The sequence below is a fragment of the Pseudomonas sp. RL_5y_Pfl2_69 genome (assembly GCF_963970465.1).
Classification (GTDB): Bacteria; Pseudomonadota; Gammaproteobacteria; order Pseudomonadales; family Pseudomonadaceae; genus Aquipseudomonas.
The window spans coordinates 113,788-575,160 of sequence record NZ_CAXAOU010000001.1; the positions used below are offsets into that span (position 1 = coordinate 113,788).

423 protein-coding genes, 6 tRNA genes, 3 pseudogenes and 1 riboswitch (2 of these 433 cut by a window edge) are annotated in these 461,373 nt (G+C 58.2%); of the genes and pseudogenes, 190 read left to right on the forward strand and 242 right to left on the reverse strand.

Annotated features, from left to right (window positions below; genetic code table 11):
• Window positions 1-119: the final stretch of a pyruvate kinase gene (gene pyk / locus AACY07_RS00565; protein ID WP_339473044.1), read on the forward strand. The gene continues 1,333 nt to the left of window position 1, outside the view; 119 of the gene's 1,452 nt are visible here — the last part of the coding sequence; its start codon lies off the left edge, out of view; its stop codon occupies window positions 117-119.
• 68 nt (window positions 120-187) lie between these two features.
• On the opposite strand, the gene AACY07_RS00570 is transcribed toward pyk, so the two are convergent.
• Entirely contained in the window at window positions 188-1,126 is a 939-nt protein-coding gene (locus AACY07_RS00570; protein ID WP_339473047.1) for an iron-sulfur-binding ferredoxin reductase, read from the reverse strand.
• Window positions 1,127-1,459: 333 nt separating this feature from the next.
• Here AACY07_RS00570 and AACY07_RS00575 point away from each other — a divergent pair, with 333 nt between their 5' ends.
• Window positions 1,460-2,983 (forward strand): fumarate hydratase, encoded by a 1,524-nt coding sequence (locus AACY07_RS00575; protein ID WP_133077373.1) that lies wholly within the window; start codon window positions 1,460-1,462, stop codon window positions 2,981-2,983.
• Between the two features lie 75 nt (window positions 2,984-3,058).
• On the opposite strand, the gene yiaY is transcribed toward AACY07_RS00575, so the two are convergent.
• Window positions 3,059-4,207 (reverse strand): L-threonine dehydrogenase, encoded by a 1,149-nt coding sequence (gene yiaY, locus AACY07_RS00580; RefSeq protein ID WP_133077372.1) that lies wholly within the window; start codon window positions 4,205-4,207, stop codon window positions 3,059-3,061.
• 138 nt (window positions 4,208-4,345) lie between these two features.
• Between yiaY and AACY07_RS00585 the strand changes: the two genes are divergently transcribed.
• Window positions 4,346-5,371, forward strand: a complete 1,026-nt coding sequence (locus tag AACY07_RS00585; protein ID WP_339473051.1) for a DUF4917 family protein — start codon at window positions 4,346-4,348, stop codon at window positions 5,369-5,371.
• Between the two features lie 15 nt (window positions 5,372-5,386).
• Here the strand turns inward: AACY07_RS00585 and AACY07_RS00590 are convergent, their stop codons facing one another.
• On the reverse strand, window positions 5,387-5,719 hold the full coding sequence (locus AACY07_RS00590) for a YegP family protein (RefSeq protein WP_339473054.1): 333 nt from the start codon (window positions 5,717-5,719) through the stop codon (window positions 5,387-5,389).
• Window positions 5,720-5,891: 172 nt separating this feature from the next.
• Between AACY07_RS00590 and AACY07_RS00595 the strand changes: the two genes are divergently transcribed.
• The 3 genes from AACY07_RS00595 to AACY07_RS00605 all read left to right on the forward strand — a co-directional run bounded on the left by AACY07_RS00595 (window position 5,892) and on the right by AACY07_RS00605 (window position 10,036).
• On the forward strand, window positions 5,892-6,431 hold the full coding sequence (locus AACY07_RS00595) for an RNA polymerase sigma factor (RefSeq protein WP_133077369.1): 540 nt from the start codon (window positions 5,892-5,894) through the stop codon (window positions 6,429-6,431).
• On the forward strand, window positions 6,428-7,369 hold the full coding sequence (locus AACY07_RS00600) for a FecR family protein (RefSeq protein WP_339473058.1): 942 nt from the start codon (window positions 6,428-6,430) through the stop codon (window positions 7,367-7,369). Before AACY07_RS00595 ends, AACY07_RS00600 begins: the two co-directional genes overlap by 4 nt.
• A gap of 120 nt (window positions 7,370-7,489) precedes the next feature.
• Window positions 7,490-10,036, forward strand: a complete 2,547-nt coding sequence (locus AACY07_RS00605) for a TonB-dependent receptor (protein WP_339473060.1) — start codon at window positions 7,490-7,492, stop codon at window positions 10,034-10,036.
• A 123-nt stretch (window positions 10,037-10,159) separates the two neighbouring features.
• On the opposite strand, the gene AACY07_RS00610 is transcribed toward AACY07_RS00605, so the two are convergent.
• The 6 genes from AACY07_RS00610 to AACY07_RS00635 all read right to left on the reverse strand — a co-directional run bounded on the left by AACY07_RS00610 (window position 10,160) and on the right by AACY07_RS00635 (window position 14,649).
• Window positions 10,160-10,483, reverse strand: coding sequence for a ribbon-helix-helix domain-containing protein (locus AACY07_RS00610; protein ID WP_339473062.1), 324 nt, complete (start codon window positions 10,481-10,483; stop codon window positions 10,160-10,162).
• 15 nt (window positions 10,484-10,498) lie between these two features.
• A complete protein-coding gene (locus tag AACY07_RS00615) occupies window positions 10,499-11,080 on the reverse strand; it encodes a DJ-1/PfpI family protein (protein WP_339473064.1) in 582 nt (193 codons plus the stop codon).
• Window positions 11,081-11,196: 116 nt separating this feature from the next.
• The gene (locus AACY07_RS00620) at window positions 11,197-12,414 is read right to left on the reverse strand and encodes a class I SAM-dependent methyltransferase (protein WP_133077364.1); all 1,218 of its coding nucleotides are present in this window, start codon (window positions 12,412-12,414) and stop codon (window positions 11,197-11,199) included.
• A gap of 106 nt (window positions 12,415-12,520) precedes the next feature.
• Window positions 12,521-13,135: a TPM domain-containing protein gene (locus AACY07_RS00625; protein WP_339473065.1), complete on the reverse strand. Its 615-nt coding sequence runs from the start codon at window positions 13,133-13,135 to the stop codon at window positions 12,521-12,523.
• A 27-nt stretch (window positions 13,136-13,162) separates the two neighbouring features.
• Window positions 13,163-13,903 carry a TPM domain-containing protein gene (locus AACY07_RS00630; protein WP_339473066.1) on the reverse strand — a complete coding sequence of 247 codons (741 nt, stop codon included), beginning with the start codon at window positions 13,901-13,903 and terminating at the stop codon, window positions 13,163-13,165.
• Window positions 13,904-14,040: 137 nt separating this feature from the next.
• Entirely contained in the window at window positions 14,041-14,649 is a 609-nt protein-coding gene (locus tag AACY07_RS00635; RefSeq protein ID WP_339473067.1) for a LemA family protein, read from the reverse strand.
• Between the two features lie 242 nt (window positions 14,650-14,891).
• Between AACY07_RS00635 and bglX the strand changes: the two genes are divergently transcribed.
• From bglX to codA, 4 genes are all read left to right on the forward strand, one after another.
• Complete coding sequence (gene bglX / locus AACY07_RS00640) at window positions 14,892-17,183, forward strand: beta-glucosidase BglX (RefSeq protein WP_339473068.1); 2,292 nt, start codon at window positions 14,892-14,894, stop codon at window positions 17,181-17,183.
• Between the two features lie 694 nt (window positions 17,184-17,877).
• Complete coding sequence (locus AACY07_RS00645) at window positions 17,878-20,751, forward strand: ribonucleoside-diphosphate reductase subunit alpha (protein WP_133077359.1); 2,874 nt, start codon at window positions 17,878-17,880, stop codon at window positions 20,749-20,751.
• Between the two features lie 243 nt (window positions 20,752-20,994).
• A complete protein-coding gene (locus AACY07_RS00650) occupies window positions 20,995-22,233 on the forward strand; it encodes a hypothetical protein (protein ID WP_339473069.1) in 1,239 nt (412 codons plus the stop codon).
• A 220-nt stretch (window positions 22,234-22,453) separates the two neighbouring features.
• The gene (gene codA / locus AACY07_RS00655; RefSeq protein ID WP_339473070.1) at window positions 22,454-23,689 is read left to right on the forward strand and encodes a cytosine deaminase; all 1,236 of its coding nucleotides are present in this window, start codon (window positions 22,454-22,456) and stop codon (window positions 23,687-23,689) included.
• A gap of 518 nt (window positions 23,690-24,207) precedes the next feature.
• On the opposite strand, the gene flgE is transcribed toward codA, so the two are convergent.
• From flgE to AACY07_RS00685, 6 genes are all read right to left on the reverse strand, one after another.
• A complete protein-coding gene (flgE, locus tag AACY07_RS00660; protein WP_339473071.1) occupies window positions 24,208-25,527 on the reverse strand; it encodes a flagellar hook protein FlgE in 1,320 nt (439 codons plus the stop codon).
• Window positions 25,528-25,556: 29 nt separating this feature from the next.
• Entirely contained in the window at window positions 25,557-26,282 is a 726-nt protein-coding gene (locus tag AACY07_RS00665) for a flagellar hook assembly protein FlgD (RefSeq protein WP_219262054.1), read from the reverse strand.
• Window positions 26,283-26,297: 15 nt separating this feature from the next.
• Window positions 26,298-26,741, reverse strand: a complete 444-nt coding sequence (gene flgC / locus AACY07_RS00670) for a flagellar basal body rod protein FlgC (RefSeq protein WP_133077355.1) — start codon at window positions 26,739-26,741, stop codon at window positions 26,298-26,300.
• A gap of 3 nt (window positions 26,742-26,744) precedes the next feature.
• Complete coding sequence (gene flgB / locus AACY07_RS00675; protein ID WP_133077354.1) at window positions 26,745-27,152, reverse strand: flagellar basal body rod protein FlgB; 408 nt, start codon at window positions 27,150-27,152, stop codon at window positions 26,745-26,747.
• Window positions 27,153-27,466: 314 nt separating this feature from the next.
• On the reverse strand, window positions 27,467-28,294 hold the full coding sequence (cheR, locus tag AACY07_RS00680; RefSeq protein WP_219262053.1) for a protein-glutamate O-methyltransferase CheR: 828 nt from the start codon (window positions 28,292-28,294) through the stop codon (window positions 27,467-27,469).
• 12 nt (window positions 28,295-28,306) lie between these two features.
• The gene (locus AACY07_RS00685; RefSeq protein ID WP_339473072.1) at window positions 28,307-29,269 is read right to left on the reverse strand and encodes a chemotaxis protein CheV; all 963 of its coding nucleotides are present in this window, start codon (window positions 29,267-29,269) and stop codon (window positions 28,307-28,309) included.
• A gap of 78 nt (window positions 29,270-29,347) precedes the next feature.
• On the opposite strand from AACY07_RS00685, the gene flgA reads away from it, so the two are divergent.
• The 4 genes from flgA to AACY07_RS00705 all read left to right on the forward strand — a co-directional run bounded on the left by flgA (window position 29,348) and on the right by AACY07_RS00705 (window position 31,952).
• A complete protein-coding gene (flgA, locus tag AACY07_RS00690; RefSeq protein WP_339473073.1) occupies window positions 29,348-30,118 on the forward strand; it encodes a flagellar basal body P-ring formation chaperone FlgA in 771 nt (256 codons plus the stop codon).
• Window positions 30,119-30,269: 151 nt separating this feature from the next.
• Window positions 30,270-30,596: a flagellar biosynthesis anti-sigma factor FlgM gene (gene flgM, locus AACY07_RS00695; protein WP_326397514.1), complete on the forward strand. Its 327-nt coding sequence runs from the start codon at window positions 30,270-30,272 to the stop codon at window positions 30,594-30,596.
• Window positions 30,597-30,647: 51 nt separating this feature from the next.
• On the forward strand, window positions 30,648-31,115 hold the full coding sequence (locus AACY07_RS00700) for a flagella synthesis protein FlgN (protein ID WP_339473074.1): 468 nt from the start codon (window positions 30,648-30,650) through the stop codon (window positions 31,113-31,115).
• Window positions 31,116-31,211: 96 nt separating this feature from the next.
• Window positions 31,212-31,952 (forward strand): flagellar brake protein, encoded by a 741-nt coding sequence (locus AACY07_RS00705; protein ID WP_339473076.1) that lies wholly within the window; start codon window positions 31,212-31,214, stop codon window positions 31,950-31,952.
• Between the two features lie 70 nt (window positions 31,953-32,022).
• On the opposite strand, the gene AACY07_RS00710 is transcribed toward AACY07_RS00705, so the two are convergent.
• Window positions 32,023-33,339: an MFS transporter gene (locus AACY07_RS00710; RefSeq protein ID WP_339473078.1), complete on the reverse strand. Its 1,317-nt coding sequence runs from the start codon at window positions 33,337-33,339 to the stop codon at window positions 32,023-32,025.
• 65 nt (window positions 33,340-33,404) lie between these two features.
• Window positions 33,405-34,646 carry a glutamine synthetase family protein gene (locus AACY07_RS00715; protein ID WP_339473427.1) on the reverse strand — a complete coding sequence of 414 codons (1,242 nt, stop codon included), beginning with the start codon at window positions 34,644-34,646 and terminating at the stop codon, window positions 33,405-33,407.
• Between the two features lie 374 nt (window positions 34,647-35,020).
• Between AACY07_RS00715 and AACY07_RS00720 the strand changes: the two genes are divergently transcribed.
• Window positions 35,021-36,334 carry a histidine-type phosphatase gene (locus AACY07_RS00720; protein WP_339473079.1) on the forward strand — a complete coding sequence of 438 codons (1,314 nt, stop codon included), beginning with the start codon at window positions 35,021-35,023 and terminating at the stop codon, window positions 36,332-36,334.
• Here AACY07_RS00720 and AACY07_RS00725 read toward each other — a convergent pair.
• Together AACY07_RS00725 and AACY07_RS00730 are read right to left on the reverse strand one after the other, a co-directional pair.
• A complete protein-coding gene (locus AACY07_RS00725) occupies window positions 36,289-37,554 on the reverse strand; it encodes an EAL domain-containing response regulator (protein WP_339473080.1) in 1,266 nt (421 codons plus the stop codon). The genes AACY07_RS00720 and AACY07_RS00725 overlap by 46 nt on opposite strands.
• 121 nt (window positions 37,555-37,675) lie before the next feature.
• Window positions 37,676-38,437: a FadR/GntR family transcriptional regulator gene (locus tag AACY07_RS00730; RefSeq protein ID WP_326427268.1), complete on the reverse strand. Its 762-nt coding sequence runs from the start codon at window positions 38,435-38,437 to the stop codon at window positions 37,676-37,678.
• 241 nt (window positions 38,438-38,678) lie between these two features.
• Between AACY07_RS00730 and AACY07_RS00735 the strand changes: the two genes are divergently transcribed.
• The 9 genes from AACY07_RS00735 (at window position 38,679) to AACY07_RS00775 (ending at window position 46,701) form a co-directional block, all read left to right on the forward strand.
• The gene (locus AACY07_RS00735) at window positions 38,679-39,419 is read left to right on the forward strand and encodes an SDR family oxidoreductase (protein WP_339473081.1); all 741 of its coding nucleotides are present in this window, start codon (window positions 38,679-38,681) and stop codon (window positions 39,417-39,419) included.
• Window positions 39,420-39,577: 158 nt separating this feature from the next.
• Window positions 39,578-40,426, forward strand: coding sequence for a fumarylacetoacetate hydrolase family protein (locus tag AACY07_RS00740; RefSeq protein ID WP_339473082.1), 849 nt, complete (start codon window positions 39,578-39,580; stop codon window positions 40,424-40,426).
• A gap of 14 nt (window positions 40,427-40,440) precedes the next feature.
• Complete coding sequence (locus AACY07_RS00745; RefSeq protein ID WP_133077341.1) at window positions 40,441-41,718, forward strand: L-fuconate dehydratase; 1,278 nt, start codon at window positions 40,441-40,443, stop codon at window positions 41,716-41,718.
• A 24-nt stretch (window positions 41,719-41,742) separates the two neighbouring features.
• Complete coding sequence (locus AACY07_RS00750; protein WP_339473084.1) at window positions 41,743-42,588, forward strand: amidohydrolase family protein; 846 nt, start codon at window positions 41,743-41,745, stop codon at window positions 42,586-42,588.
• On the forward strand, window positions 42,585-43,361 hold the full coding sequence (locus AACY07_RS00755; protein ID WP_219262047.1) for an SDR family oxidoreductase: 777 nt from the start codon (window positions 42,585-42,587) through the stop codon (window positions 43,359-43,361). Before AACY07_RS00750 ends, AACY07_RS00755 begins: the two co-directional genes overlap by 4 nt.
• Entirely contained in the window at window positions 43,358-43,699 is a 342-nt protein-coding gene (locus AACY07_RS00760) for an L-rhamnose mutarotase (protein WP_339473086.1), read from the forward strand. The genes AACY07_RS00755 and AACY07_RS00760 overlap by 4 nt, the downstream gene beginning before the upstream one ends.
• 56 nt (window positions 43,700-43,755) lie before the next feature.
• Window positions 43,756-44,991 carry an L-fucose:H+ symporter permease gene (gene fucP, locus AACY07_RS00765; RefSeq protein ID WP_339473088.1) on the forward strand — a complete coding sequence of 412 codons (1,236 nt, stop codon included), beginning with the start codon at window positions 43,756-43,758 and terminating at the stop codon, window positions 44,989-44,991.
• 40 nt (window positions 44,992-45,031) lie between these two features.
• Window positions 45,032-46,354, forward strand: coding sequence for an MFS transporter (locus tag AACY07_RS00770; protein ID WP_133077336.1), 1,323 nt, complete (start codon window positions 45,032-45,034; stop codon window positions 46,352-46,354).
• A gap of 95 nt (window positions 46,355-46,449) precedes the next feature.
• A complete protein-coding gene (locus AACY07_RS00775) occupies window positions 46,450-46,701 on the forward strand; it encodes a hypothetical protein (RefSeq protein WP_133077335.1) in 252 nt (83 codons plus the stop codon).
• Window positions 46,702-46,820: 119 nt separating this feature from the next.
• Here the strand turns inward: AACY07_RS00775 and AACY07_RS00780 are convergent, their stop codons facing one another.
• The 3 genes from AACY07_RS00780 to AACY07_RS00790 all read right to left on the reverse strand — a co-directional run bounded on the left by AACY07_RS00780 (window position 46,821) and on the right by AACY07_RS00790 (window position 49,813).
• On the reverse strand, window positions 46,821-47,279 hold the full coding sequence (locus tag AACY07_RS00780; RefSeq protein ID WP_339473090.1) for an REP-associated tyrosine transposase: 459 nt from the start codon (window positions 47,277-47,279) through the stop codon (window positions 46,821-46,823).
• 192 nt (window positions 47,280-47,471) lie between these two features.
• Complete coding sequence (locus AACY07_RS00785; protein ID WP_133077334.1) at window positions 47,472-48,740, reverse strand: MFS transporter; 1,269 nt, start codon at window positions 48,738-48,740, stop codon at window positions 47,472-47,474.
• 116 nt (window positions 48,741-48,856) lie between these two features.
• A complete protein-coding gene (locus AACY07_RS00790; RefSeq protein WP_339473092.1) occupies window positions 48,857-49,813 on the reverse strand; it encodes a LysR family transcriptional regulator in 957 nt (318 codons plus the stop codon).
• Window positions 49,814-49,919: 106 nt separating this feature from the next.
• Here AACY07_RS00790 and AACY07_RS00795 point away from each other — a divergent pair, with 106 nt between their 5' ends.
• The 7 genes from AACY07_RS00795 to AACY07_RS00825 all read left to right on the forward strand — a co-directional run bounded on the left by AACY07_RS00795 (window position 49,920) and on the right by AACY07_RS00825 (window position 58,188).
• Window positions 49,920-50,660: an SDR family oxidoreductase gene (locus AACY07_RS00795; RefSeq protein WP_133077332.1), complete on the forward strand. Its 741-nt coding sequence runs from the start codon at window positions 49,920-49,922 to the stop codon at window positions 50,658-50,660.
• 141 nt (window positions 50,661-50,801) lie between these two features.
• The gene (locus AACY07_RS00800; protein WP_019823375.1) at window positions 50,802-51,650 is read left to right on the forward strand and encodes an ureidoglycolate lyase; all 849 of its coding nucleotides are present in this window, start codon (window positions 50,802-50,804) and stop codon (window positions 51,648-51,650) included.
• Between the two features lie 38 nt (window positions 51,651-51,688).
• Window positions 51,689-52,663 carry a D-erythronate dehydrogenase gene (gene denD / locus AACY07_RS00805; protein WP_339473093.1) on the forward strand — a complete coding sequence of 325 codons (975 nt, stop codon included), beginning with the start codon at window positions 51,689-51,691 and terminating at the stop codon, window positions 52,661-52,663.
• A 151-nt stretch (window positions 52,664-52,814) separates the two neighbouring features.
• Window positions 52,815-54,185, forward strand: coding sequence for an MFS transporter (locus tag AACY07_RS00810; RefSeq protein ID WP_339473095.1), 1,371 nt, complete (start codon window positions 52,815-52,817; stop codon window positions 54,183-54,185).
• Window positions 54,182-55,066 (forward strand): NAD(P)-dependent oxidoreductase, encoded by an 885-nt coding sequence (locus AACY07_RS00815; RefSeq protein ID WP_339473096.1) that lies wholly within the window; start codon window positions 54,182-54,184, stop codon window positions 55,064-55,066. Before AACY07_RS00810 ends, AACY07_RS00815 begins: the two co-directional genes overlap by 4 nt.
• Before the next feature lie 16 nt (window positions 55,067-55,082).
• Window positions 55,083-56,867: an IlvD/Edd family dehydratase gene (locus AACY07_RS00820; RefSeq protein WP_326397507.1), complete on the forward strand. Its 1,785-nt coding sequence runs from the start codon at window positions 55,083-55,085 to the stop codon at window positions 56,865-56,867.
• A gap of 133 nt (window positions 56,868-57,000) precedes the next feature.
• Window positions 57,001-58,188 (forward strand): fumarylacetoacetate hydrolase family protein, encoded by a 1,188-nt coding sequence (locus AACY07_RS00825; protein ID WP_339473098.1) that lies wholly within the window; start codon window positions 57,001-57,003, stop codon window positions 58,186-58,188.
• Window positions 58,189-58,288: 100 nt separating this feature from the next.
• Here the strand turns inward: AACY07_RS00825 and AACY07_RS00830 are convergent, their stop codons facing one another.
• The 4 genes from AACY07_RS00830 to AACY07_RS00845 all read right to left on the reverse strand — a co-directional run bounded on the left by AACY07_RS00830 (window position 58,289) and on the right by AACY07_RS00845 (window position 62,604).
• Window positions 58,289-59,413, reverse strand: coding sequence for an agmatine deiminase family protein (locus AACY07_RS00830; RefSeq protein WP_339473100.1), 1,125 nt, complete (start codon window positions 59,411-59,413; stop codon window positions 58,289-58,291).
• Between the two features lie 120 nt (window positions 59,414-59,533).
• On the reverse strand, window positions 59,534-60,637 hold the full coding sequence (locus tag AACY07_RS00835) for an extracellular solute-binding protein (RefSeq protein ID WP_339473101.1): 1,104 nt from the start codon (window positions 60,635-60,637) through the stop codon (window positions 59,534-59,536).
• A gap of 1 nt (window position 60,638) precedes the next feature.
• Window positions 60,639-61,547 carry an N-carbamoylputrescine amidase gene (gene aguB, locus AACY07_RS00840; protein ID WP_339473102.1) on the reverse strand — a complete coding sequence of 303 codons (909 nt, stop codon included), beginning with the start codon at window positions 61,545-61,547 and terminating at the stop codon, window positions 60,639-60,641.
• A gap of 4 nt (window positions 61,548-61,551) precedes the next feature.
• A complete protein-coding gene (locus tag AACY07_RS00845; protein WP_339473103.1) occupies window positions 61,552-62,604 on the reverse strand; it encodes an agmatine deiminase family protein in 1,053 nt (350 codons plus the stop codon).
• 134 nt (window positions 62,605-62,738) lie between these two features.
• Between AACY07_RS00845 and AACY07_RS00850 the strand changes: the two genes are divergently transcribed.
• Window positions 62,739-63,623 (forward strand): LysR substrate-binding domain-containing protein, encoded by an 885-nt coding sequence (locus AACY07_RS00850; protein WP_339473104.1) that lies wholly within the window; start codon window positions 62,739-62,741, stop codon window positions 63,621-63,623.
• Window positions 63,624-63,785: 162 nt separating this feature from the next.
• Here AACY07_RS00850 and AACY07_RS00855 read toward each other — a convergent pair.
• Window positions 63,786-63,862, reverse strand: a tRNA-Arg gene (locus tag AACY07_RS00855).
• A 617-nt stretch (window positions 63,863-64,479) separates the two neighbouring features.
• On the opposite strand from AACY07_RS00855, the gene AACY07_RS00860 reads away from it, so the two are divergent.
• The 5 genes from AACY07_RS00860 (at window position 64,480) to AACY07_RS00880 (ending at window position 68,075) form a co-directional block, all read left to right on the forward strand.
• Window positions 64,480-66,021 carry an NCS1 family nucleobase:cation symporter-1 gene (locus tag AACY07_RS00860; RefSeq protein WP_133077325.1) on the forward strand — a complete coding sequence of 514 codons (1,542 nt, stop codon included), beginning with the start codon at window positions 64,480-64,482 and terminating at the stop codon, window positions 66,019-66,021.
• Window positions 66,022-66,076: 55 nt separating this feature from the next.
• On the forward strand, window positions 66,077-66,805 hold the full coding sequence (locus tag AACY07_RS00865; protein ID WP_339473105.1) for an aspartate/glutamate racemase family protein: 729 nt from the start codon (window positions 66,077-66,079) through the stop codon (window positions 66,803-66,805).
• Window positions 66,806-67,038: 233 nt separating this feature from the next.
• Window positions 67,039-67,269 carry a hypothetical protein gene (locus AACY07_RS00870; RefSeq protein ID WP_339473106.1) on the forward strand — a complete coding sequence of 77 codons (231 nt, stop codon included), beginning with the start codon at window positions 67,039-67,041 and terminating at the stop codon, window positions 67,267-67,269.
• 29 nt (window positions 67,270-67,298) lie between these two features.
• A complete protein-coding gene (locus AACY07_RS00875) occupies window positions 67,299-67,475 on the forward strand; it encodes a PA3371 family protein (RefSeq protein ID WP_219262041.1) in 177 nt (58 codons plus the stop codon).
• Between the two features lie 273 nt (window positions 67,476-67,748).
• Entirely contained in the window at window positions 67,749-68,075 is a 327-nt protein-coding gene (locus AACY07_RS00880; protein ID WP_133077322.1) for an Arc family DNA-binding protein, read from the forward strand.
• Between the two features lie 112 nt (window positions 68,076-68,187).
• Here AACY07_RS00880 and mgtE read toward each other — a convergent pair whose 3' ends face one another.
• From mgtE to ltaE, 9 genes are all read right to left on the reverse strand, one after another.
• Window positions 68,188-69,630: a magnesium transporter gene (mgtE, locus tag AACY07_RS00885; RefSeq protein WP_133077321.1), complete on the reverse strand. Its 1,443-nt coding sequence runs from the start codon at window positions 69,628-69,630 to the stop codon at window positions 68,188-68,190.
• A gap of 298 nt (window positions 69,631-69,928) precedes the next feature.
• Window positions 69,929-70,005 (reverse strand) — tRNA-Arg (locus tag AACY07_RS00890).
• Between the two features lie 70 nt (window positions 70,006-70,075).
• Window positions 70,076-70,152, reverse strand: a tRNA-Arg gene (locus AACY07_RS00895).
• A gap of 70 nt (window positions 70,153-70,222) precedes the next feature.
• Window positions 70,223-70,299 (reverse strand) — tRNA-Arg (locus AACY07_RS00900).
• A 106-nt stretch (window positions 70,300-70,405) separates the two neighbouring features.
• Window positions 70,406-70,496 (reverse strand) — tRNA-Ser (locus tag AACY07_RS00905).
• A gap of 61 nt (window positions 70,497-70,557) precedes the next feature.
• A complete protein-coding gene (gene csrA, locus AACY07_RS00910) occupies window positions 70,558-70,746 on the reverse strand; it encodes a carbon storage regulator CsrA (RefSeq protein WP_003175645.1) in 189 nt (62 codons plus the stop codon).
• A 187-nt stretch (window positions 70,747-70,933) separates the two neighbouring features.
• A complete protein-coding gene (locus tag AACY07_RS00915) occupies window positions 70,934-72,169 on the reverse strand; it encodes an aspartate kinase (RefSeq protein WP_019823401.1) in 1,236 nt (411 codons plus the stop codon).
• 83 nt (window positions 72,170-72,252) lie between these two features.
• A complete protein-coding gene (alaS, locus tag AACY07_RS00920; RefSeq protein WP_339473109.1) occupies window positions 72,253-74,871 on the reverse strand; it encodes an alanine--tRNA ligase in 2,619 nt (872 codons plus the stop codon).
• A gap of 146 nt (window positions 74,872-75,017) precedes the next feature.
• Window positions 75,018-76,022 carry a low-specificity L-threonine aldolase gene (gene ltaE, locus AACY07_RS00925; RefSeq protein WP_133077319.1) on the reverse strand — a complete coding sequence of 335 codons (1,005 nt, stop codon included), beginning with the start codon at window positions 76,020-76,022 and terminating at the stop codon, window positions 75,018-75,020.
• A 215-nt stretch (window positions 76,023-76,237) separates the two neighbouring features.
• A riboswitch (FMN riboswitch) is annotated at window positions 76,238-76,407 on the forward strand.
• A gap of 131 nt (window positions 76,408-76,538) precedes the next feature.
• Here ltaE and AACY07_RS00930 point away from each other — a divergent pair.
• Window positions 76,539-77,051 (forward strand): 6,7-dimethyl-8-ribityllumazine synthase, encoded by a 513-nt coding sequence (locus tag AACY07_RS00930; RefSeq protein WP_339473111.1) that lies wholly within the window; start codon window positions 76,539-76,541, stop codon window positions 77,049-77,051.
• A 126-nt stretch (window positions 77,052-77,177) separates the two neighbouring features.
• Here the strand turns inward: AACY07_RS00930 and astE are convergent, their stop codons facing one another.
• The 7 genes from astE to AACY07_RS00965 form a co-directional block, all read right to left on the reverse strand.
• Entirely contained in the window at window positions 77,178-78,188 is a 1,011-nt protein-coding gene (gene astE, locus AACY07_RS00935) for a succinylglutamate desuccinylase (RefSeq protein ID WP_339473113.1), read from the reverse strand.
• A 13-nt stretch (window positions 78,189-78,201) separates the two neighbouring features.
• Window positions 78,202-78,492 carry a hypothetical protein gene (locus tag AACY07_RS00940; protein WP_019823410.1) on the reverse strand — a complete coding sequence of 97 codons (291 nt, stop codon included), beginning with the start codon at window positions 78,490-78,492 and terminating at the stop codon, window positions 78,202-78,204.
• A gap of 67 nt (window positions 78,493-78,559) precedes the next feature.
• Entirely contained in the window at window positions 78,560-79,906 is a 1,347-nt protein-coding gene (astB, locus tag AACY07_RS00945; RefSeq protein ID WP_339473115.1) for an N-succinylarginine dihydrolase, read from the reverse strand.
• Between the two features lie 154 nt (window positions 79,907-80,060).
• On the reverse strand, window positions 80,061-81,530 hold the full coding sequence (gene astD / locus AACY07_RS00950; protein WP_339473429.1) for a succinylglutamate-semialdehyde dehydrogenase: 1,470 nt from the start codon (window positions 81,528-81,530) through the stop codon (window positions 80,061-80,063).
• Complete coding sequence (astA, locus tag AACY07_RS00955; RefSeq protein WP_339473116.1) at window positions 81,527-82,564, reverse strand: arginine N-succinyltransferase; 1,038 nt, start codon at window positions 82,562-82,564, stop codon at window positions 81,527-81,529. The genes astD and astA overlap by 4 nt, the downstream gene beginning before the upstream one ends.
• 55 nt (window positions 82,565-82,619) lie before the next feature.
• A complete protein-coding gene (gene aruF, locus AACY07_RS00960; RefSeq protein WP_133077313.1) occupies window positions 82,620-83,639 on the reverse strand; it encodes an arginine/ornithine succinyltransferase subunit alpha in 1,020 nt (339 codons plus the stop codon).
• Between the two features lie 168 nt (window positions 83,640-83,807).
• Window positions 83,808-85,028, reverse strand: coding sequence for an aspartate aminotransferase family protein (locus tag AACY07_RS00965; protein ID WP_339473119.1), 1,221 nt, complete (start codon window positions 85,026-85,028; stop codon window positions 83,808-83,810).
• Window positions 85,029-85,499: 471 nt separating this feature from the next.
• Between AACY07_RS00965 and AACY07_RS00970 the strand changes: the two genes are divergently transcribed.
• Window positions 85,500-90,599, forward strand: coding sequence for an NEL-type E3 ubiquitin ligase domain-containing protein (locus tag AACY07_RS00970; protein ID WP_339473121.1), 5,100 nt, complete (start codon window positions 85,500-85,502; stop codon window positions 90,597-90,599).
• A 2-nt stretch (window positions 90,600-90,601) separates the two neighbouring features.
• On the opposite strand, the gene argR is transcribed toward AACY07_RS00970, so the two are convergent.
• The 7 genes from argR to acs all read right to left on the reverse strand — a co-directional run bounded on the left by argR (window position 90,602) and on the right by acs (window position 98,442).
• Window positions 90,602-91,582, reverse strand: a complete 981-nt coding sequence (argR, locus tag AACY07_RS00975) for a transcriptional regulator ArgR (RefSeq protein ID WP_133077309.1) — start codon at window positions 91,580-91,582, stop codon at window positions 90,602-90,604.
• Window positions 91,583-91,697: 115 nt separating this feature from the next.
• The gene (locus AACY07_RS00980) at window positions 91,698-92,462 is read right to left on the reverse strand and encodes an ABC transporter ATP-binding protein (protein WP_019823425.1); all 765 of its coding nucleotides are present in this window, start codon (window positions 92,460-92,462) and stop codon (window positions 91,698-91,700) included.
• A gap of 23 nt (window positions 92,463-92,485) precedes the next feature.
• Entirely contained in the window at window positions 92,486-93,598 is a 1,113-nt protein-coding gene (locus AACY07_RS00985) for a succinylglutamate desuccinylase/aspartoacylase family protein (RefSeq protein WP_339473123.1), read from the reverse strand.
• A gap of 3 nt (window positions 93,599-93,601) precedes the next feature.
• Entirely contained in the window at window positions 93,602-94,300 is a 699-nt protein-coding gene (locus AACY07_RS00990; RefSeq protein ID WP_016782124.1) for an ABC transporter permease, read from the reverse strand.
• The gene (locus tag AACY07_RS00995; protein ID WP_133077307.1) at window positions 94,297-94,986 is read right to left on the reverse strand and encodes an ABC transporter permease; all 690 of its coding nucleotides are present in this window, start codon (window positions 94,984-94,986) and stop codon (window positions 94,297-94,299) included. The genes AACY07_RS00990 and AACY07_RS00995 overlap by 4 nt, the downstream gene beginning before the upstream one ends.
• A gap of 91 nt (window positions 94,987-95,077) precedes the next feature.
• Window positions 95,078-95,851 carry an ABC transporter substrate-binding protein gene (locus tag AACY07_RS01000; RefSeq protein WP_133077306.1) on the reverse strand — a complete coding sequence of 258 codons (774 nt, stop codon included), beginning with the start codon at window positions 95,849-95,851 and terminating at the stop codon, window positions 95,078-95,080.
• Between the two features lie 635 nt (window positions 95,852-96,486).
• Window positions 96,487-98,442 carry an acetate--CoA ligase gene (gene acs, locus AACY07_RS01005; RefSeq protein WP_133077304.1) on the reverse strand — a complete coding sequence of 652 codons (1,956 nt, stop codon included), beginning with the start codon at window positions 98,440-98,442 and terminating at the stop codon, window positions 96,487-96,489.
• Between the two features lie 415 nt (window positions 98,443-98,857).
• Here acs and AACY07_RS01010 point away from each other — a divergent pair, with 415 nt between their 5' ends.
• The 4 genes from AACY07_RS01010 (at window position 98,858) to AACY07_RS01025 (ending at window position 101,869) form a co-directional block, all read left to right on the forward strand.
• Entirely contained in the window at window positions 98,858-99,121 is a 264-nt protein-coding gene (locus AACY07_RS01010) for a DUF2790 domain-containing protein (RefSeq protein WP_133077303.1), read from the forward strand.
• Between the two features lie 143 nt (window positions 99,122-99,264).
• Window positions 99,265-99,522, forward strand: coding sequence for a heme utilization protein (locus tag AACY07_RS01015; RefSeq protein WP_339473124.1), 258 nt, complete (start codon window positions 99,265-99,267; stop codon window positions 99,520-99,522).
• Window positions 99,523-100,025: 503 nt separating this feature from the next.
• Window positions 100,026-101,276, forward strand: coding sequence for a ribonucleotide-diphosphate reductase subunit beta (locus AACY07_RS01020; protein ID WP_339473125.1), 1,251 nt, complete (start codon window positions 100,026-100,028; stop codon window positions 101,274-101,276).
• Window positions 101,277-101,551: 275 nt separating this feature from the next.
• Entirely contained in the window at window positions 101,552-101,869 is a 318-nt protein-coding gene (locus tag AACY07_RS01025; protein WP_339473126.1) for a helix-turn-helix transcriptional regulator, read from the forward strand.
• 12 nt (window positions 101,870-101,881) lie between these two features.
• On the opposite strand, the gene AACY07_RS01030 is transcribed toward AACY07_RS01025, so the two are convergent.
• Window positions 101,882-102,907: an MBL fold metallo-hydrolase gene (locus AACY07_RS01030; protein ID WP_339473127.1), complete on the reverse strand. Its 1,026-nt coding sequence runs from the start codon at window positions 102,905-102,907 to the stop codon at window positions 101,882-101,884.
• Window positions 102,908-103,181: 274 nt separating this feature from the next.
• Here AACY07_RS01030 and AACY07_RS01035 point away from each other — a divergent pair, with 274 nt between their 5' ends.
• Together AACY07_RS01035 and AACY07_RS01040 are read left to right on the forward strand one after the other, a co-directional pair.
• A complete protein-coding gene (locus AACY07_RS01035) occupies window positions 103,182-104,267 on the forward strand; it encodes a diguanylate cyclase (protein WP_339473128.1) in 1,086 nt (361 codons plus the stop codon).
• Window positions 104,268-104,301: 34 nt separating this feature from the next.
• The gene (locus tag AACY07_RS01040; RefSeq protein ID WP_339473129.1) at window positions 104,302-104,832 is read left to right on the forward strand and encodes a DUF1003 domain-containing protein; all 531 of its coding nucleotides are present in this window, start codon (window positions 104,302-104,304) and stop codon (window positions 104,830-104,832) included.
• Here the strand turns inward: AACY07_RS01040 and AACY07_RS01045 are convergent.
• Window positions 104,829-105,158 (reverse strand): DUF2025 family protein, encoded by a 330-nt coding sequence (locus AACY07_RS01045; protein ID WP_339473131.1) that lies wholly within the window; start codon window positions 105,156-105,158, stop codon window positions 104,829-104,831. The genes AACY07_RS01040 and AACY07_RS01045 overlap by 4 nt on opposite strands.
• Window positions 105,159-105,390: 232 nt before the next feature.
• Between AACY07_RS01045 and AACY07_RS01050 the strand changes: the two genes are divergently transcribed.
• From AACY07_RS01050 to AACY07_RS01065, 4 genes are all read left to right on the forward strand, one after another.
• Window positions 105,391-106,515: a glycerophosphodiester phosphodiesterase gene (locus tag AACY07_RS01050; protein WP_339473132.1), complete on the forward strand. Its 1,125-nt coding sequence runs from the start codon at window positions 105,391-105,393 to the stop codon at window positions 106,513-106,515.
• A gap of 96 nt (window positions 106,516-106,611) precedes the next feature.
• Entirely contained in the window at window positions 106,612-106,917 is a 306-nt protein-coding gene (locus AACY07_RS01055; RefSeq protein ID WP_133077296.1) for a PepSY domain-containing protein, read from the forward strand.
• Window positions 106,918-107,066: 149 nt separating this feature from the next.
• Window positions 107,067-108,245, forward strand: coding sequence for a GAF domain-containing sensor histidine kinase (locus tag AACY07_RS01060; protein ID WP_339473134.1), 1,179 nt, complete (start codon window positions 107,067-107,069; stop codon window positions 108,243-108,245).
• A 119-nt stretch (window positions 108,246-108,364) separates the two neighbouring features.
• The gene (locus AACY07_RS01065; protein ID WP_339473135.1) at window positions 108,365-108,871 is read left to right on the forward strand and encodes a GNAT family N-acetyltransferase; all 507 of its coding nucleotides are present in this window, start codon (window positions 108,365-108,367) and stop codon (window positions 108,869-108,871) included.
• Here AACY07_RS01065 and AACY07_RS01070 read toward each other — a convergent pair.
• Window positions 108,868-109,359: a GyrI-like domain-containing protein gene (locus tag AACY07_RS01070; protein ID WP_339473136.1), complete on the reverse strand. Its 492-nt coding sequence runs from the start codon at window positions 109,357-109,359 to the stop codon at window positions 108,868-108,870. The genes AACY07_RS01065 and AACY07_RS01070 overlap by 4 nt on opposite strands.
• Window positions 109,360-109,558: 199 nt before the next feature.
• Between AACY07_RS01070 and alaC the strand changes: the two genes are divergently transcribed.
• On the forward strand, window positions 109,559-110,767 hold the full coding sequence (gene alaC, locus AACY07_RS01075) for an alanine transaminase (RefSeq protein ID WP_339473137.1): 1,209 nt from the start codon (window positions 109,559-109,561) through the stop codon (window positions 110,765-110,767).
• A gap of 112 nt (window positions 110,768-110,879) precedes the next feature.
• On the opposite strand, the gene AACY07_RS01080 is transcribed toward alaC, so the two are convergent.
• Both AACY07_RS01080 and AACY07_RS01085 read right to left on the reverse strand, forming a co-directional pair.
• Complete coding sequence (locus AACY07_RS01080) at window positions 110,880-112,232, reverse strand: GntP family permease (protein WP_019829158.1); 1,353 nt, start codon at window positions 112,230-112,232, stop codon at window positions 110,880-110,882.
• Window positions 112,233-112,317: 85 nt separating this feature from the next.
• Entirely contained in the window at window positions 112,318-112,851 is a 534-nt protein-coding gene (locus AACY07_RS01085; protein ID WP_339473138.1) for a gluconokinase, read from the reverse strand.
• A 229-nt stretch (window positions 112,852-113,080) separates the two neighbouring features.
• Between AACY07_RS01085 and AACY07_RS01090 the strand changes: the two genes are divergently transcribed.
• Window positions 113,081-114,112, forward strand: a complete 1,032-nt coding sequence (locus AACY07_RS01090; RefSeq protein ID WP_133077290.1) for a LacI family DNA-binding transcriptional regulator — start codon at window positions 113,081-113,083, stop codon at window positions 114,110-114,112.
• Between the two features lie 189 nt (window positions 114,113-114,301).
• Here AACY07_RS01090 and AACY07_RS24270 read toward each other — a convergent pair whose 3' ends face one another.
• Entirely contained in the window at window positions 114,302-114,874 is a 573-nt protein-coding gene (locus AACY07_RS24270; RefSeq protein ID WP_371928113.1) for a methyl-accepting chemotaxis protein, read from the reverse strand.
• Window positions 114,851-115,621, reverse strand: a pseudogene (locus AACY07_RS24275) (PAS domain-containing protein); the annotation flags it as partial. The pseudogene AACY07_RS24275 and the gene AACY07_RS24270, both read right to left, overlap by 24 nt.
• 591 nt (window positions 115,622-116,212) lie before the next feature.
• On the opposite strand from AACY07_RS24275, the gene AACY07_RS01100 reads away from it, so the two are divergent.
• Entirely contained in the window at window positions 116,213-116,662 is a 450-nt protein-coding gene (locus AACY07_RS01100) for a GNAT family N-acetyltransferase (RefSeq protein WP_326397487.1), read from the forward strand.
• Here the strand turns inward: AACY07_RS01100 and def are convergent.
• Together def and AACY07_RS01110 are read right to left on the reverse strand one after the other, a co-directional pair.
• Window positions 116,616-117,155, reverse strand: coding sequence for a peptide deformylase (gene def, locus AACY07_RS01105; protein ID WP_133077287.1), 540 nt, complete (start codon window positions 117,153-117,155; stop codon window positions 116,616-116,618). The genes AACY07_RS01100 and def overlap by 47 nt on opposite strands.
• A gap of 2 nt (window positions 117,156-117,157) precedes the next feature.
• Window positions 117,158-118,111, reverse strand: coding sequence for a YihY/virulence factor BrkB family protein (locus AACY07_RS01110; RefSeq protein WP_133077286.1), 954 nt, complete (start codon window positions 118,109-118,111; stop codon window positions 117,158-117,160).
• A 279-nt stretch (window positions 118,112-118,390) separates the two neighbouring features.
• Between AACY07_RS01110 and AACY07_RS01115 the strand changes: the two genes are divergently transcribed.
• Window positions 118,391-118,768: a hypothetical protein gene (locus AACY07_RS01115; protein ID WP_326397486.1), complete on the forward strand. Its 378-nt coding sequence runs from the start codon at window positions 118,391-118,393 to the stop codon at window positions 118,766-118,768.
• 145 nt (window positions 118,769-118,913) lie between these two features.
• Here the strand turns inward: AACY07_RS01115 and fadD1 are convergent, their stop codons facing one another.
• Both fadD1 and fadD2 read right to left on the reverse strand, forming a co-directional pair.
• On the reverse strand, window positions 118,914-120,605 hold the full coding sequence (fadD1, locus tag AACY07_RS01120) for a long-chain-fatty-acid--CoA ligase FadD1 (protein ID WP_133077284.1): 1,692 nt from the start codon (window positions 120,603-120,605) through the stop codon (window positions 118,914-118,916).
• 359 nt (window positions 120,606-120,964) lie between these two features.
• Entirely contained in the window at window positions 120,965-122,653 is a 1,689-nt protein-coding gene (gene fadD2, locus AACY07_RS01125) for a long-chain-fatty-acid--CoA ligase FadD2 (protein WP_339473144.1), read from the reverse strand.
• A gap of 209 nt (window positions 122,654-122,862) precedes the next feature.
• Here fadD2 and AACY07_RS01130 point away from each other — a divergent pair, with 209 nt between their 5' ends.
• Together AACY07_RS01130 and AACY07_RS01135 are read left to right on the forward strand one after the other, a co-directional pair.
• On the forward strand, window positions 122,863-123,807 hold the full coding sequence (locus AACY07_RS01130) for an alpha/beta hydrolase (protein ID WP_339473145.1): 945 nt from the start codon (window positions 122,863-122,865) through the stop codon (window positions 123,805-123,807).
• Window positions 123,808-123,883: 76 nt separating this feature from the next.
• Window positions 123,884-124,354, forward strand: coding sequence for a MaoC family dehydratase (locus AACY07_RS01135; protein ID WP_019829146.1), 471 nt, complete (start codon window positions 123,884-123,886; stop codon window positions 124,352-124,354).
• Window positions 124,355-124,487: 133 nt separating this feature from the next.
• Here AACY07_RS01135 and AACY07_RS01140 read toward each other — a convergent pair whose 3' ends face one another.
• Window positions 124,488-124,955 carry a PA2169 family four-helix-bundle protein gene (locus AACY07_RS01140; RefSeq protein WP_133077281.1) on the reverse strand — a complete coding sequence of 156 codons (468 nt, stop codon included), beginning with the start codon at window positions 124,953-124,955 and terminating at the stop codon, window positions 124,488-124,490.
• A gap of 207 nt (window positions 124,956-125,162) precedes the next feature.
• Here AACY07_RS01140 and AACY07_RS01145 point away from each other — a divergent pair, with 207 nt between their 5' ends.
• Together AACY07_RS01145 and AACY07_RS01150 are read left to right on the forward strand one after the other, a co-directional pair.
• Window positions 125,163-125,399, forward strand: a complete 237-nt coding sequence (locus AACY07_RS01145; RefSeq protein ID WP_019829144.1) for a DUF3820 family protein — start codon at window positions 125,163-125,165, stop codon at window positions 125,397-125,399.
• An 11-nt stretch (window positions 125,400-125,410) separates the two neighbouring features.
• On the forward strand, window positions 125,411-126,601 hold the full coding sequence (locus AACY07_RS01150) for an aminotransferase class V-fold PLP-dependent enzyme (protein ID WP_339473146.1): 1,191 nt from the start codon (window positions 125,411-125,413) through the stop codon (window positions 126,599-126,601).
• A gap of 184 nt (window positions 126,602-126,785) precedes the next feature.
• Here AACY07_RS01150 and AACY07_RS01155 read toward each other — a convergent pair whose 3' ends face one another.
• From AACY07_RS01155 to zwf, 3 genes are read right to left on the reverse strand one after another with little or no spacing between them, the layout of a single operon-like run.
• On the reverse strand, window positions 126,786-127,451 hold the full coding sequence (locus AACY07_RS01155; RefSeq protein ID WP_133077279.1) for a bifunctional 4-hydroxy-2-oxoglutarate aldolase/2-dehydro-3-deoxy-phosphogluconate aldolase: 666 nt from the start codon (window positions 127,449-127,451) through the stop codon (window positions 126,786-126,788).
• Window positions 127,452-127,468: 17 nt separating this feature from the next.
• Window positions 127,469-128,182 carry a 6-phosphogluconolactonase gene (pgl, locus tag AACY07_RS01160; RefSeq protein ID WP_133077278.1) on the reverse strand — a complete coding sequence of 238 codons (714 nt, stop codon included), beginning with the start codon at window positions 128,180-128,182 and terminating at the stop codon, window positions 127,469-127,471.
• Window positions 128,169-129,638 carry a glucose-6-phosphate dehydrogenase gene (zwf, locus tag AACY07_RS01165; RefSeq protein ID WP_219262906.1) on the reverse strand — a complete coding sequence of 490 codons (1,470 nt, stop codon included), beginning with the start codon at window positions 129,636-129,638 and terminating at the stop codon, window positions 128,169-128,171. Before zwf ends, pgl begins: the two co-directional genes overlap by 14 nt.
• Window positions 129,639-129,843: 205 nt before the next feature.
• Here zwf and AACY07_RS01170 point away from each other — a divergent pair, with 205 nt between their 5' ends.
• From AACY07_RS01170 to AACY07_RS01180, 3 genes are all read left to right on the forward strand, one after another.
• Window positions 129,844-130,704, forward strand: a complete 861-nt coding sequence (locus AACY07_RS01170) for a MurR/RpiR family transcriptional regulator (RefSeq protein WP_173667433.1) — start codon at window positions 129,844-129,846, stop codon at window positions 130,702-130,704.
• A 457-nt stretch (window positions 130,705-131,161) separates the two neighbouring features.
• Entirely contained in the window at window positions 131,162-136,444 is a 5,283-nt protein-coding gene (locus tag AACY07_RS01175) for a SpvB/TcaC N-terminal domain-containing protein (protein ID WP_445261342.1), read from the forward strand.
• A 47-nt stretch (window positions 136,445-136,491) separates the two neighbouring features.
• Window positions 136,492-139,254, forward strand: coding sequence for an RHS repeat domain-containing protein (locus AACY07_RS01180; protein ID WP_339473150.1), 2,763 nt, complete (start codon window positions 136,492-136,494; stop codon window positions 139,252-139,254).
• Between the two features lie 96 nt (window positions 139,255-139,350).
• Here the strand turns inward: AACY07_RS01180 and AACY07_RS01185 are convergent, their stop codons facing one another.
• The 7 genes from AACY07_RS01185 to AACY07_RS01215 form a co-directional block, all read right to left on the reverse strand.
• A complete protein-coding gene (locus AACY07_RS01185) occupies window positions 139,351-142,191 on the reverse strand; it encodes an RHS repeat-associated core domain-containing protein (protein ID WP_339473151.1) in 2,841 nt (946 codons plus the stop codon).
• Between the two features lie 153 nt (window positions 142,192-142,344).
• Window positions 142,345-143,208, reverse strand: coding sequence for a D-hexose-6-phosphate mutarotase (locus AACY07_RS01190; protein WP_339473152.1), 864 nt, complete (start codon window positions 143,206-143,208; stop codon window positions 142,345-142,347).
• Window positions 143,209-143,305: 97 nt separating this feature from the next.
• The gene (locus tag AACY07_RS01195) at window positions 143,306-144,643 is read right to left on the reverse strand and encodes a carbohydrate porin (protein ID WP_339473153.1); all 1,338 of its coding nucleotides are present in this window, start codon (window positions 144,641-144,643) and stop codon (window positions 143,306-143,308) included.
• 83 nt (window positions 144,644-144,726) lie between these two features.
• Complete coding sequence (locus AACY07_RS01200) at window positions 144,727-145,887, reverse strand: ABC transporter ATP-binding protein (RefSeq protein ID WP_133077273.1); 1,161 nt, start codon at window positions 145,885-145,887, stop codon at window positions 144,727-144,729.
• Between the two features lie 3 nt (window positions 145,888-145,890).
• Window positions 145,891-146,736, reverse strand: a complete 846-nt coding sequence (locus AACY07_RS01205; protein ID WP_326398999.1) for a carbohydrate ABC transporter permease — start codon at window positions 146,734-146,736, stop codon at window positions 145,891-145,893.
• 1 nt (window position 146,737) lies between these two features.
• A complete protein-coding gene (locus tag AACY07_RS01210) occupies window positions 146,738-147,646 on the reverse strand; it encodes a carbohydrate ABC transporter permease (RefSeq protein ID WP_019822330.1) in 909 nt (302 codons plus the stop codon).
• 103 nt (window positions 147,647-147,749) lie between these two features.
• Window positions 147,750-149,039 (reverse strand): ABC transporter substrate-binding protein, encoded by a 1,290-nt coding sequence (locus tag AACY07_RS01215; protein ID WP_133077272.1) that lies wholly within the window; start codon window positions 149,037-149,039, stop codon window positions 147,750-147,752.
• A 353-nt stretch (window positions 149,040-149,392) separates the two neighbouring features.
• On the opposite strand from AACY07_RS01215, the gene AACY07_RS01220 reads away from it, so the two are divergent.
• Complete coding sequence (locus AACY07_RS01220) at window positions 149,393-150,040, forward strand: AP2 domain-containing protein (RefSeq protein WP_339473156.1); 648 nt, start codon at window positions 149,393-149,395, stop codon at window positions 150,038-150,040.
• Here AACY07_RS01220 and AACY07_RS01225 read toward each other — a convergent pair.
• The 4 genes from AACY07_RS01225 to edd all read right to left on the reverse strand — a co-directional run bounded on the left by AACY07_RS01225 (window position 150,009) and on the right by edd (window position 155,086).
• A complete protein-coding gene (locus AACY07_RS01225) occupies window positions 150,009-151,469 on the reverse strand; it encodes an ATP-binding protein (RefSeq protein WP_339473158.1) in 1,461 nt (486 codons plus the stop codon). The genes AACY07_RS01220 and AACY07_RS01225 overlap by 32 nt on opposite strands.
• Complete coding sequence (locus AACY07_RS01230) at window positions 151,459-152,190, reverse strand: response regulator (protein ID WP_133077269.1); 732 nt, start codon at window positions 152,188-152,190, stop codon at window positions 151,459-151,461. The genes AACY07_RS01225 and AACY07_RS01230 overlap by 11 nt, the downstream gene beginning before the upstream one ends.
• Window positions 152,191-152,306: 116 nt before the next feature.
• Window positions 152,307-153,263 (reverse strand): glucokinase, encoded by a 957-nt coding sequence (locus tag AACY07_RS01235; RefSeq protein WP_133077268.1) that lies wholly within the window; start codon window positions 153,261-153,263, stop codon window positions 152,307-152,309.
• Window positions 153,260-155,086, reverse strand: coding sequence for a phosphogluconate dehydratase (gene edd / locus AACY07_RS01240; RefSeq protein WP_133077267.1), 1,827 nt, complete (start codon window positions 155,084-155,086; stop codon window positions 153,260-153,262). The genes AACY07_RS01235 and edd overlap by 4 nt, the downstream gene beginning before the upstream one ends.
• A 209-nt stretch (window positions 155,087-155,295) precedes the next feature.
• Between edd and gap the strand changes: the two genes are divergently transcribed.
• The 7 genes from gap (at window position 155,296) to AACY07_RS01275 (ending at window position 162,409) form a co-directional block, all read left to right on the forward strand.
• A complete protein-coding gene (gene gap, locus AACY07_RS01245; RefSeq protein ID WP_019822319.1) occupies window positions 155,296-156,297 on the forward strand; it encodes a type I glyceraldehyde-3-phosphate dehydrogenase in 1,002 nt (333 codons plus the stop codon).
• A 4-nt stretch (window positions 156,298-156,301) separates the two neighbouring features.
• Window positions 156,302-156,766 (forward strand): methylglyoxal synthase, encoded by a 465-nt coding sequence (locus AACY07_RS01250; RefSeq protein ID WP_219262910.1) that lies wholly within the window; start codon window positions 156,302-156,304, stop codon window positions 156,764-156,766.
• A gap of 208 nt (window positions 156,767-156,974) precedes the next feature.
• On the forward strand, window positions 156,975-157,493 hold the full coding sequence (locus AACY07_RS01255) for an RNA polymerase sigma factor (protein ID WP_339473161.1): 519 nt from the start codon (window positions 156,975-156,977) through the stop codon (window positions 157,491-157,493).
• Window positions 157,494-157,592: 99 nt separating this feature from the next.
• Window positions 157,593-158,498, forward strand: coding sequence for a FecR family protein (locus tag AACY07_RS01260; RefSeq protein WP_339473431.1), 906 nt, complete (start codon window positions 157,593-157,595; stop codon window positions 158,496-158,498).
• 118 nt (window positions 158,499-158,616) lie between these two features.
• Window positions 158,617-161,214, forward strand: coding sequence for a TonB-dependent hemoglobin/transferrin/lactoferrin family receptor (locus AACY07_RS01265; protein ID WP_133077262.1), 2,598 nt, complete (start codon window positions 158,617-158,619; stop codon window positions 161,212-161,214).
• A 111-nt stretch (window positions 161,215-161,325) separates the two neighbouring features.
• Complete coding sequence (locus tag AACY07_RS01270; protein WP_133077261.1) at window positions 161,326-161,934, forward strand: biliverdin-producing heme oxygenase; 609 nt, start codon at window positions 161,326-161,328, stop codon at window positions 161,932-161,934.
• A 55-nt stretch (window positions 161,935-161,989) separates the two neighbouring features.
• Window positions 161,990-162,409 (forward strand): YbaN family protein, encoded by a 420-nt coding sequence (locus AACY07_RS01275; RefSeq protein WP_339473163.1) that lies wholly within the window; start codon window positions 161,990-161,992, stop codon window positions 162,407-162,409.
• A 95-nt stretch (window positions 162,410-162,504) separates the two neighbouring features.
• On the opposite strand, the gene arcD (AACY07_RS01280) is transcribed toward AACY07_RS01275, so the two are convergent.
• The gene (gene arcD / locus AACY07_RS01280; protein WP_339473164.1) at window positions 162,505-163,932 is read right to left on the reverse strand and encodes an arginine-ornithine antiporter; all 1,428 of its coding nucleotides are present in this window, start codon (window positions 163,930-163,932) and stop codon (window positions 162,505-162,507) included.
• A gap of 453 nt (window positions 163,933-164,385) precedes the next feature.
• Here arcD (AACY07_RS01280) and arcD (AACY07_RS01285) point away from each other — a divergent pair, with 453 nt between their 5' ends.
• From arcD (AACY07_RS01285) to AACY07_RS01340, 12 genes are all read left to right on the forward strand, one after another.
• Window positions 164,386-165,813, forward strand: a complete 1,428-nt coding sequence (gene arcD / locus AACY07_RS01285) for an arginine-ornithine antiporter (RefSeq protein WP_133077258.1) — start codon at window positions 164,386-164,388, stop codon at window positions 165,811-165,813.
• Between the two features lie 33 nt (window positions 165,814-165,846).
• A complete protein-coding gene (gene arcA / locus AACY07_RS01290; RefSeq protein WP_326397473.1) occupies window positions 165,847-167,103 on the forward strand; it encodes an arginine deiminase in 1,257 nt (418 codons plus the stop codon).
• Between the two features lie 77 nt (window positions 167,104-167,180).
• Window positions 167,181-168,191 carry an ornithine carbamoyltransferase gene (locus AACY07_RS01295; protein ID WP_133077256.1) on the forward strand — a complete coding sequence of 337 codons (1,011 nt, stop codon included), beginning with the start codon at window positions 167,181-167,183 and terminating at the stop codon, window positions 168,189-168,191.
• A 111-nt stretch (window positions 168,192-168,302) separates the two neighbouring features.
• Complete coding sequence (arcC, locus tag AACY07_RS01300) at window positions 168,303-169,232, forward strand: carbamate kinase (protein ID WP_261739380.1); 930 nt, start codon at window positions 168,303-168,305, stop codon at window positions 169,230-169,232.
• Between the two features lie 55 nt (window positions 169,233-169,287).
• Entirely contained in the window at window positions 169,288-169,647 is a 360-nt protein-coding gene (locus tag AACY07_RS01305) for a DUF5064 family protein (protein WP_339473165.1), read from the forward strand.
• A gap of 151 nt (window positions 169,648-169,798) precedes the next feature.
• Complete coding sequence (locus tag AACY07_RS01310; RefSeq protein WP_339473167.1) at window positions 169,799-171,307, forward strand: sigma-54-dependent transcriptional regulator; 1,509 nt, start codon at window positions 169,799-169,801, stop codon at window positions 171,305-171,307.
• 389 nt (window positions 171,308-171,696) lie between these two features.
• Window positions 171,697-172,080 (forward strand): glycine cleavage system protein GcvH, encoded by a 384-nt coding sequence (gcvH, locus tag AACY07_RS01315; protein WP_133077668.1) that lies wholly within the window; start codon window positions 171,697-171,699, stop codon window positions 172,078-172,080.
• Between the two features lie 10 nt (window positions 172,081-172,090).
• The gene (gcvP, locus tag AACY07_RS01320; protein ID WP_339473169.1) at window positions 172,091-174,949 is read left to right on the forward strand and encodes an aminomethyl-transferring glycine dehydrogenase; all 2,859 of its coding nucleotides are present in this window, start codon (window positions 172,091-172,093) and stop codon (window positions 174,947-174,949) included.
• A gap of 153 nt (window positions 174,950-175,102) precedes the next feature.
• On the forward strand, window positions 175,103-176,479 hold the full coding sequence (locus tag AACY07_RS01325; RefSeq protein ID WP_339473170.1) for an L-serine ammonia-lyase: 1,377 nt from the start codon (window positions 175,103-175,105) through the stop codon (window positions 176,477-176,479).
• Between the two features lie 17 nt (window positions 176,480-176,496).
• Window positions 176,497-177,621, forward strand: a complete 1,125-nt coding sequence (gene gcvT / locus AACY07_RS01330) for a glycine cleavage system aminomethyltransferase GcvT (protein ID WP_339473171.1) — start codon at window positions 176,497-176,499, stop codon at window positions 177,619-177,621.
• A gap of 377 nt (window positions 177,622-177,998) precedes the next feature.
• Window positions 177,999-178,211 carry a cold-shock protein gene (locus AACY07_RS01335; RefSeq protein ID WP_019822293.1) on the forward strand — a complete coding sequence of 71 codons (213 nt, stop codon included), beginning with the start codon at window positions 177,999-178,001 and terminating at the stop codon, window positions 178,209-178,211.
• A 92-nt stretch (window positions 178,212-178,303) separates the two neighbouring features.
• Entirely contained in the window at window positions 178,304-178,792 is a 489-nt protein-coding gene (locus AACY07_RS01340; RefSeq protein ID WP_133077672.1) for an RDD family protein, read from the forward strand.
• A gap of 148 nt (window positions 178,793-178,940) precedes the next feature.
• On the opposite strand, the gene AACY07_RS01345 is transcribed toward AACY07_RS01340, so the two are convergent.
• The 4 genes from AACY07_RS01345 to rpoE form a co-directional block, all read right to left on the reverse strand.
• Complete coding sequence (locus tag AACY07_RS01345) at window positions 178,941-180,362, reverse strand: DegQ family serine endoprotease (RefSeq protein WP_219262916.1); 1,422 nt, start codon at window positions 180,360-180,362, stop codon at window positions 178,941-178,943.
• Between the two features lie 179 nt (window positions 180,363-180,541).
• Entirely contained in the window at window positions 180,542-181,504 is a 963-nt protein-coding gene (locus tag AACY07_RS01350; RefSeq protein ID WP_339473173.1) for a MucB/RseB C-terminal domain-containing protein, read from the reverse strand.
• An 8-nt stretch (window positions 181,505-181,512) separates the two neighbouring features.
• Window positions 181,513-182,103 (reverse strand): sigma-E factor negative regulatory protein, encoded by a 591-nt coding sequence (locus tag AACY07_RS01355; protein WP_133077675.1) that lies wholly within the window; start codon window positions 182,101-182,103, stop codon window positions 181,513-181,515.
• A gap of 31 nt (window positions 182,104-182,134) precedes the next feature.
• Window positions 182,135-182,716, reverse strand: a complete 582-nt coding sequence (rpoE, locus tag AACY07_RS01360) for an RNA polymerase sigma factor RpoE (RefSeq protein ID WP_048359852.1) — start codon at window positions 182,714-182,716, stop codon at window positions 182,135-182,137.
• A 508-nt stretch (window positions 182,717-183,224) separates the two neighbouring features.
• On the opposite strand from rpoE, the gene nadB reads away from it, so the two are divergent.
• The 6 genes from nadB (at window position 183,225) to AACY07_RS01390 (ending at window position 189,972) form a co-directional block, all read left to right on the forward strand.
• Entirely contained in the window at window positions 183,225-184,832 is a 1,608-nt protein-coding gene (gene nadB, locus AACY07_RS01365; protein WP_339473174.1) for an L-aspartate oxidase, read from the forward strand.
• A 303-nt stretch (window positions 184,833-185,135) separates the two neighbouring features.
• Window positions 185,136-185,357, forward strand: a complete 222-nt coding sequence (locus AACY07_RS01370; RefSeq protein WP_338648684.1) for a hypothetical protein — start codon at window positions 185,136-185,138, stop codon at window positions 185,355-185,357.
• Complete coding sequence (locus AACY07_RS01375) at window positions 185,354-186,211, forward strand: DUF4123 domain-containing protein (protein ID WP_339473175.1); 858 nt, start codon at window positions 185,354-185,356, stop codon at window positions 186,209-186,211. Before AACY07_RS01370 ends, AACY07_RS01375 begins: the two co-directional genes overlap by 4 nt.
• The gene (locus AACY07_RS01380; RefSeq protein ID WP_339473177.1) at window positions 186,208-186,981 is read left to right on the forward strand and encodes a hypothetical protein; all 774 of its coding nucleotides are present in this window, start codon (window positions 186,208-186,210) and stop codon (window positions 186,979-186,981) included. Before AACY07_RS01375 ends, AACY07_RS01380 begins: the two co-directional genes overlap by 4 nt.
• Window positions 186,982-186,993: 12 nt before the next feature.
• Window positions 186,994-187,770: a hypothetical protein gene (locus AACY07_RS01385; RefSeq protein WP_339473178.1), complete on the forward strand. Its 777-nt coding sequence runs from the start codon at window positions 186,994-186,996 to the stop codon at window positions 187,768-187,770.
• Between the two features lie 12 nt (window positions 187,771-187,782).
• Window positions 187,783-189,972: a lipase family protein gene (locus AACY07_RS01390; RefSeq protein WP_339473179.1), complete on the forward strand. Its 2,190-nt coding sequence runs from the start codon at window positions 187,783-187,785 to the stop codon at window positions 189,970-189,972.
• A gap of 10 nt (window positions 189,973-189,982) precedes the next feature.
• Here the strand turns inward: AACY07_RS01390 and AACY07_RS01395 are convergent, their stop codons facing one another.
• Both AACY07_RS01395 and AACY07_RS01400 read right to left on the reverse strand, forming a co-directional pair.
• Window positions 189,983-190,435, reverse strand: a complete 453-nt coding sequence (locus tag AACY07_RS01395; protein WP_339473181.1) for a protein YgfX — start codon at window positions 190,433-190,435, stop codon at window positions 189,983-189,985.
• A complete protein-coding gene (locus AACY07_RS01400; protein ID WP_003440597.1) occupies window positions 190,419-190,673 on the reverse strand; it encodes an FAD assembly factor SdhE in 255 nt (84 codons plus the stop codon). Before AACY07_RS01400 ends, AACY07_RS01395 begins: the two co-directional genes overlap by 17 nt.
• 138 nt (window positions 190,674-190,811) lie before the next feature.
• Between AACY07_RS01400 and ygfZ the strand changes: the two genes are divergently transcribed.
• Together ygfZ and AACY07_RS01410 are read left to right on the forward strand one after the other, a co-directional pair.
• Window positions 190,812-191,756 (forward strand): CAF17-like 4Fe-4S cluster assembly/insertion protein YgfZ, encoded by a 945-nt coding sequence (ygfZ, locus tag AACY07_RS01405; RefSeq protein ID WP_339473183.1) that lies wholly within the window; start codon window positions 190,812-190,814, stop codon window positions 191,754-191,756.
• Between the two features lie 30 nt (window positions 191,757-191,786).
• Complete coding sequence (locus AACY07_RS01410; protein ID WP_133077683.1) at window positions 191,787-192,590, forward strand: HDOD domain-containing protein; 804 nt, start codon at window positions 191,787-191,789, stop codon at window positions 192,588-192,590.
• Between the two features lie 139 nt (window positions 192,591-192,729).
• Here the strand turns inward: AACY07_RS01410 and AACY07_RS01415 are convergent, their stop codons facing one another.
• A complete protein-coding gene (locus tag AACY07_RS01415) occupies window positions 192,730-194,133 on the reverse strand; it encodes a sensor histidine kinase N-terminal domain-containing protein (RefSeq protein WP_339473185.1) in 1,404 nt (467 codons plus the stop codon).
• Window positions 194,126-194,797, reverse strand: a complete 672-nt coding sequence (locus AACY07_RS01420) for a response regulator (RefSeq protein ID WP_133077685.1) — start codon at window positions 194,795-194,797, stop codon at window positions 194,126-194,128. Before AACY07_RS01420 ends, AACY07_RS01415 begins: the two co-directional genes overlap by 8 nt.
• 423 nt (window positions 194,798-195,220) lie before the next feature.
• Between AACY07_RS01420 and AACY07_RS01425 the strand changes: the two genes are divergently transcribed.
• The 4 genes from AACY07_RS01425 to AACY07_RS01440 are packed head-to-tail and all read left to right on the forward strand — an operon-like array spanning window position 195,221 to window position 199,270.
• On the forward strand, window positions 195,221-196,198 hold the full coding sequence (locus AACY07_RS01425) for a Bug family tripartite tricarboxylate transporter substrate binding protein (protein WP_339473186.1): 978 nt from the start codon (window positions 195,221-195,223) through the stop codon (window positions 196,196-196,198).
• Between the two features lie 58 nt (window positions 196,199-196,256).
• The gene (locus AACY07_RS01430; RefSeq protein ID WP_219262924.1) at window positions 196,257-196,715 is read left to right on the forward strand and encodes a tripartite tricarboxylate transporter TctB family protein; all 459 of its coding nucleotides are present in this window, start codon (window positions 196,257-196,259) and stop codon (window positions 196,713-196,715) included.
• A gap of 1 nt (window position 196,716) precedes the next feature.
• On the forward strand, window positions 196,717-198,231 hold the full coding sequence (locus AACY07_RS01435; RefSeq protein ID WP_133077688.1) for a tripartite tricarboxylate transporter permease: 1,515 nt from the start codon (window positions 196,717-196,719) through the stop codon (window positions 198,229-198,231).
• The gene (locus tag AACY07_RS01440) at window positions 198,224-199,270 is read left to right on the forward strand and encodes an AbrB family transcriptional regulator (RefSeq protein WP_339473187.1); all 1,047 of its coding nucleotides are present in this window, start codon (window positions 198,224-198,226) and stop codon (window positions 199,268-199,270) included. The genes AACY07_RS01435 and AACY07_RS01440 overlap by 8 nt, the downstream gene beginning before the upstream one ends.
• Before the next feature lie 44 nt (window positions 199,271-199,314).
• Here AACY07_RS01440 and ung read toward each other — a convergent pair whose 3' ends face one another.
• The 3 genes from ung to AACY07_RS01455 form a co-directional block, all read right to left on the reverse strand.
• The gene (gene ung / locus AACY07_RS01445; RefSeq protein WP_133077690.1) at window positions 199,315-200,007 is read right to left on the reverse strand and encodes a uracil-DNA glycosylase; all 693 of its coding nucleotides are present in this window, start codon (window positions 200,005-200,007) and stop codon (window positions 199,315-199,317) included.
• Window positions 200,008-200,069: 62 nt separating this feature from the next.
• On the reverse strand, window positions 200,070-200,378 hold the full coding sequence (locus tag AACY07_RS01450; protein WP_219262926.1) for a hypothetical protein: 309 nt from the start codon (window positions 200,376-200,378) through the stop codon (window positions 200,070-200,072).
• A 200-nt stretch (window positions 200,379-200,578) separates the two neighbouring features.
• Window positions 200,579-201,097, reverse strand: coding sequence for a DUF3757 domain-containing protein (locus AACY07_RS01455; protein WP_339473188.1), 519 nt, complete (start codon window positions 201,095-201,097; stop codon window positions 200,579-200,581).
• A gap of 192 nt (window positions 201,098-201,289) precedes the next feature.
• Between AACY07_RS01455 and AACY07_RS01460 the strand changes: the two genes are divergently transcribed.
• From AACY07_RS01460 to AACY07_RS01475, 4 genes are all read left to right on the forward strand, one after another.
• On the forward strand, window positions 201,290-201,499 hold the full coding sequence (locus AACY07_RS01460; protein WP_339473189.1) for a cysteine-rich CWC family protein: 210 nt from the start codon (window positions 201,290-201,292) through the stop codon (window positions 201,497-201,499).
• Between the two features lie 45 nt (window positions 201,500-201,544).
• Complete coding sequence (locus AACY07_RS01465; RefSeq protein ID WP_339473190.1) at window positions 201,545-202,255, forward strand: pseudouridine synthase; 711 nt, start codon at window positions 201,545-201,547, stop codon at window positions 202,253-202,255.
• A gap of 84 nt (window positions 202,256-202,339) precedes the next feature.
• On the forward strand, window positions 202,340-203,197 hold the full coding sequence (locus AACY07_RS01470; RefSeq protein ID WP_339473192.1) for an alpha/beta fold hydrolase: 858 nt from the start codon (window positions 202,340-202,342) through the stop codon (window positions 203,195-203,197).
• Between the two features lie 106 nt (window positions 203,198-203,303).
• Window positions 203,304-203,377: transfer RNA gene (locus AACY07_RS01475), tRNA-Gly, on the forward strand.
• 85 nt (window positions 203,378-203,462) lie between these two features.
• On the opposite strand, the gene AACY07_RS01480 is transcribed toward AACY07_RS01475, so the two are convergent.
• The 4 genes from AACY07_RS01480 to AACY07_RS01495 all read right to left on the reverse strand — a co-directional run bounded on the left by AACY07_RS01480 (window position 203,463) and on the right by AACY07_RS01495 (window position 207,295).
• On the reverse strand, window positions 203,463-204,740 hold the full coding sequence (locus tag AACY07_RS01480) for a diguanylate cyclase domain-containing protein (protein ID WP_133077696.1): 1,278 nt from the start codon (window positions 204,738-204,740) through the stop codon (window positions 203,463-203,465).
• An 80-nt stretch (window positions 204,741-204,820) separates the two neighbouring features.
• Complete coding sequence (locus AACY07_RS01485) at window positions 204,821-205,456, reverse strand: LysE family translocator (RefSeq protein ID WP_133077697.1); 636 nt, start codon at window positions 205,454-205,456, stop codon at window positions 204,821-204,823.
• An 89-nt stretch (window positions 205,457-205,545) separates the two neighbouring features.
• The gene (locus AACY07_RS01490; RefSeq protein WP_339473194.1) at window positions 205,546-206,703 is read right to left on the reverse strand and encodes a phospholipase D-like domain-containing protein; all 1,158 of its coding nucleotides are present in this window, start codon (window positions 206,701-206,703) and stop codon (window positions 205,546-205,548) included.
• Between the two features lies 1 nt (window position 206,704).
• Entirely contained in the window at window positions 206,705-207,295 is a 591-nt protein-coding gene (locus AACY07_RS01495) for a YceI family protein (protein ID WP_339473196.1), read from the reverse strand.
• A 238-nt stretch (window positions 207,296-207,533) separates the two neighbouring features.
• Here AACY07_RS01495 and olsB point away from each other — a divergent pair, with 238 nt between their 5' ends.
• Entirely contained in the window at window positions 207,534-208,289 is a 756-nt protein-coding gene (gene olsB, locus AACY07_RS01500) for an L-ornithine N(alpha)-acyltransferase (protein WP_339473197.1), read from the forward strand.
• Window positions 208,289-209,068 carry a lysophospholipid acyltransferase family protein gene (locus AACY07_RS01505; RefSeq protein ID WP_339473198.1) on the forward strand — a complete coding sequence of 260 codons (780 nt, stop codon included), beginning with the start codon at window positions 208,289-208,291 and terminating at the stop codon, window positions 209,066-209,068. Before olsB ends, AACY07_RS01505 begins: the two co-directional genes overlap by 1 nt.
• 1,470 nt (window positions 209,069-210,538) lie before the next feature.
• Here the strand turns inward: AACY07_RS01505 and AACY07_RS01510 are convergent.
• On the reverse strand, window positions 210,539-210,775 hold the full coding sequence (locus AACY07_RS01510) for a short-chain dehydrogenase (protein WP_339473433.1): 237 nt from the start codon (window positions 210,773-210,775) through the stop codon (window positions 210,539-210,541).
• A gap of 461 nt (window positions 210,776-211,236) precedes the next feature.
• Window positions 211,237-211,830, reverse strand: coding sequence for an acyl carrier protein phosphodiesterase (locus AACY07_RS01515; RefSeq protein WP_339473200.1), 594 nt, complete (start codon window positions 211,828-211,830; stop codon window positions 211,237-211,239).
• A gap of 155 nt (window positions 211,831-211,985) precedes the next feature.
• Here AACY07_RS01515 and AACY07_RS01520 point away from each other — a divergent pair, with 155 nt between their 5' ends.
• From AACY07_RS01520 to AACY07_RS01530, 3 genes are read left to right on the forward strand one after another with little or no spacing between them, the layout of a single operon-like run.
• Window positions 211,986-212,288, forward strand: a complete 303-nt coding sequence (locus tag AACY07_RS01520; RefSeq protein WP_019822239.1) for an ArsR/SmtB family transcription factor — start codon at window positions 211,986-211,988, stop codon at window positions 212,286-212,288.
• A gap of 11 nt (window positions 212,289-212,299) precedes the next feature.
• Window positions 212,300-213,466 carry an MFS transporter gene (locus AACY07_RS01525; protein WP_339473202.1) on the forward strand — a complete coding sequence of 389 codons (1,167 nt, stop codon included), beginning with the start codon at window positions 212,300-212,302 and terminating at the stop codon, window positions 213,464-213,466.
• A 20-nt stretch (window positions 213,467-213,486) separates the two neighbouring features.
• Entirely contained in the window at window positions 213,487-214,536 is a 1,050-nt protein-coding gene (locus tag AACY07_RS01530; RefSeq protein ID WP_339473204.1) for an alkene reductase, read from the forward strand.
• 627 nt (window positions 214,537-215,163) lie between these two features.
• Here AACY07_RS01530 and rpoS read toward each other — a convergent pair.
• From rpoS to AACY07_RS01570, 8 genes are all read right to left on the reverse strand, one after another.
• Window positions 215,164-216,168, reverse strand: a complete 1,005-nt coding sequence (rpoS, locus tag AACY07_RS01535; protein ID WP_046810484.1) for an RNA polymerase sigma factor RpoS — start codon at window positions 216,166-216,168, stop codon at window positions 215,164-215,166.
• A gap of 106 nt (window positions 216,169-216,274) precedes the next feature.
• A complete protein-coding gene (locus tag AACY07_RS01540) occupies window positions 216,275-217,102 on the reverse strand; it encodes a peptidoglycan DD-metalloendopeptidase family protein (RefSeq protein ID WP_339473205.1) in 828 nt (275 codons plus the stop codon).
• A gap of 209 nt (window positions 217,103-217,311) precedes the next feature.
• Window positions 217,312-217,947 carry a protein-L-isoaspartate(D-aspartate) O-methyltransferase gene (locus AACY07_RS01545; RefSeq protein ID WP_219261723.1) on the reverse strand — a complete coding sequence of 212 codons (636 nt, stop codon included), beginning with the start codon at window positions 217,945-217,947 and terminating at the stop codon, window positions 217,312-217,314.
• Between the two features lie 41 nt (window positions 217,948-217,988).
• Window positions 217,989-218,738: a 5'/3'-nucleotidase SurE gene (gene surE / locus AACY07_RS01550; RefSeq protein ID WP_133077710.1), complete on the reverse strand. Its 750-nt coding sequence runs from the start codon at window positions 218,736-218,738 to the stop codon at window positions 217,989-217,991.
• The gene (gene truD, locus AACY07_RS01555; protein ID WP_339473208.1) at window positions 218,726-219,784 is read right to left on the reverse strand and encodes a tRNA pseudouridine(13) synthase TruD; all 1,059 of its coding nucleotides are present in this window, start codon (window positions 219,782-219,784) and stop codon (window positions 218,726-218,728) included. The genes surE and truD overlap by 13 nt, the downstream gene beginning before the upstream one ends.
• The gene (gene ispF, locus AACY07_RS01560) at window positions 219,781-220,254 is read right to left on the reverse strand and encodes a 2-C-methyl-D-erythritol 2,4-cyclodiphosphate synthase (protein WP_095001325.1); all 474 of its coding nucleotides are present in this window, start codon (window positions 220,252-220,254) and stop codon (window positions 219,781-219,783) included. The genes truD and ispF overlap by 4 nt, the downstream gene beginning before the upstream one ends.
• A gap of 62 nt (window positions 220,255-220,316) precedes the next feature.
• On the reverse strand, window positions 220,317-221,159 hold the full coding sequence (fghA, locus tag AACY07_RS01565; RefSeq protein WP_133077712.1) for an S-formylglutathione hydrolase: 843 nt from the start codon (window positions 221,157-221,159) through the stop codon (window positions 220,317-220,319).
• A 155-nt stretch (window positions 221,160-221,314) separates the two neighbouring features.
• Window positions 221,315-222,427 (reverse strand): S-(hydroxymethyl)glutathione dehydrogenase/class III alcohol dehydrogenase, encoded by a 1,113-nt coding sequence (locus tag AACY07_RS01570; RefSeq protein WP_133077713.1) that lies wholly within the window; start codon window positions 222,425-222,427, stop codon window positions 221,315-221,317.
• Between the two features lie 108 nt (window positions 222,428-222,535).
• Between AACY07_RS01570 and AACY07_RS01575 the strand changes: the two genes are divergently transcribed.
• Window positions 222,536-223,432 (forward strand): LysR substrate-binding domain-containing protein, encoded by an 897-nt coding sequence (locus tag AACY07_RS01575; protein WP_133077714.1) that lies wholly within the window; start codon window positions 222,536-222,538, stop codon window positions 223,430-223,432.
• A 123-nt stretch (window positions 223,433-223,555) separates the two neighbouring features.
• Here the strand turns inward: AACY07_RS01575 and ispD are convergent, their stop codons facing one another.
• The 23 genes and pseudogenes from ispD to rpsB all read right to left on the reverse strand — a co-directional run bounded on the left by ispD (window position 223,556) and on the right by rpsB (window position 249,654).
• Window positions 223,556-224,260, reverse strand: a complete 705-nt coding sequence (gene ispD / locus AACY07_RS01580) for a 2-C-methyl-D-erythritol 4-phosphate cytidylyltransferase (protein ID WP_339473211.1) — start codon at window positions 224,258-224,260, stop codon at window positions 223,556-223,558.
• Window positions 224,257-224,535, reverse strand: a complete 279-nt coding sequence (ftsB, locus tag AACY07_RS01585; protein ID WP_019822218.1) for a cell division protein FtsB — start codon at window positions 224,533-224,535, stop codon at window positions 224,257-224,259. The genes ispD and ftsB overlap by 4 nt, the downstream gene beginning before the upstream one ends.
• Before the next feature lie 168 nt (window positions 224,536-224,703).
• The gene (gene eno, locus AACY07_RS01590) at window positions 224,704-225,993 is read right to left on the reverse strand and encodes a phosphopyruvate hydratase (protein ID WP_133077716.1); all 1,290 of its coding nucleotides are present in this window, start codon (window positions 225,991-225,993) and stop codon (window positions 224,704-224,706) included.
• Between the two features lie 153 nt (window positions 225,994-226,146).
• On the reverse strand, window positions 226,147-226,992 hold the full coding sequence (kdsA, locus tag AACY07_RS01595; protein WP_019822215.1) for a 3-deoxy-8-phosphooctulonate synthase: 846 nt from the start codon (window positions 226,990-226,992) through the stop codon (window positions 226,147-226,149).
• Between the two features lie 5 nt (window positions 226,993-226,997).
• Window positions 226,998-228,629: a CTP synthase gene (locus AACY07_RS01600; RefSeq protein ID WP_019822213.1), complete on the reverse strand. Its 1,632-nt coding sequence runs from the start codon at window positions 228,627-228,629 to the stop codon at window positions 226,998-227,000.
• Window positions 228,630-228,901: 272 nt separating this feature from the next.
• A complete protein-coding gene (gene tilS, locus AACY07_RS01605; RefSeq protein ID WP_339473212.1) occupies window positions 228,902-230,218 on the reverse strand; it encodes a tRNA lysidine(34) synthetase TilS in 1,317 nt (438 codons plus the stop codon).
• A 108-nt stretch (window positions 230,219-230,326) separates the two neighbouring features.
• Complete coding sequence (locus tag AACY07_RS01610) at window positions 230,327-231,274, reverse strand: acetyl-CoA carboxylase carboxyltransferase subunit alpha (RefSeq protein WP_046810490.1); 948 nt, start codon at window positions 231,272-231,274, stop codon at window positions 230,327-230,329.
• A gap of 184 nt (window positions 231,275-231,458) precedes the next feature.
• A complete protein-coding gene (gene dnaE / locus AACY07_RS01615) occupies window positions 231,459-234,980 on the reverse strand; it encodes a DNA polymerase III subunit alpha (RefSeq protein ID WP_133077718.1) in 3,522 nt (1,173 codons plus the stop codon).
• Window positions 234,981-235,058: 78 nt separating this feature from the next.
• Window positions 235,059-235,676: a ribonuclease HII gene (gene rnhB, locus AACY07_RS01620; RefSeq protein WP_133077719.1), complete on the reverse strand. Its 618-nt coding sequence runs from the start codon at window positions 235,674-235,676 to the stop codon at window positions 235,059-235,061.
• 11 nt (window positions 235,677-235,687) lie between these two features.
• Entirely contained in the window at window positions 235,688-236,818 is a 1,131-nt protein-coding gene (gene lpxB / locus AACY07_RS01625) for a lipid-A-disaccharide synthase (protein WP_339473214.1), read from the reverse strand.
• Between the two features lie 2 nt (window positions 236,819-236,820).
• A complete protein-coding gene (lpxA, locus tag AACY07_RS01630; protein WP_339473215.1) occupies window positions 236,821-237,597 on the reverse strand; it encodes an acyl-ACP--UDP-N-acetylglucosamine O-acyltransferase in 777 nt (258 codons plus the stop codon).
• Complete coding sequence (gene fabZ, locus AACY07_RS01635) at window positions 237,594-238,034, reverse strand: 3-hydroxyacyl-ACP dehydratase FabZ (protein ID WP_016781990.1); 441 nt, start codon at window positions 238,032-238,034, stop codon at window positions 237,594-237,596. The genes lpxA and fabZ overlap by 4 nt, the downstream gene beginning before the upstream one ends.
• A 109-nt stretch (window positions 238,035-238,143) precedes the next feature.
• Window positions 238,144-239,198: pseudogene (gene lpxD / locus AACY07_RS01640) on the reverse strand (UDP-3-O-(3-hydroxymyristoyl)glucosamine N-acyltransferase).
• 2 nt (window positions 239,199-239,200) lie between these two features.
• Window positions 239,201-239,704, reverse strand: a complete 504-nt coding sequence (locus tag AACY07_RS01645) for an OmpH family outer membrane protein (protein ID WP_003440444.1) — start codon at window positions 239,702-239,704, stop codon at window positions 239,201-239,203.
• A 44-nt stretch (window positions 239,705-239,748) separates the two neighbouring features.
• A complete protein-coding gene (gene bamA / locus AACY07_RS01650; protein WP_133077723.1) occupies window positions 239,749-242,097 on the reverse strand; it encodes an outer membrane protein assembly factor BamA in 2,349 nt (782 codons plus the stop codon).
• Between the two features lie 75 nt (window positions 242,098-242,172).
• On the reverse strand, window positions 242,173-243,525 hold the full coding sequence (rseP, locus tag AACY07_RS01655; RefSeq protein ID WP_339473216.1) for a sigma E protease regulator RseP: 1,353 nt from the start codon (window positions 243,523-243,525) through the stop codon (window positions 242,173-242,175).
• Between the two features lie 43 nt (window positions 243,526-243,568).
• Window positions 243,569-244,756, reverse strand: coding sequence for a 1-deoxy-D-xylulose-5-phosphate reductoisomerase (ispC, locus tag AACY07_RS01660; protein WP_133077725.1), 1,188 nt, complete (start codon window positions 244,754-244,756; stop codon window positions 243,569-243,571).
• Window positions 244,753-245,559, reverse strand: a complete 807-nt coding sequence (locus AACY07_RS01665; protein WP_219261625.1) for a phosphatidate cytidylyltransferase — start codon at window positions 245,557-245,559, stop codon at window positions 244,753-244,755. Before AACY07_RS01665 ends, ispC begins: the two co-directional genes overlap by 4 nt.
• Window positions 245,559-246,314, reverse strand: a complete 756-nt coding sequence (gene uppS, locus AACY07_RS01670; RefSeq protein ID WP_133077727.1) for a polyprenyl diphosphate synthase — start codon at window positions 246,312-246,314, stop codon at window positions 245,559-245,561. The genes AACY07_RS01665 and uppS overlap by 1 nt, the downstream gene beginning before the upstream one ends.
• A gap of 15 nt (window positions 246,315-246,329) precedes the next feature.
• The gene (gene frr / locus AACY07_RS01675; RefSeq protein WP_019822187.1) at window positions 246,330-246,887 is read right to left on the reverse strand and encodes a ribosome recycling factor; all 558 of its coding nucleotides are present in this window, start codon (window positions 246,885-246,887) and stop codon (window positions 246,330-246,332) included.
• Entirely contained in the window at window positions 246,884-247,627 is a 744-nt protein-coding gene (gene pyrH / locus AACY07_RS01680) for a UMP kinase (RefSeq protein WP_003440426.1), read from the reverse strand. Before pyrH ends, frr begins: the two co-directional genes overlap by 4 nt.
• Window positions 247,628-247,834: 207 nt before the next feature.
• Window positions 247,835-248,704, reverse strand: coding sequence for a translation elongation factor Ts (gene tsf, locus AACY07_RS01685; protein ID WP_133077728.1), 870 nt, complete (start codon window positions 248,702-248,704; stop codon window positions 247,835-247,837).
• A 206-nt stretch (window positions 248,705-248,910) separates the two neighbouring features.
• Window positions 248,911-249,654 (reverse strand): 30S ribosomal protein S2, encoded by a 744-nt coding sequence (rpsB, locus tag AACY07_RS01690; RefSeq protein WP_016781981.1) that lies wholly within the window; start codon window positions 249,652-249,654, stop codon window positions 248,911-248,913.
• A gap of 502 nt (window positions 249,655-250,156) precedes the next feature.
• Here rpsB and map point away from each other — a divergent pair.
• The 3 genes from map to dapC are packed head-to-tail and all read left to right on the forward strand — an operon-like array spanning window position 250,157 to window position 254,995.
• On the forward strand, window positions 250,157-251,011 hold the full coding sequence (gene map / locus AACY07_RS01695; protein WP_326397448.1) for a type I methionyl aminopeptidase: 855 nt from the start codon (window positions 250,157-250,159) through the stop codon (window positions 251,009-251,011).
• Between the two features lie 55 nt (window positions 251,012-251,066).
• Window positions 251,067-253,769, forward strand: coding sequence for a [protein-PII] uridylyltransferase (locus AACY07_RS01700; protein ID WP_219261627.1), 2,703 nt, complete (start codon window positions 251,067-251,069; stop codon window positions 253,767-253,769).
• A 26-nt stretch (window positions 253,770-253,795) separates the two neighbouring features.
• Complete coding sequence (gene dapC, locus AACY07_RS01705) at window positions 253,796-254,995, forward strand: succinyldiaminopimelate transaminase (protein ID WP_326397445.1); 1,200 nt, start codon at window positions 253,796-253,798, stop codon at window positions 254,993-254,995.
• A 154-nt stretch (window positions 254,996-255,149) separates the two neighbouring features.
• Here dapC and AACY07_RS01710 read toward each other — a convergent pair whose 3' ends face one another.
• The gene (locus AACY07_RS01710) at window positions 255,150-256,796 is read right to left on the reverse strand and encodes a Na+/H+ antiporter (RefSeq protein WP_339473221.1); all 1,647 of its coding nucleotides are present in this window, start codon (window positions 256,794-256,796) and stop codon (window positions 255,150-255,152) included.
• 282 nt (window positions 256,797-257,078) lie between these two features.
• Between AACY07_RS01710 and AACY07_RS01715 the strand changes: the two genes are divergently transcribed.
• The 4 genes from AACY07_RS01715 to AACY07_RS01730 are packed head-to-tail and all read left to right on the forward strand — an operon-like array spanning window position 257,079 to window position 260,122.
• Window positions 257,079-257,387, forward strand: coding sequence for an arsenate reductase (locus AACY07_RS01715; protein WP_228795906.1), 309 nt, complete (start codon window positions 257,079-257,081; stop codon window positions 257,385-257,387).
• Window positions 257,388-257,422: 35 nt separating this feature from the next.
• Window positions 257,423-258,457 carry a 2,3,4,5-tetrahydropyridine-2,6-dicarboxylate N-succinyltransferase gene (gene dapD / locus AACY07_RS01720; protein WP_133077733.1) on the forward strand — a complete coding sequence of 345 codons (1,035 nt, stop codon included), beginning with the start codon at window positions 257,423-257,425 and terminating at the stop codon, window positions 258,455-258,457.
• A gap of 58 nt (window positions 258,458-258,515) precedes the next feature.
• Window positions 258,516-259,721: an aminotransferase class V-fold PLP-dependent enzyme gene (locus tag AACY07_RS01725; protein WP_339473223.1), complete on the forward strand. Its 1,206-nt coding sequence runs from the start codon at window positions 258,516-258,518 to the stop codon at window positions 259,719-259,721.
• On the forward strand, window positions 259,718-260,122 hold the full coding sequence (locus AACY07_RS01730; protein WP_339473225.1) for a SufE family protein: 405 nt from the start codon (window positions 259,718-259,720) through the stop codon (window positions 260,120-260,122). The genes AACY07_RS01725 and AACY07_RS01730 overlap by 4 nt, the downstream gene beginning before the upstream one ends.
• Before the next feature lie 175 nt (window positions 260,123-260,297).
• Here the strand turns inward: AACY07_RS01730 and tcdA are convergent, their stop codons facing one another.
• Window positions 260,298-261,107, reverse strand: coding sequence for a tRNA cyclic N6-threonylcarbamoyladenosine(37) synthase TcdA (tcdA, locus tag AACY07_RS01735; RefSeq protein WP_133077736.1), 810 nt, complete (start codon window positions 261,105-261,107; stop codon window positions 260,298-260,300).
• A 276-nt stretch (window positions 261,108-261,383) separates the two neighbouring features.
• Between tcdA and AACY07_RS01740 the strand changes: the two genes are divergently transcribed.
• From AACY07_RS01740 to AACY07_RS01755, 4 genes are all read left to right on the forward strand, one after another.
• The gene (locus tag AACY07_RS01740; RefSeq protein WP_133077737.1) at window positions 261,384-263,975 is read left to right on the forward strand and encodes a glycosyltransferase; all 2,592 of its coding nucleotides are present in this window, start codon (window positions 261,384-261,386) and stop codon (window positions 263,973-263,975) included.
• A 104-nt stretch (window positions 263,976-264,079) separates the two neighbouring features.
• Complete coding sequence (dapE, locus tag AACY07_RS01745) at window positions 264,080-265,231, forward strand: succinyl-diaminopimelate desuccinylase (protein WP_219261630.1); 1,152 nt, start codon at window positions 264,080-264,082, stop codon at window positions 265,229-265,231.
• Window positions 265,231-266,040, forward strand: coding sequence for a putative RNA methyltransferase (locus tag AACY07_RS01750; protein ID WP_133077739.1), 810 nt, complete (start codon window positions 265,231-265,233; stop codon window positions 266,038-266,040). Before dapE ends, AACY07_RS01750 begins: the two co-directional genes overlap by 1 nt.
• Before the next feature lie 80 nt (window positions 266,041-266,120).
• Window positions 266,121-266,498 carry a hypothetical protein gene (locus tag AACY07_RS01755; RefSeq protein WP_339473231.1) on the forward strand — a complete coding sequence of 126 codons (378 nt, stop codon included), beginning with the start codon at window positions 266,121-266,123 and terminating at the stop codon, window positions 266,496-266,498.
• Window positions 266,499-266,609: 111 nt separating this feature from the next.
• On the opposite strand, the gene AACY07_RS01760 is transcribed toward AACY07_RS01755, so the two are convergent.
• Window positions 266,610-266,819, reverse strand: a complete 210-nt coding sequence (locus tag AACY07_RS01760; RefSeq protein ID WP_219261633.1) for a cold-shock protein — start codon at window positions 266,817-266,819, stop codon at window positions 266,610-266,612.
• A 240-nt stretch (window positions 266,820-267,059) separates the two neighbouring features.
• Here AACY07_RS01760 and plsB point away from each other — a divergent pair, with 240 nt between their 5' ends.
• Genes plsB through AACY07_RS01775 form a run of 3 tightly spaced genes read left to right on the forward strand, consistent with a single transcriptional unit; the run spans window position 267,060 to window position 270,684 of the window.
• A complete protein-coding gene (plsB, locus tag AACY07_RS01765) occupies window positions 267,060-269,570 on the forward strand; it encodes a glycerol-3-phosphate 1-O-acyltransferase PlsB (protein WP_326397441.1) in 2,511 nt (836 codons plus the stop codon).
• Between the two features lie 11 nt (window positions 269,571-269,581).
• Window positions 269,582-269,980 (forward strand): YbaY family lipoprotein, encoded by a 399-nt coding sequence (locus AACY07_RS01770; RefSeq protein ID WP_339473233.1) that lies wholly within the window; start codon window positions 269,582-269,584, stop codon window positions 269,978-269,980.
• A 14-nt stretch (window positions 269,981-269,994) separates the two neighbouring features.
• A complete protein-coding gene (locus AACY07_RS01775; protein ID WP_339473234.1) occupies window positions 269,995-270,684 on the forward strand; it encodes a DUF4197 domain-containing protein in 690 nt (229 codons plus the stop codon).
• Between the two features lie 110 nt (window positions 270,685-270,794).
• Here AACY07_RS01775 and AACY07_RS01780 read toward each other — a convergent pair whose 3' ends face one another.
• Window positions 270,795-273,869, reverse strand: a complete 3,075-nt coding sequence (locus tag AACY07_RS01780; RefSeq protein ID WP_339473235.1) for an efflux RND transporter permease subunit — start codon at window positions 273,867-273,869, stop codon at window positions 270,795-270,797.
• 5 nt (window positions 273,870-273,874) lie between these two features.
• The gene (locus tag AACY07_RS01785; RefSeq protein ID WP_339473236.1) at window positions 273,875-274,975 is read right to left on the reverse strand and encodes an efflux RND transporter periplasmic adaptor subunit; all 1,101 of its coding nucleotides are present in this window, start codon (window positions 274,973-274,975) and stop codon (window positions 273,875-273,877) included.
• Window positions 274,976-275,064: 89 nt separating this feature from the next.
• On the opposite strand from AACY07_RS01785, the gene AACY07_RS01790 reads away from it, so the two are divergent.
• A complete protein-coding gene (locus AACY07_RS01790; protein WP_133077747.1) occupies window positions 275,065-275,703 on the forward strand; it encodes a TetR/AcrR family transcriptional regulator in 639 nt (212 codons plus the stop codon).
• A 108-nt stretch (window positions 275,704-275,811) separates the two neighbouring features.
• Here AACY07_RS01790 and AACY07_RS01795 read toward each other — a convergent pair whose 3' ends face one another.
• Window positions 275,812-276,594, reverse strand: coding sequence for a class I SAM-dependent methyltransferase (locus tag AACY07_RS01795; RefSeq protein ID WP_219261638.1), 783 nt, complete (start codon window positions 276,592-276,594; stop codon window positions 275,812-275,814).
• 93 nt (window positions 276,595-276,687) lie between these two features.
• On the opposite strand from AACY07_RS01795, the gene AACY07_RS01800 reads away from it, so the two are divergent.
• Window positions 276,688-277,308, forward strand: coding sequence for an energy transducer TonB (locus AACY07_RS01800; RefSeq protein ID WP_339473237.1), 621 nt, complete (start codon window positions 276,688-276,690; stop codon window positions 277,306-277,308).
• On the opposite strand, the gene AACY07_RS01805 is transcribed toward AACY07_RS01800, so the two are convergent.
• From AACY07_RS01805 to ppc, 5 genes are all read right to left on the reverse strand, one after another.
• Window positions 277,305-278,174, reverse strand: a complete 870-nt coding sequence (locus tag AACY07_RS01805; protein WP_339473239.1) for a DUF72 domain-containing protein — start codon at window positions 278,172-278,174, stop codon at window positions 277,305-277,307. The two genes, AACY07_RS01800 and AACY07_RS01805, sit on opposite strands and share 4 nt — an antisense overlap.
• A gap of 3 nt (window positions 278,175-278,177) precedes the next feature.
• Window positions 278,178-278,474 (reverse strand): hypothetical protein, encoded by a 297-nt coding sequence (locus AACY07_RS01810; protein WP_019822138.1) that lies wholly within the window; start codon window positions 278,472-278,474, stop codon window positions 278,178-278,180.
• A 131-nt stretch (window positions 278,475-278,605) separates the two neighbouring features.
• Entirely contained in the window at window positions 278,606-279,283 is a 678-nt protein-coding gene (gene tsaB, locus AACY07_RS01815) for a tRNA (adenosine(37)-N6)-threonylcarbamoyltransferase complex dimerization subunit type 1 TsaB (RefSeq protein WP_339473241.1), read from the reverse strand.
• 95 nt (window positions 279,284-279,378) lie between these two features.
• A complete protein-coding gene (gene adk / locus AACY07_RS01820) occupies window positions 279,379-280,026 on the reverse strand; it encodes an adenylate kinase (protein ID WP_095001284.1) in 648 nt (215 codons plus the stop codon).
• A 286-nt stretch (window positions 280,027-280,312) separates the two neighbouring features.
• A complete protein-coding gene (gene ppc, locus AACY07_RS01825; protein WP_339473243.1) occupies window positions 280,313-282,943 on the reverse strand; it encodes a phosphoenolpyruvate carboxylase in 2,631 nt (876 codons plus the stop codon).
• 270 nt (window positions 282,944-283,213) lie between these two features.
• Here ppc and AACY07_RS01830 point away from each other — a divergent pair, with 270 nt between their 5' ends.
• Window positions 283,214-283,627 (forward strand): DUF4398 domain-containing protein, encoded by a 414-nt coding sequence (locus AACY07_RS01830; protein WP_019822131.1) that lies wholly within the window; start codon window positions 283,214-283,216, stop codon window positions 283,625-283,627.
• 66 nt (window positions 283,628-283,693) lie between these two features.
• Window positions 283,694-284,473 (forward strand): OmpA family protein, encoded by a 780-nt coding sequence (locus AACY07_RS01835; RefSeq protein WP_133077753.1) that lies wholly within the window; start codon window positions 283,694-283,696, stop codon window positions 284,471-284,473.
• 78 nt (window positions 284,474-284,551) lie between these two features.
• On the opposite strand, the gene AACY07_RS01840 is transcribed toward AACY07_RS01835, so the two are convergent.
• The 7 genes from AACY07_RS01840 to prfB all read right to left on the reverse strand — a co-directional run bounded on the left by AACY07_RS01840 (window position 284,552) and on the right by prfB (window position 291,385).
• Window positions 284,552-284,878, reverse strand: coding sequence for a hypothetical protein (locus AACY07_RS01840; RefSeq protein ID WP_339473245.1), 327 nt, complete (start codon window positions 284,876-284,878; stop codon window positions 284,552-284,554).
• Window positions 284,875-285,786, reverse strand: a complete 912-nt coding sequence (locus AACY07_RS01845; protein WP_339473247.1) for an alpha/beta hydrolase — start codon at window positions 285,784-285,786, stop codon at window positions 284,875-284,877. Before AACY07_RS01845 ends, AACY07_RS01840 begins: the two co-directional genes overlap by 4 nt.
• Window positions 285,787-285,909: 123 nt before the next feature.
• A complete protein-coding gene (locus tag AACY07_RS01850; protein ID WP_133077755.1) occupies window positions 285,910-287,187 on the reverse strand; it encodes a flavohemoglobin expression-modulating QEGLA motif protein in 1,278 nt (425 codons plus the stop codon).
• A gap of 25 nt (window positions 287,188-287,212) precedes the next feature.
• Window positions 287,213-287,761 carry a hypothetical protein gene (locus AACY07_RS01855; protein ID WP_219261647.1) on the reverse strand — a complete coding sequence of 183 codons (549 nt, stop codon included), beginning with the start codon at window positions 287,759-287,761 and terminating at the stop codon, window positions 287,213-287,215.
• Window positions 287,762-287,773: 12 nt separating this feature from the next.
• The gene (locus tag AACY07_RS01860; RefSeq protein ID WP_339473250.1) at window positions 287,774-288,478 is read right to left on the reverse strand and encodes a TetR/AcrR family transcriptional regulator; all 705 of its coding nucleotides are present in this window, start codon (window positions 288,476-288,478) and stop codon (window positions 287,774-287,776) included.
• Window positions 288,479-288,673: 195 nt separating this feature from the next.
• Entirely contained in the window at window positions 288,674-290,176 is a 1,503-nt protein-coding gene (gene lysS, locus AACY07_RS01865; protein WP_133077758.1) for a lysine--tRNA ligase, read from the reverse strand.
• Between the two features lie 113 nt (window positions 290,177-290,289).
• A protein-coding gene (gene prfB / locus AACY07_RS01870; protein WP_133077759.1) for a peptide chain release factor 2 occupies window positions 290,290-291,385 on the reverse strand; the annotation gives its coding sequence in 2 pieces (ribosomal slippage) (window positions 290,290-291,312 and window positions 291,314-291,385; 1,095 coding nt in all).
• A 377-nt stretch (window positions 291,386-291,762) separates the two neighbouring features.
• Here prfB and AACY07_RS01875 point away from each other — a divergent pair.
• A complete protein-coding gene (locus tag AACY07_RS01875; RefSeq protein ID WP_339473251.1) occupies window positions 291,763-292,098 on the forward strand; it encodes a DUF3077 domain-containing protein in 336 nt (111 codons plus the stop codon).
• A 1,197-nt stretch (window positions 292,099-293,295) separates the two neighbouring features.
• Here the strand turns inward: AACY07_RS01875 and AACY07_RS01880 are convergent.
• The 12 genes from AACY07_RS01880 to AACY07_RS01935 all read right to left on the reverse strand — a co-directional run bounded on the left by AACY07_RS01880 (window position 293,296) and on the right by AACY07_RS01935 (window position 308,328).
• On the reverse strand, window positions 293,296-294,297 hold the full coding sequence (locus AACY07_RS01880) for a PleD family two-component system response regulator (RefSeq protein WP_339473252.1): 1,002 nt from the start codon (window positions 294,295-294,297) through the stop codon (window positions 293,296-293,298).
• Window positions 294,298-294,349: 52 nt separating this feature from the next.
• Window positions 294,350-295,360: a chemotaxis-specific protein-glutamate methyltransferase CheB gene (locus tag AACY07_RS01885; RefSeq protein ID WP_133077762.1), complete on the reverse strand. Its 1,011-nt coding sequence runs from the start codon at window positions 295,358-295,360 to the stop codon at window positions 294,350-294,352.
• Window positions 295,357-297,669, reverse strand: a complete 2,313-nt coding sequence (locus AACY07_RS01890; RefSeq protein WP_133077763.1) for a hybrid sensor histidine kinase/response regulator — start codon at window positions 297,667-297,669, stop codon at window positions 295,357-295,359. The genes AACY07_RS01885 and AACY07_RS01890 overlap by 4 nt, the downstream gene beginning before the upstream one ends.
• Window positions 297,666-298,352, reverse strand: coding sequence for a chemotaxis protein CheW (locus tag AACY07_RS01895; protein ID WP_339473255.1), 687 nt, complete (start codon window positions 298,350-298,352; stop codon window positions 297,666-297,668). Before AACY07_RS01895 ends, AACY07_RS01890 begins: the two co-directional genes overlap by 4 nt.
• Window positions 298,349-299,623 carry a CheR family methyltransferase gene (locus AACY07_RS01900; RefSeq protein ID WP_339473257.1) on the reverse strand — a complete coding sequence of 425 codons (1,275 nt, stop codon included), beginning with the start codon at window positions 299,621-299,623 and terminating at the stop codon, window positions 298,349-298,351. The genes AACY07_RS01895 and AACY07_RS01900 overlap by 4 nt, the downstream gene beginning before the upstream one ends.
• Window positions 299,620-300,135: a chemotaxis protein CheW gene (locus AACY07_RS01905; RefSeq protein WP_339473259.1), complete on the reverse strand. Its 516-nt coding sequence runs from the start codon at window positions 300,133-300,135 to the stop codon at window positions 299,620-299,622. Before AACY07_RS01905 ends, AACY07_RS01900 begins: the two co-directional genes overlap by 4 nt.
• A complete protein-coding gene (locus tag AACY07_RS01910; protein ID WP_339473261.1) occupies window positions 300,135-301,757 on the reverse strand; it encodes a methyl-accepting chemotaxis protein in 1,623 nt (540 codons plus the stop codon). Before AACY07_RS01910 ends, AACY07_RS01905 begins: the two co-directional genes overlap by 1 nt.
• Before the next feature lie 278 nt (window positions 301,758-302,035).
• Window positions 302,036-303,706, reverse strand: a complete 1,671-nt coding sequence (locus AACY07_RS01915; RefSeq protein ID WP_339473262.1) for an acid phosphatase — start codon at window positions 303,704-303,706, stop codon at window positions 302,036-302,038.
• Between the two features lie 189 nt (window positions 303,707-303,895).
• Entirely contained in the window at window positions 303,896-304,615 is a 720-nt protein-coding gene (locus AACY07_RS01920; RefSeq protein WP_339473264.1) for a tellurite resistance TerB family protein, read from the reverse strand.
• An 80-nt stretch (window positions 304,616-304,695) separates the two neighbouring features.
• On the reverse strand, window positions 304,696-305,802 hold the full coding sequence (locus tag AACY07_RS01925; protein WP_133077770.1) for an NADH:flavin oxidoreductase/NADH oxidase: 1,107 nt from the start codon (window positions 305,800-305,802) through the stop codon (window positions 304,696-304,698).
• A 231-nt stretch (window positions 305,803-306,033) separates the two neighbouring features.
• On the reverse strand, window positions 306,034-307,743 hold the full coding sequence (recJ, locus tag AACY07_RS01930; protein WP_133077771.1) for a single-stranded-DNA-specific exonuclease RecJ: 1,710 nt from the start codon (window positions 307,741-307,743) through the stop codon (window positions 306,034-306,036).
• 42 nt (window positions 307,744-307,785) lie between these two features.
• On the reverse strand, window positions 307,786-308,328 hold the full coding sequence (locus AACY07_RS01935; protein ID WP_019822101.1) for a YaeQ family protein: 543 nt from the start codon (window positions 308,326-308,328) through the stop codon (window positions 307,786-307,788).
• Between the two features lie 135 nt (window positions 308,329-308,463).
• Between AACY07_RS01935 and AACY07_RS01940 the strand changes: the two genes are divergently transcribed.
• Both AACY07_RS01940 and AACY07_RS01945 read left to right on the forward strand, forming a co-directional pair.
• On the forward strand, window positions 308,464-309,663 hold the full coding sequence (locus tag AACY07_RS01940) for a CaiB/BaiF CoA transferase family protein (protein WP_133077772.1): 1,200 nt from the start codon (window positions 308,464-308,466) through the stop codon (window positions 309,661-309,663).
• Window positions 309,664-309,705: 42 nt separating this feature from the next.
• Window positions 309,706-310,518 (forward strand): TIGR02285 family protein, encoded by an 813-nt coding sequence (locus AACY07_RS01945; protein WP_339473266.1) that lies wholly within the window; start codon window positions 309,706-309,708, stop codon window positions 310,516-310,518.
• Window positions 310,519-310,683: 165 nt separating this feature from the next.
• On the opposite strand, the gene AACY07_RS01950 is transcribed toward AACY07_RS01945, so the two are convergent.
• The 6 genes from AACY07_RS01950 to xerD form a co-directional block, all read right to left on the reverse strand.
• Window positions 310,684-311,100 (reverse strand): response regulator, encoded by a 417-nt coding sequence (locus AACY07_RS01950; protein ID WP_339473268.1) that lies wholly within the window; start codon window positions 311,098-311,100, stop codon window positions 310,684-310,686.
• A 137-nt stretch (window positions 311,101-311,237) separates the two neighbouring features.
• Entirely contained in the window at window positions 311,238-313,331 is a 2,094-nt protein-coding gene (locus tag AACY07_RS01955; RefSeq protein WP_339473269.1) for a transporter substrate-binding domain-containing protein, read from the reverse strand.
• A 119-nt stretch (window positions 313,332-313,450) separates the two neighbouring features.
• Window positions 313,451-314,860, reverse strand: coding sequence for a threonine synthase (gene thrC, locus AACY07_RS01960; protein WP_339473270.1), 1,410 nt, complete (start codon window positions 314,858-314,860; stop codon window positions 313,451-313,453).
• Window positions 314,861-314,921: 61 nt separating this feature from the next.
• The gene (locus AACY07_RS01965; RefSeq protein ID WP_133077777.1) at window positions 314,922-316,226 is read right to left on the reverse strand and encodes a homoserine dehydrogenase; all 1,305 of its coding nucleotides are present in this window, start codon (window positions 316,224-316,226) and stop codon (window positions 314,922-314,924) included.
• Window positions 316,227-316,362: 136 nt separating this feature from the next.
• Complete coding sequence (locus AACY07_RS01970; RefSeq protein ID WP_133077778.1) at window positions 316,363-317,094, reverse strand: thioredoxin fold domain-containing protein; 732 nt, start codon at window positions 317,092-317,094, stop codon at window positions 316,363-316,365.
• Between the two features lie 123 nt (window positions 317,095-317,217).
• Complete coding sequence (gene xerD, locus AACY07_RS01975; protein WP_339473273.1) at window positions 317,218-318,114, reverse strand: site-specific tyrosine recombinase XerD; 897 nt, start codon at window positions 318,112-318,114, stop codon at window positions 317,218-317,220.
• Between the two features lie 120 nt (window positions 318,115-318,234).
• On the opposite strand from xerD, the gene AACY07_RS01980 reads away from it, so the two are divergent.
• Complete coding sequence (locus AACY07_RS01980) at window positions 318,235-320,034, forward strand: cation:proton antiporter (RefSeq protein ID WP_326427326.1); 1,800 nt, start codon at window positions 318,235-318,237, stop codon at window positions 320,032-320,034.
• Between the two features lie 137 nt (window positions 320,035-320,171).
• On the opposite strand, the gene AACY07_RS01985 is transcribed toward AACY07_RS01980, so the two are convergent.
• The 6 genes from AACY07_RS01985 to ffh form a co-directional block, all read right to left on the reverse strand.
• Window positions 320,172-320,585, reverse strand: coding sequence for an acyl-CoA thioesterase (locus AACY07_RS01985; RefSeq protein ID WP_019822086.1), 414 nt, complete (start codon window positions 320,583-320,585; stop codon window positions 320,172-320,174).
• Between the two features lie 95 nt (window positions 320,586-320,680).
• Window positions 320,681-321,031: a 50S ribosomal protein L19 gene (rplS, locus tag AACY07_RS01990; protein WP_003440273.1), complete on the reverse strand. Its 351-nt coding sequence runs from the start codon at window positions 321,029-321,031 to the stop codon at window positions 320,681-320,683.
• Window positions 321,032-321,076: 45 nt separating this feature from the next.
• Entirely contained in the window at window positions 321,077-321,829 is a 753-nt protein-coding gene (trmD, locus tag AACY07_RS01995; protein WP_003440270.1) for a tRNA (guanosine(37)-N1)-methyltransferase TrmD, read from the reverse strand.
• A 2-nt stretch (window positions 321,830-321,831) separates the two neighbouring features.
• Window positions 321,832-322,371, reverse strand: coding sequence for a ribosome maturation factor RimM (gene rimM, locus AACY07_RS02000; RefSeq protein WP_133076263.1), 540 nt, complete (start codon window positions 322,369-322,371; stop codon window positions 321,832-321,834).
• 5 nt (window positions 322,372-322,376) lie between these two features.
• Window positions 322,377-322,628: a 30S ribosomal protein S16 gene (gene rpsP, locus AACY07_RS02005; protein ID WP_095001251.1), complete on the reverse strand. Its 252-nt coding sequence runs from the start codon at window positions 322,626-322,628 to the stop codon at window positions 322,377-322,379.
• A gap of 249 nt (window positions 322,629-322,877) precedes the next feature.
• Complete coding sequence (gene ffh, locus AACY07_RS02010) at window positions 322,878-324,254, reverse strand: signal recognition particle protein (protein ID WP_016781914.1); 1,377 nt, start codon at window positions 324,252-324,254, stop codon at window positions 322,878-322,880.
• A gap of 208 nt (window positions 324,255-324,462) precedes the next feature.
• Between ffh and AACY07_RS02015 the strand changes: the two genes are divergently transcribed.
• The 3 genes and pseudogenes from AACY07_RS02015 (at window position 324,463) to AACY07_RS02025 (ending at window position 327,741) form a co-directional block, all read left to right on the forward strand.
• A complete protein-coding gene (locus tag AACY07_RS02015) occupies window positions 324,463-325,275 on the forward strand; it encodes a cytochrome C assembly family protein (protein WP_133076264.1) in 813 nt (270 codons plus the stop codon).
• 186 nt (window positions 325,276-325,461) lie between these two features.
• A pseudogene (locus AACY07_RS02020) lies at window positions 325,462-326,166 on the forward strand (transporter associated domain-containing protein); the annotation flags it as partial.
• A gap of 258 nt (window positions 326,167-326,424) precedes the next feature.
• Entirely contained in the window at window positions 326,425-327,741 is a 1,317-nt protein-coding gene (locus AACY07_RS02025; RefSeq protein ID WP_133076265.1) for an MFS transporter, read from the forward strand.
• 107 nt (window positions 327,742-327,848) lie between these two features.
• Here AACY07_RS02025 and purT read toward each other — a convergent pair whose 3' ends face one another.
• From purT to AACY07_RS02050, 5 genes are all read right to left on the reverse strand, one after another.
• A complete protein-coding gene (purT, locus tag AACY07_RS02030; protein ID WP_133076266.1) occupies window positions 327,849-329,030 on the reverse strand; it encodes a formate-dependent phosphoribosylglycinamide formyltransferase in 1,182 nt (393 codons plus the stop codon).
• A gap of 83 nt (window positions 329,031-329,113) precedes the next feature.
• Window positions 329,114-329,575 carry a VUT family protein gene (locus AACY07_RS02035; RefSeq protein ID WP_019822065.1) on the reverse strand — a complete coding sequence of 154 codons (462 nt, stop codon included), beginning with the start codon at window positions 329,573-329,575 and terminating at the stop codon, window positions 329,114-329,116.
• A 93-nt stretch (window positions 329,576-329,668) separates the two neighbouring features.
• Window positions 329,669-329,878, reverse strand: a complete 210-nt coding sequence (locus tag AACY07_RS02040) for a DUF1289 domain-containing protein (protein ID WP_133076268.1) — start codon at window positions 329,876-329,878, stop codon at window positions 329,669-329,671.
• Entirely contained in the window at window positions 329,871-330,398 is a 528-nt protein-coding gene (locus AACY07_RS02045) for a gamma carbonic anhydrase family protein (RefSeq protein ID WP_133076269.1), read from the reverse strand. The genes AACY07_RS02040 and AACY07_RS02045 overlap by 8 nt, the downstream gene beginning before the upstream one ends.
• A gap of 40 nt (window positions 330,399-330,438) precedes the next feature.
• Complete coding sequence (locus AACY07_RS02050; RefSeq protein WP_339473276.1) at window positions 330,439-331,041, reverse strand: CoA pyrophosphatase; 603 nt, start codon at window positions 331,039-331,041, stop codon at window positions 330,439-330,441.
• A gap of 145 nt (window positions 331,042-331,186) precedes the next feature.
• Between AACY07_RS02050 and AACY07_RS02055 the strand changes: the two genes are divergently transcribed.
• The 4 genes from AACY07_RS02055 to AACY07_RS02070 all read left to right on the forward strand — a co-directional run bounded on the left by AACY07_RS02055 (window position 331,187) and on the right by AACY07_RS02070 (window position 335,168).
• The gene (locus tag AACY07_RS02055) at window positions 331,187-331,744 is read left to right on the forward strand and encodes an NUDIX hydrolase (RefSeq protein ID WP_339473277.1); all 558 of its coding nucleotides are present in this window, start codon (window positions 331,187-331,189) and stop codon (window positions 331,742-331,744) included.
• A 35-nt stretch (window positions 331,745-331,779) separates the two neighbouring features.
• Window positions 331,780-332,346 carry a L,D-transpeptidase family protein gene (locus tag AACY07_RS02060; RefSeq protein WP_133076272.1) on the forward strand — a complete coding sequence of 189 codons (567 nt, stop codon included), beginning with the start codon at window positions 331,780-331,782 and terminating at the stop codon, window positions 332,344-332,346.
• 272 nt (window positions 332,347-332,618) lie between these two features.
• Window positions 332,619-333,350 (forward strand): GntR family transcriptional regulator, encoded by a 732-nt coding sequence (locus tag AACY07_RS02065; RefSeq protein WP_339473279.1) that lies wholly within the window; start codon window positions 332,619-332,621, stop codon window positions 333,348-333,350.
• A 33-nt stretch (window positions 333,351-333,383) separates the two neighbouring features.
• On the forward strand, window positions 333,384-335,168 hold the full coding sequence (locus tag AACY07_RS02070; RefSeq protein ID WP_339473280.1) for a PTS transporter subunit EIIC: 1,785 nt from the start codon (window positions 333,384-333,386) through the stop codon (window positions 335,166-335,168).
• A 38-nt stretch (window positions 335,169-335,206) separates the two neighbouring features.
• Here the strand turns inward: AACY07_RS02070 and AACY07_RS02075 are convergent, their stop codons facing one another.
• On the reverse strand, window positions 335,207-335,518 hold the full coding sequence (locus AACY07_RS02075; protein ID WP_339473281.1) for a YqfO family protein: 312 nt from the start codon (window positions 335,516-335,518) through the stop codon (window positions 335,207-335,209).
• A 21-nt stretch (window positions 335,519-335,539) separates the two neighbouring features.
• The gene (purL, locus tag AACY07_RS02080) at window positions 335,540-339,436 is read right to left on the reverse strand and encodes a phosphoribosylformylglycinamidine synthase (protein ID WP_133076274.1); all 3,897 of its coding nucleotides are present in this window, start codon (window positions 339,434-339,436) and stop codon (window positions 335,540-335,542) included.
• Between the two features lie 285 nt (window positions 339,437-339,721).
• Between purL and mltF the strand changes: the two genes are divergently transcribed.
• Window positions 339,722-341,179 (forward strand): membrane-bound lytic murein transglycosylase MltF, encoded by a 1,458-nt coding sequence (mltF, locus tag AACY07_RS02085; protein WP_133076275.1) that lies wholly within the window; start codon window positions 339,722-339,724, stop codon window positions 341,177-341,179.
• 136 nt (window positions 341,180-341,315) lie between these two features.
• Here the strand turns inward: mltF and pdxJ are convergent, their stop codons facing one another.
• The 8 genes from pdxJ to lptF all read right to left on the reverse strand — a co-directional run bounded on the left by pdxJ (window position 341,316) and on the right by lptF (window position 349,691).
• On the reverse strand, window positions 341,316-342,059 hold the full coding sequence (pdxJ, locus tag AACY07_RS02090; RefSeq protein WP_339473283.1) for a pyridoxine 5'-phosphate synthase: 744 nt from the start codon (window positions 342,057-342,059) through the stop codon (window positions 341,316-341,318).
• 50 nt (window positions 342,060-342,109) lie between these two features.
• The gene (gene recO, locus AACY07_RS02095; RefSeq protein ID WP_339473285.1) at window positions 342,110-342,799 is read right to left on the reverse strand and encodes a DNA repair protein RecO; all 690 of its coding nucleotides are present in this window, start codon (window positions 342,797-342,799) and stop codon (window positions 342,110-342,112) included.
• Window positions 342,800-342,894: 95 nt separating this feature from the next.
• Window positions 342,895-343,797 (reverse strand): GTPase Era, encoded by a 903-nt coding sequence (era, locus tag AACY07_RS02100; RefSeq protein ID WP_019822047.1) that lies wholly within the window; start codon window positions 343,795-343,797, stop codon window positions 342,895-342,897.
• Window positions 343,790-344,479 (reverse strand): ribonuclease III, encoded by a 690-nt coding sequence (gene rnc / locus AACY07_RS02105; RefSeq protein WP_003440162.1) that lies wholly within the window; start codon window positions 344,477-344,479, stop codon window positions 343,790-343,792. The genes era and rnc overlap by 8 nt, the downstream gene beginning before the upstream one ends.
• A gap of 218 nt (window positions 344,480-344,697) precedes the next feature.
• The gene (gene lepB / locus AACY07_RS02110) at window positions 344,698-345,552 is read right to left on the reverse strand and encodes a signal peptidase I (RefSeq protein ID WP_019822043.1); all 855 of its coding nucleotides are present in this window, start codon (window positions 345,550-345,552) and stop codon (window positions 344,698-344,700) included.
• Window positions 345,553-345,557: 5 nt separating this feature from the next.
• Window positions 345,558-347,357: a translation elongation factor 4 gene (lepA, locus tag AACY07_RS02115; protein WP_133076278.1), complete on the reverse strand. Its 1,800-nt coding sequence runs from the start codon at window positions 347,355-347,357 to the stop codon at window positions 345,558-345,560.
• A 161-nt stretch (window positions 347,358-347,518) separates the two neighbouring features.
• A complete protein-coding gene (gene lptG / locus AACY07_RS02120) occupies window positions 347,519-348,580 on the reverse strand; it encodes an LPS export ABC transporter permease LptG (RefSeq protein WP_133076279.1) in 1,062 nt (353 codons plus the stop codon).
• Window positions 348,573-349,691: an LPS export ABC transporter permease LptF gene (gene lptF, locus AACY07_RS02125; protein ID WP_133076463.1), complete on the reverse strand. Its 1,119-nt coding sequence runs from the start codon at window positions 349,689-349,691 to the stop codon at window positions 348,573-348,575. Before lptF ends, lptG begins: the two co-directional genes overlap by 8 nt.
• Before the next feature lie 309 nt (window positions 349,692-350,000).
• On the opposite strand from lptF, the gene AACY07_RS02130 reads away from it, so the two are divergent.
• The 5 genes from AACY07_RS02130 (at window position 350,001) to rlmF (ending at window position 356,600) form a co-directional block, all read left to right on the forward strand.
• Entirely contained in the window at window positions 350,001-351,491 is a 1,491-nt protein-coding gene (locus AACY07_RS02130) for a leucyl aminopeptidase (RefSeq protein ID WP_339473287.1), read from the forward strand.
• Window positions 351,492-351,574: 83 nt separating this feature from the next.
• Complete coding sequence (locus AACY07_RS02135; protein WP_339473434.1) at window positions 351,575-352,003, forward strand: DNA polymerase III subunit chi; 429 nt, start codon at window positions 351,575-351,577, stop codon at window positions 352,001-352,003.
• 7 nt (window positions 352,004-352,010) lie between these two features.
• Window positions 352,011-352,394, forward strand: a complete 384-nt coding sequence (locus tag AACY07_RS02140; protein WP_339473288.1) for a DNA polymerase III subunit chi — start codon at window positions 352,011-352,013, stop codon at window positions 352,392-352,394.
• A 244-nt stretch (window positions 352,395-352,638) separates the two neighbouring features.
• The gene (locus AACY07_RS02145) at window positions 352,639-355,485 is read left to right on the forward strand and encodes a valine--tRNA ligase (protein ID WP_339473289.1); all 2,847 of its coding nucleotides are present in this window, start codon (window positions 352,639-352,641) and stop codon (window positions 355,483-355,485) included.
• Window positions 355,486-355,583: 98 nt separating this feature from the next.
• The gene (gene rlmF / locus AACY07_RS02150) at window positions 355,584-356,600 is read left to right on the forward strand and encodes a 23S rRNA (adenine(1618)-N(6))-methyltransferase RlmF (protein WP_133076283.1); all 1,017 of its coding nucleotides are present in this window, start codon (window positions 355,584-355,586) and stop codon (window positions 356,598-356,600) included.
• 174 nt (window positions 356,601-356,774) lie between these two features.
• Here the strand turns inward: rlmF and AACY07_RS02155 are convergent, their stop codons facing one another.
• Window positions 356,775-357,056 (reverse strand): HU family DNA-binding protein, encoded by a 282-nt coding sequence (locus AACY07_RS02155; RefSeq protein ID WP_003440137.1) that lies wholly within the window; start codon window positions 357,054-357,056, stop codon window positions 356,775-356,777.
• 386 nt (window positions 357,057-357,442) lie between these two features.
• Between AACY07_RS02155 and yejK the strand changes: the two genes are divergently transcribed.
• Together yejK and AACY07_RS02165 are read left to right on the forward strand one after the other, a co-directional pair.
• The gene (gene yejK, locus AACY07_RS02160; protein WP_133076284.1) at window positions 357,443-358,447 is read left to right on the forward strand and encodes a nucleoid-associated protein YejK; all 1,005 of its coding nucleotides are present in this window, start codon (window positions 357,443-357,445) and stop codon (window positions 358,445-358,447) included.
• On the forward strand, window positions 358,447-358,797 hold the full coding sequence (locus tag AACY07_RS02165; protein ID WP_133076285.1) for a glutaredoxin family protein: 351 nt from the start codon (window positions 358,447-358,449) through the stop codon (window positions 358,795-358,797). The genes yejK and AACY07_RS02165 overlap by 1 nt, the downstream gene beginning before the upstream one ends.
• On the opposite strand, the gene AACY07_RS02170 is transcribed toward AACY07_RS02165, so the two are convergent.
• From AACY07_RS02170 to AACY07_RS02185, 4 genes are all read right to left on the reverse strand, one after another.
• On the reverse strand, window positions 358,763-359,065 hold the full coding sequence (locus AACY07_RS02170) for a GIY-YIG nuclease family protein (RefSeq protein ID WP_133076286.1): 303 nt from the start codon (window positions 359,063-359,065) through the stop codon (window positions 358,763-358,765). The two genes, AACY07_RS02165 and AACY07_RS02170, sit on opposite strands and share 35 nt — an antisense overlap.
• Window positions 359,062-359,532: a nuclear transport factor 2 family protein gene (locus AACY07_RS02175; protein WP_133076287.1), complete on the reverse strand. Its 471-nt coding sequence runs from the start codon at window positions 359,530-359,532 to the stop codon at window positions 359,062-359,064. Before AACY07_RS02175 ends, AACY07_RS02170 begins: the two co-directional genes overlap by 4 nt.
• 66 nt (window positions 359,533-359,598) lie before the next feature.
• Window positions 359,599-360,918, reverse strand: a complete 1,320-nt coding sequence (locus AACY07_RS02180; RefSeq protein ID WP_339473290.1) for a CynX/NimT family MFS transporter — start codon at window positions 360,916-360,918, stop codon at window positions 359,599-359,601.
• Window positions 360,908-361,567: a FadR/GntR family transcriptional regulator gene (locus AACY07_RS02185; RefSeq protein WP_133076289.1), complete on the reverse strand. Its 660-nt coding sequence runs from the start codon at window positions 361,565-361,567 to the stop codon at window positions 360,908-360,910. Before AACY07_RS02185 ends, AACY07_RS02180 begins: the two co-directional genes overlap by 11 nt.
• 164 nt (window positions 361,568-361,731) lie before the next feature.
• On the opposite strand from AACY07_RS02185, the gene AACY07_RS02190 reads away from it, so the two are divergent.
• A complete protein-coding gene (locus AACY07_RS02190; RefSeq protein ID WP_326397405.1) occupies window positions 361,732-362,043 on the forward strand; it encodes a type II toxin-antitoxin system MqsR family toxin in 312 nt (103 codons plus the stop codon).
• The gene (locus AACY07_RS02195; protein ID WP_339473291.1) at window positions 362,040-362,510 is read left to right on the forward strand and encodes a type II toxin-antitoxin system MqsA family antitoxin; all 471 of its coding nucleotides are present in this window, start codon (window positions 362,040-362,042) and stop codon (window positions 362,508-362,510) included. The genes AACY07_RS02190 and AACY07_RS02195 overlap by 4 nt, the downstream gene beginning before the upstream one ends.
• A gap of 40 nt (window positions 362,511-362,550) precedes the next feature.
• On the opposite strand, the gene AACY07_RS02200 is transcribed toward AACY07_RS02195, so the two are convergent.
• The 4 genes from AACY07_RS02200 to AACY07_RS02215 all read right to left on the reverse strand — a co-directional run bounded on the left by AACY07_RS02200 (window position 362,551) and on the right by AACY07_RS02215 (window position 366,714).
• Window positions 362,551-363,315 (reverse strand): amino acid ABC transporter ATP-binding protein, encoded by a 765-nt coding sequence (locus AACY07_RS02200; protein ID WP_133076292.1) that lies wholly within the window; start codon window positions 363,313-363,315, stop codon window positions 362,551-362,553.
• Between the two features lie 12 nt (window positions 363,316-363,327).
• Entirely contained in the window at window positions 363,328-364,425 is a 1,098-nt protein-coding gene (locus AACY07_RS02205; RefSeq protein ID WP_339473292.1) for an amino acid ABC transporter permease, read from the reverse strand.
• A 10-nt stretch (window positions 364,426-364,435) separates the two neighbouring features.
• On the reverse strand, window positions 364,436-365,617 hold the full coding sequence (locus AACY07_RS02210) for an amino acid ABC transporter permease (RefSeq protein ID WP_339473293.1): 1,182 nt from the start codon (window positions 365,615-365,617) through the stop codon (window positions 364,436-364,438).
• 65 nt (window positions 365,618-365,682) lie between these two features.
• On the reverse strand, window positions 365,683-366,714 hold the full coding sequence (locus tag AACY07_RS02215) for an amino acid ABC transporter substrate-binding protein (protein WP_338648712.1): 1,032 nt from the start codon (window positions 366,712-366,714) through the stop codon (window positions 365,683-365,685).
• Window positions 366,715-367,134: 420 nt separating this feature from the next.
• Here AACY07_RS02215 and AACY07_RS02220 point away from each other — a divergent pair, with 420 nt between their 5' ends.
• Together AACY07_RS02220 and rhlB are read left to right on the forward strand one after the other, a co-directional pair.
• Window positions 367,135-367,791, forward strand: a complete 657-nt coding sequence (locus AACY07_RS02220; RefSeq protein ID WP_338648713.1) for an alpha/beta hydrolase — start codon at window positions 367,135-367,137, stop codon at window positions 367,789-367,791.
• 84 nt (window positions 367,792-367,875) lie between these two features.
• On the forward strand, window positions 367,876-369,378 hold the full coding sequence (gene rhlB, locus AACY07_RS02225; protein ID WP_339473296.1) for an ATP-dependent RNA helicase RhlB: 1,503 nt from the start codon (window positions 367,876-367,878) through the stop codon (window positions 369,376-369,378).
• Window positions 369,379-369,547: 169 nt separating this feature from the next.
• Here rhlB and moaE read toward each other — a convergent pair whose 3' ends face one another.
• Genes moaE through moaC form a run of 3 tightly spaced genes read right to left on the reverse strand, consistent with a single transcriptional unit; the run spans window position 369,548 to window position 370,715 of the window.
• Window positions 369,548-369,997 carry a molybdopterin synthase catalytic subunit MoaE gene (gene moaE / locus AACY07_RS02230; RefSeq protein ID WP_326427331.1) on the reverse strand — a complete coding sequence of 150 codons (450 nt, stop codon included), beginning with the start codon at window positions 369,995-369,997 and terminating at the stop codon, window positions 369,548-369,550.
• 2 nt (window positions 369,998-369,999) lie between these two features.
• Entirely contained in the window at window positions 370,000-370,245 is a 246-nt protein-coding gene (locus tag AACY07_RS02235) for a MoaD/ThiS family protein (RefSeq protein WP_339473299.1), read from the reverse strand.
• Window positions 370,242-370,715 (reverse strand): cyclic pyranopterin monophosphate synthase MoaC, encoded by a 474-nt coding sequence (gene moaC, locus AACY07_RS02240; protein ID WP_133076300.1) that lies wholly within the window; start codon window positions 370,713-370,715, stop codon window positions 370,242-370,244. The genes AACY07_RS02235 and moaC overlap by 4 nt, the downstream gene beginning before the upstream one ends.
• 145 nt (window positions 370,716-370,860) lie before the next feature.
• Here moaC and AACY07_RS02245 point away from each other — a divergent pair, with 145 nt between their 5' ends.
• Window positions 370,861-371,307: a DMT family transporter gene (locus AACY07_RS02245; protein WP_133076301.1), complete on the forward strand. Its 447-nt coding sequence runs from the start codon at window positions 370,861-370,863 to the stop codon at window positions 371,305-371,307.
• Here AACY07_RS02245 and AACY07_RS02250 read toward each other — a convergent pair.
• From AACY07_RS02250 to AACY07_RS02260, 3 genes are all read right to left on the reverse strand, one after another.
• Entirely contained in the window at window positions 371,296-372,207 is a 912-nt protein-coding gene (locus AACY07_RS02250) for a LysR family transcriptional regulator (RefSeq protein ID WP_338648720.1), read from the reverse strand. The two genes, AACY07_RS02245 and AACY07_RS02250, sit on opposite strands and share 12 nt — an antisense overlap.
• A gap of 230 nt (window positions 372,208-372,437) precedes the next feature.
• Window positions 372,438-373,832 carry a PhoH family protein gene (locus AACY07_RS02255; RefSeq protein WP_133076304.1) on the reverse strand — a complete coding sequence of 465 codons (1,395 nt, stop codon included), beginning with the start codon at window positions 373,830-373,832 and terminating at the stop codon, window positions 372,438-372,440.
• A 259-nt stretch (window positions 373,833-374,091) separates the two neighbouring features.
• Complete coding sequence (locus tag AACY07_RS02260) at window positions 374,092-375,210, reverse strand: polysaccharide deacetylase family protein (protein WP_339473301.1); 1,119 nt, start codon at window positions 375,208-375,210, stop codon at window positions 374,092-374,094.
• Window positions 375,211-375,344: 134 nt separating this feature from the next.
• Here AACY07_RS02260 and yaaA point away from each other — a divergent pair, with 134 nt between their 5' ends.
• The gene (gene yaaA, locus AACY07_RS02265) at window positions 375,345-376,124 is read left to right on the forward strand and encodes a peroxide stress protein YaaA (RefSeq protein ID WP_338648722.1); all 780 of its coding nucleotides are present in this window, start codon (window positions 375,345-375,347) and stop codon (window positions 376,122-376,124) included.
• A gap of 48 nt (window positions 376,125-376,172) precedes the next feature.
• On the opposite strand, the gene AACY07_RS02270 is transcribed toward yaaA, so the two are convergent.
• Window positions 376,173-379,055, reverse strand: coding sequence for an RHS repeat domain-containing protein (locus tag AACY07_RS02270; RefSeq protein WP_339473302.1), 2,883 nt, complete (start codon window positions 379,053-379,055; stop codon window positions 376,173-376,175).
• A gap of 185 nt (window positions 379,056-379,240) precedes the next feature.
• Here AACY07_RS02270 and AACY07_RS02275 point away from each other — a divergent pair, with 185 nt between their 5' ends.
• Both AACY07_RS02275 and AACY07_RS02280 read left to right on the forward strand, forming a co-directional pair.
• A complete protein-coding gene (locus AACY07_RS02275) occupies window positions 379,241-379,705 on the forward strand; it encodes a multidrug transporter (RefSeq protein ID WP_133076308.1) in 465 nt (154 codons plus the stop codon).
• A 10-nt stretch (window positions 379,706-379,715) separates the two neighbouring features.
• Window positions 379,716-380,540, forward strand: coding sequence for an SDR family oxidoreductase (locus AACY07_RS02280; RefSeq protein WP_339473304.1), 825 nt, complete (start codon window positions 379,716-379,718; stop codon window positions 380,538-380,540).
• Window positions 380,541-380,657: 117 nt separating this feature from the next.
• On the opposite strand, the gene AACY07_RS02285 is transcribed toward AACY07_RS02280, so the two are convergent.
• Window positions 380,658-381,542 (reverse strand): LysR family transcriptional regulator, encoded by an 885-nt coding sequence (locus AACY07_RS02285; RefSeq protein ID WP_326397392.1) that lies wholly within the window; start codon window positions 381,540-381,542, stop codon window positions 380,658-380,660.
• 109 nt (window positions 381,543-381,651) lie between these two features.
• On the opposite strand from AACY07_RS02285, the gene AACY07_RS02290 reads away from it, so the two are divergent.
• Both AACY07_RS02290 and AACY07_RS02295 read left to right on the forward strand, forming a co-directional pair.
• A complete protein-coding gene (locus AACY07_RS02290) occupies window positions 381,652-382,875 on the forward strand; it encodes an MFS transporter (RefSeq protein ID WP_339473305.1) in 1,224 nt (407 codons plus the stop codon).
• A 13-nt stretch (window positions 382,876-382,888) separates the two neighbouring features.
• Window positions 382,889-383,284, forward strand: coding sequence for a DUF4440 domain-containing protein (locus AACY07_RS02295; protein ID WP_339473306.1), 396 nt, complete (start codon window positions 382,889-382,891; stop codon window positions 383,282-383,284).
• A 103-nt stretch (window positions 383,285-383,387) separates the two neighbouring features.
• Here AACY07_RS02295 and AACY07_RS02300 read toward each other — a convergent pair whose 3' ends face one another.
• From AACY07_RS02300 to AACY07_RS02315, 4 genes are read right to left on the reverse strand one after another with little or no spacing between them, the layout of a single operon-like run.
• Window positions 383,388-384,251: an efflux RND transporter periplasmic adaptor subunit gene (locus tag AACY07_RS02300; RefSeq protein WP_133076313.1), complete on the reverse strand. Its 864-nt coding sequence runs from the start codon at window positions 384,249-384,251 to the stop codon at window positions 383,388-383,390.
• A 10-nt stretch (window positions 384,252-384,261) separates the two neighbouring features.
• Window positions 384,262-384,462 (reverse strand): DUF1656 domain-containing protein, encoded by a 201-nt coding sequence (locus AACY07_RS02305; protein ID WP_016781859.1) that lies wholly within the window; start codon window positions 384,460-384,462, stop codon window positions 384,262-384,264.
• The gene (locus AACY07_RS02310; RefSeq protein ID WP_339473308.1) at window positions 384,452-386,638 is read right to left on the reverse strand and encodes an FUSC family protein; all 2,187 of its coding nucleotides are present in this window, start codon (window positions 386,636-386,638) and stop codon (window positions 384,452-384,454) included. Before AACY07_RS02310 ends, AACY07_RS02305 begins: the two co-directional genes overlap by 11 nt.
• 30 nt (window positions 386,639-386,668) lie before the next feature.
• Window positions 386,669-388,180: an efflux transporter outer membrane subunit gene (locus tag AACY07_RS02315; RefSeq protein ID WP_339473310.1), complete on the reverse strand. Its 1,512-nt coding sequence runs from the start codon at window positions 388,178-388,180 to the stop codon at window positions 386,669-386,671.
• Between the two features lie 220 nt (window positions 388,181-388,400).
• Between AACY07_RS02315 and AACY07_RS02320 the strand changes: the two genes are divergently transcribed.
• Both AACY07_RS02320 and AACY07_RS02325 read left to right on the forward strand, forming a co-directional pair.
• The gene (locus AACY07_RS02320; protein WP_133076316.1) at window positions 388,401-389,333 is read left to right on the forward strand and encodes a LysR family transcriptional regulator; all 933 of its coding nucleotides are present in this window, start codon (window positions 388,401-388,403) and stop codon (window positions 389,331-389,333) included.
• A gap of 164 nt (window positions 389,334-389,497) precedes the next feature.
• Window positions 389,498-390,487 carry a 2-hydroxyacid dehydrogenase gene (locus AACY07_RS02325; protein ID WP_339473312.1) on the forward strand — a complete coding sequence of 330 codons (990 nt, stop codon included), beginning with the start codon at window positions 389,498-389,500 and terminating at the stop codon, window positions 390,485-390,487.
• 109 nt (window positions 390,488-390,596) lie between these two features.
• Here the strand turns inward: AACY07_RS02325 and AACY07_RS02330 are convergent, their stop codons facing one another.
• Window positions 390,597-391,493 (reverse strand): DMT family transporter, encoded by an 897-nt coding sequence (locus AACY07_RS02330; RefSeq protein ID WP_219261667.1) that lies wholly within the window; start codon window positions 391,491-391,493, stop codon window positions 390,597-390,599.
• 134 nt (window positions 391,494-391,627) lie between these two features.
• On the opposite strand from AACY07_RS02330, the gene AACY07_RS02335 reads away from it, so the two are divergent.
• Window positions 391,628-392,500, forward strand: coding sequence for a helix-turn-helix domain-containing protein (locus AACY07_RS02335; protein ID WP_339473313.1), 873 nt, complete (start codon window positions 391,628-391,630; stop codon window positions 392,498-392,500).
• 54 nt (window positions 392,501-392,554) lie between these two features.
• On the opposite strand, the gene AACY07_RS02340 is transcribed toward AACY07_RS02335, so the two are convergent.
• The 3 genes from AACY07_RS02340 to AACY07_RS02350 all read right to left on the reverse strand — a co-directional run bounded on the left by AACY07_RS02340 (window position 392,555) and on the right by AACY07_RS02350 (window position 396,718).
• A complete protein-coding gene (locus AACY07_RS02340) occupies window positions 392,555-394,972 on the reverse strand; it encodes a TonB-dependent siderophore receptor (RefSeq protein WP_339473436.1) in 2,418 nt (805 codons plus the stop codon).
• A gap of 202 nt (window positions 394,973-395,174) precedes the next feature.
• Entirely contained in the window at window positions 395,175-396,161 is a 987-nt protein-coding gene (locus AACY07_RS02345) for a FecR domain-containing protein (protein ID WP_133076320.1), read from the reverse strand.
• Complete coding sequence (locus AACY07_RS02350; RefSeq protein ID WP_133076321.1) at window positions 396,158-396,718, reverse strand: RNA polymerase sigma factor; 561 nt, start codon at window positions 396,716-396,718, stop codon at window positions 396,158-396,160. The genes AACY07_RS02345 and AACY07_RS02350 overlap by 4 nt, the downstream gene beginning before the upstream one ends.
• A 176-nt stretch (window positions 396,719-396,894) precedes the next feature.
• Between AACY07_RS02350 and AACY07_RS02355 the strand changes: the two genes are divergently transcribed.
• The 4 genes from AACY07_RS02355 (at window position 396,895) to AACY07_RS02370 (ending at window position 401,515) form a co-directional block, all read left to right on the forward strand.
• Window positions 396,895-397,383, forward strand: a complete 489-nt coding sequence (locus AACY07_RS02355) for a sigma-70 family RNA polymerase sigma factor (protein WP_133076322.1) — start codon at window positions 396,895-396,897, stop codon at window positions 397,381-397,383.
• On the forward strand, window positions 397,380-398,345 hold the full coding sequence (locus tag AACY07_RS02360) for a FecR family protein (protein ID WP_339473315.1): 966 nt from the start codon (window positions 397,380-397,382) through the stop codon (window positions 398,343-398,345). The genes AACY07_RS02355 and AACY07_RS02360 overlap by 4 nt, the downstream gene beginning before the upstream one ends.
• A 202-nt stretch (window positions 398,346-398,547) precedes the next feature.
• Window positions 398,548-400,884 (forward strand): TonB-dependent Fe(3+) dicitrate receptor FecA, encoded by a 2,337-nt coding sequence (gene fecA / locus AACY07_RS02365; RefSeq protein WP_339473316.1) that lies wholly within the window; start codon window positions 398,548-398,550, stop codon window positions 400,882-400,884.
• A gap of 202 nt (window positions 400,885-401,086) precedes the next feature.
• The gene (locus AACY07_RS02370; protein WP_133076325.1) at window positions 401,087-401,515 is read left to right on the forward strand and encodes an HPF/RaiA family ribosome-associated protein; all 429 of its coding nucleotides are present in this window, start codon (window positions 401,087-401,089) and stop codon (window positions 401,513-401,515) included.
• Window positions 401,516-401,585: 70 nt separating this feature from the next.
• Here the strand turns inward: AACY07_RS02370 and AACY07_RS02375 are convergent, their stop codons facing one another.
• Window positions 401,586-402,086: a phosphate-starvation-inducible protein PsiE gene (locus AACY07_RS02375; RefSeq protein ID WP_133076326.1), complete on the reverse strand. Its 501-nt coding sequence runs from the start codon at window positions 402,084-402,086 to the stop codon at window positions 401,586-401,588.
• Between the two features lie 256 nt (window positions 402,087-402,342).
• Here AACY07_RS02375 and AACY07_RS02380 point away from each other — a divergent pair, with 256 nt between their 5' ends.
• The 3 genes from AACY07_RS02380 to AACY07_RS02390 all read left to right on the forward strand — a co-directional run bounded on the left by AACY07_RS02380 (window position 402,343) and on the right by AACY07_RS02390 (window position 403,686).
• A complete protein-coding gene (locus tag AACY07_RS02380) occupies window positions 402,343-402,600 on the forward strand; it encodes a YebG family protein (protein ID WP_019410845.1) in 258 nt (85 codons plus the stop codon).
• Between the two features lie 78 nt (window positions 402,601-402,678).
• A complete protein-coding gene (locus AACY07_RS02385) occupies window positions 402,679-403,254 on the forward strand; it encodes an NAD(P)H-dependent oxidoreductase (RefSeq protein ID WP_339473317.1) in 576 nt (191 codons plus the stop codon).
• Between the two features lie 39 nt (window positions 403,255-403,293).
• Window positions 403,294-403,686, forward strand: a complete 393-nt coding sequence (locus tag AACY07_RS02390) for a MerR family transcriptional regulator (protein ID WP_133076328.1) — start codon at window positions 403,294-403,296, stop codon at window positions 403,684-403,686.
• On the opposite strand, the gene AACY07_RS02395 is transcribed toward AACY07_RS02390, so the two are convergent.
• From AACY07_RS02395 to hmgA, 4 genes are all read right to left on the reverse strand, one after another.
• Window positions 403,662-404,687, reverse strand: a complete 1,026-nt coding sequence (locus AACY07_RS02395) for a Leu/Phe/Val dehydrogenase (protein WP_338649465.1) — start codon at window positions 404,685-404,687, stop codon at window positions 403,662-403,664. The two genes, AACY07_RS02390 and AACY07_RS02395, sit on opposite strands and share 25 nt — an antisense overlap.
• Window positions 404,688-404,906: 219 nt before the next feature.
• Entirely contained in the window at window positions 404,907-405,545 is a 639-nt protein-coding gene (gene maiA, locus AACY07_RS02400; RefSeq protein ID WP_339473318.1) for a maleylacetoacetate isomerase, read from the reverse strand.
• Between the two features lie 12 nt (window positions 405,546-405,557).
• Entirely contained in the window at window positions 405,558-406,862 is a 1,305-nt protein-coding gene (fahA, locus tag AACY07_RS02405; RefSeq protein ID WP_339473319.1) for a fumarylacetoacetase, read from the reverse strand.
• A 3-nt stretch (window positions 406,863-406,865) separates the two neighbouring features.
• Entirely contained in the window at window positions 406,866-408,170 is a 1,305-nt protein-coding gene (gene hmgA / locus AACY07_RS02410; RefSeq protein WP_339473320.1) for a homogentisate 1,2-dioxygenase, read from the reverse strand.
• Between the two features lie 164 nt (window positions 408,171-408,334).
• Between hmgA and AACY07_RS02415 the strand changes: the two genes are divergently transcribed.
• Complete coding sequence (locus tag AACY07_RS02415) at window positions 408,335-409,129, forward strand: IclR family transcriptional regulator (RefSeq protein WP_339473321.1); 795 nt, start codon at window positions 408,335-408,337, stop codon at window positions 409,127-409,129.
• Window positions 409,130-409,141: 12 nt separating this feature from the next.
• Here the strand turns inward: AACY07_RS02415 and AACY07_RS02420 are convergent, their stop codons facing one another.
• From AACY07_RS02420 to AACY07_RS02430, 3 genes are all read right to left on the reverse strand, one after another.
• Window positions 409,142-409,516, reverse strand: coding sequence for a hypothetical protein (locus tag AACY07_RS02420; RefSeq protein ID WP_339473322.1), 375 nt, complete (start codon window positions 409,514-409,516; stop codon window positions 409,142-409,144).
• Window positions 409,517-409,926: 410 nt separating this feature from the next.
• Window positions 409,927-410,613 carry an LrgB family protein gene (locus AACY07_RS02425; RefSeq protein ID WP_133076334.1) on the reverse strand — a complete coding sequence of 229 codons (687 nt, stop codon included), beginning with the start codon at window positions 410,611-410,613 and terminating at the stop codon, window positions 409,927-409,929.
• Window positions 410,603-410,989, reverse strand: a complete 387-nt coding sequence (locus AACY07_RS02430) for a CidA/LrgA family protein (protein ID WP_326427341.1) — start codon at window positions 410,987-410,989, stop codon at window positions 410,603-410,605. The genes AACY07_RS02425 and AACY07_RS02430 overlap by 11 nt, the downstream gene beginning before the upstream one ends.
• A gap of 99 nt (window positions 410,990-411,088) precedes the next feature.
• On the opposite strand from AACY07_RS02430, the gene AACY07_RS02435 reads away from it, so the two are divergent.
• A complete protein-coding gene (locus AACY07_RS02435) occupies window positions 411,089-411,985 on the forward strand; it encodes a LysR family transcriptional regulator (protein ID WP_339473324.1) in 897 nt (298 codons plus the stop codon).
• On the opposite strand, the gene AACY07_RS02440 is transcribed toward AACY07_RS02435, so the two are convergent.
• Window positions 411,966-412,421 carry a flavodoxin gene (locus tag AACY07_RS02440; RefSeq protein ID WP_339473325.1) on the reverse strand — a complete coding sequence of 152 codons (456 nt, stop codon included), beginning with the start codon at window positions 412,419-412,421 and terminating at the stop codon, window positions 411,966-411,968. The genes AACY07_RS02435 and AACY07_RS02440 overlap by 20 nt on opposite strands.
• 110 nt (window positions 412,422-412,531) lie before the next feature.
• Between AACY07_RS02440 and AACY07_RS02445 the strand changes: the two genes are divergently transcribed.
• Window positions 412,532-412,999 (forward strand): PAS domain-containing protein, encoded by a 468-nt coding sequence (locus AACY07_RS02445; RefSeq protein WP_338648740.1) that lies wholly within the window; start codon window positions 412,532-412,534, stop codon window positions 412,997-412,999.
• A 58-nt stretch (window positions 413,000-413,057) separates the two neighbouring features.
• Complete coding sequence (locus tag AACY07_RS02450; protein WP_338648741.1) at window positions 413,058-413,663, forward strand: hypothetical protein; 606 nt, start codon at window positions 413,058-413,060, stop codon at window positions 413,661-413,663.
• Window positions 413,664-413,669: 6 nt separating this feature from the next.
• On the opposite strand, the gene AACY07_RS02455 is transcribed toward AACY07_RS02450, so the two are convergent.
• A complete protein-coding gene (locus AACY07_RS02455) occupies window positions 413,670-414,602 on the reverse strand; it encodes a MerR family transcriptional regulator (RefSeq protein WP_339473327.1) in 933 nt (310 codons plus the stop codon).
• 262 nt (window positions 414,603-414,864) lie between these two features.
• Here AACY07_RS02455 and AACY07_RS02460 point away from each other — a divergent pair, with 262 nt between their 5' ends.
• The 6 genes from AACY07_RS02460 (at window position 414,865) to AACY07_RS02485 (ending at window position 417,850) form a co-directional block, all read left to right on the forward strand.
• Window positions 414,865-415,434, forward strand: a complete 570-nt coding sequence (locus AACY07_RS02460; RefSeq protein ID WP_338648743.1) for an antibiotic biosynthesis monooxygenase — start codon at window positions 414,865-414,867, stop codon at window positions 415,432-415,434.
• A gap of 88 nt (window positions 415,435-415,522) precedes the next feature.
• The gene (gene folM / locus AACY07_RS02465; RefSeq protein ID WP_133076342.1) at window positions 415,523-416,233 is read left to right on the forward strand and encodes a dihydromonapterin reductase; all 711 of its coding nucleotides are present in this window, start codon (window positions 415,523-415,525) and stop codon (window positions 416,231-416,233) included.
• 24 nt (window positions 416,234-416,257) lie between these two features.
• Window positions 416,258-416,818 (forward strand): GTP cyclohydrolase I FolE, encoded by a 561-nt coding sequence (gene folE, locus AACY07_RS02470; protein WP_339473329.1) that lies wholly within the window; start codon window positions 416,258-416,260, stop codon window positions 416,816-416,818.
• Window positions 416,818-417,204 carry a dihydroneopterin triphosphate 2'-epimerase gene (folX, locus tag AACY07_RS02475; RefSeq protein WP_133076344.1) on the forward strand — a complete coding sequence of 129 codons (387 nt, stop codon included), beginning with the start codon at window positions 416,818-416,820 and terminating at the stop codon, window positions 417,202-417,204. Before folE ends, folX begins: the two co-directional genes overlap by 1 nt.
• A 14-nt stretch (window positions 417,205-417,218) precedes the next feature.
• Window positions 417,219-417,512: a DUF1244 domain-containing protein gene (locus AACY07_RS02480; protein WP_338648746.1), complete on the forward strand. Its 294-nt coding sequence runs from the start codon at window positions 417,219-417,221 to the stop codon at window positions 417,510-417,512.
• Window positions 417,509-417,850 (forward strand): HopJ type III effector protein, encoded by a 342-nt coding sequence (locus AACY07_RS02485; protein ID WP_133076346.1) that lies wholly within the window; start codon window positions 417,509-417,511, stop codon window positions 417,848-417,850. Before AACY07_RS02480 ends, AACY07_RS02485 begins: the two co-directional genes overlap by 4 nt.
• 160 nt (window positions 417,851-418,010) lie before the next feature.
• Here the strand turns inward: AACY07_RS02485 and trxB are convergent, their stop codons facing one another.
• Window positions 418,011-418,973, reverse strand: a complete 963-nt coding sequence (gene trxB / locus AACY07_RS02490; RefSeq protein WP_133076347.1) for a thioredoxin-disulfide reductase — start codon at window positions 418,971-418,973, stop codon at window positions 418,011-418,013.
• 310 nt (window positions 418,974-419,283) lie between these two features.
• Here trxB and cysZ point away from each other — a divergent pair, with 310 nt between their 5' ends.
• On the forward strand, window positions 419,284-420,033 hold the full coding sequence (gene cysZ, locus AACY07_RS02495; RefSeq protein WP_339473332.1) for a sulfate transporter CysZ: 750 nt from the start codon (window positions 419,284-419,286) through the stop codon (window positions 420,031-420,033).
• Window positions 420,034-420,097: 64 nt separating this feature from the next.
• The gene (locus AACY07_RS02500) at window positions 420,098-421,288 is read left to right on the forward strand and encodes a glycosyltransferase family 4 protein (protein WP_338648748.1); all 1,191 of its coding nucleotides are present in this window, start codon (window positions 420,098-420,100) and stop codon (window positions 421,286-421,288) included.
• Here AACY07_RS02500 and AACY07_RS02505 read toward each other — a convergent pair.
• The gene (locus AACY07_RS02505) at window positions 421,285-421,767 is read right to left on the reverse strand and encodes a glutathione peroxidase (RefSeq protein WP_133076350.1); all 483 of its coding nucleotides are present in this window, start codon (window positions 421,765-421,767) and stop codon (window positions 421,285-421,287) included. The two genes, AACY07_RS02500 and AACY07_RS02505, sit on opposite strands and share 4 nt — an antisense overlap.
• Before the next feature lie 133 nt (window positions 421,768-421,900).
• Complete coding sequence (locus tag AACY07_RS02510; protein ID WP_019824979.1) at window positions 421,901-422,386, reverse strand: FKBP-type peptidyl-prolyl cis-trans isomerase; 486 nt, start codon at window positions 422,384-422,386, stop codon at window positions 421,901-421,903.
• On the opposite strand from AACY07_RS02510, the gene AACY07_RS02515 reads away from it, so the two are divergent.
• From AACY07_RS02515 to AACY07_RS02525, 3 genes are read left to right on the forward strand one after another with little or no spacing between them, the layout of a single operon-like run.
• Complete coding sequence (locus AACY07_RS02515; RefSeq protein WP_133076351.1) at window positions 422,355-422,693, forward strand: DUF3565 domain-containing protein; 339 nt, start codon at window positions 422,355-422,357, stop codon at window positions 422,691-422,693. The two genes, AACY07_RS02510 and AACY07_RS02515, sit on opposite strands and share 32 nt — an antisense overlap.
• Before the next feature lie 59 nt (window positions 422,694-422,752).
• The gene (gene pta / locus AACY07_RS02520) at window positions 422,753-424,852 is read left to right on the forward strand and encodes a phosphate acetyltransferase (RefSeq protein WP_326427344.1); all 2,100 of its coding nucleotides are present in this window, start codon (window positions 422,753-422,755) and stop codon (window positions 424,850-424,852) included.
• On the forward strand, window positions 424,853-425,758 hold the full coding sequence (locus AACY07_RS02525) for an acyltransferase (RefSeq protein ID WP_339473336.1): 906 nt from the start codon (window positions 424,853-424,855) through the stop codon (window positions 425,756-425,758).
• A gap of 174 nt (window positions 425,759-425,932) precedes the next feature.
• On the opposite strand, the gene cysN is transcribed toward AACY07_RS02525, so the two are convergent.
• From cysN to AACY07_RS02540, 3 genes are all read right to left on the reverse strand, one after another.
• Window positions 425,933-427,831: a sulfate adenylyltransferase subunit CysN gene (cysN, locus tag AACY07_RS02530; protein WP_133076354.1), complete on the reverse strand. Its 1,899-nt coding sequence runs from the start codon at window positions 427,829-427,831 to the stop codon at window positions 425,933-425,935.
• A gap of 9 nt (window positions 427,832-427,840) precedes the next feature.
• Complete coding sequence (gene cysD, locus AACY07_RS02535; RefSeq protein ID WP_095028988.1) at window positions 427,841-428,758, reverse strand: sulfate adenylyltransferase subunit CysD; 918 nt, start codon at window positions 428,756-428,758, stop codon at window positions 427,841-427,843.
• Between the two features lie 247 nt (window positions 428,759-429,005).
• Window positions 429,006-429,764, reverse strand: coding sequence for a Nif3-like dinuclear metal center hexameric protein (locus tag AACY07_RS02540; protein WP_338648752.1), 759 nt, complete (start codon window positions 429,762-429,764; stop codon window positions 429,006-429,008).
• A gap of 100 nt (window positions 429,765-429,864) precedes the next feature.
• Here AACY07_RS02540 and algW point away from each other — a divergent pair, with 100 nt between their 5' ends.
• Window positions 429,865-431,022, forward strand: coding sequence for a Do family serine endopeptidase AlgW (gene algW / locus AACY07_RS02545; protein ID WP_133076356.1), 1,158 nt, complete (start codon window positions 429,865-429,867; stop codon window positions 431,020-431,022).
• Between the two features lie 126 nt (window positions 431,023-431,148).
• Here the strand turns inward: algW and hisC are convergent, their stop codons facing one another.
• The 10 genes from hisC to AACY07_RS02595 all read right to left on the reverse strand — a co-directional run bounded on the left by hisC (window position 431,149) and on the right by AACY07_RS02595 (window position 439,196).
• Window positions 431,149-432,204, reverse strand: coding sequence for a histidinol-phosphate transaminase (gene hisC / locus AACY07_RS02550; protein WP_133076357.1), 1,056 nt, complete (start codon window positions 432,202-432,204; stop codon window positions 431,149-431,151).
• Window positions 432,205-432,206: 2 nt separating this feature from the next.
• Window positions 432,207-433,532 (reverse strand): histidinol dehydrogenase, encoded by a 1,326-nt coding sequence (gene hisD / locus AACY07_RS02555; protein ID WP_133076358.1) that lies wholly within the window; start codon window positions 433,530-433,532, stop codon window positions 432,207-432,209.
• A gap of 147 nt (window positions 433,533-433,679) precedes the next feature.
• Window positions 433,680-434,315, reverse strand: a complete 636-nt coding sequence (hisG, locus tag AACY07_RS02560) for an ATP phosphoribosyltransferase (RefSeq protein WP_133076359.1) — start codon at window positions 434,313-434,315, stop codon at window positions 433,680-433,682.
• A 182-nt stretch (window positions 434,316-434,497) separates the two neighbouring features.
• Complete coding sequence (gene murA / locus AACY07_RS02565) at window positions 434,498-435,763, reverse strand: UDP-N-acetylglucosamine 1-carboxyvinyltransferase (RefSeq protein ID WP_133076360.1); 1,266 nt, start codon at window positions 435,761-435,763, stop codon at window positions 434,498-434,500.
• A gap of 31 nt (window positions 435,764-435,794) precedes the next feature.
• A complete protein-coding gene (locus AACY07_RS02570; RefSeq protein ID WP_003439919.1) occupies window positions 435,795-436,034 on the reverse strand; it encodes a BolA family protein in 240 nt (79 codons plus the stop codon).
• 115 nt (window positions 436,035-436,149) lie between these two features.
• Entirely contained in the window at window positions 436,150-436,455 is a 306-nt protein-coding gene (locus AACY07_RS02575) for an STAS domain-containing protein (RefSeq protein WP_019825006.1), read from the reverse strand.
• Complete coding sequence (locus AACY07_RS02580) at window positions 436,452-437,111, reverse strand: MlaC/ttg2D family ABC transporter substrate-binding protein (RefSeq protein WP_133076361.1); 660 nt, start codon at window positions 437,109-437,111, stop codon at window positions 436,452-436,454. Before AACY07_RS02580 ends, AACY07_RS02575 begins: the two co-directional genes overlap by 4 nt.
• Window positions 437,112-437,122: 11 nt before the next feature.
• Window positions 437,123-437,590, reverse strand: a complete 468-nt coding sequence (mlaD, locus tag AACY07_RS02585) for an outer membrane lipid asymmetry maintenance protein MlaD (protein ID WP_019825010.1) — start codon at window positions 437,588-437,590, stop codon at window positions 437,123-437,125.
• Window positions 437,590-438,387, reverse strand: a complete 798-nt coding sequence (gene mlaE / locus AACY07_RS02590) for a lipid asymmetry maintenance ABC transporter permease subunit MlaE (protein WP_133076362.1) — start codon at window positions 438,385-438,387, stop codon at window positions 437,590-437,592. Before mlaE ends, mlaD begins: the two co-directional genes overlap by 1 nt.
• Entirely contained in the window at window positions 438,387-439,196 is an 810-nt protein-coding gene (locus AACY07_RS02595; RefSeq protein ID WP_046809022.1) for an ATP-binding cassette domain-containing protein, read from the reverse strand. Before AACY07_RS02595 ends, mlaE begins: the two co-directional genes overlap by 1 nt.
• Before the next feature lie 292 nt (window positions 439,197-439,488).
• Here AACY07_RS02595 and AACY07_RS02600 point away from each other — a divergent pair, with 292 nt between their 5' ends.
• The 10 genes from AACY07_RS02600 (at window position 439,489) to AACY07_RS02645 (ending at window position 446,559) form a co-directional block, all read left to right on the forward strand.
• The gene (locus AACY07_RS02600; protein WP_019825016.1) at window positions 439,489-440,463 is read left to right on the forward strand and encodes a KpsF/GutQ family sugar-phosphate isomerase; all 975 of its coding nucleotides are present in this window, start codon (window positions 439,489-439,491) and stop codon (window positions 440,461-440,463) included.
• Complete coding sequence (locus tag AACY07_RS02605; RefSeq protein WP_133076363.1) at window positions 440,463-440,987, forward strand: KdsC family phosphatase; 525 nt, start codon at window positions 440,463-440,465, stop codon at window positions 440,985-440,987. The genes AACY07_RS02600 and AACY07_RS02605 overlap by 1 nt, the downstream gene beginning before the upstream one ends.
• A gap of 8 nt (window positions 440,988-440,995) precedes the next feature.
• Window positions 440,996-441,568 carry an LPS export ABC transporter periplasmic protein LptC gene (gene lptC, locus AACY07_RS02610; protein WP_338648757.1) on the forward strand — a complete coding sequence of 191 codons (573 nt, stop codon included), beginning with the start codon at window positions 440,996-440,998 and terminating at the stop codon, window positions 441,566-441,568.
• Window positions 441,555-442,100, forward strand: a complete 546-nt coding sequence (lptA, locus tag AACY07_RS02615; RefSeq protein ID WP_133076365.1) for a lipopolysaccharide transport periplasmic protein LptA — start codon at window positions 441,555-441,557, stop codon at window positions 442,098-442,100. Before lptC ends, lptA begins: the two co-directional genes overlap by 14 nt.
• Complete coding sequence (gene lptB / locus AACY07_RS02620) at window positions 442,100-442,825, forward strand: LPS export ABC transporter ATP-binding protein (protein ID WP_133076366.1); 726 nt, start codon at window positions 442,100-442,102, stop codon at window positions 442,823-442,825. Before lptA ends, lptB begins: the two co-directional genes overlap by 1 nt.
• Window positions 442,826-443,056: 231 nt before the next feature.
• Window positions 443,057-444,550, forward strand: a complete 1,494-nt coding sequence (locus AACY07_RS02625) for an RNA polymerase factor sigma-54 (protein WP_133076367.1) — start codon at window positions 443,057-443,059, stop codon at window positions 444,548-444,550.
• A gap of 75 nt (window positions 444,551-444,625) precedes the next feature.
• On the forward strand, window positions 444,626-444,934 hold the full coding sequence (gene hpf / locus AACY07_RS02630) for a ribosome hibernation-promoting factor, HPF/YfiA family (RefSeq protein WP_016781796.1): 309 nt from the start codon (window positions 444,626-444,628) through the stop codon (window positions 444,932-444,934).
• A gap of 12 nt (window positions 444,935-444,946) precedes the next feature.
• Window positions 444,947-445,411, forward strand: a complete 465-nt coding sequence (ptsN, locus tag AACY07_RS02635; RefSeq protein WP_095001138.1) for a PTS IIA-like nitrogen regulatory protein PtsN — start codon at window positions 444,947-444,949, stop codon at window positions 445,409-445,411.
• Between the two features lie 2 nt (window positions 445,412-445,413).
• Window positions 445,414-446,271, forward strand: coding sequence for an RNase adapter RapZ (gene rapZ, locus AACY07_RS02640; RefSeq protein ID WP_133076369.1), 858 nt, complete (start codon window positions 445,414-445,416; stop codon window positions 446,269-446,271).
• A 15-nt stretch (window positions 446,272-446,286) separates the two neighbouring features.
• Window positions 446,287-446,559 (forward strand): HPr family phosphocarrier protein, encoded by a 273-nt coding sequence (locus AACY07_RS02645; protein WP_019825032.1) that lies wholly within the window; start codon window positions 446,287-446,289, stop codon window positions 446,557-446,559.
• 17 nt (window positions 446,560-446,576) lie between these two features.
• Here AACY07_RS02645 and AACY07_RS02650 read toward each other — a convergent pair whose 3' ends face one another.
• Genes AACY07_RS02650 through AACY07_RS02670 form a run of 5 tightly spaced genes read right to left on the reverse strand, consistent with a single transcriptional unit; the run spans window position 446,577 to window position 450,352 of the window.
• Entirely contained in the window at window positions 446,577-447,470 is an 894-nt protein-coding gene (locus AACY07_RS02650; RefSeq protein WP_339473343.1) for a ZIP family metal transporter, read from the reverse strand.
• 27 nt (window positions 447,471-447,497) lie between these two features.
• Complete coding sequence (locus tag AACY07_RS02655; RefSeq protein WP_326397368.1) at window positions 447,498-448,109, reverse strand: superoxide dismutase; 612 nt, start codon at window positions 448,107-448,109, stop codon at window positions 447,498-447,500.
• 1 nt (window position 448,110) lies between these two features.
• Window positions 448,111-448,560 (reverse strand): hypothetical protein, encoded by a 450-nt coding sequence (locus AACY07_RS02660; protein ID WP_133076372.1) that lies wholly within the window; start codon window positions 448,558-448,560, stop codon window positions 448,111-448,113.
• A 27-nt stretch (window positions 448,561-448,587) separates the two neighbouring features.
• Window positions 448,588-449,964 (reverse strand): class II fumarate hydratase, encoded by a 1,377-nt coding sequence (locus tag AACY07_RS02665; RefSeq protein WP_339473345.1) that lies wholly within the window; start codon window positions 449,962-449,964, stop codon window positions 448,588-448,590.
• Complete coding sequence (locus AACY07_RS02670; protein WP_326397366.1) at window positions 449,957-450,352, reverse strand: FagA protein; 396 nt, start codon at window positions 450,350-450,352, stop codon at window positions 449,957-449,959. Before AACY07_RS02670 ends, AACY07_RS02665 begins: the two co-directional genes overlap by 8 nt.
• Window positions 450,353-450,586: 234 nt before the next feature.
• On the opposite strand from AACY07_RS02670, the gene AACY07_RS02675 reads away from it, so the two are divergent.
• From AACY07_RS02675 to AACY07_RS02690, 4 genes are all read left to right on the forward strand, one after another.
• Window positions 450,587-451,135, forward strand: coding sequence for a fimbrial protein (locus tag AACY07_RS02675; protein WP_339473346.1), 549 nt, complete (start codon window positions 450,587-450,589; stop codon window positions 451,133-451,135).
• 63 nt (window positions 451,136-451,198) lie between these two features.
• Window positions 451,199-451,945: a fimbrial biogenesis chaperone gene (locus AACY07_RS02680; protein WP_339473348.1), complete on the forward strand. Its 747-nt coding sequence runs from the start codon at window positions 451,199-451,201 to the stop codon at window positions 451,943-451,945.
• Window positions 451,946-452,170: 225 nt separating this feature from the next.
• Complete coding sequence (locus tag AACY07_RS02685; protein ID WP_339473350.1) at window positions 452,171-454,636, forward strand: fimbria/pilus outer membrane usher protein; 2,466 nt, start codon at window positions 452,171-452,173, stop codon at window positions 454,634-454,636.
• A 53-nt stretch (window positions 454,637-454,689) separates the two neighbouring features.
• Window positions 454,690-455,724: a fimbrial protein gene (locus tag AACY07_RS02690; protein WP_339473352.1), complete on the forward strand. Its 1,035-nt coding sequence runs from the start codon at window positions 454,690-454,692 to the stop codon at window positions 455,722-455,724.
• Window positions 455,725-456,046: 322 nt separating this feature from the next.
• Here AACY07_RS02690 and pmbA read toward each other — a convergent pair whose 3' ends face one another.
• Window positions 456,047-457,393, reverse strand: coding sequence for a metalloprotease PmbA (pmbA, locus tag AACY07_RS02695; protein WP_339473353.1), 1,347 nt, complete (start codon window positions 457,391-457,393; stop codon window positions 456,047-456,049).
• Between the two features lie 107 nt (window positions 457,394-457,500).
• On the opposite strand from pmbA, the gene yjgA reads away from it, so the two are divergent.
• A complete protein-coding gene (gene yjgA, locus AACY07_RS02700) occupies window positions 457,501-458,022 on the forward strand; it encodes a ribosome biogenesis factor YjgA (protein WP_095029013.1) in 522 nt (173 codons plus the stop codon).
• Between the two features lie 47 nt (window positions 458,023-458,069).
• Here yjgA and tldD read toward each other — a convergent pair whose 3' ends face one another.
• From tldD to AACY07_RS02715, 3 genes are all read right to left on the reverse strand, one after another.
• A complete protein-coding gene (gene tldD / locus AACY07_RS02705; RefSeq protein ID WP_133076380.1) occupies window positions 458,070-459,512 on the reverse strand; it encodes a metalloprotease TldD in 1,443 nt (480 codons plus the stop codon).
• Window positions 459,513-459,640: 128 nt separating this feature from the next.
• Complete coding sequence (locus AACY07_RS02710; RefSeq protein WP_339473355.1) at window positions 459,641-460,468, reverse strand: carbon-nitrogen hydrolase family protein; 828 nt, start codon at window positions 460,466-460,468, stop codon at window positions 459,641-459,643.
• Window positions 460,469-460,477: 9 nt separating this feature from the next.
• Window positions 460,478-461,373: the 3' end of a YhdP family protein gene (locus AACY07_RS02715; RefSeq protein ID WP_339473356.1), read on the reverse strand. 2,917 nt of this gene lie beyond the right edge of the window; only the last 896 of its 3,813 coding nucleotides appear in the window; its start codon lies off the right edge, out of view — the gene reads right to left on this strand; it ends in the stop codon at window positions 460,478-460,480.

A 461,373-nucleotide genomic window follows, 5' to 3' on the forward strand; every position in this document is an offset into this window, starting at 1 on the left:
TCAAGCTGGGCGCTGTTAAAAATGGCGACTGGGTCATCCTGACCAAGGGCGACAGCTACCACACCATCGGTGGCACCAACGGCATGAAGATTCTGCATGTCGGCGACAAAATGGTTTAAGCCCTACAAGGCTCGAGCCCAAAGCCCCGCCTGAGTGATCAGGCGGGGCTTTTTTACGGCTGCCAGACTTAGCTGCGCGTCAAGAAAACGTCCGCCAGCAGTTGATTGCGAGGCAGTCCGGCCAGAAACAGACGCTTGGCAAACCCATCGACACTGTCGGGATGCCCACAGACCAGCGCATGGGTCTGGCGCGAAACAATGCGCATCTCAAGCAAGTATTCCGGCAACTGATGACGCTCCAGGTGCTCGACCACAAGGTTGGGGCAAGTGCCCGCCAAGGCGGACAATGAGTCCTTGAGGTAATACTCGCTTTCATCACGCGCCACATGCACCAGCAAAATCGGCCCTTGATGGTCCTGACGCAACGCCTCGCGCAATACGCCATACAGCGGCCCCAAACCGGTGCCCGACGCCAGTAGCCAGAGCGGCTGCTCCTGCCAGTCCGGGTCGTAACGCAGCGCGCCACCGCGCAACTCACCCAGCCGCACACCCTCCCCGACCTTGAATTGACGGGCAGCGCTGGCGAACTCACCGGGGTGAGCGCAATCGAGGTGAAACTCCAGAAAGCGGTCTTCTTCGGGCAGACTGGCCAGCGAGTAAGGACGAGCGATACCACTGGCGGTCCACAGCACCACATGCTGGCCTGCGCGATAACGCAAGGGGCGCTGCGGCAAAAGACGCAGACGCAACACCGTCGGGCTCAGCCAGTCGAGCGCCGCCACCTCGGCAGGCAAGCCGTCGCGCACGGGATCAAACGCTTCAACCTCCAGATCTTCGACCACCTGGCACTGACACGCCAGGCGCCAGCCCTGCTCACGTTGCGCCCGGACCAAAGCGTCGGGCTTGAGATCCACGGGTTCCCCCTTCACGCAGCGCACCAGACACGCATGGCAACTGCCCGCCCGGCAGCTGTAGGGTACAGCCACACCGGCCTGATTCAAGGCGTCGAGCAGATTGGTGCCATCGGTAACCGACCAATGCCGGTCGGCAACGTGTAATTCGGGCACTCAGGCCTCCGCAGGATAATTCTGTGGGAGCGGGCTTGCTCGCGATTGCATTAGCGCGGTGTACCAGGTTCACCGTGCAGCCTGCATCGCGAGCAAGCCCGCTCCCACATGGGGTATGGATTGATTGATAGATCTTTATCGCAGCCTTCGCCAGCGGCTACAAGTTTTGCCCGTGCGGGTGTATCAAGGAGTGTACCGGGTTATACTGCCGCGCCGTTTTTGTACCGGTCATGCGTGCCCGGTATGCCTAGCAAAGATGTTTTCGACAGACCGATACACCAAGGTCGCAAACACCTTAATTGAATGTTCCCGTCTTATAGAGGAGCGCGACCCATGACCGTGATCAAGCAAGACGACCTGATTCAGAGCGTTGCTGACGCCCTGCAATTCATTTCCTACTACCACCCCGTGGACTTCATCCAGGCGATGCACGAGGCCTACCTGCGCGAAGAATCGCCAGCGGCCCGTGACTCGATGGCGCAAATCCTGATCAACTCGCGCATGTGTGCCACTGGCCACCGCCCGATTTGCCAGGACACCGGCATCGTCACCGTTTTCGTGCGCGTAGGCATGGATGTACGCTGGACCGGCGCCACCATGGGCCTGGACGACATGATCAACGAAGGCGTGCGTCGCGCTTATAACTTGCCGGAAAACGTCCTGCGCGCTTCGATCCTGGCCGACCCGGCTGGCGCCCGTCGCAACACCAAGGACAACACCCCTGCGGTCATCCACTACTCCATCGTTCCGGGTAACACCGTGGAAGTGGACGTAGCGGCCAAGGGCGGCGGTTCCGAGAACAAGTCGAAAATGGCCATGCTCAACCCGTCCGACTCGATCGTTGACTGGGTGCTCAAGACTGTTCCGACCATGGGCGCGGGCTGGTGCCCACCGGGCATGCTCGGCATCGGCATCGGCGGCACCGCTGAAAAAGCGGCCGTGATGGCCAAGGAAGTGTTGATGGAGTCCATCGACATTCACGACCTGATCAAGCGTGGCCCGTCCAGCCGTATCGAAGAGATGCGCATCGAGCTGTTCGAGAAGGTCAACCAACTGGGTATCGGCGCCCAGGGCCTGGGCGGCCTGACCACCGTTCTTGACGTAAAAATCATGGACTACCCGACCCACGCAGCATCCCTGCCGGTGTGCATGATCCCGAACTGCGCGGCCACCCGTCACGCCCACTTCGTACTGGACGGCTCCGGCCCTGCAGCACTCGAAGCGCCACCGCTGGACGCCTACCCGGAAATCGTTTGGGAAGCAGGCCCGTCGGCCCGCCGTGTCAACCTCGACACCCTGACCCCGGAAGACGTGCAGAGCTGGAAGCCGGGCGAAACCGTCCTGCTGAACGGCAAAATGCTGACCGGTCGTGACGCTGCGCACAAGCGCATGGTTGAAATGCTGAACAAGGGTGAAACCTTGCCGGTAGACCTCAAGGGTCGCTTCATCTACTACGTGGGCCCGGTTGATCCGGTGCGCGACGAAGTGGTTGGCCCTGCCGGTCCGACCACCGCCACGCGGATGGACAAGTTCACCCGTCAGATCCTCGATCAAACCGGCCTGCTGGGCATGATCGGCAAATCCGAGCGCGGCCCTACCGCCATCGAAGCCATCAAGGAACACAAAGCCGTGTACCTGATGGCCGTCGGCGGTGCTGCGTACCTGGTAGCCCAGGCGATCAAGAAATCGCGCGTGGTGGCATTTGCCGAACTGGGTATGGAAGCGATCTACGAGTTCGACGTCAAAGACATGCCCGTCACCGTGGCAGTCGACAGCAACGGCGAGTCGGTCCACATCACCGGCCCGGCGATCTGGCAGAAAAAAATCAGCGACAGCCTGGCCGTAGAAGTGCAATAAGCGCTTTTAAAGCCAGACATAAAAACGGCCGGGTTAATAACCCGGCCGTTTTTTTATGCCCTCCAACCAGCCCGCTTAAAACGCGTTACGGAAGATTTCCTCAATCTGCCCCTGATCTGCCTTGCGCGGATTGGTCAAACCACACGCATCTTTCAAGGCATTGGTGGCCAGGATCGGGATGTCATCCAGCTTGGCCCCCAGATCACGCAGCCCCGCCGGAATCTCGACGTCCCTGGCCAGCGTACGAATCGCCGCAATGGCCGCCTGGGCGCCCTCTTCCGGGCTCAGGCCGCGCACATCGGCACCCAGCGCATGGGCCACGTCGGTCAAACGAGCCGCGCACACACTGGCGTTAAAGGTTTGCACATGGGGCAGCAATACTGCGTTGCACACACCGTGGGGCAAGTCATAGAACCCGCCCAACTGGTGGGCCATCGCATGCACAAAGCCCAGGGATGCGTTGTTAAAGGCCATACCGGCCATGAACTGCGCGTAAGCCATGTTTTCGCGCGCCGTCAGGTCCTTGCCGTCATTCACCGCCTGGCGCAGGTTCTGACTGATCAGCTCCATTGCCTTGATCGCGCAGGCATCGGTAATCGGGTTGGCGGCGGTCGACACATAAGCCTCAATGGCATGGGTCAGCGCATCCATGCCCGTGGCTGCCGTCAGGCCTTTAGGCATCGCGACCATCAACTCAGGGTCGTTGACCGACAGCAACGGCGTGACGTTGCGGTCGACAATGGCCATTTTTACGTGGCGTTCTTCGTCTGTGATGATGCAAAAACGCGTCATTTCACTGGCCGTACCAGCCGTGGTGTTGATCGAAACCAGCGGCATTTGCGGCTTGGCCGAGCGATCGACACCTTCGTAATCACGGATATGCCCGCCATTGGTCGCGCACAGCGCAATGCCCTTGGCGCAGTCATGGGGCGAACCGCCGCCCAGCGACACGATAAAGTCGCAGTGCTGCGCCTTGAGCACCAGCAGTCCCGCCTCTACGTTGGCAATGCTCGGGTTGGGTTTGGCACCGTCAAAAATCACCGAATCAATGTCTTGCAGCGCGAGCTTTTCAGCGATCAAGGTCGCAACCCCCGCCTTGGCCAGCCCCGCGTCGGTCACAATCAATGCCTTGCGAAAGCCATAGTTGCGGATCGCAGTCATGGCCTCGTCCAGACACCCATTACCCATGATGTTGACGGCGGGAATAAAGAAAGTACTGGTCATGTCGAGTCCTCTTGACGGGTCATTGGCTAAATCGGTTCTTTACAGCTTCACCCAATCACAATGCTGCAATGTTGATCTGGCTCAACACTTGAGCGTGATAAAGTCCGCTACCGCCCACGCCTTGAGACGATATTTGCGATGACACCCTTCCAGGAATTTGATGCCGAACTAGAAGACTGGAACCCGTTACGCACCAGCACGCCGTGCAGCGGTCTGCTGATCGGTAACGGCGCGAGCATGGCCGTGTGGCATGACTTCTATTACGACTCACTGTTTGATAAAGCCAAGAGCGTAGCCGAAAAACCGCTGAGCCAGACCGAACTCAGCGTGTTCGAAGCCCTTGGCACCCGCAATTTCGAACATGTACTGAGCGCCCTCAAGACCGCGAGCAAGGTCAACAAGGCACTGGCCATCAACTCGGCCTCACCGCGCAAACGCTATTACGCCATCAAGGAAGCCCTGATCAACTGCACTCAGGACATCCACATCCCCTGGCGCCTGATGCAGCCCGACACCCTGGCTTGCTGGCACGAGGAACTGGCGCGCTATGCCACCGTGTATTGTTCCAACTACGACCTGCTGGCGCCCTGGGCTGTCATGCAGGCACCCAAGCAGTTCAATGACCTGTTCAATGCATCCGGTTCAACCTTTGAATTGAGTGCCGGCGCCGCCAAGGGCAAAACCACCCGCATGCTCTACCTGCACGGAGCGTTGCATCTGGTCAGGAATCAGGAAGGCAAGGCCCGGAAAATCACGGCCAGCGAGCCCACCTTGTTGAGCAACTTCGCCATTAACCACTCGATCAGCGCACTGGACGATGTACCGTTATTTGTCAGCGAAACCAGCAGTGACGACAAGCGCAAATCCATACGCCAGTCCGATTACCTGTCTTTTTGCCATGAACAGCTAATGACTCATAAAGACGCGCTGTGCATTTTTGGCCATAGCTTGAGCGAGCAGGACCAACACCTGATCGACGCCTTGCGCCTGGCGCCGCTCAAAACCCTGTGCATCGCCATTTACCCGCGCAGCGAAGCGTTTATCCGTTTTCAGAAAAACCATTACACCGCGCTGTTTGCCGACAAGAAACTGGCACTTCGCTTCTTCAATTCAAAAACTCACCCGCTGGGCCTCAGCCGACACTCCGTGCCGGTAGAGGCTTGAGCCACACCGCGTCCCTCAGAGCTTCTCTTTGATCACCGTCGTCGGGCCGTTGTGTTTGACACTGGCAATGCCTTTGTCCCGCGCGGCCTCTGAGCTGTACAACTCACTGGTACCAATGACCTGGTGATTGGCCGCCTTCAGATTGAAGTAGGGCTTGCCATCCTTGGCCTCTTTTTTCTCGTAGCGCTCATCCAGCGGGCTGTTGGCCTGAACCGAGGCAATCCCGGCCTTGGCCGCCGCGAGCGTGGTGTACTGCTCACTGACCAATATCGTTTCGGCATTCGCCGCTTTCAATACAAAACGAAACTGCCCGCTGCTGGTCTTGCTCAATTCGTACCAACCCGACATAGCCTTTCTCCTGAAAATAAGGGTGCCTGCGCTAATTCAGTAAAGACCCCACAGGCTATTTATCCATTTATCGACAGGAATGAACGGGACACGCATTTTCAACGAGACAGATAGCAATGGTTATCGATACCATTCGCAACTTATTTGCATCGCTGTGTTCACAAGGATCTTCATGTCAGGCCTTAAACCCGACCCGCCCGCGGCCGATCACTTTCGCGAGTTCTATACGCAAATTCTGCACTTTCTGCGCAAGCGCACCGACAACACCAGCGATGCAGCCGACATGACCCAGGATGTTTTCACCCAATGGCTGGGTTATCAGGACCGGGCCAAGGTCGAGCAGCCACGGGCTTTTTTATTCCAGATGGCGCGCAATCTGTTGCGCGACCACTGGCGGCGCCAGCAAGTACGACAAGCCGTGCACGGCGAGCACGCCGAGAGTGAAGCCGAACCCTTAAGTGATGAGAGGGATGACCCGATGGCCGCGGCCCAGCGTCAGCAGCGCCTTGAACAGCTCAAAAGCGTGCTTGCAGAACTCTCGCCCAGGCGCCGCGAAGCCCTTATGCTGCACCGTTTTGAAGGCTTGAGTCAGGCACAGATTGCCGCACGCATGGGGATTTCCGTGAGCATGGTAGAAAAGCACATTGCCCTGGCCTTGCTGCACTGCAAGCAACATCTACAACGGGACAGCGGCAAGGAGCAGCCAAAATGAGTCCTTTTCAAGAAGCCGGGCACGAGAGCATCGATGAACAGGCGGCCCATTGGTTTTCGCGCAATCGTAACGAGCGCGACCCATCCAGCCGAGAGCAATTCAACAGGTGGCATGCCAACCCGGCCCATGCACAGGCCTATGCCGAATTCCAATCCCTGTGGGCTGATCTGGGCGAACTCGAACGGGTAAACCGTCCCGTCACACTTCCCGTGCGCCCCCGACGCTTCAACGCAGCGCTGGCCACCGCGGCCGCCGTCCTGTGCGCCGTCTTTGCGCTGAACCTGGGCGCCCCAGTGGCCCTGCACCAGCAGCTCGTGAGCACCTCGGCCCAAGGCGGGCGCACGGTATCACTGCCTGACGGCAGCACCTTGAATGTCAATGCCAACACCCGGGTGCGCCTCGAATTCAGCGCCCAGCAGCGCGATATATATCTGGATCAAGGCCAGTTCTATATCGACGTAGCGGCCAATAAAGAGCAACCACTGGTGGTGCATGCTGGCGATGCGCGCATCCGGGTAGTCGGCACCGGATTCGATGTCCGGCGCAGCCCACGTCAATTGGTGGTCAGTGTCGCCCATGGCCAGGTTGCGTTTACCCCCGATGCCACCTCTTCAACCCTGCTTGGCGCTCAGCAACGCGCCACCTACGACTACGCCAGGCACTCACTGCAAGAGCAAAACCTGGGCCCTGATGAAGTGGCGGACTGGCGCAGCGGGCACCTGTCCTTTCGCAATCGCGAACTGGCCAGCCTGGTGGACGAGCTGGACCTGTACCGCCCCGGCGTCATCCAGCTTGCCGATGGCCCCCTCGCTCGCTACAAGGTCTCGGGCAATCTGGACACCCGCGATCCACTGGCACTGGTCAAGGCCCTTCCCGCGTTGATCCCGGTAAAAAACGTGCTGCTGGACAACGGAACCATCCGCATCGAACCTCGCTAAAAAAACATATGCGAATATTTTGCATTCGCATATGTGGTTTTTTCAGGCTGTCGCGTCTTCCTCCGGTCTGCGTTGCTAACGCATGTCTTTTTGGCCTTTGTTGCCACACCGGGGGATTTCATGTTTCGCACACCACATCACTTCTCGCACGTTTACGCGCGCCCGACACTGGCGGCGGCTTGCCTGGCGATCAGCCTGCAAGCCCATGCCCAGTCGTTCCAGTTGCAGCTGCCGACACAATCGCTGGCCAGCTCACTGAGTGAGGTGGCACAGCAAGCGAAAATCCAGCTGCTGTTTGACGAAGCCCTGCTACGCAACATAAAAGCCCCCGCGCTCAAAGGCGACTTCACACCACAACAGGCCATCCAGCTACTGCTCAAGGGCACCGACTTCAGCTTGATCCAGGTCGACCGCACCTACGTTGTCCGGCCTCGGGAAGACGGCACCACCACCAGCAACAGCCTTGAACTCGGCGCAGTCAGCGTCGTGGGTAATGGCAACGAGGTCGACTCCAGCAGCGTCGGCAAATCGACCATGACCCAAACCCAGATCAATCAGTATCAGGCCAACAACATCCCCAGCCTGCTGGCCACACTGCCGGGCATCAACCTCGGCGGATCGCTCAAGCCTGGCGGTCAGACCATCAATATCTGGGGCATGGGCGAAGCCGAAGACGTTCAAATGACGGTGGATGGCGCGACCAAAAGCGGCTTTGAGCGCTACAAACAGGGCACGATTTTTATCGAGCCCGAGCTGATCAAGCGCCTTGAAGTAGAAAAAGGCCCCCATGACATACACACCGGCAATGGTGGTTTTGCCGGCGTCGTACACATGGAAACCAAAGATGCCCCGGACTTGCTCGAAGACGGCAAAGACGTTGGCGCCATGCTCAAGTACGGCTACAGCAGCAATGACCATCAACAGGTTTACAGCGGTGCCGCGTACGGCCGCACCGAAGATGGCCGCGCCGATGCACTGGTGTACTACACCAAACGCGACGGCGACAACATGAAGCTGGCCGACACGATGCCCGATCCAAAAAACCTGTACCCGGTCAACCCCAAGCGCCTGCCCAACACCGCCCAGGATCTGGACGCACAACTGCTCAAACTCAACCTGAGACTCAATGACGAACACCGCGTCGGCATGTCTTACTCACGGGCGAACAATTACCTGTGGGTGCCCTTCTCGGCTGTCAGCTATCCGGAGCCACCCAGCAAGGCCAACATTGCCAAATATGGCTATGACATTGCCTCCCGACGATACCTGTCCAACCGCTCAACCATCGACACCACCTGGTCGACCAAATACAAATACGAGCCTCTGGACAACCCCCTGGTAGACCTTGAGGTCAAGTACTCGCACTCCAACACCGAACAAACCGACAAGCGCAGCGAACAGGCCCACACCCAGCCCACCACCGGTGGGCGCAAGATGGAAACCGGCTACACCGATGACATGCTGCAGATCGAAAACATCAGCCTGTTTGCCACCGGCCCGCTGGACCATGCCGTGACCACCGGCGTGCAATTTCGCAGACATCAGCGTGATGTGGACATGTGGATGCCAGGCGGTAATTACGAAACAGAGAAGTACAACTACGGCCACTACCAGCCCAACTTCATGCCACGGGGCAAGGTCAATACCAACAGCGTCTACATTCAGGACGCCATCACTTGGGGCGACTTCACCTTGACCCCGTCCATGCGTTACGACCATGTGCGCAATCGAGGTCAGGAAAACGACGCGCCCTTTTACAACCATCCGGAACTGGGTCACGACTACAGCGACAAAACCTACACTGGCTGGTCGCCTCGCCTGTCGGCCTTCTGGACAATTACCCCGAAAACAGCCTTGTTCGTTAACTACAGCAAGACCTGGCGCGCCCCGGTGATCGACGAGCAATACGAAGTCCAGGGCACTGGCAGCCGCACCTCCAGCAGCCGGAGCCTGGATCCCGAGCGCATCACCGGCTGGCGCGGGGGCAACATCACCACGTTTGATCAGATTTTCGGCGACAGCGACCACGCCCTGGTGCGCACCACCCTGTTCCACAACACCGTCGACGACGAGATTTTCAAAGCCACAGGTGTGGGCTGTGCCGCACAAACAGTCGATGTCAGCATGAGCACAGCCTGCGGCCCCAATATGCCCAACTACCGCAATATTGGCAGTGTGACGATCAAAGGGTTTGAGGTTGAGAGCTTTTACGAGTCCACCTACGTGTTCGGCTCACTGTCGTACGCATGGATGACGGGTAAACACGAAGGCGCCTACACCAACCCGTGGGGCCCCAACGTCTGGGCCCGAGACGTGCCTGCACCAAAATGGATTGCCGTACTGGGCACCAAAATACCGAGCCTGGATGCTCGCGTTGGCTGGAAGGGAGAATGGGTGCGTAAAACAGACCGCAGACCGAGCGACGATTACTACAGCAGCCCGATCAGCGTCCTGGGTGACCGTTACTGGGATCACTACAACAACGACGGCTACAACGTGCAGGGCCTGTTTGCCAACTGGAAGCCGCAACAGCCGTACCTCAAGGGCACCGAGGTGAACTTCACCCTGGACAATATGTTCAATAACAGCTTTCGCCCAATGCTCAGCGGCGATAACGCCTACAGCCAGGGCCGCAATGCCAAGGTCAGCGTAACGCGGTTCTTCTGAGTTGGCTGATCCGGCACACCCTCTGAGGAAGCGGGCTTGCTCGCGATTCGGCCTGTTCGGTGTATCTGGCCCACCGCGCCGACGCCATCGCGGGCAAGCCCGGCTCCCACAGGTGTGTGCCGCTCACACCTGTGGGAGAGCGCGGCTACTGTGACGTGCTACCACACTCAACTCCGGCGCCTGCACCCGGCGCTGGCTCAAGTAGCGGGTGCAGCTCACGCGCAGGAACGAGGCAAAGTTGACCACTTCGCCGCGATAATCCATGACCTCTTCATACAGCTTGGCCACCAATTGGTTGGTGGTCATGCCGTCTGCTTCGGCGATTTCACTGAGAATGTCCCAGAACTGGTTTTCCAGGCGCAACGTCGTGACCACGCCGCAAATACGCAATGAGCGCGAACGTGACTCGTAAAGAATCGGATCGGCTTTTACATACAGTTCACACATGGTCACGCCTCCTTCCTACAAAGTGATCTTGGTGCCCAGCAAGCCCAGAAACGCCGCAAGCCATGCAGGATGTGCCGGCCAGGCAGGAGCGGTAGCCAGGTTGCCCTGTACATGAGCCTTGGTCACGTCGATGTCGATATACGTACCGCCCGCCAGACGCACTTCCGGTGCACACGCTGGATATGCACTGCATTCACGTCCTTCAAGCGTGCCCGCCGCCGCCAGCAGTTGCGCGCCATGGCACACCGCCGCAATCGGCTTGCCCGCCTTGTCGAAATCACGCACCAGCTCAAGAACCTTTTCGTTCAAGCGCAGGTATTCCGGCGCACGACCACCCGGCACGAGCAGAGCGTCATAATCGCTGGCTTTAACCTTGTCGAAATCGAAATTCAGGGCAAACAGATGGCCGGGTTTTTCGCTGTAGGTCTGGTCGCCCTCGAAGTCGTGGATGGCAGTACGCACAGTTTGGCCAGAGGTCTTGCCCGGGCACACGGCGTGCACATGATGACCGACCATCAACAGCGCCTGAAACGGCACCATCACTTCGTAGTCTTCGACGTAATCGCCGACCAGCATCAGAATTTTTTTCGCTGCCATGGTGCGTGCTCCTGTGGGGTAAGACCTTGGGCCAGTAAGAGTAGCCAAAGTAACCCCTCAGCGCCCAAGCGGGTAATAGCCAAGTACTACGTACCCGCCAGACGCAACTTACAGGCTTATTTCAGCAAGCCATCGGCCTGCAGCAGCGTTTCAAGACAGTGTTCCTGGATGTTGTAGAACGCCTTGAGCTCCTGGATTTTCACCAACAGCTGAGCCGGATCAAGCGGCTCGGCGCGCTTGACCGCGAGGATCATCTTGTTTTTGTTGGTGTGCTCCAGGGAGATGAACTCAAACACCTTGGTTTCATAACCGCAAGCCTCCAGGAACAGCGCGCGCAAGCTGTCAGTGACCATTTCGGCCTGCTGGCCCAGGTGCAGGCCGTATTGCAGCATCGGCTTGAGCAATGCCGGGCTCTGGATTTGCAGGCGGATCTGCTTATGGCAGCACGGCGAACACATGATGATCGCAGCCCCGGAGCGAATCCCCATATGGATGGCGTAGTCGGTGGCAATGTCGCAGGCATGCAGCGCGATCATTACGTCGATCGGGGTCGGCGCAAAACTGCGCACATCACCGTGCTGGAACGTCAGGCCCGGATGTTCGAGGCGCTGAGCGGCGTTGTTGCACAGCGTGACCATGTCTTCGCGCAACTCAACCCCGGTCACCAGGCCTTCGGCTTGCAGGCTGTGGCGCAGGTAATCGTGGATGGCAAACGTCAGGTAACCCTTGCCCGAACCAAAATCCACCACCTTGACCGGCTGATCCAGCTTGAGGGGCGAGTTACTCAGGGCGTGGGAAAACACCTCGATAAACTTGTTGATCTGCTTCCACTTGCGCGACATCGCCGGGATCAGCTCTTGCTGCTTGTTGGTCACGCCCAGATCCGCCAGAAACGGCCGGGTCAGATCCACAAAGCGGTTCTTTTCACGGTTGTGCTCGGCCGACGGCACTTCCCGCTCTTGCTGGCTTTTGCCTTTGAACAGCGAGCTTTTGCCTTTTTTGCTGTATTCCAGCTGCACTTCGTCGGTCAGGGTCAACAAATGTGCGTTCTTGAACGCTTCCGGCAGCAGCTCGGCAATGTTGGCCACGCCCTCTTGCAGCGGGAAGTTCTTGGTGATGTCACGGGTTTTGTAGCGATACACAAACGACAGGCAGGCCTGATCCTTGACCGTGACCTGCTTGATGATGATCCGCTGCAGCTCGGCTTCAGCACCCACGTACTTGGCCAGGACCAGCTTGATAAAGGAGTTCTGGGCCAGGCCGGTTTCCAGCAGGCTCAAAAATTGCGCACGATGATCCGGCACAGACGCGGCGGTGGTAGCAGTCACTGACATTGAAAAAGGTGCCTCGGGGGTGCAGGAGGGGAAATCAAAAAACGAATGGCGGCCATTTTAGGCGTGTTGGCCGCCGGGGGCACGGAGTTATTTCAGACAGCGGCAATTACAACATCACCAACCGATTCGGTAATTGATTACGTGCCTGCGTCTTGGGCACATGCTGTTTGAGCACTTCGGCACAGGCATCGATGCAGGTAATAAAGCCCTCTGCCGTATGCCCCAGCGCCACGCGCCGCACGAAGTCGTTAACGATGGTGCCCCAGTCGCTGTTGTCCAGATGACGCGAGATGCCTTCGTCTACCAGGATTTCGACATAACGCTCAGCCTCACTGACAAAAATCAGCACGCCGGTGCGCCCCGCCGTGTGATGCAGTTTCTGTTCGAGAAACTGGCGTCGGGCCAGGTTACTCGCGCGCCAGTGCCGCACACGGGGCGGAATGAGCCGGGTGGTGATGGCCGGGAGGCGAAAGATCAGGCTAAGGAAGACAAAGCTGGCCCACTGCAGCATCAGCAGCGTGTACGTCGTCAGCCCGCTGTTTAAAAAGTGCACCACAGCGGGCACCACCAGGGCGATGAGGCTGGCCCACAGCAAGGGGATGTAGCTGTAGTCGTCGGCACGGGGAGCCAGCACGGTGACGATTTCGGCGTCGGTGTGCATTTCGGCACGGGTGACGGCTTCTTCGACCTGCCGCTGTTGCTCTGGAGTTAATAAAGCCATAAGTCTCGATACTCGTTGAAAAATGAATTACCAGCCGCCTGAGGCCCCGCCGCCGCCAAAGCTGCCACCGCCGCCGCGAAAACCTCCGCCACCGCCACCTCCGAACCCGCCACCTCCAAAGCCGCCCGAGCGCGAACCACCGCCACCGCCCGAGTGACAGATGCCCAGGAACTGGCAGGCAGCGACAATCAGCACAAACAGTATAAATAGCAGCACAACCACGCCCGGGTGCTCAGCCATAAAATCATTGCCGCCGCCCTGCCCGGTGGCGTAGGCCGGTTCGGCCAAGGGAGCACCGCCCAATACCTGCAGGATGGCGCCGACACCGTCGCTGATCCCCTGGCTGTAGTTCCCTGCCTTGAAGGCCGGAGTGATGACCTGATTGATGATCACCGAGGACTGGGCGTCAGTGAGCCGATCTTCCAGGCCATAGCCGACCTCGATGCGCAACTTGCGGTCGTCACGGGCCACGATCAGCAAGGCGCCGTTGTTTTTGTCCTTTTGGCCGATGCCCCAGGCGCGACCCAACTGGTAGCCGAAGTCTTCAATCGGGGTGCCTTGCAGGTTGGGGACCGTGACCACAACCACTTGCTCGCCGGTGGCTTTTTCGTGGGCTTGCAGGGTTTGCGTCAATTGCTGGCGAGTGGCGGGATCAAGCATTTGCCCGTCATCCACCACCCGCCCGCTGAGCGCGGGAAAGATCAGCGCCTGGGCCGTGGCGATAAAGAGCCACAGCAACAGGCCAAGCCCCGGTCTTGATAAGCGCATCGCTACCTCGATATTAAAGCCCGGACTCTTGTAGCCGCTGCCGCAGGCTGCGAAGGGGTTCGCAGGGTCTTTGAGGAAACGGTTTGCTCCGCAAACCTTCGCAGCCTGCGGCAGCGACTACAACATCACACAAGCAATTAGAACTTCACTTCAGGCGCTTTGTCGGCGTCCGGGGTGGTGGCTTCAAAGGTCGAGCGTACTGGCAGGTCGCTGTACATCACCGCATGCCACAAACGCCCCGGAAAGGTGCGAATTTCAGTGTTGTAGCGCTCTACCGCAAGGATAAAGTCGCGACGGGCCACGCTGATGCGGTTTTCCGTGCCTTCAAGTTGTGACTGCAGCGAGAGGAAGTTCTGGTTCGACTTGAGGTCCGGGTAACGCTCGGACACCACCATCAATCGACTCAAGGCTCCCGTCAGCTGGTTCTGCGCTTCCTGGAACTGCTTGAGTTTTTCGGGATTGTTCAGGGTGCTGGCGTCGACCTGGATCGAGGTCGCCTTGGCCCGCGCCTCAATCACCGCCGTCAAGGTGGCTTGCTCCTGCTTGGCCGCGCCCTTGACCGTTTCGACCAGGTTGGGGATCAGGTCCGAGCGACGCTGATACTGGTTCTGCACTTGCGACCAGGCCGCCTTGACCTGCTCGTCCAGGGTCGGAATGGTGTTGATCCCGCACCCCGCCAGCAGACTGCTGAAGGCCAGCAGGGCGATCACTTTCCAGCCCACAACTCTAACGCTTTGTATTCCCATGCTTGTGACGCTCCGAAATAACGACATTTGGTTATTGACCACACACCACGCCTAAAAACTCCCGGCAATACTGGATTGCACGCGGCGAATCAGCTAAAAGACTGCCTACCATTCAGGAATACTCCGTTCTAAAGGTAGGTCAATTCTTTAATTCGAGTACTCCTGATACCTCCCCAGAACAATATCGCTGCACAAGCGTGGGCTTCCCTCGCTTCAAGTGAGCGGCTGCGCAGAAGAATCCAATGAGAAAAATGTGTTTGCTGGGCATTGTCATCAGCCTGGCCAGTCACACCGTGTGGGCTCAAACCCCTGCGGCCCCGCTCCCGTCTAAAGACGTTTTCGTCGCTGACCTGCTGAAGAAAATGACCGTCGATGAAAAGATCGGCCAATTACGCCTGATCAGCATCGGCCCGGAAATGCCCCGCGAGATGATCCGCAAGGAAATCGCCGCAGGCCGTATCGGTGGCACCTTCAACTCCATCAGCCGTGACGAAAACCGCCCGATGCAAGACGCTGCCATGCGCAGCCGTCTGAAGATCCCGATGTTTTTTGCGTACGACGTGATCCATGGCCATCGCACTATTTTCCCGATCAGCCTGGCCCTGGCCTCCAGCTGGGACATGGATGCCATCGGCCTGAGCGGTCGCGTGGCCGCCAAGGAAGCCAGCGCCGACAGTATCGACCTGACCTTCGCACCCATGGTGGATATCGCCCGCGACCCGCGCTGGGGCCGTACCTCCGAGGGCTTTGGTGAAGACACTTACCTGGTCTCGCGCATCGCCAGGGTCATGGTGCAGGCCTATCAGGGCGCGTCACCGGCCCTGCCCGGCAACATCATGGCCAGCGTCAAACACTTCGCCCTGTATGGCGCAGTGGAAGGCGGCCGGGACTACAACACGGTGGACATGAGCCCGACACGCATGTTCCAGGACTATCTGCCGCCCTACCATGCAGCGATTGAAGCCGGCGCCGGCAGCGTGATGGTGGCCCTGAACTCGATCAATGGCATACCGGCCACCTCGAACATGTGGCTGATGCAGGATTTGCTGCGCAAGGACTGGGGCTTTAAAGGCGTTGCTGTCAGCGACCACGGCGCAATCATCGAGTTGATCAAGCATGGTGTGGCCAAGGACAGCCGGGAGGCCGCCAAGCTGGCGATCAAGGCCGGCATCGACATGAGCATGAACGACAAGGCCTACGGTGAGGAGTTGCCCGGCCTGCTCAAGTCCGGCGAAGTGCCGCAAAGCGATCTGGATAACGCGGTGCGTGAGGTGCTTGGCGCCAAATACGACATGGGCCTGTTTGGCGACCCGTACCTGCGGATCGGCAAGGCTGAAGACGATCCGGTCGATACCAAGGCCGACAGTCGCCTGCATCGCAGCGAAGCCCGTGAAGTGGCGCGCAAGAGCCTGGTGCTGCTGAAAAACCAGTCTGAAACCCTGCCGCTGAAAAAAGAGGCGCGCACCGCGCTGGTTGGCCCGCTGGCCAAGGCCCCGATTGACATCATGGGCAGTTGGGCGGCGGCCGGTCAGCCGGCACAATCTGTCACCGTATACGACGGCATGCGCAACGCACTGGGCGAACAGGGCAACTTGATCTATGCCCGTGGCGCCAACATCACTGACGACCAGAAAATCGTCGACTACCTCAACTTCCTCAATTTCGATGCACCCGAAGTGGTCAATGATCCGCGCCCGGCGCAGGTGATGATTGACGAAGCGGTCAAGGCAGCACAGCAGGCAGATGTGGTGGTTGCCGTGGTGGGCGAGTCGCGGGGCATGTCCCACGAATCATCAAGCCGCACCAACCTCGACATTCCTGCCAGCCAGCGCGCCCTGATTACAGCGCTCAAGGCTACGGGCAAGCCGTTGGTGCTGGTGTTGATGAACGGCCGGCCGCTGTCGATTGATGTACAACAGCAACAGGCCGACGCAGTACTGGAAACCTGGTTCAGCGGCACCGAAGGCGGTAATGCAATCGCTGACGTGCTGTTCGGCGACTACAACCCGTCCGGCAAATTGCCGATTACCTTCCCGCGCTCGGTTGGTCAGATTCCGACTTACTACAGCCACCTGAGCATTGGCCGACCGTTCACGCCGGGCAAGCCGGGCAACTACACCTCGCAGTATTTCGATGAGCCCAACAGCCCGCTGTACCCGTTTGGCTATGGCCTGAGCTACACCGACTTCAGCCTGTCGGATGTCAGCCTGTCGGCCAAGACCTTGAAGCCGGGTGCCTCCCTGACGGCCAGCGTGACCGTCAAAAACACCGGCAAGCGTGCTGGCGAAACAGTGGTTCAGCTGTATATCCAGGACGTCACCGCGTCCATGAGCCGTCCGCTCAAGGAACTGAAAAACTTCCAGAAGATCATGCTCCAGCCTGGCGAGGAAAAGGTGGTGCAGTTCAACATCGACGAGAACGACTTGAAGTTCTATAACGCACAATTGAAGTACGCCGCAGAACCGGGTGAATTCAACGTGCAGATCGGCCTCGATTCGCAAAACGTCCAGCAAAACAGCTTCCAATTGCTGTAATTTCGCTCAATGACCGGGAAGGTCTGCCCTGACCTTCCCGGTGCTTCTTCGTAGCAATATCCCCTTGACCTTTCCTATCTTTGCACCCGCCTGAAAATGCGTTCGGACAGCGCTGTTTTTTATGGTAGGGTTCGCGCCCTCAAAATTCAGCGCAGACGTTTTTCTCCTGCAAAAACTGGTGACAAACGGCGAAGTGCCGGTGCCATGCGGCCTACATGGATGTTCAGCGTTTCACTCACAATTTACACACAGGGTTATCCACAGGCAGTACGTTGCACAACCCCTGCAAAACGCATATCTTGTATCAGTTCCGCCAAAAAACCCCATATATAGGGTTTCAGGCTAAAAACCCAACACAACTCAGACGAGAATTTCAAGCCCTTTTCTCGCGCCGGTCGGGTTAAATCAAACGCAATTTTCAAGTCCAGGCCGCTCACGCGGATGGCAACCGTTTTCCAACCCAAAGGTCGGAAAGCGGCCCGGGTGTTGCAGTAAAAATACTGTCATCCAACAGGAATACGGTTTCACGCGCTCTGCGTGAATCAAGACTTCGGCACGGAAGCGGCTTAACCCCCCTTCTGTACGTCCCGAAGTTGTTATGCCCGGCTCATTGCCGGTTGTAGTGCTTCAGGACGGAACGGTGGGCACCCAAAAGGCGCCCAAACAAACATAGAGAATGTGGAGACACCCCCCCATGCAAACCGATACAACTCGCGAGAACTCGCAGGGTTCCGATTCAAATCTGGATCTGTCTGCGACCGCGCCAGGCCAGTTGCGCGTGATCAAACGTAACGGGGCTGTGGTTCCTTACACCGATGACAAGATCACCGTTGCCATCACCAAGGCGTTTCTCGCAGTTGAGGGCGGCAACGCTGCTGCCTCGTCCCGCATTCACGACACTGTTGCGCGCCTGACCGAACAAGTCACCGCGACCTTCAAGCGTCGCATGCCATCGGGTGGCACCATCCACATCGAAGAAATCCAGGACCAGGTTGAACTGGCCCTGATGCGCGCCGGCGAGCAAAAAGTGGCTCGCGACTATGTGATCTACCGTGACGCCCGTTCCAAGGAACGCGCCATCCGCGCTCCGGCCCAAGACGCCGTGAATGCTCACCCGTCGATCCGCATCACCCTCGCTGACGGTACTTTTGCACCCCTGGACATGGGCCGCCTGAACACCATCGTCACCGAGGCCTGCGAAGGTCTGGAAGAAGTTGACGGCGACCTGATCCAGCGCGAAACCCTGAAAAACCTCTACGACGGCGTAGCGCTGAGCGACGTCAACACCGCCCTGGTGATGACCGCCCGCACCCTGGTAGAGCGTGAGCCCAACTACTCGTTCGTGACCGCTCGCCTGCTGATGGACACCCTGCGTGCCGAAGGCCTGAGCTTCCTGAAAGTAGCTGACAGCGCCACCCACCACGAGATGGCTGACCTGTACGCCAAGGCCCTGCCTGCCTACATCGCCAAGGGTATCGAGTTCGACCTGCTGAACCCTGTGCTGGCCACCTTCGACCTGGAAAAACTGGGCAAGGCGATCAACCACGAGCGCGATCAGCAGTTCACCTACCTGGGCCTGCAAACCCTGTACGACCGTTACTTCATCCACCACGATGGCGTGCGTTTCGAACTGCCGCAGATCTTCTTCATGCGCGTGGCCATGGGCCTGGCAATCGAAGAGAAGCAAAAAGAAGACCGCGCCATCGAGTTCTACAACTTGCTGTCGTCCTTCGACTACATGTCGTCGACTCCGACCCTGTTCAACGCCGGTACCCAGCGTCCGCAGCTGTCCAGCTGCTACCTGACCACCGTGCCGGATGACCTGTCGGGCATTTACCACGCGATTCACGACAACGCCATGTTGTCCAAATTCGCCGGTGGCCTGGGCAACGACTGGACGCCAGTACGTGCACTGGGTTCGTGGATCAAGGGCACCAACGGCAAATCCCAGGGCGTGGTTCCGTTCCTCAAGGTCGTGAACGACACCGCTGTGGCCGTTAACCAGGGTGGCAAGCGCAAAGGCGCTGTGTGTGCCTACCTGGAAACCTGGCACATGGACATCGAAGAGTTCATCGAGCTGCGCAAGAACACCGGTGATGATCGTCGTCGTACCCACGACATGAACACCGCCAACTGGATCCCTGACCTGTTCATGAAGCGCGTCTTCGATGACGGCCCGTGGACCCTGTTCTCGCCATCCGAAGTACCGGACCTGCACGACCTGACCGGCAAGGCCTTCGAAGAGCGTTACGAGTACTACGAAGCGCTGTCCCAGTACCCGGGCAAGATCAAGCTGTTCAAGACCATCCAGGCCAAAGACCTGTGGCGCAAAATGCTGTCCATGCTGTTTGAAACCGGCCACCCGTGGCTGACGTTCAAAGACCCGTGCAACCTGCGCAGCCCGCAGCAGCACGTGGGCGTGGTCCACAGCTCGAACCTGTGCACCGAGATCACCTTGAACACCAACAAGGACGAAATCGCTGTTTGCAACCTGGGCTCGATCAACCTGCCGAACCACATCGTCAACGGCAAGCTGGACACCGACAAGCTCAAGCGCACCATCGACGTAGCCGTTCGCATGCTCGATAACGTGATCGACATCAACTACTACTCGGTGCCGCAAGCACGCAACTCGAACCTCAAGCACCGTCCAGTGGGCCTGGGGATCATGGGCTTCCAGGACGCTCTGTACCTGCAGCACATTCCGTACGCTTCGCAAGCAGCCGTGGAATTTGCAGACAAGTCGATGGAAGCGGTCAGCTACTACGCAATCCAGGCTTCTTGCGACCTGGCAGACGAGCGCGGCGCTTACGAGACGTTCCAGGGTTCGCTGTGGTCCAAAGGCATCCTGCCCCTGGATTCGCAACAGATCCTGATCGAGCAGCGTGGCCAGAAGTACATTGACGTTGACCTGAACGAATCCCTGGACTGGGCACCGGTTCGTGCCCGTGTACAAAAAGGCATTCGTAACTCCAACATCATGGCCATCGCACCGACCGCCACCATCGCCAACATCACTGGCGTATCGCAGTCGATCGAACCGACCTACCAGAACCTCTACGTGAAATCGAACCTCTCGGGCGAATTCACCGTGATCAACCCGTACCTGGTTCGCGACCTCAAGGCGCGCGATCTGTGGGACTCGGTCATGATCAACGACCTGAAGTACTACGACGGTTCCGTGCAGCAGATCGAACGCATCCCGCAAGAGCTCAAAGAACTGTATGCCACCGCGTTTGAAGTCGACACCAAGTGGATCGTTGACGCCGCCAGCCGCCGTCAGAAGTGGATCGACCAGGCTCAGTCGCTGAACCTGTACATCGCTGGCGCTTCGGGCAAGAAGCTGGACGTGACCTACCGCATGGCCTGGTACCGTGGTCTGAAAACCACTTACTACCTCCGTGCCCTGGCCGCGACCAGCACCGAGAAGTCCACCGTCAACACGGGCAAGCTCAACGCCGTGTCGAACGGCAACAACAGCGAAGACGTCGCTGCAGCCCCTGCCGGTCCAGCACCGGTACCAAAGGCTTGCGCGATTGACGAGCCGGATTGCGAAGCTTGCCAATAAGCTGAGCAGGCAGGCGGGTCAAACCGCCTGACCAAAAACCCCCGTTAAACCCTGGTAACAGTTGGGTTTAACGGGGGTTTTGTTTTGTGGAACCTGCTTATGTTCCCGAGCCACATAGCGCAGGACATGTAATGGACTTCGCTGTCAGCAGCATTCTCCATCCCTCAGGAGGGGGGGGCTGCCTGACATGCTCACATGTTGTTTCCCGAGAAGGATGAACACCATTCGATCAAAAGAAAGCACATGAAAGAACTAAACTCGATTTCACCAGCCCGTTTCGCCCCGACAGAAAGCATTTCGCGGGGAGCCTCTCAAATCAGCGCCACGACCATCCCCGCCGCCCCTCCTTCAAGTACCGCTAAAGAAATCTACGAACGCGTACACCAGGAAATATCCCATCGCTATCAATCTTTCGATCAAAGCAAAGAATTGGGGTTTGGCGATAAGCCCGGGGTGACCGGCAATATCAATTTTATTAGCAAAAAAGATCTGATCGGCATACTGCAACACTTAAAAGAAGACAAGTGCGCACAACAAGAGAGCCAGAAAAACTCTGCGCAGTCTCGAATCCTCGACAAGATCTACCTGATGTCCGGCAACAAGGAAGCAGGTGGCAGCAACTGGAACTTGAGACTGCATAACTACAGTGTGCGAGGCAATGGACTGGGCGGAGAAGAAAGCCCGCATTACCACCGCTGGACACTGGGCAGCGCCATACTCGCCGGCGGGTATAACAACATCAACTATGAGGAGCACAGCACCTCCCAGCCCCATGATTCAAAAAACAGGTACAACAAGTACCTGCTTGGTGCCACGGGCGCCCAGGAAGGTCAGGCCGCCAGAGGCGCGCAGTTCATCTCGCAGGCCGTCATGACCCCCACCCGAGCAGAAATTTACGCAAAAGGAGACTTAAGGCATTTCCCGGTGCAACGTCCCCACAGTGTCGATACTGCCCCTGCTTTTATGGGGACCACTCTGACCCTGGCGCACACGGGGGCATCGATAACAGACACCTCTTTTGCCTATGAAAAAGACGAGCTCGCAGAATTGCCATCGGTGCGCTATGAAACGCCCGAAGCGTTCGTAAAGGCCATTGACCTTCGCATTGTGCAACTTCAGGTACTGGACCTTCAGGACAACCTGAGTGACTTTCTAAACGCCAAGCAACACAGAAACGAGCCGTTGACGTACAGCGAAACCCAGCACCTTCGTGACGCCAAAGAGTTCAACTACCTGGAGACCTCTTTGCTTCCCGCCCTGGCCATTTACAACATGGAAAAAATCAACGGGATCGAACATCGAGAATTCTCACCCGACACCGCGAAGTTTATCGACAGCCAGCTTTCTCAGATCAATCATCGGGTGCTCAACACCATGATCGAGGGTAACCAGACCGACCTCATGGACAAGCGCCTTTCAGTGGTACTGGAACCTGGCGTTTTCGCTCAAGCCATGGAAGAAAGACTGGGCAAACCCCTCTAAAAAACCATGTTCCCTGCGTTTAACAAGGTGGCCAAGGCTGGCGGAGATATCTGTTAATCCTGCTACTGTCAGTACAACAAACCCCGCGCGCAGAACTGATGGGCCTATACAAGCCACTGGACCAAGCGCGCCAGACGTTCGATGATCTCTTTTTCAGAGTGAGTCCTTCGCTGGCCCGCGCTGTGCAGGGCATGCCCGAAGCCCGACAGCAGGAACTAACATGAACATCATCAATGCCACGTTGCGTAAAACACCCGGCCTGTTCACGGTCAGTTGCGAAGGCGAGCGCATCGGCGCCATCACGTTGCAGCAAGGCACTGTGTCCGTGCAAAACGGTGATATCGATGCCCGCGGCCAACTGTTAATCGCCCCTCTGGTTGAACCCCACATCCATCTGGATGCAGCCCTGACCGCGGGCCAGCCCGAGTGGAATGTGAGCGGCACCCTGTTCGAAGGCATCGAGCGCTGGGCACAGCGCAAGGAAACCATCACCCACGAAGATACCAAGCAGCGTGCCCACACCACTCTGCGCATGCTGGCCGAGCATGGCATTCAGCACGTGCGCACCCATGTCGATGTGACCGATCCAACCCTGGCCGCACTGCGGGCGATGATTGAAGTGCGCGAAGAAGCCCGTCATCTGGTTGACCTGCAAATCGTTGCGTTTCCGCAGGAAGGTATCGAGTCGTACGCCGCAGGGCGCGAGCTGATGACCCAGGCCGTGGAGTTGGGCGCTGATGTGGTCGGCGGTATTCCGCACTTTGAAAACACCCGTGAGCAAGGGGTCAGTTCAATCAAATTCTTGATGGACCTGGCCGAGCGCACCGGCTGCCTGGTGGATGTGCACTGCGACGAAACCGACGACCCCCATTCGCGCTTTCTTGAAGTGCTGGCCGAAGAGGCCCGCGTACGCGGCATGGGCAGCCGGGTAACCGCCAGCCACACCACGGCCATGGGCTCTTATGACAACGCCTACTGCTCGAAACTGTTCCGCCTGCTCAAGGCTTCGGGCATCAACTTCGTCTCGTGCCCCACCGAAAGCATCCACTTGCAGGGCCGCTTCGACAGCTTCCCTAAACGTCGTGGCGTGACACGGGTTGGCGAACTGGATCGGGCCGGGATGAACGTGTGCTTCGGCCAGGACTCGATCAAGGACCCTTGGTATCCATTGGGCAACGGCAACATCCTGCGGGTGCTGGATGCCGGTTTGCATATCTGCCACATGATGGGTTTTGAAGACCTGGCGCGCTGCCTGGATCTGGTCACTGACAACAGCGCACGCACCCTTGACCTGGGCGAGCGGTACGGCATTGCCGTGGGCCGTCCGGCAAATCTGCTGGTGTTGGATGCCGAGAGCGACTACGAAGCGGTGCGCCGCCAGGCCAAGGCGCGGGTCTCGATTCGTGGAGGCAAGGTACTGATGACCCGAGTGCCGGAGCGGGTTGAGTTCACCTGAACCTGCGCGCTTTGGGTAGGAGCTGGCTTGCCTGCGAGGCTGACAACGCGGTCACCTGCCAGTCCGCGCTGCTGCTATCGCGAGCAAGCCCGCTCCCACAGGGCTTGCGGGCAGGCATCAGGGGGGGGAACACCATAAAGCTTGTGGGAGCTGGCTTGCCTGCGAGGCTGACAACGCGGTCACCTGTCAGTCCGCGCTGCTGCTATCGCGAGCAAGCCCGCTCCCACAGGGCTTGCGGGCAGGCATCAGGGGTGTGAACGCCATAAAACTTGTGGGAGCTGGCTTGCCTGCGAGGCTGACAACGCGGTCACTTGCCAGACCGCGCTGCTGCTATCGCGAGCAAGCCCGCTCCCACAGGGCTTGCGGGCAGGCATCAGGGGGGGGGAACACCATAAAGCTTGTGGGAGCTGGCTTGCCTGCGAGGCTGACAACGCGGTCACCTGCCAGTCCGCGCTGCTGCTATCGCGAGCAAGCCCGCTCCCACAGGGCTTGCGGGCAGGCCCTCCCGCGACCCGCCATTACGTCATCTGAATAATGGTCTGCATGATGGTGCTTTGGGTCGAGATGGTTTTGGCGTTGGCCTGGTAGTTGCTCTGCGCCTTGATCAGGTCCACCAGTTCGCTGGTCAGGTTGACGTTGGAGTCTTCCAGGGAGTTGGACTGGATAGCGCCCAGACTGCCAATTTTCGGCGCGTCGTAACCGGCCACACCCGAGGAGTAGGTTTCTTTCCAGGCGGTGCCACCCACCGGCTGCAAGCCTTGCTCGTTGGTAAAGCTGGCCAGGGAAATCTGGCCGATGGCGCGGCTCTGGTTGTTGCTGAAGTTGGCGAACATCACGCCCGAACCATCGATGGTCAGGTTGTTGATCTGGCCGGTGGCGTAGCCGTCCTGGGTAGGTGGGTTGCGCGAGGTATCGGTGTTGTACTGGGTGGTTTTGGCCATGTTGATCACGATACCACCCGCTTTGGCCGCCGCTCCGTTTTCTTTCCACTCGCCATTGATCATGGCGCCCGGTTTCCAGCCACTGACAACCAGGGTGTTTTCAGCCTGCTCGTCAACCGGATCAGGCTGCGTGACATTGGTCAGCGCGCCGGCCGAATCAAACGCCATGGTTGAAGGCACTGGCGGCGTGGCACCCTCACCTGACGGCAAGGTGCCATCCGGGTTGCGGCCATCGATCAGGGTATAGACGCTCCAGCTGTTGCCACCGGTCTTGACCATGTACTGGTCCATCGGGTGCGCGTTGCCCTGGGTGTCATAGACCGTGGTGCTGAATTTTTTGGTGTAGCTGGTGGAGACGGTCGGATCGAACGGGACCTTGGTCTGATCGATCGCATCGGCGCTGGAGTTCAGGTTGATCTCGGACGTGACCGAGCCTGTAGGCTTGGGCGCCAGGTTCGAGGTGTCGATACGCAGGTCGGTCAGCACGCCATTGACGATATTGCCGTTGGCATCCACGCCATAACCCTGCAAGCGCGCAGTGCCATCAGAGCTGGTCACATAACCGTCTTTATCGGACTTGAACGTACCGGCACGGGTGTAGCTCAAGGAACCGTTGTCGCTCAGCACGAAGAAGCCGCTGCCCTGAATCCCCATGTCCAGCAGGTTGCCGGTGTTGTTGACTGCACCTTGACCAAAGTTTTGCGAAACCGCTGCCAGGTTCACGCCACTGCCGATGGTCTTGCTGCCGATCCCCAGCTTGTTGGCCGAGTAGATGTCGGCAAACTCTGCCCGCGAAGATTTGAAGCCGGTGGTCGCAGCGTTGGCGATGTTGTTGCCGGTCACGTCGAGCTGCTTGTTCGCCGCATAGAGGCCGCTAAGGCCGATATTGAATGACATGTTTCTCTCCTTGAGGCGTATGAGTCGGCTTAGAGGCCAATGGTCTGGACTTTGGATATGCCAATGCTGCCCAGGCCTGCGAGGTTGAGCATGATTTCGCCACCGGTCTTGCTCAGGGTCACGCTGTTAACCGTGGCTGGCAGGTAGGTGGTGAGCGCCGTCGTACCGGTGTCGGTTTTGCTTGATGCGGTGAAGGTGTACGAGCCCTTGTCCAGCAGCACGCCCTCGTCGTCCTTGCCGTCCCAGGTAAAGCCCGCGTTACCGGCCTTTTGGGTGCCCATGTCGATCGTGCGGACCACTTCACCGTCCGCATTGGTAATGCTGATCACGGGATTGGAGTTGGCGTCCTGGACCACCACGGTGCCGTTGAATGGCTTTTCGCTGGCGGGGTCCACATAGGCCTCACCGGTTTGCACAATCACCGAGCGTCCCACCAGCGACGAGGCCTGCAAGGCTTGCGAAGACTGGAAATTGCCCGAGAGCGAAGTGACCGTATCGTTGAGCGTGGTGATGCCTTCCAGGCTGCTGAACTGGGCCAGTTGCGCGACGAACGCAGTGTTGTCCTGCGGGTCCAGCGGGTTCTGGTTTTTCAGTTGGGTAACCAGCAGTTGCAGGAACGCATCCTTGCCCAGCGCCGTGTTCCCGGACGCAGCCTTCGAGGCCGCCGCCAGACTGGTATCGGTGGTCTTGGCCTGGGCGGAGTTGGCAAGCACCTGGTTAAGGGTCATGCCGCTGGTGGAATCGGTCACACTCATTTGCGTCGCCCCTTATCACTGACCGAGGGTCAGGACCTTCTGCATCATGGTTTTGGCGGTATTCATCAGCTCGGCGTTGGTCTGGAACGAACGGCTGGCAGAAATCATGTCAGCCATTTCTTCAACCACATTGACGTTGGGGTAGTACACATAGCCCTTGGCGTCTGCAGAAGGATGGTTAGGTTCGTAACGGGCCTGAAGCTCGCTTTGGTCCTCGACCACGCCCAGCACCTGCACGCCTTGGCCTGCGCCGTCCTGATTCTGGAACAGCGAGTCGCCGGTGGTGCTTTGCGCGCCCTGAAACATGGTGGCAAATACCGGGTGACGGGCACGGTAGGTCTGGTCGATGCTCGAAGACACGGTGTCGGCGTTGGCGATGTTGCTGGCCACGGTGTTCAGGCGCGTGGTCTGGGCGCTCATGCCACTACCGGCAATATTGAAAACACTGGATAGAGACATGGATTACTCCCCACGCAGGGCCGACATCAGCCCTTTGAATTTGCTGTTGAGCAGGGTGAAGCTGGCCTGGAAGTTGACCGCATTCTCTGCGTAGTTCGATTGCTCCAACTGAGCATCCACGGTGTTCTGGTCGATCGAGGGCTGCATCGGGGTGCGGTACAGCAGCGACTCGTCGCCACTGCTCAGGCCCTGGGCTTCGATATGGCGAGTGTTGGTCTTGTTCAACGCAAAGGCGCCGTTCTGGTTTTTGTCGCTCTGTGCCGCGAGCACAGAGGCGAAGTCCAGATCCCGAGCCTTGTAGTTCGGGGTGTCGGCGTTGGCGATGTTGTTGGCCAGTACCTCGGCACGCTGAGCGCGAAAGCCCAGGGCTTGCTCATGGATACCGAGCGCTTTATCGAAGCTGATGCTCATGTCGGAAAACCTTTGTGGGCTGACCTGAGAATGTGATTCAGGTTTTACATGACAGGGATAGAGCAAACCCCGTGCCAGTTTTTACAGCCCCGTATTTCAAGGGTTTGCCGGGTTGCGGACAGCGGCAATGCCAGAAAAGCGGCAACGGTTGACCGCTGACTGCCGCTTTTCTGCCGCTTGGAGCAGGTTTTTTGTAGTCGCTGCCGAAGGCTGCGATAAGGGCCGCAGGCCCTTGAAAAGGTTTTGCATCGATCTCGGGAAACGGGTTGCTGCGCAACCCTTCGCAGCCTGCGGCAGCGACTACGGATAGAGGTCTATTTGGCCTGGTAGATGATTCCCGGGCTGCATTGGACCATCTGGTAGTGATCCGGCAAGCCGTTCAGGGCTTCAGAGGCGCCCAAAAACAAATAGCCACCCGGTTTCAAGGTGCTGTGGATACGCAGCAGAATGTCTTTTTTCACTTCTGCCGAGAAGTAGATCAACACGTTGCGGCAAAACACGATGTCGAACTTGCCAAACCCTGCGTAGCTGTCCAGCAGGTTGAAGGAGCGGAACTCGACCCGATTCTTGATCGGCGTCTTGAGCACCCAGCGCCCCGGCCCCTTGGGATCGAAATAGCGCTGCAAGCGTTCTGGCGACAGGCCCCGGCCAATCGCCAGGTTGTCGTACTCGCCGGTTTTACAGGTATTGAGCATCTGGGCCGACAGGTCGGTGGCAAAAATCTGCACCCCCGCTTTCAGCTGCCCAAGGTTACTGCGCTCAAACTCGTCAATGGCCATCGACAACGAGTACGGCTCCTGCCCCGAAGAACAGGCCGCCGACCAGATTCGCAAACGCTGGCCAGGACTGGCCTTGATTTGCTCGGGCAGCACCTTGTTCTTCAATACTTCGAAGGGGTAGGTGTCGCGAAACCACAAGGTTTCGTTGGTGGTCATCGCATCGACCACCAGTTCGCGCAGCCCGCTACGCGGCTGGCTCTGGATACGCTGAATCAGCTCGCCCAGGGACTTGATACCTTGCTGCTCCATCAGCTTGTTAAGCCGGCTGGAGACGAGGTACTGCTTGTTTTCACCCAGCAAAATGCCACAGGCTTTTTCCAGGAAGACCCGGAACTGTTCAAAATCCAAATTAGCCGTCGACAAATGTCCTGCCTCTTAAATCGATTTGACCGCCAGGGGTGAGCCCTGGCTATGGTCTGCTGCTTTTATCCGGTCAACTACCCGGGATGCCAGGTCATCAGGTCGGAACTTGGCCAAAAAGTCATCGGCACCGACTTTTTTCACCATCGCCTGATTGAATACCCCGGATAACGAAGTATGCAGAATGATGTGCAGCTTTTGCATCCGCGGATCGTTACGGATTTCAGCGGTCAGGGTGTAGCCGTCCATTTCCGGCATCTCGATATCCGAGATCATCATCAGAAACTCTTCAGACGGGTCCTTGCCCTCCTCCACCAGCTTGCGCAGGTAGTCCAGCGCCTGACGGCCGTCATTCAACGACACCACTTCAACGCCTACCGTTTGCAGGCAACGGGCAACCTGCTTGCGTGCCACCGACGAATCGTCGACGGTCAGCACCCGCAATGACAGTGCCTTGCTCCGGGTTTCGACATCCACTACACCGTGGGTGATGGTTTCAGGTGATGGCGAGACTTCTGCCAGTACCTTCTCGACATCGATGATTTCGACCAGTTGATCGTCCAGCCGGGTGACGGCCGTCAAGTAATGGTCGTTACCCGTGCCCTTGGGCGGCGGATGAATCTCTTCCCAGTTCATGTTCACGATGCGTTCAACCGAGCGAACCAGAAAACCCTGAGTCTTGGTGTTGTACTCGGTGATGATCACAAACGGGCTGCTTTGATCTTTCAGGGGCCCCGCCCCGGTGGCCATGGCCAGATCGAGAATCGGGATGGTCGCGCCTCGAATGCTCGCCACACCACATACCACGGGATGAGACTTGGGAATCAAGGTCAGTTTCGGACATTGCAGCACCTCCCTGACCTTGAACACATTGATCCCGTAAAGCTGTGGTCCATCCAGACGAAACAACAACAGCTCCAGGCGATTTTGCCCGACCAGCTGAGTGCGCTGGTTAACCGCATCCATCATCCCGGCCATTCTCAGCTCCTCTTAAAAACTTCAAGTTTCATCACGCACTTCCCGGTAAACGGCACGGGGCTTGCTTTTTTATCGGCCATGAACGCAAAAACGACAATTTCCTGCCACCGGCCCTTCCTCCAGACCCTGCGCCGCAGCTGTCTGAGCGTCCTGGCGGCTGGCACCCTGCTTGGCCTGGGCACTCATACCCAGGCTGATGCGTTTACATCGCCTGATCAGCTTATCGGCGTGACCCAGGGCTTTCTTGAATTCACCGTTGAAGACTACCTGGCAACCAGCCAGACCGAGGGGCGATACCAGATCCAGGTCAACAACCTTGACCCCCGTCTGCGACTGGCCCATTGCGACAAGGAATTGACAGCAACCCTCGAAAGTCCGGCACAACCCATGGGCCGGGTGATCGTGCGCGTGCGCTGCGAAGGGGGCTCGCCCTGGACTATCTTCGTTCCCGCCCAGGTCAAACTGTTCCGTGACGTGGTCATCGTCAATCACCCGCTCAAGCGGGGCATGGTGATCGACTATGCCGATGTCACCTTGCGCGAGCGGGATATCAGCCTGATCAATCAGGGCTACCTGACGGCGACTGAACTGGCAGTGGGCCAAAAGCTGCTGCGGCCCGTGATCACCGATCAGGTACTGACCCTCACGCACCTGGAACAGGTTGCCACCGTGCGCAAGGGCGACCATGTGGTCATCAGCGCCCGTAGCGGTACGTTAAGTGTCAAAATGCCCGGCGAAGCCCTGTCAGACGGAGGCCTCAGCGAGCAGATACGAGTCAAGAACCTGAACTCCAAGCGTGTGATCCGGGCCCGAGTGACAGCACCCGGTCAAGTTGAGGTGGCATTGTAGGAAAGTTGGCATCAGTCTCCGGACTTTCCTACACTGTGGTTTGACGCAGATCAGTACAGTTCTGTGTGAAGCTATGATTAATCGAGCCTAAAGTTTTTCCGGGTATGGCCGAAAACATGGCAAGCGTCCAAATACCCAGAGGTTTATCGTTATGGTCATCGACTTCAGTCGTCTTGGCAGCGCGCCGCCCTTAACCGGCAGTACGCGCAGCAATGCAAATCAGGAAGCAGGCAGCGCCACGCAAGCGGCCCCGGCTAAAGGCCCTGAGCAAACCAGCGCCAGCGCCCCCAGCGGGGAATCTGTACACCTCAGCCAAGAGGCTCAGCAGTTGCAGAAGATCAGCGACTCGTTGCGTGACCAACCTGTAGTCGACAAAAATCGGGTGGCCGAGCTTAAACAGGCCATCGCAGAGGGCAGCTACAAAGTCGACAGCAACCGGGTCGCCAGCAAACTGCTCAACATGGAAGCCCAGCGCTAGGCCCACATGGCCTGTGCCAGGCTTTTGGACGCTTAATTCCCAGAGCCCGATATGCACGACGAAAATTTACTGCAACTGATCAATGATGACCTGGCCCCCGCCGAACAACTGCTCGGTCTGCTGCAGGACGAGTCCATTGCCCTGAAAGGCCGCGACATGCAGGTGCTGGAAAACATTCTGGCGCGCAAACAGTCGTTGATCATTTTGCTGGAGCAACATGGCCGCAAGCGCAGCGAGATTCTCGCGAGCCTTGGTCTGGCCACCAACCGCAGCGGCCTCGAAAGCCTTGCCAGCCACTCAAGCGTGGGCGCGCAACTGCTCAGCCAAAGCGATGTGCTGAACCAGTTACTGGCCCAATGCCAGGCTGCGAACCTGCTCAATGGACAGTCGATCCAGACCCAGCAGGCAATCACCGCCAACCAGCTGCGCATTCTTCATGGCGGCGAAGCCCCCTCGTTGTATGACGCCCGCGGCACCACTTCGATGCTCAACAAGCATCGCGCCTACAGCCAGGCTTGAGCCTGCGCATCCGCAGCCTGTAGCGAGACACGCACCATAATGGCAGAATGCCTCTTTTTTGCGTGTCGCTGTATTTTGTCTGGAGATTGATCAACCGTGTTCGACGCCCAAGATGCTCCGCAACCGCCAAAGGTGCTGACTACCCCTTTGGAAATTGCCTCCAACCTGCGGATGCTGCAAGAGAGCCATGACCCGCTGATCATCACTTTCCAGGATCGCACCCAGCGCTTCCAAAGCTATGTGGTGGATATAGACCGTGAGCGCAATACCATGGCGCTGGACGAAATGATCCCCCGTGACGGCGAGCGCTTTCTTGAAGCTGGCATACCGTTTCGGGTTGAGGGTTTCCACGATGGCGTGCGCATTGCCTGGGAGTGCACCACACCGCTGACCCTTGATGACAGCAAGGATCACCGCTGCTATCGCGGTGCGCTACCCCGCGAAGTGGTTTACCACCAGCGGCGCAACGCCTTTCGTGCGGCCCTGCGGCTGGCCAATCTGGTCAACGTGGAGGTCGCGGGTGAAAAGCTCAAAACCCCGATCAAAGGCAAGTTGCTGGACGTTTCTGCAACGGGCTGCAAATTGCGTTTTGAGGGTGATATCAGCCAGGGCATGCAACTGGGTCAGGTGTATGAGCGCTTCAGCGCCGACCTGCCGTTTGGCCTGATGTCCACCCCGGTCGAGTTGCGTTACCTGCACTTTGAAGAGCGGCTGAACATTACCTTTGCCGGCATGCGCTTTCACAACATCAGCGGCGCCGTACAGCGTCAGGTCGAACGTTTTGTGTATCAACTGCAACGCGAAGCGCGCCAGTTTGATAAAGACGACGATTACTGAACGTGAGTAAACCCTGCACATCCTGTGGGAGCTGCCTTCGCGAGCAAGCCCGCTCCCACAGGGAAAGTGTCTAGGGCTTGGGTTCTGGCTCCGGCTCCGGTTCCGGTTCCGGTTCCGGTTCCACGTTATCCACCATCTGCTCCTGCACCACCTGCTCATCCACCCGCGGGTCAAGCGCCGCTACCAGCGGTGAACTGGACATGCTGTCAGGCATTGCCACGTGATGCAGCGGCGCATCATCGACCTGGTGCAGGTTGGTCACTGCATTCGGGCGAATTCGCCACACCAGGATCAAACCCGCCACGCTGAAAAAGGCGTAGAGCATATGGCTGCCAAGCACCTTCATCAGCACCCCCGCCACCAGCGGTCCCACACTCGCCCCAATGCCGTAGGTCACCAGTAACATGGCGGTCAGCGACACGCGACGCTCCGGCTCAATGTGGTCATTGGCAAATGCCACGGCCAGCGGATAGATGCAAAACTGCATCAACGCCGCCATGCCACCGGCCACAAACAGCACCTCCAGCGGTACCGATGGCAGGATCGCCAGCGGCAATGCGGCCAACGCCAGCAAGAAGGCGAAGATGCGAATCAGCAACGGCCGGTCATAGCGGTCGGACAACCAGCCCAATGGCCACTGCACCAGCAACCCGGCAAAAATACAGCTACCCATGTACAGACCGACCAGCTCGGTCGACAGCCCCTGCTGCGAGGCATAAAGCGGCGCCAGACCATAGAACGAACCCACCAGCAGGCCCGCGCCCATCACCGCAATCAACGACTGGGGTACACGCTTGATAAAAAACGTGGGGTCCATCGGTGCGGGGTGCAGGGGCGCCGGGTGAATGCGCCGGGTCATGGCCACGGGCACCAGGCACAGGGCAAAGCACAACGCCACAACCATCAGCAATTCGAGCCCCAGGGCCGGATGGATCACCAGGATCAATTGGCCGAGCACCAGGCCCAGATAGGAAGCGATCATGTACAGGCTGAACACCACGCCTCGCTGCTTGGCATCGGCCTGCTCATTGAGCCAGCTTTCGATGACCATGTACTGGCACATCATGCCCAGACCGACGATCACCCGCAGCAGCAACCATACCGGCAACCAGTCCGTCAGCCCGTGACACAGCACCGCCGCACCGACAATACCGGCGCAGGTGGCGTAGGCACGGATATGCCCGACCCGGGCAATCAGCCGGTGGCCGATCTTGCCGCCCAGGACCAGGCCAAAATAGTTGGCCGCCATCAACGCGCCGACCCACAGGCCGTCAACGTTGTCGGCGGCCAGGCGCAGCGCCAGATAGGTACTCAAGAGGCCAGAGCCGATCAACATCATCAGCGAGGCAAAGTACAACGCTCGAAAAGACTTCCAGATTTGGTGCATTGGCTTTCCGTGCGGCTCCTTGTATCTGCAGCCGGGGCAAGGCCCGGTGCCACAGATTTAAACAGTTAAGCCTGAGCCGCCAGAACGCGACGCTCCCAGGGAGTTATTTCGTCATGGAAGCTGGTAAGTTCCAGCGTCTTGGACGCAACGTAACCTTCGATGAACTCCACCCCGAACAGTTCAATCGCCAACTGACTGCGCTTGAGGCGATCAAGGGCTGCATGCAAGGTACAGGGCAATGACAGTGCCGGGGGCACTTCGAATTCGCCCTGAATCGCAGCGCTCGGTTCCAGCTCATGCTCAATGCCATATAACCCTGCCGCAAGGCTGGCGGCAATGGCCAGATACGGATTGGCGTCAGCGCCCGGCAAACGGTTTTCAACCCGCCGCGCCACGGGTGAGCTGGCCGGGATCCGAAGGCCTGCAGCACGGTTATCGTGGGACCAGCACGCATTGTTCGGCGATGCATAGGGGTGGAACAAACGCTGATAGGAATTGACGTTGGGCGCAAACAGCGCCGTGAAGTCAGCCATGCCTGCCTGCTGCCCACCGATAAAGTGGCGAAAGGCGGCCGTCGGTTGCCCCGCCTCGTCGCTGAACACATTACGACCGCTGCCCAGCTCCACCACGCTCTGGTGAATGTGCATCGAGCTGCCGGCGGTGTGGGCCAGTGGCTTGGCCATGCACACAACGGTCAGTCCATGCTTGAGGGCGACTTCCTTGAGTAAATGCTTAAACAAAAACGTCTGGTCGGCGAGCAGCAGCGGATCACCGTGCAGCAGGTTTATTTCAAACTGACTGACGCCCATCTCGTGCATAAAGGTGTCGCGCGGCAAGCCCAACGCCGCCATGCATGCGTAGACCTCGCTGAAAAAAGGCCGCAAACCGTTATTGGAGCTGATGCTGAACGCAGAAAAGCCTTCTTCAGGACGACCATCGAGCCCCACAGGCGGACGGAATGGCTGAGTCGGATCGGTGTTGGGCGCAAACACAAAGAACTCAAGCTCAGTCGCCACCACCGGCGCCAGACCGCGGGCCGCATAACGGGCGATAACCGCCTTCAACTGACCTCGCGTCGACAACGCCGAGCTTTCACCGCTGAACTCATCGGCGTCACAAATGACCAGGGCCCGGGGGTGCTGACTCCAGGGCAAGCGATGGAGTTGGGCAAGGTCTGGCACCAGGGCCAGGTCGCCATCGTCGCTGCCATAGAAACGCGACTCGGGGTAGCCGCCCATGATGCATTGCAACAGCACCCCACGGGCCATCTGCAAGCGCCGACCTTCGAGAAATCCCGCAGCGGTCATCACCTTGCCACGGGGTACGCCATTGAGATCGGGCGTGACGCACTCAATCTCATCAATACCCGCCAATCGCTGTGCGAGTGAGCCCTGGCCATCGCTCGTCATGACACGTTCCTTGTTGTGCTGGCCACTAAGGGCAATGTGTACAAAATACGCACCTGTTCCAGGTTTGTGTAGTCGCTGATGATGGACCGTATCGGCATTGTGGGAGCGGGCTTGCTCGCGATTCAGGCGGCGCGGTCCACCAGGAAAACCGCATCGATACTATCGCGAGCAAGCCCGCTCCCACAGAGCCGATACGCCAGGTTGTGCGGTGTTTACCCGATAACTGTCTAAGCTCTTTGCCCACCGTGTCAGGAAGACCAAAAGGAAAAACGATGAAGCCGCTGCCCCCTCTCTATACCAGCCTGCTGCTGGCCAGCCTGCTGCTGGCCAGCCTGCTCAGCCCTGCAGCCTTCGCCCAAACCCCCACAAACGATGGCTATGTGCTGGATAAAGTCGTGCAAGTCAGCCGTCATGGCGTGCGACCTCCCACCCAATCCAATGAAAAACTGCTGACCTCCGTCACTCAGCGCCAATGGCCAACCTGGCTTGTGCCCTTGGGCAACTTGACCGGCCACGGCTACACCGGTGCTGTCGAAATGGGCCGCTACCGCGGGGAGGTACTGCGCACCGCCGGACTGATCTCCAAGGGTTGCCCGGATGCCAGCCAGTTGCTGGTACACGCCAGCCCCCTGCAGCGCACCAAGGCCACCGCACAGGCCCTGCTCGATGGCATGTTCCCCGGTTGCGGGCTGCAACCGACCTATGTCAGCGGCAATCAGGACGCCTTGTTCCAGGCCAATGAAATGCCCTTTGCCGCCCTTGACCCGGTGAAAGCCAAAGCCGAAATCCTCAAAGCCCTGGGTGGCAGCGTCGAAGCGGCACAGGCGCGCTACCAACCCTTTGAAGAAAAACTCAGGGAAGTCGCCTGCCTGCCCGGGGCTGACTGCCCCTATGGCAAACAAGCCTGGACCCTTGAACAAAACGCCAAGGGCCGCTTCTCGATCAAGGGCCTGAGCGCGGGCGCCAACATGGGCGAAGTGTTCCGCCTGGAATACAGCCAGGGCTTGCCACTGGATAAAGTCGCGTTCGGCAACGGTCGTACCGCAGCCCAAGTGTCGAGCCTGATGGTGCTGACCAAAGCCAAGTACGACTACCTCAATGACATCCCCTATATCGCCAGTCGCGGTGCGTCAGAGCTGATGAACCAGATTTCGCTGGAACTCAAGCAAGGCACCCCGCTGGCCCAAAAGGGCGGGCAAAGCATCCCGCCTGATGTGCCGCTGATGCTGCTCGTGGCCCACGACACCAATATCGCCTACCTGCGCACCATGCTCGGCTTCGGCTGGAAGCTGGGGGACTACATCGAGAACAATATCCCGCCCGTCGGTACGCTGCAGTTTGAACGCTACAAGGAAGTCAAAACCGGCGAGTACTTTCTGCGCATTGCCTTTGAGGCGCAGTCAATGGATCAGATCCGCAACCTGACGCAGCTGACCGGCGCCCAAAAACCGCTCAAGCGTGATTTCAACAGCGCCGGGAACTGCCGTAAAACCAGCGTCGGCCTGCTTTGCCCGCTCAAGGATGCGATGGCCACCGTGGATCAGAACATCGACCCGACGGCACTGACGCCGTACTCATTCGAGTGATCCGGCGCCGTTGAAGCCTCAGCGCCAGGACTGGCTTCACGTTGTTGCAACCAGTGCAGCAAGTCCTGTCCGCTCATGGGTCGTGCAAACCAGTAGCCCTGCCCTTCAACGCACCCCATTGTCAGCAAGCGCTGAAACTGGGCCTCGGTTTCGATCCCTTCAATGACCACCGACATGCCCAGGGTTTTGCCCAGCGCCAGGGTGTTGGCGATCACCGCTTCGCAGCGCGGCTCATGCTCCAGGTGGCGAACAAACCCGGCGTCGAGCTTGATTTCATTAAATGGCAACTGACACAGCCGTTGCAGCGAGGAAAACCCGGTTCCAAAGTCGTCGATCGATAACCGGCAGCCCATCATTCGCAGGCGTACCAGGTTCTCCAGACTGGCGGCCGGCGCTTGCAGCAGTCCGTTCTCGGTCAGTTCGAAGGTCAGCCTGGAGCCTGGCGTCGCATGCCGGGTCAGGATGCCCTTGAGGGTGTAAGTCAGCTGGTTATTGGCCAATTGCGCGGTTTGCAGGTTGAACGCCATGTTCAAGGGAAAGCCCTGAATCCTGGCTTGCTCTTGCAGTCTCAACGCCTGATCCAGTTGGGCAAACAACATGTCGTCCATCAACCCGCAGCGCTCCAGCACCGGGATAAACACGGCCGGGGGCAGCACCCCTTTACTCGGGTGCTGCCAGCGACACAGCACCTCAACACCACACACCTCGCCGGTCTGCAGGTTGAACTTGGGTTGGTACCAGGCCTGCAGTTGCTGCAGGGCCAGGGCCTGGCGCACCTCGTCTTCACAGGCCAGTTGCACCTTACTGCCGGGCGTTTTCTCGGTGGTGCAGGCGCCCTGATACTTTGCCAGCAGAGGCCCAAGCACTTCGGCGTGCAGCGGCTTGCCGACATCACCCAGCAACTCCAACCCCAAAAGGGTAACGATCTGACGCGCCGTGCGGCGCAAGTCAGCCGACAGGGCACTGCCGATGATGATGGCTTTGACTTGCCCCGACTTGCCCACCCGGCGCAAAAAGGCCAGACCGTCCATGCCTTCCATCTGCAAATCGCAGACGGCGATATCCACCGCACCTACCTGCTCAAGAACCGCCAGCGCCTCACTGCCATCACTGGCCTCAAACACTTCATGACAGCCCAGCGAGCGAAACAGGCTCACCGCTACGGCGCGCTGAAAGTCGTCATCTTCCAAAATCAGGATACGCAGTGAATGATCAGACATCAGGTTGACCCATCGAAAAACGGTGTAGGTCAATTGTCCCGGAGACATCAGGATAGTTACCTAGGAAATTTCCCCTTAAACGTAGGAATTATCCCAAGTCGACCCGGCTGTCGATTGAAGGTCAGCGAGCACTGCGGGTGAAGATGCGGATCACCTCATCCAGATGCTCGGCCATGGCCTGACGTGCAGCGTCCGGGTCGTGCTGCTCCAGCGCTTGCAGCACGCGCCGGTGTTCATTTTCCGAACGATGAATCATGTCGTCCGGGGTGTAATGGCTTTGCAAACGCTGGAACATGCTGCCGTAACGGTGCCCCAGCAAATGCTGGATCATCAGCGCATAGGCCGGGTTGTCCGAGGCCTGGGCGATGCGGATATGGAACAGGCGGTCGCCCGGGTGGGTATGGGAGTCTTCGCGATTGTCCTGCACGTTGCGCTCGAACGCCTCGCGGATGCCCGCCAATTCTTCGTCACTGGCATTCACCGCCGCCAGTGCAGCCGCCTCGGGCTCGATCAGGCGTCGGGCCTGAAGCAAGGCGAACGGCGGGATCTCAGCGCTGAAATCAACTTCGATGCCCAGTTCGGGGTCCAGTTCTTTCCACTGATTGCGGGTGGCCTGGGCCATCACCGGCTCATCGGACACCGCTTGCACCGGAGGCTCACAGACCAGCACTCCGTTACCCACGCGCACATCCACCAGGCCGATGACTTCCAGCGCAATCATCGCCTCGCGCACCGAGGCGCGACTCACGCCCAGCAACTTGGCCAACTCCCGCTCGGCCGGCAAGCGGCTGCCCGGCGGAAATTCACCGCTGTCGATCAAGGCCCGTAGCTGATCAGCGATTTGCCGATAAAGCCTTTGATTATCAATAACTTGAAATGGCATCAGGAAATAAGCTCTGGTAAGGACAGCCTTCGACAAGCTCGTTTGGCAAAAAAAGGCGCTTGTTGAAGCTTGAGGTGCATGCTACAAAAGGACCAATGGCCTGACCATTGGACGGATAACGTAAAGCGATCATAGCAAACCTTATCCACACACTTGCGTCGTTTTGCCATTTGTTACGCCCGCAATGGCCTGACCATTAGGCCTATAACGACAAAAACAACAACATCGCAATGGAGCACCCATGGATCTTTCCGGCAAACGCGTGCTGATCACTGCGGCCGCTCAGGGTATTGGCCAGGCCAGTGTCCAGGCGTATCTCGCCGCTGGCGCCGAAGTCTTCGCCGCCGACATCAATGCCGCCGCCCTCGACGCCCTTGAAGGCGCGCACACTCATCTTCTGGACGTCACCGACGCCGCTGCCATCGAGCGCCTGGCCAAAACACTTGGCCCGCTGGATGTGCTGTTCAACTGCGCGGGCGTGGTTCACAGCGGCACTATTCTGGAATGCAGCGAAAAGGACTGGAGCTTCGCCCTGGACCTTAACGTGACCGCCATGTACCGCATGATCCGCGCTTTCTTGCCGGGCATGCTGGGCAACGGCGGCGGTTCGATCATCAACATGGCCTCGGTGGCCTCCAGCGTCAAAGGCGTGCCCAACCGCTTTGCCTACTGCGCCAGCAAAGGCGCGGTCATTGGCCTGACCCGTTCAGTGGCGGCTGATTTTGTGAGCCAGAACATCCGTTGCAACGCCATCTGCCCCGGCACCGTCGACTCCCCTTCCCTGCGCCAGCGCATCAGCGAACAGGCTCTGCGCGAAGGCCGCAGTGTCGACGAGGTGTACGCCGCCTTTGCTGCGCGCCAGCCCATGGGCCGCATCGGCACCGCCGAAGAAATCGCCCAGTTGGCGCTGTACCTGGGATCGAGTGCCAGCGGCTTCACCACCGGCACGGCACAAATCATTGATGGCGGCTGGAGCAACTGACGCCATCGCTTTTGACGTTGCTCTCGTGGGAGCGGGCTTGCTCGCGATTGGATCGCTGCGGTGTATCAGGATAATCGCGCTGATGCCATCGCGAGCAAGCCCGCTCCCACAACAAGCCAGCTCCCACAGGGCCCTGCCCCTTCCAAAAAGGATTGTTTATGAAACTGCTGCGCTACGGTGACAAAGGTCAGGAACGCCCTGCCCTGCTCGACAACAACGGTCAACTGCGCGACTTGTCCGCAGTGGTCGCAGACATCGCCGGCCAAACCCTGAGCCCCGAAAGCATTGCCCGCCTGCACGATATCGACCCCTCCACCCTGCCACTGGTTGAGGGCTCCCCCCGTATCGGCGCCTGCGTTGGTCAGGTCGGCAAATTTATCTGCATCGGCCTCAACTACGCCGACCATGCTGCCGAAACCGGCGCCGCCATCCCCGCCGAGCCTGTGGTGTTCAGCAAATGGACCAGCGCCATTGTCGGCCCCAACGACGACGTCGAAATCCCGCGCAACTCGCGCAAAACCGACTGGGAAGTCGAACTGGGCGTGGTCATCGGCAAAGGCGGTCGCTACATCAGCGAAAGCGATGCCCTTGAGCATGTGGCTGGATATTGCGTGATCAACGACGTATCCGAGCGTGAGTTCCAGCTGGAGCTGGGCGGCACCTGGGACAAAGGCAAGGGCTGCGACACCTTCGGCCCGCTTGGGCCGTGGCTGGTGACCCGAGATGAAATCGCCGACCCGCACCAGCTCGACCTGTGGCTGGAAGTGGACGGCAAGCGCTACCAGAACGGCAACACGCGGACGATGATTTTCCAGATCCCGAAAATCATCAGCTACCTCAGCCAGTTCATGAGCCTGCAACCGGGCGACGTGATTTCCACCGGCACCCCGCCGGGTGTCGGCCTGGGCATCAAGCCCGAACCCGTGTACCTGCGCGCAGGCCAGACCATGCGCCTGGGTATCAGCGGGCTGGGCGAACAACAGCAACGCACCGTGAATGCCGACTGACAGGGAGCTGCACCATGACCACGATTACTGCCGTACGGGTTGAAGACATCCGCTTCCCCACCTCGCAATCGCTGGACGGTTCTGACGCGATGAACCCGGACCCGGATTACTCGGCGGCCTATGTCATCCTCGAAACCGACACACCGGGCCTTGAAGGCCATGGCCTGACCTTCACCATCGGCCGTGGCAATGAAATCTGCTGCGCCTCGATCAAGGCCCTGTCCAGCCTGCTGGTGGGGTTGAAGCTGGAATGGATCGCCGAAGACATGGGCCGCTTCTGGCGCCACGTCACCAGCGATAGCCAACTGCGCTGGATCGGCCCGGACAAGGGCGCCATTCACCTGGCCACTGGCGCGGTGGTCAATGCCGCCTGGGACCTGTGGGCCAAGGCAGAAGGCAAACCCGTGTGGCGCCTGGTGGCCGACATGAGCCCCGAAGAACTGGTGCGCTGCATTGATTTTCGCTACATCACCGACTGCATAACCCCGGCACAAGCCCTCACGTTGTTGCGCGAACGCGCCCAGGGCAAGGCCGAGCGCCTGGCTTCGCTCGAAGCTGACGGCTACCCCTGCTACACCACCTCGGCAGGGTGGCTCGGTTATGCCGATGACAAACTGCGCAGGCTGTGCCAGGAGGCGGTGGATGCGGGCTTCAGCCACGTCAAACTGAAGGTCGGCCATGACCTGCAGGACGACATCCGCCGCGTGCGTATCGCCCGCGAGGTGTTGGGGCCGGATCGCCAGTTGATGATCGACGCCAATCAGGTATGGGAAGTGGACGAGGCCATTGACTGGGTGCGCGAGCTGTCATTTGCCAACCCGTGGTTTATTGAAGAACCCACCAGCCCGGACGACGTGGAAGGTCATCGCAAGATCCGCCTGGGCGTTACCCCGGTCAAGGTCGCAACCGGTGAGATGTGCCAGAACCGTATCGTGTTCAAGCAGCTGATCATGCGCGAAGCCATTGATGTGGTGCAGATCGATGCCTGCCGTCTCGGCGGGGTCAATGAAGTGCTGGCCGTGATGCTGATGGCCGCCAAATACAACCTGCCCGTGTGCCCCCATGCGGGTGGCGTAGGTTTGTGCGAGTACGTGCAGCACCTGTCGATGATCGACTACCTGTGCATCGCCGGGACTCACGAAGGCCGGGTGGTGGAGTTTGTCGATCACCTGCACGAGCACTTTGAAGACCCGTGCGTGATTCGCAACGCGGCCTATATGCCACCCCAGGCGCCAGGCTTCTCGATCCAGATGAAAGCAGCGTCCCGCGAGCAGTATCGGTACCGGGGCTGAACCCACGGGCGGAGCACACTAATAATGTCGTCCTCACACTCACTACGGCTCGATGCCCACCAGCACTTCTGGCGCTATGACCCGGCCAGCTATCCCTGGATAGGTCACGGCATGGACGCTTTGCGCCGCAACTTTGAGCCTGAAGACCTGCGCCCGCTGCTGGATGCGGCCGGGCTGGACGGCTGCATTGCCGTGCAGGCCCGGGCCTGTACCGGCGAAACCGATCAATTGTTGCTGTTGGCTGAACGCTACCCGTGGATTCGCGCCGTGGTGGGTTGGGTCGACCTGTGCGCGGGGGATCTTGAACAGTCCCTGGAGCGCTGGGCGCAGGCACCGGCATTGCGTGGTTTTCGGCATCAACTGCAAGACGAAGACTCACCGGCCGGGTTCATGCAGAACCCGGCGTTCAACCGGGGGCTGAGCACCTTGCAGCGCCAGGGGCTGGTCTATGAAGTGCTGATCAAGGCCCAGGATCTGGGGGCTGCAACGGCACTGTGCCGACAGCACGATCAGCACCATCTGGTGCTCGACCACCTGGGCAAACCCGATGTGCAGGCCAACCATTTAAAGGCCTGGGCCAAACAGCTCGCGCCGCTGGCTGCCCTGCCCCACGTCAGTTGCAAGCTGTCGGGGCTGATCACCGAAGCCCATTGGCAAGACTGGCACAGCGGGCAACTGACGCCTTATTTGCACACCGCACTGGAACTGTTCGGCCCCGACCGCTTGATGTTCGGCTCCGACTGGCCGGTGTGCCTGCTGGCCAGCGAATACGCACACACCTGCGACGTGCTCGCCAGCGTGTCGCAAGACGCGGCCATTTGGGGTGGCACGACGTGCCGCGTCTACAACATAGAGGGATCGACTCCATGAATCTGTATCTGCAAGACAAGGTTTTTATCGTCACTGGCGGCGGTTCGGGGATTGGCGCGGCCATCTCCCTGGGGCTGGCCGACGAAGGCGCGATACCGGTGATTTTCGGTCACAGCCCACTGTCCGATGAACTGGCACGGCAACTGGATCTACGCGGCACGCCGAGCCTGTTCATCCAGGTCGAACTGCGTGACGAAGACGCCTGCCGCGCAGCGGTCGCGACGGTGCTGCAACGCTTTGGACGCATCGACGGGCTGGTCAACAACGCCGGGGTCAACGACAGCGTAGGCCTTGAGGCCGGGCGCTCGGCCTTTGTCGATTCCCTGGAAAAGAACCTCATCCATTACTACGTGATGACCCACTTGTGCGTGGATGCGCTCAAGGCCACTCGCGGGGCCATCGTCAACATCAGCTCCAAGACGGCCCTCACCGGGCAAGGCGGCACCAGCGGTTATACCGCGGCCAAGGGCGCGCAACTGTCGTTGACCCGCGAATGGGCCACGTCATTGCTGGCCGACGGAATTCGGGTCAATGCGGTGATCCCGGCAGAAGTCATGACCCCACTGTATGAGCGCTGGATCGACACGTTCGCCGACCCGAAGGCCAAGCTTTCGAGCATCGTCGAAAAAATCCCCTTCGGCCAACGCATGACCACGGCCTCGGAGATCGCCGACAGCGTGCTGTTTCTGCTGTCCTCGCGTGCCTCCCACACCACCGGGCAATGGCTGGTGGTGGACGGTGGCTACACCCACCTGGACCGGGCACTGACATGACTCGCCAGTGCCTGGCGCTGGACCTCAAGGACGACCCGGCATTGATCGCCGAGTACGAGCGCCTGCACCGGCACATCTGGCCGCAGATCAGCGCCCACCTGCGCCAGCACGGCGTGCTGGACATGCAGATCTGGCGCCTGGGCACCCGGTTGTTCATGGTCATGGACACCGCCCCCGGCTTCAGCACCGACGCTTTTGAACGGGCCAGCGCCAGCGACCCCAGGGTGCAGGAATGGGAGGCACTGATGTGGCGCTTCCAACAGCCCACACCCTGGACCTTGCCCCATGAAAAATGGGCGCCAATGAGCCGGATATTCAGTTTGAAGCACTCAACCTGACCCGCTTCCACACAGAACCATGCAAGTCGCACACAACAATAAAAAGGAGATGCGTCATGTCACTCAAGCACTCGAACGTCGCAGAGCCGTCCTATACCCGGGCGGCTACGTCCTATCGCTGGGCACTGATTCTGGTGACCTGCCTGTTCTTCCTGTGGGGGCTGTCCTATGGCCTGCTCGATGTACTGAACAAACACTTTCAGGAAACCCTGCACGTCAGCAAGGCCCAGTCGGGCCTGCTGCAAAGCGCGTACTTCGGGGCGTACTTTCTGATCGCCCTGCCTGCCGGCTTCATCATGGACCGATACGGCTACAAGGCCGGTATTTTGCTGGGCCTGTGCCTCTACGCCACCGGCGCCCTGCTGTTCATGCCCGCCGCTGCCGCACAGAGCTTTCAGTTCTTTCTGTTCGCCCTGTTTGTAATCGCCTGCGGCCTGGGTTGCCTGGAAACCGCCGCCAACCCGTATGCCACGGTATTGGGTGAGCCCGCCGGTGCCGAGCGACGCTTGAACCTGGCACAGTCATTCAACGGCCTGGGGCAGTTCTTCGGACCGTTGATTGGCGGCGCACTGTTCTTCAGTGGCGCCAACAGCACCGACACCACCCAATCGCTGCAAATGACCTACCTGGTAATTGCCGCACTGGTGTTGCTGGTGGCGGTGCTGATCGCCCGCACCCCGTTGCCCGACCTGCGCGAGCAGGAAGTGCAAGCCGGGCAGCACGACCACAAAACCCTGTGGCAGCACCGCGAGTTCGTCACGGGGGTGATCACCCAGTTTTTCTATGTGGGCGCCCAGGTCGGCGTGGGTGCGTTTTTCATCAACTACGTCACCGAACACTGGGCACACATGAGCAGCCAGCAAGCCGCGTATTTGCTCTCGGTGGCGATGCTCAGCTTCATGTTTGGCCGGTTCTTCAGCACCTGGCTGATGGGCCGCGTCAACGCCCAGCGTCTGCTGCTGATCTACGCATTGATCAACGTCGGACTGTGCGCGGTGGTGGTGACGGGGATTGAAGGCCTGTCGGTGGTGGCGCTGGTGGCGACGTTCTTCTTCATGTCGATCATGTTCCCGACGCTGTTTGCCATGGGCGTGAAAAACCTCGGGCCGCATACCAAGCGCGGCAGCTCATTCATGATCATGGCCATTGTCGGCGGCGCGCTGCTGCCCTACGTGATGGGCCTGGTGGCCGACCACACCTCCACGGCCGTGGCCTACCTGCTGCCGATGGGTTGCTTTGTGATCGTTGCGGCTTATGCCCGTGGCGCTCTCAGAGGCAAGCCAGCCCTTTAAATGCCGTTGTACTCCACAAAAAAAATAATCGGAGCACCTCATGTCCAACCCCGTCCTGCAACAGGCGCTGAGTAAAATTCGCTGGCGCATCCTGCCCTTTGTCGCGTTGATGTTCGCGATGGCCATCATCGACCGTTCCAACATCGGCTTTGCCAAACACGCCTTTCAGGCGGACACCGGCCTGAGCAACGCAGCGTTTGCGTTGGGCGCGGGGATTTTCTTTATTGGCTACGCGGTGTTCGAAGTCCCCAGCAACCTGATGCTGCACAAGATCGGCGCCCGCATCTGGCTGAGCAGGATCATGGTCACCTGGGGGCTGGTGTCGGCGGCGATGATGTTTGCCCACGACGAAACCAGCTTTTACATCCTGCGTTTTTTGCTGGGCGTGGCCGAAGCGGGTCTGTCGCCGGGGGTGGTGCTGTACCTGACCTACTGGTTCCCGCAGAACCAGCGCGGCTCGGCCTACGGCATCTACTATTTCGGCGTACCGGTGTCGCTGATGGTGGGCGGGCCCGTGTCGGGCTGGTTGCTGGAAACCGCGCAATTCGGCCTCACCGGCTGGCAATGGATGTTTGTGACCGAAGGCCTCGCGGCTTCGATCATCGGCGTGTTTGCGTTCTTCTACCTGACCGACAAACCCCGCGACGCCAAGTGGCTGAGCCCTGAAGAAAAGGCAGCCATCGAACACGAACTGGAAAAAGAACACCTGCTCAAGGCCAACAAGGGCCCTTCGTCGTGGCGCGCGGCACTGATCAACCCGGTGGTGCTGTACTTCACCCTGATCTATTTCACGATTCAGGTCAGCGTCTATGGGGTGCTGTTCTACCTGCCGACGCGGATCGCCGAGTTGCTGGGCACCGGCATTGGCTTGAAAGTCGGCGCACTGACTTCAATTCCGTGGATTGCCACCGTGTGCATGCTGTACATCGTGACCCGCCATGCCGACCGCACAGGTCAGCAAACCCGCTTCGCCGCGCTGATGCTGGCATTGGCGGCAGTGGGCATGGTGGGATCGACATTGAGTGGCAGCCTGCCACTGGTGATTTTGGCGTTCTGCGTGGCAGCCGCCGGTTTTATTACCGTGCAACCATTGTTCTGGACACTGCCTACCCGCTTTTTGGGTGGCGCGGCGGCGGCCAGCGGGATTGCGGTGATTGGTGCGCTGGGCAACCTGGGTGGTTTCCTGGCACCCACGGTCAAAACCTGGGCCGAGGGCTACTTCAACAACCCCCATGCAGGCATGTACTTTTTGGCCGGGACGGCGTTGCTGGGCGCGCTGATGTTGATCCGCTGCGCAAGAACCGGACAAGAACCCGGCATCCAGGTTGATTCACCGTCCGTGACAGCACCTGCGACACGCTGACCGCAGCGGCGGGTATTAACACGGGTCACATGTGAGCTACATTGGGAAACAGTTGGAATCAAAACAACAGCCCGAAATCTCACAAAGGGTGACCCGTGAATACCAATCAAAAACTGAGAACTTTCGACCTGATTCGCGAAGCGGTACTGCCCGAGTACCGCGACCGGGTGAACGAGTACCTGAGCCTTTATGAAGAGGCGCTCCAAAGCGAAAGCACCCGCACTGCCGATAGACACGCCAGCGCCCATCAACTGCGGGGCTACCTGCGCGGCCTGAACACCACCCGGGTGCTGGGCATGGCTGACTGGGAAGAGCTGGACCGACGCATTACCGAGTCGTGGTTGTAACGGTAAACACCTATCCCCCCTGTGGGAGCGGGCTTGCTCGCGATGATATCGACGCGGTGGTTCAGATACACCGTGTCGCCCGAATCGCGAGCAAGCCCGCTCCCACAGATTTTGCAGGATCAAACCCACACCGCATCCCACAATGGGTAGTCCCCGACCCGCTTGACCAGCCCGGCGCGCAGAGGGTTGGCAATGACATAACGGGCCACATGCCTGATGTCTTCATCACGCCGCAAGGCATGGTCGTGGTAGCCCTGCTGCCATCGGCTGCCTGATTGTCCGGTGAGCTGGTTTATTGCACGGGTACTCAGTGATTTGGTGCGACACATCAACTCATCCAGCGAGCCTTTTTCAAGGCTGATCAGCCAATGAAAGTGATCCGGCATCACCACCCATGCCAGCGAATTGGCCAGCCCTTGTTCTTGTGCCCGCTTGAACTGTTCGACAACACACCGGCCTGACCGCCAGTCCAGGAAAATGGGTTGGCGATCCAGCGTATTGGCGGTCAGAAGATAAAAACGATGTTGCTCGCTGTAGCGACCACGGCGCAGGCGATGGGAAGCAGGAGGCAAAGACATGACAGGACCCGATGAACTGATAAACCTCAAAGGCTAGTCAGTGTCAGATCAGCAACAACGGGCATCATTTGACTGCATATGTCATGGCTTTTTGCGGGAGCTGGCTTGCCTGCGATGCAGACGGCGCGGTCTGGCTGGAAAACCGCGCAGATGCCATCGCGAGCAGGCCCGCTCCCACAACCCCTCTCTCAGTCAGGCGGGGACAAACGCAGCCTGCGGTGCCTGCGGGGCTTTCGGCTCCTTGAGCAGCGCAAAGTAGGCGAAAGCCGAACACGCAGCCACCACCGCACTGATCACGAATGCCGAAGAAAACGAGCCGCTCTGCTGAACGCTGAACCCCGTCAGGATCGGGGCTATGGAGCCCGCCAGATAACCGCCAAAGTTCTGGATCGAACCAAACGAAGCGACCCGCTCCGACGGCACGATGGTGTTGACGATCATCCACGCCGTGGCGCTGGAGATGTTGATGAAGAACATGGTCAGGCACAACAGGATCACGCACGCCACAACGTTGGTGGTAAACGCCACGATCAGGGTAAACAGCGCCCCGCCCAGCAGGCCCAGAATCACCATCAGTTTTCGGCTGGCCAGTACCCGCATGCCCCTCGCCACCAGGCGGTCGCAGCATTTGCCGGCGACGATGGTGCCCAAGGCGCCGAACAGATAAGCCAGCGATACCACCCAGGCCGTGCGGTACAGGTCCAGGCCATGCTCGCGCTCAAAGTAGCCGGGCAGCCAGGTGAGGTTGAGCCAGATCATGTAGATCACGCCCATGAACCCGAGGAATGCACCCCATGTATTGCGGTCCTTGAACAGCGAGGTCCAGCGCACTTTCGGCGCCTTGGCCTGCTGCACCGGTACCGGTTCTGCGCGGCCTGTCTCGGCCATGTATTGCGCTTTGCTTTTGTAGAACTTGAACCAGCACACCGCCAGTAACAGGCCCATCACACCGGTCAGGATGAACATCCCGCGCCAGCCCAGATGCACCATGAATACGGTCAACAAAGGCGGCGCCAGGCACGGCCCGATGCAGGTCGAGGACCACACCCAGCCGGTTGCCGTGCCCCGCTCCTGGGTGTCGAACCATTCCGACAAGGCCTTGGCCGCCGAAGGAAAGACCGGTGCCTCGCCAATCCCCAGCAATACCCTCAGCCCGACCAGATGACCGTAGCTGCTGAACAGCCCGAAAGCCGCCTGCGCTACCGACCACACCACCAGCGAGCCACCCAGTGCCAATTTGCTGCCCAGCTTGTCGATCAAGGCACCGAGGGGGAGCTGGGAGAAGGCGTAGGCAATGGAAAAGGCAGAGAGCATCACGCCCATTTGCATCGGGCTGATGGCCAGGTCTTTCTGGATGGTGGTGTTGGCGATGGACAGCGCACTGCGGTCCAGGTAGTTGACCACGCCAATCAGGAACAGGAAGAAAATTGTCAGCGTCTTGTAGCTTTTTATTGTTCTCATTCGCGCCTCTCATGAGCGGTTTCGCCCCTACCCGGCAGGTGGGGCGACGCTCACTTTAGAGGGCGATCTGGCCTGTGCCCAATCACATGATTGGATCAGTTAATAACTGAGGGTTATCAAGGTGTCTGGCGAGCGCCGCGCAGGGCATCGGGACCACTTAACAGGGCATCGATAAAGGCTTTGGCAGACCACTGAGGCACTTCATTGCGCCGGGTAATCACGCCGTAATCCGCCAGTACCAGGGGAAACGGCAACGCCAGACGGGTCAAGCGCCCGGCCTGGATTTCCGGCTCGACCATCGACTCCGCCAGCATGGCCACCGCAGGCGTTGTTTGCAGCAGTTGCATGGTGGTTTGCAGGGACACGGTTTCCACGGTGTTTTCCGGGGTTTGCATACCCGCCTCGACAAAGGCTTTTTCCACCCGCGCCCGCATCGGCGTGCCCGTGGGGTAAATCACCCAGGGCCAACTGCCGAGTTCGGCCAGGGGGACTTCGCTGGCACCGGCCAACGGATGCTGACTGCCGGTGACCAGACACAACGGCTCCGGTGCCAGCGCCTGGAACTCGAACAGTTCACGGTGGCGGTCGAGGGTAAATCGGGCCACCACCAGGTCCAGTTCCTTGTGTTCAAGCAGGGTCAGCATGTTGGCACTGGTGCCTTCAAGCACTTGCACGGTGAGCAACGGCCACTGCTGCTTGACCCTCACAATCGCCGCCGGCACTGCCAGAGCCGTTGCCGCATAGATAGTGCCGACCTTCAGCAGGCCATGCCCGCCCTGGCGCAGATGATTGATCTGGCTGACGAACTGGCCGGTATCGTTCAACGCGATCTGGGCGAACCGGGCCACGTGGGTACCCAGATCGGTAAGCGTCATGCTGCGCGGCAAACGGGCAAAGACGTCGAAACCCAATTGGTGCTCGATCTCACGCAGCATCTTGCTGACTGCAGGCTGGCTGATGCTCATTTCCTGCGCGGTGGCATGCATGTTTTGCGTGCGCGCCAGCGTGTCGATAAGCACCAAATGGCGAAACCGCAGCCAGTTGCACAGTTGGTTAAACCCGACATCCGCCATCCGATAACCTCCGGTTATTAAGTCCTGAGAATATCTCATTGGCGATTATCGCAAAGCAACTTTAGTGTGAAGGGGTTGCGCCAAATAATAACAACGGACTCTTGTCATGAACCTAGCCAACAAACGCGTTCTGATCACCGCTGCAGCGCAGGGCATAGGCCGCGCATCGGTACTGGCCTTTCGGGATGCCGGCGCTCAGGTCATCGCCACCGACCTGCATATTGAAGCCTTGCACGACATTCCCGGCATTCAAACCCTGTCTCTGGACGTGACCCGTGCCTCGGACATTGACGCGATCTGCCAACAGGTGGGCAACGTGGACGTGCTGTTCAACTGCGCCGGTTACGTGCACAGCGGTGCCGTCCTTGAGTGCGACGAACAGGCCTGGCAGTTCTCTTTCGACCTCAACGTAACGGCCATGTACCGGATGATCCGTGCCTTCTTGCCAGGCATGTTGAGCAACGGTGGTGGCTCGATCATCAACATGGCTTCGGTGGCCTCCAGCGTCAAAGGCGTGCCCAACCGTTTTGCCTACACCGCCAGCAAGGCCGCCGTGATCGGCCTGACCAAATCGGTGGCCGCCGACTACGTAGGCCAGGGCATTCGCTGCAACGCCATTTGTCCCGGCACGGTGGACTCCCCGTCGCTGCGCCAGCGCATCGCCCAGCAGGCACTTGAGCAAGGGCGCTCCGAAGCCGAGGTGTACCAGGCTTTCGTCGACCGCCAGCCCATGGGCCGCATTGGCAACGCTGAAGAAATCGCCCGGTTGGCGCTGTACCTGGCCAGCGATGCCAGCAGCTACACCACCGGCACGACCCAGGTAATTGATGGCGGGATGAGCAACTGAAACCAGACTTTCCCTGTGGGAGCGGGCTTGCTCGCGATCAAGGCGCCGCGGTGTATCTGAAACATCGCAGCGATCCCATCGCGAGCAAGCCCGCTCCCACCCAAGACCAATGAATTCTACTTTTTTGATAAAGGAGCTTTTATGAAACTGCTGCGCTACGGCGATAAAGGTCAGGAAAAACCCGGTCTGCTGGATGCTCAAGGCAATATCCGTGATGTGTCGGCACACATCGCCGATGTCGCAGGCTCCGCGCTCAACCCCGAAAGCCTGGCCGCACTCAGCAAAATCGACCCCGCCACCCTGCCGCTGGTCAGTGGTTCGCCCCGTATCGGCGCCTGTGTCGGCCAGGTCGGCAAGTTCATCTGCATCGGTCTCAACTATGCGGACCACGCCGCAGAATCCGGTCTGGCCGTGCCGTCGGAACCGGTGGTGTTCAGTAAATGGACCAGCGCCATCTGCGGCCCGAACGATAACGTCGAAATTCCCCGCGACTCGACCAAGACCGACTGGGAAGTCGAATTGGGCGTGGTGATCGGCAAGGGCGGCCGCAATATCGACGAACACAACGCACTGGAACACGTGGCCGGTTACTGCGTGATCAACGATGTGTCCGAACGCGAATGGCAGCTGGAGCGTGGCGGCACCTGGGACAAGGGCAAGGGGTTCGACACCTTCGGCCCCCTCGGCCCGTGGCTGGTGACCCGTGATGAAATCACCGATCCACACCAGCTCGACCTGTGGCTAGAGGTCGACGGACAGCGCTACCAGAACGGCAATACCCGCACGATGGTGTTCCAGATCCCGGCATTGATTGCCTACCTGAGCCGCTGCATGTCGCTGCAACCGGGCGATGTGATTTCCACCGGTACGCCACCGGGTGTGGGCCTGGGCGTCAAGCCGTCGCCGGTCTATCTGCGCCCGGGTCAGGAAATGCGCCTGGGCATCAGCGGCCTGGGCGAACAGCGCCAGCGCACCGTGCAGGCCGACTGATTCACCGCTCAAACAACTATAAGAAACAGGGGCTGTACATGAGAATTCTAATCACCGGCGGTACCGGCTTTATCGGCAAGCAACTGGCTCAGCGCCTGCTTGACCTGAACACCCTGACCCTCGAAGGCCAGGCACCTCGTGCCATTGAACGCATCGTGCTGTTTGACGCCTTTGCGGGCGAAGACCTGCCCAGTGATCCGAGCATCGAACTGGTGACCGGTGATGTGGCTGACCCTGAAGTCATCGCCCGGGTGACTGACGGCGTGGATCTGGTATGGCACCTGGCAGCGGTGGTCAGCTCGGCTGCCGAGGCGGATTTCGACCTCGGCATGCAGGTCAACCTGCACGGCCTGATGCTGCTGCTCGAAACCCTGCGCAAACAGGGCAACGCACCGCGCTTTGTGTATGCCAGCGGCTTCGCCGTATTTGGCGGCACGCTGCCGCCTGTGGTCGATGACAACACCGTACTCACCCCTCAATCCTCCTACGGCATGCAAAAAGCCGTGGGCGAACTGCTGGTGGCCGACTATGCGCGCAAGGGCTTTGTCGATGGCCGCGTGCTGCGCCTGCCAACGGTGGCCGTGCGCCCCGGCAAGCCGAACAAAGCGGCATCGACCTTCTTCAGCTCGATCATTCGCGAACCGCTGACAGGCCTGCCTGCCGTCTGCCCGGTGCGCCCGGACACCCAGGTGTACCTGACCTCGCCGCGTCGCATTATCGAATCGATGTTGCTGGGCATGACCCTGTCGCCGCAAACCCTGGGCAACGAACGCATCATCCCGCTGCCGGGTGTGACCACCACCGTGGCGGACATGGTCTCGGCGCTGCAACGGGTCGCCGGTGAGGACGTCACCCAACTGATTCGCTGGGAGCCGGACGCCACCATCCAGCGCATCGTCGAAAGCTGGCCGAGCAAGGTCCAGGCCCCTCGCGCCCGGGCACTGGGCTTTACCGCCGACCCGGACTTCGACGCCATCGTGCGCGCCCATATCGAGGATACGGCCCCCAAATAACCCCACACCTCTGTGGGTGCGGGCTTGCTCGCGACGGGATCGATGCGGTTGTTCAGTGACACCGCGTCGCCTTTATCGCGAGCAAGCCCGCTCCCACAAAAAGCAAAAAAGCTCGCGTTACACACAACAATAAAAACTGAGGCCGTGCGATATGACCACAACGCCACTTCCCGATGTCTCCGACATCGAACAACAGACGATCAAGCGCGTTACCCAACGCATGATCCCCTTTCTTATCCTGCTGTTTGTGGTCGCCTTCCTGGACCGCAACAACGTCGGGTTCGCCGCACTGCGGATGAACGAAGACATCGGCATCAGCCAGACCATTTATGGCCTGGGCGCGGGTATTTTCTTCCTCGGCTACTTCATGTTCGAAGTGCCGAGCAACATTCTGCTGCACCGCTACGGCGCCCGTGTCTGGATTGCACGGATCATGGTGACCTGGGGCATCATCGCAGGGGCCATGGGCTTTTTGCAGACGCCCGTGCACTTCGTCTCCCTGCGCGTACTGCTGGGTATCGCTGAAGCCGGGTTCTTTCCGGGGGTCATTTACCTGCTGTCGCTGTGGTTCCCGAGCCGTTACCGCGCCCGCATGATCGCTACCTTTTACCTGGGCGTCCCCATTGCACAAATCATCGGCGCGCCCCTCTCGGTAGGCCTGATGGAACTGGGCGATGCCTGGGGCTTCGTCGGCTGGCGCCTGATGTACATCGTTGAGGCCGTACCGGCCGTGATCCTCGGTGTGGTGTGCTACTTCTACCTCACCGACCACCCGGCCGATGCTCACTGGCTGACCGATAAACAGCGCAACTGGCTGATCAACACCCTGGCCCAGGAAGAGCGCAACAAACCGCTGGTGGTGGGCATTCAACCGACCAAAGGCCAGATGATCCGCAAGGCACTGTGCAACCGTCAGGTATGGCTGCTGGCGCTGGTGTATTTCGGCATCACGTCGGGTTCCAACGCGATGAACTTCTTCATGCCCACCGTACTGGCCTCGTTCCGTGGCTCGTTCGGGCTGGAGATCGGCCTGATGCAGAACGGCCTGATCACCGCCATCCCGTACGCCGTCGCCGCTGTGGCGATGATCTGGTGGAGCCGTCGCTCTGATCGCCTGCAAGAACGTCACTGGCATGCCGGCGGCGCCGCCATGCTCGCGGCCGTGTCCATTGCCGTGGCGCTGTGGCTCAACCAGCCGTGGATCATCGTCGTCGGTTTCATCCTTCTGGCGATGGGTGTTTACAGCGCGATCAACGTGTTCTGGGCCGTCCCGGGGCAAGTACTGACGGGCGTCGGGGCCGCCGTGGGGATTGGCCTGATCAACTCCATCGGTAACCTCAGCGGCTTTATCGGCCCTTACCTGACCGGCTATCTGTTCACCGTCACCGGCAGCTACACCCCAGGCTTCATGGTGATTGCTGCACTGGTCGGCCTGGGTGGCCTGGGCATGGTGCTGATGCCACGCAACAAGGTGTCGCAGATTGGCGAGCAAATGGTCCCGGCGGCTGGAGGCAAAGCATGAGCCTGCCAACCGTAGCCTTCATCGGTACCGGGATCATGGGCCAGCCCATGGCCCGCAACCTGCTGCACGCAGGCTTCCCGGTGCGGGCATGGAACCGTTCTCCCGCCAGGGCGCAGGCACTCGCGGCACAAGGTGCCGAGGCTTTCCAGGCCCCGGCGCATGCCACAAACGGCGCCCAGGTGCTGATCTGCATGCTCAGCGATGGCCCGACCTGCGACGAAGTGCTGTTTGGCGAGAACGGCGCTGCCCTGGCCCTGGCGCCGGGTGCGCTGGTGATTGTGATGAGTTCGATCCCGGTCGACACCGCCGCCGCACAGGCAAGGCTATGTTCTGAACGGGGCCTGCGCTACCTCGACGCCCCGGTGTCGGGGGGCGAGCGTGGGGCGCGGGAAGCCAGCCTGGCGATCATGGTCGGGGGTGAAACCGTGGCCTTCGAGCAAGGCCGCGAGGTGCTGGCCGCCATGGGCCGCCCGGTACACGTCGGCCCGGCGGGCACTGGCGAACTGTCCAAACTGGTCAACCAGTTGATTGTCGCCAGCACCATCGCCACCGTCGCCGAAGGCCTGCTGCTGGCCGAGCGCGGCGGCGCCGACCCGTCAAAAGTCCACGAAGCGTTGATGGGGGGCTTCATCGATTCGCCGATCTGGCGTCAACACGGCCAACGCATGCTTAACAACGACTTCACCCCCGGCGGCCCGGCCAAGTGGCAACTCAAGGACACCCGGACCGCCCTCGCCCAAGCGCAAAAGCTGGGCCTGAACCTGCCCGTAGGCACCCTGGTGGACAGTCTGTTTGCAGCGATGGTCGAGGCCGGTGACGGCGAACTCGACCACGCCGGACTGATCCGCCAAGTGCGCCGCAACAACCCTTTGCCCGAATAATCTGCTGGAGCCTGCCATGACCGATTCAACCCCACGCCGCCTGCGCAGCCAGCTGTGGTTCGACGATCCAAGCCACGCCGACCTTACCGCGCTGTACGTTGAACGCTACATGAACCAGGGCCTGACCCGGGCCGAACTGCAATCGGGACGGCCCATCATCGGTATCGCCCAGACCGGCAGCGACCTCACGCCCTGCAACCGCCACCACATCGAACTGGCCAAGCGGGTCAAGGACGGTATTCGCGACGCGGGGGGCATTCCGATGGAATTCCCGGTGCACCCGATCGCCGAACAGTCACGTCGCCCAACCGCGGCGCTGGATCGCAACCTCGCCTATCTGGGCCTGGTGGAAGTGCTTCACGGCTACCCGCTGGACGGCGTCGTGCTGACCACCGGCTGCGACAAGACCACCCCGGCCTGCCTGATGGCGGCGGCCACCACTGACTTGCCCTCTATCGTGTTGTCCGGCGGGCCAATGCTCGACGGCTGGCACAAAGGCCAGCGCATCGGCTCCGGCACCGTCCTGTGGCATGCACGCAACCTGCTCAGCGCAGGGGAGATCGACTACGAAGGGTTCATGACCCTGACCACGGCTTCATCGCCGTCCGTGGGCCACTGCAACACGATGGGCACCGCGCTTTCCATGAACGCACTGGCCGAAGCACTGGGCATGTCGCTGCCTGGTTGCGCGAGCATTCCGGCACCGTACCGCGAGCGCGGTCAAATGGCCTATGCCACCGGCATGCGCATCGTCGACCTGGTGCGCGAAGACGTGCGCCCATCGCACATCATGACCCACGCCGCCTTTGAAAACGCCATCGCCGTGGCCTCGGCACTGGGCGCGTCCACCAACTGCCCGCCACACTTGATTGCCATTGCCCGCCACAGTGGCATCGATCTGTCGCTGGAAGACTGGCAGCGTGTGGGCGAAGACGTCCCGTTGCTCGTCAACTGCATGCCTGCCGGTGAATACCTTGGCGAAAGCTTCCACCGCGCGGGCGGCGTACCGGCAGTGATGCATGAACTGGACAAGGTTGGGCGCCTGCACCGCGACTGCCTCACCGTCAGTGGCCGCAGCATGGGGGACGTGGTTGCCGACTGCGTCACTGGCGATCGCGACGTGATCCGCTCATACGAAGATCCGCTGATGCACCGCGCCGGTTTTATCGTGCTCAGCGGTAACTTCTTCGACAGCGCCATCATGAAAATGTCGGTGGTGGGTGAAGCCTTCCGCAAGACCTATCTCAGCGACCCGTTGCAACCCAACAGCTTCGAAGCGCGAGCCATTGTGTTCGAGGGGCCCGAAGACTATCAGGCGCGCATCAACGACCCGACGCTGGACATCGATGAACGCTGCATTCTGGTGATTCGCGGCTGCGGCACTGTCGGTTTTCCCGGCAGTGGCGAGGTGGTCAACATGGCACCGCCTTCCAACCTGATCAAGGCCGGGATCGACTCGCTGCCGTGCATGGGCGATGGCCGTCAAAGCGGCACCTCGGCCAGCCCGTCGATTCTCAACATGTCTCCGGAGTCTGCCGTGGGCGGCGGCCTGTCGTTGCTGCGCACGGGGGATCGCCTGCGCGTCGACCTGAATGCGCGCAGTGTCAATTTGCTGGTGGACGAAAGCGTGCTCAACGAGCGTCGTCAGGAACCCCTGCCACCGCTGGCCCCGTCGCAAACGCCGTGGCAGGAACTGTATCGCCAACTGGTCGGCCAGTTGTCCACGGGCGGCTGCCTGGAACCGGCAACACTGTACTGGCGCGTGATCCCGGAAAACGGCCCGCCCCGCCACTCTCACTAAACACTATGGACACATGACCTGTGGGAGCGGGCTTGCTCGCGATGCAGACGGCGCGCTCTCTCAGGTACACCGCAGTGACGTGATCGCGAGCAAGCCCGCTCCCGCACTGCCCATTTTTTCAAGGATCAGGCCTATGCAAACGCTGCAATTGACCGTAGAAAACTCCCTGCCGAATGACTGGCAGCGCGCGACGCTGGTGGGTCGTGTATGGCTACCCGGCGAGCGTGGTGGTCCTGCCGTGGTGGTGATTCGAGACGGCGAGGTGATCGACTGCACCGCGCACTTCGCCACCCTGAGCGCGCTACTGGAAAGCGACAAACCGCTGCAAAGCGTACGCGAAATCAGCGGTACGGCCTTGGGTACGATTCAGGCCTTGCTGGCCAACAGTGGCGAGCAGCGTGACATGGCCAAGCCCTATCTGCTGGCCCCTGCAGACCTGCAAGTGATCAAGGCCGCAGGCGTGACATTTGCCGCCAGCATGATCGAGCGGGTCATCGAAGAAAAAGCAGGCGGCGATGCCCTGCGTGCCCAAGAGATCCGCGCCCTGGTGCAGGAAGTCATCGGTGACAACCTGCGCGACCTGCTCCCCGGCTCGCCTGAGGCCATGCGCCTCAAGCAGGTGCTGATCGAACAGAACATGTGGTCCCAGTATCTGGAAGTCGGTATCGGCCCGGACGCCGAGATCTTCACCAAGGCCCCGATACTGGCGGCGGTGGGCAGCGGTAATGCCATCGGCATTCACCCGGGTTCAAGCTGGAACAACCCGGAACCGGAAGTCGTGCTCGCGGTGGACAGCCAGGGCCGGATTCACGGCGCAACCCTGGGCAACGACGTCAACCTGCGCGACTTCGAAGGCCGCAGCGCGCTGCTGCTGAGCAAGGCCAAGGACAACAACGCATCCTGCGCACTGGGACCGTTTATTCGCCTGTTCGACGAGCACTTCAGTCTCGATGACGTGCGCCAATGCGAAGTGACCTTGCGCGTCGAAGGCACGGACGGCTACGTACTGGACGGCAAGAGTTCCATGAACCAGATCAGCCGCGACCCGGCCAATCTGGCGGAGCAAACCCTCAATGCCAACCACCAGTACCCGGACGGCTTTGTGCTGTTTCTCGGCACCCTGTTCGCGCCCACAGAAGACCGCGACCATCCGGGTCAGGGGTTCACCCACAAGGCAGACGACGTAGTGAGCATTTCGTCACCCGCCCTGGGCGCCCTGCACAATCGCGTGACGGGTAGCGACCAGGCTCCACAATGGGCATTCGGGGTAGGGGCATTAATGAAGAACCTGGCACAGCGGGGGGTACTCGGCCAGGCTTGAATGACGCACAAACAGCAAACAGAAAGGCCCCGCCTGGCCAACAGCGCGGGGCCTCTTTTATTGAATCCTGAGGCTGAGCAAGCATCAGCAGCGCTTGCGACTAAACCGAAGGTTGGTGGCTGGTCACACAGTGGATGCCGCCACCACCGGCGCTGATTGCGTCGATATTGAGCTGCACCACCTCTCGGTCCGGGTAGAGTTCAGACAGCAGGTCAAAGGCCTTCGTATCGGCCGTCTCGTCACCGAACTCGGGAGCAATGACCGCACCATTGATCACGAAGTAGTTGATGTAACCCGCAGCGAAGTCGGGATTGTTTTTGCTGAATTTGTTCTGTCGCGGGTACATCGGTGGAGAGAGGGTATGCACTTGCAGCGCGCGACCATCGGCGTCGGTGGCGTTTTTCAGAATCTCCAGATGGGCAAGCGTCACCTTGTGGTCGTATGACTGCGGGTCGGTGTCGAGGTTGGCGATGACGACCCCAGGCTTGACGAAGCGGGCGTAGAAGTCGACATGGGCATCGGTGATGTCTTTGCCTTTGATTCCAGGCAGCCAGATGATTTTGCGCAAGCCCAGGCGCGCTTTCAGTTCTTCCTCTATTTCAGCCTTGCTCCAGTCCGGGTTGCGGTTGGCGTTGATCCAGCTGCTTTCGGTCATGATAGCGGTGCCTTGGCCATCCACTTCGATCCCCCCACCCTCGCCCACCAGCTCGCTGCGGATGTAGCTGGCCGCTGTTTTGCGGGCAACCAGAGCCGCCAGCTGCGCATCATCGCCATGCTGCTGCTTGTTGCCCCAGCCGTTGAAGTTGAAGTCCACGGCGCCGAGCCTGCCTTTACCATCGATGACAAAGTTGGCGCCGATATCGCGCATCCATATGTCGTCCAGCTGCGTGGTGACAAAGGTGATGTTGTCTGTGCCGCACTTTTCTGCGGCCAGATCCTGCTCGTCCTCGCGACAGAACACCGTGACCGGCTCAAATTCGGCGAGGGTACGGGCAATCAGGCCCAGGGCATCTTGCACGTTGGGCGTGAAGTCTTCCCAGATCGCTTGCTGTGCACCAAAGGCGATGAAGGCCCGCTGATGTTTGTCGCCCTCATCCGGCATATGCCAGTTGCCCTTGAGGGCGGCCTGCACCGGGGAGGCATTCAGGCCCAGCCCCATCGCTGTGGCTGCGCCCAGGCTGGCGACAACGGATACCTGCTTGATGAACTCACGACGTGTCGACATGTATTTATCTCTCAATTCTTGTCGCTGCATTATCTGGGAGAGCCTTAACGTTGGCTCCACGCTTTGCCAACAGGGGGCGCACTCTTTTTCGGGGCCGGACACCTGGAGATTAGCGGGTCGTCATTTGGCGATGGCGGTCTTGAACTTGGTCCAGGCTCGCATCCGCGCCCGCATATCGGCCTGAGGGATGTCCATGCCCGGGATCAATCGTTCGTAGGTGGCAGCATCGGGGTAAATATCCGGGTTGTTACGCATCACTGGGTCGACGCTCGGGCGTGCCTTGGCATTGGAGGTGGGGTAGCCCGTGAAGTTACTGATGGCTGCCATGTTCTCCGGGCGCATGACGAAGTTGATGAACGCATAGGCGTACTCTGGATGTTTGGCGTCCACAGGGATCGCCATGGTGTCCATCCACACCGTGGTCCCTTCACGCGCAATGTGGTACTGGAACGTCGTGTTCTTGCCGGCGGCAACTGCTGCCCGTTGCGCCTGCGTCATATCCCCGCTGTAGCCGAGGGACAGGCACACATTTTCGTTGACCAGATCGCTCACCGGCTGCGACTGGAACTTGCGGATGTACGGCCGAAGCGTGAGCAACAGTTCACTGGCCGCTGCCAGGTCCTGCGGCTTGGCGCTGCGGGGCTCGCGGCCGAGGTAGTTGAGCGCTACCGCCAGCACTTCGTCGGGCGAGTCGATCAGGGAAATACCGCAATCGGCAAATTTGGCGGCCAGTTCCGGCTTGAACAGCATGTCCAGGCTATTGACCGGTGCATCCGGCATGCGCTGTTTGATCTGCTCGGCGTTGTAGGTCAGGCCTATGGTGCCCCACGTGTAGGGCACAGTGGCCTTGTTCGAGTAGAGATAATGCGCGCGCAGCTTCTGCAGGCCCGGCTCGATGTCATCCAGGGCCGTGAGCTTTGACGTGTCCAGTGGCTGCAGGCTGCCGGCACGCATCAGGCGTTCGCCAACCGTGTCGCCCGGGAAGATCAGGTCATAACCACTGCCGCCAGCCATCATCTTGGCTTCCAGTGTCTCGCTGCCATCCATGACGTCGTAGATCACCTTGATCCCGGTTTCGGCGGTGAATCTGGCGAGGGTGTCCTCGGCGAAGTAGTCGGCCCAGTTGTACAACTTCAGGGTCTTGTCATCCGCCTGCGCCGACGACAGGGCAACGCTCAGGGCCAACCCCAGTGAACAGAGCAATCGTTTGTCGGTAACGTTCATGTCAAACCCCCTGAGTATTCCAGCGAGCATTGATCTGACGCCCATCCTGGCTTAACAGGGCCCCGTACATTTCTGGACGGCGGTCGCGGTAGATCCCCCAGGTCAGGCGCTCTTCACGCATGGCGGACAAGTCCAGGCTGTGGACCAGCACGCCAGCGCTGTCGCGGTCAGCTTCGGCCAACAGCTTGCCCTTGTGATTGCAGATAAAGGAGGAGCCATAGAAATTCATCTGCAGGGCGGGATCGGTCGTTGCCACTTCCCGGCCAATGCGATTGGCGGCCACCACGGGCAGGATGTTCGCGGCGGCATGGCCGCGCATGGTCATCTGCCAGTGGTCACGTGAATCCAGTGTGGCGCAGCCAGGTTCAGAGCCAATGGCGGTGGGAAACAGCAAGACTTCGGCGCCCATCAACGCCAGGCAGCGGGCGGTCTCGGGGAACCACTGATCCCAGCAGATACCCAACCCTATGCGTCCAAAAGCGGTGTCCCAGACACGAAAGCCTGTATCGCCCGGGCTGAAGTATTCCTTCTCCTGATAACCGATGGCATTGGGGATGTGGGTCTTGCGATACACACCCAGCAGGCGCCCATCGGCATCGGCCACGCTGAGCGAGTTGAAGCAGGCATTGCCGGCCTTCTCGAACCAGCTCAACGGCAGCACCACACCCAACTCCCTGGCCAGCGCGGCAAAGCGCTTGAGCACGAGGCTGTGTTGATACTCCTCGGCCAGTGCCAAGTGCTGGTGGCTTTGCTCGATGCAGAAATAGGGCGTGGCAAACAGCTCCTGCAGCAGAATGACCTGGGCACCCCGAGCGGCGGCCTCACGCACCAGCAACTCGGCCTGGTCCAGGTTGTGCTTGAGGTCCCAGGTGCAGGGCATCTGTGTTGTGGCAACAGTCATCATCGTCATGGCATCAACCCCTCAGTGGCCAGGCTGGCTGTTGTTGGGTGATGCAATGCACCCCGCCACCGCCGTGGGCCAGGTGATTGATCCGCACGGGGACCACTTCTCGCCCCGGGAAGGCTTTGGCCAACACACCGGCAGCAACCCTGTCGGCATCAATGCCGTAGGCCGGCATGATGATGGCGTCGTTGGCGATATAGAAGTTGGTGTAGGAGGCACAGAACACTTCAGCCTCGACGTCCACGGCATCGGTGGCTTCGAACAACTCGATCAGCTCAAACTTGCGGCCATGGGCGTCGGTGGCGAGTTCCAGCGCACGACGGTTTTCACGCACCACGCGGGCATACACCGAATCTGTGTCGTGGGTGGCATCCACCAGCAGGACGGCGGGGCGGGCGAAAGCACAGACGCCATCGACATGGCCATCGGTCATGTCGCCGGTCACATGGTCCGGGTCTCCCGGCAGCCAGACCGTCTTCTTCACACCCAGAAAGCGAGTGAAGATCTCCTCCATCTCGGCCTTGCTCATGCCGGGGTTACGGTTAGGGTTGAGCAATACCGACTCCGTGGTGATCAGGGTGCCTTCGCCGTCCACATGAATGGCGCCGCCTTCGTTACCCAACGGGACTCCAAAACACGCCACTCCCAGGTGGTTGAGTACGCGACGGGCCAAGCCTTCGTCCAGATCGTGGGCAGACTTCCCGCCCCACGCGTTGAAGCGCCAGCTCACACCGGCCAGCCCCTGTTGCGGGTGGCAGATGAAGCTCGGGCCGGAGTCACGGCACCAGCTGTCATTCACCGCCAGTTCGATCAGTTGAATGTTTGGCCCGCACAGCGCCTTTGCGCTCGCTACCGCTGAAGGGTCAACGATCATTTTCACGGGTTCAAAGCGGGCAATGGTGTTGGCCACGCGAGCGAAATCCTCTTGCACCAGAGGCAAGGTCACGCCCCAACCGGACTCCCACAGGGCTTTGTTGTGCGGCCAAACCATCCAGGTCGCTGCGTGCCTGGCCCACTCTGCCGGCATCCACCAGCCACTGTTTTGAATTTCATTCTGCTGCATGACAAGTACCTTTGAGTTAAGTCATTGTGTTCAATGAAAACTGCCTGTGTGGTCTTGTCATGCATGCTACGTTCGCAAAAACGGCTAAACAAACGATGTATTTTGCGTACAAATGATTAGAGGAACTTATCAGAATGCTCAAACACTGGCCGCCTCTTGGCACCCTTCGCGGCTTTGAAGCCGCAGCCCGACTGGGCAGTTTCCACAAGGCAGCCGCAGAGCTGCACCTCACACAGTCGGCGATCAGCCAGCAGATTCGCAGCCTTGAGACGTACCTTGAGCAGCCATTATTCTTTCGCAATGGACGCAGCGTCAGCCTGACCGATGCTGGCCATGACTTGCTCAGCACCACCCAGGCACTGCTGCAGCAACTTGCCGTCGGAATTCGCCGTCTGGGCCAGTACCACAAGCCCAACCAACTCGTACTCAACACCACCCCAATGTTCGCCCGCCACTGGCTGCTGCCACGCCTGGCAGATTTTCGTCGCCAGCATCCGGACGTTGATCTCTGGATATTCAGTACCGATGAAGTGCCGGACATGGTCAGCCAGACCATCGACCTCGCCGTGCGGGATGACATCAGCCCCCAGGCTGAGTGCAGCTTTAAAGTGCTGTACGCAGACCGCCTGTACCCGGCTTGCCACCCGAGCCTGCTGGCCGTTGCGAGCGAACAGCGCACGACCCTTCATGGCGAGCGGGAAATGGACTGGAGTCACTGGGAAGTGGAGGCCGGAATCGACGTAGGCCAGAAAGAACAAGGGCTGAACTTCTCCGACCCTGGCCTGTTGCTGGATGCCGCCTGCACAGGACTGGGTATTGCCTTGGTCAGCCAATTACTGAGCCGACAGGCACTGGCCAACGGCCTGTTGCAACCCTTGGTCGAAAACACCATCCGCGGCCCCAACTGGGCCTTGCTCACCCATCGTGACAGCGAGAACAACCCGCTGGCCCGCAGTTTCAGTGAGTGGCTATCCAGCAACTTGGGAACAGACAGCCGAGTGGGCCTGGAAGCTGGCTGAGGGCGCAGATCTGGATGAGGAAAAAAAGGGGGGGGGGAGACGATCTGGGCGAGAAGGATGCAACACACATCCAGACTGCTTTCGTCTTCAACTGCACAACACGCTGGTGCTGGCATGAGATCAACGACCACAGGATCAATGGTCGTGAAGCCTTGAAAAATATGGTGTCCCAGGCGGGGTTCGAACCTGCAACCTTCCCCTTAGGAGGGGGATGCTCTATCCAATTGAGCTACTGAGACAAATGACGGCGAGCATGGTAACGGTCATGCCTTTGTTTGTCATGTCGTGCGTGGCCTTTTTAACGGTCAGACACACGCCCCCTTGACCGTTAATGCCGTGTAACCGTCAGACCTGACGCCCAGGATTTACGACCGATCACAACCTCGCGCAGCTCAACGGCAACCACAGGCGCATAGAGCGCCTGACAATCGTATACAAAACGTCACATAACGGTGCACCCAAGCGCGCCACAAACCTTTTATGCATCAAAAAGTAACAACCCTCTCTCTGGTCACAATTGACCACGATCCATCTCCCTTTCCATTCGCTGGTTTTTCAGCTGGCCCGCAAAAAATAAAAAATCCATTAATTTCATACAGATAAAAAACAGCATAGGGATCCGTGAACACGACTACTGATCTGTGTGTTTCTGCTGGCATGAATATCGCTTACACCCACACGACACTTGTATACAAAACGAACAAAAACTAAGTACACATTGTTTCGTGGCCTGCCACATAAAAGCAGGCATACCGCGAATTCTCACAACCAGTGATTTCCGCTGCCGTGACGAAGATTTGTCGAGCCAACGCTCATGAACAGTCATCACGCCAGCGGACATCAGGAGCTTGCCAGAATGCGTTCAAGACTCTCCGATACCCTCGCTCTGGATTTACCTTCACCGGTTTCAACTCCCCTCCCCGACTCCCTGGACGCTACTGCATCCACCCTGGCGCTCAGTCCGCGCTTGCACAACAGTGACCTGGCCCCCACTAAAACCGAAGGCCGCCGCTGGGGCCGCTACAGCATCTTTGCCTTGTGGACCAACGATGTGCACAACATCGCCAACTACTCGTTCGCCATCGGGCTTTACGCCCTGGGCCTCAACGGCTGGCAGATCCTGCTTTCACTCGGGATCGGCGCTCTGCTGGTGTTCAACTTCATGAACCTGTCGGGCTATATGGGCCAGCGCACCGGCGTGCCCTTCCCGGTCATCAGCCGGATAAGTTTCGGCATTCATGGCGCGCAGATTCCTGCGCTGATACGCGCGGTCATTGCTATCGCCTGGTTCGGTATTCAGACGTATCTGGCCTCGGTGGTGTTACGGGTGCTGCTGGTGGCCGTGCATCCCGGTTTCGACGCTTACGACCATGACTCGATCCTTGGCCTGTCGAGCTTGGGCTGGGTGTGTTTTGTCGCGATCTGGCTGGTGCAGCTGACGATCCTGGCCTACGGCATGGAAATGGTTCGCCGCTACGAGGCGTTTGCCGGGCCGGTCATTTTACTGACGGTACTGTGCCTGGCAGGCTGGATGTACTTTCAGGCCAACGGCACCATTGCCTGGTCAGACCGCGTGCCCTTGAGCACCGCCGAGGTGTGGCGCAACGTGTTTGCCGGAGCCGCACTGTGGCTGGCGATCTACGGCACTCTGATCCTGAATTTCAGTGATTTCTCACGCTCATCGCCGTGCTGCAAAACCATCAAGGTTGGTAATTTCTGGGGCCTGCCGGTGAACATTCTGGTGTTTGCCGGTATCACCGTGCTGCTGTGCGGCGCCCAGTTTCAAATCAACGGCACCATTATCGAAAGCCCGACGCAGATTATCGCGTCGATCCCGAACACCTTCTTTCTGGTGCTGGGCTGCCTGGCATTCCTGATTGTGACGGTGGCGGTGAACATCATGGCCAACTTCGTCGCACCGGCTTTTGTGCTGAGCAACCTGGCACCCAGGCATCTGACGTTCAAGCGCGCCGGACTGATCAGCGCAACCCTGGCAGTGCTGATCCTGCCGTGGAATCTCTATAACAGCCCGCTGGTTATCGTGTACTTCCTGTCCGGCCTGGGCGCCCTGCTTGGCCCGCTGTACGGGGTGATCATGGTCGACTACTGGCTTGTACGAAAAGGCCGTATCGACGTGCCGGCGTTGTACAGCGAAGACCCGAGCGGCGCTTATTACTACAGCCGCGGCGTTAATTTACGCGCCGTCGCGGCGTTTATTCCTGCTGCTCTGATCGCCATCGTGCTGGCATTGGTGCCAGGTTTTCATACGGTTTCGCCGTTCTCCTGGATGATCGGGGCCGGCATCGCGGCAATGCTTTACCTGATCATCGCCAGGCGCCAACCCCACTACGCCCACGTCAGCGGCGAGTCGATCGCGGTCGACAACGCTGGCCATTGATACGTTTGCGGTCTGGCCAATTCAGACCGCCCACTCTTGATTTGAAGGAGCCCCCATGCGAATTCTCGTGGTCAATGTCAACACGACCGACAGCATCACCCAGGCCATTGCGCGTCAGGCGCAGTCCGTCGCCGCGCCGGGCACCGAAATCATCGGGCTGACGCCCGGTTTCGGCGCCGAGTCGGTTGAGGGAAATTTTGAAAGTTATCTGGCCGCAATCGCGGTGATGGACTGCGTCATGTCCTACGACCAGCCCTTCGATGCCGTGATACAGGCCGGGTATGGCGAGCATGGCCGTGAAGGGTTACAGGAGCTGCTCAACGTGCCCGTGGTGGACATCACTGACGCAGCGGCCAGCACCGCCATGTTTTTGGGCCGCGCCTATTCGGTCGTCACCACGCTGGATCGCACCGTGCCGCTGATTGAAGATCGCCTGAAACTGTCCGGGCTCTGGTACCGCTGTGCATCGGTGCGCGCCAGCGGCCTTGCCGTTCTGGAACTCGAATCTTCGCCGCAACGCGCGGTTGAAGCCATTGTTCACCAGGCAGAACTGGCCGTCAGCGAGGACAAGGCAGAGGTCATTTGCCTGGGCTGCGGTGGTATGGCGGGGCTTGATGAGCAGATTCGCCAGCGCACCGGCGTGCCCGTGGTCGATGGCGTTACCGCTGCGGTGACCATTGCCGAGTCGCTGGTTCGCCTGGGGCTGTCGACGTCAAAAGTACGCACTTACGCGACCCCGCGGCCCAAGGTTATCCGTGGATGGGCCGAACGTTTCGGGCGATAACCGATTGCCTGCAGGCGATATCGACTGAATCCTTGCCAAGCCCGCTCCCGCGGGCTCTGGCCTGTATCGTGCAATTTGCACTACATCAAAAAGCCATCATTGCAAATTGCACTGAAACCCTCTTGAATACATACCCCAAGCAGCTGTTTTATAAGGGTTTTTAGCTCTTTAACAGTTGGCACGAAGACTGCTCTATTAACAGTATCCCGTCCATGCTCTCAGAGATGACCGCCATGAACAGCACCCTGTTACTGTTAAATGCCCTGGCACTGGCTGTTTTAGTGATTTTTCACTTTCAACCTGAACCCGCCACCGCTGAGCAATACGTCCACACCTACAACAAACCCCTCGCGCCGCTGCCGCAAGTGGCGGTCATGAATAGCGTGAGCAGCGCGACACCTCATCTGACTACAGACCACCCTGCAGCCAACCTGGCTCCCGAGGGTGAGCGCTGGGTCTTTTGAAGCGCATATTGAGAGGTTGGCAGTAAATCATGTCCAAAATTGCTTTGAGTTTGTTGATGCTGGCGCTATCAAGCCTTGCGCTTGATGTCTTCGCCCGTAACGAATTCGGAAACCTGCCCTTGATCGCTGCGGGCGTATTTTTCAGTTGCTGGCTGGTGGCGCTGATCATCGGGCGCAGGTTCAAATTTGACCCGCAATTACGTTGAGAGCGCCCTTCTGCTGGAGAACAGGCCTTTCAGGATGAACGGTGGATTTGTGCACTACCCACGTTGATGCATTTTTTTAATAATCACTACTGGCATAACGCCTTTATCCGGTTCAATATTTGTCACAGAATTGACGCCAGGGAAGTGGCAGATTTGAGGCATGATGCGCGCCTCCTAGCAATTCAGGTTGAACTTTGGCTATAAGGACGGTCTTAATCACATCCTGCGGCCAATTCCCGAGAACCGCTCCCCTGAACTAACCGGTTAACTAAAATGCGCCCATTGAAACAGGCAATTTACTCCAGCCGTACGGCTGACAAGTTCGTCGTACGCCTGCCAGACGGAATGCGCGAGCGCATCGCCGAAGTGGCTCGCAATCATCACCGCAGCATGAACTCAGAAATCATTGCTCGCCTTGAGCAAAGCCTTATTCAGGAAGGCGTACTGGGTGACGAACTCAGCATGCGCCTGGACAGCCCTGAGCTCTCCCTGCACGAGCGCGAACTGCTGCAACGCTTCCGCCAACTGTCCCATCGCCAGCAAAACGCCCTGGTTTCACTGATTGCTCACGACGCTGAGGCAGCTTCGGAGGAAGCCTGATTTAATTCAGGTAACAAAAAGCCAGCATTGCGCTGGCTTTTTTTATGGGCGCCATTTGCGCCAGAAACAAAAACGGCCTGATCTGACAGCTGTCAGATCAGGCCGCTGGCCGTCAGAGCAGGAAGATGGTTGCCAGCCCCAGGAAGATGAAGAACCCGCCGCTGTCTGTCATGGCTGTGATCATCACACTTGCACCCATCGCCGGGTCACGCCCAAGCCGGGCAAGTGTCATGGGAATCAAGACTCCCATCAGCGCTGCCAGCAGCAGGTTAAGCGTCATGGCCGCGGTCATCACCACACCCAGTGACCAGCTGCCGTACAACAGATACGCGACAACACCGATCACCCCACCCCACACCAGGCCATTGATCAAGCCCACGGCCAGCTCCTTGCGCATCAGACGCGAGGTGCTACCGGTATTGACCTGATCGAGCGCCATCGCCCGTACGATCATGGTAATGGTCTGGTTGCCGGAGTTACCGCCAATACCGGCCACGATGGGCATCAGTGCTGCCAGTGCCACCAGCTTCTCAATCGAACCTTCGAACAGACCGATCACCCGCGAAGCAATAAACGCGGTGACCAGGTTGACTGCCAGCCAGGCCCAGCGGTTACGCAGGGACTTCCAGACCGAAGCGAAGATGTCTTCTTCTTCACGCAGACCGGCCATGTTGAGCACTTCGTTTTCGCTCTCTTCACGGATCAGGTCGACCATTTCATCGATGGTCAATCGGCCGATCAGCTTGCCGTTCTTGTCGACCACCGGGGCCGAGATCAAGTCGTAACGCTCAAACGCCTGTGCAGCATCGTAGGCGTCCTCGTCCGGATGAAAACTTACCGGATCGCTGGCCATGACCTCGGACACTTGTTTCTCGGGGTCGTTGACCAACAAACGCTTGATCGGCAACACGCCTTTGAGCGCACCGTCGTAATCAACCACGAACAGTTTGTCGGTATGGCCCGGCAGTTCTTTGAGGCGACGCAGGTAACGCAATACCACTTCAAGGCTGACGTCCTCACGGATCGTCACCATCTCGAAGTCCATCAGTGCGCCAACCTGATCCTCGTTATAGGACAGCGCGGAGCGAACACGCTCACGCTGCTGACCATCAAGGGTCTCCATCAGCTCATGGACGACGTCTCGCGGCAGCTCGGGGGCCAGGTCAGCAAGTTCGTCGGCGTCCATCTCCTTGGCGGCTGCCAGGAGCTCGTGATCGTCCATGTCGGCGATCAGGGTTTCACGTACCGAGTCAGAGACTTCAAGCAGGATGTCGCCATCGCGATCAGCCTTGACCAGTTGCCAGACCGTCAGGCGGTCGTCCAGTGGCAATGCTTCAAGGATGTAGGCAACGTCTGCGGAGTGCAGGTCTTCCAGTTTGCGCTGGAGCTCAACAAGGTTCTGCCGATGAACCAGGTTTTCAACCCGGTCATGGTGATGGCCTTCCTGACGATGAGTCAGGTCTTCGACCACACGCTGGCGATTAAGCAGCTCAATGACTTGAGCGAGGCGGCTTTGCAGGCTTTCTTGTGTTTTCTTTACTTCAACTTCGGTCATAGGCGAACTCCACTCCCAGCAGCAGGGCACGCCGGAAGGATCAATCAGTCAATTCATGATTGGAAAAACGGGATGCTGAGTTACTACTGGGTAAGTCCATGGAGGTATTCCACAAGCCCCGGCGGGGCTGACGGGCGCAATCATACACGGCTTAAAAATTAATGACGCAAAAATCTTGGCAATAACAAAAGCTTGCGCAGCACTGCCAGAATAAACAGAAGAGAAGTCGTCAGGATGACAGCAATAGCCAAATCGCAGATAGCAAAAAGCCCGCATACAATGCGGGCTTTTTGGTGTTTGGTGCACTCGACAGGATTCGAACCTGTGACCGCTCGGTTCGTAGCCGAGTACTCTATCCAGCTGAGCTACGAGTGCAAGTTGTGCTTGATAAACCAGACCACCCTGGTTGAAGCCAAGTTAATCGCCGAAGCAATTGACTCTTAAATGGTGCACTCGACAGGATTCGAACCTGTGACCGCTCGGTTCGTAGCCGAGTACTCTATCCAGCTGAGCTACGAGTGCAAGTTGTGCTTGATAGACCAGACCACCCTGGTTGAAGCCAAGTTAACCGCCGCAGCGATTGACTCTTAAATGGTGCACTCGACAGGATTCGAACCTGTGACCGCTCGGTTCGTAGCCGAGTACTCTATCCAGCTGAGCTACGAGTGCATTTGAAGCGGCGCATTATAGACCGTTGAATCTCTCTGGCAAGATTTTTTTCATTAAATTCAATAACTTACCGAAACTACCCAGACCCAACGTGCTACATGAATAATGGCGGAGAAGGGGGGATTCGAACCCCCGACACCCTTTTGAGATGTACTCCCTTAGCAGGGGAGCGCCTTCGGCCACTCGGCCACCTCTCCGCAACACGGGGCGTATAATAACCAGCCTTTTCCCCGCTTGCAACTAAAAACTTAAATAAAATTAGAGACTTGGTTCTTCATCCTTTTCTTTCTTGATCCGCAGGTAGATCTCCTCACGGTGCACCGCCACTTCCTTGGGGGCGTTCACACCGATACGCACCTGGTTTCCTTTGACGCCGAGTACGGTCACAGTAATTTCGCCATCGCCTATGATCAGGCTTTCCGCACAACGGCGAGTCAGAATCAGCATACTTTTCTCCTCACACTTTTCATTTCAGTGGCCACAGTCTGCAAAAAAAAAGGGCTTCGGGCTATTCGCTAAACAGCTATAGCCCGCCGCTCCTTAGTATTGACCAACATGACGAAACAGGAGGTCTTCGTTCATGCCCGCCAAAAAAACAAAGGGCGCGGATTAACCGCGCCCTCCAGACAACGCCTTACTCGCCCTGTCGGGCTGGCGCGTCCAAATCAAAAGCGGTGTGCAAGGAACGCACTGCCAGCTCCAGGTACTTCTCTTCAATCACCACCGACACTTTGATCTCGGAGGTCGAGATCATCAGGATGTTGATGTTCTCTTTGGCCAGGGACTCAAACATGCGGCTGGCAACGCCCGCGTGAGAGCGCATGCCCACACCGACAATCGAAACCTTGGCAATGTTGGTGTCGCCGACCACTTCACGGGCACCGATCTCACGCGCGGTGTTTTCCAGCACGCTTTGCGCAGCACTGTAGTCATTGCGGTGCACGGTGAAGGTGAAGTCGGTGGTGTTATCGTGCGCAACGTTCTGCACGATCATGTCGACTTCGATATTGGTCGCACTGATCGGGCCCAAAATCTTAAACGCCACGCCCGGGGTGTCCGGCACGCCACGGATGGTCAGCTTGGCTTCATCGCGATTGAACGCAATACCAGAAATGATCGGCTGTTCCATGGATTCCTCTTCATCAATAGTAATGAGGGTGCCTGGACCCTCCTTGAAGCTGTGCAAAACGCGCAGCGGTACGTTGTACTTGCCTGCGAACTCGACCGCCCGGATCTGCAACACCTTGGAGCCCAGGCTGGCCATTTCCAGCATTTCTTCGAAGGTGATCTTTTCCAGACGCTGAGCTTTTGCCACAACCCGCGGGTCAGTGGTGTAGACACCGTCGACATCCGTGTAGATCTGGCACTCATCAGCCTTGAGGGCCGCCGCCAGCGCCACACCGGTGGTGTCAGAGCCGCCACGACCCAGGGTGGTGATGTTGCCGTGCTCATCAACGCCCTGGAAACCTGCAACCACAACCACACGCCCGGCCTTCAGGTCGGCGCGAATCTTCTGATCGTCAATTTTCAGGATGCGGGCTTTGGTGTGCGAACTGTCCGTCAGGATGCGCACCTGGCTGCCGGTGTAGGACACCGCTGGCACGCCGCGTTTGTTCAGCGCCATTGCCAGCAGACCAATCGTCACCTGCTCGCCCGTGGACACAATCACATCCAGCTCACGGGGTAACGGCTGATCGCTGATCTGCTTGGCCAGTTCGATCAGGCGGTTGGTTTCGCCGCTCATTGCAGATAGCACGATCACCAGATCATTGCCGGCTTCGCGGAACTTCTTAACTTTATCGGCGACCTGCTCGATTCTCTCGACAGTGCCGACCGAGGTGCCTCCGAATTTCTGTACGATCAAAGCCATTTCAAAGCAGCCTCAGCCCATAAAGGGCGCCCATTTATCATTCAAACGACGCGCCATCACTAGACGATGGCGCGTACTGGACCTCAGATACCCTGTTCGACAAATGGCACAGTCAGGGCCAATGCGGCGTCAAGGGCTGCAGCATCAACACCGCCGCCTTGCGCCATGTCAGGACGACCACCGCCCTTCCCGCCCACTGCCGCAGCAGCCTGCTTCATCAAATCACCGGCTTTGAGTTGGCCAGTCAGGTCCTTGGTTACGCCTGCAACCAGTACAACCTTGTCTTCATGGACACTGCCGAGCAGGATCACCGCACGGCCGAGCTTGTTCTTCAGCTGATCTACCAGCGCCAGTAGCGCCTTGCCATCTTGACCGTCCAGGCGGGCGGTCAGGACTTTCACGCCTTTTACGTCCACTGCCGACGATGACAGATCGTCACCGGCCGCGCTTGCTGCCTTGGCCTGCAATTGCTCAAGTTGTTTTTCCAACTGGCGATTGCGCTCAAGTACCGCCGACAGCTTGTCGACCAGGTTCTCACGAGAACCCTTGACCAGGCTCGCGGCTTCCTTGAGCTGCTCTTCGGCGGCGTTCAGGTAAGCCAGTGCGGCTGCACCCGTAACCGCCTCGATACGACGGATACCGGAAGCTACGCCGCCTTCGCTGATGATTTTCATCAGGCCGATGTCACCGGTGCGCTTGGCGTGAATACCGCCACACAGCTCAACCGAGAAATCACCGCCCATGCTCAGCACGCGCACGTTGTCGCCGTACTTCTCGCCAAACAGCGCCATGGCGCCTTTTTGCTTGGCGGTTTCGATGTCGGTTTCTTCAGTCTCGACCTGAGTGTTCTTGCGAATCTGGGCGTTGACAATATCTTCCAGCGCCTTGATCTGCTCGGGCTTGATCGACTCGAAGTGGCTGAAGTCGAAACGCATGCGCTGGCTGTCGACCAACGAGCCTTTCTGCTGAACGTGCTCGCCCAGCACCTGACGCAAGGCCGCGTGCAGCAAGTGAGTCGCCGAGTGGTTTAGTGCCGTGGCGTGACGCACATCGGCGTCAACCTGGGCTTCAACGGTTTCGCCAACATTCAGGCCGCCCGCGGCAACCACGCCGTGATGCAGGAATGCGCCGCCGGTTTTGGTGGTGTCGCGCACGTCAAAGCGCGCCGCGCCAGCTTGCAGGAAGCCGCAATCGCCAACCTGGCCGCCCGATTCGGCGTAGAACGGGGTCTGATCCAGAATGACCACGCCCTCGTCGCCTTCGCTCAGGCTGGCAACCGATTGACCGTCTTTATAGAGAGCAACGATGGTGGCCGAAGCCTGGGTCGCGCTGTAACCGACAAACTCGGTCGGCACGTCAACTTTAACCAGCGTGTTGTAGTCCAGGCCGAAAGAACTGGCCGAACGTGCGCGAACACGCTGGGCTTCCATCTCGCGCTCGAAGCCTTCTTCGTCCACGGTCAGGTTGCGTTCACGGGCGATATCGGCCGTGAGGTCCATCGGGAAGCCATAGGTATCGTAGAGTTTGAACACCACGTCGCCAGGCACTACGGTGCCCTTGAGCTCTGCCAGATCCAGCTCAAGGATTTTCAGGCCCTGCTCCAGCGTCTTGGAGAACTGCTCTTCTTCGGCTTTAAGTACGCGCTCGATGTTGGCCTGCTCACGCACCAGCTCCGGGAAGCTTTCGCCCATCTCGGCAACCAGTGCCGCGACGATCTTGTAGAAGAAGTTGCCGGTAGCGCCCAGCTTGTTGCCGTGACGGCAGGCGCGACGAATGATGCGGCGCAGTACATAGCCGCGACCTTCGTTCGATGGCAGCACGCCGTCAGCAATCAGGAAGCTGCACGAACGGATGTGGTCAGCCACCACCTTGAGCGATGCCTGGCCTTCGTTGGCGCAACCGATCGCGTCGGCTGCAGCCGTCAACAGGCTCTGGAACAGGTCGATGTCATAGTTGGAGTTGACGTGCTGCATCACCGCACTGATCCGCTCCAGGCCCATGCCGGTGTCTACCGACGGCGCTGGCAACGGATGCAACACGCCATCGGCGGTGCGGTTGAACTGCATGAACACGTTGTTCCAGATTTCAATGTAGCGGTCACCGTCTTCGTCTGGCGAACCTGGCGGGCCACCCCAGATGTCTGGACCGTGATCGTAGAAAATCTCGGTGCACGGGCCGCACGGGCCGGTATCGCCCATGGTCCAGAAGTTATCCGACGCGTACGGAGCACCCTTGTTGTCGCCAATACGGATCATGCGTTCGGCAGGTACGCCGACGTCTTTGGTCCAGATGTCATACGCTTCGTCATCGCTGGCGTAGACCGTTACCCAGAGCTTGTCTTTAGGCAGGTTGAGTACGCCGGTCAGGAAGGTCCAGGCGAAGTTGATCGCGTCTTTCTTGAAATAATCGCCAAAGCTGAAGTTGCCGAGCATTTCAAAAAAAGTGTGGTGACGGGCGGTGTAACCGACGTTTTCCAGGTCGCTGTTCTTGCCACCGGCTCGCACGCACTTCTGGCTGCTGGTCGCTCGGGTGTAGGCACGTTTTTCTTGACCCAGGAAACAGTCCTTGAACTGGTTCATCCCCGCGTTGGTGAACAGCAGGGTCGGGTCGTTATTAGGGACCAAGGAGCTGGAAGGGACACGGGTGTGACCTTGCTCCTCGAAGAAGCGAAGGAAGGCTTCACGGATTTCTGCGCTTTTCATAGGTTCTTCCACGGAGGCTGCGGCCAGAGGCAAGTAAATCACGTCAATCGACAGTGCGACTCGCAAAGGGCCGCATTATATCGGCCCTTCGCCCCGGGTACAGCGTGTTTATACGATAGCGACAAGCAATTGGACGGATCGCAAGCTTATTGGCTGGAAAACTCGGCAAAAACGGCTATTACCTGTTCAATCTGGCTGCGATTGACATCCATGTGCGTCACCATTCGCAAGCGCGACGCGGCACTGAGCACAATCCCCTGCTCGGCCGCAAAGGCCTTGAGGGCTTCGGCCCGCTCACCGATCTGAACGTACACCATGTTGGTCTGCACCGGTTCGACGTCATAACCGGCCGCACGCAAACCTTCAGCCAGTAATTGGGCGTTGGCATGGTCATCGGCCAGACGCTCGACCTGATGATCCAGCGCATACAGACCGGCTGCGGCCAGTTGACCGGCCTGGCGCATGCCGCCACCGACCATTTTGCGCAAGCGCCGCGCCCTGGCGATCAAGTCCGCGGTGCCGCACAACACGGAACCCACCGGAGCACCCAGGCCCTTGGACAGGCACACCGAGACCGAATCGAAATGCCGGGTGATCTCACCCGCGTCAACACCCAGCTTGACCGCTGCGTTGTACAGCCGCGCGCCATCAAGGTGCAGCGCCAGGCCATGTTCACGGGTCAGGCGACTGGCAGCTGCCAGATACTCAAGTGACAGCACCTTGCCCTGCATGGTGTTTTCCAGTGCGAGCAAACGCGTGCGGGCAAAGTGAAAGTCGTCAGGCTTGATTGCAGCTGCAACCTGCCCCAAGTCCAGCGAGCCATCAGCCTGAACCTCCAGCGGCTGTGGCTGGATGGACCCCAGAACTGCCGCTCCGCCGCCTTCATATTTATAGGTGTGCGCCTGCTGGCCCACAATGTACTCATCCCCGCGCCCGCAATGCGCCATCAGTGCCAGCAAGTTGCTCATGGTGCCAGTGGGCACGAACAACGCTCTGGCAAAGCCCAGACGCAGCGCCAGCTCGGACTCCAGCTTGTTCACCGAAGGATCTTCGCCATACACATCGTCGCCCATCGGCGCACTCGCCATGGCCTCGCGCATGCCAGTGCTGGGTTGGGTAACGGTGTCACTACGAAGATCGATAACAGTCATTGGAGCGGCCTCGGCAATAAGTGATCAGCCCTGGATGCTAATCGGGGAGTTCCCATTCAAACAAGTGTACTGCGCACCGGATTCGCCACTTTCAAGTGCTTGCCGGAGAATAAATGAACAACACAGCAAATAAATTGATAGCTATTAGCCAAAAGCAGCCATGCATCTGTGAAAAAATTATGATACAAAATGTCCGCCGCCAGAAAGGCTGGCGGCAACGTTCTCAGGGCGGGGTGCGACTCCCCACCGGCGGTAATTGCGCGCAATGCGCATAGCCCGCGAGCGCTTGGCTGATCCACCCGTTTGGGGTGTGGGCAGTCAAGGTCAGCAGACCCGGTGTGATCCCGGGGCCGACGGTCATAGTCCGGATGAAGAGAGAACGGGATTGGCGCCAAAGGGCCGTCAACCAGGTGGGCAAGTGGCGATGCCGAAAGGCCGTGCGCTGCCCTCCTGAACGCACCCTTTAATCCCATTCGATTCATATGCCCTGTTTTTCACACAAACAGGAATCTGAACATGCAACCCACTGCAATCGACAGCAAAAGCAAAAGCCACCACAACGAACGCGTGGCATTTATCCAGGCCTGCTGGCACAAAGATATTGTCGACCAGAGCCGTAAAGGCTTCCTGGCCGAAATGCTGGTACAGGGCTATCAGGAAAGCGACATCGACTTTTTTGAAGTCGGCGGCGCCTTCGAAATCCCGCTACACGCCAAGCTGCTGGCCAAGACTGGCCGTTATGCAGGCATCGTCGGCGCAGCGCTGGTAGTGGATGGCGGCATCTATCGTCACGACTTCGTGGCCCAGACCGTGGTCAGCGCCTTGATGCAAGTGCAGCTGGAAACCGAAGTCCCGGTTTTCTCGGTCAGCCTGACACCTCACCATTTCCATGCAGGTGAAGAGCACCAGAAGTTCTTCTTCGACCATTTCGAACATAAAGGTCAAGAAGCCGCGAAAACCTGCGCCGACACCCTGCAAAAAATCCGCACCATCAAGCGCATGGACTCCCAGCAAAAACGCGCGGTGTAAAGCCAGCTCTTGCAGGAGCGGGCTTGCTCGCGACTGGAGCGGCGCGGTTTGACTCTAGACCGCGTCGCCTGCATCGCGAGCAAGCCCGCTCCCACAGTTGCCCTTAACTGACAGGCATTGCCCTGGCTACGCTAACGCCAGAGCGCGAGCCGGCTCGATGATCATCCCGGCCCGCAGGCCGTTTTTCACCTTCGGGTTGGGAAAGATAATCCGCGCACCCTCTTCTTCGATAACCCATCGGGTCTTGCCCGCGTCTTGCGCCAGCAAGTAGCCCTTGGGCAACTCACAGAAATTTTCGACGTCCGCCGGCAAGTGCAGGATAAAGGCATCGCTGTGCTTGATCACCTCGCGGGCCACGCTGAACAGCTGCAAGCCTTCGAGCGAGTCATCAGCCAGTGGCGGCTCGGTGCCTTCGATCATCTGCTGCAAGCGCAGCTCAAGACGCTCGACATTGACCCCGCCGTTCTGCCCAAAAGGCCGGGCCTTGCCCAGCTCAAGGGTAAACGCCTCGGCGCCCAACTGATCGTAGGTGTAAGCACTGAACACAATCGATGGCTTGTTCTGCAACAAGACCGCTTCCATCCCGGCTGCGCGCAAGCGGGCCAGCTCATCGCGAGAGTGGACACGCCCTTCTTTATAGGGATACAGCGCGAACTGCTCGATCTTCGACCCACGAATGGCCGTGTGCAAATCGTAATGAAGGCGGGAGCGCTCAGGGAGGCTGAAAAACGTTTCGGCCAGGTGTTCAAGTTCGCACGCGCGCAGAGCCTCGGGGCCACTGCTGCTTTCGTGGCGGCCGTTGAACAGCCGGTTAAGGTCTTCTTCGACAAAGCGCGCACCGGTGCGCATGGCACCCGGGTTGCCGAACAAGAAAAGAATTCGTGCGCGGGGCTTGATAACGCCCCGGGCAATGGCCTGCAACAGGCGATCGAGCAATTCGATCGGCGCTGTTTCATTGCCGTGGATGCCGGCTGACAACAGCAGATCCATACCGTTGTCACTCGCCTGGGGCGGGCGTACTTCAAGCGCGCCTTCGGTCAGCCAGCGCATCCGCACGCCGTCGACAGTCAGTTGAGTTTTCTCGGCCGGTTCACGTCCGGCCAAGGTCAGTTCAAGCAGTTTGCCGAGAGCGAGCATGGTGCATCCTTAATCAGTGGTTGCAGTCTGGACCGTGTACGTGGCCATCTTCACCGTCTTCTTCAATGTCTGCCGGCTCCATTTCCAGTTGCAGGCTGACAAGGTTAGTCGCCAATGGACGCAGCAGCAGGTTGGCGTATTCGGCATCGCCTTCTTCAACATCAACACCGATCAGCAGTTGGCCACGGCCGTCATGCTGGATCCACAATTCCTTGCCCTGCCACATCACGGCAACGCGGGTGCAAGAGGTTTCCAGTTGAGTGCCATCGGTGTCTTCAAGGATCAGCTTCAGGGTATCGGTCATTATTTCGCTCTCATTTGGAGGTGAAGGTGCGTGCCACAGGTTAATAATCCCTCAGGCACGCAGCCGTTCAATTGATCTGGAAGGGGTAAACCGCGCCCAGTTTAAGGATTTGCGTCAGTTCATCCAATGCCGCGCGGCATTCAAGCAGCAATTGTGGATCAGCCAGGTCACTTTCGCGCAGAGCATCGCGATAATGTTTGTTCACCCAGGCCGTCAGGGTGTCGTACAGCGCCGGAGTCATGATCACGCCGGGGTTGACCGCCGCCAGTTCAGCTTCATTGAGCGCTACACGCAACCGCAGGCACGCCGGGCCACCACCGTTCTGCATGCTTTGCTTGAGATCAAACACCTTGACCTCACGAATCGGTCCGCCAGCAGCGGTCAGCCCTTGCAGGTATTGCCAGACTCGCGGGTTGGAGCGGCACTCTTCAGGCACGATCAACAACATCGAACCATCTGCACGGCTCAGCAACTGACTGTTGAACAGGTACGAACGCACTGCGTCTTCTACCGCCACCTGATCGCGCGGCACGCTGATCGACTGGAAATTGCCGCCACGTGCTGCCAGCTTGCCATGCAGCTCGGCCAGCATTTGCTCAGTGTTGAGGAACGCATCCTGGTGATGGAACAGCAGCTCGCCATTACCCACTGCGATCACGTCGTTGTGAAACACGCCCTGGTCGATGACCGACGGGTTTTGCTGAGCGAATACCACGCCCTCTTCGCTCAGGCCGTGCAGACGCGCCACAGCCTGTGAAGCTTCGAGAGTCTGGCGTGCCGGGTATTTTTGCGGTGCCGGGTAGCGGCTGTCGAACGCACTGCGTCCGTATACAAAAAACTCGACACCCGCTTCGCCATATTCACGGCAAAAACGCGTGTGGTTGGCGGCGCCTTCGTCGCCAAACTGAGCCACTGCAGGCAACGCAGCATGGTGCGCAAAGTGTTGCGAGTCGGCGAACATCGCGCCCAACACGCGACTGGTGGTCGGATGCTCGATGCTGCGGTGGTATTTGCAGTTGAGGTTGGCTGCGGTGAAGTGCACGCGGCCATCTGCGGTGTCGGCACTTGGGCTGACCGTCGCGGCGTTGGCCACCCACATGCTCGATGCCGAGCAACTGGCTACCAGCAATGGCATGGCTTCTTTGGCGGCGCGTTCGATGACCTGGGCGTCAGTGCCGCAAAACCCCAGACTGCGCAGACCCGCAACATCCGGGCGCTCTTGCGGCGCCAGCACGCCCTGGACAAAACCCATGTCCATCAGCGCTTTCATTTTTTCCAGGCCCTGCAGCGCGGCTTCCTTGGGATTGGAAGCCTGCTGGCTATTGCTCTGGGAGGCGACGTTGCCAAACGACAAACCGCCGTAGTTATGGGTCGGCCCCACTAAACCGTCAAAATTGACTTCAAAGGACTTCATCAGCGAGGCTCCGGAAAACGGTGTATGGCTAAAGGTCTTACTGTTCCCCCTCTGTGGGAGCGGGCTTGCTCGCGATGCTGGCGACGCGGCGCTGTTGTCAGGCCGCGCTGATGCTATCGCGAGCAAGCCCGCTCCCACAGAGATGGGGTAAGCGTTACGACAAGCGCACGCCCGGGGTCAACGCGGCGGGCAAGGTCACCGTCGGCGCTTCCAGGGATGCCACTGGGTACGCGCAATAATCCGCCGCGTAATAGGCACTGGCGCGATGGTTACCCGACGCTCCGACACCGCCAAACGGGGCGCTGCTCGCCGCGCCCGTCAACTGCTTGTTCCAGTTCACGATCCCTGCACGGCTTTCAAGCCAGAACTGCTGGTAACGTGCTTCGGAATCCGACAACAAGCCTGCCGCCAGACCAAACGCGGTGTTGTTGGCCTCGGCAATGGCCGCGTCAAAGTCGGCGTAGCGAATCACTTGCAGCAATGGCCCGAACAGCTCTTCATCCGAGCGGTCGCTGACCTCTGTCACATCGATAATGCCCGGCGTCAGCAAGGCCGCATTGCTGTCAGGCTGATGCATTTCCAGCAAGGCCACGGCGCCCGAACCCAACAACACCTCCTGCGCATCCATCAAGGCACGCGCTGCGCCCAGGGAAATCACCGAACCCATAAAGGGCGCTGGCTGCTGGTCAAAAGCACCCACTTCGATACGCTGGCTGACGTCAACCAGACGCGTCAGCAGGCTGTCGCCCCAGGCGCCTTGCGGCACCAGCAAACGGCGGGCGCAGGTACAGCGTTGCCCGGCGGAGATAAACGCCGACTGAATGATGGTGTACACCGCAGCATCCAGATCCTCGACCTGATCGACCACCAACGGGTTATTGCCGCCCATTTCCAGGGCCAGGATCTTGTCAGGGCGACCGGCAAACTGCTGATGCAGCGCATTGCCAGTACGGCTCGAACCGGTGAAGAACAACCCGTCGATACCCGTGTGCGCCGCCAGCGCGATACCGGTTTCACGGGCACCTTGCAGCAGGTTCAGCACCCCGGCTGGCAACCCGGCTTCGATCCAGCACTTGACCGTCAGCTCGGCGACTTTCGGGGTCAGCTCACTCGGTTTGAAAACCACGCTGTTACCGACCAGCAACGCCGGAACAATGTGCCCGTTGGGCAGATGCCCCGGGAAGTTGTACGGGCCAAACACGGCGACCACGCCATGTGGCTTGTGACGCAGAACGGCGGTGGCATCACCCAGAGGGCCGCTCTTTTCACCGGTACGCTCGCGGTAGCTCTGTACCGAGATCGCCACCTTGTTGATCATGCTGGTGACTTCGGTGGCCGACTCCCACAGGGGCTTGCCGGTTTCTTCACCGATGCAACGGGACAGTTCGTCCGCGTGGCTTTTAAGACTTGCGGCAAACGCTTCGAGCACGCTCAGGCGCTCTTCAAACGTGCGCCTGGCCCAGGCCGGAAATGCCTGGCGTGCGGCCTTGACGGCGGCATCTGCCTGCTCGGCATTCGCGCCATTGCCTGTCCACAGCACGTGCTGCGTCACCGGGTTCAGCGATTCAAAGGCTTCGCCCTGCCCGTCCTGCCAGGTGCCTGCGATGTACAACGTGCTCATTATTTCGACTCCCGTGGGGCAACTGGCTGGGCAGACAACGCAACAGCGCGCACTTGATCGCCCGCCGTCAGTTGCAAGCGTTTGGCAGTCAACGGATCGACCACCAGAGTGCCCGCAGCCAGGCGCGCAGGCGCGGCCGTGATGCGGCAATCTTCGCGTTTGCGGTTGTGCATCAGGTAAGGCGTGGCATCGTCACCCGGTGTGCCGATCGCCAGCACCAGCGCTTCGCTGTCGCGTACAGCGCGGATTTTGCTGGTTTCACACTCAACCGCCGGGCCTGCGTCGAAAATATCGACGTAGCCCTGATAGCTGAACCCTTCGCTTTTAAGCATGTTCAAGGCAGGTTCGGTGTGGGTATGGACCTTGCCGATCACCCCACGGGCATCTTCAGACAAGAAGCAGGTGTACACCGGGAATTTGGGCATCAACTCGGCAATAAAAGCCTTGTTGCCTACACCAGTCAGGTAGTCCGCCTGGCTGAATTCCATTTTGAAGAAGTGCCGGCCCAGGCTTTCCCAGAACGGCGAGCGCCCGGCTTCATCGGACATGCCGCGCATTTCAGCAATGATCTTGTTGCCGAACAGTTCCGGGAACTCGGCGATAAACAGCATCCGTGCCTTGGCCAGCATGCGGCCATTGAGACCGGTGCGGTAATCGGCGCTCAGGAACAACGAACACAGCTCCGAGTTGCCAGTCAGGTCGTTGGCCAGAAACAGGGTTGGAATTTCGCGATAAATATTCAACTCCTGGGAGGCGCTGACGGTCAGGCCCACCCGGAAGTTGTACCAGGGCTCACGCAGGCCAACGGCACCGGCAATGGCGGAAATACCCACCACCTTGCCTTCGTCGTTTTCAAGCACAAACAGGTAATCCGCATCGCCGCGCTCGGCTTCGCCACGGAAGGTTTTTTCAGCCCAGGTCACACGATGCAGCAAGCGCTCTTCGTTGGCCGGCAAGGTGGTCAGGCCGGTTCCGGTGCTGCGTGCCAGCTCAATCAGGGCCGGTAAATCGCTGTTGCGTACAGGACGAACGATCATGCTATCTCCTCAAACAGGGCTCGCTGACGAACCCCGCGAAACTCGCTCAAACGCGTTAAACCGCCACGACTCGTACGCTGGCACCTTCGCCAACGCCCAGTGCTTCGGCCGCTTCCAGATCCAGCGTGACCGGCTTGCCCGGTGCCCAATCCAGCTCCAGCAACACCGCGCGGTAATCCTGCAACTGGGCATTGGCCACCAGGTACTGGCGACCGCCACCTTTGCTCAGCGTGCCGATCTTGACCGGCACCACACGGCTTTGGGCGATTGAGCGAATACCCGAAACCCGCGCATGCAGGGTTGGGCCGCCGTCGAAAATATCGATGTAATGATCGGTCTCGAAGCCTTCGCGCATCAGGATGTCGAAGGTAATCTGCGCCCGCGGATGAACCTGCCCCATGGCTTCCTGGGCAGTGTCTGGCAGCAGCGGCACGTAAATCGGGTAATGGGGCATCAGTTCGGCGAGGAAGGTGCGGCTTTTGAGCCCGCACAGGCGCTCGGCGGCGGCATAGTTCAAGTCGAAGAAGTTGCGGCCAATGGCGTCCCAGAACGGCGAGTCGCCATTTTCGTCGCTATAACCAACAATTTCGGTCACGACAGAATCGGCAAAGCGTTCCGGGTGGTTGGCCACAAACAGCAGGCGTCCACGGGAGTTGAGTTCCGACCAGGCCGAACCCACCAGCTGCGGGACCACATAAAAACTGGTCAGCAGGCTGTTACCGGTCAGGTCATGGCACTGCGAGAGCACGTGGATCTTGTTGTGAATCTTCAGCTCGCGGGAGGCATGCACGAAGGTCTCGTTACGGAAGCTGTAAAACGGCTCCGAGTAACCGGCCGAGGCCACGATCGCCGAACACCCCACCAGCGTGGAGGTGGCGGTGTCTTCAAGGACGAAGAAGTAGCTCTCTTCACCGTTGAAACTGACTTCGGCGGCAAACGAGGTTTCGGACGCAGCGATCTTGTCGCGCAGGCGTTCGATATCGTCCGGCAATGAAGTGACACCAATCGGGCTGTCCGCAGCCAGACGCTGTACCTCGCCCAGATCAGCCATTTGCGCAGGGCGCATCACCAGCATGGTGTCACTCCTTAAATCCTTGAACTACATAGAGGGGGTGTGGAGCGGGCTTGCTCGCGATGGCATCAGCGCGGTTGTGCAGACAGACCGCGGTGCTGCGATCGCGAGCAAGCCCGCTCCCACATTAATTCGGTTCGACGCCCGGCAAGCCGGGCGTCGAGGTCACACTCAGGCTTGCGTCAGATTCTTTACGGCGCGTTCGAAGCGGTTCAGGCCCTCTTCGATATCGGCTTCTTCTACCACCAGGCTTGGCGCAAAGCGCACCACGTCGGGGCCAGCCTGCAAAATCATCAGGTTTTCTTTTTCGCAGGCGTTAAAAATATCTTTGGCCCGGCCTTTCCAGGCATCGTTCAACACGCAGCCGATCAACAGGCCCATGCCACGCACTTCAGTGAACAGGCCGTATTGCTGGCCGATCTGCTCAAGGCGGGTTTTGAACTGATCGTGTTTGGTTTTGACGCCAGCCAGCACTTCAGGGGTGTTGATCACATCAATCACCGCATTGCCCACCGCGCATGCCAGCGGGTTGCCGCCGTAGGTGGTGCCGTGAGTACCGACAACCAGATGCTTGGCCAGTGCTTCGGTGGTCAGCATGGCTGCGATCGGGAAACCGCCGCCCAGGCTCTTGGCGCTGGTCAGGATGTCCGGGGTCACGCCGTAATGCATGTAGGCAAACAGCTGGCCGGTACGGCCCATGCCGGTTTGCACTTCGTCGAACACCAGCAGCGCGTTGTGCTCGTCGCACAGCTCGCGGGCGCCTTGCAGGTATGCCTGCTCGGCTGGCAGCACGCCGCCTTCACCTTGAATCGGCTCCAGTACCACCGCGCAGGTCTTGTCCGAAATGGCCGCTTTGAGTGCGTCAAGATCGTTGAACGGAACGTGGGTAATGCCGGTGATTTTCGGACCAAAGCCGTCGGAGTACTTCGACTGCCCGCCGACGTTCACGGTAAACAGCGTACGACCGTGGAAGCTGTTGAGTGCGGCGATGATTTCGTACTTCTCGCTGCCGAACCGATCAAAGGCCACACGACGGGCCAGCTTGAAGGCGGCTTCGTTGGCTTCGGCACCGGAGTTACAGAAGAACACACGCTCGGCAAAGGTCGAGTCCACCAGCTTTTTGGCCAGGCGCAGCGCCGGCTCGTTGGTGAAAACGTTGGATACGTGCCACAGGGTATTGGCCTGCTCGGTCAGCGCGCCGACCAGTGCCGGATGCGCATGCCCCAACACGTTAACGGCAATGCCGCCAGCGAAGTCGATCAATTCACGACCGGCCTGGTCCCACACTCGGGAACCGGCGCCGCGCACAGGAATAAAGGCTGCAGGCGCGTAGTTGGGAACCATGACCTGATCGAAATCGGCGCGTTGCACCTGGGCTTGCTCAACGGACATCGGAGTCTCCTGAAGAGGAACGCCTGCCTAAACTGGCGAGCGATGGGAGGATTGTAGGGACACACGGGGGGCACGCCTTGTCGCCAAGCGACAACTTCTTATAGCGCCCAACCATGATTTTCCAAGGCATTACGACAATGCGACATATTCCGTCACAAAGGCGCAGTTTAAACGCTGAGCCACTTTTACGGCAGCACTCTGGCGTTTTGTTTGCGCGAAAAGCGTGAGCGTTTCCAGAGCGGCTCAGGCGGACCGCTTTCGGGTGCCAAATGTGTATCGGCTGAACGCTGTTTTTTGATCGGAACCCCAGTGGGTTGAGCAGGTATTTGCGCTTTTTTTCAGTCCCGGGCTGGCCGATCTTGATGGCCACTCTTCGAGGTAATTGCACGGTGTCGACTTGGGCCAGGGCCTGGGCAACGACGCCAGGCTGATGCGCACCCTCTTGTTCCACTCTCTGAAAATGGACTCATCATGAGCAGCATTCCCGAAAACCCGCCCCCCCCCGAACAGCTGTTTCACTACAGCCCTCACTTCACCCATGTGAGCAAGGCCCTTCCGAGCTGGGCGGGGCACTTGAAAACCCCCGACTTGCAGCGTCTGAAAACAATCAAACCAACCCTGCACCGCTCCCTTGCAACCCTCACCGCCACTCAAAACCGCACCTTCAAAAACACACTGACCGAGCGCTGGGCCGCACACGGCGCTGTGAACCAGCAACTTGAGCACATCCTCGATGTGCGCGCCTTTGCCGAACCGTTGCTCAAGCGACTGATCAAGCAACGCCACGGCCTGGACCTGGACGTCAACCAGATCTACATCAACCTTTACATCCCTACCTACCTGCCAGTGATCGGCCTCCGGGACAGCGGCTCTACAACGTGGCGCGCGTCGTTACTGGACGCCGCCCTGCACAACTTCGAGCTGCATGAAACCCTGCCCTATGCCTACGAGCCTGACTCCGGCTATATCACTCGCCCCGACGAGCTAGGTCATTACAAACTCAAGGACGATATCACCGAAAAAATGCCGGTACTGGCCTTCACCGCTTTGTGCCGCGCACTCAACCTTGGCGCCCGCTATGACGCTCATCTGCGAACCCATCTGGGGCTCAATGACCGTGCCAGGCAACTACGACTAAAAAACACCCTGGGCGAATGCCATCAGGCCGATCTCAAGGCTGACCTGCTCCATGGGGTTCTCACCCGGCAAATGCACGCGCCCCTGTACGAGTCTTTGAATGGCTTTATCAGCGGCACGAGCGACAAGTGGCTGACCTACAGCCTCTCGGTGTGCGCATTGGCGGCAGAGGGACCGGTCATCTTCATTCCCGAGCATCAGCGCTCCATTGTGGTGTACCTCCCCCACGATCCGCTGCACCCGATAAAAGAATACTCATCCATCGGTAGCTTTGTTGAGCACCTGACCGCACGCCTGAGCGCTGACGACTACCAGCATTTCTTCCGTCGTTTCATCCCTCACGAGCATCTGGCGACGTACTTTTCAGCATTGAAAAGAACCTACTTCCACATCATCACCGACGCCCCCAATGCCCCCGAGCTGGAAGACCGCGACTTCGGGGTCAGACAATCCCTGATCCCGATCGACAACCCACTGCTCGATTGTTCGATTGAACCGATCACTGAGGACCTGTGGGAAACCCTCTACAGCAGAAAACTGGCCAGGATATTCAGTGACGCGAAGAGCATTGCCGTCTCTACCGACGCAGAAGACCGCAAGACCCGCCAGGATCGACTGGAGCGCTGGAAGCGCATCGGCCTGGCCCTGTTCAATGCGGCAGCCTTTGTCATCGCTCCGTTTGTGCCGGTGGTCGGCGAGCTGATGCTGCTACAAATGGCCTATCAACTGCTGGATGACGTCTATGAGGGCGTGCACGACTGGGTGGAAGGCCAGACAACCGAGGCCTTCGAGCATTTGATTGCAGTGCTGGAAAGCACAGTACAGGCAGGGCTGTTTGCCGCAGGAGGACACATCGTCAGTGACCTGCTGCCAACATCGTCAGCCTTCGTAGAGGGCATGACACCCGTGACGGGCAGCGACGGCAACACCCGGCTATGGAATCCTGACATCAGCGTCTACAACCACAAGTTGAATGTGCCCGACAGCGTAGCCACTGACGAACTGGGCCTGCGACACCACAACGATCAAATGCTGCTGACACTTAACAGCACCGCCCTGGCTGAGCACACCCTGGTACTTGAGAAAGCCGAAGGCGCGCAGCAGTTCACCCTGCACCATCCCACTCGCCCGCACGCGTACCGGCCCAAAATCCTGCATAACGGCGAAGGGGCCTGGTTGATGGAGGGCGAGCGCCCGCAGACCTGGGAGGATGCCACCCTGATGCGGCGACTGGGGCATGCAACGGACGGACTCAGCGACACGGAACTGCAAAACCTGCGACGTGTCAGTGCGACCTCCAATGGGGTCTTGCGCCGGGTACACATGAACAGCGAGAAGATCCCGCCCTTGCTCAAGGACAGCCTGACGCGCTTGAAGCTGCACAAACAAAACATCAAGGATATTGAGCATGTGCGCCAGGGCCTGACCACGTCAGAGAAGAGCAACTGGCTTGAAAGTCTGCCAACCGAGTTGCAAGGCTGGCCTGCGGAAAAGGTACTGGCCATCTACTCGGATCAAACACTGTCCGGCCAGCCCCATGTGTACGGCAACCGTGACGCCCTGCCTGAAGACACGTTGAAAATATCCCAGGGCGAGGTCAAGCAGGGACAGCTTTGGTCACTGATTGTCGACAGCCTCGACTCAAGCCAGCTCAACGCTTTGCTGGGCCCCGAGACCGTCAAGGCGGATCCCGTGAAAGCACTCCACGCCAAAGTGGCCGATTACGCCTATCAGCGCCGGGAAGATATTTTCAACCACACCTACGCCAGAGAGCGACTCACGCATCGCCCCCAGGCCCGATTGATTGAAACCGCCTTTGCGCAGCTTCCCGCCCCCGCGACCCAGGCCATGATCGATACCGCCAGCACCCTTGAAAAGAAAGACTTGCTGATTGATCAAAATCTGCCGCTACGGATCAGGAACTTGGCCACGGAGTTGCAAATCCAGACAAGGATCGCCCACGCACAGGAAGGGCTATTTGAAGAAGACCTGGTCAGCCCCGACGCCGAGAAAGCCGCCATTAACACGCTGAGAATGCACACCGACGCCATCAGCGACCTTAAGCTCGATGTTCGGGAATCCGTAGTGGACGGGGCTTCGCGCCATGCCCATCACCCGGAGGGGGCCAGTCAGTCACGAGTCATCGTGCGGCTGGGGCCGGGCAAGTACGAAGTTTATGATGAGCATGGGGCATTGCTACACCCGGCCTCGGGCTTCTACAGCGCCCTTCAGAAATCACTGCCCGATACCAGCCTCGAACACGTGAGGTCCCACCTCAAGCCTGGGCAAAACTTCAAGCAATGGCTCATCGAAAAATACCAGCTCAACAATCAGGTGCGAACCGCCCTGGAGCTTGGTAATGCCAATCGCTCCGTAGCCCTGGAGACTGAAACGCTACTGCGCGGCATCGGCAGCAGCCATATAGATCCCAACTCCCCGTCCAGCCCCCTGCAAAACCAGGTCAGAGCGCTTTACCCGATGCGCGACGAGGCCGAAATCGGGCTGATAACCGCACGCATCAACACCGAACAGGCGTTGACCCAGCTCAATGCTCTTATGGATGAAAAAAACCTGTTGTTTCGCGAACTGGATGAGTGGGTACAGTCGCCCCGCGCCAGCTCAGCATCAGACACCGACGGCCTCGAAATTCACGAAACCCGCAAATATGTCAGTGCCAGGATCAAGGACTCATGGCACACGGCAGATAAACCGCACATCAATAAGGCCGGCAGAATCGAGATACGTGCAGTGCTCGACTTTAGCAACGCCGGGCTGGGCGCTATCGAACTCGAAAGCCTGAACTTGAGCAGCCCCTTGCATCATGTCGCCGGGCTGTTTCTCGATGATTGCCAGTTGTCGTCCAGCAGTGAAGAGTTCCTGAACCACTTTCCCAACTTGCGGGTACTTTCTCTGGCGTCCAATCAGCTGGAACGCTTTCCGCCAGCCCTGACCAGGCTGCGCCGACTCAGGCAATTGACACTCCCCAACAACAAGCTGGTGATGACCCCCGAGGCACAGGATCGCCTCAATGGCCTGACGCGGCTTTTGCATCTGGACCTGAGCAACAATCCCCTTGGACAACCTCCGGCCATTGGCCAAATGCCTGAGCTCCTGACATTGACCCTGAACAGAACCGGTATCACCCAGTGGCCAGGAGGCCTTCTTTCAGTGGCCAGACCCCGAACCTTCAATTTGAGTCTGCTGGGTAACGAGATAGCAGCAGTGCCTGATTACTTGCCCGAATCCGCAGAGTCCTGGGTGGTCGCCAATACCCGTCTGGAGCGACAAAAGCTCGATCTGGACAACCAGGACCGGATTATCCGGTACCGTCAGGCGCAAGGGCTTGATCCCCATCGCACTTACCCGCCACGAGGCCTGGAAGGCAGCAAGTTTTGGCTCGACGGCACCCCCGATGAACAGGCCTTGATGCAAAGCAGCTGGGATAACGTCGAAAAAGAGCACGGATCCCAGGGCTTTTTTGAAGTCATTTCCAGAATGGAAATCCCGCCGGAGGTGTTCGAGACCGAAAGTGACAGGATCAACTATGAAGAAGCCTGGGAGGATCTGACCAGCAAAGTGTGGCGACTGATCGATGCCGCCCATAACGATACCCGGATGCGCGAAAAACTCTTCACCCTTGCCAGCGCCCCCACGCATTGCGCGGATGCCGGGGCACAGATTTTCAATGCGATGGGCCTTGAGGTCATGGCCTACGAATACTACGAAGCAGCAAGCACTGCCAAGGTACTGAAAAACAACCTCATCACCCTGGCACGAGGCAAGGCCAGGTTGGCGAAAATCCATGATATCGCCCGCGCTGACGTCGCGCTGCGGGTAAAGCCTGTCAGCGAAGGTGGCCTGGGTTTGAGGTTCAGCTCTGAAGTCATCGATGGTGTACCCGGCACCGTGGATGAGGTCGAAGTGCACACCGGCTATCAGGCTCGCCTGAGCTCCAGCCTCGAACTGCCCTGGGTACCCAATTACATGGTGTACCGCCTAACCGCAGGGGTGGGGGACGCGGAATTTACGCGGGCCTACAACGTGATCAAGGAGGGCGAAAAAGGTGATGCCCTGGTTAACCAGATCCTGGCAGAAGCGCCGTTCTGGGAAACCTACTTGAACAAAACCTATCCCGGCAAAATTGAAGACAATGCACGGATATTCGACGAACGCGTGGACTGGCTGAATCAGTTGCTGGAGTTGCAAAACGCCTGGGTCAAGTCACAGGCCCAACTGCAAAATCGCGATCCGGTGTTGAGAGCTTCGTTGGTAGAAATAGCCGCAAAACTGAAGGTCACTGAAGCTGAAGTGCTGACTCAAGCGCCCCTCAGCGACAGCCTGTACAACCGGATTTACCTGGAGCTTGCCGACGAGCGCATGGAAGTCAGCCGCAAAATGACCCGTGACGCCCTTGTCCAGGCCAGGTTGCTCTAACTTCAGCCACGCTCGGCAGGAGCCGAAGACAACTCGAACGGGCTGCTGCTTCGGCGTTGATTGCGGTCTTCACGGGGTGTGGCGCCAAAGAAGTTGCGATACGCACTGGAGAAATGCGGCCCCGATGAAAAGCCGCAGGACAAGCCGATCTGGATAATCGACTTGCTGGTTTGCATCAGCATCTGCCGAGCCTTGTTCAGGCGCAGTTCCAGGTAATACTGGCTAGGCACGCGGTTGAGGTATTGCTTGAAAATCCGCTCCAACTGCCGACGGGATACGCACACATGCTGGGCGATTTCGTCGGTGGTCAGGGGTTCTTCGATGTTGGCCTCCATCAGCAACACGGCCTGGGTCAGCTTGGGATGGCTGGAGCCAAGACGGTTTTGCAGCGGAATGCGCTGGCGCTCGCCACCTTCGCGGATGCGCTCCACCACCAGCTCTTCGGACACCGCACCGGCCAGTTCAGCCCCGTGATCGCGAGCCAGAACAGCCAGCAACAAATCGAGCACCGACAACCCGCCACAGGCGCTCAGACGATCACGGTCCCAGTCAAACAAGTGACTGGTGGCAATCACCTTGGGGAAACGCTCGGCAAAATCGTCCTGCCAGCGCCAATGCACGGCAGCACGATAACCATCGAGCAAACCTAGTTGCGCCAGCGGATACACTCCGGCCGACAGCCCGCCAATCACACACCCTGCCCGCACCAGTTGCTTGAGCGCACTGCTCAAGGCCGGAGCCAGGGTGGTCGGGGGTTCGTCAGCCAACAGGAACAGCTTTTGGCAGCCTTCAAGCTTGCCGTTCCAGGGCTCGCCGGGCAATTTCCAGGCGCCCTCGGGCGCAGGCTCCGCCTGCAGGAACAACAACTCGTAGACGACTTCAGGATGCACGCGCTGAGCAACACGCAACGCTTCCTCGGCCAGCGCCAGGGTCAAGGCTTTGGTGCTGGGCCAAATGAGGAAACCAATTCGATGGGCGGTCATAGCGTGCTATCCGGAACGAAAACGGGAATAAAACCTGTGCACCCGGCCTAAGCCAACTGCGCTGGATGCGGAGCATGACCTATTTTGGTGCACAGAGGCAGTCTTAAAATTGCAGTTACTTCAAGCTGCCCGACAGAAACTGCTGCAACCGCTCGCACTGTGGATTAACCAGCACTTCACGGGGGTTGCCGCTTTCTTCAACAATACCTTTGTGCAGGAATACCAACTGGTTCGACACTTCACGGGCAAAGCCCATTTCGTGGGTCACTACCACCATGGTCCGGCCTTCCAGAGCCAGGTCCTGCATCACCTTCAGCACATCACCCACAAGCTCCGGGTCGAGGGCTGAGGTCGGCTCATCGAACAGCATGACCTCAGGCTCCATCGCCAGTGCACGGGCAATCGCCACACGCTGCTGCTCACCGCCGGACATATGGCCCGGGTAGGCATCCTTGCGATGGGACACACCTACCTTGTTGAGGTAGTGCTCGGCTTTTTCACGGGCTTCGGATTTGGTCATCCCCAGCACATGCACCGGCGCTTCCATGATGTTTTCCAGTGCGGTCATGTGCGACCACAGGTTGAAATGCTGAAACACCATCGACAAACGCGAGCGCATGCGCTGCAGCTGCTTGGGATCAGCGGCCTTGAGAGCGCCGTCCTTGTTGGCAATCAGCTTGAGCTCTTCGCCATTGAGCAGGATCTTGCCGGCATGGGGCTGCTCGAGCAGGTTGATGCAACGCAAAAAGGTACTTTTGCCGGAGCCACTGGAGCCGATGATGCTGATCACATCGCCTGCCTTGGCGGCCAGTGAAACGCCTTTGAGCACTTCATGACTGCCATAGCGTTTATGCAGGTCTTGGACTTCAAGTTTGTACATGCTGTCGGTTCTCACAAAAACAGTCAGTCGTTGAGCAAGCGCCCGTGGCGCAAAGGCTCGCGCCCCGCCACTTTAGCCAGCCAGAAACCGGGTTGGGCATAACGCAGTCGCTCAACGGCAAATAACACGCCGGATGTGCCTGCGCATACCGTACTGACCCGGTCAGATAAAGGATCAATCACTTCGAACAGCGGCTCGCCAGTCTCTACCCAGGCGCCCACCGGTCGTAAAAAACTCACCACACCGGGGTGCGGTGCAAATAACAGCTCAGTGCCTTCAAACGGCATCCCTTCGCACGTTTCATACTGCGCAGCAGGCCATTGGCCCGTGATCAGCCCCTGCTCGGCCAGAAACGCCAGAATGCCCTCGGCATAAGCTTCGGCCTCTGGGCGTCCGGTGTCTGCCTGCCCTCCCAGCTCCAGCGTGGTCGACATGCAAGCCAAAGGGATCTGCGCGTCGCTGAACTGGCGCTGCAACCGCAACCAGGGCACCGAGCAGGCTTCATCGAAGGAACTGCCGCCCGAATCTTCGGCCAACAGACCCACACGCACATCCAGCTGCGCAGCCAGAGAACGCCACTGCGGCCAATGCTGAGGCAAGGCGTACATGTGCAGTGCGGCGTCGGTCTCGCAATGCAAGTCGAGCACAATGTCAGCACTGCAGGCATGGCTGAGCAACACACGCTGCATACCTTGCAACTGACTGGCCGCAGGGGGCAGTTCAGACAATACATCCATCATCGTCTGACGGATCAGTCGGGTGTTGGCGTGGGGATCATCCCCCAGGCACCCGGCCAGTCTCTGCGCTACCGGTTCGCTCAACTCAACGAAATCACGGTTGAAATTCTTGCCGCTGCCAAACTCAAAGCGGCCCTGATGGCTGCCCTGCAGCAATTGGCCAAGCCCCAGGGGATTGGCCACGGGCACCAGCTCGATCACACCGTTCAAGGCGCCTTGTGCTTCAAGCTCGGCCAGACGTTTCTTCAGCTCCCAGGCACACCGCATGCCCGGCAGTTCGTCGGCATGCAAGCTGGCCTGGATATAGGCCTTGCGCTCACCTGCACCGAAACGAAACACCGTCAAGTGGCGCTCAGAACCCAGGGTACTCCACGGCAACACGTGATCAATACGTTCCATGGGTCAGGCCTTGCGCGGGGCCATGTAGCCCAGCCAGCGGCGCTCGGCCAGTTTGAACAGGCGCACCAGAATGAAGGTCAGGCACAGGTAGAAAGCACCTGCCGTGATGTAGGCCTCAAACGGCAAGTAGTACTGCGCATTGACGGTACGTGCAGCGCCCGTAATGTCGATGAGGGTCACGATGGAGGCCAGACTGGTGGTCTGCAACATCATGATCACTTCGTTGCTGTATTGCGGCAGCGCCCGGCGCATGGCCGACGGCAGCAAAATACGGCGGTACATTTTGGACCGCGACATCCCCATGGCCTTGGCCGCCTCAATCTCGCCATTAGGCGTGGCCCTGAGGCTACCGGCTATGATTTCTGCAGTGTAGGCGCTGGTGTTGATCGCAAACGCCAGGCATGCGCAGAAGGTTGCGCTGGACAGCAGTGGCCACATGAAGCTGTCACGAATGACTTCGAACTGGGCCAGGCCGTAGTAGATCAAAAAAAGCTGTACCAGCATCGGCGTGCCGCGAATCACGTAGGTAAACAGCCAGGCCGGGAAGTTGACCCACGCCTGCTTGGAGACCCGCATCAGCCCCAGTGGCACTGCTGCGAGCAGGCCGAAAAAGAGTGAAATGCCCAGCAATTTCACGGTTTCCAGCAGCCCGCTCAAGTACAGCGGCATGCTGGCCCAGATGACGTTGTAGTCAAAGATCATAGCTCAGCCGCCCTTACGCCTACCGAGTAGCGCTTCTCAAGTTGTCGCAACGCCAGCAGCGAAACACTGGTCAACACCAGATACATTGCCGCTACGGCCAGGAAGAAGGTGAACGGCTCGCGGGTGGCATCAGCCGCCTGCTTGGCCTTGAACATCATGTCTTGCAAGCCGACCACCGAAATCAGGGCCGTGGCTTTGGTCAATACCAGCCAGTTATTGGTAAAACCCGGAATCGCCAGGCGAATCATCTGCGGCACCAATACCCGGAAAAACACCTGAAACGAACTCATGCCATACGCCATGCCGGCCTCAGCCTGCCCCTTGGGGATGGCCATGAACGCACCACGAAAGGTTTCGGACAGGTAGGCACCGAAAATGAAGCCCAGGGTGCCGATACCGGCCGCCAGCGGATTCAAGTCGATATAGTCGTCGTAGCCCAGCATCGGCGCCACGCGATTGAGCAAATCCTGGCCACCGTAAAAGATCAGCAAAATCAGCACCAGATCGGGAATCCCGCGGATTACCGTCGAATACAGATCGCCCATCCAGGCCAGCCAGCGTACCGGCGACAAGCGTAACGAAACACCGATCAGACCTAGAACAATGGCCAGGGCCATGGACGACAAGGCGAGCTGAAGCGTCAGCCAAGCGCCATCGAGGATGACAGCCCCGTAGCCTTTCAACATGATTCAGGTCCTCAGAAATGGGGATGAAAAAATGGCGCAAACTTCAGAGAATCTGTTGCTTGCGCCATTTCGGACTTACCGCTGCGATGTATTACTGACCGTAAATATCGAAGTTGAAGTATTTGTCCTGGATTTGCTTGTACTTGCCGTTTTCACGGATAGCGGTAATTGCAGTGTTGATCTTGTCTTTGAGGGCATCGCCCTTGCGCACTGCGATACCTACGCCGTCACCAAAATATTTGACGTCGGTGAATGCCGGACCCGCAAATGCATAGCCTTTACCCGCCGGGGTTTTCAGGAAACCGTCTTCGAGCAGGGTGGCGTCTGCAACGGTGCCATCAAGGCGGCCCGCTTCTACGTCCAGATAGATTTCGTTCTGCGAACCGTAAGGAACAACGGTTGCACCTTTAGGCGCCAGAACTTCCTTGGCAAAACGGTCGTGGATCGAGCCGCGCTGTACGCCGATTTTCTTGCCCTTGAGCTCTTCAAGGTTATCGCCGACCACAGTGCCTTCCTTCATCACCAGACGTGCCGGAGTGAGGTAGTACTTGTTGGTGAAATCAACCGACTTCTTGCGGTCTTCGGTAATCGACATCGAGGACAGGATGGCGTCGATCTTGCGCACTTTCAGCGCAGGAATCAGACCGTCGAATTCTTGTTCGACCCACACACACTTGACCTGCATCTGCTCGCACAGAGCATTACCGATGTCGTAGTCAAAACCCACGATACTGCCATCCGGGGCCTTGGAGGCGAACGGAGGGTACGCCGCTTCAATACCAATCTTCAGAGGTTTATCAGCAGCAAAAGCCTGCAGGGACAGCACGGACAGTGCCAGGGCGCCAAGAAGCACGAGTTTCTTCATCTTAGGACTCCATCGGTAAAGGGCAATAAATGCAGAGTGAGCCTAGGCCCAATATGCGGAGGTTAAACCGGGAATGCGGCGCCACGTCCTACTGGCGTTGCACTGGGATCAGCACAACAACGACGAGCGAGTGATCGGCATTCTAACGACAGGCTTCAAGCCGTAATTTCTTCAATGCGACAACTAATTACAGATGCACCGAAAAAGGCGACCCTAGGCATTGACAGCTCTCCAAAATAATGCAAGAGCAAAAGATGTAGAACCTATATGAGTTGCAAATAGCGGGCCTATTATTCGCAAACCCTTCTATTCCGGCAAGTGTAGCGTTTCATCTTATTTTATGACGGGCTGAAAAGGGCTCTAAATCAGTGCTTTGGGTATCGCAAAGCCCCACCTTGGAGCAGCCGGTTACACATTCGGTAACACCGAGGGCCTACACCTACAGGAGCAACCGTCTTACTGGTCCTAAATACCCCTGTGGGAGCGGGCTTGCTCGCGATACAGGCGATGCGGTGTGCCAGACAAACCTGACTGCTGCCATCGCGAGCAAGCCCGCTCCCACTGCAGATTCCAGGCCACCATAAAAAAGCCCCGCCAGGCAACGCCGGACGGGGCTCGATGACACTCAGCACGTGTTATGCGACTTTCATGCCTTTGTGGGTTTCAATCAAGTGCTGCACCACACCCGGGTCAGCCAGGGTAGAGATATCACCCAGACCATCGTATTCACCGGTGGCAATCTTGCGCAAAATGCGGCGCATGATTTTGCCCGAGCGGGTTTTCGGCAGCCCCGGTGCCCACTGGATGACATCCGGCGAGGCGATCGGGCCGATTTCCTTGCGCACCCAGTTTTTCAACTCAAGGCGCAGCGCTTCACTCGGCTCTTCGCCACCATTGAGCGTGACGTAGACATAGATCCCCTGCCCCTTGATGTCATGCGGCACGCCGACAACTGCGGCCTCGGCAACTTTAGGGTGCGCCACCATCGCGCTTTCGATTTCGGCGGTACCCATCCGGTGGCCGGACACGTTGAGCACGTCATCCACGCGACCCGTGATCCAGTAGTAGCCATCCTCATCGCGACGCGCGCCGTCACCGGTGAAGTACATGCCACGGAAGGTCTTGAAGTAGGTGTCGACGAAACGGTCGTGATCGCCATACAGGGTCCGCGCCTGCCCCGGCCACGAATCCAGAATCACCAGGTTGCCTTCGGCAGCCCCTTCTATAAGGTTACCCAGGTTATCCACCAGCCCCGGTACCACGCCGAAGAACGGACGCGCCGCAGAGCCCGGCTTGAGTGCGTGCGCCCCCGGCAGCGGGCTCATCATGCAAGCACCGGTCTCGGTCTGCCACCAGGTATCCACGATCGGGCAACGCTCCTTGCCCACGGTTGTGTAGTACCAGTTCCAGGCCTCAGGGTTGATCGGTTCGCCCACCGAACCCAGCAAGCGCAAGCTGGAGCCATCGGCATCCTTAACCGCAGCCTGACCTTCAGCCATCATGGCGCGAATGGCGGTTGGCGCGGTGTAGAGAATGTTGACCTTGTGCTTGTCGACAATTTTCGACACGCGGGTGATGTCCGGATAGTTCGGCACACCTTCAAACAACAGGGTGGTCGCGCCATTGGCCAACGGCCCGTAAACGATATAGGTGTGACCGGTCACCCAGCCCACATCGGCCGTGCACCAGTAAATCTCGCCAGGACGGTAATCGAACACGCGCTCGTGGGTCAGTGCCGCATAGAGCAGATAGCCGCCCGTGGTGTGCTGAACGCCCTTGGGCTTGCCGGTTGAGCCAGAGGTATACAGGATGAACAGGGCTTCTTCGGCCCCCATTTCTTTCGGAGCGCAGTGCTTCGAAGCAACGGCCATCAAGTCGTGGTACCAGATGTCACGGTGCTTGTACCAGGCGATGTCGCCACCGGTACGCTTGAACACAATGATCTTCTGCACACTGGAAGTGTCCGGGTTGGTCAATGCCACATCGACATTGGCCTTGAGCGCTGTGCGCTTGCCACCACGCAGACCTTCGTCAGCGGTAATGACGACCTTGGATTTGCAATCGATGATCCGTCCGGCCAGTGCCTCAGGAGAGAAACCGCCAAACACCACGGAGTGAATCGCGCCGATCCGGGTACAGGCCAGCATGGCGACTACGGCTTCAGGCACCATCGGCATATAGATAGTAACGACATCACCACGGTGCACATCCTGACCGCGCAGGGCGTTGGCCAGCTTGCACACTTCTTCGTGCAGTTCGCGGTAGGTGATGTTGCGCTGCTCGGAAGGGTCATCCCCTTCCCAGATGATAGCGACCTGATCGCCGCGCTCGGCAAGGTGGCGATCCAGGCAGTTGTAGGAAACGTTGAGCGTGCCATCTGCAAACCATTTGATGTCGACATGATGGTCGTCGAAGGACGTCTGCTTGACGGTAGTAAAAGGCTTGATCCAGTCGAGACGCTTTGCTTGTTCGCGCCAGAAGCCATCCGGGTTGACGACGGACTGCTGGTACATCGCCTTGTAGGTCGCCTCGTCAGTCAGCGTGTTGGCAGCGACTTCAGGGCGTACGGGATACAGGGAAGCGGCACTCATGTTTCATACCTCAATGCTTGTAGTTGTTGTTTTATGACCCTGTTTTAGCCGGGCCAAGCCGTGAGATCCATTCGACGTTGGTAGTAAGAAACACGCAAAAAAACTATGGTTTTTCTGCGCAAGGCTCAAGCACAGTGCTTACAGCCCGTTACGGCTGAGTGCCCGGCTTACAAACGTCCAAAACCAACCCTGTTTTCGACGATTGTTGCAGAAACTGTCAACAGTCTTTATCAAAACCCCCTCTATATGCCCGTGCGGCGCAGGCCTAAAATTCATCTCGCCAACCAAGGCACCGCGATTAACTCAAGTTACAGCCCCCACGAAGGCAAGTTTAGTCGCTCTTCATCACTCAGTTTCACACACAGCCTCACAAGGGCTGTGTGACCCCACTCGACCTAAAACAGGTAATTTTGAAATGAAAGCGTTGTTAGTTCTGGCTCTGAGCAGTGTGTGTTTAACCGCCATGGCGGATGAAACAAGCACACAGGCTACGCACCAGCAACCTGCCGTTGAACAGTATTCCTACTCTTCCGAACTGGACATTGCCAAAGTGATTTCCATGAGCGAAATCCCCAGCGTCTGCGAAGTCGTACCGGCGCAAATGGTCTACGAAGACTCCCAGGGCATGCAGCACACCCTCGAATACCGCGTGATGGGTAACGGTTGTTCCAACGGCTGATTCATCGCACCCGGTTTATTAAAGCGTTAATCAACTTACTTATATAAGCGATCCCTCGCGGCACTTAATTGCAACTTTCAACGCAACTTATATCGCCCTTGAACAGTTGTGCGCCTGCGCCTGTATCGCACGGGAATTATTAAATGAAACGCGCCTTGATAGTGGCTTTTAGTTTGTCAGTTCTGGCCAGCGCAGCGTTTGCCGCTGACGGTTATGACCGCACTCACGCAGCCAGCTTTACAGAAGACGGCTACAACAGCACACGCTCAGCCAGCTTTGCAGAAGACGGTTACGACAGCACACGCTCGGCCAGCTTTGCCGAAGATGGCTATGACAACACCCGCTCGGCAGGCTTTGCCGAAGATGGTTATGACCGTACCAACGGCCATCGCCTCAGCTGACACCGCATCGACTTAACGCCCGGTTTCGGCCGGGCTTGATCCTGCCTCGCACCAAAGCCCGACTCATTCCCCCTCTAGCCACAGGTCATTCGACCTCTTGGCCCCATGACAAAAAAACTTCTGCTGCTGTAAACCTCTCCCAGCCCCAGCCCTCCTTCAGCTCAAAATAAATTTAGGGCGTTTCGTCGCATCCCATGGAAAAAAACTGGCTGAAATACCTTGTGCAAAAGCCGTATACTCTCGCCACCAATAAGGCTTGATATATCCCCTTGACGGGCTATAAAACCACGCTGCTACGGCCTAAAGGCCCAGGGTGAGTGCAGGTACAACCTCCTCCCCTGAGCGACAGCGGTACAAGCCGGCGTACATATTCATGTTTTTGCGTGAGCACAACGCTACTGCAAGCAACATTTCTTAGATCCAAGTGGCCTGTGGCCGTGTAAAAACCAACGCATAAGTGTTTTCACACAGCTATCAGGCCCTCACGCAGGAGACGACACGTCATGCTGAGCTGGGACGAATTCGACAAAGAAGACGAAGGCGAAGTCGCTGTTAAAGGCGCCAACGCAGGCCACGCAACCGAAGCCAACATGGACCGCCTCGACGCCGCCGGCGGCGTAGCAGCCCAAGAAGCCCGTGCAGTGACCGCCAGCGACTCGGCCGCGATCGTTCGCGCCAAGGCTGCCCTGGACAACCTCGACATCGCTGAAGGTCTGGCCGAACTCGAAGGCGCTTCCGCCCGTGTTGCGGTTGACGAAAAGATGATGATCAACTGCCGCGCCGACCTCAACCAGCTCGTGCCGTTCAAGTACGACTGGGCCTGGCAGAAGTACCTGGACGGTTGCGCAAACCACTGGATGCCGCAAGAAGTCAACATGACCGCCGACATCGCCCTCTGGAAAAACCCGGAAGGCCTGACCGACGACGAGCGCCGCATCGTGATGCGCAACCTGGGCTTCTTCTCCACCGCCGACTCCCTGGTTGCCAACAACCTGGTGCTGGCCGTGTACCGCCTGATCACCAACCCGGAATGCCGCCAGTACATCCTGCGCCAGGCATTCGAAGAGGCGATCCACACCCACGCCTACCAGTACTGCATCGAATCGCTGGCCATGGATGAAGGCGAGATCTTCAACATGTACCACGAGATCCCGTCGGTCGCCAAAAAAGCCACCTGGGGCCTCAAATACACCCGTTCGATCTCCGATCCGAAGTTCGAAACCGGCACCGTTGAGACCGATAAAGAGCTGCTGCGCAACCTGATCGCCTACTACTGCGTTCTGGAAGGCATCTTCTTCTATTGCGGCTTTACCCAGATCCTGTCGATGGGTCGTCGCAACAAAATGACCGGTGTCGCCGAGCAGTTCCAATACATCCTGCGCGACGAATCCATGCACCTGAACTTCGGCATCGACGTGATCAACCAGATCAAAATCGAAAACCCGCACTTGTGGGACGCTGAAATGAAGGAAGAAGCTTCGCAGATGATCCTGCAAGGCACCCAACTGGAAATCGAATACGCTCGCGACACCATGCCGCGCGGCGTACTGGGCATGAACGCCGCGATGATGGAGGACTACCTCAAATTCATCGCCAACCGCCGCCTGTCGCAAATCGGCCTGAAAGAAGAATACCCGGGCACGACCAACCCGTTCCCATGGATGAGCGAAATCATGGACTTGAAGAAAGAGAAAAACTTCTTCGAAACGCGGGTAATTGAATACCAAACCGGCGGTGCATTGAGCTGGGATTGATACGGGGCTTGGGTTAAGTCATACGTAGCAAGCAAGAAGGGCCAACAATTGTTGGCCCTTTTTTTGTGCAAAAATTAACTGCGTGTGGCCAACAGATACGACACCCGTGAATCGACTGGGGGCAGTCCAACCGAGTGGTCGCTATCTTGAGAAGAGATAAATGAGGCGACTTTTCCGGTCGGGACTTATCAGAAAACGAGTTTGATCCACGCCAAAAATAACTGTATAAAAACACAGTATATTTTCAAGCACTGACTCAGCCCTGGAGAACACCCATGCCTCATTCAGCCACGCGCAGTACGTTTGAACGCATTGTCATTAATCAATTTACCCCGCTGCACTGCGCGCAAGCCCGCGAAATGCTTGGCTGGAATCGCGAGTATCTGAGCCAGCAGTCCGGGGTCTCAGTCCCGGCGATTGAACGCTTCGAAGCCCAAGCCCCTGTGCGCGACGTTACCCGGCTGGCCCTCGCCTACAGCCTGGAGGCGCAAGGGCTGGTGTTCTTTCCAGGGTTTGCGCCCGGTCGCGGGGGCAATGTTCGTGGCACTACACCCGACCCGATGGGCCGCGAAGACTTTGCCATGATCGAGTAAAACCCGGCCCTACTACCCCGGGGTGTGTACTTCAAGCCACCAGGCACGCCCTTTGTGGGGCTGCATCAGGTTGAACTCTTCCCCCATTTGTGGCGTTGTGATGAGTACATTGCGTTGCTCCGCCAACGCCACAATGCGGTCAAACGGCTCGGACCAGGCATGGAAAGCCAGATCAAAGGTGCCGTTGTGGATCGGCATTAACCAACGCCCATTGAGGTCGATGTGGGCTTGCAGGCTGTGCTCGGGCTGCATGTGTACATGTGGCCAATCGACGTTGTAGGCCCCCGTTTCCATTAGAGTCAGGTCGAATGGCCCAAACTGCTCACCAATCAGCTTGAAGCCGTCGAAGTACCCCGTATCGCCACTGAAGAAAATCCGCACCCCATCAATGATCATCACCCAGGATACCCAAAGCGTCTGGTTGTGATCAAACAGGCCACGGCCTGAAAAGTGCTGGGATGGAGTGGCGATAAAACGAATGCCTGCAACATGGGTTTCTTGCCACCAATCCAGTTGCTGAACTTTGCTGGCCTGTACGCCCCACTTGATCAACAGGTCGCCGACACCCAGCGGCGCCAAAAAATGCTGCGTTTTAGCCGCCAGCTGCAACACGGTTTTTTGGTCCAGGTGGTCGTAGTGATTGTGGGAAAGAATCACGGCCTCCAACGGTGGAAGCTCTTGAAGGCTGATGGGGGGAGCATGGAAACGCTTGGGGCCAATCCACTGCAGCGGTGAGGCACGCTGCGCGTAGACAGGATCGGTCAGCCAGTACTTGCCATTGAGCTTGAGCAGCAAGGTCGAGTGCCCCAATCGATAGACACTGAAGTCAGGTGCCGCAGCCAACTGTTCACAGGTTAACGCCTTGACCGGAATCACGCCTGCAGGACGTGTACTCGCAGGCTTTTGAAAAAGCATTCTCCAAAAAATACCCAAGGTCTTGCCAAGACTGGAGGACGGCCGGGCGCCATCATTTCGAAATGCACCTTGATAACGCTCAGCGGGTTTAGGCCGCTCAGCACTGCGTGAGTCGAGTGCCATGGCATGAAGCCTCCAGTGAAAAAATGAGTATTATCTTGCTTTCCGGCCTGTTAGAGGTTGATCGTCATTCTATAAGAACTAACAGTGACCACAGACATTGTCACCAACGCCGACTCGCCTTCGACTTAATAGAGCTAGTCTGCATCCATAACCGTTCCAAAAATGTGCGGAATATGTGCGATGTATTCTCGACAACCGATATCAGCAAGCAATCGACGGTCCGGGTACCCAGCGGTATCCGGGTTCATAGTCCAAACATCTCGCGCAGATAACCATGGACAATAAAAGAGGCAAAGGTTTGTCGTTTGCCAAGCGTATTTATACGCCACGTGCCATAGGTTCAGGGTTTGGCGGTCTGAGTTTGGTCGCCGCCCTGTACCCGCTCGACAAGCCCATCTGGCTATGGGGGCTGCTGCTGTTCAATGCACTCGTATGGCCACACCTGGCATTCCAATTGTCTTCACGTGCGACCTATCCGTACCGGACTGAGCGGCGCAACATCTTGATTGACTCGCTGTGTGGGGGGTTCTGGGCAGCAACCATCCAGTTCAACGCGCTGCCGACAGTCATTATTGTGTCCATGATGATGATGCATAACGTCGCGGCAGGAGGGCCAAGATTTCTCTTGTACGGTGTGTTGGCGCAGCTGGCAGGGGTCCTGATTTCGATTCTGTTTCTGGGAGCTGCCTTCACGCCTGAAACCAACAGCCTGCAAGTCTATGCCTGCATACCGGTGCTGATTCTTTACCCGTTTTCTGTAGGCATGGTCAGCTATCGCCTGGCGATAACCTTGGCCGAGCATAAACGCGCACTGAGCACCCTGAGCCGCACCGACAGCCTGACCGGGCTGCTCAATCACGGTTCATGGAAAGACCTGCTGCACCTGAGCTTCCTGCAAAGCCGGGAGAGTCATTCACCCGCCACCCTGGCCCTGATTGATATCGACCATTTCAAGCAGATCAATGATACCTACGGGCATATCGTCGGTGATTGTGTACTGCGCCAGCTCAGCAAGGAGCTCAAGGACAACTTGCGCGCTCAAGACCTGGCTGGTCGGTATGGCGGTGATGAATTCTGCATCATCCTGCCCAACCGCTCTCTGCATCAGGCCCAGGAAATCATGGAGCGACTGCGTCAGGTTTTTTGCAACTTTCAACACGCCGACGACCCCGAACTGCGGATAAGCGTAAGCCTGAGCATTGGACTGGCTTCCTGCCGCCCCGAGTTTCAAAACGCCTCCACCTGGCTGAACGAAGCCGATAAAGCGCTGTATATCGCAAAAAATACAGGCCGTAACAAAATCTGTGTCGGCGCCGCAGACACGTGTCCAGAGTCAGTATTCAGCAGCCGCCCGGAGTAGATCCATCACGTACCCGAGATGAGAAGAAAGCACCATGGCCCCTGAAAAAAAGCACAAAGCCCCATCACAAAAAGTCGACCACTTGCGCTTTCATCGGGCCTATGAACATTTGGCACCGACCTTCGGCAGTGATCGTTTCGCCTTGCAGGCAGAAGCCTTTGCCCGTTTTTTTGGCACGCCGGCTTTTCTCGGCGCACAAAGCCTGATCGTGGTGATTTGGGTGTGCCTGAACATGTTTGGCGTGACGCACTTTGATATTTATCCGTTCATCCTGCTTAACCTCGCCTTCAGCCTGCAATCGGCCTATGCCGCCCCGCTGATCCTGCTCGCACAAACGCGCCAGGCAGCCCGTGACAAAGCACAGGCCGATGCTGACGCCCAGCACCGTGAGGCGCTGGCCGTGGCCAACACTGAACGGCAAGCCGCCGTGGCTCAAACCACAGAGCAAATCATGACGCTGCTGGAGCAAAACACCCGACTTACCGAAATGACCAAGCAACTGACCGAGCGGATTGAATGCCTGACCTCGGAAATGCACCAGCATTTTGTCCGCAAAGCGCCCTAGGACCTTGTGACGCATCGGCGTACAGCCGAAATCTCAGGCACGTCCAGACGCTGCATGTACACACGCAATGGCTCGGTGATGTTCAAACGATCATCAATATTTTGATCCAGTAATAACTGAATCAGCTCGCGCTTGAGGGTCATGGTGTCTGCGCCATCGGCGTGCCAGACAAACTCGCTGGCGGGCGTAATGTTGTCGTCAGCGACATCCATCCCGAAGGAATCCTCACTGAAACGGACAATGTGCTGGCCTGTCTTGCGATTTAAACCGACAAAGCCGTTTAGCTGGTCGGCGGCCTGGCAGATTAGTTGCGAAGTGATACGCATGGTAAACCTCACTGACGAGCCCAGAGGCTCTGGAACGATGGTTTACACGCAAGATTTAACGCCTGCCCCTCTGCCGGGGGCACTAATGTGGCCAAGAATACTGCACATTTGTAAGAAAAAAAGCTTAAAACCGAACAAGACACTCGTTTGTGTCGGATTCTTGATAGTACCCATGACTGCCGTGTTGTTAAAAAGGCGGCCTCTATTTTTCTGATTGAAAGGAACTCAACCCATGCCTGACCCTTTTGGCAAAATCGCCCTGCTACTGAGCCTGCTTCTGGGCATGGGCGGCGCACAAGCCGCCAGCACACCCAGCGCGACCGAGGCGGCACTGGCCAACGCTCATGGCATCCCGCGTCCGGCAGTGATTGCACATCGCGGTGCCTCCTTCGACGCCCCGGAATCAACAGCAGCAGCCTATACCCTCGCCCGGGACCTGGGCGCCGACTATCTGGAAATGGACCTTCAACGCAGCAAGGACGGGGTTCTGTTTGCGTTACATGACAACAGCCTGTTACGCACCACCGACGTGGCCAAAAAATTCCCGGAACGCAAGGACAGCCCCGCCAGCGCCTTCACGCTGGCCGAGCTTAAAACCCTGGATGCCGGTAGCTGGTTCAATCAGGCTTATCCCGATCGTGCGCGCCCATCCTATGTTGGGCTGCCCATTCTGACGCTGGACGAAATAATCGATATTGCCCAAGGCAACCCGCAACACAAGCCGGGCCTGTACATCGAAACCAAAGAGCCCAAGCAGTTCCCGGGGCTTGAGCACGACCTGAAAAACAAACTGAGCGAACGTGGCTGGCTTGAACCGGCAACAACAACGGCAGAGCCTCTGGTCGGTCAGGGTAAAGGCCGGATAATGTTGCAAACCTTTGACAAAAACAGCCTCGAACTGCTGCAAAAAGAAATGCCCAACACACCAAAAATCCTGCTGCTATGGGTCGGTGAAGGCGGTATGACACCGAACACCACTCAGCGCTTCGCCGACTCGGGCGAGAAGGATAAAGCTGCGTATTACGCCAAGCTGCAGCCCAAGGACAAGGCCGAGTTCATCCAGTGGCTCGACTTTGCCAAGGCCAACGGAGCCATCGGTACAGGCCCTTCGGCAGCGTTGACCCACGGCGGTGACCAGAGCTACTTCGACCTGATCAAGCCGTGGATGAACAAGGCTACCCACGACAAGGGCTTGCTGGTACACGTGTACACCCTCGACGAACCCGTGGACTTCAAGAAGGCAATGGACGCAAGCGTCGACGGTATTTTCACTAACCGCGCCAGCGAACTGCTCACGTACTACCAGCGATCGGCTCCACACAGCGTCAACCAAGTACTGGAAAAGAATGGCTACTGAAACCGCCAACCTGTAACGGGGTGAAAATTAAGGATGAGTTAAGTTGCGCCGGGTAATCTGACCCCACTTAAACACCTCAACCCCAAGGGATTAAACATGAAAGCACTGAATATAGTATTCGCCACTCTTGCCCTGGCACTGACTGCCGGTGTTGCCCAGGCAGATGTACGCCCAGACCATATTCCAGGGCTGATCAAGTCGGGTGAAATCACCTCATTTGAAAAGTTGAATCAAGCGGCGCTGGATAAACACCCAGGCGCAACCATTCTCGATACCGAGCTTGATCACTCCTACGGCAAACTGGTTTATGAAGTTGAGTTGCGCGATACCAAAGGCGTTAAGTGGGACGTTGATCTCGACGCCAAAACAGCTGAAGTCCTGCAGGATAAACAAGACACTTGAGTTGATTTAAATAAAAAGGCCGCCCCTTGTTTATGAAGGAGGCGGCCTTTTTATTGGGTCCAACTCAGGCCTTTATACAAATCTTCCAGGAATTTGTGCCACGCTCAGTGTTATGGCTAGAATCCATTTTTTGAGCAAGAGCATCCACCATGGCGCAAGGCGCGATTGACGATATCGCAACGATTAACCGGATCAGTGCTGTTCCAGCGATCCTCAAGGTCATTACTGAAATGACCGGAATGCGCTTTGCCGCCGTTGCCCGTGTCACCCAAACAACCTGGACCGCCTGCGCGGTACTCGACAATCTGAACTTTGGTTTGCAGCCGGGTGGAGAGCTGGACCTGGTCAGTACCCTGTGCTTTGAAAGCATGAACTCGCACCTGCCGATCGTCATCGACAACGCCAGCGAAGATCCGCTGTACCAGAACCATCACACGCCAAAAATGTATCGTTTCAAGAGCTACATCACGATTCCGGTGTGGCGTACCAACGGCAGTTTTTTCGGCACCCTGTGTGCACTTGACCCCGAGCCTGCACGCCTCAGGGACAGCACCATCCAGTCTACAATGGAGTCTTTTTCACGCCTGCTATCGCTGCAAATCGAAGCGGAAGAAAACCTGCAGCGCACAGAAACAGCGCTGCAGCAGGAGCGAGAAAATGCTGAGTTGCGCGAACAATTTATCGCCGTTATCGGCCATGACTTGCGCAACCCGTTATTCGCCATTACGGCCGCCGCCGAGCGCTTGCTGCGCAAGCACTCCAACCCGCAGACCGACGTTCTGGTGCAGCACATCCTGACCTCTGGCCATCGGGCCTCGCAGTTGGTAGATGACGTTCTGGACTTTGCCCGGGGACGACTCGGTAACGGAATCCCCGTGACCTTGAGCGAATGCCGGGATCTGAATCAGGTATTCAGCCACGTGATCTCAGAGATACAAAATGTTCATCCCGAGCGGTTGATCCTCTCGCAGATAGGTCAACTCAAAGGTCTTCAATGTGACAGTGGCCGCTTGGCACAATTGCTCTCCAACCTGCTGATCAACGCCATCACCCATGGCTCTTCCACCGGCACGGTGCGCGTCGCCATCCTCACCCAGGATGACGTGTTCAGTATCAGGGTGGCCAACCAGGGCAAGACCATTCCGGCTGATGTGCTACCACACCTGTTCAAACCCTATTCACGTCCTGCCAACCACATCCCGCAAGCCGGTCTTGGACTTGGGTTGTACATTGCCAGCCAGATCGCCCTGTCCCATGGAGGCCAACTCGAAGTCGCCTCCGATGAAGTACACGGCACGGTTTTCACCTTCAGCTTGCCGATGAACTGAAAACCGATAGACGAATAAATCTGTATTTGGCCCCCTGATGGGTAGAAACTGACGTGCTGCTCAGCAGTAACTGATCCAACGCGTCAGTTGCCCCTATCGCGCCTCGACAGAATCCAGACATGAACACCCGCCTCTGCGCTTATGAAGACCTTACCCCCCTGCAACGCGAGCAACTGCGCAAGATTGAGGTAGCTCCTGAGCAAATCGCTTTTTGCGGCGACATTGCCTCGGCCTTGCACTCGTTGCCTGCCCAGCCGCACGCGGGGATCAAGGGATTGGCGCTGCTCAGTGAGGAGTTTCCGGTTGCCTTTATGCTGCTCAAGCGTGAGCCGCTTTTGGCCCATTGGGCTGAGCCTGGCAGCGCAACCTTGCATGCGTTTCAAGTCGACAGCGGCGTTCAGGGCCTGGGGTTGGGCAAAGCCTGCCTGCGCGAACTCCCCCGGGCCATTCGACAGTTCTGGCCCGAAATTCGGCTATTGATGCTGTCGGTAAGCCCGTTCAACGCCAGCGCCCTGGCTTTTTATCTGAGCCAGGGCTGGATCGAACAAGGCGAAGCCTACCGTGGCGAGCGACGCCTGGTACTGCCCCTGATGTCACCGTCGCAGCCCCAACTGCGCGCAAGCTAAACCGGCTTTTTAACCGGCAACCAGATTTCTAGCAGCCCTGCGCCGGTGTCCGGATTGAAGTCCGCGCTGTAACGTTCAAATTCGGGCGCATCTGCAGCTTCGTAGCCCGAATGAGGCAACCAGTCTTTCCAGATTGCCTGAAACGTCTGCGCAAGGGTGTCCAGTGGGCCGCGATGTTCAAAGACCGCATACGACTGCTCTTGCAGTTCGATCCAGCGATACCGTTCAGGCAGGTCGTCCAACTTGCTGATGGCCACGCCGGCAATGTATTCGAAGCCTCCTTTGCCATCAGGGTTACAACAAACGCCGTAGGTTTCATCGCCAATTTGACTTGGCACTTTTCCGATTTCCGGGATGAATTTTTCCCACAATTGTGGAATTCGATCAGCGGTCTCCTCAGTGAAACGGCCACCCAAACCCGCGATCAGTTGAAACTGACCTTTAGCAAATCGCGGAGCTGACAGTTCGAACTTTTCTATTTGATCCATGGGGCATGCTCGATGGAGTAAGTAGGAAACTTAGCAGCTGAGTATAGGAACAAATATACAGCTGGGTCGGATCAGCGGAAAAATAGACCCCGACAGCATCTAGACAAAAGGCCATCACCGCCCTTATTGTTTTGCCCGGACCACCGCAGTGGTCAACGTCGCTCGGACGGTTCCGGGCGCTTACGTATCAGAGGCTCACATGGCAGACCAAGGTTCGCCGCGCCGTTTTGCGCGCATCGATCGACTCCCCCCTTACGTTTTCAACATCACGGCTGAGCTGAAGATGGCCGCCCGACGTCGTGGCGAAGACATCATCGACTTCAGCATGGGCAACCCTGACGGCCCGACGCCTCCTCATATCGTCGAAAAACTCTGCACCGTCGCACAGCGTGAAGACACTCACGGCTACTCGACTTCGCGGGGCATTCCCCGTCTGCGCCGGGCTATTTCTCGTTGGTATGCCGACCGTTACAACGTTGAGATCGATCCGGAGCACGAAGCCATCGTCACCATCGGTTCCAAGGAGGGCCTGGCACACTTGATGCTCGCCACCCTGGATCAGGGCGATACCGTGCTGGTGCCTAATCCCAGCTACCCGATCCACATTTACGGTGCCGTGATTGCCGGCGCCCAGGTGCGTTCGGTGCCACTGATCCCCGGTGTGGACTTTTTTGCCGAGCTGGAAAAAGCCATTCGCGGCTCGATCCCCAAGCCAAAAATGATGATTCTGGGCTTCCCGTCCAATCCGACGGCGCAATGCGTGGAGCTGGACTTTTTCGAGCGCGTGGTGGCCCTGGCCAAGCAATACGATGTGTTGGTGGTTCACGATCTGGCTTACGCCGATATCGTCTACGACGGCTGGAAAGCACCTTCGATCATGCAAGTACCTGGCGCCAAGGACGTAGCCGTGGAGTTCTTCACGCTGTCCAAAAGCTACAACATGGCAGGCTGGCGTATCGGTTTCATGGTGGGCAATCCGGAGTTGGTCAACGCTCTGGCGCGGATCAAGAGCTACCACGACTATGGCACCTTCACTCCGCTGCAAGTGGCCGCGATCGCTGCGCTCGAAGGCGACCAGCAGTGCGTCAAGGATATTGCCGAGCAGTACCGCCAGCGCCGCAACGTCATCGTCAAAGGGCTGCACGAACTGGGCTGGATGGTCGAAAACCCGAAAGCTTCGATGTATATCTGGGCCAAGATCCCGCAGGCTTATGCACACATGGGCTCACTGGAATTCGCCAAGAAGTTGCTGGCGGATGCCAAAGTCTGTGTGTCCCCAGGCGTAGGATTTGGTGAATACGGCGACGATCATGTGCGTTTTGCCCTGATTGAAAACCAGGACCGCATTCGCCAGGCGCTACGTGGTATTCGCGCCATGTTCCGGGCTGACGGCTTTAACCCGGGCTAAGCCATAAACCAGTGTGGGAGAGGACTGGCTCGCGATTGGATCGCCGCGGTGCAATAGATACACCGCGTTGCGCTTATCGCGAGCCAGCCCGCTCCCACAGGTTTGGTGGCGCTTAAACCACCAACGACAGCAGCAGAATAAAAATCAAACCTACAATCGACAGGATGGTTTCCATCGCGGTCCAGGTCTTGAACGTTTCAGCCACCGTCATGTTGAAGTACTGCTTCACCAACCAGAAACCGGCATCGTTGACGTGAGACAGAATCAACGAACCCGCCCCTGTTGCCAGCACCAGCAGTTCGCGGTTAACGCCCGGAATCATATCCACTACCGGCAATACAATCCCCGCCCCGGTAATCGTTGCCACGGTCGCAGAACCTGTTGCAATACGAATAACCGCCGCCACCAGCCAGGCCAGCAGGATTGGCGAGATTTGCGCGTTCACCGCCATATGGCCGATCACGTCACCCACACCGCTGGCTACCAGCATTTGCTTGAACCCGCCGCCCGCGCCGATGATCAGAATGATCGCTGCGGTAGGGGCCAGGCTCGCGTCCAGCAGTTTGAGGATGCGCTTGGAGTCGATCCCCTGGCGCGCGCCAAAGGTGTACAGCGCCAGCAGCAATGCCAGCAACAGGGCACTGATCGGGTGACCGATCATGTCCATCCAGACACGGAAGAAGTTGCCATCAGGCAGCGCAACGTCGGCAAACGTCTTGAGCAGCATCAGGAATACTGGCAGCAGCACCGTGATCAAGGTGATGGAGAAGCTCGGCAGCGTGCTGGATTCCGGCTCGCTCGCCAATTGGTCCATCAACTCCTGGGAAGCGTGACCCGGGATGTACTTGGAGATGAACGTGCCATAAATCGGACCGGCAATGATCGCGGTAGGCAGTGCAACGATCAGGCCGTACAAAATGGTCTTGCCGATGTCAGCACCGAATACACCAATGGCCAGCAGCGGCCCCGGGTGCGGCGGCACCAGACCGTGTACGGCTGACAAACCTGCAAGCAACGGAATACCGATTTTGATGATCGACACGCCGGTACGACGGGCAACGATAAACACCAACGGAATCAGCAGCACAAAGCCGATTTCGAAGAACAACGGAATACCCACCAGGAAGGCGGCAAACATCATTGCCCATTGCACCTTTTCCTTGCCGAAGGCACGGATCAGGGTCCGGGCGATCTGGTCAGCCCCCCCGGAGTCGGCCATCATTTTGCCAAGCATGGTGCCCAGCGCCAGGATGATCCCGACAAAGCCCAATACACCACCAAAACCGTCCTGGAACGACTTGATGATCAGGTTGGCAGGCATGCCGGCGGTCAAGCCAAGAAACGCCGAGGCAATGATCAAGGCAATAAACGGGTGCAGCTTGAATCGGGTGATCAATACGATCAAGCCGATGATGGTGACCACTGCATCGAGCAGCAGAAACGTATTGTGGGACATGCCTAGCATGGGGCGTCTCCTGCCTTTTTGTTCTTATCAAGTACGTAGGTGCCGCTACAGCCGAGGCAGGTAGCGCTATCTTTTTGAAACAACATCATGAGGTTGCCATTACCGTCTGCTCGCACCACCAATCCCGGGCAGCGCTCGCTAATTGCTTAATGTTCATCTCGGCTGCATTCAAGGTCAGCACCAATGACTCATTGGTCGGAGACTCAAGTGCAGCGAACTGACTTTCAATCAGGGTCTTGGGCATGAAGTGCCCCGGACGATCGGCCACTCGCGCAGCGGCAACCTCGGGGGTCAGCTCCAGAAACACAAAGCCCAGACCGTCAACCGCATCACGCAAACGCTCGCGATAACGCAGTTTTAGCGCCGAGCAGGTCAAGACCGGACGCTGGCCACTGGCAACCGCACGACGCAATTCATCGCACAGGCTGTCTAACCAGCCGGCACGATCTTCATCGGTCAGGGGAATACCGGCACTCATTTTGTCGATGTTGGCCGCAGGGTGAAACGCATCGCCTTCAATCGGGGTCGCGCCATTGAGCTGGCACAGTGCCTGGCTAACGCTGGACTTGCCGCAGCCGGCAACGCCCATGATGACCAGAGCAGTGATAGGTTGACTCATGAAACACCTCAGTCCGTAGACAGCGCTGTCTTTGTCCATGCGTTCAATACTAGAAAGCAAAGCACAAAGCCTAGGCTACCGACGTCTATTTCTCATTTTTATGGGGAGACGCGGTGACGCTCTCGACATACAAAGCTGGGGTAACTGATTTACACACAATCAGGCAATTGCGGGCACGTCAGGACAGCGCTACCTTAGTGACTTGTTTTTTGTTTGGCAAGCCGCCCCGATGACCACCTCTAAAAACGATAAAAACACCCGAACCACGGGTCGCCCCACCCTTAACGAAGTTGCCCGCCTGGCCGGGGTCAGCCCCATCACGGCCTCCCGTGCCTTGCGCGGTATCAGCAGCGTCGCCACGGACCTTGCCGAAAAGGTGCGAATTGCCGCCGATGAGCTGAACTACGTGGTCAACCCCGCCGCCCGGGCACTGGCTTCAGCACAGAGCCACTCGGTCGTGGTGCTGGTTCCGTCCTTGTCCAACCTGCTGTTTATCGACACCCTCGAAGCCATACATGACGTATTGCGTCCTCGCGGTTTTGAGGTGCTGATCGGCAACTTTCACTACTCCCGTGATGAAGAAGAGAACCTGCTGCGCAACTATATGGCCTATCAGCCGCGCGGCCTCCTGCTGACCGGATTTGACCGTTCCGAAAGCTCACGACGGATGATTGAAAGCAGCAATGTACCCTGCGTGTACATGATGGAGCTGGATGCCGCCGAGGGCCTGAACTGCGTAGGATTCTCCCAATTGAAGGCCGGTGAAACCGCTGCCCGGCACCTGATCTCCCGTGGCCGCAAGCGCCTGGCCTATATAGGCGCCCAACTTGATCAGCGCACGCTGTTGCGTGGCGAAGGTTTTCGCCGCGCCTTGCAGCAGGCGGGTTTGTACAACCCGGAGCTTGAACTGCTGACGCCGCGCCCGTCCTCTGTTGGCCTTGGTGGCGAACTGTTCCTGCAGTTGCTGGCAAGCCATCCGCAGGTAGATGCGATCTTTTTTGGCAACGATGACCTTGCCCAGGGCGCACTGCTGGAAGCCGCACGCACCGGCATTAAAATCCCGGAGCAAATCGCCATATTAGGTTTTAACGACCTGCCGTCCTCGGAATTCATGGTGCCGCGCTTAAGCAGTATTCGTACCCCCCGAGAAGCCATCGGCCGTCGTGCGGCCGAGCAGATGCTCACACTGATGGCCGGCAACAAAGTGGCCAATCCAGTGCAAGACATGGGTTTTGAACTGATGGTGCGTGAGAGCAGCTAAGGCCCGTAGCAGCTGCCGAAGGAACGAGGCTGCGTCCGGCTGCGCAGCAGTCGTAAACCCGGTGTACGCGATGTCACTGAAATACCCGGACTGAATGGTTTACGAGCGCTACGCACTCGGACGTAGCCTCGCACGACTCGTCAACTGCTACCGGGTTTTGCTCACCCAGTCGAGAATGTGTTGCGGCCTTTAATGCAGTTGCAACGTTGAGTTGAACTGGCTGATGGCATCGACCACATGCCTGGAGCCTTGCTGGATCTCCAGAATCGCCTCCCCGGCTTCATTCGCCAGTTCGACCCCCAGGCCGGTTCGACTCAAACTTGACTGCATACTGGTCACTGCACTCAGCGAGAGGTCATGGTTTCTGCGGACCACTTCGACAATCTCCAGGGTGGCCGCACTGGTACGCGCCGCCAGACTTCTCACCTCATCCGCCACCACGGCAAATCCGCGCCCATGCTCCCCTGCCCTCGCCGCTTCAATTGCGGCATTGAGCGCCAGCAAATTGGTTTGATCGGCAATCCCGCGAATGGTCTGCACAATCTTCCCGATGCTGTCCGACTGCTTGCTCACCGCATCAATGCTTTGCGCCGCCTCGTTGAGGTCTTTGGAGATGGCTTCAATGATTTGCACAGTCTGCTGAACCACCTGTGAGCCTTTCTGCGCACAGGCGTCGTTTTGCACCGACGTGCTGTGAGCCGATTCGGCTGCAGTTTGCAGATTGGTGACTTGAGCTGTGATATCACTGGCAAACTTCACCACCTTGTACAAACGGCCCTTGGCATCAAAAATCGGGTTGTAGGAGGCTTCGAGATAAACCGTGTGCCCATGTTTGTCGACCCGTTCAAAACGCCTGGAGTGATACTCGCCACGATTGAGCGAAGCCCAAAACGCTTTGTAACCCGATGATTCGGCCTCATGGGGCCGACAGAACATGCCGTGGTGCTGGCCGACGATTTCACTCAGCGAGTAATGCATGGTATTGAGAAAGTTCTGATTGGCATTGATCACCCGGCCATCAGGAGAAAACTCGATCATTGCCATCGAGCGGCTCAAGGCGTTCACAATGCTCTGGTTTTCGTGCTCTTTGTTGATTCGGGCGGTGATATCCGAAGCCACCTTGATCACGCGGGTGACGTGCTGGTCTGCGCCGACAATAGGCATGTAACTGGCTTCAAGCCACACCTCGCGCCCGGCCTTGTCGAGCCGTGAAAAGGTACCGTTCAACGGTTCTCCACGGGCCAGATCATTCCAGAAATGACTGTAGTCGCTGGACCTCTGGTAACTATCCTCGCAAAAAATCCGGTGATGCTTACCCCGGATGTCGTCAGCGCAATAGCCCATTACCCTGCAAAAGTTCTCGTTGGCATCAAGAATGGTGCCATCCGGAGTGAATTCAATAATGGCCATGGACCGACTGATGGCCTGCACCTTGGCTAACGTGTCATTCAATGAGCCGTTTAGACGTTTGTTCTCAAGCAGGTCGGCTTTGTTATGCAAATTAAACATGGCTCAATCCCTGGAGGTGCTGTCTATTGATAATTCAAAAGTTTCAAGACTGCGCTTTAAACTTTTAACGTTAGAGCTGTACGCACTTCGAGGGTTTAAGCGTTTATCGCCTACGCCCCGTAACGGTGGAGCATAGCTAGGCAAATGATACGTGCAAGCACATAGCCATCAAGCTGCGACGGAGCGCTCACGCTTTAAAAAATAGCCAAATGGAGGATGTGCAGTTTAAAACTGGCAGGAGCCCAAGAACTGAGCCCCCGGCAAATCACTTAATGCCCAAACAATCCAGTATCGGATTTCTTGGATTTTTTATCAGCGCGTTTTTCATCGGCTGTTTTGGCCGGCTTTTTCTTCGCCGCCTTCTTTGAATCCATGCCTTTAGCCATGTCGTGCGCTCCAGTGTTCAAGGATGTGAACTCAGGTATAACACTGATCCGTTGCGAACTTTTAATTAAAACCCGTTATTCAAAAAAGAATGAATACTCTTGCGTTTTAATTTCGAATAACCCTTTCCAGTAAAAACCGACAACGGCACAAAACCACTCCGTTGTTTGTTTATACTGCGAGCCCTTCCCTAAAGCCTGTGGACTTATGACTGCGATTGTTTACGCCCCGCTTGACGCACCTTTATGGCCGTTAATGAACAAGTTTTACCGTGCCCATCAATCGTCGATGAAAGCGGTCAAGGACGCACAATTATGGGTCGCTCGCCAAGAGGACATTGTCGCCGGATTGTGTCTGCGGCCAATGGCTCACGGCCACTGGCTGACCGGGTTGTTTGTCGCGCCAGCACTGCGCGGCCAAGGCGTTGCAGGGGAGTTGGTGAGGCATGCGGTGAAAGCCTGCGAAGGACCGGTCTGGTTGTTCTGCGATCCCGAGCTGCAAGGGTTCTATGAAAAGCTGGGGTTCAGCCTGGACGTGGAATTGCCCCACGCCCTGCACGAGCGGCTGGTTCGCTATCAACGCAACAAGGCGATGATAGCGCTGGGATCAACTACTCCTGGGTACCCGGCTCCAGATCAGGAAACAGCACCTCGATAAAACCGAACTTGCTGAAATCCTTGATCCGTGACGGATAAAGGCGACCTATCAGGTGATCACACTCATGCTGTACCACCCGCGCATGAAAACCTTCGGCCACCCGCACGATCGGCTCACCCTTGGGCGTGAAGCCTTCGTAACGGATCTTGTGAAAACGCTCGACGACCCCACGCAGACCGGGCACTGACAGGCACCCCTCCCAGTCTTCTTCAAGGGCCGGGCTCAGAGGCGTGATCAACGGATTGATCAGGATGGTCTGAGGCACGGCTTCAGCATCCGGGTAACGCTCGCTGTGCTCGAATCCAAAGATGACCAATTGCAGGTCAACCCCGATTTGCGGAGCCGCCAGGCCCACGCCTCCTGCGTGCTCCATGGTCTGCAGCATGTCGTCGATCAATTGCCAGAGTTCTGGCGTGTCGAACATTTCATCCGGCACTGGCTCTGCGACACGCAATAGACGCTCATCGCCCATTTTCAAGATTTCACGAATCATGGTCAGTATTCATCAGAAGTGGGTTTAAGGGAGTGGTCGCGCCCAAGGCCGGAGACATGCTTCTTTGGATCAGGGTCGTCAGACTCATCGAACGTCTTCTCACCCGGATTCTTGCCTTCAGCCGACATGTGTTCAATCACAGCATTCATTTCAGCGCCCAACAACAGCACTGCGGACGAAATGTAGAAGTACAGCAACAACACGATGATTGCGCCGATACTGCCATACATGGCGTTGTAGTCCGCGAAGGTTTTGACATAAAAGGCAAAACCCAATGACGCGATGATCCATACCACCACTGCCAGCACCGAGCCCGGCGTAATGAAGCGAAACTTCTGCTCCACGTCGGGCATCACGTAATACATCAACGCCACGGCCACCATCAGCAGCAGGATGATCACCGGCCAGCGCAGGATGGTCCACAACGTCACCACAAAGTCTTCAAGGCCTACCTGCCCCGCGAGCCAGCTCATCACCTGTGGCCCGAGCACCATCAGTGCCGCAGCAACCAGCAGCATGCCGGCAATGCCGATGGTGTAAAAAATCGACAGCGGAAAACGCTTCCAGATGGGACGCCCTTCTACCACGTCATAAGCGGCATTCATTGCACTCATCATCAGCCGCACGCCTGCGGAAGCTGTCCACAGCGCAATCACGATACCCACCGACAGCAATCCGCCCTTGGATTGCTGTAATTGATCGATCACCGGATTGACCTGTTCCAGCGCTTGCGGTGGCAGCACCAGTTCGGACTGCAGGCGCAGCCAGGTAAAGAAATCGGGAAGATGCAAAAAGCCGATCAATGCAATCAGAAACAGAATGAATGGAAATAACGAAAACAGCATTTGATAGGCCAACGCCGAGGCATAGGTCGACATCTCATCGTCGATAAATTCCTTGACCGTTCTGATCAAGACTTTGCCCAAAGGCAGGCCGTTCAAGCCTGGAAAAAACATAGCGTCTCCTTTCGCCGCTGAGTTATTGAGATCACACGCCTCCAAGCGAAGGGTTGTACCTAAAAGTAGTCCAATTGGCGACTTTGAAAGCACTTGATCGCCAAACCTGTGAAAAGCCCACTCCAAGGTTGACCCCCCGGCCCGGCAGCGAGTTTCATTTAATTCTGCCGATCATTTCGTCGATCAGAGCAGGTTGGGCTTTATGTTTGCTCGCTAACCCCCGAGAATACGCGACGTATTCAGGCTATGGCGCTGAAGATCCGCAATTGTAGGAAGTTTATGAAACTCGATAAAAAGCTGGCTATTGCCCGCAGAAACCAGGAACTCGGCGGCGCGGTACTCGGCGTCAACAACTGCCATTTCGCCGCACTGAACACCAACAAGAACATCTGGTGGTTCGATATTCCGCTGGCCCGCCTGGCCGTCGGTCAATACGAATGGGTGCACCTGTTGCTGCACACCCCAAGCACCGACGAACTGCTCCACCTGAAGGTGACCACTGCATTCCTGCGTGAAAAACGCGAAGGCATGGTCGTTCGCGCAACGCACAAACGTACGCCGACCATGAGCCTTGAGCTGAGCGCGGACAAAGACTCCTACTTGCAGGACGTGCGTCCGACAGGTACCGGCGTCAACTTCGCACAGTTTGTGTTGTAGTCGCTGCCGAAGGCTGCGAAGGGTTGCGTAGCAGCCCGTTTTTTGAACGCCACACACCTGCATCGCAGCCTTCGGCAGCGACTACAAGCGTTGCGTTCAAAACAAAAAAGCCCCGCAATGCGGGGCTTTTTCGTATCCAGGCCCGTTACTTCTTGAGGCCCAGTTTCTTCAGTTCTTCGTCTCGCAGTTCACGGCGCAGAATCTTGCCTACGTTGGTAGTCGGCAAACTGTCGCGGAACTCGACGAATTTCGGTGCCTTATAGGCAGTCAGATTGGCACGCATGTGCGCCATGACCTGATCCTTGGTCAGCGTCATGCCCGGCTTGACCACGATAAACACCTTGATCAATTCACCGGTCTTTTCATCCGGAATGCCGATTGCCGCTGACTGCAATACGCCAGGCAAGGAAGCCATCACATCTTCCAGTTCGTTCGGGTAAACATTGAAACCCGACACCAGGATCATGTCTTTCTTGCGGTCGACGATACGCATGTAGCCATCAGGCTGAATGACCGCAATATCACCGGACTTCAACCAGCCGTCGCTGTCCATGATCTCGGCAGTCGCGTCGGGACGCTGCCAGTAACCCTTCATGACCTGCGGGCCCTTGATGCACAGCTCGCCAATTTCGCCCAACGGCAGTTCTTCGCCGGCATCATTGATCACTTTGCACAGGGTCGAAGGCATCGGAATGCCGATAGTGCCTACCTGAATGTTCTGGATCGGGTTCACCGAAGCCACAGGGCTGGTTTCGGTCATGCCATAACCTTCGCAGATCGGACTGCCCGTCACGGTTTTCCAGCGTTCAGCTACCGACAGTTGCAAGGCCATGCCGCCCGACAACGTCATCTTGAGGGCCGAAAAGTCCAGCTTGCGGAACGCCTCGTTATTGCACAGCGCAACAAACAGGGTGTTAAGACCGACAAAACCGCTGAACTTCCACTTGGACAGTTCCTTGACCATCGCAGGCAAATCACGGGGGTTGCTGATCAGCACGTTGTGGTTGCCGAGCAACATCATTGCCATGCAGTGAAAGGTAAATGCGTAGATGTGATAAAGCGGCAATGGCGTAATCAGGATTTCACTGCCCTCATTGAGGTTGGAACCCATCAACGCCTTGCACTGCAGCATGTTGGCGATCAGGTTGCGATGGCTCAGCATCGCGCCCTTGGCCACACCCGTGGTACCACCGGTGTATTGCAGCACGGCAACTTCACTGCTTACCGGGTTCGCTTCCTTGACCGGCTGGCCACGGCCTTTGCTCAACACGTCGTTGAACTTGATGGCCTGAGGCAAGTAATAGGCCGGGACCATCTTTTTCACGTACTTGATGACAGCGTTGATCAGCACACGCTTGAAGGGCGCCAGCATGTCAGCCACTTCGGTGACAATCACATACTTGACCGAGGTCTGCGGTACGACCTTCTCGGCCAGGTGCGCCATGTTCGCCAGGCATACCAGCGCTTTGGCGCCGGAGTCCTTGAATTGGTGCTCCATTTCCCGCGCGGTGTACAGCGGGTTGGTGTTGACCACGATCAAGCCGGCGCGGATGGCTCCGAACACAGCGATCGGGTATTGCAACAGGTTGGGCAACTGCACGGCGATGCGATCGCCGGGTTGCAGGTCGGTGTGCTGCTGCAACCAGGCAGCAAATGCGCCGGACTGCTCGTAAAGCTCACCGTAGGTGATGGTTTTGCCGAGGTTACTGAACGCCGGTTTATCAGCGAAACGCTGGCAAGACTCTCGCAGTACCGTCTGAATATTTGGATATTCATCGGGATTGATTTCAGCAGCAATCCCAGCTGGGTACTTATCCTTCCAAAAGCCTTCAATCATGGAAGCCCACTCCTCAGCGTCGCGAATTCTTCACCGCATCGGGTGCGGTTCTTATTTGTTTGATTTTTATAATGGACAGATCTGGCTTTTACTTACCTAGAAGTCACAAAGCGCGCCGAGAGTAGCAGCTTTGCCAAAGGCCGCCTAGAGCCAAAAATAGGGTTTAGAGTCACCAACCTGACTGTAGGACAATCCAAAGTCATCATTAGTGCAAAAACTCTATTAACGACAAAACCCCTCTATATCGGGCCTCACAGATCATTCATTTGGGGCTATCGATAACGGTTGGTCATTTTCATGGCTGAAAAAAACGCCCACTGCCTCAAGGCAAGCGGGCATCTGTCGCCAGGCTGAACGAATCAGGCGATATCTCGTAACTCGCGACGCAGGATTTTACCCACCGGGGTCATGGGCAAGGAATCGCGCAACACGATTTGCTTGGGCACCTTGTAACCGGTGAAGTTGTCCTTGCAGTAAGCCTTGAGTTCTTCAACGGTCACTCCGCCTGCACGAGGCACGACAAACAATTTGACCGCCTCCCCGGTGCGATCGTCCGGTACGCCAATGACCGCGCAATTGGCCACTTTTGGATGGGCCATCACGATGTCTTCAATTTCGTTGGGGTACACATTGAAACCGGAGACGATGATCAGGTCTTTTTTGCGATCGACAATACGGACAAAACCATCCGGATCAATCACTGCGATATCACCGGTCCTGAACCAGCCCTCGGCATCCAGTACTTCGGCCGTGGCCTCGGGGTTTTGCCAGTAGCCTTTCATCACTTGAGGGCCTTTGACGCACAGCTCGCCTCTCTCGCCCAGGCCCAGGTCGACACCTTCGTCGCTGATCACCTTCATGGCCGTACCGGGAACCGGCATGCCCACCGTCCCCAGCCTTGCCAGTGAACCGCAAGGGTTGGCACTGGCCACCGGGGAGGTTTCAGTGAGGCCGTAACCTTCAACAATCCGGCACCCCGTGAGTTTTTCCCAACGCTCTGCCGTGGCCTTGACCAGCGCCGTGCCGCCCGAGTTGGTGATTTTGAGCCCGGAGAAATCCACGGTCTTGAAGTCAGGGTGATCCATGAGCGCAACAAACAAGGTGTTAAGGCCAAGGAAACCGGTGAATTTCCAGTTTTTGAGCTCCTTGATAAACCCTTTGATGTCGCGCGGATTGGTGATCAGGACGTTATGGTTGCCCGTGACCATCATCCCCATGCAATTGGCGGTGAAAGCATAGATATGGTAGAGCGGCAATGGGCCGATCATGATCTCGCGGCCGTCCTTGAGCGTCGGCTGACCATCCGCGCCATGCTGGGACAGGCAGGCACGCAGTTGCAGCATGTTGGCGATCAGATTGCCATGGGTCAGCATCGCGCCCTTGGGCAAGCCGGTGGTGCCGCCGGTGTATTGCAGCACCGCGGTGTCATCCAGGGATGTCGTCAGCGGGCGGATAACCTGACCCGCGCCACGGCGCAAAACATTTTTGAAGGGGATCGCCTGGGGTAACTGATAGGCCGGCACCAGCTTTTTAACCTTGTCGACCACCAGATTTGTGACCCAGCCTTTTACGGCCGGCATCATGTCGCCCATTCTGGCTTCGATCAGGTAGTCGATTTCGATGTCTTGCAGCACTTCCTGCACGCGCTTGCCAAACATGTTCAAGTACACCAGCGCACGAATTCCGGCGCTCTTGAACTGATGGTGCATTTCGCGCGAGGTGTAGAGCGGGTTGGTGTTGACCACCACCAGCCCCGCACGCATCGCACCAAATACGGCAATCGGGTACTGCAGGGTATTGGGCATTTGCACGGCGATACGATCGCCGGGCTTGAGATCGGTGTGTTCCTGCAGGTAACCGGCAAAGGCAGCACTGTAGCGCTCCAGTTCGGCATAGCTGATGGTCACGCCCAGATTGCTGAAGGCCGGGCGGTCCGCGAATTTCTTGCAGGAGCGCTCAAACACGTCAACGACCGATTTGTAGGTCGTCATGTCGATATCCAGCGGTACCCCGGCGGGACGTTTGTCATTCCAGAAATCAGGTTGCATTATTTTTATCCTCGTACCTGAGCGTGTCTTGCCGCAACTTTCACTTCGTGAAAAGCGGAACTTGCGGACGTTAACAGTTATCAAGTTGTAGGCAAATACAGCGATCTTCGCCATTAACATCTTGAATCTTATTACAACACGACTCCTTGATAAGTGGCCGCCCTGCAAATGCGCTATACACTGCTACGACAACAAATGAAGGAACTGCCATGACCCCTGAGACTTTTTGGCTGGATGCGAATGACCGAAGTAGTCTTTTCGTTAACCAGTGGCTGCCTGCTGGCACGCCCAAGGCCATAGTCCTGCTGGCTCATGGCATGGCCGAACACAGTGGTCGTTATGCCCTTCTGGGCAAAACCCTGAATGATGCCGGTTTTGGACTGTATGCCCATGACCAGCGCGGACACGGCAAAACGGCCGAACAGGGGACTCTGGGGTATTTTGCCGACAACGATGGCTGGTGCGCAGTCGTCAGCGATGTGGCCAGCCTTGCTCAACACATCGGCCAGACTCACCCCGGGGTGCCGATTTTCCTGCTGGGCCACAGCATGGGCAGCTACATCGCCCAGGCGTACTTGATGCATCACAGTGCCAGCCTGCAAGGCGCCATTCTCAGCGCCTCAAATTTCCAGCCGGTGGCGCTCTATCGTGCAGCCAGCCTGATCGCCCGCTTCGAGCGTTTGCGCCAGGGACCAAAAGGTCGAAGTGCGTTGATCGAGTGGCTGTCCTTCGGCTCATTCAATAAAGCCTTCAAGCCCAATCGCACACCTTATGACTGGCTTAGCCGTGATCCGGCGCAGGTCGATGCCTATGCCAGCGACCCTCTGTGCGGGTTTCGGTGCACCAACCAGCTATGGATCGATTTGCTTGGCGGGTTGCAGCAAATCAGCAAAGCGTCCAATCTCGCTCAGATCGATCCAGGCCTGCCTTTACTGATAATGGGCGGTGAATGTGATCCGGTGAGTGAAGGCAAGCGTCTCACTGATCTGGCCAAGGCTTTGCGAGATGCCGGCAATCGTCAGTTGCAGCTGAATCTGTATCCGCAAGCGCGGCACGAACTCTTCAACGAAACCAATCGCGACGCAGTGATGGCGGATGTGATCGACTGGCTCAATCAGGCATTGAGCCATACCCGCCCGCCGCGCAGCGAATGAGCAACCACAATTTCGCTATAAAGTACTTTAAAATCAATATCTTAAAACCGAACACTCGTCACAGGACATGCGCTAGATGACCCAGGTTACCAACACCCCGTACGAAGCCCTCGAAGTCGGCCAGACTGCCAGCTACAGCAAGACCGTCGGAGAGCGCGACATTCAGCTTTTTGCGGCCATGTCCGGCGACCACAACCCTGTGCACCTCGATCCTGAGTTCGCGGCTGCGACCATGTTCAAAGAGCGCATTGCCCATGGCATGTTCAGTGGCGCACTGATCAGTGCTGCCGTGGCCTGCGAACTTCCGGGCCCTGGCACTATCTATGTCGGCCAGCAAATGAGCTTTCAGAAACCGGTAAAAATCGGTGACACCCTCACCGTGCGTCTGGAAATTCTGGAAAAGCTGCCAAAATTTCGCGTGCGCATTGCGACCCGTGTCTTCAATCAGCGCGATGAAATTGTCGTTGATGGCGAGGCTGAAATCATTGCGCCACGCAAACAACAAACCGTGACCTTGCCGGTGCTGCCGGCAATCAGCATTGGCTAAAACCCAATGCATGCGCAAGCGGGCTTGCTTGCGACGACAACAACCCGGTACATGTCTCATACCGGGTTGTTGCTGTCGCGAGCAAGCCCGCTCCCGCTGTAGATCTAAACTGGATCTACCCGCCCCGGGCTAATCAAGCCCGGGCACGTGCCTCATTACGCAAGGCCTTGACCTGATCGTGATTGCGTTGCACGCCATGCAACTGACGCTCTACCAGATCACGAATACCTACCAGGTTGTGCTTGCTGATTTTTTCCAGCGCTTCCTTGTAGGCTTTCAAGGCATGATCTTCGCCGCGCTCGGCTTCGTTGAGCACCGCTTCTTCATCTTTGCCTGTAAACACGGATTTCACGTCTACCCAACGGCGGTGCAAATCACCGGCCACGCTGGTGCTGGTTTCAGGATCACCGCCCAGGGCGCGTACCTGAGCCTGCAACTCGGCAGCAGCGGCTGCACATTCGGCTGAGCGCTTGGCAAACAGCGCCTTGAGCTCTGGGTGCTTGATGTCTTCGGCGCAGGTTTTAAACCCTTCCTGACCGTCTTTGCTGGTTTCGATCAAATCGTTCAGGACGCTAATGGCTTCTTTATTGAGGTCAGTCATTGTTCAATTCCTTACAAGGTTGAGGATCGTGCAATAGAGATTGCAGGGCTCGTGCCAGTTTTTGAATTAAATAAAATGCTTGAATATCAATAACTTACAAAAACACAAAAAAACTGTATCCGGTTTATATGCATGATCTGTCAATTGGCCTTCATGCAAATTGCCTGTATTTTCATTCCATAGCGTTACGCACCTGAAGGCCTTTGCATGAACCCCGAAAAACTCGAACTCCTGATCACTCGCGAGATGCCCTTCGGCAAATACAAGGGCCGAATCATCGCCGACCTGCCCGGCCAGTACCTGAACTGGTTTGCCCGCCAGGGCTTCCCCCACGGTGAACTGGGCGGCTTGCTGGCCCTGATGCAAGAGATCGATCACAACGGCCTGTCGGACCTGCTCGACCCATTACGCGCCAAACACTCGAAACCCAAGCCCCGCCACTAATAGAGTTGCCCATGCCAAGGATTGAAGATAACGCCCGCGACGAAAACTTCTGGCACGCCATCGCCGAGCGCTACGACGTAGCTCCCGGCCCGATCAATCTGGAGAACGGCTACTTCGGGCGCATGACTCGCGACGTGGCGCAGGACTATCAGCGCACTGTCGACTTTATTAACCGCAACAACTCGCTACCGGTGCGCCAGCACTTCGATGAGACTCAGAGCGTTGAGATCCGCGACCAGCTCGCTGACCTGCTGGGCGTTGACCCGTCCGGCGTCGCGTTGACTTCGCGCGCGTCCGATGCCCTGCAATCGCTGATTCGCAACTACAACCGCCTGCAGCCCGGCGATCAGTTACTGATCTGCGACCTGGAGTACCACAGCGTCGAATATGCGATGCGCTGGGTCGCACAGCAGCGCGGGCTTGAGGTCATTGAAATATCCCACAAGCACCCCGCCACCCATGAAAGTCTGGTGGCCAGTTATCGCGAAGCCTTTGAGCGTCACCCACGGATCAAACTGATGGCGCTCACCCACGTAACCCACCGCACCGGGCTTGTATTACCCGTGCAGGACATTGTCGCGGCGGCCACATCTCATGGTGTGGACGTGATCCTTGACGGCGCCCACGCCCTGGGCCAGATCGAGTTCGACCTGCAGGCTCTGGGCGTCGCCTTTGCGGGGTACAACCTGCACAAATGGATCGGCGGACCGCTGACCCTGGGCTTCATGTACATCGACCCCCAGCGCCTGGCCGATATTGACCCCGACATGGGCAACCAGCATTACCCCGAGCCGGATATTCGCAACCGCTCACCCTATGGCACGCCAAACATACCGGCCTGGCTGACCCTGCCCAAAGTGTTGCAGGAGCACCAGGACATGGGAGGCACGCAGGCCAAAGGGGCACGACTGAACTACCTGCGCGACCTGTGGGTCAGTGAAGCGCGAAAAATGCCGGGGATTGAAGTGCTGATCGAGGATGATCCGCGACTGCGCTGCGCGATTACCTCGCTGCGCTTTACCCATGTGCAGGATCAGCAGCCGATGGTTGAGCGCCTGCTCAAGGACTACAACCTGTTCACCGTCGCGCGCAATGGCTCGGCGTGTGGCAGCTGCATCCGGATAACCGTTGGGTTCACTACCACCCTGGATGACATCAATCAGCTGGTCAACGCGTTGCGCGAGCTGTCTCAGGGCAATTAGTCGATCCTGTGGAAGCGGGCTTGCTCGCGATGCTGACGAAGCGGCTTTTCAAATAGAGCGCAGCGATATCATCGCGAGCAAGTCCTCTCCCACACCACCGACCATGTGTTTTTCAGGCAAAAAAAAGGTGCGCCGACCAAGCGCACCAAAAACCGTAGAACACACAACTATTCGTACTAAAACATCAATCCAGCAGAGCAAGCGCCTCAGCGGTGCATTCCTGGATACGGGCCCAATCGCCGTTTTTGATCCACTCGCTGTCCAGCATCCAGCTACCACCCACGCACATCACGTTTTTCAACGCCATGTAGCTGCGGATATTGGCCGGGCCGACACCGCCAGTCGGGCAGAATTTCACTTCACCGAACGGGCCGCCCAATGCCTTGATCGCGGCCACACCGCCACTGACTTCAGCCGGGAACAGTTTGAAACGACGGTAGCCCAACCCGTAGCCTTCCATGATCCCGGAGGCATTGCTGATACCCGGCAGCAGCGGGATGTCGCTGGCAACGCTGGCCTGGAGCAGGTCACGGGTGATGCCCGGGGTGACAATAAATTGCGAACCGGCTTCTTCAGCCGCCGCCAGCATGTGCCGATCCAGCACAGTACCCGCTCCCGTCACCAGTTCAGGGCGCTGATCTCGCAAAATGCGGATGGCCTTGAGGCCGAACGCCGAGCGCAGAGTCACCTCAAGGGCCGTCAGGCCACCTGCCGCCAGCGCATCTGCCAATGGCAGAATGTCTTGTTCGCGAGCAATGGTAATCACCGGCAGAATGCGTGCACGGTCACAGAGGCTGTCGATCAGGGCGACTTTATCCGCCATCGATACGTTCGCAATTGTTGTTGTCATGGCAGCTGATCCTTGGCTCATGGGCACCAGTAAATCTCTAACGTAGGTTGCAGAAAGGCACGAATCGGCAAGGCGGCAACATCGTTGCTCCCCAGCGCTTCGTTGAGGGTGTTCAATTTGGACTGTCCCTGAATCGACAGCACCTTGTGCCTGGCGCTCGCCAGCAGGCTGCGGCTCATGCTCAGGCGCTGATGCGGCACCGTAGGCGCCAGCATCGCCCAGCAACGACGAGGGTTGTCCAGTTGCAGGGCTTCAGTCAGGTTCGGGCTGTTGGGGAACAACGACGCGGTATGCCCGTCATCGCCCATGCCCAGAATCAGGACATCAATCGGCGGCAACTCGGCCAGGCCCTGATCCGCTTCCAGTGCAGCCTTTTCCACTGTCGCAGCGGCGTTGTACAAGCCGACAAAACGGGCCTTGGCAGCAGGGCCTCGCAGCAGATGCTTCTTGAGCAGGCCAGCGTTGCTGTCGGCATGTTCAACCGGCACCCAGCGTTCATCGGCAAGGCTGACGACCACTTTCGACCAGTCGATCGGTTGTTTGATCAAGCTCTCGAAAAACGCCACCGGGCTGCGACCACCAGACACTACCAGCGTCGCAACGCCCTGACTGGCAATGGCCTGGTTCAATTGCCCGGCAACGCTTATTGCCAGCCCCTCGGCCATGGACGCCGGGTTCTTGAAGGTGTGCGCATGGACACCCTCAGGCAGTTTCAAATCAGATATCGCCATACCAAGACCTCCCGTCCCGCGTAATCAATGCAATGGAACTCATCGGTCCCCAGGAACCCGCCGCGTACGGCTTGGGCGCATCACCGGACTTTTTCCAGCCCGCGATCAACTGGTCGCACCATTTCCATGCCGCTTCAATTTCATCTTTGCGTACAAACAGGTTCTGGTTGCCACGCATGACTTCGAGTAACAGACGCTCGTAGGCATCCGGAATCCGCGCACTGCGATAAGTGTCGGAAAAATTCAATTGCAACGGACCGCTGCGCAGTTGCATGCCTTTGTCCAGGCCCTGTTCCTTGGTCATCACACGCAAGGAAATACCTTCGTCCGGCTGCAGGCGAATGATCAGCTTGTTGCCGATTTGCAAACGCTGCTCCGGGGCGAAGATGTAGTGCGACGGTTCCTTGAAGTGGATCACGATCTGCGACAGCTTTTGTGGCATGCGCTTGCCGGTACGCAGGTAGAACGGCACACCCGCCCAACGCCAGTTACGGATATCGGCACGCAGTGCAACGAAGGTTTCGGTGTCGCTCTGGGTGTTGGAGTTTTCTTCCTCCAGATAACCCGGCACTGACTGGCCTTCGCTGTAACCGGCGATGTACTGGCCGCGCACCACTTGGGTGGTCAGGCCTTCGGCGCTGATCGGGGCCAGGGCCTTGAGCACTTTTACCTTTTCGTCGCGAATGCTGTCAGCCGACAGGTCCGCTGGCGGGTCCATCGCAATCAGGCACAGCAACTGCAGCAGGTGGTTTTGAATCATGTCGCGCAGCTGGCCGGCCTTGTCGAAATAACCCCAACGACCTTCGATGCCCACTTTCTCGGCCACGGTGATTTCAACGTGGGAGATGTAGCGCTGGTTCCACTGGGTTTCGAACAGGCTGTTGGCAAAGCGCAAAGCAATCAGGTTCTGGACCGTTTCTTTGCCCAGGTAGTGGTCGATGCGGTAGGTGCGGTTCTCGGGGAAGAACTGCGCCACGGAGTCGTTTACCTTGCGCGACGACTCGAGGTCCGAGCCGATGGGCTTTTCCAGCACCACGCGGGTATTTTCAGCCAGGCCGACTTTCGACAGGTTCTCGCAAATGGCGCCGTAAACCGCAGCCGGTGTGGCGAAGTAGGCAATCAGGCGTTGTTCTGTTCCGGCAAGTTCTGCCAGAGGCACATAATCTTCAGTCTTGAAAAAATCCACATGCAGGTAGCTCAACCGAGCCAGGAAGCGGGTCAGCGCCTCAACTTCGATTTCCTTCTCGCCCAGATACTGGCGCAACTGGCTGTCGATGTGCGCCAGATGCGCAGTGGCTTCGCCCGGCTCACGGGCCAGGGCGAGAATGCGCGTATCGGCATGGAGCAGACCGGCGCGGTCCAGTTGGTATAAAGCAGGAAACAGCTTGCGCAAGGCCAAATCGCCAAGGGCGCCGAACAAGGCAAAGGTGCACGGTTCAACCGTAATCGAAGGCATGATGTTTGTTCTTTTATCAAGTTAAGCTACAAATACCTTTTTTCAAGGCATCACTCAAGGAAAAATGTAGTAATAAACACAACATTTTCTCAAAATACAGATTCCTGCTAGTGGTCATCACAGGCCACCAGTAGGATAGGCCACCTTCCAGAACCGCTTTAGAGCGGTTCTTGCATCGCTGACCCAAGGATCATAAATGGACCGCGTGCGAAATTTACTCGAACAGATCAAGGGCCGCCTCGAAGACCTGAACAAGGCCGAGCGCAAAGTGGCTGAAATCATTTTGCAGAACCCGCAGCAGGCAACCCGATTCAGCATCGCAGCACTGGCTCAGGCGGCTTCGGTCAGCGAGCCGACGGTTAACCGTTTCTGCCGTTCATTTGGCGTCAGCGGCTACCCTGAACTGAAGCTGCAACTGGCACAAAGCCTGGCCAGTGGCGCAGCGTATGTCAGCCGCGCGGTCGAAGCCGACGACAATCCCGAAGCCTACACCCAAAAGATTTTCGGCAGCGCCATTGCCTCACTGGACAGCGCTTGCCAGGCATTGGACCCGAACCTTATCAGCCGCGCCGTCGACTTGCTGATCCAGGCCCGGCAAATCCACTTTTTTGGCCTGGGTGCGTCTGCGCCGGTGGCGCTGGATGCACAACACAAGTTCTTTCGTTTCAACCTGGCGGTCACCGCCCATGCCGACGTATTGATGCAACGCATGATCGCGTCCGTGGCCCATACCGGTGAGCTGTTCGTGATTATTTCCTACACCGGACGCACCCGCGAGCTGGTGGAAGTGGCGCGCATTGCGCGGGCCAACGGCGCTTCAGTGCTGGGTCTGACGGCAGAAAACTCGCCACTGGCCAAGGCCAGTACCCTGAGCCTGAACATTCCGCTGCCCGAAGACACCGACATCTATATGCCGATGACCTCGCGCATCATCCAGCTCACCGTACTCGATGTACTTGCCACCGGCATGACCCTGCGCCGGGGCGTGGACTTCCAGCCGCACCTGCGCAAAATCAAGGAAAGCCTCAATGCCAGCCGCTACCCGGTAGGCGACGAGTTCAACTGATAGCCTCGCACCACCACCCTTACCCGTAGCAGCTGCCGAAGGAACGAGGCTGCGTCCGGCTGCGCAGCAGTCGTAAAGTCATGTAACCCGGTCATTCAGATAGATGGCGATAAACGGGTTTGCGAGCGCTGCGCACTCGGACGCAGCCTCGTTCCTTCGGCAGCTGCTACGGACATGATGTAATGCCCGACAAGCGGCAGCGCCCTGCTCTTCCCCCCTTCTTCTTTCCCGCTCCTGTTTTCTAAGGCAATCACGCCTTTAACGCCTTAAAGGCTGTAGTCCTAAAGGCGTTTAACTGTCAGATATGACAGGTTACAGCTGTCGAAAACAGTCATAACGTGAACACCTCGGGGTCATTTTTTGAAACGGGGTTCAGACGTTGCTGCGCCTGCTCCTCCTGCCCCTACACCTTCAGATCGATCTATCTGAAAAGTCCCCGTGGCAGGAGCTCATGATCATGGCCCAAGAACCGCTCAGTATTGCTGCACCCTCACTGCCTAAAGGCGGCGGCGCCATTCAAAGCATTGGCAAGGGCTGGGGAGCCGTAGGCTTTACCGGTGCCGCTTCATTGGCAATCCCGCTGCCCATTACTTCAGGTCGCGGTTATGCCCCCGCACTGAACCTGAGCTACAGCAGTGGCGGTGGGCGCACCGAGTTTGGTCAGGGCTGGTCCATCAACCGCCCCTCGATCAGCCGGCAAACCAGTCTGCAAACACCTCAGTTCGAGCCCGATTCCAATGGCCATTTGGCCGAGCCGGTTTACCTCTCCTCCAGTGGCGATGTGTTATTGGCGCAACGGGATGCCAGCGGCCAGATCATCACCCGAGACACTTCACTGTTTCGCGACCGGCAGCTGCCTGAAAACTATCAAGTGACCGCTTACCGTCCACGGGTAGAAGGCGACTTCAGCACGTTCGAACACTATGTCGGCACAACCGACTCGTTCTGGTTGATCCAGCTCGCGGACGGCAGCGTCCATGTGTACGGCCACAGTCACAACGCCCGCCTGCAACACCTGCGGGGCGCCTCGACCTGGGTGGCCGAGTGGCTGATTGAAGAGTCGGTCGCCGCCAATGGCGAGCACGTGCTGTACGAATACATCTCTGAGAACGATGTATCGCTCAACCCACTGACCGATCCAGTAGCCGATACCTGGCTAGGCCGCGACAGCAGCACCCATCGTTACCTGCAACGGGTGCGATACGGCAACCTGACAGGGGATCGGGTGCCCTTCTTGCTGCAAAAGCCGGTGGTGCCCACCTGGCTGTTTGATCTGGTCTTCGACTATGGCGAAAGTGATGCCCGACTGACGGTCAAGCCCCTGTATCCCCAAACCCCGGGTACGCAGTGGCCGCTGCGGGCCGATCCGGTCAGCAATTACCGCTACGGGTTCGAGGAGCGCACGCTGCGACTGTGCCACCAGGTGCTGATGTTCCATTGGTGCGCCGATGGCCCGGACAATAGCGGCCCCATCCTGCTCCAGGGCCAGCCCACGCTGGTACAGCGCCTGCAACTGGAATACCGCCAGGAACCGGCCGTGTCCTTGCTGACCGCGGCCCACGTCATTGGCTATGTCGGGCAAGAAGCGCAATTCAACCCGCCGCAAGAGTTCGACTACACCCCCTTCACGTTCACCCCGGAGTCCGCAACGTTCTCACCGTTTTTTACCGAGCAGACGCCCCCCCAGAGCCCTGGCATCGATGCCGATAACTACCAGTTGGTGGATCTGTTTGGCGACGGATTGGCCGGGATCCTCTATCGCCTGCAAAACGCCTGGTACTACCGTCGCCCCATCCGTCATCCGATGCCCGGCCCGAATAAAAACGCGGTGAGTTACGCGGCCCAGGAGCTGCTCAAACAGATTCCGGTCGCCAACAACAACTCGCCAACGCTGCAGGTGCTCACGGACATCAATGGTGACGGCAAGCTCGACTGGCTGGTGGCCCAACCGTCCTTGGCGGGGTTTTTCACCCTGGATACCGACCAGCAATGGCGCCACTTCACGCCCTACGCGGCCTTCCCCACCGAGTTTTTCCACCCACAGGCACAGCTGGCCAGCCTGATGGGTAACGGCCTGTCGGACCTGGCAATGATCGGAACCCGCAGCGTGCGCTTGTATGTGAATTTGAAAGACAAGGGCTTCGACAACCCCGTCGACGTCAGCCGCTCAAGCACTGAGACGCCTTTGCCCGCGGTCAGTGACCAACGCTGCGAACTGATGGCGTTCAGTGACATGCTGGGCTCCGGGCAGCAGCATTTGATCCATATCACCGCCCAGTCCGTGCGCTGCTTCCCGAACCTGGGGCGCGGCCGGTTTGGCGAACCGGTCAACTTTGGCAAGCTGGACTTTACGGGCGAGTTCAACCCTGCCCATATCCGCCTCGCCGACCTGGATGGTTCCGGCGCGGTCGATATCCTGTACCTGCAAAGTGATTCGGTGCAGGTTTTCATGAACCTCAGCGGGCACGGGTTCGCCGCCCCTGTCACGATCCCTTTGCCTGAAGGGCTGAAGTACGAGTCCTTGACCCGAGTCAGCGTGGCCGACCTGCAAGGGCTGGGCTGCTCCAGCCTGGTAGTGACCAGCAGTACCCACAACACCCAGCTGCGACCCGAGCATTGGCGCTGTGACTTTGTCGCTGGCAACAAACCGTATTTGCTGTGTGCCTCGGACAACAACATGGGCGCCGGGGGCGAGGTGGTGTATCGCTCATCGGCGCAGGAATGGCTGGACGAGAAAGCCCTGCTGCCAGATCCGTCCCAGGCCGTATCCGAATTGCCCTTCGCGATGCATCTGGTCAGCGAGCAGCGCCAGTTCGACCAGATTACCGGCAATCATTTGTCCCAGTTCTTTAGCTATCGGCACGGCTATTACGATAGCGTGGAACGGGAATTTCGCGGGTTTGGACTGCTGCTGCAAACCGACACCGAGGCTGACACCAGCGATACCGAGGGCTACAGCTCACCTGTACAAAGCAAGACCTGGTTCCACACCGGCAAAACCCTGCATATGGACGTGCCTGATGCCTGGGCCGGTGATATCCAACTGGCGCCGCTGGGCAACACCCTGTGTACCCAACACATTGATGGCACCGAGCAAACGCACACTGACTGGGATGCCCCGACACTGCGCGACGCGGCCCGCACCTTGAGCGGCTCGGTGTTGCGCGCCGAAACCCTGGGCGTCGATGGCAACGCCGTGCCTTACAGCGTCACGCAAAGCCGGTTTGGCGTTCGCCTGCTGCAAGCGCGCTCCGACGTTGCGCCTTACAGCGTCATGCTGGGGTTTGTCATCGAGCAACGCAGCCTGCAATACGAGCGCCTGGCCGATGACCCGCTTTGCCAGCACCAAATCACCCTGGCCATTGATGACTATGGCAGTGTCAGCCACGGCGTCAGCGTTGCTTACGCCCGCCGTGCCAGCGCACAACCGCCCTATCCCGACGATGAAGAGCACGCCCATTTGCGGCGCTGGTGGATGGATGCCAGGGATGACGCCCAACTGTGCTTCTACCTGAGCGAGATGCGTGAACGGGTCTTGCATATCCACCAGACCGATTACCTGCGATTGGGCCTGCCCTACCGCAGCCAGGCGAGCGCCTATGTTGTGCCCGCTGACGATCCGTCGGTCGACGTCATCGGTTACGAAGCCTTTCTTGGCCCGCAATCGCCATTGGGCAAAGACCCGGTCAACGGCCAGCGCATGCTGGCGGGCCAGAGCCGCGTGCAATACCAGGGCTGCACGGACGGCACGGTGAACTTCGATGCGCTGCCTGAATACAGCGAACAGGGCCAGCTGGATGCCGCTGCCCTGCAAGCCTACGTCGTGAAAGATGATCAGGGCGCAGACAAAAACCTGCTGGGCAGCACCCCTGGCGAGGTGAAAGCCCGACTCGAATCAGCGGGCTATGTCGATGTCGGACTGTGGCGGCCAACCAGCAATACCGTTGACACGTCCACCAGCCTTTGGGCAGCGCGCACGGGATACACAACCTTTGCCGGGGTCGAGCATTTCAACACGGTGCTTGAGCAAAAAGCGGTCGCATGGGTCAAGCCATCGAAGGTCAGCTATGACAGCCTCTGGCTATTGCCTGTCACATTCACGGCACCTGACGACGGCGTGACCGATGCAGTCCATGACTACAGCACGTTGCAGGTCAAATGGATTCGCGACCCCAACCAGAATGTCAGCCAGGCCCGCTACGACGGGATGGGCCGTGTGGTGCTGACTACCTTCTGGGGCACCGAATGGGACGAAGGCACCCAAGCCGTTAAAAATGTCGGCTTTGGCAACATGACCAGTCATTCCTGGGTGCCGGCAAGTGCCGCCCAAGCCATTGCCGACAGCTCGGTCATGGGCGATCTGGCAACCGCACTCTTCTACGAAAGCAGCAGCTGGATGGGCCAAGCCCCGCCGGCCCTGCTACCCAATGGCGTGGAACTGGGGGTGCTGATGCCCACCGGACATTTGCGCGCCAGCGCGCGCAAACGTCTGGCCAAGGGTGAGTACCCTGTAAGCCAGATTCCGGCCCTGACCTGTTCAACCTTGCTGGCCCTGCCTCGCGAACCGGCACACAGCGCCGTTCTGCAAGCTGACCGCTATCCGGGGGATCCCGATAAACAGGTGAGGATGTCGCTGAGCGCCTCGGATGGTTTTGGCCGTGCCTTGCAAAGCAAACAGAAAGTCGAACCGGGCCTGGCCTACGCCGTCGACGACAAGGGCAACCTGATAACCCTGGGCGGTGAACCGGTTCAAGTGCAGGCCACCGAGCGCTGGTGCGTCAGTGAGCGCGTGGAATACAACAACAAAGGGTTGGCCGTTCGCATCTACCGGCCTTATTTCGCGAACCAATACCGTTACATCAACGATGAGTCGTTCCGCCAGTTCGGCTACAGCGACCAGCAGTTCTATGACCCCCTGGGGCGCCCCACCAAAACCATTACCGCCAGTGGCTATTGGCGCCGCCAGACGTATATGAACTGGTACACCATCGCCGAGGATGAGAACGACCTGTATCAAGAGGCACTGGAACACCCGAGAGTCGCCAGCGTATTGCAGGCGCGCGGCAACCGGCTTGATCCGATGCAAGCCCTTGAAGGCGCAACGGTGCGGGTTGAATACCCGGGCATGCTGGCCACAGACAGCATTACGGTGAGCTGGAGTGGTGTCGCCGGTGCAGGCTCACCTTCGCTGGCAGCAAAACAAGGCAGTGCGACAGGTCGAGTGCTGTTTGATATTCCAAAAACAGCAGTGGCTGCAAACATCGGCAAAACGGTGGAAGTGACCTATACCGTGACACGCACAAGCGAGGTGCTCAATTCGGGGGGCCTTGATCTGAACATTGCGACGTTCCCCGAGACGCAACTGGCCAGCCTGATGTCGGTGGAAAAAGAGAGCAACGGCACACTGGATGTAACCAGTGCACCCAATGGCGTGAATATTGATATCCGGGCCTGGCCATTTATGGCGCTCGGCCAGAAGGTCTGGCTGCGCCTGGAAGGTCAAAAGGCGGATGGATCGGCACACAACATCACCTACTGGGTACAGGCACCGGTCAATCAAACCGAGATGAACCAACAGTTTTTGCGCAAAGTCCCCCCCGCCAGCTACCTGATGCAACTGGCTGACGGCAGCACGTTCACGGTGATTTTCAAAGTCGCATTCTCGGGTAGCGTTGAAACACAGGCGTTAGCGTTCCCCTTGAAAAAACTGGTCATTCTTAACAGTACCAATGCCTCGTAATGGACGACGAGTCTCGATAGCCAACGCAACAGTCAGGCATGGCAACGATGACTTATCTATTGCACCAAAAAACGCCATTACTGATCTCGATAGATCCGCGGGCAGCCCTGCTGCGCAGCGTGGCTTACCATCGCCGGGACATCAGTCAGACACCAGCGGCCCACACCACGCGGCAACGGTATAACGCGCTGGGTCATCTCACCGAACAATGGGATGCGCGACTGTCGGAGGCCAATCAGCGAACCCGCTTCAGCCTGACTGGGCAGGAGCTGCGCAGTGATTCGGTGGATACAGGCTGGCGTGTCAGTTTCTACAACGCGGCCGCACAGGCCGTGAACAGTTGGGACGGGCGTGAAAGCTTCATGCGCCTGGACTACGATGAGCAACTGCGTCCTGTTGCACTGTTTGAAAAAGGGGCTGACGACAATGTAGAGCAGTGCGTCGAACGTTTTATCTATGCCGAAAATAACGCTGAAGATGCTCAGCGCAACCGGTGTGGCCGCATGCTGCGTCACGACGATCCAGCCGGCAGTTTGTGGCATGAAGCGTTCGCCGTAACCGGCCAGCCACTGATTGAGACCCGGCGATTTTGCGTCTCACTGAGCGCTCCCCACTGGCCGGATGCCCCGCTCCAGACCGCCAGTTACAGCACCCGCTGGCAGTACGACGCACTGGGCGCGGTGAAGGTGCAAACCGATGCTGCAGGCCACATCGAGACGTTTAACCTCGACATTGCCAGTCACCCTCGTGCCTCGCAACTGGATGGCATGCCCCTGCTCAAAAGCTGCGAATACAACGCTTTCGATCAGGTGGAAACCGAACAAGCAGGCAACAATGTGCAGACCATCGCCCGCTATTCAGCGCTCGATGGCCGATTGATAAGCCTCAAGGCCAGCACTTCGACAGGTCATTTGCTGCAAGACCTGCACTACCAGTACGACCCGGTGGGCAATATCGAGCGCATCGAAGACCTGGCCCAGCCCGTACAGTGGTTTGCCCAACAACAGGTTGAGGCAATCAGCACCTACCGTTACGACACCCTCTACCAACTGATCGAAGCCACGGGCCGGGAAAACGCCAGCCAACGTATCGGACCTGAACTGCCGGGACTGGAGATTTTCGGCGCCAGGGACGACAGCCACTGGCGCAATTACACCCAGACTTACACCTATGACAGCGGAGCCAACCTGACTTCACTCAAACATGATGCTGGCGCCGGGAACACTTATCTGCGCCAGATGGTGGTAGCAGAGCACAGCAACCGCAGCCTGCTCAAGGGCGAAGTACCCCCGGAGTTTGCCAGTGGTTTCGATGCCAACGGCAATCAACAGGCACTGGCACCGGGGCAGCTCATGCACTGGAATACTCGCAATCAACTGCATCAGGTCACGCAAGTGGTACGCGAGGAACCTGATGGCCGGGACGACGATGTCGAGACCTATATCTATGACGGCACGGGCCAGCGCGTGCGCAAGGTACGCCGGGCCAAGACCGGTGGCGGTGAACAGGTCATTGAGGTGCTGTATTTGCCAGGTCTGGAAATTCGCACACCCACCACGGGCGAACAGTTACGTGTCGTGACGACCCAGGCCGGTCGCAACCCTGTCCGGGTGCTGCATTGGCAGGCTGAGCCCGATCAGTGGCGCTACAGCCTGGGGGATCACCTGGGCAGCAGCACCCTGGAACTGGATCACGCGGGAGAACTGATCAGCCAGGAAAGTTACTACCCCTACGGCGGCACATCCTGGTGGGCCGCTCGTAGCGCCGTGCAGGCCAGGTACAAAACCCTGCGTTATTCCGGCAAAGAGCGCGATGCCACAGGGCTGTATTACTACGGCGCACGGTATTACGCACCGTGGTTGCAACGCTGGATCAGCCCGGATCCAGCGGGAACAGTGGATGGATTGAATCTCTATCGGATGCTACGCAATAACCCGCTGCGCTTCGTGGATGAAGACGGTAATCAGCCTAAAGAGGTCGCCGATGCTTACAGCCACATGGTCAATCAAGGAGAGGCCTGGGAGGATTTAAGGAGCCGGGGAGAACCCTTCTCTGCGGTCAAAACGTTATCCGGCGAAAACCTTATGAACCTCAGGCAAAACCTTGAATTGTCACCCGCAGAAAGCCAATTCGTGCAGGGATTCCAGGATGAACTGTTTGACATCGTGCACTTTTCAAACAAGGACTTCCGTGACAGCGAAGGCTCGCTCACGCTGCTCTCGAGCAAACAATTGACAAAAAATAAAATCAGCTTCAACAGAAACAATACCGATCTTCTCGATCTGGACAGTTTCGCAACCAATGACTTTGTGTTCTTTTCACTTGAGGCCGGAGTCACGGGTCGTAAAGAAAAAAGCCGATTTGGTGAGCACCGGTTCAGAGCGCCAATGGGATCGTTGAAGGAACGCCACCCGTACACGCATGTGGAGTTGATGGATCTTGCACAAGTGGATCAACGGCCTGGAACGGATAAACCCGGCTGGGTAGCACGTGAAGATAAAGACACTTTTTTCAGATCCGCCGAATCAAACACCATCCTGTCATCCGTTTTTGTAGGAAAGGACATGATTGAAGGGCTGGCATTAAGAATCGTGGGCGAGTTACAACAGTTCGGCAGCGATACAAAAGACAACGCCTTTACGCTTCAAGCCTCCGGGCAAGTCAGCGAGGTCATGAACAGCCTGTTTCGACCACAAATAGTGGTTCCTCACAGCCTTACACTTTCAAAAACACATTTGTCTTATAAAGGACCCGCGCCAAAAGCAGCCAGTACAAGTTCAGTGCCTGTCGTGACTCACTACTATGTCTGAAGCTACCCGCATGAGCCAAGGCTGATCCTGGTCGAGCAAGGTAACGGTGAACCATGAGGTTCACCGCTGTTGCTATACCTGTTCACAGTGCCGCGGTCAGCCAAAGTACTTGCGTAATTCAACCGTCGTCTTGACCTGATCTCGACCCCGTTGATACTGAAGCTCAACCTCCGTAGCGGATTGTTTTACATACTTGACGCGTCCGACCTGACCTCGGGTTATGCCCAGTGCTTTCAAGGCATTATCAAATTGAGCACCCGAGTCTGAATGGCGATAAACCTTCATCGTCTTCATGTCATTGTCACCTTGGGCATCAAAGCCCACTGCATAAGCATCCTCATCCGTCAGTTTCTCCAGAAAGCCGACAGCGGGATTGAAGTTGTCTATAAACCCGCTGTAGCAGATATACAAAGATACCGTTTTGACCGATGACTTGCTCTCCAGCTTGCCAATGGCATCCTTATCCAAAAGCTCACTGGTACTTCCCAGAACGACTAAACTTTGGTGACCTCGTTTCGGGCTGATGGAGCCATGATAATCAAGAATAACCTTGTCAATGTCTGCCAGTTGTCCCGTACCAATTGCATTCCAGGTGTCCGTCAACTCCTTCACCGAGTTCACATAAGCCCCGGTGACCTGATGACCTTTATGCGTCAGGTAACTCATCTTTTTACTGGCAAACTCAGCCGTTGCTTTCTCGCTCATGTCAATTGAGAACGGATTGGCTTTGGCGCTGATATACAGGATATTTTTTTTCGGCTTATCTTTGGTGAGTTCAAGTTTCTCGGCCAGGGAATCTATCAACGCAAAAGGCACTTTAAAGACTTCAGGTGTGAACACGTTGCTCAACACTTTAGGTGCGGCGCCAGCCCCCTTGTTTTCATCTTCCAATCCCAACCCCAATACATCTTTAAAGGTCACGGGGTTGTTCCGGACCATCAGGTACAGGTTCAGGCCATCCACTGTACCGGCCGGGTCAGCACTCAACCATCGGCCAACCCAGCTTTGATAGTAGCGATGACCGTAGTAATACAACCCCGTTGCGTCATGTTCCCTCCCTGAAAAACGGATGGTTTTACAATCAGCCTCCGTTTGACTGCGAGCAGCCCAGACCGCCGTTCCTGCGAACGGATAAAATTCTTCCAGGGTGATAATTTCGCCGTTTGCATCCAGCTCCAGCCCGCAACTGCCGATCAGGTCGTTATAGCTGTAGCGCATCTGATCATTACTGGCTGCAAGCCCGGCTTCCCAGTGCAGTACTCGAACCTGTGCCCTGCCCACCTCGCCTAACGTGATCGTGTGCAGCTCCTCTTGCAAGGTATCGCCTGCATAGGTGGTACGCCGGTCCAGCCCTGGCAGATAGGTTACCCGCTGTGTTTGGGTAGTGTTGCCACTGAGTTGGGTGCTAATTTTTTCGATACGCATGCCGTCACTGGCATAACGATACTGTTCACTGTCCGATACAGCGCCCTCACGCACCACCGGATTGACCCGCTGCAACTCCCCTCGGGCACTCCAGTTCAGATGCTGCCCAGGGGACAGCTGCAACTGATGCCCGCCACTGTCGAACAATGCGTCTACTGCATCGGGGGCTGATGTCAGCGAAGCCAGCACTGCGCGGTTACTGCGCGAAGAGACCGTTATTTCGCTGGTGTAGTTATTGCCCGTAGCCGGGGCGCTGTGGCGGATGCGCTGGAGGTTATCGCCGCGGTCATAGGTGTAGGTGCGTGTGTAGTTGGTGTAAGCACTGTCATCGACGGGAAGCGGGATAAGCGGGGAAGGAAGCGTGCTGCTTTGCTGGTTGATACTGGCCATCTGACGTCCACTGGCCTGTACCAGTTGGTACAGGCTGTCGTAGAGGTAGGTGTTTTGCGGTACGACTTTTTGATTGCGCCAGAACTGAGTGGCTTGGGCATCATTGTGTACCAGCACCACATTGCCCACCGGGTCGTAGTCATAACGCAGATCTTGCAGAAGGCGGGCACCGCTTGAGTGCCCGGCAGGACGTTCGGTCTTGATACCAACCAACCGCTCGCTCGCGGCGTCATAGCTGTAGGTGGTCACTGCGCCATTGCCGTGTTCTTCGCGCAGTTTTTTGCCTTGGGCCGAGTACGTCAGCGACACCACGACCACCTGCTCTGCCTGCCCCTTGAGCGTCAGCCAACTGCCCTTGGGTTGCCCGGCAATGTTGTATGCCAAACGCTGAACGTTACCGCAGGCGTCAATCTGAGCAAGGGTTGCACCCGTTGCGTCAGGGATATTGCGAGTGGTGAACAGGGTGTTGGTCCGCAGGTTTTTCCAGGCAGATTCGTCTGTGCCCAGCCAGTTGGCGTCCTGCGGTTCCTGAAATAACTGACGGCTGACCGATGTCGATATCCCTGTCAGGGCAATGCTGTTGGTTTGATCAAGCCCGGCAGTATCGTAATGACGCACACATTGCCCAACCAGGTTGTGATCCCGATAGGCCTGGGTGTGATCGGCCCAGAAAAAACGCTCCGTCACTCGAGCCGCCTGGCCCTTGGCCTGTTCAGTAATTTCAATCAGACGGCCTGACAGCTCATGGCTCTCATACCCAAAAGTACGCAGCAGGCCCGTCGCCGAGACATCAAATACCGGACGACCTCCAGCATCACCAAATGCATGGGTGGTGCCAGCATCCACACTGTCAGTGCGCAGTACTTCACCAGTCAGTGAAAAGCTGTAGGAAAAATTGGGGTTAACCGTTGGATCGACCTGCCGCAAGGCGAACAACCGCGGGTCAGTGCTCTGCACCAGCGCTCCCGGAGCGCTATAAGCATGACGGGTGATACGTTCATCGGTCTGGGTTGGCGTATCGGGGTGGCAATGGTAGCGGACGTTGCGGATCACCAACCCACGACTGTCATGGACCACGAGTTGGGGTGTGTTTCGGTTAAAGGCGCCAGTGGTGCTGAACATGGTCTGTCTCCTATGTTTGACATAGAAAGTTAATAGCCAGCGATGTAAATCTTTAAGCATATAACCCTTTCAGCTTAGCCCCCTGCCGGTGCGCGCGCGCCGACAGGGAGTACCACTGGGCTTAAAGTTAAATCTGGCTAACCACACGCCACCTCAAACTCCCACTAACCTCGCCCGCGCCTGCAAACTCAAATGCGCCTGCTCCCCCGGCGCCAGGGTTTGGTTGTGGATGCCACCGCTGGTGGACTCCACGCACACAAAACCCATCACCTCATTCCAGCTCACGCCCAGCAAGGGTCGTTTGCCCGGATGCCAGACCACCGTATTGGCCTGATGCCCGGTATCGATGCTCAGCGCCCTTTGCCAGGCGTGATCATTGAGCTGCATTTCTCCGTCATGCTGGAACACGCGCTGACAACCGCCCGCCACCCGCAATTCACCCTGCTGCTGACAAACCTCACGATTCAACTGATCGTAGCCGTGCACCCCGTCCAGACCAGACAGCGCTACCTTGGCAACATCTCCGATGCGCCAGTAAGCACGTAAGGCCTGGCTGACCTGGCAAGGCTCATCGTCCTGATGCTCGGTGCTCAAGCGCAGTTCCATTTCTTCGCCCAGTCGCGCATGTAAATCGACCTGCCAATCGCACAACTGCAAGCGCCAGTGCAGGGTCACCCCTTCTTCGTCGCTGCTGCTATCGAGCAGTTTCCAGTCGATCAACCGCGCCCAGCCATGGGATGGCCATGCGTTTTCACTGGGGTGGCGGCCATACCAGGGCCAGAAAATCGGTACTCCACCGCGAATCGCACCCACCTGCGGCCACTTGGCAGCGCACCACAACCAGGGCTTTTGCCCGGTTGGCTTAAAATGCAGCAGCTGCGCGCCCTGACGGCTGAACACCGCCTGGCAATGGGGGTGATCGATCACCAGCACGTCGCGCTGCTGAAAACGCTCCCATTGGAAGACCGGCTGCTCGCGCCTGGATTTGAAAAAACGGTGAAGCGGATGCTCATGCATGTGCCGCAGTCCTGAAAATCATGCGCCGAGGTGTGCAGCCCCGAAAAAAAGCGGATAGCCAAGGCTATCCGCTGGAAAAACAAGGAGCTTAGCGCATTTAGAACGTCGACTGAATCTTCAGACCGGCCACCAGTGCGTTGTCAACCTTGTCCACACCACCCGGGTGAGTGATGTACTGCAGGTTTGGACGCACGGTCAGCCAGTTGGTCACGTGAAAACCGTAGTTGAGTTCGTAGTTGTACTCGGTGGAGCGCAGTGGCGAGTACAGCGGATCGTTGTAATCGGTGGCACCAATGGAGGCGTTGATCTGCTCGGCGCTTTTCTTCACGTCATCATTGACGTGGATGCGGGCGGCGCCAATGCCGATGTCATCCTTGGGACGGGCATCGAAAGGCCCCTTGTACACAAACATCAGCGACTGGTAGTTGTCGACGATGTTGGTGGCCTTGTCGTGAAAAGTGGCGTTGGCCGCGATATTCAGACCGCGTGACGAGTCACCGTTGTGGCTGGTGAGTTGCTGCTGCACCACAAACCAGTAACCGTGCTTGCTGTCGCGTACACGATAGTCCTGACCGGTGCTGGTGATGTCGACGCGCACGTCATCGGCAGGCGCCGTGCTCTTGTAGTAACCAACACGGTATTCGCCCGGCAGGTCGTTGACCTTCGGCGACCAGACCAGCTCGACCGGCAACACCGTGCCCTTGGTGCCGCTGCCGCTGAGTTTGAAGCCGTTGCCGTGTTCCAGTTGCGACGGGTTCTGGTTGTACGCGCCGATCTGGGCATACAGCTCAGGGGTGATGTTGTATTTCACCCGCAGTGCCGCCTGGCTGACCGGCCAGTTGTACCAGACGTTGGTGGCCCAGTTACCCACCTGGGAGCCACAGAACGCCAGGTTCTGGAATTCGCACGGGAAGGTGTTGAAGTCTTCGCCTTCACCGAAGTAACCGGCCTTGACGTCCAGTTTGCCGTCGAGGAACTGGTGCTGAATCCACAATTGGGTCAAACGCACCATATGGCCACGGCCATAGACTTCTTGCGAGGAGCTCAGGGTACCGGCACGGGGGTCGCCGATACGGTCATTGGAGATGTTCTGGCCATTACGGTTGGTGAGCTGGATCTTGGCCTGGGTATTGTCCCAGCCCCACAGCTTCTGCAGGTCCAGCGCGACGCCCAGACCGAACTGGTCACTGTAGCGCGCCGTCTTGTCATCGTTGTAACCGCCATGCAGGTTGGCGCCGACTTCACCGACGTAATCGGCCTTGATGTCGATGCCCTGCTCGATCAGTTTGGTTCGCTCACCGCCCCAGTCGCCGGTCATCCATTTCGAATCGGCGCTGAACGCTTCGTCAGCGTAGACACTGCTTGCACCCAGGCTTAGCGCGACAATCGCCGATAGCTGGCAGGCCAGACGGGTACGGGTCATTCTGTTAGTCATCCCTTTAATCCTCGTTGTTTTCTTATTGGCTTTCTATAACGCGGCACCACTCAAGGAGGCCCGGTAACAGGCTCCCTGTTGACTTAACGACCCTTGAATTGCGCCACGTTATCAGCCCGGCCAAGCGTCTGAGGCGAACCCATCGCCCCCAGACGCTCGCCCGTATTCGCATCAAACAGTAGCACTTTGGCTGGATCGAACTGCAAATTGAGGCTTTGACCCACCTGAGGCGCATCATCAGGGGCCATTCGGCAGCAGACCTTGCTCCCGTTCAGGTTTACAAAAACCAGGGTGTCCGGGCCGGTAGGCTCGATGACCTGGGCTTCGGCGCGAATGACGGGCAAGCCATTGGGCTCTGCGGGCGCCAGTACAATCTGCTCGGCGCGTATGCCCACAATCACATCACGGTCCTCAAGCCCCGCGTCCTGCATGCTCAACGGCAGTTCGCAGCGTGCCTGGCCGCTGTCGAGCAAGGCCAGCAAGCGGCCCTCGCGACGTTGCAGGCGCAGGGGAATGAAGTTCATCGGTGGCGAGCCAATAAAGCTCGCCACAAACAGGTTGGCCGGGTCGTTATAGATCTGCTTGGGCGTACCGAACTGCTGAATGATCCCGTCCTTCATCACGGCCACTTTGTCGCCCAGGGTCATGGCTTCAATCTGGTCATGGGTGACGTAGACGGTGGTGGTTTTCAGGCGCTGGTGCATCAGTTTCATTTCGGTGCGCATCTCGACCCGCAGCTTGGCATCGAGGTTGGACAGCGGTTCGTCAAACAGGTAGATCTTGGGCCGCCGCGCCAGCGCCCGGCCCATGGCCACGCGCTGTTGCTGACCACCCGACAGTTGGCCGGGCTTGCGGGTCAGCAGGTGTTCGATTTGCAGCAGCTTGGAAACCCGCGCCACCTCTTCATCGATCGCCGCCGCGCTCATCTTGCGGATCTTGAGACCGAAGGCAATGTTGTCCCGCACATTCATGGTCGGGTACAGCGCGTAGGACTGGAACACCATGGCGATATCACGGTCTTTGGGGCTCATGCCACTGATGTCGGCATCGTCCACCAGGATCGCCCCGCCGCTGATGGTTTCAAGACCGGCGATGCAGTTCATCAGGGTCGACTTACCGCAGCCCGAAGGCCCCACCAGAATCAGGAACTCGCCGTCATCGATTTTCAGTTCGATGTTTTTCAGCGTGTCGGGCAAACCCTTGCCGTAGGATTTATTCACGTTGCGTAATTCGAGAGTCGCCATGCCTTACCCCTTGACCGCGCCGGACGTCAGCCCGCGCAGAAAATACTTGCCCGCAAAGATGTAAACCAGCAGCGTCGGCAGCCCCGCGATCATGGCCGCAGCCATATCAACGTTGTATTCCTTGGCGCCGGTGCTGGTATTGACCAGGTTGTTCAACGCCACCGTAATCGGCTGCGCATCACCACTGGCAAACACCACACCAAACAGAAAGTCGTTCCAGATTTGAGTGAACTGCCAGATCAGGCAGACCATCACGATCGGCACCGACATCGGCAGCAGGATTCGCCCGAAAATCGTGAAGAAACCCGCGCCATCCAGCCGTGCTGCCTTGACCAGTGCGTCCGGGATGCTCACGTAGTAGTTGCGGAAAAACAGCGTGGTGAAGGCCAGGCCATACACCACGTGCACCAGCACCAGGCCGGTGGTGGTATTGGCCAGCCCGAGCTTGCCGATGGTGAACGAGGCCGGGAGCAACACGGTTTGAAACGGCAGGAAGCAGCCAAATAGCAGCAAGCCAAAAAACAGCTGTGAGCCGCGAAAACGCCACATCGACAACACATAGCCGTTCATGGCCCCGATAAAGGTCGAGATCAATACCGCAGGCACGGTGATCTTGACCGAGTTCCAGAAATACCCGCCCACCGTGTCCCAGGCCTTGATCCAGCCAATGCCGTCAATCACTTGCGGCCAGCTCAACAGGTTGCCGGTGCGGATGTCTTCCGGGCTTTTGAAGCTGGTGAGCAGCATCACCACCAAGGGGATCAAATAGACTGCCGCAGCAAGAATCAGGGTGGCGTAAATGGCCAGGCGGCTGAAGGTGAATCGGGACGCGCCGATGCCGCTTGTCATGTTAGTCATGGCGTTTGTTCCTCAGCTCGGAATACAGATACGGCACGAGGATGGCCAGAATCGCTCCCAGCATCATGATCGCGCTGGCAGAACCAATGCCCATTTGCCCACGGCTGAAGGTGAAGGAGTACATGAACATGGCTGGCAAGTCGGAGGAATATCCCGGACCACCGGCGGTCATTGCCGACACCAGATCGAAGCTCTTGATGGCAATGTGCGCAAGGATCATGAAGGCGCTGAAAAACACCGGGCGCAGGCTCGGCAACACAATGCGCAGGTAGATGGTCGGCAAGCTCGCACCGTCGACCTGGGCCGCACGAATGATCGACTGATCGACCCCGCGCAATCCGGCCAGGAACATCGCCATCACAAATCCCGAAGCCTGCCACACCGCAGCGATCACCAGGCAGTACACCACCCGGTCCTGATCCAGCAGCCAGTCAAAACGAAAACCCTCCCAGCCCCAGTCACGGAGCATTTTGTCCAGGCCCAGGCCCGGGTTGAGCAGCCACTTCCAGGCCGTACCGGTGACAATCATCGACAGTGCCATCGGGTACAGGTAGATCGTGCGGATGAAGCCTTCCTTGCGAATCCGCTGGTCGAGCAGGATGGCCAGAAACACGCCGATCACCAGGCTGATGACGATGAACATCCCGCCAAAAACCGCCAGGTTTTTGCTGGCGACCCACCAGCGGTCGTTGTCCATCAGTCGTGCGTATTGCTGCAAGCCAACCCATTTGTAGCTGGGCATAAAGCTGGAATTGGTGAACGAGAGCAGGAACGTCCAAAAAATGTAGCCATAAAAGCCAACCAATACGATCAGCATGCTCGGTGCCAGGACCAGCTTGGGCAACCAGCGTTGCAGCGCATCAAACGGCGAGGCCTTGCTGAACACAGCCACGGAACTCATCGAAATACTCCCGAGAGGGTATGCCGGCATCTGCACACGCAGATGCCGCACAACCAGGGATAAGGGGGAGCCACGCGCAGGCGTGGCAGGTCAGATCAACGAATTACTGTGCGGACTTGATGGCCGAGTAGAGCTTTTTCCCGGCAGTGGCCGGATCAGCACTCTTGTCGCTCATAAAGTTGCTGACGGTGTCGAAAATCGCGCCTTGCACCGCCAGTGAAGTGGCCATGTTGTGCGCCATGCTCGGCAGCTGGCTGTTGGCCTTGCCCGCTTGGGCGAAGTCTTTGGCTGAGGCCTGACCACAGCTGTCGAACTTGCTCATGTCCAGGTCACTGCGTACCGGGATCGAGCCTTTGTTCTGGTTGAACACGTACTGGAATTCAGGCTCAAGCGCGACTTTGGCCACGTCGTTTTGCGCGGCGATATTGCCTGGCGTGTTGTTCTTGGCCGACAGTTTGAACATCGCCAGCGAGTCGATGTTGTAGGTAAAGCTGCCCTGGGTGCCCGGGAATGGCACGCACTCAAAATCAGTGCCGGCCTTTTTACCCGCAGCAGCCCACTCGCTTTTCGCCCAGTCACCCATGATCTGCATACCGGCCTTGCCGTTGATCACCTTGGCGGCTTCCAGGTTCCAGTCCTGACCGGTGCCATCCGGGTCCATGTAGCCCTGCAGTTTTTTCAGGTGGGTGAAAACTTCAGCCATCTGGGGGCCGGTCAGGGTTTTCTCGTCTAGATCGACGAAAGCTTTCTTGTAGCCATCTGGCCCCATGACGCTGAGCACCAGGTCTTCAAAGACCGTGCTGTCCTGCCACGGCTGACCACCGTGGGCCAGAGGGATAAAGCCCGCGGCCTTGAGTTTGTCGCCTGCCGCGTAGAGTTCATCAAGGGTGGTTGGCGCTTTGTCGATGCCTGCCTTCTTGAAGACTTCGGGGTTGATCCACAACCAGTTCACCCGGTGAATGTTCACCGGTACAGCCACGTAATGGCCGTCGTATTTCATGGTGTCGGAGACAGTTTTCGACAGCAGGGTGTCCCAGTGATTGGCCTTGGAAACCTCATCGAGGTTGGTCAACAAACCGAGCGCGCCCCACTCTTGCAAGTCAGGGCCTTTGATTTGTGCTGCTGAAGGCGGGTTGCCGGAGACGGCCCGGGTTTTCAGTACGGTCATGGCGGCGGCACCGCCACCGCCTGCCACGGCACTGTCCTGCCAGGTGTAACCGTCTTTTTCGATCAGCTTTTTAAGCACATCAACCGCTTTGGCCTCACCACCGGAGGTCCACCAATGCACCACTTCAACCGTGCCTTTGGAGTCGGCAGGGGCAGCGGCATAAGCACCCAGGGGGAATAATGTAGCCAGAGAAATGACAACGGCGAGGCGATTGAATGAATTCATGTCTGGACCTTTCTTGTTGTTATAGCTGTGCAAGTCTTTTTGCTTGCGCTGCCAAAGAGTGTATCCATCACCGTCTGCCCGCACGTAACGAAGAGACGCTCAAATGTCACAACCTGGTGACACAGAAGCAGGGTGAGGGCGTTTGGTTCCGAGGATATTTCAACGATGTCTGACTCTGCTTCCCTGTAAGCCATAAAGCTGCCCCAAAGCCACGTAAGGCATTTTCTGCGTTGACTGTAGGACGCATCCCGAAGTCGTTTTCCCACGTTGAACCTGTAAAAAACTTCAGCGAGTCTGCAACACATCGCCACGTTTCAAGAACGGATGCAGGCACCCATCAGGAGATGAGACTCATGCAGAAATATCGAGCAACGGCCCAGAACCACTGTTTCATTTGCCCGATGGAGTATCCGGACGGTTGCCGCTACGCCTGGAAACTGAACATCCGGCGCTCAGGCAAAGTGCATGTCCACCATTTCGACTTCGCCGAGTATGGCGGTGAGGCCGCGGCCCTGGATGCAGCTGAACATTTGCGCAACCAGTTGGTGCTGGAAATGCCCCAGCCCCTCACCTATGAAAATCGTCAACGCCTGACACGCCACAACACCAGCGGCCATCCCGGGGTCTACCGGGTGCACGCCAACCAGATCCATTACTGGCGCGCCACGACCCGCATTCACGGTTACAACCTGAGCAAGAGTTTTCGTGTGGATCGCTACGGCGATGACGAGGCCAAGCGGTTGGCGCTGCAAGAGCGCGAGAGGCAACTGACCCTGTGCAACGAACCCTATGACGTGGCCATGGAAAAACTGCAGCTGCACTTCAGTCAGACCAGCAGGCGGGTGCGCGAAAACCGTATCAACGCCGCGATGAGCAGTCACCGCCAGCCAAAGCCCATGATGGAAGTGGCCTCAGACCGCCCACTGGAACCCTTGCTACCCATCAGTGCCGAACAGGCGAGCCAGTCGATCAATCGCCATTTCGCGGCAAGTGCAAAGTGACCCGCAGGCCGCCCACGCGCAGGTTTTGCAGACTGACTTCACCACCGTGGCTATGGGCAATACTGCGGGCAATCCCGAGCCCCAGCCCGTAACCCTGCTGCTGCCCGGCCAGGCGGAAGTGAGGCTCGAAAACTTGCTCCAGGCGTTGCTCGGGCACCCCCGGTCCTTCGTCATCAACGGTCAGCACAAAGGCCTGCTCATTGTCATCGATACGCAAGTGCGCGTTGTTGCCGTACTTGAGGGCATTGTCGATCAGGTTGCCCATGCAGCGGCGCAGGGCCAGCGGCTTGCCGGGGTAAGGTTTGAGGGCTCGCCCCTGAAGGGTTACGCGACCGTTCCCCTGGGGGAGCAAATACGGTTCGATCAAGCAGTCGAGCAGGTGATTCAAGTCCACTGCCTCGATGTTTTCGTGAATGTCCGTATCTTTCACGCACTGCAGCGCACCCTTGACCAGCATCTCCAGCTCATCCAGATCGCGTCCGAACTTGTGCTGCAACTGCTCGTCTTCGAGCAGTTCGACCCGCAGGCGCAGGCGGGTGATCGGGGTGCGCAGGTCATGGGAAATGGCGCTGAACAACTGACTGCGCTCGGTCAGATAACGGCTGATGCGAGCCCGCATGGTGTTGAAGGCTCGCCCCACTTCGACCACCTCACTGCCGCCTCCGATCTCGACCGGCTTGACCTCATCCTCACCCAGCGACATGTCGCGGGCCGCCCGGGCCAGACGCTTGAGCGGGCGGCTTTGCCAATGCACCAGCAAGCCGATGAACAACAATAAAAAGACGCTGCTGAGCACGATGAACCACACCTGCAATGCCGGCAGTCCTTCTTCTTCGAGGCTGGTGTACGGCTGCGGCAACAGGGACGCGATATACAGCCACTCGCCCGGCACCATCTGGATTTGCGTCACCAGCACCGGTGGATTGACCGGCTCAAGCGTCAAGGCGAAATGCGCCCAGGAACGGGGCAACTCATCGAGCTTGAGGCCCGCATTGAAAATGCGCAGGTCCTGGGGGCTGACAAACGTCACCGACATGTCGACATCGGGTCCCACCGCCTCGCGCAACACCTTGTCCACGGCGTCCAGCACCGCCTGTTTGCGCTGGGTCGGCGGCAATACGGGCATGTCCAGGGGCCTGTCATTGAGGCTCACCACAAACCGTGTTCCGCCCATGCTGCGCAATTGATCCAGCACCAGCGGACGATAGGCCAGCGGCAAGGAGCGCAGGTAAGCCACGGTCGCATTCATCGAGTGCGCCATGCTGCGCGCACTGTTGACCAGCCCTTCGAGTTGCGTGGTGCGCAACTGCGACAGCCAGATCGCGCTCGACAAGGTTTGCGCCAGCAAAATGGCAAGCAACGTCAGCAGCAACATACGCCCCAGCAATGAGCGGGGCATGTGCCATTTGCGCAGGAAATTAAAGGTCATTGCCTGACAAGACCTGAGCCGCCAACTGATAGCCGCTGCCGCGTACGGTACGGATCAACCGGGGGGGCTTGTCGGTGTCGCGCAGACGCTGGCGCAAGCGGCTGACGGCCATGTCGACAATTCGGTCCAGAGGCATCAAATCCCGACCGCGGGTCGCATTGCCGATGGTGTCGCGGTCAAGAATCTGTTGCGGGTTATCCAGAAACAGCTTGAGCAACGAGAAATCAGCCCCGGACAGAATCACCTCTTCGCCATCGGTATGGAACAGTCGATGGGTCACGGTGTTCAGTCGCCACTCTTCGAACGCCAGGACTTCGTTACCCGAACTGGTATTGGCAAATTGCGCCCTGCGAAGCAATGCCTTGATTCGTGCCAGCAGTTCACGGGGGCTGAAGGGTTTGCCCAGGTAGTCGTCGGCGCCCAGCTCAAGGCCAATGATGCGATCGGCCTCGTCAGAACTGGCGGTGAGCATGATGATCGGGATCTGGGCAAAGCGCGGATGCTGACGCACCCATCGGCACAGGCTGAAGCCATCTTCGTCGGGCAACATGACATCGAGGATCAGCAGATCACTGGCGGCCCCATCAAGTGCTTCACGAAAGCCTGCACCATCGCCCACGGTACGCACCTGAAAACCGGCGCGGGTGAGATAGATATCAAGGAGTTCTCGAATTTCCTGGTCATCATCGACCAGCAAAATGGATTTGCCGGGTGCACTCACAGTGATGTTCCTTATTGTTTTTATCACGTCTGTGGGAGCGGACTTGTTCGCGATGCAAGCGACTCGATGTCTGCGCTATCGCGAGCAACCCCGCTCCCACAGTGTGTGCATGGCTTTTAGCCAAATGCCTGTTGCAACGCCACTCCCGCGCCGATCAATCCCGGATACGGTGCTGTCACCAGCCACACCGGGATGCCCTTGAGGTAGTCACTCATGCAGCCTTTGTCGGCGAAGCTGCGGGCAAAGCCGCTGGCCAGGAAAATATCGGCAAAGCGCGGGATGACCCCGCCCACGATATAGACCCCGCCCCGCCCACCGATGGTCAATACATTGTTGCCCGCCACACGCCCCAGCCAGCAACTGAAGTGTTCCAGCACCTGCAGGGCGACCGGGTCACCGGCCAGGGCCGCTGCCGTGATTGCACGGTCGCTGTCCAGCACCGGCGTATGGCCATCCACCGCGCAAATCGCCCGATAGACCCGCGGCAAACCGCTGCCGCTCAAAATGCTTTCAGCACTCACATGGCCAATTTCGTTGTAAATGTGCTGCCACAACTGCACTTCACGGGGGTTGCTCATGGGCAGGTCAACGTGACCACCCTCCCCCGGCAAGGCCATCCACTGTGCCTCACCCAGGTTCAGCAAGGTGCCCACGCCCAGCCCGGTTCCCGGCCCGATAACCACGGCGGGTCGTGTCGGGTCCGGGATGCCAGGGCACACCTGGCGTACGTCTTCAGGTTGCAGGCGGGTCATGCCCAGGGCCATCGCGCTGAAGTCGTTGATCAACAGAAGATTGTCGACCTGCAGGTCCTTACAGAACCCCGACCGGCTCAAGCGCCAGTGGTTGTTGGTAAAGCGAAACTCATCGCCACTCACGGGACCTGCCACTGACAGGCACACCGAACCCACAGCACCCAGGGCCAGATCCAGGTCGCTCAGGTAAAGCTTGATGGCTTCTTGCGGGCAGGCGAAATCAGCTGTTGCCAGCACACGAACCGAGCGCAGCTGGTCGTTATCCCACAACGCAAACCGGGCGTTGGTTCCACCAATGTCACCGACCAGTGCAAGCTTCATTTCAGATTTTCCAGAGACGAGGTAAAGGTACTCGCGCCCTGCTCGGCCGAACTGAAGGCCTGTCGCATGAACGCAAACAACTCACGCCCGGACCCAACGGCATTATCCAGAGTGCCGATTGCCGGGGTGCGCGCCGCGAATTCTGCCTCATCCACCAACAGTTGCAATGTTCCTTTTACGCCGTCCACGCGAATCATGTCGCCGTCCTGAACACGGGCCAGAGCGCCGCCGATCGAAGCTTCCGGGCTGACATGAATCGCTGCCGGAATCTTGCCCGAGGCGCCTGACATGCGTCCGTCAGTGATCAGTGCCACTTTAAAGCCCCGATCCTGCAACACACCCAGGAACGGCGTCATCTTGTGCAGCTCGGGCATGCCGTTGGAACGCGGGCCCTGAAAGCGCATCACGGCCACAAAGTCGTGTTCCAGCTCACCGGCCTTGAACGCATCGGCCAGTTGTTGCTGATCCTGGAATACCCGTGCCGGGGCTTCGACGATTTGATGCTCAAGCGCTACCGCCGAGACTTTCATCACGCCGCGCCCCAGGTTGCCTTCCATCACCCGCAACCCGCCCTCGGCCGAAAACGCACGTGCAACCGGACGCAAAATCGACTCGTCGAGGCTCTCGATCGGGCCTTCGCGCCAGACCAGCTCGCCATCCACCAGGAACGGTTCGCGGGTGTAACGGCTCAGACCGAAGCCCGCCACCGTGTTGACATTCTCATGGAGCAGGCCGGCTTCCAGCAGTTCGCGAATCAGGAACGCCATGCCGCCAGCGGCCTGGAAGTGGTTGATATCGGCCTTGCCGTTTGGATACACGTGGGACAGGGTCGGCACCACTTCGGACAGGTCCGCCATGTCTTGCCAGGTCAACTGAATGCCCGCGGCCATCGCAATCGCCGGCATGTGCAGGGTGTGGTTGGTAGAGCCGCCAGTGGCATGCAGCGCAACAATGGAGTTCACCAGGGAGCGCTCGTCGACGATTTCGCCCAACGGGGTGAAGTCGCCATTTTGCTTGGTCAGGCGAGTGACCTGATGAGCGGCTTCGCGGGTCAGCGCATCACGCAATGGCGTGTAGGGATTGACGAAAGAAGCACCCGGCAAATGCAGCCCCATGACTTCCATCAGCAACTGGTTGGTGTTGGCGGTTCCGTAAAACGTACAGGTGCCAGGGCTGTGATAGGACTTCATCTCCGACTCCAGCAGCTCTTCGCGGCTGGCCTTGCCTTCAGCGTAACGCTGACGCACGTCGGCCTTTTCCTTGTTGGAAATACCCGACGGCATCGGCCCGCCCGGCACAAAGATGGTGGGCAGATGACCGAAGCGCAGCGCGCCCATCAGCAGGCCCGGCACGATCTTGTCACATATGCCCAGCATCATTGCCGCATCGAACATGTTGTGGGACAGCGACACGGCCGTCGACAGCGCAATCACTTCACGGCTCAGCAGGCTGAGCTCCATGCCCGGCTCGCCCTGGGTCACGCCATCGCACATGGCCGGCGTGCCGCCCGCGAACTGGCCCACCGAGCCGATTTCACGCAGTGCTTTTTTGATTTGCTCAGGAAAGTGTTCGTAGGGCTGATGCGCCGACAGCATGTCGTTATATGACGAAACAATTGCGACGTTGGCGGCGTTCATCATCCGCAGGCTGTTTTTATCTTCAGCGCCACACCCGGCCACGCCGTGGGCGAAGTTGGCACATTGCAGCTTGCCGCGTTGCGGGCCGTCACTGGCGGCACCGCGAATAAGCGTCAGGTACGCCTCACGGGTGGCACGACTGCGGGCAATAAGACGCTCGGTGACTTCAAGAACGCGGGGATGCATGTGTTGAACTCCAGGCTAACGGATGTGGCGACCTGTACGTGTCCTATGCTGACCGAAGGGCTTTGAGGAGCGACTTCGACCATTCGGACCCGTTGATTCAGGTCACTCGTTGTAGATAAAACAAAATATTGCCACTTAAATGGCTTGTTTTCTATTTTTATGCGAATAATCTTGTAATTCCAACAACAAATCGATGGCAGGCGCTTTCCATGACTCTACGAATCGCAATCAATGGTTTTGGCCGGATCGGCCGTAACGTCCTGCGCGCACTGTATACCCAAGGCTACCGTCAGGACCTGCAGATCGTCGCAATCAACGATCTGGGTGACAGTTCGATCAACGCTCATCTGCTCAAGTACGACACGGTTCACGGCACGTTCGACGCAACTGTCGAGCATGATCAGGAGAGCCTGACGGTCAATGGCGACCGCATCAGCGTGACCGCCATTCGCAACCCGGCCGAACTGCCTTGGGCGGCGCTGAAAGTGGATGTGGTGTTTGAATGCACAGGTTTGTTCACAGATCGCAGCAAAGCTGAAGCGCATATTAGCGCTGGTGCCCGTAAGGTGATTATCTCTGCACCCGGTAAAAATGCCGATGCGACTGTGGTCTACGGCGTTAACCACGACATTCTGCGCCAATCCCACCAAATTATTTCCAATGCTTCCTGCACCACCAACTGCCTGGCACCTGTGGCGCAAATCCTGCACCGCGAGTTCGGCATTGAAAACGGCCTGATGACCACCATCCACGCCTACACCAATGACCAGAACCTGACCGACGTTTATCATTCGGACCCGTACCGTGCGCGCTCGGCCACCCAGAACATGATCCCGAGCAAAACCGGTGCCGCCGAAGCCGTGGGCCTGGTATTGCCTGAGCTGGCCGGCAAGCTGACCGGCATGGCCGTTCGGGTTCCGGTGATCAACGTGTCGCTGGTTGACCTGACCATCGAGCTCAAGCGCGAAACCACCGCGGCTGAGGTCAACGCGCTGTTCAAGGAAGCCAGCCAGCACTCCAAAGTTCTGGGCTACAACACCCTGCCGCTGGTATCGAGCGACTTCAACCACAACCCGCTTTCGTCGATCTTCGACGCCAATCACACCAAAGTCAGCGGCAAACTGTTGAAAGTACTGGCCTGGTATGACAACGAGTGGGGCTTCTCCAACCGCATGCTCGATAACTGCCTGGCGCTGTGCAACGCGGAGTAACGCGATGATCGGTATCAGCTTCACCACGGCCACCCTGGCGGCGCGCAAGCGCATCGCCCTGGTGGCCCATGATCACTGCAAGGGGTTCTTGCTGGACTGGGCCGAGCGCCACAAATCGGAACTCAGCCAGCACGACCTGTGCGCCACCGGCACCACGGGCCTGCTCTTGAGCCAACGCCTTGGGCTGCCGATCGAAAGCATGATCAGCGGCCCGTTGGGCGGCGATCAGCAGGTGGGCGCCAGGATCGCGGAGCAGCGGGTCGACATGCTGGTGTTTTTCTGGGACCCGTTTGAACCCCAGCCCCATGATCCGGACATCAAGGCCTTGTTGCGGGTGGCTGCGGTCTGGAACATTCCGGTGGCCTGCAATGAGTGCAGCGCAGACTACCTGCTCAGCAGCCCCCTGATGAGCCAGCCCCACGAATACCGCATCCCGGATTACAGCGCGTACCTCAAAGGCCGCGTCTGATTTGTTTTTTGTGGGAGCGGGCTTGCTCGCGATGGCCTCTGACCGGCCAGCCTGACCAGCCGGGTAGCCTGTATCGCGAGCAAGCCCGCTCCCACAGAATCAAGCCCGCCTCAAGGCAAGGGCGATTTCATGGCTTTTCAAAACAGCGCTTGACCAACGGCATAGATGATAAGCATTATCATTCGCTCAAAATCGGTCGGGTAGCACTGTGAGTCAGTCCCACTTCAATCAAGTCTTCCTGACCCAGCGGGTCACCTTGCTGCGCACGCTGGAGCGGATGGTCAATAACCACAGCACCGCCGAAGACTTGCTGCAAGAAACCTACTTGCGCGTGACGCGGGCCTTGAGCGAGCGCTCCGTCGAACACCTTGAACCCTTTGTTTTCCAGACCGCACGCAACCTCGCGCTCGATCATCTGCGCGCCCGGCGCATTCAGTCACGCACCGTCGTCGAAGATGTGCCGCTGGAAATCATCGAAGGCGTCGCCTCCCCTCTCAGCACCCCGGAAGAAGCCCATCAAGCCGCGCAATTACTGGAGCGTTTGAGTGTGAGCCTGAGCCAGCTAAGCGCCCGCCAACAGCGAATTTTCATCCTGAGCCGCCTTCATGGCTGCAGTTATCAAGAGATTGCCGAAGAGCTTGATGTGTCCTTGAGCACGGTTCAAAAGGAGCTCAAATTAATCATGGCAATCTGCATCGGGGTAGCCGACAGGCTGAATCGGCCTTAACCTTGACGGGCTATGCCTGTAAGAACGCTCTGTAACTGCCAAGGAACACCCGTGCCGGACACTCATAATTCTGCGCAAGACGTGCTGCAAGACAGCGCCATGGATCAGGCACTGGACTGGCTGATCACCCTTGAGTGTGCGAGCGACGAACAAAAAGCCGCCTTCGAAAACTGGCTCGATGCCGACCCTGCCCACGCCCTCGCCTTTGCCAAAGCCAATGCGATCTGGAATGGAGAGCCGGTTCTGGCTGCCGCACAAACCCTGCAAACCCGCCGCACGCCACGCCTGTTGCAACGCATCGGGCGGCACTGGAAGCACCTGGCAACAGCGGCGGTCGTGATTCTTTGTGTCGGCAGTTACGGCAATGTGCCCTTGCGACTGCAAGCCGATCATCTGACCGTGGTCGGCGAGCGCCAGCGCCTGCAACTGGAAGACGGTTCAAAAGTACTGCTTAACACCAACTCCGCGTTCTCCAGCAAAGTGGTCAATGCCCAGGCCAGCGCTCGCCTGTACCAGGGCGAAGCGTACTTCGAAATCCCGGCCGACCTGGAACTGCCCATGGTTCTTGATGCTGGCCCCGTGCGTGTCAGTGTGCGCGATACCGACTTTGCCGTGAGCTACCTCAATGGCGAAGCCCAAGTGCGGGTGCAACGCGGCGATGTTGACTTGCGGGTGAGCAGTGTCGGCACGCAAATGCGCTTGTCTGCCGGTAACAGCGTGCGCATCGGCCCCAACGGATTCAGCAAGACCGCCAGGCTCAACCCCCAGACCGACCTGGCCTGGGTTCAAGGGCGTCTGGTGTTTGAAAACTGCCCGATGGGCAAAGTACTGGATGAAGTGCGCCGCTATTACCCCGGATGGATCGTCAGCAACAACGACAAACTGGCCAGCATTGCAGTGACCGGAAACTACCGGCTCGACCAGCCGCTGGACATCCTGCGCTCACTCGCCCACATCACCTCGAGCAACATCTCGGAATTCCCCGCGCTGGTCATTCTTAATTAGTTGTAAGTTTTTTTACGCGATAGCCACAGGTCGTTCGTCTCGTTGTAGTCAATGCAACTGATTCGCATTTTGAATCAGCTTCGCAACTATAAGATTCGTTCACCACGGAGCGCTATCAATGCCCACTCGTTTCAACAGCCGGTCCTCATCCAACGTCCGCACGGGCGGTTTGCAGCAGTGCACGTTGTCGTTGTTGACCGCTGCCATGCTCCTGGCCGGTGTACAGGCGGCTCCCGTCATGGCCGCGACCGATGGGCAGTCGGCCACCCGCTCCGTGGGCAATTACAAATTCGCGATTTCCCAGCAGCCGCTGGCGTCTGCCCTGAACGATTTCAGCGCCGTCACCGGCTGGCAGGTCGGGTTGCCGGCAGAGCTGGCGCAGAATGTGTCCTCGCCCGGCGTACGCGGCTCCCTGCCCCCGGAAAAAGCCCTTGAACGTCTGCTCATCGGTACCAACCTGGGCTACCGCAAACTGGGCAACAACAACATTGTGCTGGAAAAGCGCAGCAGCTCCACCGGCACCCTGGCCTTGCAACAAGTGACCATCAGCGCCACTCGCCAGGAACAGGACGTGAACTCGGTGCCCAGCACCGTCACCGTCCATGACCGCCAGGAGCTGGACCGCGATAACGTCAATACCATCAAGGATCTGGTGCGCTATGAGCCGGGTGTCACGGTAGGTGGCGCCGGTCAGCGCGGCGGTATCAGCAATTACAATATCCGCGGTATCGATGGCGACCGGATTCTGACCCAGATTGATGGCGTTGAAATCCCCAGCTCGTTCTTCAACGGCCCTTACGCCAAGACCCAGCGCAACTACGTCGACCCGGAAATCATCAAGCGTGTTGAAATCCTCCGTGGTCCGGCGTCAGTGCTGTATGGCAGCAACGCCATCGGCGGCGCCGTCAGCTACTTCACCCTGGACCCGGATGACATCATCAAGCCGGGCCAGGATGTCGGTGCCCGCCTGAAAACAGGCTACAGCTCGGCCGATCGCAGCTGGCTGAAATCCGGCACGGTGGCCGGTCGTTCGGGTGAATTCGATGGTTTGCTGCACCTGAGCCAGCGCGACGGACATGAAACCAAATCTTATGGCGATCACGGCGGCACCGGCCTCTCCCGGACCGCGGCCAACCCCGAAGACGTGAAAACCACCAACGTGCTGGCCAAGGCCGGCTGGAACTACAACGATGACGATCGCCTGGCCTTCACCTACGAGAAGTACAAGGACCGTACCGATATCGATGTGAAAAGTGCCGTCGGTGGCCCGTTCAACAACGGCCAGCCGCTGGGCATGTATCGCTCCCGAACCGGCCAGGACACCATCACTCGCGAACGTTTCGGTGTGGAAAACAGCATGGTTCTCGACACCATGCTGACCGATCACTTCAAGTGGAGCCTGAACTACCAGATCGCCAAGACCGACCAGAACACCCTGGAAAACTACTTCCCCTTCACCCGCAATGTGATGCGCTCGCGCAACACTAAATATGAAGAAAAAATGTGGGTACTGGACGTCCAGGCGGACAAGGCTTTCCATATTGCCGACACCGATCACCTGCTGACCTATGGCGCCACCGTCAAGCATCAGAATGTCACCGGTTCGCGCAGCGGCTCGGGCACCTGCCTGGCAGTGGGCAGAGGCTGCACGGCTGTTGGCGCCAACAGCCCGAGCGATTATCTGGTCAAGTCCAGCGACTTCCCCGACCCGACCATCAACACCTACAGCCTGTTCGCCCAGGATCAGATCAGCTGGAACGACTGGACCTTCATGCCCGGTCTTCGCTACGACTACACCAAGCTGACGCCACACGTCACACAGGAATTCCTCAATACCGTCAACAGTGACCAGCGAGGCACGGTGAATGACGATGAAAAAGTCTGGCATCGGCTGTCGCCCAAATTTGGCGTGACCTACGCGTTCAACGATAACTACACGTGGTACGGCCAATACAGCGAAGGCTTCCGCACCCCAAGCGCCAAGGCCTTGTATGGCCGCTATGACAACCTTCAGGCGGGCTACACAGTCGAGCCAAACCCGAATCTGGAACCGGAAAAAAGCAAAAGCTACGAGACGGGCCTGCGCGGCAACTTTGAGGCGGGGTCATTCGACGTCGCAGTTTTCTATAACAAATACCGCGACTTCATCAATGAAGACGCCATCACCCCCGGCTACAACGAACTTGCGTTCCAGAGCAATAACATCAAGCACGCCACCATCAAGGGGGCTGAAGTCAAAGGCCGCTTGAACCTGGACGCCTTCGGCGCACCGCAGGGCCTCTACACCAAGGGTTCGGTGGCGTATGCCCACGGCCGCAACAACGACACTGGTCAGCCGATCAACAGCGTCAACCCGCTGACCGCCGTCATGGGCCTGGGCTACGAGCAACAGAACTACGGTGGTCTGGTGAGCTGGACACTGGTCAAGAGCAAAAACCAGGTCGACGACAACACCTTCTTTTCCCCGGATGGCACCAGCAAACAGTTCAAGTCGCCGGGCTATGGCGTGCTCGACCTGACCGGTTTCTACAAGGTCACCCAGGACGTCACCGTCAATGCTGGCCTGTACAACCTGACCGACAAGAAATACTGGAACTGGGATGACGTGCGCGGTTACGACAGCGTGGGCGAAGCCGGTGTGCTGAACCCGGCCAATATGGAGCGCTTGACCGCTCCGGGCCGCAACTTCGCAATCAATCTGGTCTGGGATATCTGACCGCGCGCCTCACTGCGCAGACTTTTGTTCTGCGCAGTGAGGATTTTTTACTGTGATCCGTCTTCCTGATCGTCTAGTTACAAAGCGCATCTCATTCTCAAGGATATTGGCATGACCACTCCAGATTCCGCACCGCGTCCTTCCGAGCGCTCCAAGCGCCTGACCCTCGCCACCCGTGAGACTCACGACACCCTGGGCGAGAAAGTCATGGGCCGCGACCCCTTTGGCAGCCTCGAAAACTACACCCACTTCGCGACCGCCCAGTACCTGTTCCTGACTGAGCTGGCCGCGCTGCACACCGATCCACGCCTGACCCAGCACATCCCCAACTTGCCTGAGCGCTGCCGCGCAGAGCAAATCAAGGCTGACCTGATCGACCTGGGCGTCGAGCTGCCGACCCCGGTTGCCGGCGCGGTCAATGCACCGAGCAAGGCGCAGGCACTGGGTTGGGTATTTGTGTCCGAAGGCTCCAAGCTGGGCGCGGGCGTATTGATCAAGCAAGCCCGCCTGCTGGGTCTTAGCGAAACCCACGGTGCCCGTCACATGGGCGAACCTGCCGAAGGCCGTGGTCGTAACTGGAAGAGCTTTATCGAAATGCTCGACAGCGTCGAACTCACCCCAGAGGAAGATGCCGAGCTGGAACAAGCCGCCAACGATGCCTTCAGCCGCTTCACCTTCCTGCTGGAACAGACCTACGTGAAACAGCCAGAACTGGCTTAAGCTTGTTGCCCGGCCAGCACTCGCTGACCGGGCGTCCTTTACGCGTCTTGAGCTTATGACCCGCCAAACCCAATCCTCGTCGAAAATCGCGCGCATCCTGTTCGGCTTGCTGGCCTACGTGAGCCTGGGCATTGGCTTGATCGCGATTGTGATTCCGGGCCTGCCGACCACCGAATTCATTTTGCTCGCCGCCTGGGCCGCGACCAAAAGCTCTCCGCGCCTGAGTGCCTGGCTGGAAAACCACCGATTGTTCGGCCCTATCCTGACCAACTGGCGCAACGGCAAGATCATCAAGCGCAACGCCAAAATCAGCGCCACTGTCAGCATGTTGTTGTGTGCCGGCTTGATGCTGTACGTGCTCGATCACGGATGGCCTGTTTTCCTCGCCATTGCCGGCATGAGCCTGGGCAACCTGTGGATCTGGTCGCGGCCGGAGAATATGCCCGCAACCATTGCGACGACTAAACAGCTGTAGTCGCTGCCGCAGGCTGCGAGGGGATCGCAGGGTTTTCGAGAAAACGGTTTGCTACGCAACCCTTCGCAGCCTGCGGCAGCGACTACACAGCCTGCCTACAACGCCAACGCCCCGCTATACAGCGCATACGCAGCCCCCAGTGCCGCGACCAGCACCGCGGCAAAGATTGGTTTTTCCCAGGTCTTGAACAGCACCTCGCCCTGTTCGCGTTTGGCCTTGGCAAAAAAGATGATCCCCGGCGCATACAGCAATGCCGAGAGCAGCAGGTATTTGGGCCCCGCCGCATACAACAGCCACATCGCGTAGATCAGCGCGACAGCCCCCACCAGCAAATCCTTGATGCGCCGCCGTCTCGCCCTCTCGTAAGTCTCACCCCTCACGCACAGCAGCACCCCATAGGCTGCCGACCACAGATAAGGCACCAGAATCATCGACGACGCGAGGTAGATCAGGCTGGTGTAGGTCCCCGCTGACACCAGGGTAATCACCAGGAAAATCTGGATCATGGAGTTGGTCAGCCACAGAGCATTGACCGGCACATGGTTGGCGTTTTCCTTTTTCAGGAACGCCGGCATGGTGTTGTCCCTGGCCGTGGCATACAGAATTTCAGCGCACAGCAATGCCCACGACAACAACGCGCCCAGCAGCGAAATCGCCAGGCCGATACTGATCAGGATCGCACCCCACTCCCCCACCACATGCTTGAGCACACCGGCCATCGACGGGTTTTGCAGGTGTGCCAGCTCCGGCTGACTCATGATCCCCAGCGACAGCACGTTCACCAGCACCAACAGCGCCAGCACCCCGAGAAAGCCGATGACCGTGGCCTTGCCGACATCCGAGCGTTTTTCCGCACGGCCCGAGTACACACTGGCGCCCTCAATGCCGATAAAGACAAACACCGTGACCAGCATCATGTTGCGTACCTGGTCCATCACGCTGCCCAGGCTTGGGGTTTCAGTGCCCCAAAAGTCCCGGGTGAAAATATCCGCTTTGAAGGCCACGGCGGTCAGCACGATAAACATCACGATCGGCACGATCTTGGCCACGGTGGTCAACTGGTTGATGAACGCCGCCTCCTTGATCCCGCGCAGCACCAGAAAATGCACTCCCCACAGCAGCAGGGACGCACAGCCGATGGCGACAGGCGTGTTGCCCTGGCCAAACACCGGGAAAAAATAGCCCAGGGTGCTGAACAGCAACACGAAATAGCCGACGTTACCCATCCAGGCACTGATCCAGTAACCCCAGGCGGACGAAAAGCCCATGTAGTCGCCGAAACCGGCCTTGGCGTAGGCATACACCCCCGAATCCAGTTCCGGCTTGCGGTTGGCAAGGGTCTGAAACACGAAGGCCAGCGCCAGCATGCCCACGGCAGTGATCGCCCAACCGATCAACACGGCACCACCCGCGGCACGCTCGGCGATATTTTGTGGCAACGAAAAAATCCCGCCGCCAATCATCGAGCCCACCACCAATGCAATCAAGGCGTTTAGCCGAAGCTTCTGCGTCTGTTGCGACATCGACACCTCTGAATGTGCTGGTTAGTTAATTCATCATTATCGGGTTTAAAACGTTCACCGACTAATTATATGTACCCGTCGAACGTTTAGTAGAGTTACGCAATAAGCCCACCCTTATTAATAACGTTATTTTCTATTGAAACCTAAAAATCAGTACACATATAGATGACGATTTAATTTCATCGACAGGTGCATGAAACATGAAGATGACATTTGCAAATCTCAGAATACTGTCTAGCTTCAATCTCCACGACAACGCGATTCAGCAACGAATTAACACCTGCAAACATCTCTGGCGTAAGGCTTTGAGCAAGCGTCATAAAAATACGATATCGCGACCTTCCCCGCTCTACTGACAATGGAATGTAGTAATGCCCTGATCTATGTCAAATGGCTTGATTATCAATGGACTTAACTTCGAAGCCTCACTTCTCCTAGATTGGAGTCACTACAATGTCTGATACTCCTGGAAAACTGCGACTGGGTGCGCTGGTTGCTCTGGTAGTCGGTTCCATGATTGGCGGCGGTATTTTTTCATTGCCGCAAAACATGGCCGCCAGTGCTGATGTAGGTGCAATCCTGATCGGCTGGGCAATCACCGCAGTCGGTATGCTGACCCTCGCTTTTGTGTTCCAAACCCTCGCCAATCGCAAACCTGACCTGGACGGTGGTGTTTACGCCTACGCCAAGGCCGGCTTCGGCGATTACATGGGTTTCTCATCCGCATGGGGTTACTGGATCAGCGCCTGGCTGGGTAACGTCGGCTATTTCGTGTTGCTGTTCAGCACCCTGGGCTACTTCTTCCCGATCTTCGGCGAAGGCAACACCCCCGCCGCCATCATCGGCGCCTCGATCCTGCTGTGGGCCGTGCATTTCCTGGTACTGCGCGGGATCAAGGAAGCAGCGTTCATCAACCTGGTGACGACCGTTGCCAAGGTCGTACCGCTGGTCCTCTTTATTCTGATCGCCATCTTCGCGTTCAAACTGGACATCTTTACCAGTGACATCTGGGGCGTAAAAAACCCGGACCTGGGCAGCGTGATGGATCAGGTGCGCAACATGATGCTGGTCACCGTGTGGGTGTTCATCGGTATCGAGGGGGCAAGCATCTTCTCGTCCCGTGCCGAAAAACGCTCCGACGTGGGTCGGGCCACCGTGATCGGTTTTATCACCGTGCTGCTGCTGCTCGTACTGGTGAACGTACTGTCGCTGGGCATCATGACTCAGCCTGAACTGGCAAAACTGCAGAACCCGTCGATGGCGGCCGTGCTTGAGCATGTAGTCGGTCACTGGGGGGCGGTGCTGATCAGCGTCGGCCTGATCATCTCTCTGCTGGGTGCCCTGCTGTCCTGGGTGCTGCTGTGTGCCGAGATCATGTTCTCGGCCGCCAAAGACCACACCATGCCGGCCTTCCTGAAAAAGGAAAACGCCAACCATGTACCGGTAAACGCCCTGTGGCTGACCAACGCCATGGTGCAACTGTTCCTGATCATCACCCTGTTCTCGGCCAGTACTTATCTGTCACTGATCTACCTCGCGACCTCGATGATCCTGGTGCCTTACCTCTGGTCGGCGGCCTACGGCTTCCTGCTGGCAGTACGCGCCGAGACTTACGAGAACGCCCTGGCCGAACGCAAGAAAGACCTGATCATCGGTGGTATCGCGCTGATCTACGCCATCTGGCTGATCTATGCCGGCGGCCTCAAGTACCTGCTGCTCTCGGCCCTGCTGTACGCACCTGGCGCCATTCTGTTCGCCAAGGCCAAGCGTGAAAGCGGCCAACCTGTTTTCACCCACATCGAGAAAGTGATTTTTGCCGCAGTAGTGATCGGCGCCCTGGTGGCTGCCTATGGTCTCTACGACGGATTTCTGACCCTGTAACAACCTGTTTGTGTACTTTGGAGGATGACTGTAATGACCACGGAAAAAGTGAAGTTCGGCGTGCATTCCGAAGCCGGTAAGCTGCATAAGGTTATGGTGTGTTCCCCAGGCCTGGCTCACCAGCGCCTGACCCCAAGCAACTGCGATGAGCTGCTGTTCGATGACGTGCTGTGGGTCAATCAGGCCAAGCGTGACCACTTCGACTTCGTGACCAAAATGCGCGACCGCGGCATTGATGTGCTGGAAATGCACAACCTGCTGACCGATATCGTTGCCATTCCAGAAGCCCTGGACTGGATCCTGGACCACAAAGTGACACCGAATCAGGTGGGTGTGGGCCTGGTCAACGAAGTCAAATCATGGATCAAGAGCCTTGAGCCTCGCCAGGCAGCCGAATACCTGATTGGCGGTGTGTCGGCAGACGACCTGCCCGACAGTTTTGGTGGCAAGACCATCCAGATGTTCCGTGACTTTCTCGGTCACACCAGCTTTATCCTGCCACCGCTGCCCAACACCCAGTTCACCCGTGACACCACCTGCTGGATCTACGGTGGCGTGACGCTGAACCCGATGTACTGGCCGGCGCGTCGTCAGGAAACCCTGCTGACCACCGCGATCTACAAGTTCCACCCCGAGTTCACCAACGCCGACTTCCAGGTCTGGTACGGCGACCCGACTGTCGACCACGGCAATGCCAGCCTTGAAGGTGGCGACGTAATGCCCATCGGCAACGGCGTGGTACTGATCGGCATGGGCGAGCGCACCTCGCGTCAGGCCATCGGCCAACTGGCGCAGAACCTGTTCAAGCATGGCGCCGTAGAACGCGTAATCGTTGCCGGCATGCCCAAGTCCCGCGCAGCGATGCACCTGGACACCGTGTTCAGCTTCTGCGACCGCGACCTGGTCACCATCTTCCCTGAAGTCGTGAACCAGATCGTTGCGTTCTCGGTGTACCCGGACGACAAGAAACACGGCGGCGTGGACGTGCGCCGTGAAGAAGGTCACTTCCTAGACGTCGTGGCCAAGGCCCTGGGCGTGAAAAAACTTCGGGTCGTCGAAACCGGCGGCAACTCCTTCGCGGCAGAACGCGAGCAGTGGGATGACGGCAACAACGTGGTCGCCCTGGAGCCTGGCGTGGTAATCGGCTACGACCGCAACACCTACACCAACACCCTGCTGCGCAAGGCGGGCGTTGAAGTCATCACCATCAGCGCCTCCGAACTGGGACGCGGCCGTGGCGGCGGTCACTGCATGACCTGCCCGATCGTACGTGACCCAATCGACTATTAAGTAACCCATTTGATTGCTTGCACGGCCCCCAAAAGGGGCCGGTGCAAGCCGGTTAACCCGAAACCAAGGAGATCACCATGGCTTTTAATATGAAAAACCGCAGCCTTCTGAGCCTGGTGCACCACACACCACGTGAGTTGCACTTCCTGCTCGATCTGTCCCGCGATCTCAAGCGCGCCAAGTACACCGGTACTGAAGAGCCGCACTTGAAAGGCAAAAACATTGCGCTGATCTTCGAAAAAACCTCGACCCGCACCCGCTGCGCGTTCGAAGTGGCGGCCCACGACCAGGGCGCACACGTGACGTACATCGACCCGGTTTCTTCGCAGATCGGTCACAAAGAAAGCATGAAAGACACCGCCCGCGTTCTGGGCCGCATGTTTGACGCCATCGAGTACCGTGGTTTTGAACAGGCCATCGTGGAAGAACTGGCCAAGTACGCTGGCGTACCGGTGTTCAACGGCCTGACCGCTGAATTCCACCCGACGCAAATGATCGCCGACGTGCTGACCATGCGTGAACACAGCGACAAGCCGCTGCACAACATCAGCTACGCGTACCTGGGCGATGCCCGCAACAACATGGGTAACTCGCTGCTGCTAATCGGCGCAAAACTGGGCATGGACGTACGTATCGCCGCACCGAAAAGCCTGTGGCCAGAAGAAGCGTTCGTTAAGCAGTGCCAGGAATTCGCCAAGGAAAGCGGTGCCAAAATCACCCTCACCGAAGACCCTAAAGCGGCAGTCAAGGGCGTGGACTTTATCCACACCGACGTCTGGGTATCGATGGGCGAGCCGGTCGAAGCGTGGAATGATCGCATCAAGCTGCTGCTGCCTTATCAGGTCAACAGCGACATGATCAAAGCGGCAGAAAACCCACGCGTGAAGTTCATGCACTGCCTGCCTGCGTTCCACAACTGTGAAACCAAAGTCGGCAAGGACGTGGCCGAGCACCATCCAAACCTGAAAAACGGCATTGAAGTGACCGAGGAAGTGTTTGAGTCCCCAGTCAATATCGCCTTCGAGCAAGCTGAAAACCGCATGCACACCATCAAGGCGATTCTGGTCGCGGCACTGGCTGATATCTAAGCCTGTCCACGGTAGTCATGTGAACGCATGACTACCGTGGGAGCGGGCTTGCGCACGATGCAAGCCCGCTCCCACACACGCGGCTCCCACACATTTAAAAGGATATTTTTTATGCGTATCGTCGTTGCACTGGGCGGTAACGCCCTCTTGCGTCGCGGCCAGCCCATGACCGCAGAGAACCAGCGCGAAAACATCCAGACCGCCACCGCCCAAATCGCTCGCATAGCCCACGGCAATGAACTGGTAGTGGCCCACGGCAATGGCCCTCAGGTCGGCCTGCTATCACTGCAAGCCGCCGCCTACACCGCCGTTGCTCCTTACCCGCTGGACGTGCTGGGCGCTGAAACCGAAGGCATGATCGGCTACATGATCGAGCAAGAGCTGGGCAACCTGCTGCCACCCGAAGCGCCTTTCGCCACGCTGTTGACCCAGGTTGAAGTCGATCCAAAAGACCCGGCGTTCCAGAACCCGACCAAGCCGATCGGTCCGGTGTACACCGAAAGCGAAGCCAAGAGCCTGGCCGCAGAAAAAGGCTGGAGCATTGCTCCGGACGGCGACAAATTCCGGCGCGTGGTCGCCAGCCCCAAACCCAAGCGCATCTTCGAAATTCGCCCGATCAAATGGCTGCTGGAAAAAGGCACCATCGTGATCTGTGCGGGCGGTGGCGGTATCCCGACCATGTACGGCGAAGACGGCAAGCTCAGGGGGATTGAAGCGGTGATCGACAAGGACCTGGCGTCCTCGCTGCTGGCACAACAGCTGGGCAGCGACCTGCTGGTGATCGCCACAGACGTGAATGCGGCCTTTATTGACTGGGGCAAGCCAACCCAGAAAGGCATTGCCCAGGCCCATCCGGACGAACTGGAAAAACTCGGTTTTGCCTCGGGTTCAATGGGCCCGAAAGTCGAAGCTGCTTGCGAGTTTGCCCGTAAAACCGGCAAGACCGCAGTGATCGGCGCACTGGCGGATATCGAAGCAATCGTTCAAGGTAAGGCCGGTACTCGGGTCAGCACCGAAAAACCGGGTATCACTTACTTTTGAGCCCCAGGGCAGGCCCAGGGGCCTGCCCTTTCCCATAGCATCAAGGAGTAACCCTATGGCCTCGTTCGAACCCGGTCACCTGCATATTCATCGCGAACCGCTGCAACCGGGCGACTTTGGGTATGACATCAAGATTGATTACCAGGTCGTTCAGGACCCCAAGGAAGGCAAGTCGATGCAGTTCGACATGCATGGCCAGATCAACCAGAAGGACTTCAAAGAGTCGTTCACGCTGCCCAAGGACATGGCCTACAACTTTGCCCATGACGCTTTCCGGATTGCCGTCAAGCACGGCATTCCCAAAACCGCTGACATCCGCGCGATGCACGGTTACTACGACAAGATGTTTTCCGACGTCCTGGCCCAGCTCAACCACAAGCCGGGTGATCCGATCAAACCAGAACATCTGGAGTAATTCAGCCACTTGATGGTGGCTGCGCTTTTGTGGGAGCGGGCTTGCTCGCGCTGGTGCCATCGCGGGCAAGCCCGCTCCCACGGAATTTCACCTATCTCCCCCACCAAGGCATACTGGCCATCCCTGCTGGCCAGAAGTGTTTGCCGTTCCCATGCGTATCCATGTCAGTTTCATCGACCGTGTCGGCATCACCCAGGAAGTCCTGGCGTTGCTAGGCGGGCGTAACCTCAATCTGGATGCGGTGGAGATGGTCCCGCCCAACGTGTATATCGACGCCCCGACCCTGAGCCCGCAAGTCCTCGACGAACTGCGAGAAGCGCTGTTCGGGGTCAAGGGTGTGCAGACCGTGACCGTGGTCGACATCCTTCCCGGCCAGCGCCGCCACCTGCAACTCGATGCCCTGCTCGCCGCCATGACCGATCCGGTATTGGCGCTGGACAGCGAGGGCCATGTGCTGCTGGCCAACCCGGCACTGGTGGCCTTGTATGGTCGAGAGCCAACCGGCGAAAGTATCGGCGAGCTGTTCACCGACCCCGGACTGCTGGCTGTGTTGCTGGAAAACGGCTTTCGCCTGCCATTGCGCGAAGTCACGCTCAATGGCCATCCGTTGATGCTCGATGCCACCCCGATAACCGATGCGGGCGCCCTGCTGACCCTGTACCAACCAAGTCGTATCGGCGAACGTCTGGCTGCGCTGCACCACGATCACGCTGAAGGCTTTGATGCCTTGCTGGGCGACTCACCCGCCATTCGCACGCTCAAAGCCCGGGCACAGCGTGTGGCGGCCCTGGACGCGCCCTTGTTGATCCAGGGTGAAACCGGCACCGGCAAGGAACTGGTCGCCCGTGCCTGCCATGCCATCAGCGACCGCTTTGGCGCGCCGTTTCTGGCCCTCAACTGCGCCGCACTTCCGGAAAACCTGGCCGAAAGCGAACTGTTCGGCTATGCCCCCGGGGCCTTCACCGGCGCACAGCGCGGCGGCAAACCGGGGCTGATGGAACTGGCCAACAACGGCACGGTTTTTCTCGACGAAATCGCTGAGATGTCGCCCTACCTACAAGCCAAGCTGCTGCGTTTTCTCAATGACGGCAGCTTCCGGCGGGTGGGAGGCGAGCGCGAGGTCAAGGTCAATGTGCGCATCCTTAGCGCCACTCACCGCAACCTCGAAAAAATGGTCAACGAGGGCACGTTTCGTGAAGACCTGTTCTACCGCTTGAACGTACTCAACATCGAAGTGCCGCCCCTGCGCGAGCGCGGCCAGGACATTTTGCTGCTGGCCCGCGCCTTCATGCAGCAGGCCTGCACCCAGATCCAGCGCCCGGTGTGCCGCCTGGCGCCCGGGACCTACCCGGCCCTGCTGGGCAACCGCTGGCCCGGCAACGTGCGCCAGTTGCAGAACGTGATCTTTCGCGCTGCCGCCATTTGCGAAAGCACCCTGGTCGACATTGGCGATCTGGACATCGCCGGCACATCGGTTGCACGCCAAAGCGACGGCGAGGTTGAAACCCTGGAGCACGCCGTTGAAACCTTCGAAAAGGCGCTCCTGGAAAAGCTCTATGTCAGCTACCCCTCGACGCGCCAACTGGCCAGCCGCCTGCAGACCAGTCATACCGCCATTGCCCACCGATTGCGCAAATACGGCATCCCGGGCAAAGCCTGAGGCTCACCCCCTTGTGGGAGCGGGCTTGCTCGCGATGGCATCAGCGCGGCAAGCCTGAAATACCGCGCCGAAGCATCGCAGGCAAGCCAGCTCCCACAGAAAAGCCCAAAGCCTTGTATCGAATTCACTCCAGCGGAACGAATTCGATACACGCCCTCTGCACCCATACTGCGCAAGGCTTTGATCCTCTTGGATTTTTCCATGCCCCATTGGCTGTATCGATTTCGCTACACCGTCATCTGCCAGCGCCCTTCAGTCAGCATACAAGCCATTGATAAATAACGATATTTTCAAACTGGCAACCATCTTGCAGTGAACTCCTCCATAAGCTCGAGCTGCACGAGCATTTACCTGTGACCACCAGACATGTCTGGCCCTGAGGAGTTTCCATGAGCGAATTGCGTTTTACTGAAGACCACGAATGGCTGCGCGCCGAAGCCGATGGCAGCGTAACTGTGGGGATTACCGCGTTTGCGCAAAACGCTCTGGGTGATGTGGTGTTTGTGCAATTGCCTGAGTTGCAGTCCTACGACAAGGGCGCAGAAGCCGCCACCGTTGAGTCGGTCAAGGCGGCCAGTGGCGTGTACATGCCTCTGGACGGGGAAGTGCTCGAAGTCAACCCGGCACTGGACAGCAGCCCGGAACTGGTCAACGAAGACCCACTGGGTCAAGGCTGGTTCTTCCGCTTCAAGCCCGCCGACGCCGACGCTGTAGGCCAACTGCTCGATCAGGACGCCTACGACCGCCTGATCAAAGCCCAAGACGACAACTGAGAAGCCTGCCATGACCCTTAATCTCAGCACTGCCAATGAATTTATCGCCCGCCACATCGGCCCGCGCCAGGCCGATGAGCAGGCGATGCTCGCCACCCTCGGCTTTGATTCCCTTGAAGGCCTCAGCGCCAGCGTAATCCCGGAAAGCATCAAGGGCACCAGCGTGCTCGACTTGCCGGCCGGCCTGAGCGAAGCCGACGCACTGGCTTCGATCAAAGCCATCGCCGCCAAGAACAAATTGTGCAAAACCTATATCGGCCAAGGCTATTACAACTGCCACACCCCTTCTCCGATCTTGCGCAACCTGCTGGAAAACCCGGCCTGGTACACCGCCTACACGCCGTATCAGCCTGAAATCTCCCAAGGTCGTCTCGAAGCCCTGCTTAACTTCCAGACCCTGATCAGCGACCTCAGCGGCCTGCCGATTGCCAACGCTTCGCTGCTCGACGAAGCCACCGCCGCTGCCGAAGCGATGACCTTCTGCAAACGCCTGAGCAAGAACAAAACCAGCCACCGCTTCTTTGCTTCCAGCCACTGCCACCCGCAAACCCTCGACGTGCTGCGTACCCGTGCCGAGCCGCTGGGCATTGAGGTTGTGGTCGCCGACGAGCGCGAACTGACTGACGTGACGGCCTTCTTCGGTGCCCTGCTGCAATACCCGGCCAGCAACGGCGACGTGTTTGATTACCGCGAACTGGTTGAGCGCTTCCATACCGCCAACGCACTGGTGGCGGTTGCCGCCGACCTGCTGGCCCTGACCCTGCTCACGCCTCCGGGCGAGTTCGGCGCGGACGTGGCCATCGGCAGCGCCCAACGCTTTGGCGTGCCACTGGGTTTCGGTGGTCCCCATGCCGCCTACTTCGCCACCCGTGACGCGTACAAGCGCGACATGCCGGGACGTCTGGTCGGTGTTTCGGTTGACCGTCACGGCAAACCGGCACTGCGTCTGGCCATGCAAACCCGCGAGCAACACATCCGTCGCGAGAAGGCCACGAGCAACATCTGCACCGCCCAGGTGCTGCTGGCCAACATCGCCAGCATGTACGCCGTGTACCACGGCCCCAAGGGCCTGATCCAGATCGCGCAGCGCATTCACCAGTTGACCGCGATTCTGGCCCAGGGCTTGAGTGCGCTGGGACTGGCCGTCGAGCAAACACATTTCTTCGACACCCTGACCCTCAACACCGGCGACAACACCGCAGCCCTGCACGACAGGGCTCACGCACAGGGCATTAACCTGCGTGTGATCGACGACCAGCATCTGGGCCTGTCGCTGGATGAAACCAGCAGCGAGTCCGATGTGGTTGCCCTGTGGGCCCTGTTCGCCGCTGATGGCCAGGCCCTGCCTGACTTTGACGATCTGGCAAATACCGTCACTGGCACCCTGCCAGAGGCCTTGCTGCGCCAGTCGCCGATCCTCAGCCACCCGGTGTTCAACCGTTACCACTCCGAAACCGAGCTGATGCGCTACCTGCGCAAGCTGGCCGACAAGGATCTGGCGCTGGACCGCACCATGATTCCGCTGGGCTCGTGCACCATGAAGCTCAACGCTGCCAGCGAAATGATCCCGGTCACCTGGGCCGAGTTCGGCAACCTGCACCCGTTTGCGCCTGCCGAGCAAAGCCAGGGCTACCTGCAACTGACTACCGAACTGGAAGCCATGCTCTGCGCGGCCACCGGCTACGACGCCATCTCCCTGCAACCGAACGCCGGTTCCCAGGGCGAGTACGCCGGTCTGCTGGCCATTCGTGCCTACCACCAGAGCCGTGGCGAAGAGCGCCGTGATATCTGCCTGATTCCGTCCTCGGCCCACGGCACCAACCCGGCAACCGCCAACATGGCCGGCATGCGCGTGGTGGTCACTGCCTGTGACGCTCGCGGCAACGTGGACATTGAAGACCTGCGCGCCAAGGCCCTGGAGCACCGCGATCACCTCGCCGCGCTGATGATCACCTACCCGTCGACCCACGGTGTTTTCGAAGAAGGCATCCGCGAAATCTGCGGCATCATTCATGACAATGGCGGCCAGGTGTACATCGACGGCGCCAACATGAACGCGATGGTGGGCCTGTGCGCACCGGGCAAGTTCGGCGGCGACGTGTCCCACCTCAACCTGCACAAGACATTCTGCATTCCCCACGGCGGTGGCGGCCCGGGCGTTGGCCCGATTGGTGTCAAGTCCCACCTTACGCCGTTCCTGCCGGGTCACGCGGCAATGGAGCGCAAGGAAGGCGCGGTCTGCGCAGCACCGTTCGGCAGCGCCAGCATTCTGCCGATCACCTGGATGTACATCAGCATGATGGGCGGCGAAGGCCTCAAGCGTGCTTCGCAACTGGCCATCCTCAACGCCAACTACATCGCCCGCCGTCTTGAAGAGCATTACCCGGTGCTGTACTCGGGCAGCAACGGCCTGGTTGCACATGAGTGCATCCTGGACCTGCGCCCGCTCAAGGAAACCAGCGGGATCAGCGTCGACGACGTGGCCAAGCGCCTGATCGATTTCGGCTTCCACGCTCCGACCATGTCGTTCCCGGTTGCCGGCACGCTGATGATCGAGCCGACCGAAAGCGAGTCCAAGGAAGAGCTGGACCGCTTCTGTAACGCCATGATCTGCATCCGCGAAGAAATTCGCGAAGTCGAAAGCGGCGGTCTGGACAAGGAAGATAACCCGCTGAAAAACGCGCCCCACACCGCAGCTGAAATAGTCGGTGAATGGACCCACCCTTACAGCCGCGAGCAAGCGGTGTACCCGGTTGCATCCCTGATCGAAGGCAAGTACTGGCCACCAGTCGGTCGGGTCGACAACGTGTTCGGCGACCGCAACCTGGTGTGCGCATGCCCGTCGATCGAGAGCTATCAGGAGGCGTAAGCATCCAGATCATGGAGATCTAATGTGGGAGCGGGCTTGCTCGCGATGCTAACGGCGCGGTTTTCATGCAAGACCGGGTTGATACCATCGCGAGCGAGCCCGCTCCCACAGGGATGGCTAGTTTCGCCACACAACAAGAAACCGGAGAACCCTATGTCGTTAAGCGTGTTCGACCTGTTCAAGATTGGCATCGGCCCTTCCAGTTCCCATACCGTCGGCCCCATGCGCGCAGCTGCGCGTTTTGTCGAAGGTCTGCGCCGTGATGAGCTGTTGCAACACACCGCCTGCGTAAAAGTTGAACTCTACGGCTCCCTTGGCGCCACCGGCAAAGGACACGGCAGCGACAAGGCCGTATTGCTGGGGCTTGAAGGCGAGCACCCGGACACCGTCAACACCGATACCGTGGCCGAACGTCTGGCCGCCATTCGCAGCAGCGGGCGCTTGAACCTGCTGGGCGAACACCCCATCGATTTCAACGAAAAATCCCACTTGGCGATGATTCGCAAACCCCTGCCCTACCATCCCAACGGCATGATTTTCAGGGCGCTGGATGCCGCCGGCATCCAGATCCGCAGCCGCGAGTATTACTCGGTCGGTGGCGGCTTTGTGGTGGATGAAGGCGCCGCAGGCGCTGACCGTATCGTCGAAGACAGCACCCCGCTGCAATACCCCTTCAAGACCGCCAAGGATTTATTGCGCCATTGCGTCACTCATGACCTGTCGATCAGTGAAGTGATGATGGCCAACGAAAGCGCCTGGCGCCCCGAGGCCGAGACCCGCGCCGGCTTGCTGAATATCTGGCAAGTGATGCAGGACTGCGTGAGTGCGGGTTGCCGCAACGAAGGCATTTTGCCCGGCGGGCTGAAGGTCAAGCGACGGGCCGCGGCACTGCACCGTCAACTGTGCAGCAACCCCGAAGCCGCCTTGCGCGATGCGCTGTCGGTACTGGACTGGGTCAACCTGTACGCACTGGCCGTCAATGAAGAAAACGCCAATGGTGGACGCGTGGTCACTGCCCCCACCAACGGCGCGGCCGGGATCATTCCTGCCGTGTTGCATTACTACATGCGCTTTATCGGCGGAGCCAACGAAGACGGGGTGGTGCGCTTTCTGCTGACTGCCGCCGCCATCGGCATTTTGTACAAGGAGAACGCCTCGATCTCGGGCGCCGAAGTCGGCTGTCAGGGCGAGGTCGGCGTGGCCTGCTCAATGGCTGCAGGCGCACTGTGTGAAGTGTTGGGCGGCACCGTGCAGCAAGTCGAGAACGCAGCTGAAATCGGCATGGAGCACAACCTCGGCCTGACCTGCGACCCGATTGGCGGCCTGGTGCAAGTGCCGTGTATCGAGCGCAACGCGATGGGTTCGGTCAAGGCGATCAATGCCGTACGCATGGCCCTGCGTGGCGACGGCCAGCACTTTGTGTCCCTGGACAAAGTTATCCGCACCATGCGCCAGACCGGCGCCGACATGAAAAGCAAATACAAGGAGACCGCTCGCGGCGGTCTGGCTGTAAACATTATTGAGTGCTGATTTTCAAGGAGTCTGGAATGTCCACCGAACAACTGCTTAAAACCCCGCTGCACGCACTGCACCTTGAACTCGGTGCCCGCATGGTGCCATTTGCCGGCTACGACATGCCCGTGCAGTACCCGCTCGGCGTAATGAAAGAGCACCAGCACACCCGTGAACAGGCCGGGTTGTTTGATGTCTCCCACATGGGCCAGATTCGCCTGACCGGCGCTGACGCAGCCAGGGCACTGGAAGCCCTGGTACCGGTCGATATCGTCGACCTGCCAGCTGGCATGCAGCGCTATGCCATGTTCACCAACGAACAGGGCGGCATCCTCGATGACCTGATGGTTGCCAACCTGGGTAATGATGAGCTGTTCCTGGTGGTTAACGCCGCCTGCAAGGATCAGGACCTGGCCCATCTGCGCAAGCACTTGAGCGCCCACTGCCAAATCCAGCCGCTGTTTGAAGAGCGCGCCCTCCTCGCCCTGCAAGGCCCGGCAGCCGTCGACGTGCTGCAACGCCTGGCACCTGAAGTGGCAAAAATGACCTTCATGCAATTTGCCCCGGTGACGTTACTGGGCGCTGACTGCTACGTCAGCCGCTCGGGTTATACCGGCGAAGACGGCTTTGAGATCTCAGTCCCTGCTGATCGCGCCGAAGAGCTGGCTCGTCGCCTGCTGGCGGAGCCAGAAGTGCAGGCAATCGGCCTGGGCGCTCGGGACTCCCTGCGTCTGGAAGCGGGCCTGTGCCTGTACGGCCACGACATGAACGACACCACCACGCCGATTGAAGCCAGCCTGCTCTGGGCCATCTCCAAGGCCCGCCGCGCAGACGGCCCTCGTGCCGGTGGCTTCCCGGGCGCCGAAACCATCTTCGCCCAGCAGCAGAACGGTGTTGCGCGCAAGCGCGTGGGCTTGTTGCCACAAGAACGTACACCGGTGCGTGAAGGCGCTGAAATTGTCGATGCCGACGGCACCGTGATTGGCACCGTTTGCAGCGGCGGCTTTGGCCCGACCCTGGGCTCGCCTCTGGCAATGGGTTATCTGGATATCGCGTTCACGCCAGTGGACACTGAAGTCTGGGCGATCGTGCGAGGCAAACGCGTACCGATGAAAGTGTCGAAAATGCCGTTTGTCGCGCAACGTTATTACAGAGGTTAAGCCCTCACTCTAGCGCGTTGCATGTTCCTGATACTTTCAGGGCATGCAACTGCTAAAACCGCCTTTAACTTTCGATAGCGAACACACTGTTTTAAACACGAAAACAATTGAACCCGCCTATGATTAACCTGCACTTATAACTTCATCGCCTATGTTAATAACCCGGTTTACGGGGTTATTCGAGGGGCTTGTTTTTTCAATTCCAGTTTCGTAGAGTTTGCCCACTGTGTTTGCATGGGTCGCTGGAATCGTGACCTGGGCAGTAGCTCTAAGTTTGCTACACCCGTTCTGCGTCTCTTACTTTCCTGCAACCCAGCACCAGTACTCTTTCATGTGAAAGAGGCTGTCATTAATTGTTAGCGTCAAGGAATTAAGAAATGTCCCAACGTCAGAGCGGTACCGTCAAGTGGTTTAACGACGAGAAAGGATTTGGCTTTATCACCCCGGAAAGCGGTCCGGACCTGTTCGTGCACTTCCGTGCCATTCAGGGCAACGGCTTCAAAAGCCTGAAAGAAGGCCAGAAAGTGACCTTCATCTCGGTTCAAGGCCAAAAAGGCCTGCAGGCTGACGAAGTTCAAGCCGAAGGCTGATCTCGTACACAAAAGCCTCTGATGGTGACATCAGAGGCTTTTTTATGGCTGTAATTCCGTAAGATGGCGTTTTTCCTTCACGAGACCCTGCCATGTCGAAACAACCACTTAGACCCCAAGGCGATTTTCCCGCCGTTGGCCTGGGGCGCCGCCTGGCAGCCATGTTCTATGACTTTCTGCTGTGTACCGCCCTGCTGATCGTCACTACCTTTATCTACAAGCTGATCATGATGAGCTTTATCGGCGAAGCCAAAATGAGGGCGCTGTCAGAAGCCGGCGCTCTGGATGGCGACCCGCTGCTCTCAACCATCCTGTTCTTTGTCCTGTTCGGTTTTTTTGCCAAGTTCTGGACTCATTCCGGGCAAACCCTCGGCATGCAGGTCTGGGGCATACGCGTACAGAACGCGGACGGCACGGCCATCAGCCTGTGGCAGGCCTTGCTGCGCTTTATCGTCTCTATCGGCTCATGGCTGTGTCTGGGGCTGGGGTTCATCTGGTCGGTATTCGACAAGCAAAACCGCACCTGGCATGACATGTATTCCAACACTCAGTTGGTACGGATCCCCAAGCCAAAGAAATAAAAAAAGCCCGTATCTCTCGATACGGGCTTTTTTGTTACTGCGTTGCATTTCATGACTCTGTAGGAGCGGGCTGCTTGAAGATCCGAAGAATCTTCAAGCAAGGGTTGCTGCGCAACCCATAGCAGTCTTCGGCAGCGACTACAGAGACTTACTCCGCCAGCTTGAAGGTAATGAAGCTGGCGCGACCCTGGCGCAGAACCCGCATCGAGACTGAACGATTCTTCGGCAATGCCTTGGCAATCTCAGTGAACTCCTTGCCGTTGGTAATCGCCTGATTGTTCAGATGAGTAATCACGTCGCCTGGTTGCAGGCCGATCAAGGCAGCAGGACCGTCCTGAACGTCAGTGATGATCACACCGCCCTTGATGTCGTTGGCTTTCTTCTGCTCTTCGCTCAGGTCCGCCACGGACACACCCAGACGGTTGCTGCTTTGTTCGGCACCGGTGCCCGAAGCAATGTCTTTCGCGTCATCGGGGATGGCACCGACAGTCAGGTCCAGGTTTTTGCGCTTGCCGTCACGAATCACTTCAAGCGTTGCCTTGCTGCCGGCCTTGAGTGCGCCAACCAGATGCGGCAAATCTGCCGACATGACGATCGGCTGGCCATTCATGCTCAGAATCACGTCGCCGACTTGCAGACCGCCTTTGGCAGCCGGACCGTTATCCAGTACCTGGGCTACCAGTGCACCGGCAGGTTTTTCCAGACCGAAGGACTCGGCCAGGTCCTTGTTGACCTCTTGAATCACCACGCCCAACCAGCCACGGCTAACCTTGCCGCCAGCCTTGAGCTGGTTGGCAACGTCCATCGCCACATCGATAGGGATTGCGAAGGACACGCCCATGAAGCCACCGGAGCGGGTGTAGATTTGCGAGTTGATACCCACCACTTCGCCCGCCAGGTTGAACAGCGGACCACCCGAGTTGCCCGGGTTGATCGGCACGTCTGTCTGGATGAACGGTACGTAGCTTTCATTAGGAAGGCTGCGACCGATGGCGCTGATAATGCCTTGGGTCACGGTGTGGTCAAACCCGAACGGTGAACCGATGGCAACCACCCACTGACCCGCCTTCAGGTCCTGGGACTTGCCCAGCTTCAAGACAGGCAGGTTTTTGCCTTCGATTTTCAGCAACGCAACGTCGGAACGTGGATCCGTCCCCACCAGCTTGGCTTTCATTTCACTGCGATCAGACAAGCGCACGATGATTTCATCGGCGTCCGCCACCACGTGGTTGTTGGTCAGGATGAAGCCATCCGGCGAGATGATGAAGCCCGAACCAAGGGACTGGGCTTCGCGCTGGCGACCACCTTTGCCACTTGGCGGCATGCTGCGCTCAAAGAAGTCACGCAGGCCAGGCGGCAACCCTTCCAGGTCTGGCATTTGCCCCATGCTTGAGACCCGGCGTTCCGGCAGCTTTTGCGTGGTGCTGATATTCACTACCGCTGGCGAGGCTTGCTCGACCAATTGGGTGAAGTCAGGTAACTGCGCTTCTGCCATGACTGGCACTGCCTGCCCGAGCATCAGCACGGCTGCAAAAATAGGTAAATACGATTTCAATCGAGGCATCGACATACAGCTCCCGTTAGTAACTGCAGAGTTAAGCGACAGGCACCAAAAAACAAGACCAAAGCATAGACCGTTTTTTAGGCCCCGGAAAACAAACAAGGCCAGAGCCCGCTAGGGCCCTGACCTTCATAAAAAGACAATAAAATGGCAAATCAAAATGTGTCACCCGCCATGTCGGAGCAACCCTATGGTTTGGTCTGCGTATCGTCTTTACCGACACGCATCGAGAGCGCAATACGCTCTGCGGTCCCCAAAGGAATTTCACCGACCACAGTGGCCATCATGTCTCCCTCGGGAGTACTCAGGTGCCGAGTAACCGCAGCTGTAGGCCCCAGTTGGACACGGGCATCGGGAACGGCAGCGCCCTGCAAAGGTTCGAGAAACACAGAGAAGCGCGTCAAGCCATCGTCATACAAAAGACTGGTGACTTCAGACTTGGTCCGGGGATCACGATGCACTGTGCTGCTGACCTGCTCGAAACCGGGCGGCAGCCAGTCGGAGTGCCAGACATGAGCCGTGTCAGCGACAGGTGCTGCAGTATCAGCCACCGTAACCGGGCGGCATTTGCCTGCAGGCGTCAGCTGATTGTCATCAGGGGGCGTCGTCACCAGGCTTGTAAACTGGTAACGCTCAAGCAACTGGCCCTTGTCATTAAGCAACAACGACTTGAGGGGCAAACCGGTTTCACGATCCAGGTACAACTCAAACCCATAACGGTGCTGGTCGCGAGGGGCGAGTGAGATCACCACCACCGGTCGACCTGCAACCCTGGAGTCACCCTGCTTTGTGACGGAGTACCAGTCATTGAGCTTCTGGGCATCGAACTGTCTTGCCGGGACGGCAGTGACATCTCCCAACGCCGAGGCCAACTTGCCAGTGACACATTCAGTGCGCCCATCCGTACGAATGACCTCTTGAGCAGAGCCATCCAACTGCATCAAACGTTCGCGAACTTTCCCATCCTGCACACGGTGCCAGATGCTATGGGTAGAAAAACTACCGTTACGCTCGTAAACGAAAGTGCCTTGATAGCTGTGCTGTTGCTCGGCCTGCCCAAGACGTTTGAGCCAGTCCTGGGCTTCATCGGCGTGGGCCGGTACTGCAAACCAGCCACTCAGCAGAAGAGGTAGCAAAGGTAGGACGCGCATGTTGGTCCTTAACGGTTTTCAAGGCTCGCGGCACGAGCATACGGCAGCGGGCTTTCAGCCCCTTTCAACGCGGCTTGCTGTGCATGCTGACGCAGGTAGCCTGGCAAGCGCTGATCCTGCCAGCCTGGCTGGCCTTGCAGAACACCGTTGGCCATAGGGCCTGTAGCCTTATCGGAGCTTTCGCTGTAGTTGGCCAGTACCGCCGGGCCTTTCGCCATCGGCGCACTCAGGCTCTGCACAGCGTTCTGCTGAGCCAGCTGATTACCGACGATGTCATCCTGGTTGTACAGCCTTACACCCGCCAGAACAGCGACGGTAACCGAAGCGGCTACGGCCAGACGACCGATGCTGCGCCACGGGCCACGCACGACCTTGACCGGGGTTTGCTCTTCGGCCAGCGCGGCCGAAACGGCAGATGCGATGTCCAGGCGCGGAATCAACAGGTCCTTGTGCATCACAGCACGGGCCACCTGATAACGGGACCAGGTGTCACGGGTTTGTGTGTCGTCAAAGGCATTCAATACCCGACGTAGTTCCAGTTCGTCCGCTTCGTTATCCATCACTGCGGACAGCGATTCCTGCAGGGCTTCACGACTCATGGCGGTTCCTCTCTTGGCTGTCGCCGCTGTCTCAGTTTTCCTGCAACAACGGCTGCAGGGCTTTATCAATGGCTTCCCGAGCGCGGAAAATCCGGGAGCGCACGGTACCCACCGGACACTGCATGACGCTCGCAATGTCCTCATAACTCAGACCATCAAATTCACGTAAAGTTAACGCCGTACGCAAATCTTCTGGCAGTAACTGAATAGTGCGATGAACGGTGCTTTCGATCTCGTCACGGAGCAAAGCGCGCTCCGGCGACTCGAGATCCTTGAGACCATGATCACCATCGTAAAACTCGGCATCTTCCGAGCTCACATCACTATCCGGCGGACGTCGACCCCGTGACACCAGGTAATTTTTCGCCGTATTGATGGCGATGCGATACAGCCATGTATAAAAGGCGCTGTCACCGCGAAAATTACCGAGTGCCCGGTAAGCCTTGATAAAGGCTTCCTGGGCTACGTCCTGGGCTTCATGGGTGTCGTGCACAAAACGCACGATCAACCCGAGAATTTTGTGCTGATACTTCAACACGAGCAGATCGAATGCACGCTTATCGCCACGCTGTACGCGCTCGACCAGCTGCTGATCCTCTTCCTGGGCTAGCATGAATACTCCTCATAAGACCGGGAGGAAGATTGCTTTGCTAAATGATCAGGCTTGCAAACATAGACTCGGGCTTTACACAAAAGTTCTCTCCCCCCTGGCAAGTTTCCTGCGTGCTCGGATTTGGCACACACGAAAACGCAGCTCGGGCCTGGCCGGCTGCGTCAATAATCTTGTCGTCACATTCCGCTGTCAGGTCGAAACACAGACCCCGCATCAATCTGGACGCCGTACCCCTGCATCAAGGGCAGCCCTTAATGGAACCCCGGACCGTACGAAAAGTTCAATATCTTCGTACGCCATCGATGGCACCACACCAGCGCAACAGACCTGGCGTTACCCCCAGCCCTGATCCCCCTTGCAGATTTTTTGTGCAAATCAACATGCAGACCCATCGAGTCTGAGGCACACTTTGCGCCCGCTGTAATTTCACAATGCCATAAAGGCCCGGCCATTGTGCCGATCCCCCCCTCTATATACTAGTGGGCGCTTTTTTGCGGATGTCAGAAGAATGAGCCAACATTTTCAACATGATGTGCTGGTGATTGGCAGCGGCGCTGCCGGCTTGAGCCTTGCGCTCACGCTACCCAGCCATATGCGTATTGCGGTCCTCAGCAAAGGCGATCTGGCCAATGGTTCGACGTTCTGGGCACAGGGCGGCGTAGCCGCAGTACTGGATGACACCGACACGGTGCAGTCTCACGTCGAAGACACCCTCAATGCTGGCGGCGGGTTATGTCATGAAGACGCTGTGCGCTTTACCGTCGAGCACAGCCGCGAAGCCATCCAGTGGCTGATCGATCAAGGCGTCCCCTTCACCCGTGATGACACCGTCGATCCCGAGCAGCCCGGCTTTGAGTTTCACCTCACCCGTGAAGGCGGCCACAGCCACCGGCGCATCATCCATGCGGCGGATGCCACGGGTGCCGCCATTTTCAAGACGTTGCTCGAACAGGCGCGCCAGCGACCCAATATCGAACTGCTCGAACAGCGCGTCGCCGTTGATCTGATTACCGAGCGTCGACTGGGCCTGGAAGGCGATCGCTGCCTGGGGGCCTATGTACTGGATCGCGCCACGGGCGAGGTCGACACCTTTGGCTCGCGCTTCACGATTCTGGCCACGGGTGGCGCGGCCAAGGTGTATCTGTACACCAGCAACCCGGACGGCGCCTGCGGTGACGGCATCGCCATGGCCTGGCGCTCGGGGTGCCGCGTGGCAAACCTGGAGTTCAACCAGTTCCACCCTACCTGCCTGTATCACCCGCAGGCCAAAAGCTTTCTGATCACCGAAGCGCTGCGGGGCGAAGGCGCACACTTGAAGCTGCCCAACGGCGAGCGGTTCATGCAGCGCTTCGACTCCCGGGGTGAACTGGCTCCACGGGATATCGTCGCACGCGCCATCGACCATGAAATGAAGCGTCTGGGCATCGACTGCGTGTACCTGGACATCAGCCATGAGCCCGAAGCATTTATCAAGGCCCACTTCCCGACTGTCTATGAGCGCTGCCTGACATTCGGCATCGACATCACCAAACAGGCCATCCCGGTGGTGCCTGCGGCGCATTACACCTGCGGGGGAGTGATGGTCGACGAACATGGCCACACGGACGTACCAGGCTTGTACGCCATTGGCGAAACCAGTTTCACCGGTCTGCACGGCGCCAACCGAATGGCCAGTAATTCACTGCTGGAGTGCTTTGTATACGCCAAGTCAGCGGCGGCCGACATTCTCGCCCAACTCCCTGAAATCGCTGCGCCCGCAGCCCTGCCAAGCTGGGATGCAAGCCAGGTTACCGACTCTGACGAAGATGTGATCATCGCCCACAACTGGGATGAACTGCGGCGCTTCATGTGGGACTACGTAGGCATCGTGCGCACCAACAAGCGCCTGCAACGCGCCCAACACCGGGTGCGCCTGCTGCTGGACGAAATTGACGAGTTCTACAGCAACTACAAAGTCAGCCGCGACCTGATCGAACTGCGCAACCTGGCACAAGTCGCCGAATTGATGATCTGCAGCGCCATGGCGCGTAAAGAATCACGCGGCCTGCATTACACCCTGGACTATCCAGAGATGCTGGCGCAGGCGAAGGATACGATCCTGACCCCGACCCGGTGAGGCACGTCAGGTACGAGAACGCGGCACCGCTCGAGACAGCGTTGCCGCGTTTTTTTCACGGTGAACAACAGTCCCACCTGCAGCCAGGACAAGCGCGTCAGAGCGCAACCAGTCTGGCAACGCCCGCTCAAGCAGCATCCTGAATTAGCGACAGTTCCGACAAGAACTAGGATACGTCCTACATATTTAACATCTAAACATTGCTAGCTTTTTCGGTTTTAGCTTTCCACGCGCACTACGGGCCAATCGTTCGCCTGCTCTGTGCCTGTGGTCCGCGCCATATGACTGAAAAAGGAACACTGGATGTTCAACCCACGCCCTCAAACCCGTTTCAACCTGACCGCAAGCGTCTTCAAGCACCCTTCCTTCACCCACCAAAAATCCTTTAGCGCGCCCTCTTGTTTTGATCTGGAACGGGTCACCGAACGTGCAGATCTGAATATCGAAAGCCTGCAACCTCAAGTCCTTGAAAAGGGCCTTTCCAGCAAAAAAGGTGTTTGCCTGATTGAAGGAGCCGCAGCATGACCCAGATTGCGGCACAACAATGGATGGCCGAGCAACGCCACCTCGGGCGCTCTGTATGTTTGATTCTGGACTCACTGGACGAACTCACCGCCCGTAACGGCCTGTTGAACAACAAGGCATCTGAGCTGTATTGCAGCATTTACCGCGAAACGCCGGCTGCCGATATGGCAGACAATGGGCCTTTTCTGTTCCTTATCGACAACCCTGAAGACGAGCACTTGAGCGAGTTGCTCAAAGCGCCGGAAAGGAATTGGGGCTGGCTTGCCAGTATTGCTCCTGAGCCAGGATTACAGGCGCTGGTCAAACATTGGCGCGAGCGCATGATTTTCGGCGTCCAGCCCCATCGAGGGGTTTATCGTTTCCATGACAACCGGGTGCTGGCCCGCGCCCTGAAGCACTTAACCACTGCAACGGTTGCGGGGTATTTAGGACCCGCGATCAGCGTCTGCTACTGGCAAGGGGAGTTCTGGGAAACACTCGGCAACCCGGCACCGGGTAACTATCCAGTTCCTGAAAGCCCTGTCTGGAATGACTTTCCCATGGAGGCCGATCAGCGCGCCAGCACGCGCGAGGCCAATGCCCACCGCTACCTGCTGGCCAGGCATCTTGAAGCCTATGCCCGAATTGCCGAACAACAAGACCCGGAACTATGGCTCAGCACTCTATTGGCCCAGGCCAACACCTGGGGTTGGCAGGCGTCTGAGCAGTTGGAGTTTTTGCTCGTTCAGCGTTTAAAGGCTACCACTGACCCACTTGCACAGCGCTGGGAGGCGCGCCCTGGTGAAAGTCCTGATGCTCATTTCCAGCGGGTTTTTCAGGAAGTGCAGTTTTGGCAAGGTGATGGCCCTTTATGAAAGCAGTAATTAAAGCGCTGTTCCTGGGGACCTGCGCACTGTCGACGACTGGATGTTTTGCTGGCAAGTCAGACAGTTTTATTTTTACGGCTGATCTGCCTCCAAATTTTGCTTATTACGCAGTGGCCAAGTACGCGCCCGCCAAGGGAGAAACTTGTACGGTCACCCTTGATGACAATCCATACCTCGGTTTCAACAGAGAGTGGCGAACAGCATACAAGCCAGAATCTGAAATACCGATTTACCGCACAGTCAAAGGCTGCCGACTAGCCATCTATAAAATTGACCTGGAAATCAATGCCACTTATAGAGCTGACTATGGAAACTTCAGCGGGGACACAACTTCCATTGCTATCAGAGAGGAACTGAAAACTCAATACAAAGGAACTTTTGATACTAATGGCGAAAGCGCCATACATGGTCAATGCCAATGGCTGTTTCGGACAGTAGGCCCCAAGCGATATATAAGAAAACTCCTCGACTGCAAAAAAATTGACGATAAAGGCTTGGTGACTAAAGGACGCCCCGTAGGGGCTTATACCTTGGATCAACTGCCGAGTAAAACCGTGAAGCTAAAAATCAAATTGGCCGATGAAGAAAGACCTGGATGGGGAGATACATGGGTTAAGTTCCCTAATGGTTGGAAGCGTTGCATGGGGAAAAGCTTTGAGGATCAACGCGCTTATTGTCACGGCAATTACAAAGACTTCAGCAGCTTTTTGATGCCTGACGGGCGCAGCTGCACTATTTACCCCGGCTGCACAGAATAAGGAAATCATTCAATGTCACTAATATTTAAAGGCGGCGTTTTGGGTTCTTGTGTGGCCCTGGCAGCAGGGTGCGTTATGGGCAAATCGGAAAGCTTTATCTTTACGGCTGATCTGCCTCCCAATTTCACTTATGAAGCAGTGGCTAAATATGCCCCCATCAAGGAAGAATCCTGCACCGTTAAAAAGCCTCATGTCGGCTACAACCAAAGATGGCGCCTTGGCCATAGAGAAATATACAAACTCGATCAAGAAATCCCCATCTATCGGACTGTAGAAGGCTGTCGGGTCGCCATCTACCGCATTGAACTCTTCATCTATGGTTCTTATGGAAAAGACCGTGGAGATTCCAGTAGAGATTCAGCGATGGTTATCATTCGCGAGGAACTGGAAGAACAATATAAAGAAACTTTTGATGTCAGTGGAGAAAGCGCCATAAACGGTCAATGCCAATGGCTGTTTCGCACACAAGGGCCAAAACGTCGACTATCCAAGGGGCTCGACTGCAAAAAAATTGACGATCAAGGTTTAGTGACAAAAGGACGACCCGTAGGGGCTTATACCCTGGATCAACTACCGGGTAAAACTGTGAAGCTAAAAATAAAGTTAGCCGATGAAGAAAGACCCGGCTGGGGAGATACATGGGTTAAGTTCCCTAATGGTTGGAAGCGTTGCATGGGGAAAAGCTTTGAGGATCAAGATGCATATTGCTTCGAAAACCACAAAGACTTTAGCAGTTTCAAAATGCCTGATGGGCGTAGCTGCACTATTTATCCGGGCTGCACTGAATAAGGACACTAAAATATGACCCCTTTTGATGAAGAGGTGAAACACCCGCTGAACAGTCGTATGTTTGCCTGTCCTACTCAAGGCAAATGGACACGTTTTCAGTTGGTTGACGAAAATGGCGAAGGGCAACCTTATGCTGGACTTGCCTATAAGGTAATCGATGCGGAAGGACAGGTATACGAGGGTAAATTAGACGGCACAGGAACAGGCAAGGTAGAAAACCACTTTGCAGGTCCAATAGCTTTGATTTTAGAAGCGCATTATCAAGGGCAAGAGCTGGCCTATGTACGCCGAATACAAAGGCCCCACTACCCACTTCCAATAACTGACCTCCAGGTTCGTGCCGAACAAACCCGTTACTTTCATAACGACGGTTCACGCACTCAAAGCAACCCAGCACAAGCCTGTGCAGATTTTTTCTGCCAGGTTGAAGTTCGTCATCTGGTCAAACACGTCGCACATTTACCGCCCGAGGTTGAAGCTCACTATCCGCCCAATAAACACTGGGCCAAGCTGATGCGCGAGCATGGAAGACAAGGCGTCTGCCTACTTCCAAACAAAAATAACGTACTGGAAGTGCGCCCTTTACGGGCCCTGCGCCCGATGCTCTCCACCGACTCGCAGTTCTGTGCGTTGAATCTGTATCAGCTCGCCCTTATGGCCACCTTGAGCTACAACCCGTTTGGTCAGGTGCCTGAGAAGCCGCCCATCAGGGCGAAAACTGTAAGTTTCCCTGTACAGCCGAGCATGGGTAACTGGTTTGGCGACGCTCTGGCCAAGTTTGATGAAATCTGGAAAGTAGACCCTGGGCAAACCAGTGCCCACTACCCGCTATATGAAGATGTACCGTACTCAAAACGCCTGGAAATCGTGCCGTTTGATCCTGATCTGTACCCATCGAATAGCCCGGATCTGGAAGATAAACAAGAACACCCGGCCAGCATTCACTTTCTCGATGATCTAGAACAAATTAATAGTACCGACACCCAAGCCTTTATCACCCATAACGACGAGTTGGTGCTAATTTCTGTGCGTGGTACCAGTGAATTACTCGCAGATGCGCTTCGAGACGCCGATGCTTTCCAAACCCCTTTTGGAAAAGAAGGCCTGGGCAAGGTCCACCGTGGGTTCTATGACGCTGCGCTGAAAGTCTATGAGCTTTCGATTAACTATCTCGAAAAGTTCTACACCGGCCAGAAACTGATCATTTGCGGCCATAGCCTAGGCGGTGCAATCACCTTGCTTCTATCGAAAATGCTGCGTCGTCGAGCTGACTATGATTACAAGATCGTGCTGTACACCTACGGCGCCCCAAGAGCAGCAGACAGCACTTTTGTAAAAGGCGCTGCCGACCTGGTGCATTACCGCATGGTCAACCATAACGACCCGGTACCCAGCGTGCCGGCACCCTGGATGAACACCAAGCCCAGGGTGTACCTCCCGGGAGCGGCACTCACTTTCTTTAACGCGCCTCTGGGCATCGCAGGCTTTGTCGCGGGCATTGCCAACTTGACCGGCGAGCCTTACGAGCATCACGGCACCTTGCAACACTTTATGCCGGTAGCGTTCGGCGCAAACAAAATGTCCTCGATTATGTGGGAACCCGGCTGCGACACCATTACCGAGCATGCGGCCTGTACTCTGGCCATTCATCAGAACAATGGGCTACCTGAAAGGTCGGGGTTCATTTCCCAGATTTTTGACTCGGACAACCATTCAATGGTCGGCGGCTATATCCCCGGTTGCTGGGCTGCCCTGCGGCGCTGGCAAGAAGCCCTGAAACTCAAGCGCTCTCTGGTGACCTATGATGAGTTCGAGCACATCAGAATTGCTCTGGCAACAATCACCGAACAACTGCGCTCCAAGCGCCGCATGCTCAGCGACTCTCCTACCCCCTACAACCGGGCCATCGAACTGACTATCGATGCGCTCAATCGTGAGATCGACAAGGTACACATGACCTTCGAGCGCTTGAAACGCCTGCAGCAAAGCACAATCAACGAGGCCCGTGTTTACGGCGCGTTTTCAACACAGCCCGACCTGCTGTCAGAGTGCCTGTTGCGCTGGGATGCTCATCCGGAAAACAAGGTGCCGGAACAACTGGCCATGGCCCCCACCGCAGACGCCAATGACGAACGGTTGGGCTTGCTCCACGGACGCGTCATTGGTACGCCCTTTACCGTCAGTATTGATTCACTGTTCTAGGCCCTGGGCACTATTCGGGTGCCAGCCACCTACACCGACTGAACTTCAGTCGCACGCGCAAGCGTCGGTGCTGATCCGGCGCCAGCGCATCTGCCGGGATGCACACCGCCCGCGCCCGCCACTCATCGCGTACACGAAAGCGCACGATCACGACCCAGGGCAGCGCCAGGCTGTCACGGCGCAACTGCACGGCCTGCCAGCCCTTGTCACGACTCCATAACTGCCAACCATCGGCATCATGGCGCAATCGGATTACGGCACTGGCGTGGGTCAGTCGAATATGCCGTGGCAGCGCCCAAACCCCATGGGCCAGGCACAACAAAGCGCCAAGCACACGTGCCCAGACAGGTATTGAAAGAAGGCAGATTGAGATCAGCGCCAGGGTCTGGGCTGCAAGATAAGCCGCCAGCAATTGCCCGCAGGCATGCCAGCGGCATTCAAAATAATTACTTGGGCTGGACACGATCCAGAATCATGCGAACCATGCGCTGCAGCTCAGGGTCTTCAGACTCGGCGCGCTCCATGAACCAGCCAAACATGTCCTGGTCTTCACATTCCAGCAGCTTGCGATAGCATTCGCGGTCCACGTCGTTAAGGGTGGCATACACCTCCTTGACGAAAGGCACCAGCAGCACGTCCAGTTCAAGCATGCCGCGACGGCTGTGCCAGTAGAGACGATTGAGTTCAACATCTTCGACCATGGAGCGCTCCTCAAATAGAGCGCAAGTATACAGGCCGATCCGTCATAGAACAGTCGGCTTTGGTCGGCCCCTGGAACTACCCATTTGCAGGGCACACCTCTATGATGTGTCCCAGACATTTTTTACCTGCGATGACCCATGGCCGACTCTGCTTTTTTCTGCACTCTGAACCACGAAGGCATTCTTGCTGTGATCGGCAACGACGCCAGCAAGTTTCTGCAAGGCCAGTTGACCTGCAACCTCAACTACCTGAGTGAAACCCGCTCGAGCCTGGGGGCCCGCTGCACGCAAAAAGGCCGCATGCAGTCCAGTTTTCGCATCGTGCTGCAGGACAACGGCTGTCTGCTGGCGATGGCTCGCGAGCTGGTTGAACCCCAGTTGGCAGACCTGAAAAAATACGCGGTGTTTTCCAAATCCAAATTGACCGACGACAGCGCCAACTGGGTTCGCTTTGGCCTGTATCAGGCGGACGCGGTACTGCAAAGCCTGGGCCTGAACCTGCCTGCCGAAACCGACAGCGTTGCTCGTGCCAGCGATTTGATCGCCATTCGCGCCTCCGAAGACCGTGCTGAGCTGTGGGCTCCTGTGGAGCAGACCGAAAGCCTGCTCCAGCACTTGAAAACGCAACTGGTTGAGGCCGATCTCAATGAATGGTTGCTGGGCCAGGTACGCGCAGGCATTGGCCAGGTCATGCCCCAGACCCGCGAACTGTTTATTCCGCAGATGATCAACCTGCAAGCCGTGGGCGGTGTCAGCTTCAAAAAAGGTTGCTATACCGGCCAGGAAATCGTCGCCCGCATGCAATACCTGGGCAAGCTCAAACGCCATCTTTACCGTTTGTCGCTGGAGGCGGGTCATGATGTCCCGGCGCCCGGCACCCCTCTGTTCTCCCCTACCCACACCAGCTCCGTAGGCGAAGTAGTGCTTGGGGCCAAAGCAGAGAACGGGATCGAGTTGCTGGCCGTCCTGACCTCCGATGCCGCGCAAGCGGGGGATATTCACGTGGGCGACTTGCAAGGCCCCGGCCTTTCGCTGCTTGAGCTGCCGTATCAACTGGACCGTGATCGCGAGATCCAGCGTTGATTGCCACACATCGAAATACCCCCTAGAGAAATGAGCATGCTGGCGCGCAGAGTCCAAATGGACTTGATCAAGGCCATTGATAGAGATGATCTGGTTTTACCAACGCTGCCTGAAGTGGCGTTGAACATCCGCAAGGCAGCTGAAAACCCTGAAATCAGCGTCAGCCACTTGAGCAAGGTCATCGGTCGCGACACCGCGCTGTCCGCACGCCTGATCAAAGTGGTCAACAGCCCGATGCTGCGTGCCACCCGGGAGGTCACTGACCTGCACACCGCGATCACGCGCCTGGGGGTCAACTACAGCAGCAATCTGGCGATCGGGCTGGTCATGGAGCAAATCTTCCATGCCCGCTCGGAAGTCGTTGAGCAAAAAATGCGCGATGTATGGCGTCAAAGCCTGGAGGTGGCAGGGATTTGCTACACCCTGTGCCGCCGCCATACCTCGCTCAAGCCCGACCAGGCGGCACTGGGTGGCCTGGTGCATCAAATCGGCGTGCTGCCCATCTTGACCTACGCCGAAGAGAACAACGAACTGCTCTCCGACCCGATTTCACTCAATCACGTCATTGAAAGCATTCACCCGCTGATTGGCGACAAATTGCTGGCTGGGTGGGAGTTTCCTGAAATGCTGTTGAAGGTTCCGGGCCAGTATCAGGACTTTTCTCGCGAATCCAAAAACATCGACTACATCGACCTTGTTCAAATCGCGACCGTGTTCATGCAACAGGACATCGACAAGCTGAATGCCCTGCCCGCCTTCAAGCACCTGGGGCTGGATGCAGGCGATGCAAAATTTGAACAGCAGCTCAATGACGCACGCGGGATGTTTATCTAGGCCAGCCACTGGCTTTGTGGGAGCGGGCTTGCTCTCGATGGCACTAACGTAGTCTTTCAGTCAAACCGGGTCGCCTGGATCGCAGGCAAGCCGGCTCCCACAGAAAGTCGCACCTGCACTCCCACACAAAACACGCCTGCTACTGCACCCGCCCGCCATTGGCCGGCACGAAACTGACCCGCACTTTCAAGCCGCCCTGGGCACCGTCATGCAGGCTGATGTGTGCCAGGTGAGCGCGACAGATATCGCCCACAATCGCCAGGCCCAACCCCGACCCCGCCACGTGTGAATTGCGTCGATAGAAGCGTTCAAAAACCCGCTCGCGGTCTTCAAGAGGAATCCCCGGACCGTCATCTTCGACTTCCAGTATCGCGGGCGAATTGACTCGCAAAATAATATTGCTACCCGATGGCGAGTGGGCCATGGCGTTGTCCACCAGATTGCTCAGCAATTCATGCAGCAGCGTGGGCTCACCGTACAACCACACCGGCTGGTCGGCCTCAAGCGCCAGCGCAAAACCCCGGGCATGGGCCAGCGGTGCCATTGCCATCCCCAGCTCGCGGGCCAACTGGCTGAGGTCGAGCAACTGCGCCCCCCCTTCGGCGATGGCGCGGGCGCCATTTTCAATACGCGCCAGCGACAGTAGCTGATTGGCCATGTGGGTCAGGCGGTCAGTGCCCTGGGTTGCCTGCTCGAGCGTATTGCGCCAGGTCGTCGGATCATTGGCGCGCAAACCCAGCTCAAGCTGGGCCTTGAGCACCGCCAGGGGTGTACGGAGCTCATGGGCGGCATCTGCAATAAACTGCGCCTGACGCTTGAATTGACTGCGCAAGCGCTCGGTAAAGTGATTGAGCGCCTGAACCAGTGGCCGCAACTCTCGCTGCACCGAGACCAGCGGCAAGGGTCGCAAGTCATCCATCTCACGCTCCTCAACGGCTGTGCGCAAACGCTCCAGCGGGCGTAAAGCGGCGCTTACGGCAAACCACACGACCAACAACGCCCCCAGCCCCAGCATGCCCAAACGCAGCAAGGTATCCGCCATCAAGCTGCGCGCCATGGCCACCCGGGCCTCATCGGTTTCGGCGACGCGGATTTCCGCCATACCATTCATGCTGGGTTCGGTGACGGCCTTGAGCAAACTCACGACCCGCACGTTCTGCCCCAGGTAGGTGCCGTTATAGAAACGCGCCAACGCCGGGTAATCATCGGTACGCGGCGTGCCCGGTGGCGGAGCAGGCAGGTTTTCATAACCTGAAATCAGGTGCTGATGGATATCGTTGACCTGATAGTAGATTCGGCCCGCACTGTCGTAGGCAAACGTATCAAGGGCAACGTAGGGAACGTCTGCGCTCAGGGTGCCATCACGTTGTGAAAGGCCTGCAGAAATGGTTCGGGCCGAAGCCAGCAAGGTTCGGTCGTACGCCGTGTCGGCGGCCTCACGACCATTGAAATAGGCGCTCAGCCCGCTAGCCAGCATCAAGGCAACCAGCAACAGCGTGAGGTGCCAGAGCAGGCTCCAGCGCAAGCTGTCGAGTTTAAACATCGCGGCTTTCCAGCAAGTACCCCAGGCCCCTGAAGGTCACAATCGCCACCGCCTGGCCGTCGAGCTTCTTGCGCAAGCGGTGAATATAGATTTCGATGGCGTCAGGGCTCGCTTCCTCGTCCAGACCAAACACTTGAGCCGCCAGTTGCTCCTTGCTCATGACCCTTCCCGGCCGTGCAATCAACGCTTCGAGCACGGCTTGCTCGCGAGAGGTCAGGGTCAGCAGCTCATCACCCAGGGAAAAGCGTCGGGTGCCCAGGTCGTACACCAGGGACCCGCATTGCTGCTGGCGTTCGCCTCCCAATACGCTACGGCGCAACAGCGCTTTGACCCGCGCCTCCAGCTCCGTCAGCTCAAAGGGTTTGGCCAGGTAATCATCGGCCCCGAGGTTGAGCCCATGAACCCGGTCCTTTACGTCGCTGCGCGCCGTCAGCATCAACACCGGCAAGGTTTTGCCACGGGCACGCAAGCGCGCCAGCACTTCAAAACCGTTCATGCGCGGCAATCCCACATCCAGGATCGCCACAGCATATTCTTCGCTGCTCAAGGCCAGGTCGGCCGCCACGCCATCGTGCAGTACATCCACGGTCAGGCCAGTGCCTTTCAAGGCCTGGGCAACACTCTCGGCCAGCTGTAGCTGATCTTCGACCAAAAGCACACGCATCGTGTTTACCTCAATTTTTTTGTCCGGGCCGCAGCCTTTTGTGCGCGGAGTGTACAGACGACAGGAGTGCTGTGAAGCCCAAAAACAGGGAATGTCTACTGAAAGGTTAGCGAAAGGTTGACGAGCTAGCATCGCGAGACTGACAGGAATCTCTGTTGCCGTTATGCACAGCACAACGGCCCGAAAAACGCCTTGAAGCGTTTTCGTCAATAAGAACAATAACGGAGCACCCCATGCTGACTTATCAGTCCAAGACCCCTCGCTTCTGTATTTCTTGCGTGTCCGATACTCCCCTCGCGGCCCCTGCGAGTGGCTGTCTGCCGTCTGCACGTTCTACGTAACGCGGGTGGAGCACGGCTCTGCGCCAACGATTCCAAGCAACAAAAAATGCCCTATAAAAACAAAAGCTCCTGAGGAGACGATATGAAACTTCCCCTGCGCACCCTGGCACTCGCTGCCGGCTGCATGCTGTTCACCGGCCAGCTCATGGCCGAGCCAAAACGTCCTGAATGCATTGCCCCGGCCTCCCCAGGCGGCGGTTTTGACCTGACCTGCAAACTGGCTCAAAGCGCACTGGTGAACGAAAAGCTGCTGAGCAAACCCATGCGCGTGACCTACATGCCCGGTGGCGTGGGCGCCGTTGCCTATAACGCCGTGGTCGCCCAGCGCCCGGCCGATGGTGGCACCCTGGTCGCCTGGTCCAGCGGTTCATTGCTCAACCTGGCGCAGGGCAAGTTCGGTCGTTTTGATGAAGGTGCCGTGCGCTGGCTGGCTGCCGTCGGCACCAGCTACGGTGCCATTGCCGTGAAAAGCGATTCGCCCTACAAAAACCTCGACGATCTGGTTCAAGCACTGAAGAAAGATCCGAGCAAAGTGGTGATTGGTTCGGGCGGCACGGTGGGCAGCCAGGACTGGATGCAAACGGCACTGATTGCCAAGGCTGCCGGGATCAACCCCCGCGACCTGCGTTATGTGGCACTGGAAGGTGGCGGTGAAATCGCCACGGCGTTGCTGGGCGGCCATATCCAGGTCGGCAGCACGGACATTTCCGACTCCATGCCGCATATCCAGAGCGGCGACATGCGCCTGCTGGCGGTGTTCGCCAACGAACGCCTGGACGAGCCGGAGATGAAGGACATTCCGACCGCCAAAGAGCAGGGCTATGACATTGTCTGGCCCGTGGTGCGCGGCTTCTACCTGGGGCCGAAGGTCAGCGACGAGGATTACGCCTGGTGGAAAGCGGCTTTCGACAAGCTGCTGGTGTCCGAAGAGTTCAACACCCTGCGCGATCAGCGAGAGCTGTTCCCGTTTGCCATGACCGGCCCGGAGCTGGACACCTACGTCAAAAAACAGGTGGCTGACTACAAAGTCCTGGCCCAGGAATTTGGCCTCATTCAGTAAGCCTTACTGACCGGTAACCGGGCCACGATCCTTCGCAGGCCCGGTTCAGGAGTGAACCATGCTCTTTCAACGCATTTTTGCCTCAGTGCTGCTGCTCGCGTGTGCCGCACTGGCACTCATGGCCTGGCCCTATCAGGCGCAGTTTTCCTATGAACCCGTTGGCCCGCGGGCCTTCCCGTTGCTGATGCTCGGCCTGATGGGACTGGGGCTTGTCTACATGATTTTTCGCCCCACGCCCGTCGTCCACAGTGAAGACGACCCGCAGCTGGACCGCGAAACCCTGACCAAGATCGCGCTGTGCACCGTGTTGCTGCTGATCTTCGCCGGTACGTTCGAGCCCTTGGGTTTTATCCTTAGCAGCATCCTGATCGGTATCCCGATGGCACGCCTGTATGGCGGACGCTGGCTACCCAGTTGCGTGATCGTCAGCCTGATAAGCGTCGGTCTTTATCTGCTGTTCGATAAAGCGATGGACGTCCCACTGCCGCTTGGCCTGCTCGAAGCTCTGGAGAACTGATATGGATACTTTTGGCTATTTGGGCCAGGGCTTTGGCGTCGCACTCAGCCCGTACAACCTGGTCACCGCGCTGTGCGGGACGCTGATCGGCACGGTGGTCGGCCTGTTGCCAGGGCTTGGGCCGATCAACGGGGTCGCACTGCTGATTCCAATCGCATTTGCCCTGGGCCTGCCACCGGAGTCTGCCCTGATTCTGCTGGCCGCGGTCTATCTGGGCTGTGAATACGGCGGCCGTATCAGCTCAATCCTGCTGAACATACCGGGCGAAGCGTCCACCGTGATGACTACCCTCGACGGCTACCCTATGGCCCGCAAGGGTCTGGCCGGGGTGGCGCTGTCGCTGTCCGCGTGGAGCTCGTTCATCGGCGCCTTCATTGCCACCTGTGGCATGGTGCTGTTCGCCCCGTTATTGGCCAAGTGGGCGATTGCCTTCGGCCCGGCGGAATATTTCGTGCTGATGGTGTTCGCCATCGTTTGCTTGGGCGGCATGGCCGGGGATCGCCCTCTCAAGACCTTTATCGCTGCACTTATCGGGCTGTTTCTGTCTACAGTCGGGATTGATGCCAACAGCGGTGTTTACCGGTTCACCGGTGACAACATCCACCTGACTGACGGCATTCAGTTTGTCGTGCTGGTACTGGGCCTGTTTTCCATCAGCGAAATCCTGTTGCTGCTGGAGAAAACCCACCGCGGCCAGGAAGCCGTGAAGGCCACGGGCCGCATGATGTTCAACTTCAAGGAAGCGTCTGCTGTATTTGTCGTGAACATCCGTTGCGGCTTGCTCGGCTTCATCATGGGCGTACTCCCGGGGGCAGGCGCAACGCTGGCCAGCGCCGTGGCCTACATGACCGAGAAACGCCTGGCAGGCGCTAGCGGCAAATTCGGCCAGGGCGACATGCGCGGTCTTGCAGCACCTGAAACCGCCATCGGCGCTTCGGCCTGCGGCGCACTGGTGCCTATGCTGACTCTCGGTGTACCCGGTTCCGGCACCACGGCGGTGATGATCGGCGCACTGTCGCTGTACAACATCACCCCGGGCCCGCTGCTGTTCCAACAGCAACCCGATATCGTCTGGGGCCTGATTGCGTCGTTGTTTATCGCCAACATCATGCTGGTGATCCTCAATATCCCGATGATCCGCATCTTCACCCGCATTCTCTCGGTGCCAAACTGGGCGCTGGTGCCGGTGATCGCAATCATTACCGCAATCGGTGTCTACGCCGTGCATGCCACCACGTTCGATCTGTTCCTGATGATCGGTATCGGCATCTTCGGCTACATCCTGCGCAAGCTCGACTTCCCGCTTTCTCCGGTACTGCTGGGGTTCATCCTGGGTGGTTTGATGGAGCAGAACTTGCGTCGTGCGTTGTCGATTTCCAACGGTGCGCTGGAGATCCTGTGGGCAAGCCCGATCACCCTGGGTGTCTGGGTACTGACGGCGATCATGTTGCTGCTGCCTGTGCTGCGCATCTGGCGCAAGCGCAGTGCTCAACGTCGCGCCTTGGCCGATGCTTGATTCAGGATTCAGGCACTGGTGGGGCACGCCACTGGTCGGTCTGGCCGGTGGCTACCTCGCCAGCCTGATCGGCTGGCCGTTGCCGTGGATGGTCGGCTCATTGCTGGCCATCATCCTGGTGCGTTGCCTGACACCCTGGCAGTTGGCCGAGATCCCTGGCGGACGTAAATGCGGTCAGTGGATTGTGGGCATCGGTATCGGCCTGCACTTCACGCCCGTGGTCATGGAGCAGGTGCTGGCGCACTTCTGGCTGATCCTGGCGGGCGCCCTGCTCACCAGCGTATCGAGCGTCATCGGTGTGTGGCTGATGCGTCGCAGTGGTGAGGACCGCGCCACGGCGTTCTTCTCCAGCATGCCTGGTGGTTCGGGTGAGATGGTCAACCTCGGCGCCCGCAACGGCGCCGTGTTGAGCCGGGTTGCTGCTGGCCAGAGCCTGCGGGTGCTGACCGTTGTACTGTGCGTCCCGGCAGCCTTCAAATACCTGCTGGGCGAAGGCGCTCCCGCCTTGCACCCCGCACCTGTCAATTTTTACTGGTTGGCGCTGCTGTTTCCGGCAGGGGCTTTGCTGGCCTGGATCTGGCAACGCTTGCGCCAGCCCAATCCGTGGCTATTCGGGCCGCTGCTGGTCAGCGCCAGCGTCAGTATCCTGTGGGATTTGCACACTGGCCTGCCGGACGGCAGCAGCCAGACGGGCCAGTGGCTGATTGGCAGCGGGCTGGGTTGTCACTTCAACCGGGCGTTCTTTCGTCGGGCGCCGTCCTTTATCGGACGAACCTTGCTCGGCACCGCGGTGACAATGCTGATCGCCAGCCTGTGTGCGCTGGGCTTGAGCACCCTGACCCAGCTCGATCTGCGCTCCATGACCCTGGGCATGATGCCCGGTGGTATCGCAGAAATGAGCCTCACGGCAGAAACCCTGCAACTGTCAGTCCCGCTGGTCACGGCCTTGCAGGTCATGCGGCTGATCTTCGTGCTGTTTTTAGCCGAGCCCCTGTTTCGATACTGGGTTCGCCAGGACCACAACGGGTCATCTCTATAATCCTGGGCACACCCGATGTCACGGGTGTGCCTCCTCCCATGCACTTAAACCGGTGGCAGTTTCCAGTCGATCGGGGACAGGCCGTTTTGCTCAAGGAACTTGTTGGTCCGACTGAAGTGGCCGTTACCAATAAAACCCCGATAGGCAGACAACGGTGAAGGATGCACCGAGGTCAGCACCAGATGCTTGGTCGCATCAATGAGTTTTTGCTTGCTCTGGGCATGGGCACCCCACAACAGGAAAACCAGCTTGGGCTGCTGCTCGCTCACCACCTGGATAATCCGGTCAGTGAAGTGTTCCCAGCCTTTTTTGGCATGGGAGGCCGCATTGGCGCGCTCCACCGTCATTGTCGTGTTGAGCAGCAATACACCCTGCTCGGCCCAGTGCTGCAGGCAGCCGTGGGGGGCGATATCGATGTTCAGGTCACGTTTGAGCTCTTTATAGATATTGACCAGCGAAGGCGGCGTCGGGATGCCGGGCTGCACTGAAAAACACAGGCCATGTGCCTGGCCCGGGCCGTGGTAAGGATCCTGCCCCAGAATCACCACCTTGATCTTGTCCAGCGGCGTCAGGTTCAGGGCGTTGAAAATAAGCGGGCCTGGCGGGTAGATCTCTTTGCCGGCGGCATGCTCCTGGCGCAAGAACTCGCGCAGCCCGGCCATGTAAGGTTTATCGAACTCCTCACGCAGGGCCTGCTTCCAGACAGGTTCAAGTTTTATACGGTCATCCGACGTCATGGCTACATCCTGAAAAACAATGGGGCGGACACTAGAAAAGCCCGCCCCCATTGTCAACTGCCCTAACGGCCCCGCCACCCCCCGCCATTATCGGGGCCCCTGCCATAACCAGGCCCGTGGCCAGGATGATAGCCTCGCTCACGGTAGTAGCCCCGTGGTGCAGGGTAGTAGCGCGGCCCTTGATAGTAGCGTGGAGCTGGCGCGTAGTAGCCACGCGGGTACACATAGTAAGGACGGTAACCGCCTTCGTAATAAGTGACCGGAGCCGAGTACACCTCAGAGCGGTAGTAACCGGAACTGCCCGAGTAGTAAGGCACGCAGGCTGTCACAGACAAGCTGATGGCAATGATAGAAAGTAGGCGACGATACATGGCGGCCTCCTGGACCGCGAAAGAGCACCCCCAGCGACGCTGGGGGGCGACAAACAGCAACAGCGTCTGACACCAGTTAAGACAGCAAAAATGAAATTCAGTGCCGTTGATAAAACGCGTCAGACCTGCAGATCCGACCAAGGGTGAGTGCCGTCCCTGGCACCTCTGGCTGGTCGACCCGCCGTCAGTTAATCAAGCACTCAGTCGAGCACCGAAAAAGCACAGGCGCCAGCATTTGCGGCAGTGCACTCGTACACTATCAGCCCCACGCCACTTTCAATCATTGTCCAGCTGTCAATATTGGCAAGCCGCATTGAATGTTCATTCGCCGTACTTTGACGATACGACAAGTTGATCCGGGAGCGGTCCTGAGCTTTATATTCACAATATCCGATGCGACCGGCAGTGCCTTGCTGATTGTTCAACGGATAAAAAACAGCGCCCTCAAATGACGTCAGCCGCGATGGTGACAAAGCACTGGAGACCGCGATCCATTCATCCCCGGCCCTGTGGCTCGGCGCCGTGTAGACACCCTCCCTGAGCGTCACATTATCAACACTCGGACAACTTTCGGCCGCACTGACCAGTGAACTTGCCGACAGAAACAGCGCGCACAAAAAAACATGAACTGACTTCATAAACAGACACTCCAGAAGATGAATTTTAATTTTGATATTTACGAACAGGCGTTGCCTGCCGATAACTTCAAGAGTAATCAACCAAGACTATTTAACAATGCCGTTATACGTAGCTACTTTCCGATAGTGTTGCGTGAAGTTCTTTAACAACTAACTATTCGCCAATGAGCGGGGATTCACACCTGAACGACTCGTGCAACAGAACCCTGCGTACACCTCCAACAGGGATTACCATAGCTCGAGTAAACGCCTGCCCCACAACGGACACCTGACATGACCACGCCCGACCTTTGCCCAGCCTGTGGCGCCCGTAACGACTGCACCCAGGCCAACCCTGACACCCTGGGCCAACCCTGCTGGTGCTACGGCGTAACTATCGACCCAGAAATCATCCGTGCCTTGCCAGTGGAGCAGCGCAATCTGACGTGTCTCTGCCCTCGCTGCGCGAACGTTCTGAGCCAATTGCAGCCAGCGCAAACGTAGCACCTCACGTAAGATGTTCGGCTGTATTCCTTGTGATTGATCGCTATGCGTGTAGACCGTTTTCTGAGCAACCTGCCCCAGTTCAACCGCCAACAGGTTCGCTTGCTCCTGATTGAGAAGCGCATCCAGGTCGATGGGCAGGTCATCAGCGATCCGCGCCACGAAATCAATGCATTCAGCCGTATCGAGCTGGATGGGAACATCCTGCAGGCCGGAAAACCTGCCCGGTACTTCATGCTGCACAAGCCACAAGGTTGCGTAAGCGCCACCCGGGATGCGGAGCATCCCACGGTGCTCGACTTGCTGAATGAGCCGGACAAGCATGACCTGCATATCGCCGGTCGACTGGACTTCAATACCAGCGGGCTGCTGCTGATCACCAATGACGGGCACTGGTCGCGTCATGTCACCCAGCCGCAGACCAAGATGCCCAAGGTGTATTACGTCGAGACCGAGCAGGAAATAACCGATGCCTACATCAGCAAATTTCGCGAGGGCGTCTATTTCGCTTTCGAAGACCTGACCACCCAGCCCGCCGGGCTGGAACTGCTGGGCCCATTCAGTGCGCGCCTGAGTATCGTTGAAGGTCGTTACCATCAAGTCAAACGCATGTTCGGCTTCTTCGACAACAAGGTCATGCGCCTGCACCGTGAGAGCATCGGGCCACTGGTGCTCGACAGCCAACTGGCCCCCGGCGAGTACCGGGCGCTGAGCGAGCAGGAAGTGCTGCAATTCCAACCCGCACCTGCGAGTTAGCCTGCAACGGGGCCTACCCCTTTCTGTAACAATCACGGAGCACCATCAGTCAGACCGACGCTCGATTCACCGGAGTCTGACGCCATGATAAAGCCCGAAATCGCTGTGCTCGATATTCAAGGCCACTATCGAATCCACACCGAGTTCTATCGCTGCGACACCGCAGAAAACACCATTATTCTGGTCAATGGCTCGATGGCCACGACCGCCTCGTTTGGCCAGACCCTGAAAAACCTGCACCCCCATCTGAACGTCGTTCTGTATGACCAGCCGTACGCGGGCAAGTCAAAACCCCACAACCCTCATCAGAAAATGCTGACAAGAGAGTTGGAAGCCCAGGTACTTCTTGAGCTGATAGAACACTTTGACGCGAATTATCTGCTGTCATTCTCGTGGGGGGGGACTGCGGCACTCACAGCGTTGGCAAGCACACCACGACGTATCGAAAAAGCGGTGATCAGTTCCTTTTCACCGCTGATCAACGAAGCCATGCGCGATTACCTGGAACGTGGCCGCAGTTGCCTGGCAGCCTGCAATCGCACTCAGGTCGGCAACCTGGTCAACGACACGCTGGGCAAACATTTGCCGCCCCTGTTCAAGCGCTTCAACTTCCGCCATGTCAGCACGCTGGCAACCCATGAATACGCGCAGATGCATTTTCATATCAACCACGTCCTCAATAATGACCAACCATGCTTTCTCGATGCTGCCAGGGGCATTGATATTCCCGTGTTATTTATCAACGGCGCATGGGACGAGTACACCGTGGCCAACGATGCCAGGCGCTTTGCGCACCCCATCGCCAACAGCCAGTTCATCAGCCTGGAAAACACCGGGCACTTTCTGGACATGGAGCACAAATCTGCCAGCCACATCAGCAGAACCGCGCTGCTCAATTTTTTAGAACCGACACAAAGTGAACACCGGCAACAGTCCCTGTGAAGCGTTCCAGGCAACCCGAAAATTGAAAAAATACTGCAAAATTACGCATTTGAAGAATAAAACTTCTCATCAAGGCTGACATCTGGTACAAAGTCAGCCGCTCTGAGCGGGTGTCGTATAATGGTATTACTCCAGCTTCCCAAGCTGATCACGCGGGTTCGATTCCCGCCACCCGCTCCACTTCTTCAAGGCTTTCCCCCCTCTGAAAGCCTGGCCTGTACAGCAGCAAACTCCCCCTTCGCGTTTTACAGCTTGCACACGATGTTCACCCGCGCCCCCTCTTTTTGACTCGATACATCGCCGTATCTGCATGGTGCAGCAATTGCTGGGCCTGCTCTCCGTGCTCCGGGTAAACCGCAATGCCAATGCTGGGAATGATGTTCAGCGTGTGATTGCCAATAAAGACAGGCTGGCTGAGGTTAAGGCGAATTTTTTCAGCCACGATCAGTGCATGCGATGGCAGTTTGAGCCTCTCCAGCACCAGCACAAACTCATCCCCGCTCATCCTGGAAACCGTGTCGCTTTCGCGCACGCACAGCGTCAGGCGCCGCGCCGTCTGCTGCAACAAATCATCTCCCACCGCATGCCCATAGTTGTCGTTGACGAGTTTGAAATGGTCCAGATCGACATACAGCACGGCCAGGCATTCATTGTCCCGTTTGGCAGCGGCCAGCGCGCGGTGCAGGCGATCATAGAGAAGGTCGCGATTGGGCAAGTGAGTCAAGGCGTCGTACTGCGCCAGATACTGCAGGCGGGCATGCAATTGCTTGCGCTCAATGGCCGTTGCCACCTGGGTCGACACGTATTGCAGCAAGTCTTTGTGTTGCTCGGTGTAGCGCTCTTCACCCGGCAGGCTTTTGACCACCAACGCACCCATAGTGCCGTTCTGAGTGGCCAACGGAACACCCAGCCATGACGGCCCATGGTCAGGCACACGCATGACGGGCTGGCCACTGAGCATGACCTCCTCACTCAGGTGGCGAACGGGCGAGTGCTGCTCAAGTGGATGATCGTCGACGTAATAGGGAAACGTCAGCGAACCCTGTTCCCGAAGTGCGACCGAGAAACTCACCGCGGGCAACCACTGCCCGATGAGCTGGTGCACACACTTGAACAGCGCCAGCAAATCCTCGGCCCCATGGGCAGCCTCCGAAATCGCAAAAAGAGCCGCCTGGCGTGACTCCGCCAGTTTGCGCTCGGTGACATCGCGGGCCACGGCAATGCGCATTTCATGGGTTTCAGACCAGCATGCAGACCATTGGATATGCACCACATGCCCGTCCTTGTGCACATAGCGGTTCTCGAAATTGAGCTTGGGTTCACCGGCCATGATGTCGCTGGCCGCGAGCAGCGTTCGCTCACGGTCAGCGGGGAAGACCAGATCGATCATCGACTGGCCTTTAAGCTCGTGGGGCTCATAGCCCAGGATACGTTTGCAGGCTGCACTGACATAAACGAAGCGACCATTGCGGTCCACCACACAGACAGCGTCAAGCAACAGGTCAATAAAACCTGCCTGGAGCAGGTAATTCTTGATGTCCATAGGGCAACTCGATGCCTCAGGGTTAAATGGAAACATTCATCCCTGACTCACACGCAGCACCGCATTCCCTGCCACCTACTTCAAACGATAGTTCGTAACAACCCAGGCAGTGCATGCATCAACGCACTGATGGCAAAACCGATGAACATGACCCCGCACAGCCGGGTAATCAGCAGCTCATGACGCTGATAGAGTGCCCTGACATGCCCCGCTCCTACAATACCAACCAAAATCGCGTAGGCCATCGCCCCACCGACAAAACTCAATGCGATCAACCAGGGCAGCATTTCCCAGGTCAGAAGCTCTGCCCGGCTGGACAGCAGCGCCGTAAACGTCGCCACCGCCACGGGATACGCCTTGGGATTGGTCAGGCCGAAGAAAATCCCGTGAGCAAACGGCTGTCGCGCCGGTCCTTGCCGGGCAACGCTGCTGCGCTGGGCGCGCACCGCGCGCAATCCCAGCCAGAACAGGTAGAGCCCGCTAATCAAGCCCAACACATTGAAGGCGGTGCTGCCAAATTCACGCGCGCCCACGATGGCGATCAGCGCCGTGCTGCACCAGATCACATCACCCAGCAAATGCCCGCACAGAAATCCGGCTCCGGCACGTCGCCCACGGGCCGCACCAATGCCAAAAACAGCGAGCACGCCTGGCCCCGGGGTGATGCCATAGATAAAACCAGAAGCCAGAACGGCCAGTAACAACGAAGGTGTCATGCACACAGCTCCAAAAATCATGCCTCACGCTTTGCGTGACCCGTCAGGTCGCCCGATTTTGCACGTTCTTGAAGCGTCTGTAACCGCGTCTAGTGTCGACGCCCCAAAACATTAACCACCAGCCGATCGACCCAGCCCCAGATACGCTGTTTTACCCGTCGCCAAAGTGGTCGTGACTGCCAGTCTTGCAAGCTGACAGGCAGGCTTTGGGCAAAGTCGGCGTTAAAACTGGCAACCACCGCCTGCGTCAGCGCCGGGTCGAGCGCCTCGAGGTTGGCCTCAAGGTTGAAGCGCAGGTTCCAGTGGTCGAAATTGCACGAGCCAATGCTGACCCAATCGTCAGCCAGCACCATCTTCAGGTGCAAAAAGCAGGGCTGGTATTCCAGTATTTGCACACCGGACTTCAGCAGGCGCGGGTAATAGCGATGACCGGCGTAACGCACGGAAGGATGGTCGGTGCGCGGCCCCGTGAGCAACAGCCGTACATCAACGCCCCTGGCCGCCGCGCGACGCAGAGAGCGGCGCACACTCCAGGTGGGCAAGAAATAAGGCGTGGCCAGCCAGATACGTTGGCTGGAACTGTTGATCACCCGCACCAGCGATTGCAGGATATCGCGATGTTGATGAGCATCCGCATAGGCGACACGGCCCATGCCTTTGGCTTCTTGGGGCAGGCCAGGCAAGCGTGCAAGCCCGAAGTGAGTGGCGGGTTTCCATGCCTTGCGACTGATATTGGCCCGCCATTGACGATCAAACAGCATCTGCCAGTCCATCACCAGCGGGCCTTGAATGTTGACCATGACTTCATGCCATTCACAGGTGTCGTCACTGGGGCGCCAAAACTCATCCGTAACGCCAGTGCCCCCGACCACGGCCAGTTGCTGATCCACCAACAACAGTTTGCGATGATCGCGATACAGGTTGTTCAGGCCACGTCGCCAGCTAAGCGGGTTGTAATGCCTGAGTTCAACTCCGGCATCGGTGAGCCTTCGGCGCAAACTCAAACCCAGACCCAGACTGCCATAGGCGTCAAACAGGCAGCGCACTCGCACCTCGCGCCAGGCGGCTTGCTCCAGCGCCTGCACGATGGCTTCGGCGCAGCCACCCGCCTCAACCAGATACAACTCCAGATCAATCTGCTCTTGTGCCTGCTCGATGGCTGCCAGTATCCGGGGGAAAAACCGGGAGCCATCGATCAGCAACTCGAACTGGTTGTCGCTGCGCCAGCCAAACACCGCGCCGGCCATCTTAGCGAGCCGTGAAAATCAGTACCGCACCCACCGGTACTGAAAAACTGATGGCTGACAATCCAGCCAATTTGCGCAAGGTTTCGAGCTCCGGCTGCAGGCCAAAATCTTCGGCTTGCAGCATCAGCGGCTCCAGGGTTACGACCTGAAAGCGCCGTTCATCAAGGCGGGTGGCCAACAGTTCGGCCTCATAGGTGTGTTGTTTGCCGCGCAAGTTCACCGTGACAGGCAAGTGCAGTTCCAGTTGCGCACCGGGGGCAAGATCATTGATCGGTTGCAAGTCAATCTGCGCCGTAATCTGTGCTTCCGGGAAATGCTTGAAATCGAACAGCACGTCGCGCATGCGCTCATCACGCAGGGGTACGGCACTGTTGACCGAGTCCATTTCTATACGCAATTGCGCCTGGCCTTTACGGTCGACCTTGCCGTGCAAGACCAAAAAGCGATGCACGTTCGCGATATTGGCATTTTGCGTGGAGACAAACGAAAGCCGTGATGACTCACCGTCCAGATACCAGTTGGCCTGAGCAGAAAGGCTCACGCCAAGGGTCAACAACAAGGCGCAGGCAGAAGAAAACAACACTTTAAGCATAAAAACTCATCGACGAATAAACGTGGGCGAACATTAACCCTGGCGAGCGGTTTTGGCTGGACTTTTTAACACAGTGTTAGGACGCCGGCAGACACCGACAGTTCCTCCCAGGCTCCTGTCATACAAGCATCATCCAAACGTCACAGGGGTGACATTGCACCTGCCTAGCCTGAAGTTGCACACCTCAGTCGATTGGCAGAAACCCAAGGCGGGCCCGGTGCCTGCACGGAGATTCGCAATGTCCCAGATCGCCCGTATCCGCGACACCGTTCCAGAACGCCGTCTGCAGGCAGAGCGCCTGATCGGGCCCGACGCTTTGCGCGAGGCTCAGACCCTGCGTTTTCGTGTGTTCAGCGGCGAGTTGAAGGCCAGGCTCAAAGGCGCCGAACATGGACTGGACGAGGACGGTTACGACGCGCATTGCGAACATATCGGGGTCCGCGACCTCAATAGCGGCCAGCTGGTAGCCACCACTCGCCTGCTGGATCACAGTGCCGCCCGAAACATCGGCCACTTTTACAGCGAAGAAGAATTCAACCTTCACGGCCTGGCCAATCTGCAAGGGCCCGTACTTGAAATCGGAAGAACCTGTGTCGACCCTGCCTACCGCAACGGTGGCACCATCGCCGTACTCTGGGGCGAGCTGGCAGAAGTCCTCAACCACGGCAATTACCGATACCTGATGGGCTGCGCCAGCATCCCCATGCAGGACGGCGGCATCCAGGCTCAGGCAATCATGCAGCGTCTGCGCGAACGCTACCTGTGCACGGAACATTTGCGCGCCGAACCGAAAAAGCCGTTACCGGCCCGTGAAATACCCGCCAACGTCATCGCCGAAATGCCGCCATTGCTCAAGGCTTACATGCGCCTGGGCGCCAAGATTTGCGGTGAGCCTTGCTGGGATGAAGACTTCCAGGTGGCAGACGTGTTTATTTTGCTCAAGCGCGATGAGCTATGCCCGCGTTATGCGCGACACTTCAAGGCGGCCATGTAATGAGCCGTTTGCGCCGATATGGCCGAGTGGCGCGAGTGCTGGCCGTTGTCAGCCTGGGGCTGGGCATGGCCAGTGCGTTCGCCGTGCTTGAGCGCTTGCGTCTGAGCAGCACGATGGACCGTCGCCAGCGCTGGTCGCAATTTTTCATGTCTCGCCTGAGCAACGCCCTGCCCTTTCGCATCACCGTCGTCGGCCAGTTACCGGAAACGCCCATGCTGTGGGTCAGCAACCACGTGTCATGGACCGACATTGCGCTGCTGGGGCAACTCACCCCGCTTTCGTTTTTGTCCAAATCAGAAGTCCGCGGCTGGCCCGTTGCCGGTTGGCTGGCGGCCAAGGCCGGGAGCCTGTTTATTCGCCGTGGCGCAGGAGACAGCCAACTGATTCGCGAGCAAATGAGCCAGCACTTGCAGCACCCGCTTTCTCTGCTGATGTTTCCCGAGGGCACCACCACTGACGGGCGTTCGATACGTACCTTTCATGGTCGGTTGTTATCGGCCGCGATAGACAGTCAAGTGCCCCTGCAGCCGGTGGCCATACGCTATTTACGCAATGGCGAGATTGATGGGATAGCACCGTTTATTGGCGACGATGACTTGCTGTCACATTTACTGCGCCTGTTTAGCCATGAACAGGCCGAGGTCGAGATCCACCTGCTAGAGCCCATCGCCAGCCAGGCGCAGGAGCGCGCCGTGTTGGCGTTCAGGGCGCAGGAAGCGATACGGCGGGTGGTGACAGCGCCGGTGACGCAAACAGCTCCTCTGGGGGCGATGATCTGAGCAGCCCTGTGTAACTGGAATAAAGGTTCCGCCCTCATTCCGGCACTGTTATGGGCATTCGTGGCGTTCAGGTAAACGAGTGGCTACAAATGCGTCGCAGACGTCACAAAACCTTGCGTAAAACCCGTAGTCGCTGACGAGGAACGAAGGCTGCGTTCGGTTTGGTGCGCCACTGCGACGCGGCAGTCGTAAAACCGGACACAGCGATCGTTCAGGTAAATCCCGGACTCAGGTTTTACGGTCGCTTCGCAACCGGACGCAGCCTCGCACGGCTCGTCAGCGACTACAGATTGAGCCGCGCACACTTACACCAACTCCGGCACTGTTATGGGCATTCGTGGTGCTCAGGTAATCGAGTGGCTACAAATGCGTCGCAGACGTCACAAAACCTTGCGCAAAACCCTGTAGTCGCTGACGAGGAACGAAGGCTGCGTTCGCTTTGGTGCGCCGCTGCGACGCGGCAGTCGTAAAACCGGACATAGCGATCGTTCAGGTAAATCCCGGACTCAGGTTTTACGGTCGCTTCGCAACCGGACGCAGCCTCGCACGGCTCGTCAGCGACTACAGATTGAGCCGCGCGTACTTACACCAACTCAGGCACTGTTATGGGCATTCGTGGCGCTCAGGTAATCGAGTAGCTACAAATGCGTCGCAGACGTCACAAAACCTTGCGTAAAACCCTGTAGTCGCTGACGAGGAACGAAGGCTGCGTTCGCTTTGGTGCGCCACTGCGACGCGGCAGTCGTAAAACCGGACACAGCGATCGTTCAGGTAAATCCCGGACTCAGGTTTTACGGTCGCTTCGCAACCGGACGCAGCCTCGCACGGCTCGTCAGCGACTACAGACTGAGCCGCGCAGACTTACACCAACTCCGGCACTGTTATGGGCATTCGTGGTGCTCAGGTAATCGAGTGGCTACAAATGCGTCGCAGACGTCACAAAACCTTGCGCAAAACCCCGTAGTCGCTGACGAGGAACGAAGGCTGCGTTCGGTTTGGTGCGCCACTGCGACGCAGCAGTCGTAAAACCGGACACAGCGATCGTTCAGGTAAATCCCGGACTCAGGTTTTACGGTCGCTTCGCAACCGGACGCAGCCTCGCACGGCTCGTCAGCGACTACAGATTGAGCCGCGCACACTTACACCAAACAGGCCGGCCGGCCGCCTAGGGGCGCAGTGCTTTTGATCTGCCCGCCCCTTCGGGAGGCCGAGAGGAGGTTCTGCGCAGTGGGCATCCCGGCATGGATGCCGGGAGAGCCGTGTTGGGCCAGGGATGGCCCGTCACGGCGGGCCCACGGAGCGGGACCGGAACGAGGGAACCTGAGCGAAGCGAAGGCCGTACGCTGGGGCGAGGACTTTTTGGTTCCTTTTTGGTCCTTCAAAAAGGGACTCGCTGTAAGAGCGAAACCAATATTCCAGTTAAACGCTGATGCCGGATATGTACTCAATACATCAGTAATAAAAACGCTATCAAACAGGCCGCAAGCGCCAGCCCAAGACATCCAGCAGGTCACAACCGTCGCGCAGCAATTGCGCCGAAACCGTGGCCAGGTGTTTGAGGTCGACAGAGTCAGCCTGCTGCACTTCGCGGGTGGAGAACATTTCCATCAACTGGGTTACGGCCAGAACGCGGGCGACGGCGTTGGCGTGAAGTACGTCCAGGGGCGCGTTACGGTCGATCAATAAGGCGGGGATGGTGCAGTCGATAGCGGTAAGGGGAACAAACGTTGAGTTAGTCCTAAGTAAACCTCTGGTGCTCTAAAGTTCTAGCCATCCGTTTTCGTCGCCAAACAAAAACAGGTGGCCGCTGTACGCGGGTTGGCGAACCGGTTAAAGCCCAGAAAAACCCGGCAGACCCGAAGATCTCCCGCGTACAGCTGCCATAAAACACAGCGAGCAAAATACACGCTCCGGTATTTATAGCAATTACGTATTTTCTAGGCTGTTCCCGGATCGCCAAATCCGGTCGCCTTATCGGCGAGCACCGACTATAGGCCGCGCACCAAGCACCAGCAATTGCCAACCCTGTGCGAAAAATCCCGAAAAAACGTGAGCGTTAAGCAACGCGGGCAATCCCACGGCCATGGGAAATCGAGTCCACATCGATGCACGTGTCAACATAGGGTTTTTGCTGCTGCTTCGCAGCAGATCGCAGCCTTCGGCAGCGACTACAGGTGTACATATCCCTGCCGATAGCAGCCGGCTGCAAACCCCTGCAACTGCGGATAAAACAACCGGAAATCCTCACTCAACGGCTCATACAACGCCTTTAAATCCTGCATCGCCCCCGCCAGTTCTTCGGGTCGCGACAGACGCCGCGCAATCCCGTTGAACACCTGCTCCAGCACATCAAAATCCCGGTACGAACCCAACCAGTCATGGGCCGCCATGTGCGGTGCAATACTGGCCAGCCTGCGCGGCAACTGCTGCTCAGCCACAAGCACGCGATAAAAATCCGAGGTAAAACGCTCCAGCGGCCCCTCGGCATACTGCACCCAGTCCCGGGCCAGGCAGTGGTCGAAAAACACATCCAGCACGATGCCGGCATAGCGCCTGCGGGTGCGGGTAAAACGCGTCAACGACTGATCAACCAACGGGTGATTGTCCGTGAAGACATCAATGCTGCGATGCAGTTGAATCCCGTGTTCAATCTCGGGGCTGTACTGACCGTGCAGCCGACCTTTGACGAAATCGCCATAAAGACTGCCGAGTAATTCTTCAGGGCGCTGGCCGCCCAGGTGCAGATGTGCGAGATAATTCATGGCGCGCAGTTTAGCACTGCCACATCAATATCGTTATAACCCGATATACCGATTTGAACTGACCTAAGATCAAATCCATATTTGTATATCGCGATATAACGATTTAAAGTTCGCCTCATCGCGATATAACGTTGTACCCATTGAGCACTGCCACCATGCCGATCGACCTCGACGAAATAATAAAAGCCCTGGCACACCCAGTACGCCGAGAAATTCTCAACGCACTCAAAAACCCTGATGCTTCGTTCCCTGACCAAATCCACTCCACCGAACACGGTGTGTGCGCCGGGCAGTTTGATCAACTCTGCGGCCTGTCGCAGTCGACGGTCTCTGCCCACCTGGCAACGCTGCAGCGAGCGGGCCTGATTACCAGCCAGAAGCACGGCCAGTGGCACTTCTTCAAACGTAATGAGGAAACCATCAAGGTCTTCCTCGAAAAAATCAGCCAAGAGCTTTAACAAGGACTTCCATGCCACTCTCGCTACTCATTCTGGCGCTCAGCGCTTTCGCCATCGGGACCACCGAGTTCGTGATCATGGGCTTGCTGCCTGATGTAGCGGCCGATCTTGGCGTATCGATCCCGGGTGCGGGCTGGCTGGTGACCGGTTACGCGCTGGGCGTGGCCATCGGTGCTCCGTTCATGGCACTGGCCACGGCCAAGTTGCCGCGCAAAGCCGCTCTCGTCGCCTTGATGGTGATCTTTATCATCGGCAACCTGCTCTGTGCCCTGGCCAGTGATTACAACGTGCTGATGTTTGCCCGTGTCGTTACAGCCTTGTGTCACGGTGCGTTCTTCGGCATCGGCTCGGTCGTGGCTGCAGGCCTGGTACCTGCCAACAAGCGCGCTTCGGCGGTAGCACTGATGTTTACCGGCCTGACCCTGGCCAACGTGCTGGGCGTTCCCTTGGGCACCGCTCTGGGGCAGGCCGCAGGATGGCGTTCAACGTTTTTTGCAGTCACCGTGATTGGTGTCGTGGCGCTGATCGGCCTGATCCGCTTTCTGCCCGCCAAGCGTGACGAAGAAAAGCTCGACATGCGTGCCGAACTGGCCGCACTCAAAGGCGCCGGGATCTGGCTTTCCCTGAGCATGACTGCGCTGTTTTCCGCGTCCATGTTCACCCTGTTCACTTATGTAGCGCCCCTGCTCGGTGATGTCACCGGCGTATCGCCAAGCGGCGTGACCTGGACCTTGCTGCTGATCGGCCTTGGCCTGACGGTAGGCAACATCATCGGTGGCAAGCTGGCGGACAAGCGCCTGGCCGCTACATTGATCGGTGTTTTTATCGGGATGGCCGTGATGTCGACCGTACTGACCTGGACCAGCGTCGCCGTGATCCCGACCGAAATAACCCTGTTCCTGTGGGCCGCCGCTTCGTTTGCCGCCGTACCGGCGCTGCAAATCAACGTCGTGACCTTCGGCAAGGCCGCACCCAACCTGGTTTCAACCTTGAACATCGGCGCTTTCAACGTCGGTAATGCGCTGGGCGCCTGGGTCGGCGGCAGTGTCATCGCCCACGGTTTCGGCCTGACCAGCGTTCCCCTGGCTGCTGCAGCGCTGGCGATTCTGGCACTGCTGGTCACCCTGATTACTTTTCGCCAGAACGGCAATGCCGAGCTGGCAACTGCCACACATTGATCCCTGAGAGGGCTGCATAAATGACCACGATTTTTGATCCGATCAAGCTGGGTGATCTTGAACTGCCCAACCGCATCATCATGGCTCCGCTAACCCGCTGCCGCGCCGATGAAGGTCGGGTTCCCAATGCGCTGATGGCTGAATACTACGTTCAGCGCGCCTCTGCGGGCTTGATCCTGAGCGAAGCGACTTCGGTGACGCCGATGGGCGTCGGCTACCCCGACACCCCAGGGATCTGGTCCAACGACCAGGTCCGCGGCTGGACCAACATCACCAAGGCAGTACACGCTGCCGGTGGCCGGATCGCTCTGCAGTTGTGGCATGTCGGGCGCATCTCGCATCCGATGTACCTGAACGGCGAAGCGCCAGTCGCCCCAAGCGCCATTGCCGCCAAAGGCCATGTCAGCCTGGTTCGCCCCAAGGTTGAATACCCGACACCTCGCGCACTGGAAACGGCCGAGATCGCCGATGTTGTAGAGGCCTACCGCACAGGCGCAGAAAACGCCAAGGCTGCCGGCTTTGACGGTGTAGAGATTCATGGCGCGAATGGCTACCTGCTCGATCAATTCCTGCAAAGCAGCACCAACAAGCGCACCGACCAGTACGGTGGCAGCGTAGAGAATCGCGCTCGCCTGTTGCTTGAAGTCACCGACGCAGCCATCGAAGTCTGGGGGGCTGGCCGGGTTGGCGTGCATCTGTCGCCACGGGCCGACCTGCACGATATGGGTGACGACAACCTGGCTGAAACCTTTGGTTATGTAGCCCGCGAACTGGGAAAACGTGGCATTGCGTATATCTGCGCCCGTGAGCACGTAGCAGCTGACAGCCTCGGCCCACAACTCAAGCAAGCCTTTGGTGGCCCATACATCGCCAACGAAAGCTTCACCAAGGACAGCGCCAATGCGTGGCTCGCTGCGGGCAAGGCAGATGCCGTAGCCTTCGGCGTACCTTTTATCGCCAACCCGGACTTGCCTGCACGCCTGAAGGCCGATGCGCCGCTCAATGAAGCACACCCTGAAACCTTTTATGTGAAAGGTCCTTTGGGCTATATCGACTATCCAGCGCTGTAAGCACTGAACCGTCGGCCTGCAGAAACAGGCTGGCTGGCACCACAACGCAAAACGCCCGAGGTCTGTGACCTTGGGCGTTTTGCGTTGCACGATTCGGTAAAGCGTTATTCGCGGGTCTTGAGGTTCTAAAGCAGCACACCCGGGTTTTATTCAGGCAAAAAAAAGGGGCGGTTTGACCCGCCCACATTTTTTCCCTAGTCCCTTTTTTCCTTCTCATCATCCTGATGAATCGCATCCCGCGATGTCCGTCTGCGTTCTTCCTTGAGCGCCGTGTCGATCCGTCGACACAATTCAAATACTAGAGTTTTATTGGATTGCTGCAAGCGCATCAGTTATAGATTTTTATTACACAGCCTCTTTGAACTTGCAATAAAAACCCTTATTATTCATGAAGTTATGAAAACAAAGAAGTAAGAAAAAGGTACTTGCCTGACCTATTTAAGCCCTTGGCTTACGTGAAAGGTAAGTAAAGGCTTACAGCACTACGCAGATAATAATCAATCTTGTCCGTGACATCCCATTTCTAAACAAACTGATAAGGCACAAGACAAAACGGTAATCGAAACATTTTCCATCACACACAAAAAACCCCGAAAAGCTCGGGGTTTCAAGTCAGCCTGTTGTGAGTTACTGGAACAGCGACTCACTCGACAGACCGTTGCGTTCAAGGATTTCCCGCAGGCGCTTGAGACCCTCGACCTGGATCTGGCGCACGCGTTCACGTGTCAGACCAATTTCCAAACCTACATCTTCAAGGGTGCTGCTTTCATGACCACGCAGCCCGAAACGGCGAATCACCACCTCACGCTGCTTGTCTGTGAGTTCAGACAACCACTGATCGATACTTTGCGACAAATCATCGTCCTGGAGCAGCTCGCAAGGATCTGTAGGACGATCATCGGTAAGGGTATCAAGCAGCGTTTTGTCTGAGTCAGGACCTAGAGAAACGTCTACCGAGGACACCCGCTCGTTGAGCCCAAGCATGCGCTTGACCTCTGCGACAGGTTTTTCGAGCAGATTGGCGATTTCTTCAGGGGAAGGTTCATGATCAAGCTTTTGCGTGAGTTCACGCGCAGCCCGTAGATAGACATTGAGTTCTTTAACGACATGGATCGGCAAACGGATGGTGCGGGTCTGGTTCATGATCGCCCGTTCAATCGTTTGGCGGATCCACCAGGTGGCGTAAGTCGAGAAGCGAAACCCTCGTTCCGGGTCGAATTTCTCGACGGCCCGAATCAGTCCCAGGTTGCCTTCTTCAATCAGGTCAAGCAACGACAACCCACGATTGACGTAGCGACGTGCGATTTTCACCACCAGCCGCAAGTTGCTTTCAATCATGCGTTTTCGCCCGGCGGGATCGCCACTTTGCGACAAACGAGCAAAGTGGACTTCTTCTGCAGGGGAGAGCAACGGAGAGAAGCCAATTTCATTGAGGTACAGCTGGGTCGCATCGAGCGCCCGCGTGTAGTCAATGTACTTATGCTGTTTTGTAGCGGGTGCTTTTTTGGACTTGGTTCGAGCTGTAGGGGTTGAATCGTCTTCTTCTGACATCAAGTCGCTGTCGATGTTGGAGTCCATAAGGAGCACCTCATCGTCGATGTCAAACCCCGGCGCTTCTTTGTTGAGAGCCATTGCTATAGTCCTTTGATGAGTTCGACCTCAAGCTCAAGCATCGCCCAAGTCCTTGGCAACGCTGGAGCCTGTTCCTTATCCACATCAGGAACAGGCTGGTAAGCGATCAACGGCGAGGAAGGAATTGCAATGGATCTACAGGTTTACCTTGACGGCGAATTTCAAAGTGAAGCTTCACCCGGTCTGTACCAGTTGACCCCATTTCGGCAATTGTCTGTCCGACCTTGACCTGCTGCCCCTCCCGAACCAACAGCCTACGGTTATGACCGTAAGCACTGACGTAGGTATCACTGTGTTTGATGATGATCAGTTCGCCGTAGCCCCTCAATCCACTGCCAGCGTATACAACCGACCCATCAGACGCAGCTAAAACAGGCTGTCCCAAATCACCGGCGATATCAATACCTTTATTCAAACTACCGTTTGAAGAAAATTTGCCGATCAAAATACCGTTCGAAGGCCATCCCCAACCCTTGGGTGCGGGGCCTGCTGGCAGCGGCGCGGCGGCTGCCGGTGCAGCTGCGACAGTGCCGGAACGCTTGATAACCGTGGTCTTGCTGCCCGCAGAAGACGAAACCACGGTGCTGGTCGTGCCACCTGCTGGCTGGCTCCCAGAGCGTCCGTCAAAACGAATGACCTGACCTGGGACAATGGTGAACGGGGCGCCAATATTGTTACGGGCGGCCAGAGCCTTCCAGTCCCAGCCGTAGCGAAAAGCAATCGAAAACAAGGTATCGCCACGACGTACGGCGTATTGCCCTGTGGTCACTGCCGGACGCTGGGCTACCCCGTTACGGTCAACGACATTTACGCCACTTTTGGGGCTGCTGGAGCACGCGGCCAACAATGCCAGTGTGGCACTCAGGAACAGACCGACCACAAGCCTCTGAAGGCTTTTGCTGCTCATACGCTGCGCAATGACTGTGAGACTCACCCGCCGCTCCCTTTGAAGATGGCTAAATAGTAAAACGCCAGTACTGGCCATGGTTTAGCGCAAGTATAACTGGCTACAGGGCTTTTACAGACTGCAAAGCCGAATCATAAACACACTGTATAAAATATAAACAAACACTGGGCAGGGCCCGGGTGACGGGCTTTATGACCCGCAGCTCACCCTATAATTCACCCGACGCCAATAAAGACTCAGGCCAGCGGCCCGTTAAGCAGTGGCACAAAGCGCACATTACCGATTACCCGTCGGGCAAAGCCGTGCTCTTCGCGTACGATCAACATCAACTGCTGGACCTCTCCCGCACCGACAGGGATCACCATGCGTCCACCGGGGGCCAGTTGGTCGAGCAATGCCTGAGGCACATCGGTCGCGACGGCCGTCACGATGATGCCGTTGTAAGGTGCCAGCGCAGGCCAGCCCTCCCAGCCATCGCCCCAACGGAACACCAGGTTGCGCAGATTGAGTTCAAGCAATCGTTCCTTGGCCCGATCCTGCAGCACCTTGATGCGCTCAACCGAGAATATCCGTTCAACCAGCTGCGAGAGCACGGCGGTTTGATAACCCGATCCGGTGCCGATCTCCATCACCTTGTCCAACGGCCCGTCCTCAAGCAGCAGCTCGCTCATGCGCGCCACCATGTAAGGCTGGGAGATGGTCTGGTTATTGCCGATGGGCAGCGCCGTGTCTTCGTATGCCCGATGGGCCAGGGCTTCATCCACAAACAAATGACGTGGCGTGCGGCGAATGACCTCAAGCACGTCCTGGTTAACGATGCCCTCTTCACGCAGGCGCTGAATCAGCCGCTCTCGTGTACGCTCAGAGGTCATGCCAATGCCACGGTGCATCATGCCATCCTGCTCGCGCGCCATCAGCCCATGCCCTCCAGCCAGTCATTCAGGCTTTTGAAACCATCCCCAAACGTGCGATCCAGTTGCAGCGGCGTGATCGACACATACCCCTGCATCACGGCATGAAAGTCGGTGCCCGGACCGCCATCTTCGGCGTCACCTGCCGCGGCAATCCAGTAACCGGCCTTGCCTCGCGGATCAACCACCCGCACCGGCGCCGCAGCGCGTGCCCGATGCCCGAGGCGGGTCAGTTGAATGCCGCGAATTTTCTCGAGCGGCAAGTTGGGAATATTCACATTGAGGACCGTACGCGGCGGCAAGTCCAGCGATGCGTGGGCTTCAAGCAGCTTGCGGGCAAAAAAAGCCGCAGTCGCCAAGTTGTCCACCTGGCGCGACACCAACGAAAAGGCAAAGGATGGACGATCCAGAAAACGCCCCTCAAGTGCCGCCGCTACAGTGCCGGAATACAACACGTCGTCACCCAGATTGGCACCCAGGTTGATCCCTGACACCACCATGTCCGGTTGCGGCTCCAGCAAGCCGTGAAGGCCCAGGTGCACGCAGTCGGTGGGTGTGCCATTAATGCTGATAAAGCCATTGGCCAAGGTGTGTGGATGCAGGGGACGATCCAGGGTAAGCGAACTGCTCGCCCCGCTTTTGTCTTGATCCGGGGCAACCACCACGCATTCAGCGTAGTCGGCCAGCGCACCGTAGAGCGCAGCCAACCCCGGAGCGGTGACCCCATCATCGTTTGAAATCAGAATACGCATAGGCTATCCGCTTGATCCAAAGGCACCAGATCAACAAGCTCGCGCACCAGAACAGTGGCGAAGCATCCGGCCGGCAGAACAAATTCCAGTTGCAGAATGTCAGGCTGCGGATAATGCCACGTCAATCGTCCAATGGGCAGTCGCAGGATACGTCGCTCATGGCTCATGCCTGAGCGAACCAGCCAGTCACGCAATTGGGCTTCACGCTCTGCAATCGACTGCTCCAGCGCATGGGTCACGCCGGTGGTCGGTGACTCACCCTCGCCCCACTGGGGGCCGGTGGGGTGCAGATCGAGAATAGCCAGCCGCGGATCGCTGCATTCAGCCTCGCCTGCCGGGAAAAAACTGCGACTGTCGGTAAAGGCCAGCAAATCGCCGACCTGTGCCCGCTGCCAGCTACCATCCGCCACCCGTGCGGCCAGCACCTGATTGAACAGATAGCTGCGGGCAGTGGATAACAGACGCGAGCGAACGTTGCGCTGCTCAGGCAAGGCCTTGCGCGCAGCATAGTCACGCGCCTCGCCCACATTGCCACCCTGCCAGCCGAAACGCTGGGTGCCGAAATAGTTCGGCACACCCTGTTTGGCGATCAGTTCAAGGCGTTGCTGCAGCGCGTCCTTGTCCCCGGCCAGTTGCGTCAGGCGCAGTGTGAAACCGTTGGCGGCATGGGCACCACGCTGCAATTTACGTTTGTGGCGTGAGGTCTTGAGAATTTTCAGGGTGTCGTTTTCAGCGCCCGACAAGTCAGGGTCTGCCTTGCCCGGCAGCTGCACGCTGAACCATTGGCGAGTTAACGCCTGGCGGTCCTTGAGGCCCGCGTAACTGACCGTGCGCAAAGGCACGCCCGCCGCCTTGGCAATGCGACGCGCTGCTTCTTCGGTATTCAGGCCACGCTTTTCAACCCACAACCACAGGTGCTCGCCGTCCCCGGACAGCGGTATATCAAGCACCTCGTCGACTTGAAAATCTTCAGCCGTCGCTTTGAGCACGGCAGTGCCCAATGCCTCGCCGTAGGCCCGAGGGCCGAGCAGATCCGACTCGTTCATGAGCGAACCAACAACGCAATGGAATGCACCGCAATACCTTCTTCACGACCCACGAAGCCAAGCTTTTCGGTGGTCGTGGCCTTTACGTTTACCTGGTCCAAGTCAACCTCTAGATCCGCGGCAATCAGCGCACGCATCGTTTCAATATGCGGCGCCATTTTTGGCGCCTGGGCAATGATGGTGTTGTCGACATTGCCGACTTTCCAGCCCTTGGCATGGATCAGACCCACAACATGACGCAGCAGGACACGACTGTCAGCGCCCTTGAAGGTCGGATCGGTGTCCGGAAAATGTTTGCCTATATCGCCAAGCGCCGCAGCCCCCAGCAAGGCATCGCTGAGGGCATGCAAAAGCACATCGCCATCAGAATGGGCCAGCAGCCCGAATTTGTGGGAGATCCGCACGCCGCCCAACGTAATGAAATCGCCTTCAGCGAAACAGTGCACATCATAGCCGTGGCCAATACGCATAAAAAAACGCCCCGATTAAGTCAGGGCGTGATTCTACCTACTTTGACCAACATTGGGCGCTATTAGCTCAGTGCATTGGCGTGATGACGCAAGTGGTCATCGATGAAACTTGCGATGAAGAAATAGCTATGGTCGTAGCCTGGCTGCAGTCGCAGGGTCAGCGGGTAGTCGGCCAGTTTGGCGGCCTGCTGCAGCACCTCAGGCTTGAGCTGGACAGCCAGGAAGTCATCCCGATCACCCTGATCAACCAGCAGCGGCAGTTTTTCACGCGCTTCGCCAATCAACACGCTGGCATCCCACTCACGCCAGCGAGCACGCTCCTCGCCCAAATAGTTGGAGAACGCCTTTTGCCCCCATGGGCAGTCCATCGGATTACTGATCGGCGCGAAGGCTGACACCGACTGATAGCGTCCTGGATTGCGCAATGCACAAACCAATGCCCCGTGCCCGCCCATCGAGTGCCCGCTGATACCGCGCTTTTGCGAAGCGGGAAAATGCGCTTCGACCAAAGCCGGCAACTCCTGCACTACATAATCGTGCATCCGATAATGCTGCGCCCAAGGCTCTTGCGTAGCGTTCAGGTAAAAACCTGCACCCAATCCAAAGTCCCAGGCGCCCTGCGGGTCATCCGGCACACCTTCGCCACGGGGGCTGGTGTCCGGCGCCACGATGATCAGCCCCAACTCGGCAGCCATCTTCATTGCACCTGCCTTGTGCATGAAATTCTCGTCGGTACAGGTCAAGCCAGACAGCCAGTAAAGCACCGGCAACTTTGCCCCCTGCTCCGCCTGCGGCGGCAAGTACACGGCGAATACCATGTCGCAGCCCAGCACTTCAGAACGATGCTTGTAACGCTTGTGCCAACCGCCAAAGCTTTTTTGGCAGGAGATATTTTCCAGTGTCATGGGCAACTCCAGACCGCAAGCAAAACACCCCACCTGTGGGAGCGGGCTGGCTCGCGATGCAGACAACTCGGTCTTTCAGTCAAACCGGGTAGCAGCAATCGCGAGCAAGCCCGCTCCCACACGTGTTTAGCGGTGTTTAGACTTACCGCTGTTAATTAGAAATGGATGACGGTACGAATGCTTTTGCCTTCATGCATCAGGTCAAATGCCTTATTGATATCTTCCAGGCCCATGGTGTGAGTGATGAAGGTATCCAGCGGAATCTCGCCGCTTTGCGCCATGTCGACATAGCTTGGCAGTTCCGTACGACCACGCACGCCACCAAACGCCGAACCGCGCCAGACGCGACCGGTCACCAACTGGAATGGACGGGTGGAAATTTCCTGGCCTGCACCGGCTACGCCGATGATCACAGACTCGCCCCACCCTTTGTGACAGCACTCCAGCGCCGCACGCATCAAATGCACATTGCCAATGCATTCAAAGGAGAAATCGACCCCCCCATCCGTCATGTCGACGATCACTTCCTGAATCGGGCGATCGAAGTCTTTCGGGTTGACGCAATCGGTCGCACCCAACTGCCGGGCGATTTCAAACTTGGCCGGGTTGATGTCGATGGCAATGATCCGTGCAGCCTTGGCTTTCACCGCACCGATCACCGCGGACAGGCCAATACCGCCCAGACCGAAGATGGCCACGGTGTCACCCGGCTTGACCTTGGCGGTGTTGAGCACCGCGCCGATCCCGGTCGTCACGCCGCAACCCAGCAGGCAAACCTTCTCAAGCGGCGCATCTTTCTGAATCTTGGCGACCGATATTTCCGGGAGCACGGTGTATTCAGAAAAGGTCGAAGTCCCCATGTAGTGGAAAATCGGCTGACCCTTGTAGGAGAAACGCGTAGTGCCGTCCGGCATCAAGCCCTTGCCTTGGGTAGAGCGAATCGCCTGGCACAGGTTGGTCTTGCCCGACAGACAGAATTTGCACTTGCCGCACTCGGGGGTGTACAGCGGGATGACATGATCACCGACCGCAACGGAGGTCACGCCCTCGCCAATCGCTTCAACGATGGCGCCGCCCTCATGGCCCAGGATCGACGGGAAGATGCCTTCCGGGTCCGCGCCTGACAAGGTGTAGGCATCGGTATGGCAAACACCCGACGCCACAACCCGCAGCAGCACTTCGCCAGCCTTGGGCATGGCAACGTCAACTTCTACGATTTCCAGGGGCTTTTTGGCCTCGAAAGCTACGGCAGCACGTGACTTGATCATCGATCGTCTCCAGCAAAGTAAAAACAAGACGCCGAGTGTAAATCAGCGCTGAGTGATTAATAATCCAGGCAAAAGCAAAACATTATTGCCATGCAGGGATAATCAGCCGTGAATGAAAACCGCTGGGAAGGTATCGATGAGTTTGTCGCCGTGGCCGAGTGCGGCCAATTTACGGCGGCGGCCGAGCGCCTTGGCGTCTCGTCATCCCATATCAGTCGCCAGGTCGCGCGCCTCGAAGAGCGTCTGCAGACCCGTCTGTTTTATCGCAGTACCCGCAAGGTAACGCTGACCGAGGCAGGGCAAACTTTTTTGCAGCATTGCCAGCGCCTGCAGGACGGACGTGAAGAAGCACTGCGAGCGGTGGGAGATCTGGCCAGCGAGCCCAAGGGCATGTTGCGCATGACCTGCGCGGTGGCCTATGGCGAACGATTTATCGTGCCATTGGTGACGCGTTTCATGGGGCTGTATCCGCAGTTGCGGGTCGACATAGAACTCAGCAATCGGCCACTGGACCTGGTACATGAAAGCCTGGATCTGGCGATTCGACTGGGACGCTTGCAGGACTCAAGGCTGGTGGCCACGCGGCTCGCACCCAGGCGCATGTATGTCTGCGCGTCACCTTCCTACCTGGAACATTATGGCCGCCCCCACAGCCTGTCAGAGCTGAGCCGACATAACTGTCTGATTGGTAGCTCGGATCTATGGCAATTGCAGCAGGACGGGCGTGAGTTTTCGCAACGGGTGCAGGGGAATTGGCGCTGCAATAGTGGGCAAGCGGTATTGGATGCGGCACTTCAAGGTGTAGGGCTTTGTCAGCTGCCGGACTATTACGTACTGGAGCATTTGAAGACGGGGGCCCTGGTGTCTTTGCTCGACACTCACCAGCCACCAAACACTGCTGTCTGGGCGCTTTATCCGCAACAGCGGCACTTGTCGCCCAAGGTCAGAAAGCTGGTGGATTACTTGAAGGAAGGTTTGGCCAAGCGGGAGGAGTATCAGGGGTAAGCCGCTGCTGCTTTTACCTGTAGGAGCGGGCTTGCTCGCGATGCAGACGCCACGGTCTGCCGGGTAAACCAGGTGATGTCATCGCGAGCAAGCCCGCTCCCACAAGTCACCAGGACGCGCTGATCAGCGAGTGGCCCAACGCAAACGCAACCACTCAAGGTCTTCCGGGCGAGTGACCTTGATATTGTCCCCACGCCCTTCGATCAGTCGCGGGGCCAGGCCGGCCCATTCCATTGCAGAAGATTCGTCCGTGATGGTCGCTTCGGCCACAAGGCTGTCCGCCAGAGCGCGATGCAATGGCCCCAGGCGAAACATCTGCGGTGTATAGGCTTGCCAGATCAAACTGCGATCAACGGTTTCGACCACACGACCTTTTTTGTCCACTCGCTTGAGTGTGTCCCGCGCAGGAACAGCCAGCAAACCACCCACCGGGTCGTCAGCCAACTCACCCAGCAGCTTGTCCAGGTCTTCACGGGACAGGTTTGGACGTGCCGCATCGTGGACCAATACCCAGTCGTCATCCGCCGCACCTTGCGCATGCAGGTGCAGCAACGCGTTGAGTACGGAGTCTGCCCGTTCCCGCCCGCCGTCCACGCGCACAACCCGCGAATCAGATGCACACGGCAATGACGGCCAGAAGGGATCATCAAAAGCGACGCTGACCACCAGCCCCTTGAGGCCTGGATGATCGAGAAAACAGCTGATGCTGTGTTCGAGAATACTGCGCCCGCCCAATTGCAAATATTGCTTGGGACGGTCCGCGGCCATACGGGCACCCACGCCCGCGGCAGGAATCACGGCCCAAAAGGCCGGTGATGAATGACTCATTGGGCCAACTGATAGAGGGTTTCACCCTCCTTGATCATGCCCAACTCATGGCGAGCGCGTTCTTCAACGGTCTCCATGCCTTTTTTAAGCTCCAGCACTTCCGCATCCAGCACGCGGTTACGCTCCAGCAAAATTTCGTTTTCAGCACGCTGATCGGCGATTTGCTGAGTCAGGTCGGTAACCTGCGCCAAACTGCCATTCCCCACCCACAGGCGATACTGTAGGCCAGCCAGCAGCAAGAGCAGGACGAGAAACAACCAATAGGGACTGCGCATCGAATATCAGGTATCCAGTAAAAAGACAGCCATGCCGACAAACGTAAACAACGAATAGTACAAAGCCTGGAAGAACCAGGCTTGTATACAGAAGCATCAGATTAGTGTCAAAAGACCCGCATTGACGAGCTTTTCAACACAATCTGCTGACTTTTTACGATTCAGTACTCAGCCGCGGAACTCGCCACGACCGTTGTACTTGGCTTTTGCACCCAATTGCTCTTCGATACGCAGCAATTGGTTGTACTTGGAAACACGATCAGAACGGCACAGAGAGCCGGTCTTGATCTGGCCAGCCGAAGTACCCACCGCCAGATCGGCAATCGTGGAATCTTCGGTTTCGCCGGAGCGGTGCGAGATCACAGCCGTGTAACCAGCAGCCTTGGCCATCTGAATGGCTTCCAGCGTTTCGGTCAGGGTACCGATCTGGTTGAACTTGATCAGGATCGAGTTGGCAATGCTCTTGTCGATGCCTTCTTTCAGGATCTTGGTGTTGGTTACGAACAGGTCGTCACCCACCAGCTGAACCTTCTCACCGATTTTGTCGGTCAGGATTTTCCAGCCATCCCAGTCAGACTCGTCCAGGCCGTCTTCGATGGAGATGATCGGGTAGCGCTGAGTCAGACCCTTGAGGTATTCAGCAAAGCCTTCGGAACTGAAGACTTGACCTTCGCCCGACAGGTTGTATTTACCGTCTTCGTAGAATTCGCTGGCAGCGCAGTCCAGAGCCAGGGTCACGTCAGTGCCCAGGGTGTAACCGGCGTTTGCAACGGCTTCGGAGATCACTTTAAGTGCATCTTCGTTGGAAGCCAGGTTAGGTGCGAAACCACCTTCGTCGCCCACTGCGGTGTTCAGGCCACGGGCCTTGAGCACAGCTTTGAGGTGATGGAAGATTTCGGTGCCCATGCGCAGCGCGTCAGAAAAAGTCTTGGCGCCAACCGGCTGAACCATGAACTCTTGAATGTCGACGTTGTTATCAGCGTGCTCGCCACCGTTGATGATGTTCATCATCGGAACCGGCATCGAGTAAACACCCGGAGTGCCGTTCAGGTTGGCAATGTGTGCGTACAGCGGCAGGTCCTGGTCCTGGGCAGCGGCTTTGGCAGCAGCCAGAGACACGGCCAGGATGGCGTTGGCGCCCAGGGAGCCTTTGTTCTCAGTGCCGTCCAGCGCGATCATCGCGTGGTCCAGCGCCTTTTGGTCAACCGGGTCTTTACCCAGCAGCAAATCACGAATCGGGCCATTGATGTTGGCAACGGCTTTCAGCACGCCTTTGCCCAGGTAACGGCTCTTGTCGCCATCACGCAGTTCCAGCGCTTCGCGGGAACCAGTGGATGCACCGGACGGCGCGCAAGCACTGCCGATGATGCCGTTGTCGAGAAGCACGTCCGCTTCCACAGTGGGATTGCCACGGGAGTCGAGAACTTCACGACCTTTGATGTCGACGATTTTTGCCATTGTTGTAAACACTCCAAAGTTGACGAAAACGACGCAGCTGAGGGAAATATTGTTATCGGCGGCAAGGGGCAAATAGCAGGCAGCCTTGCGGGCGATAAGGCTCGGGCCCTGAGGCCCGAGAAATCGTGCGGTACTTTACCGGAGAAACGAGGTTTACGCGGTTTCTATTGTCGGAAAACTTTTAACCAACTCATCCAGAGACTTCAGCTGGGCCAGGAAAGGCTCCAGCTTGTCCAGACGCAAGGCGCAAGGGCCGTCGCATTTGGCATTGTCCGGATCCGGGTGCGCCTCAAGGAACAGGCCCGCCAGGCCCTGGCTGATGCCAGCCTTGGCCAGGTCGGTCACTTGGGCACGACGACCACCGGCTGAGTCCGAGCGACCACCGGGCATTTGCAGCGCGTGGGTCACGTCGAAAAAGACCGGGTATTCGAACTGCTTCATGATGCCGAAGCCCAGCATGTCTACAACAAGGTTGTTGTAGCCAAAGCTGGAACCACGCTCGCAAAGGATCAACTGATCATTGCCCGCTTCTTCGCATTTGCTCAGGATGTGCTTCATTTCCTGAGGCGCAAGGAATTGGGCCTTTTTGATGTTGATCACGGCGCCGGTCTTGGCCATGGCCACGACCAGGTCAGTCTGACGCGACAGGAACGCCGGCAACTGGATGATGTCGCAGACTTCGGCGACCACGGCTGCTTGCGCAGGCTCGTGAACGTCGGTGATCAGCGGCACACCGAAAGCAGCCTTGATGTCCTGAAAAATCCGCATGCCTTCTTCGAGGCCGGGGCCACGGTAAGAGCTGACAGATGAACGGTTGGCCTTGTCGAAACTGGCCTTGAACACGTAAGGGATGCCGAGCTTTTCGGTAACCCGTACGTACTCTTCGCACACCTGCATGGCCATATCACGGCTTTCCAGCACGTTCATGCCACCGAACAAGACCATTGGCTTGTCGTTGGCAATTTCGATATTGCCTACACGGATAATCTTTTGCGCCATTCTGATTACGCCTTCTTCTCGTGTTGCGCCAGTGCAGCTTTGACGAAACCGGTGAACAGTGGATGGCCATCACGTGGCGTGGAGGTGAACTCCGGGTGGAACTGGCAAGCGACGAACCAAGGATGATCCGGAGCTTCAACCACTTCTACCAGCGCGCCGTCACCGGAGCGACCGGTCACTTTCAGGCCTGCTTCAGTCAGTTGCGGCAGCAGGTTGTTGTTCACTTCGTAGCGATGACGATGACGTTCAACAATCACGTCCTTGGCATAGCAGTCGTGAACCAGGGAACCGGCTTGCAGCTGGCAATCCTGCGCACCCAGACGCATGGTGCCGCCCAGATCCGACGTTTCGGTACGGGTTTCGACTGCACCGGTGGCGTCTTCCCACTCAGTGATCAGGCCCACAACCGGATGGCCGCTGCTGCGATCGAACTCGGTGGAGTTGGCGTCTTTCCAGCCCAGCACGTTACGTGCGAACTCGATTACCGCTACTTGCATGCCCAGACAGATACCCAGGTATGGAACCTTGTTCTCGCGAGCGTACTGAACAGCAGTGATCTTGCCTTCTACGCCGCGCAGACCGAAGCCGCCCGGAACCAGAATGGCATCACAGCCTTCAAGCAGTTCAGTGCCTTTGTTTTCGATGTCTTCGGAGTCGATATAACGCAGGTTGACCTTGGTACGGTTGGAAATACCGGCGTGACTCATCGCTTCGATCAGCGACTTGTACGCGTCCAGCAGCTCCATGTACTTGCCCACCATCGCGATGGTGACTTCGTGCTCTGGATTGAGCTTGGCATCGACAACCTGTTCCCATTCGGACAGGTCGGCGCTGTTGCATTCCAGGCCGAAACGCTCGACAACGAAATCATCCAGACCCTGGGCGTGCAGCATGCCCGGGATGCGGTAGATGGTGTCGGCGTCTTCCAGCGAAATAACGGCACGCTCTTCAACGTTGGTGAACAACGCAATCTTGCGACGCGAAGAAATATCAACGTGGTGATCGGAACGGCAGATCAGGACATCTGGCTGCAGGCCGATGGAGCGCAATTCTTTAACCGAGTGTTGCGTTGGTTTGGTTTTCGTTTCGCCAGCAGTGGCGATGTACGGAACCAGCGTCAGGTGCATCAGCATGGCGCGCTTGGCGCCCACTTCGATGCGCAACTGACGGATAGCCTCGAGGAACGGTTGGGACTCAATGTCACCCACAGTACCGCCAATCTCAACCATCGCTACGTCGGCATCGCCGGCGCCCTTGATGATCCGACGTTTGATTTCGTCGGTGATGTGCGGAATCACCTGGATGGTTGCACCCAGGTAATCACCACGGCGCTCCTTGCGCAGGACGTGTTCGTAAACGCGGCCCGTGGTGAAGTTGTTGTTCTGGGTCATGGTCGTGCGGATGAACCGCTCGTAATGCCCCAAGTCCAGGTCGGTTTCGGCGCCGTCGTGTGTGACGAACACTTCACCGTGCTGGAACGGGCTCATGGTGCCCGGATCAACGTTGATGTAGGGGTCCAGCTTCAGCATGGTGACCTTAAGTCCCCGCGCCTCCAGGATGGCTGCCAATGAAGCCGAGGCAATGCCTTTCCCCAATGAAGAAACAACACCGCCCGTGACGAAGATGTAGCGCGTCATGAAAAACCCTAGAAGTCTGCGTTAAAGCGGTCAGAGCCGCCGGGGAAAGCGAAGGAAGGCCGAAGCCCCCAATCACCAGCATTAGTCACAGTGCACCTTTCGAAAAACTGCTGCGTTGAAACAGACCGACGTAAATCATCGGTTCGATGCAAGCCACACATTTTTTTAAAATCGCCCAGCAAAGACTGCTTGGTAATCGGCAACTTCTGTAATTCCGGTGAATCCACAGAAGTTGTATCAAGAAGGGAGCGTAGTCTACCGGAAACCCCCTTTCAGCTCAAACCTTGATCGCTCGAAGTTGGCAGCCACTGTAATTGCCAGCGTCCACAGGGGCTGGAGTCCAGTCCATTGAGGTTTGCCACGGCCAATAACTGCTCATTGCGGTACAGAAGCGGCAATCTGCCACGGGCAAACAACGGAACACCCCGTTCGTTGAACAACCGCTTCAGATCACGGTGACCGCGCTGTTCCAGCGCCATCACTTCGCCCCCTTGACGATAGCTCACTTGCAAGGGGCCATCGGCCGCCGTCCCGACAAAGCGCACCTGACCATTACCCGGCAGAGTCAGCGCCTGGTCGGGTTGCGTCCACAATCCTGGCACAGCGGGCGGGAGCAACCAGTCACCGGACAACCACCAGATGCGGCCGCCAGCGCGATGCAGCTCACCGCCGGCGAGTTTCCAGAGCGGTTGGGCACCCTCACGGGCGTCACGCAGGGCATTCCACCCAGCCCAGTGATCGGTATCAGGCAATGGGGTGAATGCTGCCAGCCAGTGACGCAATGCGTTGCGCTGACGTGCAGGCGACAGCCGGACGATGGGCGCAAGCGCCAGCGAAGGCACCCCGAGCCAGGCAAACTCGGTGTCTGTACCCGCATCGCGAAGATCCTGTTGCGCCAACTCATCAAGCAGACCTTGAGCCTCGGCACAATGGGCTGCACTGCGGGCCAGGCTGGCAGCCGCCTGTGGCCATCGCCTTGCGAGGACTGGAAACACTTCATGGCGCAAATAATTACGGGAAAAATCTGTTTGGGCGTTGGACGGGTCTTCGATCCAGCCCAGCCCCTGCTCAAGGGCGTAAGCCTCAAGCTGAGCGCGAGAAACGTCCAGCAAAGGCCGACACAGGTGCCCTGCCCCCAAACGTCGTTGACGAGGCATGGCCGCCAACCCGTTGACCCCTGCCCCTCTCAACAGGCGAAACAACAGGGTTTCAGCCTGATCGTCACGGTGCTGCCCGACCAGCAGCACCTCCTCAACACCTGTCAGCTCAGCAAACGCCTGATAGCGCGCATCCCGCGCCGCACGCTCGACACTTGCGCCTGCCTGCACCTGCACGCGAATCACCTGCAACGGCACGCTCAGCCTGTCACACAGCGCCTGGCAATGATCCGGCCACGCATCAGCCACCGCCTGCAGGCCATGATGAACATGGACAGCGGTAATGGGCGGTAATGGGTGGGTCTGACGCAATTGAACGAGAAGGTGAAGCAGCACAGTCGAATCGAGACCGCCGGAGAGCGCGACATGCCAAGCCTTGGCGTTGCGCCAGGGGCTGAGGGCTTGCAGCAGCGGAATCGATAGACTGGGCATTACGCAATCCTGTAGGAGCGGGCTTGCTCGCGATGCTGACTACTCGATCTTTGAGCCAAACCGCGCAGATGCCATCGCGGGCAAGCCCGCTCCCACACTAAATCTGAATCAGAGACCGTAGCTCATCAGACGATCGTAACGACGCTTGAGCAGTGTTTCGTGATCCAGCTTGTTCAGCATGTCCAGCTGGGAAATCAGGTCGGCACGAATGCTGGCAGACGCAGCAGCCGGGTCACGGTGTGCGCCACCCAATGGCTCGCCAATTACCTTGTCCACGATACCCAGGCCTTTGAGGCGCTCGGCGGTAATGCCCATGGCCTCAGCGGCGTCCGGTGCTTTTTCTGCGGTTTTCCACAGAATCGATGCGCAACCTTCCGGCGAGATCACCGCGTAGGTCGAGTACTGCAGCATGTTCAACTGGTCGCAAACGCCAATCGCCAAGGCACCGCCCGAACCGCCTTCGCCGATAACGGTGGCGATGATCGGGGTTTTCAGGCGCGACATGACACGCAGGTTCCAGGCAATGGCCTCGCTCTGGTTACGCTCTTCAGCGTCGATGCCAGGGTAAGCACCCGGCGTGTCGATGAAGGTCAGGATCGGCATTTTGAAACGCTCGGCCATTTCCATCAAACGGCAGGCTTTGCGATAGCCTTCAGGACGCGGCATACCGAAGTTGCGGCGTACCTTTTCACGGACTTCACGGCCTTTCTGGTGACCAATCACCATCACTGGCTGATCGTCCAGGCGGGCAATACCGCCAACGATGGCCGCATCATCCGAGAAATGACGGTCGCCATGCAGCTCATCGAACTCGGTGAAGATGTGATCGATGTAGTCCAGTGTGTATGGACGACGCGGGTGACGGGCCAAACGGGCAATCTGCCAGCTGGTCAGCTTGCCGAAAATATCTTCAGTCAGCGTTTTGCTTTTGTCTTGCAGACGAGAGATTTCATCACTGATATTCAGCGAATTGTCATTACCAACCAAGCGCAACTCTTCGATTTTGGCTTGCAGGTCAGCAATCGGCTGTTCGAAATCAAGAAAATTCGGGTTCATAAGCATCCGTCTTGGGTCGGCGGCAAAGCATGCCAGAAGGTCTGAAACCCAGCATTTACTGGCGTTTCGAACCGAGCTGGGGCAGCCGGTTGATCTGTATCGCGCCTACCTTAAGGGACAGGCGCTCTCAGGTCGAGATTAAAAATTCAGGTCGAGGTCAGGGCGCAGCTGTAGCCCCTGACCGTCAACGGTATTGGAGGAAGACGTTGTCTCGCCCGAACTGGTCACGCAGGGCTTGAATCAAGCTGTCTGCCGGATCGATCCGCCAGGTCTCGCCAAACTGCAACATGGCCTTGGCGTCTTCGCCGGTGTAATCCATGGTGATCGGGCACGCACCACGATGTTTCTTGAACAATTCGCCCAACCAGCGCAACTGATCGCCCTTGAGTGCAGCCCGATTCACTTTCAGGCGCAAGCTCTCGGCCAGGCTGGTGCGGGCATCTTCCATGCTCATCACCCGCTTGACCCTCAGGCGCAGCCCGCCAGAGAAGTCATCATTACTGACCTCCCCTTCGACCACCACCATCGCATCGGTCTGCAACAATGACTGTGCCGAATGGAAGGCCTCGGCAAACAGCGAGGCTTCGATACGCGCCGATCGGTCGTCGAGGGTGATAAAGCCCATCTTGTCGCCTTTTTTGTTCTTCATCACCCGTAACGCAATGATCATCCCGGCAACGGTCTGAGTATCGCGCGCAGGCTTGAGATCAATAATCCGCTGACGCGCAAAACGACGGATTTCGCCTTCATATTCGTCAATCGGATGACCGGTCAGGTACAGGCCCAACGTGTCCTTCTCGCCTTTGAGTCGCTCCTTGAGCGTCAGTTCCTTGGCCTTGCGGTGATTGGCGTAGACGTCCGCGTCCACTTCGACAAACAACCCGCCAAACAGGTCGGCGTGACCGCTGTCATGGGTGCGCGCGGTTTGTTCGGCCGCCTTGATGGCTTCTTCCAGGGCCGACAACAACACCGCGCGGTTCTGGTCGATGCTGGCTTGCCAGGCTTTGGGCTCGTCATGAAAGAACGGCCCAAGACGGTCCAGTGCACCACTTCGAATCAGACCGTCGAGAGTGCGCTTGTTGATGCGCTTGAGGTCAACCCGGGCACAGAAATCGAACAGATCCGTGAACGGACCGTCCTGACGCGCTTCGGTGATGGCCTCTACAGGCCCCTCGCCAACACCCTTGATCGCCCCAAGGCCGTAAATGATCCGGCCTTCATCGTTTACGGTGAATTTGAACTCCGAGGCGTTCACGTCCGGCGCGTCCAGACGCAGCTTCATGCTGCGAATTTCCTCGATCAGGATCACGACCTTGTCGGTGTTATGCATATCCGCCGACAGTACCGCGGCCATGAAAGGTGCCGGGTAGTGGGTTTTCAGCCAGGCAGTCTGGTACGACACCAGGCCGTAGGCAGCGGAGTGAGACTTGTTGAATCCGTAACCGGCGAATTTCTCTACCAGGTCAAAAATGTTACCGGCCAGGTCGCCATCAATGTTGTTGTTGGCACAACCCTCAATAAAGCCGCCGCGCTGCTTGGCCATTTCTTCGGGTTTTTTCTTACCCATTGCACGACGCAGCATGTCGGCGCCGCCGAGGGTATAACCGGCCATGACCTGGGCAATCTGCATCACCTGTTCCTGGTACAGGATGATGCCGTAGGTCGGTGCCAATACTGGCTTGAGACCTTCGTACTGATAGTCGGAATGCGGGTACGCCAATTCGGCGCGACCGTGCTTGCGGTTGATAAAGTCATCAACCATGCCGGACTGCAGCGGACCCGGACGGAACAGGGCCACCAGTGCGATCAAGTCTTCCAGGCAGTCGGGCTTGAGCTTTTTGATCAGCTCTTTCATGCCGCGCGACTCAAGCTGGAACACCGCCGTGGTCTCGGCCTTTTGCAGCAATTGATACGTAGGCTTGTCGTCGAGCGGGATAAAGGCGATATCCAGTGGCGGCTCATCAACCTTGGCGCGATCGCGGTTGATGGTTTTCAGCGCCCAGTCAATAACCGTCAGGGTCCGCAGACCCAGGAAGTCGAACTTCACCAGGCCGGCAGACTCAACGTCATCTTTATCGAACTGGGTAACCAGACCGCCGCCCTCTTCATCGCAGTAAATCGGCGAGAAGTCGGTCAGTTTGGTCGGCGCGATAACCACACCACCGGCGTGCTTGCCGACGTTACGCACAACGCCTTCAAGTTTGCGGGCCATTTCCCAGATTTCAGCGGCTTCCTCATCGACCTTGATGAAGTCACGCAGGATTTCTTCTTGCTCAAAGGCTTTTTCAAGGGTCATGCCGACTTCAAACGGAATCATCTTCGACAGACGATCCGCCAGGCCGTAAGACTTGCCCTGCACCCGCGCCACGTCACGGATTACCGCCTTGGCAGCCATCGAACCAAACGTGATGATCTGGCTTACAGCGTTGCGGCCATATTTTTCGGCCACATACTCGATCACCCGGTCACGACCGTCCATGCAGAAGTCGACGTCGAAGTCGGGCATCGATACCCGTTCCGGGTTAAGGAATCGCTCGAACAGCAGGTCGTATTCCAGCGGGTCGAGGTCAGTAATCTTCTGCACATAGGCCACCAGCGACCCGGCACCCGATCCACGGCCCGGCCCCACAGGCACGCCGTTGCTCTTGGCCCACTGGATAAAGTCCATCACGATCAGGAAGTAGCCCGGGAACCCCATCTGGATGATGATATCCAGCTCGAAATTCAGCCGGTCGACATACACCTGCCGCTTGGCGTCGTAATCCTCGGTGGTGTCCCTGGGCAGCAGAACGCTCAGACGATCTTCCAGACCATCAAACGACACCTTGCGAAAATACTCATCGATGGTCATGCCATCGGGAATCGGAAAGTTGGGCAAAAAGTGAGTGCCCAGCTTCACTTCGATATTGCAGCGCTTGGCAATTTCAACCGTGTTTGCCAGCGCCTCAGGCAAGTCACTGAACAGCTCGGCCATTTCCTCGGCGCTTTTCAGATACTGCTGATCGCTGTAATTCTTGGAGCGGCGCGGGTCATCCAGCGCCCGGCCTTCACCGATGCACACACGGGTTTCGTGGGCTTCGAAATCCTGCTGCTTGATGAAACGCACATCGTTGGTCGCAACCAGTGGCGCGCCAATTTTGTCCGCCAGGGCGACGGCAGCATGCAGATGCTCTTCATCGTTGGGACGCTTGGTGCGCTGAACTTCGATGTAGAAACGGTCCGGGAACACCGCCATCCATTCGCGGGCCAGGGCCTCGGCTTCTTCAGTGTTGCCACTGATCAGCGCGACGCCAATCTCGCCCTCTTTCGCCGCCGACAACATGATCAGGCCTTCTGCAGCCTCGGCAACCCATTCGCGTTCAATGATGACCTGGCCATTACGCTGGCCATCGATGTAACCACGGGAAATAAGCTCGGTCAGGTTGCGATAACCCAACGGGTTCATCGCCAGCAGGCTGATTCGGCTGAGCGGGTTTTCCGGATCCTTGTTCGACAGCCACAGGTCCGCACCACTGATCGGCTTGATCCCGCCCCCCATGGCGGCCTTATAGAACTTGACCAGGGAGCACATGTTGTTCTGATCGGTCACCGCAACAGCGGGCATATTCATGCCAGCCAGGGTTTTGATCAGCGGTTTGATCCGCACCAGGCCATCGACCAGGGAATATTCAGTGTGCAGGCGCAGGTGAACGAATGAAGCCGGCATGGTGATCCTGTCTATAAGCTTTGAGAAACAACAAGGCCCGGATTGTACCGGGCCTTGGCAAAAACATCAGCCTTGCGGCTAAACCTTGGCAAGACCTTCAAGCGCCTCATACGCACGACGAACCGGGCCAAACGAACGCCGGTGAATCGGTGTCGGGCCCAGACGTTCAAGCGCTTCGAGGTGAACAGCCGTTGGATACCCCTTGTGCCCACCAATCCCATAGCCCGGGTATTGCAGCTCAAAGGCAGCCATTTCACGGTCACGACTGACCTTGGCCAAAATCGATGCTGCTGCAATTGCAGGCACCTTGCTATCGCCCTTCACCACTGCTTCTGAAGGCATTGTCAGCTTGGGGCAGCGATTGCCGTCGATCATCGCCAATTTAGGGGTAATGCTCAGCCCTTCGACAGCGCGCTGCATGGCCAGCATCGTGGCGTGCAAAATATTCAGCTCATCGATTTCTTCAACTTCGGCCCGGGCAATACACCAGCTCAAAGCCTTTTCACGGATTTCGTCGTACAGCTTTTCGCGACGGGCCTCGGTGAGTTTTTTCGAGTCGTTGAGCCCGGCTATAGGCCGGTTTGGGTCAAGAATAACGGCCGCCGTCACGACAGCGCCGCACAATGGGCCGCGCCCCACTTCGTCGACACCGGCCACGAGGTCTTCGACCAGATTGAAATCCAACCCGATTTGCATGGTTACTTTACTCATTTGGATTGTGCAATCAGGTCCAGCACCGCTTTAGCGGCCTGATTGGAAGCGTCGAGACGCAATGTACGATGAATTTCGTCAAAGCCGCGGGTCTGCTCCTCGCCACCCTCGAGCAAAGGCAGCAACGTGCGGGCCAGCGCCTCAGGCGTGGCGGCATCCTGCAAGAGCTCGGGCACCAACATGCGCTGAGCCAGCAAATTGGGCAGCGACACGTAAGGGCTTTTGACCAGCCGCTTGAGGATCCAGAACGTCAGACGTGCAAGGCGATAAGCCACCACCATTGGCCGTTTGTAGAGCAAGGCCTCAAGCGTCGCGGTACCGGATGCAATCAATACCGCATCACAGGCCGCCAGTGCCAGATGGGATTGACCGTCAAGCAAGGTCAGCGGCAGATCACGCCCCACCAGCATCTGCTCGATCTGCTCGCGGCGTGCGGCGCTCGCGCATGGCAACACAAAATGCACATCTGGCCGGGCCTCTCGAATTATCTGTGCCGCATCGAGAAACAAACCGCCCAGCTTGCCCACTTCTCCGCCGCGACTGCCCGGCATCAAGGCGACCAACGGCCCGTCAGACAGGCCCAACTCGGCTCGGGCACCGGCTTTATCGGCCTCAAGGGGGATAGTGTCGGCCAATGAATGACCAACGAAGCGCACGGGCACGCCGTGCTCTTCGTAGAATTTGGCTTCAAACGGCAGCAGCGTCAGCATCAAATCGCAGCCTTCGCGAATTTTCAGCACTCGCTTCTGACGCCACGCCCATACGGACGGGCTGACGTAATGCACGGTCTTGATCCCGGCACGGCGCAATTGAAGTTCAATATTGAGGGTGAAATCGGGGGCATCGATACCGATAAACACATCGGGTTTTTCGGCGATCAGGGTCTGGACAAGGAGTTTGCGACGCTTAAGCAATTCACGCAGACGACCCAGCACTTCGACCAGGCCCATTACCGACAGGCGTTCCATCGGGAAGTAGGAGCTCATGCCCTCAGCTTCCATCAACGGACCGCCAACGCCGATAAATTCGATATCAGAATGCTGAGCCTTGAGCGCTCTCATCAATCCAGAGCCCAAAATGTCGCCCGAGGCCTCTCCCGCCACCAGCGCGATACGCAATCTGGCCATGACTAGCGCGTAATGCCGCGGGAGGAAGAACGAATGGACTCTACAAACATGGCAACTTCCGGGAACTGCACCGCAGGCTCAGCCAACTCGGCGAGCGCCTGGTCAACGGTCAAGCCCTGGCGATAAACCACTTTGTAGGCACGACGCAACGCATGAATGGCATCTTCACTGAAACCGCGACGACGCATACCTTCGAAGTTCATGCTGCGTGCTTCGGCAGGACTGCCAAACACGGTCACGAACGCAGGCACATCCTTGCCGATTGCAGTACCCATGCCCGAAAAGCTGTGGGCACCGATGTGGCAGAACTGATGAACCAGCGTGAAACCTGACAGGATCGCCCAATCACCCATATGCACATGACCCGCCAACGCGGCGTTATTGACCAGAATGCAATGGTTGCCGATGACGCTGTCATGGCCGATGTGAGCATAGGCCATCACCAGATTGTGATCGCCCAGGGTAGTTTCGGCACGGTCCTGAATCGTTCCGCGATGAATAGTGACCCCTTCACGAATAACGTTATGGTCACCGATCACCAGGCGAGTTTCCTCCCCCTTGTACTTGAGATCAGGCGTGTCTTCACCTACCGAAGAAAACTGGTAGATGCGATTGTGCTTACCGATTTTGGTTGGGCCTTTGAGAATTACATGCGGCCCAATCACTGTCCCCTCGCCGATTTCCACACCAGCGCCGACGATCGACCAAGGGCCGATCTCGACGTCGTCGGCCAAAATGGCCGTCGGATCGATGATTGCGCGAGGGTCAATCAAACTCATAGTTTGCGTTCCGCACAGATAATTTCAGCCGAGCATACCGGCTTGCCATCAACCGTTGCCTGGCATTCAAACTTCCAGATGGAGCGTTTGCAGCTCAGGAACTTGGCCTCCAGGATCAGTTGATCACCTGGCAGCACAGGTTGACGGAAGCGCAGTTTGTCGGAGCCTACGAAGTAGTAGAGCGTACCATCAGCCGGCTTGAGGTCCATCATCTTGAAGCCAAGGATGCCAGCAGCCTGAGCCATGGCTTCAATGATCAATACACCGGGCATGATCGGGTGCGCCGGGAAGTGACCGTTGAAAAATGGCTCGTTGATGCTGACATTCTTGTAGGCACGAATGCGCTTGTTCTCGACATCCAGATCCACCACTCGGTCCACCAGCAGGAACGGGTAACGGTGGGGCAGATATTCGCGAATCTCGTTGATGTCCATCATTTCGTGGGGAAGCCTGTAATAAAGATTGGGCGCGCGCGACTAAGGCGCGCTCCTCTAGCAAATCAAGGAAGCAAACCAGAGGCTCTGCATGCTTGATATGGAAATTGTATTAGCCTTTTGAAGAAGCATTACCGTCGGGGGTCACTTACCGACGCGCTTTTCCAGTTGTTTCAACCGCCGGGCTATATCGTCCAACTGACGAATACGTGCCGCACTTTTGCGCCACTCAGCGGCTGGCTGCATGGCGGTGCCGGAAGAGTAGGCGCCAGGCTCGGTAATCGAGTGGGTCACCATCGTCATGCCAGTCAAGAACACATTGTCACAAATTTCAATGTGCCCCACCAAACCGACACCCCCCGCCAACATGCAGTGCTTGCCGATTTTAGTGCTACCGGAAATCCCTACACAGGCGGCCATAGCCGTATGGTCACCGATCTGAACGTTGTGCGCGATCTGGATCTGGTTGTCCAGCTTGACGCCATTACCGATCAGCGTGTCAGCCAAAGCACCGCGATCGATAGCGGTATTGACACCGATTTCGACATCATCACCGATGGTCACGCCACCGATTTGCGCAATCTTTTGCCAAACACCCTTCTCATTGGCAAAGCCAAAACCTTCGCCTCCCAGCACAGCACCCGACTGAATGACGACTCGCTTGCCGATGCGGACATCGTGATAGAGCGTCACTCGTGGAGCCAGCCAGCCGCCTTCGCCAATTTCGCAACGAGCCCCGATGAAGCAATGGGGCCCGACCGTGACACCGGCAGCGATGCGAGCACCGCTTTCGATCACGGCAAAAGCACCAATGCTCGCCGCAGGGTCAACCACCGCGTCAGCAGCAATGACCGCCGTTGGATGAACGCCGGCAGCCGCCTTGGGCTTGGGATCGAACAGATGGGAGATGCGTGCATATGCCAGGTAAGGATCAGGTACAACCAGGGCATCACCGGCATACTCTTCGGCGTCAGCAGCCTTGAGCAATACAGCTCCAGCCTGGCAATCGACGAGAAATTTCCGGTACTGGGGGTTGGCCAGAAAGCTCAACTGAGCTGGGCCAGCCTCTTGCAAAGTGGCTAGCCCAGTGATTTCTTTCTCCGCAGAGCCACGCAAGGTGGCGCCGAGGAACTCGGCCAATTGGCCGAGTTTTATAGTCGCAGTCATAATTACTTCAGCTGGTTCATGCGCTCGATAACTTGGCGAGTGATGTCGTACTGAGGCTTAACATCAATCACAGCACCACGCTCGAACACCAAGTCAAAGGCGCCTTTTTTGATGACTTCTTCAACAGCGCTGTCCAGTTTTGGCTTCAGCTGTTTCAGCATTTCGCGGTCAGCAACGGCTTTGGCTTCGTTCAGTTCCTTGGACTGGAACTGGAAGTCACGGGCCTTTTGCTTGAATTCAAGCTCCAGACGCTCACGCTCGCCCTGCTGCATTTTGTCGCCGCCCTTTACCAGACGGTCCTGAATACCTTTGGCGCTGCTTTCCAGGCTTTTGAGCTTGGTCAGTTGCGGGCCAAATTTCTTCTCGGCATCTACGGCATAGCGCTTGGCAGCGTCCGATTCAAGCAACGCCATCTGATAGTTCAGTACGGCAATTTTCATATCGGCGAAAGCCGGGCCAGCTACCAAAACCGAAGCCAGGAGAACCAATTGAGTCAACTTACGCACGATGCACTCCTAAAAAATCCGTTGTCTGTATCTAAGGTCAGGCTTTAGAAAGTCTGGCCGAGGGAGAATTGGAACACTTGAGTGTCTGCGTCATCCGGTTTCTTGATCGGCATGGCCAAGCTGAAGCTCAACGGGCCAAGCGCAGTCACCCAGGTCACACCAACACCAACAGAACTGGCCATATTGCTGAAGCTGATATCGCAATCCTTGGTTTCGCCCTTGCAGTTGGTGTCAAACACGTTACCCACATCCCAGAACACGGAGGTACGCAGGGAACGCTGGTCTTTCACAAACGGCATAGGGAACAGAACCTCGACACCACCCTGGATCAGCACGTTACCACCAAATGGCAGCGGGTCCTGGTCCGGGTCAGCAATGGTGCCCGGGTTTTTACCGGTACTTGGCGTGCTGCGAGGACCAAGAGCGCTGTCCTTGAAGCCACGTACCGAGTTGAAACCACCGGCGTAGTAGTTCTCGTAGAACGGCAAGCCCGCAGTCGAACCGTAACCATCACCATAGCCCAACTCTGTGTGCAGACGCATGGTGTAGGTATCGGTCAACGGCTGGAACAACTGGGCGCGATAATCAAGTTTGTAGAACTGCAGGTCGCTGCCCGGGATTGTCGTTTCGAGCACCAGGCTCTGCGAGCTGCCGCGAGTTGGCAATACACCTTTGTTCAGGGTCGACTCAGACCAGCCAACCGACGCCTTGAAGTTGAGGTACTTGTCGCCTTCACGGTTTACGAAGTCGAAAATCTCGTCAACGGTGTACTGACCCGTGCTGATTTCATCCTGCTGCACAGTCAAGCCGTAGGTCAGACGCGATGTGTCGCTGATCGGGTAGCCCATGGTGATACCAGCGCCCAGGCTGTCCACCGAGTAGTTTGCTACGTCAACGTCGAGATCTTTGTAGTCGGTGGTGCGGTAGAACGCGTTGTAACCCAGGCTCACGCCATCAGCAGTCCAGTAAGGATCAACGTAGCTGAAGTTGTAGCGGCTCTGGTATTCGCTGCGCGTCAAACCAAGGCTGACCTTGTTACCCGTACCCAGGAAGTTGTTCTGGGTGATCGAGCCACCAAGGATCAAACCGGCGCTCTGGGCAAAACCGACGCTTGCAGTGATCGAACCCGACGCCTGTTCTTCAACGGCGTAGTTTACGTCCACCATATCGTCAGTACCCGGTACTGCCGGGGTTTCGACGTTCACTTCCTTGAAGAAGCCCAGGCGCTCGAGGCGGACCTTGGACTGATCAATCAGGTAAGTCGACGCCCAGCCACCTTCCATCTGACGCATTTCGCGACGCAGCACTTCGTCTTCCGACTTGGTGTTACCGCGGTAGTTGATGCGGTTTACGTAAGCACGCTTGCCCGGATCAACCACAAACGTGATGGCAACGGTGTGATTTTCAGGGTTTGGCTGAGGTACGCCGTTAACGTTGGCGAAGGTGTAACCCTCGTTACCCAGACGACGGGTAATCAGCTCGGAGGTGGTGGTCATCAGCTTGCGCGAGAACACCTGGCCCGGCTGAACGAGCAACAGCGACTTGATCTGGTCTTCCGGAACCTTGAGGTCACCGCTCAGTTTCACTTCGCCGACGTTGTATTTCTCGCCTTCATTCACGTTGACAGTGATGTAGACGCTTTTCTTGTCGGGAGTGATCGAAACCTGGGTCGAAGCGATATCCATATTGATATAGCCACGATCGAGGTAGTAAGAGCGCAGACGCTCAAGGTCACCCGAGAGTTTTTCACGTGCGTACTTGTCGTCGTTCTTGAAGAACGACAACCAGTTCGTGGTTTTGAGCTCGAACAGGTCAACCAGGTCAGATTCCGGGAAAACCGTGTTGCCCACCACGTTGATGTGCTGGATAGCGGCAACAGTGCCTTCGTTGATGTTGACCTTCAAGGCAACGCGGTTACGCGGCTCGGACACCACTTCGGTGTCGACAGTCGCCGAGTAGCGGCCCTGGGCAACATACTGACGTTGCAGTTCGTTACGCACACCTTCAAGGGTGGCGCGCTGGAAAATTTCACCTTCGGCCAGCCCCGACTGTTTAAGACCTTTCATCAGGTCATCAGTGGAGATCGCCTTGTTCCCGTCAATGGTGATGCTGGAGACAGAAGGACGCTCGACAACCGTGATAACAAGCACGTTGCCATCACGACCCAGTTGGATATCCTGAAAGAACCCGGTTTTGAACAACGCACGAGTGGATTCCACCAAACGGCGGTCATCCGCTACCTCACCCACGTTCAGGGGCAACGCACCAAACACGCTACCGGCGGAAACCCGCTGGAGCCCGTTGACACGGATATCAGAGATAGTGAAGGACTCGGCGTGAACTTCGGCGATCATCAGTACGGCGAGAACCGCAGTTAGCAGCAGACGTTTCATGAAGTCCTTTCTTATTCCAACTGGCAATAAACAAACTGCCGCAAAATGCGGCAGATTCGCAATTCAGCGAAGCGTTTACAGACGGCCCAAATCGTTGATCAAGGCAAGCAACATCACCCCGACCACCAAACTGATACCGATCTGCATTCCCCAACCCTGTACCCGATCCGACAAGGGACGACCACGCGCCCACTCGATCAGATAAAACAACAAATGCCCCCCATCCAGTACTGGTATGGGCAACAAGTTCAGAACCCCCAGGCTTATGCTCAGATAAGCCAGAAAATTCAGGAAATCCGCAACACCCGACTGGGCAGAAGCGCCCGCCACTTTAGCAATGGTTATCGGTCCACTCAAGTTTTTTACCGAGAGCTCACCGAACAACATTTTCTTGAGTGAGTCGAGCGTCAATATGCTCATGGTCCAGGTGCGTTTTGCCCCCTCCCCGATTGCAGCAAGCGGGCCGTAACTGACCTCCCGGATCATCGCTGGTGGCCAGTCGACACCTTTAACCCCGGCTCCCAGGTAACCCGTAGCGTCCTTGCCTTCGCCGCGAGCAGCCAGCGTGACAGGAATATCAACAGGGACGCCATCGCGCTCGACGTGCAGCACAACACGACTGCCTGGACGCACACGCACCCAGTCCACGACTTGCTGCCAATCCTTGATAGCCTGATCGTTCATCGCCAGCAGTTTGTCGCCAGCTTTAAGCCCGGCAGCCTGGGCAGGACCTTTCGGATCCAGCTCCGCCAGAACCGCAGGCAACTCGGGGCGCCACGGATGAATCCCCAGAGAGGTGATCGGGTTAGGTTCGTCAGCGCCCTTGAGCCAATCTTTTAATACAAGCTGATGCGACGCCTGGGCGGTGGAGCCCGGCTCACTCACAACAACCTGCAGAGAACCGCTCTCACCCAGACGGCGAACCAGTTGCAGATTAACGTTGGACCAGCCCGTCGTCGGCTCGCCATCAATGGAAATGATTTCCTGACCTGCTGCCAAACCGGCCTGGGCCGCCAGACTGCCGCTCTCTACCGAACCAATGACAGGGCGAACTTGCTGGCTGCCCATCATTGCCAGCATCCAGAAAAAAGCCATCGCCAACATGAAGTTGGCAATTGGCCCCGCCGCGACGATGGCAATGCGCTGACCCACGGTCTTGCGATTGAAAGACTGGTTGAGCTGGTCGGCCGGTACTTCGCCTTCGCGCTCGTCGAGCATTTTTACGTAGCCGCCCAACGGTATGGCTGCGACAACAAACTCGGTGCCCTGGCGATCATGCCAGCGCAGCAAAGGCGTACCGAAGCCCACGGAGAAACGCAGAACCTTGACGCCGCAACGACGCGCCACCCAAAAGTGACCGAATTCATGAAAAGTAACCAGCACCCCCAATGCCACCAGGGTGCCAACAATCATATAGAGCGCGCTCATCTACTTTCTCCGCGATTCTGTCCGGGTCCGGCAATCACCACTTTTAGCCGTTACGACTCAACCACTGTTCAGCCAGCATTCGGGCTTTGCCGTCAGCGGCAAATACCGCTTCCAATTCATCTACGGCAACCACAGGCTCGCTATTCAATACATCTTCGATGATACGGGCGATCTGTGGGTAACGGATGCGCCCGTCCAAAAAGGCAGCCACTGCCACCTCGTTTGCCGCATTGAGCATCGCTGGCGCGCTATTGCCTGCCAGCGCGGCCTCTCGAGCCAAACGCAAACAAGGGAAACGTTGCTCGTCAGGACGCTCGAAGTCCAGCCGCGCGACAGCAAAAAGATCCAGTGGCGCAACACCCGAATCAATACGTTCAGGCCAGGCCAGGGCATTGGAAATCGGTGTTCGCATATCCGGATTACCCAACTGCGCCAGTACCGAGCCATCCACGTAATCAACCAGCGAATGAATCACGCTCTGCGGATGAATCACCACTTCAACTTGATCCGGTCGGGCATCGAACAACCAGCACGCCTCGATCAGCTCCAGCCCCTTGTTCATCATGCTCGCAGAATCTACGGAAATCTTGCGCCCCATCGACCAATTGGGATGAGCGCAGGCTTGATCCGGCGTGACGTGCTCAAGCTCTGCCAGCGGTGTTTCACGGAAAGGGCCACCAGACGCCGTCAGCAAAATGCGACGAACGCCCACATTACCCAGTCCGCGCGCAAAGTCTTGCGGCAAGCACTGGAAGATCGCGTTGTGTTCACTGTCGATAGGCAGCAAAACCGAACCGCTGCGACGTACAGCCTGCATGAACAGGTCGCCCGTCATCACCAGCGCTTCTTTGTTGGCCAACAGGATCTTCTTGCCGGCATTGACCGCTGCCAGTGTCGGGCGCAGACCTGCAGCACCGACGATTGCCGCCATCACCGAGTCGACTTCAGGGGCAGACGACACCTGGCACAAGCCCTCCTCACCCACCAACACCTCGGTGTTGAGCCCGGCAGCGCGCAGATCTGCCTGCAACTGGACGGCAGCACCTTCATGGGGCACCACAGCAACCTGAGGCCTGTGCTTGATGCACAAGGCCAGTAACTCGGCGAGACGACTGTAGCCACTCAGGGCAAATACTTGATAACGATCAGGGTGACGCGCAATAACATCCAGGGTACTCAGGCCAATGGAACCCGTAGCCCCCAGAACAGTAATCTGTTGTGGACGACTCATGAGGCAGCCATCCACAGCAATACAGCAAATACAGGGATCGCCGCCGTGAGGCTGTCGATGCGATCCAGAACACCACCATGACCCGGCAGCAGGTTACTGCTGTCTTTAACACCGGCCTGGCGCTTGAACATGCTCTCTGTGAGGTCACCCACCACCGAAATCAGTACGATCAAGGCAGCACCTACCAGCGCAGCAAACATCTGTGAAGCGCTCCAGTCACGCACAATACCTACTGCAGCGGTGATCAGCAGGCTCAGTAACAAACCGCCAAAAACACCTTCCCAGCTTTTACCCGGGCTGACTTTAGGGGCGAGCTTGCGCTTGCCAAATTTGCGACCTGAAAAATAAGCGCCGATATCTGCGCCCCACACCAGAACCATCACTGCCATGATCAGCCAATTGCCCAACGGCATCGCCTTGATCAAAACCAGACCTTGCCAGGCTGGCAGCAGGATCAGCAGGCCAATCACCAGCTTGGTTGCAATACTCGACCAATGCACAGCGGATTGCGGAAAGGTCAGCACCAGAAAGGTTGCCAGCGCCCACCACAACACCGCCGCACCCAGCACCCACGGCGCCAGATCAGGAAAAATGTGCAAACCAAAGAGCAGCAAGGCCACTACCGCTGCAAATAAAACCCGTGCAGATTGAGCCTCAAAACCTGCAAGACGGGCCCATTCCCAGGCACCCAAGGTAACGACCAGGCCTATAAACAGCGCAAAGCCGCTACCCTCAAGCAGGAAAAAGCCGCACAAGGCAATTGGCAGCAAGATAAGTGCAGTGATGATTCGTTGTTTAAGCATTAAATCCGGGCTCCAGCCTCAACCTGCTCGCTCGTTTTACCGAAGCGGCGCTGGCGAGAAGCGAAATCAGCCAATGCATGACGCATGGCCTCGTGTTTGAAGTCCGGCCAGAACAGGTCGGAGAAGTACAACTCGGAATAGGCGAGCTGCCACAGCAAGAAATTGCTGATGCGATGCTCGCCACCGGTGCGAATACACAGGTCAGGCAAAGGCAGATCGCCCGTTACCAGACAGGTTTGCAGCAACTCCGGCGAAATGTCCTCAGGCTGCAAGTGGCCTGCCTGGACTTGACGCGCCAGTTGCTGCGCAGCCTGGGCAATGTCCCACTGACCACCGTAGTTAGCGGCAATCTGCAAGACAAAGCGACCTTCGCCCACCGTCATTTCTTCCGCTTCACGCATCGCCTTTTGCAAGTCGGGATGAAAGCGTGAGCGGTCGCCGATGATCCGCAGGCTGATCTCGTTTTCGTTGAGGCGCTTGGCCTCACGACGCAGCGCCCTGAAGAATAAATCCATCAAGGCACTGACTTCAGCCGCAGGACGCCGCCAGTTTTCACTGGAGAACGCGAACAGGGTGAGTACCTCGACCTTGGCCTCGACACACACCTCAATGACCGCACGAACTGCATCCACACCCGCTTTATGCCCGGCGACACCCGGCATAAAGCGTTTTTTCGCCCAGCGATTATTACCGTCCATGATGATCGCGACATGTCGCGGAACAGATGACGGGTCAGCCTGCTTCGTCTTTTCCATAAAACGCCCTGACCCTTATACGGCCATCAGGTCCGCTTCTTTCTGCTTGGTGGCCACTTCGATATCAGCCACAGCCTTGTCAGTCAGCTTCTGAATATCATCAGCAGCACGACGCTCTTCGTCTTCGCTGATTTCCTTTTCCTTGACCAGGTCTTTCAACTGGCTCAACGCGTCACGACGGATATTGCGCACGGCGATACGTGCATCTTCAGCTGCGTCACGAGCCTGCTTGGCGAAAACCTTACGGGTTTCTTCAGTCAGGGCTGGCATGGAGATCAGCAACAATTCGCCCAGGTTGGTCGGATTGAGGTTCAGGCCCGCGCTCTGGATTGCTTTGTCTACTGCGCCCAGCATGTTGCGCTCGAATGCAACAACTTGCAGGGTGCGCGAATCTTTAACCGTGATGTTGGCTACCTGGCTGATCGGAGTATCCGAGCCGTAGTAAGGCACCATCACGCTGCCCAGGATGCTTGGGTGAGCCTTGCCGGTACGAATCTGGCCAAATGAATGGGCCAGGGATTCCAGCGATTTCTGCATGCGCGTTTGAGCGTCTTTCTTGATTTCGTTGATCATTGTTGACCTTCCTCGATCAGAGTGCCTTCAGCACCGCCATGGACAATATTAAGCAGGGCGCCAGGCTTGTTCATATTAAATACACGCAATGGCATTTTGTGGTCGCGGCACAGACAGATAGCCGTCAGGTCCATCACACCCAGTTTGCGATCCAGAACTTCATCGTAAGTCAGATGATCGAACTTCTCGGCATGGGGATCTTTGAATGGATCTGCGGTATACACGCCGTCAACCTTGGTTGCCTTGAGCACAACATCAGCGTCGATTTCAATGGCGCGCAAGCAGGCAGCCGAATCCGTTGTGAAGAATGGATTACCGGTACCAGCAGCGAAAATCACCACATCTTTGGCATTGAGATGGCGCATGGCCTTACGACGATCGTAATGATCGGTCACGCCAACCATGGAAATAGCCGACATAACGATGGCAGAGATATTCGCACGTTCCAGCGCATCGCGCATGGCCAGGGCGTTCATCACGGTAGCCAGCATGCCCATATGGTCGCCCGTTACACGGTCCATACCGGCGGCGCTCAATGCAGCACCACGGAACAGGTTGCCACCACCAATTACCAATCCTACCTGAACGCCGATGCCGACCAACTGGCCCACTTCCAGCGCCATGCGGTCGAGTACTTTGGGGTCGATCCCGAACTCTTCAGAGCCCATCAGGGCTTCGCCGCTTAGCTTGAGTAGAATGCGTTTATAGCGAGCTTGATAACCACTGCCCTGCTGAGCCATTGCGAATCTCTCCTGCCGCGTTTATTAAAAATCTGTGCGAGGCCATTTTGCAGCCTGCGCATACTCTAGCTGTGGTACTGCACAGCAGCACCATCGGAACACGATTTTGCAAACCGGTTCCGTCGAGAAAGGAAAAACCCCTCCCATTTGAAAAGAGGCTGCGCGCGTGAGCGGGCAGCCTCTTCGGGTCGACAGTTGTAAACCGTCTTATTGCTTGCTTGCAGCCACTTGTGCAGCAACTTCTGCAGCGAAGTCATCAACTGGCTTCTCGATGCCATCACCTACTTTGAAGTAAGTGAAGGAAACGATTTCAGCGCCGGCTTTCTTGGCCAGGTCGCCGACTTTGATTTCCGGGTTCTTAACGAAAGCTTGCTCAACCAGGCTGGCTTCAGCCAGGAACTTGCTGATGCGACCGGCAACCATTTTTTCAACGATTTCTGCTGGCTTGCCTTTGATCTTGTCTTCGTTGAGGCTCATGAACACGGTTTTTTCGCGTTCGATAGCATCAGCGGAAACTTGCGATGGCAGCAGGAACTCAGGGTTGCTTGCAGCTACGTGCATGGCGATGTCACGAGCCAGCTCAGCGTTGCCGCCTTTCAGAGCCACTACAACACCGATCTTGTTGCCGTGCAGGTAAGCGTCAACAACGTCACCTTCGATGCGCGCCAGGCGACGAATGTTAACGTTCTCGCCTACTTTACCAACCAGAATCAGACGAGCTTCTTCTTGAGCGGCGATCAGCGGAGCTGCGTCGGTCAGTTTGTCAGCAAACGCTTTTTCAACGCTGGCAGCGACGAAGTTTTTGAAGTCTTCTTGCAGAGCCAGGAAGTCGGTTTGCGAGTTGACTTCAAGAATAACGGCCGACTTGTTGTCGTCCGCAACTTTAACTGCGATAGCGCCTTCAGCAGCAACGTTGCCTGCTTTTTTGGCTGCCTTGATGGCGCCCGAAGCACGCATGTCATCAATGGCTTTTTCGATGTCGCCGCCAGCCTTGGTCAAGGCTTTCTTGCAATCCATCATGCCTTCGCCAGTACGCTCACGCAGTTCTTTAACCAACGCTGCAGTAATCTCTGCCATTTCAAAATTCCTCTTGGATAGGTTTTCAACCATTCCACCCGACCGAACGGGCGTTCAATTCGTTTGAAGCGCACCCCGAATCAACTGTGCAGGTCGCCATCTGATACAGATACGACAAACATGGTTACAACAAATGGATTTCGAGGTGGCAAAAAGGGGGCCAAGCCCCCTTTTTGCGTACTGAGTAAACGCTAGGCGTTAATTACTCAGCCTTCAACTACCGCTGCAGCTGGAGCTTCTTCGACGAAAACGTCGGTGCCGCCAGCAACGTGGTTACGGCCTTTGATCACAGCATCAGCCATCGCACCCATGTACAGCTGGATAGCGCGGATTGCGTCATCGTTACCCGGGATGATGTAGTCAACACCTTCTGGGCTGCTGTTGGTATCGACAACGCCGATTACCGGGATACCCAACTTGTTAGCTTCGGTGATCGCGATACGCTCGTGGTCAACGTCGATAACGAACAGAGCGTCTGGCAGACCGCCCATGTCCTTGATACCACCCAGGCTACGATCCAGCTTCTGCAGATCGCGAGTGCGCATCAGCGCCTCTTTCTTGGTCAGCTTGGCGAAAGTACCGTCTTCTGCCTGGATTTCAAGGTCACGCAGACGCTTGATCGAAGCACGAATGGTTTTGAAGTTGGTGAGCATGCCGCCCAACCAGCGGTGATCCACGTACGGCGAACCGCAACGTGCTGCTTCTTCAGCAACGATCTTGCCAGCGGAACGCTTGGTGCCGACGAACAGAATCTTGTTTTTGCCCTGGGCCAGACGCTCTACGAAAGTCAGAGCTTCGTTGAACATTGGCAGGGTTTTTTCAAGGTTGATGATGTGGATCTTGTTACGCGCGCCAAAGATGTATTTACCCATCTTCGGGTTCCAGTAACGGGTTTGGTGACCGAAGTGCACACCGGCCTTCAGCATATCGCGCATGTTGACTTGGGACATGATAGTTCCTTAATAAGTCGGGTTAGGCCTCCACGTATCCCAACGACCAACCAGCAGCTTCAAAGCTGAAGGCACCCAGGTCATCGTGTCGACACGTGTGTGGGTTTGTGCTCTGCGGGCTATACCCGCAAAGCGGCGCATTTTATACCACAAGATGGTCAATAAACGAAGCACGGATTCTGATTTTATTGCCAAGCCGTTGCATGGCAAGGGTTTACATCAGATTTTGCGCTTGCCGCTGACCTGTCAATGTTACTGCCGCCACTGAAATATTCCCAACACCACCGAGTACATATCCATTCGATGCATCACGGCTTTCTACAGGTTGCGCCCTTACCAAGAGATCAAAAACCCGATCAAAAGCAGATCAAAATCTGATTCATTGGACCTGCACCTTTTTTTACCCAGGCCCTGAAATAGAACCAGACTGTCCATTCTATTAATAGAAGCGATGGCAACAGGCCCATGATTAACGCCGACCGTCTGTTAGAATCGCGTTTTTATGACGGTGTGCAGCGACAAACAGCACACCCGCAATCCTGATGATGAGCGCCAACGCGCGAAGAGAGCCCGAATGACCGTCACCCTCAAAACCCCCGAGGACATCGCAAAAATGCGTGTCGCCGGCAAACTGGCCGCCGAAGTCCTGGAAATGATCGCCGAGCACGTCAAGCCCGGCGTAACCACCGAAGAGCTGGACCGCATCTGCCACGACTATATTGTCAACGTGCAGCACGCCATCCCTGCTCCGCTCAACTATAAAGGCTTCCCGAAGTCTATCTGCACCTCGATCAACCACGTGGTGTGCCACGGCATCCCTGGCGACAAGGTCCTGAAAGACGGCGACACCCTGAACATCGATGTCACCGTGATCAAGGACGGCTACCACGGCGACACCAGCCGCATGTTCCACGTCGGCAAGGTTCCGGTCTGGGCCGAGCGCCTGTCGCAGGTGACTCAGGAATGCATGTACAAGGCCATCGAGATCGTCAAACCGGGCTGCCGCCTGGGCGATATCGGCGAAGTGATCCAGAAGCACGCTGAAAAGAACGGCTTCTCGGTGGTTCGCGAGTTCTGCGGCCACGGCATCGGCAAGGTCTTCCACGAAGAACCGCAAATCCTGCACTACGGTCGCGCTGGCACCGGCATGGAGCTCAAGGCAGGCATGACCTTCACCATCGAGCCGATGATCAACCAGGGCAAGGCCGACACCAAGGTGCTGGGCGATGGCTGGACCGCCATCACCAAGGACCGCAAGCTGTCCGCACAGTGGGAGCACACCCTGCTGGTGACCGAGACCGGCTACGAGATCTTCACCCTGCGCAGCGATGACACCATCCCGCGCGTTTCGGCCTGATACTTGCCTGTTGCCACCGTTTAAACAGAAAAAACCACGATAGGAATGCCAATCGATGCCGCAGGTGGATCCAGAACTTTTTGACCGCGGCCAGTTCCAGGCCGAGCTGGCATTAAAGGCAAGCCCCATTGCCGCTTTCAAAAAGGCGATCCGCCAGGCACGCGAGGTGCTCGACGAACGCTTCAAAAAAGGGCGCGATATTCGCCGCCTGATCGAAGATCGTGCATGGTTCGTCGACAACATCCTGCAACAGGCGTGGGATCAGTTCACCTGGAGCGACCAGGCGGACATCGCTCTGGTCGCAGTCGGCGGTTATGGCCGCGGCGAACTGCACCCCTACTCCGACATCGACCTGTTGATCCTGCTGGACAACGCCGACCACGAAATTTTCCGTGATTCCATTGAGCGTTTTCTGACGCTTCTCTGGGACATTGGCCTGGAAGTCGGCCAGAGCGTGCGGTCGGTGGCCGAGTGCGCAGAGCAAGCCCGTGCCGACCTGACCATCATCACCAACCTGATGGAAAGCCGCACCGTTGCTGGCCCCGAGCATCTTCGCCAGCGCATGCTGGACGTCACCAGCACCGAACACATGTGGCCCAGCAAAGACTTTTTCCTGGCCAAGCGCGCCGAGCAGAAGGCTCGCCACCACAAGTACAACGACACCGAATACAACCTGGAACCCAACGTCAAAGGCTCCCCTGGCGGCCTGCGCGATATTCAGACCCTGTTGTGGGTAGCCCGCCGCCAGTACGGGACCCTGAACCTGCGCGCCCTGGCCGGCGAAGGCTTTCTGGTCGAAAGCGAGCACGCCCTGCTCGCCTCATCCCAGGAGTTTTTGTGGAAAGTGCGCTACGCCCTGCACATGCTCGCAGGCCGCTCCGAAGACCGCCTGCTGTTCGATCATCAGCGCAGCATCGGCGAGTTGCTGGGCTTTGCCGGCGAAGATGCCAAGCAAACCATCGAAAACTTCATGCAGCAGTACTACCGGGTGGTCATGAGCATTGCCCAGCTCAGCGACCTGATCATCCAGCACTTCGAAGAGATCATCCTCGCGCCCGAAGACGAAGCGCCGCCAACGCCCTTGAACTCACGCTTCCAGTTGCACGATGGCTATATCGAAGCCACCAGCGACTACGTGTTCAAGCGTACGCCCTTCGCCATGCTCGAAATTTTCCTGCTGATGGCCCAACACCCTGAAATCAAGGGCGTACGGGCCGATACAATCCGCCTGCTGCGCGAACATCGCTACCTGATCGACGACGATTTCCGTAAAGACATTCGCAATACCAGCCTGTTTATCGAGCTGTTCAAGTGCAAGATCGGCATCCACCGCAACCTGCGCCGCATGAACCGCTACGGCATTCTCGGACGCTACCTGCCCGAATTCGGCTTTATCGTCGGGCAGATGCAGCACGACCTGTTCCACATCTATACGGTCGACGCCCATACCCTGAACCTGATCAAGCACCTGCGTAAGCTGCAATACACCCAGGTATCTGAGAAATTCCCGCTGGCCAGCAAGCTGATGGCCAAGCTGCCAAAACCCGAACTGATCTATCTGGCCGGGCTGTACCACGACATCGGCAAAGGCCGACACGGCGACCATTCCGAAATTGGCGCAGTGGATGCCGAGGTGTTCTGCATTCGCCACCAGTTGCCGCTGTGGGACACGCGCCTGATCGTCTGGCTGGTGCAAAACCATCTGGTGATGTCCACCACCGCTCAACGCAAAGACCTGTCAGATCCGCAGGTCATCCATGACTTTGCCCAGATCGTGGTCGACGAAACTCATCTCGACTACCTCTATGTACTGACCGTCGCCGACATCAACGCCACCAACCCGACGCTGTGGAACTCCTGGCGCGCCAGCCTGTTGCGCCAGCTCTACACCGAAACCAAGCGCGCCTTGCGTCGCGGCCTGGAAAACCCGGTAGACCGCGAAGAACAGATTCGCCAGACCCAAAGTGCTGCGCTGGACACCCTGGTACGCAATGGCAACGATCAGGATGATGTGGAGCAGCTCTGGTCACAGCTGGGTGATGACTACTTCTTGCGCCACACCTCGGCCGACGTAGCCCTGCACACCGAAGCCATCTTGCAGCAGCCCGCCGATGGCGGGCCGCTGGTGCTGATCAAGGAAACCACCCAGCGCGAGTTCGAGGGCGGCACGCAGATCTTCATCTATGCACCCGATCAGCACGACTTCTTCGCCGTGACCGTGGCGGCCATGGACCAGCTCAACCTGAACATCCATGACGCACGCATCATCACGTCCAGCAGCCAGTTCACCCTCGACACCTATATCGTGCTCGACAACGACGGCGGCTCCATCGGCAACGATCCGGCGCGCATTGAAAAAATCCGCAAGGGCCTGACCGAAGCCCTGCGCAACCCGGACGACTACCCGACCATTATCCAGCGCCGGGTACCGCGCCAACTGAAACACTTTGCCTTCGCGCCCCAAGTGACGATCCACAACGACGCCCAGCGCCCGGTCACCGTACTGGAACTCAGCGCCCCCGACCGTCCGGGCCTGCTGGCACGGATCGGGATGATCTTTCTGGAGTTCGACCTGTCGTTGCAAAACGCCAAGATCGCCACCCTGGGCGAGCGCGTCGAAGACGTATTTTTCATTACCGATGCACACAACCAACCGTTGTCCGACCCACAGCTGTGCATGCGCCTGCAGGAAGCGATCGTCGAACAACTGACGGTCAACCAGGATTCAACCCCAGAACCGTGGCGCCTTAGCATTTAACCGCCGCCGAGTGAGACCCGCACCCCATGAACAACGCTCTAAACCAGCTTCAGCCTTACCCGTTCGAAAAACTGCGCGCCCTGCTTGGCAGCGTGCAGCCCAATGCCGACAAGCGACCGATTGCGCTGTCGATTGGCGAACCGAAACACCGCTCGCCGGACTTCGTGGCCAAGGCACTGGCTGACAATCTCGACCAGATGGCGGTCTACCCGACCACCCTGGGCATCCCCGCGCTGCGTGAAGCCATCGCTGGCTGGGCCGAGCGTCGCTTCAACGTGCCAAAAGGCTGGCTAGACCCGGCGCGCAATATCCTGCCGGTCAACGGCACCCGTGAAGCCCTGTTCGCCTTCACCCAAACCGTGGTCAACCGTGGCGACGACGCACTGGTCGTCAGCCCGAACCCGTTCTATCAGATCTACGAAGGCGCAGCCTTCCTGGCCGGGGCCCAGCCGCACTACCTGCCATGCCTGGCCGAACATGGCTTCAACCCGGATTTCGACGCGGTATCGGCCGAGACCTGGAAGCGCTGCCAGATTCTGTTCCTGTGCTCACCGGGCAACCCGACCGGCGCACTGATCCCCCTCGACACCTTGAAAAAGCTCATCGCCCTGGCCGACGAACACGATTTCGTGATCGCCGCCGACGAGTGTTACAGCGAGCTGTACTTCGACGAGCAAACGCCGCCAGTGGGCCTGCTCAGCGCTTGCGTGGCACTGGGCCGTGAAGACTTCAAGCGTTGCGTGGTGTTCCACAGCCTGTCCAAGCGCTCGAACCTGCCAGGCCTGCGCTCAGGCTTCGTGGCGGGCGACGCCGAGATCCTCAAGGCATTTTTGCTGTATCGCACCTACCACGGCTGCGCCATGCCGGTGCAAACCCAGCTGGCCAGCATTGCTGCCTGGAATGACGAGGCTCACGTACGCACCAACCGCGATTTGTATCGCGAGAAATTCGATGCGGTGCTGGCGATCCTGGCCCCGGTACTGGATGTACAGCGCCCGGATGGCGGGTTTTACCTGTGGCCAAGGGTTGAAGGCGACGACGCCGAGTTCTGCCGCGACCTGTTTGCGCAAGAGCACGTGACCGTGGTGCCGGGCTCTTACCTGTCCCGTGAAGTCGACGGTTTCAACCCTGGAGCAGGACGGGTGCGCATGGCACTGGTCGCGCCACTGGCTGAGTGCGTAGAAGCCGCCGAGCGCATTCGCGACTTTATCCAGCGCCGGGGCTGAACCCCTCGACACTGACCCGCTCCCACACAATGGCACTGCAAGGCGCTATAAAACCGGTGGGAGCTGGCTTGCCTGCGATGCCATCAACTCGGTCTGACTGACAAACCGCGGCGATACAATCGCGAGCAAGCCCGCTCCCACAGAGGCTGGTGTATTACTTCACCGTCCCCAGATTGGCCTCGCTCAAGTCCAGATCCTTGAGAATCTCGCTCAATGCGTCATCCCCGATTTCGTGATGACGCCTCAAGCTGTAAAGCTCCAGCCGTTGCGCCCTGAGCGCCTTGAGTCGCAGCCGGCTTTCCAGCTGGTCCATCTGGGTCGCCAGTTCCTGCGCCTGCGCCGTGTCGTTATACACCTCAAGTTGATGACGATATTCGGACATGATCCGCGCCTTCAACTCAGCCGCCAACGCTGCCTGAGCGGCATCCTGCTGCCCAACTGCCTCGACCACGTCTTCAGCTTCCAGCGCGTGGATCGCCGCCTCGGCAGTGCGTCGCCAGGCTTCTCGTACTTCATTGCGCATTGCATCGTCCGGGCTTTTTTCAATCCCGCGCAACAACAAGGGCAGCGCAATGCAAGCCGCCACCAGAGACAGCAGGATCACCCCCGCAGCAATAAAGATCAGCAGGTCACGCTCGGGGAAATCCAGCCCCTCGTTCAGTAACAGCGGTATGGACATCACACCCGCCAGCGTCACTGCGCCGCGCACACCCCCGACGGTCAAGAGCCAGCAGGAGCGCGCAGTCGGTACCATTGTCAGCTCACCTTTGCCTCGCAGGCGGCGCAACAGACCGGACAAACGCCAGATGCTCTGCACCCAGATAAATCGCAGCGCCAGCAACACCAGAAAAATCGCCACGACATCCAGGCAGCGATACATCAAGGCGGGCCACAGTGTTGGCTCCAGGTGGACCACAGCCTTGATGATGTCCGGCAGTTGCAGGCCCAACAGCAAAAAGATCAAACCGTTGAACGCAAACTCCAGCAGCGACCACACACTGCGGTTAAGCATCCGGGTGCTGGTCTGGCGCGGCAACAGGTCCAGCCAGCTCTGCATCATCCCTGCGGCAACGGCTGACAAGATACCCGACGCGCCCAGGCGCTCAGCCAATACATAGGCGGCAAAAGGCAGCAGTAACATAAACACCACGTGGGTTGCCGGGTCATCCCAGCCACGGGCGATCATCCACGAGCGCAGGCGCCCCACCAGCCAGCTCAGGGCCACACCGATGGCCAAGCCGCCGCACGCCACCAGCACAAACGCCAAGCTGGCATTGGCCAGGGAAAACACCCCGGTAATGGCGGCCACCAGTGCAAATTTGAATGTCACCAGGCCCGTCGCATCATTCATCAATGCCTCGCCTTGAAGCATGTGCATCAAGGGTGCGGGCAAACGATTTTGCGCGATGGCCGATACCGCCACGGCATCGGTGGGTGACAGCACCGCCGCCAGCGCAAACGCCACCGGCAAGGGGATGGTCGGCAATAGCCAGTGAATGAAATAACCTGCACCCACCACCGTGAACAGCACCAACCCGACCGCCAGCGTCAGGATCGGCCCGCGCAGGCGCCAGAACTCGCGTTTGGGCATGCGCCAGCCATCCGAGAACAGCAGCGGCGGCAGGAACAGAAACAGGAACAGTTCTGGCTCCAGGGCCACGTGCAGGCCCAGGGTCGGCCAGGCCAGTACAGCGCCAGCAGCAATCTGCACCAATGGCAAAGGCAAGGGAATCAAACGCCCCAATAGACGCGAGACCCCCACCAGCATCAGCAGGATGAGGACGGTATAGGCGGTTTGCATATCGACAAGGTTCCCAACCAATCAGCTTCTACTAGACACCGCTAGCAACATTTTTGCATTGCAGGTCATAGTAGCCGCTGGCGATACATCTGGAGCCTGAACATAAGTCGCAGTGCGACGACATGTCACAAGAACATGAGATGCTCAAGCCATCCACGCCCAAGCACGCTGCACATGGCATAATCCGCGGCTGCTCATTTTCACGCATCTCCAAGGGGGGCAATTTCCGTGACCGATTCAAGCAAGACGTTGCACCTTTTCGGCATCAAAGCCTGCGACACCATGAAAAAGGCTCGCACCTGGCTGGATGAACATGCTGTGCGCTACGACTTCCATGACTACAAAAGCAGCGGCATTGACCGCGAACACCTGACCCAGTGGTGCAACGAGCACGGCTGGCAAGTGGTGCTCAATCGCGCAGGTACAACCTTTCGCAAGCTCGACGACGAACGCAAAGCCGATCTCGACCAAGCCAAAGCCATTGAACTGATGCTCGCCCAACCCTCGATGATCAAGCGCCCTGTGCTCGATCTCGGTGACAAAACCCTGATTGGCTTCAAGCCAGATCTTTATGCGGCGGCCCTTCTTTAAGCGACCGCCCATTTATTTTTGTAAGAGGTAATTGCATGTCTACTACCCTGTTCAGCGCAGCCTTCGGCGTCGGCACCCAAAACCGTCAAGGCGCATGGCTGGAAGTGTTCTACGCACAACCCCTGATCAATCCATCGGCCGAGCTGATCGCAGCCGTAGCCCCAATCCTGGGCTACACCGGCGGCAATCAGGCAATCACCTTTACCACCGCGCAAGCAGCACAAATGGCTGAAGCCGTTAAACCGGTCGATGCCGCTCAAGCAGCCCTGCTGACCCGTCTGGCCGAAAGCCACAAGCCGCTGGTCGCCACTTTGCTGGCCGAAGATGCCGCGCTGACCTCAACGCCAGAGGCCTACCTCAAGCTGCACCTGCTGTCCCATCGCCTGGTCAAGCCCCACGGCCTGAACCTGGCCGGTGTGTTCCCGCTGCTGCCTAACGTGGCCTGGACCAGCCAGGGCGCCATCGACCTGAGCGAGCTGGCCGAGCGTCAACTCGAAGCGCGCCTGCGTGGCGAACTGCTGGAAGTGTTCTCGGTCGACAAGTTCCCGAAAATGACCGACTACGTGGTACCTGCTGGCGTGCGTATCGCTGACGCGGCCCGTCTTCGCCTGGGTGCTTACATCGGCGAAGGCACCACCGTGATGCACGAAGGTTTCGTCAACTTCAACGCGGGCACCGAAGGCCCGGGCATGATCGAAGGCCGCGTCTCGGCTGGCGTATTCGTCGGCAAGGGTTCGGACCTGGGCGGCGGTTGCTCCACCATGGGCACCCTGTCAGGTGGTGGCAACATCGTGATCAAGGTGGGCGAAGGTTGCCTGATCGGCGCTAACGCCGGTATCGGCATCCCGCTGGGCGACCGCAACACGGTTGAATCCGGCCTGTACCTGACGGCTGGCACCAAAGTGGCGCTGCTGGACGAAAACAACCAGCTGGTTAAAGTACTCAAAGCCCGTGACCTTGCAGGCCAACCTGACCTGCTGTTCCGTCGCAACTCGCAAACCGGCGCTGTGGAATGCAAAACCCACAAGTCGGCCATCGAGCTGAACGAAGCACTGCACGCTCACAACTAAGCGTTTATCTGCCACTGACGAGGCTGGTTTCCAGCCTCGTCAACAGAGCCCGAACACCATGCTTTTGCCTTCTCCCTGGCGCGCTGACTTCCCAGCCATCGCCGCCTTGCAACGTCAGGACCAGACTTATCTGGACAACGCTGCAACCACGCAAAAACCCCAAGCCCTGCTCGACGCACTGACGCATTACTACGCCAACGGCGCAGCCAATGTGCACAGGGCCCAACACTTGCCGGGCGCTCACGCGACCCAGGCATTCGAAAACACCCGCCACAAAGTGACGCAATGGCTCAATGCCGGCGAATGCGGGCATATTGTTTTCACCCACGGCGCCACCTCGGCCCTGAACCTTCTGGCCTATGGCCTGGAGCATCAATTCAATGCGGGCGATGACATTGTTATCAGCGCGCTGGAACACCACGCCAACCTGCTGCCGTGGCAACAGCTTGCCCAGCGTAAACAACTGAATCTGGTGGTATTGCCACTGGATGCCGATGGCGTCATCGACCTCGATGCGGCCGCTCGCCTGATCACCCCGCGCACCCGCCTGCTGGCGGTGAGCCAACTGTCCAACGTACTCGGCGTGTGGCAGCCCTTGCCCGCGCTGTTGGCCCTGGCCAAGGCACAACATGCACTGACGGTGGTTGATGGCGCACAAGGCGTGGTCCATGGCCGGCATGACGTGCAAGCGCTGGGCTGCGACTTCTACGTATTTTCCAGCCACAAGCTCTACGGTCCCGACGGGCTGGGTGTGCTGTTCGGTCGCCACGAAGCACTGGCCCGATTGCAGCACTGGCAGTTTGGCGGCGAGATGGTGCAAGACGCCGACTACCAGCACGCCACCTTCCGCCCCGCCCCGCTAGGGTTTGAGGCTGGCACTCCGCCGATTGCCAGCGTGATCGGGCTGGGGGCAACCCTCAACTACCTGGCCAACCTCGATCAGGCCGCCGTCGAATCCCATGAAGCAGCGCTGCACGCGCTACTGGTCGATGGCTTGAAACAGCGCCAAGGTATTCAACTGCTCGGGTCGCCACACTTGGCGCTGGTCAGTTTTGTGGTTGAGGGCGTGCACAACGCCGACCTCGCCCACCTGTTGACCGAGCAGGGCATTGCCGTGCGCGCCGGGCATCATTGCGCCATGCCGCTACTGAAAAGCTTTGGGCTGGCCGGTGCCATCCGTGTCTCGCTGGCGCTGTACAACGACTCGGAAGATCTGGAGCGCTTCTTTGACGCCCTTGATCAGGCTCTGGAGCTTTTGCAATGACCCTGCCCGCCGACGCCCAGGCCGCACTCGACAGTTTTGAGCACTGCTCGGGCTGGGAGCAGCGTGCACGCCTGCTCATGCAATGGGGCCAGCGCCTGGCGCCATTGAGCGACGCCGACAAAACCGAAACTCATCGCGTGCATGGCTGTGAAAGCCAGGTGTGGCTGGTGGGCGAACGGGTCGATGGCCATTGGCAATTTGCTGCCAGCAGTGATGCGCGACTGATTCGCGGTTTGGTGGCGTTACTGCTGGCGCGGGTCAATGGCTTGAGCACCGAGCAACTGCAACAGGTTGACTTGCCTGACTGGTTCGACCAGTTGGGCCTTAGCCGCCAGCTATCACCGTCGCGCAGCAATGGCTTGAACGCCGTGCTGCAGCGGATGCGGGAATTGGCAGGCTGAACCGCAGCGATACCTGTAGTCGCTGACGAGGAACGAGGCTGCGATCGGGGTGCGCAGCACCCCGCACAACCAGAATCCTCGAGACTCCTGCTACACATGAACGGCTAATTCATGACTGCTACGCAGCCAATCGCAGTCTCGTTCCTCGTCAGCGACTACAAGGACCGCATCGCACTCATTCAGGCTTGACCCGCTCCGAAGGCCGGCGCACGCCCGCCACGATTTTGTCCACCGCCTTGGTGGCCGCGACCATGCCGAAGGTCGCCGTCACCATCATCACCGCGCCAAAACCACCGGCGCAGTCCAGCTTGACGCCATCACCGACAAAGCTCTTCTGCAGGCAAATACTGCCGTCCGGCTTGGGATAGCGCAGCTGCTCGGTGGAGAACACGCACGGCACGCTGTAATGGCGCGTCATGGTCCGCGAAAAGCCATAGTCGCGGCGCAAGGTCGAACGAACTTTCGAGGCCAGCGGGTCATTGAACGTGCGGTTCAAGTCACAGACCTGAATCAGCGTCGGGTCGATTTGCCCGCCCGCACCACCGGTCGTGATGATCTGGATCTTGCGGCGCTTGCACCAGGCAATCAGTGCCGCCTTGGCATTGACGCTGTCGATGCAGTCGATCACGCAGTCAATATTCGGGGTGATGTACTCGGCCATGGTTTCGCGCGTCACGAAATCCGCGACTTCGTGAACGATGCAGTCCGGGTTGATCTGACGCAGACGCTCGGCCATCACCTCGACCTTGTCCCGACCAATGGTCGTGCTCAAGGCGTGCAACTGCCGGTTGCTGTTGCTGACGCAAACGTCATCCAGGTCAAACAGCGAAATTTCGCCCACACCGCAGCGCGCAATCGCTTCCGCGGCCCAGGACCCGACACCGCCCACACCGACGATCGCCACATGCGCCGCCTTCAGTCGTTCAAGGCCTTCCAGCCCATATAACCGGGCTACACCGGCAAAACGTGGATCTTCTGTACTCATGACCAACACCCCAAAAACCGGCGCGCATTATAGGGGGATGACATAACATTGAGTATTTTTCCTACAAGCTATCCGACCAAGACTGCTTTAATGGCCTACAGAGTAGGAAGATAAGAGCTACAAGAAATAAATAAAGAACTTAAGTTCGCTGCAACTGCCAAATGCCAGACCCAATTCCATCAGCTGTACGATAGGTCTGAGCACAGTGTAGGATGCGCGCCGCTTGGCACCCGCCGACCGATCTTCGTTCCACTCCCTTTGGAACCCGAAATAGTTATGTCATCGCGTAAATTTGGACTCAACCTGGTGGTGGTACTGGCCATTGCCGCACTGTTCACAGGCTTCTGGGCGCTGATCAATCGCCCGGTGTCTGCACCTAACTGGCCCGATCAAATCTCCGGTTTTTCGTATTCGCCGTTCCAACAAGGCCAGTACCCGCAGAAAGACCAGTACCCGACCGACGATGAAATGCGTCGCGACCTGGAGATCCTCAGCAAGCTGACCGACAACATTCGGACCTACTCGGTCGACGGCACCTTGGGCGATATCCCCAAGCTGGCGGAAGAGTTCGGTTTGCGCGTGACCATCGGGATCTGGATCAGCCCTGATCTGGAGCGCAACGAGCGCGAAATCCAGAAAGCCATCGAGCTGGCCAATAACTCGCGCAGCGTCGTGCGGGTTGTAGTGGGTAACGAAGCCCTGTTCCGTGAAGAGATCACGCCAGAAGACCTGATCGTGCTGCTGGATCGTGTCCGGGCCGCGGTCAAGGTGCCTGTCACCACGTCCGAGCAATGGCATATCTGGGAGAAATACCCGCAACTGGCCAAGCACGTTGACCTGATCGCCGCGCACATCCTGCCGTACTGGGAATTTATCCCGGTGGACAAGGCCGGTGAGTTCGTACTGGACCGTGCCCGCGACCTGAAAAAACTGTTCCCGAAAAAGCCCCTGCTGCTGTCGGAGGTTGGCTGGCCGAGCAATGGCCGCATGCGCGGTGGCGCTGATGCCACCCCGGCCGACCAGGCGATTTATCTGCGTACGCTGGTCAACACCCTGAACCGTCGCGGCTACAACTACTTTGTGATCGAAGCCTTCGACCAGCCATGGAAGGCCAGCGATGAAGGCTCCGTAGGCGCGTACTGGGGCGTGTACAACGCTGCACGCCAGCAAAAATTCAACTTTGAAGGCCCGGTGGTCGCCATCCCGCAATGGCGCGTACTGGCCATTGGTTCGGTGGTGATGGGCTTGCTGTCGCTGGCGCTGCTGCTGATCGACGGCTCCGCATTGCGCCAGCGGGGTCGCACCTTCCTGACCTTCACCGCGTTCCTGTGCGGATCGGTGCTGGTGTGGATCGGTTACGACTACAGTCAGCAATACAGCACATGGTTCAGCCTGACCGTCGGCTTCCTGCTCGGACTGGGCGCGCTCGGGGTGTTTATTGTCCTGCTGACCGAGGCCCATGAACTGGCCGAGGCGGTCTGGACGCATAAGCGGCGACGAGAGTTCCTGCCGGTCGAAAGCGACGACGCCTATCGCCCGAAAGTCTCGATCCATGTGCCCTGCTACAACGAGCCGCCAGAGATGGTCAAACAGACCCTCGATGCCCTGGCGAACCTCGACTACCCCGACTTCGAAGTGTTGATCATCGATAACAACACCAAGGATCCGGCAGTCTGGGAGCCCGTGCGCGACTACTGCGCCACCCTGGGCCCGCGCTTCAAGTTCTTCCACGTAGCCCCCCTGGCCGGCTTCAAGGGCGGCGCGCTGAACTACCTGATCCCGCACACCGCGCCGGATGCCGAAGTGATTGCCGTGATCGACTCCGATTACTGTGTGGATCGCAACTGGCTCAAGCACATGGTGCCGCACTTTGCCGATCCGAAAATCGCCATTGTGCAATCGCCACAGGACTACCGCGACCAGAACGAAAGCACCTTCAAGAAGCTCTGCTACTCGGAATACAAGGGTTTCTTCCACATCGGCATGGTGACCCGCAACGACCGCGACGCGATCATTCAGCACGGCACCATGACCATGACCCGACGCTCCGTGCTCGAAGAGCTCGGCTGGGCGGACTGGTGCATCTGTGAAGACGCCGAGCTGGGCCTGCGCGTATTCGAAAAAGGCTATTCCGCAGCGTATTCCCACAACAGCTACGGCAAGGGCCTGATGCCTGACACCTTTATCGACTTCAAGAAACAGCGATTCCGCTGGGCCTACGGTGCGATTCAGATCATCAAGCGTCACACCTCAAGCCTGTTGCGCGGTAAAGACACTGAACTGACCCGTGGCCAGCGCTATCACTTCCTCGCGGGCTGGCTGCCGTGGGTGGCCGATGGCATGAACATCTTCTTCACCGTGGGCGCCCTGTTGTGGTCGGCGGCGATGATTATCGTGCCGACGCGGGTCGATCCGCCGCTGCTGATTTTCGCCATCCCGCCATTGGCACTCTTCGTGTTCAAGGTCGGCAAGATCATCTTCCTGTACCGCCGTGCCGTGGGGGTTAACCTCAAGGATGCGTTTGCGGCAGCACTGGCCGGGCTGGCGTTGTCCCACACCATCGCGAAAGCGGTGCTGTACGGATTCTTCACCACCAGTATTCCGTTCTTCCGGACACCCAAGAACGCCGATAACCACGGCTTCTGGGTCGCCATTTCGGAAGCCCGTGAAGAGGTGTTCATCATGCTGTTGCTCTGGGGCGCGGCGCTGGGGATCTTCCTGGTCCAGGGTCTGCCAAGCAACGACATGCGCTTCTGGGTGGTGATGTTGCTGGTGCAGTCGCTGCCGTACCTGGCGGCGCTGATCATGGCCTTTATGTCTTCGCTGCCCAAACCGGTGGACGCGGCACAAGAGCAACCGGCTGCATAAATTGACTGCAACCTCCTAAACGGCGGCCTCTGGCCGCCGTTTTGCTTTAAGATAACCGCCCTTTCTCGCCCGCCCCGCACATGCCCTGCTTCGGAGTCCACACCATGACGGCCCACGCCGACCTTTCGCCGACCCTGCAACTTGCCTGCGATCTGATCCGTCGCCCTTCCGTGACCCCGATCGACGCCGACTGCCAGAAGCTGATGATGCAGCGCCTGGGCGATGCCGGCTTCAAGCTTGAGCCGATGCGCATCGAGGACGTAGACAACTTCTGGGCCACCCACGGCAAACACGAAGGCCCGGTGCTGTGCTTCGCTGGCCACACTGACGTGGTACCGACCGGCCCGGTGCAAGCCTGGCAAAACGACCCGTTCGACGCGCTGATCGATGAACACGGCATGCTCTGCGGCCGTGGCGCCGCAGACATGAAAGGCAGCCTTGCCGCCATGCTGGTGGCGGCCGAGCGTTTCGTCGCCGACTACCCGGACCACAAGGGCTCGGTCGCATTTCTGATCACCAGTGACGAAGAAGGCCCGGCCCACCACGGCACCAAGGCCGTGATCGAGCGCTTTGCTGCCCGTAACGAGCGTCTGGACTGGTGCATCGTCGGTGAGCCGTCAAGCACCTCCCTGGTGGGCGATGTGGTCAAAAACGGCCGTCGCGGCTCCCTGGGCGCCAAGCTCACCGTTCGCGGCGTTCAAGGCCATGTGGCCTACCCGCACCTGGCCAAGAATCCGATTCACCTGGCAGTGCCTGCGCTGACCGAGCTGGCCGCCGAGCATTGGGATAACGGCAACGCCTTCTTCCCGCCGACCAGCTTCCAGATTTCCAATCTGAACTCCGGCACGGGCGCAACCAACGTGATCCCGGGTGATCTGGTGGCGGTCTTCAACTTCCGCTTCTCCACCGAGTCCACCGTTGAAGGCCTGCAAAAGCGCGTGGCGGACATACTGGACAAGCACGACCTGGACTGGCACATCGACTGGGCGCTGTCCGGTCTGCCGTTCCTGACCGAGCCGGGCGCCCTGCTGGACGCGGTGTCGTCGAGCATCAAGCAGGTCACTGGCCGCGAAACCAAAGCTTCTACCAGCGGCGGGACTTCGGACGGGCGCTTTATCGCGACCCTGGGTACCCAGGTCGTCGAACTGGGACCGGTCAACGCGACCATTCACCAGGTCAACGAGCGGGTTCTGGCCAGCGATCTTGATGTACTGACCGAGATCTACTACCAAACCCTGATCAAGTTGCTCGCCTGATGCTTGCCTGCCCAATTTGCAGTGCACCGCTGAACGCGGTCGACAACGGCGTGGCGTGCCCGGCCGGGCATCGCTTTGACCGCGCCCGCCAGGGTTATTTGAACCTGCTGCCCGTGCAACACAAAAACAGCCGTGACCCTGGCGATAATCAGGCAATGGTTGAAGCCCGCCGCGACTTTCTCAATGCAGGCCATTACGCGCCCGTGGCCAAGCGCCTGGCCGAACTGGCGAAGGAACGAGCCCCGCAGCGCTGGCTCGACATCGGTTGTGGCGAGGGTTACTACACCGCACAAATCGCCGAGGCACTGCCCAACGCCGATGGCTACGCACTGGATATCTCCCGCGAGGCGGTCAAGCGCGCCTGCAAGCGCAGCCCGCAACTGACCTGGTTGATCGCCAGCATGGCCCGCGTGCCACTGGCCGATGCCAGCTGCCAGTTTTTGGCCAGCGTCTTCAGCCCGCTGGACTGGCTTGAAGCCAAACGCCTGCTCAGCCCGGGGGGCGGCCTGATGCGTGTTGGCCCGACTCGCGGGCACTTGATGGAGCTGCGCGAACGGCTGTACGACGAAGTGCGCGACTACGCAGACGACAAGCATTTGGCCCTGGTGCCCGAAGGCATGCAGGTGCAGCACAGCGAGACACTGGAATTCACCCTCAGCCTGAGTGAGCCCCAGGATCGCGCCAATCTGCTGGCCATGACCCCCCATGGCTGGCGCGCCAGTGCCGAGCGTCGCGCCCAGGTCATCGAACACCCCGAGCCTTTAGTGGTGACGGTGTCGATGCGCTACGATTACTTCGTGCTTCAATAACCAACTTTACGGTCAAGGGCACACGCCCTTGGCCCGATTAATCCGCGAGTGGATTTTTCAGACCCGCAGTGAGGACATCCATGCGCCAACCCGATATCGAGATCTACCTGAAAGAAGCGGTCACCTACAAGGACGTCGAAGCCTGGCTGGCCAACGTGCTGGGCCCGTGCACCGAATGGAAAAAGAAAGGCGAAACCTGGAAGTGCACCGCAGGTGACGTACCCGTTACCTGGATGCCAAAAGCCGTCGGCAAATGGAACAGCCTGTACCTGGACAGCGACCAGACGCCGTGGGACGACGACATTGCCTGTGCCAAGGCCGCTTTTGACGCACTGAAGATCGAAGTGCGTTGCGCGCCGGGCAGCTGGGTCGAGGAACAGGGCGAGGCGGATGCTGATCGCTGGATCCGCATCAGTGAAGACGGCCAGGAAGAAATCACCTGGAAAACCGGTTCCTGAGCTGCAAATAACACCCTGTAGTCGCTGCCGCAGGCTGCGACAAGGGCCGAAGGACCTTCAGGGTCGCTTTGCAACCCATCGCAGCCTTCGGCAGCGACTACAGGAACTGCATTACAACCCCACTACATCTTCAGCCTGCAAACCCTTGTCACCTTTGACCTGGGTGTACTCGACCTGCTGGCCTTCAGCCAGGCTGCGATGGCCTTCACCGCGAATGGCACGGTAATGCACAAACACATCCGCCCCGTTTTCACACTGAATAAAGCCGTAGCCCTTGGCATCGTTGAACCACTTCACACTGCCTGTTACGCGCGTTGTCATGGATCCTTTCCCCCTTTTTATTATTGATCGGGCTCGTTAATTGGCCCTTTGAGAACTATCGTTTGAACCTGACGCTTCACTACTGGGTCTTGCGCGGTGTCGCGAAAGACCACCGAGTATAAGTCAGGCAAAAAAACACTCAATCAATATTAGTTCGCCGCTTTTTTGCCGATTTTCGGGAGATACGGCACACTACCCGGCCGAGTAAACGCTCGTTTTATCCACTAACGCAGAAGCCGTATGACCCCCTCCCCATTCCGCCGCCTTGTATTTGGCGCCCTGCGTCGCTTGCTGTACCTGTGGGTGCGCTCGGAGACCATTAATCAGTCTTCCCTGACCCTGAACCTGGATCGCAGCCGACCCGTGTTCTACGTACTGCAATCGCCCTCGCTGACCGAACTGGCCGTGATCGATACCGAGTGTTCCAAGGCCGGCTTGCCGCGCCCGGTATTGCCGGTTGCAGTGGGAGAGATGATCGAGCCTGCCGCCTTTTTCTACCTGACCCCCGAGCCCGACTGGCTGGGGCGACAGGACAAGCGCGGAGCACCGCCAACCTTGACCCGCCTGGTCGACGGCCTGACCCAAAACCCGGGCGAGGATGCGCAAATCATTCCGGTCAGCGTGTTTTGGGGGCAGTCACCCGACAGCGAGTCCAGCCCCTGGAAACTGCTGTTTGCCGACAGCTGGGCCGTCACCGGGCGCCTGCGCCGCTTGCTGCGCATCCTGATCCTGGGTCGCAAAACCCGCGTGCAATTCTCGGCCCCCATTCACTTGCGCGAACTGGTCGACCTCAACAAGGGGCATGAACGCACCGTGCGCATGGCCCAACGTATTTTGCGCGTGCACTTTCGCAACCTGAAAACCGCCACCATCGGCCCGGACCTGTCCCACCGTCGCAACCTGGTCAAGGGGCTGGTCAATGAACCCGCCGTGCGCCAGGCCATCCTTGACGAAGCCGAGCGCGAAAACATCTCGCCGGACAAAGCCCGTGCCCAGGCACTGCGCTACGCCAATGAAATCGCCTCGGACTACACCTACACCGCGATCCGTTTTTTTGAAGTGCTCCTGAGCTGGTTCTGGAACAAGATTTACGACGGGGTCAAGGTCAACCATATCGAGAGCGTGCAGAAGGTTGCCCAGGGTCACGAGATCATTTACGTGCCGTGCCATCGCAGCCATATCGACTACCTGCTGCTGTCCTACCTGCTGTTTCGCAACGGCCTGACTCCGCCGCACATTGCCGCCGGGATCAACCTCAACATGCCGGTGCTGGGCCGCCTGCTGCGCCGTGGCGGGGCTTTTTTCATGCGCCGCACGTTCAAGGGCAACCCGCTGTACACCTCAGTGTTCAACGAGTACATGCATACCCTGTTCACCAAGGGCTTCCCGGTGGAGTACTTCGTCGAGGGCGGCCGCTCGCGCACGGGGCGCATGCTGCAACCGAAAACCGGGATGCTGGCCATTACCGTGCGCAGTTTCTTGCGTTCTTCCCGTACGCCGATCGTGTTTGTCCCGGTCTATATCGGTTACGAGCGTGTGCTCGAAGGCCGCACCTACCTGGGCGAACTGCGCGGCGCCAGCAAGAAGAAAGAGTCGATTTTCGACATTTTCAAAGTGATCGGCGCCCTCAAGAAACAGAAGTTCGGTCAGGTCGCGGTCAACTTTGGTGAACCGATCAAACTCGCCGAGTTCCTTGAACAGGAGCAGCCGGGCTGGCGCCAGCAGGAGCTTGCGCCCCTGTATCGTCCTGACTGGCTGAGCCCGACCACCAATCGCCTGGGCGAAAAGGTTGCCCAGCATCTGAATGAAGCGGCAGCCATCAACCCGGTGAACCTGGTGGCACTGGCCCTGCTTTCAACCACCCGGCTGGCACTGGACGAACAGGCCATGGCCCGGGTGCTGGATCTGTATCTGGCCCTGCTGCGCCGTGTCCCCTACTCGCCCTACACCACCTTGCCCGAAGGCGATGGCAAGGCGCTGATCAACCATGTAAAGGACATGAACCTGCTGGCCGAGCAAAGCGATGCGCTGGGCAAGATCCTCTATCTGGATGAGCAGAACGCGGTGCTGATGACGTACTACCGCAACAACGTGCTGCATATTTTTGCCTTGCCGTCGTTGCTGGCCAGCTTTTTCCAAAGCGCCTCGCGCATGAGCCGCGAACAGATCCTGCGCTACACCCACGCGCTCTATCCCTACCTGCAATCAGAGCTGTTTATTCGCTGGTCAGCAGAGGAACTGGACGCCGTGGTCGACCAGTGGCTGGAGTCCTTTGTCGAGCAAGGTTTGTTGCGCTTTGAGAACGGCGTGTACCTGCGCCCGGCGCCGAGTTCGCGACACTTTGTATTGCTGACGCTGTTGTCCAGGAGCATTGCGCAAACCCTGCAACGCTTCTACATGGCCATTTCCCTGCTGCTCAACAGCGGGCAAAACACCCTGAGCGCCGAAGAACTGGAAGACCTGTGCACCATGATGGCCCAACGCCTGTCGATTTTGCATGGGCTCAACGCTCCTGAGTTCTTCGACAAGAGCCTGTTCCGCCACTTTATCCAGACATTGCTTGAAGAAGACGTGCTGCGCCGCGATGCCAACGGCAAGTTGAGCTATCACGAACTGCTTGGCGAACTGGCCGAAGGTGCTGCCAAGCGTGTGTTGCCTGCCGAAATCCGCCTGTCGATTCGCCAGGTTGCGTTGCACCGCAGTGAAGACACCCACGAGCAGCCACCGCTCTCGCTCGAAAAAACATCTTGAAGGAGAAACCCATGAAAAAAGTACTTTTACTCAGCCTCACCGCCCTGCTTGGAGCCTGTAGCTCTATGACCTCGACCCCTCAAGCGTCCCTCGATGGCGAAGTGTTCTACCTGCAGCGTATTGCCCTGCCGCCTACAGCTACACTGGAAGTTAGCTTGCAGGATGTATCGCTGGCCGACGCTCCAGCGGTGACACTCGCCAAGCAAAGTGGCCCAATCAAGGACCAGGTACCCCTGCCATTTCACTTGACCTATGACCCGGCGCAGATCAAACCCGGCCATACCTACGCGGTGAGTGCGCGGATCGAAGAGAACGGCCAGTTGCTGTTTATCAGCACAGAGCGCAACAGCGTCGATCTGACTGCAAAAACCCAGCAACCTGTCCGCCTGCGTGTCGATCAGGTTCGCTAATCAAGGAGTTTGCCATGCTGCGACCTTCCATACGCTTTGCGGGCCTGTGCGCAGGCCTGTTGATTTCGGCCAATGCCCTGGCGTTATCGCTGAGTGATCTGTCGCAAGGCGACGCCACGGGCGGCCTCAAAGATGCCCTGACCCAAGGTGCGCAAGTTGCGGTCAAGCAACTGGGCACCCCTGGGGGCTTCAGCAATAACCCCGAAGTCAAGATCGAGCTGCCGGGCAACCTTGGCAAAGTCGCGAAAAAGATGAAGCAATTCGGCATGGGCGATCAGGTCGATCAACTCGAAACCAGCATGAACAAAGCCGCAGAAGCGGCCGTGCCACAGGCGCAAGCCCTGCTGGTCGATGCGGTGAAGAAAATGACCGTGGCGGATGCCAAGGGCATCCTCAGCGGCGGCCAGGATTCGGCGACCCAATACCTGAGCAAAAGTAGCCGGGATCAGATCCGCGCCAAGTTCCTGCCTATCGTCAAGGCCGCCACGGACAAGGTCGGTCTGGCCCAGCAGTACAACTCATTTGCAGGGCAAGCCGCAACGCTGGGTGTGGTGGACGCCAAAAGCGCCAACATCGAAAGCTACGTGACCGAAAAGGCCCTGGACGGGTTGTTCGAAATGATCGGCAAACAGGAAGAAACCATTCGCCAGAACCCGGCAGCGGCTGCTACCAGTTTGGCGAAAAAAGTCTTCGGAACGCTGTAACCCTTGCGAAGGCGGGCTTGCCCGCCTCCACAACAATGGGTGCCCAGGCCCGGATGATGTGAGCCACACAAACCCTGTGGGAGCCGGGCTTGCCCGCTCCCACAGGGGCTTCAAGCCTCTGCTGGCTTCTTGACCTTGAACCACGCCGCATACAGCGCCGGCAAGAACAGCAAGGTCAGTGCAGTCGCCACAATCAGCCCACCCATGATAGCAACCGCCATCGGGCCGAAGAACACACTGCGTGACAGTGGAATCATCGCCAGTACCGCCGCCAGTGCGGTCAGCACGATAGGGCGGAAACGCCGTACCGTCGCTTCAATGATCGCCCGCCACGGGTCCAGCCCCGCCGCCTTGTCCTGTTCGATCTGATCCACCAGGATCACCGAGTTGCGCATGATCATCCCCGACAACGCAATGGTGCCCAGCATCGCCACAAAGCCGAACGGCTTGCCGAACAACAGCAGAAACAGCGTGACCCCGATCAGCCCCAGCGGCGCCGTCAGGAACACCATCACCATGCGCGAGAAACTGCGCAGCTGCACCATCAACAGAGTCAGCACCACCACGATAAACAACGGCACACCGGCCTTCACCGAGTCCTGGCCACGGGTGGAGTCTTCGACCGTACCGCCCACGTCCAGCAGATAACCATCCGGCAGCTCGGCGCGAACGCCCTCAAGGGTCGGCAGGATCTGCTGCACCAGTGTCGCCGGTTGCTCCTTGCCGTAGATATCCGCACGCACGGTCACGTTCGGCAGGCGGTTACGGTGCCAGATGATGCCCTCTTCAAAGCCATATTCCAGCGTCGCGACTTGCGACAGGGCAACGCTCTGGCCATTGTCGGTCGGTACCGCCAGGCTAGGCAGCAACGCCAGCTCGGTGCGTTCCTGAGGCGTGCCGCGCAACAGGATCTCGATCAACTCGTTGTCTTCGCGGTACTGGCTGACGGTGGAGCCCAGCAACGTGCTTTGCAAAAAGCGCGACAGGTTGGCCGTGCTCACACCCAGGGCCCGTGCACGGTCCTGATCAATGTTGAGATACACCACCTTGCTCGGTTCTTCCCAGTCCAGGTGCACGTTCACCACATGGGGGTTGTCGCGAACCTTGGCCGCCACCTTGCGCGCCAGTGCCCGTACCTCTTCGATGTGTTCACCCGTCACCCGGAACTGCACCGGATAGCCCACAGGCGGACCGTTTTCCAGACGCGTGACCCGCGAGCGTACGGTCGGGAATTGTTCGTTAAGGGTGTCAATCAACCAGGTGCGCAGGTCTTCCCTGTCCTCAATGGTCTTGGCCAGTACCACAAACTGGGCAAAGCTGGCCGCTGGCAACTGCTGATCCAGTGGCAGGTAATAGCGTGGCGAGCCGGTCCCGGCATACGCCACGTAATTGGCAATACCCGGATGGTCCTTGAGCAGTGCTTCGAGTTGCTTGACCTGATCGGTGGTATTGCTCAACGAAGCGCCTTCGGCCAGTTTCAAGTCGACCATCAACTCCAGTCGGCTGGACGCGGGAAAGAACTGCTGCGGAACAAACTTGAAGAGCACGACCGACCCCAGGAACAGCAGCACCGTCAATGCAATCACGGTCTTGCGCCGGGTGACGCACCACTCCACCAACCGTCGGACCCGCTGGTAAAACGGTGTGGCGTAAGGGTCGGGAGCACCTGCGCCCGAACCGTGTTTGGCGGCATGAATTTTCGCCAGGTCCGGCAACAACAGCGCCCCCAGATACGGCACAAACACCACCGCCGCAATCCACGACGCCAACAGGGCAATGGTCACCACCTGGAAAATCGAGCGGGTGTACTCACCCGTGCTCGACTGCGCCATGGCAATCGGCAAAAAACCTGCTGCCGTGATCAGCGTACCGGTGAGCATGGGGAACGCGGTGCTGGTCCAGGCGAAGCTCGCCGCCTTCATCCGGTCGTAGCCCTGCTCCATCTTGATCGCCATCATTTCCACGGCGATGATCGCGTCGTCCACCAACAAGCCCAGGGCCAGCACCAGCGCGCCCAGTGAAATCTTGTGCAGGCCGATCCCGAAGTAATGCATGGCGGCAAACGTCATTGCCAGCACCAGCGGGATGGTCAGTGCCACCACCATGCCGGTGCGCGCACCCAGGGAGAAGAAGCTGACCAGCAGCACGATCACCAGGGCTTCCACCAACACTTGAACGAACTCGCCGACACTGGTTTTCACGGCCGCTGGCTGATCAGAAACCTTGCCCAATTGCATCCCGGCCGGAAGGTTTTTCTGGATCCGTTCGAACTCGGTATCCAGCGCCTTGCCCAGCACCAGGATATCGCCACCGTCTTTCATGGCCACGGCCAGACCAATCGCATCCTGGCCCATAAAGCGCATACGCGGTGCCGGTGGATCATTAAAGCCGCGACGCACATCCGCCACGTCGCTGATGCGAAAGGTGCGCTCGCCCACGCGGATCGGGAAACGTTCGATCTCCTCTACCGTCTTGAAATTACCGCTGACGCGCAGTTGCACCCGTTCTGTCGGTGTTTCAAAGAAGCCCGCAGTCGACACCGCGTTTTGCTCCTCAAGGGCTTTTTGCACCGCGGCCAGCGGCAAGCCCAGGGTGGCCAGTTTGAGGTTGGACAGCTCGATCCAGATTTTTTCGTCCTGCAGCCCCAGCAATTCGACCTTGCCTACATCCTTGACCCGTTGCAGCTGGATCTGAATGCGGTCGGCGTAGTCTTTGAGCACCGCGTAGTCGTAACCTTCACCGCTCAAGCTGTAGATATTGCCGAAGGTCGTACCGAATTCATCGTTGAAAAACGGCCCCTGCACATCGGGCGGCAAGGTGTGGCGAATGTCACTGATCTTTTTGCGAACCTGATACCACAGCTCCGGAATCTGATTCGAGTGCATCGAATCGCGGGCCATAAAGGTCACTTGCGACTCGCCAGGGCGCGAGAACGAAACAATGCGCTCGTACTCACCGGTCTCCATCAGCTTTTTTTCAATACGTTCGGTGACCTGCCGAGAGACTTCCTCAGCCGTAGCACCCGGCCACAGGGTGCGAATGACCATGGCCTTGAAGGTGAACGGTGGGTCTTCGCTTTGCCCTAATTTGGTGTACGAAAGCCCGCCGACAATAGCCAGCAACAGCATCAGGAACAGGACGATCTGGCGATTGCGCAACGCCCAGGCAGAAAGGTTAAAGCCCATGGGGGTTACTCCTTCGCCGAAACATTGATTGCCCGGTTGGAGCGATCAATCGGCCGCACCTCTTGGCCGGGATGCAGCACATGCACGCCGGCAGCGACGATCCAGTCATCGGCCTTGAGGCCTTCGAGAACCGGCACGCTTTTTTCGCCAAAAGGCCCCACACGCACCGGCACTTGCTCAAGCTTGTTGCCTTGGCCGACTCGCCACACGTAGGCCGCGCCGTTCTCGGCGGTCAAGGCTGACAGCGGCACCGACAGCGAACTGTCGCCTTCGCCCTGAATGAAAACCCGGGCACTTTGGCCCAGTTCGGCAGGCACCTTGCCAGAGGTGAACGTGATACGGGCAGCAAAGGTACGTGACTTTGGATCTGCCGATGGCGACAGCTCGCGGATACGTCCGCTGAAACGCTGGCCGGGCTGCGACCACAACTCAACTGCCACCGGCATACCGATCTTGAAGCGGCCGAAATCCTGCTCCGGCAGGCTGATCAGCACTTCACGCTCACCATCGGCTGCCAGGGTGAACACGGTTTGCCCGGCATTGACCACTTGCCCGACTTCAACCTGGCGCTGGGCGATCACGCCATCTTGTGGGGCGCGCAACACGGCATAGCTGGCCTGATTGCTGGCCACATCCTGCTCAGCCTTGAGCTGCTGGAGCTTGGCCACGCCAGAGCGGTAGAGGTTTTCGGCGTTGTCGAACTGTGAGCGGCTGACCATCTGCCGATCCAGCAGGGTCTTGTAGCGATCGCGTTCAGCGCGCACCAGGTTCAGATTGGCCTGCCCTGCCGCCACTTGAGCACGGGTAGCGTCCAGTTGCAGGCGCACGTCTTGCGGGTCCAGCTCTGCCAGGGGCTGATTGGCCTTGACCCGCTCACCTTCATCGACCAGGCGCCTGGTGACTTTGCCTGCGATACGAAACGCCAGTTGCGGGTCGAAACGCGCGCGCACTTCGCCGGGATAGCTCTGACTTGCCAGCGCTGAAGGCTGCGGATGCACCACCATCGCCGGGCTGATGCTGATTTTTGCAGGCTCTTGCTGCCCGCATCCAGACAATAAAAACACCAGACAGACAGGCACAGCGCGGGACAAGGCATGGCGCAACATGTTGACGACCTTTCGCTAAAGGGGCTTGGAATATTTATACTGGCAGCATGTTATTAATACTAAACTCACCAGTCCAGTAATAAACGGAAATGTCTGACCATCCTTTACCCCCTAACGCTCTCGGCCGCCCCAAGGACCTGGCAAAACGCCAGTCCATCCTCGACGCCGCCAAAACCCTGTTTTTGACCAAGGGCTATGCCAACACCAGCATGGATGCCGTTGCGGGCCTGGCGGGCGTGTCAAAACTGACGGTCTACAGCCACTTCACCGACAAGGAGACCCTGTTTTCTTCGGCGATCATGTCCAAATGCACAGAGCAGCTACCGGTACTGTTTTTTGAGCTGCCGGCCGGCAAGCCCATTGAAGGGGTGTTGCTGAACATTGCCCGAGGCTTTCAAGTCCTGATCAACAGTGAAGAATCACTGAACCTGCACCGGTTGATGGTCACCCTCGGCAGCCAGGATCCAAAGCTTTCGCAGATCTTCCTTGAGGCCGGACCGGAGCGCGTGGTGCACGAGATGGAGGGGTTGCTGCGCAAGATGGATCAGAGCGGCGCGCTGCGGATCGACGACCCGCATTACGCGGCAGAACACTTCTTCTGCATGCTCAAGGGCGCCCCCAACTTTCGCTTGCTGTTTGGCGGCGGCGAACCGCTGGGGCCGCAGGAAAGCGAAGCTCATGTGCAGGAAGTGGTGGGGATGTTCATGCGGGCTTATCGACCAGAGTGAAACACCCCACCATCACCCTGTGGGAGCGGGCTTGCTCGCGATAGCATCGGCGCGGTTGTTCAGATACACCGCGCCGACTGCATCGCGAGCAAGCCCGCTCTCACATGTTCAGGGCTTGAGAGCTTTCTTCGGATAGATATCGTACCGGCTCGACTTGCCATCCAGCGCATGGCTTGGCTTGGGCCCCGCAATGCACGGTGCCTTGCGGGGCCGCTTGACCACCACACGGTGAGTCGCCAGCGCCAACGCAGCTTCAAGCAGGGCCGGAGCATCATTGTCATCGCCCACTAACGGGCGAAACAGGCGCATTTCTTTTTTCACCAGCGCGGTTTTCTCACGATGGGGGAACATGGGGTCCAGGTAGATCACCTGCGGTGGCTCCCCCTCCCAATTGCGCATCACTTCAATCGAGTTGCCTTTGAGCAAGTGCATGCGCGACACGATTGGCGCCACTTCAAAGTCATCCAGGCCACGGGCCAGCCCGTCCTCAAGCAAGGCACCGATCAGCGGCTGGCGCTCGATCAGGCTCATCTCACAGCCCAGGCTTGCCAGCACGAACGCGTCCTTGCCCAAGCCCGCCGTGGCATCCAGCACCCGTGGGCGCACGCCTTGCTGAATACCCACCGCCTTGGCAATCATCTGCCCCGTACCGCCGCCAAACAAACGACGATGGGCCGCGCCGCCTTCGACAAAGTCGACCCGCACCGGACCTGGTGCATCCGGCCCCAGTTGCTGCAACTGCAAACCCTGGGCGCTCAACTGCAAGGCGAACTCCGCGTCAGGCTCATCCAGAGGCAAACCCAGGCGCTCAGCCCATTGCTCGGCCAAGGCCTGAAAGGCCTCGTCCAGCGCTTCGACTTTGATACGACAGCCCGCTGCTTGCTCAATCATCTAAAAACACGCTCAAAAATTTAATGATCGGCAAAGGCTGCCGATAAATGAAATATCCGCCATTTTGCCAGAGCTGGGCGTCGACCGAGAGCTATGTCAGACATTCATTGCGCACCTATCGGCTTTATTGCGCCAATTGGCGACTTTGGCCGCCACAATTCGCAGATCACAGGCAGCGTCAATCACCTGTGGAAGGACTTCTACGCCCAGGCGTTGGCAGAACAGTCCGGTAGCGATGCGTTGGCGGCCATGGATGCCGAGCTGCCAGTCAGTACTGAAAACGCCGAACCCCGTGGTGGCACCCACCTGTTGGGCACTATCGTGATCCAGCGCCACTGCGAGGTTCAGGACACCGAACTGAGCCCGCCTGAAGCCCTGTTCTTGCCCATTGCCGAATTCGAACTGGACCTGCTGCCGCCACCCGCCGTGCCCTACCCGCCTGAAGACATTGTCGAGCAACAGCACCAGCAAGATTTCAACAACACATGGGTGCGCCCGATCGTCATGGCCCAGGGTCATCCGCTGCCCGATCCAGGCCCGGGGCCTGAGCCACGACCTTTGCATCTGCCCATAGCCGAGTTTGAACAGGACTTGCTGCCACCCCCCGCCGAGCCATTCGACGCCATTACGCTGATAGAGCAACAACGGGCGATGGACTTCGACCTGGGCTGGGCCCGCCCGATTGTCATCAACAACCTGCGCCTGGCCGCTTAAAGCAGGCCCAGTTGCTCGCGAGCCTGGGGTTGATGCAACTCGGGCAGTGGGGGCAGGCCCGGTAAGCGCTCACTCAATTGGCAATGAAAACGCCGCGCCAGCTCAGGAGCGCGGTGATTGTCCGGCGTGTGCAAAAACACGTAGGGCGTACGCCCCTCCTCGATCCAGCCCGCGACTTTTTCAATCCAGGGCAACAAATAAGGATCGTTGGCCTCCAGCTCCGGGCGGCCAATAAATCGCACCTGCGGACATTGGGTAAAGGCCGCCGGGCGAGGCGGTACTTTGGGCTTTTTCGATTGAGCGTGGAGCACGGCAGGATCGGTCGAGTGGCAACTGAACAGTGCCCGGGGATCAAGGCAGATACGCTCGACACCGCGATCCATCAGCAAGCGGTTGAGCAGCCTCTCGGCATCGCCCCTGGCAAAGAACTCCGGATGACGAACCTCGACGGCCAGCGGGCGCTGCAAGGTGTCCATGAAGCTCACCAGCTCGCTCAAGCGCTGAGGCCCGAAACTGGCTGGCAGTTGCAGCCAAAACGGCGCTACCCGCCCTCCCAGGGGCCCCATGAGTTGCAAGAAGTCTTCGGCGGCCTGCAACTGCTCACGCAAATCGCCGCCGTGGCTGATATCCCGTGGGAACTTGGCGGTGAACCTGAAGTGCTCAGGCAGGCTTTGCGCCCAGCGTTCAACCGTGGCCGGTGCCGGGCGGGCATAGAACGTGGTGTTGCCTTCGACGGCATTGAAGACCTGCGCATACAGGCTCAGGAAATCAGTTGTGCGCGCGTTCTGCGGGTACAGGCCTTCGCGCCAGGCGTTTTCACTCCAGGACGGACAACCGAGGTAATAAGGGAGGGACGTGAGGGTCATGGCTCAAATATACAGATCCAGCCCCAGCACTTCTGTTTCCCAATCGACGAAGCCTGCGGTGGTCAGGTAGCTGGCAAGGGCACTGGCTGCGCTTTTGCTCATGGCACGCTGGAAGATCATGTCCTGGGAGCGGACCGGCAACTGGCTGATGCGCTCACCGGAAGGTGGGGTACGGGCAGCCTGGGGGGTGTTTTCGAACGAGGCTTCATTGTCGTCAACCGACTCATCGACCAGCGGCTGACCTTTACGCGGCTTGCGCTTGATCGGGTAGGACTGGGAAGAAAAGCCGTCAATGCGCATGGCAACAAGCTCGTTAGCGGTAATGTCTTGGCATGAAGATTAGCAGTGTGGGAGCGGGCTTGCTCGCGATGCAGGTTGTGCCAACGCGTTGATGCTATCGCGAGCAAGCCCGCTCCCACAGTGGCTGGGTGTTAACGCTCTGCTTTTGGGGTTGCCACCTTGTCGCGCAAGTACACCGGCTGTGCATCATCGGCCCGGATGGCCTCGCCACGGGCCCAGGCAAATCGGGCCAGGGTCAGCAGGTCTTCGGCGTGAGGCAACATGCCTGCGTCCATTGCGTACGGCTTGACGTTCAAGCGCTCGGCATACCCCCAACCAGTCCCGGCGCCAAACCAGTCACCGCTGGCGCCATCCGGCAAGGCAGCTGTTTCCGGTGCGAGCACGGCTTCAGCGCCTTGCAGACGCATCTCCCCCGCCTGCTCGCGATAGCAACCCCAATACACTTCGTCCATTCGCGCATCGATGGCCGACACCACCTGGGTCGCGCCGTGCTCGCGATGGGCTCGCTGGGCCAGTACCGCCAGATTGGAGATCGGCAACACCGGGCGCTCCAGCGCAAAGGCCAGCCCCTGGACCACGCCAATGGCAATACGCACACCGGTAAAGGCGCCAGGGCCGCGGCCAAAAGCAATGGCATCGACCGCCGACAACTCGATCCCGGCCGCAGCCAGCAAGTCTTTGATCATCGGCAACAGCTTTTGCGCGTGCAGGCGCGGGATCACCTCGTAGTGGCTAGTAACCTTGCCATCGTGCAACAAGGCAACTGAGCAAGCTTCAGTCGCGGTATCCAGGGCCAGCAAGGTGCTCATCGGTGTTCCCGTCAGAATCAGAATTGAAAAAAGTGCAGCAGTATAAACAACAACAGCCCGCAAGCGGGCTGTTGTGATGACGCAAAATCGACTTATCAGCTCAGCGCTTCAAGCACCTTGGCCGTGATCGATTCTACCGAGCCAACACCTTCAACGTGGCTGTACTTGGGCTTGCCCTGGGCAGCAGCCAGCTTCTGGTAGAAGTCCACCAGCGGCTTGGTTTGCGAGTGGTAGACCGACAGGCGGTGACGAACGGTTTCTTCGGTGTCGTCCTTGCGCTGTACCAGGTCTTCGCCGGTCACATCGTCCTTGCCTTCCACTTTTGGCGGGTTGTAGACGGTGTGGTAAACGCGGCCCGAAGCTTCGTGTACACGACGGCCGGCAATACGCTGAACGATCTCTTCGTCTTCAACGGCGATTTCCAGCACGTGGTCCAGCTCCACACCGGCTTTTACCAGGGCTTCAGCTTGCGGAATGGTGCGCGGGAAACCGTCGAACAGGAAACCGTTGACGCAGTCTGGCTGAGCAATGCGCTCTTTCACCAGGTTGATGATCAGGTCATCAGATACCAGACCACCGCTGTCCATTACGCCTTTGGCGATCAGGCCCAGCTCGGTGCCGGCTTTAACGGCTGCACGCAACATGTCGCCGGTGGAGATTTGCGGGATGCCAAATTTTTCAGTGATGAACTTTGCCTGAGTACCTTTACCGGCCCCGGGAGCTCCCAGCAGAATTACGCGCATCGATGTGCTCCTCAAATTTTTTATTTAAATGACAACAGACTCGCCTCTTTGGGCCAGTCTCAAAATCGGATTATGGCCATCAAAACGGCCAAGGGCTGATCAAGATACACAGCAGGCCCGGCCCACACAAGCCGCCCAAAGTAGGAAAAATTACAGGCAAACCGGCCTCTGCGGCCGGGTGTCACAGGTCGCAACCCCACAATAAAGTGTCGCGCCCGCACGGGGGTCGGCATCAATCCGGCCCGGCCCCCGCATGCCTTGGCGCGACATTCGCCGCTCTTTTGCTTTAACCGGTGTTACGCAAGCCTGCCGCGATCCCGGCCACAGTCACCAGCAACGCTTGTTCCAGAGGGCTGTCCTGCGCCGCTTGCTGGCGTCGCGAACGTGCCAGAAGCTCGGCCTGCAATAGATGAAGAGGATCGAGGTAAGTGTTGCGCAAGCGGATGAATTCAAGGGTCTCGGGGCTGTGTGCCATCAACTGCGCCTGACCGGTCAAGCCCAGCACCACCGAGCACGCCTGCGACAATAAGTCGCGTAAGTGCGCACCCAATGGCAGCAGTTCCGAGCTCACCAAACGCTCGTCGTAGAGCCGGGCGATATCGGCATCGGCCTTGGCCAGGACCATTTCCAGCATGTCGATGCGGGTACGGAAGAACGGCCACTGCTCGCGCATTTGTGCCAACTGCTCGCCTTCGCCCCGTGCCAGTGCTTGGCTCAATGCGGTTTCCCAACCCAGCCACGCGGGCAGCATCAGACGGGTCTGGGTCCAGCCGAAAATCCACGGGATGGCCCGCAGGCTTTCAATTCCGCCTGCCCGGCGTTTGGCCGGGCGACTTCCCAGCGGCAATCGCCCCAGTTCCTGCTCCGGCGTTGACTGGCGGAAGTACTCCACGAACTGTGGATTGTCACGCACCACCCCACGGTAGGCCTTGACCCCGTCAGCTGCCAATTCGTCCATCAGTACCCGCCAGCCAGGCTCCGGCAGGGGCGGCGGGAGCAAGGTGGCTTCCAGTACGGCCGCCAGGTAGAGATTGAGATTCTGCTCGGCAATGTCTGGCAGGCCGAACTTGAAACGGATCATTTCACCCTGCTCCGTGGTACGGAAGCGTCCCGCGACTGAGCCCGGCGGCTGCGACAGGATCGCCGCGTGAGCCGGGCCACCGCCGCGCCCCACGGTGCCGCCACGACCATGGAACAACAACAATTCAACGCCTTGCTCGCGGCAGATATTGACCAGTGACTCCTGCGCCCGGTACTGCGCCCAGGCCGCCGCGGTGGTGCCTGCATCCTTGGCTGAGTCGGAGTAACCGATCATCACTTCCTGCGGGCCCTTCAGGTGTGCGCGATAACCCGGCAACAGCAACAACCGCTCGATCACCGGTCCCGCGTTGTCCAGGTCGGCCAGGGTTTCAAACAACGGAACCACACGCATCGGGCGCTCAAGCCCGGCCTCTTTGAGCAGCAGTTGCACGGCCAGAACATCAGAGGCGGCACCGGCCATCGAGATCACATAGGACCCCAGGGAAGCCCCCGGTGCGGCTGCCACTTCGCGACAGGTCGCCAGTACTTCGGCGGTGTCGGCACCGGGTTTGAAGTAACTGGGCAACAACGGGCGGCGGTTGTTCAACTCGCGCATCAGGAAGATCAGGCGCGCATCTTCGTCCCAGTCTTCATAGCGGCCAAGGCCCAGGTAGTCGGTGATTTCGGTCATGGCCGAGGCGTGACGGGCCGCGTCCTGACGCACATCGAGGCGCACCAGAAACAGGCCAAACGTCACGGCTCGGCGAAGGAAATCGAGCAATGGGCCATCAGCGATCACGCCCATGCCGCAGGCATGCAGTGATTGATAGCAAAGCTGCAGCGGCTCCAGCAGCTCGCGATTGTCCTGCAACACATCGCTCGGTGCAGGCTGCGTGCTGTTCAGCGCGCTATGGGCCCAGCTGCGGGTCGCCCGCAGACGCTCACGCAATTGCTTGAGCACGGCGCGGTACGGCTCGGCACTCTCCCCTGCGACGGCCAGCAGTTGCGGGGTGGCCTGTTGCATCGACAGGTCAGCGGCCAGTTTATCGATGTCGCGCAGGTACAAGTCAGCGGCCATCCAGCGCGCCAGTAGCAGCACTTCGCGGGTCACGCTGGCGGTGACATTGGGGTTGCCATCGCGGTCGCCGCCCATCCAGGAAGCAAAGCGAATCGGTGCCGCCTCCAGGGGCAGGTGCAACCCGGTCGCCGCATGCAGCGCCTTGTCAGCCTTGCGCAGCATGTGCGGCACGGCGTGCCACAAGGAGTGTTCGATCACAGCAAACCCCCACTTGGCCTCATCGACAGGTGTGGGGCGGGTGCGACGGATTTCTTCGGTGTGCCAGGCTTCAGCGATCAGCCGCTGCAAGCGCTGTTCGATTTCGGATTTTTCCGCAAGGGTCAGGTCACGATGGTCCTGGGCAGACAGCTGCTCAGCGATTGCGTCGTACTTTTGAATCAGCGTGCGACGAGTCACTTCGGTGGGATGTGCGGTGAGCACCAGTTCGATGTCAAGACGGCTGACCTGCCGCGCCAGCGACTCGGGGTCATGCCCTTCGGCCAGCAGCCGTTCGAGCAATTGAGGCAGGACCAGCGCCTCGAAAGGCTCGGCCTGGCCTTCTTCACGGCGGTGGATCAGCTCGTACTGCTCGGCAATGTTCGCCAGGTTCAAAAACTGGTTGAACGCCCGCGCAACCGGCAGCACTTCATCGTCGCTCAGAGCATCCAGAATCGCACTCAACTCTTCGCCGGTAGTGCCGCGCCGGTCGGCCTTGGCCCCCTGGCGAATGCGCTCGATCTTGGCGAGAAAAGCTTCGCCGTATTGGTCACGAATCGTATTACCCAACAGCTCACCCAGCAGGTGAACATCATCGCGCAAGCGTGCATCAATATCGGTCATCAGCAGTTTCTCCAGCAGTATCCGGGGGACAGCTCGTCCCCAAGAGTGCTTTGCAACGCCTGCTTTTGACAAGTCTTGCACGGGGCAAAACGAAAATAGGCGCCTGACCAATCGGTCAAAAATCTTTTAGGCCATTTGCCATCTTTTTTTGAACTATTCAAAAAACGTTTCGGTCACAGCCATTAACCATCACCGCTGGAACTCGTGTTCCAACACTCCGGGTGACGCCACCAGTCGTGATGGAATTAGCTGTTATTAAGGAGTTTCCCAATGGAGTTGAAGACCATGATGACCCGCACTGTCAAAACCACCTCCCCTCGCCTGCGCGGGCTAAAACTGGCTGCGCTGGCAATCGGCACCAGCTTCGTTTTGGCCGGTTGTGCTGGCAATCCACCGTCAGAGCAGTACGCCGTGACCCAATCGGCCGTGAACAACGCCGTGAGCGCAGGCGCTACTGAATATGCACCGGTAGAAATGAAGTCGGCTCAGGACAAGCTCAAGCAGGCCGAGCTGGCCATGCATGACAAAAAATACGATGAAGCACGTCGTCTCTCCGAGCAAGCGGAATGGGACGCTCGCGTAGCAGAGCGCAAAGCCCAGGCCGCCAAGGCAGAGAAGGCCGTTCAGGATGCTCAGAATGCCGTTCAGCAACTGCGTCAGGAAGGCATGCGCAGCGTTCAATAAACGCTGCCCCTTTTTGACTGCACCTGGCGACACAGCACTCCTAATCGATAGAAAGGACTAAATATCATGCGCAATACAGTAATGATCCCCGCCCTGTTAGCTCTGAGCGTTGGCCTGGCGGCGTGCTCGCACCAGCCGAACGTCAACCTGGAAAACGCCAAGACCAACTTCTCGGCCCTGCAAACCAACCCTGAGTCGACCAAGGTTGCAGCGCTGGAAACCAAGGACGCCAGCGAATGGCTGGACAAGGCCGAGAAGGCTTACCTGAACAAGGAAGACGAGTCCAAGGTTGATCAACTGGCTTACCTGACCAATCAGCGCGTTGAAGTGGCCAAGCAAACCATCGCGTTGCGCACCGCTGAAAACAACCTGAAGAACGCAGGCGCAGCCCGTAACCAGGCATTGCTTGATGCCCGTGATGCGCAGATCAAGCAACTCAAGGGCATGAACGCCAAGCAAACCGAGCGCGGCACGCTGGTCACCTTTGGTGATGTGCTGTTCCAGTTCGGCAAGTCCGACCTGCAGCCCAACGGCATGCGCAATATCAATACCCTGGCCGAGTACCTGATCCAGAACCCGGACCGCAAGGTGATTGTCGAGGGTTACACCGACAGTGTCGGTTCGGCAGCTTTCAACCAGACGTTGTCTGAGCGCCGTGCTGAATCGGTGCGTAATGCACTGGTGCGCAAAGGCGTAGACCCGACCCGTATCGTGGCTCAGGGCTATGGCAAGGAATACCCTGTCGCGAGCAACAGCACCGATTCGGGCCGTGCTCAGAACCGTCGCGTTGAAGTGACCATCTCCAATGACAACCAGCCTGTAGCACCGCGCTCCTCGATGCAGTAACCCCCTGTAAAAAAAGCCCCGCCTGAGTGATCAGGCGGGGCTTTTTTTGGGCGCAGATAAATCCACAACTGTGGCGCTTTACTGCTCCAGTTTCGGTGTTTCCTGGTCCAGGCAACGCACCGCCTGTTTCTTGTTGTTGACCAGCACCCCGGTCAGGCCTTTTTGCTCGGTATCGAACAACACGATGATGCCGTCAATGCACTTCGCCACCTGATTGGCCGGGGTGAGGGAGACTTTATAGTCTTCGCCCGGGATGGTCTTGAGCATGGTGTAGTCACTGAGCAGCAAGGCGTCTTCAGGCTTGGCGAAGTGCAGGTAGCCGTAGTACCACAGGGCCCCCACGGTGCCGATGATGCTGCAGACACCCGTAATGATCAGGGGGATGGCGTTGCGTTCTTCACTCATTGTTGGCTCTCGGGTTCACGTTCGGTGTTCGGTGAGGCGGGGTAATTGGCGATTTCGCCCAGTCGCCGCACGCCATTGAAATGTTGGGGGTCATCCAGGTAGCGCAGCATCACCTGACGCCAGGTCGGGTCGGCAAATGTCTGTACGTGACCACCACGGGTCAGTTGCAGCACCTTGGGCGGGGGCGCAGCTTGATACAGGCGCAGGCCATTGGAAAGCGGCACGACCGGATCATCCAGGCTGTGGAAGATCAGCATCGGCACGCCGCCCATGTGCGGCATGGCATAGATGGCACTGTCGGCATCGGGCACCAGCCACGATAACGGCACCTGCAACGGCCAGGTCAGCCAGGACGTACTCAAGGCAAACTGCCCCACTTCGCGGTAACTGGCCGGAACGCCATCGAGCACCATGGCCGTGACTCGCGCCCGCTGCTGCGGGTGCTCGCTCAGGTAGTGAACCCCCATCGCGCCGCCCAGGCTTTGCCCCAGCACAATCAGCGGCAAGCCCTGGGTGTGCGGCTGGTGCTGCAACCACTCGAACGCCGCATCGATGTCCTGATACACCCCAGGCAAGCCCGGCGACCCCTGGGACAGGCCATAGCCGCGATAATCAAGCATCAGCACCTGATAGCCCTGAGCTGGCAGCCACGCAGTAGCGCCAAGGTGATAGGCCAGGTTGCCGCCATTGCCGTGCAGGTGCAGCACGGTGCCCTTGAGGGGTACCCCTTTTTTGGCCGGCAGCCACCAGCCACTCAGGCGCGTGCCATCGGCGGCCGTCAAGGTCACGTCACGATAGTCCAGGCCTGCCGCCGTCGGGGTGATCGGCAGACCGGGCTCGGGATAGAACAGCAATGAACTGCATCCGCTGAGGGTCAACAGCAGGCAGAGTGCAGCCAGGGTTTTCATCAAACTAGCTACCCTATGTAGTCGCTGCCGAAGGCTGCGATGGGGTTTGTGGGGCCTTAAATAAAAACGGCTTGCTGCGCAACCCTTCGCAGCCTTCGGCAGCGACTACAGGTTTTGTGTTGCTTACAAAATGTTGGAGTAATCCGCTTCGATACGATCAAGGCTCAAATGGTTGAGGAAGTTGGAGAAACACATCCAGGCCGAGAGCGCGTTCATGTCCCTGAACTGATCCGGCAAGTACTTGGGTGCTACCACCAATCCTTCATCCACCAACTGGCGCAAGGTACGCATGTCTTCCAGCGTGGTTTTGCCACAGAACAACAGCGGCACTTGCTCCAGCTTGCCTTTACGCACGGCCAGCTGAATGTAGTTGTAAACCATGATGAAGCCCTTGAGGTAGGACAAGTCTTTGGTGAATGGCAGGCCGTTTGGCACCGACCCACGGAAAACCCGACTCGCATTGCCATAGCTTTCTGGCATCTCAAAGCCTTGCTCACGGAAGAACTCGTACACCTGCATAAAGTCCGCGCCCTCCTCCACCATATGAATGGCACGGGTGCGGTTGGTCAGTTTGCGCAGGCGGCTGGGGTAAGAGGCAAAGGTGATGATCTCCATCAGAATCGCCAGCCCCTCCTGGGTCACGGTGGACGACGGCGGCCCCTTGGACAGGAAGGTGCAGATCGGCTGGTTCAGACCATTGAGCGTGGTGCCCACATGCACCAGCCCTTCGTGAACTTCCAGCGCTCGCACGTCGCGTTCGTTGAACATCGCATCGGTGCGGATCTTGATGTAATCGGCCCCCGCCGCCGCATCCGCGACAATGCCGTCGGACTCGAACACGCGGATGGTCTCTTCGGCCTCGCCAAACACCTTGTTCAGACGGCTTTGCAGCAGGTTCACGGCATCCTTGGCCGTCAGGGTCTTGGCTTCGTCCTTGAGCGCGCCACGCCCGTCGATGTTGTCCAGGTAGTCGGACATCATCAGGCCCAGGTCGGCCAGGGTCGGGTCACCGGCATGGAACGCGTCGGAGGCCGCGCCATACAACTCTTGGGAGATCAGACCGAAATCTTCAGTGCCGCGCGCTTCAAGCATGCGCACCACCATCCGGTACTCTTTGCACATACGGCGCATGATCTGCCCGACCGGGTTGAACTGCCCCAGCTGGCGAGTGATATCACGCTCGATGTTCTGAAACTCGGACTTCACCGCCGCCGAATCAAAGGACAGCGGCCGGCCGAGGTAATAGTCGCGATTGACCGCGGGCATTTCCTTGCCCTTGGCCTTTAAAAAGCCTTGGCGGATGCTGTCGTCCCACTTCACCGCATCCAGCACGCGGATCGGTGTTTGTGCCAGCACGATGCGGTCAGACAACGTGCGTATCGTGCGCTGGTAGTCGTCCACCGGAAGCTTCCTTTAATTAAGAGCGTTACTTGGCCACACGTTTATAGCGGGCCGCTTCGACAAATACGTCGGAATTGGCCGGATCGTCCAGGTAGGCAAAGACTTCAGCCGACGGGCTTTTGATCAAGGTGCCAGGGCCTTCGGCGGTTTCAACCGGGTCGCCGTTCAATACGGACTGGCCGATGGCCTGCTTGACTTGCTCCAGGTCCAGATCGTAGATCACCAGTTCGCCGTTATCGGTCAACTCGAAACCGCTCAGCGTGTGATTGCCCCCCAGTTTGGCCGGTATCGCAGCCGAGGCATACCAGCGACTGCCGTGGCGGGCAACAATGAACACATAACGCTCACGGGCCTTGGGCTCACCCTTGGGATAGACCACCGCCTGGTAACGCGTTTTGTCGATGGCACTGATTTCGAGATTGCGGGCTTGCCCCCAGGCGTCCTTGCTGACCCATTTACCCAGCAGCTGTTTAGGTGCCGGCTGTGCCACAAGCGGCGCCTGACTGAAAGTCACCAGGCATCCGTTCAACATTAAAAACGACAATGCCATGAGCATCACGCGCCAAGCTTTCATGCCTGCATCCTTCTATAGAGCGGCCAGCACCAAGTGCATATAACGCGTAAGAATAGCCAGCCGGTCGTCATCCGCCTCAGGCTGCGCGCCATCAAGTAGGGCCTGATATTCCATCCGACCGATAATCGCCGTCAAGACTTTGGCATCCTGGCGAGGTTGCCTGGAGCCTAGCACCTCGAAGATCTGACAGGCGCCCTGCAGGAAAATCTGCTGATGGGCACGTACCAGCACCGCCAGCCGGGGGTTGATCAACGCCGCCTGGTGAAAGGCCTGCTCGGCCATCAACTGGTCGCGACGGGTCAGCATCTGATGATGAAGGTAATGCGCGGTCATCTGTGCGATCTCGTCGGCCAGCATGGCGCGCGACTGCTGGCTGCCATCGCCCTTGGCCACCAGTTCACGCAGCTTGCCTTCAGTGCTTTGCCATAGCTTGGCCATATAGGCCGCGCTGCGTTCCACATACTGGGCGAAGGTGTCATTGAGCAGATCGTCAATGTCCTTGAAGTAGTAAGTGGTTGCCGACAGAGGCACCCCGGCTTCAGCCGCCACGGCCCGATGGCGCACACCACGTACGCCGTCGCGCACGACAATGCGCATGGCGGCATCGAGGATCAATTGGCGACGCTGTTCACTGCCATGGCGGCTGGCCTTGCGGCCCTGATACTCAACACTGTGCGCGAGCGCCACCGCGACATTTGCTGCGCCCTGGGGGGTCATGACAGATTCCTTCTGAATTGAGCGGCGTTTCCTGAACCTTGTGGGAGCGGGCTTGCTCGCGATTCGAACACCTCGTTAAATCAGATGTACCGAGGTGCTGCCATCGCGAGCAAGCCCGCTCCCACAAGGGACGTATTTATCGACATGCCAGACAATAAAAAGCCGCCTTTGACGGCGGCTTTTTATTCTGCATCGTTACGCTTGTGGGCGCATATGCGGGAACAGGATCACGTCACGAATCGACGGCGAGTTGGTCAACAACATCACCAGACGGTCGATACCGATACCTTCACCGGCAGTCGGCGGCATGCCGTATTCCAGGGCGCGTACGAAGTCTGCGTCGTAGTGCATGGCTTCGTCGTCGCCTGCATCCTTGTCAGCCACCTGCGCCATGAAGCGCTCGGCCTGATCTTCGGCGTCGTTGAGCTCGGAGTAGGCGTTGGCGATTTCACGGCCACCGATAAACAGCTCGAAGCGGTCAGTGACGTTCGGGTTCTCGTCATTGCGACGGGCCAGAGGCGACACTTCGAACGGGTACTGGGTGATGAAGTGCGGCTGCTCCAGCTTGTGCTCGACCAGCTCTTCGAAAATCATCACTTGCAGCTTGCCCAGGCCTTCGAAGCCCAGCACCTTGGCGCCGGCTTTTTTGGCAATGGCACGAGCCTTGTCGATGTCGTTCAGGTCGTCAGCGGTCAGCTCAGGGTTGTACTTGAGGATCGAGTCGAATACCGACAGACGCACAAACGGTTCGCCAAAGTGGAATACCTTGTCGCCGTACGGCACGTCGGTCGTGCCCAGAACCAGCTGAGCCAGTTCACGGAACAGCTCTTCGGTCAGGTCCATGTTGTCTTCGTAGTCGGCGTAAGCCTGGTAGAACTCCAACATGGTGAATTCAGGGTTGTGACGAGTCGAAACACCTTCGTTACGGAAGTTGCGGTTGATCTCGAACACTTTCTCAAAACCACCCACTACCAGACGCTTGAGGAACAGTTCCGGCGCGATGCGCAGGTACATGTCCATGTCCAGGGCGTTGTGGTGAGTTTCGAACGGCTTGGCTGCCGCGCCGCCCGGGATGGTTTGCAGCATCGGCGTTTCCACTTCAAGGAAATCACGCGCCATCAGGAAGCTGCGGATGTGGGCGATCACTTGCGAACGCACACGGAAGGTGTGGCGCACGTCTTCGTTGACGATCAGGTCAACGTAACGCTGGCGATAGCGCTGCTCGGTGTCGGTCAGGCCGTGGTGCTTGTCCGGCAGCGGGCGCAGGGATTTGGTCAGCAGGCGCACGTTGGTCATTTCAACGTACAGGTCGCCTTTGCCGGAGCGGGCCAGGGTGCCTTCAGCGGCGATGATGTCGCCCAGGTCCCAGGTTTTCACTTCGGCCAGGGTTTCTTCCGGCAGGGTCTTGCGGTTGACGTAGACCTGGATGCGACCGGTCATGTCCTGGATCACCATGAACGAGCCACGGTTAAGCATGATGCGACCAGCAACCTTGACCGGGATGGCGGCTTCAGCCAGCTCTTCCTTGGTGGCTTCGGCGTACTTCTTCTGCAGGTCGGCGCAGTAGTTGTCACGGCGGAAGTCATTCGGGAAGGCATTGCCCTTGGTGCGCTCGGCTGCAAGTTTTTCCTTGCGCAGGGCGATCAGGGCGTTTTCTTCCTGTTGCAGGTCTTGCGGGTCGAGTTGTTGGTCGCTCATGTCTTTAAAAATTCCATCACAGGTTCGTTGCCCCCGCCTGGCGGCAGGGGGAAGCGGGCTTTAGCGCGCCTTGTGGGCATCGCACTGGCTTCGCACACGTTTTGTTGCGCGACTTACAGCCCTTGTTTCAGGCTGGCTACCAGGTATTCGTCGATATCGCCGTCGAGCACCTTGTCGCAATCGCTGCGTTCGATGTTGGTACGCAAATCCTTGATACGCGAGGCGTCGAGTACGTACGAGCGGATCTGATGACCCCAGCCGATGTCCGACTTGGTGTCTTCCAGGGCCTGGGAAGCGGCATTGCGCTTCTGGATTTCCTGCTCGTAAAGACGCGCCCGCAGCATTTTCATCGCGGTGTCTTTGTTCGCATGCTGCGAACGTTCGTTCTGGCAGCTCACCACGGTGTTGGTCGGTACGTGAGTGATACGTACGGCCGAGTCGGTGGTGTTTACGTGCTGACCACCCGCACCGGAGGAACGATAGGTGTCGATCCGCAGGTCGGAGGGGTTGATGTCGATTTCGATGTTGTCGTCGATTTCCGGCGAAACGAATACAGCCGAGAACGAGGTGTGACGACGGTTGCCCGAGTCGTACGGGCTTTTGCGAACCAGACGATGGACGCCAATCTCGGTACGCAACCAACCAAACGCGTATTCGCCTTTGATGTGTACGGTTGCGCCTTTGATCCCGGCCACTTCACCGGCAGACAATTCCATGATGGTGGCATCGAAGCCGCGCTTGTCGGCCCAACGCAAATACATCCGCAACAGGATATTGGCCCAGTCTTGCGCTTCGGTGCCACCGGAGCCGGCCTGGATGTCCAGGTAAGCGTTGTTGGCATCCATCTCACCGCTGAACATGCGGCGGAATTCGAGTTTTTCAAGGGCTTCGCGCAGACGTTCCACTTCAGCGGCAACGTCATCTACAGCGGCCTGATCTTCTTCCTCGGCAGACATCAGCAGTAGGTCTTTGGCGTCGGCCAGACCCGTGTGCATCTCATCGAGGGTTTCAACGATCTGCGCCAGCAGGGAGCGCTCGCGCCCCAGTTCCTGGGCGTACGAAGGGTTGTTCCAGACACTCGGATCTTCAAGCTCGCGATTGACTTCAGTCAGACGCTCATGCTTTTGATCGTAGTCAAAGATACCCCCGAATGGTTTCGGAGCGCTCTGACAGGTCCTTGATGCTGTTAAGGATCGGGTTGATTTCCATGGCTGGCGGCACTCGTAGGCGATTTTTACAAAGCCGGGGAGTATACCGTAAACAGAGCGTATCAGCAGCCCGCCTGGCGGGGTTCTGGGCAGGAAAGTGCAGATAAACCGCACCGATCCAATCTCGAACGATCTCGCTCACAGATGATCAGGGGTAATAGCTTATTGACGCATTCCGTCAGAGATTTCCTCTTTCCGGTGAAGGCTAGATCCTGGAAGTTTGTCCCCGGTCCAGATCAGCTTGCACCTTGGAAAAACGGAGCTTTAGTGTGCGCTCTTCGCTGACCTCTCAGCGGACGGAAGTGGAAGTCCGAAGCTAATCAAGCCCACGGGAATTAACCAACGGAGCTTTCACCTCTTGAAAAAAAATTCCCCAACTTGCCGACACTTCAAACCCTTAAAACTACCCAAACCCGCGTACTCAAAGCATTTAAAGCCCCTGCCCCCACGATTGTTTCAACCCTTCCCGCGACTACCGAACGTGCCTTCGGCCCGGTCGATTCGACCTTGCAACCCATGTTCACCTTGCGTGCCGGTATCAGCGCACAGGATGCGCTGGCCCATGTTTCATTGCTTTTGCTCTGCGCGGAACAAACCAGTGATGAAATTACCGAGTTGGGCAGCGGTGTTGAACGCGGCCTGATCTGGTCGATGGTGCACTCGGTCGAAATGGCGCGCGCCGTGGTGGACTCATTGCTGGAACGTGCCGGGTAAGTGATGCATCGATTGGGTTTGTACTCGGTGGTTTTCACTGCAATACCGAGTACATATCCAGCATTGCCGTCCAACTGAAAGATGGGTTTCGCTCTTAAAAATGCGTCACAGAACCCTGCGCAAAATCTGTAGCAGCTGACGAGTAGAACGAGGCTGCGTCCGGTTTGGTGCGCCACTGCGACGTAGCAGTCGTAAGGCCGGACACAGCGATCGTTCAGGTAAATCCCGGACTCAGGTTTTACGGTCGCTTCGCAACCGAACGCAGCCTCGCACGGCTCGTCAGCGACTACAGATTGAGCAGCGCACACTTACACAAAACAGGCCGGCCGGTTGGCCGCCTCGGTGGGTTTGTTGTTGATCTGCCCGCCCCTTCGGGAGGCCGAGAGGAGGTTCTGCGCAGTGGGTCGACCGGCATGGATGCCGGGATAGCTGTGTTGGGCCAAGGATGGCCCGTCACGGCGGGCCCACGGAGCGGGGCCGGAGCGAGGGAACCTGAGCGAAGCGAAGGCCGTACGCTGGGGCGAGGACTTTTTGGTTCCTTTTTGGTCCTTCAAAAAGGGACTCGCTGTAAGAGCGAAACCCATCTTTCAGTTAGAACCAAATGCCGGATATGTACTCGGTATTCCAGTTAACAACGTAGTCCTCTTTATATCCGCAACAACAAGGCTGAATGGTTTTACGACTGCTTCGTCGCAGTGGCGCACCAAACCGGACGCAGCCTCGCACGGCTCGTCAGCGACTACAGATTGAGCAGCGCACACTTACACAAAACAGGCCGGCCGGTTGGCCGCCTCGGCGGGTTTGCTGTTGATCTGCCCGCCCCTTCGGGAGGCCGAGAGGAGGTTCTGCGCAGTGGGTCGACCGGCATGGATGCCGGGAGAGCCGTGTTGGGCCAGGGACGGCCCGTCACGGCGGGCCCACGGAGCGGGGCCGGAACGAGGGAACCTGAGCGAAGCGAAGGCCGTACGCTGGGGCGAGGACTTTTTGGTTCCTTTTTGGTCCTTCAAAAAGGGACTCGCTGTAAGAGCGAAACCCATCTTTCAGTTAGAACCAAATGCCGGATATGTACTCGGTATTCCAGTTAACACCGTAGTCCTCGTTATATCCGAACGACTGCTTCGTCGCAGTGGCGCACCAAACCGAACGCAGCCTCGCACGGCTCGTCAGCGGCTACAAAGATCGGCGTACCTCGCCCCTCTACTCAATCCCCACCCGATTACGCCCATTCTTCTTGGCCAGATAAAGCCCCTTGTCCGCTGCCGAAATCAGCTCGCGGCAGTTGCTGTTCTGCTGCGGGGTCATGGTCGACAGACCAATGCTGATGGTCAGGCTGCTGCCAGCGACCGGCGAAATGTGCGGAATCTTCATGGCTTCAACCGACATCCGCAGTTTTTCAGCCACCAGTCGGGCGCCACCCTGGGACGTATTGGGCAGCACGATGGCAAACTCCTCGCCACCGTAACGGGCCGGCAAGTCAGACGGTCGGCTGCTGGCATCACGAATGGCCCCTGCCACCTTGCGCAACGCTTCATCACCGTCCAGATGTCCAAAGGTGTCGTTGTAGGACTTGAAGTAATCAACATCGATCATCAGCAATGACAACTGGGTTTGCTCGCGCAGGGCTCGGCGCCACTCCAGCTCCAGGTACTCATCGAAGTGCCGGCGGTTGGACAGCCCGGTCAGGCCGTCGGAATTCATCAGCCGCTGCAGCACCAGGTTGGTGTCCAGCAACTGCTGCTGGCTGACCCGTAGCGCACGGTAGGCGGCATCCCGCTGCAACAGTGTCATGTAGGACCGCGAGTGATAGCGGATCCGCGCCACCAGCTCGATGTTGTCCGGCAGTTTCACCAGGTAATCATTGGCCCCCGCCGAAAACGCCGCGCTCTTGATCAGCGGGTCTTCTTTGGTGGAAAGCACGATGATCGGGATGTTCTGGGTCGCAGGGTGATTGCGGTACTCGCGCACCAGGCTCAGCCCGTCCAGACCCGGCATCACCAGATCCTGCAAGATCACCGTGGGCTTGATGCGGATGGCCTGAGCAATGGCCTGATGCGGGTCCGCACAAAAGTGAAAATCAATGTTCTGCTCAAGGGCCAACCCACGGCGCACGGCTTCGCCGATCATTGCCTGATCGTCCACCAGCAACACCATGGCCGCGTTTTCGTCAGTTTTAACGTCGTCCAACTGCAAGTCGCTCATGCGCGTTCACCTGAATTTCTTCCTTCAAGCCAGACCTGCCGGGTTTTACCAGTCATTTGGCAAATTTCTCCAGCAAGCGTGGCGCAATCTTGTCCAAGGGGCGGATCTCAACCGCTGCATCGATGGCGGCCGCCGCTTTGGGCATGCCGTACACCGAGCTGCTCTGTTGATCCTGGGCAATGGTGAGAAAACCCTGCTGACGCATGAGCTTGAGGCCTTGAGCCCCGTCACGTCCCATGCCGGTCAACAGCACCCCTACCGCATCACCATTCCAGTACTGGGCAACACTTTCAAAAAAAACATCTATCGACGGTCGGTAGATTTCGTTAACCGGCTCGGCGGTATAGGCCAGCGTGCCGTTTTTCAATAACCGTATGTGGTGGTTGGTCCCTGCCAGCAGCACTGTCCCCACCTGAGGGGTTTCGCCGTCACGGGCCAAACGCACGTCAAGCCCGCACGAGCTGCTCAGCCACTCGGCCATGCCGGCAGCGAAGACCTGATCCACATGCTGGACCAGCACGATGGCCGCACCGAAGTTCCTCGGCAGGCCCTTGAGCAATGTTTCGAGCGCAGCCGGCCCGCCCGCCGACGAACCGATGGCCACCAGCCCGCCCCGTACACCCGGAACACGTGGCTGAGCAGAAACCGGGGAGACCCGTTTTTCGCTTTGGCCCATCAACCAGCCGACATTGAGGATCTTGCGCAGGAGTGGCGCCGAGGCTTCCCTGGGATTGCTGCCACCCAGCACGGGGGTATCCACCACATCCAGCGCGCCAAAGCCCATGGCCTCGAACACCCGGTGGACATTCTGCTCACGGTCGATGGTCACAATGACGATGGCACACGGGCTTTCGGCCATGATCCGGCGTGTCGCTTCGACACCGTCCATGACCGGCATGATCAGGTCCATCAAGATCAGGTCTGGCGTGTTTTCGGCGCACAGGCGCACGGCCTCTTCGCCATCACTGGCGACCCAGACCACCTGGTGGGCAGGCTCGAATGCAAGGGCTCGACGCAAGGCTTCAACCGCCAAGGGCATATCGTTGACGATGGCTATTCTCATGTCTGGGCTCCTCCAATCAGCTCAACCACTGCATCAAGCAGCGCATCGTCATGGAAACTGGCTTTGGCTAGATAATAGTCGGCTCCTGCATCCAGGCCGCGCCGACGGTCTTCTTCACGATCTTTGTAAGACACCACCATCACCGGCATCGATTGCAATCGACTGTCGCGACGCAACAGCGTAACCAGTTCGATGCCATCCATGCGCGGCATATCGATGTCGGTGATCAACAGATCAAAGTGTTCGGCACGCAAGGCATTCCAGCCATCCATGCCGTCAACCGCCACAGCGACTTCATAGCCACGATTGAGCAGCAACTTGCGTTGCAGCTCGCGCACTGTCAGGGAGTCATCCACGACCAGGATACGTTTGCGAGTCAGTTCGGCGGTGTGCCGGTTGCGCCGGTCGATACGTTCCAGACGCCCGGTGTTGAGCAGTTTGTCCACCGATCGCAGCATGTCTTCGACATCCACGATCAGCACCGGCGAACCATCGTCAAGCAAGGCCCCGGCCGAAATGTCCTGCACCTTGCCCAAACGCGGGTCCAGGGGCAATACCACCAGGGTACGCTCGCCCACAAAGCGTTCGACAGCCACGCCGTACACGGCGTCGCGCTCGCGAATCACGACCACCTTGAGGGTTTCGTCATCGCTCTGGCTGGGCGGGCGCTGCAGCAATTGACTGGCGGCCACCAGCCCCACATGCCGACCCTCATGCCAGAAATGCTGGCGCCCCTCCAGTTGCACGATGTCATCCGGATGCACATCGCGCATGCGCTCGATATGCGCCAGCGGGAACGCGTAAGCCTCGTCTGCGACCTCCACCACCAGACTGCGCACCACTGACAAGGTCAGCGGTACTTCCAGATGGAAGCGACTGCCATGCTGGGGGGTGTGCTCCAGCACAATGGCTCCGCGCAGCAGGCGCACCATGTGCTGAACGGCATCCAGCCCCACGCCGCGCCCCGAGACTTCGGTCACGGTGTCGCGCAGGCTGAAGCCCGGTAAAAACAGAAAGCTCAGCAGTTCCTCTTCGCTCAGTTGCGCCACTGTAAGCTCGGTGGACAGCTGACGCTCAACGATGGTGCGGCGCAAACGTTCCAGATCGACACCGGCTCCGTCATCGCTCAACTCCAGCACCAAGAGCCCGGCCTGATGGGAGATGCGCAAGCGAATCAGGCCTTCGGCCGGCTTGCCGGCCAGCAGTCGCTGCTCCGGCGTCTCAATGCCGTGATCGACGGCATTGCGCAGCAAATGGATCAATGGCGCTTCGAGCTTTTCCAGCACATCGCGGTCAACCTGGGTTTTCTCGCCTTCGATTTCCAGGCGAATCTGTTTACCCAGGGCGCGGCCCAAATCACGCACCATGCGCTCCTGCCCCACCAGAACATCGGCAAACGGGCGCATGCGGCAAGCCAGGGCCGTGTCGTAGAGCATTTGCGCGCGCTGACCCGCCTGCCAGCAAAACTCGTCGAGCTCGGCGGTCTGTTCGCCAAGCAGTTGCTGGGACTCTGCCAGTATCCGCCGGGCGTCTATCAACGCCTCTTCAGCTTCATGGCCAAGCCCCATGACCTTGAGCTGCTCACTAAGGGTGTCCATCGCCCGCAGGTTGGTGCTCTGCATGCGTTTAAGGCGCTGCAATGTCACCAGAAAGGGCTTGAGCCGCTGGGTTTCCACCAGGGATTTACTGGACAGATCCAGCAGGCTGTTCAGGCGCTGCGCCGTGACCCGCAAGACCCGTTCGCCGCTTTCGGTCAGGCGTTGCGGGCGACGCACCGGCTCTGGCGACACCTGGGGCTCGACCTGAGCCTGCGCAGGCACGTCAATCACGGGCTCTGGCGCAACCGGCGTCGGCATCAGCAGCAGTTGCGACACGTCAAAATCGGGGGGCGCTACCTGTACAGACGGAGCCACCGGGGCCGAAGGGTCCAGCAGTTCATTCATGTGCGCCACATAGGCGTCGATGTCTTGCGGGCCCACCGTGTTGCCGGGGGTCGCGATACGCATCAGCAGGTCAGTCCCTTGCAGCAAGGCATCAATATGCTCGCGCTGCAGGTACAAACGGCCTTCCTGGGCACTGACCAGACAATCTTCCATGACATGGGACACGCTGACCCCGGCGTCCACCCCGACAATCCGTGCCGCACCCTTGAGCGAATGGGCGGCACGCATGCAGGCTTCAAGCTGGTCGGCCTGGGTCGGGTTACGTTCCAGCGCGAGCAAACCGGCATTGAGCACCTGGGTTTGCGCCTCGGCCTCAAGACTGAACAGCTCAAGCAACGAGGCGTCGCGCATTTGCTCAGGGGTCATGTAAGGCTCCGGGTGATTGCACTCAACAGTTGCTCTTCATCCAATAAACGCAGACTGCGGTTTTTCCACTGCAGCACACCCCGGGTGTATTTGGCGCTGGCATGCCCGCCAGAGACTGACGCTGCGTTGATGTCACCCTCGGCGATATTGTGGATGCCATCCACTTCATCCACCGGCAGCACGACCGCTCCGCCGTGGGCCGCCACAATCAACATGCGCGGCATGACCCGCAGCGATGTTGCACCGGGCACTCCCGGGTCGAGCCCCAACAGCTCAACCAGTGACAGGCACGGCACCAGGGTGCCGCGCACATTCGCCACCCCGCGCAAGGCGCTGGAGCGCTGGTGAGGCAAGGAGTGGATCGACTGCATCGGCGCGACTTCATCCAGACACCGCGTGACCAGCGCCAGCCATTCATCGCCCAAACGAAAAATCACCAGCGAGCAGGTCGCCACTTTCTGCTCATGCCCCTGGGAGGCCTGTATTTCCTGGCTCTCGTGCTCAAAGGCGTAGCGATCCAGCAAACGGGTCGCAGCACTCGAATACACGGCGCAGTTACGGCAATGGATATGCTGGGGCAACACCGTACAGCTCTTGTCACCGTAGATACCAATGCGGTTCCAGCAGTCATCGATAGCCTGCGCTTCGGAGTGGATCAAGCTCTGTGCGGCTAAAGTGCTCATTGTTTACGCTCACTTTGGGCCGAACGCCCGTTACGGGCAGCGCGCTCGTTCAAGCGCTGAGCGCCTGCCGTATCGCCTTGCGAAGCCAGCAGGGCCGCCAGATGGGCCAATGCCTGCGAATGCTGGGGTTCCAGGTATAACGCCTTGCGATAAAAAACCTGGGCCTCGGCCGTCTGGCCCTGAACATCACTGAGCAGGCCCAGCCAGTAAAAGACTTCTGCCTGCGGGTCATGGCTCTGCAAGAACTGCTCGCAGACCGCACGGGCCTCTGTGCTTTTACCTTCGTTGGCCAGGGTGGCGATACGTTCCAGCAACACCATCGGATCTTCAGCCGTCGAAGCCGCTTTTGGCGCCGCATGGGCCTGGGGCCTCGGCGCAAAAGGTCGGTTGGCCGGTGGAGGCAACGGGGTGGGTGGCTGGGGGCGCATCAGCGGTTTGAACTCTGCCAGTACAGGGCGAGCCGCAGGAGCAGGTTCGTGGCTGTGGCAAAAGGCAAACGACTGTGGCGCACCGATCGAACGCATGCCCAAGCGGCTGAGCAGGCTGCCCTCGGCCGGGCCAATAAACAAAACGCCGTCCTCACAGGTCAGACGCTTGAGCACATCCAGTGCCTGCTGCTGGGTTTTAAGATCGAAGTAGATCAAGAGGTTGCGGCAGAACACAAAGTCATAAGGCGCATGACTGCCCGCCAGCGCCGGGTCCAGCAAGTTGGCGACAGTGAAGCGGACCTGTTCGCAGACCCGACCGGACAGTTGATAACCGTCAGTCTCAAGGCTGAAGTAGCGCTCGCGAAAATCCGTTTGCTGACCACGAAAAGAGTTTTTGCCATACAGCGCAGTCTGGGCCCTTTGGACTGAAAGCGGGCTGACATCCAGCGCTTCGACTTTAAATTGATGCGCCGCAAAACCGGCATCGAACAGCGCCATTGCAATCGAATACGGCTCTTCGCCGGTCGAACACGGCACGCTCAGGATTCGCAGGGCGCGCCGATTGCCGATTTGGGCCAGGCGCTGTCTGGCCAGGCGTCCCAGCGTGACAAAGGACTCGGGATAACGAAAAAACCAGGTTTCGGGCACGATCACAGATTCGATCAGGGCCTGCTGTTCATCCTGGGAGCTGAGCAGGTGCTGCCAGTAGCGATCGTTGTCGACCATGTGCAGCGCAATGCACCGCTGGCGAACGGCACGTTCAATAATGGCCGGACCGACCGAAGCCACATCCAGGCCGATTCGCTGCTTCAGAAAATCGAAAAAGCGTTGATCGGTACTCATGGGCTCACCTGCGCGCAGGCGTCATCTTCACCTTGGGCAAAAAGCAACGCATACACCGCCGGGCTCAGCAGTTCATCGACGCTCAACCACTGCAACAGCCCCGCTTCGTCTTTGCGCACGGGCCCCAGATAGGGCGCATCGCGGTTATCGATGCAATAGGGCTGAAACTCCGCGGGATCACAGCGCAAGGTATCGCTGGCCTGCTCAAGCAGCAGACCGAGCAATTGCCCGCGATAGCTGACCAGCACCAGACGGGTGCTGGTGCGGGCCACGGCGTCGGTGCCAAACGTCATGGCGCTGATATCGATCACCGGAATCATTCGATCACGGTGAGCGAACACCCCGGCCACCCACGCAGGGGCATGGGCAATGGGCTTGAGCGGCAAGCGCGGCAGCACCTCGACGACATCGGTGGCGGCCAGGGCATAGCGCTCGTTGCCAATGTAAAACACCAGAAACAGGCGTTGCTTGGGCACCTTCGCGCCCGCGTGCTTGGCTAGAGGCTCGCTCATCAGACTTTGAAGCGCGAAACGCCGCTGCGCAGCCCGACGGCAACCTGACTGAGTTCGTCGATCGCGAAGCTGGCCTGGCGCAAGGATTCGACGGTCTGGCTGCTGGCATCACCCAGTTGTACCAGCGCGAGGTTGATCTGCTCGGCACCCGTGGCCTGAGCCTGCATGCCCTCATTGACCATCAGCACACGCGGCGCAAGGGCCTGGACCTGATGAATGATTTGCGACAATTGCTCGCCCACCTGCTGCACCTCGGACATGCCGCGACGCACCTCTTCGGAAAACTTGTCCATGCCCATCACGCCTGCAGAGACCGCCGACTGAATCTCGCGCACCATCTGCTCGATATCGTAAGTGGCCACAGCGGTCTGGTCAGCCAAACGCCGGACTTCCGTGGCGACCACGGCGAAACCACGGCCGTATTCACCGGCTTTTTCAGCTTCGATGGCGGCGTTGAGCGACAACAGGTTGGTCTGGTCGGCCACTTTGACGATGGTCACGACCACCTGATTAATGTTGCCGGCCTTCTCGTTGAGGATGGCCAGCTTGGCATTGACCAGATCGGCGGCGCCCATGACCGAGTGCATGGTTTCTTCCATGCGGGCCAGGCCTTGCTGCCCGGAACCGGCCAGTATCGAAGCCTGATCCGCTGCCGAAGTCACTTCGGTCATGGTGCGCACCAGGTCACGAGACGTGGCTGCAATTTCACGGGACGTGGCGCCGATCTCGGTGGTGGTCGCAGCGGTCTCAGTGGCCGTGGCCTGTTGCTGCTTGGAGGTGGCGGCGATTTCAGTGACCGAGGTGGTGACCTGCACCGAAGAGCGCTGGGCTTGGGATACCAGCGAAGTCAGCTCCGCCATCATGTCGTTAAAGCCGGTTTCAACTGCACCGAACTCGTCCTTGCGCTCCAGGTTCAAGCGCGAGCTCAAGTCACCGGAGCGCATGACTTCCAGAATCGAAACGATGCGCTGCATCGGCGACATGATCGCCTGCAGCAACAGGAAGCCACACAGCGCCGCGGCCAGTACGGCAATCACCAGCGAAACAATCATGCTGATCTTGGCGGTCATTACCGCTTGACCAATGTTGTCGGTTGCAAGAACAGCGGACTCGCGATTGCCATCGATAATATCGTTGAGGGCCTTGCGTCCAGCCATCCAGGCCGGGGCAAGTTCCTCGCCAAGCACCTTGTGGGCCTGTGCAAAGTCTTTGTTCTGATACAGGTCCAGAACCTTCGCCAACACCAGGCCGTACTCCTCATGAAGACGTACGAAGCTCTCGAAGTGAGCGTTGTCGTCACCTTCAAAAATGGTGCTGCGATAGTTCTTCAGTTCTCTGTTCAAGCGGTCTTCGTAATTGGCGTACAGCTTTTGGTCTTCGTTGGTCAGATCACGCTGGTTGAGCGAACCCACCAGCTCCAGGGTCAAGACATAGCTGTCGACCCAGGCACTGCGAATCATCGAGCTGTAATAAACCCCGGGGATCGAGTCGGTTTGCACCTTCTCTTCGCTGCTTTGGATTGAGAGCAGGCGCGAGTAAGACGCCACAACCATCAGCAACATAATGGCGATGATTACAGCAAAGCTCGCCAAGATGCGTTGGCGTAACGTCCAGTTCTTCACAGTCGATCCTCGGGAGCCATTCAAATGAAGGCGAGTATAGCCGAGGGTACGCAATGATTCGTACAGACGTTGAGACAGATCTCACAGCAACAAACAAAAAAGCCTACGCATAAAAACAGACTAAGTACGTAGGAGATTGCAAATTGTGCTCAATCTGTGGGAGCGGGCTTGCTCGCGATTCAGGCGGCGTGGTGGATCTGGCAGACCGCGTTGCTTTCATCGCGAGCAAGCCCGCTCCCGCAGGTCAGGTGTCACTCATACAATCCGGGGGTTGCCAGTCAAAACATCAGGGCATTGGTCAGGTCACCCATCGGCGTCTGCCCGCGGGCTTTCATTGCATCGTCACGCTGTTTGAGCCCATCAAGGACTTCCAGCCCGTGCACCCGGGTGATCAGGCGAAGGATCGAAGCAGTGTCATACACCGTGTGATCCACCGTGCCCTTGCGTGCGAAGGGTGATACCACCAAGGCGGGAATTCGCGTACCCGGCCCCCAACGGTCCCCCTTGGGCGGTGCAACGTGATCCCACCAGCCACCGTTCTCGTCCACCGTGAGCACTACCACCATGTTTTTCCATTGGGGGCTGTTACGCAGCACCTTGAGTGTGCGGTCGAGATGGCGATCACCGGCGGCCACATCGGCATAGCCCGCGTGCAGGTTGAGGTTGCCCTGGGGCTTGTAAAAGCTCACTGCGGGCAGTTTTCCGGCTTCGGCGTCGGCCAGAAAGCGGTTGGTGGTCGCCTCGTCGCCCAGGCCAGCGTCGCGCAGGCGCTTGTTGCGCTCTGTCGGGTTGTGCGGGCCTTGTCGCTCGAAGTAGTTGAACGGCTGATGGTGGTACTGGAAGTTAGGAATCCTGGGGAGGCTTTCAGAACCCTTGTACTGCTCCAGCGTGGCCTGCCAGGCGCCAGCGTACCAGGCCCAGTCGATGTTCTTTTTACTCAGTTTGTCGCCGATGTGCTCGTGGCTTTGTGGCACCAGCACACTGGGCAGGTCGGGCTTGGCGTAGTCCGGTCGTTCAGGGTCGCGAATCCAGGTCGGCCAGTAGGGCGGGGCCATGGTGTTCACCGCAAAACCGTCCGGCGTCAGGGCGCTGGGGCCGAACTGAGGAGCACCGGTCATGGCGCTGGCCGGGGACTTGCCCAGGGGTTTGAGGCGCGTGCCGGTGGGATCATCACCTTGCAACACCGCGATCTGGGCCTCGGCCACTGAGGTGTTCGCGTTGGGATAGAACGGCACGGTGGCGCTGATCAGGTACTGGTGGTTGAGAAACGAGCCACCAAAGGCGCCCTGGAAGAAGTTGTCACACAGTACGAACTCACGGGCAACGTCCCACAGACGCAGGGAATACCGGGACTGGGCGTAATAGCCCATGGTGAACCCACCGGAGTCTCCCCAGGCAACGAACTGATCATTCTTGCCGTCATTGATCTGCATCTGGTTCTGATAGAACACGTGCCACAAGTCGCGGGTGATCAAATTGAGCGGCAGGTCTTCCTGATTCGGCCCCTTCAGGGCGAAGGGGGCATTGGGCAGGTTTTCCTGGAACTGCACACCCGGGGCATAGGTCACGCCATCGACCGTCTGCGGCCCCACTTGCAGCACCCCGCCCCAGGCTGGCGGCAAGGTCTGCAACAGACTGCCATCGCGGTCGCGTTGCTGATAGTCGGCGGGCTTGAGTGCCGACAACGGTTTTTCTACACCCGGAAAGTTGGCGAACAGGTTGTTGAAACTGCGGTTCTCGGCATAGATCACCACGATGGTCTTGACCTGTTCGTGGAGCTTTTTGTCCAGTTCGACCGGGGACAATGGCTGCGGATTGGCGGGAGCGTCGTGCTCAAAACCGCCACAAGCGCTCAAGGTGGCCGCTCCTGCGCCCAGTGCCGCAGCACCGGCCAGGAAACGACGGCGGCTGCTATCGACCTGGGGAGCCTTGTCTTTCTCGTCACTCATTACACATTCCTGATCAAACGTAACAAAATGTTTCTTGCGGGCACGCTAGCAGGGGATTATGACGAGGAAGTGGCAACGGCTCGAAGAAAAGAACCACGAATTGGCTCGCGTGGTGTTTTCACACATAAAAACGCCCCGGACCATTGCGGACCGGGGCGCTGAAAAAAAACATGGGGCTGCAGAAGGACTTTAGCTGCTCGCCTGCTTGACCTGAGCTTCGAGCTCAAGCTTGAGGCCCGGGTCAAGCTTGAGCTGTTTGGCCAGTTCTTCCAGGTAGGCACGCTCCATGAAGTGCTCTTCATCCACCAGGATCAGGCTGGCGATATACATTTCGGCGGCTATTTCCGGGGTGCTGGCAGCACTGGCCACTTCGGCAGGGTCCAGGGGTTTGTTCAGCTCGGCCTGCAGCCATTGCCGCAGTGCCGGGTCGCCGTTGAGTTTGCTGAGTTCGCCCTCGATCAACTGGCGCTCGCGTTCGTCCACATGACCATCGGCCTTGGCGGCCGCTACCAGGGCTTTAAGAATCGCCTGGCTGTGTTGCTCAACCTGTGGCGCCGATACACGGTCAATGGTTTGCGGCTCGGTTTGCGGCGCAGTGCCCTGGCTGGCCTGCCAGTTGCCGTAGGCCTTGTAGGCCAGCACGCCCAGGGCGGCCAGACCGCCGTAAGTCAGAGCTTGCCCGCCATATTTGCGCGCACTCTTGTTACCCAGCAGCAGGCCCAGTGCACTGGCCGCCAGCGCGCCGCCACCGGCACCTGAAAGCAAGCCGCCCAGCCCACCGGAACCTCCCAGCAGCCCGCCCAACCCACCTTTTCCGGCACTGGAAGCGTTGCCTTGAGCGCCGGCTTTTTTCTCCAGCATTTGCTGGCCGGATTTCAGTAACTGATCAAGCAATCCACGGGTACTCATACGCAGCCTCTCGCAACAGGGTTCAAGGGAAGCCACAAAGCCCGCCAAACAGGCGGGCTTGTGGTGGAAACAGACGCGCGTCAGTCACGCAAGTCAGACTCATGAATCGGTTGGTCACGGTGGGTGGCACGCTGGTACTGGGCAGGCCACGTGGCCTTTTTGCCACCCAGGTCATCATCGGCGTGCAACGGCCAATACGGATCACGCAACAACTCGCGAGCCAGCAGAATCAGATTGGCCTGACCGGTGCGCAGAATATGTTCGGCCTGAGCAGGCTCGGTGATCATCCCCACCGTGCCGGTGGCGATGCAGGCCTCTTTGCGCACACGCTCGGCAAAACGGGTCTGGTAACCCGGCCCCACCGGAATTTCGGCATTGGCCGCCGTTCCGCCTGAGGAGACGTCGATCAGGTCGACACCCAATGCCTTGAGGCGTCGTGCCAGTTCAACGGTTTCGTCGGGGTTCCAGCCGTCTTCGACCCAGTCGGTGGCCGACACTCGCACAAACAGCGGCAATTCTTGTGGCCACACCCCGCGCACGGCCTCGGTGACTTCCAGCACCAGGCGAATGCGGTTTTCGAAGGAGCCACCGTACTGGTCTCGCCGCTGATTGCTCAGTGGCGAAAGGAATTGATGCAACAGGTAGCCGTGGGCAGCGTGCACCTCAACCACCGAAAAGCCCGCTTCCAGCGCCCGCTTGGCGGCATCGACGAACGCCTGGATCACATCCTGTATCTGGGCTTCGTCCAATTGTGTCGGCGCGGTGTGTTGCGGATCGAAGGCAATCGGTGAAGGTCCGACGGGCACCCAGCCGCCCTCCTCCACTTTGACGCTGCCATGCTTGCCCAGCCACGGACGATGGGTACTGGCCTTGCGCCCGGCATGGGCCAGCTGAATACCGGCCACCGCACCTTGTGCCCGAATAAAGCGGGTGATGCGCTGCAGGGGTTCGATCTGTTCGTCGTTCCACAAGCCAAGGTCCTGGGCGGTGATTCGCCCTTCAGGGCTTACGGCGGTGGCTTCGGTAAAAATCAGTCCGGCGCCGCCCACGGCACGGCTGCCCAGATGGACCAGATGCCAGTCATTGGCCAGTCCGTCGACACTGGAGTACTGGCACATGGGAGAGACCGCAATGCGGTTAAGAAGGGTCAGTTGTCGCAGAGTGTAGGGCTCGAGCAGCAGACTCATGGGTCACCTCTAATTCCAGTGGGTAGGCTCCAAGTACTTCTAGAGACTAGTCGACAACACTGGATGAGGGCGAGTTCAAATCGCACAGGGCAGGAGTAAATTTCCTGTGCGAGTACCCCGCTTTTTTGTGGGAGCGGGCTTGCTCGCGATACAAGCGCCGCGACCTGTCAGACAAATCGGGGGGATGTAATCGCGAGCAAGCCCGCTCCCACAGAGGGGGGACTGGAGGTATTAACGCGGTTCGATATGGGCAATCATCAGTTGCACGGTTTCGTTGCCGCGAAACTCGTTGAGGTCGAGTTTATAGGCCAGCTCTACCCAGCGAATGGTCGGGTTCGGCCACACTTCGCGATCGACTCCGAAGGCAATGCCGTCGAGCTTCACACTGCCGCATTCAGTTTTGAGCACCACTTTCAAATGCCGCTCCCCAACGATGCGCTGCTCAACCAACTGGAACACCCCGTGAAACAACGGTTCCGGGAAGTGCTGCCCCCACGGCCCGGCATTGCGCAGGGCCCGCGCCAGCTCCAGGTGAAACTCTTCAACTGCCAGGCTGCCGTCGGACAACATGCGCCCGGTGAGGTCCTCTTCGCGCAGTTGACGTCGGACTTCGGCATCAAATGCCTGGGAGAACAGCGTGAAGTTGGCCTCGGGCAAGGTCAATCCGGCCGCCATCGCATGGCCGCCGTATTTACTGATCAAGTCCGGATGCTGGGCGGCCACTACGCTGAGTGCGTCGCGAATATGAAAACCCTGAACCGAACGCCCCGACCCCTTGAGCATGCCGTCGCCTGCATCGGCAAAGGCGAAGGTTGGGCGGAAGTAACGCTCCTTGAGGCGTGAAGCCAGAATCCCGATCACCCCCTGGTGCCACTCCGGATCAAACAGACACAGGCCAAACGGCATGCTGTCGATTGTCAGGTCCTTGAGTTGGGCCAGCGCTTCACGCTGCATACCCTGCTCGATGGACTTTCGGTCCTGGTTCATCTCGTCCAGTTGCGCGGCCATTTCCCGAGCCGCATTGGCGTCATCGGTCAACAGGCACTCGATGCCCAGGCTCATGTCGTCCAGTCGCCCGGCGGCGTTCAGGCGCGGCCCCAGGATAAAACCCAGGTCGGTCGAGGTGATTTTTGAGTGATCGCGCTTGGCCACTTCCAAAATGGCCTTCAGCCCCGGACGCGCGCGCCCGGCACGGATCCGCTCAAGCCCCTGATGCACCAGAATCCGGTTATTGGCATCCAGCGGCACCACGTCCGCCACACTGCCCAATGCCACCAGGTCCAGCAACTCGGCGATGTTCGGCGCCTTGCTGTCCTGGTACCAGCCCAGGCTGTTCAAGCGCGCACGCAAGGCGATCAGCACGTAAAAGATGACCCCGACCCCCGCCAGCGCTTTGCTGGGGAATTCGCAGCCGGGCTGGTTGGGGTTGACGATGGCATCCGCCGCCGGCAGTTCGTTGCCCGGCAAGTGGTGATCGGTAACCAGCACGCTCAATCCGGCTTTTTTGGCCGCGGCCACGCCTTCAATACTGGAGATCCCGTTGTCGACCGTAATCAGCAACTGCGGGGTCCGCGTCAGCGCGACTTCGACGATTTCCGGGGTCAGGCCGTAGCCGTACTCAAAGCGGTTGGGCACCAGATAATCGACATGGGCCGCCCCCAGCAAACGCAAGCCCAGCATGCCCACTGTACTGGCCGTAGCCCCGTCGGCGTCAAAGTCGCCCACGATCAGAATGCGCTGGCGCTGCTCAAGTGCCACCACCAGCAAATCCACGGCCGCATCGATGCCCTTGAGCTGCTGGTACGGGATAAGTCGCGCCAGGCTTTTGTCCAGCTCAGCTTGCGACTGCACACCCCGTGCCGCGTAGAGACGCGTCAGCAGGGTTGGCATTTCGCCCAAAAAAGGCAGGGTTTGAGGCAGTGGACGAGGTTCGATGCGCATAAGCGGGTGAAGAGTCTCTTGGTCGTAAAAAAGTGGAGTGGCTTAGCCGCGTTCGCCTTGCAGCCACTGCAACTGCACTTCGTGCTGGCCGCGATCGTCGGTCACGAAGATGGTGCCTTCGCTGATCATGACGTCCCACTTGATAACCCGTGGCATGTCTTTGGCCAGCACTTCAAGAATCTCTTGCGGGACGGCAGCAATGTTGACGTTTTTCAGGTTTTTGATCGCCGGGATCACCTTGCCTTCCCACACACGCAAGCTGCCATAGGCCAGCAAACTGGTGCGCTCGGTACGGCGCGAGCACCAGGTCAGGCGGTCGGCGTCGGGCTGGCCAACTTCGATCCAGTGCAAAACACGGTCATCCAGGCTTTTTTCCCACAGAGCTGGTTCGTCTACATCAGACAGGCCACGACCAAAAGACAGATGCTCGTTGTACCAAAAGGCGTAGGCAAGAAGGCGCACGGTCATGCGTTCTTCGGTTTCCGAAGGATGACGGGCGATGGTCTGCTTGACGCTTTCATAAACCCCGCGATCGAGATCGGTCAGGTTGAGTTCAAACTTGTAGGTCGTGGACGGCTGTGCCATGAACGGGCTTCTTGATACTGAGAAAGGCGGCAAGTCTAACCGATACGCTGTCATTGAACGAATCGACCCGCTTCTTGCCAGCGACCAGCTATGTTAAAAGGCTGTACTCGCTCGCACCCAGGACAAGGATTCCACATGCCGCTTGCCACCAAACCCCTATCAGGCCTAAAGGTCGTCGAACTGGGCACTCTGATCGCGGGGCCTTTTGCATCGCGTATTTGCGCTGAATTTGGCGCACAGGTGATCAAGGTCGAGTCCCCGGATGGTGGCGATCCTCTGCGAAAATGGCGCAAGTTGTACGAAGGCACGTCGCTGTGGTGGTTCGTCCAGGCGCGCAACAAAAAATCCCTGACCCTGAACCTCAAGCATCCCGATGGCCTGGGCATCCTCAAGGCCTTGCTGGCTGACGCCGATATCCTGATCGAAAACTTTCGCCCCGGCGTGCTCGAAAAACTGGGCCTGGGCTGGGATGTGCTGCATGCCCTGAACCCGAAACTGGTGATGGTGCGCCTGTCCGGCTTTGGCCAGACCGGCCCCATGAAAGACCAGCCGGGCTTTGGCGCGGTAGGCGAGTCCATGGGCGGGCTGCGCTACATCACCGGTTTTGAAGACCGCCCTCCGGTGCGAACCGGCATCTCCATTGGCGACTCGATTGCAGCGCTGTGGGGCGTCATTGGCGCCCTGATGGCGTTGCGTCATCGCGAGGTCAACGGCGGGCAAGGCCAGGTGGTGGACGTAGCACTCTACGAGGCCATTTTTGCCATGATGGAGAGCATGGTCCCCGAGTTCGATGTGTTCGGTTTTATCCGCGAGCGCACAGGCAACATCATGCCGGGCATTACCCCGTCTTCGATTCATACCAGCCTGGACGGCAAGCACGTACAGATCGGCGCCAACGGCGACGCTATCTTCAAGCGTTTCATGCACATCATTGGCCGTGACGACCTGGCGAATGATCCGGCACTGGCCAGCAACGATGGCCGTGACGCCCGTCGTGATGAGCTGTATGGCGTGATTGACCGCTGGGTCGGCTCGCTGCCGCTTGAGACGGTGCTGGAGCAGTTGAGCACGGCGCAAGTCCCCGCCAGCCGCATTTTTTCAGCAGAAGACATGTTCACTGACCCGCAATTTCTGGCCCGTGAAATGTTTCTGCAAGCCAAGCTGCCTGACGGCAAAGACTTCAAAATGCCCGGTATCGTGCCCAGGCTGTCTGAGACTCCCGGCTCGGCCGATTGGGTCGGGCCCGAGTTGGGCGCCCATAATCATGAGTTGTTGAGCGCGCTGGGCTACGACGCAGCAGCCATCGCCAACCTCAAGCAAGCGGGCGCCATCTAGGCCCGTTGCCACGTTGAGTGGCAACCGAAGGAGATCAGCACGATGACTCATCGCTTGAAGTGGCGAAGCCTGTGGGCAGGCCTGATAACGCCGCTGCTTCTGGTCTGGGCCACCGGCAGTCAGGCCGAGCCAAAGCTGATCTGGCTGCTGCGCGATCTACCGCCGCTCACGGTGTTTCACGGGCAGCAAAAAGGTCAGGGGGTCATCGATCAAATGATGCCCGTGCTGATCGAAAGCATGCCGCAATACCAGCACGTCATCATGCAGGTCAACCGGGCGCGGGCCCTGCAGATGCTGGGTGAACGGGCACTGGCCTGCGATCCGGCCTTGATCTGGAACCCCGCTCGCGCCCAGTCGATTGTCTACTCCGCACCCGTTGCCGTCATGCACAGCAATGGCATGGCCATATTGAGTGAGAACCGGCACTTGGTCGAACCGTTCATCCAGAACAACAAGGTGGACCTGCCAGGGCTGCTAAAGGCTCAAACCATGAAGCTTGGGGTCATTGCCAAGCGCAGCTACGGCGAGTGGATTGACGCCCAGCTGACCCAGGTCCCTGCCAGTCAGATTGTCATGCATTACGGCAACGATCCGCTGAGCAGCCTGTTGCAAATGCAGCAGGCTGGCCGCATGCCGGCACTGCTGGGGTATTGGCCGGAAATCCAGGCCAAGGCCAACGAACAAGGTTTGTCGCCCGACTCACTGACGTTTTACCCGATTCAGGGCGCACCCGAGTATCAGTCCATTTACATCGGCTGTTCGGCCACACCTGAAGGTCGCGAGGTCATTCGCAGCGTCAATACCCTGCTCAACACATTGGGGCCGCCCCCCATGTCGCACCTGGATTCGCAATGACAAAAAAAACAATAAAAAAAACCCGAGCAGTGGGGAAGCTACTCGGGTTTTAACAAGGTCTTGACGACCCGCTCAACAGGCTACAAGCATCGGAGCAATAGACTTGCTCCTGTTGATGGAAAATCTGACACACCACGCCCGCTGAAAGTTCCCCGATACCAGCAGTTAATTCCCCTTGGCAGCGCCAGCGCTTGAACACGTGCGCTGATATGAGTCCAGCAATTGCCCCAAGCTGCCCGGGGTCAGGGGTTTAGACAAGCAGCCCAACACCCTCAGGCCTTGCTTGCGGGCCAGTTGGGCCGCTCTTTCGATCACAGGGGGCGCCGCCGCACTCAAAATGATCACCGCCCGCGCACTGCGCGCGCGGCCCAGTTCTCTGATCAACTCAAGCCCCGATGTGCCGTCCATGTAGAGATCGCAAATGGCAAGATCGATTGCCCCGCACTTGAGCAGGGACTCCCGGGCCGAGTCCACGCTTTCAGCCGTCAGGACGTCGAAAATCCGAAAAGCGTTCAACATCTGATGCAACGCCATTAACTGAAACGGGTTGTCTTCAAGAATCAATACTTTCAGAGATTGCATCTTGAACCTTCAGGGCATAAACCTACTGTTACAGAGGGTGTGAACTTTAGTAGGCCCAGCAGCCAAGAAACATAGGAAATTTCTGAAAGTTCTACTGCTTTTATACAAAGCTTGTTTTTAACGTTTAAGTGAGCCTGCTAGCTCCACTTCCTGGTCTCGGAGGTATCAAACCACCCGCCTACCAGCCCTTCCAGCCGCCCTGAAACGGAGTAAAACGGGACAGTCCACTGGTAGATTTCCATGCCTCCCGCTTTAAACTCCACCCACCGTTTTTTGTAGCAAGGCTTACGGCTCTGGATCATGCGCATAAGCTCTTGCTGAAACTGCTCAGCCAGCTCATCAGGAAATAAATTGACGTCCGTGACCTTCAATCCGCATATCTGCTCCAGTTGCACCGACAAGCGCTCTTCATAACTTTTATTGCAGGTGAGCAACTCACCTTCCAGGCCCACCACGAATATCGGGCTCGGGATGCCATCCAAAAAACGTCGATTGAGTTCCAGCTCCTCGCGCAGGGATTGCTCAAACCGGCGCCCTATCCCTAGCTGCCTGCGCAGAAACCGGTTCCATGAAAACAGCATGAGGCCAGCGGTAAACAACGCTGCAAATGCCCCATACAACCAGACTGAAGGGTAAGCCCCCCCCTCGATAACAAGGGGTTGACCAACGCCTCCCAACCATCGGGTTCTCAGCGCTCGAAATTCGGCCACTGGTATGGCCTCAAGCGCCTTGTTCATGATGCCAAGCAACTCAGGGTATTGGGTCGATACCGAAAAACTGGCAGCGGTCCATCGCCCATCCACACTGCGCCCGACCTTTAGACGCCCCGGCGGATAGAGGTGAGCTTGTGTCTCGCTCTGGATCGTTGCATCCGCATCACCCGTAGCCACTGCGTGGCGTGCCTGGGCGTAGGTATCCACCAGCAGCAAGGTGATTGCGGGGTACTCACGTCGAATCAAGTCTTCGAGGGCGTGCCTGGCGGGAAGCACCAGTACCTTACCCGCCAACTGGTCCAGCGAACCCAGCCGGGAATCATTGACGCGCACCACAAATACCCAGGGTGCCCCTCCGTAGGAATAAGTGAAATCCAGAAAAGCCGTACGCTCACGGTTTCGGGAGAGACTGGAGTTCATTTGCGCCTCGCCACTTTTGAGCATGTCCAGAATGTTCACCGTTGAAAACGCTTCCTTGTGCACAAACTGCAGCCCGGTCATTCGAGATATACGCGCCAGAATGTCAACGCTCAGCCCTACCCAGCGACCGTCTCCAGCCCTGAACGCGTACAACGGAAACTGTTGGGTGGCGAGGGTCACGACCGGGTGACGCTTGATCCATTCCTGCTCGTCGGGCAACAGATCGATGGGCTGCTGCCCGCTGCTCCCTTCAAGCCCGGTCGTCCAGCGGGCCAGGACCATCTGCCTCGTTGCGTCATCAATGCTGCCGAATGCCTTTTCAATCAACGCCGCTAGCTGGGGCTCGGAGCGGCGAGTGGCAAAAGCAAACCCGTCAGCCGGCAAAACGCTATCACCCATAATGCGCACCCCTGAGTAAGGCCGAACATTCTTGAATGCCTGCACCATGAGCTCGTTACCGATGAATGCATCGATATCCCCTTCAGCCAGCGCTTCCATAGCACTCTGCAAATGGGGGGTGAGGATGATCTCGCTGTCGGGGTAAAACCCATGGGCGGTCTGTATATCGACGTAACCATCGACAAAGCCGATCTTTTTACCCGCCCAGCGCGTAATCGGCTCGAAGTCACTGGCACGCCCGACGATGACCCCTTGATCAACCATGTAGCTGCGGGAAAAAGCGATGCCTTCAATCCCCCGTTCAAAGCCGCTGGCACTGGTCAGGATGTCGATTTTCCCGGCCAGCAGCTCGGCCACTGCCTGGTCTCGCTTTTTGTAGCCCAAAAGCTCGACAGACACTCCCAGCCTGTCACGAATGAGCCCCAGGTAATCGGCGCTGAGGCCCTGGTAGTAATCGCGATCATTGGTGATATCGACAGGTTCGTAATCGCCGAGGGCGATACCCACGCGCAACGTTGGGTGATCGGCCAGCCATTGCTGTTCAGAGGGATCCAGTTGCAGCGGCTTGAACTCGATAAAGCTTGTTGCAAGCCTGAAGGGCAAACCATGGTTGGCAATGGCCGGCTGCATACCGGTCAGGAGAACCATCGCCAGCAATAGGCGCGCCCCTGATTCAAATGCCTGGTGAAGTGGTGACATGACAGAATCCTTGGCCACAAACCCGCCAACATGCGGGGTCTAAAAGCGGCCAAGGATGCCATGCGCAAACAAAAAAGCCCGTCAGATGACGGGCTTCAAAACGCGTAAGACAAATGCCTTTAAAGAGGCTTGCCTCGATTGCCATGCTGGCTGACAAAGGCTTGAACAGCCTTGAGATCATTTTCCAACACGGTGTAGCGCTCTTCTCGCTCAAAAAGGTCGGAAAGGTGCGACGGCAACTCCTGCGCTTTTCCTATGCCGGCTTTCTCAACTGCTTCCGGGAACTTGACCGGGTGTGCCGTGCCCAGGATAACCATCGGAATATCCAGGCTGCGACGGCATTCGCGAGCTGCACGCACGCCAATGGCAGTGTGCGGATCCAGCACTTCACCGCTCTCGGCAAACACCTGGGCGATGGTTTCGCAGGTCTGCTCATCATCGACTGCCAACGAGTCGAACAGACGGCGCGCCTCGGTCCAGCGATCATCTTCAACGCTGAAGTTGCCGGTTTGCTTGAACGTGTCCATCAGGGTTGCAACCGCCGCACCATTGCGACCGTGAAGATCGAACAGCAAACGTTCGAAGTTCGAAGACACCATGATGTCCATCGACGGCGACAGGGTCGCGTGCAGGGTGTCCTTGGCGTACTGATTGCCGCTCATGAAGCGATGCAGGATGTCGTTGCGGTTGGTGGCAACGATCAACTGGTTGATCGGCAAGCCCATGTTGCGTGCCAGGTAACCCGCAAAGATGTCGCCAAAGTTGCCGGTAGGCACCGAGAACGACACTGAACGGTGGGGGCCACCCAGTTGCAGGGCTGCATGGAAGTAGTAAACGATCTGGGCCATGATCCGCGCCCAGTTGATCGAGTTCACCGCGACCAGGCGTGTGCCCTTGAGGAAACCCTGGTCGGCAAAACTGGCCTTGACCATTTCCTGGCAGTCATCGAAGTTGCCTTCGATGGCGAGGTTATGAATGTTGTCACCGAACAGCGTGGTCATCTGGCGACGCTGAACTTCCGACACCCGGTTATTGGGGTGCAGGATGAAAATGTCGACATTCTCGCAATGCTTGCAGCCTTCAATGGCAGCCGAGCCGGTATCACCGGAGGTTGCTCCGACAATCACCACGCGCTCGCCACGCTTTGCCAGCACGTAGTCGAGCAAGCGACCGAGCAGTTGCAGGGCGAAATCCTTGAACGCCAAGGTCGGGCCGTGGAACAGCTCAAGCACCCATTCATTGCCATTGAGCTGACGCAGCGGCGCTACCGCTGCGTGGGAAAACGCGCCGTAGGTTTCTTCGAGAATCTTTTTGAAGTCCGCATCCGGGATACTGCCGGTCACAAACGGGCGCATGACCCGAAACGCCAACTCGTGGTACGGCAAACCTGCCCAGGAGGCGATTTCTTCCTGGGTAAAGCGCGGCAGGTTTTCCGGCACATACAAACCGCCATCGCTGGCCAGCCCGGCCAGCAATACATCTTCAAAATTCAGGGCCGGTGCCTGGCCACGGGTGCTGATATAGCGCATGTTTTTCAAACCTTCGGTTTGAGCGCCAAGCGGCCGGGAACCTGCCGCTTGGCACTATCAATTAATTGAGATGTTCAACGCGGATACGAACCACTGGCCCCACTACGCCCTGCAACGTTTCAAGCGCCGTGATCGCATCGTTCATGTGCTGCTCGATGACCCGATGGGTCAGCAGAATCATTGGCACCAGACCATCGTGCTCCTCGACCTCTTTTTGCATGATCGACTCGATGTTGATACCACGCTCGGACAGGATACTGGCCACTTGAGCCAATACGCCCGGATGATCCTTCGCCTGGATACGCAGGTAGTAGGCGCTTTCACACGCATCGATCGGCAGGATCGGGTGATCGGACAACAGGTCTGGCTGGAAGGCCAGGTGCGGCACACGGTTTTCAGGGTCGCTGGTCATGGCGCGAACCACGTCCACCAGGTCGGCAATCACGGACGAAGCCGTTGGCTCCATGCCCGCACCTGCGCCGTAGAACAGGGTCGAACCGGCAGCATCACCATTGACCATGACGGCGTTCATGACGCCATTGACGTTGGCCAGCAGGCGATCAGCCGGAATCAGCGTTGGGTGAACACGCAGCTCGATACCATTGGCCGTGCTGCGCGCAACACCCAGGTGCTTGATGCGGTAACCCAGGGCTTCAGCGTAATTCACGTCAGCGGTTGTCAGCTTGGTGATGCCTTCGGTGTAGGCCTTGTCGAATTGCAACGGGATACCGAAGGCAATCGACGCCAGAATCGTCAGTTTGTGTGCTGCATCGATCCCTTCAACGTCGAACGTAGGGTCGGCTTCGGCATACCCCAACGCTTGCGCTTCAGCCAGCACGTCTTCGAAAGTACGGCCTTTTTCACGCATCTCGGTGAGGATGAAGTTACCGGTACCGTTGATGATGCCCGCAACCCAGTTGATGCGGTTGGCCGACAGGCCTTCACGAATGGCCTTGATCACCGGGATGCCGCCTGCAACGGCCGCTTCGAACGCAACGATCACGCCCTTTTCCTGAGCCTTGGCGAAGATTTCGTTACCGTGAACGGCAATTAGTGCCTTGTTCGCAGTCACGACATGCTTGCCGTTCTCGATGGCCTTGAGCACCAGCTCACGAGCGATGGTGTAACCACCGATCAGCTCGATGACAATGTCGATTTCAGGGTTGGTCGCAACAGCGAATACATCGTTGGTAATGGGGGTACCGGTAATGTCGCACTGAGGGTTTGGCGTACGCATTGCAATTTGCGCAACCTGGATACCACGCCCGGCACGGCGCGCAATCTCCTCGGCGTTACGCTTTAGTACGTTGAAGGTGCCGCCACCGACGGTCCCGAGCCCACAGATACCTACTTTGACCGGATTCACGCTGAACTCCCCATAAAACGGCCGACTCAAGGTCGGCCGTGGAAAACAACCGTGGATTGCCACGGTTCTCTATTAATAGCCGGGCAGTTGGACTGCCCCGCCATGATCGTCAAAGGCTTACCGTGACGATGCAGGATTATTTAACACTGAGTGCCAGCTTGCCAACCTGTGCAGCAGGCTGATAACCCGGAATTACCTGACCGTCAGCCAAAACAATGGCTGGCGTGCCATTTACACCGATGGACTGGCCCATCGCGAACTGCTTGGCGACCGGGTTGGCGCATTTTGGCGCCTCGACCGTTTTACCGTCAGTCATCTTGTCCATCGCCGACTTTTTGTCCTTGGAGCACCAGACAGCCTGCAGTTGCTGGTCACCTGGAGAACCAAGGCCCTGACGCGGGAATGCAACATAGCGCACTTCGATCCCCATTTTGTTCAGCTCAGGGACTTCGGCGTGCAATTTGTGGCAATACGGGCAAGTGGTGTCGGTAAAGACCGTGATGTGCGACTTGGTTTCACCGATTGCAGGGTAAACGACGGTCTCTGCCACCGGAATGCCATTGATCAATTTGGCGACGCCAACACGCTCTGCCTGCTCGGTCAGATTGACCGGCTTACCGTCCTTGAGCTGGAACATATAGCCTTGAACGATGAACTGTCCATCCGCACTGGCGTACAGAACGCGACTGCCCTTGAGTTTGACTTCATACAGGCCGGCCATCGGGCTTGCGCTGATGCTCTCGACCGGAACATCCAGCTGCAACGTTTCGAGGCTCTTGCGAATAGCTTGCTCGGCGCCGGTGTCGGCGAACGAAAACGTACTGACCAACGCAATGGCTGCGGCGGCAAAAATCTGGGTCACGCGCATGGGAACTCCTGAAGACGGGCAACGCGGCCAACCCGCAATACCCGTCATGGAACTTCGAGTAGGGGCGGCGCGCTTTCTGAACCGGCAAAGCCTACCACAGATGGCTTGCATGACCGACTACCACTAGCCACGCGGGTGATGGCGGGCGTGGAGGTCCTGCAGGCGGGCACGGGCCACATGGGTGTAGATCTGGGTCGTGGACAGGTCGCTATGCCCCAGCAGCATTTGCACCACACGCAGGTCGGCGCCGTGGTTGAGCAGATGGGTGGCGAAGGCGTGACGCAAGGTATGAGGCGACAGTGACTTGTCGATCCCCGCGACTTTGGCTTGATGCTTGATGCGGTGCCAGAAGGTCTGGCGAGTCATTTGCTCACCTCGCTGGCTGGGAAACATCACATCACTGGGGCGCCCTGCGAGCAGCTCATGCCTGGCATCGCGCATGTAGCGCTCAACCCAGACGATGGCCTCCTCCCCCATCGGCACCAGGCGCTCCTTGCTGCCCTTGCCCATCACCCGCAACACCCCCTGACGCAGATTGAGCTGCTCCAGGGTCAGGCTGATCAACTCTGTCACCCGCAAGCCACAGGCATACAGCACTTCGAGCATGGCCCGATCACGCTGACCGATGGCATCACTCAGATCCGGAGCGGCGAGCAGCGCCTCAACGTCGGCCTCTGACAGGGACTTGGGCAACGGCCGGCCTAACTGCGGCATATCGACCTGCAGCGTCGGGTCGACGGCAATCAGCTTTTCTCGCAGCAAGTAACGATAGAACCCCCGCGCGCCTGACAGGAAGCGCGCGGTGGATCGGGGCTTGTAGCCATGCTCCAGTCGCCAGGCCAAGTGATCGAGGATCAATTCGCGCCCGGCATTGATCAATGCAATGTCGCGCTCGCCCAACCAGCCATTGAACAAGGCCAAATCACTGCGATAAGCGCCGCGAGTGTTGTCCGAAAGGCCTTTTTCCAACCACAAGGCATCCAGGAAACGGTCGATAAGTGGATCGTTTATAGCGGGCATTGGCTCTCGAAATGCGCAGGCCAGAGGCTGCGCACAAATAAAAAGTGAACTGCAAAAGTGGCCGCTAGTCTTTCATAGCCGGCGCACGCCATAAACCCCAAGTTCCTACAGGATCACCTTATGACCGAACAACAGATTCTGCTGTCTTTCGGCGGTATCGGCATTGCAGCCCTGGGCTCCCAGTGGCTGGCCTGGCGGCTGAAGTTGCCGGCCATTCTGTTTTTGCTGTTGACCGGGATTTTAGTGGGCCCCGTATTGGGCTGGCTTAACCCTCAAGAGCTGTTCGGCCCCTTGCTGATGCCGCTGGTTTCTCTGGCTGTAGCGTTGATTCTGTTTGAAGGCAGCCTGACCCTTCACCTGTCCGAGTGGCGCGAAATCGGCACAGTGGTGCATCGACTGGTCACCATCGGAGCGCTCTCGACCTGGGCGGTGATTACCCTGGCTACCCATTGGCTGCTGGGCTTTGACTGGCTGCTGGCCTTGCTGTTCGGCACCCTGACGCTGGTCACAGGGCCGACGGTGATTGTGCCGATGCTTCGTGTCGTGCGGCCCAAGGCGTCTATTGCCACTATCCTGCGCTGGGAAGGCATTGTCATCGACCCGATTGGGGCGCTGCTCGCGGTCGTGGTTTACAGCTTCATCATCGCCAGCGCCACGGGCGAAGGCCTGAGCCACAGCCTGCTGACCTTTGCCGGGGTGATTGTCTGCGGCAGCGTGTTCGGCATCGTGGGCGGCTGGATCATGGGGCATATCGTGCGCCGCCAATGGCTGCCCGAGTATCTTCAAAGCCTGGCAACACTGGCGGCGGTGCTGGCTGTGTTTATTGGCGCCAATGAGGCCATGCATGAATCGGGCTTGCTGGCGGTCACGCTGATGGGCATGTGGATGGCCAACATGAAAGGCGTGGATGTACGCAACATCTTGCACTTCAAGGAGAACCTGAGCATTTTCCTGATCTCGGGCCTGTTCATTCTGCTCGCCGCGCGCCTGGACTTGAACGCCATGATCGGTCTCGGGCCGGTGGTGCTGGTGTTGCTGCTGATTATTCAGTTTATTGCTCGCCCACTGAACGTCGTGCTCTCAACGTTTGGCTCAAAACTGAACTGGCGTGAACGCGCTCTACTGGCCTGGATTGCTCCGCGCGGAATTGTCGCTGCAGCCGTTTCTGCGATTTTTGCAATCAGGCTGGACGAAGCGGGTCACGAAGGCGCGTTGCTGCTGGTGCCGCTTACGTTTGCGGTGATCATTGGCACCGTGGTACTGCAAAGCGCCACGGCACGGCCTCTGGCCCGCCTGCTGAAAGTGGCCGAGCCCGCGCCCAGCGGCTTTTTGATCGTCGGCGCCAATGGCCCGGCCCGTCTCATCGGCAAAGCCCTTCAGCAACTGGGCAGCCGGGTACTGCTGACCGACTCCAACTGGGAAAACATTCGCTCAGCGCGCATGGAAAACCTGCCGACTTACTTTGGCAACCCGGCATCAGAGCACGCCGAATCCCATCTTGACCTGGTGGGCCTGGGGTATTTGCTCGCCCTGTCGCCGTCTGGCGAGCTGAACACCCTGGCAGCGGTTCGTTTTCACCACGAGTTCGGCCCCCAGCGCCTGTTTGCCCTGACCAATGGCCAGGAAAGCCGGCGCACCGACAAACATCGCGCCAGTCACGAGTACCGTGGGCAAGCGCTGGGCAACCCGGCACTGACTTATGGCCAGCTGGCCAGTGAACTGAGCCAGGGTGCCGAGTTGTACAGCACGAACTTGACCGACAACTTCACCTGGGAGGACTACCAGAACCTGCACGGTAAACGCGTCACCCTGCTGTTCGCCCGGGACGGGAATGGCTGGGTCCATGTGGTGACACCCGACAGCGAGTTGAAACCGGGAACCGGGTGGACGTTGCTGGCACTGATCAGGCAGCAGAGCTGAAGCCTCACCTTCCTTGTGGGAGCGGGCTTGCTCGCGATGGCATCCCTGCGGTGTGCCAGCCAGACCGCGGCGCTTGCATCGCAGGCAAGTCAGCTCCCACATGTAATGCGCTGCTCACAAAACTGCGCAATGCCGTTTTACGAGGCAAACCCTGGCAACACCGGCACCGGGCGCTTGTCATCATCGATGGCAACAAAGCTGAACAAACCCTGGATGGCCAATTCGCGGCCATCGCAACTCATGCTTTCGACATACACCTCAACCTCGACCTTGAGGCTGGTGTTGCCGACTTTAACCACTCGCCCCACCAGCTCAACGATGCAACCCGCGGCAATGGGGTGGTTGAAGTCAATGCGATCGGTAGACACCGTCACCAGCGGCAGACGACAAAAACGAGTGGCGGCGATAAACGATACTTCGTCCATCCAGGCCAGCGCAGTGCCGCCAAACAGGGTGTTGTGGTGATTGGTGGTCGATGGGAAAACCGCTTTGGTAATACGGGTAACGGACAATTCAGTACGACGTTGAATCTCTTGCTCACGCAAAGTCATGCTTTTACTACCTACAACTGGACAAAGGTATGACAAATCTCAGGCAACAAAAAAGCAGCCCGAAGGCTGCTTTTTTCTGCATCGGGAAGCTGGACTTAAGCCAGTTTTTCCTTGATGCGAGCTGCTTTACCGGACAGGTCACGCAGGTAGTACAGCTTGGCTTTACGAACGTCACCGCGACGTTTCACTGCCATGCTGTCGATTTGCGGGCTGTAGGTCTGGAAAGTACGCTCTACGCCAACACCGTTGGAGATTTTACGAACAGTGAAAGCACTGTTCACGCCACGGTTACGCTTGGCAATCACTACACCTTCGAAAGCTTGCAGACGCGAACGATCGCCTTCCTTCACTTTCACCTGAACGACAATGGTGTCGCCCGGGGCAAAAGGAGGGATCTCTTTGGTCATCTGCTCTGCTTCGAGTGCAAGGATGATTTTGTTAGTCATGCTGTGCTCCTAAGGTAGATCAACTGATCTACCATCGATACGTTGTTAACTATCGTCCCGCTCGCGGATATATTCCTCGAGCAGCTTCTTCTCTTCTCCAGAAAGCGAGCGGCTTTCCAGAAGATCGGCGCGTCGTTCAAAGGTCCGCCCAAGGGACTGCTGTAAACGCCAACGCCGGATGTGTGCATGATTGCCACTAAGCAATACGTCGGGAACACGCTGATCCGCATACACCTCCGGTCGGGTGTAGTGCGGGCAATCCAGCAAACCATCCGTGAAGGAATCTTCCTCCGCGGAGTCCGCATGCCCTAAAGCTCCAGGCAGCAGTCGTGTAACCGCATCAATCAGAACCATCGCCGGTAGCTCGCCACCAGAGAGTACATAGTCACCAATCGACCACTCTTCATCGACATAAGCGTCTATAAAACGCTCGTCAATGCCTTCATAACGACCTGCAATGAGGATTAATGCTTCCTCATTCGCCAGTTCGCGTACCGCCGACTGATTCAGTTGACGGCCTTGGGGCGACAGGTAAATAACCTTCGCCGCCTCTCCGGCTGCTTCTCTGGCCTGAACCAGTGCATCTTCCAGAGGCTTGATCTTCATCACCATGCCCGGACCACCGCCAAATGGGCGATCGTCCACAGTGTGATGTCGGTCCGTTGTGTAGTCTCGCGGGTTCCAACAAGTCAGCTGCAAGAGCCCTTGTTTCACCGCACGACTAGTGATGCCGTAGTCGCTGATGGCGGAAAACATTTCGGGAAACAAACTGATCACTTCTACGCGCAATTTAGCCACGCTTAGAAGTCCGCATCCCAATCCACCTTCATCTCGCCGGCTACCAGGTCGACGCTCAGCACGCATTGCTCTGTATAGGGCAACAAGCGATCGCGATCATCCAGGCTACCTGGGCAAGGTTTGACTTCCATGACATCGTTCGAGCCAGTTTCCATCAGGTCAACAATCTTGCCGAGCAATTGCCCTTCAAGGTTGGTCACTTTCAGTCCCTGCAGCTGGTACCAGTAGTACTCGCCGTCGGTCAGTTCAGGAAACAGGTTACGCGGCACGCAGATTTCGAATTCACGAAGAAGACCAGCTTCATCACGGTCATCGAGACCCTTGAGCTTCACAACCAGAAACTTGCCGTTATGAGAACGGCCACTGACCAGCTCTGCCTGTCGTACATCATTGCCGCGCCGAAGCGTCAGCTTTTTGTAGTCCAACAGGTTATCAATTGGATCCGTAAAGGAATAAACCTTCACTTCGCCGCGCACGCCGTGAATCGAATAGATTTTGCCGATAACGATCAAATCATCAGCAGTTTCAGGCGTCACGCTCATATTGCTCAGGCCGCAGCCTTAGCGTTTTCTTTAACCAGCTGAGCAACACGCTCAGACAGTTGAGCACCAACGCTCAGCCAGTAGGCGAGGCGGTCTTCTTTAACGGAGAAACGGATTTCCTGACCACGGGCAACCGGGTTGAAGAAACCAATTTGTTCCTTGTGGGAACCGTCACGTGGGTTACGGCTGTCGGTAACGGTCAAGTGGTAAAACGGGCGCTTTTTGGAGCCGCCAAGGGCAAGACGGATTGTTAGCATGTGAACATCGTTCCTGTAGTCGGTGCTGCAAATCTAAAGGCACAGCGGGCATAGGTGCCCGAAAGGCCGCATATTCTAAGGAATATCCGGACTTTTGCAAATGTCTTTTTCTGGCGCCTATCGGCATGCCGTACAGACTTGCAACGAGATCACCACGAATGGTGACAGGTCAGCTCCCGCACAGTGCGGGTTTGCCGGGTGTCTCGCATTGCTGCGAGTTGCCCGCACGCAAGCGTACGGGCGGGTAAATTACATTTTTGGCATGCCGCCGCCGGGCATCATCGAGCCCATGCCGCGCATCATTTTGGCCATCCCACCTTTGGTGGAGAACTTTTTCATCATCTTCTGCATCTGCTTGTGCTGCTTGATCAAGCGACCGATGTCCTGCACCTGAGTGCCGGAACCCATGGCAATACGGCGTTTACGCGAACCGCTGATCAGCTCAGGGTCACGGCGCTCGGCCGGGGTCATGGAGTTGATGATGGCTTCCATCTGCTTGAACTGCTTTTCAGCTGCGCCCTGGGCATTGCCCATTTGCGCCAGATTGACACCGCCCATGTTCGGCAGCTTGTCCATGAGACCGCCAAGGCCGCCCATGTTCTTCATCTGTTGCAGTTGGTCGCGGAAGTCTTCGAGGTCGAAGCCTTTACCTTTCTTGAGCTTTTTGGCCAGTTTGTCGGCTTTGTCTTTATCGAGGGTCTGTTCGGCCTGCTCGATCAGGCTGAGCACGTCGCCCATGCCCAGGATGCGCGAAGCGATACGGTCCGGGTGGAAAGGCTCAAGCGCGTCGCTCTTCTCGCCCATACCGATGAACTTGATCGGCTTGCCGGTAATGGCACGCACGGACAGTGCCGCACCGCCACGGGCATCACCGTCGACCTTGGTCAGGATCACGCCGGTCAGCGGCAATGCGTCGCCGAAAGCCTTGGCGGTGTTGGCCGCATCCTGGCCGGTCATGGCGTCAACGACAAACAGGGTTTCAGCAGGCTTGACGGCCGCGTGCAACTCCTGAATCTCAGCCATCATCTCGGCATCGATATGCAGGCGACCCGCGGTATCGAGGATGACCACGTCGATGAACTTCAGCTTCGCTTCAGCAATGGCTGCGCGAGCGATGTCTACCGGCTTCTGGCTCAAGTCGGACGGGAAGAAGGTCACGCCGACTTCATTGGCCAGGGTTTCGAGCTGCTTGATCGCTGCCGGACGATAAACGTCGGCCGAGACCACCATCACGGTTTTCTTTTTGCGCTCTTTAAGGAAGCGCGCCAGCTTGCCGGCGGTGGTGGTTTTACCCGCACCCTGCAAACCGGCCATCAATACAACAGCTGGCGGCGTGACATTGAGGACCAGGTCCTCGTTGGCCGCGCCCATCAGGCTTTCAAGCTCAGCCTGGACGATCTTCACAAACGCCTGGCCAGGCGTCAGGCTGCGGGACACTTCCGTGCCTACAGCGCGCTCTTTGACCGCGTTGACGAAGTCTTTGACGACCGGCAACGCCACGTCGGCTTCCAGCAACGCCATGCGCACTTCACGCAGGGTGTCTTTGATATTGTCCTCGGTCAGCTTGGCCTTGCCGGTGACATGGCGCAGCGTCTGCGAGAGACGATCGGTTAAATTTTCAAACATGCGCGATCCTTTCAGGCCCAAAGTAGACCGGGGTTATTGCGGCCCAGCCCGTGTAAAACTGATGCTCGGCGAGCCTGCGGCGTGGGCAGGTCGCGGATTATAGCGAAGACTGGCCGTGTCCGACACCTTGCCGTCGGCTTATGTGGTCTTTCGTGTACAGGCGGTTGTATGCCAAACTCAGTCCTTTCGGGCTTGCCTAACAGGATTTATGCTCCCCTTGTCACCCAGCTTGCTACCCAGCCTCGCCGCCGCCTGCTTATATGCCGCTGCGACCTTCTATCAAGGCTCTTGCCTGCGCCAAGGCGCAAAGGCGAACAAACGCCTGTTGGTGACGCTTGGCATTCTTGCCGTGCTCGCCCACGCCGCCAGCCTGTTTACCCACCTGATGACGCCTGCCGGCCTTGAACTGGACTTTTTCAGTGCAGCCAGCCTGATTGCCGCGGCCGTGATCACCGTGACCCTGGTTGCCTGCGCACGGATACCGGTCGAGAACCTGCTGCTGCTTTTATATCCGCTGGGCATGCTGACAGTGCTGCTGTCCGAATTCGCGCCGCCCGGCACGGTTCAGGTCATTAATGAAGAGCCCGGCATACTCGCGCATATCCTGCTGTCGATCCTGGCCTATGGCATGTTCACCATCGCGGTGTTCCAGGCATTGCTGCTGTCGCTGCAGAACTATCAGCTCAAGCACAAGCACCCCAAGGGCCTGATCAAAAACTTCCCGCCGCTGCAAACCATGGAAAGCCTGCTGTTCGGCTTCTTGTGGGCCGGCTGGTCACTGCTCTCGATGTCCCTGATTTCCGGCTGGCTGTTTTTGGGCAACCTGTTCGCCCAACACCTGGTGCACAAAACCTTGCTGGCCTGCCTGGCATGGATCGTATTCAGCGTGCTCTTGCTGGGCCGTTATCACCTCGGCTGGCGCGGCCATAAAGCCATCCGCTGGACGTTTGCCGGCTTTTGCCTGTTGATGCTGGCCTACTTTGGCAGCAAGCTGGTTCGTGAATACATTCTGCATATCTGACGGGCGATAATTATGGATAGCTTGCCCCCTGGGCCGATTCTGGCGGTCTCGGCGCTGTTGATCGCAGGAGCCGGGATACTTGTCGGCTATTTTCTGGGCAAGACTGGCGCAGCGGCCAAGCGTGCAGAAGCCCTGCAACCACGCGAGGAAGCGCCCCAGCAGCAGGACGAGCAAAACAACAGTCGTCCGCACCTGCTTTCCGGTATCCATGCGCTGGACAACATCACGGTCAACGACATCCTGATCCCGCGCAGCGAAGTCGAGGGCCTCAATCTGGATGATCCGATCGAAGACCTGATCGAACAACTACGCCAGACCACACGCACGCGCCTGCCGGTGTTTCACAACGACATCAATCAGGTCGAAGCCATCCTCAACACCCGCCACATTCAACACATGCTGCCTGATGCCAGCCTGACCAAAGAGGCATTGCTGGCCGTCTGCCACGAACCTTACTTCATCCCCGAAAGCACCCCGCTGCAACTGCAACTGCTGAACTTCCACAAGCAGCAGCGACGGCTGGGCGTGGTGGTCGATGAATACGGCGAAGTGCTGGGCATCGTGACACTTGAAGACATCCTCGAAGAAATCGTGGGTGAGTTCGAAGATGAGCAAAATATCGACAACCCCCATATCGATCCCCTGCCCGACGGACGCTATGTGATTGATGGCGCAGCCTCCATACGCGAGCTGAACAAAGCCCTGGGCTGGCACCTGCCCTGCGACGGCCCCAAAACCCTCAATGGCCTTGTCACCGAAGCGCTGGAAACCATCCCGGAAACCACGGTATGCCTGAAGATCGGCGGCTACCGCCTGGAGATCCTCCAGACCGAAGATAACCGCGTCAGCCGAGTGCTTATCTGGCACAACAGCGTCAAGCCCGCGGCTTAATCGCCGCGTAAGGTCTTGTTACATTTAAACGGGCCTCCCTATAATCTTCCTCGCTTACCCAAGCCTCGCCGACACGCGTGCTACCCGCACCCAGCGCTGTCGGCGCGTTGCTTTACGCAGTACCTGCGTACGTTCCCATCCTGAACTGCGCTTGCACCCTGTTATCCCTCAGGGCAAACGACCATAAAAATTGCTCGCCACGTCACGCCGCAAAGGCTGACATCGGCCAATGAGCTCATAACTGTCAGGGATTTACGCATGACCTCCAGCACAACTTACAGCGAAGCCTCGCCCGACAAGCCGGCCAATTCCGCAACCCGCGTTGCCACGGCCAGTTTTATCGGCACGGCCATCGAGTTCTACGACTTTTACGTGTATGCCACCGCTGCCGCACTGGTCATTGGCCCGGTATTTTTTCCGCAGACTTCCGGCACGGCGCAGATGCTGTCGGCGTTCCTGACCTTCGGCATTGCCTTTCTCGCCCGCCCGCTGGGCTCTTTCCTGTTTGGCCACTTCGGTGACCGTATCGGGCGCAAATCCACATTGGTCGCCTCCCTGCTGCTGATGGGCGTGTGCACCACGCTGATCGGCGTGCTGCCAGGTTACGCCACGATCGGCGCCTGGGCGCCGATCCTGCTGTGCGTGCTGCGCTTCGGTCAGGGGCTCGGGTTGGGCGGGGAATGGGGCGGCGCAGCATTGCTGGCCACCGAGAACGCTCCCAAAGGCAAGCGCGCCTGGTATGGCATGTTCCCGCAACTGGGGCCCTCGATCGGGTTTCTGGCAGCCAACGGCCTGTTCCTGATTCTGGCAATGAGCCTGAGCGATGAGCAGTTCCGCTCATGGGGCTGGCGCATCCCCTTCCTGCTGAGTGCGGCGCTGGTGATGGTCGGCTTGTATGTGCGCCTGAAACTGGAAGAAACACCGGTGTTTGCCAAAGCCGTAGCGCAACACGAGCGGGTGAAAATGCCCATCGTTGAGCTCTTCAGCCAATACTGGGCACCGATGCTGCTGGGCGCTGCCTCGATGGTCGTGTGCTATGCACTGTTCTATATCTCGACCGTGTTTTCGCTAAGTTATGGCGTGTCCACGCTGGGCTATACCCGCGAGACCTTCCTCGGCCTGCTGTGCTTTGCCGTGCTGTTCATGGCCGCTGCAACACCTCTTTCAGCCTGGGCCAGCGATAGATATGGACGCAAGCCGGTGCTGATTGTCGGCGGTGTACTGGCGATCTTGTCGGGCTTTCTGATGGAGCCTCTGCTCACCCAGGGTTCGACCTGGGGCGTGGCGCTGTTTCTGTGCATCGAGCTGTTTCTGATGGGCGTGACCTTTGCCCCCATGGGCGCCCTGCTGCCTGAACTGTTCCCGACCCGCGTGCGCTATACCGGCGCATCGGCGGCGTACAACCTGGGCGGGATTGTGGGCGCATCGGCCGCACCGTTCTTTGCCCAGAAGCTGGTGAGCATGGGCGGTTTGAGCTGGGTGGGCGGGTATGTTTCGGGTGCGGCAGTGCTCAGCCTGATCGCTGTGCTGTGCCTGAAAGAAACAAAAGAGGCTGACCTGAACAAGGTGGCCTGATCGGCGCAGGAAATACGTAGTCGCTGTCGAGGCACGAAGGCTGCGAGCTCTTAAAGTTTAAAAGCTCGCAGCCTTCGTGCCTCGGCAGCGACTACGGGGATGTTTTTTTACAGCTCGACCACTACAGCCTTGGCTGCACGGGTCGCCTTGGCGCGTGCAGCTTCAATCGACTCATCACGGGCCAGGGCCACGCCCATGCGGCGCTGGCCATTGACCTCTGGCTTGCCGAACAGGCGCAAGGCCGTATCCGGCTCGCTCAAGGCCGCACCCAGGTTGGAGAACGCGGTCTGAGTCGACTGCCCTTCCACCAAAATCACCGCCGAGGCCGATGGCCCGAACTGACGGATCAGCGGAATCGGCAAGCCGAGAATCGCGCGTGCATGCAGGGCGAACTGGGACAGGTCCTGGGAAATCAGCGTGACCAGACCGGTATCGTGCGGGCGCGGCGAGACTTCGCTGAACCACACCTGATCGCCCTTAATGAACAGCTCAACGCCAAACAGGCCGCGGCCACCCAGCGCCTCGGTCACGGCTTTGGCAACACGCTCGGACTCGGCCAGAGCAATCGGACTCATGGCCTGCGGCTGCCAGGACTCCTGGTAGTCGCCCTTCTCCTGACGGTGACCGACCGGCGCGCAGAACGTGGTGCCACCGATGTGGCGTACGGTCAGCAGGGTGATTTCGTAGTCGAAGTCGATAAAGCCTTCGACAATGACCCGCCCCTTGCCCGCACGACCGCCTTCTTGTGCGTAGTCCCAGGCAGCTTTCACATCATCAGTGCTGCGCAGCAGGCTCTGGCCCTTGCCCGACGAGCTCATCACCGGCTTGACCACACACGGGAAGCCCAGGTCCAGCACGGCGGCGCTGTAGTCTTCAAAGGTATCGGCAAAGTGGTACGGCGAGGTTGGCAGGTCCAACTCTTCTGCCGCCAGACGTCGAATGCCTTCGCGGTTCATGGTCAGCGAAGTGGCGCGGGCGGTCGGAATGACGGTAAAGCCTTCGGCTTCCAGCTCAACCAGGGTCGCGGTGGCAATGGCTTCGATTTCAGGAACAATAAAGTGCGGCTTTTCTGCTTCGATCACGGCACGCAAGGCTGCGCCATCGAGCATATTGATGACGTGGCTGCGATGGGCAACCTGCATGGCCGGTGCGTTGGCATAGCGATCGACAGCGATCACTTCGACCCCCAGACGCTGCAATTCGATGACAACTTCTTTGCCCAGTTCGCCGCAGCCACACAGCAATACGCGGGTCGCGGTCGGCGACAGTGGGGTTCCGATACGGGTCATTTCAGGTCCTCATGGAAACAAATCATCGAAGGCGCGCACACAACCTGCGCCTGCAGGGGAAGAAAGGCCGGCATTTTACCTGACTAAACGGCTGCTTTGCGCAGTCGCCAGGCCATTGCCAGCCACACACAAGTCACTCCGGCAAATTTCGACGCCATGGCGATGAGAATCACGCCCGGGGTAAACGCATCGATCATGCCGAAAAAGATAAAGGTATCAATCGGGATACTCAGCGCAGAGCTGATCCACAAGCGGTCATGCAAGGGTCGCTTGGTGATGCTGAACACCAGCCAGTCGATGCATTCGGAGACGGCGAACGCGGTGGCGCTGGCCAGGGCAATCGAAGGATCAGAGGTGATGTATGACAGCACCAGTGCCGCCAGCATGGCCAACAGCGCACCGTGGCCAAAGCGGGTTTGCACCATGTCGCGCAAAACAAACACCAGCCCGCCCCAGGCCGACCAGATAATGTCCAGGTGCGGCGCCGTCGAGAACGCGAAGTTGATCAGCACGACGCTGGCGATATAAGCGATAAGAAACAGCATGGGAGCGGGCGACACCTCTGAATAAGGCGCACAGGGTACTTGAGTCGCACCCGATTTTGTACCCGTCACAGGCCCCTGTGGCAGCGGTATTTGTCAGGTACTGGCGCCCTGCATCCACACCAGGCCACTGGACTTGGCCCGCTCATGACACAGCACCAGCACTTCCCGGCGCTCGACGTTGGTCATGCGGCTCCAACGGGTGATTTCAGCCACGGTACGCTGACAACCACTGCACACATCGTCGTCATCCAATGCGCAAATGTTCACACAGGGAGAGGCGACCGGGCGCTCCACTTCAGTCATTGCTCTGCACCTTCAAATCACGGGCATAACGCTGGCCGTTCTGCACGTAATGCGCGGCACTGGCCTCCAGCAGTTTTTTCTGTTCGTCGGTCAAGTCACGCACCACCTTGCCCGGCGACCCCATGACCAGCGAACCGTCCGGGATTTCCTTGCCTTCGCCAATCAGCGAGTTGGCGCCAATGATGCAATGCTTGCCGATTCTGGCGCCATTGAGGATGACTGCATTGATCCCGATCAGGCTGTAATCACCCACCGTGCAACCATGCAACATGGCGTTATGGCCAATGGTCACCCCCGTCCCCAGGGTCAGCGGGTAGCCCATATCGGTATGCATCACTGCGCCATCTTGCACGTTACTGTTCTTGCCAATCAGGATCAGCTCGTTATCACCGCGCAACACGGCGTTGAACCAGACACTGGCACCCTCCTCCAGGCGCACCTTGCCGATCAGGGTGGCGTTGGGCGCGGTCCAGCTTTCTGGATGGGTTTCGACGAGCGAGTCGCCCAGGCTGTATTTCATGCAGGTGTCCTCAAGGCAGCGTGGCCGTCTGCTGACGGCTCTAGATTGGAATGGAACGCTCAGGCGGGGTATGCAGATTGATATTGACGTCGTCGTACAGCAGGTTCATCAGCTCAACGATCATGATTGCCGTGAGCCCCCAGATTTTATAAACCCCAAAACGGTAGCTCGGCACATACCAGCTGCGCCCCTGATAATCGATGCGATGGGTGTGCTCACGGGGGTCCTGGCGAAAAAAATCCAGAGGTACGCTGAACACGGCGGCAATTTCGGCGTCGTTGGCCAGGTATTCAACGTAGTCCGGGACGAGGCCAACGTAGGGCGTTACACGGATACCGTGCAATGAAATCAAAGGGCTCAGCGGCCCGATGACTTCGACCAGCCCGGGTGGCAGGCCGATCTCTTCTTCGGCCTCACGCAGGGCGGTAAATACCAGATCCGGGTCTTCAGGATCGCGGCGCCCGCCCGGGAAAGCCACTTCACCGCCGTGGGTAGACAACCCGCTGGCACGCAGGGTCAGAATCAGTTCGGGTTCAGCGCTGCGCGTCACCGGCAACAGCACGGCAGCCTCGGGGAAATTCCGTTCCGTTTCCAGCGTGCGCGGGGTGTAGCGGCTTACACGGCCAAGCAGCTCGTCCAGCATAGGTCATCTCGATCCGTCACTTATCGGGCATCATGCACCAAATCGTGGGCAGCACCCAAGCCCCACAGTGTCGCAGCCGCCATATCGCACTTGCCGCGAGGCCGCCTCAGCCCCCAAGATAGGCGCCAGAGCCAGAGACCCCAGCATGAAATTTTGCAGCCAGTGCGGCCACTCCGTCAGCCAACACATCCCTCAAGGCGATTCACGCCTGCGGTATGTGTGCGACCACTGCCAGACCATTCACTATCAGAACCCGAATATCGTTGCCGGCTGCCTGCCGACCTGGGGCACACAAGTGCTGTTGTGCCGTCGCGCCATCGAGCCGCGCAAAGGCTTCTGGACGCTGCCCGCAGGTTTCATGGAAAACGGCGAGACGGTCGAACATGCGGCCCGACGTGAAACCCTCGAAGAAGCCTGCGCTGCAGTTGAAAACCTGAACATCTACACCCTGATCGATGTGCCGCACATTAATCAGGTGCATATTTTTTATCGTGCCGAGCTGCAAAGCCTCGATTTTTCAGCCGGTGAAGAGAGCCTTGAAGTCCGGCTTTTTGAAGAAGCTGACATCCCTTGGTCAGAGCTGGCTTTCCGCACGGTCAGCCGTACCCTAGAATGCTTTTTCGCTGACCGCCAGGACAACACCTACCCCGTGCGCAGCGAGGCTGTAGCGCCCCTGTCCAGCCTGATCAAACCCCAACAATAATGCTGTTCGCCTTGCACCTCAGGAATATCCCTCTAATGCGTTGGTTGCTCGCTGCTCTTTGCTTTTCATTTGCCGTTACCTGCCAGGCTTCTGTTGTCATCACCGTAAACGGCAAACCCGTCGATAAGAATCAGGTACTCCAGTCAACCCCATCGGCACCCTCTGCGCACGCCGGGCAAAGTATCGACAAGGTCCTTGTGCTCAAGTCTGCCCGCAAGTTGCAACTGATCAGCGATGGCAAACCTATCAAGACCTACCGCATCTCCCTGGGCAAACAACCCAAGGGGCCAAAAATGCGCGAGGGAGACAAACGCACGCCTGAGGGGCTGTACTGGGTCGACTGGCGCAAAAAAAGCGACAAGTTCAACCTGGCCATGCACATCAACTACCCCAATATCAGCGATGCGGCCACCGCCCGGCGTGAAGGCGTGAACCCCGGGTCGATGATCATGATCCACGGCACGCCGGACAGCGAAGAAAACCCTGAAGAACTGTTCCACACCCTGGACTGGACCGATGGCTGCATCGCAATGAAAAACCACGAAATGCGCGAAGTCTGGAACCTGGTCAAGGACGGCACGATGGTTGAAATCCGCCCCTGAGCAAAAATAAATTCCAGCCGCCGTACCAGCATCCTCATCCCTGCACACTTAATACCACTGCACTGCGCCGGGCCCATCAGGGCCCGCAACCTCTTGGCGCCTCCGCCAACACGCTAATACCACTTAAACACCAAATAAGTAGCCATCCCTGAGAAGCTTGCTCATACAGCGAGATACCCCCAATTTCGCGCATTGACTTGGTATTAAAGTGGTATTAGTTTTGCCGCATTACCGAGCGACAAAAACCCAACAACCGCATCGGACACATCCCCATGAGCACGCTTCTTGCCCTACGCCCGGACGACACCCTGGCCACGCCGCTGTACCTGCAACTCGCCCGAAACCTGGAAGCCGCTATTCACGCTGGCGTCTGGAAAGCCGAGCAGGCACTGCCATCCGAGCGCAGCCTGAGCGAACAACTGGGCCTGTCCCGCGTTACCGCCCGCAAAGCCCTGGAAGTGCTGTTCGAACAGGGCCTGATCCGCCGCAGCCAGGGCTCCGGTACCTTTATCACGCCACGGCTCGAGCAACCGTTGTCGCGGCTTTCCAGCTTCAGCGAAATGCTCCGGCTTAAGGGCTTTGTGCCAAGTTCACAGTGGCTGGACCGGGAAATCACCCCGCCTACCCATGAGGAGCTGATCCGTCTGGCGCTGTCGCCCACCGACAAAGTCGCCCGCCTCAAGCGTCTTCGCAAAGCCGATGACACGGTCATGGCCATCGAAATGAGCACCCTGCCTGCATGGCTGATCCCACAGCCGCAAGTGATTGGCGACTCGCTCTACGAACACCTGGACCGTATTGGCAAACCGGTGGTCCGCGCCCTGCAGCACATTCAGGCGGTCAACGCCTCAGCCGAATTTGCCGCGCTGGTCGGGATCGAAGCGGGTACCGCCATGCTGCTGATGACGCGGGTCGGTTATCTGGAAGACAACACCCCCATCGAAGTCACCGACACCTATTGCCGTAACGATTACTACGACTTCGTGGCCGAGCTGCGCCGCTAACCCTCACTCGACGTCACGCCCGGAGAGCCGATCATGTCTGAAGCCAACATCCTCACCCCCCAAGGCTGGATTCGCGGTCACCTGCGGCTGCAAGGCGCCAAGGTGCTCGGTATCGAAGGCCGCCCCTGCGACCCGGCTGACAATGACCTGCCGTACCTGCTACCCGGTTTTATCGACTTGCATGTTCATGGCGGCGGCGGCAAAGACATCATGCAAGGCAGTGAGGCCTTCGAAACCATCATCCACGATGCGGGCAACACGATTTTCGCCAATCTGGCGCTGATCTTCGCCATCGGTATCGCGGTGGGTTTTGCCCGGGACAATAACGGTACCGCGGGCCTGGCCGGGGCCATCGGCTACCTGGTGCTGGTCTCGACTCTCAAAGTGCTCGATGCCAGCATCAATATGGGCATGCTCGCCGGGATCGTCAGCGGTCTGATGGCCGGGGGGCTGTATAACCGCTTCAAGGACATCAAACTGCCGGAGTACCTGGCGTTTTTTGGTGGCAGGCGCTTTGTGCCGATTGTCACCGGGTTTGCCGCTGTGGGCCTGGGCGTGGTGTTCGGCTTGATCTGGCCGCCGATCCAGAACGGTATCAACAGCCTGGGGGTATTGCTGCTTGAAAGCGGCAGCATAGGAGCGTTCATTTTTGGTGTATTGAATCGACTGTTGATCATCACCGGGCTGCACCACATCCTCAACAACATGGCGTGGTTCGTGTTCGGAAGCTTTACCAACGAAGCGGGGCAAGTAGTGACCGGCGACCTGACTCGTTACTTTGCAGGCGACCCCAAGGGCGGGCAATTCATGACCGGCATGTTTCCGGTGATGATGTTTGGCCTGCCTGCTGCGTGCCTGGCGATGTACCGCAATGCCCTGCCGGAGCGGCGCAAACTGATGGGCGGGATTTTCCTGTCACTGGCGCTGACGGCCTTTTTGACCGGTGTCACCGAGCCCATCGAGTTTGCCTTCATGTTTCTCGCACCCCTGCTCTATATGTTGCATGCGTTGCTGACCGGGCTGTCGATGGCCATCACCAACCTGCTGAATATCCATTTGGGATTCACCTTTTCCGGCGGTGCAATCGACATGCTGCTGGGCTGGGGCAAGTCCACCAATGGCTGGATGATTTTTCCCATCGGGCTGGCGTACTTCGCTATTTACTACGTGGTGTTCGATTACTGCATCCGTCGCTTCAAACTCAAAACCCCGGGCCGTGAAGACAACCCTGTGGCAGAAACCGCCGACCTTACCGGGCAGCAGCGCGCCAACGCCTACATCCAGGCCCTGGGTGGCCCGGAAAACCTGATCACGGTAGGTGCCTGCACCACCCGCCTGCGACTGGAGCTGGCAGACCGTAGCAAAGCGCAAGATGATGCGCTGAGAGCCCTTGGCGCCATGGGCGTGATGCGTCCCGGCCGTGCAGGCAGCTTGCAAGTAGTCGTTGGCCCGACTGCCGATAGCATGGCAGATGAGATACGTTCGGCCCTCTCGCAGCTCAACCTCCAGCCAGCCGTAACCACGGCTCAGGCCGCAGAGGAAGAACCGGCACACAAGATGGAACCCGGGCACGCAGAGCAATGGCTAGCCGTTTTGGGGGGGCGCAACAATGTATTGCACGTTGAATGCGTGGCGCTTACCCGCTTGCGGGTCAAGCTGGCGAACGAGGATTTGCTGTCAGAGGATTTGCTCGACGCATTGGGCAGCCAAGGCATCAGCCAGCACGCCGATGGCATTTGGCATGTGGTCGTGGGGAAACACGCAAAGGGGTTGAGCGAGATACTGGAGCAGATGATCAGGCCGACAAGCCAGAGCTGACGCAAACCTGTGTCAGCAGTTGCAGGTTTGGTACGGGTTTACATATCAGCCAAACGCCACACTTCATAAGCGGGCGTTTCATACGGGTGGCTGTGCTTGAGCGCAGCCACCACGTCGTGGACAAGATCGTCAGCGACGACCAGCTCAACTTTCCATTCCCCGACATATTCGACCTGGCCGGTTTGCCCGATAAACGGCTGACTGCCGTCCAGCGCGCGAAACTGGCCCTGGCCCAAGGTCTGCCAGGCGCAGTGGTCATAATTGCCGATTCGTCCGCCACCGGCGGCGAATACGGCATTTTTGACCACGTCCACGTGGCTTGGGGGAACGAAGAAGCTGAGCTTGTACATCGCTTTTAATCTACCCAGCCTTTAATTGACCCAAGCACGAGCGTTACGGAACATGCGCAACCACGGCGCATCTTCGTTCCACTCTTCTGGACGCCACGAGTTCTGCACGGCGCGGAACACACGCTCAGGGTGCGGCATCATGATGGTGACACGACCGTCACTGCTGGTCAGGCCGGTAATCCCGCGCGGCGAGCCGTTCGGGTTGGCCGGGTAGTTTTCAGTGACCTTGCCGTGGTTGTCGACGAAACGCAGCGCCACAGAACCGGACAGATCCGCTTGCAGCATGGCTTCTTCGCTGGCGAACTCGGCATGACCTTCACCGTGAGCAATGGCGATTGGCATGCGCGAACCGGCCATGCCCTGCAGGAAGATCGAGTTCGACTCCTGCACCTGGACCATCGCCACACGGGCTTCGAACTGCTCGGAGCGGTTGCGCACGAAGTGTGGCCACAACTCGCTGCCTGGAATCAATTCGCTCAGGTTGGACATCATCTGGCAACCGTTGCACACACCCAGGGAGAAGCTGTCGGTACGCTCAAAGAAGCTCTGGAACGCATCACGGGCACGGGCATTGAACAGAGCCGACTTGGCCCAGCCTTCACCGGCACCCAGCACGTCGCCGTAGGAGAAACCACCGCAGGCAACCAGGCCCTTGAACTCGTTCAGGTCGACACGGCCGGCCAGAATGTCGCTCATATGGACGTCGATGGCATTGAAGCCGGCGCGATCGAACGCCGCCGCCATTTCAACCTGACCGTTTACACCCTGCTCACGCAGTACGGCCACCTGAGGGCGAATGCCTGTCTTGATGTACGGCGCGCTGATGTTCTCGTTGACATCAAAGCTCAGCTTGACGCTCAGGCCCGGATTGTCTTCTTCAAGCAACACGGCGAACTCTTGCTCCGCGCACTCGGCGTTGTCGCGCATGCGCTGGATCTGGTAGCTGGTTTCAGCCCACTGACGTTGCAGCAGACGGCGCTGACCTTCAAACACGGTCTCGCCATTGAACTCGATGCTTACATCGTCACAGTTGCGCGGCTGGCCAATGACCGATACGCAGTCGCCCAAACCGGCAGCGCTGAACTGCGCAAGGATGTCTGCCATGGAGTCCTGGCGAACCTGGATCACTGCACCCAACTCTTCGTTGAACAGGATCGCAGGAATGTCGGCGGCGGTTTCAGCCAGGCCGTCGAGGACCAGGTTGACACCACAGTGACCGGCAAACGCCATTTCCATCACGCTGGTCAGCAAACCACCGTCGGAACGGTCGTGGTAAGCCAGCAGATGGCCGTCGGCATTCAAGCCCTGGATCACGGCGAAGAAAGCCTTGAGGTCTTCTGCGTCATCAACGTCGGGAGCCTGTTTACCCAGCTTGCCGTAGGTTTGAGCCAGGATGGAGGCGCCCATACGGTTTTGGCCACGACCCAGATCGATCAGAACCAGATCGGTCAGGCCCTTGTCCATGCGCAGCACGGGGGTCAGGGTCTGGCGCACGTCGAGCACCGGGGCAAAACCGGTAACGACCAACGACAGCGGCGAGGTGACCGTCTTGTCAGTACCCTCTTCGCTCCAGCGGGTTTGCATGGACATCGAGTCCTTGCCCACCGGAATGGTGATGCCCAGCTCAGGGCACAGCTCCATGCCGACCGCTTTCACGGTGTCGTACAGGCGGGCGTCTTCACCCGGGTGGCCAGCAGCGGACATCCAGTTGGCAGACAGCTTGATGTCACTGATCTTGCCGATCCGCGAAGCTGCGATGTTGGTCAGGGTTTCGCCGATCGCCATGCGGCCCGATGCCGGGGCATCCAGCAGTGCCAGCGGAGTACGCTCGCCCATGGCCATGGCTTCACCGGTGTAGACGTCGAAGCTGGTGGCGGTGACGGCAACGTCAGCCACAGGCACCTGCCACGGACCCACCATCTGGTCACGAGCAACCAGGCCGGTGATGGTACGGTCGCCGATGGTGATCAGGAAGCTCTTGCTCGCTACAGCCGGGTGATGCAGGACGCGTTCAACACATTCGCCGATGTTCAGCGCTGCCGGGTCGAAATCATCGCCCAGCTCTGCTTCACGCACTGCTGAACGGTGCATGCGCGGCGCCTTGCCCAGCAACACTTCCAGTGGCATGTCCACCGGGTTGTTGCCGAAGTGGCTGTCGGTGACGGTCAGTTGCGGCTCGGCAGTGGCTTCGCCGACGACGGCAAACGGGCAACGCTCGCGTTCGCAAATCGCCTGGAAGCGGTCGAAATCTTCGACGCCCACGGCCAGAACGTAACGTTCCTGGGATTCGTTGCTCCAGATTTCGTGCGGGGCCATGCCCGGCTCGTCGTTTGGAATATTGCGCAGTTCAAAACGACCGCCACGCTCACCGTCGTTCACCAACTCAGGGAAAGCGTTGGACAGACCGCCCGCACCCACGTCGTGGATGAAGCTGATCGGGTTTTTGTCACCCAACTGCCAGCAACGGTCGATCACTTCCTGGCAACGACGTTCCATTTCCGGGTTTTCGCGCTGAACCGAAGCGAAGTCCAGGTCAGCCGAGCTTGCGCCGGTGGCCATCGAGGAAGCCGCGCCGCCGCCCAGGCCGATCAACATCGCCGGGCCACCGAGCACGATCAGCTTGGAGCCAACCGTGATTTCGGCTTTCTGTACGTGTTCGGCGCGAATGTTGCCCATGCCGCCAGCCAGCATGATTGGCTTGTGGTAACCACGGACTTCTTCGCCACGTGGAGTCGTGATGGACTGTTCGAAGGTACGGAAGTAACCGGTCAGGGCCGGACGACCGAATTCGTTGTTGAACGCAGCACCGCCCAGAGGGCCTTCGATCATGATGTCCAGCGCGGTAACAATGCGCTCTGGCTTGCCGTACGGCACTTCCCACGGCTGTACAAAGCCTGGGATCTGCAGGTTGGATACGGTAAAGCCGGTCAGGCCAGCCTTGGGCTTGGCACCACGACCGGTTGCGCCTTCGTCACGAATCTCGCCACCGGAACCGGTCGCAGCACCCGGGAACGGGGCGATTGCGGTTGGGTGGTTGTGAGTTTCGACCTTCATCAGGATGTGTACAGGCTCCTGCACCGCGCCGTACTGGCGGGTTTCAGGGTCCGGGAAGAAACGCCCGGCAACACTGCCTACGATGACCGAAGCGTTGTCCTTATAAGCAGACAGAACGCCTTCGCTGTGCATCACGTAGGTGTTCTTGATCATGCCAAACAGGCTTTTGTCCTGGCTCTGGCCGTCAATATCCCAACTGGCGTTGAAGATCTTGTGACGGCAATGCTCGGAGTTGGCCTGGGCAAACATCATCAGTTCGATGTCGTGCGGGTTGCGACCCAAACCGTTGAAGGCGTTGACCAGATAGTCGATTTCGTCTTCAGCCAGTGCCAGACCCAACTCGACGTTGGCTTTTTCCAGCGCGGCGCGACCGCCACCCAGCACGTCAATCGCTGTCAGCGGCTTGGGCTCGGCGTGACTGAACAGACCGCTGGCCTGCTCGAGGTTACCCAGCACGATTTGCGTCATGCGGTCATGCAGTGCAGCACCAATCAGCTCGGCATCAGCGTCGCTGAACTGGCCAGCCACGTAGAACGCAATGCCTCGCTCCAGGCGCTGGACTTTAGCCAGGCCACAGTTGCGGGCAATGTCGCTGGCCTTGCTGGACCAGGGGGAAATGGTGCCAAACCGCGGCAACACCAGGAACAGTCGGCCGCTCGGCTCTTGGACCGGTACGCTTGGACCGTACTTCAGGAGACGAGCCAGTACCTGCTGTTCATCGCTGGTCAGCTCACCGGTCGTTTCGGCAAAGTGGGCGAATTCAGCATACAAACCAGTGACAGCCGGAACCTTCAGGCTCAGTTGTGCAAGGAGTTTGCTGTGGCGAAAGGCAGAAAGGGCAGGAGCGCCGCGCAGGATCAACATCTTCGGGACAGCCTCGGGAGGGGTATGCTTTGAGGCCCGGCATTCTAGCCTAAACCGTTCGCCTCGGCACCCGAAACGGTACACCTGACGCACACCAGACGTCGCTAATCGACCAAACCCTTATTCTTTATAGCTATCAGCGGCTTGAGCGATGGTCTTTTATGATCTTTAGACAGTGACCCGACCCCCATTCCACAGGGGTTTCAGGGTTTTTTGCAGCCAATATCAGAATGATCAAAAATTGTCGAGATATGGCACCTGCGCAGCTTTGCGTATACTGCGCGGATGTTTTCTCTAACTGTATTCCGCCAGCGCTGCGCCAGATGGCTCTTCGCAACCGGACTCTTCCTGATGCTCGGTGCCTGCGTTGAAAAACCCAGCACCCTTGAGCGCGTAAAGGAGGACGGGGTACTGCGGGTGATCACCCGTAACAGCCCGGCGACCTATTTCGAGGATCGCAATGGCGAAACCGGCTTTGAATATGAGCTGGTGAAGCGCTTTGCCGACGATCTGGGGGTAGAGCTTAAAATCGAAACGGCTGACAACCTGGATGAAATGTTCAACCAGTTGAGCCAACCCGACGGCCCTGTTTTGGCTGCTGCCGGTCTGGTCAGCAGCGAGAAGCGCCTCCAACAAGCCAAGTTCTCCCACCCGTACCTTGAAGTCACGCCGCAGATCATCTATCGCAACGGGCAATCGCGTCCGACCTCCCCAGCCGATCTGGTTGGCAAACGCATCACCGTACTTAAAGGCAGCTCCCACGCCGAGCAGCTTGCCGAACTCAAGAAGCAATACCCCGGGATTGAATACGACGAGTCCGACGCGGTCGAAGTCGTCGACTTGCTGCGCATGGTCGATGAAGGGCAGATCGACCTCACACTCGTCGACTCCAACGAAGTGGCCATGAACCAGGTGTACTTCCCCAATGTTCGCGTGGCATTTGATCTGGGCGACGCGCGCAGCCAGCGCTGGGCAGTTGCCGCAGGTGAAGACAACAGCCTGCTCAACGAGATCAATGCGTACCTGGACAAGGTCGAGAAGAACGGCACCCTGCAACGCCTCAAAGACCGCTATTACGGGCACGTGGATGTACTGGGCTACGTGGGTGCCTATACCTTCGCCCAGCACCTGCAGCAGCGTCTGCCCAAGTATGAGAAGTTCTTCAAGGATGCCGCCAAAAAAGAACAGATCGACTGGCGCCTGCTCGCAGCCATGGGCTACCAGGAATCATTGTGGCAGCCCACGGTAACGTCCAAGACAGGCGTTCGCGGCCTGATGATGCTGACCCAGAACACTGCGCAAGCCATGGGCGTTTCCAACCGCCTGGATGCAAAGCAGAGCATCATGGGCGGTGCCAAATACCTCGCGCTGATCAAGAGCGAGCTGGACGATGACATAGAAGAGCCTGACCGCACGTGGTTTGCGCTGGCGGCCTACAACGTTGGCGGCGGACATCTGGAAGACGCACGCAAACTGGCCAAGAAAGAAGGCCTGAACCCGAACAAGTGGCTGGACGTGAAGAAGATGCTGCCTCGCCTTGCGCAGAAGCAGTGGTACAGCAAGACACGCTATGGCTACGCACGAGGCGGCGAGCCGGTGCATTTTGTGGCCAACATCCGTCGTTACTACGACATCCTGACATGGGCCACACAGCCGCAACTTGAAGGCGATCAGGCTGCTGACAGCAAGCTGCACATCCCCGGTATCGACAAGACCAAGCCCAAGGAAGAGCCACAGCTGTAGAGCGATTCATGTGCCGTAGTCGCTGCCGAGGAACGAAGGCTGCGAGCTTTTTCGCGATGCTCGTAAAATCAAGAGCTCGCAGCCTTCGTTCCTCGGCAGCGACTACGGGTCAGTATCAGATCCGCACCTGATCTACTTAAGCCTTAGCAGCAGCCACAATCAGCGCTTTCATCTCGGCCACAGCTGATTTGAAGCCCACGAACAACGCATGCGCTACCAGCGCATGGCCAATGTTCAACTCGTTAATCCCCTTGATTGCCGCTACCGCTTCCACGTTGTGGTAATGCAAGCCGTGGCCGGCGTTGACGATCAACCCCTGGGCCAGACCAAACGCCACCCCCTGCGCCACGCGCTGCAACTCTTCAGCGACGTCGGAAGGAGTCTGCGCGTCGGCATAACGGCCAGTGTGCAGTTCGATAGCAGGTGCACCGACGCGCCTCGACGCTTCAATCTGACGCTCGTCCGCATCGATGAACAGCGACACTTCACAACCGATTTTGGCCAGACGCTCGACAGCGGCCTTGATCCGCGCCTCTTGCCCGGCAACATCCAGACCGCCTTCAGTGGTCAGCTCCTGACGGGTTTCGGGCACCAGGCAGATATGAGCCGGGCGAATGTGCTCGGCAAATACCATCATTTCTTCAGTCACGCCCATTTCGAAGTTCATGCGCGTTTGCAGCACGTCCTTGAGCAGCAACACATCACGTTCTTGAATGTGCCGACGGTCTTCGCGCAGATGTACGGTGATGCCGTCGGCGCCCGCCTCTTCGGCGTCCAGCGCAGCCTTGACCGGGTCAGGGTAACGCGTGCCGCGAGCCTGACGCAGCGTGGCTACGTGGTCGATGTTCACGCCGAGAAGAATGCGATTGCTTTGGGTCACTGGGGCTCTCCTGAAGAGTTGACGATTCGGCGCACAGCATACCGGTCTATTCAGGGCTTGCGAAACAACTCGCGACTGGCCAGGGGCTTGCCAGCCAAATGCACGGCCAGTGCCTGACGCATCAGGCGCTTGGCAGCAGACAAGGCGCCAGTAACGGTCCAGTCAGCCTCGGCCATCCCGTGCAGTTCTGCGCCATGAAACAGTCCGGGCTGCACCAGATAAATCCGCTCAAGCCCCGCATCTACCTGCAGCCGATACATGCCATCAGCCGCCACCGGCTCGCCGTGAATGTCATGAGTCAGGGAAAAGCCATAGCCCAAATCGTCCAGCAAGCGCCACTCGAACGCCCGCAGCAGTGGCTCCAGCGGTCGCCCTTCAGCCAATGCCAAAAGCGTTGCCGCATAGTGGTCGAAGACCGCCGGATGAGGGTCTTCGGCAGGCAAAAGCCGCACCAGCAGTTCGTTGAGATAAAGACCGCTGAACAGCGCTTCGCCATTGAGCCAGGTAGAGATACCCGCGCTCTCCATGCGCCCTACGTTTTTCAACTCGCCCCGCCCGCGAAACTCGATTTCCAGCGGGACAAAGGGCCTGGCCAACGAGCCCGCCTTGCCCCGCGCACTGCGCAACACTGCCCGCAGGCGACCTTGAGGCGTGATGAAATCCACCAGAGCGCTGGTCTCACGATAGGGACGACTGTGCAGGACGTAGGCGAGTTGGGCTGTGGGGGCTTTGCTGGACATGGAACTCAGCTATCTCAGAAGGCAAACACTGCCAGGAAGAACAGCACAAAACCAAAGTGGGAGCGGCGGTGCTCCCACAGGGGGTAGTGCCGTGCTTACAGGTCGCCGTAGCCCAGGGAACGCAGGGCGCGTTCGTCGTCGGACCAGCCGCCTTTGACTTTAACCCACAGGTTCAGCATGACCTTGGAGTCGAACAGCAGCTCCATGTCCTTGCGCGCTTCGGTGCCGATGCGCTTGATACGCTCGCCCTTGTCGCCAATGATGATTTTCTTCTGACCGTCACGCTCAACCAGAATCAAGGCATGGATATGCAGGGTTTTGCCCTGCTGCTTGAACTCTTCGATTTCGACAGTGATCTGGTACGGCAGCTCGGCGCCCATCTGGCGCATGATTTTTTCACGCACCAGCTCGGCAGCCAGGAAGCGGCTGCTGCGGTCAGTGATCTGGTCTTCCGGGAAGAAGTGATCGTTTTCCGGCAGGTGATCGGCGATCACGCGCTCCAGGGCTTCAAGGTTGTGACCATGCTGAGCGGAGATCGGAATGATCTGGGCGTTCGGCAGTTGCTCCTGAAGCCAGCTCAGGTGCGGCATCAACTCGGCCTTGTCTTCGATGCGGTCGGTCTTGTTCAGCGCTACGATCAGCGGTCCGGTCACATACTGCACACGTTCCAGCACCATCTGATCTTCGTCGGTCCACTTGGTGCGGTCGACAACGAAGATCACTACGTCGACGTCTTTCAACGCCGCCGAAGCGGTTTTGTTCATGTAGCGGTTAAGGGCCTTTTCGCCGCCCTTGTGCATGCCCGGGGTATCAACGTAGACCGCTTGCACGTTGCCTTCGGTCTTGATGCCCAGCATGTTGTGACGGGTGGTCTGGGGTTTGCGCGAAGTGATCGCCAGCTTTTGACCCAGAATGTGGTTCAGCAGTGTGGATTTACCCACGTTTGGTCGACCAACAATGGCAACGTAGCCACAGCGAGTTGCAGTTGTATCAGTCATGGCCATTCTCCACGCCAAGGGCTATCAGTGCTGCGGCGGCCGCTACCTGTTCGGCAATACGACGACTCACACCCTGACCTCGGCTTTTTTCATTCAATAGGGCAATTTCGCACTCAACGAAGAACGTGCGGCAATGCGGTTCGCCCTGGATATCTACCACTTCGTAACGCGGCAGATCGCAGGCACGCGACTGCAAGAACTCTTGCAGACGGGTCTTTGGATCTTTATTGGTGTCGACCAGGGTCAACGTCTCGAACTCGCTGGCAAGCCAGGCCAGTACGCGGTCACGGGCGGCGTCCATGCCCGCATCCAGGTAAATGGCGCCAATCAGCGCTTCAAGGGCATCAGCCAGGATCGATTCGCGGCGAAAACCACCGCTTTTGAGCTCACCCGAGCCCAGGCGCAGGTACTCGCCCAACTCAAAACCACGGGCCAGTACGGCCAGGGTTTCGCCTTTTACCAGGCGTGCGCGCAGACGCGACAACTGGCCTTCACGGGCCAACGGGAAGCGGTCAAACAGTGCTTCACCGGCAACAAAATTGAGAATGGCATCACCCAGGAACTCAAGGCGCTCGTTATTGCGCCCCGCGAAACTGCGGTGTGTCAGGGCCAGAATCATCAGTTCCTGGTCTTTGAAGGTGTAGCCGAGCTGACGCTCTAAACGTTCTAAAGAAAAACTCACGATTTACCCACGCTGAGTTCGTGGCCGAATGTCACCACCGGACCGATATTAGGGATCAGTGATGTTCGTTTATCGCATAGCAAATGGACAGGGAACAGGCTGTTCGCCGCCGTCACACTTAACGCTTTGTTCAAATCCACATCCTGAATACTCAGGCATACGACTTATTCGTACACCTGAAAAGCATTCGGCGCTGTTATTAACAGCGCCGTTTTTGGCTACTTGATCAGACCAACCCGCGAGAAGTTCGGCAGGTTGCTCGCCTTGGGCTCCGGCCAGCTCATCCAAACAGCGAAGGCCTTGCCGACAATGTTCTTGTCGGGGACCATGCCCAGCTCGTCTTTGGGAATGTTCGGATCATCCCAGTAACGGCTGTCGTTCGAATTGTCGCGATTGTCGCCCATCATGAAGTAATGCCCGGCCGGAACCGTCCACTCCTTGTCAGGCGGCGCACGATAGCGGCTCATTTCCTTGCGGATCATGTGCTCGACTTCGCCCAGCTTCTCTTTGTACAACTCGGCACTGCCCAGGGTGCCAGCTTCGACACCCACCAATTGCTCGGCTACCGGCTTGTCGTTGACATAGAGATGCTTGTCGCTGGTGTAGCGAATCTTGTCGCCCGGCAGACCCACTACACGCTTGATGTAGTTGACTGTCGGATCGCTTGGGTAACGAAACACCATCACATCGCCCCGCTTCGGATCACCCACTTCGATGATTTTCGTGTCCAGTACCGGCAAGCGGATCCCGTACGAAAATTTATTCACCAAAATGAAGTCGCCCACATCCAGGGTCGGCTTCATCGAACCGGACGGGATCTGGAACGGCTCAACCAGAAACGAACGCAGCACCAGCACGATGAACAACACCGGGAAGAACGACTTGCCGTATTCAACCAGCAGCGGTTCCTTGTTGAGCTTTTCGACTACCTGCATATCAACCGGAGTAACACTGGCTTGATAGTTGGCAATGGCCTTGCGCCGGCGAGGAGCCAGGAAGACCAAATCGAGCAGCGCCAGCAAACCGCACACGGCAACAGCAATGACCAGCAACAGCGGGAAATTTAGTGACATAGGACCTAGCTATCCAACCTGAGCACTGCAAGGAAGGCTTCTTGTGGAATTTCCACGTTACCCACTTGCTTCATGCGTTTTTTACCGGCTTTCTGCTTTTCCAACAGCTTGCGCTTACGGCTAACGTCACCACCGTAGCATTTGGCCAGTACGTTTTTTCGGAGCGCTTTAACAGACGAGCGCGCAATGATTTGGCCGCCAATAGCAGCCTGAATTGCCACATCGAACATCTGACGCGGAATCAGCTCTTTCATCTTCTCGGTCAACGCACGCCCTTTGTAGTGAGCGTTGTCGCGGTGAACAATCAGTGCCAGGGCATCAACTTTCTCGCCGTTGATCAGTACATCGAGCTTGACCAGATTGGCCGACTGATAACGGTTGAAATGGTAATCAAGCGAAGCATAGCCGCGACTGGTGGATTTGAGACGGTCGAAGAAGTCCAGAACCACTTCGTTCATCGGCAAATCGTAGGTCACTTGCACCTGAGAACCCAGGAACAACATGTCGTGTTGAACGCCGCGCTTTTCAATGCACAGGGTAATGACGTTACCCAGGTGCTCTTGAGGCACAAGGATATTGGCGCGCACGATTGGCTCGCGAATGTCTTCAATCGAAGAAACGTCTGGCAGCTTGGACGGGTTGTCGACGTAAATCGTTTCGCCCGTCTTGAGCAGCAGTTCGAAAATTACGGTTGGGGCCGTGGTGATCAGGTCCAGGTCGTACTCGCGCTCTAGGCGCTCCTGAATGATCTCCATGTGCAACATGCCCAGGAAGCCGCAACGGAAGCCGAAGCCCAGTGCATCGGAGCTTTCCGGGGTGTACTGCAGCGACGAATCGTTCAGTGTGAGCTTTTGCAGGGCTTCGCGGAAGTCTTCGAAGTCGTCAGAGCTGACCGGGAACAGACCCGCGTAAACCTGAGGCTGGATACGTTTGAAACCTGGCAGTACGTCAACATCAGGCGTCGTGCTCAAGGTCAGGGTATCGCCCACTGGCGCACCGTGAATGTCCTTGATGCCGGCAATGATGAAACCTACTTCACCGGCCTTCAGGTCAGTGGTAGCCGTGTGCTTGGGGTTGAACACACCCACGCTGTCTACCAGATGCATCTTGCCGGTGGACTTGACCAGGATCTTGTCGCCCTTTTTCACGCGGCCGTGGCGCACGCGAACCAGGGACACAACGCCCAGGTAGTTGTCGAACCAGGAGTCGATGATCAACGCTTGCAGCGGATCTTCGTAGTTACCGGTTGGCGCAGGAATGGTGTGCACCAGGCGCTCAAGCACTTCGTCGACGCCCAGGCCGGTTTTGGCGCTGCAGGTCACGGCATCAGTGGCATCAATGCCAATGATTTTTTCGATTTCTTCCTTCACGCGATCAGGATCGGCCTGCGGCAGGTCGATCTTGTTCAGCACCGGCATGACCTCAAGGCCCTGCTCGATGGCGGTGTAGCAGTTGGCAACGGACTGGGCTTCTACGCCCTGCCCCGCATCGACTACCAGCAAGGCACCTTCACAGGCAGCCAGCGAACGGCTGACTTCGTAGGTGAAGTCGACGTGCCCCGGCGTATCAATGAAGTTCAATTGATAGGTAATGCCGTCTTTGGCCGTGTAATACAAGGTGACGCTGTGGGCCTTGATAGTGATCCCGCGCTCACGCTCGAGGTCCATGGAGTCCAGTACCTGGGCTTCCATTTCGCGGGCACTCAGGCCACCGCACATCTGGATGAAGCGATCGGCCAGCGTCGACTTGCCATGGTCAATGTGGGCGATGATGGAGAAATTGCGGATATGACTCAAATCACTCACGGGTCAACACTCAAAAAAGTCGCAGGCAGACTGCCCGCCGAAAAATAGCCGGGAATTGTACCTGATCCTCTCGCCAAGCGTCACGTTCACAGGCCAATGGACACCTACAAAAAAGCCCCTATCGCGAGATAGAGGCTCTTGATTGACTCAATGACCGCTCATCAACCCGCCCGGCGTAACAGCCAGAAACCGGCCAGAGCACAGATGGCAGCCGGCACCAGCACCGCGAACAGCGGCGAGAAACCGAATACCAGGCTCAATGGCCCCAACAGGTCTTGCGCGATCTTGAAGACGAATCCGACCAGCACCCCGGTAAATACCCGCTGGCCCAGAGTAACAGAGCGCAACGGGCCGAAGATGAAGGATATGGCCATCAACACCAGCGCAGCCGTTACCAGCGGCTGCAACACCTTGACCCAAAAGGCCAGCCAGTAACGGCCATTATTCAGCCCCTGATCCTTGAGGTAATGGATGTAGCTCCACAAACCCGCGATCGACAGCGACTCGGGAGCCATGACCACGGTATTGAGCAATTGCGGGCTCAATGACACATCCCAGCGCTCTTCAGGGGTCTTTACAACTTCAGTGCTGTTACCGTGAAAAAGCGTGGTGCTCACGTCGCTCAACTGCCAGTTACCCTGGTCGAACTGCGCCTTTTTGGCGAAGCTGGCCGACTGCATCTGGTGATCTTTGTCAAAACGATACCGGGTCACGCCATAAAGCAGGCCATTGGGCTGAACAGCGTTGATGTGGATGAACTCGTCACCCTGACGATGCCACAGACCGTGCTTGGAGCTTTGGGAATCACCGCCACCCTGCGCCAGCGCGCGATTGGCCTGAGCGATGTTCTCGGTGGCCGGAACCACGTACTCGCCAATCAGCACGCCTGCCAGCATCAGCACCAGCATCGGCTTCATGACGGCCCAGACAATGCGCCCCAGGGACACGCCCGCAGCACGCATGATGGTCAGTTCACTGTTGCTGGCAAGGCCACCCAGACCAATCAGACAGCCAATCAATGCAGCCATCGGCAGCATTTCATACAAGCGGCGCGGCGCGGTCAGCATGACAAAACTGAACACATCCAGGATGGTGTAGCTGCTGCTGATACTGCGCATCTCATCGATCAACGCAAACAGCAGCGCCAGACCCAGAATAATCCCCAGCACGGCCAGAATCGCAAATAACACACTGCTACCAATGTAGCGGTCGAGCTTAACCACGGGCCATCTCCTCGGCACTACGGCGACTTGCCAGTTTCAAGCGCAGCGGCTCCCAATACATCAGCCCCAGGCCAATGACCAGGAACAGGCCATGCACCCACCACAAGCCCAGCGCCAACGGGATTTTGCCGCCTTCAAGCAGGCCTCGCCCCCAGGTCAGCATGCTGAGGTAGCCCATATAAAGCAGAATGGCCGGCAACAGCTTGAGGAAGCGCCCCTGGCGCGGATTGACCCGCGACAACGGCACCGCGATCAGGGTCACGATAAATACCAACAGCGGGAAAGCTATACGCCATTGCAACTCGGCGACCGCACGGGGTGCCGGATTGCCGATCAGGTCCGGAGTCGGGATGGCGTCACGATCGGTCACATCATTGCTGACTTCCGGTTTTGGCAGCAATACACCGTAGGTGTCGTACTTGATGGCACGGTAATCGGCCTGCCCCGGATTGCCGTCATAGCGATAGCCATCGTCCAGAATCAACCAGCGACTGCCGTCAGGACGAATCTCCTGGCGACCCTTTTGCGCCAGCAGCACAGAAATACTGCGGTCCGCAGCATCCTCTCCGAGCTTCTTCTGAGTAATGAAGACGCCGGACAAAAGGCTACGGTTATTGCTCAGTTCTTCGGTGTAAGTCACCCGTGTGCCGTCACTCAAGGACTGAAAACGACCAGCCTCCAGGGTGTCGAACTCGGTCAGGGCGTCTTGCTTATTGAGCAACAGCTGAAATTCATTGGCGCCCTGGGGTGCCAGGCTCAGGCTGAGCCAGGCCACGATCAGGGCAATCAGCGCAGCAGGAGCCATAGTGATGGCCAGCAAGCGCTGACGACTCATGCCGGTGGCCGACAGCACGGTCATTTCGCTTTCAAGGTACAAGCGACCGTAGGACAGCAGAATGCCCAGAAACAGCCCCAGCGGCAGGATCAGCTGCATGAAGCCTGGCAGGCGGAACCCCATGATCAGGAACAATGACCCCGGATCCAGGGCACCCGAGGCGGCCTGAGCGAGATACTTGATGAAACGACCGCTCATGATGATGACCAGCAGCACAGCGCTGACAGCGCTCAATGTAAGCAGGACTTCGCGGGATAGATAACGGAAGACGATCAAACCAGACACTCCAGGGTCGTCAGGCTAAGGCGGCCAAACAAGCAGCATAACGAGTCGGCCCATACCTCATCATAGATGAGACGGGCCGTCTAAAAAGATGGCGCATTATCCTGTGAATGACCGCCCCTGTCACTGCGCAGTCTTGAAAGTACCCCGCTGGCCAAATACCGGGGTTGTCAGGCTCCTGCGGCGGGGTTCAAACTGCCCGCCTTGACGCCAGCCTTAATCACAGGTGAAGCGCTTCATCTATCAAGCAAGCAAACAGCACTGTTTGTGCGCATGTTGACCATTTGATTCAGGGACCCCGACATGGAACTGGTTGTAAAAAGCGTTAGCCCAGAAACGTTGAAAACCGCCACTCTGGTGGTCGCCATCGGCGAAGGCCGCAAGCTGGGCCCTACCGCCACCATCATTGACGAACTCACCGGCGGCGCCATCAGCGCAGTACTCAAGCGCGGGGATCTGGCGGGTAAAACCGGTCAAAGCCTGCTGCTGCACAGCCTGCCCAACCTCAAGGCCGAACGCGTGCTGCTGCTGGGCACCGGCAAGGATGACGAGCTGGGCGACCGCCCGTTCCGTAAAATCATCAGCGGCGCACTGGGCGTATTAAAAGGCCTGGGCGGCAGCGATGCGGTGTTTGCTCTCGACGAACTGGTGGTCAAGGGTCGTGACAGCTACAGCAAAAACCGCCTGCTGGCAGAAACCCTGATCGACGGCGGATACACCTTCGACCGTTTCAAAAGCCAGAAAGCCGAACCTCGTGCCCTGAAGAAAATCACCCTGCTGACCATTAAAGCAGCACAGGCTGAAGTTCAGCGCGCCGTGACCCACGCCCAGGCGATCGCTTCGGGCATGTCATTCACCCGCGATCTGGGCAACCTGCCACCCAATATCTGCCATCCGATTTTCCTGGCCGAACAGGCCAAGGATCTGGGCAAGGAATTCAAAGGCCTGAAAGTCGAGATTCTTGATGAGAAGAAAATCAAGGATCTGGGCATGGGCGCGTTCTATGCCGTAGGCCAGGGCAGTGACCAGCCACCTCGCCTGATCGTAATGAACTACGCAGGCGGCAAGAAATCCGAAAAACCGTACGTACTGGTCGGCAAGGGCATTACGTTCGACACCGGCGGCATCAGCCTCAAGCCGGGCGCCGGCATGGATGAAATGAAGTACGACATGGGCGGTGCTGCCAGCGTGTTCGGCACACTGCGCGCCGTGCTGGAGCTGAAACTGCCGATCAACCTGGTGTGCATCCTGGCGTGCGCCGAGAACATGCCGAGCGGCGGTGCTGCACGCCCGGGCGACATCGTGACCACCATGAGCGGCCAGACGGTCGAAATCCTCAACACCGACGCCGAAGGCCGCCTGGTGTTGTGCGATGCACTGACCTACGCCGAGCGCTTCAAGCCTCAGGCCGTGATCGACATCGCCACCCTGACCGGCGCCTGCATGGTTGCACTGGGCGCTCACACCTCCGGCCTGATGGGCAACAACGACGAGTTGATCGGCCAACTGCTGGAAGCCGGCAAACTGGCAGACGACCGTGCATGGCAACTGCCGTTGTTCGAGGAGTACCAGGAACAGCTGGACAGCCCGTTCGCTGACATGGCCAACATCGGTGGTCCCAAAGGTGGCGCCATTACCGCAGGCTGCTTCCTGTCGCGCTTCGCCAAGGCCTATAACTGGGCTCACCTGGATATCGCCGGCACGGCATGGGTCAGCGGCGGCAAGGACAAGGGTGCCAGTGGCCGCCCTGTACCCCTGCTGACTCAATACCTGCTCGATCGCGCCAACGCTTGAAGCTGACAATCGAAGGCTGCGCTGCCTGACGGCGGCGCGGTCCCGATTCAGGAATCGCAATGACCCCGGAACCCAACACCGAGTTGACCAAGGTCGACTTTTATATCCTGCCCAGCGCCGAACCTTCCGCGCGGCTGGATTTCGCATGCAAACTCACCGAAAAGGCCTGGCGCCTGGGCCACAGGGTGTATTTACACTGCGCCGACAGCGCTCAACGTCAGGATCTGGATGAACGCCTGTGGCGCTTCAAGGGCGAAAGCTTCGTGCCCCACAGCAACACCGAAGACGAACCCGACGGTGTCGTTGTCATGGGCTGCACAGAAGCACCGCCAAGCCATCAGGACTTACTGATCAACCTGGACCTCAAAGTCCCCGAATTCTTCAAACGCTTCGCCCGTGTGGCTGAAGTGGTGGTCGAAGACCCCGCCGTCCGACTGGCCGCACGGGAGAGTTTCCGCTTCTACCGTGAACAGGGCTATCCTCTGCAAGACCACAAGCTACAACGACTCTGAGCACACGATGGACACCTCCAATTCGCCGCAAAAAGCTGCACACCTGCTCGATGATCTTGAGTCCATTCGCAAGCTGCTCGGCGATGAGGGCCTGCAACCGCCGCTGCTGACAGAGATGGTGGGCGGTGAAGACGCGCAGATTCCATTGTTGTCTGAAGTCATCAGCGAAGAACCCGAGCCCGAACAAATACCGCTGGTCGGCATTACCCCGGCACCCGTGGCAGAAAAAGCCCCGGACGCACTGCTGGTGCATCTGGACAAAGAGCTGCGCACGGCAGCCCAGGCCATCATGCAGGACGTGATCAACGACTTCGCCCCGCACATCGAAACCGAGATCAAACGCCGCCTCGATGCGCATATGGAGCGCTTGCTCGCACAACATCAGAACTAAAGCGCTCTGCGTAGCAGCTGCCGAGGGCTACGTCCGATTGCGCAGCGATCGTAAAACCTGAGATTGCGGTCTGCCTGAAAGACCGCCCCTTCCGACATCACGACGGCTGCGCCGCCGGACGCAGCCTCGTACCTCGGCAGCTGCTACGAAATATGCACAGGCCACACCACAACTCGCCCTACGCCTCCCACCCCGCTATACTTGTCGGCTTTCCTGAATTAATGCCAATAGGGTCCCGCCGCGCATGGATAAGACCTACCAGCCGCACGCCATTGAAACTTCCTGGTACAAAACCTGGGAAGAAGAGAATTATTTTGCCCCGCAAGGCGCGGGCGACCCGTACACCATCATGATCCCGCCGCCGAACGTCACCGGCAGCTTGCACATGGGTCACGGTTTCAACAACGCGATCATGGACGCCCTGATCCGTTTCCGCCGCATGCAGGGTCGCAACACCCTGTGGCAGCCGGGCACCGACCACGCGGGTATCGCCACCCAGATGCTGGTTGAGCGTCAGATCGAAGCACAAGGTCTGAACCGCCACGACCTGGGTCGCGAAAAATTCCTCGATAAAATCTGGGAATGGAAAGACCAGTCCGGCGGCAATATCAGCCGTCAGATCCGCCGCCTTGGCTCGTCCGTAGACTGGAGCCGCGAACGCTTCACCATGGATGACGGCCTGTCCGAAGCCGTGAAAGAAGCCTTCGTACGCCTGCACGAAGACGGCCTGATCTATCGCGGCAAGCGCCTGGTCAACTGGGACACCAAGCTGCACACCGCCATTTCCGACCTTGAAGTGGAAAACCACGACGAGAAAGGCTTCCTGTGGAACCTGCGCTACCCGCTGGCTGACGGCGCAACGACCGCAGAAGGCCTGGACTACCTGGTGGTTGCTACCACCCGTCCGGAAACCATGCTGGGCGACGCCGCTGTTGCCGTTAACCCGGAAGATGAACGCTACAAGGCCCTGATCGGCAAGTTCGTCGAGCTGCCACTGGTTGGCCGTCGTATCCCGATCATCGCGGACGACTACTGCGACCCTGAATTCGGCACCGGTTGCGTGAAGATCACCCCGGCCCACGATTTCAACGACTACGAAGTCGGCAAGCGCCACAACCTGCCGCTGCTGAACATCTTCGACAAAAACGCCAAAGTGCTGGCTGCTGCCCAGGTGTTCAACCTCGACGGCAAGCTCAACGAAACCGTCGACGGCACCCTGCCGGCCAAATACGCCGGCCTGGATCGCTTTGAAGCGCGCAAGCAAATCGTTGCTGATTTTGACGAAGCAGGCCTGCTGGTCAGCGTTGACGATCACGCCCTGAAAGTACCGAAAGGCGACCGCTCCGGCACCATCATCGAGCCGTGGCTGACGGACCAGTGGTACGTATCGACCAAGCCTCTGGCAGAACCAGCCATTGCTGCCGTTGAAGACGGCCGCATCGCGTTCGTGCCTAAACAGTACGAAAACATGTACTTCTCGTGGATGCGCGACATCCAGGACTGGTGCATCAGTCGTCAGCTGTGGTGGGGCCATCGCATCCCGGCCTGGTACGACGAGTCGGGCAAGGTTTATGTAGGCCGCGACGAAGCTGAAGTCCGCGCCAAAAACAACCTGGGCCCGGACGTTGCGCTGCAACAGGACAACGACGTACTCGACACCTGGTTCAGTTCGGGCCTGTGGACGTTCTCCACACTGGGCTGGCCGGAAAAAACCGACGCGCTGAAAACCTTCCACTCCACTGACGTGCTGGTGACGGGCTTCGACATCATTTTCTTCTGGGTTGCCCGGATGATCATGCTCACCATGCACCTGGTGAAAAACGAAGACGGCACCCCGCAAGTTCCGTTCAAGACCGTGTATGTACACGGCCTGGTGCGTGACGGTCAGGGCCAGAAGATGTCCAAGTCCAAGGGCAACGTCCTGGACCCGCTGGACATCATCGACGGCATTGAACTCGAAGACCTGGTGGCCAAACGCACCACCGGCCTGATGCAGCCAAAACTGCTGAAGAAAATCGAGAAACAGACCCGTGACGAATTCGCAGACGGCATCGCCAGCTATGGCACCGACGCCTTGCGCTTCACCTTCTGCTCGCTGGCATCTACCGGTCGCGACATCAAGTTCGACATGGGCCGCGTTGAAGGCTATCGCAACTTCTGCAACAAGATCTGGAACGCCGCACGTTACGTGCTGGACAAGGGCGAGGACTGCGGCCAGAACGGCGAAGCCTACGAACTGTCACTGGCCGACCGCTGGATCATCTCGCAACTGCAACGCACCGAAGCCGAAGTGACCCGTCACCTCGACCAGTTCCGTTTCGACCTGGCCGCACAAGCGCTGTACGAGTTCATCTGGAACCAGTACTGCGACTGGTACCTGGAACTGTCCAAGCCTGTGCTGTGGGACGAAAACGCTCCGATAGAACGTCAGCGCGGCACCCGTCGCACGCTGGTTCGTGTACTGGAAGTTGCCTTGCGTCTGGCGCATCCGTTCATGCCGTTCATCACCGAAGAGATCTGGCAGCGCATCGCGCCGCTGGCCGGCGTTGAAGGCAAGACCATCATGCTGCAACCGTGGCCAGTGGCCAACGAAGCTCGCATCGACCAGGCGGCCGAAGACGATATCGAATGGCTCAAGGGCTTGATGCTCGGCACGCGTAACATCCGTGGCGAAATGAACATCGGCCCGGGCAAGCCATTGCAGCTCTACCTGAAAAACGTCAGCAGCGAAGACCAGCGCCGTCTGACCGAGAACGATGCCTTGCTCAAAAAGCTGGCTAAACTCGAATCGATCACCGTTCTGCAAGACGGCGCCGAAGCACCTTTGTCCGCTACCGCTCTGGTAGGCGAGATGGAAGTGCTGGTGCCGATGGCCGGCCTGATCGACAAAGATGCAGAGTTGGCGCGCCTGGACAAGGAAATCCAGCGCTTGCACGGCGAAGTTGCGCGAGTGGGCGGCAAATTGTCGAATGCCGCGTTCGTTGACAAGGCCCCGGCCGAAGTCATCGAAAAAGAACGTGCCAAATTGGCCGAAGCCGAACAGGCCTTGAGCAAATTGGCAGACCAGCACGCGCGGATTTCCAGCCTGTAATAACGCTGCGCACCTGATCGCGGGCAAGGCCGCTCCCGCAGGGTTCAACTCTGCAGGAACGGGCTTGCCCGCGATTGCTTTTGTGGAATGAATTGAACATGACTACCCCACGCACTTCCAAAGCCACACGCCACAAGCCCAAGGCTGCCAGCGATGCCAAACCGGTCGAGCCGCGCGTCAAGCCCAGCCTGCACCCGCGCAACCGCCACCAGGGCCGCTACGACTTCCCACAGCTGATTTCGGTGTGCCCGGAACTGGCCGAATTCGTGATCATCAACCCGTACGGCAAGGAAAGCATCGACTTCGCCAACCCGAGTGCCGTGCGCGTATTCAACCGTGCCCTGCTCAAGGCGTTCTACGGCATTGCTCACTGGGATATCCCGGCTGACTACCTGTGCCCGCCCGTACCGGGTCGCGCTGACTACGTGCACTTCCTGGCCGACCTGCTGGCCACCATGAACGACGGCGAAATCCCTCGCGGGCAAAACGTTCGCGTGCTGGATATCGGCATGGGCGCCAACTGCGTCTACCCGCTGATCGGCCACAGCGACTATCGCTGGCAGTTCCTGGGTACGGAAGTCGACCCGACTGCCGTTAAAGCGGCCAAGGCGATTGTGCAGTCCAACGGTCTGAACAAAGCCATCAGCCTGCGCCTGCAGCCTAATCCGCAGAAGATCCTGCTGGACGTGCTGGAAAGCAGCGAACGTTTCGACCTGACCATGTGCAACCCGCCGTTCCACGCCTCGCTGGACGAAGCCACACGCGGCAGTGAGCGTAAATGGCGCGCACTGGGCAAGGCAGATCCAAAGCGCAAGCTGCCGGTTCTGAACTTTGGTGGCCAGGCGGCCGAATTGTGGTGTGAAGGTGGCGAACAGCGCTTTGTCACACAACTGATCCGCGAAAGCGTCCACGTTGCGCGTCAAATCCTGTGGTTCAGCGTGCTGGTGTCCAAGGCTTCCAACTTGCCAGCCATCCAGACCGCGCTGAAAAAAGCCGGTGCACGGGAAAGCCAGGTGGTGGAAATGTCCCAGGGCAACAAGCAAAGCCGCTTTGTGGCCTGGACCTTCCATGACAAGGACCAGCAGCAGATGTGGCGCGAGAAGAACTGGAAGTAAGCCCCGCGCAATCCTGTAGTCGCTGCCGAAGGCTGCGATAAGAGCTGAGGGGCCCTGAGAAAGCGGGGCCGCTTCGCAGCCCATCGCAGCCTCGTGCCTCGACAGCGACTACAGGAACAGCGGGCATAAAAAAGCCGCGCTTCGGAGTGATCCGAAGCGCGGCTTTTTTAATGCTTACTTGTTAACAGCGTCAGTCAGGCCTTTGGCCACAACGAGCTTGATAACTTTTTTGGCAGCGATTTCGATGGCAGCGCCAGTCGAAGGGTTACGGCCAGTACGGGCAGGACGCTCGGTCACTTTCAGTTTGCCAATACCTGGCAGAGTGATTTCGCCGCCATTTTCCAATTGATCAGCAACGATCTGAGCCAGTTGGTCCAGAGCGTTACGCGCGGTAGTTTTCGGCGCGTCGATGGCTTCAGCGATATCAGCGATCAGTTGGTCTTTAGTAATAGCCATTGAGATGTTCCTTCCCTATCAAATTCATTTGGTTTGCAGAGTGCAATGTCAGCCATCGAGCCAGATCTCAAGGGTCTGACACACCCGCCAGCTTTCACGACGAATCGCGGATGTAGATAGCTAAAACGGGGTTTGGTTCGACCTGACACATGCTGAATGCACGCTTTACGCCGTTTCCGAGCGCAAGACCGGGCAAAACTAGCACAGAGACGGTTAAATATCCGCCTCTACCTGGGCTTTTGGTCAGCTTTATCGCCTTAAAACCGTAAAAAAGCCGTCCCGGGTGGTCTCAAGCCCCCCAAACACCGACCCAGCGCTCAGGTGCGGTACACTTGGCGCCTTTGCGGGGTGCGCCCCCTGTCCTCTCATTACTCGCCGAGAAGCCCATGCCGATCCGTCATTGCATCGTCCATTTGATTGACAAAAAACCCGACGGTACGCCCGCTGTTCTCCATGCCCGCGACTCTGAACTGGCCGCGTCTCAAGCCATCGAGAACATGCTCGCGGACCTCAACGAAAGCTACAACGCCAAGCAAGGCAAAGCATGGGGCCTCTTCCATGCTGAATCCGGCGCGCATCCGTTCAGCGGCTGGCTCAAGGAGTACCTGGACGGCGGTAAAGACTTCACCGCATTCAGCCGCGTGGCCGTCGAGCATCTGCAGAAGCTGATGGAAGAGTCCAACCTTTCCGTCGGTGGTCACGTACTGTTTGCCCATTACCAGCAAGGCATGACCGACTACCTGGCGATCGCCCTGCTGCATCACAGCGACGGCGTGGCGGTGACCTCGGATCTGGACGTGACCCCATCGCGTCACCTGGACCTTGGCCAACTGCACCTGGCGGCACGGATCAATATTTCCGAGTGGCAAAACAACAAGCAGTCCAAACAGTACATTTCGTTTATCAAAGGCAAAAACGGCAAGAAAGTTTCGGAGTACTTCCGCGACTTTATCGGCTGCCAGGAAGGCGTCGACGGACCAGGCGAAACCCGGACCCTGCTCAAGGCCTTCAGCGACTTCGTTGAAAGCGAAGACCTGCCCGAAGAGTCCGCCCGCGAAAAAACCAAGACCTTGGTCGACTACGCCAGCAGCCAGGCCAAAATCGGCGAACCGATGGGTCTGGCCGAATTGTCCGAGCTGATCGACGAAGAGCGTCCGAAAGCCTTCTACGACCATATCCGCAACAAGGACTACGGCCTTTCTCCCGAGATCCCGGCAGACAAACGCACCCTGAACCAGTTCCGCCGCTTCACCGGGCGCGCTGAGGGCCTGTCTATCAGCTTTGAAGCCCACCTGCTGGGCTCCAAGGTCGAGTTCGACGAAGAAGCCGGCACGCTGGTGATCAAGGGCTTGCCGACCCAACTGCTCGACCAGCTCAAGCGCAGCAAATAATGCTCAACGGTATTTTGAAGAAAGTCCTGTTTGTTCTGGTGGTGGTGGTCATCTTCCAGAACTGGGGCAAGATCGAGCGTGTGCTCAATCCCTCGGGTGTCGTCTCCGAGCAAACCCGGGCCAGCGCCCGTGTGGTGCTGTATTCCACGCAATGGTGTGGCTACTGCAAGGCGACGCGCCGGTTTCTGGATGAGAAAGGCATCCCGTTCAAGGAGTTTGATATCGAGAAAGACGCGGTCGCCCGCCAGGCTTACGAAGCGCTGGGCGGACGCGGAATTCCGATACTGGACGTGAACGGCACGCTGATAAGGGACTTCAAGCCGGATGCGATACTGGCGGCATTGAAATAACCCCTTGCGCCTGACTTTGCACCAGGCATTCCTTGGCGCTCTTCCTGAGTTTTTTGATCAGTCGTTCCTGGCGCAGGGCTTCGCCCCTGTCAGGCCAGGATTCGACATACACCAAGGCCACTGCCGGGCTTGAAGCAAAAAAGCGTGCGCCCTTGCCGCTTTGATGTTTGGCAAAACGGCGCACCGGGTCATCGCTGATCCCGCAGTACAGAGCGCCATTGGCGGCCCGCACCAGATAAACGAACCAGGGTTTTTCGCTCACTTTCAACGGCTGCCCTGAAAGGCCTTGAGTCCTTTTTGCGCCTGCGCCCGAATGGCGTTCTTCACCAGCGGCGTCCACCCCAGCAACAAGCCCTTGGTGCCCAATGCCTGACGCGACCAGCGCCACAGGTCAAAGTGATCGTGGTGCTCGCAAATCTTGCCGTCGCGAAACACAAACTGCGCCTGAATGTCATTGACCACCGTGGCCCCGGTCTGGCCGAACACGTAGGTTGCCACCCAGTGTGCGCTGCCGCGCTGCCCCTGAGCCTGGACCTGATCGAAAGTCAGGCTGAAATCCTTGGCCCGCGAGGTCAGCATGCGCCACATGTCTGCGGCATCCTGGCCACGCAATTCACCAAACACCGGATCGCTGAACAAGACGTCATCGGTGTAGCAGGCCGCCATCGCTTGTGCATCGAGCTGCTGGAAGGCCTGGTAGAAACGAGTGATCAATGCTTGATGGTCTTGGCTCATGGCAGGGTCCGTGCGGGTCAGTAATCCGTGCACGATAATCTGCCATGAACAGAAACACTATGGCCCTCAGATTTTCTCGCTCTGCACATTCACATACAGGGAACGTCCCGCGCCGAGCCCGGCGGCGATAGCCCCCAGGCCCACCACGGCAAAAATCCAGCCCACAGCACTCCAGCCGCCCGTGACTTCATGCACGATCCCGACCGCCAGCGGCCCCATGGAGGCCACGGTGTAACCAATACCCTGGGCCATGCCAGACAGGTTGGCCGCAACATGAGCGTCCCGCGAACGCAATACGATAAGCGTCAACGCCAGGCTGAACGTACCGCCCTGCCCCAGGCCCAGCACAATCGCCCAGCCCCACAAGCCTTCGATGGGGGCATACAGGCAGCCGAACAGCCCGGCCAGGGTCATGCTCATGACCAGCACAATGGCCAACCGCTGATCTTTGCCCCGCGTGGCCAGCCAGGGCGCTGTCAGTGCAGTCAGCAATTGCACGATGACCGAGCCCGACATCACCAGCCCGGCCTGGGTCGGGGTCAAACCGCGCCCGATCAGAATGGAGGGCAACCAGCCAAAAACGATATAGGACAACGAGGACTGCAAGCCCATGTAAAGCGTCACTTGCCAGGCCAGCGGATCACGCAGCAGGCCACTCACCCGATAAGCAACATTGTGTGAGCCCTGACGCTTGCCCACTTGGGGCAGCCAGAAAATGGCCGCAACCAGAGCCGGCAAGGCCCAGAAGCCGAGTCCCAGTGCCCAGCTCTGACCCAGCGACTCGCTCAGTGGCACCGTCGCGCCCGCCGCCAGTGCCGCGCCCAGGCACAAGGCCATGGTGTAGACACCGGTCATGGTCCCGGCATGCCCTGCGAAATCACGCTTGATAATCCCCGGCAACAGCACGCCGATGATGCCAATGCTGGCGCCCGCCAGAATGCTCCCGGCAAACAGCCCAACCTCTCCCAGGCAACTGCGCAGAACGATGCCGCCGCCCAGTGCCACCAGAATCCCCAGTACCACCCGCTCAGTACCAAAACGCCGGGCCAGAATCGGTGCCAAAGGTGCGAACAGGCCCAGGCAAAGCACCGGCAAAGTGGTCAATAAACCGGCCTGCGCAGCCGACAGCCCGAGGCGGTCCGACACCTCGCCCAGCAGCGGCGCCATGCTCGACAATGCCGGACGCAGGTTCAGCGCCACCAGTACCAGGCCCAATAGCAGCAACCACGGTCTCAGCACGACCGGGGGCGTTTGCTGCACCTGTTCGTCGTCTATCTCAGCATCGATCAGCAACGCTTCCAGCTCATCCAGATGACGAGCGGGCTCGGCGCTGGCATTGGCGACTGACAAAGGTTGAGTCATGGCGTGCTCCGGCTCAGGGTTCATTGATCAACGTCCGGCATAACGCCATGGCCCGTTGCGGGTTTTGTTGTTCTACGGCTTCGAGTAGCTCGACGTGCAGGTCGAACACCAATTGACGCCTGGGATGAACATCCATCGTCTTGCGCAAATGGTTGGTCACAACGCTGGAGGTGTAGCGATACAGCTCGCTCAAGGCCGGGTTGTGCGCGGCATCTATCAGCCGCTGGTGAAACACCAGGTCGCAGCAAATATAGGTGTCGAGCTCACCGTGATAGTGCTCGCCACTTGCATCGAGCGCCTGATGCAGCAGCCGCAAGTCCTCGTCCGTACGACGCAAGGCCGCCAGGCCAACGGCTTCAACCTCAAGGATGTGCCGCATCTCCCGACCCTGCTCCATTGAGCAGGATGACAAGGCACGCAACGTGTCCATCGGGTCGACTCGCCCTCGCAGATAACTGCCATCGCCCTGACGGATTTCGATCAGCCCGGCGAATGCCAGCACGCGCATGGCTTCACGCACGGTGTTACGGCTGATGTTCAGTTGCGCCGCAAGCTCCGGCTCAGTCGGCAAACGCTGCCCCACCGCCCAGGTGCCGTTGTTTATTCGCGCACGCAGTTGCTCAAGCGCCTGGTCAACCAGGGAACGTTTTATCAGTGGAGAAGCATCTGTCATCGAATTCACCTTTTCATCCAATCATAGGATGAATTTTCCTACATGTTAGCCAGACGTCTTCGCATCGGCAATCAACTACAGATTAAGTGCCCCAAAAAAATGCTGATTGAGCATTGAACAAACAACCCTCAAAGGGTATTTTAAAAAAATCGAGGCTGCCTCTTATGGAAAAGAAAACACCTCACTACAACCTCCAGTGCATTCAAGCCGACGTACAACGGCTTGGCGCTGTAGCGTTTACCAAAAGCGCCCTGGATGGCGGACGAACCATGGGCCTGACCCTGGCGCAAATGCAGCGGGTCATTGCTTCTTTAGAACGCCGGGCGCTGTACAAGTCGATGTCGACCCACTCAGACCACAAGGTCTGGCAAGACGTCTATCACGCACAGGCCTACGGTTTGGCTATTTATATCAAGGTGACTTATCGCCCGAGTGGAGGGCCGCCAGTCATCGCTTTCAAGGAAAAAGACCTATGAGCAAACATGACTGTTACGCCTGCGGGGCCCCCAACGCGATGTACGCCTTCAAAGGGCGTAGCTTCAATGTGAATTTCAAGCAAATGAACCGGATGGTGCACAGCCTGAGCGGCCATGAATGCAAGGAATGCGCTGAGGTCGAGTTCGATGCTCCCAGTGCAGAGCGTTATGCCCGGGCAGGAGATGAACTGATTGAAGATGCCAAGCAGGTAATGGCTGATGAGATGAAGCGCATTCGGCGCAAACTTCACTTCACTCAAAAAAGTGCTGTGCAACTGCTGTCGGGGGGGGGCCACAATGCGTTCAGCCGCTATGAGCGTGCCGAGGTCGAACCACCGAAACCCTTGTTTGTGCTGATGCGTTTGCTGGATCGCCATCCCGAACTGGTTCGGGAATTACAGGCCATCAATGAGTGCACCGATATCAATGCGCTGCTGGTGCAAAAACAACAGCAGCGACACGAATAGCCTGTAGCCGCAGCCTTAGGCTGCGGCTACAGCGGTTGAATCAATGCAAAATCTGATTCAGGAACAATTTGGTCCGGTCATTCTGCGGGTTGTCGAAGAAGTCGTTCGGTGCGGCCTCTTCCACGATTTCGCCCTTGTCCATAAAGATCACCCGGTTGGCCACTGTGCGGGCAAAGCCCATTTCGTGGGTCACGCAGAGCATGGTCATGCCGTCTTCGGCCAAGCCGATCATGGTGTCCAACACCTCTTTCACCATCTCCGGATCGAGCGCTGAAGTCGGCTCATCGAACAGCATGATTTTTGGTTTCATGCACAACGCCCGGGCAATCGCCACACGCTGTTGCTGGCCGCCCGACAACTGCCCCGGAAACTTGTGCGCCTGCTCCGGAATACGAACCCGCTCCAGATAATGCATGGCGATTTCTTCAGCCTGACGCCGGGGCATCTTGCGTACCCACATCGGTGCCAGCGTGCAGTTCTGCAGAATGGTCAGGTGCGGAAACAGGTTGAAGTGCTGAAACACCATGCCCACTTCGCGCCGTACCGTCTCGATCTGCTTGATGTCGTTGGTCAACTCTACCCCGTCAACCACGATGCGCCCCTGCTGGTGCTCTTCGAGGCGATTGAGGCAGCGAATGGTCGTCGACTTGCCGGAGCCCGAAGGCCCGCACAACACAATGCGCTCGCCTGGCTGGACGTTCAGGTTGATGTCCTTGAGCACATGGAACTGGCCGTACCACTTGTTGACGCCCTGCATCTGAATAATGCCTTCAGCGCTTGCAGGCTTTTTGATTGCTTCACTCATGTCGCACTACTCCTAACGCTTGTGGCCAGTGTCCAGCTTGTGCTCCAGATGCATGGAGTAGCGGGACATACCAAAACAGAAAATCCAGAACACCAACGCTGCAAACACATAGCCTTCAGTGGCCATGCCCAGCCATTTCGGATCGGCGGCGGCTTGCTTGACGCTGTTGAGCAGATCGAACAGACCGATGATGATCACCAGGCTGGTGTCCTTGAACAGGGCAATAAAGGTGTTGACGATGCCGGGGATCACCAGCTTGAGGGCTTGCGGCAAAATCACCAGGCCCATGCTGCGCCAGTAGCCCAGGCCCATCGCCGCAGCCGCTTCGTATTGCCCTTTGGGAATGGCTTGCAGGCCTCCGCGCACCACTTCAGCCACATACGCCGACTGAAACAGGATCACGCCGATCAAGGCACGCAACAGCTTGTCGAAGTTCATGCCCTCAGGCAGAAACAACGGCAACATCACCGAGGACATGAACAGCACGGTAATCAGAGGAACGCCGCGCCAGAACTCGATGAAGGTCACGCACACCACACGAATGGCGGGCATGTCCGAGCGTCGGCCCAACGCCAGCAAAATCCCCAATGGCAAGGCACCGGCAATGCCTACGGTGGCAATAACCAGCGTCAGCATCAGGCCGCCCCACTGGCTCGTGGCCACGTTGCTCAGGCCCCAGTAGCCGCCATGCAACAAGGTGAATGCCAGAATCGGGTAGACCACCAAAAAGCCCAGTCCCCAGATGGCCTTGTGCTTGAAGCGCGAGATAAACAACGGCGCGGCGCCCACCACGGCAAGCCACACGGTCAGGTCTACACGCCAGCGCAGTCCGGTCGGGTAGTAGCCATACATGAACTGGCCAAAACGCTGCTGGATAAACACCCAGCAGGCGCCTTCCTTGGTGCAGTCCGCCTGAGTGCTGCCGACCCAGTTGGCGTCAAAGATCGTCCAGCTCAGCAGCGGCGGCACGATCAGCCAGATCAGGTAAAAGGCAAACAGGGTGAGCAAGGTGTTGAGCCAATTGGAAAACAGATTGGCCCGCGCCCAGGCAACGATACCGATGCGGTTGCCCGGCGGCGGCATGTCGGGTTTAAAAACATGAGTTGTCATAGTCCCGTCCTCATCGCTCGATCAGCGCAATACGCGTGTTGTACCAATTCATCAGCAGCGAAATGCTGATACTGATGGCCAGGTACACGCTCATGGTGATGGCAATGACTTCAATCGCTTGCCCGGTCTGGTTAAGCACCGTGCCTGCAAACAGTGAAACCATTTCCGGATAACCGATGCCCGCCGCCAGCGACGAGTTTTTCACCAGGTTCAGGTATTGGCTGGTCAGTGGCGGAATAATCACCCGCAGTGCTTGCGGGATAATCACCTTGCGCAGGGTTGGCCCCGGACGCAGGCCCAGCGAGCGGGCAGCCTCGGTCTGGCCATGGCTGACCGACTTGATCCCCGAACGTACGATTTCAGCAATGAAAGCTGCGGTGTAGACCGTCAATGCAATGGTCAGCGCCAGCAGCTCCGGAATCAGCACCCAACCGCCAACAAAGTTGAAACCCTTGAGCTCTGGCATTTCCCAGTGCACCGGAGTGCCGAACAACATGATGCTCAAGCCCGGAATCACCAGCATCAGAGCCAGCCCGACCCAGAACTTGTGAAACGGTACGCCGGTCTCTTCGAAGCGCTTGTTGGCCCGGCGAACCATCAGCACCACGGCTGCAATCGCCAGCACCACACTGCCCACAAAGGGCCAGAAGGCCTCGGTACCAACAGCTGCAGGCATGTTCAGGCCGCGGCTGCTCATATAAAAGGTGTCGGCAAAGTTGTGGCTGTTGCGTGGCCCCGGCATGGTCAGAAAGACCGCGAAGTACCAGAAGAGGATTTGCAGCAGAGGCGGGATATTGCGGAAGATCTCGACATACACCGTGGCCAGCTTGCTGATCATCCAGTTCGACGACAAGCGCGCGACACCGATGATAAAGCCCAGAACCGTCGCCAGGACGATACCGATGACCGACACCAGCAATGTGTTAAGCAAACCGATCAGAAAAACCCGGGCATAACTGTCGGACTCGGTGTAATCGATCAAATGCTGCGCAATGCCAAAACCGGCACTGCGTTCCAGAAAGTCAAAACCCGAAGTAATGCCGCGATGCTGCAAGTTGGTCTGGGTGTTGTTGAACAGATACCAGCCCATGAACACCACCAGCGCAACGGTGATGAGCTGAAATAACCACGCACGCACACGTGGATCGCCGAGGCTGAGCCTTGGCTTGGGTGCGCCGACTTTAATTTGCATGAAGTGCCCCTAAAAATGGATCAGACAACATCACCCGGCAGTTGGCCTGCCGGGTGAAAGGGCTATCAGCGCACGGGTGGTGCGTATTGAATGCCGCCGTTATTCCACAGAGCGTTCAGCCCGCGGTCGATGGCCAAAGGGGTATTTTTGCCGAGGTTTTTCTCGAAGACTTCGCCGTAGTTACCGACCTGGCTGACAATCTGTACTACCCAGTCTTTTGGCAGTTTCAGGTCTTTGCCATATTCGCCGTCAGCACCCAGCAAACGGGCCACATCAGGGTTTTTGGTCGACTTGGCTTCAGCCAGGACGTTTTTGGAGGTGATGCCCGCCTCTTCAGCATTGAGCATGGCGAACAGAGTCCACTTCACAATGCTGAACCAGTCTTCGTCGCCCTTACGCACGACAGGGCCCAGCGGCTCCTTGGAGATGGTTTCAGGCAATACGACGTAGTCGCTCGGGTTCGCCAGTTTGCTGCGCTGTGCGTACAACTGCGACTTGTCGGAGGTCAACACGTCGCAACGGCCGCTTTCCAGCGACTTGGCGCTTTCATCGGAGGTATCGAAAGTGATTGGGGTGTATTTGAGGTTGTTACCGCGGAAGTAATCCGACACGTTCAACTCGGTGGTGGTACCGGCCTGGATACAGATGGTTGCACCGTCCAGCTCCTTGGCACTTTTAACCCCCAGCTTGTTGTTGACCAAAAAACCGATGCCGTCGTAATAAGTCACGCCCGCGAAGACCATGCCCATGCCCGCATCACGGGAGCTGGTCCAGGTGGTGTTGCGCGACAGCACGTCCACTTCGCCCGATTGCAGCGCGGTGAAACGCTCCTTGGCGTTCAACTGGCTGAACTTGACCTTGGTTGCATCGCCAAATACAGCGGCGGCCACTGCTCGGCAAATGTCTGCATCAATACCCTGAATCTTGCCAGTGGCATCCGGCACCGAGAAACCCGGCAATCCGTCACTGACGCCACATTGCACAAACCCTTTCTTTTTAACGCTGTCCAGGGTTGCGCCTGCGTGGGCAAAACCACTGGCACTGAGTAACACGATGGCTGCGGTGGCCAGAGCCAGGGTGGATTTCAACTGCTTCATTCAAACCTCCAGTGATGCTTTTGTTGTGTTTGAACAAGACCCGCCGCCCCCTTGTGAGGCACTGTTGACCCGTGTTGGCTTTTTATTGGGTCAAGCGGCATAAGTCTTGAGCGATGGGTGCATCGCACGAACCGTCAAACTGAAGCGCTCACTTGAGCTGTTGAATTCCTTGTCTAACTTCAACCTCGGGATTTTTGCTGTCCCCCCACCGGCAGTAGCCTGTTAGTGTTACCGCCGAAGGTGAGCGCATTCACGTCCCTGTCCACAAAGCAAAGCGCGTACCACTCCTGCTGCTTAAGTAAGTTCAGTAGGTAATGCAGGAAAAAACGTTCAAGCAAGCGACATTTTCTGTAACTTTTAACCGATCAAGCACATTTGTAGCGCACCCGGTTTGCGCACATGCACAACGATGGAGCAGTCATGACCCAACCTCTTGTCATCCAACCCCAAAAGACCGCAGACGCCTGTGTTATCTGGCTCCACGGTCTGGGTGCCGACCGCTATGACTTCATGCCGGTGGCCGAAATACTGCAACAGTCGTTGCTGACCACACGCTTCGTATTGCCACAGGCACCGACCCGCGCGGTGACCATTAATGGCGGTTATGCCATGCCGAGCTGGTACGACATCAAGGCCATGAGCCCTGCCCGTTCCATCAGCGAAGAAGAGCTAGAAGAGTCGGCCGACATGGTCATTCAATTGATCGAAGCCCAGCGCCAGAGCGGTATCGACTCCAACCGGATTTTTCTGGCCGGTTTCTCCCAAGGCGGCGCCGTGGTCTTCCACACCGCCTACCTGAAATGGCAGGGACCATTGGGTGGCGTACTTGCCCTCTCCACTTATGCCCCGACCTTCAGCGAAACCCTGCCATTGTCAGCCAGCCAGCAACGCATCCCGGCGCTCTGCTTACATGGGCAGTACGACGAAGTAGTCCAAAACGCTATGGGCCGTACGGCTTATGAACGCTTAAAAGCCGCAGGTGTGGCGGTTACATGGCAGGAATACCCAATGGGCCATGAAGTGTTACCCGAAGAAATTCGCGACATCGGTACCTGGCTGGCGAAACGCCTGGGCTAAAACCGAAACATCCTGTCGTTCACTACGCCGAGCACCCGACTTGCATTACACTGCCCGGCGTACACTCCTTAACCAACTGATGAGATGACCGTGCTCAAAGCACTCAAAAAAATATTCGGTAAAAGCGAGGCTGAGCCGCTCGCGCCAGCATCCATCGCACCTGTGAGCAACCCCAGCCCGCGAATCGACGCGCAACAGTCTGGCCGTGCTGCTCCTGCTCCTGTTCCAGCCGCTGCGCCGGTGAGCACTCCTGACGCACAACCTGCTGCTGAACAACCACGCGTCGAAAAACCAAAAGCTGCAAAACCACGGCGTGAAGCAGCGCCCAAGCCACCGGTCATTCCCTGGAAACTCGAAGATTTTGCGGTCGAGCCACAAGAAGGCAAAGTCCGGTTCCACGATTTCAAGCTCACCCCCGAGCTGATGCACGCCATTCAAGACCTGGGCTTTCCGTACTGCACGCCGATCCAGGCTGAAGTGCTGGGCTATACCCTGAGCGGTCGCGACGCCATTGGCCGCGCCCAGACCGGTACGGGTAAAACCGCTGCATTCCTGATCTCGATCATCAGCCAGCTGACCCAGACCCCGCCGCCCAAAGAACGTTACATGGGCGAGCCGCGCGCACTGATCATCGCGCCGACCCGCGAGCTGGTGGTGCAAATCGCCAAGGACGCCGCCGACCTGACCAAGTACACCGACCTCAACGTCATGACGTTCGTGGGCGGTATGGACTTCGACAAGCAGCTCAAGCAGCTTGAAGCGCGTCATTGCGACATCCTGGTCGCCACGCCGGGCCGCCTGCTGGACTTCAACCAGCGCGGCGAAGTGCATCTGGACATGGTCGAGGTGATGGTGCTCGACGAAGCCGACCGCATGCTGGACATGGGCTTCATCCCGCAAGTACGTCAAATCATTCGTCAAACGCCGCCGAAAGCCGAGCGCCAGACGCTGCTGTTCTCTGCGACCTTTACCGAGGACGTGATGAACCTGGCCAAGCAATGGACCACAGACCCTGCCATCGTCGAAATCGAGGCGGTCAATGTCGCCAGCGACATGGTTGAGCAGCACGTGTATGCCGTTGCCGGTGCCGACAAGTACAAACTGTTGTTCAATCTGGTGAACGACAATGGTTGGGAGCGGGTCATCGTCTTCGCCAACCGCAAGGACGAAGTACGCCGCATTGAAGAACGCCTGGTGCGTGATGGCATCAACGCCGCCCAGCTGTCGGGTGACGTGCCGCAGCACAAACGTATCAAGACCCTCGAGGGCTTTCGCGAAGGCAAGATTCGCGTACTGGTGGCCACCGACGTAGCAGGACGCGGGATTCACATTGACGGCATCAGCCATGTGATCAACTTCACCCTGCCCGAAATGCCCGACGACTACGTACACCGCATTGGTCGTACTGGCCGTGCAGGCGCCAGCGGCGTTTCCATCAGCTTTGCCGGTGAGGACGACTCGTATCAACTGCCGTCGATCGAAGCCTTGCTGGGCCGCAAAATCAGCTGCGAAACACCGCCGACCGAACTGCTGCGCCCTGTTGTACGGGCCGTGCGCAAGCCCCACGATCCGGAGGCAACGGCTTGATGCCATCGCATGCAAGCCCACGCCCACAGTGGGCCCTGGCGTAGCCTGATGATGTGAACAGCATCAAACCTGTGGTAGCGGGCTTGCTCGCGATAGGATCAACGCGGTTTAAACGATAAACCGCGCCGCTTGCATCGCGAGCAAGCCCGCTCCCACACAGTATCCTCCCCTACTTCCAGCGATCCGCCGCCGCTTCATCGCTGGCCCGCCCTTCAACCCAGCGCGGGCCGTCATTGGTCTGTTCTTTTTTCCAGAACGGGGCACGGGTCTTCAGGTAGTCCATCACAAATGCACAGGCATCAAATGCCGCTTGGCGATGGGCACTCGCCACACCTACAAACACAATGGGCTCACCCGGCTCCAGCGCTCCCACCCGGTGCAGCACTTCAAGCCTGAGCAAGGGCCAACGCTGCCCGGCCTCATTCATGATGTTGGTCAGCGCCTTTTCGGTCATGCCCGGATAGTGCTCCAGAAACATCCCCGCCACGTCACGCCCGTCATTGAAGTCGCGCACATAACCGACAAAACTCACCACCGCCCCCACGCCCATGTTGGCCGCGTGCAACGCGTTGACTTCGGCGCCCGGATCAAAGGCTGCCGCTTGCACCCGAATCGCCATGTTCAGCCTCCGGTCACAGGCGGAAAGAACGCCACTTCATCGCCATCTGCCAACCCTTCATCCAGCTTGCACAACTCCTCGTTGCGCGCACACATCAGGTTGGACTCCGCCAAGACCTGCCAGGCACCCCCGCGTTGCGTCAGGTGCGCGCGCAACGCGTCGATGGAGGTGAATTCACCTTCCACTGATTCGCCATCCAGCCCCAGGGCTTCACGATAGCGAGCAAAAAACACCACGTTGAGCTTCATGACAGGTCAGCCTGAAAGTGCCCGCTCTTGCCGCCGAGCTTTTCCAGCACACCCACGTTTTCGATGGTCATGCCGCGATCCACGGCCTTGCACATGTCATAGATCGTCAGTGCCGCGACGCTGGCGGCAGTCAGGGCTTCCATTTCGACACCGGTCTGCCCGGACAATTTGCAACGCGCCACGATCAACACGGCATCGCTGCCACGGGCGCTGAGTTCAACCTTGACGCTGGTGAGCATCAGGGGATGGCACAGTGGGATCAAATCCGAGGTTTTCTTCGCCGCCTGTATCCCGGCAATGCGCGCCACCGCGAACACATCACCCTTGGGGTGACCGCCACTGACGATCATTTCCAGGGTTTCAGGGCGCATGCGCACCACCGCTTGTGCCACGGCCTCACGGGAAGTCACTGCTTTATCGGTGACATCGACCATGTTGGCGCGGCCTTGGGAATCTAAGTGTGTCAGCACAGGGGGTACTCCAGACAGGAGACTCGATTGTAAACCCGAGTTTCAGTGGAAGGCCATCGACCCCGCGAATACCGCGCATCAGAACATCGAATTGGCCGCCCACGACCATTCGCCGTACAACGGTTGAAACTCTGGAGAAGCCCTTATGCCACTTTTTATAGCCATTACCCTGAGCCTGCTGGCCGGTGCTGCGGTGCCCCTGCAGGCAGGCAGCAACGCACGACTGGGCCTGATGCTGGGGCATCCCTTTTGGGCCACCGTGATCTCATTGCTGGTGAGTGGTATCGCGATTGCGCTGGTGATGCTGATCGTCAAAGTGCCACGGCCCAACCTCGAGGCCTTGATCACCGGTCCCTGGTGGATCTGGCTGGGCGGGCTGGCCGGGGTGTTTTACATCACGGTGGCTCTGATCACCGTACCGCGACTGGGTGCGCTGAATTTCATCATGGCAGTGGTAGTGGGCCAGCTGATCATTTCACTGCTCATCGATTATTTCGGACTGCTGGGCTTGCCTAAAAACACACCTGGCCTGCAAAAACTGCTCGGGGTCAGCGTGGTGCTGGCAGGGTTTTTCATTGCATCACGGGGCTGAGGGCGGGCTCACCTGCCTGATCAGATCTCGCAGCCAGCGATGGGCCGGGTCTTCATTGAAACGTTGATGCCAGACCTGCACATAGTTGAACGGCGCCACTGTCATGGGCGGCGCCAGCGCTATCAGGGTGTCGCCATATGACAGGTTGTCCAGCGTACGGGTGGCCACCGTGAGAATCAGGTCAGTGTCGGCAATCATCCCTGGCGCCGCGCCCCAATGAGGGACGTTGACCGCAACCCGTCGATGCAGGCCCTGGGCGCGCAATACGTTGTCGACCTCGCCCTGGGTGTTGCCATCCGTCGACACCAACAGGTGCGGGCGGGCCAGATAACTCTCCAGGTCGAGCACGGCATTGTCCGCAAGCGAGCGACGATCGAGCAGGCACGTGAAGGTTTCTTCAAATAGCACATCACTGGAAACATCCGCCGGCAACGCCGCAAAAACCCCCAGGGCCAGGTCAATCTTGCCTTGTTCGATCTGCTCCAGCATGCCCAGGCGGCTGTCCTGGACCACCACAAGCGAGGTATCAGGGGCCTTGGCCCGCAATTGCACCAGCAATTTGGGCAACACAATAGCGGCGCCGTAATCGGACATCGCCACGCGAAAGGTGCGCTGTGAGTCGGCCGGCACAAAATCGATGGACTGGCCGAGCAGCGCTTCGATCTGCCCAAGGATCGCCTTGAGCGGTGCCTGAAGATTTTGCGCCAACGCGCTCAGCACCACGTCGTTGCCCTGACGAATCAACAACGGGTCATCGAGCAACACCCTGAGTTTGCTCAGCGAGTGACTGATGGCTGGCTGACTCAGGTGCAAACGGACACCGGTGCGGGTCACGTGTTTTTCCGTGAGCAGCGCATCGAGCACCACCAGCAGATTCAAATCAATATTGCGCAGTAACACCCCGACGCTCCTGTCTTGGTCAACTCCAGGGCAGCGCGGCATTACCAGATTCAACAAGACCCACGGGCCCGGCGCGCCACCTCCGCCAGCTTACCTTACAAAGCCGGGTTACCAGACATGTAGCCAAAACAACGGTGGGAGCGGGCTTGCTCGCGATGAAGACGGCGCGGTGCAATCTGAAACACCGCGCCACTTTCATCGCGAGCAAGCCCGCTCCCACCTTCAAACGGTTACAAATGAGATTCGGCGTATTCGGCCAGAATCGAACGTGGCACCCCTTGCAGCGCGATGTGCACGCCGTTGGGGAAGTCTTTGAAACGCTCCGTCAGGTAGGTCAGCCCCGAACTGGTGGCTGACAGGTACGGTGTATCGATCTGTGCCAGGTTGCCCAGGCACACCACTTTGGAACCGGCGCCCGCACGGGTGATGATGGTTTTCATCTGGTGCGGTGTCAGGTTTTGGCACTCATCGATCAAAATCAGGCTTTGCTGGAAGCTGCGACCGCGAATGTAGTTCAGGGATTTGAACTGCAACGGCACTTTACTCAGGATGTAGTCGACACTGCCGTGGGTGTTTTCGTCATCCATGTGCAGAGCTTCGAGGTTGTCGGTAATGGCCCCCAGCCAAGGTTCCATTTTCTCGGCTTCGGTGCCTGGCAAAAAGCCGATTTCCTGATCCAGGCCCTGCACGCTGCGGGTACAGATAATCCGGCGGTAGCGCTTGCTGACCATGGTTTGTTCAATCGCCGCCGCCAGCGCCAGGATGGTCTTGCCCGAACCCGCCGCACCCGACAGGTTGACCAGATGGATATCCGGGTCAAGCAAGGCAAACAGCGCCAGCCCCTGGTAAATATCCCGCGGTTTCAAACCCCAGGCTTCCTGATGCAGCAACGGCTCCTGATGCATGTCCAGAATCAGCAACTGGTCCTTGCGCACCTCTTTGATCCAGCCGACAAAGCCCTGCTCATCGATGATGAATTCATTGATATGCACCGCCGGCAGGTTTTCGTTCATCTGCACCTGATGCCAGGTACGGCCATGCCCCTGACGGGTTTCGACTTTGTTGACCCGGTCCCAGAAAGAGCCGGTCATGGTGTGATAACCGCGCGACAACATCGACACGTCGTCAACCAGTTGGTCGGTGCTGTAATCCTCGGACTCGATCCCGCAAGCCCGGGCCTTGAGGCGCATGTTGATGTCTTTGGTGACCAACACCACGCGCAACTTCGGCTCACGGGCGTGCAGGTCAATCAACTGGTTGATGATGATGTTGTCGTTGAGGTTTTCGGGCAACAGCGCGTTGGGTTCCCGGCGCTTGCTCATCATGATCGACAGAAAGCCCTTGGGTGCGCCTTTGCCTCGCTGGATCGGCACCCCCTTTTCGACATCTTCAGGGCTGGCAACCCCCAGCAACTGGTCAATCAAACGGATGGCCTGACGGCACTCGGCTGCCACCAGTAACTTGCCGGTCTTGAGCTTGTCGAGTTCTTCGAGCACCGTCATCGGGATCGCGACGTGGTGTTCCTCGAAGTTAAGCAGTGCGTTTGGATCGTGAATCAGAACATTGGTATCGAGTACATAAAGGATTGGCTGGTTGGAAGAAGGAGTGCGTCCGTGATCATCCATACTCGGTCACCTTTGTGGGAGCCAGTCGACGCAATACCACAACATTGCTGCGCCTCGAAGTGACTGCCGTATGCCCTGCCCGATGGGTCTTGGAAGACGCCACCTGTGTTGCAGGTTTCGGCCGTCTGTCTTCGTAATACTCCTAAATGTGTGACAAAAAAAAGTTTTTTTAGCGATAACCCACTTTATTTTTTTGAGTGACGAATCGCCTTGGCGAATGCCCAAAGCAGGGCTAAAGTCATATATTAACTGCATGTTTCTACAGCACTTCGCAGTCCTCCCAACCCAGCCCGCTCTGCGCCGTCGCCTTGAGTAACCAGGGCAACGCGGTACGAATTTTGTCCTGGGTGTCGTGAAACTTGATCACGCCATGACGCCACAGCAGCATCAGGCTCAACACCCGCTGTGCCGACTCCTCGCCACTCAGGTTGGCCGCCATGTCCTGGGCATCAATATCCCACAGCGACACCTGCAAGCCCTGCCCTTGGAAAAACGCCCCGCTATCTGCCCGCCGCTGCCCGTAGGGCGGGCGAAACTGTGCCAGATAGTTGTGCGGCACAACCTGCTTGACCAGGGCAACGCTGCGTAAAATCGAGTCCTGCCACTCTTGCCAATGACTGTGGGAGCGATACTCCCAGCCCTGCACACCCACGCACTGCCCCTTGTACAGTGCTTGCAGTGCCCGCTCACCGCTTTTGTCCAGGCGTACTTGCAGGCTGTTGCCCAACACAAAAAACCTCGCACTCAGGGACTGCTTGCGCAAGTAATCGGTCAACCAGTCGGTGGTGCCCGGCAATTGGGAGGGACCACTGTCGAAGGTCAGTACAAACAGCCGATCATGCATCCCGACGCCGTTAGTTTCCTGCTCGCCGAACAGCTCGATTTCACTGCTGATTTGCGGGAATAGCGCGGCCTTGCGCAGTTGCTCATCCAGATAACGCCGGTGAAACTCACGGCTTGGCTCAGCCCAGGCCGCATAAAACGAGTCATCGGCCACTGCAAACTTGCCCGCCTGCTCACGCAAGCTGTCCATGCCGTCAACGTAATAGCAAAACGAGGCATCCTGATCACAGCTTTGCTGGGCAACGTTGTAGTTGGCCAACAGCCGCTGCCACATCCGCTTACGCACATGATTGATGGCATCCTGGTTGATGTTTTTCAGACCCAGGCGCTGTTTGAGTGCGTTTTCATCCAGCGCCTCGCTGGCCAGCAAGGCATGGGCGAAGGCAAGAATTTCGGCCCTTGAGGCCACATCGAACAAGGCCGGGCTGATCAACTGCTCGGGCCAGGCGCTGCGATCCAGCGTCGCCGGTTCATTGGGTGCTGCAACGGCCCCCAGGCACACCAGCCAGGCCGAGAAAAAAAGAGCAATGCGCACGGGTCAATCTCCCTGTGAAAACTGGCAGCACTATAGCGGCTACAGGATTTTGTATTTGCCCTCTATCAACGTCATAGGTGGAGTCAAACCGCCCAACCCCCTAGAATCCCCCGACGCTAAAAGGAGACGAACTCATGCTGATGGTGATTTCACCCGCTAAAACCCTCGATTACGAAACGCCGCCCGCCACAGCACGTTTCACCCAGCCGCAGTATCTGGACCATTCCCAGGAACTGATCGAACAATTGCGCGAACTGAGCCCGCAACAGATTGGCGAGCTGATGCACTTGTCCGACAAACTTTCGGGCCTCAATGCGGCGCGCTTCGGCAGCTGGACTCCCGCCTTCACCCCCGAAAATGCCAAGCAGGCACTGCTGGCCTTCAAGGGCGATGTGTACACCGGCCTCAATGCCGTCGACTTCAGCGAAGCGGATTTTGACTACGCGCAAACCCATCTGCGCATGCTCTCCGGGCTGTATGGCCTGCTGCGCCCGCTGGACCTGATGATGCCGTATCGCCTGGAGATGGGCACCAAACTGGCCAATGCCCGGGGCAAGGATTTGTACGCGTTCTGGGGCACGCAAATCAGCGAATGGCTCAACGAGGCCCTGGCCGAACAGGGCGATGACGTCGTGCTCAACCTGGCGTCCAACGAGTATTTCTCGGCGGTCAAAAAGTCGGCTTTGAACGCACGCATCATCAATACCGAGTTCAAGGATCTGAAAAACGGCCAGCACAAGATCATCAGCTTTTATGCGAAAAAAGCCCGCGGCATGATGAGCCGGTTTGTGATCAAGGAGCGCATCAACAACCCGGATCACCTCAAGCAGTTCGATGAGCAGGGTTATCGCTTTAGCGCTGAACAGTCCAAGCCTGATCTGTTGGTGTTTTTGCGCGACCACGCTCCACAATGACGGACGCGGTGCAGCCAGCCAATGCTGACTGCACCCGCCTCACTGACGTCACTGCAAACCGTAGTGAACATTCATGTAACTTGAGTAATGTTTCATGCGGTCATTCACATAACTGGCAGGCAAGTTATTGAATACTTTTTCCTTGCCCGACTTCATGAACAACATGCCCCGATGTTTATCTTCAATTGAAAACAACTGTTCAAAGAGCGGCGACTTGCCTGTTCGGCTCCGGGCTTTGGCGTTGTCATCATATTCCTTGATTAGTTTTCTACGCTTATCGCTGACACCTCCCGTGATCGCTAACACCGGGAACGACATTTCGCTGTTGCCCTTCAATGTTGCATCATCCAATCGAAACGCAGGATCCGCGTCCCTGCCTGCTGTTTCTGCCGTATTGCCTATGCTGAATTCCCCGACATCGGCGGTATGCACCATGGGAAAGTTTGGCCACGGATCAACAATCACCAGCTTTTCATCGCTCATCTGGCGACGGTCACCGATCACCACAAAAGCATGATCAACGCCCTGAGCATTAACGCGAAATACCGGTTGCTCGGTTTTGGTGCTGGCCAGCAGGCTAAAGGCAATTTCCGAGTGTTCACCGCAATTACCGGTCCGGCATTGAATATAAGCGCTCGTACCCTGTTTAAACTGACGCTGCTGGAGAAAGTCTGCCGGATCCCTGCGTGATCGCCACAAATCAACAAATTGATTGGGCGAACCTTCAATCAACAGGGTTTTAGTGATCAGGTTAGTCACATGCCCCTGTTTGAAAGAGTTGTACATTTCAGAACTCAACTCTCGTGTCTTGCTGCTGGGTTTTACTTCGCCCCGACCGGCATCATGTACCTTCCAGGCAGGCTTGACCTGCGGCCCCTCAAGGTCGATCGCTTTCTTTTGCTCTTTGGTCAAGTTACTGACGTCAATGCGTACCGCACCATCGCCGTCCATGAAGGTTATCGGGTTGCCTCCAACAAACGCATAGACATTAGGCCCATCCAGATAACCCTTGGGATCAGGGTTGACCCATCGCTGTAGCCAGGGCATGTAATAGCGAAGCCCGTAATAATAAAGCCCCGTTGCATCCCGCTCCTTGCCCGAGTAACACATCGTGCGATAGCTGCTTTCGCTCGAATCTCCTCTCTCACTGAACGCCGTGGTGCCAAACGGATGATAGGTTTCGCGACTGACTACCTTGGCCTGGCTGTCCAGTTCAAGGGTGCAAGAGCCCAGAAGATCGCCAAGAGAGTAGCGATATTGTCGATTGGCTAGCCCTTTGGGGGGTGAGTCTTTCCAGTGCAACACCTGCACACTGTTGCGACCCGCCTGCGCACTGATCACGTACAAGGTTTCGCCGGTGGCGTTATTGATGCGAACTTCCAGCCCCGGCAGGTAGCGAGTCTCGCTGATGACGGTACGGACATTGGTTTGTACCGAGCGGATCTTGCGCTGACGCAAGCCGTCAACATCGTAAATATAATGCTCGCGGTCATCGAGGCCCGACTCGCGCTCAACCGGTCTGACTTCGCTTAGCTGGTTGCGCAGGTTCCATCCCAGAGCCCGCGCATTATCCAGAGATCGCAGATTGCCGCACGGATCAAAACCTGCCTCAATCTCGGCTTGCGTGGGTGCCTGTCCATTGTGTTCGGCCAGGCACCGATTGCTGTATTTGCCAGCCGTCAGCACGCGCCCATGCCTTTGCGGCCCCTTGTGAACCAGCTCCAGTAAATTGCCTGCCCCGTCGTAACCGTAGGCTTGATGGTATGAGGCCACTGCCTGAGGATCCGCAATCTGGTCTGGCCCACGGTTGTCACTTCCGGCCTCCCACCCCGTGGCCTCGGCCAGTTGGTAAAGGCTGTCGTAGGTGTAGTGGTTGATCGGCTCGATGCGCTGGTTGGCGAAATGACGAACCGCCAAGGCCTTGTCCTCGATACTCAGGATATTGCCGACCGGGTCATGGACGTAGTTCAAATCCTGCAAGGCTTGCTGCTGTGGCAGGCTGGCGTACAGACGTAAAAGCCGGCCTGTTTGAGGCGCGTAATCCAACAGGCTGACAACACCATTGCCAGCGGTTTGACCCGTGATCTCACCTTGGGCGTTGTAATGAATATCGCGCACCAGCACTTTCGGCTCGGCCTCCTTGAGGCGCAACCGGGTCTGGCGCAGCTGACCGTCCACGTTGTGATCAAACTGCTGCTGGTTGCCCTGGGCGTCGATTTGCATCACAAGCTCACCCAAGGCGTTGAAGACCATCTGCGTGGTGGCGCCCTCCCCGGACTCAAGCAGCTCATCGCGATCGCTCAGTGGCTCTGGCCAGTGCGGCGGCTCCAGCGCCCGCAAAAAAAACTGTTGTTGTGCAAGCAACGCCCCTTTGATTGAGAAGTGACTGAAATGACAGGTGCCTGCCGGGCTATCGAGGCGGATTACCTGGCCATACTGGTTACGCCCGGCAACAGCCCCATCCGCCGCGCCGTACACGTAACGCGCAATGCAGGATTCAGAGCTGTTCAACGCCTGTTCAAAAACAGCCGTGGGACGCAGTAATTCGTCGTACTCGACCTTTTGCTGACTCCAGCGCCCATCCCAACTGTGCAGCACCTGCCCGAGCTCACCGGTCAGATTGACCCGCACACCGGCATCTACGCTGCGCGAGGTCAACAGCACTCCCGACAGGGAATACATATTCTCAAGGTTGCTCGGGGTAGATGGATCCTCTGCCCGCAACGCCCATAACCGCGGATCCCATTGCGCTGCAGCCCTGCCCACTGCATCGAACTTGATTCGACTGACACGCGCCTCGGCAACCGTGCTGCTGGCAGCACTGCAATAAGCGACCGAGCGCACCGTCCGGCCTTGCGGGTCCGAAACAGCCAGGGTGGGCGTATAACGATCCTGATTCAACATCATCACTACTCGCAGGCGGGAAGTCACCGATAGTTAATCCTCGGGGCTGCCGCGCTTCGACTGTCAACTATGACAGTTACGACTAACGGCATTGCCCCGGCTCAGGTAAGGTTGTGAGTTATATCGCCCGTAAACCCGGGCCTGGGCCTAAACTGGGTAGTGAACCTGGGCGAATCCGCTACGCGCCCACAGTCGTATAACGAGACCTTGCAATGCTTATCGGCGTGTTACTGATCATCACTTGGCTTGTCCTGCTGCTGCGCTATCCGGCCAAGGCATTGCCGGTTTCGTTGGCGGCAGTGTTCGGGCTTGCGGTAGTCGCAGCCTCGGTAGCGTGGCTGGACAGCCGCGAAAATGCGCAACTGGCACGCCTGGAGCTGCGTATCGTCTATGACCCCGCGCAATGCCCGGCAGACCGGCCATTGCAGCTGACCCTGAAAAACAGCAATGACGTACCACTGGTCGAACTCGGCTGGCGCATTGCTGCCTATGCTCCTGGCGATACCGTCAACCTTGCCGACAACCTCTATACCGCCCCTCGCTACCGCGGCCCCGGAGAACTGCAGGCGGGCGCAAGCTGGCAGGACTGCTTGCCGATGCCGCCCCTGCGTGCCGGTTATCGTCCACAAACCCTCGAATTCCGGGCCGAACGCCTGCAGGGCAGTTTTTCCAACTAAGGATTTTTCCATGCTGCGTGTTTTGATCACCGGTTGCTCCAGTGGTATTGGTCGCGCCCTGGCCGACGCCTTCAAGGCGGCGGGTCATGAGGTGTGGGCCAGCGCCCGCAAGCCTGAAGACGTGGCCCGACTGGCAGCGGCGGGATTTAACGCGGTCCTGCTGGACGTGAACGATCCTCAGGCGCTGGCACAGCTGGCCGAACGCCTGACACGAGACGGTGGCGGGCTGGACGTACTGATCAATAACGCAGGTTTCGGCGCCATGGGTCCGTTGCTCGATGGCGGCGTCGAGGGCTTGCAACAGCAGTTTGAAACCAATGTATTTTCAGTGGTCGGTGTCACCCGTGCTCTGTTTGCGGCGCTACGCCACAGCAAGGGCCTGGTGGTCAATATCGGCAGTGTTTCCGGTGTACTGGTCACCCCGTTTGCGGGGGCCTATTGCGCCTCAAAAGCCGCCGTTCATGCATTGAGCGATGCCCTGCGCATGGAGCTGGCACCTTTTGCCATTCGCGTACTGGAAGTGCAGCCTGGCGCTATCGACACCCACTTTGCCAAAAATGCCAGTGCCCAGGCCGAACAGTTAATCGACCAGCAGTCCGCCTGGTGGCCCGTGCGTGAAGGTATTCGCGCCCGGGCAAAAGCCTCGCAAGACAACCCCACCCCGGTAACAGACTTCGCTCAAGCGGTGCTCAAGGCCGTACAAAAACCTTCCCCGCCGATGGTGCTGCGTTACGGCAATGGCAGCCGTGCCATGCCGTTGCTGGCAGCACTGGTGCCCCGCAGGCTGCTGCACAAAATCCTGATGAAACGCTTTGGGCTGAACGCATCGTTGTGATGCCCAGGCACTTGTGGGAGCGGGCTTGCTCGCGATGGCATCTCCTCGGTTTTCCTGAAAGACCGCAGCGTTTGTATCGCGAGCAAGCCCGCTCCCACAGTGTTTGCGAAACCACGTTCACGCATGGGCCTTCATGAAATCGATAAATACCCGCACTTTCAGCGGTAGATGACGGGTATCAGGGTAAAGCGCATAAACCCCCTGGCGGGTCAGTTGCCAGCCGGGCAGCAGCCGCACCAGTCGCCCGGCCCGCAAGTCCTCCTCGACCAGCCAGTCGGGCAAGATCGCCACACCCTGCCCCGTCAAGGCAAAAGCCTGCAGTACCGATGAGTTTTGCGCCTTGATCCGCGCCCGCGAAGGGTTGGGCTGGTAAGGCCTGACCAGGCCACTGCTCAACTCGGTAATGTTCAATTCCCCCACCCGGCCATGCTCCAGCCACGGCGTTTGCTCCAGGGCCTGCACGCTGTTGATGGGCGCCACGCTGGCGACAAAGGACGGGGACGCCACGGGCACAATCTCGAACGTACTCAACTGCACGGCACGATGACTGGAATCAAGAACCCGGCCCAGTCTCAAGGCCACATCGAAACGCTCCGAGATCAGATCCGCGTGGGTCGACGATGTCGACAAATGCACATTGAGATCGGGGTGCACGGTGCGAAACAGCTCAAGCGCCGGCACGACCTTGGCCAGCGCATACTCCACCGTGGTAGTGATACGCAGGGTGCCCTTGAGTTGGGTGTGTTCGCTGCGGGCTTCGTCAATCGCCAGCCTGGCCGCCTGCAGCATGCTCAGGCAATGCACATAAAAACGCTCACCGGCCTCGGTGAGGGCCAGCCTTCGGGTGTTGCGCGTCAGCAAGGTCACACCCAGTTCGGCCTCGAGCCGCTTGATATTGAAACTGACCACAGCACGGGTTTGTCCCAGCAGATCTGCGGCCGCCGTCAGCGAACCAGCCTCGACAACGGCTTTGAAGGTGTCGAATCGATCGAGGCTAACCATGCAACATTCCACCTATTGTCAAAATAATTTTGACAATCTAGCAGCGAGCGGACGGTTCCTCCACACGCAAAAGCTGCTTACTGTGCGGCCTCCAGTCAAGGAGCCGACCATGGCCTACCGCAACAAAATCGCAGGGGTGTATCTACTGGGCTTTGCGCTGGACCTGGTCAACATGTTCGCCGCCTCGATTGCCTACCCGGACATCAGCCAGGAGCTGCAGGCTTCAGTCACTCAGCTGGCGTGGATCGGCAATGCCTACATGCTCGGGCTGATCCTGATCATCGTGCCCAGTGTCTGGCTGACACAGCGGGTGGGGGAAAAACGCCTGATCGTACTTTCCCTGCTGCTGTTCAGTGTGGCGTCGTGGTGCGTGGCCCGGGCGGCTTCGATCGAGGCACTGATTGGCTGGCGCCTGCTTCAGGGACTCGGTGGCGGACTGCTGATACCGGTCGGTCAGGCCATGGCCTATCGGCACTTTCCGATCCGTGACCGGGCGCGCCTGACTTCGGTGATCTTGCTGGTAGCCCTGCTGGTGCCCGCACTCTCGCCAGCCCTGGGGGGCTGGATGGTCGAAGCGATGTCCTGGCGCTGGGTGTTTTACGCCAATCTGCCGCTGGCCCTGCTCACCCTGCTGCTGGCCGGTTATTGGCTCAAATCCGAACCACGCCTGCAAAACCCGCCTCCTCTGGATTATCAGCGTGTACGGGCGGGTGCCATCGGCATGGGCCGCTTGCTCAAAGGCCCGTTGCTGCAAGTGGCGATGCTTGCCTACCTGTTTATTCCCGGCATTTTTATCGGCACGCAACTGGTGAGTATTTTGTATTTGCACCAACTGGGTTTCAGCGCCACGCAAACCGGTGCGCTGATGCTGCCCTGGGCGCTGGCGTCGGCGCTGGGCATTACACTGAGCCGTTACCAGTTCAACCGCCTTGGCCCCAAACCCTTGTTGCTGTTGGGCATGGGCGCACAAGCCGTCGGCATTGCCCTGTTGATCCAGATCGATGCTTCCAGCACCTGGCTGCCAATGGCGCTGTACGCGCTGATGGGATTTGGCGGCAGCCTGAGCAGCAGTACCGCGCAGAACACGGCATTTATCGACATCTCGCCCGAGCACATGGGTCATGCCAGCGCACTCTTCAATATCAACCGCCAGTTGAGTTTTCTGCTTGGCCCGGCGCTGATGATGGCGCTGTTTGGTGCATTGACCGCGATCACCTCGACGCACCACGCCTTTGCCCTATGCTTTGCCATCGGGTGCGCATTGACGCTGGTGCCGCTTATTCCCGTTCTACGCCTCGATACACCCCGCGTGCTTGCCTTGCTCGCACCCTGACCTGGAGATCCTGATGACTGATTATGCGAGCTACTTCGACCTTGTAACCGAAACCCACGTCGAGATTGAAGGCTGGTTTTCCGGGCTGGAGCCCGGCGTGTTGCCAGTTCTACTGGGACGTTTTTCGCCGCAGTTTTCGATGATTGCACCCAGCGGCACAGTGCTGGATATCGATGGCGTTGAAGCACTGTTTGAACAACTGCGCGGTGCGCGCCCGGGCCTGAACATCACCCTCAACGAGTTCAAGGGTATTGCCCTGCACGCGGGCGGTGCAGTGGTCAGTTACCGCGAGCTGCAGGAAGAGCATAACGGCAACCGCACCGACCGCCGCGCCACCGTGGTATTCGAGAAAGACGCCAGCGGCAAGGTACTGTGGCGGCATTTGCACGAGACGTTTTGCGCGGCTTGAACCCCGGTCTCGATCGTGTGGGAGCGGGCTTGCTCGCGATGCAGTCACTGCGCAGTTTCAGTTAAACCGCGTCGTGGCCATCGCGGGCAAGCCCGCTCCCACATTACTCGGCCTTGCCCTGATCCACGATCACCGTACACGTCGTACCCGCTGCCAGCAGGAAACCCTCCGGGATTTCATCGATGTGGATGCGCACCGGCACCCGCTGCGCCAGACGCACCCAGTTGAACGTAGGGTTTACGTCCGCCACCAGTTCACGGCTCTCGGGGTTGTCGCGGTCGTAGATGCCGCGGGAGATGCTCTCGACGTGGCCCTTCAACACTTCACCGCTCATCATTTGCAGATCGGCTTTGTCGCCCACGCGGATGTGCGGCAGCTTGGTTTCTTCAAAAAAGCCATACACCCAGAACGAATCCTGGTCGATCACGGCCATTTTCGGATCACCCACCCGTGCATAGTCACCGCGATGCACGTTGAGGTTAGTCACGTAGCCGTCGACGGTGGCCAACACTTTGGTGCGTTTGAGATCGAGCTGCGCAGCGTCCAGTTGAGCCAGGGCGTGCTGATAATCGGCCAGGGCCGAGTCGGCGATGTTGCTGGCGTCGTCACGGTTTTCGCGGGAGATCACCAGACTGTCCATGTCGGCCCGGCGATGGGCGTTGACCTTGCGCATTTCCCAGGTCGCCTTGCGGGATGCCACCAGGGACTGTGCCTGCCTGACCACGATCTGGTAATGCTCGGGGTCGATTTCCAGCAGCACATCGCCCTTTTTCACCCACTGGTTATCCTTGACCGGCACGCCGACCACATAGCCGTTGACGTCGGCCGCAACGTTGATGATATCGGCCCGCACCCGTCCATCACGGGTCCACGGAGTGTTCATGTAATGTTCCCACAGGGTTCGGCCGATCCATATCGCAAGGGCCAAAACCAGCAAGGTGGCGAGCAGGCTGAAGAACTTTTTCATCGGATCGGTCTCAACGGTAAACAGTGAGCGCCATGGCGCCAAAAAGACAGGCAAACAGGCTCAGGCGCAACAGCGCCGGGTGCCAGAAGAAGCGGTACAGGTCGTAGCCGGAAAACAGTCGGTCAAAGCCCCATGCCAACCCCGCCGCGATAAAAAACATCAGGGTCATGGTGGGCATGTAGACGCCGTGGAAGGCGATTTCACGAGGCATGTTCTAGTCCTTGCGGCTGGGCGTAGGCGGCCAGCGGCGATTGCGGGTCGAGCAGTGAAGTACGGATAAAGTGCAGGTAGCTTTGCACCCGGACCAGCGCCGAGGTGTCGAAGTTGCGGGCAAACGGTTCGTCGGTGGATTGCACCCGGCCAATGGCGTGGTCGACGGCAATCAGCGCACGCTCCAGGTTGCTCTCGCTGGGGGCGATAAACAGCCGGACCAGTGCCCGGCCCATCACCCGAATGGCCTGACGCCACGGCTGGGCCGGGGCGTAAGCCGGGTGAACCGGCAAAATCGCCTGCTCTTTACGCAGCTCGATAATCGCGTGGCCGACTTCCAGCACCACAAACATCCAGCGCAACAGTTCACGCTGTACCTGGGGTTTGCCGGCGGCCAGGCCATAGGCCTGGTGCATCAGGTCGCGGGTACGACTTTCCAGGCTGGAGCTCAGGCCACGCAACTTGCCGCTGATGGCGTACACCACTTGCTCGCGCAGGTCCTGTTCCAGACGGCTCCACAACCAACGGCTGTTGGGCGGCAAAATAATTGCCCCCGCAGCAGCGCAGACCAGCATGCCCAGCACCATTGCGATGTAGTCATTGATGAACTGGTACGGGTTGTAGATCGTCAGGTTGTCGGGGACCGAACCGATGCTGAAAAAAATCAGCAGGCCCAGGCCGACCCCGGCGTAATTGGCCCGCGAGGTCAGGAACGAACCAAAAACAATCACCGGCGTCAGCACCAGGCACAGCAGCGGGAAGCCGTCGATGTTGGGGAGTACGAAGAACATTTCGACAAAACCCACCAGCGCCCCGATAAAGGTGCCGCAAGCCATCTGAAACGCCATGCGCTTGGGGTTTGGCGTGGCGGCAGACAAGCCCACGGTGGCGGCAGCGACCAGGGTCATGGTGGCGCCGCTAGGCCAGGCGGTCATCACCCAATAGGTGCCGAGCACCACCAGAATGAACGCGGCCCTGATCCCCGAGGCAGCGGCAGACCACCAGTTGGTTTGCGAGATAAAGGGCTGGTCCCAGCACTCCCGTTCGTGGGTGTGATCGGCCAGCGAGGCGTGAGTCAGTGCATAGTTGTGCAAGTCGTCGACAAAGCGGAACAACAGTTCGTAAGCCGTGTTGAAGTCCAGAAGGTCCGATGAGCCGGGCTCACTTTCCAGGAACTTCACCCGCAGTGCACGGACGTGCCCCGGCAGGCTCGCCTTGAACACATCCAGTTGCTCGGCCAGCAAGGCCGCATCTTTATCGGTCATCGAGCGACCGGAGTAGGTGTCGAGCAATTGAGCGAGCATTTCCAGCTCGGGCTCAATGGCCGACACCACGTCCACCACGCCACGGCTGCGTAAACGTGCGAGCAACTGGTGCAGGGCATTGAAGCGCGTGGTGATGGCCATGAACTCGCTGTTCAGGCGGCTCAGGCGGCCACTGCGACGACGCATGTGCGGGTCTTCAAACACCGTTACGCTGCGCATGCCTTCCAGCCCTACGCTCTCAGCGATAAAGCGCACATTGCTGGCTTCATAGGCCTCCTGGGAGGACTGGCCGCGCAAGCCTTCGGCAACGAAACCGGCGAACACACCAAAGCGCTTATACAGCGCGTCATGCATGGCCGCGCCAGCGGTTTTAGGCAAAATGGCAGCGCTGACCACCGTGGCACACAGGATGCCCAGCGAGATCTCGAGCACCCGCCACACCGCAGCCATGAAGGCCCCTTCAGGGTGCGCCAGCGCAGGCAGGCCAACCATAGCCGCGGTGTAGCCGGCCAGTACAAAACCATAGGCGCGAAAGTTGCGGCAACGGGCTGCACCGGCCGAGCAGATACCGACCCAGATCGCCATCGCACCGAGAAACAACACGGTGTTTTGGGCAAACAAAGCGATCAGCGCGACCATCACTGCCGAGCCGGTAAGGGTGCCCAAAAACCGGTAAAAGCTTTTGGCGAACACCTGGCCACTTTGCGGCTGCATCACGATAAACACGGTGATCATCGCCGTGCGCGGTTGCGGCAGCTCAAGACGCATGGCCAGCCACAGGGTCAGGAAGGCCGCGACCAGCACTTTGAAAATATGCACCCAGGTCACGCCATCACTGCGTGCCCAGTCAAAAAAGCCACGGCGCCATTCCAGGGAATACAGCCAGCGTACCGGGGCGGGCAAGTGGTTCATCTACAGGCTCTCAAAATGGCCATCGGGGGGTTAGTGATTGAACAGCGCCATGACGGCCGGGGGTTTTTCGGGGACATAGCGATCATCCCTGGGGACATCAAAACCTGCCCCAAGGCCGCCACCCAGAGCAGTGACCAGCTCGGCATGGGCACTCAGGCGGGCCGCCTGGACCTGCTGCTCGATCTGCTGCTGCTTGAACAGCAGGGTTTGGGCATTCAGTACGTTGAGGTAGTCGGTCAGCCCACGCTGGAACGCGACCACGGCGATGTCATAGGTTTTCTGTGCGGCCTGCACCGACTCGGCGGCGAAGACCTGCTGTTTTTCCATCGATTCGCGCTTGATCAACTGATCTGAAATACCCTTGAGCGCTGTCACCAGCGTCTGGTTGTACTTGGCCACGGCCATGTCGTAACCACCGGACGCCACGCCCAGTTCCGAGCGCAGACGGCCGCCGTCAAAAATCGGCAGCGAAATCGCCGGACCGACGTTGTAGTTGAGTTTCTTGCCGGTCAAAAAGCCCAGCGCGCTCCCCCCGGTGGCCATGAAACCGATGCTGCCAACCAGGTCCACGTTGGGGTAGAAGCCGGCATGGGCGATATCGATGCCTCGGGCCTGCGCCGCCACTTCCCAGCGGCTGGCGACCACGTCCGGACGTTGCCCCAGCAATTGCGCAGGCAGGGCCGATGGCAGCTTGAGTGCCGTGTTCAAGGCAAGGGTCGGACGTTTCAGCCGTGCGCCCTCGCCCGGACCTTTGCCGGCCAGCGCCGCCAACTGGTTGCGGGTCAGGGCGATTTCTTCTTCCCGGGCGTCAATCTGGCGATGGATCTCGGGCAGCGGCGCTTGCGCCTGACTGACTTCAAAATGTGTACCGATGCCGCCGTCCAGACGCTTTTGCGCCAGATCGAGGATCTGCTCCTGCTGATGCAGGGTCGATTCGATGATGTCGAGCTGGGCGTAATGCAGAGACAGCTGGATATAGGCGCGAACCACATTGTTCTGCAGTTCGAGCTGGGCCTGACGGGCCTCTGCTGCACTCATGTGCGCCATGTCCAGGGCCTGCTCGGTGGCATTGCTTTCACGGCCCCACAGGTCCAGCGCAAAGCTGAAGCCCAGTGCGGCGTTGTTGTCCCAGGTCGTAGAGTTGTCCAGCGCGCCGGGGCCATAGAACTGGTCCGACGGCCAGTTGTGCCGCTTGAGGGTCGACTCACCGTTGATTTGCAATGACTCGGCCGACTCGGCAACCCCCGCCATCGCCCTGGCCTGGCGTACTCGGGCAGCAGCCATTGCCAGGGTTGGACTACCCTGAACAGCCAGACTGATCCACTCATCCAGTTGCGGGTCGCCGTAAGCGTGCCACCATTGGGCTTTGGGCCAGTTTGCGTCTTTCGCGGCGCTTTGAATCGCCTCGTCGGTGGCCAGGGCATTGGCTGGCAACATCGTGCCCTTGGGCGCAATACCACCAAAACCGATGCAGCCATTTAATGCTAACGATAAAGCCAGAACACTGAGGGCTTTAAGCTCTCTGCTGATGCGACGCTGCACTGCTGCAAATTCCTGAAAAGGAGGGGGGATACTTGAGATAGAGAAGTCTATGGCTTGGCAGGCACCACGATAAGCGGGCATAAATGTGAATCTTTATTACCGTTCTTGGGATAATCCGTTAGTCGAATGAAAACCGGCCAGTAATGTCCGAAACTTCATGTCACAATTTGTTGATGTGTAATCGGTTGCTGTCCCCTATATCGCCCCTTGAGAGCACTTCATGGACACTTTGCAAAACATGCGCGCCTTCAGTTGCGTGGCCGAAGCCGGAAGTTTCACGGCTGCAGCCGTCATGCTGGACACAACCACTGCCAACGTCTCGCGCGCGGTCTCCAACCTTGAGGCCCACCTGCAAACACGTCTGCTTAACCGCACCACCCGCCGCATCGCCCTGACCGAAGCCGGCAAACGTTACTTGCTGCGCTGCGAGCAAATCCTGGCTTACGTCGAAGAAGCCGAAGCCGAGGCCAGCGACGCCCACTCGCGCCCTGCCGGCCAGTTGAAAGTGCATACCATGACCGGGATCGGCCAGCACTTTGTGATCGACGCCATTGCCCGCTATCGCAAGACTCACCCGGATGTGACCTTCGACCTGACCTTGGCCAATCGCGTGCCGGACTTGCTCAATGAGGGTTACGACGTCTCCATCGTGCTGGCCAGTGAGCTACCGGATTCGGGCTTTGTGTCCCAGCGCCTGGGCATCACCTACAGCATCGTCTGCGCATCGCCCGGATACGTGAAAGCCAACGGCACCGCAACCACACCCAGTGACCTGCTCAACCACGCCTGCCTGCGCCTGGTCAGCCCGGTGATTGCACTGGACAAATGGGTGTTCGAAGGGCCGGAAGGCCAGGAAATGGTCCTGATCAACTCCTCGCCGTTTCTGGTCAACTCAGCCGATGCGATGAAAACCGCGATCACCAGCGGCATGGGTGTGGGCGTATTGCCGGTCTATGCCGCCATCGAGGGTCTGCGCAACGGCACACTGGTGCGCATGCTGCCCAAGTACCGCTCCCAGGAACTGAACCTGTACGCCATCTACCCGTCGCGCCAGTACCTGGATGCCAAGATCAAGACCTGGGTCGAGTACTTGCGCGGCTCGCTGCCGGAAATTTTGACCGCACACCAGACTGAGCTGACCACCTACAGCTAACCCTGTAGACGCTGCCGGAGGCTGCGAAAGGATCTTCACTGGCTCCGGAAAACGGGATGCTACGCAGCCCTTCGCAGCCTTCGGCAGCGACTACAGGGATTGGCGCAAGGCGGGCGGGAATGTTAGCGTGCTTACATTCCCGACAGCCGATGAGCCTTGTTCCGATGAGCCTTTCCAGCACAAAGAAAACCGTACTCGCCTTCAGCCGCGTCACCCCCGAGATGATCGAGCGCCTGCAACAGGACTTCAACGTCATTGCCCCCACCCCCAAGCTGGGGGATATCAACGCACAGTTCGATGAGGCCCTGCCCCACGCCCACGGATTGATCGGCGTCGGCCGCAAGCTGGGACGCAAGCAGCTGGAAAACGCCACACAGCTGGAAGTGGTGTCCAGCGTGTCGGTGGGCTACGACAACTACGATGTCGACTATTTCAACGAGCGCGGCATCATGCTCACCAACACCCCGGACGTCCTCACTGAAAGCACGGCTGACCTGGGTTTTACCCTGATCATGAGCAGCGCCCGCCGGGTCGCGGAGCTGGACGCCTGGACCAAGGCCGGCCAGTGGCAGGCCAGCGTTCCGCCAGCATTGTTCGGCAGCGATGTGTACGGCAAAACCCTGGGAATTGTCGGCATGGGCAATATCGGCGCAGCGGTTGCTCGCCGGGGACGGCTGGGTTTCAACATGCCCATCCTGTACAGCGGCAACAGCCGCAAGACCGAGCTTGAGCAAGAGCTGGGCGCTCAGTTTCGCAGCCTGGACCAACTGCTGGCCGAGGCGGATTTCGTCTGCCTGGTGGTGCCGCTCAGCGAGAAGACCAAACACTTGATCAGCCATCGCGAACTGGGCCTGATGAAGAAAAGTGCAATTCTGGTGAACATCTCCCGTGGCCCGGTGGTCGACGAGCCGGCCCTGATCGAAGCCCTGCAAAACGGCACCATTCGTGGCGCGGGCCTGGACGTTTACGAGAAAGAGCCCCTGAGCGATTCACCGCTGTTCCAGCTCAAGAATGCCGTGACCCTGCCCCACATCGGCTCGGCCACCCATGAAACCCGTGAGGCGATGGCCAACCGTGCGCTGGTCAACCTGCGCAGCGCCCTGCTGGGTGAGCGCCCGCAAGACCTGGTCAACCCGCAGGTGTTCAAGGGCTGACGCTGGGCCTGTTGTGGGAGCGGGCTTGCTCGCGATGGCAGCGACGCGGTGTATCAGTCACACCTCGGCGATCCGATCGCGAGCAAGCCCGCTCCCACAGGGGGGAGGCTCACGCCAGCTTGGCGTTCAGTGCCACCGGTTTGGGCTTGCGAAACACCAGCACGTTACCCAGCATCACCAGCACCAGCCCGGCCAAAGCCGGAGCCGTCCACTGATAGCCCTCTGCAAAGGCCGACACATTCAGCGCCACCAGCGGGAACAACACCGTGCAATACGCCGCCCGTTCCGGGCCCATGCGCCCGACCAGCGTCAGGTACGCGGTAAAACCGATCACCGACCCCGGTATCACCAGATACAGCAACGAACCGACATAACGCGCGTTCCATTCCATGTCGAACGGGATACCCCTGAACACGCAGTACACCGCCAGCATGCTGGCGCCATAGAGCATGCCCCAGGCATTAGTCGTCAGCGGCTTGAGGCCAGCCTTCTGTTGCAAGCTCGACAGCATGTTGCCCGCCGAAAAACACAGGGTGCCGATCAACGCCAGGCCCAATCCGAGCAAAATCTGCGGCGTCGCCGTATGCCCACTTAATTCCGGCCAGAACAACAAACCCAGTCCGAGCATCCCCAGAGCACCACCGGCAATGACGTTACGGGCGACTTTCTGCTTGAAGAAAATCCGCGCATTCAGCGCGTTCCACAACGTTGCAGTGGAAAACACCACCGCGATCAACCCCGTTGTCACCCACTGGCTGGCGGTCAGAAAGCACATGAAATTGACGCAAAACAAACACAGCCCCTGAGCCAGGCATATCAGATGCCCGCGCCTGTTCATCACCTGCAATTTGCGGCTGAGCAGCAGCACGACAAATAGCACCAGCGCCGCCAGGCCAAAGCGATACACGATGGACACCGGAATCGCCACCACTCCCAGTTGCAGCTTCAGGGCGATCCACGTGGTCCCCCAGATCAGCACGGTCAACACATACAAAAAAAGATTCATGGCGCACTCCAGACAATGGCTTTCAGTCTGTGCCCGAGCCTGTGCGCGCACTTGCAGATTCTTGCGCTTTTGTTGGCCCGGGGCTGGCAGCCCGGGCGCTACGGAGTAGGATGCAAGGCGTTGGAGAACTGACCATGCACACACTGCACACCCTACAAGTCTTTCAAGCCATGGGCCGCTCGCCCAATGCGCGCCTGGAGAACAGTGCCGAACTGGGTGACGGCATGTCTGCGGCCATGTGGAGCAATCACCACGACACCCGGGACTATGAAGCACCGACCCACCACACGTTGTCGTGCTACATCTCTGGCGGCACTGGCACTTTTCGTCGTGAGACACCCGGCGCCAGAGGCGCACCGGGCAAGTTATGCGTGCTGCCCGCCGGGCATCAATCGGCCTGGATCATCAATGGCGAGATTCGCCTGGCCCATGTCTATGTCAGCCAGGAGCAGTTTGCGCTGTGCTGCATCACCCTGCTCGACCGCGAACCACGGGAACTGCAACTGCGTGAAATCACCTTTCAGGATGACGAGCAGCAGACCCGGCGTTTTCACCAACTGATTGGCATGAACTGGAACGAACCCGGCGAACGCCTGCTGACCAGCAGCCTGGCGGGCGCCCTGCTCGACCATGCCGTGCTGACACAAGTAGGCTTGCGTGACGGGTTGCAACTCAAGGGCGGGCTGGCGGCCTGGCAACGGCGCCAACTGGTCGACTACATCGAACACCAGTTGGCCGAGCCCCTGAGCATCGGCCAACTGGCGGCCCAGTGTGCGCTGTCGCCTTATCACTTTGCGCGCATGTTCCGCGAAAGCTTCGGCGTGCCGCCCCACCAGTACCTGTTGGCCCGCCGCCTGGCCCGCGCCCGCGACTTGCTGCGCCACAGCGCCCTGGCACTGGGCGACGTGGCACTGGCCTGCGGCTTTGCCAGCGCCAGCCACTTCGCCAACCGTTTCAAGCACAGCCTGGGCAGTACACCGGGGGAGTATCGGGTGGCGTTCAGGTAACGTTGAGGGAGCAGGCCCGCTCCCTCAACGAGTCAAAGCCACAGGTTACGGCCCTTAAAACTCCAGCGTGCTGGAGAATGTCATTTGCCGCGCATCCCCGATCGAGACGAAGGTCCGGCTGGCCGCCGAGGTGTAGTAAGTGCGGTCGAAAAGGTTTTTGACGTTGACCTGGAATTTGACCTTCTGCCCTTCGATCCGGGTGTCATAGGTGGCGAAGGCATCGGCCACGGTGTAGCCCGGCAGGTCGAAGTCGTTCAGGGCATCCCCCGCCCGCTCGCCCACATAGCGGGCACCGGCACCAACCCGTAATTTGTCACCGCCCACGATGTTGCCAAAGTCATACACCGCCGACACCGAGCCGCTGTTTTTGGCCACGTTCTGCAATCGCATGCCTTCGTATTTAGTGTCCTTGGTCACTTCGGCATCGGTGTAGGCGTAACTGCCGATCAGGCTCCACTGTTCGCTCAACTGGCCGCTCACGTCCAGTTCCAGCCCTCGCGATCGAACTTCACCGGCAGCCGAATACACGGTATTGCGGCCCTCGGTGGTGGAAACCAGTACGTTGCGCTTCTGGATGTCGAACAGCGCAATGCTGCCGGTGATACGCCCGGGAAGATCGAGCTTGGCGCCCAGTTCCCAGGATTTTGACTCCTCCGGCGCAATGGCCGAATCCAGTACCACGCCCCCTGTCAGCGGCGCGATGGTGGAGTTGGGTTTGAACGATTCGGTGTAGCTGCCATAGAACGACAGTTCATCGGTGTAGCGATAAACCAGTCCGGCACGGGGGATCCATTTCACGCCATTGGTGTCAGTGTTGGCCTTGAACGGAATGGCCTTGCCTGCCAGTTGGTCGTACTTCTGAAAACGTGCCCCGGCCACCAGAATCCATTGGTCGGTGAGGTGGATGGAGTCCTGGGCAAAGAGCGAGTCACTGCGCAGCAAGTCGGTCTGGTTGCTGTCACTGGCGCTCACAGTGGTACCGGCAACTTCCTTGCCATACACCGGGTTTTCATAGTTGAACATGGACTGGCTGTCCTGGCGGATCAGCTCGGCGCGGTAGATCTTGCGGTATTCATCATCCACGCCAAACACCAGGTCATGCTGCATCCCCGCCGCCTGGACCTTGCCCTGCAGGCTGAAGGTCGAGAAGCGGTCGGTGGTGAGTGCGCCTTGGGTGCCGTCCATTTTACGGGTCAGGGTGCCATTGGAGTTGACCTGAGTGACGCGCACCTGACTGGCATCGTAGGTCTCACGATTCCAGCTGTAGCCGAAATGGGCTTTCCAGTCGTCGTTGAGGTCGTGATCGACTTCGAGACGGTACAGGTCAGAGCGCCCTTCCATATTGTTGAACGGCTCATCCAGTCGGCGCGTGGCCGGAATATCCAGCGGATGATTGGTGGCCGGGTTGATCGCCGTACCGCGATCAAAAGGCGTCAAGAATTCACGATGTTCGTATGCCAGCAACAGCTGCGTGTTGTCGCCATACCAGGCCAGCGACGGTGCAATCAGCGTCTCGCGGTGCACACCGAAGTTTCGCCAGTAATCTTCGTCCTGATGGTCGATGATCATCCGGTAAGCCAGCCCCGAATCACCCAGCGGGCCGGTGCTGTCCAGGCTGCCACCACTGCCGTTTTTGCCCGAACCATAGGTTGAGTCACGTACCGTCAGTGCGTTGTACTGCTCAAGCTGAGGTTTTTTGCTGACCACGTTGACCACGCCGCCCGGGTCTTGAATCCCGTAGAGCAACGAGGCCGGCCCCTTGAGCACTTCGACCCGCTCAGTGGTGGCATTCATCGCCCGCCCCTGCACCAGCGGCATGCCATCGCGCATGATCGAACCGTCGCGGTTGTCGCCAAAACCGCGCTTCATCACCGAGTCCTGGGTGCTGCCCAGCGTATTGCCCTGGGTGATACCACTGACGTTGTTCAGCGCGTCATCCAGATTGCGCGGCGCCTGATCGCGAATCACCTGGGCGGCAACCACGTTGATGGTCTGCGGGACTTCCATGGACGAGCCCGTGCCGCGCATGACCGAAGTGGTGGCCGGTGGCTGGTAGCTGGTGTTGGTTGAGGCCAGCGAAGTGATGTTAGTCGCACCCAGGTTCAGGGCGCCTGCCGTGGGCTGGGGTTCGAGGGCGAAGGTGTTGGCGTCGGTACGGCGCACATTGAAGCCCGACTGCGCGAGCAACTGCTGCAAGGCCTGATCAGCACTCATGCGGCCCTTGATGGCGGGAGCCTGCAGGCCGAAAGGGGCTTCGTCGGTATAGACCACGCTGAGACCGGTCAAACGTGAGAAATCGTTCAGGGCCTGGGGCAGCGGTTTGGCCGGCTGGTTGAAATCGAACAACGCGCTGGCCTGCTGCTGCGCAACCTCGGCGGCCATCGCGACGTAAAGCGGGTTGAGTGCCAACCCGGTCATCACTAAAGCAGAAGCCCCCAACCACTGTTTCACCGAACTTGCCCTGGACTTCATGCTCATGACCTGTGTGTCGACCTGATACGGAATACGAATTTTTCGCATTTTCAAGCACTACACGGATGTGGCCGGGGGATACCTCACCTGATGCTGAAAAAAAAATTTGGATGTGGGAGCGGGCTTGCTCGCGATCGGATCACCGCGATGTGCCTGGCGAACCGAGCTGCCTGCATCGCGAGCAAGCCCGCTCCCACAGGCATCAACGCAACACAATCAGCCCAAGCACGCTGTGCTGCTCGAACCCGAGCACGCCCTGCAACGAATTGAGCACCGCCTGCGGGTCCTGGCTGGGAAAGCTGCCGCTGATCCGCCTGGCGCCCAACTGGCTGTTGAGCAACACGATCTGACCGGGGTAATAGCGCTTCAGGTCTGCCACGACATCGACCAGCGGCGTTTTGTAGTAGGTCAGCCAGCCCGAGCGCCAACCCAGTTGAGCCTCACTGTCGACACGATGCACCGCATCGGTCACTCCAGCGTCGTAGGCCATTTGCTGATCGGCGATCAGAATCTGCTGCGCAGCGTCCTTGCTCGCCTTGACCCCTACCCGCCCGGACAGCACCGTGACTTGCGCGCCACCGGGTTGCAGGCGCACCTCGAACTCGGTACCCAGCACCCGCGCTTCGCCGCCCTCGGCATCAACGACAAAGGGATCACCGGTGTGGGTGACGTGAAAAAAGGCCACGCCGCGGCGCAACTCGACATGCCGTTCGCCCGCGCTGAAGTTCACCGCGATGGCGCTGTCGGCATCGAGCGTGACCCTGGATTGATCGGCCAAAATTACGGTGCGTACTTGCCCCGGCGCGCTCACATAATCAGCGCCCAGATCATCCAGCCATCGCGCTGGCTGCCAACCTGCAAACACGCCGACCACCATCAGCAAACACGCAGCAATGGCCAGACCGCCGGACCAGTGGCTGACGCGGCTGCGTCGGGAAGTGTTCATCGCTGACAGATAACGCTGCATGACCCGTGCTTCTTCGGCCGCCAGGGTGCTGCCCGCCACTTCGCTCAACTCCCACACCACTTGTGCCTGGGCGTAGGCCTCGGCGTGGGCAGGATCGGCCTGCAGCCAGCGGCTGAATGTGGCCTGGTCACCGCTATCGGGCTGATCGTGCAGCACACTGAGCCAGGCCAGTGCGGTGCGCTCTTGCTCGGGGGTGACGGAAACTTTCGAACGACTGATCACAACGCTGTCTCTGATGGCGGCTCACGCAGACTGGCCTTGCAGGCCTCCAGGGCGCGCATCATATGTTTTTCAACGGCACTTTGGGACAGGCCCATGACCTTGGCGATCTCGGCATAGGTACGACCGTGAATCCGGTTGAGCAAGAAGATATGCCGCGTGCGCTCAGGCAGGCTGCGCAAGGCGGCCTCCACCTGACGCAAATCATTGCCCGCCTCCAGCGCCGCCTGGGGCTCGCAGCCGTTGGCGTCAGGCTCGGGCTGCCAGTGATGGTTGATCCGCTCGCGCGTACCTTCGCTGCGCAAGTGGTCGATGGCGATGTTGCCCGCGCAACGCAGCAAATAGGTGCTGAGTTCTTCGACTTGCACCAGGGGCCGCCGCCAGAAACGCAGAAACAAATCCTGAACCAGATCGGCAGCCGTTGCCCGGCATCCGACGCGACGGCTCACCAGCGCTTCCATTTGCGGACGCTGGGATAAAAACACCTGCAGAAAATGCGCACGTCCTTGGCGGGCTTCGCGGGTGGGACCATTCTCAGGTTCGGGTGGGATCATGGACATCGGCGCGCAGGTTAAAAGGAAAGCGATACTAATGATAAATATTCTCATATGCAAAAGCAGATGACGGGGTGCGCTGCTGTCATTGATCAGTGGTGATTGCTCAATGCAATCAGGCACCACTACAATGCGAACAATTCTTGTTCTCTAAAGCGTTATCAGCGCAGCTGGAGTGGTCGTTGTCGCAGTCAAACACCGTCGAGGTTCTGTATCAGGACCACCACAGCTGGCTCACGGGCTGGTTGCGGCGCAAGCTGGGTTGCCCGCAAAGCGCCGCCGACCTGGCTCAGGACACGTTCATGCGGCTGCTGACCGCCCGCGAAACCCCGACCCTGGCCGAACCCCGGGCTTTTTTGACGGTTGTTGCCAAGCGTGTGTTGTTCAATCACTACCGCCGCCAGGATCTGGAGCGCGCCTATCTGCAGGCGCTGGCCCAAATGCCGGAACAGGTGGTCCCCAGCGAAGAAGAACGGGCAATCATCCTGCAAACCCTGATGGAACTGGATCAGTTGCTCGACGGTTTGCCCTCCCCAGTCAAGCGCGCCTTTCTGCTGGCCCAGATCGACGGCCTGAGCCACGCCGAAATCGGTGCCCGGCTGGGCATTTCGGTCGCCACCGTCAAACGCCATCTAAGCAAGGCGGCTCTGCGCTGCTACTTCGCCCTGTGAACGGCGCCTTCCCCCAGGCACCCGACATTGGTTCAGCAGTCGCCGAGCAGGCCGTGAACTGGCTGATCGAAATGCAGGACGGCGAGCTCAGTCCACGGCGCCAGCAGGCATGGCAGCAATGGCTGCAGGCCCACAGCGAACACGAGCGGGCGTGGGAGCATATTCAACGGATCAACCAGCGTTTGCGCGGCTTGTCGTCACCACTGGCCCATGCCGCCTTGAATGCACCCAAAGGCACCAGCCGCCGTCAGGCCCTGAAACTGTTGCTGTTGTTGGGCGCCGGTTCTGCGCTGACCTACGGCTTGCGCGATCAATTGCCCATCACCCCGCTGCTGGCGGACTTCAGCAGCCCGGTGGGCCAGCGCCGCACGCTGAAATTGCACGATGGCAGCCAGATCCAGCTCAACACGGCCAGTTCGGTTGATGTGAGGCTTGACGGTCAACAGCGGGTGATTCGCTTGCTCGAAGGCGAGATGCTGCTGACCGCAGCCCAGGATCCGCGTCCCTTGCAGGTACTTACCGCCCACGGCGCCCTGCAGCCCCAGGCCGCACGCTTGAATGTGCGCCAGTTCAGCGATCGCACGCAGGTCGCCGTATTTGATGGCCGGGTTGCCCTCACCCCAACGGCGCATTCGGGAAGCCCGCTGTGGATCGAGCCCCACCAGCAACTGAGCTTCAATCGCCTGGACTGGAAGCCGCCGCGCCCACTGGATGCGGGGAGCGGTGCCTGGACCGACGGCATGCTGGTTGCCGCCCACATGCGCCTGGCCGACTTTCTGGCCGAGCTGGGACGCTATCGTCGGGGCCAGCTCAACTGTGACCCGAACGTCGCCGACTTGCTGATTTCAGGCACCTATCCGGTCGACAACAGCGAGCGCGTGCTGGACCTGCTGGCGGTCAGCCTGCCGGTGCGGATCAAGCGCTTTACCCGGTATTGGGTGACGGTCGAAGCAAAGGCCTAAACAAAACCTGTAGTCGCTGCCGCAGGCTGCGATCGAGCCCGAAGGGGTCGCGCTTTTTAAGAGCGAAGGTCCTTCGGCCCTTATCGCAGCCTGCGGCAGCGGCTACAGGGACAATTAAATTTCAAACACTGTGAGCTGATTTCAAATCTGGCGTGACAGAGAAGGAAAGCCACTTCGTTTTTCATCTTCTCAGGATCCATTCATGCCTGCTCAGCCCTTGCGTCTCATGTCCCTGACCCGTTTGCTACTGGGTGCCAGTTTGAGTTTCAGCGTTGTGCCGATGGCCTTTGCCGACGCCAAGGCCTATCACATCGCCCCCTCATCGCTGGAAAACGCCCTGAACCAGTTCGGTCGTGAAGCCGGGGTGCTGATTTCCTTCAGTTCAACCGCCGCCAGCGGTATTCAGAGCAAGGGCCTGGAAGGCACCTACGACCCCGAGCAAGGCTTGCACGCCTTGCTCGAAGGCACCGGCCTGCAAGCCCGTGCCGAAGGCCAGGGCGCGTTCAGCCTGCAACCGGTGACTGCCTCCACAGCGCCGGCAAGCATTGAGCTGGGCGCTTCCAGCGTGGTCGGCGACTGGCTGGGAGACGCGGCGCAGACCAATGTATTCGAACACCCCGGCGCCCGTGACGTGATCCGCCGCGAAGACTTCGAACGCCAGGGTGCGACCACTGCCCGGGAAGTGCTCAATCGCATTCCCGGCGTCAACGCCCCGGAAAACAACGGTACTGGCAGCCATGACATGGCGCTCAACTTCGGTATTCGCGGGCTCAATCCACGGCTGGCGACCCGTTCGACCGTGTTGATGGACGGCATCCCCGTGCCCTTCGCGCCCTACGGTCAGCCGCAGTTGTCGTTTGCCCCGATCAGCATGGGCAACATGGATGCGGTCGACGTGGTTCGCGGCGGCGGTGCAGTGCGTTATGGCCCGCAAAACGTAGGCGGTATCGTCAATTTCGTGACTCGCGCCATTCCTGACGAACCTACCGTCAAGGCGGGTTTCCAGACCGAGACCAACCCGTCGTCCACACAGGATGGCTTCAAGAAAACCGCCAACCTGCTGGCCGGTGGTACCGCTGACAATGGCCTGGGCGGCGCCTTGCTGTACTCCGGTACCCGCGGCGGTGACTGGCGCGAACACAGCGACACGCGCATCGACGACTTGATCCTCAAAGGCAATTACCAGATCGACGAAGCCAACAGCCTGAACGCCATGGCCCAGTACTACGATGGCGAAGCCGATATGCCCGGCGGCCTGAGCACGGCGGCCTACAAGGCTGACCCGTATCAATCGACCCGCCCGAACGACAAGTTCTGGGGCCGCCGCACACTGGTCAACTTCGGTTATCGCTACCAGGAAGACCGCCGTGAATTCACGGTCAACAGCTTCTTCACCAAAACCCTGCGCAGCGGTTACCTGGACCAGGGCACCTTTCTCTCGCTGTCACCACGGGAATACTGGGTTCGGGGGATCGAAACACGCATAGCCCAGGGCTTTGATCTGGGCAACACCAGCCACGAAGTGGGCGCGGGCTATCGCTATATCAACGAAGCTGGCCATGAGCTGCGCTACCGCACGCCCATTGCAGCCAACCAGCTGCCTACCACCAATAGCCGCAATGACCGCGACACCCGGGGCGCCACCGAGGCCCATGCGTTCTTTATCGACGACAAGATCGACATCGGCAAGTGGACGTTCACCCCCGGCATTCGCTACGAAATGATTGAACAGCAGCAAACCAACCTGCTGACCCACGTCAAATACAAGGGCGACTACAACACTCCGCTGCCTGCCTTGAACGTGATGTACCACGTGACAGACAGCTGGAATCTCTACGCCAATACCGAAGGTTCCTTCGGCAGCGTGCAGTACAGCCAGATGCCCAACCGCGTCACCGGCGGCGAAGTAAAACCGGAAAAAGCCCGCACCTGGGAAATCGGCACACGCTATGACAATGGCAACCTGCGCGCGGAGATCGGCGCATTTCTCATCAACTTCAACAATCAGTACGACAGCAACCAGACCACCGATACGGTGATCGCCCGGGGCAAGACACGGCACCAGGGCATCGAGGCCAGCATCAATTACGCGCTGGATGGCCTGAGCCCGGTACTGGCGGGTTTCGACGTATACGCCACCTACGCCTATGTTGACGCGACCATCCGTGAAGATGGGCCGAACAAAGGCAATCGTGTGCCGTTCTCCTCAAAAAACAAAGGCAGCATCGGGGTCGGTTATACCGAAGGCCAATGGAAAGCCAATCTGGACAGTACCTTCCAGAGCAACCAGTTCGCCGACAACGCCAACACACGTGCCGAAAGCGCTGACGGTAGCACCGGTTTAATCCCCGGTTACATGGTGTTCAACAGCCGCGTGGGCTATGACTTCGGTCATCAACTGTCTGACCTGAACGTGGCGGTGGGCGTCAAAAACATCCTCAATCACGAGTACTACACACGCTCGTTTGACGATAACAACAAGGGGAAATACGTGGGCGAACCGCGCACGCTCTACGTCCAGACTTCTGTCGCATTTTGATATAAATCGATCATAGCCCGCACACGCGGGCTTTTCTCACCGGCAAAGACTGACGCCGATCACGACTTGAAAGACTTCCTGAAAATAGTGCTTGAAATATTTGCTCATCGGCCCAAACACTGTAACTGAGCAATGACGATGAACCTTTGTACACACGAGGCCGTCAGACCTCACACGAGCACGCTTATATAAGGGAAGAACTATGCTTACTCACGTCTTTTCCGATAAACATATCGACAGTGACAAACGCACCCAAGACTGGGTCACCGCTACTGTTGAAGTAACGCTCGAACGCCATTTGGAAGATCTGACCCGGGTCGAGGTCCATCTCAGTGATGAAAATGGTGGCAAGTCTGGTCCGAAGGACAAACGCTGCAAAATGGAGGCTCGACCTAAAGGACACCAGCCGATTCTTGTATCCCACGACGCTGATTCGCTGACCCAGGCTGTGGAGGGTGCAGCTGAAAAGCTGGAGCACGCTCTGGAACACCTGTTCGGCAAGCTGCGTGGCAAACGCACTGCGGCCCTCGCCCCGGAAGGGTTTGAGGCAAAAGAACCAAAGCAGAGCGCTGACGCTTTGCTGGAAGAAGAGTTTTTGGAAAAAGAAAAAGAACTCGAACTCAATAGCTGATACCGCGTCCAGGACGCATAAAAAAGGGCGGGCTTACTTCGGTAAGCCCGCCCTTTTTCATGAAGAGCCCTTACAACTCGCCCTTCTCCACTTCCGGATGCTCACTGGAGCCGGTACCGGTCTTGCGATGGGGATTCTCGATCTTCACCGACGGGAACTGCGAAGACGCATAGCGCACCACCAGGATGGCAAACGCAAGCAACAGGATTGCCCCGGTCAGGTACACCACGCCCATGTCCGGCGGGTTGTGGTGTGACACGTTGGAAATCAGCAAGCGGGTCAGCGCCGTAATTGCCACGTAAATCAGGAAGCGCACGGGCATGTGGTTGGTTTTGAAATAAATGCCTACCATGGCGCCCAGTTCCAGGTAGATGAACAGCAGCAGGATGTCATCAATCGAGATGTTGCCCTTCTCCACCATCCCCAGAAATTCCATCACCGCCGCCCAGGCAGTGACCGCACCAATGGCAAACAACGCCAGGTAATGGAAGGTTTCGACGAACAGATTGCCCATCGATTCGGCCAGTTCATGAACCTGGCGACGTAGCTTCTCAGCTTTGTTAACTCTCACGATGCAGCTCCTTGAATCGACTCGAACGGATCATCCGCGATGCACATGACGCTTTTTACATGCAGAAAAAAGGCCAGCGACCCCTGGTGAGATGATGGCGGGCGGCTATTAGACACGTCAGGCTACCGTTGCGCCTACCAATTGCAGCTAGAGTGAAAAAGCCGCTATTCAAATCCAGGTGATTGGATTATCCTTTTAGCTGTATATAAATACAGTAATCGCAAGATAATTTACGTGAAGGCATATGAGGTGGTAAATGGCCGTCGAAGTGGTATACCGCAGCAGCCGAGATCTGGAGCGTTTGTTCATGGATAAAGCCGAAGCTGACCGTCATGACAAAATGCTGGAACTGGCAGAATTGCTGGCCGAAGTGTTGCAAAAAGCTGTGCCGTCCCTGAGCGAGCAACAAGTCGAGGAAGCCGGTATTTACATGGCGAAAAATCGCGATGTGTTTGCCAAGGCCTTCAAGAGCCAGCCGGACGCCCTGTCCGAGTTGCTGGTCGACAGCGAGTAATCGCACCCAGTCCTCGCTTGACTCTCCCCTATGGGGCAGCCCCTAACCTCGAAGGCCCCCTTTCAGGTTGGCGTCACGATGAGCAAGCGAGTACTGGTGATCCTGGGTCACCCCGGCACCGACAGTTTCTGTGGTGCACTGGCAGACAGCTATGTCGAGGCTGCCAGGAGTGCCAACCATGATGTTCGCGTCCTGCAATTGGGCACCCTGCACTTCGATCCGGTACTCCATGAGGGTTACAGGCAGATCCAGGCACTGGAGCCTGATTTGCTCAACGCTCAGGCAGACATCCTCTGGGCTGAGCATCTGGTCCTGGTCTACCCGATCTGGTGGGGCGGAATCCCCGCATTAATGAAAGGTTTTTTCGACCGGATCCTGCTACCCGGCTTTGCCTTTCAGTACCGCAAGGGCAAGGCATTCCCCGACAAGCTCCTGAAAGGTCGCAGTGCCCACCTGCTGGTGACGATGGACACGCCCCCCTGGTACTACAAATGGGTTTACCGCATGCCGGGGCTGCATCAAATACGCAAAACCACCCTCGCGTTTTGTGGCATAAAGCCCCTCGCCACCCTGACGTTCGGCCCGCTTCTGGACGCCACGCACGCACAAAAAACCACATGGCTGCAGCAAGCCCGCACGCTCGCGATCCGCTGAGTATCAGCCTTGCGGGCGGCCATTGAAAAAGGACTTTTCATGTACATCGGCAAAGCCGCCCAGCTGTCGGGCACCACCGTCAAAAGCATTCGCCATTACGAAGACATCGGCCTGTTGCCACCACCGCAACGCCGGGGCGCTTATCGCGTCTACTGCGAACAGAGCGTTGAGCTGTTGATGTTTATCAAGTGCGCGCAGCAATTGGGTTTCAAACTCAAGGAGATGCAGGCCATTCTCGATGAGCACCGCGGCCAGACACTGCCCTGGGAAGTGGTCAGCAACGCAATTGCCCGCAAAAAACACGCTGTGGCAAGCCAGATCGAGGCATTGCAGCAGGTGCATGCGGGGCTGGTTGAGTTTGAGTCACGCTTTGCCATGGGAGGCCTGGAGCTGGATTTGGCCTGTGTTCAGTCCTTGGGGTACAGCAATTGATGCGCCAGCTCATCCGAAACCCGTGCCGGTGAGCGCTTTTCAGCCTGGGCATGGGCGTAGATGCCGGTCAATCGCCGGCTGATACGCAACAACTGCTCATTGATGGCCTCGGGCGTTGCGCCTTCATGGGTCAGCGCCATATAGATCAAGCCGCCAGAATTAATGACGTAATCGGGCGCGTACAAAATACCCCGCCGCTCAAGTTGATCTGCCACTTGCAGGTTGGTCAGCTGGTTATTCGCACATCCGGCCACAGCCGAGCAGCGCAGTTGCGCCACACTGTGCCAGTTCAGCACGCCACCCAGACCACACGGCGCCAGAATATCGCACGGGGTGCTGAGCAAGGCTTCGCACGCGATGGGATGCGCACCAAGTTGCTCCATGGCCAGGCGCACTTTAACCGGATCGGTATCGCAGACCAGCAACTCGGCTCCCGCAGCATGCAGTTGCTCGGCCAGCGCGTACCCCACCTTGCCCAACCCTTGTACCGCTACCCGCAAACCTTCGAGATTGTCGCTGCCCAAGCGCGACGAGGCGGTGCTGCGAATACCGGCAAACACACCCATTGCCGTATGCGGCGAAGGATCGCCTGCAGCGCTGGTACTGGTGACGTGTCGGGTATGTTGGGCAATGCAATCCATATCGGCGGTAGAGGTGCCGCTGTCGATGGCGGTGATGTAGCGCCCGTCCAGTTGCTCCACGCAGCGGCCAAACGCTTCAAACAGCTGCGCACGGCTTTCGACATGGGCCGCACGAATGACGACTGCCTGCCCGCCCCCAACGGCCAGACCGGCCAGAGCCGCCTTGTAGCTCATGTCTTGAGCCAGATGAATGGCATCGTTCACAGCACTTTCGTCGTTGGGGTACGCCAGATAACGGCAGCCACCCAATGCTGGACCCAAATGAGTGTTATGAATCGCAATCACGGCCTTGAGGCCTGTAACGGGGTCCACACTAAGGTGCAGCGACTCCAGCTGAGCGCTTTGCATGAGAGCAAACATCATCAGGCCCTCGAACGATTATGGGTAATCGCCAGTATAGGCGGCGCCAGAAAAATCGTTGAAGTGCGCAGGAATAAGCCTGTGCGGTTTTCGGGGTTTCGGACATATCCCGGCGGGATCGGACTCTGTGGGAGCGGGCTTGCTCGCGATACTGACAACGAGGTTATCCAGCAAGACCGCGTTGATTCGATCGCGAGCAAGCCCGCTCCCACAGTGAGTTCAGGCAGGTGTATCGGGCTGATTGGCTGGATGCGCCTGGATAAACGCCGGGTGTTGCTCAGCCAGCGCTGCCACACGGGCAATCCGCGGGTACGCCGCCATTGGCACGCCAAAACGCTGCGCGGCGTACAACTGCGGGATCAGGTACACATCCGCCAACCCTGGCTGCGACCCGAAGCAATATCCGCTGTCACCGATCAATTGCTCAATGGCTCCCAGCCCTTGGGTGATCCAGTGACTGATCCACTGCACCACTTGCTCTTCGCTCTGCCCCAATTGACGCAGTTGATTGAGCACGCTGACGTTGTGCAACGGGTGAATATCGCAGGCCACCAGGGCCGCCACCGCCCGCTCGTGAGCGCGGACGGTGAGATCCGGGGACAGCAGCGCTACCTGCGGGTAACGCTCTTCAAGATATTCAATGATCGCCGGCGACTGGGTCAGCACGCTGCCCTCATCGGTGTGCAAGGCCGGCACGCGGCCTTGCGGGTTGATCGCCAGATACGCCGCCTGGCGGTGTTCACCGCCAGGCGGCGCAATCAGGTTGACCGGCACTGCCTGATAATCCAGTCCCTTGAGCGCCAGCGCGATCCGCACCCGGTAAGAAGACGTGGAACGGTAATAGGTAAAGAGTTCCATGACCCGCTCCTTTTAACGCGCTGCGACAACCTTGCCCCGGCACTCGCCGAAACCAATGGAGGCATGACCTTCACGGGTGCAGCGGGCACGCAGGATGATTTCATCACCGTCCTCCAAAAATTTGCGCACCTCTCCCGAAGCCAGCTCGATCGGGAGTTTGCCGCCTTCGGTGATTTCCAGCAGGCTGCCCAGCTGTGAGCGGGCAGGGCCCGACAACGTCCCCGAACCAAACAGATCGCCTGACTGCAATTGGCACCCATTGACGCTGTGGTGAGCCACCAGCTGCGCAGCGGTCCAGTACATGTTCAGGCTATTGCTCAACCCCAGGCGATGGGCGGGCAGATTTTGCTGGCGCATCGACTCGGTCAACAACAACACTTCAAGTTCAATATCCAGGGCACCACCGGCCTGGTCCTTGGGATCAAGCAGATACGGCAACGGCTGCGGATCACCTTCAGGACGGGCCGGTTGCGCACGGCGGAACGGCTCCAGCGCTTCGGCCGTTACCACCCACGGCGAGATGCTGGTGATAAAGCTCTTGGACAGAAACGGGCCCAGCGGCTGGTATTCCCAGGCCTGGATATCCCGGGCCGACCAGTCGTTGAGCAAGCAGAAACCGGCGATGTGCTCGCCTGCTTCGCTGACAGGAATCGCGTCCCCCATCTCATTGCCCTGGCCAATCCAGATCCCCAGCTCCAGCTCATAGTCCAGGCGCGCGCATGGACCAAAGGTCGGTTCAGTCTGACCCGCTGGCAAGGTTTGCCCTTTTGGACGGCGTACGTCGGCACCCGACGCACGAATGGTAGAGGCGCGGCCGTGATAGCCAATCGGCACATACTTATAGTTGGGCAGCAGCGGATTGTCGGGACGGAACAGTTTGCCGACATTTTTTGCGTGCTCGATACCGACATAAAAGTCGGTGTAGTCACCGATTCTGGCAGGCAGATGCAGCTGGCAATCCGCCGCCAACGGCAGCAGCTTTGCGCCTTGGGCTTCGATTTTCCCGCGCAGGGTGCTGCCTTCAACCAGCAGTTCAAGCAGGCGCTCGCGCAGGGCAACCCGGGCGCCGCGGCCCAACGCAAAATAGGCATTCAACGCCCCGCCCAACGAGGCTTCTACTGCAGCCTTCGCCTGGCCTTCGAACAGACCGGCCGCCAGTCCGGCTTCAAGGTCGAAAATGGAATCGCCAATGGCAACCCCGCTGCGCGCAGCAGACCCATCAATACTGAAAATGCCCATCGGCAGGTTTTGCAGCGGGAAGTCGCTGTGACCGTTGGCGGAGGCAATCCAGCTACGGGGGAAGGTGGACTGGGTCATGGGTTATCTCCGATTCGGGGTGAAGGTTGCGGGCAAGGAGGCCCAGCAAGCGTCGTAGTTCGATTGCAGTTGCGGGCATTCAAGCGCAAACCGGCTGGGACGCAACACCTGGCTGGTCTCAAACATGAAGGCCATGGTGTTGTCGATCTTGCTCGGTTGCAGCTCGGCCGCAATCGCTTTGGTACAGGTTTCGCCGTCCGGGCCGTGGGCGCTCATGCAGCTGTGCAGAGAGGCACCTCCCGGCAAGAAGCCTTCGGCCTTGGCATCGTAGCTGCCCTGGATCAGGCCCATGAATTCGTTCATCAGGTTGCGGTGGAACCACGGTGGCCTGAAGGTGTTTTCAGCCACCATCCAGCGCGGCGGGAAAATCACGAAGTCCAGATTGGCCAGTCCAGGCACGCTGGTCGGCGAAGTCAGGACGGTAAAAATGGACGGATCGGGATGGTCGAAGCTGACCGTGCCAATGGTATTGAAGCGGCGCAAGTCGTATTTGTAGGGCACGTTATTGCCATGCCACGCGACCACGTTCAGCGGCGAGTGATCCAGCTCGCAGCCCCACAGTTCGCCGAGAAATTTTTGCACCAGCGTCGTGCTGCCCTGGCCGTCTTCGTAATGGGCGACCGGCGCCAGGAAGTCGCGGGGGTTGGCCAGACCATTGCTGCCAATCGGCCCCAGGTCCGGGAGGCGCAACGGCGCGCCGTGGTTTTCGGCGACATAACCACGGGCCTGCGGGTCGAGTAACTCAACGCGAAACTTTAGTCCACGGGGGATGACCGCAATCTCCAAAGGCTCCAGGTCCAGACGCCCCAGCTCCGTGCAGATACGCAAGCGACCCTGCTCAGGCACCAGCAGCAACTCGCCGTCAGCATTGAAAAACACACGCTGCATCGAGGTATTGGCACGGTAATGGTAAATGCTGATGCCCGAGGGTTTTTCCGCCCCGCTATTGGCCACCATGCCCACGAGGCCATCGATAAAGTCAGTGGCCTCGGCAGGGATCGGCAGCGGATTCCATCGCAAGCGATTAGGCGTCACCGGGCCCAGTGGGCCGCCGACCAATTGCCGCTCCAGTTTAACGAACGCAGGATGATTGGCGGACGGCTGGATGCGGTACATCCAGGTCCGCCGCGACTCGCTGCGGACCATGGTGAATGCAGTGCCGGACAACAATTCGGCGTACAGGCCGTACGGGGCTTTTTGCGGAGAGTTCTGACCGACCGGCAAGGCGCCGGGCAGTGCTTCGCTGCTGAATTCATTGCCAAACCCGGATTGATAGCCAAGGACTGGCGAAGACGCGTCGAGGTTCATGGAGCCTCCAGAGTGGAGAAGACAGTGGACTGCGCATTGCCGTGAGACAACCTGCGCGTCGCTGCGTTATTTTTATCGTAATTCAATTACGCATAACGTAATTTGATTGGTATTAAGCGTCAAGCTATAAAGACGCCCATTCGTCCCGAGATATAAGCATCACCATGGAAAAGCCCCGTAGCAGCAATGACAGTGCCGGCAAACAAAAAGTGCGTTCGGCCGAGGTCGGCACAGACATCCTCAAGGCCTTGGCCGAGCTGTCACCCTCGACCTCGCTGTCGCGCCTGGCCGAACACGTGCAGATGCCCGCCAGCAAGGTGCATCGCTATCTACAGGCGCTTATTGCCAGCGGGTTTGCCGAGCAGAATATCGCCACCAACCATTACGGCCTGGGGCGTGAGGCGTTACGAGTGGGCTTGGCCGCGCTCAACAGCATGGATGTGCTGAAGGTCGCCGCCCTGCCCCTGGCCGAGTTGCGTGATGACTTGAACGAAACCTGCTTTCTGGCCGTGTGGGGCAATCAGGGGGCCACGGTGGTGCATATTGAACCGGCGGTGCGGGCAATCACGGTGGTCACTCAGCTAGGCTCGGTTTTACCGCTGCTGAGTTCATCCACGGGGCTGGTGTTCAACGCCTTTTTGCCGGACCGCGAAACCGCCGATTTGCGCGAACTGGAATTAAAAACCGATCTGGTTCACCCGTTGGAAAAACCCGAGGCCTATATCCGGCTTTGTGAGCACATCCGTCAGCGTGGCTTGCACTTTGTGCATGGCTTGCTGATGCCCGGTGTTGATGCACTGTCGGCCCCGGTATTCGACGCTACTGGCAAGGTTGCCGGTGTACTGACCGTGGTTGGCCCCACATCACTGTTCCACGCCGATGAAAACGGGCCGGCAGCCAAGCGTTTGCTGGCTGCCAGCCAGGCCATCAGTTGGCGAATGGGCTATCAGCCGGGCTGACGATCAGCGGCGTCAAACCATCCATTTGTATTTGGCTTCATCGAGCAGGTCTCTCATCAGTTGTTCGATGTCCTCGATGGCAAACTGATGCATTCGGTGGCTGTCCTGGAACGTCCAGGGTTTAGAGAACACGCCTGTTTCCCAGTCGTTGTGCAACTGGACCGTGCCCCACTCCAGCGTGTCCATGCCAAGGCCCTGCAGGTCCTGGCTAAAGGTCAATGTCAGGTCAACGATGTTGTTGACCGTGTTGATGTAAATGTTTTCGCAATCTATTGCATGGTGCAGCAACTGCTCATTCAGAAACGAGCGTACCCGCTCGAGCACTTCCGGGCTCGGCTTGAGGGTGAAGCTTGCAGCATCGAACACACGCTTATCCATATCGCTCATGATGAACCTCCTGTCATTGCTCCCGGCCTGTGCAGCCTCGTGCTGCATCAGATCAGCCGGGAGAAATCATGTGAAAGCGCATTCAACACGGCCAATATGCAGGGCATGAAGTACATAGTTATCACGCCCTCATCAGATATATAAACCTTTGAGCTACCGCACTTTTTTGCTCCACCACTGTTGTCGAAGCTGTAAAAGAGATTGTCGTAAAGCGGCCTTACTCCGCAGCGGGCAAGTCCTTATTCTTGTCGAACTTTCCAGCACGGACACACGTCCAACGCATCGAGTCGCATCGACTCTGCACCCGATTTACCCTGACGTTGATTTGTAGCTCCTTGATGAACGTCTTCCTTGGCCGCTGTTTTCAGCGGCCTTTTTTATGCCCGCAGATTGTGTGGCAACGGTAAAAGCTAGAACACCATCGCCAGCAGCGGCGCGGCGAACAGGTTAAGAATGCCGGTCAACACCATCACCAGCCCTGCCACCGAACCTTCTTCGCTCCCCACTTCCCGGGCGCGGCTCACGCCCGCCCCATGGGCACCGATACCGAACAGCGCACCCCGTGCCAGACTGCTGCGCAGCGGCAACCACTTGAGCAGGATGCCGCCCAGCAATGCGCCAAATACTCCGGTAAACATCACAAACACAGCCGTCAGTTCCGGTACGCCACCCAAACCCTGGGCCAGCGGCATGGCAAACGGGGTGGTGATGGAGCGCGGCACCAATGACATGGTGAGTTCAGTGTCGAGTGACAGCGCCCTGGCCAGCCAGAATGAACTGCCGATGGACGCTGCGCTGCCTGCCAGCATGCCCAGCAGCAAAGCCACCCAATGCCGGGCCAGCAACCTGCGCTGCTGCCAGATAGGCACAGCGAAGGCGACCGTCACAGGCCCCAACACCAGCATCAGCCAATGGGTGTTGCTGGAGTACTCGGCATAGGCGGTGTGTAACGGGACGGCCACGGCAAGCAGCAAGGCAGGTACCAGAATCAGCGGTGACAGCAGATAGCGGCCGGTGCGCTGATACAACCAGCGGCTAAAACCGTAGGTGGCCAGAGTGAACAACAGCCAGAACATGGGCATCAGTTCAAACTTCATGGCGCACTCTCCAACGGCATACCGCCTCAACGGTAAACGCCGTCACAACCATCACCAGCAGGGTGCTGACGCCAATCACCAGCAGGATGCGCCAGCCGTCATCACGCATGATCACGCCGTAGTCGAGCAGGCTCATCAGCGCGGGAATAAAAAACAACAGCATTTCAGTCATCAACACGCCGGCCCCCAGTTGCAGGGTCGCAGGCTTGACCCAGCCCAGGGCAAACGCCAGCAGCAACAGCGCCATGCCCACGACACCCCCCGGTATTGGCAAGTGCCACCAGGCCGCGAGCTGGCAGCCCAAGAAGTAGAGCGCCAACAACACCGCCAGCTCACTGATCAGCCGACCCAAGCGTTTTACATCAAAGCGTTTCATGATCTTTCCATTCCTGACAGGCCATCAGTCTAAAGAGCCTGCTACCATCCCGAAAACGAATTGTCAGACTTATAGCCATTCCAAAACGGAATCACGACGATGGAATTCAAACACCTGCGCACTTTTATTGAAGTTGCACGCCTGGGCGGCTTCACCCAGGCCGCCAGCGGCCTGCATATCAGCCAGTCGGCGGTCAGCAAGCAGGTGGCACAGCTCGAGCACAGCCTGGGCACGCCCCTGCTCGATCGCCTGGGCTCACAGGTCAGGCTGACGGCTGCGGGGACGGTGGTGCTACAGCGAGCCGAGGACATGCTGCGTTTGCACAACGAGTTGCTGAGCGAGCTGGACGATTTGAGCCATCTGACCCGGGGCGAGCTGCGAGTAGGCCTGCCATTGCTGGGCAGCAATACGCTGTTTGCCGGGTTATTTGCCGAATACCGGCGACGTTATCCGAATATTCAGGTGCAGTTGTTGGAAGAAGGCAGCTTGAATATTGAAAAGGCGGTTTTGAGCGGCGAGCTGGAACTGGGCGGTAGCTTGACGCCGAAGAATCCCGCATTTGCTTATCAGCCCTTTTGTGACGAGCCTCTGGACGTTTTGATCCCGGTAGATCATCCGCTGGCAGAAGGCCCCAGCGTGCGCCTTGAACAATTGGCTGATACTCCTTTTTTGCTCTATCAGCGCAGTTTTGTGCTCAACGATCGCGTGCTCAAGGCCTGCCAGCAAGCGGGCTTTACCCCCATAGAAGGCGGACGCAGTGGGCAGGCGGATTTTTTGGTGGCGCTGGTGGCCGCAGGCCAGGGCGTGGTATTGCTGCCCAGCGTGGTTGCCCGCGGGCTGGTGCGCCCCGGCGTGGTGCGGGTAAAGCTGCTGGCACCGGACTATTTGCGCTGGGATATCGCGTTCATCTGGCGCGACGGCGCGTATTTGTCACGGGCAGCCCAAGCCTGGCTTGAGCTGCTGCGTGAACGCCCGGTTATTGGTTCAGTGCTTTGATCAAGTCTGCAATCCAGGGCTCGGAGTCTTCCTCTGGCGTCACCGTGACACTGGAGTCCAGGCGCAGCATCGGCAGTACTTCGCCCACGCCAAGCTCGGCAAACAGTTCGCGCAGTTGCTCGCCACCGCCACAGAACGTATCGCCGTAGCTCTCGTCACCCAAGGCGATCACGGCACCGGGCAAACCGCGCCAGGCGGCTGGCAGTTGGTCACGAATGGCGCTGTACAACGCCACAAGATTGTCGGGCAGCTCGCCCATGCCCGTGGTCGAGGTCACGGCCAACAAAGCCTCAGGGCCGAACGCCTGGAGATCGGCAAGGGTGGCGCGGGAATTGAGAAACACCTCAAAACCGGCATCAGTGAGCAGTTGCTTGGCATTACGGGCGACTTCTTCAGCAGTGCCGTACACCGAGCCGCAAAGGATGGCGACTTTCATCAATCTGATCCTGTAACTGACTAAAAGGCTGGGATATTAACAGGTGCGACACAGCTCTCGTACCTATGCCTTAAGATGCAGCAATCTGTTCGACTAAAGAGAATTGCACGATGATCAACGCCCGCTTGTTGCAGCGCATGGTAGACGCGTCCCAGGACGGCATTGTGGTGGCCGAACAAGAAGGCGAAGACAACATTCTGATTTATGTTAACGATGCGTTTGAGGCCCTCACCGGCTACAGCCGCGACGACATCCTGTATCAGGACTGCCGTTTTTTGCAGGCTGGCGACCGCGACCAGCGTGGCCTGCAGTTAATCCGCGAAGCCATTGCCAGCGGGCAGCCGACTCGCCAGGTGCTGCGCAACTATCGCAAGGACGGCACGCACTTCTGGAATGAGCTGTCGATCACGCCGGTGTTCAACGAGAACGACAAGCTGACCTACTTTATTGGCGTGCAGAAAGATGTCACCCAGCACGTCAAGGCCGAACAGCGTGTCGCGCAGCTCGAAGCCCAGCTGGCTGCTGTCCAGGCCGAGTTGCAGGCACTCAAGGCGACGAGCGGATCAAACAAAACGTAAAAAAAGCGGTCTGATAATCGCAATGACGATTTTTCTGACCTTTTTTTGAGCCCCATCCATGTCTCACGATGCCCTTTTGACTCAGGACGAGCTGGATTTCATCCGAACGATGCACCAAAACCCGCTGCTCAATACGCGGGATGCGTCGTCCAGCCTGACGGTCAACGGTGTGTCGCAAATCCGTGATCTGCTGACACGCCTGGCGGCCCATGAACAGGTCACCATCCTGGCGCAATTCGCCAACCAGCAAATGAGCTTTCCACTGCGCCTGGTTGAAGACGAGTTCCATGCCCAGCATCTGCAACTCGGAACGCCGAGCATCTTCGAAGACGGCCCCAAATCCCGCCCCTGGCGCCTTACCCTGGCAGAACCGGTCCCCCTGGAAAACATCAGGGGCAAAGCCGGTCACCTGTGGGTCACCGAACTTTCGTTCAAAGGGATGCTGGTTGAAATGCGTCACGACAGCGAGCCACCCCGCCAGTTTGCACAGTGGTTCAGCCCAGGCGGCCATGAGCGCATTGCCCTGCGCGGCACCCTTGAACGTAAAACCGAACTGGGCCTTTACGCGTACCAGCTCAGTCAGCGTAACAAGGGCGAGACTGAACGCCTGCGCCAATACATCTTGCAGCAACACCGCCTGACGCACCCAAGCCTGCACGGCTGATCTCGATCAGCTGCCCAGTGTTGCCTTGAGATCAGCGTCCAGTCGCTGATTCATCAACCGGGCCTCACTGCCCAGGCAAGCAACGGATGAGCCCGCCAGCGCCTCCTGGGCCACGTTCGAACCGGCCCCGGCCAATGACATCGAGCAATTCAAGGTTTGCGCCAGCCGCATCAGCCGGCGGTGGTGCGCCGTCCCCAGGGCATGACTGGCAAACAGCACGACAGCCTGAGGCTCCAGTTTTTCGCAGACCAGTGACAGTTCTTCCAAAGGTTGGCCGATGGCCAAAACCCGGACTACGCGATCATTACGGGTCAACAGCAAGCCCGTCACCAGCAGTTCCAGCTCGCGGCACAGCTCGGGCATCGCCACCACCATCACACACTGCCTGGCATCTGCCGCCTGCAACTGCAGACGATGCTGCACCCGCCCGCGCAAGAACCCGTCCAGCATCAGCCATTCGCTGGTTCGGCCAAACACATCCTGAGCTTTTGACAACTGTTGCCACAGGGGCAGGAAGATCCCCTGAAACACCACTTCGACCGGGTAACTGGAGTAAATCTGACCGTAGAGTCGCTCCAGCTCCGACTCATTGAAGGCCGTGAGCGCGCTGCTGATACGGGTTTGCCATTCGCCATACTCGCTGGCCTCGGGCTGCGGATTGTCAGCGGGCTGCGTGTTTGCGAGCAATTGCGCGACTTTGCTGACAGCAACCCCACGCTCAAGCCAGCCCATGATCAGGCGAATTGACTCAATATCGCTCACTGAGTACAGCCGATGCCCACTTTCGGTGCGTTTTGGTTCGATCAAACCATAACGCCGCTCCCACGCACGCAGGGTCACCGGGTTGATGCCGGTGAGCCTGGCCACATCCCGGATCGGGTAGAGACCTTGGCAATCATCAGCCTGTGTAATGGGCTCAACTTCAGTAATCACGGACATTGGGCGGGCAACAGTCAGAAAGGGATGACAGGATTCTACCCCTCAATCCAGACCCTGTGGGAGCGGGCTTGCTCGCGATGCAGGCCGCACTGCCTGCCAGGTAAGCGGCGGTGATGCCATTGCGGACACGCCAGCCCCCACAACCGTCGCCGTGAGCATTCAGGAACAATACTTGCTTGTTTTTCATCACTCAGCCCACCACCCCGGCGCTGTGTTTTGTGCCTGCCCTACCCGGGCAGCATTAGCCTCATGGAGATACACAATGTCTACCTCCCCTGTCACATTGATGGTTGCGCGCCGTGTCGCCAAAGGTCGCTACCAGGAGTTGATTGCCTGGTTGCATGAAGGCGAACAACTGGCCACGGACTTTTCCGGATACCTGGGTTCCGGCGTACTGGCCCCACCACCGGGCGACGACGAATTTCAAATCATCTTCCGCTTCGCAGACGAAGCCACCTTGCATGCCTGGGAGCACTCGGTATCGCGCAAGGCCTGGTTGCTGCGCGGCAGCGATTTGTTTGCCAACCCGTCGGAGCACCGCGTCAGCGGGATCGACGGCTGGTTTGGCGCTGCCGGACAAAGACCACCACGCTGGAAACAAGCCGTTGCCATCTGGCTGGCGTTCTTCCCCGTATCGCTGCTGTTCAATTTTGTGTGCGCGCCCTTATTGAGTGAACTGAGCCTGTTGCCTCGGGTCCTGGTCAGCACCCTGGCCCTGACGCCGCTGATGGTTTATCTATTTATTCCACTGTCCACGCACTTGCTGGCCAACTGGCTGCACAGCTCGCCAGGCAAACCCCTGCGCAGCGCAATCGCAACCCAGCGCAACTAAGCTCGGGCTTGGGCTTTACGTCGCGGACGCTGGTATAGTTTTGCCATTGCGCCGCGACTGTTTCCGGCTTACCTGCTCCGAGTCTGTCATGCCCACTTCTTCTGCTCCGATCCTGATCACGGGTGCCGGCCAGCGCATCGGCCTGTACTGCGCGCAGCAATTGCTGGCAGACGGTTACCCGGTGGTTTTTACCTATCGCAGCGAAAAACCCGGGGTGCAAACCCTGCGTGACCTGGGCGCTGTTGCGTTGTTTGCCGACTTCTCCACCGAGGCTGGCATTCTGGATTTTATCCAGCGACTTAAAGAGCACACCGACTGCTTGCGGGCAATTGTGCATAACGCTTCGGCCTGGCTGGCAGAAACCCCGCAGACAGAAACCGACGCCTTTACGCACATGTTCAGCGTGCACATGCTCGCGCCTTACCTGATCAACCTGCATTGCAGCGAGCTGCTCAAGCGCTCGACCCCGGCGGATATCGTGCATATCAGCGACGATGTGACCCGCAAGGGCAGCAGCAAGCACATTGCCTATTGCGCCACCAAGGCCGGGCTCGACAGCCTGACCCTGTCATTCGCGGCTAAACTGGCCCCACAGATCAAAGTCAACGGCATCGCCCCGGCCATGCTGTTGTTCAACCCTGACGACGATGCGGCGTACCGCACCAAAGCGCTGGCCAAGTCCGCGCTGGGCATAGAACCCGGCGCCGAGGTGATCTACCAGAGCCTGCGTTATCTGCTGGACAACCCCCATGTGACCGGCACTACCCTGACCGTCAATGGCGGCCGGCATCTAAAATAAGCCGCCCCGCGAGGAAGTATTTTCATGAGCGCATCACTGCCCGGGCATTACCGCGAAATCCTCATCGATATCGGTGAAGACCCAGACCGCGAAGGTTTGCTCGACACCCCCAAGCGCGCAGCCAAAGCCATGCAGTACCTGTGTCATGGCTATGAGCAGAGCCTGGAGACCCTCGTCAACGGCGCCCTGTTCGCCTCTGACAGCGACGAAATGGTGATCGTGGCCAATATCGAGCTGTACTCACTGTGCGAGCATCACCTGCTGCCGTTTATCGGCAAGGCCCATGTGGCCTACATCCCGACGGGCAAAGTGCTGGGGTTGTCGAAAATCGCCCGCATCGTCGACATGTTTGCCCGTCGCCTGCAAATTCAGGAAAACCTCACCCGTGAAATCGCCGACGCCATTGAAAGCGTGACCCAGGCCGCAGGCGTAGCCGTTGTGATTGAAGCCCAGCACATGTGCATGATGATGCGCGGTGTAGAAAAACAGAATTCGACCATGAACACCTCGGTCATGCTTGGCGCGTTTCGCGAGCCGAGCACCCGCATGGAGTTCTTGCAACTGATTGGACGGAGCAAGTCGTAATGCCACAACTTCAGCCAGGAATGGCCCGTATTCGCGTCAAGGACCTGTGCCTGCGCACCTACATCGGTATCAATGAGGAAGAAATCCTCAACAAGCAGGATGTGTTGATCAACCTCACCATCCTCTATGCCGCGCAAGAGGCGGTGCGCGATAACGACATCGACCACGCGCTCAATTACCGCACCATCACCAAGGCCGTGATCCAGCACGTCGAAGAGAACCGCTTCGCCCTGCTTGAGCGCCTGACCCAGGAGTTGCTGGACCTGGTAATGGCCAATGGCGCGGTACTGTATGCCGAAGTCGAAGTCGACAAGCCGCACGCGCTGCGCTTTGCCGAATCGGTCTCGATTACGCTGGCGGCGAGCCGCCAGGCTGCAACTTCATAACCCCGGTGAACCCCATGACTCCTCAAGAACAGCTTGAACTGGAGGCGGCCGCCTTCCGCCGCCTTGTCGCACATCTGGACAGCCGCAAGGACGTGCAAAACATTGACCTGATGAACCTCTCGGGTTTTTGCCGCAACTGCCTGTCCAAGTGGTACAAGGCTGCCGCTGACGAGCGCCAGATCGACATCAGCCTCGATGACGCCCGTGAAGCGGTGTACGGCATGCCGTATGCCGACTGGAAATCCCAATACCAGAAAGAAGCCAGCGCCGAACAAACCGCGGCGTTTGCCCAAGGAAAAAAGCAATGACTGATGTGAACACCCTGCGCGCCAGCCTCGACAGCGGCGAACACCTCTTCGCCGACACCCTGGCATTTATCGCAGCGCACTATGATTACCAGCCGCAGGCCTTCAATAACGGCGGCGTGGAAAACGCTGCCGGGCAGAATGAAGGTTCGTGCAAGACCCTGGGCCTGGCGCTGCTGGAAGGTTTGAGTGATCAGCAGGCGCTGTTGGCGTTTGGCGAGCATTACCGTTCGGTGCTTGCCACGCCTGAAGGCACAGACCACAGCAATATCCGTGCGCTGATTGCCCACGGCCTGGCCGGTGTCAAATTCGACGCACAGCCGCTGACCCGCAAGGCGTAAGCCAGCCTCTGCCCCATAGGGGGTGGGAGCGGGCTTGCTCGCGATGCAGGCGCCGCTTTTTTTCAGTTACACCGCAGCGATTACATCGCGAGCAAGCCCGCTCCCACAGGACAGACACAAAAAAACCGGCCGAAGCCGGTTTTTTTATTGGGGCGGGCTATCAGAACTGAGCGTTCTGCAGGCCGTCCAGGTAGCGCTCGGTATCCAGCGCGGCCATGCAACCGGCGCCAGCCGAGGTGATGGCTTGACGGTAAACGTGGTCAGCCACGTCGCCGGCAGCAAACACGCCTTCGACGCTGGTAGCCGTAGCGTTGCCTTCACGGCCGCCCTGCACAACCATGTAGCCGTCTTTAAGCTCCAGCTGGCCTTCGAACAACGAGGTGTTCGGCGTGTGGCCGATGGCGATGAATACGCCGTCCACTTTCAGCTCGTCAAAGCTGCCATCGTTGTTTTTCAGGCGCGCGCCGGTCACACCCATGTTGTCGCCCAACACTTCGTCCAGGGTCGCGTTCAGCTTGAGTTCGATCTTGCCTTCAGCGACACGGGCGTGCAGTTTGTCGATCAGGATCTTCTCGGCGCGGAAGGTTTCGCGACGGTGAACCAGGGTCACTTTGCTGGCGATGTTGGCCAGGTACAGCGCCTCTTCAACGGCAGTGTTACCACCACCGACCACGGCAACCGGCTTGTTGCGATAGAAGAAACCGTCACAGGTTGCACAGGCGGAAACGCCCTTGCCCATGAACGCTTCTTCGGACGGCAGGCCCAGGTAACGGGCGCTGGCGCCGGTCGCAATGATCAGGGCGTCACACGTGAACGTGCCGCTGTCACCTTTCAAGGTAAACGGACGGTTTTTCAGATCCACTTCATTGATGTGGTCGAAAATGATTTCAGTCTCAAAGCGCTCGGCGTGCTCACGCATGCGGTCCATCAGGGCCGGACCGGTCAGGCCGTGAACATCACCTGGCCAGTTGTCGACTTCAGTCGTGGTGGTCAATTGACCGCCAGCCTGCATGCCCGTGATCAGCAGTGGTTTGAGGTTGGCGCGGGCCGCGTAGACCGCGGCGCTGTAACCGGCAGGGCCGGAACCCAGAATAATCACACGCGAATGACGTACTTCAGACATGACTCACTCCTATGACCGCCCGCATTGGAACCGGGTCGGAACGCCGTTTACCGGCTGGAATAAAAAGAAACCGTAAACCTGCCCAGGCCAAGCCTGAAAAACGCAGGTCCTGAAAAATATGGGTGAAGCATATAGAGGCCGCAGAGAGTAAGGAAATACGCATTAACAATCCAGCTCATAGCGGGTCTCTATGTAGTCGAATTCGATTTTAGACGGCTTTGTTACAGTTATTGTCGATAGTGCGACAAGGCTTTCGTCCTACAGATAAAGCCGTTAAGGTCGCCCGGTTTTCCACTGCTCGGAGCACTCTATGCCCGCCCCCGTTCTTTCTGGCCCGCAGTACCTGCGTGAAGGCCTGACGTTGGTTCTCAGCCCTGGCTTGCGCTTGTTCGTGCTGCTGCCGTTGCTGATCAATCTGGTGCTGTTCGTCGGGTTGATTTATTTCGCCGGGCATCAGTTCAGCCTCTGGGTCGATACCCTGATGCCGTCACTGCCAAGCTGGCTCAGCTTCCTCAACTACCTGTTGTGGCCGTTGTTTGTCGTGCTGGTGGCGTTGATGGTGTTTTTCACGTTCACCATGCTGGCCAACATCATTGCGGCGCCGTTCAACGGTTTTCTCTCGGAAAAAGTCGAGGCCGTCGTACGCGGGGTCGATAACTCACCGCCCTTCAGCTGGGGAGAACTGGCCGCGATGGTGCCCCGCACCCTGGCCCGGGAAATGCGCAAGCTGGGCTACTTTCTGCCACGGGCCATTGCGCTGCTGATCCTGTCGTTCATACCGGTGCTCAACCTGATTGCGGCCCCGTTGTGGCTGTTGTTCGGGATCTGGATGATGGCTATTCAGTACATCGACTACCCCGCTGATAACCACAAGCTGGGCTGGAACGAGATGCTAGCCTGGTTGCGCGAGAAGCGCTGGCAGAGCATGAGCTTCGGCGGCATCGTCTACCTGGTGCTGCTGATCCCGGTGGTCAATGTGCTGATGATGCCCGCTGCTGTCGCTGGCGCCACCCTGTTCTGGGTGCGCGAGCGGGGCGATGAAGCGCTGGCATCTCGCTAACGACTTCATAAATCCATCATCACCGTGACACACGGGCGTCATGACCCCAGAACACACTGGGGTCATGACCACAGCCCTGCACATCGCCCTGATCACCGAAACCTTCGCGCCTGAAATCAATGGTGTCGCCAATACCCTTGGCCAGCTGTGTGATGGCTTGCGTGCGCGCAATCATCGCGTGGAACTGGTACGCCCGCGCCAGGCCGACGATGGCGGCCAGCGCAGCAACGACGAACTGATGCTCTGCCGGGGCTTGCCGCTACCCGGCTACCCCGGCCTGCAATGGGGCCTGACATCCACCCATCGCCTGACCAAACGCTGGCGCCAACAACCTCCGGATGTGGTCTACATCGCCACAGAGGGACCGTTGGGCCTGTGTGCATTGCGGGTTGCACGTCGCCTGGGCATTACCGCGGTCACTGGGTTTCACACCAACTTCCAGCAGTATTTGCGTCAACACGGCCTGACCCTGTTCACCCGTGCACTGACGCACTACTTACGCTGGTTCCATAACCGCTCTGCACTGACCCTGGTCCCCAGCACCAGCCAGCGCGTGGAGCTTGCGCGCAGGCATTTTGAACGCCTGGATCTGCTCCCTCGCGGTGTTGACAGCCAGTTGTTCAGCCCGGCAAAACGCCAGGACGCCTTGCGCCAGAGCTGGGGACTCAGGGAAAACGACATTGCGCTGTTACATGTGGGGCGCCTGGCACCGGAAAAAAACCTGGATGCACTCAAGCGCTGTCTTGATGCACTGCAAGCCCGCTATCCGGCGCGCCGGTTCAAGTTGATCGTGGTGGGTGACGGATCAAAACGTGCGGCCCTGGAAGCCTCATTGCCCGAAGCGATCTTTTGCGGGCAACAGTCAGGACACGCCCTGGCTTGTCACTACGCCTGCGGGGATGTGTTTCTGTTTCCGAGTCTGAGCGAGACATTTGGCAATGTGGTGCTTGAAGCCCAGGCCTCTGGCTTGGGCGTAGTGGCCTATGACGAGGCCGCTGCTGGCCTGCATATCCGCCATGGATACAACGGAGTGCTGGCCATGCCGGGGGACGAATACGCCTGGATCGAAGCCGCCTGCTGGCTGCTTGAAGACCCAGAGACCTTACGCACCCTGCGCCTCAATGCCCGACGTCATGCCAGCCGCCAAAGCTGGCCAGGCATTGTCGAGCAGTTCGAAAGCCAGTTGCTGCGGGCTCGACAGGGCTCCATGTGCGAAGCCCCGGTGCCTATTCACGTCGCGGTAAAAAAACCTTAAGCCAGGGATTTTTCAATCGACTGAATCACCGTCGCATCGTCTGGCGCGGTGCGCGGTGAGAATCGCGCCAACACCCGCCCATCTTTGCCGACCAGGAACTTCTCGAAGTTCCAGGTGATTTCCCCCTCAAACTCGGCCCCCTCGCCTGCCAGCAAACGATAGAGCTGATGACGGTCAGGCCCGTTGACCTCAAGCTTGCTGCTCAGAGGAAAACTGACACCGTAGTTGAGGCTGCAAAACGCCTGAATTTGCTCCTCGGTACCCGGCTCTTGCCCGGCGAACTGATTGCATGGCACGCCCAAAACGCTGAAACCCTGGCCCTTGAATTGCTGATACAGGTTTTCCAGCGCTGCGTACTGAGGGGTCAAACCGCACTTGGAGGCCACGTTCACTACCAGCACCACTTTGCCTTTGAAGGTGTCCAGTGGTAGCGGCTTGCCATCCAGCGCGTCTAAGGTAAGTTCGTGAAAAGCACTCATGACGGACTCCAAAATTCCCGTATCCACGTTCAAGCAATCGTCCGACGTACCGATTACCGTAATCTCCCAGGATCAAAAAAGGCGCCCGTAGGCGCCTTCCTGGCTAGTTCACAAGTGAGCGTAGCAGCACTTATCAGTGCTGATGACCGCCTTCACCGTGGACGTGGCCGTGAGCGATTTCTTCTTCGCTTGCATCACGAATTGCAACAACCTTGACCTTGAAGTTCAGACGCTGACCAGCCAGTGGGTGGTTGCCATCAACGGTCACATCGTCGCCGTCCAGATCACGGATGGTCACGATCTGCATTTGGCCGTCCGGCGCCGAAGCGTGGAACTGCATGCCAACTTCCAGTTGGTCAACGCCTTCGAACATGCTGGCGCTCAAGGTGCTTACCAGCTCGGCGGAGTATTCGCCGTAAGCGTCTTCAGGTTCAACGCTAACGTCCAGCTCGTCACCAACAGCCTTACCGATCAGAGCCTTTTCCAGACCCGGAATGATGTTACCTGCACCTTGCAGGTAGACCAGCGGCGCGCCGCCGGCAGAGCTGTCGATGACCTCACCAGCGTCATTGGTCAGGGTATAGTCGATGGAGACAGCCTTATTGGCGGCGATCGTCATGGGGCGAGACCTTTTGCAAAAAAATAATGAGTTCGCAAGTTTAACCAAGCAATCGCCCGAAAGCGAACACAACAAAGACCAACGGATAATTTTGAAAACTTCAACGATCATTGGCTGGCGTCAGGATGAAGAGCAGCACTGGGTTGTCGTGCTCTCCTGTGGCCACACCCAGCACCAGCGTCACCAACCGCCCTGGCAATCAAGACCCTGGGTGCTTGACCCTGAGCAGCGCCAGGCAAAAATAGGCCAGCCCTTTGACTGTGGCTGGTGTGCTCAAGACGCGGATAGCGCTAATCTTGGCAATTGATTCAGGCACAAGCCCGGTTAAAGGGTGTTGCCCTTGCACTGCCACGTCAGGAAGCTCGCATGCAAACTTTCTTTATCGCTCCCACCGACTTTGGTGTGGGTCTGACCTCTATTAGCCTGGGCCTGGTTCGCACCCTGGAGCGCGCCGGGTTGAAAGTCGGGTTTTTCAAGCCCATTGCCCAGCCGCATCCGGGTGACTTCGGCCCTGAACGTTCGACCGAGCTGATCGCCCGCACCCACGGCCTCAAGCCGCCGACCCCACTGGGTCTGGCCCATGTCGAACGCATGCTCGGTGACGGCCAGCTGGATGAGCTGCTCGAAGAGATCATCAACCTCTATCAACAGGCTGCCATCGGCAAGGACGTACTGATCGTAGAAGGCATGGTGCCTACCCGTACCGCCAGCTACGCGGCTCGGGTCAACTTGCACCTGGCCAAGAGCCTGGATGCCGAAGTGATTCTGGTCTCAGCCCCTGAAAACGAAGTGCTGACCGAACTTTCCGGACGGGTGGAGTTACAGGCGCAGCTGTTTGGCGGGCCCAAGGACCCAAAAGTACTCGGTGTGATCCTCAACAAGGTACGCACTGACGAAAGCATGGAAGCCTTCTCGGCACGCCTCAAAGAGCATTCCCCATTGCTGCGCAGTGGTGATTTCAAGCTGCTGGGCTGCATTCCGTATCAACCCGAACTCAACGCCCCGCGCACCCGCGATGTAGCCGAACTGCTCGGCGCCCAGGTGCTCAATGCCGGGGACTATGAAACCCGGCGCATGTCGAAAATCATCCTGTGCGCCCGCACGGTACTCAACACCCTGCAACTGCTCAAACCGGGCGTGCTGGTCGTCACCCCCGGCGATCGCGACGACATCATCCTGGCCGTCAGCCTGGCCGCGATGAATGGCGTTCCGCTGGCGGGCCTGCTGCTGACCAGCGACACCCAGCCCGATCCGCGCCTGATGGAGCTTTGCCGGGGTGCGTTGCAGGCCGGGCTGCCAGTGCTGTCGGTGAGCACGGGGTCCTACGACACCGCCAACCGCCTCAATGGCCTGAACAAGGAAATCCCGATCGATGACCGCGAACGTGCGGAAATCATCACCGACTTTGTTGCCAGCCATCTGGACGCCCACTGGCTGCATCAACGCTGCGGTACGCCACGGGAAATGCGCCTGACCCCAGCCGTCTTCCGCTATCAACTGATCCAGCGCGCCCAGCAGGCCAACAAGCGGATCGTTTTGCCCGAAGGCAGCGAGCCCCTGACCGTACAGGCGGCAGCTATTTGTCAGGCTCGCGGCATCGCCCGCTGCGTATTGCTGGCCAAGCCCGAAGAAGTCCACGCGGTCGCCAAGGCCCACGGTTTCGAACTGCCCGAGGGTCTTGAAATTCTCGACCCGGACCTGATTCGCGCCCGGTACGTCGAACCGATGGTGGCCTTGCGAAAGACCAAGAGCATCAACGCGCCGATGGCCGAGCAGCAGCTGGAAGACCCGGTGGTGATTGGCACCATGATGCTGGCACTGGACGAGGTCGACGGGCTGGTTTCAGGGGTGATCCACTCAACCGCCAACACCATCCGGCCTGCCCTGCAGTTGATCAAGACGGCACCGGGCTGCACGCTGGTATCGTCGGTGTTCTTCATGCTGTTCCCCGAGCAGGTGCTGGTGTACGGCGACTGCGTGATGAACCCGCACCCGAGCGCCTCTGAACTGGCAGAAATCGCCCTGCAAAGCGCCGACTCTGCCGCGGCGTTCGGCATCACCCCGCGGGTGGCCATGATCAGCTATTCCAGCGGCGAATCGGCCAGCGGTGAAGAAGTCGAAAAAGTCCGCGAAGCCACCTTGCTGGCCCACGAAGCCCAGCACTCACTGCTGATCGACGGCCCGCTGCAATACGATGCCGCCGCCAACGAGGTAGTCGCCAGGCAACTGGCCCCCAACAGCCAGGTGGCAGGCCGAGCCACCGTTTTTGTGTTCCCGGACCTGAACACCGGCAATACGACTCACAAAGCCGTGCAACGCAGCGCCGATTGCGTCAGCCTCGGGCCAATGCTGCAAGGCCTGCGCAAGCCGGTGAACGATCTGCCACGCGGCGCTCAAGTGGACGATATCGTCTACACCATCGCCCTCACGGCCATTCAAGCCGCCAACCGACCTATGGATATTTAAATGTTGGACTTCTTGCCTGCACCGCTACGCGGCGTCATTGCTTCGCTGCTGCTGGCGATCAACACCATCGTGTGTTGCACGCCGCTGTTCATCGTCGCGATTTTCAAGCTGTGTCTGCCCTTTGCGGCAGCTCAACGGGTGACCGACGAATTGATGCGCCGTATCCACGAAGCCTGGATCGCCAACAACAATCGCTGGATGGACTTGCTGCGCAAGACCCGCTGGCATATCAAGGGCCTTGAGGGGCTGGACTATGAGCACTCGTATCTGGTGACCAGCAACCACCAGAGCTGGGTCGACATCATGGTGCTGCAATACGTGCTCAACAAACGCATCCGCCCGCTCAAGTTCTTCCTCAAGCAGGAGCTGATCTGGGTGCCGGTCATTGGCCTGGCGTGGTGGGCGCTGGGCTTTCCGTTCATGAAACGCTACTCCAAGGCCTACCTGGCCAAGCACCCGGAGAAAAAAGGCGCGGATCTGGCGACCACACGTAAAACCTGCGCCAAGTTCAAAAACCAGTCCGTGGGGATCTTCAACTTCGTCGAAGGCACGCGCTTTACAGAAGCCAAGCACGCGCAGCAGAACTCGCCGTTCCGCTACCTGCTCAAGCCCAAGGCCGGAGGCATCGCCTTTGTGCTGGATGCAATGGGCGAACAGCTGCAGTCCATCATCAACGTAACCATCCACTATCCGGGCGGGCGTCCAGGGTATTGGGACTTGCTGTGCGGCAATGTGAAAGACGTGGTGGTGGTGTTTGAAGAGCTGCATATCCCGGCTGAGTTTCTGGGTAAAAACTACGATCAGGACCCCGAGTACCGGCTGGCATTCCAAGGCTGGATCAACCAGTTATGGGAAGACAAAGACCGGCTGCTGGAGGAGTTGCATCGCGAGTTCCCTAAATCCTGATGCCTCAGGATCTTGTGGGAGCGGGCTTGCTCGCGATGCAGGCGCACCGGCTTGGCTGAAGAACCGGATTGATACCATCGCGAGCAAGCCCGCTCCCACAGGGGTATTTCCGGCATTTGAGGCCCAATAAAAAGCCCGCCACCGATCTCTCGGTGGCGGGCTTTTTAGTGCGGCTTAAATCGCGCCGCGTTGGCGCAACAGGTCGAGCACCAGTTTGACGCTCTCTTCCAGGGACAGCGATTGCGTGTCGACCACAAGGTCGGCATTCAACGGCACGTCATACGGGAAGGATTCACCCGGGATGTTGTCACCACCCGCTGCATACAGCCCTTGCGGGTCACGCTCGGCGCACACGGCCGGAGATGCCTGAACATAAACGGTCACCAGACGGTCGCTGCCAATCAGCGCCTTGGCCTGTTCACGGCCTTCAGCGTCCGGCGCCACGAAGGCGGCCAGTGTCAGCAGGCCTGCTTCGTTGAACTGGCGCGCCACGTGAGCAGCACGACGCCAGTTTTCAGTACGTCCGGCACGATCCTGTGGCAGACCCTTGTTCAGGTCATGGCGCAGGTTCTGGCCATCCAGCACGAATACCGCACGTCCCATATCGAACAACTTGCGTTCAACCGCATAGGCCAAGGTGCTTTTGCCAGCACCCGACAGCCCGCTGAACAACACGGTGGCCGGTTGCTGGCCAAAACGCTGGGCACGCTCTTCAACAGCCACATGGGCCAGTTTGCCGTGATGGGTTGCGCTGCCATGACTCAACGGCTGGGCAACGATCATGCCTGCACCCACGGTGCCGTTGGTCAGGCGGTCGATGATGATGAACGAGCCGGTCGTGCGGTTGCTGTCATAACCATCCAGCGCAATCGGCGCGTCGAGGCTGATTTTGACTTTGCCGATTTCGTTCAGCTGCAAAGCACTGGCCGGACCTTCTTCCAGGGTGTTCACATCGACTTTGTTGACGATGCTGGCAACCGAACCCGGTACGTAGCTGGTCGCGCGCTTGATGTCGTACTTCTTGCCCGGCAGCATCGGCTCTTCAGCCATCCACACCAGCATGGCTTCGAAGTTGTCAGTCACCAGCGGCACGTTGTCGGCATGCACCAACAAGTCGCCACGGGAGATGTCGATCTCGTCTTCCATGGTCAGGGTAACTGCCTGACCGGGACCTGCGTGCTCCAGTTCACCTTCAAAGGTGACGATGGATTTGACGCGGCTGCTCTTGCCCGACGGCAACACGACGATTTCATCGCCCTTGTGCACGATGCCGCTGGCCAGGGTGCCGGCAAAACCACGGAAGTTGAGGTTCGGACGGTTCACGTACTGCACCGGGAAGCGCAGGTCGGTGAGGTTGCGGTCGGCCGCCACTTCCACGGTTTCAAGGATTTCCATCAGCGACTGGCCGGTGTACCACGGCGAGCGCTCGGATTTGTTCACCACGTTGTCGCCTTTAAGGGCAGACATCGGCACAAAGTGCAGGCTGGTCGGCTTGAGCTTCAAGCCCTCGGCAAACTTCAGGTAGTCGGCCTTGATCGACTCGAACACACCTTCGTCAAAACCCTTGAGGTCCATCTTGTTGATGGCCACGACGATATGCTTGATGCCCAGCAACGAGGCAATGAAGCTGTGGCGACGGGTCTGGGTCTGCACGCCGTAACGGGCATCGACCAGAATGATCGCCAGGTCACAGGTGGACGCACCGGTGGCCATGTTGCGGGTGTACTGCTCATGGCCCGGGGTGTCGGCAATGATGAATTTGCGCTTGGCGGTAGAGAAATAGCGATACGCCACGTCAATGGTGATGCCCTGCTCGCGCTCGGCTTGCAGACCGTCAACCAGCAGTGCCAGGTCGATATCGTCGCCCGTGGTGCCGCTTTTTTTCGAGTCGCGGGTAATGGCTTCCAGATGGTCTTCGTAGATCATCTTGGAGTCGTGCAGCAGGCGCCCGATCAGGGTGCTCTTGCCGTCGTCGACGTTGCCGCAGGTCAGGAAGCGCAACATCTCTTTGCGCTCGTGCTGGCCCAGGTAGGCGAGGATATCCTCGCTGATCAAATCAGATACATGCGACATGACAACCCCTTAGAAATAACCTTGACGTTTTTTATCTTCCATTGAGCCTGCGCCATCGTGATCGATGACTCGGCCCTGGCGCTCGGAAGTTCGCGTCAGGAGCATTTCCTGGATGATGTCGGTCAGGGTTTCAGCCTCTGACTCCACCGCGCCGGTCAGCGGGTAGCATCCCAGAGTACGGAAGCGGACCTTTTTCTTGACGATGCGAGCCTTGTCTTCGTCAGACAGGTGCTCAAGGATACGGTCGTCGTCGATCATGATCAGCGTGCCGTTCTTCTCGATGACGTCGCGCTCGGCCGCAAAGTACAGCGGCACAATCGGGATGCCCTCAAGGTAGATGTACTGCCAGATGTCCAGCTCGGTCCAGTTCGACAACGGGAACACACGGATGGATTCGCCCTTGTTGACGTTGCCGTTGTAGACGTTCCACAACTCGGGGCGCTGGTTTTTCGGATCCCAGCGGTGCTTGCTGTCACGGAAGGAATAGACGCGCTCTTTGGCACGGGATTTTTCTTCGTCGCGACGGGCACCACCAAAGGCGGCATCGAAGCCGTATTTGTCCAGAGCCTGCTTCAGGCCCTCGGTTTTCATGATGTCGGTGTGCTTGGCACTGCCGTGGGTGAAGGGGTTGATCCCTTGAGCCACGCCGTCCGGGTTGACGTGAGTGATCAGGTCCAGGCCCAGCTCGGCAACCATCTTGTCGCGAAAGCTGTACATCTCCTGGAATTTCCACTGGGTGTCGACATGCATCACCGGAAACGGCAGCTTGCCAGGGAAAAACGCCTTGCGTGCAAGGTGCAGCATCACGGCGGAATCTTTACCGATCGAGTACAGCATCACCGGGTTATCGAACTCGGCGGCCACCTCGCGGATGATGTGGATGCTTTCCGCCTCCAGCTGTTTCAGGTGCGTCAGTTTGTCGACCATGGCTACTCACGAAAGCTATCTTATGAACGGCCTGCGGGCCGTGTTCGAGGGTCGAATGCTAGCACAGCGTCCGCTTCTATAGATGACCCCAGCTAGATCGAAACGGTCTAAGAATAGACCCCGGAGTTTGGGCGATTACTCCCTGTGGGAGCGGGCTTGCTCGCGATGCAGGCAATGCGGTTATACCGCAAGACCGCGTTTATTCGATCGCGAGCAAGCCCGCTCCCACAGGGTTGGATTCCAATAATCAGATCGGATTCGGGCAATCGATGAACAGGTGTTCCAAAGCAAAGCGCCGCGCCAGGTAGTCACCCAATGCCTGCACGCCATAGCGTTCGGTAGCATGGTGCCCCGCGGCAATGAAGCTGATGTCGTTTTCCCGGGCACTATGGAAAGTCTGCTCCGAAGCTTCGCCACTCAGGTACAGATCAACGCCCGCCAGCACCGCCTGATCGATATAGCCTTGCCCGCCACCGGTACACCAACCCACGCGGCGGATCATTTCACTGCCTTCAATCAGCAGCGGCTCGCGCCCAAGCGCCTCTTGAACACGGCGTGCAAAATCACGGGCGGTCACAGGCTCGGCCAGAGAGCCCACCAACCCCACCACTTTCGAATTGCCAGGATCAAGCGGGCCTTCGACGGTGATGTCCAGCTGCCGCGCCAATTGCACGTTGTTGCCCACCTCGGGATGCAGGTCCAGTGGCAAGTGATAGGCCAGCAGGCTGATGTCGTGCTTGAGCAGCGTCTTGAGGCGACGTTGCTTCATCCCGGTCACGCAGGGATCTTCACCCTTCCAGAAGTAACCATGATGCACCAGCACCAGATCGGCCTGGGCCTCGACTGCAGCATCCAGCAGTGCCTGGCTGGCGGTCACGCCACTGACGATGCGCATCACCTGGGGGCGACCTTCGACCTGCAGGCCATTGGGGCAGTAATCATTGATGGCGGCGCAATTGAGGTAACGATTTGCTTCTTCTACCAGCGTGCTCAGGGCGACAGCCATAAAAGACTCCTAAATATAGCGTTCAGAGCCGGGCGGCCCTCGTATAATGGCGCCATTATGGGCCGTCAGAACGGCTCTGCAACCTTCAGGACTGAGTTCAATGTTTAAGGCTTTGCGTTTTTTTGGCTGGCCATTGCTGGCTGGCGTGCTTATCGCTTTGCTGATTATTCAGCGTTACCCGCAATGGGTTGGACTGCCGAGCCTGGACGTTAATCTGCAACAAGCCCCGCAAACCAGTTACATGCAGCAAGGGCCGGTGACCTATGCCGACGCGGTAGTGCGTGCCGCGCCTGCCGTAGCCAACCTTTACACCACCAAGGTGGTGAACAAAAACGCCAGGCCCTTGTTCGAGGACCCGCAGTTCCGGCATTTTTTCGGCAACAACGAGCCCAAGCAAAAACGTATGGAGTCCAGCCTGGGTTCGGCGGTTCTGATGAGTCCCGAAGGCTATTTGCTGACCAATAACCACGTGGTCGCAGGGGCCGACCAGATTGTGGTGGCGCTGAAGGACGGTCGTGAAACACACGCCAGGGTCATTGGCAGCGACCCGGAAACTGACCTCGCGGTGCTGAAGATCGACCTCAAGAATCTGCCGGCAATCACCATCGGCCGCTCGGATACCTTGCGTATCGGTGATATCGCCCTGGCAATTGGCAACCCGTTCGGCGTGGGTCAAACCACCACAATGGGCATCATCAGTGCCACAGGCCGCAACCAGTTGGGCCTGAACAACTACGAAGACTTTATCCAGACCGATGCCGCGATCAACCCGGGCAACTCGGGCGGCGCACTGGTAGATGCCAACGGCAACCTGACCGGCATCAACACCGCGATTTTCTCCAAGTCAGGCGGTTCGCAAGGCATCGGCTTCGCGATCCCGATCAATCTGGCGATGGAGGTCATGAAGTCGATTATCGAGCACGGCCAGGTCATTCGCGGCTGGCTGGGGATTGAGGTTCAACCCTTGACCCAGGAACTGGCCGAGTCGTTTGGTCTCAGTGGACGCCCGGGAATTGTTGTCGCGGGCATTTTCCGTGGGGGTCCGGCGCAAAAAGCCGGTCTTGAACTGGGAGACGTGATTCTGAGCATCGATGGCGAGCCTGCCAGCGATGGGCGCCGCTCAATGAATCAGGTGGCGCGGATCAAGCCTTCGGACAAGATCACGATCCAGGTCATGCGTAACGGCAAAGAGCTTAAGCTCACCGCCGAGGTGGGCCTGCGACCGCCACAGGAACAGCCGCCGCAGCAGGAAGAATAAGTAACGCGCCCTCACCACCTGATGTGGGAGCGGGCTTGCTCGCGATGGTATCGCCGCGGTTTGCCTGAACTACCGCGGCGCCTGCATCGCGAGCAAGCCCGCTCCCACAAGAGCCGCGGTCAACCTCTATTCGATATCCGACAACCCTTCAATCAACGCCGCGTTCTGCTCCGGCGTACCGATGCTGATGCGCAAGAACTGGGCAATGCGCAATTGCTTGAAGTGGCGCACGATCACGCCCTGCCCTCGCAACTTGGCCGCCAGCGCCGCCGCATCGTGTTCCGGATGACGGGCAAAGATAAAGTTCGCCGCCGACGGCAGCACTTCAAAACCCAGTGCCTGCAACTGCCCTACCACGTGTTCGCGACTGTCGATTACCTGCTTGCAGGTGTGCTCGAAGTATTCACGGTCGGCAAACGCAGCCGCAGCACCCGCAATGGCGATACGGTCCAGCGGGTAGGAGTTGAAGCTGTTCTTGATCCGCTCCAGCGCTTCGATCAGATCCGGGTGGCCCACTGCCAACCCGACCCGCAAGCCTGCCAGGGAACGCGACTTGGACAGGGTCTGAGTCACCAGCAGGTTCGGGTAGCGATCCACAAGGCTGATGGCCGTCTCGCCACCAAAGTCGATGTACGCTTCATCCACCACAACCACTGAATCAGGGCTGGCCTTGAGGATCTGCTCGATAGCCTCCAGCGCCAACAGGCAGCCGGTCGGGGCATTCGGGTTCGGGAAGATGATCCCGCCATTAGGCCTGGCATAGTCCGCAGGCTGGATCTGGAATTGCTCATCCAGAGGCACTGCGTCAAATTCGATGCCGTACAAACCGCAGTAAACCGGATAGAAGCTGTAGCTGATATCCGGAAACAGCAGCGGCTTGTCGTGCTGGAACAGGCCATTGAATACATGGGCCAGGACTTCGTCCGAACCGTTGCCCAGAAACACCTGGGCAGTCTGTACGCCGTAGTACTCGGCCACCGCCTGCTTGAGCAGGTCGCTGTTCGGGTCAGGGTACAAACGCAGGTTGTCGTTGATCTCGGCCTGCATCGCCGCCAGAGCCTTGGGCGAAGGCCCATAAGGGTTTTCGTTGGTGTTGAGCTTGACCAGTTTGGTCAGCTTCGGCTGCTCACCCGGCACGTAAGGCACCAGATCCTTGACGAATGGACTCCAGAATTTGCTCATGCTTATTGCCCCTTGTCGTCGGCGATGATGCGGTATTCGGCACTGCGGGCGTGCCCGGTCAGCGACTCGCCACGGGCGAGAATCGATGCGGTCTTGCCCAGGTCGGAAGCACCCTGCTCGGAGCAGAAGATGATCGAGGAGCGCTTCTGGAAGTCATACACCCCCAGCGGCGACGAAAAACGTGCCGTGCCGGAAGTTGGCAATACGTGGTTGGGGCCCGCGCAGTAATCACCCAGGGCTTCAGACGTGTGTCGGCCCATGAAGATCGCGCCAGCGTGACGGATCTGCGGCAGCCAGGCTTGCGGGTCAGCCACCGACAACTCCAGGTGCTCCGGGGCAATGCGATTGGCAACGTCGATGGCTTGCTGCATGTCATTCACCAGAATCAGTGCGCCACGGCCATTGATCGACGTTTCGATGATGTCGGCCCGCTCCATGGTCGGCAACAACTTGGCAATGCTCGCCGCGACCTTGTCGAGGAACTCGGCGTCGGGGCTGACCAGAATCGCCTGTGCGTCTTCATCGTGCTCGGCCTGGGAAAACAGGTCCATGGCAATCCAGTCCGGATCGGTCAGGCCATCGCACACCACCAGAATTTCCGAAGGGCCGGCGATCATGTCGATGCCCACCTGACCGAACACGTGGCGCTTGGCGGTGGCGACATAGATGTTGCCCGGGCCGACCACTTTGTCGACTTTCGGAACGCTTTCTGTGCCGTAGGCCAGTGCCGCAACGGCCTGTGCACCGCCGATGGTGAACACTCGGTCAACGCCCGCAATGCAGGCGGCAGCCAGCACCAGCTCATTGATTTCGCCACGAGGGGTCGGCACCACCATGACCACTTCGGTAACGCCTGCGACCTTGGCCGGAATGGCGTTCATCAACACCGATGACGGGTAAGAGGCTTTGCCGCCCGGCACGTACAAGCCTGCACGGTCCAGTGGCGTGACTTTCTGGCCCAGCACCGTGCCGTCGGCTTCGGTGTAGCTCCAGGAATCCTGCTTCTGTTTTTCGTGATAGCTGCGCACACGCTGTGCGGCTTTTTCCAGCGCTTCACGTTGCGGCGCGGTGATACGGGTCAGGGCCAGTTCCAGGCGCTCGCGGGGCAGGATCAAGTCGGCCATCGAGTTGACGCTCAGCCCGTCAAAGCGCTGGGTGAACTCAACCAGAGCAGCGTCGCCACGCTCACGCACGGCTTTGATGATGTCGAGCACACGCTGGTTGACCGAGTCGTCAGACACACTTTCCCAGCTCAGCAGATGATCCAGATGCTGCGCGAAATCCGGGTCAGCAGCGTTGAGTCGGCGAATTGCAGTGGGAGCGGTCATAGCGAGGGCCTCGGTATTGGGCGAATGCTTAGAATGGATGATGTTACACAGTGAAGGCAGCAAGACTACCAAGCCATCCGCGCAGGTCGCTGAAATTTCTGGCTATTACACGGATAGATGGGCGCGACTCAAGGTCGCGCAGGTGAGTCAGCCGCGGTGTCGCGATTCCACTGCCTTGCGCAGGGTATCGATCAGGGCTTGAATACGGGCGTGCTGCATTTTCATCGAAGCCTTGTTAACCACCAGACGGGAGCTGATGGCGGCAATGAATTCCTGAGGTTCCAGGCCATTGGCGCGCAAGGTGTTGCCGGTGTCGACCACGTCGATGATCTTGTCGGCCAGGCCAATCAGCGGCGCCAGCTCCATCGAGCCGTACAGCTTGATGATGTCGACCTGACGGCCTTGCTCGGCGTAGTAGCGCTTGGCGACATTGACGAACTTGGTGGCAACACGCAGGCGGCCTTTAGGCTCGGGAACACCAATGGCACCGGCAGTCATCAGCTTGCACTGGGCAATCTGAAGGTCCAGCGGCTCGTAAAGGCCCTGGCCGCCGTACTCCATCAGCACGTCTTTACCCGCGACACCGAGGTCTGCCGCGCCATGTTCAACGTACGTCGGCACGTCGGTGGCGCGTACGATCAGCAGACGTACATCGGGTTGGGTAGTCGGAATGATCAGCTTGCGGCTTTTGTCCGGATTCTCGGTCGGCACAATGCCCGCTTCAGCGAGAAGCGGCAGGGTGTCGTCAAGGATACGGCCCTTGGACAGTGCAATGGTCAACATGGGAAACGTAAGTCCTTATCAGGGTACTTTTTGCCCGGGCGCAATCGGCGCCGGACAAGCATCGAGCCTGATATCAGGCTCGACTTGAACGATTCGAGGCCAGGTAAGGTAACGCTTGCAAGCCGTTACGTCACCTGGCGGCTGGACACTATCCCTGTGCCCATGATGCCAAACAGCAAAAACTAGCCCGGAACGCGGCGAATTTTGGCGCCCAGCATTTGCAGTTTTTCTTCGATGCACTCGTAACCACGGTCTATGTGGTAGATGCGGTCGATCAGGGTATCGCCTTCAGCGACCAGAGCCGAGATAACCAGGCTGGCCGAAGCACGCAGGTCGGTAGCCATGACTGGCGCGCCCTTGAGGGTTTCAGTACCGGTGACGATGGCAGTGTTGCCTTCGACCTGGATCTTGGCGCCCATGCGGTGCAGTTCGTACACGTGCATGAAGCGGTTCTCGAAGATGGTCTCGATCACTGCGCCCGTGCCTTCGGCGATGGCGTTCAGGGAGATGAACTGCGCCTGCATGTCCGTCGGGAACGCCGGGTACGGAGCCGTACGCACGTTCACCGCTTTAGGACGCTTGCCGTGCATGTTCAGCTCGATCCAGTCTTCACCGGTAGTGACTTCGGCGCCCGCTTCCTTGAGCTTTTCAAGAACGGCTTCGAGGATGGTCGGATCGGTGTCCTTGACCTTCACACGGCCGCCGGTCACGGCAGCGGCTACCAGGTAGGTACCGGTCTCGATACGGTCCGGCATCACGCGGTAGGTTGCGGTGTGCAGTTCTTTGACGCCATCAATGGTGATGGTGTCCGTGCCTGCACCGCTGACCTTGGCGCCCATGGCGTTCAGGAAGTTGGCCAGGTCGACGACTTCAGGCTCGCGTGCAGAGTTCTGCAAAACGCTGCGGCCATTGGCCAGAGCGGCGGCCATCATGATGTTTTCAGTACCGGTCACGCTGACGGTATCGAAGAAGAAGTTGGCACCGCGCAAGCCGCCTTCCGGAGCCTTGGCCTTGATGTAGCCACCTTCCACGTCGATCACTGCGCCCATGGCTTCAAGGCCGCGGATGTGCAGGTCAACCGGACGCGAACCAATGGCGCAACCACCTGGCAAGGCCACTTCGGCATAACCGAAACGCGCAACCATCGGGCCCAGAACCAGGATCGAGGCACGCATGGTTTTAACCAGTTCGTACGGCGCAACCAGGGTTTTGATGGTGTTCGGGTTGATTTCGACGCTCAGCTTTTCATCGATCACCGGCTCAATGCCCATGCGACCGAACAGCTCGATCATGGTGGTGATGTCATGCAAGTGCGGCAGGTTGGCTACAGTGACCGGGCCATTGCACAGCAAGGTCGCTGCCAGAATCGGCAGGGCGGAGTTCTTCGCCCCGGAAATGCGGATTTCGCCATCTAGACGAACGCCGCCGGTAATAATCAATTTATCCATAACAATCTCGACGCCAATGGGCTCAGGGGGCTCAGGTGCGCTCGGCCCAGGCCGCGCTGCTGAAGAATTTCATAGTGACCGCATGGATGCTGCCATCAGCGATCCACGGGTTCAAATGGGCATAGATGCTTTGTTGACGTTTGACCGGGCTCAAGGCCACCAGTTCGTCACTAATCACGTTCAGCTGAAAGTTGCAGCCTTCGCCCTCAACTTCTACCTGGGTTCCAGGCAGCTTTCCCTCAAGAAAGCTCTTCACTTCTACGGCCTGCATGCTCAACCTCAATCGGCGCCTAACGCGCGCGGGTCGGCCATCATACAAAAAAGCCCCGCGCCTGCGAACCCCGTATAACAGGACTCTGACGGGGGGACTTTTCTATACGTGGCTATTAATGATGTGCCAGCAATTCGGTCAAGCCCGAGACCTGAGCGATTTCGCGCATGTCTTCGGGCATGTCACGAATGCTCAATGGCTTGTTCAGGGCTTGCGCATCACGGATGTAACACAACAACAGCGACAAACCGACGCTGCTGGATTTGGTGACACCCGAGCAGTCAACGACCAACGCCTTCGCCAGAGCTTTTTTGATCAGTGCCTGACCTTCAGTGCGCAAGCGGGGGCCGGTCTGATAATCGAGTACGCCACTGAGGCGCAACTCGCTCTCGCCGGCCAGGGTTACAGCCGCTTCACTCATTGGCCTGCAGCCTTGGGCGAAGCTGCATCGGTCGTTTCCTTGGCCTTGGCTACTTCGCCAGCCCAGTTATCGATGGTTTTATCCAGGTTGTTGCCGTTGCGCTGCATGGCGTCGGCGAACTGATCACGGAACAGCTTGCCGATGTTGATGCCGTTAATGATCACGTTACGCACTTTCCACTCGCCGTTAACCTTGTTAAGGGTATAGGACAGCGGGTAAATCGCCCCGTTATCACCTTTGACGGTCATGTCGACGCTGGTGCGATCGCCGCTTTCATCCTTGGCCGGGGCAACGGTGATGCCCTGGTTTTTGAACTCAAGCAAGGCATTGCCATAGAACTGCATCAGGCTGCGCTTGAAGTTCTCTTGAAAGCGCTGCATTTGCTCAGGACTCGCACTACGGGAGTACTTCACGGTCATGATGCTTTTCGAAATACCGTCGGCATCCACCACCGGCCCGACAATACCGTTCAGGGCATCGTAGAACTTGCTCGGGTTTTGCTTGTACTGCTCTTTATTGGCAGCCAGGTCAGCCAGCAACCGGGTGGTTGTGTCTGAAACGATGTCGTGAGCAGACTGCCCCGGCGCAGCATTTGCCACCAGAGGGAGGGCTGCAGCCATAATTACCAACAGGCCACGGCGCAAGAGAGAAATCATCTTAAAGCTCCTTATTTGGCGTCTTTGCTAACGGTATTGAGCAGGAATTTACCGATCAGGTCTTCAAGGACCAGCGACGACTGAGTGTCGTGAATGGTGCCACCGTCCTTGAGCACAGTGTCTTCACCACCCACGCTCAGACCGATGTATTTCTCGCCCAGCAGACCCGCTGTGAGAATAGACGCAGTCGAATCGGTCGGCAGATTATCCACAGCTTTTTCGAGCTGCAGGGTGACACGGGCCATGTAGTTGTCACGGTCCAGGTCAATCGCCGTAACCTTGCCGATGGTCACGCCCGCCATGGTGACTTTGGCGCGCACGGTGAGACCGGCAATATTGTCAAAGTTGGCGTACAGCTTGTAGGTGTCAGTGCTGGCGGTCGGGGACAGTCCGCTGACCCGCAGGGCAAGCAGAAGCAAAGCCAGGATGCCAGCCAGCAAGAACAGGCCGACACCGATTTCCATGGTGCGGTTTTGCATCAGAAATCTCCAAACATCAAGGCAGTCAAAATGAAGTCCAGCCCGAGGACTGCCAGAGAGGCATACACCACGGTCTTGGTAGTGGCACGGCTGATCCCCTCTGATGTGGGCTCACAGTCATAACCTTGAAACACGGCAATCCAGGTCACCACGAAAGCAAATACGATGCTTTTGATGATCCCGTTAAGTACGTCACCACTGAAGGTCACGCTATTTTGCATATTGGCCCAGTAGGAACCGTCATAGACACCCAGCCAGTCCACTGCAACCCACGAACCGCCCCAGATGCCGACCACACTGAAAATCATCGCCAGCACAGGCAGGGAAATAAAACCGGCCCATAACCGCGGCGCGATAATGTATTTGAGTGGGTCGACCCCAATCATTTCCAGGCTGGACAGCTGCTCGGTCGATTTCATGTTGCCGATTTCAGCGGTCAAGGCAGAACCCGCCCGCCCGGCAAACAGCAAGGCAGTCACCACCGGCCCCAATTCGCGCAACAGCGTGAGGGCCACCATCTGCCCAACCGCCTGCTCGGAACCATAGCTGGACAGAATGCTGAAGCCTTGCAGCGCCAGCACCATGCCGATGAATATGCCGGACACCACGATAATGACCAGCGACATGACACCAACGGAGTGCAGCTGCTTGATCAGCAGCCCGAAACCGCCGCCGATACCGCCTCGCCCCAGCAGTGCATGAAACAGGAAAATCGTCGAACGCCCCAGCACCGCGACGATGTCGATCCCGGCTCGGCCAAACAAACCGATACGGTCCATTAATGAATGTCTGCGCATCAGCGCTTCCCCAGTAGATCGGTTCGGTAGTCCGACGCCGGAAAGTGAAACGGAACCGGGCCATCCGGATCGCCGGTCATGAACTGGCGAATGCGCGGGTTATCGGCGTTCATCAACTCTTCAGGCGTACCCTGCCCCAGCACCTGACCGTCACCGACTACATAGAGATAGTCGGCGATGCTCGCGGTTTCAGCCAGGTCGTGAGACACCACAATACTGGTGATGCCCAGCGCATCGTTAAGCAGGCGAATCAGCCGCACCAGCACTCCCATTGCGATGGGATCCTGGCCCACGAAGGGTTCGTCATACATCAGGATTTGCGGATCCAGAGCAATCGCCCGCGCCAGGGCCACCCGACGCTTCATGCCGCCGGACAACTCGTCGGGCATCAAATCGATAGCCCCGCGCAAGCCCACCGCCTGCAATTTCAGCAGCACGATGTCACGAATCATTTCTTCAGGCAGCTGGGTATGCACCCGCAGCGGGAAGGCAACGTTCTCGAACACATCCAGATCGGTGAACAATGCACCACTCTGGAACAACACCCCCATGTGCTTGCGGGCATCAAACAAATCACTGCGCGACAGAGTCGGCAGGTTTTGATTGTTGACCCACACTTCGCCGCTGCTGGGACGCAGTTGCATGCCCATCAGGCGCAATAGTGTGGTTTTGCCGCAGCCCGACGGGCCCATGATTCCCGTGACCTTGCCACGGGGAATTCGAATATCGACATTATTGAAGATGCTGCGCGTGCCGCGCTTGAAGGACACTCCCTTCAGCTCGACCGCGTAGGCGTTATCGGCGCTCATCTAAACTCCTTGCGATGCAGCCTCTGCCTCTCACCCGGACACCAAACTTCTTATCAAGAAGCACGCGTTCCCTGGCGGGCCGAACTGGCGGCGAACTATACCACTGCTCATAGTGACCGCCCAAGACCGAAGGAGTGCCGGTTCAGCCTCAATACAGTGAAATAAAGCGGGTTTTTCTGTAAACACACTAAGAGTTTACCTACGCAGGCAACAAAGCACTGCGATCAAGCGTGAGAGAACGCCACATAACCGCTATAATCGTTGCCTTTTCTCAGGCTACCCGACTTCAACCATGAGCCAATCCAGCGACCTGATTCAATCCGCCCAACGCACCATCCGCCTCGAACTGGAAGCCGTAGAGGGCTTGCTGACTCATATCGACGCAGATTTCGTACGCGCTTGCGAGATGATTTTGGCAAGTAAAGGCCGGGTAGTCGTGGTCGGCATGGGCAAGTCAGGGCACATAGGCAACAAAATTGCCGCCACCCTGGCCAGCACCGGCACCACGGCTTTTTTCGTTCATCCGGCAGAAGCCAGCCACGGTGACATGGGCATGATCACCCGGGATGACATCATTCTCGCGCTGTCCAATTCTGGCTCAACCGCCGAAATCGTCACCCTGCTGCCGCTGATCAAGCGCCTGGGCATCAAATTGATCAGCATGACCGGTAATCCGCAATCGCCCCTGGCCAAGGCGGCCGATGTCAGCCTCGATGCAAGCGTGGCCCAGGAGGCCTGCCCGCTAAACCTGGCACCGACCTCCTCCACCACGGCAACCCTGGTGCTGGGCGATGCACTGGCCATAGCACTGCTCGAAGCCCGTGGCTTCACAGCCGAAGACTTTGCCTTCTCCCATCCGGGTGGAGCACTGGGCCGGCGTTTGCTGCTCAAGGTCGAAAACGTCATGCACTCTGGCGATGAGTTGCCGCAAGTCATGCGCGGCACCCTGCTCAAAGAAGCACTGATGGAAATGACCCACAAGGGGCTGGGCATGACTGTCGTCATCGAAGAGGACGGCCGGCTGGCCGGGATCTTCACTGACGGTGACTTGCGCCGCACTCTGGACCGTGAAATCGATATCCGCAACGCAACCATTGATGCCGTCATGACCCCGCACGGCAAAACCGCCCGGGCCGACATGCTGGCGGCCGAAGCCCTGAAGATCATGGAAGATCACAAAATCAGCGCACTGGTGGTTGTCGACAAGCAAGATCGCCCGGTTGGCGCCTTGAACATGCACGATCTGCTACGCGCAGGAGTAATGTAATGACCCAGGAACTTCTCAAACGCGGCAAAGGCATCAAGCTTGCCATTTTTGACGTTGACGGTGTCTTGACCGACGGTCGCCTGTACTTCCTCGAAGACGGCAGCGAATTCAAAACCTTCAATACCCTCGACGGCCAAGGCATCAAGATGCTGATGGCGGCCGGCGTTCAAACCGCAATCATCAGCGGTCGCAAAACCCCGGTCGTCGAGCGCCGCGCGCAAAATCTGGGCATCCCGCACCTCTATCAGGGCCGGGAGGATAAATTGGTCGTGCTGGACGAGCTTCTTGGCCAACTCAACCTAAGCTATGAACAGGTCGCCTATTTGGGCGACGATTTGCCAGACTTGCCGGTTATCCGTCGTGTCGGCCTTGGAATGGCAGTGGCCAATGCTGCAAGTTTTGTTCGCGAGCACGCCCACGGCGTTACCCAGGCACGTGGTGGCGAAGGTGCCGCCCGCGAATTCTGCGAGCTGATTCTGCGTGCCCAGGGCAGCCTGGACGCAGCCCACGCCGCCTACCTATAGAGCTTTCTATGCTGAGCAAAAAGATTCGCCAAATACTGCTGTTCGCGGTCATTGCTTCGCTGTTTGCAGCAGTTGGCTACTGGAACATCAGGCCGGAACGCTTTCTCGACGCCCCTACCGTGGCCGTGGATGAACACGCTATCGACTATTACGCCACCAACGCACGCAGCCTTCAGTTTCTGCCCGACGGCAAGTTGCAGTACGAGATGACCTCCGAGAAGCTTGAACATTTGAAAGCTTCCGAAGTCACTCTATTGACCAACCCGAAAATGCAGCTGTATCGCGGCACGGCCTACCCGTGGGACGTGAAGAGCGAGCGCGGTGAAGTCAATCCGGACGGTACTGAAGTCGAGCTGATCGACTCGGTGCGCATAGCCCGTACCGACGAGAAAAAACGCACCACGATTATTACCAGTACCCGCATGACTGTATTCCCGCAGAAGCAATATGCGCAGACCGAGCGAGACGTTAGAATCGACGGCGCTGGCGGCGTGACTACTGGCAAGGGAATGAAAGCATATTTGAAAGACGGCAGGATGGACCTGCTGTCCAACGTAAGAGGACAGTATGAGTCTCGTTAAAACCCTCCCTTTATTGCTCAGCTTGAGCGCAGCACTGGGAAGCGTGAGCGCCTGGGCTCTGCCGAACGACAACGAGCAACCTATCCGCATTCAGGCCAACGAAGCACAACTGGATGACAAGCAAGGCATCGCCACGTACAAGGGCGATGTAATCATCACCCAGGGCTCGATGAAAATCACCGGCAATACCGTCACCATCACCCGTAACGCTGCGGGAGAAATCGACGTGGTGACTTCTGTGGGCAACCTGGCTTACTTCGAGCAGCTGCAAAAAGCCACAGACCCCAAGCCGGTTCAGGCTTACGCCGTCACCATTCAGTACCATGCGCCGCAAAATCGCATCGTGCTGATCGACAAGGCCAAGGTCATCAACGACGGCAACACCACCGAAGGCGAGAAAATCGTCTACGACACGGTGAAACAAATCGCCAGCGCCGGTCGCGCCAATGGTAGCCAGGTCACAGCACCTCGCCCACGCATCGACATGGTGATCCAGCCCAAGAAGAAAACCGACCCGCAGAAGGCCCAGTAATGGCAACTCTGAAAGCCCAGCATCTGGCCAAAAGCTACAAGGGCCGTCAGGTAGTACGTGATGTCAGCCTGTCGATCGACAGCGGGCAAATCGTGGGTTTGCTCGGCCCTAACGGCGCGGGCAAGACCACGTGCTTCTACATGATTGTCGGCCTGGTGCATGCCGACCAGGGTCGCGTCCTGATCGACGACCTGGACGTCAGCCATGAGCCCATGCACGGCCGCGCACGCGCCGGTATTGGCTACTTGCCGCAGGAAGCCTCGATTTTCCGCAAGCTGTCTGTCGCGGATAACATCATGGCCATCCTCGAAACACGCAAGGAACTCGACAAGGCCAGTCGACGCAAAGAGCTGGAAAGCCTGCTGCAGGAGTTCCACATCAACCACATCCGCGACAACCTGGGCATGAGCCTGTCGGGTGGTGAACGTCGCCGGGTAGAAATTGCCCGCGCCCTGGCCACTGCGCCAAAGTTCATCCTGCTCGACGAACCTTTTGCCGGGGTTGACCCGATTTCGGTGGGCGACATCAAGCAAATCATTCACCACCTCAAGGCCAAAGGCATTGGCGTGCTGATCACCGATCACAACGTTCGTGAAACCCTCGACATCTGCGAAACCGCTTATATCGTTAACGACGGCCAACTGATCGCCGAAGGTGATGCAGAAACGATTCTGGCCAACAAGTTGGTGAGAGAAGTTTACCTGGGCCATGAGTTCCGCCTGTAAATCCAGGCATGTCGCGTGTTGTCAGAGCACCTGAGGCAGTAAAAAGTCCCGATGATTTTTATTGCCCGGGCGCTCTCAATGGGTTTACTCCCCCTGCGTGGAAACTAATTGAGAACGCCCCCTAGGCAAACGCACCGGTTTCAGGCATATAATTTGCTTAAGTTTGGCGCTCGCGCGCCCTGTAGTGGATGGCGCCATGTGCGCCGGCGAATAAGGTGTTAAGCCCCTGCCATGAAACCATCGCTAGTCCTGAGAATGGGCCAGCAGCTGACGATGACACCTCAGCTGCAACAGGCCATCCGCCTGCTCCAATTGTCGACCCTCGACCTGCAACAGGAAATCCAGGAAGCCCTGGAGTCCAATCCGATGCTCGAACGCCAGGAAGAAGGCGACGACTTCGACAATGCAGACCCCTTGGCCGACAACATCGAGCAAAAACCCAATTCCGACGTTCAGGAGCCCACCTACCAGGAGCCCGCACAGACGGTAGACAACCTGGAAGACGGCGACTGGGGCGACCGCATCCCCAATGAGCTGCCTGTGGACACTGCCTGGGAAGACGTCTACCAGACCAGCGCCAGCAGCCTGCCAAGCAACGATGATGACGAGTGGGACTTCACCACCCGCACCTCTGCCGGCGAGAGCCTGCAAAGCCACCTGCTGTGGCAGTTGAACCTTGCGCCGATGTCCGACACCGACCGACTGATCGGTGTGACCCTCATCGACTGCATCAATAACCAGGGCTACCTGGACGAAACCCTCGAAGAAATTCTCGAAGCGTTCGATCCCGAACTGGATATCGAGCTCGACGAAATTGAAGCCGTCCTGCACCGCATCCAGCAATTCGAACCTTCCGGCATTGGTGCGCGCAACCTGGGCGAGTGCCTGCTCCTGCAATTGCGCCAGCTCCCGGCCAAGACACCTTGGCTGAACGAAGCCAAACGCCTGGTCACGGATTACATCGACCTGCTGGGCGCGCGCGACTACAGCCAGCTCATGCGCCGCATGAAGCTCAAAGAGGACGAACTGCGCCAGGTCATCGAACTGGTGCAAAGCCTCAATCCGCGCCCGGGCTCGCAAATCGAGTCCAGCGAAGCCGAATATGTCGTGCCGGACGTGATCGTTCGCAAGGACAACGAGCGCTGGCTGGTGGAGCTCAACCAGGAGTCCGTGCCACGTCTGCGGGTAAACCCGCAATACGCAGGTTTCGTGCGTCGCGCCGACACCAGTGCCGACAACACCTTTATGCGCAACCAGCTGCAAGAAGCACGCTGGTTTATCAAAAGCCTGCAGAGCCGCAACGAAACCCTGATGAAAGTGGCGACCCAGATCGTCGAGCATCAGCGCGGATTTCTGGAATATGGCGACGAGGCCATGAAGCCACTGGTACTGCACGACATCGCAGAAGCCGTGGGCATGCACGAGTCAACCATTTCGCGGGTTACCACGCAGAAATTCATGCATACCCCGCGCGGTATCTATGAGCTGAAGTACTTTTTCTCCAGCCACGTCAGCACCTCTGAAGGCGGCGAATGCTCCTCCACTGCGATCCGTGCCATCATCAAAAAACTGGTTGCAGCTGAAAATCAGAAAAAGCCGTTGAGTGACAGCAAGATCGCTGGTTTACTGGAGGCACAAGGTATTCAGGTAGCCCGTCGCACCGTCGCCAAGTACCGCGAATCCCTCGGGATAGCGCCTTCGAGCGAACGCAAGCGTTTGATGTAAGCCACGGACCCCGGCGTTTCAGTGGCAGGCTGCTCGGCCTGCCGCTTTATGCAATGGCATCAAAGGAGAAACTGTATGCAAGTCAACATCAGTGGACACCAACTGGAAGTCACCGAACCGCTACGCGCTTACATCGGCGAAAAACTCGACCGACTTGAGCGTCATTTCGACAAGATTACCAACGTACAGGTAACGATGGCGGTCGAAAAACTGAAACAGAAAATCGAAGCCACCTTGCACATCCATGGAGGAGAAGTCGTTGCCAACGCCGAGCATGACGACATGTATGCCGCCATTGATCTGCTCACTGACAAGCTTGATCGCCAACTGAAAAAGCATAAGGAAAAGACCCAAAGCCTGCTCCAGGGCGCGACCGGTCGTTAATACTCCCAACCCATGATCCGACTTGAAAGTATCCTGACCCCCGGCCGTTCCTTGGTGAACGCGCCGGGCGGCAGCAAAAAGCGCGCACTCGAACACATTGCCAACCTGATCAGCCGCGAAGTGCCTGGTCTCGAAATGCAGGATGTTTTTGAGAGCCTTATTGCCCGTGAAAAACTGGGTTCCACCGGTTTTGGTAACGGCATCGCCATACCCCATTGCCGCCTCAAGGGCTGCGAGTCGCCTGTCAGCGCCTTGCTTCACCTCGACGCCCCTATAGATTTCGACGCCATCGATGGCGCGCCGGTCGACCTGCTTTTCGTTTTGCTGGTACCAGAAGCGGCAACCGATGCACACCTGGAACTGCTCCGGCAGATTGCCAGCATGCTCGATCGTAAAGACGTGCGCGAAAGACTGCGCAACGCACCCAGCAACGAAGCGTTGTATCAGGTTGTTCTGGACGTACAGAACGGTCATTAATCATGCGCTTAGTCATTGTCAGCGGACGCTCCGGCTCCGGTAAAAGCACCGCCCTCGCCGTCCTTGAAGACAACGGTTTCTATTGCATCGACAACCTTCCGGCAGGCTTGCTGCCGGAACTGGCCGAACGTGCGCTGATTCACACCGAATTAGCGCAACCCCTGGTGGCCGTGTCGATTGACGCGCGAAACCTGCCAAGCCATTTGTCACGCTTTCCCCAGTTGCTTGAAGAGGTTCGCAACCGGCACATCCAGTGCGACGTGCTCTACCTGGATGCCGACGAAGAAACCCTGCTCAAGCGCTTCTCGGAAACCCGCAGGCGTCACCCGCTCAGTAGCGCAAGCCGTTCGCTTGCCGAAGCTATTCGCGATGAAACCCAGCTGCTTGGACCGATTGCCGACCTCGCTGACCTGACCATCAACACCACCAATCTGAACCTGTATCAGTTGCGTGACACCATCAAGTTGCGCCTGCTGAACAAACCTGAAGCCGGCACCGCCTTTTTGGTTGAGTCGTTTGGTTTCAAGCGCGGGATGCCAGTGGATGCCGACCTGGTCTTTGACGTACGTTGCCTGCCCAACCCGTACTGGAAACCCGAACTGCGCGAGCAATCCGGGCTGGATCAGCCGGTTGCCGATTATCTGGCAGCACAACCTGATGTCGAGGAAATGTTCCAGGACATCTCCAGCTACCTGCTGAAGTGGCTACCACGCTTTGCCGCGAGCAATCGTGCCTATGTAACGATTGGTATTGGTTGTACGGGCGGACATCACCGCTCCGTGTACCTGACCGAACGACTGGGCAAGTGCCTGCAAGAAACTCTGAAGAACGTCCAGGTTCGCCACCGCGACCTTACTTGAAGGATCTACCCTGCGATGCCTGCACTGGAAATACAAATCATCAACAAACTGGGCTTGCACGCCCGGGCATCTGCAAAGTTCGTCGGTATCGCAGGTCAGTTTCCATGCCAGATCCGGGCAGGTCGTACACCTGAGTCAATGGTAGACGGCAAGAGCATCATGGCAATGATGATGCTCGCCGCTGGCAAAGGAACCACCATCCACCTGAAAACCGAAGGCGAGAAAGAACAGGAAGCGTTGGATGCGTTGGTCGCGCTGATCAACAACTTCTTCGATGAAGGTGAGTAGCGGCTACAGCGATCGGCTCAACCAAGCGCCGTATCCATCACCATCATCAAGCAGAAACCTACACACAATCCCAGACTCGCCAGTTTTTCGTGACCATTGCGTCGAGACTCCGGGATAACCTCTTGTGTGACCACCAATAGCATCGCCCCTGCAGCCAATGCCAACCCCAATGGCAACAACACTTCGGCCAGATTGACCAGCCACGCGCAAAGCACCGCAAACACTGGCTCGACCAAACCTGAGGCGGCACCGATCAGGAAGGCCTTGATTCGCGACATCCCTGCCCCAGCCAACACCAAGGCAATTACCAGCCCTTCCGGCACATCCTGCAGCGCAATCCCCATCGCCAGGCTATCGGCATCAGGCATTCCGCCCCCCGCCGACACCCCGACCGCCATCCCTTCAGGAATGTTGTGCGCCACAATCGCGATGACAAACAACCAGATGCGCGGTGCAATGACCGGATCTCCGGGACGGCTGGCAAAGACTTGCGGCCCAACCCCCGACACTTTGCGATCCACCAGAAACAGGCAGAATGCACCCAGCAGGATGCCCACACTGATCAGGCCACTGGAGGACCAGGGCGACAACCCCAGATTCTGAGCAGCCGCGATTCCCGGCACAATCAGCGAGAAAGCGGTGGCAGCCAGCATCACCCCGGCACCAAAGCCAAGCAAGGTATCGCTCACTGCCACCGGCATTTTACGAATGACCAATACCGGCACCGCGCCCAACGCGGTGCCTAACGCACAGAGCGCACCGCCTTGCAGTGCCCGCAGCAATCTGGGCTCCAGGTCCAGCCAGACCAGCCCCTTGGCCACCAGCAAGGCAGTACCCGCCAACAGCAAGAGTGTGCCGAGGGCATAACGAAACATCCGAACACCACCGACGGCCAATATTTGCGTGCCCATAATCTGCCTGAATCCTGTTAAGTGGGCTCAGCCAATCGCGGCTTGATAACGACGCGCCACTTCCGGCCAATTAATCACGTTATAGAACGCGTTAATGTATTCCGGACGACGGTTTTGATAACGCAGGTAGTAAGCGTGCTCCCACACATCCAGCCCCAGAATCGGCGTATTGCCATTCATCAACGGGCTGTCCTGGTTGCCACTGCTTTCAATCACCAGTGTTTTTTGCGGCGTCACGCTCAGCCATGCCCAGCCGCTGCCAAAACGCGTCAACGCGGCCTTGGTGAAGTTCTCCTTGAACGTCTCGAGCCCACCCAACTGTTCGTCAATTGCCTTGGCCAATGCACCTTCTGGCTTGCCCCCACCCTTGGGGCTCATGACCTCCCAAAACAGCGAGTGGTTGGCATGCCCGCCGCCCTGGTTGATCACCGCAGCCCTTAGTTTCTCGGGTAATTGATGAACACTGGCCACCAGCTTTTCTACAGGCCATTGCGCCCATTCAGTACCCTCTACCGCCGCATTGAGATTATTGATGTAGGTCTGGTGGTGCTTGGTGTAGTGGATTTCCATTGTTTGCGCATCAATATGCGGCTCGAGCGCGTCGTAGGCATAAGGCAAGGCAGGCAAGGTATAAGTCATATCAGTGTGCTCCTAAGTGATGGCCGCTAACTGTCGAGAACTCATGGCTGTTCTGAGCCACATTGCTTTTGAGTAAAAGATTGGAGCGCGGGTATTCGCCGTGCTCACTGATGAAATTCAAAAGCTCAACATAGGTTTTGCTGCTCTGACGCAACGCTGCTTCACGCAACGCCGACGACAGTCGAGCGTTCTGCATGGTTTGCAATAAACGCTGATGGATCGCACAGAGGTACTCGACGCTTTCCTCCGGCTGGTTGAGGCGCAAATGCAAATCCGCCAGGTTATGGTGCGAAATGACGCAAGCCGCCACTGCTTCGTCGGCATCACTCCATCGTTCGAACAACACTTGAGCCAACGCCAGCGCCTGCAAGTAATGCTCTCGCGCATCGACCAACTCACCCTCGGCGAAACAGCGATTGGCTCTTTCGATCGTGCGTTTCCAATGTTCCATGTGAGCCTCCAAAGCAGTGTGGATGCGTTAAACGCCGCCGGCGGTCAGTTTCTCGGGGTCTAGCAAGATCTCTAGCTGGCTGCGTGGCAGGTCGGTGTACTCAAGGGCCACGTCAATCACCGGACGACCTTGTTGATAGGCGGTCTTGGCGATTTCAGCGGCTTTTTGATACCCGATGATCGGGTTAAGGGCCGTCACCAGAATCGGGTTACGCGACAGCGCCTCTTTAAGCTTGGCCTCGTTGACCTTGAAACTGGCAATCGCCTTGTCGGCCAGCAGACGGCTGGCGTTGGCCAACAACTCAATACTGCTCAACAGGTTCTGGGCGATCACCGGCAACATCACGTTCAGCTCAAAGTTGCCGGACTGACCTGCAACCGTGATCACCGTGTCGTTACCGATAACCTGAGCCGCAACCATTGCAGTGGCTTCCGGGATCACCGGATTGACCTTGCCCGGCATGATCGAGGAACCGGGCTGCAGGGCCTCCAGTTCGATCTCACCCAGGCCCGCCAACGGCCCGGAGTTCATCCAGCGCAGATCGTTGGCGATTTTCATCAGCGACACCGCCGTGGCTTTGAGCTGCCCAGACACAGATACCGCCGTGTCCTGCGAGCCAATCAACGCGAACAGATCCTTGCCCGGCGTGAACTTTATGTGAGTCAAGGCGCTGAGCCGCTGACTGAATAACCCGGCGAATTGCGGGTGCGCGTTAATCCCCGTCCCCACCGCCGTACCGCCCTGCGCCAGGGATTGCAGCGCTGGCTGCAGGTTGTGCAAATGCTCGATATTGGCCTTGAGCTGTTGTGCCCAACCGTTGAGCACCTGGCTCATGCGCACGGGCATGGCATCCATCAAGTGCGTGCGCCCGGTTTTGACGTACACATGAACCTGCCCGGCCTTGTGCTCGATCACCTGAACCAGATGCGTCAACGCCGGTAGCAGTTGCTCGTGCAGACCTAACGCCGCGCTGACATGGATGGTGGTCGGGATGATGTCGTTGCTGCTTTGCCCGCAGTTGACATGGTCATTGGGATTGACCTCCTCGCCCAGTAGCCGCGTGGCCAGCGTTGCGATCACTTCATTGGCATTCATGTTGGAGCTGGTGCCCGAACCGGTCTGGAAAATATCCACCGGGAAGTGCTCCATGAAATCCCCGGTCAGCAGGATCTGGGCGGCCTCGACAATGGCCTCGCCCTGGGCAGCAGTAATCTGTTTGAGTTCGACGTTTGCCTGGGCGGCCGCAGCTTTTGCCAGGATCAGCGCGCGAATGAATTGCGCCGGCATGCGTTGATGACTGATGGGGAAGTTGTCGACCGCACGCTGTGTTTGAGCGCCATACAGCGCCGCCTCAGGTACGCGCAACTCACCCATGCTGTCACGTTCGATACGAGTGTTACTCATCAGGAAATCCTTGCACCAGTTCTGTTAAAGAAATTGAAGGTTGGAGCTCGCAGGTAGCCAACAGCCAGGCAAAGCTTTGCCAGCGTTTGAGTCGGCAGGTACACAGGGCTTGGGTTTCGAGGTCGCGCAGCGGACGCCACGCGTGATCCAGACACAGAGTGCGCCAATGCCAGGGCAACGCCGTATCGGTTGCGGTATCCAGCAACAGCCGGAACGAGGTAACGGCAATCATCCAGGGAGAGGTCGCCGTACAGCCGGCAAGATAGCGGCCTTCAGCCAGGTAATGCTCGATCAGGCGCGGTTCGTCCGGCGCCAGCCCGCAGCGGATCTGGCGGCTCATCCAACGCCAGCTTTCTAGATACGGCCCTTCACGCAAGGCAGAACTCATGACCCAAGCCCACTCGATAATGAGATTCATTATTAAGCGATATTGATTATCAACACAAGCCTGAGGAGGCTGATTTCCACCCGGAGCGTTCGACAATCCAACAAAACTTGAGAAAAAACCTACGCATACGCTGGACTAATCCGCCATCTGATTCATGTGCATCAAAAGTACCATTCTGAAGTTGCGTAGCACTTATCCAGCACACTCATCGGATTGCTCTATCAGAAGGTACACATGAAAAAAATAATACTCGCGTCAGGCATATTGGTGGCGGCTTCTTCTATTCAGTTTGTTCAAGCATCAACAGGCAATATCAACTTTACAGGCGGTCTTACCACTGCAACGTGTTCTATTAACGGTGGTGGGGGTTCTGACCTCGACGTTGATCTTGGCCTGGTATCAATTGACGATTTAAACGATGGCAGCGCTGCTGCAGGCGCCAATACCCGAATTACCGTAGACATCGACTGCACCGCCGCAACCGGGCTCAGCAATGTTTATATGAACTTCGATCCGCGCTCGGGCTCGGGTCAAGATAGCCGCGACTCTAGACTGTTAAAAACAGTGGGCGATGCCACGGGGGTCGGTATTGGTTTAATCAACGGCGCCAACCAAATTCTCGACATGCGGGCAGGTGACACGATTACAGAACCTCTGACCGTTGCCGCCGATGGCACGGCAAGAGCATCTCTCGATCTACGGGCGGCTTATGTCGTGAACGGTGACCCTGTTGTCGCCGGCGAAGCGAATGCAACGTTGCCATTTACGTTTACTTACGACTAAGCGCCAAGCAAGGGAAGTTCCAAAACTTCCCTTCGAGTCATAGAGCGCCGTGAGGGCACTACCATGTTTCAACATTCTTTAAACGGTGTGGTGGCGCTGTTAGCCATCTTGCTGTGCGGTCAAGCGCAGGCTGCCATCACGCTCAGTTCAACACGGGTTATCTATGAAGGAGATAAAAAAGAAGCCAGTGTCACGGTGCGCAATGTGGGCAGCGATGAAATATTGATCCAGTCCTGGCTCGACGGCGACAGGTCCGGCACGCCTTCCGGGTCTATTCCCTTTGCCATCACCCCGCCGCTAGCCCATATGGGGGCCCACAGCCGACAAGTGCTGCGCATTCTTTTTCAAGGGAGCGGCGTGCCCACAGACAAGGAATCGGTGTTTTGGTTGAATGTCCAGCAAATCCCCAAGGCGCCTGAGAGCACTAATGTTTTACAACTGGCCATTCGCCAACGCATCAAGTTCTTCTACCGCCCCGCCGGATTATCGGGCAAACCGAAAGATGCTCCGGGCGCACTAACATGGCAGGCCGAACGTGATGGTAAAAACAGTGGATTGCGCGTCAACAACCCCAGCCAATACCACGTCACCATCACCGACTTGCAGGTCAAAGGATCAGATTATACCAGCGCCCCAATTACCAACTTCATGATTGCGCCGGGCGCCTCAATGTTTATCAAGATCCCCGAACTTCCCGCTGCCCATTCATTGACGTTAAGTGCCCACCCCATCAACGACTTCGGTGCAAAAGAGCTGTACAGCGCGCCCTTGGGTTCTGCCACCTTAAAACTTGAATCCTCCAAACAATAACACTTCTTATTGCCTTGTTTAGCGGCAATTAAGCTATATGGCCTTACTGGGTTTTTGCGCTGATTAATCTATAACGCAAGCACCAGGACTGAACCTCACATGACACTTACAACCCTAATTATCAAGATACTTTCTCATTGTTTACAGCCGCCACCGCACTGGGCTGCCCCCCATAAACACGCCGCGTTCATAGTGAGCAAGTTATATCTTGGAATTGCGTTTAGCGTGCCTGTTATTGCGTTGGCCGATACCCCCAAAAAAAACAACACCGCCACAATGTTCAGCACCAGCTTTTTACAGAACGGTGGCGCGGGCGTCGACCTGAGCGACTTTTTGCAAGGCAGCAGTGTGGTGCCGGGCACTTATCGGGTCGACCTGTATATCAACCGCTCCCTGGTCGGGCGCCAGGATATTGTCTTTGCCAAACAGGATAAAACCGGTCGTGTCGAAGCCTGCCTGACACTGCCCGTGCTTCAGTCCCTGGAGCTGGATATGAATGCACTGCGCCAGGCAGGCCTGCTGGACGACACTCAACCCGAGCAGTGCCATGACCTGCCCAGCCTGATCGAATTAAGCAGCGTCGAGTACGATACCGGGCGCCAGCAGCTCACTATCGCTGTGCCCCAAGCCGCCATGCTGCGCAGTGCCAGGGGCTATGTAGCCCCTTCATTATGGGATGAAGGTGTCACCACAGGCTTTATCAGCTATGACCTGACAGCTCGACGCAATACCACCCATGACAGGACTGCCAACCGTTACTACGTGGGGCTGCGCAACGGCATCAACCTGGGCCCGTGGCGACTGCGCAATGAATCAAACTTCACCAACGGCAACAACGGGGGCATGAAGTTCTCCAGCGACCGCACGTTTGCCCAGCGCGATATCACTTCACTCAAGAGCCAATTGACCCTGGGAGCGGCCTATACCGACCCGAAAATCTTCGACAGCGTGCGTATAAATGGCGTGTTGCTGAATTCCGATGACGCCATGCTGCCAGACAGCCAGCGCGGTTATGCGCCGATCATTCGCGGTGATGCCGAGACCAACGCAACCGTTGAAATCCGCCAGAATAATTACCTGATGTACAGCCTCAACGTTCCCCCCGGGCCGTTTGTGATCGATGACCTTTACCCCAACGGCTCCAATGGCGACCTGGAAATTACCGTGATCGAAGCCGATGGGCGCCGGCGGGTGACCACCCAGGCCTTCTCTTCGCTGCCGCAAATGGTGCGCCGTGGCCAGCTTCGTCAAAACCTTGCCCTCGGCGTATACGACAGCACCACCCAAGACCCCATCTCGCCCAAGATTGCCATGGCGACGCTGGCCTATGGCTTGACCGATAACACCACCCTGTTCGGCGGCACCCAATGGTCCCCCGACTTTAGTGCATGGAACCTGGGCGCCACACAAAATACCGTCTTCGGCGCGTTTTCGGCAGACATCACCCAGGCCTCAAGTGCCGCCCCAGACATTCGACGCCAGATCCAGCGCAACAAGGGCCAGAGCGCTCGCGTGCTTTACGCCAAGACGCTCGCCCGTACCGACACCACCTTTACCCTGGCCAGTTATCGCTATTCGACCGAGGGCTACCGCACCCTGAACGAGCACCTGCGCGATTTTGGCAACAACCCCCAATACCGATCCAGTGGCCGGGCGAAATCGCGCTTTGACCTGTCCCTCAGCCAAAGCCTGGGGAGCCGTGAGTACGGCTCGCTGTACCTGAGGTTGAACGAGCAGCGCTATTGGAACCTTGAAGGCAAAACCCGGCAGTACACCGTGGGTTACAGCGGCAACTGGGGCAGATTGAGCTACAACCTGAGTGCAACACACTCGGTGAACCCGGCGACCTATTACGGCGGCAATGACAGGTCACGATTTTCCCTAACCCTATCCTTTCCGCTGGGCAGCGGCAGTAATACCACCTATGCCCGAAGCACCCTGACCCGTGACGACAACGGCGTACAAAGCCTGAGCGGCGGCGCCAGCGGGCGCATCATGGGGCGTAACGATGCGGCCTGGTCGGTGAATGCCAGTCATGAAAGCCTGAGTGAAAAAACGTTCAGTGGCAGTGTCAGCGGTACTACCCCGGTGGCACAAATGAACGCTGGATATACCCAGGGCAATAATTTCACCACCTTCAACGCCGGTGCCTCGGGCTCCATCGTGGCCCATGCTGGCGGTATCAACCTGGGGCAATCGTTGAGCGAGAGTTTTACCCTGGTAGAAGTGCCGGGCGTTGCCGGGGTTGCGGTGGGCAATAACGCCGGGGTTACCACGGGCGCCAATGGCTATGCCGTGGTACCGAACGCGCAGCCCTACCGCACCAACTGGATCAACTTGGACTCCAGCCAGCTGGGGGCGGATATCGAAATCGATAACACCACCCAGCAGGTTATTCCGCGCCGGGGTTCGGTGACCGTGGCGCGCTTTAACGTCAAGCAGGGTCGTCGGGTGCAGTTTGAACTGGTCAAGGCTGATGGCACGCCAATGCCCTTTGGCGCCCGCGTAGAAAATGAACAAGGCACGCTATTGGCCATTGCCGACCCGAGTGGCCTGGCACTGGTGATGGTCGAGTCGGACAAGGGTGTGTTGAAGGTCAAGTCCGGGGCTTTGATGTGTGAGGCGGGGTATGTATTGCCGGAACGTAGCAATATCCAGGGTTATGACCAGGTGAGGTTGGTATGTCGGTAATTAATAGGCCGCGAGTAGTTCAGATACTCAATACATTTATATCAGGCCAACCCATGAACTGTGTTATTCATCCAGCATCCTGCAAACAGGGATACTTCACAATGACAAAAAAAATAATCATTATGACCTTAGTGGTATTGATCGGTATTTTTTTTAGTTATACCTCATGGGCCACATGCACTGCCACTTCTGGCGCGCCCGATTTCAATTTATCAGCCAATCAGTTTCCACCACTGGACCCCCGCACTCCCATAAACGGAACTCTGGCGCAGCTAACCATGTACGCCAGCAATACCGCCGGACTACGCGATGTAAGTTGCACTACAGATGCGTCCACTAATGCAGCTTTGACAAGCGACTTTGCTCATCTTGGCGGTGGGCTTTATGACACCGGCCTCCCGGGGATTGCAATGCGGATTAAAATAGGAGAAGGGATTACCACAGCATATATACCGAACAGCCTAAGCCCCCCAGGAGATGGTACATGGGCAATTTTTGCCGTCCCTGTCACAATAGAACTTATTAGATCAGGCGACATTATAGAGGCAGGAAACATAGCTCCCAACACATTGACCAGAGCACTCATAACCGGACATGGCGACTTCAATGTATTCAACGTACAAATGCTCGGCCCTTTGACCGTCACCTTGTTACAACCTACCTGTTCGGCAATTACCCCCACTATGACCGTCGATCTTGGGACGGTCAGCATAATGGACTTCAATCTACAAGGCAGAACAACGCCTAAAGACTTTACTATTGATCTGGATTGTACGGGTGTTGCGGGTACCACTGGTGTGTATGTAACGCTGTCTGATGCCAGTAATCCTGGTAACACCACAACTCAGCTCAATCTGTCCCCTGACTCTGATGCACTGGGTATTGCCCTGGAAGTTCACAACCGATATGGCGTAGTCAGCTTCGGCCCAGACTTGTCTGGCACAGGCAACCCAGGACAGTGGTTCGATGGCATTGCGGGAATAGGCAGTTATTCAATCCCGCTATCAGTGAACTATGTAAGGCTCCCCGGCCCGATTAAAGGCGGTTCGGCGAATTCCGGGGTCACGTATACGCTCAATTATGACTAGCCTCTGACTGCAGCAAGACCTGAACACGCGGATTACCGGAGGCTTCCTGGACGCTGATTTTACGATCGCTGCGCAATCGATCGCAGCCTCGCTGCGCTCCTCAGCGGCTACACAGTTTTGCAACGCTTCTGAAATGTAGCCGCTGCGATAAGGGCCGAAGGACCTTCACACTGCCAGGGCTGCTGCGCACCTCAGCGGCCAGGGTCATAAGCCCGGCAATGGCTATATGTCTGAAACAGCAAGGTTGTATGACAAGAGGGGAATCCCCCATGTTTCTATTGTGGGAGCGGCATTGCGCCGCTCCCACATAAGATTCAGCGTTTTAGCTACCCGCTACCATCATGCGTTCGATCAACACCGAGCCAGTGCGGATGTTGCTGCGCAGTTCCAGGTCATTACCCACCGCCACGATCTGTTTGAACATGTCGCGCATGTTGCCGGCAATGGTCACTTCCTGAACCGGGAACTGAATCTCGCCATTCTCGACCCAAAAACCCGCCGCGCCACGGGAATAGTCGCCCGTGACCATGTTCAGGCCACTGCCCATCAACTCAGTGACGAACAGGCCGCGACCCATGCGCCGGATCAATGCCGCCTGATCCTCATCGCCGTGGGTCACAAACAGGTTGTGTACGCCGCCTGCGTTGGCCGTGCTCGGCATACCCAGCTTGCGACCGGAGTAGGTGCTGAGGATGTAGGACACCAGTTCGCCGTCCTTGATAAACGGCTTGGCGAAAGTGGCCAGACCATCATTATCGAATGACGAGCTGCCCATCGCGCGCATGAGGTGCGGACGCTCATCCAGGGTCAGCCATTCAGGGAAGATCTGCTGGCCCATTGCATCCAGCAGGAAAGACGACTTGCGATACAGGTTGCCCCCCGAGATCGCACCCAGGAAGCTGCCAAACAAACCACCGGCCAACTCGGCCGAAAACAGCACCGGCACTTCGCACGTTGGCACCGGACGCGAGCCCAAGCGGCGCGCTGCACGCTCAGCAGCACGCTGGCCGATGGTGGCGGCGTCCATCAACAACTCGCCCTGGCAGTTCACGTCATACCAATAGTCGCGCTGCATCTGGCCGTCGCCTTCGGCGATCATCACGCAGCTCAGGCTGTGACGGGTCGAAGCAGAGCCACCAATAAAACCGTTGCTGTTGCCGTACACGCGGCAGCCCTGATGGGTGCTCAGGGTCGTGCCATCGGCGTTTTTGATCCGGCTGTCAGCCTCGAACGCCGCAGCTTCACAGGCCAGCGCCTTTTCGATGGCTTGCTCGGGGGTAATGTCCCAGGTATGGAACACATCAAAATCTTGCAGGTCACGGGCCATCAGGCTGGCATCCGCCAGACCCGAGCTCTCGTCTTCGGAGGTGTGTTTGGCAATCGCCAAGGCTGCCGCGACGGTTTCGCGAATGGCATCGGGGCCGGTGGCCGAGGTGCTGGCCGAGCCTTTGCGCTGGCCGACATAGAGGGTGATGCCAAAACCCTGGTCGCGGTTGAACTCAACAGTTTCGACTTCGCGCTGACGCACCGAAGTCGACAGCCCCTGCTCCAGGGACACGGCGACTTCACAGGCACTGGCACCCTGGCGCCTGGCTTCGGCGATGATTTGCTCGACCTGCTCCTGCAGTGCCGGCAAGGCCTGCGGGCCGACGCTTTGTACTGCACTCATGGTTTTCTCCACTCAAATTCTGTTTTCGGCAGGGCCGCCGAGCGACCGGGCCGGACAAGCGGCCCCCGACTGGTTATCATGGCGGCGTTTCTTTGCGGACTGCCACCATGGTTGATTCTTACGACGACGCCTTCGACGGCGAAAAAAGCAAATCGCAGGTCAAACGCGAGCTTCACGCTCTGGTTGATCTGGGCGAGCGTCTTACGACACTCAAGCCTGACTTGCTGAACAAAATGCCCCTGACTGACGCTATGCGAAAGGCTTTGGCAGATGCTCCAAAACACACGGCCAATATTGCGCGCAAGCGCCATATGATGTTCATCGGCAAACTGATGCGCGATCAACCGCTTGACGAAATTCTTGCTTTGATCGATCAAGTCGATGCCTCTTCTCGCCAGTACAACGAACGTTTCCACAACCTCGAGCGCTGGCGTGATCGCCTGATCGAAGGTGATGACGCTGTACTGGAAAAGTTTGTCGCCGAGTTCCCTGAAGCCGATCGCCAGCAAATGCGTTCGGTCATACGTCAGGCCAAACACGAGCTGGCTCATAACAAGGCACCGGCCTCAAGCCGCAAATTGTTCAAGTACATCCGTGGGTTGGACGAGACTCAACGCGGTCTGCGTTAAGCCTCGTAACCGGGAAGGCTGCCTTGCAGCCTTCCCGGCAACTTCCATCAACCGCCCGTACCGCCCACGGTAATCGCGTCAATCTTCAAGGTTGGCTGCCCAACGCCTACCGGCACCGACTGCCCGTCCTTGCCACACGTGCCCACGCCGCTGTCCAGCGACAGATCGTTACCGACCATCGACACCTTGCTCATCGCTTCCGGCCCGTTGCCAATCAGGGTCGCGCCTTTGACTGGGCGAGTGATTTTGCCGTCTTCAATCAAATAGGCTTCGCTGGTGGAGAACACAAACTTGCCGCTGGTGATGTCGACCTGACCACCGCCCAGATTGGCGCAGTAGATGCCCTTTTTCACCGAGGCGATAATTTCGGCCGGATCGCTTTCACCGCCCAACATGTAGGTGTTGGTCATGCGCGGCATCGGCAGGTGCGCATAAGACTCGCGACGGCCGTTACCCGTGCGGGCCACTCCCATCAGGCGGGCATTGAGCTTGTCTTGCATATAGCCCTTGAGCACGCCGTTTTCGATCAGTGTGGTGCACTCGGTCGGGGTGCCTTCGTCATCCACGCTGAGCGAGCCACGGCGGCCTGCCAGGGTGCCGTCATCGACGATGGTGCACAGTTTGGAGGCCACCATTTCACCCATGCGCCCGCTGTAGGCCGAACTGCCCTTGCGGTTGAAGTCGCCTTCCAGGCCATGCCCCACGGCTTCGTGCAGCAGTACGCCCGACCAGCCGGAGCCCAGGACCACCGGGAAAGTGCCCGCCGGTGCCGGTACGGCTTCAAGGTTGACCAGTGCCTGACGCAACGCCTCGCGGGCATAGCCCATGGCACGGTCGTCAGTGAGGAAATAACGGTAGTCGGTGCGCCCGCCGCCGCCATGACCGCCGCGCTCGCGACGGCCATTCTGCTCGACGATGACACTGACATTGAAACGTACCAGCGGACGAATATCCGCCGCCAGGCCACCGTCAGTGGACGCCACCAGAATCCGCTCCCAGACCCCGGCCATGCTCACGGTCACTTGCTGGATACGTGGATCGAGGGCACGGGTGGCGGCATCGACACGCTTGAGCAGTTCGACTTTTTCCGCGCGGCTAATGACTTCCAGGGGGTTATCCGGGCCATACAACTGGGCCACGTCCTGGGTGGTGAACGCCTGCACCGTGCCGTTTTGTCCGGCGCGGGAGATCGATCGTGCAGCCCGTGCAGCCAGGCCCAGCGCTTCAAGGGTGATGGCATTGCTGTATGCAAAACCGGTTTTCTCACCCGACTGAGCGCGTACGCCCACGCCCTGATCGAGATTGAAGCTGCCTTCTTTGACGATGCCGTCTTCCAGTGCCCAGGACTCGGAAATCTGGCCCTGGAAATACAGGTCTGCCGCGTCGATACCTGGCCCGGCCAGGTCGCCTAAAACGCTTTGCAGGCTTTCGATGGTGACACCGCCCGGTGCCAACAGGTGTTCGCTGACTGAGGTCAACAACTCGCTCATATTCACTCCGTCTTGGCCCCTGCTTCAGCAGCTTTGAGTGCTGAACACACGGGCCTGAAAATTAGTCCTGCCTGAATCTGTGGGAGCGGGCTTGCTCGCGATCGCATCGCGGGCAAACCCGATCCCACCTAAATTAAATGGGCGTTGAACCGCCGATGGTTCACCACCGGCATGCGCGCCCTGATATCTGCTTGTTCGCCAGCATCGCGCCGGGCCAGCAATACACCCTCGCCTTGCGCCTGCTCGGCCAGTATCCGCCCCCAGGGGTCAATAATGGCAGCATGCCCGTAAGTCTCGCGGGGGCCCGGATGAACACCACCCTGGGCGGCTGCAAGCACGTAACACTGGGTTTCGATGGCACGGGCACGAATCAGAATGTCCCAATGCGCGGCCCCGGTGACGGCAGTGAAGGCCGACGGTGCGGTAATCAGTTCAGCACCAGCGGCTCGAAGCTCACTGTACAGCTCCGGGAAGCGCAGGTCATAACAGACGCTCAGGCCCACCTTGCCGACCGGGGTATCCGCCACCACCACGCGCTCACCCTGAGCATAGTCATCGGACTCACGGTAGCGACCACGATTGTCTGACACATCCACGTCGAATAAATGCAGTTTGTCGTAACGAGCCACTTGCTCGCCGTCGGCGTTGATCAGCAGTGAACAGGCATTGACCTTGGCATCAGGCTGGCCCTCGGGCGGCAGGGGCAAAGTCCCTGCAACTACCCATAAGTTGAGGTCGCGGGCAGCCTGTTTCAACCAGGGCAGGATCGGGCCTTCACCCAATGCCTCGGCGCGACCGATATCGGCTATGTCACGACGGCCCATGGCGGCGAAATTCTCGGGCAACACGGCCAGTTGCGCACCACCGCTTGCAGCCTCTTGCAGCAGGCGTCGAGCCTGAGCCAGGTTCGCCAGAACATCGCTCTGGCTGACCATTTGAATCACTGCGAGTGACATGGCGCGCTCCTAGTTTTTCTCGAAAGGCTTGTCGAAGGTGATCTTGGGATCGTTCCACGGGCCTTGAATGCTGTATTGCACGCTGGCGAATCGCGACACCTGGTCGCCGATCAGCTTGTTGAGCAGGAACACCGCCCCACCGACGGCCGGCCCGCCCACCAACAGCGCGGCCAGCGGCAGGTTGTTGGTCACCGGCAAGGTCACCAGCAGCTTCGCATTGACCTGATCGGTGATCATGTTCAGCGTGCCGTTAAGTTCAAGATTGGTGGACGGCCCGGTCATCAGAATCGGTTTGCTGGTGCTGTATACGCCACTGCTGGCATTGAGTACGCCCTTGACCCGATCGTAACTCAGGCCCTTGCCAAACAGGTCGGAGAAATCCAGACGCAGGCGACGGCCGATCGCGTTGAAGTTGAGCAAGCCAAAAATGCGCAGCACCTGGGCGCTGCCATCGACCTCCACAAACTGGCCTTTATTGAACGAGGCGTCCAGGGTCCCGGAGAAGCGCTTGAGGCCGATCCAGGCAGGTGAACCGGGCCAGTTGCCATCAATGTCCACGTGAAAGTTATCGCTGGTCACGCTCGGCGCAAAGCCCCAGTTCTTGAGTACATCGGCCAGATTGCCACCGCCCAGTCGGCCCTGATACCAGCTCTTGCTGTTACCCGCGACGCCCTCCCAGCCGCCCGCGCCTTCGAGCAGCATGCCCTTGAGCCCAAGATTCAAGTTGCTCAGGTTGATGCCCCGACTGGTGGGGCGCACCTTAAGTGACCAGGCACCGAGCAGGTCGGGCCCCTGGTAGAGCTGACGAATATTGATGTCCAGCGCCGGAATTTTGCGCGGATCAACCGCGGCCAGCGGGTCCGGAGCATTTTCGTCGGCCACGGCCTTCGGATCGGGCGCAGGCA

Bases quoted from the DNA above. Each gene is read 5' to 3' on its own strand.
- folX (WP_133076344.1), top strand. From the start codon at position 416,818: ATGCCACAACTTCAGCCAGGAATGGCCCGTATTCGCGTCAAGGACCTG.
- AACY07_RS01175 (WP_445261342.1), top strand. From the start codon at position 131,162: ATGGCCCAAGAACCGCTCAGTATTGCTGCACCCTCACTGCCTAAAGGC.
- AACY07_RS00710 (WP_339473078.1), bottom strand. From the start codon at position 33,339: ATGCACCAAATCTGGAAGTCTTTTCGAGCGTTGTACTTTGCCTCGCTG.
- AACY07_RS00740 (WP_339473082.1), top strand. From the start codon at position 39,578: ATGAAACTGCTGCGCTACGGTGACAAAGGTCAGGAACGCCCTGCCCTG.
- yjgA (WP_095029013.1), top strand. From the start codon at position 457,501: ATGGTTGATTCTTACGACGACGCCTTCGACGGCGAAAAAAGCAAATCG.
- AACY07_RS01155 (WP_133077279.1), bottom strand. From the start codon at position 127,451: ATGACAACAACAATTGCGAACGTATCGATGGCGGATAAAGTCGCCCTG.
- AACY07_RS01790 (WP_133077747.1), top strand. From the start codon at position 275,065: ATGTCTGACCATCCTTTACCCCCTAACGCTCTCGGCCGCCCCAAGGAC.
- AACY07_RS01195 (WP_339473153.1), bottom strand. From the start codon at position 144,643: ATGACTAACAGAATGACCCGTACCCGTCTGGCCTGCCAGCTATCGGCG.
- AACY07_RS01545 (WP_219261723.1), bottom strand. From the start codon at position 217,947: ATGACCTCTGAGCGTACACGAGAGCGGCTGATTCAGCGCCTGCGTGAA.
- zwf (WP_219262906.1), bottom strand. From the start codon at position 129,638: ATGCCTTCGATTACGGTTGAACCGTGCACCTTTGCCTTGTTCGGCGCC.
- AACY07_RS00990 (WP_016782124.1), bottom strand. From the start codon at position 94,300: ATGATCTTTGACTACAACGTCATCTGGGCCAGCATGCCGCTGTACTTG.
- AACY07_RS02595 (WP_046809022.1), bottom strand. From the start codon at position 439,196: ATGAGCGCCGATAACGCCTACGCGGTCGAGCTGAAGGGAGTGTCCTTC.
- AACY07_RS02340 (WP_339473436.1), bottom strand. From the start codon at position 394,972: ATGAAGTCCAGGGCAAGTTCGGTGAAACAGTGGTTGGGGGCTTCTGCT.
- AACY07_RS00725 (WP_339473080.1), bottom strand. From the start codon at position 37,554: ATGTCTGATCATTCACTGCGTATCCTGATTTTGGAAGATGACGACTTT.
- AACY07_RS01055 (WP_133077296.1), top strand. From the start codon at position 106,612: ATGAAAGCACTGAATATAGTATTCGCCACTCTTGCCCTGGCACTGACT.
- dapC (WP_326397445.1), top strand. From the start codon at position 253,796: ATGAACAACGCTCTAAACCAGCTTCAGCCTTACCCGTTCGAAAAACTG.
- ffh (WP_016781914.1), bottom strand. From the start codon at position 324,254: ATGTTTGAAAATTTAACCGATCGTCTCTCGCAGACGCTGCGCCATGTC.
- yaaA (WP_338648722.1), top strand. From the start codon at position 375,345: ATGCTGATGGTGATTTCACCCGCTAAAACCCTCGATTACGAAACGCCG.
- tsaB (WP_339473241.1), bottom strand. From the start codon at position 279,283: ATGAGCACCTTGCTGGCCCTGGATACCGCGACTGAAGCTTGCTCAGTT.
- flgA (WP_339473073.1), top strand. From the start codon at position 29,348: ATGAACGCAAAAACGACAATTTCCTGCCACCGGCCCTTCCTCCAGACC.
- algW (WP_133076356.1), top strand. From the start codon at position 429,865: ATGTTTAAGGCTTTGCGTTTTTTTGGCTGGCCATTGCTGGCTGGCGTG.
- bamA (WP_133077723.1), bottom strand. From the start codon at position 242,097: ATGAAACGTCTGCTGCTAACTGCGGTTCTCGCCGTACTGATGATCGCC.
- lpxA (WP_339473215.1), bottom strand. From the start codon at position 237,597: ATGAGTTTGATTGACCCTCGCGCAATCATCGATCCGACGGCCATTTTG.
- rpoS (WP_046810484.1), bottom strand. From the start codon at position 216,168: ATGGCTCTCAACAAAGAAGCGCCGGGGTTTGACATCGACGATGAGGTG.
- cysZ (WP_339473332.1), top strand. From the start codon at position 419,284: ATGCCCGCCCCCGTTCTTTCTGGCCCGCAGTACCTGCGTGAAGGCCTG.
- AACY07_RS00830 (WP_339473100.1), bottom strand. From the start codon at position 59,413: ATGTCGACACGTCGTGAGTTCATCAAGCAGGTATCCGTTGTCGCCAGC.
- AACY07_RS01740 (WP_133077737.1), top strand. From the start codon at position 261,384: ATGTCATCGCGTAAATTTGGACTCAACCTGGTGGTGGTACTGGCCATT.
- trxB (WP_133076347.1), bottom strand. From the start codon at position 418,973: ATGTCTGAAGTACGTCATTCGCGTGTGATTATTCTGGGTTCCGGCCCT.
- AACY07_RS00610 (WP_339473062.1), bottom strand. From the start codon at position 10,483: ATGTGTGAACTGTATGTAAAAGCCGATCCGATTCTTTACGAGTCACGT.
- arcD (WP_339473164.1), bottom strand. From the start codon at position 163,932: ATGTCGCAACAGACGCAGAAGCTTCGGCTAAACGCCTTGATTGCATTG.
- AACY07_RS01205 (WP_326398999.1), bottom strand. From the start codon at position 146,736: ATGACAAGCGGCATCGGCGCGTCCCGATTCACCTTCAGCCGCCTGGCC.
- AACY07_RS01770 (WP_339473233.1), top strand. From the start codon at position 269,582: ATGAAAAAAGTACTTTTACTCAGCCTCACCGCCCTGCTTGGAGCCTGT.
- ung (WP_133077690.1), bottom strand. From the start codon at position 200,007: ATGACGTCGGATGACCGTATAAAACTTGAACCTGTCTGGAAGCAGGCC.
- AACY07_RS02580 (WP_133076361.1), bottom strand. From the start codon at position 437,111: ATGATTTCTCTCTTGCGCCGTGGCCTGTTGGTAATTATGGCTGCAGCC.
- era (WP_019822047.1), bottom strand. From the start codon at position 343,797: ATGACTGATACAACTGCAACTCGCTGTGGCTACGTTGCCATTGTTGGT.
- AACY07_RS01780 (WP_339473235.1), bottom strand. From the start codon at position 273,869: ATGGGCTTTAACCTTTCTGCCTGGGCGTTGCGCAATCGCCAGATCGTC.
- AACY07_RS02295 (WP_339473306.1), top strand. From the start codon at position 382,889: ATGACTGATTATGCGAGCTACTTCGACCTTGTAACCGAAACCCACGTC.
- AACY07_RS00625 (WP_339473065.1), bottom strand. From the start codon at position 13,135: ATGGCTTTATTAACTCCAGAGCAACAGCGGCAGGTCGAAGAAGCCGTC.
- AACY07_RS01425 (WP_339473186.1), top strand. From the start codon at position 195,221: ATGAAACTTCCCCTGCGCACCCTGGCACTCGCTGCCGGCTGCATGCTG.
- rapZ (WP_133076369.1), top strand. From the start codon at position 445,414: ATGCGCTTAGTCATTGTCAGCGGACGCTCCGGCTCCGGTAAAAGCACC.
- AACY07_RS01785 (WP_339473236.1), bottom strand. From the start codon at position 274,975: ATGTTGCGCCATGCCTTGTCCCGCGCTGTGCCTGTCTGTCTGGTGTTT.
- AACY07_RS02300 (WP_133076313.1), bottom strand. From the start codon at position 384,251: ATGAAAAAGTTCTTCAGCCTGCTCGCCACCTTGCTGGTTTTGGCCCTT.
- AACY07_RS01090 (WP_133077290.1), top strand. From the start codon at position 113,081: ATGACCACCTCTAAAAACGATAAAAACACCCGAACCACGGGTCGCCCC.
- gcvT (WP_339473171.1), top strand. From the start codon at position 176,497: ATGTCCACCGAACAACTGCTTAAAACCCCGCTGCACGCACTGCACCTT.
- AACY07_RS01085 (WP_339473138.1), bottom strand. From the start codon at position 112,851: ATGAGTCAACCTATCACTGCTCTGGTCATCATGGGCGTTGCCGGCTGC.
- AACY07_RS00780 (WP_339473090.1), bottom strand. From the start codon at position 47,279: ATGTCTTTGCCTCCTGCTTCCCATCGCCTGCGCCGTGGTCGCTACAGC.
- AACY07_RS02655 (WP_326397368.1), bottom strand. From the start codon at position 448,109: ATGACTTATACCTTGCCTGCCTTGCCTTATGCCTACGACGCGCTCGAG.
- AACY07_RS01935 (WP_019822101.1), bottom strand. From the start codon at position 308,328: ATGGCACAGCCGTCCACGACCTACAAGTTTGAACTCAACCTGACCGAT.
- ispD (WP_339473211.1), bottom strand. From the start codon at position 224,260: ATGAGTCATTCATCACCGGCCTTTTGGGCCGTGATTCCTGCCGCGGGC.
- AACY07_RS02600 (WP_019825016.1), top strand. From the start codon at position 439,489: ATGAGCCAATCCAGCGACCTGATTCAATCCGCCCAACGCACCATCCGC.
- AACY07_RS00590 (WP_339473054.1), bottom strand. From the start codon at position 5,719: ATGTCGGGTTGGTACGAATTGAGCAAGACCAGCAGCGGGCAGTTTCGT.
- codA (WP_339473070.1), top strand. From the start codon at position 22,454: ATGAACATCATCAATGCCACGTTGCGTAAAACACCCGGCCTGTTCACG.
- gcvP (WP_339473169.1), top strand. From the start codon at position 172,091: ATGACCCTTAATCTCAGCACTGCCAATGAATTTATCGCCCGCCACATC.
- AACY07_RS00630 (WP_339473066.1), bottom strand. From the start codon at position 13,903: ATGCGCTTATCAAGACCGGGGCTTGGCCTGTTGCTGTGGCTCTTTATC.
- pta (WP_326427344.1), top strand. From the start codon at position 422,753: ATGCAAACTTTCTTTATCGCTCCCACCGACTTTGGTGTGGGTCTGACC.
- AACY07_RS01760 (WP_219261633.1), bottom strand. From the start codon at position 266,819: ATGACAACGCGCGTAACAGGCAGTGTGAAGTGGTTCAACGATGCCAAG.
- AACY07_RS01100 (WP_326397487.1), top strand. From the start codon at position 116,213: ATGACTGCGATTGTTTACGCCCCGCTTGACGCACCTTTATGGCCGTTA.
- AACY07_RS01430 (WP_219262924.1), top strand. From the start codon at position 196,257: ATGCTCTTTCAACGCATTTTTGCCTCAGTGCTGCTGCTCGCGTGTGCC.
- AACY07_RS02075 (WP_339473281.1), bottom strand. From the start codon at position 335,518: ATGTACAAGCTCAGCTTCTTCGTTCCCCCAAGCCACGTGGACGTGGTC.
- AACY07_RS01060 (WP_339473134.1), top strand. From the start codon at position 107,067: ATGGCGCAAGGCGCGATTGACGATATCGCAACGATTAACCGGATCAGT.
- purL (WP_133076274.1), bottom strand. From the start codon at position 339,436: ATGTTGATCCTGCGCGGCGCTCCTGCCCTTTCTGCCTTTCGCCACAGC.
- AACY07_RS01385 (WP_339473178.1), top strand. From the start codon at position 186,994: ATGTCACTAATATTTAAAGGCGGCGTTTTGGGTTCTTGTGTGGCCCTG.
- AACY07_RS00865 (WP_339473105.1), top strand. From the start codon at position 66,077: ATGCGAATTCTCGTGGTCAATGTCAACACGACCGACAGCATCACCCAG.
- AACY07_RS01880 (WP_339473252.1), bottom strand. From the start codon at position 294,297: ATGAGCGACTTGCAGTTGGACGACGTTAAAACTGACGAAAACGCGGCC.
- mlaE (WP_133076362.1), bottom strand. From the start codon at position 438,387: ATGCGCAGACATTCATTAATGGACCGTATCGGTTTGTTTGGCCGAGCC.
- AACY07_RS02065 (WP_339473279.1), top strand. From the start codon at position 332,619: ATGAGCACGCTTCTTGCCCTACGCCCGGACGACACCCTGGCCACGCCG.
- AACY07_RS02500 (WP_338648748.1), top strand. From the start codon at position 420,098: ATGACCACAGCCCTGCACATCGCCCTGATCACCGAAACCTTCGCGCCT.
- AACY07_RS01460 (WP_339473189.1), top strand. From the start codon at position 201,290: ATGACCACGCCCGACCTTTGCCCAGCCTGTGGCGCCCGTAACGACTGC.
- AACY07_RS01730 (WP_339473225.1), top strand. From the start codon at position 259,718: ATGACCCTGCCCGCCGACGCCCAGGCCGCACTCGACAGTTTTGAGCAC.
- AACY07_RS00720 (WP_339473079.1), top strand. From the start codon at position 35,021: ATGAAGCCGCTGCCCCCTCTCTATACCAGCCTGCTGCTGGCCAGCCTG.
- AACY07_RS00650 (WP_339473069.1), top strand. From the start codon at position 20,995: ATGAAAGAACTAAACTCGATTTCACCAGCCCGTTTCGCCCCGACAGAA.
- AACY07_RS01485 (WP_133077697.1), bottom strand. From the start codon at position 205,456: ATGACACCTTCGTTGTTACTGGCCGTTCTGGCTTCTGGTTTTATCTAT.
- AACY07_RS01810 (WP_019822138.1), bottom strand. From the start codon at position 278,474: ATGCGCATTGACGGCTTTTCTTCCCAGTCCTACCCGATCAAGCGCAAG.
- AACY07_RS01110 (WP_133077286.1), bottom strand. From the start codon at position 118,111: ATGTTTTTTCCAGGCTTGAACGGCCTGCCTTTGGGCAAAGTCTTGATC.
- AACY07_RS02050 (WP_339473276.1), bottom strand. From the start codon at position 331,041: ATGCTGGACGAGCTGCTTGGCCGTGTAAGCCGCTACACCCCGCGCACG.
- AACY07_RS02190 (WP_326397405.1), top strand. From the start codon at position 361,732: ATGGAAAAGAAAACACCTCACTACAACCTCCAGTGCATTCAAGCCGAC.
- fabZ (WP_016781990.1), bottom strand. From the start codon at position 238,034: ATGATGGACATCAACGAGATTCGCGAATATCTGCCCCACCGTTACCCG.
- AACY07_RS00980 (WP_019823425.1), bottom strand. From the start codon at position 92,462: ATGTACAAACTTGAAGTCCAAGACCTGCATAAACGCTATGGCAGTCAT.
- AACY07_RS01115 (WP_326397486.1), top strand. From the start codon at position 118,391: ATGAAACTCGATAAAAAGCTGGCTATTGCCCGCAGAAACCAGGAACTC.
- AACY07_RS01900 (WP_339473257.1), bottom strand. From the start codon at position 299,623: ATGAGTACCGATCAACGCTTTTTCGATTTTCTGAAGCAGCGAATCGGC.
- AACY07_RS01260 (WP_339473431.1), top strand. From the start codon at position 157,593: ATGGATCAGGCACTGGACTGGCTGATCACCCTTGAGTGTGCGAGCGAC.
- AACY07_RS00825 (WP_339473098.1), top strand. From the start codon at position 57,001: ATGCAAACGCTGCAATTGACCGTAGAAAACTCCCTGCCGAATGACTGG.
- AACY07_RS01890 (WP_133077763.1), bottom strand. From the start codon at position 297,669: ATGACCCCTGAGCAAATGCGCGACGCCTCGTTGCTTGAGCTGTTCAGT.
- pyrH (WP_003440426.1), bottom strand. From the start codon at position 247,627: ATGGCTCAGCAGGGCAGTGGTTATCAAGCTCGCTATAAACGCATTCTA.
- AACY07_RS00665 (WP_219262054.1), bottom strand. From the start codon at position 26,282: ATGAGTGTGACCGATTCCACCAGCGGCATGACCCTTAACCAGGTGCTT.
- AACY07_RS01840 (WP_339473245.1), bottom strand. From the start codon at position 284,878: ATGAGTGAAGAACGCAACGCCATCCCCCTGATCATTACGGGTGTCTGC.
- AACY07_RS02540 (WP_338648752.1), bottom strand. From the start codon at position 429,764: ATGGCTGTCGCCCTGAGCACGCTGGTAGAAGAAGCAAATCGTTACCTC.
- AACY07_RS01980 (WP_326427326.1), top strand. From the start codon at position 318,235: ATGACCGAACAACAGATTCTGCTGTCTTTCGGCGGTATCGGCATTGCA.
- AACY07_RS01435 (WP_133077688.1), top strand. From the start codon at position 196,717: ATGGATACTTTTGGCTATTTGGGCCAGGGCTTTGGCGTCGCACTCAGC.
- AACY07_RS01530 (WP_339473204.1), top strand. From the start codon at position 213,487: ATGACCACGATTTTTGATCCGATCAAGCTGGGTGATCTTGAACTGCCC.
- AACY07_RS00930 (WP_339473111.1), top strand. From the start codon at position 76,539: ATGCAACCCACTGCAATCGACAGCAAAAGCAAAAGCCACCACAACGAA.
- AACY07_RS00835 (WP_339473101.1), bottom strand. From the start codon at position 60,637: ATGAACGTTACCGACAAACGATTGCTCTGTTCACTGGGGTTGGCCCTG.
- AACY07_RS02390 (WP_133076328.1), top strand. From the start codon at position 403,294: ATGTACATCGGCAAAGCCGCCCAGCTGTCGGGCACCACCGTCAAAAGC.
- AACY07_RS02370 (WP_133076325.1), top strand. From the start codon at position 401,087: ATGCTTACTCACGTCTTTTCCGATAAACATATCGACAGTGACAAACGC.
- arcA (WP_326397473.1), top strand. From the start codon at position 165,847: ATGACCACGGAAAAAGTGAAGTTCGGCGTGCATTCCGAAGCCGGTAAG.
- AACY07_RS00575 (WP_133077373.1), top strand. From the start codon at position 1,460: ATGACCGTGATCAAGCAAGACGACCTGATTCAGAGCGTTGCTGACGCC.
- flgE (WP_339473071.1), bottom strand. From the start codon at position 25,527: ATGTCATTCAATATCGGCCTTAGCGGCCTCTATGCGGCGAACAAGCAG.
- AACY07_RS01905 (WP_339473259.1), bottom strand. From the start codon at position 300,135: ATGAGCGAGCCTCTAGCCAAGCACGCGGGCGCGAAGGTGCCCAAGCAA.
- thrC (WP_339473270.1), bottom strand. From the start codon at position 314,860: ATGCGCTATATCAGCACCCGTGGCCAGGCACCGGCCCTGAATTTTGAA.
- AACY07_RS01570 (WP_133077713.1), bottom strand. From the start codon at position 222,427: ATGATCAAGTCACGTGCTGCCGTAGCTTTCGAGGCCAAAAAGCCCCTG.
- recJ (WP_133077771.1), bottom strand. From the start codon at position 307,743: ATGCGCATCGAACCTCGTCCACTGCCTCAAACCCTGCCTTTTTTGGGC.
- AACY07_RS02660 (WP_133076372.1), bottom strand. From the start codon at position 448,560: ATGGAACATTGGAAACGCACGATCGAAAGAGCCAATCGCTGTTTCGCC.
- AACY07_RS01270 (WP_133077261.1), top strand. From the start codon at position 161,326: ATGACCACTCCAGATTCCGCACCGCGTCCTTCCGAGCGCTCCAAGCGC.
- AACY07_RS01355 (WP_133077675.1), bottom strand. From the start codon at position 182,103: ATGAGTCGTGAAGCCCTGCAGGAATCGCTGTCCGCAGTGATGGATAAC.
- AACY07_RS02570 (WP_003439919.1), bottom strand. From the start codon at position 436,034: ATGCAGGCCGTAGAAGTGAAGAGCTTTCTTGAGGGAAAGCTGCCTGGA.
- olsB (WP_339473197.1), top strand. From the start codon at position 207,534: ATGTCCCAGATCGCCCGTATCCGCGACACCGTTCCAGAACGCCGTCTG.
- AACY07_RS00850 (WP_339473104.1), top strand. From the start codon at position 62,739: ATGCTCAAACACTGGCCGCCTCTTGGCACCCTTCGCGGCTTTGAAGCC.
- surE (WP_133077710.1), bottom strand. From the start codon at position 218,738: ATGCGTATTCTGATTTCAAACGATGATGGGGTCACCGCTCCGGGGTTG.
- AACY07_RS01185 (WP_339473151.1), bottom strand. From the start codon at position 142,191: ATGTTCAGCACCACTGGCGCCTTTAACCGAAACACACCCCAACTCGTG.
- pmbA (WP_339473353.1), bottom strand. From the start codon at position 457,393: ATGAGTGCAGTACAAAGCGTCGGCCCGCAGGCCTTGCCGGCACTGCAG.
- edd (WP_133077267.1), bottom strand. From the start codon at position 155,086: ATGCATCCCCGCGTTCTTGAAGTCACCGAGCGTCTTATTGCCCGCAGT.
- AACY07_RS02335 (WP_339473313.1), top strand. From the start codon at position 391,628: ATGCACACACTGCACACCCTACAAGTCTTTCAAGCCATGGGCCGCTCG.
- AACY07_RS00820 (WP_326397507.1), top strand. From the start codon at position 55,083: ATGACCGATTCAACCCCACGCCGCCTGCGCAGCCAGCTGTGGTTCGAC.
- AACY07_RS02290 (WP_339473305.1), top strand. From the start codon at position 381,652: ATGGCCTACCGCAACAAAATCGCAGGGGTGTATCTACTGGGCTTTGCG.
- AACY07_RS00995 (WP_133077307.1), bottom strand. From the start codon at position 94,986: ATGTTGAAAGGCTACGGGGCTGTCATCCTCGATGGCGCTTGGCTGACG.
- AACY07_RS00845 (WP_339473103.1), bottom strand. From the start codon at position 62,604: ATGCAGCAGAATGAAATTCAAAACAGTGGCTGGTGGATGCCGGCAGAG.
- AACY07_RS01920 (WP_339473264.1), bottom strand. From the start codon at position 304,615: ATGAGTACCCGTGGATTGCTTGATCAGTTACTGAAATCCGGCCAGCAA.
- AACY07_RS01750 (WP_133077739.1), top strand. From the start codon at position 265,231: ATGCTTGCCTGCCCAATTTGCAGTGCACCGCTGAACGCGGTCGACAAC.
- AACY07_RS01795 (WP_219261638.1), bottom strand. From the start codon at position 276,594: ATGATTGAGCAAGCAGCGGGCTGTCGTATCAAAGTCGAAGCGCTGGAC.
- fadD1 (WP_133077284.1), bottom strand. From the start codon at position 120,605: ATGATTGAAGGCTTTTGGAAGGATAAGTACCCAGCTGGGATTGCTGCT.
- AACY07_RS02650 (WP_339473343.1), bottom strand. From the start codon at position 447,470: ATGGGCACGCAAATATTGGCCGTCGGTGGTGTTCGGATGTTTCGTTAT.
- AACY07_RS02460 (WP_338648743.1), top strand. From the start codon at position 414,865: ATGTCTACCTCCCCTGTCACATTGATGGTTGCGCGCCGTGTCGCCAAA.
- AACY07_RS01830 (WP_019822131.1), top strand. From the start codon at position 283,214: ATGGAGTTGAAGACCATGATGACCCGCACTGTCAAAACCACCTCCCCT.
- AACY07_RS01805 (WP_339473239.1), bottom strand. From the start codon at position 278,174: ATGACCCTCACGTCCCTCCCTTATTACCTCGGTTGTCCGTCCTGGAGT.
- AACY07_RS00940 (WP_019823410.1), bottom strand. From the start codon at position 78,492: ATGACCGATACCCTGAAGCTGATCCTTGAAGACACCGATGGCACTCAA.
- AACY07_RS01015 (WP_339473124.1), top strand. From the start codon at position 99,265: ATGAAACGCGCCTTGATAGTGGCTTTTAGTTTGTCAGTTCTGGCCAGC.
- AACY07_RS00645 (WP_133077359.1), top strand. From the start codon at position 17,878: ATGCAAACCGATACAACTCGCGAGAACTCGCAGGGTTCCGATTCAAAT.
- AACY07_RS02275 (WP_133076308.1), top strand. From the start codon at position 379,241: ATGCTTATCGGCGTGTTACTGATCATCACTTGGCTTGTCCTGCTGCTG.
- AACY07_RS02665 (WP_339473345.1), bottom strand. From the start codon at position 449,964: ATGAGTAACACTCGTATCGAACGTGACAGCATGGGTGAGTTGCGCGTA.
- AACY07_RS00795 (WP_133077332.1), top strand. From the start codon at position 49,920: ATGAACCTAGCCAACAAACGCGTTCTGATCACCGCTGCAGCGCAGGGC.
- AACY07_RS01065 (WP_339473135.1), top strand. From the start codon at position 108,365: ATGAACACCCGCCTCTGCGCTTATGAAGACCTTACCCCCCTGCAACGC.
- AACY07_RS00870 (WP_339473106.1), top strand. From the start codon at position 67,039: ATGAACAGCACCCTGTTACTGTTAAATGCCCTGGCACTGGCTGTTTTA.
- AACY07_RS00685 (WP_339473072.1), bottom strand. From the start codon at position 29,269: ATGGCCGGGATGATGGATGCGGTTAACCAGCGCACTCAGCTGGTCGGG.
- AACY07_RS02285 (WP_326397392.1), bottom strand. From the start codon at position 381,542: ATGGTTAGCCTCGATCGATTCGACACCTTCAAAGCCGTTGTCGAGGCT.
- ptsN (WP_095001138.1), top strand. From the start codon at position 444,947: ATGATCCGACTTGAAAGTATCCTGACCCCCGGCCGTTCCTTGGTGAAC.
- AACY07_RS02325 (WP_339473312.1), top strand. From the start codon at position 389,498: ATGAGCCTTTCCAGCACAAAGAAAACCGTACTCGCCTTCAGCCGCGTC.
- AACY07_RS02185 (WP_133076289.1), bottom strand. From the start codon at position 361,567: ATGACAGATGCTTCTCCACTGATAAAACGTTCCCTGGTTGACCAGGCG.
- AACY07_RS02210 (WP_339473293.1), bottom strand. From the start codon at position 365,617: ATGCAAATTAAAGTCGGCGCACCCAAGCCAAGGCTCAGCCTCGGCGAT.
- hisC (WP_133076357.1), bottom strand. From the start codon at position 432,204: ATGAGCAAATTCTGGAGTCCATTCGTCAAGGATCTGGTGCCTTACGTG.
- AACY07_RS02155 (WP_003440137.1), bottom strand. From the start codon at position 357,056: ATGGCTATTACTAAAGACCAACTGATCGCTGATATCGCTGAAGCCATC.
- AACY07_RS01945 (WP_339473266.1), top strand. From the start codon at position 309,706: ATGACTCATCGCTTGAAGTGGCGAAGCCTGTGGGCAGGCCTGATAACG.
- AACY07_RS02070 (WP_339473280.1), top strand. From the start codon at position 333,384: ATGTCTGAAGCCAACATCCTCACCCCCCAAGGCTGGATTCGCGGTCAC.
- alaC (WP_339473137.1), top strand. From the start codon at position 109,559: ATGGCAGACCAAGGTTCGCCGCGCCGTTTTGCGCGCATCGATCGACTC.
- AACY07_RS02510 (WP_019824979.1), bottom strand. From the start codon at position 422,386: ATGACGATCGCCGCCAATAAGGCTGTCTCCATCGACTATACCCTGACC.
- AACY07_RS02625 (WP_133076367.1), top strand. From the start codon at position 443,057: ATGAAACCATCGCTAGTCCTGAGAATGGGCCAGCAGCTGACGATGACA.
- AACY07_RS01180 (WP_339473150.1), top strand. From the start codon at position 136,492: ATGACTTATCTATTGCACCAAAAAACGCCATTACTGATCTCGATAGAT.
- AACY07_RS02045 (WP_133076269.1), bottom strand. From the start codon at position 330,398: ATGAAATACAGCCTGGGCGACTCGCTCGTCGAAACCCATCCAGAAAGC.
- AACY07_RS01855 (WP_219261647.1), bottom strand. From the start codon at position 287,761: ATGAAAGCTTGGCGCGTGATGCTCATGGCATTGTCGTTTTTAATGTTG.
- AACY07_RS02165 (WP_133076285.1), top strand. From the start codon at position 358,447: ATGCTCAACGGTATTTTGAAGAAAGTCCTGTTTGTTCTGGTGGTGGTG.
- AACY07_RS01150 (WP_339473146.1), top strand. From the start codon at position 125,411: ATGCCAAGGATTGAAGATAACGCCCGCGACGAAAACTTCTGGCACGCC.
- ispF (WP_095001325.1), bottom strand. From the start codon at position 220,254: ATGCGTATTGGCCACGGCTATGATGTGCACTGTTTCGCTGAAGGCGAT.
- dnaE (WP_133077718.1), bottom strand. From the start codon at position 234,980: ATGCCGGCTTCATTCGTTCACCTGCGCCTGCACACTGAATATTCCCTG.
- pgl (WP_133077278.1), bottom strand. From the start codon at position 128,182: ATGGCGATATCTGATTTGAAACTGCCTGAGGGTGTCCATGCGCACACC.
- AACY07_RS01885 (WP_133077762.1), bottom strand. From the start codon at position 295,360: ATGAGAATAGCCATCGTCAACGATATGCCCTTGGCGGTTGAAGCCTTG.
- ltaE (WP_133077319.1), bottom strand. From the start codon at position 76,022: ATGACTGTTATCGATCTTCGTAGTGACACCGTTACCCAACCCAGCACT.
- AACY07_RS02710 (WP_339473355.1), bottom strand. From the start codon at position 460,468: ATGTCACTCGCAGTGATTCAAATGGTCAGCCAGAGCGATGTTCTGGCG.
- mlaD (WP_019825010.1), bottom strand. From the start codon at position 437,590: ATGCAAAACCGCACCATGGAAATCGGTGTCGGCCTGTTCTTGCTGGCT.
- AACY07_RS01200 (WP_133077273.1), bottom strand. From the start codon at position 145,887: ATGGCGACTCTCGAATTACGCAACGTGAATAAATCCTACGGCAAGGGT.
- AACY07_RS02440 (WP_339473325.1), bottom strand. From the start codon at position 412,421: ATGAAAGTCGCCATCCTTTGCGGCTCGGTGTACGGCACTGCTGAAGAA.
- AACY07_RS01145 (WP_019829144.1), top strand. From the start codon at position 125,163: ATGAACCCCGAAAAACTCGAACTCCTGATCACTCGCGAGATGCCCTTC.
- ispC (WP_133077725.1), bottom strand. From the start codon at position 244,756: ATGAGTCGTCCACAACAGATTACTGTTCTGGGGGCTACGGGTTCCATT.
- AACY07_RS02320 (WP_133076316.1), top strand. From the start codon at position 388,401: ATGGACACTTTGCAAAACATGCGCGCCTTCAGTTGCGTGGCCGAAGCC.
- bglX (WP_339473068.1), top strand. From the start codon at position 14,892: ATGAGAAAAATGTGTTTGCTGGGCATTGTCATCAGCCTGGCCAGTCAC.
- AACY07_RS00595 (WP_133077369.1), top strand. From the start codon at position 5,892: ATGTCAGGCCTTAAACCCGACCCGCCCGCGGCCGATCACTTTCGCGAG.
- AACY07_RS01220 (WP_339473156.1), top strand. From the start codon at position 149,393: ATGCAGAAATATCGAGCAACGGCCCAGAACCACTGTTTCATTTGCCCG.
- xerD (WP_339473273.1), bottom strand. From the start codon at position 318,114: ATGCCCGCTATAAACGATCCACTTATCGACCGTTTCCTGGATGCCTTG.
- AACY07_RS01350 (WP_339473173.1), bottom strand. From the start codon at position 181,504: ATGCGCGTCCTACCTTTGCTACCTCTTCTGCTGAGTGGCTGGTTTGCA.
- AACY07_RS02145 (WP_339473289.1), top strand. From the start codon at position 352,639: ATGGATAAGACCTACCAGCCGCACGCCATTGAAACTTCCTGGTACAAA.
- AACY07_RS00760 (WP_339473086.1), top strand. From the start codon at position 43,358: ATGACTCGCCAGTGCCTGGCGCTGGACCTCAAGGACGACCCGGCATTG.
- hmgA (WP_339473320.1), bottom strand. From the start codon at position 408,170: ATGAACCTCGACGCGTCTTCGCCAGTCCTTGGCTATCAATCCGGGTTT.
- AACY07_RS01020 (WP_339473125.1), top strand. From the start codon at position 100,026: ATGCTGAGCTGGGACGAATTCGACAAAGAAGACGAAGGCGAAGTCGCT.
- acs (WP_133077304.1), bottom strand. From the start codon at position 98,442: ATGAGTGCCGCTTCCCTGTATCCCGTACGCCCTGAAGTCGCTGCCAAC.
- AACY07_RS02380 (WP_019410845.1), top strand. From the start codon at position 402,343: ATGGCCGTCGAAGTGGTATACCGCAGCAGCCGAGATCTGGAGCGTTTG.
- AACY07_RS02200 (WP_133076292.1), bottom strand. From the start codon at position 363,315: ATGAGTGAAGCAATCAAAAAGCCTGCAAGCGCTGAAGGCATTATTCAG.
- AACY07_RS01215 (WP_133077272.1), bottom strand. From the start codon at position 149,039: ATGAATTCATTCAATCGCCTCGCCGTTGTCATTTCTCTGGCTACATTA.
- AACY07_RS02015 (WP_133076264.1), top strand. From the start codon at position 324,463: ATGCTCCCCTTGTCACCCAGCTTGCTACCCAGCCTCGCCGCCGCCTGC.
- AACY07_RS00800 (WP_019823375.1), top strand. From the start codon at position 50,802: ATGAAACTGCTGCGCTACGGCGATAAAGGTCAGGAAAAACCCGGTCTG.
- AACY07_RS02455 (WP_339473327.1), bottom strand. From the start codon at position 414,602: ATGTCCGTGATTACTGAAGTTGAGCCCATTACACAGGCTGATGATTGC.
- flgM (WP_326397514.1), top strand. From the start codon at position 30,270: ATGGTCATCGACTTCAGTCGTCTTGGCAGCGCGCCGCCCTTAACCGGC.
- AACY07_RS02255 (WP_133076304.1), bottom strand. From the start codon at position 373,832: ATGGATGATCACGGACGCACTCCTTCTTCCAACCAGCCAATCCTTTAT.
- rpsB (WP_016781981.1), bottom strand. From the start codon at position 249,654: ATGTCCCAAGTCAACATGCGCGATATGCTGAAGGCCGGTGTGCACTTC.
- csrA (WP_003175645.1), bottom strand. From the start codon at position 70,746: ATGCTGATTCTGACTCGCCGTTGTGCGGAAAGCCTGATCATAGGCGAT.
- AACY07_RS01380 (WP_339473177.1), top strand. From the start codon at position 186,208: ATGAAAGCAGTAATTAAAGCGCTGTTCCTGGGGACCTGCGCACTGTCG.
- AACY07_RS01490 (WP_339473194.1), bottom strand. From the start codon at position 206,703: ATGGCCGGCGCGGTGTTTGGCTGGCGCAGCGACAACCAGTTCGAGTTG.
- AACY07_RS02060 (WP_133076272.1), top strand. From the start codon at position 331,780: ATGCGTTGGTTGCTCGCTGCTCTTTGCTTTTCATTTGCCGTTACCTGC.
- AACY07_RS00915 (WP_019823401.1), bottom strand. From the start codon at position 72,169: ATGGCTTTGATCGTACAGAAATTCGGAGGCACCTCGGTCGGCACTGTC.
- fadD2 (WP_339473144.1), bottom strand. From the start codon at position 122,653: ATGCAACCTGATTTCTGGAATGACAAACGTCCCGCCGGGGTACCGCTG.
- rimM (WP_133076263.1), bottom strand. From the start codon at position 322,371: ATGAGCGTGACGCCTGAAACTGCTGATGATTTGATCGTTATCGGCAAA.
- AACY07_RS00715 (WP_339473427.1), bottom strand. From the start codon at position 34,646: ATGACCGCTGCGGGATTTCTCGAAGGTCGGCGCTTGCAGATGGCCCGT.
- cysD (WP_095028988.1), bottom strand. From the start codon at position 428,758: ATGGTCGACAAACTGACGCACCTGAAACAGCTGGAGGCGGAAAGCATC.
- AACY07_RS01010 (WP_133077303.1), top strand. From the start codon at position 98,858: ATGAAAGCGTTGTTAGTTCTGGCTCTGAGCAGTGTGTGTTTAACCGCC.
- lptA (WP_133076365.1), top strand. From the start codon at position 441,555: ATGAGTCTCGTTAAAACCCTCCCTTTATTGCTCAGCTTGAGCGCAGCA.
- AACY07_RS01725 (WP_339473223.1), top strand. From the start codon at position 258,516: ATGCTTTTGCCTTCTCCCTGGCGCGCTGACTTCCCAGCCATCGCCGCC.
- AACY07_RS02670 (WP_326397366.1), bottom strand. From the start codon at position 450,352: ATGAGTTCTGCCTTGCGTGAAGGGCCGTATCTAGAAAGCTGGCGTTGG.
- AACY07_RS01070 (WP_339473136.1), bottom strand. From the start codon at position 109,359: ATGGATCAAATAGAAAAGTTCGAACTGTCAGCTCCGCGATTTGCTAAA.
- AACY07_RS01140 (WP_133077281.1), bottom strand. From the start codon at position 124,955: ATGACTGACCTCAATAAAGAAGCCATTAGCGTCCTGAACGATTTGATC.
- rplS (WP_003440273.1), bottom strand. From the start codon at position 321,031: ATGACTAACAAAATCATCCTTGCACTCGAAGCAGAGCAGATGACCAAA.
- purT (WP_133076266.1), bottom strand. From the start codon at position 329,030: ATGACCCGTATCGGAACCCCACTGTCGCCGACCGCGACCCGCGTATTG.
- folE (WP_339473329.1), top strand. From the start codon at position 416,258: ATGAGCGCATCACTGCCCGGGCATTACCGCGAAATCCTCATCGATATC.
- AACY07_RS00620 (WP_133077364.1), bottom strand. From the start codon at position 12,414: ATGTCAGTGACTGCTACCACCGCCGCGTCTGTGCCGGATCATCGTGCG.
- argR (WP_133077309.1), bottom strand. From the start codon at position 91,582: ATGACCGCCCATCGAATTGGTTTCCTCATTTGGCCCAGCACCAAAGCC.
- AACY07_RS01515 (WP_339473200.1), bottom strand. From the start codon at position 211,830: ATGAATTATCTCGCACATCTGCACCTGGGCGGCCAGCGCCCTGAAGAA.
- AACY07_RS02690 (WP_339473352.1), top strand. From the start codon at position 454,690: ATGAACTGTGTTATTCATCCAGCATCCTGCAAACAGGGATACTTCACA.
- rpsP (WP_095001251.1), bottom strand. From the start codon at position 322,628: ATGCTAACAATCCGTCTTGCCCTTGGCGGCTCCAAAAAGCGCCCGTTT.
- AACY07_RS02420 (WP_339473322.1), bottom strand. From the start codon at position 409,516: ATGAGCGATATGGATAAGCGTGTGTTCGATGCTGCAAGCTTCACCCTC.
- AACY07_RS00785 (WP_133077334.1), bottom strand. From the start codon at position 48,740: ATGAGAACAATAAAAAGCTACAAGACGCTGACAATTTTCTTCCTGTTC.
- AACY07_RS01035 (WP_339473128.1), top strand. From the start codon at position 103,182: ATGGACAATAAAAGAGGCAAAGGTTTGTCGTTTGCCAAGCGTATTTAT.
- AACY07_RS00745 (WP_133077341.1), top strand. From the start codon at position 40,441: ATGACCACGATTACTGCCGTACGGGTTGAAGACATCCGCTTCCCCACC.
- AACY07_RS01345 (WP_219262916.1), bottom strand. From the start codon at position 180,362: ATGTCGATGCCTCGATTGAAATCGTATTTACCTATTTTTGCAGCCGTG.
- AACY07_RS01250 (WP_219262910.1), top strand. From the start codon at position 156,302: ATGATCGGTATCAGCTTCACCACGGCCACCCTGGCGGCGCGCAAGCGC.
- AACY07_RS01025 (WP_339473126.1), top strand. From the start codon at position 101,552: ATGCCTCATTCAGCCACGCGCAGTACGTTTGAACGCATTGTCATTAAT.
- recO (WP_339473285.1), bottom strand. From the start codon at position 342,799: ATGTCCAGCAAAGCCCCCACAGCCCAACTCGCCTACGTCCTGCACAGT.
- murA (WP_133076360.1), bottom strand. From the start codon at position 435,763: ATGGATAAATTGATTATTACCGGCGGCGTTCGTCTAGATGGCGAAATC.
- def (WP_133077287.1), bottom strand. From the start codon at position 117,155: ATGATTCGTGAAATCTTGAAAATGGGCGATGAGCGTCTATTGCGTGTC.
- ftsB (WP_019822218.1), bottom strand. From the start codon at position 224,535: ATGCGCAGTCCCTATTGGTTGTTTCTCGTCCTGCTCTTGCTGCTGGCT.
- AACY07_RS01050 (WP_339473132.1), top strand. From the start codon at position 105,391: ATGCCTGACCCTTTTGGCAAAATCGCCCTGCTACTGAGCCTGCTTCTG.
- AACY07_RS01400 (WP_003440597.1), bottom strand. From the start codon at position 190,673: ATGGTCGAAGATGTTGAACTCAATCGTCTCTACTGGCACAGCCGTCGC.
- AACY07_RS02515 (WP_133076351.1), top strand. From the start codon at position 422,355: ATGGAGACAGCCTTATTGGCGGCGATCGTCATGGGGCGAGACCTTTTG.
- AACY07_RS01225 (WP_339473158.1), bottom strand. From the start codon at position 151,469: ATGACCTTTAATTTCCTGCGCAAATGGCACATGCCCCGCTCATTGCTG.
- AACY07_RS01295 (WP_133077256.1), top strand. From the start codon at position 167,181: ATGGCTTTTAATATGAAAAACCGCAGCCTTCTGAGCCTGGTGCACCAC.
- fghA (WP_133077712.1), bottom strand. From the start codon at position 221,159: ATGACACTGGAAAATATCTCCTGCCAAAAAAGCTTTGGCGGTTGGCAC.
- AACY07_RS02675 (WP_339473346.1), top strand. From the start codon at position 450,587: ATGAAAAAAATAATACTCGCGTCAGGCATATTGGTGGCGGCTTCTTCT.
- AACY07_RS01370 (WP_338648684.1), top strand. From the start codon at position 185,136: ATGTTCAACCCACGCCCTCAAACCCGTTTCAACCTGACCGCAAGCGTC.
- AACY07_RS02330 (WP_219261667.1), bottom strand. From the start codon at position 391,493: ATGAATCTTTTTTTGTATGTGTTGACCGTGCTGATCTGGGGGACCACG.
- AACY07_RS01755 (WP_339473231.1), top strand. From the start codon at position 266,121: ATGCGCCAACCCGATATCGAGATCTACCTGAAAGAAGCGGTCACCTAC.
- hisG (WP_133076359.1), bottom strand. From the start codon at position 434,315: ATGTTGACCATTGCACTGTCCAAGGGCCGTATCCTTGACGACACCCTG.
- AACY07_RS00600 (WP_339473058.1), top strand. From the start codon at position 6,428: ATGAGTCCTTTTCAAGAAGCCGGGCACGAGAGCATCGATGAACAGGCG.
- AACY07_RS01265 (WP_133077262.1), top strand. From the start codon at position 158,617: ATGCCCACTCGTTTCAACAGCCGGTCCTCATCCAACGTCCGCACGGGC.
- AACY07_RS01505 (WP_339473198.1), top strand. From the start codon at position 208,289: ATGAGCCGTTTGCGCCGATATGGCCGAGTGGCGCGAGTGCTGGCCGTT.
- AACY07_RS00615 (WP_339473064.1), bottom strand. From the start codon at position 11,080: ATGGCAGCGAAAAAAATTCTGATGCTGGTCGGCGATTACGTCGAAGAC.
- AACY07_RS01080 (WP_019829158.1), bottom strand. From the start codon at position 112,232: ATGCTAGGCATGTCCCACAATACGTTTCTGCTGCTCGATGCAGTGGTC.
- AACY07_RS02180 (WP_339473290.1), bottom strand. From the start codon at position 360,918: ATGAACCCTGAGCCGGAGCACGCCATGACTCAACCTTTGTCAGTCGCC.
- AACY07_RS02505 (WP_133076350.1), bottom strand. From the start codon at position 421,767: ATGAGTGCTTTTCACGAACTTACCTTAGACGCGCTGGATGGCAAGCCG.
- yiaY (WP_133077372.1), bottom strand. From the start codon at position 4,207: ATGACCAGTACTTTCTTTATTCCCGCCGTCAACATCATGGGTAATGGG.
- AACY07_RS02575 (WP_019825006.1), bottom strand. From the start codon at position 436,455: ATGAGTGAAGCGGCTGTAACCCTGGCCGGCGAGAGCGAGTTGCGCCTC.
- maiA (WP_339473318.1), bottom strand. From the start codon at position 405,545: ATGGAACTCTTTACCTATTACCGTTCCACGTCTTCTTACCGGGTGCGG.
- AACY07_RS02425 (WP_133076334.1), bottom strand. From the start codon at position 410,613: ATGAAGTTTGAACTGATGCCCATGTTCTGGCTGTTGTTCACTCTGGCC.
- uppS (WP_133077727.1), bottom strand. From the start codon at position 246,314: ATGGAAAAGACGAAGCAGGCTGACCCGTCATCTGTTCCGCGACATGTC.
- AACY07_RS01325 (WP_339473170.1), top strand. From the start codon at position 175,103: ATGTCGTTAAGCGTGTTCGACCTGTTCAAGATTGGCATCGGCCCTTCC.
- AACY07_RS01275 (WP_339473163.1), top strand. From the start codon at position 161,990: ATGACCCGCCAAACCCAATCCTCGTCGAAAATCGCGCGCATCCTGTTC.
- AACY07_RS00880 (WP_133077322.1), top strand. From the start codon at position 67,749: ATGCGCCCATTGAAACAGGCAATTTACTCCAGCCGTACGGCTGACAAG.
- AACY07_RS01465 (WP_339473190.1), top strand. From the start codon at position 201,545: ATGCGTGTAGACCGTTTTCTGAGCAACCTGCCCCAGTTCAACCGCCAA.
- AACY07_RS01955 (WP_339473269.1), bottom strand. From the start codon at position 313,331: ATGTCACCACTTCACCAGGCATTTGAATCAGGGGCGCGCCTATTGCTG.
- AACY07_RS02130 (WP_339473287.1), top strand. From the start codon at position 350,001: ATGGAACTGGTTGTAAAAAGCGTTAGCCCAGAAACGTTGAAAACCGCC.
- AACY07_RS02430 (WP_326427341.1), bottom strand. From the start codon at position 410,989: ATGAAACGCTTTGATGTAAAACGCTTGGGTCGGCTGATCAGTGAGCTG.
- frr (WP_019822187.1), bottom strand. From the start codon at position 246,887: ATGATCAACGAAATCAAGAAAGACGCTCAAACGCGCATGCAGAAATCG.
- AACY07_RS01710 (WP_339473221.1), bottom strand. From the start codon at position 256,796: ATGCAAACCGCCTATACCGTCCTCATCCTGCTGATGCTGGTGGGGGTC.
- flgB (WP_133077354.1), bottom strand. From the start codon at position 27,152: ATGAGCATCAGCTTCGATAAAGCGCTCGGTATCCATGAGCAAGCCCTG.
- tilS (WP_339473212.1), bottom strand. From the start codon at position 230,218: ATGCCCAGTCTATCGATTCCGCTGCTGCAAGCCCTCAGCCCCTGGCGC.
- nadB (WP_339473174.1), top strand. From the start codon at position 183,225: ATGAGCCAACATTTTCAACATGATGTGCTGGTGATTGGCAGCGGCGCT.
- rnhB (WP_133077719.1), bottom strand. From the start codon at position 235,676: ATGCAAATCGGGTTGGATTTCAATCTGGTCGAAGACCTCGTGGCCGGT.
- AACY07_RS02350 (WP_133076321.1), bottom strand. From the start codon at position 396,718: ATGTCCATGATCCCACCCGAACCTGAGAATGGTCCCACCCGCGAAGCC.
- AACY07_RS02305 (WP_016781859.1), bottom strand. From the start codon at position 384,462: ATGCCTCGTGAAATCGCCTTCCACGGCGTCTACATGCCCACCATGACC.
- AACY07_RS01045 (WP_339473131.1), bottom strand. From the start codon at position 105,158: ATGCGTATCACTTCGCAACTAATCTGCCAGGCCGCCGACCAGCTAAAC.
- adk (WP_095001284.1), bottom strand. From the start codon at position 280,026: ATGCGCGTAATTCTGCTGGGAGCTCCCGGGGCCGGTAAAGGTACTCAG.
- tldD (WP_133076380.1), bottom strand. From the start codon at position 459,512: ATGAGCGAGTTGTTGACCTCAGTCAGCGAACACCTGTTGGCACCGGGC.
- AACY07_RS01970 (WP_133077778.1), bottom strand. From the start codon at position 317,094: ATGCGCGTGACCCAGATTTTTGCCGCCGCAGCCATTGCGTTGGTCAGT.
- AACY07_RS02025 (WP_133076265.1), top strand. From the start codon at position 326,425: ATGACCTCCAGCACAACTTACAGCGAAGCCTCGCCCGACAAGCCGGCC.
- AACY07_RS02195 (WP_339473291.1), top strand. From the start codon at position 362,040: ATGAGCAAACATGACTGTTACGCCTGCGGGGCCCCCAACGCGATGTAC.
- AACY07_RS01845 (WP_339473247.1), bottom strand. From the start codon at position 285,786: ATGAAAACCCTGGCTGCACTCTGCCTGCTGTTGACCCTCAGCGGATGC.
- AACY07_RS01700 (WP_219261627.1), top strand. From the start codon at position 251,067: ATGCCGCAGGTGGATCCAGAACTTTTTGACCGCGGCCAGTTCCAGGCC.
- AACY07_RS02175 (WP_133076287.1), bottom strand. From the start codon at position 359,532: ATGAGCCAAGACCATCAAGCATTGATCACTCGTTTCTACCAGGCCTTC.
- fahA (WP_339473319.1), bottom strand. From the start codon at position 406,862: ATGACCCAGTCCACCTTCCCCCGTAGCTGGATTGCCTCCGCCAACGGT.
- AACY07_RS00790 (WP_339473092.1), bottom strand. From the start codon at position 49,813: ATGGCGGATGTCGGGTTTAACCAACTGTGCAACTGGCTGCGGTTTCGC.
- alaS (WP_339473109.1), bottom strand. From the start codon at position 74,871: ATGAAAAGCGCAGAAATCCGTGAAGCCTTCCTTCGCTTCTTCGAGGAG.
- AACY07_RS01305 (WP_339473165.1), top strand. From the start codon at position 169,288: ATGGCCTCGTTCGAACCCGGTCACCTGCATATTCATCGCGAACCGCTG.
- rpoE (WP_048359852.1), bottom strand. From the start codon at position 182,716: ATGCTAGCCCAGGAAGAGGATCAGCAGCTGGTCGAGCGCGTACAGCGT.
- ppc (WP_339473243.1), bottom strand. From the start codon at position 282,943: ATGACCGATATTGATGCACGCTTGCGCGATGATGTTCACCTGCTGGGT.
- AACY07_RS02680 (WP_339473348.1), top strand. From the start codon at position 451,199: ATGTTTCAACATTCTTTAAACGGTGTGGTGGCGCTGTTAGCCATCTTG.
- AACY07_RS01420 (WP_133077685.1), bottom strand. From the start codon at position 194,797: ATGCGTGTGCTTTTGGTCGAAGATCAGCTACAGCTGGCCGAGAGTGTT.
- dapE (WP_219261630.1), top strand. From the start codon at position 264,080: ATGACGGCCCACGCCGACCTTTCGCCGACCCTGCAACTTGCCTGCGAT.
- AACY07_RS01310 (WP_339473167.1), top strand. From the start codon at position 169,799: ATGCGTATCCATGTCAGTTTCATCGACCGTGTCGGCATCACCCAGGAA.
- AACY07_RS01340 (WP_133077672.1), top strand. From the start codon at position 178,304: ATGTCGAAACAACCACTTAGACCCCAAGGCGATTTTCCCGCCGTTGGC.
- AACY07_RS01835 (WP_133077753.1), top strand. From the start codon at position 283,694: ATGCGCAATACAGTAATGATCCCCGCCCTGTTAGCTCTGAGCGTTGGC.
- AACY07_RS01480 (WP_133077696.1), bottom strand. From the start codon at position 204,740: ATGGACATCAAGAATTACCTGCTCCAGGCAGGTTTTATTGACCTGTTG.
- AACY07_RS01000 (WP_133077306.1), bottom strand. From the start codon at position 95,851: ATGAAGAAACTCGTGCTTCTTGGCGCCCTGGCACTGTCCGTGCTGTCC.
- AACY07_RS01525 (WP_339473202.1), top strand. From the start codon at position 212,300: ATGCCACTCTCGCTACTCATTCTGGCGCTCAGCGCTTTCGCCATCGGG.
- AACY07_RS01940 (WP_133077772.1), top strand. From the start codon at position 308,464: ATGCCGCTTGCCACCAAACCCCTATCAGGCCTAAAGGTCGTCGAACTG.
- AACY07_RS01495 (WP_339473196.1), bottom strand. From the start codon at position 207,295: ATGCTTAAAGTGTTGTTTTCTTCTGCCTGCGCCTTGTTGTTGACCCTT.
- AACY07_RS01235 (WP_133077268.1), bottom strand. From the start codon at position 153,263: ATGAAGCTTGCACTGGTCGGTGACATTGGTGGAACCAACGCCCGGTTT.
- AACY07_RS01600 (WP_019822213.1), bottom strand. From the start codon at position 228,629: ATGACGCGCTACATCTTCGTCACGGGCGGTGTTGTTTCTTCATTGGGG.
- astE (WP_339473113.1), bottom strand. From the start codon at position 78,188: ATGCTCGCTCTCGGCAAACTGCTTGAACTGACCTTGGCCGGACGTGAA.
- rseP (WP_339473216.1), bottom strand. From the start codon at position 243,525: ATGAGCGCGCTCTATATGATTGTTGGCACCCTGGTGGCATTGGGGGTG.
- AACY07_RS01335 (WP_019822293.1), top strand. From the start codon at position 177,999: ATGTCCCAACGTCAGAGCGGTACCGTCAAGTGGTTTAACGACGAGAAA.
- dapD (WP_133077733.1), top strand. From the start codon at position 257,423: ATGTCTACTACCCTGTTCAGCGCAGCCTTCGGCGTCGGCACCCAAAAC.
- flgC (WP_133077355.1), bottom strand. From the start codon at position 26,741: ATGTCTCTATCCAGTGTTTTCAATATTGCCGGTAGTGGCATGAGCGCC.
- AACY07_RS02280 (WP_339473304.1), top strand. From the start codon at position 379,716: ATGCTGCGTGTTTTGATCACCGGTTGCTCCAGTGGTATTGGTCGCGCC.
- gcvH (WP_133077668.1), top strand. From the start codon at position 171,697: ATGAGCGAATTGCGTTTTACTGAAGACCACGAATGGCTGCGCGCCGAA.
- gap (WP_019822319.1), top strand. From the start codon at position 155,296: ATGACTCTACGAATCGCAATCAATGGTTTTGGCCGGATCGGCCGTAAC.
- AACY07_RS02525 (WP_339473336.1), top strand. From the start codon at position 424,853: ATGTTGGACTTCTTGCCTGCACCGCTACGCGGCGTCATTGCTTCGCTG.
- AACY07_RS02055 (WP_339473277.1), top strand. From the start codon at position 331,187: ATGAAATTTTGCAGCCAGTGCGGCCACTCCGTCAGCCAACACATCCCT.
- AACY07_RS01860 (WP_339473250.1), bottom strand. From the start codon at position 288,478: ATGACCCCCCAGGGCGCAGCAAATGTCGCGGTGGCGCTCGCGCACAGT.
- rhlB (WP_339473296.1), top strand. From the start codon at position 367,876: ATGACCGTGCTCAAAGCACTCAAAAAAATATTCGGTAAAAGCGAGGCT.
- AACY07_RS01210 (WP_019822330.1), bottom strand. From the start codon at position 147,646: ATGAGTTCCGTGGCTGTGTTCAGCAAGGCCTCGCCGTTTGATGCGCTG.
- eno (WP_133077716.1), bottom strand. From the start codon at position 225,993: ATGGCAAAAATCGTCGACATCAAAGGTCGTGAAGTTCTCGACTCCCGT.
- yejK (WP_133076284.1), top strand. From the start codon at position 357,443: ATGCCGATCCGTCATTGCATCGTCCATTTGATTGACAAAAAACCCGAC.
- AACY07_RS01715 (WP_228795906.1), top strand. From the start codon at position 257,079: ATGAAAAAGGCTCGCACCTGGCTGGATGAACATGCTGTGCGCTACGAC.
- mgtE (WP_133077321.1), bottom strand. From the start codon at position 69,630: ATGACCGAAGTTGAAGTAAAGAAAACACAAGAAAGCCTGCAAAGCCGC.
- AACY07_RS00735 (WP_339473081.1), top strand. From the start codon at position 38,679: ATGGATCTTTCCGGCAAACGCGTGCTGATCACTGCGGCCGCTCAGGGT.
- AACY07_RS00700 (WP_339473074.1), top strand. From the start codon at position 30,648: ATGCACGACGAAAATTTACTGCAACTGATCAATGATGACCTGGCCCCC.
- AACY07_RS00985 (WP_339473123.1), bottom strand. From the start codon at position 93,598: ATGGAACGTATTGATCACGTGTTGCCGTGGAGTACCCTGGGTTCTGAG.
- AACY07_RS01950 (WP_339473268.1), bottom strand. From the start codon at position 311,100: ATGCAATCTCTGAAAGTATTGATTCTTGAAGACAACCCGTTTCAGTTA.
- AACY07_RS02480 (WP_338648746.1), top strand. From the start codon at position 417,219: ATGACTCCTCAAGAACAGCTTGAACTGGAGGCGGCCGCCTTCCGCCGC.
- AACY07_RS01610 (WP_046810490.1), bottom strand. From the start codon at position 231,274: ATGAACCCGAATTTTCTTGATTTCGAACAGCCGATTGCTGACCTGCAA.
- AACY07_RS01470 (WP_339473192.1), top strand. From the start codon at position 202,340: ATGATAAAGCCCGAAATCGCTGTGCTCGATATTCAAGGCCACTATCGA.
- AACY07_RS01450 (WP_219262926.1), bottom strand. From the start codon at position 200,378: ATGTATCGTCGCCTACTTTCTATCATTGCCATCAGCTTGTCTGTGACA.
- AACY07_RS01925 (WP_133077770.1), bottom strand. From the start codon at position 305,802: ATGAGTCTGCTGCTCGAGCCCTACACTCTGCGACAACTGACCCTTCTT.
- AACY07_RS02245 (WP_133076301.1), top strand. From the start codon at position 370,861: ATGCCACTTTTTATAGCCATTACCCTGAGCCTGCTGGCCGGTGCTGCG.
- arcC (WP_261739380.1), top strand. From the start codon at position 168,303: ATGCGTATCGTCGTTGCACTGGGCGGTAACGCCCTCTTGCGTCGCGGC.
- AACY07_RS00750 (WP_339473084.1), top strand. From the start codon at position 41,743: ATGTCGTCCTCACACTCACTACGGCTCGATGCCCACCAGCACTTCTGG.
- AACY07_RS02450 (WP_338648741.1), top strand. From the start codon at position 413,058: ATGTCTCACGATGCCCTTTTGACTCAGGACGAGCTGGATTTCATCCGA.
- AACY07_RS02220 (WP_338648713.1), top strand. From the start codon at position 367,135: ATGACCCAACCTCTTGTCATCCAACCCCAAAAGACCGCAGACGCCTGT.
- AACY07_RS01375 (WP_339473175.1), top strand. From the start codon at position 185,354: ATGACCCAGATTGCGGCACAACAATGGATGGCCGAGCAACGCCACCTC.
- AACY07_RS01415 (WP_339473185.1), bottom strand. From the start codon at position 194,133: ATGTTTAAACTCGACAGCTTGCGCTGGAGCCTGCTCTGGCACCTCACG.
- AACY07_RS02140 (WP_339473288.1), top strand. From the start codon at position 352,011: ATGGACACCTCCAATTCGCCGCAAAAAGCTGCACACCTGCTCGATGAT.
- hpf (WP_016781796.1), top strand. From the start codon at position 444,626: ATGCAAGTCAACATCAGTGGACACCAACTGGAAGTCACCGAACCGCTA.
- AACY07_RS02215 (WP_338648712.1), bottom strand. From the start codon at position 366,714: ATGAAGCAGTTGAAATCCACCCTGGCTCTGGCCACCGCAGCCATCGTG.
- AACY07_RS02235 (WP_339473299.1), bottom strand. From the start codon at position 370,245: ATGAAGCTCAACGTGGTGTTTTTTGCTCGCTATCGTGAAGCCCTGGGG.
- AACY07_RS00755 (WP_219262047.1), top strand. From the start codon at position 42,585: ATGAATCTGTATCTGCAAGACAAGGTTTTTATCGTCACTGGCGGCGGT.
- folM (WP_133076342.1), top strand. From the start codon at position 415,523: ATGCCCACTTCTTCTGCTCCGATCCTGATCACGGGTGCCGGCCAGCGC.
- lptC (WP_338648757.1), top strand. From the start codon at position 440,996: ATGCTGAGCAAAAAGATTCGCCAAATACTGCTGTTCGCGGTCATTGCT.
- AACY07_RS01895 (WP_339473255.1), bottom strand. From the start codon at position 298,352: ATGAGCACTTTAGCCGCACAGAGCTTGATCCACTCCGAAGCGCAGGCT.
- AACY07_RS00730 (WP_326427268.1), bottom strand. From the start codon at position 38,437: ATGCCATTTCAAGTTATTGATAATCAAAGGCTTTATCGGCAAATCGCT.
- aruF (WP_133077313.1), bottom strand. From the start codon at position 83,639: ATGCTGGTGATGCGCCCTGCGCAAATGGCTGATCTGGGCGAGGTACAG.
- AACY07_RS02485 (WP_133076346.1), top strand. From the start codon at position 417,509: ATGACTGATGTGAACACCCTGCGCGCCAGCCTCGACAGCGGCGAACAC.
- hisD (WP_133076358.1), bottom strand. From the start codon at position 433,532: ATGACCGCTCCCACTGCAATTCGCCGACTCAACGCTGCTGACCCGGAT.
- AACY07_RS00585 (WP_339473051.1), top strand. From the start codon at position 4,346: ATGACACCCTTCCAGGAATTTGATGCCGAACTAGAAGACTGGAACCCG.
- AACY07_RS02395 (WP_338649465.1), bottom strand. From the start codon at position 404,687: ATGTTTGCTCTCATGCAAAGCGCTCAGCTGGAGTCGCTGCACCTTAGT.
- denD (WP_339473093.1), top strand. From the start codon at position 51,689: ATGAGAATTCTAATCACCGGCGGTACCGGCTTTATCGGCAAGCAACTG.
- rlmF (WP_133076283.1), top strand. From the start codon at position 355,584: ATGACTACCCCACGCACTTCCAAAGCCACACGCCACAAGCCCAAGGCT.
- AACY07_RS01800 (WP_339473237.1), top strand. From the start codon at position 276,688: ATGTCAGACATTCATTGCGCACCTATCGGCTTTATTGCGCCAATTGGC.
- AACY07_RS01775 (WP_339473234.1), top strand. From the start codon at position 269,995: ATGCTGCGACCTTCCATACGCTTTGCGGGCCTGTGCGCAGGCCTGTTG.
- kdsA (WP_019822215.1), bottom strand. From the start codon at position 226,992: ATGGCGCAAAAGATTATCCGTGTAGGCAATATCGAAATTGCCAACGAC.
- AACY07_RS00635 (WP_339473067.1), bottom strand. From the start codon at position 14,649: ATGGGAATACAAAGCGTTAGAGTTGTGGGCTGGAAAGTGATCGCCCTG.
- fecA (WP_339473316.1), top strand. From the start codon at position 398,548: ATGCCTGCTCAGCCCTTGCGTCTCATGTCCCTGACCCGTTTGCTACTG.
- AACY07_RS00815 (WP_339473096.1), top strand. From the start codon at position 54,182: ATGAGCCTGCCAACCGTAGCCTTCATCGGTACCGGGATCATGGGCCAG.
- AACY07_RS00965 (WP_339473119.1), bottom strand. From the start codon at position 85,028: ATGTCCGTTGAGCAAGCCCAGGTGCAACGCGCCGATTTCGATCAGGTC.
- plsB (WP_326397441.1), top strand. From the start codon at position 267,060: ATGACCCCCTCCCCATTCCGCCGCCTTGTATTTGGCGCCCTGCGTCGC.
- AACY07_RS02645 (WP_019825032.1), top strand. From the start codon at position 446,287: ATGCCTGCACTGGAAATACAAATCATCAACAAACTGGGCTTGCACGCC.
- astA (WP_339473116.1), bottom strand. From the start codon at position 82,564: ATGATCGTTCGTCCTGTACGCAACAGCGATTTACCGGCCCTGATTGAG.
- moaE (WP_326427331.1), bottom strand. From the start codon at position 369,997: ATGGCGATTCGGGTGCAAGCGGCAGCCTTTGATCCGGGCGCCGAAGTC.
- AACY07_RS01440 (WP_339473187.1), top strand. From the start codon at position 198,224: ATGCTTGATTCAGGATTCAGGCACTGGTGGGGCACGCCACTGGTCGGT.
- AACY07_RS01985 (WP_019822086.1), bottom strand. From the start codon at position 320,585: ATGACTTTGCGTGAGCAAGAGATTCAACGTCGTACTGAATTGTCCGTT.
- AACY07_RS02415 (WP_339473321.1), top strand. From the start codon at position 408,335: ATGGAAAAGCCCCGTAGCAGCAATGACAGTGCCGGCAAACAAAAAGTG.
- AACY07_RS02310 (WP_339473308.1), bottom strand. From the start codon at position 386,638: ATGAACCACTTGCCCGCCCCGGTACGCTGGCTGTATTCCCTGGAATGG.
- truD (WP_339473208.1), bottom strand. From the start codon at position 219,784: ATGAACGAGTCGGATCTGCTCGGCCCTCGGGCCTACGGCGAGGCATTG.
- ygfZ (WP_339473183.1), top strand. From the start codon at position 190,812: ATGGCCGACTCTGCTTTTTTCTGCACTCTGAACCACGAAGGCATTCTT.
- AACY07_RS02040 (WP_133076268.1), bottom strand. From the start codon at position 329,878: ATGACTGAAGTGGAGCGCCCGGTCGCCTCTCCCTGTGTGAACATTTGC.
- aguB (WP_339473102.1), bottom strand. From the start codon at position 61,547: ATGACGATGATGACTGTTGCCACAACACAGATGCCCTGCACCTGGGAC.
- lptB (WP_133076366.1), top strand. From the start codon at position 442,100: ATGGCAACTCTGAAAGCCCAGCATCTGGCCAAAAGCTACAAGGGCCGT.
- mltF (WP_133076275.1), top strand. From the start codon at position 339,722: ATGTTTTCTCTAACTGTATTCCGCCAGCGCTGCGCCAGATGGCTCTTC.
- AACY07_RS01135 (WP_019829146.1), top strand. From the start codon at position 123,884: ATGACCCAGGTTACCAACACCCCGTACGAAGCCCTCGAAGTCGGCCAG.
- AACY07_RS02445 (WP_338648740.1), top strand. From the start codon at position 412,532: ATGATCAACGCCCGCTTGTTGCAGCGCATGGTAGACGCGTCCCAGGAC.
- map (WP_326397448.1), top strand. From the start codon at position 250,157: ATGACGGTGTGCAGCGACAAACAGCACACCCGCAATCCTGATGATGAG.
- AACY07_RS01520 (WP_019822239.1), top strand. From the start codon at position 211,986: ATGCCGATCGACCTCGACGAAATAATAAAAGCCCTGGCACACCCAGTA.
- AACY07_RS02385 (WP_339473317.1), top strand. From the start codon at position 402,679: ATGAGCAAGCGAGTACTGGTGATCCTGGGTCACCCCGGCACCGACAGT.
- AACY07_RS02605 (WP_133076363.1), top strand. From the start codon at position 440,463: ATGACCCAGGAACTTCTCAAACGCGGCAAAGGCATCAAGCTTGCCATT.
- AACY07_RS00770 (WP_133077336.1), top strand. From the start codon at position 45,032: ATGTCCAACCCCGTCCTGCAACAGGCGCTGAGTAAAATTCGCTGGCGC.
- AACY07_RS02205 (WP_339473292.1), bottom strand. From the start codon at position 364,425: ATGACAACTCATGTTTTTAAACCCGACATGCCGCCGCCGGGCAACCGC.
- AACY07_RS01915 (WP_339473262.1), bottom strand. From the start codon at position 303,706: ATGAGTGACGAGAAAGACAAGGCTCCCCAGGTCGATAGCAGCCGCCGT.
- AACY07_RS01410 (WP_133077683.1), top strand. From the start codon at position 191,787: ATGAGCATGCTGGCGCGCAGAGTCCAAATGGACTTGATCAAGGCCATT.
- AACY07_RS02035 (WP_019822065.1), bottom strand. From the start codon at position 329,575: ATGCTGTTTCTTATCGCTTATATCGCCAGCGTCGTGCTGATCAACTTC.
- AACY07_RS01665 (WP_219261625.1), bottom strand. From the start codon at position 245,559: ATGCTTAAACAACGAATCATCACTGCACTTATCTTGCTGCCAATTGCC.
- tsf (WP_133077728.1), bottom strand. From the start codon at position 248,704: ATGGCAGAGATTACTGCAGCGTTGGTTAAAGAACTGCGTGAGCGTACT.
- AACY07_RS00605 (WP_339473060.1), top strand. From the start codon at position 7,490: ATGTTTCGCACACCACATCACTTCTCGCACGTTTACGCGCGCCCGACA.
- lysS (WP_133077758.1), bottom strand. From the start codon at position 290,176: ATGAGCGACCAACAACTCGACCCGCAAGACCTGCAACAGGAAGAAAAC.
- AACY07_RS00875 (WP_219262041.1), top strand. From the start codon at position 67,299: ATGTCCAAAATTGCTTTGAGTTTGTTGATGCTGGCGCTATCAAGCCTT.
- lepB (WP_019822043.1), bottom strand. From the start codon at position 345,552: ATGTCACTAAATTTCCCGCTGTTGCTGGTCATTGCTGTTGCCGTGTGC.
- tcdA (WP_133077736.1), bottom strand. From the start codon at position 261,107: ATGAGTACAGAAGATCCACGTTTTGCCGGTGTAGCCCGGTTATATGGG.
- AACY07_RS01040 (WP_339473129.1), top strand. From the start codon at position 104,302: ATGGCCCCTGAAAAAAAGCACAAAGCCCCATCACAAAAAGTCGACCAC.
- AACY07_RS00860 (WP_133077325.1), top strand. From the start codon at position 64,480: ATGCGTTCAAGACTCTCCGATACCCTCGCTCTGGATTTACCTTCACCG.
- fucP (WP_339473088.1), top strand. From the start codon at position 43,756: ATGTCACTCAAGCACTCGAACGTCGCAGAGCCGTCCTATACCCGGGCG.
- AACY07_RS01390 (WP_339473179.1), top strand. From the start codon at position 187,783: ATGACCCCTTTTGATGAAGAGGTGAAACACCCGCTGAACAGTCGTATG.
- AACY07_RS00810 (WP_339473095.1), top strand. From the start codon at position 52,815: ATGACCACAACGCCACTTCCCGATGTCTCCGACATCGAACAACAGACG.
- AACY07_RS01130 (WP_339473145.1), top strand. From the start codon at position 122,863: ATGACCCCTGAGACTTTTTGGCTGGATGCGAATGACCGAAGTAGTCTT.
- lpxB (WP_339473214.1), bottom strand. From the start codon at position 236,818: ATGGCCAGATTGCGTATCGCGCTGGTGGCGGGAGAGGCCTCGGGCGAC.
- AACY07_RS02435 (WP_339473324.1), top strand. From the start codon at position 411,089: ATGGAATTCAAACACCTGCGCACTTTTATTGAAGTTGCACGCCTGGGC.
- astB (WP_339473115.1), bottom strand. From the start codon at position 79,906: ATGAAGTCCTTTGAAGTCAATTTTGACGGTTTAGTGGGGCCGACCCAT.
- AACY07_RS01030 (WP_339473127.1), bottom strand. From the start codon at position 102,907: ATGGCACTCGACTCACGCAGTGCTGAGCGGCCTAAACCCGCTGAGCGT.
- cysN (WP_133076354.1), bottom strand. From the start codon at position 427,831: ATGTCGCATGTATCTGATTTGATCAGCGAGGATATCCTCGCCTACCTG.
- AACY07_RS00970 (WP_339473121.1), top strand. From the start codon at position 85,500: ATGAGCAGCATTCCCGAAAACCCGCCCCCCCCCGAACAGCTGTTTCAC.
- AACY07_RS01190 (WP_339473152.1), bottom strand. From the start codon at position 143,208: ATGCATGAGCATCCGCTTCACCGTTTTTTCAAATCCAGGCGCGAGCAG.
- arcD (WP_133077258.1), top strand. From the start codon at position 164,386: ATGTCTGATACTCCTGGAAAACTGCGACTGGGTGCGCTGGTTGCTCTG.